405 protein-coding genes, 6 tRNA genes, 11 pseudogenes and 2 other annotated features (2 of these 424 running past the window's edge) are annotated in these 461373 nt (G+C 65.8%); of the genes and pseudogenes, 207 read left to right on the top strand and 215 right to left on the bottom strand.

All coding sequences use genetic code 11. The features are described 5' to 3' along the window. The 3 genes from BTO20_RS08505 to BTO20_RS08495 form a co-directional block, all read left to right on the top strand. Positions 1-2217, top strand: the 3' portion of a protein-coding gene (locus BTO20_RS08505) for an aminotransferase (protein ID WP_087074985.1). The gene continues 720 nt to the left of window position 1, outside the view; only the last 2217 of its 2937 coding nucleotides appear in the window; the start codon falls outside the window, past its left edge; the stop codon is at positions 2215-2217. Positions 2218-2414: 197 nt separating this feature from the next. Beyond that, positions 2415-2711, top strand: coding sequence for a DUF4193 domain-containing protein (locus BTO20_RS08500; protein ID WP_087081806.1), 297 nt, complete (start codon positions 2415-2417; stop codon positions 2709-2711). A gap of 119 nt (positions 2712-2830) precedes the next feature. Beyond that, positions 2831-3547 carry an adenylate/guanylate cyclase domain-containing protein gene (locus BTO20_RS08495; protein ID WP_087074983.1) on the top strand — a complete coding sequence of 239 codons (717 nt, stop codon included), beginning with the start codon at positions 2831-2833 and terminating at the stop codon, positions 3545-3547. Between the two features lie 39 nt (positions 3548-3586). Here the strand turns inward: BTO20_RS08495 and BTO20_RS39865 are convergent, their stop codons facing one another. Next, entirely contained in the window at positions 3587-3754 is a 168-nt protein-coding gene (locus BTO20_RS39865) for a hypothetical protein (RefSeq protein ID WP_087081804.1), read from the bottom strand. Positions 3755-3780: 26 nt separating this feature from the next. Here BTO20_RS39865 and BTO20_RS08485 point away from each other — a divergent pair, with 26 nt between their 5' ends. The 3 genes from BTO20_RS08485 to BTO20_RS08475 all read left to right on the top strand — a co-directional run bounded on the left by BTO20_RS08485 (position 3781) and on the right by BTO20_RS08475 (position 5756). Beyond that, complete coding sequence (locus tag BTO20_RS08485; RefSeq protein ID WP_232491092.1) at positions 3781-4476, top strand: guanylate cyclase; 696 nt, start codon at positions 3781-3783, stop codon at positions 4474-4476. Between the two features lie 105 nt (positions 4477-4581). Continuing rightward, the gene (locus BTO20_RS08480; protein WP_087074980.1) at positions 4582-5106 is read left to right on the top strand and encodes a sigma-70 family RNA polymerase sigma factor; all 525 of its coding nucleotides are present in this window, start codon (positions 4582-4584) and stop codon (positions 5104-5106) included. A gap of 251 nt (positions 5107-5357) precedes the next feature. Further along, positions 5358-5756 (top strand): DUF4232 domain-containing protein, encoded by a 399-nt coding sequence (locus BTO20_RS08475; protein WP_157680169.1) that lies wholly within the window; start codon positions 5358-5360, stop codon positions 5754-5756. Between the two features lie 9 nt (positions 5757-5765). On the opposite strand, the gene BTO20_RS08470 is transcribed toward BTO20_RS08475, so the two are convergent. Then, positions 5766-6512: a class I SAM-dependent methyltransferase gene (locus BTO20_RS08470; RefSeq protein ID WP_087074976.1), complete on the bottom strand. Its 747-nt coding sequence runs from the start codon at positions 6510-6512 to the stop codon at positions 5766-5768. Positions 6513-6563: 51 nt separating this feature from the next. Beyond that, positions 6564-6926 (bottom strand): hypothetical protein, encoded by a 363-nt coding sequence (locus BTO20_RS08465; protein ID WP_087074974.1) that lies wholly within the window; start codon positions 6924-6926, stop codon positions 6564-6566. An 86-nt stretch (positions 6927-7012) separates the two neighbouring features. On the opposite strand from BTO20_RS08465, the gene BTO20_RS08460 reads away from it, so the two are divergent. Continuing rightward, on the top strand, positions 7013-7393 hold the full coding sequence (locus BTO20_RS08460) for a nuclear transport factor 2 family protein (protein WP_087074972.1): 381 nt from the start codon (positions 7013-7015) through the stop codon (positions 7391-7393). A gap of 327 nt (positions 7394-7720) precedes the next feature. On the opposite strand, the gene BTO20_RS08450 is transcribed toward BTO20_RS08460, so the two are convergent. Beyond that, on the bottom strand, positions 7721-8119 hold the full coding sequence (locus BTO20_RS08450) for a VOC family protein (protein WP_087081800.1): 399 nt from the start codon (positions 8117-8119) through the stop codon (positions 7721-7723). 81 nt (positions 8120-8200) lie between these two features. Here BTO20_RS08450 and BTO20_RS08445 point away from each other — a divergent pair, with 81 nt between their 5' ends. The 3 genes from BTO20_RS08445 (at position 8201) to BTO20_RS08435 (ending at position 9879) form a co-directional block, all read left to right on the top strand. Beyond that, positions 8201-8758 carry an AAA family ATPase gene (locus BTO20_RS08445; RefSeq protein WP_198344298.1) on the top strand — a complete coding sequence of 186 codons (558 nt, stop codon included), beginning with the start codon at positions 8201-8203 and terminating at the stop codon, positions 8756-8758. Beyond that, a complete protein-coding gene (locus tag BTO20_RS08440) occupies positions 8755-9123 on the top strand; it encodes a gamma-glutamylcyclotransferase family protein (protein ID WP_087074970.1) in 369 nt (122 codons plus the stop codon). Before BTO20_RS08445 ends, BTO20_RS08440 begins: the two co-directional genes overlap by 4 nt. Before the next feature lie 276 nt (positions 9124-9399). Then, complete coding sequence (locus tag BTO20_RS08435; RefSeq protein ID WP_087074968.1) at positions 9400-9879, top strand: SRPBCC family protein; 480 nt, start codon at positions 9400-9402, stop codon at positions 9877-9879. Positions 9880-9903: 24 nt separating this feature from the next. On the opposite strand, the gene ychF is transcribed toward BTO20_RS08435, so the two are convergent. Next, positions 9904-10977, bottom strand: coding sequence for a redox-regulated ATPase YchF (gene ychF, locus BTO20_RS08430; RefSeq protein WP_087074966.1), 1074 nt, complete (start codon positions 10975-10977; stop codon positions 9904-9906). Positions 10978-11061: 84 nt separating this feature from the next. Here ychF and BTO20_RS08425 point away from each other — a divergent pair, with 84 nt between their 5' ends. Continuing rightward, positions 11062-12270, top strand: coding sequence for a DUF6542 domain-containing protein (locus tag BTO20_RS08425; protein WP_198344297.1), 1209 nt, complete (start codon positions 11062-11064; stop codon positions 12268-12270). Between the two features lie 6 nt (positions 12271-12276). Here BTO20_RS08425 and BTO20_RS08420 read toward each other — a convergent pair whose 3' ends face one another. Beyond that, positions 12277-13278: a 4-hydroxy-3-methylbut-2-enyl diphosphate reductase gene (locus BTO20_RS08420; RefSeq protein ID WP_087074962.1), complete on the bottom strand. Its 1002-nt coding sequence runs from the start codon at positions 13276-13278 to the stop codon at positions 12277-12279. A gap of 53 nt (positions 13279-13331) precedes the next feature. On the opposite strand from BTO20_RS08420, the gene BTO20_RS08415 reads away from it, so the two are divergent. The 4 genes from BTO20_RS08415 to BTO20_RS08400 are packed head-to-tail and all read left to right on the top strand — an operon-like array spanning position 13332 to position 16578. Beyond that, positions 13332-13913 (top strand): lipid droplet-associated protein, encoded by a 582-nt coding sequence (locus tag BTO20_RS08415; RefSeq protein WP_087074960.1) that lies wholly within the window; start codon positions 13332-13334, stop codon positions 13911-13913. After that, positions 13910-15163, top strand: coding sequence for an exodeoxyribonuclease VII large subunit (xseA, locus tag BTO20_RS08410; protein WP_087074957.1), 1254 nt, complete (start codon positions 13910-13912; stop codon positions 15161-15163). The genes BTO20_RS08415 and xseA overlap by 4 nt, the downstream gene beginning before the upstream one ends. Further along, positions 15160-15372, top strand: a complete 213-nt coding sequence (locus BTO20_RS08405; protein ID WP_087074955.1) for an exodeoxyribonuclease VII small subunit — start codon at positions 15160-15162, stop codon at positions 15370-15372. The genes xseA and BTO20_RS08405 overlap by 4 nt, the downstream gene beginning before the upstream one ends. Positions 15373-15423: 51 nt before the next feature. Beyond that, positions 15424-16578, top strand: coding sequence for a 3-beta-hydroxysteroid dehydrogenase (locus BTO20_RS08400; protein WP_087074953.1), 1155 nt, complete (start codon positions 15424-15426; stop codon positions 16576-16578). Positions 16579-16580: 2 nt separating this feature from the next. Here the strand turns inward: BTO20_RS08400 and BTO20_RS08395 are convergent, their stop codons facing one another. Then, on the bottom strand, positions 16581-16856 hold the full coding sequence (locus BTO20_RS08395; RefSeq protein WP_029366392.1) for a dsRBD fold-containing protein: 276 nt from the start codon (positions 16854-16856) through the stop codon (positions 16581-16583). Between the two features lie 162 nt (positions 16857-17018). Here BTO20_RS08395 and BTO20_RS08390 point away from each other — a divergent pair, with 162 nt between their 5' ends. The 4 genes from BTO20_RS08390 to BTO20_RS08375 are packed head-to-tail and all read left to right on the top strand — an operon-like array spanning position 17019 to position 21917. Then, positions 17019-18569, top strand: a complete 1551-nt coding sequence (locus tag BTO20_RS08390) for an arylsulfatase (protein ID WP_087074951.1) — start codon at positions 17019-17021, stop codon at positions 18567-18569. A 12-nt stretch (positions 18570-18581) separates the two neighbouring features. Further along, complete coding sequence (locus BTO20_RS08385; RefSeq protein ID WP_087074949.1) at positions 18582-20135, top strand: arylsulfatase; 1554 nt, start codon at positions 18582-18584, stop codon at positions 20133-20135. Further along, entirely contained in the window at positions 20132-21037 is a 906-nt protein-coding gene (locus BTO20_RS08380) for an HAD family hydrolase (protein WP_087074947.1), read from the top strand. Before BTO20_RS08385 ends, BTO20_RS08380 begins: the two co-directional genes overlap by 4 nt. Further along, positions 21030-21917 (top strand): formylglycine-generating enzyme family protein, encoded by an 888-nt coding sequence (locus BTO20_RS08375; RefSeq protein WP_087074945.1) that lies wholly within the window; start codon positions 21030-21032, stop codon positions 21915-21917. The genes BTO20_RS08380 and BTO20_RS08375 overlap by 8 nt, the downstream gene beginning before the upstream one ends. Here the strand turns inward: BTO20_RS08375 and BTO20_RS08370 are convergent. Next, positions 21914-22465, bottom strand: coding sequence for a TetR/AcrR family transcriptional regulator (locus tag BTO20_RS08370; protein ID WP_087074943.1), 552 nt, complete (start codon positions 22463-22465; stop codon positions 21914-21916). The genes BTO20_RS08375 and BTO20_RS08370 overlap by 4 nt on opposite strands. Positions 22466-22630: 165 nt before the next feature. Here BTO20_RS08370 and BTO20_RS08365 point away from each other — a divergent pair, with 165 nt between their 5' ends. Beyond that, positions 22631-23824, top strand: coding sequence for a cytochrome P450 (locus BTO20_RS08365; protein WP_087074941.1), 1194 nt, complete (start codon positions 22631-22633; stop codon positions 23822-23824). A 3-nt stretch (positions 23825-23827) separates the two neighbouring features. On the opposite strand, the gene BTO20_RS08360 is transcribed toward BTO20_RS08365, so the two are convergent. After that, the gene (locus BTO20_RS08360; RefSeq protein WP_198344296.1) at positions 23828-24103 is read right to left on the bottom strand and encodes a hypothetical protein; all 276 of its coding nucleotides are present in this window, start codon (positions 24101-24103) and stop codon (positions 23828-23830) included. A 397-nt stretch (positions 24104-24500) separates the two neighbouring features. Between BTO20_RS08360 and BTO20_RS08355 the strand changes: the two genes are divergently transcribed. Genes BTO20_RS08355 through BTO20_RS08345 form a run of 3 tightly spaced genes read left to right on the top strand, consistent with a single transcriptional unit; the run spans position 24501 to position 27589 of the window. Continuing rightward, the gene (locus BTO20_RS08355; protein WP_087074937.1) at positions 24501-25577 is read left to right on the top strand and encodes an NAD-dependent epimerase/dehydratase family protein; all 1077 of its coding nucleotides are present in this window, start codon (positions 24501-24503) and stop codon (positions 25575-25577) included. Continuing rightward, complete coding sequence (locus tag BTO20_RS08350) at positions 25574-26338, top strand: SDR family NAD(P)-dependent oxidoreductase (protein ID WP_087074935.1); 765 nt, start codon at positions 25574-25576, stop codon at positions 26336-26338. The genes BTO20_RS08355 and BTO20_RS08350 overlap by 4 nt, the downstream gene beginning before the upstream one ends. A gap of 57 nt (positions 26339-26395) precedes the next feature. Beyond that, positions 26396-27589 (top strand): AI-2E family transporter, encoded by a 1194-nt coding sequence (locus BTO20_RS08345; RefSeq protein WP_087074933.1) that lies wholly within the window; start codon positions 26396-26398, stop codon positions 27587-27589. Here the strand turns inward: BTO20_RS08345 and BTO20_RS08340 are convergent. Then, on the bottom strand, positions 27564-28367 hold the full coding sequence (locus tag BTO20_RS08340) for a dienelactone hydrolase family protein (RefSeq protein WP_087074931.1): 804 nt from the start codon (positions 28365-28367) through the stop codon (positions 27564-27566). The genes BTO20_RS08345 and BTO20_RS08340 overlap by 26 nt on opposite strands. Positions 28368-28383: 16 nt before the next feature. Beyond that, entirely contained in the window at positions 28384-29007 is a 624-nt protein-coding gene (locus BTO20_RS08335) for a DUF4245 domain-containing protein (protein WP_087074929.1), read from the bottom strand. Between the two features lie 53 nt (positions 29008-29060). Here BTO20_RS08335 and glpX point away from each other — a divergent pair, with 53 nt between their 5' ends. The 3 genes from glpX to fdxA all read left to right on the top strand — a co-directional run bounded on the left by glpX (position 29061) and on the right by fdxA (position 32110). Further along, a complete protein-coding gene (gene glpX, locus BTO20_RS08330) occupies positions 29061-30089 on the top strand; it encodes a class II fructose-bisphosphatase (RefSeq protein ID WP_087081796.1) in 1029 nt (342 codons plus the stop codon). Between the two features lie 39 nt (positions 30090-30128). After that, a complete protein-coding gene (locus tag BTO20_RS08325; RefSeq protein WP_087074927.1) occupies positions 30129-31544 on the top strand; it encodes a class II fumarate hydratase in 1416 nt (471 codons plus the stop codon). Between the two features lie 197 nt (positions 31545-31741). Further along, positions 31742-32110: a ferredoxin gene (gene fdxA / locus BTO20_RS08320; RefSeq protein WP_087074925.1), complete on the top strand. Its 369-nt coding sequence runs from the start codon at positions 31742-31744 to the stop codon at positions 32108-32110. Here the strand turns inward: fdxA and BTO20_RS08315 are convergent. The 6 genes from BTO20_RS08315 to BTO20_RS08290 all read right to left on the bottom strand — a co-directional run bounded on the left by BTO20_RS08315 (position 32107) and on the right by BTO20_RS08290 (position 38838). After that, entirely contained in the window at positions 32107-33783 is a 1677-nt protein-coding gene (locus BTO20_RS08315) for a GAF domain-containing sensor histidine kinase (RefSeq protein WP_087074923.1), read from the bottom strand. The two genes, fdxA and BTO20_RS08315, sit on opposite strands and share 4 nt — an antisense overlap. A 9-nt stretch (positions 33784-33792) precedes the next feature. Then, complete coding sequence (gene dosR / locus BTO20_RS08310; protein ID WP_087074921.1) at positions 33793-34428, bottom strand: hypoxia response regulator transcription factor DosR/DevR; 636 nt, start codon at positions 34426-34428, stop codon at positions 33793-33795. A gap of 50 nt (positions 34429-34478) precedes the next feature. Beyond that, on the bottom strand, positions 34479-35459 hold the full coding sequence (locus tag BTO20_RS08305) for an Acg family FMN-binding oxidoreductase (protein ID WP_087074919.1): 981 nt from the start codon (positions 35457-35459) through the stop codon (positions 34479-34481). A gap of 78 nt (positions 35460-35537) precedes the next feature. Next, positions 35538-36413, bottom strand: a complete 876-nt coding sequence (locus BTO20_RS08300; protein ID WP_087074917.1) for a polysaccharide deacetylase family protein — start codon at positions 36411-36413, stop codon at positions 35538-35540. Between the two features lie 74 nt (positions 36414-36487). Then, positions 36488-37801, bottom strand: coding sequence for a PhoH family protein (locus BTO20_RS08295; protein ID WP_083163180.1), 1314 nt, complete (start codon positions 37799-37801; stop codon positions 36488-36490). Between the two features lie 209 nt (positions 37802-38010). Then, positions 38011-38838 carry an acyl-ACP desaturase gene (locus BTO20_RS08290; protein ID WP_087074915.1) on the bottom strand — a complete coding sequence of 276 codons (828 nt, stop codon included), beginning with the start codon at positions 38836-38838 and terminating at the stop codon, positions 38011-38013. Between the two features lie 132 nt (positions 38839-38970). Here BTO20_RS08290 and BTO20_RS08285 point away from each other — a divergent pair, with 132 nt between their 5' ends. Next, positions 38971-39231, top strand: coding sequence for a hypothetical protein (locus BTO20_RS08285; protein WP_087074912.1), 261 nt, complete (start codon positions 38971-38973; stop codon positions 39229-39231). A gap of 18 nt (positions 39232-39249) precedes the next feature. Here BTO20_RS08285 and BTO20_RS08280 read toward each other — a convergent pair whose 3' ends face one another. Further along, entirely contained in the window at positions 39250-40722 is a 1473-nt protein-coding gene (locus BTO20_RS08280; protein WP_087074910.1) for a glycine hydroxymethyltransferase, read from the bottom strand. Between the two features lie 159 nt (positions 40723-40881). Further along, a complete protein-coding gene (locus BTO20_RS08275) occupies positions 40882-42123 on the bottom strand; it encodes a DUF885 domain-containing protein (RefSeq protein WP_087074909.1) in 1242 nt (413 codons plus the stop codon). 30 nt (positions 42124-42153) lie between these two features. On the opposite strand from BTO20_RS08275, the gene coaA reads away from it, so the two are divergent. Beyond that, positions 42154-43092: a type I pantothenate kinase gene (gene coaA / locus BTO20_RS08270; RefSeq protein ID WP_087074907.1), complete on the top strand. Its 939-nt coding sequence runs from the start codon at positions 42154-42156 to the stop codon at positions 43090-43092. Positions 43093-43164: 72 nt separating this feature from the next. On the opposite strand, the gene BTO20_RS08265 is transcribed toward coaA, so the two are convergent. From BTO20_RS08265 to BTO20_RS08250, 4 genes are all read right to left on the bottom strand, one after another. After that, complete coding sequence (locus tag BTO20_RS08265; protein ID WP_087074905.1) at positions 43165-43569, bottom strand: hypothetical protein; 405 nt, start codon at positions 43567-43569, stop codon at positions 43165-43167. Positions 43570-43663: 94 nt separating this feature from the next. Further along, positions 43664-44092, bottom strand: coding sequence for a hypothetical protein (locus tag BTO20_RS08260; protein ID WP_198344295.1), 429 nt, complete (start codon positions 44090-44092; stop codon positions 43664-43666). A gap of 118 nt (positions 44093-44210) precedes the next feature. Then, positions 44211-45581: a hypothetical protein gene (locus BTO20_RS08255; protein WP_087074903.1), complete on the bottom strand. Its 1371-nt coding sequence runs from the start codon at positions 45579-45581 to the stop codon at positions 44211-44213. Positions 45582-45602: 21 nt separating this feature from the next. Then, positions 45603-46394, bottom strand: coding sequence for a (2Z,6E)-farnesyl diphosphate synthase (locus BTO20_RS08250; protein ID WP_064948258.1), 792 nt, complete (start codon positions 46392-46394; stop codon positions 45603-45605). A gap of 82 nt (positions 46395-46476) precedes the next feature. On the opposite strand from BTO20_RS08250, the gene trhA reads away from it, so the two are divergent. Beyond that, complete coding sequence (trhA, locus tag BTO20_RS08245; protein WP_087074901.1) at positions 46477-47247, top strand: PAQR family membrane homeostasis protein TrhA; 771 nt, start codon at positions 46477-46479, stop codon at positions 47245-47247. A gap of 6 nt (positions 47248-47253) precedes the next feature. Here the strand turns inward: trhA and BTO20_RS08240 are convergent, their stop codons facing one another. The 4 genes from BTO20_RS08240 to mca are packed head-to-tail and all read right to left on the bottom strand — an operon-like array spanning position 47254 to position 50800. Continuing rightward, a complete protein-coding gene (locus BTO20_RS08240; RefSeq protein ID WP_087074899.1) occupies positions 47254-47628 on the bottom strand; it encodes a nuclear transport factor 2 family protein in 375 nt (124 codons plus the stop codon). A 10-nt stretch (positions 47629-47638) separates the two neighbouring features. After that, positions 47639-49648: a thioredoxin domain-containing protein gene (locus BTO20_RS08235; RefSeq protein WP_087074897.1), complete on the bottom strand. Its 2010-nt coding sequence runs from the start codon at positions 49646-49648 to the stop codon at positions 47639-47641. Next, positions 49632-49934, bottom strand: coding sequence for a hypothetical protein (locus BTO20_RS08230; RefSeq protein WP_198344294.1), 303 nt, complete (start codon positions 49932-49934; stop codon positions 49632-49634). Before BTO20_RS08230 ends, BTO20_RS08235 begins: the two co-directional genes overlap by 17 nt. Continuing rightward, a complete protein-coding gene (mca, locus tag BTO20_RS08225; protein WP_087074893.1) occupies positions 49934-50800 on the bottom strand; it encodes a mycothiol conjugate amidase Mca in 867 nt (288 codons plus the stop codon). Before mca ends, BTO20_RS08230 begins: the two co-directional genes overlap by 1 nt. Before the next feature lie 90 nt (positions 50801-50890). Between mca and BTO20_RS08220 the strand changes: the two genes are divergently transcribed. From BTO20_RS08220 to BTO20_RS08210, 3 genes are all read left to right on the top strand, one after another. Further along, on the top strand, positions 50891-51313 hold the full coding sequence (locus BTO20_RS08220) for a DUF4307 domain-containing protein (RefSeq protein WP_087074890.1): 423 nt from the start codon (positions 50891-50893) through the stop codon (positions 51311-51313). Positions 51314-51528: 215 nt separating this feature from the next. Then, on the top strand, positions 51529-52023 hold the full coding sequence (gene greA / locus BTO20_RS08215; RefSeq protein WP_029366355.1) for a transcription elongation factor GreA: 495 nt from the start codon (positions 51529-51531) through the stop codon (positions 52021-52023). Between the two features lie 36 nt (positions 52024-52059). After that, complete coding sequence (locus tag BTO20_RS08210) at positions 52060-52725, top strand: GOLPH3/VPS74 family protein (RefSeq protein ID WP_087074888.1); 666 nt, start codon at positions 52060-52062, stop codon at positions 52723-52725. 110 nt (positions 52726-52835) lie between these two features. On the opposite strand, the gene BTO20_RS08205 is transcribed toward BTO20_RS08210, so the two are convergent. The 6 genes from BTO20_RS08205 to BTO20_RS08180 all read right to left on the bottom strand — a co-directional run bounded on the left by BTO20_RS08205 (position 52836) and on the right by BTO20_RS08180 (position 59224). After that, complete coding sequence (locus tag BTO20_RS08205) at positions 52836-53990, bottom strand: cystathionine gamma-synthase (RefSeq protein WP_087074886.1); 1155 nt, start codon at positions 53988-53990, stop codon at positions 52836-52838. A gap of 12 nt (positions 53991-54002) precedes the next feature. Further along, the gene (locus BTO20_RS08200) at positions 54003-54650 is read right to left on the bottom strand and encodes an RDD family protein (protein ID WP_087074884.1); all 648 of its coding nucleotides are present in this window, start codon (positions 54648-54650) and stop codon (positions 54003-54005) included. A 12-nt stretch (positions 54651-54662) separates the two neighbouring features. Then, entirely contained in the window at positions 54663-55421 is a 759-nt protein-coding gene (locus tag BTO20_RS08195; RefSeq protein ID WP_087081792.1) for an RDD family protein, read from the bottom strand. A gap of 85 nt (positions 55422-55506) precedes the next feature. Further along, complete coding sequence (locus BTO20_RS08190) at positions 55507-56517, bottom strand: DUF2189 domain-containing protein (RefSeq protein ID WP_087074882.1); 1011 nt, start codon at positions 56515-56517, stop codon at positions 55507-55509. Positions 56518-56762: 245 nt separating this feature from the next. After that, positions 56763-58157: a cystathionine beta-synthase gene (locus BTO20_RS08185; protein WP_087074880.1), complete on the bottom strand. Its 1395-nt coding sequence runs from the start codon at positions 58155-58157 to the stop codon at positions 56763-56765. 29 nt (positions 58158-58186) lie between these two features. After that, positions 58187-59224, bottom strand: a complete 1038-nt coding sequence (locus tag BTO20_RS08180) for an alpha/beta hydrolase (protein ID WP_087081790.1) — start codon at positions 59222-59224, stop codon at positions 58187-58189. Between the two features lie 194 nt (positions 59225-59418). Between BTO20_RS08180 and BTO20_RS08175 the strand changes: the two genes are divergently transcribed. The 3 genes and pseudogenes from BTO20_RS08175 (at position 59419) to BTO20_RS08165 (ending at position 62752) form a co-directional block, all read left to right on the top strand. After that, the gene (locus BTO20_RS08175; RefSeq protein ID WP_087074878.1) at positions 59419-60405 is read left to right on the top strand and encodes an SGNH/GDSL hydrolase family protein; all 987 of its coding nucleotides are present in this window, start codon (positions 59419-59421) and stop codon (positions 60403-60405) included. Between the two features lie 33 nt (positions 60406-60438). Beyond that, the gene (locus tag BTO20_RS08170; RefSeq protein WP_087074876.1) at positions 60439-61656 is read left to right on the top strand and encodes an acetyl-CoA C-acetyltransferase; all 1218 of its coding nucleotides are present in this window, start codon (positions 60439-60441) and stop codon (positions 61654-61656) included. A 108-nt stretch (positions 61657-61764) separates the two neighbouring features. Then, positions 61765-62752 (top strand): annotated as a pseudogene (locus tag BTO20_RS08165) (IS481 family transposase). Positions 62753-63136: 384 nt separating this feature from the next. Here BTO20_RS08165 and BTO20_RS08160 read toward each other — a convergent pair. After that, complete coding sequence (locus BTO20_RS08160) at positions 63137-63994, bottom strand: endonuclease domain-containing protein (RefSeq protein WP_157680168.1); 858 nt, start codon at positions 63992-63994, stop codon at positions 63137-63139. Between the two features lie 247 nt (positions 63995-64241). Further along, positions 64242-65075 (bottom strand): Bax inhibitor-1/YccA family protein, encoded by an 834-nt coding sequence (locus BTO20_RS08155; RefSeq protein WP_087074874.1) that lies wholly within the window; start codon positions 65073-65075, stop codon positions 64242-64244. A gap of 175 nt (positions 65076-65250) precedes the next feature. Between BTO20_RS08155 and BTO20_RS08150 the strand changes: the two genes are divergently transcribed. From BTO20_RS08150 to BTO20_RS08140, 3 genes are read left to right on the top strand one after another with little or no spacing between them, the layout of a single operon-like run. Beyond that, entirely contained in the window at positions 65251-66279 is a 1029-nt protein-coding gene (locus BTO20_RS08150; RefSeq protein WP_087074872.1) for an enoyl-CoA hydratase/isomerase family protein, read from the top strand. 11 nt (positions 66280-66290) lie between these two features. Further along, complete coding sequence (locus BTO20_RS08145; RefSeq protein WP_087074870.1) at positions 66291-67064, top strand: enoyl-CoA hydratase; 774 nt, start codon at positions 66291-66293, stop codon at positions 67062-67064. Between the two features lie 9 nt (positions 67065-67073). After that, positions 67074-68774, top strand: a complete 1701-nt coding sequence (locus BTO20_RS08140) for an alpha/beta hydrolase (protein WP_087074868.1) — start codon at positions 67074-67076, stop codon at positions 68772-68774. Here BTO20_RS08140 and BTO20_RS08135 read toward each other — a convergent pair. After that, the gene (locus tag BTO20_RS08135) at positions 68771-69139 is read right to left on the bottom strand and encodes a rhodanese-like domain-containing protein (RefSeq protein ID WP_087074866.1); all 369 of its coding nucleotides are present in this window, start codon (positions 69137-69139) and stop codon (positions 68771-68773) included. The genes BTO20_RS08140 and BTO20_RS08135 overlap by 4 nt on opposite strands. Before the next feature lie 2 nt (positions 69140-69141). Then, entirely contained in the window at positions 69142-69666 is a 525-nt protein-coding gene (locus BTO20_RS08130) for a cysteine dioxygenase (RefSeq protein ID WP_087074864.1), read from the bottom strand. Positions 69667-69787: 121 nt separating this feature from the next. Between BTO20_RS08130 and lpqV the strand changes: the two genes are divergently transcribed. After that, the gene (gene lpqV / locus BTO20_RS08125) at positions 69788-70240 is read left to right on the top strand and encodes a lipoprotein LpqV (protein ID WP_087074862.1); all 453 of its coding nucleotides are present in this window, start codon (positions 69788-69790) and stop codon (positions 70238-70240) included. On the opposite strand, the gene BTO20_RS08120 is transcribed toward lpqV, so the two are convergent. Next, positions 70237-71970: a SulP family inorganic anion transporter gene (locus tag BTO20_RS08120; protein ID WP_087074859.1), complete on the bottom strand. Its 1734-nt coding sequence runs from the start codon at positions 71968-71970 to the stop codon at positions 70237-70239. The genes lpqV and BTO20_RS08120 overlap by 4 nt on opposite strands. Positions 71971-72019: 49 nt before the next feature. Here BTO20_RS08120 and BTO20_RS08115 point away from each other — a divergent pair, with 49 nt between their 5' ends. Beyond that, the gene (locus tag BTO20_RS08115; protein ID WP_232491091.1) at positions 72020-73648 is read left to right on the top strand and encodes a SulP family inorganic anion transporter; all 1629 of its coding nucleotides are present in this window, start codon (positions 72020-72022) and stop codon (positions 73646-73648) included. 29 nt (positions 73649-73677) lie between these two features. After that, positions 73678-74643, top strand: a complete 966-nt coding sequence (locus tag BTO20_RS08110) for a patatin-like phospholipase family protein (RefSeq protein ID WP_087074855.1) — start codon at positions 73678-73680, stop codon at positions 74641-74643. A 1-nt stretch (position 74644) separates the two neighbouring features. Here the strand turns inward: BTO20_RS08110 and BTO20_RS08105 are convergent, their stop codons facing one another. Then, positions 74645-75502, bottom strand: coding sequence for a patatin-like phospholipase family protein (locus BTO20_RS08105; RefSeq protein WP_087074852.1), 858 nt, complete (start codon positions 75500-75502; stop codon positions 74645-74647). Between the two features lie 30 nt (positions 75503-75532). Next, complete coding sequence (locus BTO20_RS08100; protein ID WP_087074850.1) at positions 75533-76393, bottom strand: class II glutamine amidotransferase; 861 nt, start codon at positions 76391-76393, stop codon at positions 75533-75535. A gap of 75 nt (positions 76394-76468) precedes the next feature. Between BTO20_RS08100 and BTO20_RS08095 the strand changes: the two genes are divergently transcribed. Next, positions 76469-77512: a zinc-binding dehydrogenase gene (locus tag BTO20_RS08095; protein WP_087074848.1), complete on the top strand. Its 1044-nt coding sequence runs from the start codon at positions 76469-76471 to the stop codon at positions 77510-77512. A 3-nt stretch (positions 77513-77515) separates the two neighbouring features. On the opposite strand, the gene BTO20_RS08090 is transcribed toward BTO20_RS08095, so the two are convergent. Further along, positions 77516-78562 carry an NAD(P)H-dependent amine dehydrogenase family protein gene (locus BTO20_RS08090; protein ID WP_087074846.1) on the bottom strand — a complete coding sequence of 349 codons (1047 nt, stop codon included), beginning with the start codon at positions 78560-78562 and terminating at the stop codon, positions 77516-77518. Positions 78563-78641: 79 nt separating this feature from the next. Here BTO20_RS08090 and BTO20_RS08085 point away from each other — a divergent pair, with 79 nt between their 5' ends. Beyond that, positions 78642-79847 (top strand): lipid-transfer protein, encoded by a 1206-nt coding sequence (locus tag BTO20_RS08085; protein ID WP_087081786.1) that lies wholly within the window; start codon positions 78642-78644, stop codon positions 79845-79847. A gap of 113 nt (positions 79848-79960) precedes the next feature. Here the strand turns inward: BTO20_RS08085 and BTO20_RS08080 are convergent, their stop codons facing one another. Further along, on the bottom strand, positions 79961-80566 hold the full coding sequence (locus tag BTO20_RS08080) for a TetR/AcrR family transcriptional regulator (RefSeq protein ID WP_087074844.1): 606 nt from the start codon (positions 80564-80566) through the stop codon (positions 79961-79963). A gap of 62 nt (positions 80567-80628) precedes the next feature. Here BTO20_RS08080 and BTO20_RS08075 point away from each other — a divergent pair, with 62 nt between their 5' ends. After that, complete coding sequence (locus BTO20_RS08075) at positions 80629-81459, top strand: alpha/beta fold hydrolase (protein ID WP_087074842.1); 831 nt, start codon at positions 80629-80631, stop codon at positions 81457-81459. Positions 81460-81468: 9 nt separating this feature from the next. On the opposite strand, the gene BTO20_RS08070 is transcribed toward BTO20_RS08075, so the two are convergent. Further along, the gene (locus BTO20_RS08070; RefSeq protein WP_198344293.1) at positions 81469-83091 is read right to left on the bottom strand and encodes a fatty acid--CoA ligase; all 1623 of its coding nucleotides are present in this window, start codon (positions 83089-83091) and stop codon (positions 81469-81471) included. A gap of 97 nt (positions 83092-83188) precedes the next feature. On the opposite strand from BTO20_RS08070, the gene BTO20_RS08065 reads away from it, so the two are divergent. Continuing rightward, on the top strand, positions 83189-83506 hold the full coding sequence (locus tag BTO20_RS08065; RefSeq protein WP_064948285.1) for a hypothetical protein: 318 nt from the start codon (positions 83189-83191) through the stop codon (positions 83504-83506). A 32-nt stretch (positions 83507-83538) separates the two neighbouring features. Here BTO20_RS08065 and BTO20_RS08060 read toward each other — a convergent pair whose 3' ends face one another. The 3 genes from BTO20_RS08060 to BTO20_RS08050 form a co-directional block, all read right to left on the bottom strand. Then, positions 83539-84381, bottom strand: a complete 843-nt coding sequence (locus BTO20_RS08060; protein WP_087081779.1) for an aldo/keto reductase — start codon at positions 84379-84381, stop codon at positions 83539-83541. Positions 84382-84467: 86 nt separating this feature from the next. Continuing rightward, positions 84468-84782, bottom strand: a complete 315-nt coding sequence (locus BTO20_RS08055) for a hypothetical protein (protein ID WP_087074840.1) — start codon at positions 84780-84782, stop codon at positions 84468-84470. An 86-nt stretch (positions 84783-84868) separates the two neighbouring features. After that, a complete protein-coding gene (locus BTO20_RS08050; RefSeq protein WP_087074838.1) occupies positions 84869-86221 on the bottom strand; it encodes a cation:dicarboxylate symporter family transporter in 1353 nt (450 codons plus the stop codon). Positions 86222-86329: 108 nt separating this feature from the next. On the opposite strand from BTO20_RS08050, the gene BTO20_RS08045 reads away from it, so the two are divergent. After that, positions 86330-87895, top strand: coding sequence for a sensor histidine kinase (locus BTO20_RS08045; protein ID WP_087081777.1), 1566 nt, complete (start codon positions 86330-86332; stop codon positions 87893-87895). Then, complete coding sequence (locus tag BTO20_RS08040) at positions 87892-88587, top strand: response regulator (protein WP_087074836.1); 696 nt, start codon at positions 87892-87894, stop codon at positions 88585-88587. The genes BTO20_RS08045 and BTO20_RS08040 overlap by 4 nt, the downstream gene beginning before the upstream one ends. 22 nt (positions 88588-88609) lie before the next feature. Here the strand turns inward: BTO20_RS08040 and BTO20_RS08035 are convergent, their stop codons facing one another. Next, positions 88610-89713: an MmpL3/TtfA transport complex stabilizer gene (locus BTO20_RS08035; protein ID WP_232491090.1), complete on the bottom strand. Its 1104-nt coding sequence runs from the start codon at positions 89711-89713 to the stop codon at positions 88610-88612. Between the two features lie 503 nt (positions 89714-90216). Here BTO20_RS08035 and BTO20_RS08030 point away from each other — a divergent pair. Next, positions 90217-90948, top strand: coding sequence for a DUF3060 domain-containing protein (locus BTO20_RS08030; RefSeq protein ID WP_087074832.1), 732 nt, complete (start codon positions 90217-90219; stop codon positions 90946-90948). Positions 90949-90951: 3 nt separating this feature from the next. Here BTO20_RS08030 and BTO20_RS08025 read toward each other — a convergent pair whose 3' ends face one another. The 7 genes from BTO20_RS08025 to BTO20_RS07995 all read right to left on the bottom strand — a co-directional run bounded on the left by BTO20_RS08025 (position 90952) and on the right by BTO20_RS07995 (position 98041). Then, positions 90952-91725, bottom strand: coding sequence for an amino acid ABC transporter ATP-binding protein (locus BTO20_RS08025; RefSeq protein ID WP_087074830.1), 774 nt, complete (start codon positions 91723-91725; stop codon positions 90952-90954). Continuing rightward, positions 91722-93086 carry an amino acid ABC transporter substrate-binding protein/permease gene (locus BTO20_RS08020; RefSeq protein ID WP_087081775.1) on the bottom strand — a complete coding sequence of 455 codons (1365 nt, stop codon included), beginning with the start codon at positions 93084-93086 and terminating at the stop codon, positions 91722-91724. Before BTO20_RS08020 ends, BTO20_RS08025 begins: the two co-directional genes overlap by 4 nt. A gap of 197 nt (positions 93087-93283) precedes the next feature. Then, positions 93284-94168 carry an NHL repeat-containing protein gene (locus tag BTO20_RS08015; RefSeq protein WP_087074828.1) on the bottom strand — a complete coding sequence of 295 codons (885 nt, stop codon included), beginning with the start codon at positions 94166-94168 and terminating at the stop codon, positions 93284-93286. Position 94169: 1 nt separating this feature from the next. Then, the gene (locus BTO20_RS08010; RefSeq protein WP_087074826.1) at positions 94170-94841 is read right to left on the bottom strand and encodes an esterase; all 672 of its coding nucleotides are present in this window, start codon (positions 94839-94841) and stop codon (positions 94170-94172) included. A 34-nt stretch (positions 94842-94875) separates the two neighbouring features. Further along, positions 94876-95313, bottom strand: coding sequence for a DUF6636 domain-containing protein (locus BTO20_RS08005; RefSeq protein ID WP_157680167.1), 438 nt, complete (start codon positions 95311-95313; stop codon positions 94876-94878). Positions 95314-95347: 34 nt separating this feature from the next. Then, positions 95348-96061 carry a glutamate racemase gene (locus BTO20_RS08000; protein ID WP_087074822.1) on the bottom strand — a complete coding sequence of 238 codons (714 nt, stop codon included), beginning with the start codon at positions 96059-96061 and terminating at the stop codon, positions 95348-95350. Between the two features lie 39 nt (positions 96062-96100). Then, positions 96101-98041, bottom strand: a complete 1941-nt coding sequence (locus tag BTO20_RS07995) for a methyltransferase domain-containing protein (protein ID WP_087074820.1) — start codon at positions 98039-98041, stop codon at positions 96101-96103. A gap of 88 nt (positions 98042-98129) precedes the next feature. Here BTO20_RS07995 and BTO20_RS07990 point away from each other — a divergent pair, with 88 nt between their 5' ends. Beyond that, a complete protein-coding gene (locus BTO20_RS07990) occupies positions 98130-99266 on the top strand; it encodes a BTAD domain-containing putative transcriptional regulator (protein WP_087074818.1) in 1137 nt (378 codons plus the stop codon). On the opposite strand, the gene BTO20_RS07985 is transcribed toward BTO20_RS07990, so the two are convergent. Then, positions 99254-100708 (bottom strand): serine/threonine-protein kinase, encoded by a 1455-nt coding sequence (locus tag BTO20_RS07985; RefSeq protein ID WP_087074816.1) that lies wholly within the window; start codon positions 100706-100708, stop codon positions 99254-99256. The genes BTO20_RS07990 and BTO20_RS07985 overlap by 13 nt on opposite strands. Before the next feature lie 157 nt (positions 100709-100865). Here BTO20_RS07985 and BTO20_RS07980 point away from each other — a divergent pair, with 157 nt between their 5' ends. Next, the gene (locus tag BTO20_RS07980; RefSeq protein WP_198344292.1) at positions 100866-101945 is read left to right on the top strand and encodes a D-2-hydroxyacid dehydrogenase; all 1080 of its coding nucleotides are present in this window, start codon (positions 100866-100868) and stop codon (positions 101943-101945) included. A gap of 78 nt (positions 101946-102023) precedes the next feature. Here BTO20_RS07980 and BTO20_RS07975 read toward each other — a convergent pair whose 3' ends face one another. Further along, on the bottom strand, positions 102024-103349 hold the full coding sequence (locus BTO20_RS07975; RefSeq protein WP_087074814.1) for a hypothetical protein: 1326 nt from the start codon (positions 103347-103349) through the stop codon (positions 102024-102026). 522 nt (positions 103350-103871) lie between these two features. Further along, positions 103872-105617, bottom strand: a complete 1746-nt coding sequence (locus tag BTO20_RS41065) for a PE-PPE domain-containing protein (protein ID WP_198344291.1) — start codon at positions 105615-105617, stop codon at positions 103872-103874. Positions 105618-105895: 278 nt separating this feature from the next. Between BTO20_RS41065 and BTO20_RS07965 the strand changes: the two genes are divergently transcribed. Further along, a complete protein-coding gene (locus BTO20_RS07965; RefSeq protein ID WP_087074810.1) occupies positions 105896-106192 on the top strand; it encodes a hypothetical protein in 297 nt (98 codons plus the stop codon). Here the strand turns inward: BTO20_RS07965 and BTO20_RS07960 are convergent. Continuing rightward, positions 106193-107151 (bottom strand): annotated as a pseudogene (locus tag BTO20_RS07960) (TauD/TfdA dioxygenase family protein). It lies immediately after the preceding gene. Positions 107152-107309: 158 nt separating this feature from the next. Between BTO20_RS07960 and BTO20_RS07955 the strand changes: the two are divergent. Continuing rightward, positions 107310-107606, top strand: a complete 297-nt coding sequence (locus tag BTO20_RS07955; protein WP_087074808.1) for a DUF4193 domain-containing protein — start codon at positions 107310-107312, stop codon at positions 107604-107606. A 61-nt stretch (positions 107607-107667) separates the two neighbouring features. Here the strand turns inward: BTO20_RS07955 and BTO20_RS07950 are convergent, their stop codons facing one another. Then, positions 107668-108939: a D-amino acid dehydrogenase gene (locus BTO20_RS07950; protein WP_087074806.1), complete on the bottom strand. Its 1272-nt coding sequence runs from the start codon at positions 108937-108939 to the stop codon at positions 107668-107670. Then, positions 108936-110288 (bottom strand): MFS transporter, encoded by a 1353-nt coding sequence (locus tag BTO20_RS07945; protein ID WP_087074804.1) that lies wholly within the window; start codon positions 110286-110288, stop codon positions 108936-108938. Before BTO20_RS07945 ends, BTO20_RS07950 begins: the two co-directional genes overlap by 4 nt. 5 nt (positions 110289-110293) lie before the next feature. Here BTO20_RS07945 and BTO20_RS07940 point away from each other — a divergent pair, with 5 nt between their 5' ends. Genes BTO20_RS07940 through BTO20_RS07925 form a run of 4 tightly spaced genes read left to right on the top strand, consistent with a single transcriptional unit; the run spans position 110294 to position 112771 of the window. Beyond that, complete coding sequence (locus BTO20_RS07940) at positions 110294-111514, top strand: CdaR family transcriptional regulator (protein WP_087074802.1); 1221 nt, start codon at positions 110294-110296, stop codon at positions 111512-111514. A 23-nt stretch (positions 111515-111537) separates the two neighbouring features. After that, entirely contained in the window at positions 111538-112026 is a 489-nt protein-coding gene (locus tag BTO20_RS07935; RefSeq protein WP_087074800.1) for an LppP/LprE family lipoprotein, read from the top strand. Positions 112027-112049: 23 nt separating this feature from the next. Next, positions 112050-112457: a cupin domain-containing protein gene (locus BTO20_RS07930; protein ID WP_087081771.1), complete on the top strand. Its 408-nt coding sequence runs from the start codon at positions 112050-112052 to the stop codon at positions 112455-112457. Positions 112458-112501: 44 nt separating this feature from the next. Continuing rightward, positions 112502-112771, top strand: coding sequence for a hypothetical protein (locus BTO20_RS07925; RefSeq protein WP_087074797.1), 270 nt, complete (start codon positions 112502-112504; stop codon positions 112769-112771). Positions 112772-112845: 74 nt separating this feature from the next. On the opposite strand, the gene BTO20_RS07920 is transcribed toward BTO20_RS07925, so the two are convergent. The 5 genes from BTO20_RS07920 to BTO20_RS07900 all read right to left on the bottom strand — a co-directional run bounded on the left by BTO20_RS07920 (position 112846) and on the right by BTO20_RS07900 (position 117726). After that, on the bottom strand, positions 112846-113448 hold the full coding sequence (locus BTO20_RS07920; RefSeq protein WP_087074795.1) for a TetR/AcrR family transcriptional regulator: 603 nt from the start codon (positions 113446-113448) through the stop codon (positions 112846-112848). A 199-nt stretch (positions 113449-113647) separates the two neighbouring features. Next, a complete protein-coding gene (locus BTO20_RS07915) occupies positions 113648-114622 on the bottom strand; it encodes an SIS domain-containing protein (RefSeq protein ID WP_087074792.1) in 975 nt (324 codons plus the stop codon). Further along, positions 114619-115800: a glucosamine kinase gene (locus BTO20_RS07910; protein WP_087074791.1), complete on the bottom strand. Its 1182-nt coding sequence runs from the start codon at positions 115798-115800 to the stop codon at positions 114619-114621. Before BTO20_RS07910 ends, BTO20_RS07915 begins: the two co-directional genes overlap by 4 nt. Further along, on the bottom strand, positions 115797-117173 hold the full coding sequence (locus BTO20_RS07905; RefSeq protein ID WP_232491089.1) for a glycosyltransferase: 1377 nt from the start codon (positions 117171-117173) through the stop codon (positions 115797-115799). The genes BTO20_RS07910 and BTO20_RS07905 overlap by 4 nt, the downstream gene beginning before the upstream one ends. Beyond that, positions 117118-117726 (bottom strand): TetR/AcrR family transcriptional regulator, encoded by a 609-nt coding sequence (locus BTO20_RS07900; RefSeq protein ID WP_087074789.1) that lies wholly within the window; start codon positions 117724-117726, stop codon positions 117118-117120. Before BTO20_RS07900 ends, BTO20_RS07905 begins: the two co-directional genes overlap by 56 nt. A gap of 267 nt (positions 117727-117993) precedes the next feature. Here BTO20_RS07900 and BTO20_RS07895 point away from each other — a divergent pair, with 267 nt between their 5' ends. Together BTO20_RS07895 and BTO20_RS07890 are read left to right on the top strand one after the other, a co-directional pair. Beyond that, positions 117994-118821, top strand: coding sequence for a glycoside hydrolase family 16 protein (locus BTO20_RS07895; RefSeq protein ID WP_087074787.1), 828 nt, complete (start codon positions 117994-117996; stop codon positions 118819-118821). Between the two features lie 412 nt (positions 118822-119233). Beyond that, positions 119234-119530: a GNAT family N-acetyltransferase gene (locus BTO20_RS07890; protein WP_087074784.1), complete on the top strand. Its 297-nt coding sequence runs from the start codon at positions 119234-119236 to the stop codon at positions 119528-119530. Positions 119531-119537: 7 nt separating this feature from the next. On the opposite strand, the gene BTO20_RS07885 is transcribed toward BTO20_RS07890, so the two are convergent. Next, the gene (locus tag BTO20_RS07885) at positions 119538-120167 is read right to left on the bottom strand and encodes a cutinase family protein (protein ID WP_087074782.1); all 630 of its coding nucleotides are present in this window, start codon (positions 120165-120167) and stop codon (positions 119538-119540) included. 651 nt (positions 120168-120818) lie between these two features. Here BTO20_RS07885 and BTO20_RS07875 point away from each other — a divergent pair. Continuing rightward, complete coding sequence (locus tag BTO20_RS07875) at positions 120819-122627, top strand: serine/threonine-protein kinase PknD (protein WP_087074778.1); 1809 nt, start codon at positions 120819-120821, stop codon at positions 122625-122627. Positions 122628-123103: 476 nt separating this feature from the next. On the opposite strand, the gene BTO20_RS07870 is transcribed toward BTO20_RS07875, so the two are convergent. The 4 genes from BTO20_RS07870 to BTO20_RS07855 are packed head-to-tail and all read right to left on the bottom strand — an operon-like array spanning position 123104 to position 126816. Next, a complete protein-coding gene (locus BTO20_RS07870; RefSeq protein WP_087074776.1) occupies positions 123104-123496 on the bottom strand; it encodes a tautomerase family protein in 393 nt (130 codons plus the stop codon). Positions 123497-123499: 3 nt separating this feature from the next. After that, complete coding sequence (locus tag BTO20_RS07865) at positions 123500-125002, bottom strand: CoA-acylating methylmalonate-semialdehyde dehydrogenase (protein WP_087074774.1); 1503 nt, start codon at positions 125000-125002, stop codon at positions 123500-123502. A gap of 35 nt (positions 125003-125037) precedes the next feature. Beyond that, complete coding sequence (locus BTO20_RS07860) at positions 125038-125385, bottom strand: cupin domain-containing protein (RefSeq protein WP_087074772.1); 348 nt, start codon at positions 125383-125385, stop codon at positions 125038-125040. Positions 125386-125415: 30 nt separating this feature from the next. Further along, on the bottom strand, positions 125416-126816 hold the full coding sequence (locus BTO20_RS07855) for an NAD(P)/FAD-dependent oxidoreductase (RefSeq protein ID WP_087074771.1): 1401 nt from the start codon (positions 126814-126816) through the stop codon (positions 125416-125418). Positions 126817-126941: 125 nt separating this feature from the next. Here BTO20_RS07855 and BTO20_RS07850 point away from each other — a divergent pair, with 125 nt between their 5' ends. Further along, a complete protein-coding gene (locus BTO20_RS07850; RefSeq protein WP_087074769.1) occupies positions 126942-128405 on the top strand; it encodes a PucR family transcriptional regulator in 1464 nt (487 codons plus the stop codon). Between the two features lie 52 nt (positions 128406-128457). Here the strand turns inward: BTO20_RS07850 and BTO20_RS07845 are convergent, their stop codons facing one another. After that, complete coding sequence (locus BTO20_RS07845) at positions 128458-129885, bottom strand: amino acid permease (protein ID WP_087081767.1); 1428 nt, start codon at positions 129883-129885, stop codon at positions 128458-128460. A gap of 385 nt (positions 129886-130270) precedes the next feature. Further along, positions 130271-130344, bottom strand: a tRNA-Leu gene (locus BTO20_RS07840). Between the two features lie 190 nt (positions 130345-130534). Between BTO20_RS07840 and BTO20_RS07835 the strand changes: the two genes are divergently transcribed. Next, positions 130535-130969 (top strand): nitroreductase family deazaflavin-dependent oxidoreductase, encoded by a 435-nt coding sequence (locus BTO20_RS07835; RefSeq protein ID WP_332460295.1) that lies wholly within the window; start codon positions 130535-130537, stop codon positions 130967-130969. Here BTO20_RS07835 and BTO20_RS07830 read toward each other — a convergent pair. Then, entirely contained in the window at positions 130966-131781 is an 816-nt protein-coding gene (locus BTO20_RS07830) for a type III PLP-dependent enzyme domain-containing protein (RefSeq protein WP_232491088.1), read from the bottom strand. The two genes, BTO20_RS07835 and BTO20_RS07830, sit on opposite strands and share 4 nt — an antisense overlap. A 358-nt stretch (positions 131782-132139) precedes the next feature. Between BTO20_RS07830 and BTO20_RS39860 the strand changes: the two genes are divergently transcribed. From BTO20_RS39860 to BTO20_RS07800, 7 genes are read left to right on the top strand one after another with little or no spacing between them, the layout of a single operon-like run. Then, positions 132140-132244 (top strand): potassium-transporting ATPase, encoded by a 105-nt coding sequence (locus BTO20_RS39860; protein ID WP_232491087.1) that lies wholly within the window; start codon positions 132140-132142, stop codon positions 132242-132244. Next, positions 132241-132330, top strand: coding sequence for a potassium-transporting ATPase subunit F (locus BTO20_RS07825; protein ID WP_036424600.1), 90 nt, complete (start codon positions 132241-132243; stop codon positions 132328-132330). Before BTO20_RS39860 ends, BTO20_RS07825 begins: the two co-directional genes overlap by 4 nt. Continuing rightward, entirely contained in the window at positions 132330-134000 is a 1671-nt protein-coding gene (gene kdpA, locus BTO20_RS07820) for a potassium-transporting ATPase subunit KdpA (RefSeq protein WP_087074767.1), read from the top strand. Before BTO20_RS07825 ends, kdpA begins: the two co-directional genes overlap by 1 nt. Next, positions 134000-136129, top strand: coding sequence for a potassium-transporting ATPase subunit KdpB (gene kdpB / locus BTO20_RS07815; protein ID WP_087074765.1), 2130 nt, complete (start codon positions 134000-134002; stop codon positions 136127-136129). The genes kdpA and kdpB overlap by 1 nt, the downstream gene beginning before the upstream one ends. Before the next feature lie 3 nt (positions 136130-136132). Then, positions 136133-136987, top strand: coding sequence for a potassium-transporting ATPase subunit C (locus BTO20_RS07810; protein WP_087074763.1), 855 nt, complete (start codon positions 136133-136135; stop codon positions 136985-136987). Between the two features lie 7 nt (positions 136988-136994). Further along, positions 136995-139493, top strand: coding sequence for a sensor histidine kinase (locus tag BTO20_RS07805; RefSeq protein WP_087074762.1), 2499 nt, complete (start codon positions 136995-136997; stop codon positions 139491-139493). Continuing rightward, on the top strand, positions 139490-140179 hold the full coding sequence (locus BTO20_RS07800) for a response regulator (protein WP_087074760.1): 690 nt from the start codon (positions 139490-139492) through the stop codon (positions 140177-140179). The genes BTO20_RS07805 and BTO20_RS07800 overlap by 4 nt, the downstream gene beginning before the upstream one ends. Here BTO20_RS07800 and BTO20_RS07795 read toward each other — a convergent pair. Both BTO20_RS07795 and BTO20_RS07790 read right to left on the bottom strand, forming a co-directional pair. Continuing rightward, positions 140161-141783 (bottom strand): phytoene desaturase family protein, encoded by a 1623-nt coding sequence (locus tag BTO20_RS07795; protein ID WP_087074758.1) that lies wholly within the window; start codon positions 141781-141783, stop codon positions 140161-140163. The two genes, BTO20_RS07800 and BTO20_RS07795, sit on opposite strands and share 19 nt — an antisense overlap. Next, positions 141780-142256, bottom strand: a complete 477-nt coding sequence (locus BTO20_RS07790) for an SRPBCC family protein (RefSeq protein ID WP_087074756.1) — start codon at positions 142254-142256, stop codon at positions 141780-141782. Before BTO20_RS07790 ends, BTO20_RS07795 begins: the two co-directional genes overlap by 4 nt. A 108-nt stretch (positions 142257-142364) precedes the next feature. Between BTO20_RS07790 and BTO20_RS07785 the strand changes: the two genes are divergently transcribed. The 6 genes from BTO20_RS07785 (at position 142365) to BTO20_RS07755 (ending at position 149106) form a co-directional block, all read left to right on the top strand. Then, positions 142365-144242 carry a propionyl-CoA synthetase gene (locus tag BTO20_RS07785; RefSeq protein WP_087074754.1) on the top strand — a complete coding sequence of 626 codons (1878 nt, stop codon included), beginning with the start codon at positions 142365-142367 and terminating at the stop codon, positions 144240-144242. 444 nt (positions 144243-144686) lie between these two features. Then, on the top strand, positions 144687-145472 hold the full coding sequence (locus BTO20_RS07775) for a prolipoprotein diacylglyceryl transferase (RefSeq protein ID WP_087074752.1): 786 nt from the start codon (positions 144687-144689) through the stop codon (positions 145470-145472). Continuing rightward, entirely contained in the window at positions 145469-146089 is a 621-nt protein-coding gene (locus BTO20_RS40325) for a hypothetical protein (RefSeq protein WP_232491086.1), read from the top strand. The genes BTO20_RS07775 and BTO20_RS40325 overlap by 4 nt, the downstream gene beginning before the upstream one ends. Positions 146090-146097: 8 nt before the next feature. Continuing rightward, positions 146098-147645 (top strand): radical SAM protein, encoded by a 1548-nt coding sequence (locus BTO20_RS07765; RefSeq protein WP_198344474.1) that lies wholly within the window; start codon positions 146098-146100, stop codon positions 147643-147645. Further along, positions 147642-147902 (top strand): hypothetical protein, encoded by a 261-nt coding sequence (locus tag BTO20_RS07760; protein ID WP_087074748.1) that lies wholly within the window; start codon positions 147642-147644, stop codon positions 147900-147902. The genes BTO20_RS07765 and BTO20_RS07760 overlap by 4 nt, the downstream gene beginning before the upstream one ends. Positions 147903-148053: 151 nt before the next feature. Continuing rightward, positions 148054-149106 carry an MPT63 family protein gene (locus BTO20_RS07755; RefSeq protein ID WP_232491085.1) on the top strand — a complete coding sequence of 351 codons (1053 nt, stop codon included), beginning with the start codon at positions 148054-148056 and terminating at the stop codon, positions 149104-149106. A 68-nt stretch (positions 149107-149174) separates the two neighbouring features. On the opposite strand, the gene BTO20_RS07750 is transcribed toward BTO20_RS07755, so the two are convergent. The 5 genes from BTO20_RS07750 to BTO20_RS07730 all read right to left on the bottom strand — a co-directional run bounded on the left by BTO20_RS07750 (position 149175) and on the right by BTO20_RS07730 (position 153420). Then, the gene (locus BTO20_RS07750) at positions 149175-150125 is read right to left on the bottom strand and encodes a Ppx/GppA phosphatase family protein (protein WP_087074746.1); all 951 of its coding nucleotides are present in this window, start codon (positions 150123-150125) and stop codon (positions 149175-149177) included. After that, on the bottom strand, positions 150116-150607 hold the full coding sequence (locus tag BTO20_RS07745) for a DUF501 domain-containing protein (protein WP_087081758.1): 492 nt from the start codon (positions 150605-150607) through the stop codon (positions 150116-150118). The genes BTO20_RS07750 and BTO20_RS07745 overlap by 10 nt, the downstream gene beginning before the upstream one ends. Continuing rightward, a complete protein-coding gene (locus tag BTO20_RS07740; RefSeq protein ID WP_087074744.1) occupies positions 150600-151295 on the bottom strand; it encodes an FtsB family cell division protein in 696 nt (231 codons plus the stop codon). Before BTO20_RS07740 ends, BTO20_RS07745 begins: the two co-directional genes overlap by 8 nt. Before the next feature lie 31 nt (positions 151296-151326). Further along, entirely contained in the window at positions 151327-152616 is a 1290-nt protein-coding gene (gene eno, locus BTO20_RS07735) for a phosphopyruvate hydratase (RefSeq protein WP_087074742.1), read from the bottom strand. A gap of 72 nt (positions 152617-152688) precedes the next feature. After that, positions 152689-153420 (bottom strand): lytic transglycosylase domain-containing protein, encoded by a 732-nt coding sequence (locus BTO20_RS07730; RefSeq protein WP_198344290.1) that lies wholly within the window; start codon positions 153418-153420, stop codon positions 152689-152691. A gap of 185 nt (positions 153421-153605) precedes the next feature. Here BTO20_RS07730 and efeU point away from each other — a divergent pair, with 185 nt between their 5' ends. Genes efeU through efeB form a run of 3 tightly spaced genes read left to right on the top strand, consistent with a single transcriptional unit; the run spans position 153606 to position 157022 of the window. Further along, complete coding sequence (efeU, locus tag BTO20_RS07725; protein WP_087074740.1) at positions 153606-154556, top strand: iron uptake transporter permease EfeU; 951 nt, start codon at positions 153606-153608, stop codon at positions 154554-154556. Beyond that, entirely contained in the window at positions 154553-155719 is a 1167-nt protein-coding gene (gene efeO, locus BTO20_RS07720; protein ID WP_087074738.1) for an iron uptake system protein EfeO, read from the top strand. Before efeU ends, efeO begins: the two co-directional genes overlap by 4 nt. Continuing rightward, positions 155700-157022 (top strand): iron uptake transporter deferrochelatase/peroxidase subunit, encoded by a 1323-nt coding sequence (gene efeB / locus BTO20_RS07715; RefSeq protein ID WP_087074736.1) that lies wholly within the window; start codon positions 155700-155702, stop codon positions 157020-157022. The genes efeO and efeB overlap by 20 nt, the downstream gene beginning before the upstream one ends. Positions 157023-157034: 12 nt before the next feature. Here the strand turns inward: efeB and BTO20_RS07710 are convergent, their stop codons facing one another. Continuing rightward, on the bottom strand, positions 157035-157820 hold the full coding sequence (locus BTO20_RS07710; protein ID WP_408632184.1) for a serine hydrolase: 786 nt from the start codon (positions 157818-157820) through the stop codon (positions 157035-157037). Between the two features lie 590 nt (positions 157821-158410). Here BTO20_RS07710 and BTO20_RS07705 point away from each other — a divergent pair. The 4 genes from BTO20_RS07705 (at position 158411) to BTO20_RS07690 (ending at position 162709) form a co-directional block, all read left to right on the top strand. After that, positions 158411-160225, top strand: coding sequence for a PE-PPE domain-containing protein (locus tag BTO20_RS07705; protein ID WP_087074733.1), 1815 nt, complete (start codon positions 158411-158413; stop codon positions 160223-160225). Positions 160226-160276: 51 nt separating this feature from the next. Further along, a protein-coding gene (locus BTO20_RS07700; protein ID WP_087074731.1) for an IS3 family transposase occupies positions 160277-161538 on the top strand; the annotation gives its coding sequence in 2 pieces (ribosomal slippage) (positions 160277-160580 and positions 160580-161538; 1263 coding nt in all). Continuing rightward, positions 160576-160707: a sequence feature (AL1L pseudoknot), on the top strand. Its footprint overlaps the gene before it by 132 nt. A gap of 73 nt (positions 161539-161611) precedes the next feature. Next, entirely contained in the window at positions 161612-161914 is a 303-nt protein-coding gene (locus BTO20_RS07695; protein WP_087074729.1) for a hypothetical protein, read from the top strand. A 483-nt stretch (positions 161915-162397) separates the two neighbouring features. Further along, a complete protein-coding gene (locus BTO20_RS07690) occupies positions 162398-162709 on the top strand; it encodes a hypothetical protein (RefSeq protein ID WP_087074727.1) in 312 nt (103 codons plus the stop codon). On the opposite strand, the gene BTO20_RS07685 is transcribed toward BTO20_RS07690, so the two are convergent. Next, positions 162699-163712 (bottom strand): nucleoside triphosphate pyrophosphohydrolase, encoded by a 1014-nt coding sequence (locus BTO20_RS07685; RefSeq protein ID WP_087074725.1) that lies wholly within the window; start codon positions 163710-163712, stop codon positions 162699-162701. The genes BTO20_RS07690 and BTO20_RS07685 overlap by 11 nt on opposite strands. Continuing rightward, on the bottom strand, positions 163709-167353 hold the full coding sequence (mfd, locus tag BTO20_RS07680) for a transcription-repair coupling factor (RefSeq protein WP_087074723.1): 3645 nt from the start codon (positions 167351-167353) through the stop codon (positions 163709-163711). The genes BTO20_RS07685 and mfd overlap by 4 nt, the downstream gene beginning before the upstream one ends. A gap of 107 nt (positions 167354-167460) precedes the next feature. Here mfd and lysA point away from each other — a divergent pair, with 107 nt between their 5' ends. Beyond that, positions 167461-168801 (top strand): diaminopimelate decarboxylase, encoded by a 1341-nt coding sequence (lysA, locus tag BTO20_RS07675; protein WP_087074721.1) that lies wholly within the window; start codon positions 167461-167463, stop codon positions 168799-168801. A gap of 35 nt (positions 168802-168836) precedes the next feature. On the opposite strand, the gene BTO20_RS07670 is transcribed toward lysA, so the two are convergent. Then, positions 168837-169430 (bottom strand): TetR/AcrR family transcriptional regulator, encoded by a 594-nt coding sequence (locus tag BTO20_RS07670; protein WP_087081754.1) that lies wholly within the window; start codon positions 169428-169430, stop codon positions 168837-168839. A gap of 86 nt (positions 169431-169516) precedes the next feature. Here BTO20_RS07670 and BTO20_RS07665 point away from each other — a divergent pair. From BTO20_RS07665 to pth, 8 genes are all read left to right on the top strand, one after another. Then, positions 169517-169588: transfer RNA gene (locus BTO20_RS07665), tRNA-Gln, on the top strand. A 121-nt stretch (positions 169589-169709) separates the two neighbouring features. Further along, positions 169710-171158: a bifunctional UDP-N-acetylglucosamine diphosphorylase/glucosamine-1-phosphate N-acetyltransferase GlmU gene (gene glmU / locus BTO20_RS07660; protein ID WP_087074719.1), complete on the top strand. Its 1449-nt coding sequence runs from the start codon at positions 169710-169712 to the stop codon at positions 171156-171158. Positions 171159-171270: 112 nt separating this feature from the next. After that, on the top strand, positions 171271-172251 hold the full coding sequence (locus tag BTO20_RS07655; RefSeq protein WP_087074717.1) for a ribose-phosphate diphosphokinase: 981 nt from the start codon (positions 171271-171273) through the stop codon (positions 172249-172251). Positions 172252-172255: 4 nt separating this feature from the next. Next, positions 172256-172594, top strand: coding sequence for an arsenate reductase (glutaredoxin) (gene arsC / locus BTO20_RS07650; RefSeq protein ID WP_087074715.1), 339 nt, complete (start codon positions 172256-172258; stop codon positions 172592-172594). Next, the gene (locus BTO20_RS07645; protein WP_087074713.1) at positions 172591-173241 is read left to right on the top strand and encodes an LpqN/LpqT family lipoprotein; all 651 of its coding nucleotides are present in this window, start codon (positions 172591-172593) and stop codon (positions 173239-173241) included. The genes arsC and BTO20_RS07645 overlap by 4 nt, the downstream gene beginning before the upstream one ends. 16 nt (positions 173242-173257) lie before the next feature. Beyond that, a complete protein-coding gene (locus BTO20_RS07640; protein ID WP_087074711.1) occupies positions 173258-174121 on the top strand; it encodes an oxidoreductase in 864 nt (287 codons plus the stop codon). A gap of 153 nt (positions 174122-174274) precedes the next feature. Beyond that, positions 174275-174922 carry a 50S ribosomal protein L25/general stress protein Ctc gene (locus tag BTO20_RS07635; protein ID WP_087074709.1) on the top strand — a complete coding sequence of 216 codons (648 nt, stop codon included), beginning with the start codon at positions 174275-174277 and terminating at the stop codon, positions 174920-174922. A 14-nt stretch (positions 174923-174936) separates the two neighbouring features. Beyond that, the gene (gene pth, locus BTO20_RS07630; protein WP_087074707.1) at positions 174937-175512 is read left to right on the top strand and encodes an aminoacyl-tRNA hydrolase; all 576 of its coding nucleotides are present in this window, start codon (positions 174937-174939) and stop codon (positions 175510-175512) included. A gap of 108 nt (positions 175513-175620) precedes the next feature. On the opposite strand, the gene BTO20_RS07625 is transcribed toward pth, so the two are convergent. Next, positions 175621-176655, bottom strand: a complete 1035-nt coding sequence (locus BTO20_RS07625) for an epoxyqueuosine reductase (RefSeq protein ID WP_087074705.1) — start codon at positions 176653-176655, stop codon at positions 175621-175623. 111 nt (positions 176656-176766) lie between these two features. Here BTO20_RS07625 and BTO20_RS07620 point away from each other — a divergent pair, with 111 nt between their 5' ends. Continuing rightward, positions 176767-177321 (top strand): DUF6611 family protein, encoded by a 555-nt coding sequence (locus BTO20_RS07620; protein WP_087074703.1) that lies wholly within the window; start codon positions 176767-176769, stop codon positions 177319-177321. 89 nt (positions 177322-177410) lie between these two features. Here the strand turns inward: BTO20_RS07620 and BTO20_RS07615 are convergent, their stop codons facing one another. Further along, a complete protein-coding gene (locus BTO20_RS07615; RefSeq protein ID WP_087074701.1) occupies positions 177411-179045 on the bottom strand; it encodes a fatty acyl-AMP ligase in 1635 nt (544 codons plus the stop codon). A gap of 293 nt (positions 179046-179338) precedes the next feature. Next, positions 179339-180307 carry a 4-(cytidine 5'-diphospho)-2-C-methyl-D-erythritol kinase gene (locus BTO20_RS07605; protein ID WP_198344289.1) on the bottom strand — a complete coding sequence of 323 codons (969 nt, stop codon included), beginning with the start codon at positions 180305-180307 and terminating at the stop codon, positions 179339-179341. A 55-nt stretch (positions 180308-180362) separates the two neighbouring features. Between BTO20_RS07605 and BTO20_RS07600 the strand changes: the two genes are divergently transcribed. Together BTO20_RS07600 and BTO20_RS07595 are read left to right on the top strand one after the other, a co-directional pair. Beyond that, on the top strand, positions 180363-181220 hold the full coding sequence (locus tag BTO20_RS07600) for a serine/threonine-protein kinase (RefSeq protein WP_087074697.1): 858 nt from the start codon (positions 180363-180365) through the stop codon (positions 181218-181220). 79 nt (positions 181221-181299) lie between these two features. Continuing rightward, entirely contained in the window at positions 181300-182802 is a 1503-nt protein-coding gene (locus BTO20_RS07595; protein ID WP_087074695.1) for an amino acid permease, read from the top strand. A 64-nt stretch (positions 182803-182866) separates the two neighbouring features. On the opposite strand, the gene rsmA is transcribed toward BTO20_RS07595, so the two are convergent. The 3 genes from rsmA to BTO20_RS07580 all read right to left on the bottom strand — a co-directional run bounded on the left by rsmA (position 182867) and on the right by BTO20_RS07580 (position 185838). Further along, positions 182867-183772, bottom strand: coding sequence for a 16S rRNA (adenine(1518)-N(6)/adenine(1519)-N(6))-dimethyltransferase RsmA (gene rsmA / locus BTO20_RS07590; RefSeq protein WP_087074693.1), 906 nt, complete (start codon positions 183770-183772; stop codon positions 182867-182869). Then, positions 183769-184896, bottom strand: a complete 1128-nt coding sequence (locus tag BTO20_RS07585; RefSeq protein ID WP_087074691.1) for a resuscitation-promoting factor — start codon at positions 184894-184896, stop codon at positions 183769-183771. The genes rsmA and BTO20_RS07585 overlap by 4 nt, the downstream gene beginning before the upstream one ends. Before the next feature lie 87 nt (positions 184897-184983). Further along, positions 184984-185838, bottom strand: coding sequence for a TatD family hydrolase (locus BTO20_RS07580; protein ID WP_087074689.1), 855 nt, complete (start codon positions 185836-185838; stop codon positions 184984-184986). A 25-nt stretch (positions 185839-185863) separates the two neighbouring features. Here BTO20_RS07580 and metG point away from each other — a divergent pair, with 25 nt between their 5' ends. The 5 genes from metG to BTO20_RS07555 all read left to right on the top strand — a co-directional run bounded on the left by metG (position 185864) and on the right by BTO20_RS07555 (position 192199). After that, positions 185864-187414, top strand: coding sequence for a methionine--tRNA ligase (gene metG / locus BTO20_RS07575; RefSeq protein WP_087074687.1), 1551 nt, complete (start codon positions 185864-185866; stop codon positions 187412-187414). Positions 187415-187419: 5 nt separating this feature from the next. Continuing rightward, complete coding sequence (gdhA, locus tag BTO20_RS07570) at positions 187420-188769, top strand: NADP-specific glutamate dehydrogenase (RefSeq protein ID WP_087074685.1); 1350 nt, start codon at positions 187420-187422, stop codon at positions 188767-188769. A 90-nt stretch (positions 188770-188859) separates the two neighbouring features. Further along, positions 188860-190047 (top strand): NAD(P)/FAD-dependent oxidoreductase, encoded by a 1188-nt coding sequence (locus tag BTO20_RS07565; protein WP_087074683.1) that lies wholly within the window; start codon positions 188860-188862, stop codon positions 190045-190047. Next, a complete protein-coding gene (locus BTO20_RS07560) occupies positions 190044-190952 on the top strand; it encodes an RNA polymerase sigma-70 factor (protein ID WP_087074681.1) in 909 nt (302 codons plus the stop codon). The genes BTO20_RS07565 and BTO20_RS07560 overlap by 4 nt, the downstream gene beginning before the upstream one ends. A gap of 20 nt (positions 190953-190972) precedes the next feature. Further along, a complete protein-coding gene (locus BTO20_RS07555; protein ID WP_087074679.1) occupies positions 190973-192199 on the top strand; it encodes an aminodeoxychorismate synthase component I in 1227 nt (408 codons plus the stop codon). On the opposite strand, the gene BTO20_RS07550 is transcribed toward BTO20_RS07555, so the two are convergent. Both BTO20_RS07550 and BTO20_RS07545 read right to left on the bottom strand, forming a co-directional pair. Then, the gene (locus BTO20_RS07550; RefSeq protein ID WP_087074677.1) at positions 192186-193163 is read right to left on the bottom strand and encodes an amidohydrolase family protein; all 978 of its coding nucleotides are present in this window, start codon (positions 193161-193163) and stop codon (positions 192186-192188) included. The genes BTO20_RS07555 and BTO20_RS07550 overlap by 14 nt on opposite strands. Continuing rightward, positions 193160-194161 carry a 4,5-dihydroxyphthalate decarboxylase gene (locus BTO20_RS07545; RefSeq protein ID WP_087074675.1) on the bottom strand — a complete coding sequence of 334 codons (1002 nt, stop codon included), beginning with the start codon at positions 194159-194161 and terminating at the stop codon, positions 193160-193162. Before BTO20_RS07545 ends, BTO20_RS07550 begins: the two co-directional genes overlap by 4 nt. Positions 194162-194221: 60 nt before the next feature. Between BTO20_RS07545 and BTO20_RS40320 the strand changes: the two genes are divergently transcribed. Then, positions 194222-194692 carry a MarR family winged helix-turn-helix transcriptional regulator gene (locus tag BTO20_RS40320; RefSeq protein ID WP_232491084.1) on the top strand — a complete coding sequence of 157 codons (471 nt, stop codon included), beginning with the start codon at positions 194222-194224 and terminating at the stop codon, positions 194690-194692. Positions 194693-194720: 28 nt separating this feature from the next. On the opposite strand, the gene rsmI is transcribed toward BTO20_RS40320, so the two are convergent. Continuing rightward, entirely contained in the window at positions 194721-195557 is an 837-nt protein-coding gene (gene rsmI, locus BTO20_RS07535; protein WP_087074673.1) for a 16S rRNA (cytidine(1402)-2'-O)-methyltransferase, read from the bottom strand. Positions 195558-195581: 24 nt separating this feature from the next. Here rsmI and BTO20_RS07530 point away from each other — a divergent pair, with 24 nt between their 5' ends. Continuing rightward, positions 195582-197132, top strand: a complete 1551-nt coding sequence (locus BTO20_RS07530) for a dolichyl-phosphate-mannose--protein mannosyltransferase (protein ID WP_087074671.1) — start codon at positions 195582-195584, stop codon at positions 197130-197132. Positions 197133-197289: 157 nt separating this feature from the next. After that, positions 197290-198129 carry a hypothetical protein gene (locus tag BTO20_RS07525; protein WP_087074668.1) on the top strand — a complete coding sequence of 280 codons (840 nt, stop codon included), beginning with the start codon at positions 197290-197292 and terminating at the stop codon, positions 198127-198129. Between the two features lie 39 nt (positions 198130-198168). Here BTO20_RS07525 and arcA read toward each other — a convergent pair whose 3' ends face one another. After that, positions 198169-199374: an arginine deiminase gene (gene arcA / locus BTO20_RS07520; protein ID WP_087074665.1), complete on the bottom strand. Its 1206-nt coding sequence runs from the start codon at positions 199372-199374 to the stop codon at positions 198169-198171. Between the two features lie 48 nt (positions 199375-199422). On the opposite strand from arcA, the gene soxR reads away from it, so the two are divergent. Both soxR and BTO20_RS07510 read left to right on the top strand, forming a co-directional pair. Further along, on the top strand, positions 199423-199854 hold the full coding sequence (gene soxR, locus BTO20_RS07515) for a redox-sensitive transcriptional activator SoxR (RefSeq protein WP_064947311.1): 432 nt from the start codon (positions 199423-199425) through the stop codon (positions 199852-199854). Between the two features lie 33 nt (positions 199855-199887). Next, positions 199888-200484 (top strand): alpha-ketoglutarate-dependent dioxygenase AlkB, encoded by a 597-nt coding sequence (locus BTO20_RS07510; protein WP_087074663.1) that lies wholly within the window; start codon positions 199888-199890, stop codon positions 200482-200484. 34 nt (positions 200485-200518) lie between these two features. Here BTO20_RS07510 and BTO20_RS07505 read toward each other — a convergent pair whose 3' ends face one another. After that, positions 200519-201193, bottom strand: a complete 675-nt coding sequence (locus BTO20_RS07505; RefSeq protein ID WP_087074661.1) for a DUF5642 family protein — start codon at positions 201191-201193, stop codon at positions 200519-200521. A 28-nt stretch (positions 201194-201221) separates the two neighbouring features. After that, positions 201222-201761, bottom strand: a complete 540-nt coding sequence (locus BTO20_RS07500; RefSeq protein WP_232491083.1) for a DUF5642 family protein — start codon at positions 201759-201761, stop codon at positions 201222-201224. Between the two features lie 263 nt (positions 201762-202024). Between BTO20_RS07500 and BTO20_RS07495 the strand changes: the two genes are divergently transcribed. After that, positions 202025-202276, top strand: coding sequence for a hypothetical protein (locus tag BTO20_RS07495; protein ID WP_087074659.1), 252 nt, complete (start codon positions 202025-202027; stop codon positions 202274-202276). A 321-nt stretch (positions 202277-202597) separates the two neighbouring features. Then, positions 202598-203311: an LpqN/LpqT family lipoprotein gene (locus BTO20_RS07490; protein ID WP_198344473.1), complete on the top strand. Its 714-nt coding sequence runs from the start codon at positions 202598-202600 to the stop codon at positions 203309-203311. 27 nt (positions 203312-203338) lie between these two features. On the opposite strand, the gene BTO20_RS07485 is transcribed toward BTO20_RS07490, so the two are convergent. The 4 genes from BTO20_RS07485 to BTO20_RS07470 form a co-directional block, all read right to left on the bottom strand. Further along, entirely contained in the window at positions 203339-204340 is a 1002-nt protein-coding gene (locus BTO20_RS07485; protein ID WP_087074655.1) for a GNAT family N-acetyltransferase, read from the bottom strand. Positions 204341-204421: 81 nt separating this feature from the next. Continuing rightward, complete coding sequence (locus tag BTO20_RS07480; RefSeq protein ID WP_087081749.1) at positions 204422-206317, bottom strand: potassium transporter Kup; 1896 nt, start codon at positions 206315-206317, stop codon at positions 204422-204424. A gap of 234 nt (positions 206318-206551) precedes the next feature. Beyond that, positions 206552-208012, bottom strand: coding sequence for a catalase (locus tag BTO20_RS07475; RefSeq protein ID WP_087074653.1), 1461 nt, complete (start codon positions 208010-208012; stop codon positions 206552-206554). Beyond that, positions 208009-208449, bottom strand: coding sequence for a Fur family transcriptional regulator (locus BTO20_RS07470; RefSeq protein ID WP_087074651.1), 441 nt, complete (start codon positions 208447-208449; stop codon positions 208009-208011). Before BTO20_RS07470 ends, BTO20_RS07475 begins: the two co-directional genes overlap by 4 nt. 148 nt (positions 208450-208597) lie before the next feature. On the opposite strand from BTO20_RS07470, the gene BTO20_RS07465 reads away from it, so the two are divergent. After that, a complete protein-coding gene (locus tag BTO20_RS07465) occupies positions 208598-209083 on the top strand; it encodes a MarR family winged helix-turn-helix transcriptional regulator (protein ID WP_087074648.1) in 486 nt (161 codons plus the stop codon). An 18-nt stretch (positions 209084-209101) separates the two neighbouring features. Here BTO20_RS07465 and BTO20_RS07460 read toward each other — a convergent pair whose 3' ends face one another. The 6 genes from BTO20_RS07460 to BTO20_RS07435 form a co-directional block, all read right to left on the bottom strand. Further along, positions 209102-209548 carry a hypothetical protein gene (locus BTO20_RS07460; RefSeq protein WP_232491082.1) on the bottom strand — a complete coding sequence of 149 codons (447 nt, stop codon included), beginning with the start codon at positions 209546-209548 and terminating at the stop codon, positions 209102-209104. Between the two features lie 75 nt (positions 209549-209623). Further along, positions 209624-209696: transfer RNA gene (locus tag BTO20_RS07455), tRNA-Ala, on the bottom strand. 54 nt (positions 209697-209750) lie between these two features. Then, entirely contained in the window at positions 209751-210839 is a 1089-nt protein-coding gene (sepX, locus tag BTO20_RS07450; protein ID WP_087074644.1) for a divisome protein SepX/GlpR, read from the bottom strand. A gap of 235 nt (positions 210840-211074) precedes the next feature. Then, positions 211075-211728 (bottom strand): GNAT family N-acetyltransferase, encoded by a 654-nt coding sequence (locus BTO20_RS07445; RefSeq protein ID WP_198344284.1) that lies wholly within the window; start codon positions 211726-211728, stop codon positions 211075-211077. Between the two features lie 3 nt (positions 211729-211731). Next, positions 211732-212991 (bottom strand): molybdotransferase-like divisome protein Glp, encoded by a 1260-nt coding sequence (gene glp, locus BTO20_RS07440; protein ID WP_087074641.1) that lies wholly within the window; start codon positions 212989-212991, stop codon positions 211732-211734. Between the two features lie 45 nt (positions 212992-213036). Further along, on the bottom strand, positions 213037-213960 hold the full coding sequence (locus BTO20_RS07435) for a UTP--glucose-1-phosphate uridylyltransferase (RefSeq protein ID WP_198344283.1): 924 nt from the start codon (positions 213958-213960) through the stop codon (positions 213037-213039). Positions 213961-213999: 39 nt separating this feature from the next. Between BTO20_RS07435 and BTO20_RS07430 the strand changes: the two genes are divergently transcribed. The 4 genes from BTO20_RS07430 (at position 214000) to BTO20_RS07415 (ending at position 218714) form a co-directional block, all read left to right on the top strand. Continuing rightward, positions 214000-214587, top strand: a complete 588-nt coding sequence (locus tag BTO20_RS07430; protein ID WP_408632157.1) for a 5-formyltetrahydrofolate cyclo-ligase — start codon at positions 214000-214002, stop codon at positions 214585-214587. A 19-nt stretch (positions 214588-214606) separates the two neighbouring features. Then, positions 214607-215890, top strand: a complete 1284-nt coding sequence (locus BTO20_RS07425; protein ID WP_157680166.1) for a PucR family transcriptional regulator — start codon at positions 214607-214609, stop codon at positions 215888-215890. Positions 215891-216012: 122 nt separating this feature from the next. Continuing rightward, positions 216013-217839, top strand: coding sequence for an amino acid permease (locus tag BTO20_RS07420; RefSeq protein WP_087074634.1), 1827 nt, complete (start codon positions 216013-216015; stop codon positions 217837-217839). Beyond that, positions 217836-218714, top strand: coding sequence for a universal stress protein (locus tag BTO20_RS07415; protein ID WP_087074632.1), 879 nt, complete (start codon positions 217836-217838; stop codon positions 218712-218714). Before BTO20_RS07420 ends, BTO20_RS07415 begins: the two co-directional genes overlap by 4 nt. Here the strand turns inward: BTO20_RS07415 and BTO20_RS07410 are convergent. Continuing rightward, the gene (locus BTO20_RS07410; protein WP_198344282.1) at positions 218711-219322 is read right to left on the bottom strand and encodes a TetR/AcrR family transcriptional regulator; all 612 of its coding nucleotides are present in this window, start codon (positions 219320-219322) and stop codon (positions 218711-218713) included. The two genes, BTO20_RS07415 and BTO20_RS07410, sit on opposite strands and share 4 nt — an antisense overlap. Before the next feature lie 14 nt (positions 219323-219336). On the opposite strand from BTO20_RS07410, the gene BTO20_RS07405 reads away from it, so the two are divergent. From BTO20_RS07405 to mscL, 4 genes are all read left to right on the top strand, one after another. Further along, a complete protein-coding gene (locus BTO20_RS07405) occupies positions 219337-219753 on the top strand; it encodes a DUF6463 family protein (RefSeq protein ID WP_157680165.1) in 417 nt (138 codons plus the stop codon). 198 nt (positions 219754-219951) lie between these two features. Continuing rightward, positions 219952-220278, top strand: a complete 327-nt coding sequence (locus tag BTO20_RS07400; protein WP_087074626.1) for an FmdB family zinc ribbon protein — start codon at positions 219952-219954, stop codon at positions 220276-220278. A gap of 69 nt (positions 220279-220347) precedes the next feature. After that, a complete protein-coding gene (locus BTO20_RS07395) occupies positions 220348-220989 on the top strand; it encodes an SAF domain-containing protein (protein WP_087074624.1) in 642 nt (213 codons plus the stop codon). Between the two features lie 101 nt (positions 220990-221090). Next, positions 221091-221495 (top strand): large-conductance mechanosensitive channel protein MscL, encoded by a 405-nt coding sequence (gene mscL, locus BTO20_RS07390; protein WP_087074622.1) that lies wholly within the window; start codon positions 221091-221093, stop codon positions 221493-221495. Between the two features lie 74 nt (positions 221496-221569). Here the strand turns inward: mscL and BTO20_RS07385 are convergent. The 7 genes and pseudogenes from BTO20_RS07385 to BTO20_RS07350 form a co-directional block, all read right to left on the bottom strand. Next, positions 221570-221824: pseudogene (locus BTO20_RS07385) on the bottom strand (MspA family porin); the annotation flags it as partial. 537 nt (positions 221825-222361) lie between these two features. Next, on the bottom strand, positions 222362-222904 hold the full coding sequence (locus BTO20_RS07375) for a MogA/MoaB family molybdenum cofactor biosynthesis protein (protein ID WP_087081741.1): 543 nt from the start codon (positions 222902-222904) through the stop codon (positions 222362-222364). Positions 222905-222936: 32 nt separating this feature from the next. After that, a pseudogene (locus BTO20_RS07370) lies at positions 222937-224296 on the bottom strand (S1C family serine protease). Positions 224297-224451: 155 nt separating this feature from the next. Then, positions 224452-225936, bottom strand: a complete 1485-nt coding sequence (locus tag BTO20_RS07365) for a HAMP domain-containing sensor histidine kinase (protein ID WP_198344281.1) — start codon at positions 225934-225936, stop codon at positions 224452-224454. A gap of 7 nt (positions 225937-225943) precedes the next feature. Continuing rightward, the gene (locus BTO20_RS07360; protein ID WP_036426346.1) at positions 225944-226630 is read right to left on the bottom strand and encodes a response regulator transcription factor; all 687 of its coding nucleotides are present in this window, start codon (positions 226628-226630) and stop codon (positions 225944-225946) included. A gap of 57 nt (positions 226631-226687) precedes the next feature. Continuing rightward, a complete protein-coding gene (gene rpmF / locus BTO20_RS07355; protein ID WP_026255793.1) occupies positions 226688-226864 on the bottom strand; it encodes a 50S ribosomal protein L32 in 177 nt (58 codons plus the stop codon). 141 nt (positions 226865-227005) lie between these two features. Further along, positions 227006-227626: a hypothetical protein gene (locus BTO20_RS07350; protein WP_087074618.1), complete on the bottom strand. Its 621-nt coding sequence runs from the start codon at positions 227624-227626 to the stop codon at positions 227006-227008. A 287-nt stretch (positions 227627-227913) separates the two neighbouring features. Here BTO20_RS07350 and BTO20_RS07345 point away from each other — a divergent pair, with 287 nt between their 5' ends. The 10 genes from BTO20_RS07345 (at position 227914) to BTO20_RS07300 (ending at position 238731) form a co-directional block, all read left to right on the top strand. Beyond that, on the top strand, positions 227914-229611 hold the full coding sequence (locus BTO20_RS07345) for an acyclic terpene utilization AtuA family protein (RefSeq protein ID WP_087074616.1): 1698 nt from the start codon (positions 227914-227916) through the stop codon (positions 229609-229611). Beyond that, positions 229608-230756 carry an acyl-CoA dehydrogenase family protein gene (locus tag BTO20_RS07340; RefSeq protein WP_087074613.1) on the top strand — a complete coding sequence of 383 codons (1149 nt, stop codon included), beginning with the start codon at positions 229608-229610 and terminating at the stop codon, positions 230754-230756. The genes BTO20_RS07345 and BTO20_RS07340 overlap by 4 nt, the downstream gene beginning before the upstream one ends. Continuing rightward, a complete protein-coding gene (locus BTO20_RS07335; protein ID WP_087074611.1) occupies positions 230753-232348 on the top strand; it encodes an acyl-CoA carboxylase subunit beta in 1596 nt (531 codons plus the stop codon). Before BTO20_RS07340 ends, BTO20_RS07335 begins: the two co-directional genes overlap by 4 nt. Positions 232349-232357: 9 nt before the next feature. Continuing rightward, positions 232358-234340, top strand: a complete 1983-nt coding sequence (locus BTO20_RS07330; protein WP_087074609.1) for an ATP-binding protein — start codon at positions 232358-232360, stop codon at positions 234338-234340. Next, on the top strand, positions 234316-235494 hold the full coding sequence (locus BTO20_RS07325; RefSeq protein WP_408632183.1) for an acyl-CoA dehydrogenase family protein: 1179 nt from the start codon (positions 234316-234318) through the stop codon (positions 235492-235494). The genes BTO20_RS07330 and BTO20_RS07325 overlap by 25 nt, the downstream gene beginning before the upstream one ends. Continuing rightward, on the top strand, positions 235494-236273 hold the full coding sequence (locus BTO20_RS07320) for an enoyl-CoA hydratase family protein (RefSeq protein WP_087074604.1): 780 nt from the start codon (positions 235494-235496) through the stop codon (positions 236271-236273). Before BTO20_RS07325 ends, BTO20_RS07320 begins: the two co-directional genes overlap by 1 nt. A 134-nt stretch (positions 236274-236407) precedes the next feature. Further along, positions 236408-236854 (top strand): ester cyclase, encoded by a 447-nt coding sequence (locus tag BTO20_RS07315; protein WP_087074602.1) that lies wholly within the window; start codon positions 236408-236410, stop codon positions 236852-236854. Between the two features lie 140 nt (positions 236855-236994). Further along, entirely contained in the window at positions 236995-237477 is a 483-nt protein-coding gene (locus BTO20_RS07310; protein WP_087074600.1) for a hypothetical protein, read from the top strand. A 15-nt stretch (positions 237478-237492) separates the two neighbouring features. Beyond that, positions 237493-238206 carry a hypothetical protein gene (locus BTO20_RS07305; RefSeq protein ID WP_087074598.1) on the top strand — a complete coding sequence of 238 codons (714 nt, stop codon included), beginning with the start codon at positions 237493-237495 and terminating at the stop codon, positions 238204-238206. A gap of 78 nt (positions 238207-238284) precedes the next feature. Beyond that, positions 238285-238731: a hypothetical protein gene (locus BTO20_RS07300; RefSeq protein WP_157680164.1), complete on the top strand. Its 447-nt coding sequence runs from the start codon at positions 238285-238287 to the stop codon at positions 238729-238731. 5 nt (positions 238732-238736) lie between these two features. Here BTO20_RS07300 and BTO20_RS07295 read toward each other — a convergent pair whose 3' ends face one another. The 5 genes from BTO20_RS07295 to BTO20_RS07275 form a co-directional block, all read right to left on the bottom strand. Next, positions 238737-239504 carry a crotonase/enoyl-CoA hydratase family protein gene (locus BTO20_RS07295; protein ID WP_087074594.1) on the bottom strand — a complete coding sequence of 256 codons (768 nt, stop codon included), beginning with the start codon at positions 239502-239504 and terminating at the stop codon, positions 238737-238739. After that, the gene (locus tag BTO20_RS07290; protein WP_087081739.1) at positions 239501-240214 is read right to left on the bottom strand and encodes a PaaX family transcriptional regulator C-terminal domain-containing protein; all 714 of its coding nucleotides are present in this window, start codon (positions 240212-240214) and stop codon (positions 239501-239503) included. Before BTO20_RS07290 ends, BTO20_RS07295 begins: the two co-directional genes overlap by 4 nt. A gap of 21 nt (positions 240215-240235) precedes the next feature. Continuing rightward, the gene (locus tag BTO20_RS07285; protein ID WP_087074592.1) at positions 240236-241156 is read right to left on the bottom strand and encodes a crotonase/enoyl-CoA hydratase family protein; all 921 of its coding nucleotides are present in this window, start codon (positions 241154-241156) and stop codon (positions 240236-240238) included. Continuing rightward, positions 241153-242775 carry an acyl-CoA dehydrogenase family protein gene (locus BTO20_RS07280; RefSeq protein WP_087074590.1) on the bottom strand — a complete coding sequence of 541 codons (1623 nt, stop codon included), beginning with the start codon at positions 242773-242775 and terminating at the stop codon, positions 241153-241155. The genes BTO20_RS07285 and BTO20_RS07280 overlap by 4 nt, the downstream gene beginning before the upstream one ends. A gap of 63 nt (positions 242776-242838) precedes the next feature. Continuing rightward, on the bottom strand, positions 242839-243594 hold the full coding sequence (locus BTO20_RS07275) for a deoxyribonuclease IV (RefSeq protein WP_087074588.1): 756 nt from the start codon (positions 243592-243594) through the stop codon (positions 242839-242841). A 78-nt stretch (positions 243595-243672) separates the two neighbouring features. Here BTO20_RS07275 and BTO20_RS07270 point away from each other — a divergent pair, with 78 nt between their 5' ends. Then, positions 243673-244236 carry a CHAP domain-containing protein gene (locus BTO20_RS07270; RefSeq protein ID WP_087074586.1) on the top strand — a complete coding sequence of 188 codons (564 nt, stop codon included), beginning with the start codon at positions 243673-243675 and terminating at the stop codon, positions 244234-244236. Positions 244237-244357: 121 nt separating this feature from the next. On the opposite strand, the gene BTO20_RS07265 is transcribed toward BTO20_RS07270, so the two are convergent. The 6 genes from BTO20_RS07265 to BTO20_RS07240 all read right to left on the bottom strand — a co-directional run bounded on the left by BTO20_RS07265 (position 244358) and on the right by BTO20_RS07240 (position 255408). Then, entirely contained in the window at positions 244358-248311 is a 3954-nt protein-coding gene (locus BTO20_RS07265; RefSeq protein WP_087074584.1) for a DNA-directed RNA polymerase subunit beta', read from the bottom strand. Positions 248312-248347: 36 nt separating this feature from the next. After that, positions 248348-251866, bottom strand: a complete 3519-nt coding sequence (gene rpoB, locus BTO20_RS07260; RefSeq protein ID WP_087074582.1) for a DNA-directed RNA polymerase subunit beta — start codon at positions 251864-251866, stop codon at positions 248348-248350. Positions 251867-252341: 475 nt separating this feature from the next. Beyond that, positions 252342-253421 (bottom strand): ABC transporter ATP-binding protein, encoded by a 1080-nt coding sequence (locus BTO20_RS07255; RefSeq protein WP_087074580.1) that lies wholly within the window; start codon positions 253419-253421, stop codon positions 252342-252344. Positions 253422-253597: 176 nt separating this feature from the next. Then, on the bottom strand, positions 253598-253984 hold the full coding sequence (gene rplL, locus BTO20_RS07250) for a 50S ribosomal protein L7/L12 (RefSeq protein WP_018598698.1): 387 nt from the start codon (positions 253982-253984) through the stop codon (positions 253598-253600). Between the two features lie 51 nt (positions 253985-254035). Further along, positions 254036-254563 (bottom strand): 50S ribosomal protein L10, encoded by a 528-nt coding sequence (gene rplJ / locus BTO20_RS07245; protein ID WP_087074578.1) that lies wholly within the window; start codon positions 254561-254563, stop codon positions 254036-254038. Positions 254564-254967: 404 nt separating this feature from the next. Then, the gene (locus tag BTO20_RS07240; RefSeq protein ID WP_087074575.1) at positions 254968-255408 is read right to left on the bottom strand and encodes a DUF1772 domain-containing protein; all 441 of its coding nucleotides are present in this window, start codon (positions 255406-255408) and stop codon (positions 254968-254970) included. 77 nt (positions 255409-255485) lie between these two features. On the opposite strand from BTO20_RS07240, the gene BTO20_RS07235 reads away from it, so the two are divergent. Next, complete coding sequence (locus BTO20_RS07235; protein WP_087074573.1) at positions 255486-255920, top strand: winged helix-turn-helix transcriptional regulator; 435 nt, start codon at positions 255486-255488, stop codon at positions 255918-255920. On the opposite strand, the gene BTO20_RS07230 is transcribed toward BTO20_RS07235, so the two are convergent. From BTO20_RS07230 to BTO20_RS07215, 4 genes are read right to left on the bottom strand one after another with little or no spacing between them, the layout of a single operon-like run. Further along, positions 255821-256729 (bottom strand): ROK family protein, encoded by a 909-nt coding sequence (locus BTO20_RS07230; RefSeq protein ID WP_087074571.1) that lies wholly within the window; start codon positions 256727-256729, stop codon positions 255821-255823. The genes BTO20_RS07235 and BTO20_RS07230 overlap by 100 nt on opposite strands. 7 nt (positions 256730-256736) lie before the next feature. Next, on the bottom strand, positions 256737-257348 hold the full coding sequence (locus tag BTO20_RS07225) for a DUF7158 domain-containing protein (RefSeq protein ID WP_087074569.1): 612 nt from the start codon (positions 257346-257348) through the stop codon (positions 256737-256739). Continuing rightward, positions 257345-261529, bottom strand: a complete 4185-nt coding sequence (locus BTO20_RS07220) for a glycoside hydrolase family 38 N-terminal domain-containing protein (RefSeq protein WP_087074567.1) — start codon at positions 261527-261529, stop codon at positions 257345-257347. Before BTO20_RS07220 ends, BTO20_RS07225 begins: the two co-directional genes overlap by 4 nt. 10 nt (positions 261530-261539) lie before the next feature. Next, the gene (locus BTO20_RS07215) at positions 261540-262499 is read right to left on the bottom strand and encodes a helix-turn-helix transcriptional regulator (RefSeq protein ID WP_087074565.1); all 960 of its coding nucleotides are present in this window, start codon (positions 262497-262499) and stop codon (positions 261540-261542) included. A gap of 61 nt (positions 262500-262560) precedes the next feature. Between BTO20_RS07215 and BTO20_RS07210 the strand changes: the two genes are divergently transcribed. Together BTO20_RS07210 and BTO20_RS07205 are read left to right on the top strand one after the other, a co-directional pair. Further along, the gene (locus BTO20_RS07210) at positions 262561-263085 is read left to right on the top strand and encodes a DinB family protein (RefSeq protein WP_087074563.1); all 525 of its coding nucleotides are present in this window, start codon (positions 262561-262563) and stop codon (positions 263083-263085) included. Positions 263086-263088: 3 nt separating this feature from the next. Further along, complete coding sequence (locus BTO20_RS07205; protein ID WP_087074561.1) at positions 263089-263691, top strand: DinB family protein; 603 nt, start codon at positions 263089-263091, stop codon at positions 263689-263691. A 24-nt stretch (positions 263692-263715) separates the two neighbouring features. On the opposite strand, the gene BTO20_RS07200 is transcribed toward BTO20_RS07205, so the two are convergent. After that, positions 263716-264315, bottom strand: a complete 600-nt coding sequence (locus tag BTO20_RS07200; protein ID WP_087074559.1) for a TetR/AcrR family transcriptional regulator — start codon at positions 264313-264315, stop codon at positions 263716-263718. Between the two features lie 111 nt (positions 264316-264426). Between BTO20_RS07200 and BTO20_RS07195 the strand changes: the two genes are divergently transcribed. Continuing rightward, positions 264427-265419 carry an oxygenase MpaB family protein gene (locus BTO20_RS07195; protein ID WP_087081737.1) on the top strand — a complete coding sequence of 331 codons (993 nt, stop codon included), beginning with the start codon at positions 264427-264429 and terminating at the stop codon, positions 265417-265419. Between the two features lie 63 nt (positions 265420-265482). On the opposite strand, the gene BTO20_RS07190 is transcribed toward BTO20_RS07195, so the two are convergent. Beyond that, positions 265483-265773: a hypothetical protein gene (locus BTO20_RS07190; protein WP_087074557.1), complete on the bottom strand. Its 291-nt coding sequence runs from the start codon at positions 265771-265773 to the stop codon at positions 265483-265485. A gap of 226 nt (positions 265774-265999) precedes the next feature. Further along, positions 266000-267256 (bottom strand): MFS transporter, encoded by a 1257-nt coding sequence (locus tag BTO20_RS07185; RefSeq protein WP_232491199.1) that lies wholly within the window; start codon positions 267254-267256, stop codon positions 266000-266002. A gap of 219 nt (positions 267257-267475) precedes the next feature. Between BTO20_RS07185 and BTO20_RS07180 the strand changes: the two genes are divergently transcribed. The 6 genes from BTO20_RS07180 (at position 267476) to BTO20_RS07155 (ending at position 273904) form a co-directional block, all read left to right on the top strand. Then, positions 267476-268840 carry an ABC1 kinase family protein gene (locus BTO20_RS07180; protein WP_087074553.1) on the top strand — a complete coding sequence of 455 codons (1365 nt, stop codon included), beginning with the start codon at positions 267476-267478 and terminating at the stop codon, positions 268838-268840. Between the two features lie 32 nt (positions 268841-268872). Further along, positions 268873-269778 (top strand): alpha/beta fold hydrolase, encoded by a 906-nt coding sequence (locus tag BTO20_RS07175; RefSeq protein WP_087074551.1) that lies wholly within the window; start codon positions 268873-268875, stop codon positions 269776-269778. A gap of 158 nt (positions 269779-269936) precedes the next feature. Next, the gene (locus BTO20_RS07170; RefSeq protein WP_087074549.1) at positions 269937-270809 is read left to right on the top strand and encodes a cyclopropane mycolic acid synthase family methyltransferase; all 873 of its coding nucleotides are present in this window, start codon (positions 269937-269939) and stop codon (positions 270807-270809) included. 195 nt (positions 270810-271004) lie between these two features. Beyond that, a complete protein-coding gene (locus BTO20_RS07165; protein ID WP_087074547.1) occupies positions 271005-271865 on the top strand; it encodes a cyclopropane mycolic acid synthase family methyltransferase in 861 nt (286 codons plus the stop codon). Positions 271866-271959: 94 nt separating this feature from the next. Beyond that, on the top strand, positions 271960-272655 hold the full coding sequence (locus BTO20_RS07160) for a YciI family protein (protein WP_087074545.1): 696 nt from the start codon (positions 271960-271962) through the stop codon (positions 272653-272655). A gap of 7 nt (positions 272656-272662) precedes the next feature. Further along, on the top strand, positions 272663-273904 hold the full coding sequence (locus BTO20_RS07155) for an RNA polymerase sigma factor (RefSeq protein WP_087074543.1): 1242 nt from the start codon (positions 272663-272665) through the stop codon (positions 273902-273904). A gap of 67 nt (positions 273905-273971) precedes the next feature. Here the strand turns inward: BTO20_RS07155 and rplA are convergent, their stop codons facing one another. The 13 genes from rplA to BTO20_RS07090 form a co-directional block, all read right to left on the bottom strand. Next, entirely contained in the window at positions 273972-274679 is a 708-nt protein-coding gene (gene rplA / locus BTO20_RS07150; protein WP_083161853.1) for a 50S ribosomal protein L1, read from the bottom strand. Positions 274680-274752: 73 nt separating this feature from the next. Next, positions 274753-275181: a 50S ribosomal protein L11 gene (gene rplK, locus BTO20_RS07145; protein WP_018598681.1), complete on the bottom strand. Its 429-nt coding sequence runs from the start codon at positions 275179-275181 to the stop codon at positions 274753-274755. A 66-nt stretch (positions 275182-275247) separates the two neighbouring features. Further along, positions 275248-276117, bottom strand: a complete 870-nt coding sequence (gene nusG, locus BTO20_RS07140; RefSeq protein WP_087074541.1) for a transcription termination/antitermination protein NusG — start codon at positions 276115-276117, stop codon at positions 275248-275250. Between the two features lie 28 nt (positions 276118-276145). Further along, complete coding sequence (secE, locus tag BTO20_RS07135) at positions 276146-276598, bottom strand: preprotein translocase subunit SecE (protein ID WP_087074539.1); 453 nt, start codon at positions 276596-276598, stop codon at positions 276146-276148. 68 nt (positions 276599-276666) lie between these two features. Continuing rightward, positions 276667-276739: transfer RNA gene (locus tag BTO20_RS07130), tRNA-Trp, on the bottom strand. Between the two features lie 176 nt (positions 276740-276915). Beyond that, the gene (hadC, locus tag BTO20_RS07125) at positions 276916-277425 is read right to left on the bottom strand and encodes a (3R)-hydroxyacyl-ACP dehydratase subunit HadC (protein WP_087074537.1); all 510 of its coding nucleotides are present in this window, start codon (positions 277423-277425) and stop codon (positions 276916-276918) included. 13 nt (positions 277426-277438) lie between these two features. Then, on the bottom strand, positions 277439-277867 hold the full coding sequence (gene hadB, locus BTO20_RS07120; protein WP_064947460.1) for a (3R)-hydroxyacyl-ACP dehydratase subunit HadB: 429 nt from the start codon (positions 277865-277867) through the stop codon (positions 277439-277441). Further along, positions 277854-278330: a (3R)-hydroxyacyl-ACP dehydratase subunit HadA gene (gene hadA / locus BTO20_RS07115; RefSeq protein WP_087074534.1), complete on the bottom strand. Its 477-nt coding sequence runs from the start codon at positions 278328-278330 to the stop codon at positions 277854-277856. Before hadA ends, hadB begins: the two co-directional genes overlap by 14 nt. A 10-nt stretch (positions 278331-278340) precedes the next feature. Beyond that, on the bottom strand, positions 278341-278508 hold the full coding sequence (gene rpmG, locus BTO20_RS07110; protein WP_023985310.1) for a 50S ribosomal protein L33: 168 nt from the start codon (positions 278506-278508) through the stop codon (positions 278341-278343). Between the two features lie 35 nt (positions 278509-278543). Further along, positions 278544-278617, bottom strand: a tRNA-Met gene (locus BTO20_RS07105). A gap of 33 nt (positions 278618-278650) precedes the next feature. Beyond that, a tRNA-Thr gene (locus BTO20_RS07100) sits at positions 278651-278723 on the bottom strand. A gap of 118 nt (positions 278724-278841) precedes the next feature. Then, positions 278842-280077, bottom strand: coding sequence for a globin domain-containing protein (locus tag BTO20_RS07095; protein ID WP_087074532.1), 1236 nt, complete (start codon positions 280075-280077; stop codon positions 278842-278844). After that, on the bottom strand, positions 280077-280535 hold the full coding sequence (locus tag BTO20_RS07090; protein WP_087074530.1) for an RrF2 family transcriptional regulator: 459 nt from the start codon (positions 280533-280535) through the stop codon (positions 280077-280079). Before BTO20_RS07090 ends, BTO20_RS07095 begins: the two co-directional genes overlap by 1 nt. A 100-nt stretch (positions 280536-280635) precedes the next feature. Here BTO20_RS07090 and BTO20_RS07085 point away from each other — a divergent pair, with 100 nt between their 5' ends. From BTO20_RS07085 to recD, 9 genes are all read left to right on the top strand, one after another. Beyond that, complete coding sequence (locus BTO20_RS07085) at positions 280636-281349, top strand: MBL fold metallo-hydrolase (protein ID WP_087074528.1); 714 nt, start codon at positions 280636-280638, stop codon at positions 281347-281349. 229 nt (positions 281350-281578) lie between these two features. After that, positions 281579-282562, top strand: a complete 984-nt coding sequence (locus BTO20_RS07080; RefSeq protein ID WP_087074526.1) for a phospholipase effector Tle1 domain-containing protein — start codon at positions 281579-281581, stop codon at positions 282560-282562. Between the two features lie 67 nt (positions 282563-282629). Next, positions 282630-283472, top strand: coding sequence for a hypothetical protein (locus tag BTO20_RS07075; RefSeq protein ID WP_087074524.1), 843 nt, complete (start codon positions 282630-282632; stop codon positions 283470-283472). A gap of 26 nt (positions 283473-283498) precedes the next feature. Then, the gene (locus BTO20_RS07070) at positions 283499-284197 is read left to right on the top strand and encodes a crotonase/enoyl-CoA hydratase family protein (protein WP_087074522.1); all 699 of its coding nucleotides are present in this window, start codon (positions 283499-283501) and stop codon (positions 284195-284197) included. Positions 284198-284853: 656 nt separating this feature from the next. Beyond that, a complete protein-coding gene (locus tag BTO20_RS07060; RefSeq protein ID WP_198344280.1) occupies positions 284854-285330 on the top strand; it encodes a MarR family winged helix-turn-helix transcriptional regulator in 477 nt (158 codons plus the stop codon). Between the two features lie 41 nt (positions 285331-285371). Beyond that, on the top strand, positions 285372-286559 hold the full coding sequence (locus tag BTO20_RS07055; RefSeq protein ID WP_087081735.1) for an MFS transporter: 1188 nt from the start codon (positions 285372-285374) through the stop codon (positions 286557-286559). A 104-nt stretch (positions 286560-286663) separates the two neighbouring features. After that, positions 286664-289888 carry an exodeoxyribonuclease V subunit gamma gene (gene recC, locus BTO20_RS07050; RefSeq protein WP_087074518.1) on the top strand — a complete coding sequence of 1075 codons (3225 nt, stop codon included), beginning with the start codon at positions 286664-286666 and terminating at the stop codon, positions 289886-289888. After that, entirely contained in the window at positions 289885-293157 is a 3273-nt protein-coding gene (recB, locus tag BTO20_RS07045) for an exodeoxyribonuclease V subunit beta (RefSeq protein ID WP_087074516.1), read from the top strand. The genes recC and recB overlap by 4 nt, the downstream gene beginning before the upstream one ends. Next, on the top strand, positions 293150-294799 hold the full coding sequence (gene recD / locus BTO20_RS07040; RefSeq protein WP_087074514.1) for an exodeoxyribonuclease V subunit alpha: 1650 nt from the start codon (positions 293150-293152) through the stop codon (positions 294797-294799). The genes recB and recD overlap by 8 nt, the downstream gene beginning before the upstream one ends. On the opposite strand, the gene BTO20_RS07035 is transcribed toward recD, so the two are convergent. Further along, complete coding sequence (locus tag BTO20_RS07035) at positions 294796-294945, bottom strand: hypothetical protein (RefSeq protein WP_087074512.1); 150 nt, start codon at positions 294943-294945, stop codon at positions 294796-294798. The genes recD and BTO20_RS07035 overlap by 4 nt on opposite strands. A 205-nt stretch (positions 294946-295150) precedes the next feature. On the opposite strand from BTO20_RS07035, the gene zwf reads away from it, so the two are divergent. Further along, complete coding sequence (zwf, locus tag BTO20_RS07030; RefSeq protein WP_232491081.1) at positions 295151-296650, top strand: glucose-6-phosphate dehydrogenase; 1500 nt, start codon at positions 295151-295153, stop codon at positions 296648-296650. 120 nt (positions 296651-296770) lie between these two features. On the opposite strand, the gene BTO20_RS07025 is transcribed toward zwf, so the two are convergent. Beyond that, a complete protein-coding gene (locus BTO20_RS07025) occupies positions 296771-297904 on the bottom strand; it encodes a DUF7159 family protein (protein WP_087074510.1) in 1134 nt (377 codons plus the stop codon). Positions 297905-298002: 98 nt separating this feature from the next. Continuing rightward, positions 298003-298884: an SDR family oxidoreductase gene (locus BTO20_RS07020; protein WP_087074508.1), complete on the bottom strand. Its 882-nt coding sequence runs from the start codon at positions 298882-298884 to the stop codon at positions 298003-298005. Positions 298885-298962: 78 nt separating this feature from the next. Between BTO20_RS07020 and BTO20_RS07015 the strand changes: the two genes are divergently transcribed. Next, positions 298963-299523, top strand: coding sequence for a TetR family transcriptional regulator (locus BTO20_RS07015; protein ID WP_087074506.1), 561 nt, complete (start codon positions 298963-298965; stop codon positions 299521-299523). 43 nt (positions 299524-299566) lie between these two features. Here BTO20_RS07015 and BTO20_RS07010 read toward each other — a convergent pair whose 3' ends face one another. Beyond that, a complete protein-coding gene (locus BTO20_RS07010; protein ID WP_087074503.1) occupies positions 299567-300823 on the bottom strand; it encodes a L,D-transpeptidase in 1257 nt (418 codons plus the stop codon). 270 nt (positions 300824-301093) lie between these two features. Here BTO20_RS07010 and BTO20_RS07005 point away from each other — a divergent pair, with 270 nt between their 5' ends. The 5 genes from BTO20_RS07005 (at position 301094) to BTO20_RS06985 (ending at position 308517) form a co-directional block, all read left to right on the top strand. Then, positions 301094-302026, top strand: a complete 933-nt coding sequence (locus tag BTO20_RS07005) for a hypothetical protein (protein ID WP_157680163.1) — start codon at positions 301094-301096, stop codon at positions 302024-302026. A 99-nt stretch (positions 302027-302125) separates the two neighbouring features. Next, on the top strand, positions 302126-303751 hold the full coding sequence (locus tag BTO20_RS07000) for a peptide chain release factor 3 (protein WP_087081733.1): 1626 nt from the start codon (positions 302126-302128) through the stop codon (positions 303749-303751). Between the two features lie 30 nt (positions 303752-303781). Then, entirely contained in the window at positions 303782-304819 is a 1038-nt protein-coding gene (locus BTO20_RS06995) for a DUF2293 domain-containing protein (protein WP_087074499.1), read from the top strand. 9 nt (positions 304820-304828) lie between these two features. Beyond that, complete coding sequence (locus tag BTO20_RS06990) at positions 304829-307339, top strand: SEC-C domain-containing protein (protein ID WP_087074497.1); 2511 nt, start codon at positions 304829-304831, stop codon at positions 307337-307339. Between the two features lie 203 nt (positions 307340-307542). Further along, positions 307543-308517 (top strand): metallophosphoesterase, encoded by a 975-nt coding sequence (locus tag BTO20_RS06985; RefSeq protein WP_087074495.1) that lies wholly within the window; start codon positions 307543-307545, stop codon positions 308515-308517. Here the strand turns inward: BTO20_RS06985 and BTO20_RS06980 are convergent. The 7 genes and pseudogenes from BTO20_RS06980 to BTO20_RS40315 form a co-directional block, all read right to left on the bottom strand. Next, a complete protein-coding gene (locus BTO20_RS06980; RefSeq protein WP_087074493.1) occupies positions 308493-308738 on the bottom strand; it encodes a LuxR C-terminal-related transcriptional regulator in 246 nt (81 codons plus the stop codon). The two genes, BTO20_RS06985 and BTO20_RS06980, sit on opposite strands and share 25 nt — an antisense overlap. A gap of 73 nt (positions 308739-308811) precedes the next feature. Beyond that, positions 308812-309771, bottom strand: a complete 960-nt coding sequence (locus BTO20_RS06975) for a mechanosensitive ion channel family protein (RefSeq protein WP_087074491.1) — start codon at positions 309769-309771, stop codon at positions 308812-308814. Between the two features lie 60 nt (positions 309772-309831). Further along, positions 309832-310092: a hypothetical protein gene (locus tag BTO20_RS39230; RefSeq protein WP_157680162.1), complete on the bottom strand. Its 261-nt coding sequence runs from the start codon at positions 310090-310092 to the stop codon at positions 309832-309834. An 85-nt stretch (positions 310093-310177) separates the two neighbouring features. Next, positions 310178-310357: pseudogene (locus tag BTO20_RS06970) on the bottom strand (NrtR DNA-binding winged helix domain-containing protein); the annotation flags it as partial. Between the two features lie 169 nt (positions 310358-310526). Continuing rightward, positions 310527-311162, bottom strand: a complete 636-nt coding sequence (locus tag BTO20_RS06965; protein ID WP_087074489.1) for an RES family NAD+ phosphorylase — start codon at positions 311160-311162, stop codon at positions 310527-310529. Next, a complete protein-coding gene (locus BTO20_RS06960; protein WP_087074487.1) occupies positions 311159-311749 on the bottom strand; it encodes a hypothetical protein in 591 nt (196 codons plus the stop codon). Before BTO20_RS06960 ends, BTO20_RS06965 begins: the two co-directional genes overlap by 4 nt. Before the next feature lie 186 nt (positions 311750-311935). After that, the gene (locus tag BTO20_RS40315) at positions 311936-312787 is read right to left on the bottom strand and encodes a hypothetical protein (RefSeq protein WP_232491080.1); all 852 of its coding nucleotides are present in this window, start codon (positions 312785-312787) and stop codon (positions 311936-311938) included. 169 nt (positions 312788-312956) lie between these two features. On the opposite strand from BTO20_RS40315, the gene BTO20_RS06950 reads away from it, so the two are divergent. Next, positions 312957-314930 carry an OPT family oligopeptide transporter gene (locus BTO20_RS06950; RefSeq protein ID WP_198344278.1) on the top strand — a complete coding sequence of 658 codons (1974 nt, stop codon included), beginning with the start codon at positions 312957-312959 and terminating at the stop codon, positions 314928-314930. Between the two features lie 185 nt (positions 314931-315115). Then, positions 315116-315886 carry a DUF1906 domain-containing protein gene (locus tag BTO20_RS06945; RefSeq protein ID WP_087074485.1) on the top strand — a complete coding sequence of 257 codons (771 nt, stop codon included), beginning with the start codon at positions 315116-315118 and terminating at the stop codon, positions 315884-315886. A gap of 28 nt (positions 315887-315914) precedes the next feature. Here BTO20_RS06945 and BTO20_RS06940 read toward each other — a convergent pair whose 3' ends face one another. The 10 genes from BTO20_RS06940 to BTO20_RS06900 all read right to left on the bottom strand — a co-directional run bounded on the left by BTO20_RS06940 (position 315915) and on the right by BTO20_RS06900 (position 323314). Further along, a complete protein-coding gene (locus tag BTO20_RS06940) occupies positions 315915-317036 on the bottom strand; it encodes a hypothetical protein (RefSeq protein WP_087074483.1) in 1122 nt (373 codons plus the stop codon). A 42-nt stretch (positions 317037-317078) separates the two neighbouring features. Next, on the bottom strand, positions 317079-317399 hold the full coding sequence (locus BTO20_RS06935; protein ID WP_157680161.1) for a hypothetical protein: 321 nt from the start codon (positions 317397-317399) through the stop codon (positions 317079-317081). Then, positions 317396-318736 (bottom strand): SWIM zinc finger family protein, encoded by a 1341-nt coding sequence (locus BTO20_RS06930; protein WP_087074478.1) that lies wholly within the window; start codon positions 318734-318736, stop codon positions 317396-317398. The genes BTO20_RS06935 and BTO20_RS06930 overlap by 4 nt, the downstream gene beginning before the upstream one ends. 105 nt (positions 318737-318841) lie before the next feature. Further along, positions 318842-319159, bottom strand: a complete 318-nt coding sequence (locus BTO20_RS06925) for a hypothetical protein (protein WP_087074476.1) — start codon at positions 319157-319159, stop codon at positions 318842-318844. Between the two features lie 99 nt (positions 319160-319258). Next, complete coding sequence (locus BTO20_RS06920; protein ID WP_087074474.1) at positions 319259-319729, bottom strand: hypothetical protein; 471 nt, start codon at positions 319727-319729, stop codon at positions 319259-319261. A gap of 12 nt (positions 319730-319741) precedes the next feature. Beyond that, positions 319742-320023, bottom strand: a complete 282-nt coding sequence (locus BTO20_RS39225; RefSeq protein ID WP_157680160.1) for a hypothetical protein — start codon at positions 320021-320023, stop codon at positions 319742-319744. 20 nt (positions 320024-320043) lie between these two features. Then, positions 320044-320421 (bottom strand): hypothetical protein, encoded by a 378-nt coding sequence (locus BTO20_RS06915; RefSeq protein WP_087081727.1) that lies wholly within the window; start codon positions 320419-320421, stop codon positions 320044-320046. 40 nt (positions 320422-320461) lie between these two features. Next, positions 320462-321025 (bottom strand): Ltp family lipoprotein, encoded by a 564-nt coding sequence (locus BTO20_RS06910; protein WP_198344277.1) that lies wholly within the window; start codon positions 321023-321025, stop codon positions 320462-320464. A gap of 275 nt (positions 321026-321300) precedes the next feature. Beyond that, positions 321301-321621: a hypothetical protein gene (locus BTO20_RS06905; RefSeq protein WP_087074472.1), complete on the bottom strand. Its 321-nt coding sequence runs from the start codon at positions 321619-321621 to the stop codon at positions 321301-321303. Between the two features lie 193 nt (positions 321622-321814). Next, positions 321815-323314 (bottom strand): SIR2 family protein, encoded by a 1500-nt coding sequence (locus tag BTO20_RS06900; RefSeq protein ID WP_087074470.1) that lies wholly within the window; start codon positions 323312-323314, stop codon positions 321815-321817. A gap of 376 nt (positions 323315-323690) precedes the next feature. Here BTO20_RS06900 and BTO20_RS40310 point away from each other — a divergent pair, with 376 nt between their 5' ends. Then, complete coding sequence (locus BTO20_RS40310; RefSeq protein ID WP_269770335.1) at positions 323691-324932, top strand: serine/threonine-protein kinase; 1242 nt, start codon at positions 323691-323693, stop codon at positions 324930-324932. A 176-nt stretch (positions 324933-325108) separates the two neighbouring features. Here the strand turns inward: BTO20_RS40310 and BTO20_RS06890 are convergent, their stop codons facing one another. The 6 genes and pseudogenes from BTO20_RS06890 to BTO20_RS40295 all read right to left on the bottom strand — a co-directional run. Next, positions 325109-325822, bottom strand: coding sequence for a PDDEXK family nuclease (locus BTO20_RS06890; RefSeq protein WP_087074468.1), 714 nt, complete (start codon positions 325820-325822; stop codon positions 325109-325111). Positions 325823-326148: 326 nt separating this feature from the next. Then, positions 326149-326448 (bottom strand): hypothetical protein, encoded by a 300-nt coding sequence (locus BTO20_RS06885; RefSeq protein ID WP_087072533.1) that lies wholly within the window; start codon positions 326446-326448, stop codon positions 326149-326151. After that, entirely contained in the window at positions 326438-327226 is a 789-nt protein-coding gene (istB, locus tag BTO20_RS06880) for an IS21-like element helper ATPase IstB (RefSeq protein ID WP_087072468.1), read from the bottom strand. The genes BTO20_RS06885 and istB overlap by 11 nt, the downstream gene beginning before the upstream one ends. Before the next feature lie 25 nt (positions 327227-327251). Beyond that, complete coding sequence (locus BTO20_RS40305; protein WP_232490947.1) at positions 327252-327608, bottom strand: hypothetical protein; 357 nt, start codon at positions 327606-327608, stop codon at positions 327252-327254. Further along, positions 327605-328093 (bottom strand): hypothetical protein, encoded by a 489-nt coding sequence (locus tag BTO20_RS40300; protein WP_232491332.1) that lies wholly within the window; start codon positions 328091-328093, stop codon positions 327605-327607. Before BTO20_RS40300 ends, BTO20_RS40305 begins: the two co-directional genes overlap by 4 nt. A gap of 437 nt (positions 328094-328530) precedes the next feature. After that, positions 328531-328593 (bottom strand): annotated as a pseudogene (locus BTO20_RS40295) (hypothetical protein); the annotation flags it as partial. A gap of 185 nt (positions 328594-328778) precedes the next feature. Here BTO20_RS40295 and BTO20_RS06870 point away from each other — a divergent pair. Further along, a protein-coding gene (locus tag BTO20_RS06870; protein WP_232491198.1) for an IS3 family transposase occupies positions 328779-329965 on the top strand; the annotation gives its coding sequence in 2 pieces (ribosomal slippage) (positions 328779-329007 and positions 329007-329965; 1188 coding nt in all). Further along, positions 329003-329134: a sequence feature (AL1L pseudoknot), on the top strand. (Overlaps the previous gene by 132 nt.) Before the next feature lie 28 nt (positions 329966-329993). On the opposite strand, the gene BTO20_RS06865 is transcribed toward BTO20_RS06870, so the two are convergent. After that, positions 329994-331076 (bottom strand): hypothetical protein, encoded by a 1083-nt coding sequence (locus BTO20_RS06865; RefSeq protein WP_087074465.1) that lies wholly within the window; start codon positions 331074-331076, stop codon positions 329994-329996. 507 nt (positions 331077-331583) lie between these two features. Beyond that, positions 331584-331949, bottom strand: a complete 366-nt coding sequence (locus BTO20_RS40290) for a hypothetical protein (RefSeq protein WP_232491079.1) — start codon at positions 331947-331949, stop codon at positions 331584-331586. Here BTO20_RS40290 and BTO20_RS40285 point away from each other — a divergent pair. After that, entirely contained in the window at positions 331926-332663 is a 738-nt protein-coding gene (locus tag BTO20_RS40285; RefSeq protein WP_232491078.1) for a hypothetical protein, read from the top strand. The genes BTO20_RS40290 and BTO20_RS40285 overlap by 24 nt on opposite strands. A gap of 138 nt (positions 332664-332801) precedes the next feature. Here BTO20_RS40285 and BTO20_RS06855 read toward each other — a convergent pair whose 3' ends face one another. The 5 genes and pseudogenes from BTO20_RS06855 to BTO20_RS06835 form a co-directional block, all read right to left on the bottom strand. After that, positions 332802-333866 carry a DUF2510 domain-containing protein gene (locus tag BTO20_RS06855; RefSeq protein ID WP_157680159.1) on the bottom strand — a complete coding sequence of 355 codons (1065 nt, stop codon included), beginning with the start codon at positions 333864-333866 and terminating at the stop codon, positions 332802-332804. 107 nt (positions 333867-333973) lie between these two features. Continuing rightward, on the bottom strand, positions 333974-334336 hold the full coding sequence (locus tag BTO20_RS06850; RefSeq protein ID WP_087074459.1) for a hypothetical protein: 363 nt from the start codon (positions 334334-334336) through the stop codon (positions 333974-333976). Next, positions 334333-336551 (bottom strand): annotated as a pseudogene (locus tag BTO20_RS06845) (DUF3320 domain-containing protein); the annotation flags it as partial. The pseudogene BTO20_RS06845 and the gene BTO20_RS06850, both read right to left, overlap by 4 nt. A gap of 54 nt (positions 336552-336605) precedes the next feature. Then, positions 336606-337025: a cytidine deaminase family protein gene (locus BTO20_RS06840; RefSeq protein WP_157680158.1), complete on the bottom strand. Its 420-nt coding sequence runs from the start codon at positions 337023-337025 to the stop codon at positions 336606-336608. A gap of 186 nt (positions 337026-337211) precedes the next feature. After that, positions 337212-339089 carry an NACHT domain-containing protein gene (locus tag BTO20_RS06835; RefSeq protein WP_157680157.1) on the bottom strand — a complete coding sequence of 626 codons (1878 nt, stop codon included), beginning with the start codon at positions 339087-339089 and terminating at the stop codon, positions 337212-337214. Between the two features lie 382 nt (positions 339090-339471). On the opposite strand from BTO20_RS06835, the gene BTO20_RS39220 reads away from it, so the two are divergent. Continuing rightward, positions 339472-340137 carry a hypothetical protein gene (locus BTO20_RS39220; RefSeq protein WP_157680156.1) on the top strand — a complete coding sequence of 222 codons (666 nt, stop codon included), beginning with the start codon at positions 339472-339474 and terminating at the stop codon, positions 340135-340137. A gap of 14 nt (positions 340138-340151) precedes the next feature. Here BTO20_RS39220 and BTO20_RS39850 read toward each other — a convergent pair. From BTO20_RS39850 to BTO20_RS40280, 6 genes and pseudogenes are all read right to left on the bottom strand, one after another. Continuing rightward, positions 340152-340312 (bottom strand): annotated as a pseudogene (locus BTO20_RS39850) (AAA family ATPase); the annotation flags it as partial. A gap of 148 nt (positions 340313-340460) precedes the next feature. Next, the gene (locus BTO20_RS06820; RefSeq protein ID WP_087074451.1) at positions 340461-340712 is read right to left on the bottom strand and encodes a hypothetical protein; all 252 of its coding nucleotides are present in this window, start codon (positions 340710-340712) and stop codon (positions 340461-340463) included. A 21-nt stretch (positions 340713-340733) separates the two neighbouring features. Further along, positions 340734-342956 (bottom strand): 3'-5' exonuclease, encoded by a 2223-nt coding sequence (locus BTO20_RS06815; protein ID WP_087074450.1) that lies wholly within the window; start codon positions 342954-342956, stop codon positions 340734-340736. Further along, on the bottom strand, positions 342957-349337 hold the full coding sequence (locus tag BTO20_RS06810) for a DEAD/DEAH box helicase (protein WP_087074448.1): 6381 nt from the start codon (positions 349335-349337) through the stop codon (positions 342957-342959). It lies immediately after the preceding gene. Further along, a complete protein-coding gene (locus BTO20_RS06805) occupies positions 349337-351202 on the bottom strand; it encodes a DUF262 domain-containing protein (RefSeq protein WP_087074446.1) in 1866 nt (621 codons plus the stop codon). The genes BTO20_RS06810 and BTO20_RS06805 overlap by 1 nt, the downstream gene beginning before the upstream one ends. Positions 351203-351248: 46 nt before the next feature. Beyond that, positions 351249-351638, bottom strand: a complete 390-nt coding sequence (locus tag BTO20_RS40280) for a hypothetical protein (protein WP_087074444.1) — start codon at positions 351636-351638, stop codon at positions 351249-351251. A gap of 485 nt (positions 351639-352123) precedes the next feature. Between BTO20_RS40280 and BTO20_RS06795 the strand changes: the two genes are divergently transcribed. Continuing rightward, positions 352124-353286 (top strand): IS3 family transposase gene (locus tag BTO20_RS06795; RefSeq protein ID WP_087081721.1). Its coding sequence is split into 2 segments (ribosomal slippage): positions 352124-352408 and positions 352411-353286, totalling 1161 coding nucleotides; the frame shifts between segments, so codons are not numbered across the junction. Here BTO20_RS06795 and BTO20_RS06790 read toward each other — a convergent pair. Together BTO20_RS06790 and BTO20_RS06785 are read right to left on the bottom strand one after the other, a co-directional pair. After that, positions 353255-357106 (bottom strand): class I SAM-dependent DNA methyltransferase, encoded by a 3852-nt coding sequence (locus BTO20_RS06790; protein WP_456299082.1) that lies wholly within the window; start codon positions 357104-357106, stop codon positions 353255-353257. The two genes, BTO20_RS06795 and BTO20_RS06790, sit on opposite strands and share 32 nt — an antisense overlap. A 3-nt stretch (positions 357107-357109) precedes the next feature. Beyond that, the gene (locus tag BTO20_RS06785; RefSeq protein ID WP_087081719.1) at positions 357110-359944 is read right to left on the bottom strand and encodes a helicase-related protein; all 2835 of its coding nucleotides are present in this window, start codon (positions 359942-359944) and stop codon (positions 357110-357112) included. Between the two features lie 926 nt (positions 359945-360870). Between BTO20_RS06785 and BTO20_RS06780 the strand changes: the two genes are divergently transcribed. Genes BTO20_RS06780 through BTO20_RS06770 form a run of 3 tightly spaced genes read left to right on the top strand, consistent with a single transcriptional unit; the run spans position 360871 to position 363738 of the window. Beyond that, entirely contained in the window at positions 360871-361953 is a 1083-nt protein-coding gene (locus BTO20_RS06780) for a DUF262 domain-containing protein (RefSeq protein ID WP_087074442.1), read from the top strand. Then, positions 361940-362677: an MAE_28990/MAE_18760 family HEPN-like nuclease gene (locus BTO20_RS06775; RefSeq protein WP_087074440.1), complete on the top strand. Its 738-nt coding sequence runs from the start codon at positions 361940-361942 to the stop codon at positions 362675-362677. Before BTO20_RS06780 ends, BTO20_RS06775 begins: the two co-directional genes overlap by 14 nt. Beyond that, the gene (locus BTO20_RS06770; protein ID WP_087074438.1) at positions 362674-363738 is read left to right on the top strand and encodes a DNA cytosine methyltransferase; all 1065 of its coding nucleotides are present in this window, start codon (positions 362674-362676) and stop codon (positions 363736-363738) included. The genes BTO20_RS06775 and BTO20_RS06770 overlap by 4 nt, the downstream gene beginning before the upstream one ends. On the opposite strand, the gene drmB is transcribed toward BTO20_RS06770, so the two are convergent. From drmB to BTO20_RS06750, 4 genes are read right to left on the bottom strand one after another with little or no spacing between them, the layout of a single operon-like run. Further along, positions 363739-365472 carry a DUF1998 domain-containing protein gene (gene drmB / locus BTO20_RS06765; protein WP_087074436.1) on the bottom strand — a complete coding sequence of 578 codons (1734 nt, stop codon included), beginning with the start codon at positions 365470-365472 and terminating at the stop codon, positions 363739-363741. Then, a complete protein-coding gene (locus tag BTO20_RS06760; RefSeq protein WP_087074434.1) occupies positions 365469-368672 on the bottom strand; it encodes a helicase-related protein in 3204 nt (1067 codons plus the stop codon). Before BTO20_RS06760 ends, drmB begins: the two co-directional genes overlap by 4 nt. A 15-nt stretch (positions 368673-368687) precedes the next feature. After that, entirely contained in the window at positions 368688-370502 is a 1815-nt protein-coding gene (locus BTO20_RS06755) for a UvrD-helicase domain-containing protein (RefSeq protein ID WP_087074432.1), read from the bottom strand. Beyond that, entirely contained in the window at positions 370492-375159 is a 4668-nt protein-coding gene (locus tag BTO20_RS06750; protein WP_232491076.1) for a DEAD/DEAH box helicase, read from the bottom strand. The genes BTO20_RS06755 and BTO20_RS06750 overlap by 11 nt, the downstream gene beginning before the upstream one ends. Positions 375160-375500: 341 nt before the next feature. On the opposite strand from BTO20_RS06750, the gene BTO20_RS06745 reads away from it, so the two are divergent. Further along, entirely contained in the window at positions 375501-376613 is a 1113-nt protein-coding gene (locus BTO20_RS06745; protein ID WP_087074428.1) for a DNA cytosine methyltransferase, read from the top strand. A gap of 6 nt (positions 376614-376619) precedes the next feature. On the opposite strand, the gene BTO20_RS06740 is transcribed toward BTO20_RS06745, so the two are convergent. Next, the gene (locus BTO20_RS06740) at positions 376620-377078 is read right to left on the bottom strand and encodes a very short patch repair endonuclease (protein WP_087081718.1); all 459 of its coding nucleotides are present in this window, start codon (positions 377076-377078) and stop codon (positions 376620-376622) included. 535 nt (positions 377079-377613) lie between these two features. Here BTO20_RS06740 and BTO20_RS06735 point away from each other — a divergent pair. The 12 genes and pseudogenes from BTO20_RS06735 (at position 377614) to BTO20_RS06680 (ending at position 396931) form a co-directional block, all read left to right on the top strand. Beyond that, on the top strand, positions 377614-382662 hold the full coding sequence (locus BTO20_RS06735; RefSeq protein WP_232491075.1) for a RecQ family ATP-dependent DNA helicase: 5049 nt from the start codon (positions 377614-377616) through the stop codon (positions 382660-382662). Continuing rightward, a complete protein-coding gene (locus tag BTO20_RS40275; protein WP_232491074.1) occupies positions 382655-383827 on the top strand; it encodes an SNF2-related protein in 1173 nt (390 codons plus the stop codon). The genes BTO20_RS06735 and BTO20_RS40275 overlap by 8 nt, the downstream gene beginning before the upstream one ends. Continuing rightward, positions 383824-384879 carry a tyrosine-type recombinase/integrase gene (locus tag BTO20_RS06725; RefSeq protein WP_232491073.1) on the top strand — a complete coding sequence of 352 codons (1056 nt, stop codon included), beginning with the start codon at positions 383824-383826 and terminating at the stop codon, positions 384877-384879. Before BTO20_RS40275 ends, BTO20_RS06725 begins: the two co-directional genes overlap by 4 nt. Further along, positions 384876-386024 (top strand): hypothetical protein, encoded by a 1149-nt coding sequence (locus BTO20_RS06720; RefSeq protein ID WP_157680155.1) that lies wholly within the window; start codon positions 384876-384878, stop codon positions 386022-386024. The genes BTO20_RS06725 and BTO20_RS06720 overlap by 4 nt, the downstream gene beginning before the upstream one ends. Positions 386025-386104: 80 nt before the next feature. Further along, a pseudogene (locus BTO20_RS06715) lies at positions 386105-387540 on the top strand (IS3 family transposase). A 67-nt stretch (positions 387541-387607) separates the two neighbouring features. Beyond that, the gene (locus BTO20_RS06710) at positions 387608-388804 is read left to right on the top strand and encodes a tyrosine-type recombinase/integrase (RefSeq protein ID WP_087074420.1); all 1197 of its coding nucleotides are present in this window, start codon (positions 387608-387610) and stop codon (positions 388802-388804) included. Beyond that, positions 388801-389367: a DUF6262 family protein gene (locus BTO20_RS06705; RefSeq protein WP_013470732.1), complete on the top strand. Its 567-nt coding sequence runs from the start codon at positions 388801-388803 to the stop codon at positions 389365-389367. The genes BTO20_RS06710 and BTO20_RS06705 overlap by 4 nt, the downstream gene beginning before the upstream one ends. A gap of 113 nt (positions 389368-389480) precedes the next feature. Then, positions 389481-390173 (top strand): DNA methyltransferase family protein, encoded by a 693-nt coding sequence (locus tag BTO20_RS06700; protein WP_109976584.1) that lies wholly within the window; start codon positions 389481-389483, stop codon positions 390171-390173. Further along, positions 390170-391837: an Eco57I restriction-modification methylase domain-containing protein gene (locus BTO20_RS06695; protein WP_013470730.1), complete on the top strand. Its 1668-nt coding sequence runs from the start codon at positions 390170-390172 to the stop codon at positions 391835-391837. Before BTO20_RS06700 ends, BTO20_RS06695 begins: the two co-directional genes overlap by 4 nt. Continuing rightward, positions 391834-394497: a GIY-YIG nuclease family protein gene (locus BTO20_RS06690; protein ID WP_087074418.1), complete on the top strand. Its 2664-nt coding sequence runs from the start codon at positions 391834-391836 to the stop codon at positions 394495-394497. Before BTO20_RS06695 ends, BTO20_RS06690 begins: the two co-directional genes overlap by 4 nt. A gap of 138 nt (positions 394498-394635) precedes the next feature. Beyond that, positions 394636-395994 carry a hypothetical protein gene (locus BTO20_RS06685; RefSeq protein WP_013470728.1) on the top strand — a complete coding sequence of 453 codons (1359 nt, stop codon included), beginning with the start codon at positions 394636-394638 and terminating at the stop codon, positions 395992-395994. A 127-nt stretch (positions 395995-396121) separates the two neighbouring features. Beyond that, positions 396122-396931 (top strand): TIGR02391 family protein, encoded by an 810-nt coding sequence (locus tag BTO20_RS06680; RefSeq protein WP_087074416.1) that lies wholly within the window; start codon positions 396122-396124, stop codon positions 396929-396931. A gap of 26 nt (positions 396932-396957) precedes the next feature. On the opposite strand, the gene BTO20_RS39845 is transcribed toward BTO20_RS06680, so the two are convergent. Continuing rightward, positions 396958-397383, bottom strand: a complete 426-nt coding sequence (locus BTO20_RS39845) for a hypothetical protein (protein WP_013470726.1) — start codon at positions 397381-397383, stop codon at positions 396958-396960. A 219-nt stretch (positions 397384-397602) separates the two neighbouring features. Between BTO20_RS39845 and BTO20_RS40270 the strand changes: the two genes are divergently transcribed. The 4 genes and pseudogenes from BTO20_RS40270 to BTO20_RS06660 all read left to right on the top strand — a co-directional run bounded on the left by BTO20_RS40270 (position 397603) and on the right by BTO20_RS06660 (position 405970). After that, positions 397603-398379 (top strand): SHOCT domain-containing protein, encoded by a 777-nt coding sequence (locus tag BTO20_RS40270; protein ID WP_041787643.1) that lies wholly within the window; start codon positions 397603-397605, stop codon positions 398377-398379. 257 nt (positions 398380-398636) lie between these two features. Further along, a pseudogene (locus tag BTO20_RS41060) lies at positions 398637-398978 on the top strand (SNF2-related protein); the annotation flags it as partial. 39 nt (positions 398979-399017) lie between these two features. Continuing rightward, positions 399018-404159 (top strand): helicase-related protein, encoded by a 5142-nt coding sequence (locus BTO20_RS06665; RefSeq protein ID WP_332460323.1) that lies wholly within the window; start codon positions 399018-399020, stop codon positions 404157-404159. A 245-nt stretch (positions 404160-404404) separates the two neighbouring features. After that, positions 404405-405970, top strand: a complete 1566-nt coding sequence (locus tag BTO20_RS06660) for a serine/threonine-protein kinase (protein ID WP_087074414.1) — start codon at positions 404405-404407, stop codon at positions 405968-405970. On the opposite strand, the gene arr is transcribed toward BTO20_RS06660, so the two are convergent. Next, entirely contained in the window at positions 405967-406395 is a 429-nt protein-coding gene (gene arr / locus BTO20_RS06655; protein ID WP_087074412.1) for an NAD(+)--rifampin ADP-ribosyltransferase, read from the bottom strand. The genes BTO20_RS06660 and arr overlap by 4 nt on opposite strands. 211 nt (positions 406396-406606) lie before the next feature. On the opposite strand from arr, the gene BTO20_RS06650 reads away from it, so the two are divergent. Genes BTO20_RS06650 through BTO20_RS06630 form a run of 5 tightly spaced genes read left to right on the top strand, consistent with a single transcriptional unit; the run spans position 406607 to position 411189 of the window. Then, positions 406607-407482, top strand: a complete 876-nt coding sequence (locus BTO20_RS06650; RefSeq protein ID WP_087074410.1) for a branched-chain amino acid ABC transporter permease — start codon at positions 406607-406609, stop codon at positions 407480-407482. Further along, complete coding sequence (locus BTO20_RS06645; RefSeq protein WP_087074408.1) at positions 407479-408474, top strand: branched-chain amino acid ABC transporter permease; 996 nt, start codon at positions 407479-407481, stop codon at positions 408472-408474. The genes BTO20_RS06650 and BTO20_RS06645 overlap by 4 nt, the downstream gene beginning before the upstream one ends. Beyond that, complete coding sequence (locus tag BTO20_RS06640) at positions 408471-409187, top strand: ABC transporter ATP-binding protein (protein ID WP_087074406.1); 717 nt, start codon at positions 408471-408473, stop codon at positions 409185-409187. Before BTO20_RS06645 ends, BTO20_RS06640 begins: the two co-directional genes overlap by 4 nt. Then, positions 409180-409893, top strand: a complete 714-nt coding sequence (locus tag BTO20_RS06635) for an ABC transporter ATP-binding protein (protein WP_087074404.1) — start codon at positions 409180-409182, stop codon at positions 409891-409893. The genes BTO20_RS06640 and BTO20_RS06635 overlap by 8 nt, the downstream gene beginning before the upstream one ends. A gap of 15 nt (positions 409894-409908) precedes the next feature. Next, positions 409909-411189 carry an amino acid ABC transporter substrate-binding protein gene (locus BTO20_RS06630; RefSeq protein WP_232491071.1) on the top strand — a complete coding sequence of 427 codons (1281 nt, stop codon included), beginning with the start codon at positions 409909-409911 and terminating at the stop codon, positions 411187-411189. A 3-nt stretch (positions 411190-411192) separates the two neighbouring features. Here BTO20_RS06630 and BTO20_RS06625 read toward each other — a convergent pair whose 3' ends face one another. After that, positions 411193-411939 (bottom strand): Mut7-C RNAse domain-containing protein, encoded by a 747-nt coding sequence (locus BTO20_RS06625; protein WP_087074402.1) that lies wholly within the window; start codon positions 411937-411939, stop codon positions 411193-411195. Positions 411940-412028: 89 nt separating this feature from the next. Here BTO20_RS06625 and BTO20_RS06620 point away from each other — a divergent pair, with 89 nt between their 5' ends. Together BTO20_RS06620 and BTO20_RS06615 are read left to right on the top strand one after the other, a co-directional pair. Continuing rightward, positions 412029-412514 (top strand): hypothetical protein, encoded by a 486-nt coding sequence (locus BTO20_RS06620; protein ID WP_087074400.1) that lies wholly within the window; start codon positions 412029-412031, stop codon positions 412512-412514. An 8-nt stretch (positions 412515-412522) separates the two neighbouring features. Beyond that, positions 412523-413074 carry a protein-tyrosine phosphatase family protein gene (locus tag BTO20_RS06615; RefSeq protein ID WP_198344276.1) on the top strand — a complete coding sequence of 184 codons (552 nt, stop codon included), beginning with the start codon at positions 412523-412525 and terminating at the stop codon, positions 413072-413074. A gap of 31 nt (positions 413075-413105) precedes the next feature. On the opposite strand, the gene BTO20_RS06610 is transcribed toward BTO20_RS06615, so the two are convergent. Further along, positions 413106-413732: a DUF7255 family protein gene (locus tag BTO20_RS06610; protein WP_087074398.1), complete on the bottom strand. Its 627-nt coding sequence runs from the start codon at positions 413730-413732 to the stop codon at positions 413106-413108. 171 nt (positions 413733-413903) lie between these two features. Then, complete coding sequence (locus tag BTO20_RS06605) at positions 413904-414116, bottom strand: hypothetical protein (protein WP_087081712.1); 213 nt, start codon at positions 414114-414116, stop codon at positions 413904-413906. 235 nt (positions 414117-414351) lie between these two features. On the opposite strand from BTO20_RS06605, the gene BTO20_RS06600 reads away from it, so the two are divergent. The 3 genes from BTO20_RS06600 (at position 414352) to BTO20_RS06590 (ending at position 417051) form a co-directional block, all read left to right on the top strand. Continuing rightward, positions 414352-414957: a DUF4352 domain-containing protein gene (locus BTO20_RS06600; RefSeq protein ID WP_232491070.1), complete on the top strand. Its 606-nt coding sequence runs from the start codon at positions 414352-414354 to the stop codon at positions 414955-414957. Between the two features lie 303 nt (positions 414958-415260). Beyond that, entirely contained in the window at positions 415261-416139 is an 879-nt protein-coding gene (locus BTO20_RS06595) for a cyclopropane mycolic acid synthase family methyltransferase (protein ID WP_198344472.1), read from the top strand. 24 nt (positions 416140-416163) lie between these two features. Further along, entirely contained in the window at positions 416164-417051 is an 888-nt protein-coding gene (locus BTO20_RS06590; protein WP_087074392.1) for a cyclopropane mycolic acid synthase family methyltransferase, read from the top strand. Here the strand turns inward: BTO20_RS06590 and BTO20_RS06585 are convergent. Both BTO20_RS06585 and BTO20_RS06580 read right to left on the bottom strand, forming a co-directional pair. After that, positions 417048-418298 (bottom strand): KasA/KasB family beta-ketoacyl-ACP synthase, encoded by a 1251-nt coding sequence (locus BTO20_RS06585; RefSeq protein ID WP_087081710.1) that lies wholly within the window; start codon positions 418296-418298, stop codon positions 417048-417050. The two genes, BTO20_RS06590 and BTO20_RS06585, sit on opposite strands and share 4 nt — an antisense overlap. Positions 418299-418350: 52 nt before the next feature. After that, entirely contained in the window at positions 418351-419658 is a 1308-nt protein-coding gene (locus BTO20_RS06580) for an IS256-like element ISMtu1 family transposase (protein WP_006242193.1), read from the bottom strand. A gap of 219 nt (positions 419659-419877) precedes the next feature. Between BTO20_RS06580 and BTO20_RS06575 the strand changes: the two genes are divergently transcribed. Continuing rightward, complete coding sequence (locus BTO20_RS06575) at positions 419878-420711, top strand: NYN domain-containing protein (RefSeq protein ID WP_087074390.1); 834 nt, start codon at positions 419878-419880, stop codon at positions 420709-420711. A gap of 4 nt (positions 420712-420715) precedes the next feature. On the opposite strand, the gene BTO20_RS06570 is transcribed toward BTO20_RS06575, so the two are convergent. From BTO20_RS06570 to galT, 3 genes are all read right to left on the bottom strand, one after another. Next, positions 420716-421897 (bottom strand): zinc-dependent alcohol dehydrogenase, encoded by a 1182-nt coding sequence (locus BTO20_RS06570; protein WP_087074388.1) that lies wholly within the window; start codon positions 421895-421897, stop codon positions 420716-420718. Positions 421898-422089: 192 nt separating this feature from the next. Beyond that, entirely contained in the window at positions 422090-423181 is a 1092-nt protein-coding gene (locus BTO20_RS06565; RefSeq protein WP_087074386.1) for a galactokinase, read from the bottom strand. Continuing rightward, positions 423178-424257: a galactose-1-phosphate uridylyltransferase gene (galT, locus tag BTO20_RS06560; protein WP_198344275.1), complete on the bottom strand. Its 1080-nt coding sequence runs from the start codon at positions 424255-424257 to the stop codon at positions 423178-423180. The genes BTO20_RS06565 and galT overlap by 4 nt, the downstream gene beginning before the upstream one ends. A gap of 30 nt (positions 424258-424287) precedes the next feature. Between galT and BTO20_RS06555 the strand changes: the two genes are divergently transcribed. After that, positions 424288-426000 (top strand): sodium:solute symporter family protein, encoded by a 1713-nt coding sequence (locus BTO20_RS06555; protein ID WP_087074382.1) that lies wholly within the window; start codon positions 424288-424290, stop codon positions 425998-426000. Positions 426001-426009: 9 nt separating this feature from the next. Beyond that, positions 426010-426288, top strand: a complete 279-nt coding sequence (locus BTO20_RS06550; RefSeq protein ID WP_157680152.1) for an Asp23/Gls24 family envelope stress response protein — start codon at positions 426010-426012, stop codon at positions 426286-426288. Here the strand turns inward: BTO20_RS06550 and BTO20_RS06545 are convergent. The 4 genes from BTO20_RS06545 to BTO20_RS06530 all read right to left on the bottom strand — a co-directional run bounded on the left by BTO20_RS06545 (position 426269) and on the right by BTO20_RS06530 (position 430736). Next, positions 426269-427621 (bottom strand): glycoside hydrolase family 27 protein, encoded by a 1353-nt coding sequence (locus tag BTO20_RS06545; protein ID WP_232491068.1) that lies wholly within the window; start codon positions 427619-427621, stop codon positions 426269-426271. The genes BTO20_RS06550 and BTO20_RS06545 overlap by 20 nt on opposite strands. A 6-nt stretch (positions 427622-427627) precedes the next feature. Continuing rightward, a complete protein-coding gene (locus BTO20_RS06540; protein ID WP_087074380.1) occupies positions 427628-428662 on the bottom strand; it encodes a patatin-like phospholipase family protein in 1035 nt (344 codons plus the stop codon). A gap of 99 nt (positions 428663-428761) precedes the next feature. After that, positions 428762-428971, bottom strand: coding sequence for a hypothetical protein (locus BTO20_RS06535; RefSeq protein ID WP_087074378.1), 210 nt, complete (start codon positions 428969-428971; stop codon positions 428762-428764). Between the two features lie 286 nt (positions 428972-429257). Continuing rightward, on the bottom strand, positions 429258-430736 hold the full coding sequence (locus BTO20_RS06530; RefSeq protein WP_232491067.1) for an amino acid permease: 1479 nt from the start codon (positions 430734-430736) through the stop codon (positions 429258-429260). 128 nt (positions 430737-430864) lie between these two features. Between BTO20_RS06530 and BTO20_RS06525 the strand changes: the two genes are divergently transcribed. Continuing rightward, complete coding sequence (locus tag BTO20_RS06525; protein ID WP_087074374.1) at positions 430865-431416, top strand: VOC family protein; 552 nt, start codon at positions 430865-430867, stop codon at positions 431414-431416. A gap of 52 nt (positions 431417-431468) precedes the next feature. Here the strand turns inward: BTO20_RS06525 and BTO20_RS06520 are convergent, their stop codons facing one another. After that, positions 431469-431687, bottom strand: a complete 219-nt coding sequence (locus BTO20_RS06520; RefSeq protein ID WP_087074372.1) for a hypothetical protein — start codon at positions 431685-431687, stop codon at positions 431469-431471. Positions 431688-431963: 276 nt separating this feature from the next. Next, entirely contained in the window at positions 431964-432623 is a 660-nt protein-coding gene (locus BTO20_RS06515) for a hypothetical protein (protein ID WP_087074370.1), read from the bottom strand. Positions 432624-432727: 104 nt separating this feature from the next. Here BTO20_RS06515 and BTO20_RS06510 point away from each other — a divergent pair, with 104 nt between their 5' ends. The 5 genes from BTO20_RS06510 (at position 432728) to BTO20_RS06490 (ending at position 436947) form a co-directional block, all read left to right on the top strand. Further along, positions 432728-434152, top strand: coding sequence for a lipase family protein (locus BTO20_RS06510; protein WP_087074368.1), 1425 nt, complete (start codon positions 432728-432730; stop codon positions 434150-434152). Continuing rightward, the gene (locus tag BTO20_RS06505) at positions 434140-434496 is read left to right on the top strand and encodes a hypothetical protein (protein WP_157680151.1); all 357 of its coding nucleotides are present in this window, start codon (positions 434140-434142) and stop codon (positions 434494-434496) included. Before BTO20_RS06510 ends, BTO20_RS06505 begins: the two co-directional genes overlap by 13 nt. Before the next feature lie 114 nt (positions 434497-434610). Continuing rightward, positions 434611-435360: an aquaporin Z gene (aqpZ, locus tag BTO20_RS06500; protein WP_087074364.1), complete on the top strand. Its 750-nt coding sequence runs from the start codon at positions 434611-434613 to the stop codon at positions 435358-435360. Positions 435361-435438: 78 nt separating this feature from the next. Further along, the gene (locus BTO20_RS06495) at positions 435439-436215 is read left to right on the top strand and encodes a glycoside hydrolase family 25 domain-containing protein (RefSeq protein WP_232491066.1); all 777 of its coding nucleotides are present in this window, start codon (positions 435439-435441) and stop codon (positions 436213-436215) included. A gap of 69 nt (positions 436216-436284) precedes the next feature. Further along, on the top strand, positions 436285-436947 hold the full coding sequence (locus tag BTO20_RS06490) for a sensor domain-containing protein (protein WP_087074362.1): 663 nt from the start codon (positions 436285-436287) through the stop codon (positions 436945-436947). Between the two features lie 3 nt (positions 436948-436950). Here the strand turns inward: BTO20_RS06490 and stpK7 are convergent, their stop codons facing one another. Together stpK7 and BTO20_RS06480 are read right to left on the bottom strand one after the other, a co-directional pair. After that, positions 436951-438756 (bottom strand): serine/threonine protein kinase StpK7, encoded by a 1806-nt coding sequence (gene stpK7 / locus BTO20_RS06485; RefSeq protein ID WP_087074361.1) that lies wholly within the window; start codon positions 438754-438756, stop codon positions 436951-436953. A gap of 84 nt (positions 438757-438840) precedes the next feature. Then, positions 438841-440463: a DUF4407 domain-containing protein gene (locus BTO20_RS06480; protein ID WP_087074359.1), complete on the bottom strand. Its 1623-nt coding sequence runs from the start codon at positions 440461-440463 to the stop codon at positions 438841-438843. A gap of 188 nt (positions 440464-440651) precedes the next feature. On the opposite strand from BTO20_RS06480, the gene BTO20_RS06475 reads away from it, so the two are divergent. Then, entirely contained in the window at positions 440652-443027 is a 2376-nt protein-coding gene (locus BTO20_RS06475; RefSeq protein WP_087074357.1) for a lysylphosphatidylglycerol synthase transmembrane domain-containing protein, read from the top strand. Here the strand turns inward: BTO20_RS06475 and BTO20_RS06470 are convergent. Next, the gene (locus tag BTO20_RS06470) at positions 443024-443743 is read right to left on the bottom strand and encodes a hypothetical protein (RefSeq protein WP_157680150.1); all 720 of its coding nucleotides are present in this window, start codon (positions 443741-443743) and stop codon (positions 443024-443026) included. The two genes, BTO20_RS06475 and BTO20_RS06470, sit on opposite strands and share 4 nt — an antisense overlap. A gap of 67 nt (positions 443744-443810) precedes the next feature. Here BTO20_RS06470 and BTO20_RS06465 point away from each other — a divergent pair, with 67 nt between their 5' ends. After that, positions 443811-445763, top strand: coding sequence for an SNF2-related protein (locus BTO20_RS06465; RefSeq protein ID WP_087074353.1), 1953 nt, complete (start codon positions 443811-443813; stop codon positions 445761-445763). A 25-nt stretch (positions 445764-445788) separates the two neighbouring features. Here BTO20_RS06465 and BTO20_RS06460 read toward each other — a convergent pair whose 3' ends face one another. Next, positions 445789-446532 (bottom strand): MSMEG_1198 family transcriptional regulator, encoded by a 744-nt coding sequence (locus BTO20_RS06460; protein WP_087074351.1) that lies wholly within the window; start codon positions 446530-446532, stop codon positions 445789-445791. 188 nt (positions 446533-446720) lie between these two features. On the opposite strand from BTO20_RS06460, the pseudogene BTO20_RS06455 reads away from it, so the two are divergent. From BTO20_RS06455 to BTO20_RS06445, 3 genes and pseudogenes are all read left to right on the top strand, one after another. Further along, positions 446721-446945 (top strand): annotated as a pseudogene (locus BTO20_RS06455) (LuxR C-terminal-related transcriptional regulator); the annotation flags it as partial. A gap of 110 nt (positions 446946-447055) precedes the next feature. Further along, positions 447056-447805: a WXG100 family type VII secretion target gene (locus BTO20_RS06450; protein WP_157680149.1), complete on the top strand. Its 750-nt coding sequence runs from the start codon at positions 447056-447058 to the stop codon at positions 447803-447805. Between the two features lie 13 nt (positions 447806-447818). Further along, on the top strand, positions 447819-448418 hold the full coding sequence (locus BTO20_RS06445; protein ID WP_087074347.1) for a hypothetical protein: 600 nt from the start codon (positions 447819-447821) through the stop codon (positions 448416-448418). Between the two features lie 3 nt (positions 448419-448421). On the opposite strand, the gene BTO20_RS06440 is transcribed toward BTO20_RS06445, so the two are convergent. Further along, positions 448422-450668: a sensor histidine kinase gene (locus BTO20_RS06440; protein ID WP_087074345.1), complete on the bottom strand. Its 2247-nt coding sequence runs from the start codon at positions 450666-450668 to the stop codon at positions 448422-448424. A gap of 74 nt (positions 450669-450742) precedes the next feature. Between BTO20_RS06440 and BTO20_RS06435 the strand changes: the two genes are divergently transcribed. Next, positions 450743-451429: a response regulator transcription factor gene (locus BTO20_RS06435; protein WP_087081704.1), complete on the top strand. Its 687-nt coding sequence runs from the start codon at positions 450743-450745 to the stop codon at positions 451427-451429. Here BTO20_RS06435 and BTO20_RS06430 read toward each other — a convergent pair. Then, a complete protein-coding gene (locus tag BTO20_RS06430) occupies positions 451426-452964 on the bottom strand; it encodes a DUF7937 domain-containing protein (protein ID WP_232491065.1) in 1539 nt (512 codons plus the stop codon). The two genes, BTO20_RS06435 and BTO20_RS06430, sit on opposite strands and share 4 nt — an antisense overlap. A 5-nt stretch (positions 452965-452969) precedes the next feature. Then, positions 452970-455189, bottom strand: a complete 2220-nt coding sequence (locus BTO20_RS06425) for a hypothetical protein (protein WP_087074341.1) — start codon at positions 455187-455189, stop codon at positions 452970-452972. Between the two features lie 541 nt (positions 455190-455730). Between BTO20_RS06425 and BTO20_RS06420 the strand changes: the two genes are divergently transcribed. The 4 genes from BTO20_RS06420 to BTO20_RS06405 all read left to right on the top strand — a co-directional run. Next, on the top strand, positions 455731-456405 hold the full coding sequence (locus BTO20_RS06420; RefSeq protein WP_087074339.1) for an RDD family protein: 675 nt from the start codon (positions 455731-455733) through the stop codon (positions 456403-456405). After that, positions 456406-460839 carry an FtsK/SpoIIIE domain-containing protein gene (locus BTO20_RS06415; protein WP_087074337.1) on the top strand — a complete coding sequence of 1478 codons (4434 nt, stop codon included), beginning with the start codon at positions 456406-456408 and terminating at the stop codon, positions 460837-460839. Positions 460840-460891: 52 nt separating this feature from the next. Then, a complete protein-coding gene (locus tag BTO20_RS06410) occupies positions 460892-461155 on the top strand; it encodes a WXG100 family type VII secretion target (RefSeq protein WP_029371396.1) in 264 nt (87 codons plus the stop codon). 76 nt (positions 461156-461231) lie between these two features. Continuing rightward, positions 461232-461373, top strand: partial view of a WXG100 family type VII secretion target gene (locus BTO20_RS06405; RefSeq protein WP_087074335.1) — the beginning only. Its footprint extends 875 nt past the window's final position; the window shows 142 of its 1017 coding nt (coding positions 1-142); the start codon lies at positions 461232-461234; the stop codon falls past the right edge of the window.

The raw sequence follows: 461373 nt of genomic DNA, 5'->3' as shown, positions 1-461373 counted from the left end.
CCGGACGGGATCATCGACCTCGGCGATCTGACCGACAGCTGGGCGGTCGGTGAACTGGCGATCACCTTGTCCTCGGTACTGCAGCATCCCGGCAACGGCCCGACGCACATCCTGCCGGGCGTACGGGCATTCCACCGGATCCGCCCGTTGACGGCCGCCGAGGCGGAAGTCTTGTGGCCCTTGCTCGTCCTGCGGACGGCGGTCCTCATCGTCAGCGGCGCGCAGCAGGCGGCGCTCGACCCCGACAACGCCTACATCACCGAGCAGTCCGACGGTGAATGGCAGATGTTCGAGCAGGCCACCTCGGTGCCCATCGAGGTGATGACGGAGCTGATCAAGGCCGACCTGGGCCTCAGCGTCCCGGCGGCCCCACTGACGGCCACGACGCCGCTGATCGCCGGACTCGACCCCGCGGCCGTGACGACGCTGGACCTGTCGGTGACCTCCGATGCACTCGATTCCGGATTCGTACCGGGCGCCTGGCTACGGCCCGGCCTCGAAGACGAATTCGCAAGGGCCGCAGTGGCTGACGGAGCCCGCCTGGTGGTCACCCAGTTCGGCAGACCGCGGATAACCCAAGCCCCTCCCCTGAGCCAGGCCGAACCCGCTGTGGTGCCGACCGGGATCAGCCTGTGGCCCGCCGGATCCGTATCGCTCGTCGCGCCGTTTGCCGGTGAAATTGTCGCTCGCACAGCAGATTCCGTGACTTTCCGCGGCCAGGATGTCGAGTTGACGGTCTCCGGGATCACCGCCGCTGCCGACGACGGCGCACTGGGAGTCGCCACCGCTGGCCGGTGGACGCACGTGGCAGTACGGCCCGTCGGAGCGCCCGAGGCACCGGCGCTGACCACACCCGCCCTGGCACCGGGATGGCTGGCGCTGAGCCGCGACCCGCGACCCCTGCTGGGCTTGCCCGCCCTGACCGACGATGCGGCCGACGGCGACCTGATCTCGCGCCGGGACCAGTCGTTCGCGCCGGTGCAGGAGCACTACTACCGCAAACCGCCGCAGATCGAACGTGGTTGGCGGCACTTCCTGATGGCCACCAGCGGTCGCTGCTACCTCGACATGGTCAACAACGTCACGGTGCTCGGGCACGCGCACCCGCGGATCGCCACGGCCGCGGCGCGGCAGTTGCGCAGGCTCAACACCAATTCGCGCTTCAACTACGCGGCAGTGGTCGAATTCAGCGAGCGCCTCGCCGGCCTGTTGCCCGAACCGCTGGACACCGTGTTCCTGGTGAACTCCGGGTCCGAGGCCAGCGACCTCGCGTTGCGCCTGGCCATCGCAGCCGCAGGCCGCCCTGACGTGGTGGCGATGCGCGAGGCGTACCACGGCTGGACCTACGGCACCGACGCTGTGTCGACGTCGACCGCCGACAACCCGAATGCGCTTGCCACCCGGCCACATTGGGTGCACACCGTGGAATCACCCAACAGCTTCCGCGGTAAGTACCGGGGTACTGACCTCGGGCGGTACGCCGACGAGGCCGTGGCCCAGATCGAACAGTTGGCCGGCGACGGACGAGCGCCCGCGGCGTTCATCTGCGAGACGGTCTACGGCAACGCCGGCGGCATGGCACTGCCCGACGGCTATCTGGAGAAGGTCTACGGCGCGGTACGCGCGAACGGCGGATACGCGGTCGCCGACGAGGTGCAAGTCGGCTACGGCCGTCTGGGTCATTGGTTCTGGGGCTTCCAGCAGCAAGGCGTCGTGCCCGACATCGTGTCGATGGCGAAATCACTCGGCAACGGCTATCCGTTGGGGGCGGTCGTCACCAGTCGCGAAGTCGCCGAGGCGTTCCGCAGCCAGGGCTACTTCTTCTCCTCCACCGGCGGAAGCCCGCTGTCATGCACGATCGGCATGACGGTGCTCGACGTGCTCCACGATGAAGGCTTGCAGCAGAACGCCGTTGAGGTCGGAGCCCACCTCAAGTCACGCTTGCAGGCGCTGGCTGCCAAGCACCCGATCATCGGTACCGTCCACGGTGTCGGCCTGTACCTCGGTGTCGAGATGATCCGCGACCCCGAGACCCTCGAACCCGCCACCGAGGAAACCACGCTCATCTGCAACCGCATGCTCGAGCTCGGCGTGATCATCCAACCCACCGGAGATCACCAGAACATCCTGAAAACCAAGCCTCCTTTGTGCATCGACATCGCAGGCGCGGATTTCTACGTCGACGCCCTGGACCGGGTGTTGACGGAGGGGTGGTAACGCGCAGGACAGGCGCATCGCCCATCCCGTCGAGTGGCCAGTTTTGACTCGCGAAATCGCGAATCGTGTGCGTCAACTGGCCACTCGGCCCCCTGTTTACCGACTTCGCCGGTGATTCCGTTCCGCGAAAACGGGTACACGTCTGTTTCGGTGCGTGATGCCCAGTTCGTGGGGGCGTGGAGAAGATGGGATTGGCCATGGCAGTCGATTACGACGCACGACGGGCAGACGCCGCCGGCGGTTCTGATCAGGCATTACCGGAGTTCCTGCCGGGGTCAACCGCGCAGAGACGAGAAGTGGATATAGATGAATCCGATTCGGTGGAACCGTTCGAGCTGCCTGGTGCCGATTTGTCCGGTGAGCAGCTGTCGGTGAGCATCATTCCCATGCAGGAAGATGAGTTCACCTGCGCGGTGTGTTTTCTCGTGCAACACCGCAGTCGGCTCGCCCGCAGTGGTCTGTCCGGGCCGATCTGCAAGGACTGCTTCGCCTAAGGCCCCGCTTCGAACGTCGCACCGCCACCTGGGCGGTATCGAATACTGGTGCGGTGAGCCTTTCCCTCGTTGCCATCGTCGTACTGGGTCTTGTCGCCGTAGCTGAAGCAATTGCGTTGATGGTGGTCTCGCAGCGGCTACGGACCAGCCGTGAGGAAGCCGAGGAGCTGCGGCGTCGTGCCGACACCCGAGCGATGCTGCTGTCCGGCAGCCGCGAGGCCGTCAAGACCGTCTGGCAGACAGCGAACATCCTGCGTAAGGAGGGCTTCGGCGCCGCGGTGCGCTCGTCCATCGAGGACCTGGCTGACTGGGCCGAGGTCGAACGCCCCGACCTCGCCCGGCTGGCACCCAATGGCAAGGTGACCATCCTGTTCTCCGACATCGAGGGTTCCACCGCTCTCAATGAGCAAATGGGCGACCGGGCCTGGGTCAAACTGCTGGGCCGTCATGACCGACTGGTCCAGAAGTACGTGAAGAACCACTCCGGGCATGTGGTCAAGAACCAGGGAGACGGCTACATGATCGCCTTCGCTCAGCCCGGCGAGGCGGTGCGCTGTGGCGTCGACCTGCAACGCGCGATGCAGCGAGAGCCGAGCGGCATTCGCGTCCGCATCGGTATCCACAGCGGCCGGTCAGTGCGACGCGGCGACGATCTGTTCGGCCGCAACGTGGCGATGGCCGCACGCGTGGCCGCGCAGGCCGAGGGCGGCGAAACGCTCGTCAGCGCAGCGGTCCGGGACGCCATTGGCGGCCAAGACGACATCGCGTTCGACGAGGGCCGCGAGGTCGAGCTGAAAGGCTTCGCCGGACAACACCGCCTGTATGCGATTCGGTGAACGTCAGCACGTTCAGCGTGAACGCAAGTCACCGTCGAATCAGCTCGCCGGCGGGGAGTCCGCGTCTGCCAGCCGCTGATGCAGCCGGGCCCGGATGTCGTCCGGGGTATACGCGTTGCGCTTGCGTTGATCGCGGACGACCAGCACGCCACCGGCCACCACTCCGGCGACACCGGCCAAACCAATCCACTTCCAAAGACTTTTCATGACGAGATTCTGCATAAGCTGCCCGGGTGAACGCACACACGGTGTCCCTCACCCGGGCATTGCAGGAGACGCGGACCGGCGACATCTGGCTGTTCCGAGGAGGCTCCGGTCCGGACCGAGCCATCCAGACCCTGACCAATGCCCCGGTGAATCACGTCGGGATGACGGTGGCCATCGACGATCTGCCGCCGCTGATCTGGCATGCCGAGCTGGGCCAGAAACTGGTGGATCTCTGGACCGGCACCCACCACCGTGGGGTGCAACTCAATGACGCCCGCGAGGTGGTCGAGCAGTGGATGAATCACTACGGGCAGCGCTGCTGGCTGCGCCAGCTGACTCCGTTCGCCACCCGCGAGCAGGAAGATCGGCTGCTGAAGGTGGTGGCCCGGATGAACGGCACCGCGTTTCCGACCACCGCACGGCTGACGGGCCGGTGGATGCGTGGCCGACTGCCGATCGTGAGCGACTTCACCCGCGGAATGCCGTTCGTGCACAAGAAGATTCGTGAGTCCGCTCAGCGGGACAAAGCACGAAAGCGCGAAGCCGGTCTGGAGACCGCGTACTGCGCGGAGACCGTCGCCATCACCTACGAGGAAATGGGCCTGATCAACACCGAGAAACGGGAGAACTATTTCGACCCGGGTTCGTTCTGGAGCGGTGACCGGTTGCCGCTCACGCGCGGTTACCAACTCGGCGATGAGATCTCCGTCACTCTCGACTGAGCGTCGCTATACCTGCTGGCAGGTATAGCGGATTGCGGCCAGCACCGAGGAATTCCTCCGTGCCCGCGGGAAGGCTGGGTTCAGCAACCCAACCGGAGGTGTCGGATGCTGACTGTCGAGCGCCCGAGCGATCAGATGCTGCAGCTCTACCATCACCACGCTGCCCCGTTGCGCCGTTATGCCTTCCGGCTCACCAACAATCGCACCAGGGCCGAGGACGTGGTACAGGAGACATTGCTGCGGGCTTGGCGTCACATGTTGTCCACCGAGGGCGAGCCACCCGTAGGAGCCTGGCTTTTCACTGTCGCCCGTAACATCGTCATCGACGGCAGCCGAACGGCCCGATTTCGTTGTGAGATCAGTTCTCCTGAGGTGCCGGAGCTGCCCGACCAACTGGGAGCCGATGAGGTGAACGCCGCCTTGGACCGAATGTTGCTCGCCGAGGCGCTGACGCACCTGCCCGAAACCCACCGCGCCGTGCTCAGTCGGTCGTTCTATCTCGGCTGGACCACCCGGCAGATCGCCGACGATCTGGGCATCGCCGAGGGAACCGTGAAATCGAGGTTGCACTACGCTCTGCGGCGGCTGCGGCTCATCATGCTCGAAATGGGGTGCGGCACGAACACCTGAACCCGGCTCCCGGGGGCCGCGCAAGGTACATACTCATCCCGACCTGACGGATATGTTCGCGTGGCCGGGAGTGGGACATGAATCGGATGCTGCCCGTGCTGGCCCTCGTTCTGATCGCGGGGTGTTCGGCTTCACACGAGAACGCTTCGACGCCAACCTCATCGCCGTCGTCGCCGTCGTCGACATCCGCGGCGAGTTCCGCGGCGCCCGCGTCATCCGCACCGCCTAAACCGTCCCCATCGGCGACCAACGTGCCCGCAGAACTCGGCCTGTGCACCGACGCCGATCTCGCGATCTCCAACGGAGACGTCGTATCGGCCGACACCCTGCGCCGGCTGGCCGTGTCCTTCAAGAACACGTCGTCACACCCCTGCACGCTTGTCGGCTACCCGGGAGCCGACCTGGTGACCGCAGCCGGTGGCGTCCTGGTGCACGTCGACAGGCGTCCCGCGGCGGCGGCACATCGACTGACCCTGAACCCAGGTGACACTGCGAATGCGGACATCGAGGCTTCCGCGATCGACACCGTATCCGGCAAAGCGTGCCCGCGTATCGGAACCGTGGTCGTCACCGCGCCGGGCGTTGATGTCGCCCACACTCTCAACGCCGCACTGCCCATCTGCAACGCGACGGTCAGTTCGGTCGACTGACCGTCGTCCTCACGCCGTCCCGCGTGCGGCCCATGCAGTGGCCGTGACAGTGAATGGCCCGTCACCCAAACGTTCACGGGCCACCGCCGCCAGCCGTGCACGGCCATCGTCGTCGAGCCGCTGAACATAATCGCCAGCTGGACCGACACCGAATGTGTATGGCTCCCACCACTCTTCAAACGTGGGGTGCACGACATCGACGGCAATGGAGTCTTCATGCACGTCATGCAAACCGGCAGCTTCGAATATCTCTGTCAGGTGCCCCCGGTGCGCCCCCGAGAGCAGCGCCTCGTCCGTCGCCGCAGCATCCAGCACATGAACCGCATTCCAGAACGGCGCCAGCGCGCCGCTGGGCCCATCCCACACGCACGCCGCGACGACACCACCGACCCGGGTCACCCGCGCCATCTGTCTGATGCCGGCTACGGGATCTGTCATGAAGTGCACTACCAGCTGCGCCAGCGCGGCGTCGAAAGTACCTGCGTCATAGGGCAATTCCTCTGCAGTACCGCGACGGATGTCAACCTGCGGGAAGCGCACCCGGACCGCATCGATAAACGACGGCGACGGGTCGATCGCCGAAACCTCAGCTCCGATCGACAACAAATGCGATGTCAGCGCCCCAGGCCCGCAGCCCACGTCGAGCACCTTGGCACCGGCGCCGATCCCGGCAAATGCGCCGAAAACCTCCGAGAGAGGCTCGGCGTACCGACCCATGTACCGCCCGTATGCCTCCGGCGGGACGTCAAAACCCACCACAGAATGCTACGTCGCCCATGACGATATGAGGCGGCCGATGGCGCACGCTCAGTACTTCTCGAAGCGGATCAGCCCCTCGGTCTCGGCCGTCTCCCGGTCGATGTCGGCTTGCTCGCGTCGGGCCTCGGCCACACGCCGACCGATTCGTTCGTCGACGCGTCGCTGCCGGCTGAGCTCTTGCTCCACGCCCGTACCCTCGCGCTCGTCGGCGCGCCGCTCCCGGTCGTCCGCCAACTGTTCGCGCTCGTCGGCGATTCGTTCGCGCTCGTCAGCGATCCAATCGCGCCTGTCGGCAAGGAGTTCACGTCTGGTGACCTCAGCCTCACGCTGCTCGATCACATCCTCGCGCTCATCAAGCGCGTCGGCCTTGCGTCGAAGCTCAGCGGACGTGCCGGTGCGGTCGTCAGCCACACTTCAACCATAGACCTAGCCGGGGCCGGTGCTCCTTTTCGGAATCAGCGGGAGACTTGGTACGTCCACATCGGGAAAGGGCCGTCATGAACGACAGTGCCGTGCGGCGCGCGCTCGAAGCCCATTGGTCTGCCTCCGACGTCAACGACTTCGATGCCGAACATCGCATCTACCGAGCTGACGCGGTTCTCGAGTATCCACAGTCAGGTGAACGGATCCGTGGCCGCCACAACATTCAATCCTCGCGCCAAGCCCAGCCGAATGCGAAGCGTTTCACGGTCCGTCGGATCCTCGGCGGCGGCGATCTGTGGATCAGCGAACTCGTCTTGACCTACGACGGGCAGCCGTTCTACGTGGTGAGCGTCATGGAGTTCGAGAACGGTGAAGTCGTCCGGGAGACACAGTATTTCGGTGATCCGTTCGAACGCGGGGCGTCGCGGGCCCAGTGGGTCGAGCCGATGGATTGACGGAACGACGCGGCCGTGCCGCGTGAACGGGCATCAAGGCGTGCCTCGCCTGTGACCTTCCTGCGACCACGACCCGACAGGCTCACGTCATGGTGGCCCTCGAACTGATCTGCGTCGCGGTCGCAGCGATGTGGCTCGGTTATCGACTGGGCCGCCGCACCACGACGCCCGCTCCGACGTGGTGGCGGCGCCTGCGACGCTCGCCGCTGGGACAACAGGCCGTCGCGCTGATCGTCTTGGTAGCTGCCGGTCAGGTCCAGCGGTCGATGCGGCGCAAACTCGAAAGTGCACGTGGCGGGCGTTTGCCCCTTGTGCTCGTGCGGCGCGCTATACCCCCAACTTTGCGCGCGCCGTTTCGGTGACCGGGGTGAAGAGATTGACGAGGTTTCCGTCAGGGTCGCGGAACAACAGCGCACGGTTTCCCCACGGCATCGTCGTCGGCGCGGTCACCACCTCGGGAACCTGTTCGCGCAGCCGCTCGTACTCGGCGTCCACGTCGTCGACGATAAATTCGATGATCGCCGTGCGGTTGGCCGCCGGCTCGGCGGACCCGGCTCCGAACAGGGGAACGGTCTTGTCGCTACCGATCGCCAAAGTGCCTGCAAGCGTAGGGATTTCCGCGAAAAGCTCATTGCCCCAGATCGCAGTGGCCCCTGTCACGAGCTCGTAGAAGGTGACCAGACGCAACACGTCGGCGGTGATGATCCGGGTCGAAACAAATTTCATGCCGCGCACGCTAGACCCGACCACCGACATGGGCGCTGCGGCCGGTCATCGGTACCGGTCACGGCCGTAGCATCGAATTCCGTGACCGCCCCGAAACCGAAATCGGTGCTCGTCGTCCTGTCAGGTCTGCCAGGCGTCGGCAAGACGACGCTCGCCCGTCGGGTGAGTTCAGCGGTCGGCGCGGTGCATGTGCGGCTCGACACGATCGAGGCCGCGTTGACCACTTCCGGGGTGATCAACGCCTCGGGTGGGTGGTCGGCGTGTCCCGACGCCGGTTATCGGATCGCCTATGCCGTCACAGCAGATTTTCTGAACGCAGGCCATGACGTCGTTGCCGACAGTGTGAATCCTCTCGCCGTCACGCGGCAGGCTTGGGCTGACGCGGCGCGCGCAGCCGACGCACTGCTCGTCGACGTTGAAGTGGTCTGCAGTGACCGCGATCTGCACAAAAGATGGGTTGAGGCGCGGTCTTCAGACATCGAGGGTTTGACCGTGCCGACGTGGCGACAAGTCGAAGACCGAGCCTATGAGCCCTGGAGTACCGGGATTATTCGGGTCGACACCGCCGCCGGAATCGACCAGGCCGCCGCCGCCATCATCGCCGCGTTCAGGCGCAGGCAGGCAACAATTGTGGGATGAGCACTGCCGACCATCGACTCGGGCTGGAACACCGGCTGGCCACCTACGGCACGCTCGCCCCGGGCCGCTCGAACGCACACGTCCTCGAGGAGCTCTCGGGCACCTGGACCCGCGGGTCGGTCAGAGGTCACCTACACGAACCCGGCTGGCGCATCTACCCGGGCATCGTTCTGGACGACTCAGGTCCCGAGGTCGACGTGTACGTCTTCGCCTCGCCTGAACTACCAGCACATTGGCGCCGACTCGACGAATTCGAGGGGCCCGGGTATCGGCGCGTCCCGATCTCAGTCAACAGCGAGACCGGTCAGGTGGCCGCCTATGTGTACGTGCTGGTGGAAGATCCGGCACAGGGGCCAGCTGCCTGACCCAACTCCGTCGTCGACAAACGTCGGACAGCATCCTTGCCCTCTGCCAATCGGCGTCCTCCTGCTGTGCAGTCGACTAGCACGTCGTCCAAAGCAATCGACTCTGTGAGCAGGGCGCAAAACTTCGAGAGCACCTCGCCGTAACCGCAGAGTCAACGACGATCTAGACGTTGAAGCCTTGACGCAAATGCCGTCGTCTTGCAAGCCAACCGATGAGTGCCTGCCCGGGTTTGGGTCAACATTAGAAACCACCCACCTCGTGATTGGAGTGGCGAGATGTCGGCCGACGACAGACGTATCGAAGTGACCGCCGTCATCAATGCCGCGGCCGACCTCATCTTCGACTACATAGCGCGGCCCACCAATCACGTGACGTTCGACACCAGCGGATTTGTCGTCGGCTGCTCGGATGGTTCCGTAATCACCCACGTCGGCGCGAAGTTCATGATGGACATGCAGAACGAAATCCGAGGACCGCACAAGGTTGAGAACCACGTCATCTGCTTTGAACCCGGCCGCGCAATCGGCTGGGCCCCAGCTGAACCCGGCAAGGAACCAGCCGGCCATACCTGGACATGGCGGATGACGCCGATCGGACCGGACCAAACCCTGGTCACCGAAACATACGACTGGTCAGCATTCCGCAATACCGAGATGATCGACCGCCTGCCCGTGATCGGGATGCGACAGATGCAGGAATCACTCGCGCGGCTCGCGGAGGCAACTGCCAAGCGCGGTCCGCACCAGCTGGGTTGATTTCGCCGCAGAGTCAACGACGCGCTAGACGTTGAAGCGGAACTCCACCACATCGCCGTCGGCCATGACGTAGTCCTTGCCTTCCATCCGCACCTTGCCTGCCGCCTTGGCAGCGGCCATCGACCCGGCCGCGACGAGGTCGTCGAAGGAGACCACCTCGGCCTTGATGAAGCCCTTCTCGAAGTCGCTGTGGATGACGCCGGCCGCCTTCGGCGCGGTGTCGCCCTGGTGGATGGTCCAGGCACGCGCTTCTTTCGGCCCCGCGGTCAGGTAGGTCTGCAGCCGCAGGGTGTGGAACCCGGCCCGGGCCAGTCCGTCGAGCCCGCGTTCGGTCTGACCGATCGACTCCAGCAGCTCGGCCGCGGACTCGTCGTCGAGCTCCAGCAGTTCCGCCTCGATCTTCGCGTCGAGGAACACCGCGTCGGCCGGGGCGACGAGTTCGCGCAGCTCGCTCTTGCGGGCCTCGTCGGTCAGGACACCCTCGTCGGCGTTGAACACGTAGAGGAACGGCTTGGTGGTCAGCAGGTTGAGCTCGCGGAGCAGCGACGCGTCCGCACGCGCACTGAACAGCGTCTTGCCACTGTTGAGCACCTCCTGGGCCGCCACTGCGGCATCGAAGATGGGCTTGCGGTCCTTATGGGTGCGGGCTTCCTTCTCCAGCCGGGGCACCGCTTTCTCCAGCGTCTGCATGTCGGCGAGGATCAGCTCGGTCTCGATGACCTCGATATCGGAGCGGGGGTCGACGCGGCCGTCGACGTGCACCACGTCGTCATCGGTGAACACCCGGACGACCTGGCAAATCGCGTCGCATTCGCGGATGTTGGCCAGGAACTTGTTACCCAGCCCCGCGCCCTCGGATGCGCCTTTGACGATTCCGGCAATATCGACGAACGTCACCGGCGCCGGGACGAGCTTCTCCGAGCCGAACATCTTCGCGAGTTCGTCGAGGCGGGGATCCGGCAGCGGGACCACACCCTCGTTGGGTTCGATGGTCGCGAAGGGGTAGTTGGCCGCCAACACGTTGTTGCGTGTCAGGGCATTGAACAGAGTCGACTTACCTACGTTCGGCAAACCGACGATTCCCAGGTTCAGGCTCACAGGAACCACAGTCTGCCAGAGTGTCGGGGGCACGCCAGCGCGCGCTGGCGGCACGCGGTGCCGTTGAGCCGGTACGGTCTACCTGTGTCCGGACAGCGCGCACAGTCGGCAGTGCCGGCTGACCACCGCTCTGTGTACCCCAAATGGCCTGGTGTGCCGTGGTGGGGTGCTGTGCTGCTGGCTGTGACGGCTACCGCGATCGGCTTCGCTTTCGACGCCGGATCCGGTGACCGAGAACTCAGCACATTCTTCGCCGTCTGCTACGTCCTGGGCTGCCTCGGGGCCGTGCTCGCGGTGCGGCAATCCGGGGTGTTCACGGCGGTGATCCAGCCGCCGTTGATCCTGTTCGTGGCCGTACCCGGGTCCTATTTCCTGTTCCACGGCGGCCAATTGGGCGGCGTCAAAGACCTGGCGATCAACTGCGGGTATCCGCTGATCGAACGTTTCCCGCTGATGCTGTTCACCACGGCTGCGGTATTGCTGATCGGCCTGGCTCGCTGGTACTTCGCCCTCGCCACCCGACACAGCGCCGCCAAGGCCGCGAACGCCGAGAGCACGGAGAGCGGCAACACGCGAAAAGCGACGGTCGCCGCGGCCAAAACCGGAATTGTGGCGGCTGTCACAACGAAGCTGTCAGGGCTGATCCTCCGCAAACCCCCAACGCGACGATCCTCGGCGCAGACATCCGAGAACGAGGCGCCACGGCGACGGCGGACCAGCGACCGCTCGCAGCGTCCCGAGCGAGCCGGCCGAACCAGCCGTACGGACCGCACCACCGAGCGACCCGACCGCACCGACAGGCCCAGGCGGCGGCGCCCCGAAGCGGCCGAGGAGGCCGGTACCGAGCGTCGGGCGGCCAAGCGGACCACGCCTCCGCGTCCCCGGCCCAGCCGCCCGCTGCTCGACGAGTTCGGCGAGCCACTGCCCGAGCGGCCCCGCAGGCCGAGGGCGCCACGAGCCTCCGAACCACCCGTGGTTCCGCCTGCCGACGCCCGCCGTCGGGTACGTACCCAGCCGCGCGAACCTCGTAAACAACCTCCGCCTGAGCGGCACAGCGCCGCGGCCCACGACCGGCAGCCGCGTCGGCGTCGTTTCGACGACTACCAACCGTTCGAGGAGCCGTTCGAAGCGCCCCGCAACGGCAACGGCAGTTCGAACGGCCGCCCGACCCACCACCCCGTCTCGCGGGTGCGCTACCGCGGCGCCGAGGACGAAGACGACCGCAGGGAGTACAGGAGCCGGCCGCGCTCATCTACGCGCGGCCGGGACAACACCTGGGAGTACGACGGCTGAACGCGCTCAGGCGCGCGGCGGACGGATTTCTCGCGGAAGCGCGAACACCAGCGTCTCGTTGGCCGTGGTGACCGGCTGCACGGTGTCGAAGCCGTAGTCGGCAAGCCGCTCCAGCACACCGCGGACGAGGACCTCGGGCACCGACGCCCCGGAGGTGACGCCCACGGTGGTGACGCCCTCCAGCCAGGTCGGATCGATGTCCTCGGCGTAGTCCACGAGGTGAGCGTCGCGAGATCCGGCGCCCAGCGCCACCTCGACGAGCCGGACCGAGTTCGACGAGTTGCGCGAGCCGACCACGATGACCAACTCGCATTCGGGTGCCATGGCCTTGACCGCCACCTGACGGTTCTGCGTGGCGTAGCAGATGTCGTCGCTCGGCGGATCCTGCAGCTTGGGGAACTTCTCCCGCAGCCGCTGCACGGTTTCCATGGTCTCGTCGACGCTCAGCGTGGTCTGAGACAGCCAGATCACCTTGTCCTCGTCGCGGACGGTGACGCTGTCCACCGAATCCGGGCCGTCGACGAGCTGGACGTGGTCGGGCGCCTCGCCTGCCGTACCGATCACTTCCTCATGGCCCTCGTGGCCGATGAGCAGAATGTCGTAGTCGTCGCGGGCGAACCGCTTGGCCTCGTTGTGCACCTTGGTGACCAGCGGGCACGTGGCGTCGATGACCTTGAGGTCGCGCACGGCAGCCGATTCGTGCACCGTCGGCGCGACACCGTGGGCCGAGAACACGACGATCGAGCCTTCCGGCACCTCGTCGGTCTCGTCGACGAAGATGGCGCCCGCCTTGGCCAAGGTCTGCACCACGTGCACGTTGTGCACGATCTCGTGGCGGACGTAGACCGGTGCTCCGTGTTTTTCGAGCGCTCGCTCGACGGTTTCCACGGCGCGGTCGACGCCTGCGCAGTAGCCCCGCGGCTCGGCCAGCAGGACGCGCTTGCCGGCCACGCCGGAACTCACCGAGCTGGAGGCACCCGGGATACCCATATTCACTGTTGGCGGCATGTCACCAGGGTACGGGGAGCCGCCTTGAGTGAGCCAGCCGTAGTCTGGTGCCCATGGGAACTGCACCGTATGGGGTCCGGCTGCTCGTAGGCGCGGCGGTGACGGCGATCGAGGAGACCCGCAGGCTGCCCCACACCATTCTCACGTACCCGATGACCATGGCCAGCCAGGCCGCCAACCTCTTCATGCACGTGCAGCAGAACCTCGCCGAGCTGGTCATCAAGGGTGACGAAGCGCTCGAGCAGCTGTTTCCACCCAAGGACGAACAGCCCGAGTGGGCGACGTTCGACGAAGACCTCGATACCGGTGTCGACGAGGGCGACGGCCCGCAGACCGAAAGTGAACGCCGCACCGAAGGCAGGTTCGCCCTCTACAGCACCGGTGAGCCGGGAGCCGGCAGTGTCGCAGGCAATGGTCGGGCCGCTGCACCCAAGCCGGCCGCGACGGGCACCGTGCCCGCGATCGTCGGCGAGGTGGGCTACGACGCTCTGACGCTGGCGCAATTGCGGGCTCGGCTGACCTCGCTGCGCGTCGCGGATCTGGAGGCTCTACTGGCCTACGAGGAGGCCGGCCGGGCCCGCGCGCCGTTCGTCACGCTGCTCACCAACAGGATCACCCGCGCGACCGCGAAGTGACCGAACCCGGCCAGTCACCGGAGAACCCGTGGCCGGTTCGCGCCGTCGCGACGCGCGTCGCCAAGTGGATCGACCGGCTCGGCGCCGTGTGGGTCGAAGGTCAGCTCACCGAACTGAAGGTGCGGCCTGACTCGAAGACCGTGTTCATGGTGCTGCGCGACCCGGCCGCCGACATGTCGCTGACCCTGACCTGCCCGCGCGACCTGGTGCGCAACGCCCCGGTCCGACTCACCGAGGGCACCCAGGTGATCATCTGCGGCAAACCCAACTTCTACACCGGCCGTGGCTCGTTCTCGTTGCGGGTCAACGAGATTCGCGCCGTCGGCATCGGCGAGTTGCTGGCCCGCATCGACCGGCTGCGCCGCCTGCTGGATGCCGAAGGGTTGTTCGACCCGCGGCTCAAACGGCCAATCCCCTTCCTGCCCAACACCATTGGCCTGATCACCGGACGCGCGTCGGCCGCCGAGCACGATGTCACCACCGTCGCGACCGGACGCTGGCCCGCCGTGCGGTTCGCCATCCGCAACACCATCGTCCAAGGCCCCAACGCGGTGCCGCAGATCGTCGAGGCACTCGCAACCCTCGACGGGGACCCTGCCGTCGACGTCATCGTGCTGGCCCGGGGCGGCGGCAGCGTCGAGGACCTGCTGCCGTTCTCCGACGAAACGCTGTGTCGGGCCATATCGGCCTGCCGCACACCGGTGGTCAGCGCGATCGGCCACGAACCGGACAACCCGTTGTGCGATCTGGTCGCCGACCTGCGCGCGGCCACACCGACCGATGCCGCCAAGCGCATCGTGCCCGATGCCGCCGCTGAGCAGGCCCTGGTCACCGACCAGCGCAGACGCAGCGCCCGCGCGTTGCGCAACTGGGTACATCGCGAACAGCACCACCTCGACCAACTGCGCAGCCGCCCGGTGCTGGCCCTGCCGCTGGCCTCGCTGGCTGCCCGAGAGGACGAGATCCAGCGGGCACGCGCCACCACGCAACGTGACATCACCCGGTTGATCTCGGCGGAGCGGGAGACCATCGGCCACCTTTCGGCGCGGCTGACCACCCTGGGCCCGGCCGCAACGCTGGCGCGCGGTTACGCGGTGGTGCAGACCGTGCCCACCTCGGGTTCTCCCGCAGTGTTGCGTTCGGTGGCCGACGCGCCGCGGGGCACGCAGCTGCGGGTGCGGGTGTCCGACGGTGTGGTGGTCGCGGTGAGCGAAGGCCCCGAGAAGAGCACGGCAGAAGGATCGGAATGAAGCCCATTAGTGAGTTGGGGTACGAAGAGGCCCGCGACGAGTTGATTGCCGTCGTGCAGCAACTCGAACAGGGCGGCCTCGATCTTGACGCGTCGCTGACCCTATGGGAAAGAGGTGAAGAGCTGGCAAAACGATGCGAGGAACACTTAGCCGGCGCTCGCCAGAGAGTCGAGCAGGCACTGGCCGCGCGCGAGGGTGACGACGAGTGATCCGGCAGGCGATATTGCCGAACAGGGTCGAAACTGGAACATGTTTCAGTTATGCTCTGCGCCATGGCTGACGCATCTCTGACCGGCGGTTCCTCTGCTCCTCACGTGCGCGGTGGTTCGTCTGCTCCTCACGTGCGAGCTGAACTCGGCCGCGTGCTGGTGACCGGCGGCTCCGGCTTCGTCGGCGCCAACCTGGTGACCGAACTGCTCGACCGCGGTTACACCGTGCGGTCCTTCGATCGGGCGCCGTCCACGTTGGGCGAGCACGCCGGCCTTGAGGTGCTGCAGGGCGACATCTGCGATCCGGAAACGGTGGCCGCAGCCGTGAAGGACATCGACACGGTGTTCCACACCGCGGCCGTCATCGACCTCATGGGCGGCGCCTCTGTCACCGCCGAATACCGCAACCGCAGCTTCGCCGTCAACGTCGAGGGCACCCGCAACCTCGTGCACGCGGCGCAGGCGGCCGGCGTCAAACGCTTCGTCTACACGGCGTCCAACAGCGTGGTGATGGGTGGCCAGAACATCGTCAACGGCGACGAGACCCTGCCGTACACCCAACGGTTCAACGACCTGTACACCGAGACCAAGGTCGTCGCCGAGAAGTTCGTGCTCAGCCAGAACGGGGAACACGACATGCTCACCTGTTCGATCCGCCCCAGCGGCATCTGGGGGCGGGGCGATCAGACCATGTTCCGCAAAGTCTTCGAGAACGTGCTGGCCGGACACGTCAAGGTGCTGGTCGGCAACAAGAACATCAAGCTGGACAACAGCTACGTACACAACCTGATTCACGGTTTCATCCTGGCCGCCGAGCATCTCGTGCCGGGTGGCACGGCTCCCGGTCAGGCCTATTTCATCAACGACGGCGACCCCGTCAACATGTTCGAGTTCGCCCGCCCGGTGATCGCGGCATGCGGACACCGGCTTCCCAACATCCGGGTGTCGGGCCGGCTCGTGCACAAGGCCATGACGCTGTGGCAGCGGTTGCACTTCAAGTTCGGCATCCCCGAGCCGTTGATCGAACCCCTTGCCGTGGAACGGCTTTACCTCAACAACTACTTCTCGATCGCCAAAGCCAAGCGCGATCTGGGATACGAGCCGCTGTTCACCACGCAGCAGGCGATGACCGCGAGCATGCCGTACTACGTCGAGTTGTTCCGCCAGATGGAGGCCGGGCCGGCCACGCAGCCGGCGCTCGCCTGAACTCAGCGGTACAGGTGCACCGGATGGTGGGTGCCCTGCTCGATGCGAGCCGACGCCAGGTGCAACAGCTCGGTACCGAGCGCGATCAACGCACGGGCGGCCGCGATGTCCTCGCCGACCGTCGGTGCGCTCGGGTCCTTGGGATTGCGGTAGGCATCCCCGGTGGTCGTGATGACGCCGTCGTGCAGCTGTGCGTGCGCTGATGCGTGGGTGTGAATGTCGTCTTCGGAGAACTCGATTTCGACGAACCACTTGTTGGACAGATCTTTGTCGTACATGTCGATCAACCTCCGCATTCCAGCGTGCGCCGTCACCGTCCGCAACGCCAGAGTGGACATTGGCGTAAATTTCTCTTCCCGCACTCCCCAACCCGCAGCGCTGGTCGTCCGTACCGCATAAAGTCCCACGGACACAGGTTTTTCCGCTACGAGGGGGCTTTCATGCCTAACGGCAAACCGAACATCCTGGTGATCTGGGGCGACGACATCGGCATCAGCAACCTGAGTTGCTACAGCGACGGGCTGATGGGCTACCGAACCCCGAACATCGACCGCATCGCCAACGAGGGCATGCGCTTCACCGACTCTTACGGCGAGCAAAGCTGCACCGCTGGGCGGGCGGCATTCATCAGCGGGCAGAGCGTGTACCGCACCGGGATGAGCAAAGTCGGCGTCCCCGGCGTCGACATCGGTTGGGCCGCTGAGGACCCCACGATCGCCGAGTTGCTCAAGCCACTGGGCTACGCCACCGGACAGTTCGGCAAAAACCACTTCGGCGACCTCAACAAGTACCTCCCGACCGTGCACGGGTTCGACGAGTTCTTCGGCAATCTGTATCACCTCAACGCCGAAGAGGAGCCGGAGAACTTCGACTACCCGCACGAGGACCGGTACCCGCGGCTCTACAACCTGGCCAAGCCGCGCGGCGTGCTCAAGTGCAAGGCCACCACGGAGGTGTCGGAAGAACCCGACGACCCGAAATTCGGTCCGGTCGGTAAGCAGACCATCGAGGACACGGGCCCGCTGACCGCCAAGCGCATGGAGACCATCGACGAGGACATCGCCGATGCGACGATCGACTACATCAAGCGCCAGCACGACGCAGGCAACCCGTTCTTCGTGTGGTGCAACTTCACCCACATGCACCTGTACACCCACACCAAGCCGGAAAGCCGTGGACAGGCAGGGCTTTGGCAGTCGCCCTACCACGACACGATGATCGATCACGACCGCAATGTCGGCACGGTGCTCGACGTGCTCGACGAACTCGGCATCGCCGAGGACACCATCGTCATCTACTCGACCGACAACGGCCCGCACCGCAACAGCTGGCCCGACGGCGGCACCACGCCGTTCCGCAGCGAGAAGGACACCAACTGGGAGGGCGCCTTCCGCGTACCGGAGATGATCCGCTGGCCCGGAAAGATCAAGGCGGGCACGGTGTCCAACGAGATCGTCCAGCACCACGACTGGTTGCCGACGCTGCTGGCCGCCGCAGGCGAGCCCGAAATCATCGAGAAGCTCAAAGGCGGGCACACGGCCGGCGCCGACGGCCAGACCGAGTACAAGGTGCACATCGACGGGTACAACCTGCTGCCGTACCTGACCGGCGAGGTGGACTCCAGCCCTCGGCGCGGCTTCTTCTACTTCTCCGACGACGCCGACCTGGTCGCGATGCGCTTTGAGAACTGGAAAATCGTGTTCCAGGAACAACGCTGCCCCGGGACACTGCGGATCTGGGCCGAACCGTTCACTCCGCTGCGCGTACCGAAGCTGTTCAACCTGCGTACCGACCCGTACGAGTACGCGGACATCACCTCGAACACGTATTACGAGTGGTTCTTGCGACACGATTACTTCGTGTTCTACGCAACCGCGATGGCCACGAAGTTCCTCGAGACGTTCAAGGAGTTCCCGCCCCGGCACCCACCGGCGAGCTTCAGCGTCGACCAGGTGGTCGAGAAGCTCCACGAATTTCTGGCCAAGGATTAGAAAGGAACACGGATGCCCAACGGAAAACCCAACATCCTGGTCATCTGGGGTGACGACATCGGGATCTGGAATCTGAGCTGTTACAGCCGCGGCATGATGGGTTATTCGACTCCCAACATCGACCGTATTGCCACTGAGGGCATGCTGTTCACCGACTCCTATGGTGAGCAGAGCTGCACTGCTGGCCGGGCGTCGTTCATCACCGGCCAGAGCGTCTACCGCACCGGGATGAGCAAGGTGGGCATGCCCGGTGTCGACGTGGGGCTTCACAAGGAAGACCCCACCATCGCCGAACTACTGAAACCCTTGGGTTACGCCACAGGGCAATTCGGCAAGAATCACCTCGGCGACCTCAACAAGTACCTGCCCACCGCGCACGGGTTCGACGAATTCTTCGGCAACCTTTACCACCTCAATGCCGAGGAGGAGCCCGAGCACGACGACTATCCCACCGCGGAGGAAGCGCCGTTACTCCGGGCAGCTCTCCTGCCTCGCGGTGTCATCCATTCCTGGGCCACCGAGGAAGATTCCGGCGAGGTCGACCCGCGGTATGGCCCGGTTGGCAAACAACGCATCGAGGACACCGGACCGCTGACGAAGAAGCGGATGGAGACCATCGACGACGAGACCACCGGAGCCTGTGCGGATTTCATCAGGCGGCAGCACGAGTCCGGCACGCCGTTCTTCGTGTGGATGAACATGACCCACATGCATTTCCGGACCCACACCAAGCCTGAGAGCAAAGGACAGGCCGGACGCTGGCAGTCGCCCTATCACGACACGATGATCGACCACGACCGCAACGTCGGCACGCTGCTCGACCTCGTCGACGAACTCGGACTCGCCGAGGACACCATCGTCATCTACTCGACCGACAACGGTCCGCACGCCAACAGCTGGCCCGACGGCGCGACGACCCCGTTCCGTAGCGAGAAGAACACGAACTGGGAGGGCGCCTTCCGGATCCCCGAGATGATCCGGTGGACCGGCAAGATCGCGCCCGGAACGGTATCCAACGAGATTGTGCAGCACCATGATTGGCTGCCGACCTTCCTCGCTGCCGCCGGTGACCCGGACATCGTCGAGAAACTCAAGGCGGGCCACAAAGCGGGGGCCGACGGCGAGACCGAGTACAAGGTGCACATCGACGGTTACAACCTGTTGCCCTACCTGACCGGCGAGGTCGACAAGTCACCCCGACGCGGGATGATCTACTTCTCCGACGACGGCGATGTCCTGGGAATCCGCGCAGACAACTGGAAGATCGTGTTCATGGAGCAACGCTGCCAAGGCACGCTCGAAGTGTGGTTCGAACCGTTCACCAAGCTGCGGGCACCCAAGCTGTTCAATCTGCGCACCGACCCGTTCGAACACGCCGACGTCACATCGAACACCTACTGGGACTGGCTGATCGATCGGCTGTACCTCATGTTCTACGGCAGCGCTATCGTCAACCAGTTCCTGGAGACGTTCAAAGAGTTCCCACCACGACAAAAGCCGGCCTCGTTCACCATCAACAACGCCGTGGAGGAACTCGAGAAGTTCTTGGCCACCCGGGGCGGGTGAGCGTGGCACTACTGGAGTCGTGGAAAGACGGGCCGGTGAAGGAGGCGATCGTCGACTTCACCGGCCGGGCCACCACCGAAGTCGCGCCTGAGGACCGGGTCGCGGTGTTCGACAACGACGGCACGCTGTGGTGCGAGAAGCCGGCCTACATCCAGCTGGATTTTCTGGTGCGCAGGCTGGCCGAACAAGCCGCGGCCGACCCAGCACTCGCCAGCGAGCAGCCCTACGCCGCGGCCGCAGCCGGTGACCTCGGCTGGTTCGGCGACGCCGTCACCAAGCATTACAACGGTGACGACTCGGCACTCAAAGTCCTTGCCGGAGGTATCCTTTCGGCCTATGCCGGCCTGCCGGTCGAGGACCACGCCGAGTGCGTCAAGGCGTTCTTCGCCGACGCGCAGCATCCGACACTGAAGCGGCCGTACACCTCATGTGGCTACGGTCCGATGGTCGAGTTGCTGCGCTACCTCGAGGCCAACGGCTTCACCACCTACATCGCGTCGGGCGGCGGCCGGGACTTCATGCGTCCGGTCACCACAGCGATGTACGGGATACCACCGGAACGCGTCATCGGCAGCTCGGTGGGACTCGACTTCGTCGACGGGCACCTCAAAACCACGGCGACACCGGAGTTCCTGGACGACGGGCCGGTCAAGCCGGTACGCATCTGGGGCCGGGTCGGCAGGCGGCCGATCTTCGCGGCAGGCAACTCCAACGGCGACATCGAAATGCTCGAGTACACCAGTGCAGGTGCCGGACCGTCGTTGAGCATGCTGGTGCGCCACGACGACGCCGAGCGCGAATTCGAATACACCGCAGGTGCGGAGAGAGCGCTGGCGCTGGCCGCTGACCGCGGCTGGCCGGTGGCGAGCATGCGCGACGACTGGGCGCGGATCTTTGACTGAGCCCGACACCGATCTGGTCTGGATACCGGCGCAGACCACCCTGCTCGGCTCCGACCGGCACTATGCCGAGGAAGGCCCGGTGCGGCCGGTCGAGACCGGCGGCTTCTGGATCCAGTCGCACCAGGTGACGAATGATCAATTCGCCCAGTTTGTTTCAGCGACGGGCTATGTGACGGTCGCCGAACGCGCACTGAACCCTGCCGACTTCCCCGATGCGCCGCCGGAGAATCTGGTGCCGGGATCGATGGTGTTCCATCGGACCCCGGGCCCGGTGGACCGGCACCTCAACCTGTGGTGGCAGTGGACGCCGGGCGCGTGCTGGAACCACCCGCGCGGGCCGCGGTCGTCACTGCGGGGACGGGAGACCCACCCTGTGGTGCACGTCGCCTACGAGGACGCCGAGGCCTACGCCGGCTGGGCCGGACTGGCCCTGCCCACCGAGGCCGAATGGGAGACCGCGGCCCGCGGCGGGCTGGCCGGCGCGGCCTACACCTGGGGTGACGAGCCGGAGCAGCCCGGACAGCAGCTGGCCAACTACTGGCACGGCGAATTCCCGTACCTGCCCGAAACCGGATACGGCACCACCAAACCGGTGGGGAGCTTCCCACCCAACGGTTACGAGCTGTTCGACATGGCCGGCAATGTCTGGGAGTGGACCAGCGACTGGTACGGCGCCGACCGGTCGACTCAATCATGCTGTGCAGCAGACAGTTACGATCCGAATCAGCCGCAGTTCCAAATCGGCCGCAAGGTGATCAAGGGCGGATCGTTCCTGTGCGCCGACAGCTACTGCATGCGGTACCGGCCCGCAGCACGGCGGCCGCAGATGGTCGATACCGGTATGAGCCACATCGGTTTTCGCTGCGTCAAGCGCCTTTAGGCGAACGCGGGCACGACGAACCGGCGCAGCATCTCGTGCTCGGCGCCCGCGTCGGCGCCCGGCCAGACCAGTAGTGACAACGCCAGGCGCACGATCCAGGCCGCCGCAGCGGGATCGTTCTCAGCGAGGCCGCTCAGTTCGGTGGCGAACGCCGTGGGGACGCGTGATTCGGTCAACACAGCCCCATTGCCGGCGCGCAGCGAGGTCAGGAGCAGGTCGGCCATGGGATCCGACCGGATGAGCCGCAGCGCCACGACCACCGCCGTCACGACCCGGTCCGGCCCGGCGAGCCCGTTCACCTGACCCCGGACCTCTTCGACGATCCTGGCGGCCAACCGGGACAGCACGGCGTCGCGGATCTCGGACTTACCACCGGCGTGCCGGTACACCGTCGCCCGTGAGCAGTGCACATGCGCGGCGATGGCGTCGATGTCGAGGGAGTCGAGACCGTCGCGGGCCACCAGCTCCGTGGCTGCGGCATAGATGCGCTCGGCGGCGTGCGCACGCCGGTCACCACCGACCAACCAGTCCTCGCCACGTCGAGACATGGCAGCAACGCTATCTCAGTTTGAGACACAAACAGAGATTGATCTCAGCATCGACGCAGCATGCCCGCACCTGCTGAGACGGCAGTCACCGCGCATCGCCGCAGCGGCATGTCAACTTCGTGCCGATCCGTTGACGGCTCCGAAACAGGCGGTCAACCTGGGGCAATGCTCCTGGCACATGAACTCTTCGACCGGGCCGCTCTGCAGAACCCCTACGCCCTCTACGACCGCATGCGCGCCGAGGACGCTGTAGCGCGCATCGGTGAATCGGGGTTCTACGCCGCGACATCATTCGAAGCCGTCGTCGAGGCCACCGGCCGTCCGCAGGACTTCTCGTCGAACCTGACCGCCACGATGTGGCATCAACCGGACGGCACGATCGCCGAGTTCACCATGGAAGGTCCGGGCGGTGCCACGCACGTGCTGGCGACCGCCGACGATCCGATCCACGCCACCCACCGCAAGCTGGTGTTGCCCCGGCTGGTGGCCAAACGCATACGCGAGCTCGAGCCGTTCATCGCCGCGACCGCGGCAGAGCTGCTCCCGACCGGAGACTTCGACTGGATGGCCACCGTGGCCGACCGGTTGCCCATGCTGGTGGTGGCGCGGCTGCTCGGGCTGCCGGCCGCCGATGCCGATCAGCTGGTCACCTGGGCGTACGCCAGCACGCAGCTGCTGGACGGTCTGGTCGATCAGGACCAGCTGACGGCGGCGGGTATCGCGGCGGTCGAGCTCGGGGGTTACCTGGTCGAACAGTTCGGGCGGGCCGCGGCGAACCCGGGAGACGATCTGCTGGGCGATTTCGCGACGTATTGCGCGACGGAGCGGTTGGGCACCGATACCGCCGCGTTCATGCTGATCCAGTTGGTCAGCGCCGGCGCGGAGTCCACGGCGTCGCTGATCGGCAGCGCCGTACAGGTCCTGGCGCACCGGCCTGACGTCGCCGACCGGCTGCGCCGCGACGCGGTTCTGACGCCGGTGTTCCTGGAGGAGGTGCTGCGGTACGAGTCACCGTTTCGGGGCCACTTCCGGCACGTACTGGCAGATACGACGCTGGCGGGGACGCCCATGCCGGCCGGATCTCATCTCCTGCTGCTGTGGGGTGCGGCCAACAGGGATCCGGCGGCGTTCGAGAATCCGCACGAGTTCCGCATGGATCGTGCCAACGCCAAGGGCCACCTGGCGTTCGGGAGGGGTGCGCACTTTTGTGTGGGCGCCGCGCTGGCGCGGCTTGAGGCGCGGATCGTGATATCGCAGGTGCTGGCGAACGGGGGCGTCATCGAGCCGACCGGGGACGCCGAATGGCTCCCCAGCCTGCTGGTGCGCCGGCTGAGCCGACTGCCGCTGATCGTGCGGTGAGGCTCAGGCCAGTTGTGGGTCGGCGGCGATGCTGTCGTCGTCGACGAACACCAAGCCGCCGTCGTCGAGGTTGACGGCCCACCGTCGGGCCGGGCCCACGATCCGTTCACCGGCGATCTCGACGGCGGTGCCTGCCAGATCCGCGAAGTCCTCGACAACGACCCCATGTAGGGCATCGTCGGTTCCGGGATACACCGTGACCGGTGTGCCCACAGCTATCTGACCGGCAACCTGTTCCGATCCGCTGTCGTTAACCCCCGCTACGACATCTTCTGACATTCCGCACCTCCCCAATTGTCGACGAGTGCAACCGAGTACATCACAATCACCTGCGATCTGCTCGTTTTCTTTTCTTCTCCACAGCCACAATGCAGACACATCAGGCAAACTGACAAATCGAAATATGAATGGTCGTCGGGCAAATCGTCACAGAATCGGCGGCGCGGCGCGGGCCGTCACATTCCGGCGCCGATAGTGATCCAGATCTCATGCATCCACGGCAACGTCGTCTACGTTCGCCGTACTGATCCCCTGCCCAGCGCAGTCCACGTTGACAGGTTGCTGAGGGGCGGCAAGCGAATGATGGCCCGGCGGCCTGCAGAATCCGCGTCGGTGATGGTGACGCGCACCACAGCGCGGTTCGCTACTGTTGCAACACGTTCTAGCGAGGAGGTCCATGTCGGGAGAAACCGTTCTGGTGACCGGCGCGTTCGGACTGGTCGGATCCAAGGTCGTGCAAACACTGGCCGCCTCGGGACGCGAGGTCGTGGCGACCGATCTCGACATGGCGGCCAACCGGAAGGCCGCCGCCCAGCTACCGTCCGGCGTGCGGGTCCGATGGGCCGACCTGACCGACACCTCGGCTGTCGACGCGCTCGTCGCCGAGGTCTCCCCTGCCGCCATCATTCACCTCGCGGCCATCATCCCGCCGTTCTGCTATATGCGCCGCGGCCTGGCCCGCAAGGTCAACGTCGAGGCCACCGCGGCATTGTTGCGAGCGGCCGAGGCGCAGGCCCAACGACCACGGTTCGTGCAGGCCTCCAGCGTTGCCGTCTACGGTGCCCGCAATCCGCATCGGATCACCGATGTGCTGACCGCGGACACCCCGACCAACCCGTCCGACATCTACGGCGCCCACAAGGTCGAGGCTGAAGCCCTGGTCCGGGCGTCCACGCTGGACTGGCTGATCCTGCGGCTGGGCGGGGTGATGAGCTCCGAGTTCAGTCTCGACATCGACGTCGACCTGATCTCGTTCGAAAGTGTGCTGCCCGCCGACGGACGTCTGCAGACCGTCGACGTGCGTGACGTCGCGGACGCGTTCGCCAAGGCCACCACGACCGAGGACGCCAACCGTGAAGTGCTGCTGATCGGCGGCGATCCCGAGACGCATCGGCACACCCAGTCGGCAGTCGGCTCCCAGGCGGCCGCCGCCATGAGAATCAGGGGCGGCCTGCCTCTCGGCCGGCCCGGCGACCCGGCCAGTGACACGGCGTGGTTCGCCACCGACTGGATGGACACCACCCGCGCACAGGAAGTGCTCGGCTTCCAGCATCACTCCTGGAGCCAACTGCTCGCCGACACCAGCGCCAACGCCGGATGGAAACGCTTGCCGATCGGCTTGGCTGCACCATTGATCCGGGGGTTCCTGCGGTCGAAGTCCGCATACAGGGACTATCCGGGCCGGTACGCCGACGTGTGGAACGCGATAGCCAAGAAGTGGGGCGACCCGACTCCGGATATGGCCGACGCATGACCGGCCAACGGGTCGCACTGGTCATCGGGGCCGCGTCCGGCATCGGGTGGGCCAGTGCGCAGGCACTGGCCGAGGACGGCTGCCGCGTGGTGCTGGCCGACCGCAATGCCGACGGCGCCGCCACCCGGGCCGCCCAACTCGGCCGACCACACACCAGCGGCCACGTCGAGGTCACCGACGAGGAGTCGGTGCAGCGCCTGTTCGCCGAAGTGGGCCCGATCGACGCCGTGGTCAACTGCGCAGGGTTCAGCAATGTCGGGCTCATCACCGACATGCCCGTCGACCAGTTCCGCTCGGTCATCGACGTCTGCCTCACCGGCGGATTCATCGTCGCCAAGCATGCCGGTAAGCGATTGCCGGAAGGCGGTGTGCTGGTATCGATCTCGTCGCTGAACGGGCGCCAGCCCGCAGCCGGGATGAGCGCGTACTGCGCAGCCAAGGCCGGGTTGTCGATGCTGACCCAGGTCGCGGCCCTCGAACTGGGTCCGCGCGGTATCCGGGTCAACGCCATCGCACCGGGATTCGTGCACACGCCGCTGACCGAGCCCGCCGCGATGATTCCGGGCGTGGTCGAGGACTACGTCGAGAACACCGCGTTGGGCCGCGCCGGCACTCCGCAGGACATCGCCGCGGCCGTGGTGTTCATCTGTTCACCGCAGGCGTCGTGGCTGACCGGTGAGGTCATCGATCTCAACGGCGGAGCACATCTCAAGCGCTACCCCGACGTGCTGGGCCACGTCATGAAACTCGCCGGGGCGTAGCCGCCGAACGCCGCCCCCGCCGGACGATAAGGTCAGCGCAACGGCGGGAAAGGCGGCATGGACAACCAATTCACGCTCACCCAGAGACGCGCATTGGCGGTCACCACCGTCATCGCACTGTTGCTCGGCGCCTACTTCTTGCGCAGTTTCTTCATCCTGATCGTGATGGCCGCCGTCGGCGCCTACCTGTTCTCCCCGCTGTATCACCGACTGCTGCGCCGGTTCGGCACCGGACTGTCGGCCACCCTGACCCTGCTGTGGGCGCTGTTGCTGTTGATCGTGCCGGTGTCGCTGCTGGTCTTCCTCGGCATCGTGCAGGTCACCCAGATGGTCAACGCGGTCAGCAACTGGGTGGCGGCGACGGACCTGAGCACGCTGGGCACCCGCACCCTCGATCTGATCAACTCGCTGCTGGAGCGCGTGCCGTTCCTGCACATCCACGTCACCGCGGAATCGTTGCGCGGCAGCATCGTCACGCTGTCGCAGCGGATCGGCGAATGGCTGCTCAGCGTGCTGCAGGGGGCGGTCGGCGGGATGGTCGGCGCCATCACGTCGTCGATCATCTTCCTGTACGTATTCATATCGCTGCTGGTCAACCAGGACAGCGTGATCACGCTGATCCGTCGGCTCAACCCGCTGGGCGAGGAGATCACCGACCTGTACCTGGCCAAGACCGGCGCGATGGTCAAGGGCACGGTCAAAGGTCAGTTCGTCATCGCGCTGTGCCAGGGCGTCGCAGGCGCGATCTCGATCTACATCGGCGGCTTTCACGAAGGGTTCTTCATCTTCGCGATCCTGCTGACCGCGCTGTCGGTGATCCCGCTCGGCGGCGGCATCGTCACCATCCCGTTCGGCATCGGGATGGTGTTCTTCGGCAATGTCGCCGGCGGCATCTTCGTGGTGGCGTGGCATCTGCTGGTCGTCACCAACATCGACAACGTGTTGCGCCCGTTCCTGGTACCGAAGGCCGCGCGGCTGGATCCCGCGCTGATGCTGCTGGCGGTCTTCGCAGGCATCTCGATGTTCGGTTTCTTCGGCCTGGTGATCGGCCCGGTGCTGATGATCATCATCGTCACCACCGTGAGCGTCTACCTGGCGGTCTACAAGGGTGTCGAGCTGGAGGTGCACGAGGAGGCGCCCCGCAAGCGGTTGTGGTCCCGGTTCCGCACCGGCGCCACCAAGACCACCACTCCGCGCGAGCAGACCGCCCCGGTCACCGGACCCGCTACGCCGCCGTCAGACGAGTCTTGAGGAACTCGACCACCCGCTTGCGCGCTTCGTAGGCCGGATGCCCGTCGACCTCCCGGACCTGGTCCGTGAGCACCGAGTGGGCCATCGGCGAAATCCCATGCGAATTGCCCTTTTTCGAGTCGATCTCGATGACCTCGAACGCATCGCCGAGCCGCGACTTGAGCGTCCCGAACCGCGCACCGGGCGCCAAGCGGTCCTCGCTGAAGCGCAGGCCGAGCGCACACAGACCGTCGGTGGCGGCTCGTTGCTCGATGATCTTGAGCTCCTCCTCGGACAGCCCGGGATCGCGGCGCATCTTCGCGGTGAGCGCGATCGGCGCCGACGGCTGGCTCAGCACCGGGGCCAGCACACTGTCGTCGACGGCGGCGGCCAGCGCGAACCCACCGGTGAAGCACTGCCCGATCACACCGACACCCTTACCGGGTGTGCCTGCGTTGAGATCCCGCGCCAGCGCCCGTAGATAGTGCGCGACGGGCCGGTCGGCGTTGGTCGCAAAGGCCGCGAATTCCTTTGTCACACAGGCTTTCATCATCACCGGGACGGCGCCCGGACGCACCGCGGGCGCCCCCGGGGTGCCGAACAGTGACGGGGCGGCGACGGTGAAGCCGTTGTCCACCAGGTGATTGCCCAGCGCCAGCACGCCGGGATGCAGGCCGGGGATTTCCGGGATCAGGACGACGCCCGGCCCCTCCCCTTTGCGGTACACGTCGTAGGTCTGATCGGCCGCCGAGAACGGGGCGACGGTCCAACCGGTGAGATCAGCTTCTGGTGCGGTCATTCACCAGCTCCATCCGTTATCGCTTGACGGGAAGTGGCGACTGCTTCTGCGTCGCCTCCGCCAGCGTACGGTACTCATCCGTACCACCGGCTCCCGTGATCGCGATCTGCACCGGACCGGGCAGGCGCGTCGTCCACACCGACTCGGGGCTCTCGCTCTCGTAGACCACCCAGGTCACGCCGTCGACGTTCTGGGTTCCCGACGGATACCCGCCCGCCTTGATCGAGGACACCAACGCCGTTTCGTCGGCGTTGCTCTGGGTCAGGCTCAGGTAAGCCCCGATGGGTGTGAGGTAGCCGACCCGGGACCACACCGCCCGACCGCGCTGCCCGTCGGGCAGGGTCATCCCACCGTCGATGCTGCCGCGGCTACCGGAATTGGCCTGCCAGCCGGCAGGCAGTTGAGGAACCCGCAGCGGGATCTTGAGGGCGTCGGCGTCGGCACGCAGCCCAGCCGCGGCGTCGTACACCGGCGCGGGACCGCGGCCAGGTCCGTCGGTCGCCAGCGAGCACATGCCGAGCATGCCTGCGAGGACGATACACGCCAGTACCAGCGGCGCCATCGACCAGAACATGTCCCGGCCGTCCTGCAGCAAGCGCGACTTTGCCGCCTTCGGAACCGGGGTGGGCTGGGTGGTCATGGTTGCAGTATCCCAGCTCGCCGCACGGCGGCCGGTTCTGGGAGAATCAGCCCATGAGTCCCACTCGCGGCGAAGCCCCGGATCGCAACCTTGCCCTTGAACTCGTCCGGGTAACCGAGGCGGGAGCGATGGCCGCAGGCAGGTGGGTCGGCCGCGGCGACAAAGAACGCGGTGACGGCGCCGCCGTCGACGCCATGCGCGAGCTGGTCAACTCGGTCTCCATGCGCGGCGTCGTGGTGATCGGCGAGGGCGAGAAGGACAACGCCCCGATGCTCTACAACGGCGAGGAAGTCGGCAACGGCGACGGCCCCAACTGCGACTTCGCCGTCGACCCGGTCGACGGCACCACCCTTCTGAGCAAGGGTCTGCCCAACGCCATCTCCGTGCTCGCCGTCGCCGAACGCGGCGCGATGTTCGACCCGTCGGCCGTCTTCTACATGAACAAGATCGCCGTCGGCCCCGAAGCCGCCGAGGCCATCGACATCTGCGCCCCCATCGGCGAGAACATCCGCAAGGTCGCCAAAGCCAAGCGCCTTTCGGTCGAGGACGTGACGGTCTGCATCCTCGACCGGCCACGCCACGAGCAGCTGATGGCCGACGTTCGCGATGCCGGCGCCCGGATCCGGCTGATCACCGACGGCGACGTCGCCGGCGCGATCGCAGCCTGCCGGCCCAACTCGGGCACCGACATCCTCGCAGGCATCGGCGGCACGCCCGAGGGCATCATCGCCGCGGCCGCCATCCGCTGCATGGGTGGCGCGATCCAGGCCAAATTGGCCCCCAAGGACGACGCCGAGCGGCAGAAGGCCATCGACCGGGGCTATGACCTCGACGCGGTGCTGGTCACCGAGCAGTTGGTGTCCGGCGAGAACGTCTTCTTCTGTGCCACCGGCGTGACCGACGGTGACCTGCTCCGGGGTGTGCGCTACGCCAGCGGCGGCTGCACCACGCAGTCGATCGTCATGCGGTCCAAGTCCGGCACCGTCCGGATGATCGAGGCCTACCACCGGCTCTCCAAGCTCAACGAGTACTCCGCCATCGATTTCATCGGTGACGCGGCCGCCGTCCGTCCCCTGCCGTAATCCACCCGAACAACTCCACCGCACACACAAAGGGAGCACATGTCCGCCGACAGCGCAGTCGAAGGTGAATTCCGAATCGAGCACGACACCATGGGCGAAGTCCGGGTGCCGATCAACGCCCTGTGGCGGGCTCAGACCCAACGGGCGGTCGAGAACTTCCCGATCTCGTTCCGCGGGCTGGAGCGCACGCAGATCCGGGCGCTGGGACTGCTCAAGGCCGCGTGTGCGCAGGTGAACAAGGACCTGGGCCTGCTGGCACCGGAGAAGGCAGACGCGATCATCGCCGCGGCCGGGGAGATCGCCGACGGCCTGCACGACGACCAGTTCCCCATCGACGTGTTCCAGACCGGTTCGGGCACCAGCTCGAACATGAACACCAACGAGGTGATCGCGTCGATCGCGGCGCGCGACGGTGTGACGGTGCACCCGAACGACGACGTGAACATGTCGCAGAGCTCCAATGACACGTTCCCGACCGCCACGCACATCGCGGCAACGGAAGCCGCTGTGCGCCATCTGATTCCGGCACTCGAGGTGCTCCACGCATCGTTGGCCGCCAAGGCCAAGCAGTGGCGGACCACGGTGAAGTCGGGCCGCACGCACCTGATGGACGCCGTGCCGGTGACGCTGGGCCAGGAGTTCGGCGGTTATGCACGCCAGATCGAAGCCGGCATCGAGCGGGTCAAGGCGACGCTGCCCCGCCTGGGTGAGCTGGCCATCGGCGGCACCGCAGTGGGCACCGGCCTCAACGCGCCCGACGGTTTCGGCGCCAAAGTGGTCGAGGTGCTGGTCAACGAAACCGGCCTTGCCGAATTGCGAACTGCCGTCGACTCTTTCGAGGCTCAAGCGGCGCGCGACGGGTTGGTCGAAGCTTCGGGCGCACTGCGCACCATCGCGGTGTCGCTGACCAAGATCGCCAACGACGTGCGCTGGATGGGCTCGGGGCCGCTGACCGGGCTCGGCGAGATCCAGCTGCCGGACCTGCAGCCGGGCAGCTCGATCATGCCGGGCAAGGTCAATCCTGTTCTGCCCGAGGCGGTTACCCAGGTGGCCTGCCAGGTGGTCGGCAACGACGCGGCCATCGCCATGGGCGGGGCGTCGGGTGCATTCGAGCTCAACGTCTACATCCCGATGATGGCGCGCAACCTGCTGGAGTCATTCACGCTGCTGTCCAACGTGTCTCGACTCTTCGCCGAGCGCTGCATCGACGGCCTGGTGGCCAACGAGGCGCACCTGCGCGAGCTCGCGGAGTCCTCGCCGTCCATCGTGACGCCGCTGAACTCGGCGATCGGTTACGAAGAAGCCGCCAAGGTCGCCAAGCAGGCACTCAAGGAGAAGAAGACCATCCGGCAGACCGTGATCGACCGCGGCCTGCTCGGCGACAAGCTCTCGGAAGCCGAACTCGACAAGCGCCTCGACGTTCTCGCCATGGCGAAAGTCAAGGACGGCCAGTAACTTTCCCTGCGCGAGCAGACACTCAGGTCCCTCGACACGCCGGTGTCGAGGGGCTTTTGTGTCTGTTCGCCGGAGTTCTCGCGGCCGAACACGGCACTTAACACGCACTGAACACGGCACCGAAAGTGACTTTGGTCCTCGGCGAATAGGACTTTCGCCCGGCTCTCTCGACCCGCCCGGCTACGTACGGTTTGACCATGCCGTACGTGATCGGAACAGCATGCGTCGACGTCATGCACAAAGCTTGTGTCCTGCAATGCCCGGTGGACTGCATCTACGAGGGCGCCCGGTCCCTCTATATCAATCCCGACGAGTGCGTGGATTGCGGTGCGTGCCGGCTCGAGTGTGATGCGGGGGCGATCTACTACGAAACCGATCTTCCCGACGACCAGCTACCGCATCTGGCCGACAACGCCGCATTCTTCAGTGAGACCTTGCCGGGCCGGGACGCACCGCTCGGATCTCCCGGCGGCGCCGCCGCACTCGGTCGGCTGGGCGTGGACACGCCACTGGTGAGTGCCCTGACACCACGACACTTCCCGGACGCCGAGACGCTGCGAACCTAGGCAGGCAGCGGTGCCGTCCAGCACACCACTGTGCCGCCGCCGGAACGGTTTTCGATGCGCAACTGCCCACCGGAGGCCTCGGCCCGGTCACGCAGATTCGCCAGCCCGCTCTCGGTCACCGCACCGGTGATCCCCCTGCCGTTGTCGGTCACCGTGATGCTCAGATCGTCGGCCACCTCAACGCGCACGACGAGTTCGGTTGCCGCGGCGTGCCTTACCGCATTGCTGACGGCCTCCAGCAGCACCGCCTCGGCGTGGTCGGCGAGCACCGCGTCGACAACCGAGAGCGGGCCGACGAACTGCGTGGTGGTGTGCAGACCACTGCCGGCGAACTGCGTCAACACCTCATCGAGCCGTTGCCGCAGCCGCGTCGTGCCTGCCGAACGCCCGTGCAGGTCGAAGATGGCGGTGCGGATTTCCTGGATGACCGCCTGCAGATCATCCACGCTGTCGGTCAGCCGCTGCTGCACGTCCGTCGAGCGGGCCCGCGGAATGGTCGCCTGCAGCGACAATCCCACCGCGAAGAGCCGCTGGATCACATGGTCGTGCAGATCACGCGCGATGCGCTCACGGTCGGAGAGGATCTCCAGTTCCTGCACCCGACGCTGCGAGCTGGCCAGCTGCCAGGCCAGCGCGGCCTGGTCGGCGAACGCCGCGGCCATGTCCATCTGCTCGTCGGTGAAGGCGCGGCCGCCCTCGGTGCGCAGTGCCACCAGGACGCCCGCCACGGTGTCGGTGGCGCGCAGCGGCAATACCAGCGCAGGCCCGGTGAATCCGCACAGCTCGAACACATCGGGACGCTGCGGTGTGCCCGCGCGAAAGACCTCGCCCACCGCCGTCCCCGTCACCGGGATCGACTCGGCACCGCAGTCACGCATCGTCCCCGCGGTGGCAGCCACCATGAGCGCGGCGACGTCGCCGCGATCGGCCTCGGCGTCGGCGGGCACGGCGACGACCGTGCCGTCGGCGCCGGTCAGCTTGAGTGCCTCGTCGGCCACCAGCCGGAAAACCCTGGCCGGGTCGGTACCGCCGAGCAACTCCGTGCCGATGTCGCGGGTGGCCGCGATCCACGCTTGCCGGGCCCTTGACTGTTCGTAGAGCCGGGCGTTCTCGACGGCGATGCCCGCCGCCGCTGCGAGCGCCTGCACCAGCACCTCGTCGTCCTCGCTGAACGGTTGGCCGGTGGTCTTGTCGGTGAGATAGAGATTGCCGAACACCTCGTCGCGGATGCGGACCGGAACACCGAGGAAGGTGCGCATCGGCGGGTGATTCGGCGGGAAGCCCACTGACGCCGGATGCAGCCGGATGTCGTCGAGCCGAATGGGTTTCGGATCGTCGATCAGCACGCCGAGCACGCCGCGACCTTCGGGCAGGTGGCCGATCGTCTCCCGCATGGCGTCGTCGATGCCCTCGTTGACGAACTGGGTCAACTCATGGCCTTCACCGCGCACCCCGAGAGCGCCGTAACGCGCGTCGACCAACTGGATCGCGGTGTGCACGATGGTGCTCAGCGTGACATCGAGTTCGAGGCCCGAGGTGACCGCCAGCATCGCCTCGACCAGTCCGTCGATACGGTCGCGGCCGGTCAGTATCTGCTCGACCCGGTCTTGGACCTCGGTGAGCAATTCGCGCAATCGCAACTGCGAGAGGGTTCCTCGCAGATCGTCGGTCACCGTTTCAACCTAGCCGGGACGGTCGAGTTTGGAGACGAAGACCGCAGCCTGAGTCCGACGCTCCATGCCGAGCTTGGCCAGCAGCCGGGACACATAGTTCTTGACCGTCTTTTCGGCGAGGAACATCCTGGCCGCGATCTGCTTGTTGGTCAGGCCCTCGCCGAGCAGCTCGAGCAGCACCCGTTCCTGCTGAGTCAGCCCCGACAACGGATCGGCGTGCTCGGCGTCGTGACGAAGTTTGGCCATCAACGCCGCAGCAGCGCGGTTGTCCAGCAACGACCGGCCGGCCCCGACGTCCTTGATGGCCTGTGCGAGCTCCATACCTTTGATGTCCTTGACCACATAGCCGCTGGCGCCGGCAAGAATTGCATCCAGCATGGCCTCGTCGGAGGTGAACGACGTCAGTATCAGACACCGCAGATCCGGCATGCGCGACAACAGTTCCCGGCACAGCTCGATGCCGTTGCCGTCGGGGAGCCGCACATCGAGCACCGCGACATCGGGTGCGCTCGCGGGCACCCGGGCCAGCGCCTGCGCCACCGAGTCCGCCTCACCGATCACTTCCAGCTCCGGGTCGGCGCTGAGCAGATCGATCAGGCCGCGGCGCACCACCTCGTGGTCGTCGACCAGGAAGACTCTGATCATCTCCTGAGTCTCGCCGCCGTCGGGCCCGATCGCAAACGCATCGCCAATTCCTATGCGATGGTGAGGAAGTCGCTGACGGGCCGACGCGGGGTGGGCGGCGGCACATCGTCGAGTGCGGGTGCCAGCCCGATCCGTACCAGTACCTGCGGGCAGGCGTCTCGCCCGATCAGGTTGGCGACGATGTCACGGCTGGCGTGCAGCTCGGTCACCTGGGACACCGGGCAGGTCGCCAGGCCTGCCATCGTGCTCTCGAGCAGCACCTGCGACAGTGCTTCGCCGCAGTCCAACGCATCAGCGCGGCTGTAGCCGTCGGTGGACAGCACGACGATGCGCGCGACGTCGTCGCCGATGGCCGGCCGGCGGTCGGTGTGAGCGGTCACCGGAAACGCCCGGGACACCGCGACGCGGTCGCTTTCCGCCGCGGACACCAACGCGCTCTGCGGAATGCCGTCGGTTGTAGCGAAAGGCGTTGTCCACCAAGCAAGATCGGCGTGGTATCCGGAGTCGTAGAGGCGCAAAGACTCACTGAGCATGGCGGCCTCGGCCAGCTGCGGACGCATCTCGTCGGTCAGCACGTCGAGATGCACCGGACCCGCGGCCAGCCAGGCCCGCAGCAACGGTTCGAAGGACTCCCAATCGGCTGGCGCGGCCATCGGCAGCCGGTCCGTGCGGCGCGCCAGGATCGCGTCGGCGCGCCTGCGGTGTGCGTCGGTCACGAAACCGAGCGGACTGAACTGCAGGGTCGCCAGGTGATCGGGGTGATTGGGGTCGGGGAACCGCTCGACGCCGGTGGCCCAGCCCGCGGCGGCCATCGCGACCACGACGTGGTCGAGCATCACGCCGCAGCTGATGACCGCCTCACGCGCCGACCGGTCCGTGGAACGCACCACGCGTTCCGGATCGAGGTACAGCTGCAAGGCCTCGCCGGTGTACACCCAGCGCCACGGCTGGGTGTTGTGCAACGACGGTGCGCGCGAGGCCAGCTGGACGGCTGTGGTGATGGTGGCGCTGTCGAACATGGTGTCGGGCATGACACCAGCGTCGTCCCGAACGGCTGATCCGGTTAGGGTCTTTGGTCCTCAACCAGGTGCGATGTGCGCCTCACCCGCTCACGCCCCGTTGTTGACCCCACCGGAGTTGGCACCGGGAATGTCGGTGATCGGGAAGTTCGGCATGGGAGGCGGCGACGGCGTGGGCGGCAGCGTCGGAATGTTGGCCGGCGGGATGTCCTGCAGACCGTTGACGGGCGGGCCGTTCTCGCGGCTGCCGTAGCTCGTGCCGGGCTCCCGGGGGCCGAGCAGGTGGCTGACCGTCACCAGGTGGTAGTCGTTGGCCTTGAGCACCGGGATGAACTGCTGCACGAGATCGACGGTGGACGAGTAGGTGTCGTGGAACAGCACCACCGAGCCGGGTTTGATCTGGGTCATCAACATGTACCGGGTGGCCGCGGTGTTCGAGTCGTTGGCCCAGTCGAACGGGATGACGTCCCAGTTGATGTCGGCGAGGCCCTGCTTCTTGGCCTCCGCCAGCACCTGGTCGTTGATCAGCCCACCGGCCGTGCGCAACAGTTTCGGCCGCTGACCGGTCGCCTGCTCGATGGCGTCGCTGGCCTTGGACAGCTGCGACGGGATGTCCTCGGGCGGAATGGTCGTCATGTTGGGGTGTTCCCAGGTGTGCTGGCCGAGCTCCATGCCCGCCTCGACCACCCGCTTGGCCCCCTGCGGGTTGGCGGCGACCTTGTTGCCGATCTCGAAGAACGTCGCCTTGGCGTCGTTGTCCTGCAGGATTTTCAGCAGCCGGTCGGTGTACGGGCTGGGGCCGTCGTCGAAGGTCAGGGCGACGCACTTCTCCACTGCGCAGTTGACGTCATCGGCCGACGCGCGGCGGATGTGCCCGGTGACCGCACCAGCCACGAGGACCACGACGGCGACGAAAATGCCGATCACCGTCCACCGCCACGCCTGGCTGTTGGGGAGTCTCACCACCCCGGCAGCCTACCGGCTGGCGATTTGTGCACCTCCCGTAACGCCCGCCATTACGGGAGGTGCACATGAATCACTCAGGGAAGAGCAGCGGGGCTGTACTCCTCCAGCATCTCGGTGACCAGCGCGGCGATCGGCGAGCGTTCACTGCGCTGCAGCGTGATGTGGGCGAACAGTGGATGGCCCTTGAGCTTTTCGATGACCGCCGCGACGCCGTCATGACGGCCCACCCGCAGGTTGTCCCGCTGTGCGACATCGTGGGTGAGCACCACGCGCGAGCCGGCGCCCAGCCGCGACAGCACCGTCAGCAGCACGTTGCGCTCCAGCGACTGCGCCTCGTCGACGATGACGAACGAATCGTGCAGCGAGCGGCCGCGGATGTGGGTCAGCGGCAACACTTCGAGCATGCCGCGCGACAGCACCTCTTCGAGCACCGCCGGGCTGGCCAAGCCTTCCAGGGTGTCGAAGACGGCCTGCGCCCACGGGCCCATCTTCTCGCTCTCACTGCCGGGCAGGTAGCCGAGATCCTGACCACCAACCGCATACAGCGGACGGAACACCACGACCTTGCGTTGGGTGCGGCGCTCCAGCACCGCCTCCAGGCCCGCGCACAGCGCCAGCGCCGACTTGCCGGTGCCTGCCTTGCCGCCCAGCGAGACGATGCCGACCGACTCGTCGAGCAGCAGATCCAGTGCGACGCGTTGTTCGGCTGACCTTCCCCGGAGGCCGAACACTTCACGATCACCGCGGACCAGCTGCACGCGCTTGTCGGCGTTGACCCGCCCGAGTGCGTGCGAGTTTCCGCCGAGCAGACGAATCCCGGTGTGGCACGGAAGATCCCGGGCATCGGCCAAGTCGATCTCACCGTCGGCGAACATCGCGTCGATGTCCTCGGCGGCAACATCCAGCTCGGTCATCCCGGTCCAACCCGAGACCACGACATCCTGGGCGTGGTACTCGTCGGCGGCCAAGCCCACTGCGCCGGCCTTGACCCGGAGCGGAATGTCCTTGCTCACCAACGTGACTCGCTTGCCCTCCGCGGCCAGGTTGGCCGCACAGGTCAGGATGCGGGAATCGTTGCTGTCGGTACGGAAGCCCTGCGGCAGCACGGTCGGGTCGCTGTGGTTCAGCTCGACGTGCAGCGTCCCGCCCTGTGTCCCAACCGGAATCGGCTGATCCAGCCGTCCGTGCTCGAGACGCAGATCGTCGAACATCCGCAGTGCCTGCCGGGCGAACCAGCCCAGCTCGTGGTGATGCCGTTTGGCTTCTAGTTCGCTGATGACAACCAGCGGAACCACCACTTCGTGCTCAGCAAACCGGCTGCACGCCCAAGGATCGGACAGCAACACGGAGGTGTCGAGCACATAGGTACGGACAGGCGAATCAGTCACGTGGCGCTCCTAGAGGCGAAGCTCGTTACGCGGCCCCACACGAACTTCTCGGTGGACGCTGCGGCACCAGGACCGGGGCCGGTCCTCTCGCAATCGATACGATCGGTACCGCCCGGACAGCAGAGCATGTCGCTAGCCATCGCTTTTGACGCTACCCCCGCCGCGCCGAATGCGCCTGACAGGCGCGCCGTAGCTAACCCGCCAGCACGTTAAGTGTTGATGAACTGCTGGAGCTGGGCCTCACCGGCCAGACCCCATGCGGTGATGCGATCGGCGATCACCGTGCGCAGTGCGGCCTTGTCGAAGATGCCCGCCTCGGCCACCAGCGCCACCTTGTCGCCGTAGGCGTCGATGTCCGCGCCGATCACGTCGAGTTCGGCCGCACGGGCGGCGATCGCGGCGACGGTCTCGTCGCGGTGCTGCTCGAGCAGGAACGAGACCAGGTTCGCGAAGAACTCCTCGTGGCGCTCCTCATCACTGGCGATCCGGCCCATCAACGATGCGAGCACCGGCTCGGCCACCTGCGCCTGCAGGTTGCGGCAGTAGACCGCGTGGGCGCGCTCGAAGAACGCCATGAACACCAGGGTCTCGATCTGGCTGAAGCGGTCGGCCCGGTAGCCCTTCATCACATGCTCGACGCGGACGTCCTCGTTGGCGGCCGGATCGACCTCACGCGTGACGACCAGGTAGTTGCGCAGCGCGACCGCGTGCAGATGCTCCTCGGCGGTCCAGCGGCCGAGGAACCGGCCCCACTTCTCCTCCAGGATGAAGTGTTCGACCAGCTCGCGGTGGTATCCGGCGAGGTTGTCCTTGGTGATCAGCAGGATCTCCAAGGCGTCGGTGACCTTCTTGGGCAGGGTCACCTGAGAGGGATCCCAGTCCCGTCCGCCTAGGAATGCGAAGTTCTCGCCCTGGTCGAACGGCACGTAATCGTGGGCGTACCAGAGATCCTCGGAATCGATGTGACGACGCAGCTCGGCGCTCACCACCGGCTCCAGCTCGAGGGTCAGCGCATTAGGGACAGGTTTCTGTGCCATGAAGTAACTGTAACCCTAGTACACACATTCCTTGAAATCGGGCCGGGGCGGCGTGTCGCACGCCACGCCGAGGCCTCCTGTGAGTCTCCTGGTTATCGAATCTACCTGCGCAGACGCGCTCTACGCTGAGCCATGACACTCCAGTTACCGGCACGCCGGATGCTTGTCGCCACCGCTGCGGCAGGTCTGGTGCTCGTGCCAATTACCGGTGCGATGGCCGTTTCGACGCCACGCACTCTGGCCGACGATTGCACATCCAATGACGTGCAAGACAGCTACTCATTGTCATGCGTGCCGACCATGATGCCCGACACCAGCGATCAATTCACCGAGGACGAGATCTCCCAGCCCGGGTACAACGGCCACAGCAGCGGGGGCGGCGGCCACCACTGACCGCCGCCTGACGCGCTACTAGAGCGTCAGCCCCGGGTACAGCGGATTGGCATCGAGCAGTTCAGCCGACGCGGCGTGGACGCGCGCGGCGGTGCCGTCGGCCATCTTGTACTTGGCCTTCGAGGAACCGTCGGGCTGCGTGTTGGACAGCACGTCGACGATCAACTCCGCGACCCGGTCGAAGTCGTCTGCGCCGAATCCGCGGCTGGTCAGCGCCGGGGTACCCAACCGGACACCGCTGGTGTACCAGGCGCCGTTCGGATCGGCGGGGACCGAGTTGCGGTTGGTGACGACACCGGCATCCAGCAGCGCCGATTCGGCCTGGCGGCCGGTGAGCCCGAACGACCGCACGTCGAGCAGCACGATGTGGTTGTCGGTACCGCCGGTGACCAGCCCGGCATCGCGCTTGGTGAAGCCGTCGGCCAGCGCCTGGGCGTTATCGGCGACCTGCTGCGCGTAGGCCTGGAACGCGGGCTGGCGGGCTTCGGCCAGCGCGACTGCCTTGGCGGCCATCACGTGCGACAGCGGTCCGCCGAGCACCATCGGGCAGCCCTTGTCGACCGCGGGCGCGAACTCCTCGGTGGCCAGCACCATGCCGCCGCGCGGGCCACGCAGCGACTTGTGGGTCGTCGTGGTCGTGACGTGCGCGTGCGGCACCGGATCCTCGTCGCCGGTGAACACCTTGCCCGCCACCAGGCCCGCGAAGTGCGCCATGTCGACCATCAGCGTCGCGCCCACTTCGTCGGCGATCTCACGCATCTTGGCGAAGTTCACGCGGCGCGGGTACGCCGAGTAACCGGCGACCAGGATCAGCGGCTTGAATTCGCGGGCCGCGGCGGCGACGGCGTCGTAGTCGAGGAACCCGGTCTCCGGGTTGGTGCCGTAGCTCTGCTGATGGAACATCTTGCCGGAGATGTTGGGCCGGAAGCCGTGGGTCAGGTGCCCACCCGCGTCGAGCGACATGCCGAGCAGCCGCTGATTGCCCAGCTTGTTGCGCAGGGTCTCCCAGTCCGCCTCGGACAGATCATTGACGTGCTTGGCGCCGAAGTTGGCGAGCTCGGGCGCCTCGACCTTGGTGGCCAGGATCGCCCAGAACGCAACAAGATTGGCGTCGATGCCGGAGTGCGGCTGCACATAGGCGTAGGGCGCGCCGAACAGCTCGCGCGCATGCTCGGCCGCCAGCGCCTCGACGGTGTCGACGTTCTGGCAGCCCGCGTAGAACCGGTGCCCCACGGTGCCCTCGGCGTACTTGTCGGAGAACCAGGTACCCATGGTCAGCAGCACGGCAGGCGACGCGTAGTTCTCGCTGGCGATCAGCTTCAGCGAATCCCGTTGATCGGCAAGCTCTTTGCGGGTGGCCGCGGCCACTCGGGGCTCGACCGACTCGATCACCTGCAGCGCGGCCTGATAGGCGGCGCTGGCGGTGTCGGCGTAATCGGCGCCCGAAGCCGCAGGCACAGAAGATGGGGTGGACGACGAGTCAGCTGCCATGGCGTTCAGCCTAGTCGGGGCGGTCTCGCGCGGATGTGTCGGCTCGGGCATGCCGAGCAAGCGACCAGCAGACTCGTGCCTTCCGCCGTTTTCGACACCAGGGTCGTCGGCGGTGCGGAGGCACAGCCCAGGTGTCGAAATCGACGCGGCGGCCCGAGCCTAAGCCCGCAATGTCGACGGGATCAGCGGCTCGTCGAGCAGCCTGCCGAACCGCGACGTCAACGTCACGTCGGCGGGCCGCGCATCCAGCCATGCCCGCAGCAGCCGATAGCCCTCGATGTAGGTGCTGGTGTAGGCGCGCCACAGCGGCGAGGACAAGAACCGCAGCATCTGCCGGGCCCGCTCGTCATTGACCAGCAGCCACCGCTTGAGGAAGGCGACCACGTCGTCGACGTCGCGGTGCTCGTCGTGCAGCATCAGCGCCGCGTCCTGACGCACGTCGGCCAGCCCGGCCATCGCCTCGGACACGGCTTCGGCGCGCTCGCCGTCGAAGCGCAGACCAAGGTCGGCGTAGATCTCCGAAGCCCACGCGCCCCATCCCGGACCGATGGCGGCGTACAGCGCCAGATCGGCCAAGCCTTCTGCCATCAGGCACTGCGGGGTGTTGACCAGGAAGATCGTCTGTTCCAGCTGGCCCTGCCGGTCCACCAACCCGGCCTCCTTGCGGCAGTGCTCGGTGTGATGGCCGGGATAGGACTCGTGAGCGACCAGCCGGGGCAGGTTGGCCATCTGTTGCTTGAGGTCGGCGTTGACCGCCACCGTCGAGCGGTAGTCGCCGAGGTAGTAGTTGAAGCCCGACCACGGCTTGTCGGTGACCACCTCGTAGGTGATGGTTTCGGTGTCGGGCAGCGGATATTCGGCGCGCACCCGGTCCCGCAGCGCCGAGGAGAACGCGTGAATGCACTCCTCGAGACGCGCCGGCGGGATCTCGTCGCCTGTGCGGTGTGCCTGGATGCGGTCGGCCAGCGGGCCTGAGCCGCCGAGAGCGTCGTCGAGCTTGGCGTGCGCCTCGCGATACCGCTCGGGGTCGCCCTTGCCGATCCGCACGTCGAAGTAGGCCTGCACCTCGTCGACGAAACCCACCTCCTCGCCGGCGAACTTGCGCCCCGCGCAGTTCAGTGCGCGCAGGTGCGCGGCGAGATAGTCGGCGCGGTCGCGGTCCAGATCCTGCGGTATGTCACCGAGGAGCCGGTCGGCCTGCCGGGCCAGGTCGGCAGGGTCGGGCGCGGGCTCGTTCTCGACGGCGCGACGCAATGCGGGGTCGCCGGTGAACGAGTCGACGTAGCCCTCCTCGACACGGTCGAAGCGCAAACCGAGCAGCAGATATTCGCGGATGAAGTCTGCTGAATCTGCCGCTGCGCCAGTCCCCTGGTCCACCCCGAAGTGCATCCCGTTAGCCATGCCCTCAACCGTAAATGCAAGACTGACCGAATGCCGCGGCCCAGCGAGCCGAGCCCCTATGTGGAGTTCGACCGAATCCAATGGCGTTCGCTGCGCATGTCGACCCCGCTGAAACTCACCGAGGACGAACTGCTGCGCCTGCGCGGCATGGGCGAGAAGCTCGACCTCCTCGAGGTGGAAGAGGTCTACCTGCCGCTCGCCCGATTGATCCACCTGCAGGTGGCCGCGCGTCAGCGGCTGTTCGCCGCCACCGCGGAGTTCCTCGGTGAGCCGCAGCAGAACCCGGATCGACCCGTGCCGTTCGTGATCGGGGTGGCGGGCAGCGTGGCGGTCGGCAAGTCCACCACCGCGCGTGTGCTGCAGGCCCTGCTGGCCCGCTGGGAGCACCACCTGCGCGTCGACCTGGTCACCACCGACGGTTTCCTCTACCCGAACAAAGAGCTCAACCGCCGGAACCTGATGCACCGCAAAGGTTTCCCGGAGAGCTACGACCGTCGGGCGTTGATGCGGTTCGTCACCGGGGTGAAGTCAGGGGCCGACGAGGCCTGCGCACCGGTGTATTCGCACCTGCTCTACGACATCGTGCCCGGCGAGAAGCAGATCGTCCGCCACCCCGACATTCTCATCCTGGAGGGGCTCAACGTCCTGCAGACCGGACCCGCGCTGATGGTGTCGGATCTTTTCGACTTCTCGGTGTACGTCGACGCACGCATCGAAGACATTGAGAATTGGTACATCTCACGATTCCTGACCATGCGGTCGACGGCCTTCGCCGACCCGGCGTCGCACTTCCACCACTACTCGACGCTGACCGACGAGCAGGCCGTGTTCGCCGCCCGCGACATCTGGCATTCCATCAACCGGCCCAACCTGATCGAGAACATCCTGCCGACCCGCCCGCGGGCCACCCTGGTGCTGCGCAAGGACGCCGACCACGCCATCAATCGGCTGCGGCTGCGGAAACTCTGACAGCCGAAAGGCCAGTTGTCGCACGCATTCTCGCGATTCGCGTGCAACAACCGGCCACTCGGCAGCGCGGTGCTACGCCCGGATTCGACGGACCCCGATGAACTGCCATTCCGCCATCACCGCGGTGTAGATGCCGGTGGCGATGACGATCACGCCGCCCGCCGTGGTGAGGGTCATGGTGAGCACGGCGGCCACCGCGATCACGGTGCACAACGCATTGGCCACCGCGGTGCCGATGCCCGCGGGACGAACCCGGTCGATCGCTGCGAGCGCGAACACCACGACGCCGTAGCCGACCGAGAAGATGCCGACGCCGTATTCGATGGACTTCGGCAGGCCGGTGAGATCCGAGAACCACCCGGCGGTGGCGAGCAGGACGATGCCGGTGATGCCGACGAAGATCGCGTCGACCCGCATGGCCAGCCGCAGCAGGGTGTCGGATGCGCTCGCGGTGCGGGGCGTGGTGATGGCGGTCATGATTCTCCTTCTTGGTGGGTGGTGGGGGTGAGCACGGTGCGAGGACCACAGCCGCAACCTCTACGGATGCGGCCCCCGCACCGGCGGGAACAGGTCACGCCAGCCGGCGTACTCCGCGGTGTTGCAGCCAGGCCAGGCCCAGCGTGATGGCGACGAACCCCAGCAGCAGATCGGTGCCCAGCGCGGTCAGCGGCAACCAACCGGCCAGGACCGCCGTGACGGCCACCGCCCCGAAGACCACGTTGCCGGTGTAGACGGCGGTGCCGACGCGGCGGATGTCGGGCAGCGCGGCCACGGCATAGAGCAGCGCCCCGTAGCTGACGAGGGCGGCGCCGACGAGCCAACCGGCCGTGGCGGTCAAGCCGGCCAGCCGCGCCAGCGGATCAGCCACCATGGCGCCGAGCAGGCCCACCGCCGCGCACACCGTGGCGTCGGCGCGCAGGGCGAACCGCAGCAGCGAGGCTTCCGCAGTGCCACCCCTTGGGGCGGATTGGTGAAGTGGACGGGTGACGAAGGCGGTCATGGCTGGCTCCTCGGCGATGAGGCGGTGTCGAGCTTTTCGAACACCTCCGACATTGCTCAGGACGCACTGCCAGATCCACGCCGGACGCTGCCAAGCACTGCCAACCGCAGGTCAGGCCCTATTGCGCCGCCGGGCCCGAGGCGGGCACCAAGGTGCCGCGCAGGTCTGCGGCGATCACCTTGGCCGCGGCGTTCTGCCAGTTGTGCAACGACCGCTGCGGCACTTCGGTGACCAACCACTGCCAGGCCTGCCGGGCGACGGGATCGAGGCCCGCGGCGGTGGCGTTCTGCGCGTAGGCACGCACTCCGACGACGTAGGGGAAGTACAGCGAGTTGTAGTGGCGCCACTGCTCGGTGGTACCGAAGTCACCACCGTCGCGCGGCTTGAGCGCCGCGATCCGATCGGCCAGCAGCGCCTTGAGTTCGTTTGCCCGCTCCAGCGGTTGATCGGCCGCGCCCCGCTGCGCCAACCGCGCGTCGATGGCGGGCAGCGCCGTGAGTGGGCTGGCCATCAGCTTGGAGAGGTCGCCGTAGTGCCCGAGAGCGCGGCGGGTGAGCCGGGCGAACGCGTCGTCGTCAACGTCGTCGAGCGGGCTGCCCGAACGCAGTGGCAGCGCCGCCTCCGTGCGGCGCAGCGCCTCGCGGTCGGCGCGCAGAGCCGGTGAGCGCGAGAACGCCAACCGGTCGAGCACCCCGGCCAGCGGATCGGCGAGCACCTCCACCGCCACGGCGACGGCCAGGCTGGTGAACAGCAGCACCGTCATCGCCACCCGGCCGTTGCCGGCGAGCACGGCCGCACCGATGAGCGCCTGGGCGCCGAACGGTACCGCGATCACCAACGTGCCGAGAATCGATCGCCGCATGTCGGCGCGCAGAGCCTGCCCTTCGTCGAACGCGTCCCAGATCGCCACCGCGATACCCAGCAGGGCGACGTCAAAACCGGTGGACGCCAACGCCAGCCAACTCGGGAGCAGCCCGAGCGGAATGACGATGATCGCGTTGCCCAGGGCGAAGAACAGCGTCGCAACGATGATGAAGCCCACCACGGATCCGGGCTTGGCCCCACCGGTGACGGCCTTGATCATCGCGCCGAGCGAGGCCAGGGATATCACCGCGAACATCACCCAGTGCCCCGGGCGCAGCGGCCCGGCGACACTGCCTGCCAGTGCGGCCCCGGCGAAAGCCAGCACCGCGACGGCGAAGATGGCGGCGAACTCCCCGGCCCGGGCGCGCCACGTGTCACTCGGTCGGGACAGCTCGATCATCACCGCGAACCAGGCGATGCCGGGCAGCGCGACCAGATAGATCTCGATGCGGCTGAGCAGCTCCGACCCGCTGATGAGCCGGACGGCGTCGAGGGCGACGACGACGGCGAAGCTGGTCAGCCCGACCGCGGCGCACACCAGGACCGGTTTGCGCGGGTCGCGGGCAAGCAGATAGAGCCCCAGCCACCAGCTGAGCGTGAAGACCACCGCCGACAGCGCAGCCATGAATCCCAGTGTGGCACGCGCCTACTTGCCGAAGCGGCGGTGCCTCGCGGTGTAATCGCGCAGCGCGCGCAGGAAGTCCACGCGCCGAAACGCGGGCCAGTACGCCTCGGTGAACCACATCTCCGAATAAGCGCTCTGCCACAACAGGAATCCGCTCAACCGCTGCTCCCCCGAGGTCCGGATGACCAGATCAGGATCGGGCTGGCCCGAGGTGTAGAGGTTCTCCGAGATGCCCTCGGCAGTGACGGCGTCGATGAGCTGCTCCGCGGTGGCGCCGTTGGCCAGCTCTTTGTTGAGCAGCGAGCGGACGGCGTCGACGATCTCCTGCCTGCCGCCGTAGGCGACCGCCACGTTGACGTGAAACTTCCCACCGTTGCCGTTGGTGCTCTCCACTGCCTCGCGCAACCGGCGGGCCGGTTCGTCGCCGAGCAACGACAGATCGCCGACCGTGCGCACACTCCACTTGTTGGCCGGCGCGCAGATCTCTTCGACCACGTCGGTGATGATCTCGATCAGCCCCGACAACTCTTCGGGATCGCGCTGCAGGTTCTCGGTCGAGAGCAGGTACACCGTCGCCATCTCGATGCCTGCGGCCTGACACCACCGCAGCATCTCGGCGATCTTGGCCGCGCCCATGCGATAGCCGATGCTGACATCGTCGTGACCTGCCTCACGTGCCCATCGCCGGTTGCCGTCGCACAGAACCGCGATGTGGCGGGGCAGTTGGGCTTTGGACTGCGCCAACTCCTGACGCAACCGCATCTCGTAGAGCCGGTAGGCCGGTTCTTTGAGCCGCGGGGGAATGATGTCCACGAGAATCCAGACTACTGTCATAGCCAGGGAACTCATGGCTGTTAATGGAGGTGACATGACCGCGGACGCGAGGAGCACCAATATGACCGCGGACGCGAGGAGCACCAATCACGCCGCGCCGATCGATGCCACCAAGCCCTACCGCTCAGCGGCAGCAGGGAGCAGGCCCGCCGAAGACCTGCCCGAAGCGGTCGCCGACGGCGTCGCCCAGTTCCTCGGCAGGCCGCGCGCCCGCGGCTGGATCCACGTCTACTCGGCGGTCGTCGCGTTCATCGCCGGTGCCGCGCTGGTGTCCGTGTCGTGGTCGGTGGAGTCCACCCGCGCCGGTCTGGCGACACTGCTCTACACCTTCACCATCGTGGCGATGTTCGCCGTCAGTGGCACCTATCACCGGGTGACCTGGAAATCGGCGGATGCGCGCAAGTGGATGAAGCGCGCCGACCATTCGATGATCTTCATCTTCATCGCGGGCAGCTACACCCCGTTCGCACTGCTGGCCCTTCCGGAATCCAAAGGCATGGTGCTGTTCTGGATCGTCTGGGGCGGCGCGATCGCGGGTGTCCTGCTGAAGATGTTCTGGCCGTCGGCGCCGCGCTGGCTGGGGGTGCCGCTCTACATCCTGTTGGGCTGGGTGGCGGCCTGGTTCATCGGGCCGATCATGAACGGTGCCGGGGTGGCAGCGGTGGTACTGCTGATCGTCGGTGGCGCGCTGTACAGCATCGGTGGCGTGCTCTACGCGCTGAAGTGGCCCAACCCGTGGCCGACGACGTTCGGCCACCACGAGTTCTTCCACGCCTGCACAGCGGTAGCGGCGATCTGCCACTACATCGCCATGTGGTTCGCGGTGTTCTGAGCCCGCCTACAGCTTGACGGTGTCAGCCGGCGACCAGTAAGCCTTCATCGCCGAGATCTTGCCGTCGGCGTCGAACACCATGACGTCGATGGGCTCGATCCGCATGCCGCTGTTGCCGAAGTCCATCGTGAGCCGGAAATGGAACGCGGCCTCGTGGCCGGCCACCCGCAATGTCACCAGCTCGGTCTTGCTCTTGATGTTCTCGACGTTGGCGTAGAAGCCGCGGATGGCGGCCCGCCCGATGTGTACCTCGCCGCCACCCACCGGATCTTCGACGGTCGCGTCGTCCGCGTAGAGTTCGGCGATCTCATCAGCACTTCCGTTGGCGACCAGCTCGAGGTAGCGGTTGACGGTCTGGGTGATGTGCTCGACGTTCGGCATGGCCGCGAGGCTACACGGCGCCGCGTCGGCCGTCCTCCGGTTGACCGGCCAGTGAGACCGCGAGATCCCCGACCGTGGTGACGGGCAGGTCGCACACGCGGCCGCGGCACACGTACGCCGCGTCGGCTCCGTCGACCCGGTCACGTCCTTCCAGCAAGGCGGACGAGTTCGCTGGGCCGCCGACGACGATGGCACCGCCGGGCGCCAGCGCGCGTGCGGCGGTGAGCAATTCGGCCGAGCGCGGGTTGCAGGCCACCGCGACCTGGATGGGCCCGCGGATCTGCGCCTCGGCCACCGCCAGCCAGTGTCCGCCCGAGCGGGGCGCCCGAGCCAGGATCGGTGTCGCCGAAGCCAACGTGTCCTGTGCGGCGGCGGCGTAGGTTTCCGACGCGGTCAGGTGCGCAGCCAGTTGCAGTGCCTCGGCGATCAGCGACGCACCCGACGGCGTGGCACCGTCGATGGGGTCGGCGGGCCGCACCATGAGCTGCTCGGCGTCGTCAGCGGTGTCGAACCAGCGCCCCGGCCGCTGCGGATCGGCGTAATGCTGCAGCGCGGTGTCCAGCAGTCCCAGCGCCTCGGGCAACCATGATCCGGTGAGCTGATAGAGCGTCAGCAGGCCGGTCGCCAGCGCGGCGTAGTCCTCCAGGATCGCCGCGCTGTCCCCCACCCGGCTGCCGAGGCTCGCCCGGCGTAGCCGCCCGTCGACGAGGTGCAGATCCAGTAGCCTGCGTGCGCATTCCGAAGCGGCAGTGAGGTATTCGGGGTTGTCGAGGGCCACCGAGGCTTCGGCCAGGGCGGTGATGGCCAACCCGTTCCACGCCGAGACCACCTTGTCGTCGCGTGCGGGTTGCGGGCGGGTACCGCGGTGCGCCAACAACTTCGAGCGGACGCATGCGAACCTGGCGGTGTCGTCGGGGTCGACGGGCAGCTGCAGCACCGACGCGCCGTGCTCGAAGGTTCCGTCGGCGGTGACGGCGAAAAGCGAAGCCGCCCAATCTCCGTCGTCGTCACCGAGCACTTCGGCCAATTCACCGGGCGTCCACACGTACGTCAGCCCCTCGCGACCGGCCGCGTCGGCATCCAGCGACGAGGTGAACATCCCGTTGGCCCCGAGCCCGGCGATGATGAAGCCGGCCGTCTCTTCGGCCACCTTGCGCGCCAACGGATTACCGGTGCGCCGCGCCCAGTGCGCATACGCCCGCAGCAGCAACGCGTTGTCGTACAGCATCTTCTCGAAGTGCGGCACCACCCAGTACGGATCGACGCTGTACCGGGCGAAGCCGCCTGCGAGCTGGTCATAGATGCCGCCGCGGGCCATGGCCGCTGCGGTGCGCTCGACGGCCTGCAGGGCCGCGCCGGATCCGGTGCGTTCGTAATGCCGCAGCAGGCCTTCGAGAAGCGCCGAGGGCGGGAACTTCGGCGCTTTGCCGAATCCGCCGTGGGCGCCGTCCTCGTCGCGCAGCACCGCGGCCACCGCGTGATCGCACAGTTCCGGTCCCACGGGCGCGCCACCACCGGGCAGCCCGGCGGACATCGACCGGAGTTCCGTCGCGATCTGCTCCGATGCCCGCTCGACTTCGTCGCGCCGGTCGCGCCAAGTCTCGGCCACCGCCGCCAGCAGTTGCAGGAAACCCAGCTTCGGGTAGTAGGTGCCGCAGAAGAACGGGCGTCCATCAGGGGTCAGGAAACAGGTCATCGGCCAGCCGCCCTGCCCCGTCAACGCCACGGTGGCGTTCATGTACACGGCGTCGAGGTCGGGGCGTTCTTCACGGTCGACCTTGATGCAGACGAACCCGTCGTTGGCCGCGGCCGCGACCTCGGGATCCTCGAACGATTCGTGAGCCATCACGTGGCACCAATGGCACGCCGCGTAGCCGATCGACAACAAGATCGGGACGTCGCGTGCGGCCGCCTCGGCCAGCGCCTCGGACGACCACTGCCGCCAGTGCACCGGATTGTCGGCGTGCTGGCGCAGGTAGGGGCTGGTGGCCCCGGCGAGGGTGTTACCCCCCGGACTCACGCGGCTGTCGGTCGTCGGATCGCTCCTCCGAGGTGTCGTCGGAATGCTCGTCTTCTGTGGCTTCCACCGTACCGTCGTCGACGGCCTGATCGGGCTCGGGATGCTCACGATCGAACGATTCGGGCAGCTTGCGCAGGTGCCGGTTCATCGACCAGACCAGGGCAAACGTGCCTACCAGCAGCGCTACCGTGATCAGCAGGCCGAACGGGCTGGCCTTACCGAAATCCGGTCCGGTGTTGCGGGGCTCGTCGGCAAGCAGCGTCACGACGGCCGTCAGGGTATCCATCACTTTTCAATCCCACTGAACAAATCATCCTCGGGCAGGCTTACCGGCACCCGGGACCGGGCCAGCTCGAACTCCTCGGTCGGCCACAACCGTTGCTGCCATTCGATCGGCGCGTGGAAGAAGTGACCGTGGGGGTCGATCTGGGTGGCATGTGCACGCAGCGCGTCGTCACGCTGGCTGAAATACTCGGCGCATTCGATCCGGGTGGTGACCCGGCCCGCGAACACGTCGTGCTCGGGGTCCCAATGTTCGAGCCATTTGGCGAACGGGCCCTCCTGGCCGTTCTTGGCGAACTCGTCCTGCAGCAGTTGCATGCGCTCTCGCAGGAACCCGTGGTTGTAGTAGAGCTTGGACACGCTCCACGGGTCGCCGGCGTCGGGAAACTGCATGTAGTCGGCGGCGGCCTCGTACGCGGCGACCGACACCTGGTGGCAGCGGATGTGGTCGGGGTGCGGATAGCCGCCGTTCTCGTCGTAAGTGGTCATCACGTGCGGCCGGAACTCCCGGATCACCCGCACCAACCGGGATACCGGCTCCTCGATGGGCACCAAGCCGAAGCAGCCGTCCGGCAGCGGCGGCAACGGGTCCCCCTCGGGTAGTCCGGAGTCGACAAAGCCCAGCCAGTGGTGCTCGACGCCGAGGATCTCGGCGGCCTTGGCCATCTCGTCGCGTCGGACTTCGGCGATCCGGCCGTGCACCTCCGGGATGTCCATCGCCGGGTTCAGAATGTCTCCGCGCTCGCCGCCGGTCAGCGTGACAACCATGACGCGCACACCTTTGGCCGCATAGCGCGCGGTGGTCGCCGCACCCTTGCTGGACTCGTCGTCCGGGTGGGCGTGCACCGCCATCAACCGCAGTTCACTCATTTCGTCTCATCTAACTACGGCGACCTCTTGTGTAATCCAATACCTGCGCCGGTTGGCCGCGGGCTGTCCCCGCCTATAGTTCCAGTTCTGATGATCGAACGCCCCGTCGCCCGGTACGGACGACAGTCCCAGCCCCGCCGAAACCGTCGTTGGGTCCTTGTCGCCCTCCTCGCTCTCGTGGTGGTGGCGGGGACCATTCTCGCCGTCGCCGCGTGGCACAAATTCGCCAACAACGATGTGAAAGGCGAGCTCACGGCCTATGAGTTGGTCGGTGACGACAGCGTATCGGTGACCATCGGGGTGACCCGTCCGGACCCGTCGCGGCCGGTGGTCTGCATCGTGCGGGCCCGTTCCATCGACGGCGGGGAGACCGGCAGACGCGAGATCCTGGTGGGTCCGTCGACGCAGAAGACGGTTCAGGTGACGGCCGTGGTGAAATCCAGCAAGCCGCCCGTCGTCGGTGACGTCTACGGCTGCGGGACGGACGTGCCATCGTACCTGGTAGCGCCTTGATTTGAGCCGACGCAACAAACGCCGAACTGCGAATACATGAAGATCGGCTGTCTGTTCGGTGGTAAACTGAGCGGATACACGGTTCCGCGCTGGGGCCGTGTATTGCTGCATTAGCCCGCAGAAATCACTTGCGCTAGCGGCAATACACGCGGAACCCACCCGGCCCGAAACCGAGGCTTTCGCATGCGAGGCAACAACGACAGGAGCGCGAAGACATGACCGACACCCAGGTCACCTGGCTCACCCAGGAAGCTTTCGACCGGCTGAAGGCCGAACTGGATCAGCTGATCGCGAACCGGCCGATAATCGCCGCCGAGATCAATGACCGCCGCGAAGAGGGCGATCTGCGCGAGAACGGCGGCTACCACGCTGCCCGCGAAGAGCAGGGCCAGCAGGAGGCCCGCATCCGCCAGCTGCAGGAACTGCTCAACAACGCCAAGGTGGGCGAAGCACCCAAGCAGTCCGGCGTTGCGCTGCCCGGTTCGGTGGTCAAGGTCTACTACGACGATGACAAGAGCGACACCGAGACGTTCCTGATCGCCACCCGCCAGGAGGGCATCAGCGACGGCAAACTCGAGGTGTACTCGCCCAACTCGCCGCTCGGTGGGGCCTTGATCGACGCCAAGGTCGGCGAGACCCGCACCTACACCGTGCCCAACGGCAACACCGTCAAGGTCACGCTGGTCAGCGCCGAGCCGTACCACTCGTAAGGTACGGCTCGCGGGGGAAGCACTACAGTCGGGGCAATGGCGCAAATCGCCGAAGATCTCTTTCTGCTGTTGCTGGACAATGCCTCCGCGCAGCCTGGTCTGGACCGGCGGCGCCGTGAACGAGTGTTGGCCGCCGCCACGCTCCTCGACCTCGCTTACGCCTGCCGGATCCGTCCGGCACTGGCCGACGAGCCCATGGAGCCGGGTCTGCTGATCGCCCTGGAAGGCAACTGGCCCTCCGACCCGGTCACGGACCCGGCGTTCCAACTGCTGCGGCGGCGCCCGCTTTCGGCGGAGTCGGCGCTGGCGAAGCTCGGCAAGTCGACCCAGCCTGCACTTGAGCTGCACCTGGAAAATATCGGCCAGATCCACCGGGTTCGCTTGCCGGGCAAGGGTTTTCGCGCAACGTACTGCTGGCCGCTGACCGACCGGGAACGGGTCGGCCTGGCCCGCGCAGCACTGCTCGGCGCGTTGTTCGATGGGCAGAACCCGGTTCCGGCGATCGCTGCCATCATCTGCCTGCTGCACGCCGTCGACGGTCTGGGCGCCGTGCTCAGCCTCAACGAGCGGGGATGGCGCTGGGTACACGCCCGGGCAACCGAGATCACCACGGGCGCATGGGTCGACGACACCGCCGCCGGGTTACCCGAGATGAACCTGGCGGTGACGACGTCGACCCTGCGCCCCGCTCTGATGGGCTAGTCGCCTTTTTCGCGTGTCACCCTTCTCCCGCGTGTCACCTTCTCCCGCGAGCAGTCGCTGCGGTACCCGACACGCCGGAGTTCGCGAACCTTTGTGTCTGCTCGCCGTGGCTAGCTCAGCGCCTGCTCCAGGTCGGCCAGCAGGTCGGCGGGGTGTTCGATGCCGACCGACAGGCGCACGAGGTCGTCGGGCACCTCCAGCTGAGACCCTGCCGTCGAAGCATGCGTCATCGCACCGGGGTACTCGATCAGCGACTCCACGCCACCGAGCGACTCGGCGAGGATGAAAACCTCTGTGCGCGAGCATAGTTCACGCGCAGCATCGGGGCCGCCACGCAACCTGACCGACACCATGCCGCCGAAACCGCTCATCTGCCGCGCCGCGACGTCGTGATTGGGATGGGTCTCCAGTCCCGGGTACAACACCGACTCGACAGCGGGGTGCCCGTCGAGGAATTCGGCGATGAGAGCAGCATTTTCACTGTGCTGACGCATCCGCAGCACCAGGGTCTTGAGCCCGCGCATGGTGAGATACGCATCGAACGGGCCCGGCACCGCCCCGGCCCCGTTCTGCAGGAACGCGAAAGCCGTGTCGAGTTCCTCGTCGTTGGTCAGCAACGCACCACCCACCACGTCGGAGTGCCCACCGATGTACTTCGTGGTCGAATGCAACACGATATCCGCGCCGAGCAGCAACGGCTGCTGCAATGCCGGTGAGGCGAACGTGTTGTCCACCAACACCTTTACCCCCGACGCCGAGGCGATCTGCACGATCCCCGCGATGTCGGCGATGGACAACAACGGGTTGGTCGGCGTCTCGACCCAGATCATCCGGGTGCGCGGAGTCATCGCCGCACGCACGGCGTCGAGGTCCGACAGCGGCGCCGGGGTGTGGGTGATCCCCCACTGCGAGAAGACCTTGTCGATGAGCCGGAACGTGCCGCCATAGGCGTCGTCGGGGATCACGACGTGGTCCCCGGGCCGCAGGACCGCCCGCAGGGCACAGTCGGTGGCGGCCATGCCCGAGCTGAACGCCCGCCCATAGTCGGCTTCCTCGACCGCGGCCAGCGACGCTTCGAGCGCGGCGCGGGTCGGATTGCCGGTGCGGGCGTACTCGAACCCGCCGCGCAAACCACCGACGCCGTCCTGGGCGAAGGTCGAGCTGGCGTAGATCGGGGTGTTGACGGCTCCGGTGCCCGGGTCGGGACGGTAGCCGGCGTGGATGGCTTTTGTGGCCAGGCCGTGCCACTTGCGCTGTTCACTCATAACCCGTTGAGCCTATCCGGACCAGCCCGGGTATGGCCCCGCGACCGGTGCAGGATTCACCGGTACGCACACCGTCGACATGATCTTGTCGGCGAAAGTCTGACGCTTGGCGTCCCACAGCGGGAACAGATAGCCGAGGTAGCAGACGAGACCGTCGACGACGTGGACGATCTGGCGCATCAGGGACATACCGAAACCGATTGGCTCGCCGGTCTTCTCACTGACGACCTGAAATTTCATCGCCTTCTTGCCGATGCTCTGGCCGGTCATGCCCTGCCGCTGCCCGTAGTTCCACACCGAGAAGCTGAACGGCAGCACCATGCCGAACAGCGCGGCCGTCCCGTACAGGACGAGCTCACTGCTGGTCGAATAGCCCGGGCAGCTGAGTTGGCGCCGGCACGTCGATTCGCTGCTCGCGACCGAGCCGATCGCCACCGTCAAGATGGCGAACGCGATGACCAGGAATACCGTGACGGGCAGCTGGTCGATCACGAACGCGACCACCCGCGTGCTCCACGGCGTATACGGGTGCTGCGGGGTCGCAGGCTGCTGGTGGGGCTGCTGCGGCTGGTATCCGGACGTGGGCGCATAGAAGACGGGGATGGGCTCCTGGCCGAAGGTGTTTCCGCCCGGGTTGTCGTTCGGCAGCATTGAACTCATGGCGGCGCCTGATCAGTAGATTCCGTTGGCGGGAGGGCTCAGCACAGGATTGGCGGGGACGCAGACCGTCGACATGATCTTGTCGGCGAAGGTCTGACGCTTGGCGTCCCACAGTGGAAGCAGGTACCCGATATAGCAGACGGCGCTGTCCGCGAAGTGGGCGATCTGGCGAACCAGTGACATGCCGAAACCGATTGGCTGGCCGGTGCTTTCGGAAACGACCTGGAACTTCATCACCTTCTTGCCGATGCTCTGGCCGGTGGTGCCCTGTTTGTAGCCGTAGTTCCACACCGCGAAGGCCAGCGGAAGGGTGAACATCACGATCGTCACGAGCACCATGAACACCGCGATGACGCCCGAAGGCGCGGTGGTGCCAGAACAGTCGACATAGCTGCCGGTGCTCGAGCACTCCGGCTGCGAGGTTCCCACGAGTGCCAGTCCCCCGACCAGCACGACGACGTAGGCGACCACCAGGATGGCGGCGATGGGCAGCTGATCGATGAAAAACGCGACGGCCCGGTCCGTCCACGGCGTGTAGGAGTTCGGGTTGGGAGTCGGCGGATAGTAGCCCTGCTGCGGCGCGAAACCCGGTTGGGGCGAGGCGAATCCAGGCTGACCGCCGTAGCTGGGTTGACCGTAGTTCGGTTGTCCGTAGCCGGGTTGGCCGTAACCGGGCTGCCCGTAGCTCGGCTGGCCGGGGCCGGGCTGGCCGGGGCCGGGCTGGCCCGGTCCGTATCCGGCTCCATAAGGGTTGGGCGGCATCGCGGTCATGGCCAGATGATGCCATGGCAGCACTGTGCCCACGGTGCGGACCTGTTGGCCGAGTGCACCGTGGGCACAGTGTTGTCGACGATTACTACGGGGTCAGCGGAGCAACCTGGGCGCCGGTGAGCCGACGCCAGGTGTACACCAGGAACAACGCTGCGACCGGTGCGGCGACCAGGAGGCCGATGCCGCAAAGGAGTTCGCCGACGAAGATCGTCACGAAGATGACGATGTAGGCGACCAGCGCATTGACGAAGTTCGACTTGACCAGCTCGAAGCTGGTCTTGATGCCGTCGATCGCGGACAGGTTGCGGTCCAGGATGGCCGGCATGGTGAACAAGGTGAAGATGCCCACCACAATGCTGCCGATGAAGCAGAACGAGCCGATGGCGCTGAGCACACCGATGATCAGACCGGCGATGATGAAATTGCCGAGCTGACGCGGCTTGAAGAACGAACCGATCGTCACCGGTTGTCCGTTCGCGATATCGATCACACCGCTCAGATACGCCGACGACACCACGGCCATGAGCACGACGAGGATCAGACCGCCGAGGATCAGCACAGCGATGCTGCCCGCGCCGAGGCTGTAGCTCGCCGAGTATTCGTAGTCCGAACCGTAGCTGCCGTACGACGACGTGCTGCTCTCGGCCATCGCGATCGCAAGGCCGTACGCGACGCCCGCGATCACACCGACGATCAATCCGTACACCAGCGTCGGAACGATGAGGGCGGCCGCATTCTTGCTGAACTTGTTCCACGCCCACGAGAACGCTTCACCCACGCTGTAGGCGGCGCCTTGCTGCCCGTAACCGGGAGGCGGGTACCCCGGCGCACCGGGAGGCGGCGGTGGCGGGTAGCCGCCCGGCCCGCCAGGAGGCGGAGGCGGCGGATAACCGCCCTGCGGCGGAGGCGGATAACCACCTTGCTGCGGAGGTGGCGGCGGCGGATAACCGCCACCGCCCTGCGGCTGGAACCCCCCGCCCTGGGGCGGTTGGTAGCCGCCGCCTTGCGGTTGGTAGCCGCCGCCCCCCTGAGGCGGTGGCGGGAATCCTCCGGGCGGAGGCGGCGGGTAGTTTCCGGGCGGCGGTTGATTACTCACGTTGATGGCTCCTATCTCGGGTAGCGACCGTCACCCGGTCACCACTGACTGCCAGCACCTGGATGTACAGCGAGCGGAACGGCTCACTGGGGAGATTACGCACCACGGGGCTCGTTCACATGCCCCTCGCGGCAAAGGCCGTATCGGTAGATCGGTCGCGGACCCCCTCCGCAGTCGAGTTTGCTGAATAGCGCCCGCTGACACTACCCGAGAAGTGGTCGATTGCAGCGCTTCTCACCTGGTGTTCAGTGCCGCGCGTTTCCCTCCGACAGGAACCCGAGCAGGTCGTGACGGGTCAGCACGCCGACGGGCTTGCCGTCTTCGACGACCATCACGGCGTCACTGTCCCGCAGCGACTTCGCCGCGGTGCTCACCAACTCACCCGCGCCGATCAGCGGCAGCGCCGGCCCCATGTGCTCGGAGACGGCGTCGGCGAGCTTGGCCCGGCCTTCGAATACCGCTGACAGCAGTTCACGTTCCGACACACTGCCGGCAACCTCGCCGGCCATCACAGGTGGCTCGGCACCGACGACGGGCATCTGCGACACCCCGTATTCGCGCAGGATGCCGATGGCGTCGCGCACGGTCTCCGACGGGTGGGTGTGCACCAGATCGGGCAGGGCTCCGGACTTGCCGCGCAGCACATCTCCGACCGTCGACTGTTCGATCGAGCCGTCCAGGCGGCTGCGCAGGAAGCCATACGAGGACATCCATGCATCGTTGAAAATCTTTGAGAGATAACCCCGTCCGCCGTCGGGCAACAGCACCACCACGACCGCGTCCGGCCCGGCTTTGCGGGCCACCTCGATGGCTGCGACCACGGCCATCCCGCACGATCCACCGACCAGCAGGGCTTCCTCACGCGCCAGCCTGCGGGTCATGTCGAAGGAATCCGCGTCGGAGACGGCGATGATCTCGTCGGGCACGGTCGGGTCGGAGGCGCTGGGCCAGAAGTCCTCGCCGACACCTTCGACGAGATACGGACGGCCGGTCCCGCCGGAGTAGACCGATCCTTCGGGGTCGGCCCCGATGATCTGCACCTTTCCGCCGGAGACCTCTTTGAGGTAGCGCCCGGTTCCGGTGATGGTGCCACCGGTGCCGACGCCGGCGACGAAATGGGTGATCTTGCCCTCGGTGTCGGCCCAGATCTCGGGGCCCGTGGTCTCGTAGTGGCTGGCCGGCCCCATCGGGTTGGAGTACTGGTCGGGCTTCCAGGCCCCGTCGATCTCCCTGACCAGCCGGTCGGAGACGCTGTAGTAGCTGTCGGGATGATCCGGCGGCACCGCCGTCGGGCACACGACTACGTCAGCTCCGTACGCGCGCAACACATTCTGCTTGTCCTCGCTGACCTTGTCCGGGCAGACGAAGATGCACTTGTAGCCGCGTTGCTGGGCCACCAGCGCCAGGCCGACCCCGGTGTTGCCGGACGTCGGCTCGACGATGGTGCCACCCGCTTTGAGTTCGCCGCTGGCCTCCGCGGCGTCGATCATCTTGACGGCGATGCGGTCCTTGGCACTACCACCCGGGTTGAGGTACTCGATCTTGGCGGCCACCAAGCCCGCACCTGTTGGGACAACCGAGTTCAGCTGTACCAGAGGGGTATTGCCGATGAGCTCACTGACGTGCTTGGCGATGCGCATAGTCACATCGTGTCAGGCTCGCGCGCGGGTTACCAGGTGGCCTCGCGAATGTAGTCGCCGATCTGGCGCAGCGAGCGCGTCGCTTCGGACACCAGAGGCGATGCGAGCTGGAAGACGTGCATCTGACCGGGCCAAACGCGAACCTCCACCGGAACGCCGGCGGCGGCCAGCATCCGGGCGGCTTTCCGCGCATCGCTGATCAAAACTTCGGAACCGGACACGTGAATGAGCGTGCGCGGCAGGCCCGGTTCGATGTGGTCGAGCGGTTCGTAGACTTCTTCGCCCTTGCGGCCTGCGGCGTGCTCGACGAGTTCGACCAGAGCTTCGAAGGCGCGGCCCGGGAACATCGCGTCGCGACGGATGTTCGGATGGTTGGCGCGCGTGACGTTGTCGATCTCGAACAGCGGCGACATCGTCACCAGGGCCGCCGGCTCTTCGCCTTCGGCCAGCAGCCGCTCGGCGAGCGCAAGGCCCAGATAGCCGCCTGCGGAATCGCCCGCCAGCACGATCTGGTCGGGCTCGTAACCCGTGAGCCGCAGCCACTGGTAGGCGTCGTAACAGTCGTCGAGCGCGGTGCCCACCGAGTGCTTGGGGATCATCCGGTAGTTGACGACGAGCACCGGGCTGTCCGCGTACTGCGACAGCGACGACACGATGCCGGAGTGGGTGCTCGCACCACACACGATGAACGCGCCGCCGTGCAGATACAGGATGACGCTGCGCTTGCCGTCGGCCGGCAGTACTCCGTTTGCCCGCACGAGCTGCGCAGTGCAATTCGGCAATCCGATCGTTGCCCTGATGGTCCCGGGAGAGGGACGCAGCGTCCGAGCCGCGAATTCGACGATGCCGAATGGCCACGGCAGACGTGGAGCATGGCTACCAATTGCCAGCACCGGACGGATTGTCAGCATGGCTGCCAGCGAAGCCAGCCGACCACCCAGGCTCGGGCCGTCTTCGACGATCTCTACGGGCCTCTGGTCACTTACCGGGTACTTGCGTGCGCGGTGCAATCTAGCTGGGCTTATCCCAGCGCGATGGGACCTCGAGACCTTACTCGGTGCAGTCATCGCCACCACTTCCTACGTCTTTGTAGTGCTAGGTGTGCTACGTCACTCAGACAACCCGGGTAACTTAGCTTGACACGGTCAATCAGTTCAACAATCAAATAACCTGAATTGATACCGGACTTGATACCGCAACGTAATCGCTGATCCGCCTTCGCCGCGCGCAAAACCCCGTGTGTCGCACCTAAACTTGCGGTGTGGGGTCAAGTAGTGATGCTCCTCGCGTCCGCAGCCGTAGTCGGACGCCACGTCGAGCCACCGTCGCCCTGGCGGCCGCAGCGACGCTGGCGTCGACCGGCACGGCCTACATCGGAGCACGCAATCTGCTGTCCGGGCAGGCCGACCAGGCCCGCCGAGTCATTCCGAAGTCCTGGGACATCCCGCCCCGAGCCGACGGCGTGTACGCGCCCGGCGGCGGGCCGGTGCAGCGGTGGGAGCGTGGGGTTCCGTTCGACATCCACCTGATGGTGTTCGGAGATTCCACGGCCACGGGTTACGGCTGCCATGAGGCCGACGAGGTACCCGGAGTCGTGATCGCTCGCGGTGTGGCCGAGCAGTTCGGCAAGCGGATTCGCCTGAGCACCAAGGCAATTGTCGGCGCCACGTCGAAGGGGCTGTCCGGCCAGATCGACGCGATGTTCGTCGCGGGCCCACCACCGGACGCGGCCGTCATCATGATCGGAGCCAACGACATCACCAAGCCGAACGGCATCGGCCCGTCGGCGCGGCGTCTGGGCGCCGCGGTGCGCAGGCTGCGGTCGGCGGGTGCGGTGGTGGTCGTCGGCACCTGTCCCGACTTCGGGGTGATCACTGCGATACCCCAACCCCTGCGCATGGTGGCACGCAGCCGCGGATTGCGCCTGGCCCGCGCGCAGGCCGGCGCTGTGCGTGCCGCGGGCGGCGTGCCGGTCCCGTTCTCCGACCTGCTGGCACCGGACTTCTACAAAGCTCCCGAGCTGCTGTTCTCGCAGGACATGTTCCACCCGTCGGCGGCGGGCTATGCGTTGGCGGCCAGCCAGCTCTTGCCCGCGCTCTGTAATGCGCTGGGCGACTGGGACGGTGCCGAAGCCCTGGAAACCGGGTCGGCGGACGACACGTCGCTGCTGTCGCGACTGGGCAGTGTGAGCAGGCTCTGGCGGCGGCCGACCGGGGTGCCCGCACCCATCGTGGTGCCCGCGGGTTAGGTTCGTTTCTAGAACACGATCTAGGAGCCTGCCATGCCTGAAGCTGTCATCGTTGCCACTGCCCGCTCGCCGATCGGCCGCGCAGGCAAAGGCTCACTCGTCAACATGCGTCCCGACGACCTGGCCGCCCAGATGGTCAAGGCCGTGCTGGACAAAGTGCCTGCTCTGGACCCCCGCGACATCGACGACCTGATCATGGGCTGCGGCCAGCCCGGTGGTGAGGCCGGGTTCAACATCGGTCGCGCCGTCGCGGTTTCACTCGGCTACGACTTCCTGCCCGGCACCACCGTCAACCGCTACTGTTCGTCGTCTCTGCAGACCACCCGCATGGCGTTCCACGCGATCAAAGCCGGTGAGGGCCATGCCTTCATCTCCGCAGGCGTCGAAACCGTGTCCCGGTTCGCCAAGGGCAACGCCGACGGCTGGCCCGACACCAAGAACCCGATATACGCCGACGCGATGGCCCGCTCCGACCAGGCCGCGGCAGGCGCCGACGAGTGGCACGATCCCCGCGAAGACGGCCTGCTGCCCGACGTGTACATCGCCATGGGTCAGACCGCCGAGAACGTCGCACTGCACACCGGCATCAGCCGTGAAGACCAGGATCACTGGGGTGTTCGGTCGCAGAACAGGGCCGAGGAAGCCATCAACAGCGGCTTCTTCGAGCGCGAGATCGTTCCGGTGACCCTGCCTGACGGCACCGTGGTCTCCAAGGACGACGGTCCGCGCGCGGGCACCACCTACGAGAAGATCAGCCAGCTCAAGCCCGTCTTCCGGCCCAACGGCACCATCACCGCCGGCAACGCCTGCCCGCTCAATGACGGCGCCGCGGCGCTCGTGGTCATGAGCGATGTGCGCGCTCGCGAGCTCGGCCTCACCCCGCTGGCCCGCGTCGTGTCGACGGGCGTGTCCGGTCTGTCGCCGGAGATCATGGGTCTCGGTCCCATCGAAGCCGTCAAGAAGGCGCTCGCCAACGCGAACATGACCATCGGCGACATCGACCTCTACGAGATCAACGAGGCCTTTGCGGTGCAGGTGCTCGGCTCGGCCCGCGCGCTCGGCATGGACGAGGACAAGCTCAATGTGTCCGGTGGCGCAATTGCTTTGGGCCACCCGTTCGGCATGACAGGTGCCCGCATCACCGCCACGCTCCTGAACAACCTGCAGACCTACGACAAGACCTTCGGCATCGAGACCATGTGCGTCGGTGGCGGCCAGGGCATGGCGATGGTCGTGGAGCGCTTGAGCTAGTTGTACTGACCACCGACGTTAGGTACGGCGTGGCGTAGTGACATGACGAAGACCTCCGAGTGAAGTGCGAGCTGTCGAGGAACGCACCAACTCACTCCGGAGGTCTTCATGTCCCACCGTAATGCCCCGTTGTCAGAAACCGGACGTCTGCGCCTAGCTCGGTGCATTGTTGAGGACGGTTGGCCGCTGCGGCGGGCTGCCGAGCGGTTCCAGGTCTCGGTGAGCACCGCAGCTCGCTGGGCCGGGCGGTACCGCGAACTCGGTGATGCCGGCATGGCTGATCGCAGCTCACGGCCTCACCACAGCCCCAAGAGAACACCCACCCGAACTGAGCGGCGCATCATCAAAGTCCGGGTCATCCGGCGTTGGGGCCTGCGCGTATCGGTTATCTGCTGAGGTTGCATCCCTCGACGGTGCATCGCGTGCTGACCCGGTACGGCCTGGCCAAACTGCGCTGGCTCGACCGCCCGACCGGGCGGTCATCCGCCGGATGGAATCCGCGGCCTGCGGCGATCTCGTGCATGTCGATGTCAAGAAGCTGGGCAAGATCCCGGACGGAGGCGGCTGGCGGATGTTGGGAAAACCTATCGGTGGCCGCAACAGGCAGGCCGACAAGAGTTCAGGGCAGACCAGCAAGTACGGCAATCCGGTGCGGGGGTATCACTTCTTGCACACCGCCATCGATGCGCACTCACGGCTGGCCTACTCCGAACTACTGGCAGACGAACGCAAAGAGACGGCCGCAGCGTTCTGGCTGCGGGCCAACGCCTGGTTCAATCATTGCGGCTTTACGGTGCGGAAAGTGTTGACCGACAACGGGTCCTGCTATCGGTCGCACAAATTTCGCGATGCCCTGGGTGACATCGAGCACCGGCGCACCCGCCCCTACCGGCCACAAACCAATGGCAAAGTGGAACGTTTCCACCGCACCCTGGCCGACGAATGGGCCTACGCCCGGCTCTACACCAGCGACACCGACCGCTGCGCCGAGTACCCGCGATGGCTACACAACTACAATCACCACCGCGGCCACACAGCACTCAAGGGTCAACCACCTGCCAGCCGCGTGCCTAACCTCTCAGGTCAGTACAGCTAGTCCAGCCGTGCACTGACTCTGCGCGTGAGGCGTCAAAGTACGAGCAGCCAACACCCTCACCGCAGAGCCAATGGCGGCGGCACCATGCTCGGCACTGACTCTGCGCGTGAGGCGTGAAAAGGCGAGAAACCAACACCCTCACCGCAGAGCCAATGGCGGCGGCACCATGCTCGGCACTGACTCTGCGCGTGAGGCGTGAAAAGGCGAGAAACCAACACCCTCACCGCAGAGCCAACGGCGGGGGCACCAAGCTCGGCACTGACTCTGCACGCACGGCGTCAAAGTTCGAGAAACCAACACCCTCACCGCAGAGCCAACGGCGGGGGCACCCCGCTCGGCACTGACTCTGCACGCACGGCGTCAAAGCCCGAGAAACCAACACCCTCACCGCAGAGCCAATGGCGGAGCAACCCGATCCCACGCGAGCTGCAGGCGCCTCAGGATGTCCGGCCGACGGTGTCCGGCCGCCACGCGAATTGTGGTCCAGCCGAGGTGTGCGACGTACTCGTGGCGGATGATGTCGTAGCCAAGTGCGTCAGCATGCTGTGCACCGTCATATTCGACGGCGAGCATGTACTCCTCCCAACCCATGTCGAGGTAGTACCGCGGTTGCCCGTCCTCTCCTGGCACTGGGATCTGCGTCTGCGGCCGTGGGTATCCGGCATCGATGATCATCAGCCGAAGCCGGGTCTCTTGAGGCGACTGGGCACCGGGATCGTAGAGATCGAGCGCGGATTCGAGCTGACGTAGCCCGCGCACATGCCGATGGCGGTCGGCCAGCTGCAAAACATCAAGCGCTTTCAGCCCCGTCGCGTTGCCTAGTGCGTCGAGCCGAGCGACCGCCTCGCCCAGTGAACCGCGCCGGCCGAGGTCGAACGCCGTCCGCTCAGACGTCGTCACAACGAGTCCGTCGAGCCGTTGAGACTCCCCCGGCAACAACAGCTCCGCACGCGTGATCACCGATTTTGGTGGTCTCGCATTCGCCCAGATCAACTCGATCGGAGTGTCGCCACCAATCCAATTCGCACCGTGCAGGGCCGATGCCGCGAGGCCCGCGACGACGCCTTTCCGCTGTGACCACAGCCACGCCGCCTGAGTCCGCAGCTGCAGCGTCGGGACTATTCGCTTGTCCAGGTACACATTTGGCATCAGCAGCCGGTAATAGCGACGTAACTCGTAGCGGTTCAGCGCGCCGCATGCCAGAGCCTCGCTGCCGACGAATGGTTCGGTACCAATGTCCATGGCGACAGGCTCGTTTCGGCCACCGACTATTTGTCGCTGTCCGAGACGCGCCAGCCGGCGACTGTGGATGAACCTGGGCTTGGGGATAACCCTGCCGCCTATATTGACTCTGCATCCACGGCGCAAAAGTGCGAGAAGCCAAGACCCTCACTGCAGACTCAACGCCGCGGCCCACGCCCACCCACGGCAGAACAACGCAAAAGAAAAAGGCGCCCGCAATCGCGGACGCCCTTCTCGGGTATGACTGCTAGTCGTTGTTGAAGTAACTCAGCAGTCGCAGGATCTCGATGTACAGCCAGACCAGGGTGACGGTCAGGCCGAGCGCGATGCCCCAGGCGGCCTTCTCGGGCGCGCCGGCGCGAATCATCTGGTCGGCGGCGTCGAAGTCGATCAGGAAGCTGAACGCGGCCAGGCCGATGCACAGCAGCGAGAAGCCGATGGCCAGCGGGCCGCCGTCGGTCAGCGGGGCGTTGCCGGTGAAGATCGCGAACAGGATGTTCACGATGGCCAGTGCGACGACGCCAAAGATGCCGGCGACGATCATGCGGGTGAGCTTCGGGGTGACCCGGATGGCGCCGGTCTTGTAGACGACGAGCATGCCGAAGAACACGCCGAAGGTGGCGACCACGGCCTGGAAGATCATGGCCGGTCCGCCGCTGGACACCAGGTTGGCGAACAGGAAGGACGCGGTGCCGACGAACACACCCTCGAACGCCGCGTACGACAGCACGATGGCCGGGTTGTCCTGCTTACGCCCGAATGTCGCGATGAGCACCAGCACCAAGCCGCCGATGCTGCCGACCATGAACATCGGGAACATCAGCGCCGGGTTGGCGGCGGCGAAGAAGTAGGAAAGCACACCCACGATCGACACGATCGCGAGCGTCATACCGGTCTTGGTGACGACGTCGTCGATGGTGAGCGGACGCGACACACCGGCCTGCCGCTGTTCGGGGTACTCGGTGTAAGGCTGTGCATGTACCTGCTGAGCGCCGTATCCGGCGGCTCCGGTACCGAATTGTGCGTATCCGCCCTGCGTCTTGGGCAGAGACCGGAATACCGGGTTGCTGGTCTCGCGCACCGTCGGGTCCTCTCCTATGTGCCGTTGTTCGGCAGTGAACTACTTGGGTCAACGTTCGGCGATCTGCACAGGTTCCCGCAAAACCGGATGAGTTCCCAGGAAACGTACAGGTTTGATATCGAGGCAAACCCTACCCGGCGAAAGGGGCCAACGGGCGTCGAACTAGATTGCATCCGTGACCGAAAACGAGGACATCCTAGTAAACGTCCGCAACGGCGTCGGCATCCTCACCTTGAACCGGCCCAAGGCGATCAACTCGCTCAACGAGGGCATGGTCGCGGGCATGGCCGCGGCGCTCGACGCGTGGGAGCACGACGAGAACGTTCACACCGTTCTGCTCACCGGCGCCGGCGAGCGCGGTCTCTGCGCAGGCGGCGACGTCGTGGCGCTCTATCACAGCGCCAAGGCGGGCGGGGCCGACGCCCGCAGGTTCTGGTACGACGAATATCGGCTCAACGCCCGCATCGGCAGCTATCCCAAGCCGTATGTGGCGCTCATGGACGGCATCGTGATGGGCGGCGGCGTGGGCGTCGCAGCCCACGGCAGCATCCGGGTGGTCACCGACAGCACCAAGATGGCGATGCCCGAGGTCGGCATCGGCTTCATTCCCGACGTCGGCGGCACCTACCTGCTCTCACGCGCCCCCGGCGCTCTGGGCCTGCACGCCGCGCTGACCGGCGCACCGTTCAGCGGAGCCGACGCGATCGCCATGGGCTTCGCCGATCACTATGTGCCCCATGACAGCCTCGCCGAGTTCACCGAGGCCGTCGTCAATGACGGCGTCGAGCACGCCTTGGCCGCCCACGCCGTCGAGCCGCCGGCCAGTCCCCTACTTGCACAACGGGACTGGATCGACACATGCTACGCCGGGGACACCGTCGCCGACATCGTGGCCGCCCTGCGCGAGCGTGACGCGGGCACCGACGCCGCCAATCTCATCTCGACCCGCTCCCCCGTCTCGCTGGCCGTGGCTCTGGAAGCCGTCCGCCGGGCCGCCAAGCTGGACACCCTCGAAGAGGTCCTCCAGCAGGAGTACCGGACCTCGTGCGCTTCGGTGCGCTCGCATGATTTCGTCGAGGGCATCCGCGCCCAGCTGGTGGACAAGGATCGCAATCCACAATGGTCTCCGGCATCGATTGCGGAGGTCACCCAGGCCGATGTCGACGCATACTTTGTTCCGGCGGATCCCGACCTGACGTTCTGAGAGGACATCCGATGAGCTTTGAGACGATCCTGGTGACCCGCGTCGACCGCGTCGCCACCATCACCCTGAACCGGCCCAAGGCGCTCAACGCGCTCAACAGCCAGGTGATGAACGAAGTCACCACGGCCGCAGCCGAACTCGACAATGACCCGAGCGTCGGCGCGATCATCGTCACGGGCAACGACAAGGCGTTCGCCGCGGGCGCCGACATCAAGGAGATGGCCGAGCTGTCGTTCGCCGATGTGTACTCGGCCGACTTCTTCGAGCAGTGGTCGAAGTTCGCGGCCACGCGGACGCCGACCATCGCCGCGGTCGCCGGGTACGCCCTGGGCGGCGGCTGTGAGCTGGCGATGATGTGCGACATCCTGATCGCAGCGGACACCGCGAAGTTCGGTCAGCCCGAGATCAAGCTCGGCGTGCTGCCCGGTATGGGCGGCAGCCAGCGGCTGACGCGCGCGATCGGCAAGGCCAAGGCGATGGACCTGATCCTGACCGGCCGCACCATCGACGCGGTCGAGGCCGAGCGGGCCGGGCTGGTGTCGCGGCTGGTGCCGGCGGACTCGCTGATCGACGAGGCCCTCGCGGTCGCGGAGACGATCGCGGGGATGTCGCTGTCGGCCGCACGGATGGCCAAGGAAGCCGTCAATCGCGCCTTCGAGTCGTCGCTCACCGAAGGGCTGCTCTACGAGCGGCGGCTGTTCCACTCGGCGTTCGCCACGGCCGATCAGAAGGAAGGCATGGCGGCCTTCACCGAGAAGCGCGCCCCGAACTTCACGCATCGTTAAAGTCAACGGGTGACCGACACCGCCGAGCCCGAAGCCGAGACTCCTGAAGCCCAGGCACGCGAGACGGACAAGCCCGACTGGTGGCAGCGTCATTACACGTTCTTCGGAACGGCGCTCGGCCTGGTGTTCCTGTGGTTGTCGATGACGCCGTCGCTGCTGCCGCGCGGCCCGCTGTTTCAAGGTCTGGTCAGCGGGGCCGCCGGCGCAATCGGCTACGGCCTCGGTGTTTTCGGGGTGTGGCTGGTGCGGTTCATGGGCTCCAGGGACAACAGCCCCAAGGCACCCAAGTGGGCCTGGCTCGGACTGGTGGTCGTCGGCATCGTCGGCCAGATCCTGATGATCGTGTACTTCCATGTGTGGCAGGACGAGGTCCGTGACTTCATGGGCGTACCGCGGCTGACATTTTGGGATCACCCGTTGACGGCCGTGCTGTCGGTGGTGTTGCTGTTCGTGTTCGTCGAGATCGGACAGCTCATCGGCAGGCTCGTGCGCTTCCTGGTGCGTCAGCTCAATCGCTTTGCGCCGCCCCGGGTTTCGGCAGTGGTCGTGGTTGTACTGTTGCTGGCGTTCAGCATCGCGCTGCTCAACGGCGTGGTGGTCCGGGTCGCGATGGACAAGATCAACAGCACGTTCTCGGCGATCAACAACGAGGACGATCCCGATTTCGCGGCCCCGACGTCGAAGCTGCGGTCCGGCGGCCCTGAATCTTTGGCGAAGTGGACCACGCTGGGCCATCAGGGCCGGGTGTTCGTCTCGGCCGGCCCGAGCGTCGAAGCCTTGACCAAGTTCAACGGAAAACCAGCGATGCCACCGATCCGGGCGTACGCCGGGCTGCATTCCGCCGAGGGCATCCGAGCCACCGCGGCGCTGGCCGCGCAGGAGTTGCTGCGCACCGGTGGGTTGGACCGCAAGGTGGTCGCGGTGGCGACCACCACCGGCACGGGCTGGATCAACGAGGCCGAGGCCTCGGCACTGGAGTATATGTACAACGGCGACAGTGCGATCGTGTCGATGCAGTACTCGTTCCTGCCCAGCTGGATCTCGTTCCTGGTGGACAAGGAGAACGCGCGTCAGGCCGGGCAGGCATTGTTCGAGGCCGTCGACGAACTGGTCAAGCAACGGCCGGAAGGCAAGCGCCCCAAGCTCGTCGTGTTCGGCGAGAGCCTCGGTTCGTTCGGCGGCGAGGCGCCGTTCCTGAGCCTGAACAATTTGGTCGCCCGCACCGACGGTGCACTGTTCTCGGGTCCGACGTTCAACAACACCATCTGGACGGATCTGACCCGCAACCGCGATGCCGGTTCACCGGAGTGGCTGCCGATCTACGAAAAGGGCGACTACGTTCGGTTCGCCGCGCGCCCGGAGAATCTGGACCGGCCGGCGGACCCGTGGTTCACGCCGCGCACGGTCTACCTGCAGCACGCATCCGACCCGATCGCGTGGTGGAACCCGGATCTGCTGTTCTCCGAGCCGGATTGGCTCAGGGAGCCCCGTGGTTACGACGTCTCGGGACGCATGCAGTGGATCCCGGTGGTGACGTTCCTGCAGGTGTCTGCGGACATGGCGGTCGCGGTCGACGTGCCCGACGGGCACGGCCACGTCTACGTCAAGGATGTCGCAAACGCGTGGGCCAAGATCCTGCAGCCGCCGGACTGGACTCCGGACAAGACCGAGAGACTGCGCCCGCTGCTGAACAACGACGAAAACGCCTAGACCAGCTCAGCCACTTTCAGGGCCTGATAGCCGCCGACGACGTCGGTGGCGCGGTGCAGCCCGAGGTCGAGCAGGGCGGCGGCGGCCAGGCTTGAGGTGTAGCCCTCCGAGCAGAGGATCACCCAGTAGACATCGTCGTCGACGGCCTGCGGAATGCGGGCATCACTGGTGGGGTCACACCGCCACTCCAGGACGTTGCGCTCGATCACCAGCGCGCCCGCGGCTTCGCCCTCGAGGGCTCGTTGCGCGGCGGGCCGGATGTCGACGAGCACCGCTCCCGACGCCAGCGCGGCGGGCAGTTCGTCGGCAGGCAGCCGCTGCAGGCGCTCCCGCGCGGCTGCCAAGACTGCGTCGATCCGGCTCATGCTCACCCCTCCGGCGCGTCGGTCAGCTCGGTACGGTTGCGGCGCAACGTGTTCCGTTGGGTCACCTCGTAGTACGACATGGCGGTGAGGGGTGGCGAATAGGCGTGCACGCTCAATGTCGGGCCGGTGATCGGCGCTGGTGCGCGGACCACGTCGTGCACCCATCCGAGCGGGAACGCGGCCTGGGCACCGGCCGACAGGCGTCGACGCCGCAATGCCTCACCATCCCAGCGGGTTTCGGTGAGCGCACCGGACACCACCGTCAGCGCGCCCAGCGAGCCGCCGTGGTCGTGCAGTTCGGTGGACTTGTCCGGCACCCAGCTGATGAGCCAGATGTCCAACTCGTCGTCGCCGGCGAGCCGGGTGTACCAGCGTTCGTCGTGCGGCAGGCCGCGCAACAGCCGGTCGTAGCGGCCGGAGAGGACATCGTCGGCGGCGCGGTCGGTGGTGTGCAGCAGATCGGGCAGGCGCAGCCGGGTCGGTGCGGATACTGCGGGCACCACGGCAGGGGCAAGGGTGGAAACCATGCGGGAAACTCCAGAACTGACGTACGGACAGGGTTGGTCAAGGGCGCGCTAGCGAGCCCGACAACAGTCCTGAGAACTGGTCCGTTCCGTCACGGCGGCCAGTGTTGCATAGATTGGCGTCATGCGCAGTAACACCTCGGCCGTGCGGTGGACGACCGGAGCCATCGCCGTCACCGGCCTCACGTTGTTGACGGGATGCTCGTCGACCGGCGATCAGGGGCAGCCATCCGGCGCCCCCGCGACACCGTCGACCGCCTCTACCCGCACGGCGACACCCACGGCCTCCCCCGGTGAAGCGGCGGTCTCGCCGGGCGGGGTCACCACCGCCGTGGGGGCCGACGCCCAGTCCTCTGAAGAGGAGTATTTCCAGGCCTGCCACGCCGCCAAGGTGTGGATGGACGAGAAGGGCGGCGACCCCAAGGCGCAGATCGAGCCGTATCTGGCCTCCTTGCAGACCCCTGGTGCGATCCCGGGGCCCGGCACCTACAACAAGGCCTGGGCGGAGCTGGAGCCCGGCCGTCAGGCTGCGGTGATCGTCGCGGTCCGCGCGGCGGCCGATCAGCTCTGCGGCTAGTTCGAATCAGGCTGCGCCGAACCACCGCTCTCGCCGCGCTGGGCGGCCACCCAGGCACGTCCGCGCTCGACGGCGATGTCGAGGGCGCCCAAGACCCGGTCGGTGGCGGCAACGATGCCGTCGTCGCCCAGCACGTCGTCGAGCCCGCCGCGCTGCAGCACCTCCGCGGTGCCCGGATTCACGCCGGAGATGATCAGCCTGCCGTTGTTGGCCGTCAACTGGCCGGCCCATCTCCGCAACGCCTTGATGGTCACCGACGACGGCACGTCGGGCAACGCGCGAAGGCTCAGCACCACGACAGCGTTGGCGGTGCCGTCGGCCCGCGGCCAGGTCTCGTCGATGCGGGCCACTTCGGCGAACAGCCCAACCCCGGCGTAGTGCAGCACCGTCACGTCGTCGCTGGCGCACCGCGCGGGCACGGGCACCTGCCGCCATCCGCCGTCGGCTGCCGGTTCTAGCGCCATGAGTCGCGCGGCCTGGGCGGCCTTGGCGCAGTACAGCACCAGCGATGTGATGACACCGATGAGGATCGCGGTGTGCAGCGGTAACTGTGTGGTGGCCGCGAACGTGATCAGCATTGCCACCGCCGACAGCGGCGCGACCCGCAGCACCAGCTTGATGTCGGGTAGCCGGCCCACCACCAGCTCGGCGCCGATCACCAGGATGAGCCCGCCTATGACCGGCATCGGGATGATCTCGGCGGCCGAGCCCGCGACCAGGACCAGCACCGCCAGCCAGATACCGGCAAAGATGCCGGTCCAGCGGCTGCGCGCGCCTGCTGAGGTGGCCACCCCGGTGCGCGACAGCGAGCCTCCGGTGGGCAGCGCACCGAAGAAGCTGCCTGCGAAGTTGGCCGCGCCCTGGGCCAGGAAGTCGCCGTTCATGTTGGTGCGGCTGCCGTCGGGGTTGGGCACCGCTGCGGAGATTCCCGCGGCCTGGGCCAGCGCGACGAGCGCGACGGCAACCCCGCCCACGAGCAGCTCCGGCATCGCGGAGAAATTCGGGATGGTCACCGGGGGAAGGGAATTCGTGATCGACGCGATGTCGCCCACGGTTTCGACGTCGATGTGCGCGACGGCCACGACGGCGGTGACGACCACCAGCGCGATCAGGGTGGCGAACGATTCCAGAGGCTTGACGAAATGGAACACCGCCCACACCGCGACCGTGCCTGCCGCGACCGCGACGGCCGTGCCGTGCCACAGCCCGATGTGCGCCAACGAGTCGATGAACTTGCCGATGGTGTTGCCGCTCTGCGGTTTGTAGCCGGTGGCGTCGCCGAGCACGCCCGCCACGATCTGCAGCGCGATACCCGTGGAGAAGCCCGTCATTACGGCGTTGGAGACGAAGTTCATGATCGAGCCGAACCGCAGCAATCCGAACAGCAACATCACCGCACCGACCACGAGCGCCAGGGCCGCGACGTTGGCCGGGTCCTGCGGATCGAGCCCGGCTTCTTTGAGAACGCTGCGCGACGACAGTGCGATGGCACTCGTCAACGTCGTCACCATCAGCACCGTGCGGGCGAACAGGGAGCCGATGATGCCGGGGACCACACCTGCATACAGCCCGGCCACCGGGTTGAACCCGCCAATACTGGCGTAAGCCATGCCTTCCGGGATCGAGAACAGCCCGGTCACCAGACCGGCGATGACATCGCGTGGGCTGGGACGGCCGAGACTACGCACCGCCCCCGACACTCTCGAAGCCGCGTTCGGTGGCGCACTCATGGTGCACAACCCTGCCACGGCGACGGTCTACGCGGGCCATACTTGCGCCGTGCGATTTCGCGTTGCGCCCAGCCCTGCGCTGCTGCCCTACCAACGACAATGGTTGCGCAGTGACGTGTTCGCCGGACTCGCGGCGGGCGCCGTGGTCATTCCGCAGGCGATGGCGTACGCGACGGTGGCCAACATGCCCGTCGAATTCGGCCTCTACAGTTGCATGCTGCCGATGATCGTCTATGCGTTCACGGGCGGTTCGCGCAGCGTCAGCGTCAGCACCACGTCGACGGTCGCGACGCTGACGGCGTCGACGATGCTGGGTGCGGGCGTGCTGGCCGGATCATCGGGCGCCCCTTCGGATTTGATGACCTTGACGCTGCTCGTCGGGGTGATCCTGCTGGTCGCCCGGGTGTTGCGGCTGGGATCGGTGGTGGAGAACATCAACGAGGCCACCCTGATCGGCCTCAAGGCCGGTGTCGGGTTGACCATCGCGGCCGGTCAGCTGCCGAAACTGCTGGGTGTGACACCGGATCCGAATCACGAAGGCTTCTTCCGCGTCCTTGCCTCGGCGCTACGCCAACTGGGCCATGCCCATCTCATGACCGTGGTGCTCTCACTCGCCAGCATCGGGCTGCTGTGGTTCATCGGCCGCGCCTACCCGAAAGTTCCTGGCCCGCTGGTGGTCGCCGGGCTGGGTATCGCGGGCGCCTCGTTCGGCGGGTTGTCCGCACTCGGCGTCAAGTTGATACCCGCTGTGCCCGAAGGACTTCCGGTTCCCGGATGGCCGGCGTTCGATCACGTCGGCCATCTGTTCCCCGGGGCGCTGGCGATCGCGATGATGGCGTTCTTGGAGACCGTGTCGGCGGCTCGCGGCATCCGCCGCCGCGAGGATGCGCAGATCGAGCCGGACCGGGAGCTCAGCGCCCTGGGGCTGGCCGCGGTGGCCGGTGCGTTCTTCCACGCGCTGCCACCCTCGGGCGGTTTCTCTCAGAGCCAGGTGAACACCCGGTCGGGTGCCCGCAGCCAGGTGTCGGGGTTGGTGACCGCGGCGCTGGCGGTGGTGGTGGCGTTGCTGCTGGCACCGGTGTTGTCCAAGCTGCCGGAAGCGACGCTCGGTGCCATGGTCCTGGTTCCGGTTCTCGGGCTGATCGAGGTGCGGGCGCTGCGGCAGCTGTGGACATTCAGCCGCCGCGAGTTCACGTTGGCGATCCTGGTGATGACCGTGGCGCTGACCGTGGGCCTGCTGCCTGCCGTCGCCGTCGGGGTGCTGCTGACGCTGTATGCGGTGTTGCACAACGCAAATCAGCCACATGTGGTGCAGGTCGTCGACCACCACGGCATCAGTACCGACGGGCCGGAGGGCGAACTGGTCCATCCGGCTGATCCTCTGGTGCTCAGGACCCAGGTGGCGCTGTACACCGCGAACCTGAGGGCCAACACCAAGATGATGCGCGTCATGGCGCTGTCGGCCGATCCGCCGCCAAAGACGTTGGTAGTGGACCTTTCCCGGCAGCTGAGCATCAGCACCACGATCCTCGACGGCCTGCGCGACCTGGATGCCGATCTGGCCGCGGCGGGCGTCCGTGTGGAGTTCGCCGCCATGCCCGCGACGGCCCTGGCTCTCGCGCGCCGGTGGCCGTGGTGGCAGGACGTCGAGCGCGAGGGTCGCTACCGGCAGGTGTGACGTCGGCGTCCGCACGGCAGAATGGACGCATGCGAGTTGCGCTGGCTCTCGGCAGCGGTGGCGCGCGCGGCTACGCGCACATCGGCGTCATCAACGAACTGCGCGAACGCGGCTACGAGGTGGTCGGTGTCTCCGGGTCGTCCATGGGAGCGCTCGTCGGCGGGCTGCACGCCGCGGGCAAGCTTGACGATTTCGCCGAGTGGGCGCGGACTTTGACCCAGCGTGCGGTGTTGCGGCTGCTCGACCCGTCGCTCACGGCCGCGGGGATCATGCGCGCGGAGAAGATCCTCGACGCCGTCCGCGACATCCTCGGCGAGGCCACCATCGAGGATCTGCCCATCCCCTATACCGCGGTCGCGACGGATCTGATCGCCGGGAAATCGGTATGGCTGCAGCACGGCCCGGTCGATGCGGCGATCCGGGCATCGATTGCCATCCCCGGCGTGATCGCCCCGCATGCGCTCGGCGGCCGGCTGCTCGGCGACGGCGGCATACTCGATCCGTTGCCGATGGCGCCGATCGCCGCGGTCAACGCCGACCTGACCATCGCGGTCAGCGTGTCCGGCGGTGATCCGGGCACGGCCGCGACACCGGAGGATCGCGAGCCCCGGCCGAGCGCCGAGTGGCTCAACCGGATGCTGCGCAGCACGTCGGGGGTCTTGGATACGGCGTCGGTCCGCAGCATGCTCGACCGGCCGACGGCCCGCGCGGTGCTGAGCCGGTTCGGGGCGACGATCCCCGACGGCGAGCTCGCGGAAACCGACACCGACGACATCCCCGAGACCGCTGGGGCGCCGCGGTTGGGCAGCTTCGAGGTGATGTACCGCACCATCGACATCGCGCAGGCCGCGCTGGCCCGGCACACGCTGGCGGCCTATCCCCCCGATCTGCTCATCGAGGTGCCCCGCTCGGTGTGCCGCAGCCTGGAGTTCCACCGGGCCGGCGAGGTGATCGGGATCGGTCAGGAGTTGGCCGCCCGCGCGCTCGACGGCTGACTCAGCCGGCCAGGAACTCGGCCACCGCCGCCGCGACGCGTCGCCCCTGCCTGCGGCCGGCCTGCGCCGACGGGACCCGGCAGTCCGGGTCCAGCGGGTTCTCGCCGAACGCGTCCACCGCGTCGTCATCGGCGTAGACGCCAAGCGATGCGCCGGCGAAACCGTCGATCTCGGCGCTCACCCCGGCCCCGAACGGCGACGGGGTGTTCTGCCCTGAGGGCACCAGTACGACAGCGGCGTCGCAGTCGGCGGCCAGCACCATGTTCACGCTGCTGTTGACCCCGCCGTCCATATAGCGCCGATCACCGATCGTGACGACCGGCCACACGCCCGGCACCGCGCAGCTCGCGGCGACGGCATCGACAAGTCCGACGCCGGAATCCCGGTCGAAGCTGACCAGCTCGCCGCGGTCGATGTCGACCGCCGAGATCCGCAGTACCCGCTGCGGCCACTCGTGAGACGGCAGCCGCGCGGCGATCACCTCCCGGCGCACGGCCGCCGACACCGTCGGGGTGTCCAGCGCGACCTGGCCGATCTTCTGGAGTTTCTGGGCCTTGTCGGAGTTCGGCGTGAGCATCGCGTCGACGAACAGGTCGGTGACACTGTCGATGCCAACACCGGGGTCCAGTTCGGCCGATTTCGCGCCGATCTGGCGCAGGTAGAGCTCATCGAGGCTCAGTCCGCTGCCGAGCTGCGCGGCGACCGTCGAACCGGCCGACGTGCCGACCATCACGTCACTGTCAAGCAGGGCCTGGACCGTCTGCGGGGATTCGTCGGCTATGCCCCGCAGAATGCCGGTCTCCCATGCGATCCCCGCGATGCCGCCGCCTGCCAGGACCAGTGCACGTTTGGTTGCCAGGGGATTCCAGTGTGCCAGCCGGGCGCGGGCTCACCCGGCGGGGTGTTGTGACGCGGCAGCCTTCTCGGTGAGCTCGGCCAGTTGCAGCAGATGCTTCGGAGGATCGGGGAAGACCACCTCGCGGTGGATGTTCAGGTCGGCGTCGACGTGTACCAGTTCACCGGGTGCGAGCGGCTGCCAGGGCTCGCCGTCCATCGGCTCGCTCGCGAACACCACCGCCGGGTGCCGACTCAGCTGCTCGGAGTGCGCGGCGATGCGGTGGCTGCGCATCCGCATCTGTCGCTCGGCCACCTCGCGGCGATCCAACAGGTACAGCTCGTGAGTGTCCGGGTAGCGCAACGCCCACAGTCCAGTGGCGGTGCTGAGCAGGACGTTGACGGCGTATATCGGCACGGTGTCGGCGAGCCAGCCGATGGCGTCGCGCAGCCCGGCGGTCACGTCGCCCTCGGCGCTGCGGATCGCGGCGGTGATCAACGCGAACACCCGCTCGGAATCGCTCTCGCCGCCGACCAGATCGGCGACTCCCAGGTCAGCGAGCCGCGCGTCCAGCACGTCGAGTCCTTCGACCACACCGTTGTGCGCGAAGATCCGTCCGTCCTGCAGGAAGGGGTGCGTGTTGCGTACCTCGAGCGCACCGGTCGACGCGTACCGGACATGGGCGATGAACGTGGTTGCGGTGAGGTCGTGGGCCTCGGTCGCGAAAGCGCAGTCCTGCCACGCCGCAATGGGTTGCTTGTAGACGTGCGGTGCGCCGTCGGGCCCGAATACGCCCAGTCCGGTGCCGTCCGGGTTGTGCCTGCTCTGCGCGGCGAGGCTGTCCGGCGCATTCAGCAGCCAGAAGGTCGCCGTGACGGCGTGATGGCCCGCGTGCAGTCCGAACAACCGACACATCGGTCAGCGTCGTTGCTCGGCGACCGGCGACTGCGACATGATGCCGATAGTAGCCGCCGGACGAAGGGAACCGAGATGACCGCGACGATGCGGGCCGAGCGCTTCTACGCCGACACCAAAACGGTTGTCGTGGAAGATGTTCCGATTCCCGAGCCCGGTCCGGGCGAAGTCCTGGTGAAGGTGGCGTTCTGCGGCATCTGCCACTCCGACCTGAGCTTGATCAACGGCACGTTCCCGGCGCAGGCCCCGGTGGTGACGCAGGGCCACGAGGCTTCGGGCACCATCGCCAAACTCGGCCCAGGGGTGACGGGGTGGGCCGAGGGTGACCGGGTGATCGTCGCGGCAGGCAGGCCCTGCCTGACGTGTGCCAACTGCCGGTGCGGTGACATCGCCAACTGCATGCGGATCCAGTTGATGGCCTTCGCCTACGACGGTGCGTGGGCCGAGTACACCATCGCGCAGGCATTCGGGCTGACCCGCGTGCCGGACAACGTACCGCTGGAACAGGCCGCGATACTGGCCGATGCGGTGTCGACGCCGTACGGCGCCGTGGTGCGCACGGGCAAGGTCGGGATCGGCGAATCGGTCGGGGTGTGGGGACTCGGTGGCGTCGGCACTCACATCGCGCAACTCGCCCGGCTGGTCGGCGCCGTACCGGTGATCGCCGTCGACATCAAACCCGAAGTCCTCGACCGCTCATTGGAACTCGGCGCCGATTACGCCTTCGATTCGCGTGACGAGAACCTCGGCGAAAAGATCGCCGAGGTGACCGGCGGCCGCGGGCTCGACGTCGCGTTCGACGCGGTCGGGCTCAAGTCGACCTTCGAGCAGGCGTTGGGGCAGTTGACCGTTGGCGGCCGGCTGGTGTCGGTCGGCATGAGCGCGCAGGAGCCCACCATAGGGCCGACGTCGATGTTCGGCCTGACCCAGAAGCAGGTGCTCGGCCATCTCGGATATCAGAACGTCGACATCTCGACGTTGGCGACGCTGGTGTCGCTGGGCCGGCTCGACCTGTCGCGGTCGATCAGCGGCATCGTCGCGCTGGAGGACATCGCCACGGGCATCGAAAGGTTGGAACGCCAGGACGGTAATCCGATCCGAATCCTGGTGCAGCCCTAAGTATCACCGCAGGTCGGGTGCCGCCTTCCCGCTGATCAGCGGCAGGTCGGGATAGGTGGCGATGCCCGGCGCCGCCGCACACACCGCAGGCACCGAGTTGACGCAGTGCGCCGCGGTGGCGACGACGCCGGGCTCGGGGCCCTGCTCGCCGACGATGCCCTGAAATCCGTTGATGACCATGGTGAAATCCGGATTGCCCCGGACCGCCATCTCGTAGCGCTGCCCGGCCGGCCCGAAAGTCCATGCCGGTTCTAGATTTTCCTCACCCATCAGCCAGTTGACCGTGATCCGAACGACGGGCTCATCACCGACGATGGCCTCCCAGTGGAATTTTCGCCCTGCGACCTGACCCGGTTCGATCACGCCGATCGGCGATTCGATGGGCGCGGTGGCCACGGCGATCTCCTGCGTCGCCCTGATCCGCGGCTCGGCGTTGAACCCGATCTGGTCCACAACCAACTTGATGGCCTGAATGAAGCCGCCGTCGAGCAGCTTCTGCATCGGTCCGCTCAGCGCGTTGTCAGGCTCGCCGCCGAAGCCCATCACGTGGCGCACCACGTCGGGCGCCTCGTAGGTGCGCAGGTCGGAGAATTCCTCGGCGCGCACGAACCGCACACCGGTGGACAGCGCGGACACCAGCAGGGGGAACTTCTCGCTGATGCCGCCGGGCGCGATACCGGTGCCGTGCAATGTGGCGCCGCCCTCGAGTGCCGCGGCCCGCAGCGGCTCGGCCTGCTTGTCGGACGGGTAGAACCAGCCGATCGGGGTGACGACGTTCTTGCCGGACCGCAGCAGCGCCGCGACTTCGTCGGGGTTGGGCACGAGCGGCGCGTAGATGACGGCGTCGGCATCCAGCGAGAGGATCTCGTCGACGCTGTTGGTCGCGACGACGCCGATGGGCCCGGCGCCGATGAGCTCTCCGACGTCCCTGCCGTTCTTGGCCTCGGAATGCACCCAGCACCCGGCCAGTTCCAGGTCCGGGTGTTCCAGCACGCCTTTGATGGCGGCCACGCCGACTCCGCCGGTCGCCCACTGCACCACTTTGAGCACGGCAGATCCTCCTCGACGAACTAGAACGTGTTCTATTTATCTCTACACTAAGCGCGTCGCGATATGTATGTTTCTCGACATGGTCAACAAAGTGTTCGTTGTAGGGGTGGGGATGACGAAGTTCGAGAAGCCCGGCCGTCGCCTCAACGACAATGGTTCGGCGTGGGACTACCCGGACATGGCGCGGGAGTCGGGTACCAACGCGCTCAAGGACGCCGGGATCTCCTACGACCAGGTCCAACAGGGGTATGTCGGATATTGCTCGGGGGATTCCACGTCGGGTCAGCGCGCGCTCTACGAACTGGGCATGACGGGCATCCCGATCGTCAACGTGAACAACAACTGTTCCACCGGCTCGACCGCGCTTTACCTTGCCGCACAAGCGATCCGGGGCGGCCTGGCGGACTGCACCATCGCGCTGGGCTTCGAGAAGATGCAGCCGGGCGCGCTGCAGGCGGGCGCCCAGGACCGCGAGTCGCCACTGGGCCGCCACGTCAAGGCACTGGCCGAGATCGACGAATTCGCATTCCCGGTGGCGCCGTGGATGTTCGGCGCGGCCGGCCGCGAACACATGAAGAAGTACGGCTCCACCGCCGAGCATTTCGCGAAGATCGGCTACAAGAACCACAAACACTCGGTCAACAATCCGTACGCGCAGTTCCAGGACGAGTACACCCTCGACGACATCCTGGCCGCCAAGATGATCTCCGATCCGCTGACCAAGCTGCAGTGCTCGCCCACCTCCGACGGATCCGGCGCGGCGATCCTGGCCGGTGAGGAGTTCGTCGACAAGCACGGGCTGGCTTCCCAGGCGGTCGAGATCGTCGGGCAGGCCATGACCACCGACTTCGCCTCGACGTTCGACGGCAGCGCCGCCAACATCATCGGCTACGACATGAATGTACAAGCGGCCCAACAGGTCTACGCACAGTCCGGCCTCGGCCCTGAGGATTTCCAGGTCATCGAGCTACACGACTGCTTCTCGGCCAACGAGCTGCTGCTCTACGAAGCCCTTGGCCTGTGCGGCGAAGGTGAAGCGCCGCGGCTGATCGACAACGACGACACCACCTACGGCGGACGCTGGGTGGTCAACCCGTCCGGCGGGCTCATCTCCAAGGGCCACCCGCTGGGTGCGACGGGCCTGGCCCAGTGCGCCGAGCTGACCTGGCAGTTGCGCGGCACCGCCGACAAGCGTCAGGTCGACGGCGTCAACGCTGCGCTGCAACACAACATCGGCCTTGGCGGCGCCGCCGTCGTGACGGCCTACCAGCGCGCCGACCGCTAGGACTTCCCTCGCGAGCAGACACGCGGGTACGCGACACGCCGCGTTTCGCGTACCTGGCTGTCTGCTCGCCGGAGAAAGTCGCGGGAGAAAGCCGCGGGAGAAAGCCGCGGAAATCAACCGGTCAGCATTGCGTCGATCAGCCGGCGTAGCACCTGCCGGATCTCGCGGCGGGCCTTCTTCGGATCCTCGGCGGTAGCGATGGCCATGGCCGCCTCGTCGAGGGCGCCGATCAGCACGTGCGCCAAGGCCCGCACGGGCTGACGCGCGAGTTGACCGGCCTTGATCGCCTCGGCGAGCAGTTGCTCGGTCATGCCGAGGCTGTAGCGCTGGGCCACGTCGCGGAACCCTGCCCAGCCGAGCACACTCGGCGCGTCGAGCAGGATCAGCTGGCGCACCTCGGGATCGCCGGACACCTCCAGCCACGCGTCGACCGCGGCGCGGATCGCGTCGGCCGGAGTCGTCGCGCCCGACGCGGCCACCTCGGTCGCCAACCGCGCCATCACGTCCTGCTCCACGACCTCCACCACGGCCAGAAAAAGTGCTGCCTTGTCGGCGAATTGGTGATACATCGCGCCTCGGGTCACGCCTGCGGCCGTGGCGATCTCCGGCGTCCCCACCTCTGAGTAGCCGCGCTCACCCCACAGTCGCCGGGCAGCCGCGATCAACGCTTCACGGGTGGCCGCGGAGCGCTCTTCCTGAGTACGTCTCTTGTTTTCCATACACCCTGTTGGTAAGTTACCGGCAGACTGTTCGTAAATGCGTATCGAGCCGGGAGTCATCCATGTCGATCATTGAGATTAGCGCCGGAACCGTCCATTTCGAGGAATTCGGACCGAAGGACGGCAGGCCGGTCGTCTTCGTCCACGGGTACATGATGGGTGGGCAGCTGTGGCGCCAGGTCAGCGCGCGCCTGGCGGCGCGTGGCCTGCGGTGCATCGCCCCGACCTGGCCACTGGGCGCGCATCCCGAACCGTTGCGGCCCGGCGCCGATCGCAGCATCCGCGGCGTCGCGAGCATCGTCGCCGACACGCTCGCCACCCTGGATCTCGACGACGTCGCACTGGTCGGCAATGACACCGGCGGGGTGGTCACGCAGCTGGTCGCCGTGCATCATCCGGACCGAATCGGCGCCCTGGTGTTGACGAGTTGCGATGCGTTCGAACACTTTCCACCGCCCATCCTCAAGCCGCTGATCAGCGCCGCACAATCCAAGGTGCTGTTCCGGGGCGTCGCGCAGGCCGTGCGGATCCCTGCTGTGCGCAGGCGTGCCTACGCGGGCCTGGCCCACGCGAACATCGATGTCCTCACCCGGGAATGGGTGCACACCACCCGGTCGAACCCGGCGATCGCCGAGGATCTGCGGCAGTTCACCCTGTCGCTGCGCACCGAGGTCACCACCGGGGTGGCCGCCCGGCTCCCCGAATTCACCAAGCCGACGCTGATCGCGTGGTCGGCCGACGACGTGTTCTTCGAGCTCGGCGACGGCGAACGGCTGGCAAGCATCATCCCGCACGCCCGCCTCGAGATCATCGACGGCGCCCGCACCTTCTCGATGATCGACCGGCCCGATCGGTTGGCAGACCTGCTGTCGACCATAGCCGTGCGGACCTGATTCCAGCCGCTAGATGGTGATCACCTCATACGCGCCGTCGGCGTGCCGGGCGCGGATGGTCTTCTTGTCGTACTTGCCGACGCTGGTGCGCGGAACCTGGTCGATGAATGTCCAGCGCTCCGGAAGCCACCACCGAACCACCTTGTCCGCCAGGAATTCTCGTAGTTCCGCCGGGCTGGCCGTGGCGTTCTCGTGCAGCACCACCACGGCGAGCGGGCGTTCCTGCCAGCGCTCGTCGGGCACGCCGACCACGGCGGCCTCCAGCACAGCGGGGTGGGCGATCAGCAGATTCTCCAGCTCCACCGAGGATATCCACTCGCCACCGGATTTGATGACGTCCTTGGCCCGGTCGGTGAGCGTGACATAGCCGTCTTCGTCGATGCAGCCGACGTCGCCGGTGCGCAGCCAGCCGGTGTCGAACTTCTCCGCGTCCCGGCCCCGGTAGTAGCTGCCCGTGATCCACGGCCCGCGTACTTCCAGCTCCCCCACGGCTTTACCGTCGGCGGGCATGGGTGTACCCGTGTCGTCGACGATGCGGACCTCGACACCGCACATCGCTCGGCCCGCCGTCGCGCGCATGGCCCAGTGCCGTTCCTCGGACACTCCGGGCAGCGGTTTGGCGACCGTCGCCAGCGGCGACGTCTCGGTCATCCCCCACGCCTGTTGGATGTAGACGTCGTAGCGCTCCTGGAACGTCCGCATGAGCGACACCGGTACCGCCGAGCCGCCGCAGGCAACCAGTCGCAACGACGAAATATCGTGTCCCGGAGCCTTTTCCAGGCAGTGCATGACGTCGTTCCAAATGGTGGGGACGGCGCCGGCCACTGTGGGGCGCTGCGATTCGATCAGTTCGATCAGCGAGACACCGTCGAGGAACCGGTCCGGCATCACCAGATCCGCCCCGGCCATCAGGGCCGCGTACGGTAGCCCCCACGCATTCGCGTGGAACATCGGCACGATCGGCAACACCACGTCGCCCGCGCCGACGTCGAGTGCGTTGGCGGTGCAGGTGGACAGCGAGTGCAGATAACTCGACCGGTGGCAGTACACCACTCCCTTGGGGTTTCCGGTGGTACCGCTCGTGTAACACATTGCGGCAGCAGAGTTCTCGTCGATGTCCGGCCAGTCGAACTGCGCGGGCTGGGCCGCCAGCACGTCGTCGTACCGCACGACCGTGACCCCGCTCAGAGCACTGAGGTCGCCGTCCCCGGACACGATCACGGTGTGCACTGCCTCCAGGAGCGGCAGCACCGGGGCCAGCTGCGGCACCAGAGACGCGTCGGCCACGATCACCCGGTCCTGCGCTTCGTTGGCGATGTAGGCGATCTGCTCCGGGGACAACCGGATGTTGAGGGTGTGCAGCACCGCCCCCATCGCAGGCAGGGCCAGATAGGCGGCCAGATGTTCGGCGTTGTTCCACATGAACGTGCCCACCCGCTCGTCGCCGGTGATGCCGAAGCCCCGCAGGGCATGCGCCAGCCGGGCGGCCTGTTCGCCGATCTCGCGGTAGGTGCTGGTGCGGTATCCCCCGTGACCGGTGGCGGTGGTGACGGTTCGGTCGCCGTTGGCGCCACAGGCGTGCCGCAGGATCGCCGTGATGGTCAACGGCCAGTTCTGCATGGTGCTGTCCACGGGCGCGATGCTATCGGGGTGCTCGCGGGAACGAATCGGGTTCCCGAAACGATGTATGGAGAGGAAGATGTGAAGTAGCTGAAGGAGAGGCACGACAATGCGGGTGAAGTGGACCATGGGTGCGGTCGCAGTGGCTGTGATCGGGCTGGTGGGCGCCCCCGCCGGCCTCGCGTCAGCCGACGAGACGGCGCAGGAAACCATCAGCCGTCTGCAGTCGCAGGGCTACACCGTCAACATCGATCGTGTCGGCACGGCGCCGCTGGACCAGTGCGTGGTCACCAGCGTCCGCAACCCGCAGCAGGTCAAGCAGTGGGTCCCCTATACCGGCCCGGGCCGCGGTAACGGCAACGACCGGGTACTGGTGCAGGTGGTCACCAGCCAGACGGTATCGGTGTCACTGAACTGCCAGGGCTGAGCGAGCCAGTTCCGCCTCGCCCAGCCCGGGGCTCACGTCGGGATCCGGTCGAAAGTGTCTGGGTTCGGGCCAGTTCGTCCGGGTTCACCGCGGTCGAGTGCCGAGATCGCTTGCATGTCGGAGTCGCTCAGTTCGAAGTCGAACAGCTCGAAGTTGGATCGAACCCGTTCGGGCGACACTGATTTCGGAAATACGATGTCGCCGCGCTGGATGTGCCAACGCAGTACCACTTGAGCGGGGAACCGACCGACGGCCTCGGCGATTCTCGTGACGGCCGGATCGTCGAGCACCCGGCCTTTCGCGATCGGCGACCAGGCCTCCGTTGCGATGCCATGCTCTCGCCCGTACGTGCGGACCTCTTCGTTGGTGAAGTACGGATGGACCTCGACCTGATTTACCGACGGCACCGTGTCGGATTCCCTCGCGAGACGCTCCAGATGTGCGGGCTGGAAGTTCGATACCCCGATGCTGCGTGCGCGGCCGTCCTTGGCGAATTCCTCCAAAACATGCCAGGTCGACACGAAGTCGCCGTCATAGAGCGTCGGCAGCGGCCAATGGATGAGGAAAAGGTCGACATAGTCGGACCCGAGCGCAGTCAGGGTGTCGTCAAAGGCCCGTCGGGCGTCGTCGGGTCGGTGAAAACCGTTGTTGAGCTTGCTGGTGACGAACACGTCGCCACGGTCCAAGCCGGCGTCGCGGATGCCCTGACCCACTTCGCGTTCATTGCCGTACATCTCGGCGGTGTCGATGTGGCGGTAACCGACGTCCAGCGCCACCTTGACCGCCGCGGCCGTCTTCTCCGGCTCGATCTTGAACACGCCAAATCCCAACTGCGGGATGCGAGTGCCGTCGTTCAGCTCGATCGGCGCATTCATCGGTGGGAATGTCTTGCTCGTGACCATGACCTCCAGCGTACCCTGTCCGCGCTTTCGCCGCCCACCCGGGGCACCCGGCACCCACGTCAATGTGTGCAGTCCAACGACACCGTGATGGTGCGCCGCACCACGATCGGGACGAGGTCGAAGTTCTTCTTGCCGTTCTTGCCGATGTTCTCAACTCGAACCAGCCTGGTTTCGGTCTGGGGATTGCGCACGCTGGTCACCGTGCACTGCTCCAGCGGAGCACTCCCGATCCGGTCGATCGTCACATCGAAGCCGTCGGCCTGAAGTTCACCGATGGTCACCACTGCTGATTCTGCCGACGCCACTGCCGCCGGCGTTGCCATGATTGCCAGTACCGCCCCCGATACGGCCAGCGCCACTGAGGTTGTTCGCATACCACTGTCACGGCGACGGGGCCAACATGGTTCACAGGAAACGCAAAGCCCGGCCGGAGAATCCGGCCGGGCTTCGGTGCTGGCTCTCAGTGGGCCGCTACCGCCACGGGCGCGGCATGGTTGTCGACCATCGTGAGTTCGTCGAAGGGGTCCCTGCCGCCCAGCACCGCGTCGATCTTGGCCCGGTCCACCGTCTTGGTCCACGAGCCGACGAGCAAGGTGGCCACCGCATTTCCGGAGAAGTTGGTCACGGCGCGGGCCTCGGACATGAACCGGTCGATGCCGACGATCAGGCCCACCCCGTCCAGCAGTTCGGGGCGGTGGCTCTGCAGCCCGCCGGCCAGGGTGGCCAGGCCGGCGCCGCTGACTCCAGCCGCGCCCTTGGAGGCGACGATCATGAACACCAGCAGCGAGACCTGCTCGCCTATGGACAGCGGGTCACCCATCGCATCGGCGATGAACAGCGACGCCATGGTCAGGTAGATCGCGGTGCCGTCCAGGTTGAACGAGTATCCGGTCGGCACGACGACACCAACGGTGCTCCGCTCGACGCCCAGGTGTTCCATCTTGGCGATCAGCCGCGGCAGTGCCGACTCCGAGGACGACGTCGAGAAGATCAGCAGATACTCGCGGGCCAGGTAGCGCACCAGCTTGAAGATCGACACACCCGACACCAGGCGCAGGAGCGCGCCGAGCACGCCGAACACGAACACCGCGCACGTCAGGTAGAACGCGAGCATCAGGGTCAGCAGTTGGGTGACCGCCGTCCAGCCGGTCTGCCCGACCACGTTCGCGATCGCGCCGAACGCACCGATCGGGGCCAGCCACAGGATCATGATCAGCACCTTGAACACGAGCTTCTGCAGGTGCTCGACACCGCGCAGGATGGGCTCGCCCGCGGTTCCCATCGCCTGCAGTGCGAAGCCGACCAACAAGGCCAGGAAAAGGGCTTCCAGCACGTTGCCGTCGGTCAGCGCCGAAAACAGGGTGGTCGGGATGATGTGCTGGATGAAGTCCATCAGACCGCCGGCCTCATGGGCCTTCTCGGCCAGCTGCGCGCCCTGCCCGGCGGCCTTCTCCGACAGGTGCATGCCCGAGCCGGGGTCGAGCAGGTTGCCCACCAGCAAGCCGATGGCCAGCGCGACGGTCGACATCACCAGGAAATAGACGAAGGCCAGGCCGCCGATCTTGCCCACGGTGGCGGCCTTACGGACCGAGCCGATGCCCAACACGATCGTGCAGAAGATGACCGGGACGATCATCATCTTGATCAGGTTGACGAACATCGTCCCGAGCACGCCGACGTCTTTGCCGAATCCCGGTGCGACGAGCCCGACCGCGACTCCGGCCACCACCGCGACGATGACGGCGATGTAGAGCCAGTGGGTTCGGTCTCGTCGGGTCTTCGGTTCGGGTTGTGGGTCCAAGGTGGTGCTCATCGGTACCTCCGGGTCGACATCGGTTTGCTCTGCAAGTAGGTTCGCCGATGACGTGAGCCACGTCACGCATAAGTTCATTTAGTTCAAGCTGGGGCGGATAACGTGCGGTTGAGCAGGTGGTGGCCGCGGTCGCTGGCCGGTCAGGCGATCGCCCTGCAGGTGGTCGTGGTCGCCATCGTGGTGCTGGCCGGGACCGCACTTGCGCTGCTCGACGCGCGACGCGACGGTGACGCCGCCGCACGCCAGCAGGTCGTCGGCATCGCGACCGCACTCGCGGATTCCCCGTCGACGGCCGCAGCCATCCAATCCGGCACGGCCACAGAGGTTTTGCAGCCGATGACCGAGGCGGTGCGCAAGGCCACCGACATCGCGTTCATCACGATCATGGCGCCCGACGGAACGCGCTTCACCCACACCGATCCCAGCCAGATCGGCGGCCACTACCTCGGCACCGTCGAGCCGGCGTTGCGTGGTGAGACGTTCAGCGAGGTCTACACCGGAACGCTCGGCCCGTCGGTGCGGGCGGTGGCCCCGGTGCACGGCCGCGACGGGCGCATCGTGGGACTGGTCTCCGCAGGCATCACCCAGCAGACCCTGGCGCAGCGCTGGCGGGCGCAGATCCCAGTGATCGCGGCGGTAACCGTTGGCGCCCTGGCAGTTTCGTCGATCGGGGTGTGGGCGATCCGGCGCAGGCTGCTACGCCAGACCCGCGGCCTACGGCCCGACGAACTGCGGGTGATGTACGACCACCACGACGCGATCCTGCATTCGGTGTCCGAGGGATTGATCGTGCTGGATCGCGACGGCGTGGCCGTGATCAACGACGAGGCGCGACGGCTCCTGGGCGTGCCGCCCGGACCGGTCCGGCAGGCCGACCTGCCGGACTTCCTGCGCAGTCGTGATCCAGGGGTGCGTGACGAGGTGCATGTCACCGACGACCGGGTGCTGGTCGTGAACCGTTCCGGGGTCACCGGTGGGCAGGAGCGAAGCGGCCGGGGGATCGATTCCGATTCCGAGGTCGTCACCATCCGGGATCGCACCGAATTACAGGGCGCGCTGGGCGAACTCAGCTCCATGCAGGTGTTGGCCGATTCCCTGCGGGCCCAAGCGCACGAGTCGGCGAACAAGCTGCACACCGTCATCACCTTGGTCGAGATGGGACGTCCGGAGGACGCGGTCCGGTTCGCCACCGAGGATCTCGCGCTGTCGCAGCAACTGGTCGACCGGCTGTCGCAGGCGGTGCGCGAGCCCGCGCTGGTGGCGCTGTTGCTCGGCAAGACCGCGCAGGCCGACGAACGCGGCATCGCGCTCACGATCACCGAGGACACCCAACTGCCCACCGACACAGTGCTGTCGGGCCAGGAGATGGTCACCGTGGTGGGTAATCTGATCGACAATGCGATGGACGCGTGCGACCGCGACGATCCGTGGGTCGAGGTCACGGTGAGCCAGGACGATGGCGGACTGTTGATCCGGGTGGCCGACAGCGGCCCCGGAATGGATGCGTCGACGTTCGAAAAGGCCATGCAGCGTGGGTATTCCACCAAACCGGGCGACACTTCTGGCCATGGTCTGGGATTGGCGCTGGTGGCTCAGGTGGTCAGAAGACACGGCGGCGCGATACGGGCCGACGTGACATACGGTTCGGTCGTCACGGTGACCTTGCCGATATGAGCGATATTCACGTCCTCATCGTCGAGGACGATCCGCTGATCGCCGAGGCGCACGCCACGTATCTTGCTCGGCTGGAAGGGTTTTCGACTGCCGCAGTGGTGCACACCGCACGTGACGCGATGCGCACCGCGGCGGAGGCCTCGGCATCGGAGCGGCCGATCGATCTCGTGCTGCTGGACCTGGGACTGCCCGACGCCAGTGGAATCTCGTTGGCCTCGGGATTGTCCGGGCTGCGACCGGCGCCCGACATCATCGCCATCACTTCCGAACGCGATTTGGAGATGGTGCGGGCCGCGGTGGCCCACGGCGCCCTGGCGTACCTGCTGAAGCCGTTCACGTTCGCGGCATTCCGCGATCGCCTCGAGCGCTACCGCCGCTACCGCACGGCGCTTCCGGCCGGTACGGACGCGGCCAGCCAGGCCGAGGTGGACCGGGCCCTCTGGGAATTACGCGTCGCCCCGGACAAGGCCGCTTCCCCGAAAGGGGCGGCGCCGCAGACCACCGACGAGATCGCCCGCGCGGTACGCGACGACCCCGACGGGCTGACCGCCGACGAGGTGGCCAAGCAGGTGGGGGTCTCCCGGGTGACGGCGTGGCGCTACCTGGAGCGGCTGGCCGATGGCGGCACCGTTACCCGCAGCACGGAGTACGGCAAGACCGGCCGGCCCAGCACCCGTTACCACTGGCGCTAGACCCCTCGCGAGCAGACGAGATCTAGACGGCGATGGGTTCGCGTGCCGGTGCGGCGAGCTCACGCACGGCCACCGGCGCGGAGGCCAGCTGCGAGTACAGCGCGGGCAGCTCGGCCGCGACGTCGAAGGCGTTGACGTGGCCGGTGTAGTCGGCGATGAAGACCCGGCCACCATCGGCGCGCACGGCGACCGCGGCGGGCTGGGCGTTGACATCGACACTGCCGATGATCTGGCTGGTCAGGGTACACAGCACGTGGACGCGGTCGTAGTCGACGATGTAGGCGCGGGTGGAGTCCGGGCTGAGCACGAGCTGCGTGGGGGCCCCGCCGACACCGATGGTGCCGAGGACAGTTCCCGCAGCGGTATCGATGACGTGCACTTCACCGCGGTACTGCAGATCCGAGGTCAGCGCGTAGGCGATTCCGTCGGCACCGAGCGCGATGTCGCGAACCGGTGCGCCGATCCACACCGTGGACTCGACATGTGCGGTTTCGGTGTTGATGGCGACCAGCCGGCTGCCCCGCGGACCCGAAGTGGCCGCGTAGAGCCGCTTACCGGTGGAGTCGGCCCGCAGGGCGTCGAGGTTGACGCCCGCACCGGTGGCGATGTCGATGGTGCCGACCCGCTCGGCGGTCACGTCGATGACGGCGACGTCGATGCGGTCGTGGCCGCTGCGACCGACGAACACGCGCTTGCCGTCCGGGCTCACGGTCAGTGCAGTCACGTTCATGGCCAGCGGATACTCGGCGAGCAGCGCACCGGAGATGGTGTCGACCACGGCGATCGAGTCACGACCGGCGGTGGCGATGCTGACATAGGCACGGTCGTCGGCCGCCGCGATCGCGAACGGTTCGCCACCGAGCCGTACCGAACCCACGACCCGCAGGGTGTCGGGGTTGATGACGGTGAGGCAGTCGCTGCCGTAGTTGGTCACCACGATGGTGTCGCGGTCGGCGTCAACAGCGATGTCAGCGATGGGGCCGCGCTGGACTTCCACGAGACCGGCAACGTCCAGGTCGTCGAGGGCCCCGTCGAACGCGACGCTGCCGGCCGCATCTTCTGCGACAGCGGTGTCACGACGAAGCAGATTGCTGATCGCACGCAGGAAGTTATTTGCCATGGTCATCGGCACCTCCGCCGGCATGGCGTTCACCGGCACTAGATTCCAGGGTCTGTCTGCGCCAGGCTGGCGCGGTTGGATCGAGTCTAGCGACGAAAATGGGCGCCCTTCATCATCAGCTCGGCGCCCCGGCCAACTGCCGAGCCATTCTCTCAGGCTGCGCTTAGGAAATTCTTCGTTACGGCGTCGTTATGTTTTGGTAGCAATACATTGCACGTCAGTTACCTGGGACGACGCTGCCGGCGGCTATCACCCATCTGACATCGCGCAATGGTGTTGGCGAAATGGTCTCTTACCATTCCGGGCAAAAATGAGCGATAAATCACACTTCGACACGCCAGCAAACTTTTCGAATCCCCAGGCGACCGCACGTGGCCGCACCGGCCGACTCCATGTTACGACTGGGAAAGCTGAGGCCCGGTGGGACAGATGTTCGCTGGGCGTGACCCCGCTCACACCTGCATCGTCAACCTCCCCCACCCGGGCGCCGCATATGCGAGCATCACCGCATGGACCCGCAGGACGATCCCGAGGCCCGCATCCGGGACCTGGAACGCCCGCTCGCCGACGCCGCCTACGCGTCGGAATTGGGGACCGGGTCCAGCACCCCGCCGCCCACCCAGCCATGGACCGCCGACAATCAGTTCCCTCCACCGACCTACGGCGGACAATTCCGGGGCCAATACCCGCCGCCGACCTACGGCAACCAGTACCCCGGCCAGTACTCCGGCTATCCCCCGCCGCCGCAGCGAAGCTCGGGCAGTGCTGTGCGCGTGCTGGTGATACTCGCCGCGGTCGGGTCGTTCCTGGTGGCCGGTGGCGTCGCGGCGTACCTGATGTTCGGCACCTCGCAGAACACCGGATCGAGTGGCACCACCACCAGCCGCACCACCAAGACGACCGTGCGCACCGCGCCGACCCATACGCAGACAGCCGTGCCCGCACCGCCCACCGCCTCGACGAGCCCATCGACACCCGGCCAGCCGGTCACCGTGACAGGGATCAACGAGAACCGGACCATCGCGTGCGCCGGCAACGCCGTGATCGTGCAAGGTATCCAGAACACCGTGACCATCACGGGACACTGCACCAGCATCACGGTGTCGGGCATCCAGAACACGATCACCGTCGATACCGTGGACACCATCGGCGTCTCCGGGATGGAGAACCGGCTCACCTTCCACTCGGGCGAACCGCAGATCTCCAACTCCGGCTCGGACAACACCGTCGAACAGGGCTGAGTCTCACAGCACCTTCGACAGAAACTCCTGCAGCCGTGGATGTTTGGGGCTGTCGAAGACCTCGGCCGGAGTGTCGTCTTCGACGATGTTCCCGTCGGCCATGAAGATCACTCGCGACGCCACCTCCCGCGCGAAGCCCATCTCGTGAGTGACCACCACCATCGTCATGCCTTCTGCGGCCAGGGTGCGCAGCACTTCGAGGACATCCCCGACCATTTCGGGGTCGAGCGCGCTGGTGGCCTCGTCGAACAGCATGATCGACGGGCTCATCGCCAGCGCCCGCGCGATGGCGACGCGCTGCTTCTGACCACCGGACAGCGTGGCCGGCTTTACCTTCGCCTTCTCCGCAAGCCCCACCTGACCCAGCAGATCCAGGGCCCGCTTCTCGGCGGCGGCCTTGTTCATCTTCTTGGTCAAAAGCGGTGCCAGCGTGACGTTCTCGATCACCGTCATGTGTGGAAACAGGTTGAAATGCTGGAACACCATGCCGATGTGCTGACGGACCTTGTCAAGGTCGACCTTGGGGTCGGTCAGGTCGTAGTCATCGACCACGACCTTGCCGTCGGTGATGTCCTCGAGCTTGTTGAGGCACCGCAGGAACGTCGATTTCCCCGAACCGGACGGCCCGATCACGCAGACCACCTCACCCTGGCTGATGGTGGTGTTGATGCCGTCGAGGACGACCAGGTCGCCATAGGCCTTCTTGAGACCCTCGATGCGGATCTTGACAGTGCCTTCGGGTTCGGCTGCAACCGTTTCCGGGACGAGGTGGGTCATTTCACGAGCCTCTTCTCGAGTCGGTCAGAGAGTTTGGTGAGCGCCATGATCACGATGAAGTAGATGATGCCGATGATCAACCACATGTTGAACGACTGGAAGTTGCGGGCGATGATCAGCCGGCCGGTCTGGGTGAGTTCGGCGATGCCGATCACCGACAGGATCGAGGTGTCCTTCAACGTGATGACGAACTGGTTGATGTAGGACGGGATCATGGTCCGGATCGCCTGCGGCAGAATCACCTTCCGCATGGTCGGTAGGTAGCCGATACCCAGGCTGCGGGCCGCTTCCATCTGGCCTTTGTCCACCGACTGGATGCCGCCGCGCACGATCTCGGTCATGTACGCACCGGCGTTGAGCGATAGCGTGATGATGCCCGCCGTCATCGCCGTCATCTGGAAGCCGAGCGCGGCCGGGATACCGAAGTAGATGAAGAACGCTTGAACCAGAAGTGGTGTGCCACGGAAGATGTCGACGAATGTGGTGCCGATGGCACGCAGCCATATCGACCGCGACACTCGCAACAACCCGAAGATGATGCCGAGCACCAGGGCGATGGCGATCGAGACGACGGTCAGGATGATGGTCATCTTCAGGCCGGCCATCAGGATCGGGAAGGTGCTCTTGAGCAGGCCCAGGAACGAGTTGTCGTTCTCGGTGGCGCCCTTACCGAGGTAGGTTTCGATGATCTGGTCGTAGCGGCCCGAGGACTTGAGGTTCTTCAGGCCCGCATTGAATTTCGCGAGGAACTCGGCGTTCTGGCCCTTGTTGACCGCGAACCCGTAGCTCGATCCGCTCTCCTTGGGCGTAACGGTCTTGAATCCGTTGCCCTGCTGGATGCCGTAGTTCAGCACCGGATAGTCCTCGAAGACCGCCACCGAGTTGCCGGTGCGTACCTCGTCGAACATCGACGACGAGTCGGCGAACGACACGATGTCGAACCCGTACTTGTCCTTGATGGAGGCCGCGAATTGTGCACCCTCGGTGCCGTTCTTCACCGCGACGCGCTTGCCTCGCAGGTCCGCGTAGGACTTGATGTCGTCGTTGGTCTTGAGCACCGCCATCTGCACGCCGGATTCGAAGTACGGGTCGGAGAAGTCGAAGACCTTCCTGCGTTCGTCGGTGATGGACATTCCGGCGATCACCCCGGCGGCCTGGTTGGCCTGGACCGCCTGCAGCGCGGCGTCGAAGCCCAGTGGCTTGATGTCGACGGTGAAGCCCTGATCCTTGGCGATCTCGCGCATCAGATCCATGTCGATGCCCACCAGATTGCCCTGCGCGTCCTGGAATTCGAACGGGGCGAACGTGGTGTCGGTCGCGATGACATAGTGTTCCCCGGCCGCCGAGGCGGGCGCGGTCATACACAGCGCGATGCCGATCAGCCCGACGAACACGGCCGCGACGACGGCCGTGAGTCGGTGCAAGGGCCGTGTTGCCCGCGTGGTGGCGCGGCCCGGCGAGGGGGTGACTCGCATATTGCCTCCGATCCAGATGCGATGCGCCTCACGCTATCGTCGCCACGGCTGTCCGCGGGCCATCTCGGGCCAATCGCTCTGTGTCACCCCTGAATCAGCCGCAGCACGCGCTTGTCAAGGCCGTCGGTGACCACCACGCTGCCGTCGTCGGCGACCGCCACTGCACTGGGTTCCGACAAACCCGTGAACGGCAGCGGGGTGGGGGTGTCCGCACCCGGGGCGAGCTCGTACACCTGATGCTCGCCGGTGACATACACGTCGCCGGTGGTGTCGACCGCCAGTTCACCCAGCAGGCTGACATCGGTGAACGGCAACAGAGTCGGGGTGCTCGCGCCGGGCGCGAGCTTGAGCACACCCTTGGCCGGATGGGTCACGTCACCGGTGTCGGCGAGGACGTAGACGTCGCCAGCCGCGTCGACCGCCACATCGTCGGGCTGGTGCAGACCTGGGAACGGCAGCGCGGTCGGCGCATTCGCTCCCGGCGCCAACTTCCACACCCGATCCACGTCACCGCGGCTGTGCAGACGTTCCACGGTCTCCGCTCGATCGGTGACATAGACATTTCCGGCCGTATCCACCGCCACTCCGGCCGGGTTTCCGAGGTCGCCGAACGGCAGCACGCGCGGCGACGCCGTGCCGGCAGGCAAGGTCCACACCCTTCCCAGGCGGTCGGTGACGAAGACGTCTCCAGCGGCGTCCACCGCGACGTCCTCGGGTCCGGTCAGGTCCGGTATCGGCAGCGCAGTCGGCGAATTCGCACCGGACGTCAACTCCAGCACCCGATTGGCGAAGGTGTCGACCACGTACACCGTCCCCACACCGTCCACCGCGATACCGCCTGGCTGGGTCAGCCCGTGGATCGGCAGCACCTCCTGCCGGGGCCCGGCGTGCGCCGGGGCCGCGAGTGCCATCATCGCCAGCAACGCCGCTGCGACCAGGCCGACGAATCGCGCTCGGTTGATGCCCATTTCAGGCCAACACCGCGGCCAGCTCGGCACGTGGCACCGAGATTCGTTGTGCCCCGTCCACTTGCGACAGCAGGAGGCCCTGTGCGAAGAAGAAGACCACCGCGTCGTCGGTCACCACGAAGTTCTGGTACGCCGTCGCGTCGAGGTCATCGATCGACTCCGGGACCTCGGCGCCACGTTTCCCCAACTCGCGCTTCACAATCGGTGCCAGCAGCTGCGCGGCGTTCGTTCCGGGACGGAACAGGGTGGCCAGGGTGTTCGGCGCAGACCGGGTCACGTCGTAGTTGAACGCTCGGAACGTACCCACCGGGTGGGCGCCGAAGTCAGAATTCAGTGCGATCACCAGACTCCGGGTCGCTGCCGACTGATACGCGGTCCCCGACATCGCCAACAGATGGTGTCCGGGGTCGGGCATCGGGTCGTGTTCGGCGGCGGTGACCCATTCGTCGCGGGTGCGGGTCATGAAGTCCTGCACCGGCTGCGGATCGGGATAGCCGACCGGGACGCTGATGTCCAGACTGTAGTCGGGCGTGCTGGTGTGGCTGGTGCACACCTGATCGGCGCCGACTGTCCCACCCAGGTCAGCACACAGCGGCTGCGCGCCGGCCAGCTCGGGCATGGCGCCCATCAACAGTCCCGCCGTCACCACGGCTGTCTGCAGCAGTCGTCTCATCACGGGTATTCCCTTCTCCGGCAAGCCAACTGGCTCAGCCGAGCTCGAGCGACTCACGGGACAGTCGCAGATAATGGCCGGTGCTGCTGTCGGTGCATGTCATCCGCGCCGGTTCACTGTGGCAGACGATGGGCCCCGCGGAACGGCTTTGGCCGTAGGCCAGCGTCGGCAGTCCGGGGGCGAAGTTGGTGTCGCCGTGGCAGTGCACGACGGGAGCACTGCCCTGTTTGATGCTGATGCGGTCGCCCCAGCCGAGGTGGCAGTCGGCGGGTTTCTGAGGCGGGGTATAGCTGTAGTCACGAATTTCGCATTCGGCCCCGTTGGTGCCGTCGAAGCTGCTCGACACCAGGCACATGATGTTTCCTGAGGGGGTGACGAATGTGGATGCTGCCGGGCAGGCCTGGGCGGTCGCCGGAAAAGCCAGGCAGGCCGCCCCGGCGGCGAGTGCGATGTGGCGCCAAAGTGTGGTCATGGGCTAAGGCTGCGGGGCGCGCCTTGCGGAATCCTCAATGAATTCTCGCGGCGCGCAGTTCGGTGGCCCAGGCGGTGGCCGCTGCGCGGCGCATGGCGTCGGGATCGCCGGTGGTGAGGTAGGTGCGGGCAGCCGGCCGGCTGTTGACGCGGGCTTGTGGGTGGCGTCGGGCCACGGCAGCGGCGAAGCGCTCGGCCGGGTCGAGGAGCGCGACGTCCCCGAGCACGGCCGAGAACCAGGGGCTTGCAGCCGGATAGTGCGTGCAGGCCAATACCAGCGCCTGCACGTGGCGCAGCGGCGCGACGATCGACGTCAGGTCGGCGAGGAACTGCGGGGACCCAAGACGCCCCGCCTCGATGTGCGCCGAGAGTGGCTGGGCGACCCGCGACACCACTTCGCGGTCCGGCCGGGCGAGCGCTCGCCGGTAGCACCCGCTCGCGATGGTGCGGCGTCCACCGACCACGCCGATCGGGCCGCGGATCACCTCGGGAACCGAGGCCACGCCGTGGCCGATGATGCCTTCCACCGGGATCGGCACCGACCTCAGCCGTGGCGTGACCGTGCTGGCCGCGTTGCAGGCCAGCACCACTTCGGTGGCGCCCCGTCGTGCGAGCGCGGTGACCACCGCGGTGAGCCGTGCGACCAGTTCACCGGTATGCATCCGCCCGTACGGCGTGACGCCGGTGTCGGACCAGTACAGCACCGGAAGACCGGATGCCAGTTCGTCCAACGCCCGTACCAGACCCACACCGCCGACGCCCCCAGTCGACGATGCCCAGGCATGCGTTCACGGGTATGTGAGCGGGGCGGTGCACCCCTTGGGAAGCGGTCCGGAGTCGAAGGCCACCACGCGTTGGGTGGACGTTGCCGTCAGCAGATCCAATCCGGTTCCGGGGAACCGGCTGGCGAAGTACCAATGGTATTCGTGCTCAGCGCGGATCGGGTTGCGCGCCAGCATCTTCAGCCAGTCCGGGTGCGTGGTCAGGGCGGCCAGATCCGCGGCGAACCGCGGTCGGGTACGCCGGATCTGCAGGTGCGCGAGCGTTGATCGGGCCAGCACGCCCAACTCTTTGATCCGCACGGGCTGGGCCACCATGTCGACGACCCACAGCCGCCCGCCCGGTGCGAGCACCCGGCGGATCTCGGCCATCACCGGATCCCAGTCCAGATACCGGAAGGACAGGAACGAGATGACCACGTCGAACTGGTCGTCGGGAACATCCAGGGCCGGACTGTGCACCTGCAGGAACCGCAGTCGACGGCTGTCCTGGCTGCGCTCGCGTGCCCGGGCCAGCATCGGGCCCGAGCTGTCCACTCCGACCGCGAAATCGATCATGCCCTCATCGTCCAGGGCCCGCAGGAGAGCCCCAGTGCCACAACCGATTTCCAGCACCCGCAAGCCGCGGCCCAGCTGGGCCCGCACCTTTGCGGCACGTTGCGCGACCCACCGCCACTCGGCGCCGCGGACCCTGATGTCCACGTAGGCACGGTCGTAGAGCTCGGCGACCGGATCGTAGGTGCCCGCCGACTGGTCCACGGCGAATCCCCCAGCCGGGTCGCACTGCACCGGCGGCCGCGCCGCCGCGCCGAGATACTTGCGGACCGAACCGGTCCAGCCGTGCGATTTGTGCCCGGGAGTGTCGATCAGATAGAGATTCTGCCGTGCCTCCGGTTGGCGGCCGGCCCACACGAACCGGTCACGGCGCGCGGACACCGTGGTGTAGTCGCGGTTTCCGAAAGTTGTCACCCCGAAGACATCGGCGAAAAAGGGGGCGAACCAGCGCGCCGTCCGGCAGGCGTGGAAGTACGCCCGCCCGGTGGCACTGAACGGTATGGCCATGGTCCGCCACTCGTGCGGCGAGAACTGCTCGGGCCATTGCGTCGAACCGAACATCGGCCCGTACATCCCGGAGTGGCTGATCAAGTGCAACTCGCTGATCTCCCGGCCGGTGTCGGCCAACCGGGTCATCTCACTGATGAAGTCGGCCTTGCGATTCAGGCCCGCGATCACGACGTCGGCCTCGGGATTCGCCGCAGCCAACTCTCGGGCCATGGTAGTAGCGGCCGTCGCGAACTCCGCCGAGCCGCCACGGTAGGCGGTGGTGTGCGCCACCCAGATGACCGGCGGCGCGTGGCGTGCAGGCGCCACCCGTGCGAACGGGATCCGGGCATGGTCCCCTTGCGGGATCCAGGCTCCGTAGTTGCCGACGAGCTCGAGCACTTCGCGACGCTGCAGATCGAACACCCGCATGCTGTTGGCCGGCGGGCTGTACAGATGCAGGCTCAACCCGCCGTCGGGAGCCATCATGTCGTGGATCACCTCGCTGGTGATGCTGGTGACCGCGCCTGCCGGCAGCGTGTCGCTGTGGGTGACGACGAGGTCCTCACCGTCCCAGCCGAATCGCCGCTCCACGAACGTGCCCTCGAGGAGAATCACGAAACCTCCTGCACCACCGTGATCGTGGGGTGCGCAACGCTGCCCCGGGCGCCAACGGGCGAGCATGATCTCGACCTCGTCATCGACCCGCAGGACCAAGCGCGAGTACGGCTCGCCGGGCTGTGCGGTCAGCGCCGCAGCGGCCAATTCGGGGCGGGCCTGTGCGACGCGGGTCAACACCTCGGCGTCGGGAACATTGCCACCGACGGCGACGGCCGCCAGCGTGTCGAACATGGATGCCAGCCCGGCGAGTGGGTCCTGCCGGATCGGCTGGGGCGCGATGGTAGTCATGTCGTCAGGGTGCGGGGCCGCCCTTGTGGGATTCTCAATGAACCACACAAGGACGTCTCGCCGACCGGCTGGAGGTTGCGAAAGCGCGATGGGGACAACTCGACTCGGGTTCGGCCTGCTGGGACCATTGCAGTTGACGGTCGACGGGACCCCCGCGGCGCTGGGCACCCCGAAGCAGCGGGCTGTCCTGGCCGTCCTTCTGATCAACCGCAACCGGGTGATCAGCATGGATGCACTGATCGACGCCGTCTGGGATCAGAACCCGGTACCCGCGGCCCGCGCGACGGTACACACCCACGTGTCCAACCTGCGCCGCCTGCTGGGCAGCGGGTCTTCATCGATGTTGGCCAGCGCGGCACCGGGATACCGGCTCTCGGTGGCCGCGGGTGACTGCGATCTCGATCGATTCGTCGCCGAAAAGACAGCAGGCCTGCGGGCGGCGGCGGACGGACGATTCGAGCAGGCCACCACGCATCTGTCGGAGGCCCTGGCGCAATGGCGCGGACCTGCCCTCGATGATCTACGTGCATTCACGTTCGCCGACACCTTTGCCGCCGCACTCGCGGAAGACCTCGTCCTGGTGCAGACCAGCCGCGCCGAAGCCGAGATCGCCTGCGGGCGCGCCGCAACGGTGATCAGGGACTTGGAAGAGCTTGCCGCCGAACACCCGTACCGCGAACCGGTGTGGGCGCAGCTGATGACCGCGTATTACGCCGCGGAACGGCAGTCCGACGCCCTCGATGCCTACCGGCGGCTCAAAACTGTGCTGGCCGAAGACCTGGGCATCGACCCCGGGCCCACCCTGACTGCGCTGCACGCCCGCATCCTTCGGCAGGAACGTCTCGACATCAGACAGGCCGCCATGGCGACCGCCGTACGGACCGTCAGCGGTGGCCGTCCGACAGATGGCCCGGCGTCCGCGGTGGCCGCGCTACGCGATGCGGCAGGGCGCCGGTACCCGCTGCAACCGGCGGCCACCCGCATCGGGCGCCTGCCCGACAACGACATCGTGCTCGACGACGCCGACGTCAGCCGCCACCACGCGGTGATCATCGACACCGGAAGCAGTTTCGTGATCACCGATCTGAGGTCGGCCAACGGTATCGAGGTGCAGCACCAACGCCTGCGCCCCAGCGCCACCCTCAGCCACGGCGACCAGATCCGGATCTGCGGCTACCGGTTCACCTTCGAAATCGACGGCGTCCCCGGCCATCACCACAGATAGACGCGGGCGTTCTTGCCACCTGTGCAGGTGATCCAGCTGTCGCCGGGAAACTGCTGGCAGTGCATGAGGAAGTTCGCGCCGTCGCACAGCGCTCCCGGCACCTTGCTGCAGTCGACTGCGCCGGGCGCCGACACCGCGCGCGGCAACGGACTCGCGTTGCCGTACTCGGCCCAGTACGACGTGAGCACGCTGTTGGTGAAAAGGCATGAGGTTTCCGGTGTTCCGCGTCCGGCGCGGCTGCCGAACCCGGTTACGGTGGTCGCCGTGAAGCCCTGATCACACGACTGATGCAAGGCGCTCTGATCCGGCCCCGTAACCAGCGGCGGCAGCGGGCCTCCCGGCGACGGACCCGCCGTGGACGTCGCGGCGGCAGGCCCGGCCGGCTGCCCCAGGTTGTTCGCGAGCATGCCGATCACAATCCCGATGGCGCCGACAATCAGCGCTGCGGCAATCGCGATCACCGTCGGCAACACCCAATTGCGGGACCGGCGATGCGCGTCGGGATCACGCGGCACGGGTACCGGTAGGTCCCTCGTCGGGTCGGGCGCCTCGGTGACAACCGTTGCGGCATAGCGCCCTTGCGATCCGGTTGCACCACCGGTGCGTGACGTGGCGCCTCCCCCGCCCTGCAATGCGCGCTGCGCGGCGCGGGCCAGACCGCCCGCCGTCCCGAACCGGTCATCGGGGTCCTTGGCCATGCCGCGGGCCACCACGTCGTCAAATGCGCTGGGCACCAGAGGGTTGGCCACGCTGGGCCGCGGCGGCGGCGCAGACAGGTGGGCTGCGAAGAGGCTCTCCTGACTGTCGGACGCGAACGGGGTTTCGCCGGTGAGCGCCTCGTACAGCACGCATGCCAAGGCGTACGAGTCCACTGCCGCGGTGATCAACTGGCCAGTAAACCGCTCGGGCGCCATGTAATTCAGCGTTCCGATCCGGGTTCCCGCGGTCGTCAACCGGCTGTCCCCGCGGGTCTCGGCGATACCGAAGTCGACGAGGTAGGCGAAGTCGGCCGGGGTGACGATGATGTTCTGCGGCTTGATGTCGCGGTGGATCAAGCCTTCGGCGTGGGCCGCATCGAGCGCGGCGGCGATCTGACCGACGATGTTCACTGCCCTGGCCGGTGCGAGCGGGCCGGTGGCGATGAGCTCGGACAGGGTCTGCCCCTGCACCAACCGCATGTCTATGTAGAGGCTGCCGTCGATCTCACCCCAGTCGTGGATCGGGATGACGTGCGGCTCCTGCAGAACGGCCGCTGCATGGGACTCCCGCTGGAACCGGGTCCGGAAGGTGACGTCGTGGGAGTACTCGTCGGCCAGGATTTTCAGCGCGACGGTTCGTCCCTTCTCGGTGTCATACGCCTCGTACACCTCCCCCATCCCGCCCTTGCCGAGCACACGCGTGATGGAGTACTTGCCGAAGGCGGTACCGACACGCGCGTTCACTGCTGATCCCCTTGCTCTCTCGGATACAGAGGCAGTATCGCTGCCGGGACCGGACGGTGCGGTTGTTTGCCGTACTGACTGCGCGGTGAGCGCGCCCGTACAGGCAGTATGAGACCCGAATGTTGTTCGAAATGTCGGAAACACAGTAGGGATCTCGATGACCGAACCAACCGAACGTTCCGCCGCCAGGCCCAGCCGGCTCCGGGTGGTGGCGTCGACACCCATCAGTGAGGAGCTGATCGAACGGATCGTCCGGCGCGAACCCCGCGTCGACTTCATCCGGGACCAGACGCTGTTGCCGCCGCAGCGGTTCTCGGGTGACCACGTGGGCGATCCCGCCTTTCGCCGCACGCCGGAACAGCAACGTGCGTTCGACGAGCTCGTCGATTCCGCGCAGGCTCTCTACGGTGTGCCCGAGGAGAAGCCGGCCGCGCTCAAGCGCACTGTCGAACGCAATCCCGGGCTGCTGTGGGTGCACACGATGGCGGCGGGCGGCGGCGCTCAGATCAAGGCCGCGCAACTCACCGACGACGACCTGGCGCGGATCCGGTTCACCACCTCAGCCGGGGTGCACGCCGAGCCGTTGGCGGAGTACGCCCTGTTCGGTCTGCTGGCCGGGGCCAAGACCCTGCCGAAGCTCTTGGCCCACCAGGCCGAGCGCGAGTGGGCCGGCCGCTGGGAGATGGGATTGCTCAGTCAGCAGCGCGTGCTGTTGGTGGGACTCGGCGGCATCGGCAAGGTCGTCGCAGCCAAGCTCTCCGCGCTGGGAGTCACCGTCGTCGGCACCAGCCGTTCAGGCACGCCGGTCGACGGTGTCGACGAGATCGTCCACCCCGACGATCTCGCGCAGGCCGCTGCCGACGTCGACGGGATCGTGGTGAGCCTGCCCGGCACCGCCGCCACCGACGGGCTCGTCGACGAGAAGGTCTTGCGGGCCGCAAAGCCCGGGTTCACGCTGGTCAGCATCGGCCGGGGCACCGTGATCGATGAGCAGGCACTGATCGCCGCCCTGCGTGACGGCCAGGTCGGGTTCGCCGCGCTCGACGTGTTCGCGGTCGAGCCACTGCCTGGCGACAGTCCGTTGTGGAGCGATCCGAGGGTATTGATCAGCCCGCATACCGCCGCGCTGAACTCGGCCGAGGACCGGTTGATCGCCGATCTGTTCGCCGACAACGCCGGCAGGCTCCTCGACGGCCGGCCGCTGCGCAATCCCGTTGACACCGTTGAGTTCTACTGACGGCTGAGTGCTACCGACAACAGTGACCCCGTCCAGCGACAGCGAGCGGGCTGGACGGGGCCACTGCGGTCTCATGGGTTATTCGCTGCCACCACCGGAGTTGCCGGAACCTCCCGAGCTTGAGCCGCCGGACTTCGCCGAGCTGCCGGCTTTGGCGGAACCGTCGGTCGTGCCTGCCTTGGTGTTCTTGCCGCCGAGACTCGACGCGGCGTCCTTGAGGCCCTTGCCTGCGTCCTTGAGCGCACCGCGGATGCCGTCGCTGACATCCTTGAGCCGGTTGACCTTGGCCGTGGAGATGCCGGTCTTGCCGGGAACGGCCTTCGGGCTGCTCTTGATGGTGCCGGTGTCCGGCGCCGTCGTTTCGGTACCTGTCGAGGACTGCGCATCGGTGGTCGTGCCGGTAGCCGCAGCGCCCGTCGCCCCCGCGCCCTCGGACGCGGCGTCCTTGGCACCGGCGTCCGGAGTGGTCAGCTTGGCCTTGGGCGCCTCGATAGCCGGGGCCACATCGAGTGTCACGGTGTTGGCTGCGGTCACCTTGGTGACGTTCGCCTCGGCAAGAGCGAGCGTGGTCTTCGGCGTGATGGTCTTAGCCACCAGCTCACGCAAGCTCAGCAGCCCGGCGACGATGCCCTGGGGACCGAGGAGACCCGCGGCGTAATCCGGCGCCACCGGATTGCCGTTGAGAATCGCTTGGGTCAGGTTCGGGCCGAAGCTGAGGATCGCATTCGCGACCTGCTCGGCATTGCCCGCCTTCAGCCCGGCGACGATGTTGTCACCGGCGCCGCCCACCGCGGTCGTGACGTCACCGAGAACCTGGACCGGCGCGAGCAGCGGCCCGAGCAGGTTGCTCACGTTGTTCAGGCTGAGCATGTCGACGACCGCCAGCGCATTGGCGAAGGGCTGGCGCAGTGCGTTCTGGAAGTTCGTCCAGACCTCGGGCTGCAGGAACAGGGTGTTGACCACCGCGGTGACGACCGGCCCGAGCAGCGCGTTCTGCAGTGTGGTCAGTCCGGCCGTGATCTGCCCGGCGGACAGCTCCTCGATGGCCTGCTGCAGCTGGGCCGGCGTTTCGGAGAATCCGTCGCTGAGGCTGCTGCCGAACACCTGAAGGAAAGTTCCGACTGCTGCCGCGCCGGTCAGCTGGTTCTTCACGATCTGCGACAGGATCGGCGCAGGGTCAGCGGCGATCTCGCCTCCGAGCGTCGAGACGTTCTGAAGCGCCTGCGCGAACACCTCACCGAACTCGTTGAACGGATTGACCAGCGCCGACAACTCGACCGTCGAAGTATGTACCTGCGGCACCTCCAGGTCGGGCATCGGCGGCGCCACGGGGCTCACCGCCACAGCGCCGATCGCGGCGACCGCGACGCCTGATGCGAGGTACGAGCGAACAGCTAGCTCCACAAAAACTCCTTTGCCATGTCATCCCCCGGCCGATCAACTTACCTGACAGTAAGTTAAAAGCAAGACAAATTCGCATGTCAAAGCAGTACTTTCCTTGCGTTCGCGATTAGCCGATGAACGAGCCACCGTTTTCGTCGTTAGCTACCGAATCGCAGTCACCCCGTTGCCAGCCTCCTCAGCAAACCCCCTTCACGACCACTGCGGCGCCATGCACGCAAAGGGTCAGGCCGGCATCGGCGCCCGAGTGGCCGCACATCTGCCATTAGCTGACGACTACGTCAATGGGTTCGGGAGCAGGTTTTGTACCGGCCGGTAACCACGAACTGACCATGTCTGCCATCACGTTGCCGACAGATCGTGACAGGGGTCACCACCGCCCGCGGGCAGCTAAAGGCGCGGGCCACTGGAGTAGACGCAGTCAGCAATATGTCGTTTACAAAGTCCGCGACATGTCCAGTTCGCTGTCGTACGCCAACCATGTGTAAAGCACGGATCACGTAGCCGACGTTGTCCTCGATGGCCTCAGAACGGCAGGTGGAACCCACCGAAGATGTTCGGCAACGCAGGCATGGGCGGCGGTGCCGGGAGCGCAGGCATCTGCGGCGGAACGAATGCCGGAATCACCGGCGGCGGCAGCGTCGGCGGCGGCACGGCGGGCAGGTCCGGTACAAGCGACGCGGGGGCGACGGGCGCCGCAGGCAGGTCCGGCACCGCGGCGGGCAGCTCTGGCGCCGCCTCCACAGGCGGGGCCTTGGGCACCAGGGTCGGCAGTGCCGGCAACTTCACCGGAAGCTGTTTCGGCGGGTCGAGAGCAATCGGCGCGGGGCTGGGCATCTCGACCTTCGGCGCGGTGAGCGCCGGCGCCGGGCGGCCCGGAACGGCGAGCGGCGCCGGTTGGGGCGTCGTCGGCGCGGGTCCGGACCACGGCATGATCGGGTCCCGTTTGGGTGGGGTGACCGGTGGTGGTGTTTGCGCCACTGTCGCCGGGACTGCCTGAGCTGCAACAGGTTTGGGGTCCACGGCCTGCCATCCGCCGAGGCGTGGTCCGATGGGCAGCGCCGCGGCCGGCGGCTTCGCGACAGCAGGATCGGCGGTCGGCACGGGTGGCGCGGCGTCGGCCACCGGGGCTGCGACGTTCGACGTGGGCGCTGCGCCCGGCGCTACGGGGACACCGTTGGTGTCGAACGATCCCGCATTGACCGGCGGTCCGCCGACACCGTACGGACTGCGTTGGTCCACCGGCGCGGTTCCGAATGGTCGGATGTTGGCCGCTTCCTGTGCGCCGTCATCGAGCCCGGTCGGGATGGCGACGATGAAGTTGACTCCGGTCTGCGCCGGATTCGGGAAGTACAGCACATTGATCCCGGTCGGCTGCCCCGGGCTGACGGTCCGGTCGTAGCCAGACTCCACCAGCACCCGCGTCGGCGCATCCACCACCGCCAGAACCGGATCCGGCACGCCGGCCTGGGCCAGCGGCATGAGCAGGGGCAAGCGATCACTCGGAATCATGTAGTACTGCGTGTCGCCGTAGGACCCCTGATAGATCGCGTTGCCGAGGCCGACGCTCTGATAATCGCCATGCACGTAGTAGATCCCGGCAACGGCGTTCGCCGTGGCGAACGGGTTCAGCGGATTGAGCGGGAAGTCCGACCAGCCGTCGTACTGACGGGTGACGTCGACGGTCTTGAAACTGGTATTGGTCGGTGTCGCCCCGTCGAAGGTGACTCCGAGGATGGGTATCTGCTGGCCCTGGAACCGGGACAGCACACCGCCATTGGGGCGGTTCGGATTGCCGATCAACACGAAGGACACCGGCAGCGTCGAGCCCGAGGCGGCCAGATCGCGCTTCTCGATCGATGCGATCCGAGCGCTCTGCGAGTAACCGAAAACGACGATCGGGGTGCCCGCGGGTTGTGCGTTGATCGCGTGGTCCAGGTTGGTCGTCCCCTGCGCCACAGACTGGTCGAACGGCATGGTGCCCGATACGGGCATGAACTGTTCCGGGGTGGATACCGCTGTGGGAGTGCAGGTTTCGGCCCCGCAAAAGCCTGTGAGCACGATGTAGTTGTTGGTCGCGTCGTTCGTGTAGGTCTCGATGAACTCGGGACTGTCCTGCGGTGAGCTCAGCGGATGCCCCGTACCGCCCATGATCAACGCAGTCGCAGCCAGAAGAACCAGCGGCATCACCATCGTCTGCACGCCGGCCAGAACGACGGTGGTGGCCATCGCCAGCATCACGACGGCACAGGTGCGGAGTACACGGCGCACGAGAAACCCCTCAGCTATGAGTGTGGTGTCCCCGGCAAGAGAATTCTGCATCGAGACCCGATATCGCGCAGCCGAATCCCGATGTTTCCCGACGCTGCCATCGAACTGCCATATTTTTGCCAGCAAACCGCCAAAGGCACTGCACCTGCATCGATCTGCCTGCGGATCGATAGCCAGAAATAGAGGTAGTGGACTACTCGTGAAGCCACGCCACCGCGGCCGTACGTTCCTTACATCAGCGTCAGCGCTCCCGACGCTTCGATCAGAGGAAGTTCGAAATGAGTAAGGTCCGAACCGCTTCCCTAAACAAAAACGTTGCCGCCCAGTCGAATACCCCCGCAGCGACCACCGCGGCGCCGGCCCTGATCACCGAGCAGCAGGTTCTGTTCAGCACCGCGGCGGCCGTGGCTCTCCCCCGAAGTAGACACCTCGGCGACACGGTGTCGCACGCGATGTCGTCGGCGCTCACCTGGTGGCGGACCCGCGCCGAACGCCGACCGATTCGCCACGACCACCAGTCGCGGATGAGCTACCTGGAGAGCTCGATGATGTCCCGGGAGATGGACCGGCTCTGATCAGCCTGCCAGGCGTACCGGGTCGACGATATCGGCGTAGTGCGATGCATCGCCTGCGATGACTCGGCTGCGCTCCCCGTGGACGTCGACCGGGATGTCACCAGCGAGCGTGACGCGGCTCAATCGGCGGAACTGGTCGTCGTAATCGGCCACAGCGTAGTGCTGGGTCGCCCGGTTGTCCCAGATCGCCAGGTCGCCCTGTTCCCAGTTCCACCGAATTGTGTTCTCCAGCTTGATCACCCGGTTCTGGAGGAGCTGGAACAGAGTTGTCGACTCGGCGACGCTCAACCCCACGAACTGCTTGATGAAGTGGCCGAGGAGCAGCACTCGGCGCCCGGTTTCCGGATGGACCCGCACCACCGGATGCTCGGTTTCGTAGTACTGCGACCGGAACTCCTCGCGGTATTCGCGTTCGGTGTCGGCGAGCTGCTCGTGGCGGCCGTCGAAGTCGGTCGCGTAGTCGTACTGGTTGGTGTGCACCGCCCACAGGTTTTCCACCAGGGCCCGCAGCGGCGCCGGAAGGCGATCATAGGCGGCTCGGTTGACGCCCACGTCGTGGTGCCGCCGTAGCTGGGCAGGGTGACCGCACGCAGCAGCGACGCTTTCGGGACCCGGTCGATGAATGTCACGTCGGTGTGCCAGCTGTTGGCCTTCTCGTATCGCGAGTCGATCGGCAGAATCCGCTCGCCGCGCGACGTGACGGTGGGGTGCGCCGTCGTCGGCACGCCGAGCAGGCGCGCGAAGGCCAACTGACGATCGTCATCGAGCTGATGCTGGCCTCGGAAGAAGATCACCTTGTGTTCGAGCAGCGCTTCGTTGATGGCGGCCACCGTGGCCGCGTCGAGATCGCCACTTATTTCGACTCCGTCGATACGCGCCCCGATGTTGGCGCCGAGCTTGACCACTTGCAGTGTTGACACTCCGTCACTTTCGGCGGGAATTGTTGCGTACGCCACCATTTGGCTCAGCCGGAACCTAATTGAGCAGCGGCAAAACGCTGCGGACATTGCCAAAGTTCAGCTCTTTGTCGTCTATGCTTCGCGCCGGAAACAATCCGGGAACAATAAGCGGTCAGTCGGCGTTCTGCGTGCACAGGTCTCGACAGGGAGGGTCACCAATGGCAACTGATTACGACGCACCTCGGGTCAAGGAAGCTGACGAGTCCACCGAGGAGTCACTTGAGGAGCTCGCTACCCAGCGGCGGGCGGCGACCGACACGGCAGTGATCGATGAGGATGAGGTGGTCGATTCCTTCGACCTGCCCGACGCCGACCTCACCGGTGAAGAACTGACCGTGCGGGTGATCCCGAAGCAGGCCGACGAGTTCACCTGTTCGAGCTGTTTCCTGGTGCAGCACCGCAACCGCTTGGCGTTGCAGCAGGGCAGCCAGCAGATCTGCGTCGACTGCGTCTGACACGCACACCGGTCGGGGCCGCTTGAACGTGCGGCCCCGACACATCTTCTCTGTTTCTGTCTCATCCCCGAACGCGATGCCTGTTGCGATGAACCGGCGAGTACGGCGTCGGATCGATGTCCGGGCGCCGCTCGTCGATCAGGTCGGCGAGGATCCGCGCCGACCCACACGCCATTGTCCAGCCGACGTGGCCGTGTCCGGTGTTGTAGTACAGGTTGTCGTGTCGGCCTAGGCCGATCAGCGGCGGACCGTCGGGTGTCATCGGCCGCAATCCGGTCCGGTATCGGGCGGTGTCCCAATCGACGGCCCCCGGAAACAGCTGGTTCCCTGCTTCGATGATGTCGGAGTAATCCGCGGGGGTGCTGCTGCGGTCATAGCCGACGAACTCGGCCGTCGCCGACATTCGCAATTCGCCGCCGAACCGCGACCACGCCACCAGTGACCGTTCGTCGATGCCGCCGATGTGGGGCGCCCGATCGGGGTCTTTGATCGTGGCGGTCAGCGTGTACCCCTTCGCCGGGTACACCGGTATCCGTTGCCCCATGGTTCTGGTGAGCAGCGGGCTCGCGGATCCGGCAGCCAACACGGCGGCATCCGCCCGAATCTCACCGTCCGAACCCATGATTCGGGTTACCGACGAGCCGTCGGTGATCAGCTCGGTGACCGCGGAGTCGAGGTGGAAGCTCACGCCCATCCTGCGGCACACCTCGGCCAGTCCGCCGGCGAAGAGGTGCGGGTCGCCGGTTCCGTCCGAGGTGTCGTGAATGGCTCCTGCGAACCGGGTGCGGCTGTGGCCCAGCGCTGGTTCGAGTGCGATCACCTGCTCGAAGTTGAGCACCTCCTGGCACCGACCGTGTTCCTGCAGCAGTCGCGAATGCTGCTCCGCCGCACGCAGTTCGGCGTCGAGATGGTAGAGGTACAGCACACCGGCATGGGTCTGCCAGTATTGCAGGCCTTCACGCACCGCGAGCTCGTCCATCAGCTGCTGGCTGTAGCGGGCCAGCCGCAGCTTGGCCAAGGTGTTGGTGCGTGACCGCGACGGCGTGCATTCACGAAGGAAGCGCAGCCCCCACCGGATCAGGTCCGTATCGGCTCGCGGCCGGACCCGTATCGAAGTGGCCTCACCGAGCAGCGATTTCACCAGCATCACCGGCGCTTTCGGAGAGGCCCAGGCGTAGGAGTGACCAGGAGCGACCAGCCCAGCCGTGCTGGCGCTGGTGTCTGAGGCGACGTCGCCGCGACGGTCGTAGACGTGGACCTCATGGCCGCGTTCGGCCAGGGCGTGGGCGGTGGCGACGCCGACGATGCCGGCGCCGATGACGGCGATCTTCACAGCGCTGCCCCTGTCCGCGGAAGGCTCGGCAGCGAGACCGCGCTGGATTGGGTGAGCAGCATGCCGTTGGTTTCCGGCGCCAGCAGGAGGGTGACGAGCCAGCCCAGCCCAGCGACGACAGCACCGACGAGCATCGTCAGTTGCACCGAATGCGCGAGCAGCAGCGGCGCACCGTACACCCCGATTGCGGCACCGACCCGGCTGGCACCCGTCGCGAATCCGTTGGCGGTGGCTCGTACACCGGTCGGGAAGAGCTCCGACGGGTAGATCGCCTCGAGGCACTGCCCGGAGTACATCGCGAGGCCGAACACCGCGAACAGCACCAGCACCAACCACATTGGCGGGTGGGCGACGATGGCCAGGCCCAGCAGCGGCAGGGCGGAGACGGCGAAGCTCCACAGCAGCAGCTTGCGTCGGCCCTTGTTGATCCACAGCGCACCGGACAGCGAACCGACGACGTAGAAGATCTGGATGATGACGGCGCCGAGGTAGGCGGTATTGCCTTCGGCCAGCCCGAATTGCTTGAGGATCGCCGGCTCGTAGGTGGCGATCGCGTAGATCGGCAGCAACTGGCATGCCCAGAACAGCGCCACGAACAGGGTGCGTTTGCGGTACTCGGGCCGGAAGATCGTCATGTACCCCGTCGGACTGCCTTGCGGCTCTTCGATATCGGCGAGGGTCGCATCGGCTCCGAGCATCTGCTTGAGCACTGACTCGGCCTCCTCATGGCGGCCCTGGCTGAGCAGCCAGCGCGGTGACTCAGGTGTGCCGAGCCGCATGGTGAGGATGAGTAGGGCCGGGATGGCGCTACTCGCGAGCATCCAACGCCAAGCCTCGGGGCCGAGTGCGAGCATGAAATAGCCGACGGAGTAGGCGATCGCGGCGCCGACCGAGAACATGGTGACCAGCACAACGAGCAGCGGACCACGGGACTTCTGCGGCGCGAACTCGGATGCGATGGTGCCGGCGATGGCCAGGTCGGCACCGACCGCGACGCCCATCAGGGTGCGGAGCACGATCAATTGCCACGGCTCGGAGGCGAAGAACTGCAGGGCCGAGAGAACGACGAAACAGGCCAGGTCGGCAATGTAGACCTTCTGGCGACCGAACCGGTCGGTCACGGCGCCGAAGATCAGGCCGCCGAAGAACATGCCGACCAGCGATGCGGCCCCGAGGAGTCCGGCTGCCACCGGGGTCAGTACGAAATGTGCGGTCAGCAGTGGCAGTGCAACGCCGATGATGCTGAGGATGTAGCCGTCGCAAAACTCCCCACCACCCGCATACAGGGTGATGAGCCACTGGGTTCGCGACGCCTTGGCGTGTTCGAGCGAGGCTGTGGATTTGGTCATGCGGCATGACGATAGTAACCAATGTGGCGCAGGTCACTGTATGTGTTGCACTTTTTGGTAGCGGATTTAAGCTGGTCAACTGTACGGAAAGGACAAATATGGACGCTGTTGTCCTCACCACCGAGTTGGCCCGCGAGATCGCCGACGAGACCACTCGCATCCTCGGCCACCACGTCCTGATCACCGATGCGAACGCTCGGGTCATCGGCAGTGGCGACCCCACGCGCATCGGTACGGTTCACGAAGCCTCGGTGGCCGTGCTGCAGACCGGTACGGCCGCCAGCCACGACGCCGAGCAGGCCGCAGCCCTGGTCGGCGTCCTACCCGGCATCACCATGCCGATCGTGCTGGACGGTGCCGTGGTCGGCACCGTCGGGATCACCGGACCGCCCGCGCAGGTGGTGAAACTAGGCCGCCTCGTGCAGCGGCAGACCGAAATCCTGCTGCGCGAGTCACAGTTTCAACGCATGCGGCTGTTACGGGCGAACCGCCTCAACCAATTGGTGCGCGACGTCGTGGAATTCGATCCGCGCCTGGTCGACGAGCAGATCGTCCAAGCCAGCGGTATGGAACTCGGGTATGACCTGACCCAACCGCGGGTGGCGATCGCCTTTGAGGTGCAGCCCGGCCCGGAGAGCTATCCCTCTTCGGTGCGCGCGATCGGCGAGATCTTCGGCGCCCGAATGGATCTGGTGGCCGAGCTGGCCACTGGACGATACGTTGTGTTGCATCATGTTTCACAGTCTCATTCAGCCGAGGAGAAGGCCCGGCACGCCGCTGAGCTGCTTCGGGAACGCCATGGCATCACCGTTCACATCGGCATCGGCGAAGCAGGCACAGGTGTGGCAGCGCTCGCCGCCTCCTACGCGGACGCGGTGGCGGCGCTTCGACTGGGTCGCGGGAGGGCGGCAACCCAGATCCACGAGATCGGTGACCTGAGGGTGGCTCAGATGCTGGATTCAGTGAGCGCCCAGGCGCGCGAACGGTTCACTCGATCACAGCTGGCGCCGCTGACCGGCGAGAACGATTTCTCCGTGCTGCGTGCAACATTGGTCGCGTGGTGCGAAGCCGGCTGCAATCTCGTGGCGACGGCCCAGCGATTGGACATTCACCGCAACACGGTGATCTACCGGCTCGACAAGATTTCCCGGCTCACCGGGCGCGACGTTCGCGAGCCGCGCATCGCGGTCGCGCTGTACCTGGCATGCCTCATGGTCGGCGGCTAGCCTGGCCCGTGGGGAGGTCGGCGATGAGATTGCCAATTCTGTTGGCAGGGTCGGTGCTGGGTACCGGGCTGCTGACAGTCCCGCCCGCTTCGGCAGACCCTCCGATCACGTGTGGAAAGAACCTGGCTGCGTACCAAATCGTCACGGCAGCAGAACATCTCGCGCCTTACCCGGGAACCGATTGGCAGTGGTCGACCGACCCGCGCAGGACGCAAGGCAATTTCAATCCCTGTGTCGCACTGTCGACGGCACTGGTCACGGTCGAGGGAGCCACCGCCAGTTCGCCCGTGGCTGCCCTGATGTTCCACAACGGCGAATACCTTGGCACGGCCACATCGAAGGCCTACGGATTCACCACGCTGAACAGCGTCCGGACCACCGACGACACCGTCGTCCTCGACTACAAGACACCCGGCGCGTGCAATGCCTGTCCGCCCGCGGCCGTGACGAGCGTTCGCTACCAGTGGCAGGGCGACCACGTCGTGATGCTCGATTCTCCACCGCCGACGTGAGGGCCGGCATCACACTGTTTGACATGGCGACGGGATCCCACGCGGAGACACAGCTGGAGAATGATCTGTTCCGGGTGACCAAGTGGACCATCGACCCCGGCGGTGCGATCCCTTTGCACCGGCACGAATACGAGTACGTGGTCGTGCCCCTGGTCACCGGTACCATGCATGTCGTGACCGCCGACGGCGACGAAATCATCGCCGAACTCGTGGTGGGCCAGAGCTATTCACGCCCGGCCGGCTCCGAACACACTGTGGAGAACCGCGGAGACCGCGATCCGATCATCTTCGTCGAAGTCGAGCGGCTCTCGGAGCTCTCGACTCAACGATCCGGCGATGCTTGGGCACTCGCAATCAACCCAGTATGGCCAGAACTCGGTGGGAACTGGCATCCACCGATCGGGCGGCACAAGAACATGGGATTTCCATAGCCGGCGCTTCGAATTTCCTCAGTTCGGCTCGGCACTGTGGTGTCATGACCGGTTCAACCGAGGGCTTTGATGTGGCCGCTGCCGATACCGTGCCGGAAAGCCGCAGGCGCGAGGCCCTTCCCATGGCGCTATTGGCGACCTTCGGATTGATCCTTCTTGCCGCTAGCCAAGCAGGTCCTGTGTGGGTTCACGGCTTCACTTCGGTCGGCGCTGCGGTGGCGGCGACGGCCGTGCTGTTCGCTGCCGAAATCCGTTGGATGGAATGGGTCACCACGGCCGAGTCGGCCGGCTTGGTAGCCGCGTCTGCTGACTGAGGCAAGGCGGATTTGCCCGCCAGCCCAACTCAATAGCCCTCACATCAAATTCGGCGACTCAAGGGACAAGGAATTTAGTCGCCGAGTCCTGCGGCGACAGCTCGCGCAGCCGCCCGCCCGGCAGTGTGCATCGGCGTCGGCGAGCGCGTGGTGCGTGAGAGGAGAACCGCACCTTCGATCAGGCAGAGAACTTCCTCCGCGACGTCGCGGGCACGTTCGGCGGTCATCCCGGCCGCGGTGAAGCGCTCCTGAAGCACTGCCAGCCAGGACTTGAACGCTTCGGCGGCGGCGGTCCGCATGAGCTCGTCGTTGTTGGCCACTTCCAGCGCGATCGTGGCGATCGGGCAGGCGTAGCCGTAATTGGTTTCCTCAAGCAGCTTCGCTGCCCGAATAAACGAATTCTCGGTGACCTCCACAACATCGGCGTCAACCGGGAACACCGCCTCGAGCAGTTCCCGGTAGCGCTCACCACCATAGGTGAGGGCGGCGGCCCCCAGCTCCTGTTTACCGCCGGGGAAGAAGTGGTACAGCGAACCGTACGGTGCTTCGGCCGCCGATAGGACAGCCTTGATGCCGGTTGCACCAAAACCCTGCCGACTGAACAGATCTGTCGCGGATTCCAGTAGCCGAACCTTGGTCTCAGCTGGTTTACCGGCGGTTGTCGTAGTCGGAGACACCCGCCCAGGATAGCCGCTAGATCAATCTGTAACCGTGCTGAACTGGCGAAATTCCGTCTGATCTGGAACGTGACCCGTCGGATTGAGCATGAAAATCGAGTAGGCGGCTACTACTCACTCAGATTCGGCACCGCCGATCCGCGCCAGTTGCAACGCAGGAGTGACATGTAGGTCTGAGCTCGCCAGGTGGTCAGTGCTATCACGAACTCTGCGCCTGCCAAGCCCTGGCCGCGATGAGCTCGGGTACCAGTACCTCGGTAAGCAACCGGACGTCGTCCTCCTCATCGCCCGGATAGCGCACGGTCCGTTGCGATCCCGGCACGTCACCGCCGACGCCCACAACGATGCTGCGCCGCAGCGTGGTCCACTCGGCCAGTTGGGACTCCCACGCAGAGCCCGCGAAGACCAGCAGCCGGTAGTCCGTCGTCTTCGTCAGATAGACGTCGACGTGGCTCCAGTCCCCGGTCTCACAGGCGACCGCACCGAGGCGCGGTCCTTCCCGGAGCATCAGCGCACCCTGTTGTGCGGACGAGAAACGGTGCGCCGGCGCGGCGAGGTGGGTACCTGCGGGTCCGAGCAGCGATTCGGCAAGCTCGGGCCGCCATTCGGGTTCGGTGTCGAGCAAGTGAGCGCACGCCGCGGCGGCCTTCCGCACCGACGTCACAAGCGGTTTCGTGTCCGCTTGCAGCACATGCAGTTCAAGCGCCAGCAGTAGGGCCACGGTGTGCTGATAGCTGCGACAGGCGACGCCGCCCACCTCGGTGTCGGCGGCGAGGTCGACGACGGCCTGGCATCGCTCGGCGATCGGTGAATCCGCCGTGTTGGTCAACGCGACGAATGTCAGGCCGGGTTGTGAGGCCGCCATGCGGTCAAGCGCATCAAGGGTTTCCACCGATCCGCCGGTCGCCGAGATCGCGACCACAAGGGTTCCGGGTCCCCACTGCGGCAGCACCGTCGAGGACGCCAGTTCGGATACCGCGAGCAGGCCACGCGACCGCATCCGGGCCGCGGCGACGCCAGCCGCGTAGGCCGAGGATCCCATCCCTAGGAACACCACCCGCTCGACGCCAGGGGGCACCACGTCAGCCCATGGATTGACGGTCAGCGTCACAGCCAAGCGGTCGAGGACCTCGGGCTTACGCTGGAGGTCGGCCAGGAATGCGTCAGCATTCACGCGGTGATCCCTTCATCGAGCAACGCGGGCAGCGCCGCGTCGGGCACGTACATCCACCGCGGCAGATGCTGTGCGGCGTAGCTGATCTCACGCAGAATCTGTTGGAGACGCAAGGCCCGCAGCGGCGCGGGATCATAGCGTGGCGCGCTTCTCCGGTAGGCATCCAGGAACGTTCGGCGGACCAGACTGCTGACGTCGGCGAGCGCATGCGGGTCGAGATCGGTGTACTTGTGCGCGACGATCGCGACATGCGCCAGCGACTGCACCATGCCGGCCACGTCGAAGGCGGCCGGGATGGGTTGCATCCGGGCCGCGGCGGACAGTACCGGGTTGCCGTCGAAGTCGGTGATGACGAAGCGCTCCTCGGTCTGCAGTACCTGGCCCACGTGTAGGTCGCCGTGCCCCTCCAGGACCGATGTCCCCGCGAGGTCTCCGAGTCCGTCGAGCAGCGCCTCGACTTCGCCGCGGCGCTCGCGCAGCATGGCACCGCTGACCGAAGTACTCAGGGCTACCGCGGTTTCCAGTGTTTCGAACGCTGCGTCGCGCCACGCTCTCGCCTGTGCGGCGTCGGCGACCGAGGCGGTGCCGGCCAGGGCGGTGTGCATGTCGGCGACCAGACGTCCCACCTCAGCGACTGCGGCGATCAACGGCGGCCGAGCCACAGCATCCTGAGCCGCGGCGGTGACCAGTTCCACGGCCCAGGTCCAGCCGTCGACCGCGCCGGGTAGGTACTCGTCGATGGTCGCGACCAGGGTCTGCTCACCGCGCGGAGAGCACCAGGTGACCAGGCCCAACGGGACGGGCATGCCCGCGAATCCCGCGGCCCGCAACGCGGTGATCCGACGCGGTGCGGGGTGAGGACCGTCGTCCAGGTGCGTCGCCCATTTCACGATCGCGTCGTCACCGACGATCACCGATTCGTTGGTCTGGTCGACGGTGATCGGCCGCTCCCCCGTCGCGCTGCGCTGCGTCCACGAAATCACCGTGAAATTGCCGTATTCGGCGGATCCGGCGGTTAGTAGGTCCAGCATGGCCTCGGCAACGCCGTCACCTGGCACGGCCCGACGCCAGCCGCCGTCAGGGTCTTGCACTCTTGGCACGGCCGCCAGACCGCCCGGTCTCTCGACGATCACCAATTGCCGGTTGCCTGCTAGCTCGAGACGGTCGAGGTCCGTCACGCCCGGTGTTCCAGGCCGACCCGTTCGATCGCGTCGGCACCAGTGCGCAAACCGTTGCGGGCCCGGATGGCGGCACCCATGTCGGCCAGCTGGGCGCGCAGAGCGGTGTCGGCGAGCAGCCGGTCGACCGCATCGGTCAACTCGGTGTCGGCGAACCCGTAGGTGTTCAAGCGCACGCCGAACCCGAGTTCATCGAAGCGTTGGGCGTTTTCGTACTGGTCCCAGAAGAGCGGCAGCACGATCAACGGCTTGCCGAAATGCAGTGTCTCGGTGACGGTGTTGTTGCCGCCGTGCGAGATCACCAGATCGACCTGCGGGATGACCTTGGTCTGCGGCAGCATCTGAGCACCGACCATGTTGTCGGCCAGCGTGATTCGATCCGCCTGCGGCCCCATGCTGACGATGTAGCGGTGCCGGGTCTTGGCCAGCACGTCGACCAGGCGCTGCATCAGCTCGACGTCGGCGCCGCCCAGCGAACCCAACGACAGGTAGATCAGTGCACTGTCTTCAGGACGGTGGGCGACCTGGCTGGGCACGGCGTATTCGTCGTCGGTTTCGCGGACACTGGAATCCATCCTGATCCAGCTGTCGTCCAGGGGCCGCAGCTGCCGATAGTCGGCCTCGGCCGGGTAGACGTACAGATTGGCGGCGTTGACGCGCGGCATGAACTCGAGATCGGGGAGGGCCTCGGCGCCCTGAGCCTGAACCCAGGCGTTGAAGTCCGACCACATAGCTCGGTGGGTGCGGTCGAATTCCGCTCTGTAGGTGGCCCATTCGGTGGTGTCTGCGCTCGGCAGACCTGAAAAGGGCGGCGGCACTTGCGGAGCGGAGATCTCCAGCGGGCTGCACGATACGATCCGGACGAACGGCGCTCCCGCGGTCGCCAGGGCCGGAAACAGCACGACGTTGTCCTCGACGATGACGTCCGGCCGATGAGTGGCGATGATCTCGCGGAGCCGGGGCTCACTGTACTTGGCGCCGTCGATGAGCGCTTGATACGTCGGCTGAATGAAGGTCCGCAACTGGTCGATGGTCGGTTTGCGAAATTCCGGAGCGGTCTCGGCGATGAAGTCGGCCCAGAACTTGCCGGCATCCTCATCGGCAGCGCCTTCGGCCGGCGCCGCCAGATCCACGAGTTCTTCAATGAATCCGAACGGCGTCAGCTTGCCTGCCCATGAGCTCTCGGCGGCGAACACGATCGTGTGGCCGCGTTCGCGCAGTACGGCCGCCAGTCCGATGCACTGATTCGTTGGGCCATAGGCAGATTCGGGCCAGAACATGATGGTCAGCGGTTCGTTGGTCATCATGGGCAGCCCTTCACGCTCGGACGGGTCGGGGAAGCGGGTGGCCGGTCGCTGCCCGCGCGTAGTCACAGATCAATTCGGTGGTGGTCTCGACATCCAGGCTCGGATGCCGCGCCACCATGCGGTAGCCGTAGGCATCCTCGAGCGCGACGATGTTGCGCGCGATGGTCAGCGACGGTGAGGTCAACACGAAAACGCCTTGCGCCGCACCGGTTTCCAGGATCACCTGATACATCGCCACCTGCCGGTCATAGAGTGCGGTCAGCATGACGGCATATGCCGGGTAGCGTGCGGCGGCACCACCGAGTTCGCACATGAGCTTGACGGCCGGATCGTCGGAGTCGACCGGCAAGCCCGACTCGATGGTCATGACCAGCTTGCGTTCCGGTTCGGGTATGCCCGCGATGGCACGCAGCCGGGCGTCATAGAACCGCTCCATGCCGGCCCGGTTGGCCTCGATCAGCAGGGTCTGAATGTCACGGAAGTGGTAGAGCACCGCGCCCGGAGTCAGGCCCGCCTCCGCCGCGACCTGCTTGAGCTGGACGTCGGCGCCATGCTTCATCACCGCACTCTGCGCGGCGCGCAGCAGCTTCTCTCGGCGTTCCGTGCGGCTGACGGGCACAGATGCATGGTGTCAAGGTCTGCGGGCGCGCGCGGGCATTTCCTGAATTTGGATGTAGTTTTTGTTCTCCTGATCTGCGTGAACTGGGGTTTTGTTCAGATTAGGTCTTGAATCGTCGTGCAATCGTCGGCTCCGACGTTGAGATTGCCGACAGGGCGGTGATCTGCGAGAAAGCACCACCCTGGCCGCAATATCAACGCGCGCTGAGTCCCCGGTGAGACCGCTCGATCCGTGCTTGAGCACCCGTCCCGGTTAAGGTGATCCGATATGGCTAACTTGGACCGTCGAAAAATGATGATGCTGTCGGGTCTCGGCGTCGTCGCAGCGGCTATGCCCATCCGGCAAGCCCAAGCCCTCCCGACCAGGCCCATTCCCGCGCCCGAGGCGCCGCAAGCCGCGACGAACTACGTGTTCGTGGATGAATTCGACGGCGCCGCCGGCTCGGCACCGGATGGCGCGAAGTGGACCATCGCCAAGGCCCGCGAGGTCATCCAGGACCCCACCTACTGGGAGCAGCCCGGCCGCATCGGCCAGTACCGCGACGACCGCAAGAACGTCTTCATCGACGGCAAGTCGAATCTGGTCATCCGGGCCGCCAAGGAAGGCGACACCTACTACGGCGGCAAGCTGGCCAGCGTGTGGGAGGGCGGCGCCGGCCATACCTGGGAAGCGCGGATCAAGTTCAACTGCCTGACTCCGGGCGCCTGGCCGGCCTTCTGGCTCGGCAGCCTGGGCCAGGGTGAGCTCGACATCATCGAGTGGTACGGCAACGGCAAATGGCCCTCGGGGACCACCGTGCACGCCAAGTCCAACGGTGGGGAATGGCAGACCCACAACGTCACCGTAGACAACAACTGGCACACGTGGCGGACCCAGTGGGATGGCAACGGCGCCCGGTTCTGGCAGGACTACACCGACGGCGCCAAGCCGTACTTCGAGGTCGCCGCGAGCTCGCTGCCGGACTGGCCGTTCAGTCAGCCCGGCTACACAATGTTCGTGGTGCTGAACCTCGCCGTCGCGGGATCCGGCGGAGAAGACCCCAGCGGCGGCACCTACCCGGCCGACATGCTCGTCGACTGGGTGCGCGTCTGGTAGGTGGCCGGGCCGCCACCCGTGTGATCAGAGCGGTTTCGACGTGATCTCCAGCCATGCCTGGAATTCCCATCGCTCACAGCGTCTTCGCGCCCGGGTTCGAGGCTGTCGCGATCGCAGCAGCTCAGCACACGGCAGCCGCGTGGTGACGCTGTCGACGTGCTTTCCGGCCGTGGTGCGAATACGCCGCCACCGAGACACCGCCACGGCCATTGCCACCGGCAGCATTGTCAGCACTGCATACGTTGCGTAGGCCATCGTCCGTGCCTCTTTCCCGGGCTCATTGACGGTTACTACGTTCGTCGCTTGTGTGGCGCGGAACCATCGCCCGAGGATTGATCTCTTGGCGGTCGCTGGATGTAGCGCTAAGCACAACGCCCCCGGTGGCGGGTCGGCCGGCGGCTAGCCTGGACGGATGCTCGACAGAACCGGCGCCGCGACCACCGTCACCGAACATCCCGATCGGTTCACGATCGCGGTCGACGGCAGCACCGTCGGCGTCGCCGACTTCCACGACGTCGACGGCCGCCGCATCTTCCCGCACACCCAGGTTCTGCCTCAGTACCGAGGCCGTGGGCTGGCGACGATTCTCGTCGGCGAAGCCTTGCGGTCGACGCGTGCGGCCGGCTTACGGATCGTGCCGACGTGCTGGATGGTGGCCGAGTACATCGACAAGCATCCGGAATACGCCGAGTTCACCGACGCCCGGTGAAGCCCGCCTAGAGTCGACTAGCGACGAAATCGGCTGACTGCGCGACCTTTCCGGACTGCACATAGGAGACGTGGGCGCCCATGTCCCAGCCACCTTCCCAACAGATGGGGTCGGCCTGATTGCACTGGTCGATGGAGTTGGCGGCGTATTGCGGCGCCAGCGTCGGCAGCGGTCCCCCGGCGAGCATGCCCGAGAAGCTGGTGCGCGGCGTCCCGAACAGCGCGCTGGCCGCGACGTGATCGGCGGTCTGCGGAGACATCTCGTTGGTGGCCAATTCGATGACCGCGGCGCCCTGCGAGTAGCCACCCAGCACGATCTTGGTGTTCGGGCAGTTGGCGGCGGTGGACTCGATGAGTGCCCGTGCCGCGTCGGCGCCGGCAGTCGGGCTGGAGGCGAAGTCGTTGCTGGCCGGGTAGTCGACGGCCGTTCCCTCGACGGTGCGCGGCGCCACCCGTGTGCGCAGATCGTCGACGAACGGACCGCCCACACTGCCCAGACCGGGCGGTTCGTTGGTGCCGCGGGCGAACACCACCGCGACATCGGGGCACGGGGCTGCTGATGCCGGTGTGGACGCGACGATCGGTGCAGCTGTGGCCAGTGCTGCGCATACCAACAGCAGAGCGGGCTTGGTCGTCATACCAACCGATCGTAGGGGCGACGGGTTGCCCGGTAGCGACCCCGGAGCCGACTCACCGCAACCCGTAGCTCACTTCGCTCCCGTCGCACCGGTGTGTGAGCTGGCCTCGTCGCCCTCAGGCCGATCAACAACGCGAATCGAAGCTACGAGCGCTCCGACAGCCAGGATGATGGGAACGAAAATCGGCCAGCTGGTGATCACCGTGATCGGTCCCCAGAATGTGAGATCCAGCAGGAGCAGGCGGACATACTCGCCCGCGGGCGTCGGGGTGGGGTCACTGTGCGTAACGATTGCGACGGCATAAAGCACAATTCCGGCCGATATGCACGCAACGAGTGTCACGGCCAGGATGCACACAAGTGCTCGTCGCAGGCTGGGCTTGCAGAACTTGATCATCAGCGGGCTCGAGCTCCCATCTTCACCCCACATATTGGGACGAACTGCGGGGATCGTCGCGTCTCCTGCCCATTCGCTATGGGAGTCGCAGTATTCCTGAGGTATGCCAGAACAATACTGATACATCTCCGCGGCAGGCCGTCACCGACGTTGTGTTGACCAGCGCTCTCGTCGGCGCAAGCGCCGCCGAACTGGCGCTCTGCCTGGTTCAATTGACGAAGGCGTTGGCCACGCACGAGCAGGGTTGGCGGCAGCATGGATGACGCAGTCGTAGGCGGCGACGACGACGGCGACGCCACGCAAGGCTCGGCCTCCGCCGGGAAGTTCGGGCGTTACGAGTTGCTGTCACTGATCGCCTCGGGTGGCATGGGTCAGGTGTGGCGGGCACGCGATTCGCAGACCAATCGAGTTGTCGCGCTGAAGGTCTTGCCCGAACATTCCGCCGATGACGAGGAGCCGCGTGAACGGTTCCGCCGGGAGTGCCTGGCGGTGGCACAACTGACAGAGCCGCACGTCATCCCGATCCACGACTTCGGTGACGTGGACGGTCGGCTCTTTCTCAACATGCGGCTGGTCGAAGGCACGGACCTGCGCACGCTGATCAAACAAGATGGTGCCCTGACGCCGACGCGTGCGGTGGCGATCATCGCTCAGGTGGCCGGCGCGCTGCAGGCCGCCCACGACGCCGGACTGGTACACCGCGACGTCAAACCGTCCAACATTCTGGTGTGCGCCAACGACTTCGCCTATCTGATCGACTTCGGGATCGCCCATGCTTCCGAAGACCGGACGCTGACCAAAGTCGGCGAAACCATCGGAACCGCAGCATATCTGGCGCCGGAAGCCGTCAGCACGGCGGCGAAAACTCATCCTCGCGTCGACGTGTACGCGCTGGCGTGCGTCCTCTACGAATGCCTCACCGGCAAGCCACCATTCAGCAGCGACTTGGGCGTACAGGGTTTGATCGCTCACCATTTGTACACTCCGCCACCACAACCCAGCGCCAACGCACCCGAAGTACCCGCCGCATTTGACGCGGTCATCGCAAAGGGAATGGCAAAGAATCCCGACGATCGCTACGTAACCGTTCAGGATCTGGCCGAGGCGGCTCGTGCCGCGGTGGCCGATCCCGAGCCGATTGAGACTCCAGCATCAGCTTCTGCACGGCGAATTCACCTGTCGCACAAGACCATCGGTGCTCTCGTAACCGCAGTCGCTGTCGTGACTGTCCTCACCACGGCCGTCCTCATCGGTCGGCAGTCATCGGGCAGCGGCGGCACGTCGCCCGCACCGGCCGCCGGGGGTAACGGCGCACAGAGTTCGCTGCCGTTCACCGACGTACAGCTCGTCACCGGTATCGCGGTCGATGCCGTAGGTACGGCATATGTCACCGACATCGGTCGGGACGAGGTGCTGCGGTTGGCTGCGGGCGCGTCGACGCCCACCGTACTGCCCTTCAGCGGCCTCAAAAATCCCAGGGACGTGGCAGTCGCCGTCGACGGCAGCGTCTACGTCGCCGATTCGAGCAACGACCGGGTTTTGCGTCTGGCTGCCGGAGCGACAGCCGCGACACCGCTGCCGTTCAGCGGCCTCAACGACCCCCGTGGCGTCGCAGTCGACCGCGCAGGAGACGTCTATGTGAGCGACCGGGGCAACAATCGGGTGCTGCTACTGCCCGCCGGTACGACCGCACCAACCACGCTGCCCTTCACCGGTCTCAACGACCCCCGAGGGGTGGCCGTCGAATCGACAGGCACCGTCGATGTGACCGATACGGGCAACAACCGAGTGCTGACCCTGGCGGCGGGCGCGACGGCGCCGACCACGCTGCCGTTCAGCGGCCTCAACGATCCTCAAGGTCTGGCTGTCGACACAGACGACAACGTCTACGTCACCGATCGCGGTAACGCCGGGGTGCTTCAATTGCGACACGGCGCGACAGCGGCAACCCCACTCCCCTTCACCGGCCTCACCGATCCCCAAGGTGTGGCCGTCGACGGCCACGGCGACGTCTACGTCACTGATGCAGGCCGCGTTCCGGTGGTGAAGCTGGCGGTGGGTTGATTCGCGGTCAGGGCGTACGTGCCTCGGTCGGATTCGAACCGACACTTGGCGGATTTCAGCTGGACTCCCCGTCTTGTAGGTTCCAGCATCGCATGGCAAACGGCAACTTCCCCACCAGCAACTTTGGCTAATCCGCGCGAAATGGCACACGCTAGTTCCCGGTGTTGGCGGCATTCCTTTAACCACACGCTGGTGCCGATTGGGTGCCGCGAGCGAGGACAACAGCGCGCTCCCCTCGACCCGGTGATGCGATGGACTCAGTGCGATCGCTGCGACTTGTGCGATACAGCAACCGCCACGCCGTCAGACGGATAGGCCCTCTACCCCTCTCGTACATCAGCATCGCGCCGTTAGGGTCCGCGTCGATCGACACATCGAGACAATTTTCGATGCGCCATCTCCGATGGTGAGGCACGACAACAGTGAACAATCAGTGGCCAACAGCAGCCCACGATGCCCCTTGTTGCGAAATGCGGTCACAGCTGTCCGGCAATGAACTGCGCGATGCCGTACCCAAATGACCAGTCCTCTTTGGAGTTTTCGACGACGGAGACAATCAAATCCGTTGGGGCCAAAGCTGATGCGACTTTGAGACGTTCGGCCAGCGCCGTATACATGGCTTGTTTCTGGTCCGAGGTACGGCCCTGCTGGACGATCTGGATGACGACGACGTCATCGGTCCGTTCGAAGCCCAAGCCGGTGTCCTCGGCGATGATGTGCCCGGGTTTGTGTTCGGTGATGATCTGGTATCTGTCCCGAGGTGGTGCCGCGAAGTGTTCGAGCATCACGTCCTGGATGGTGTCCGCCAGCTGTCTCAATTGCTCAGCGGTGCGCCGCGATTCGATCACGTGGATATGGACCAGGGGCATGGCTCAGCCGTTCTGGGGGAAGCCCAGGTTGATGCCACCGTGGCTCGGGTCGAGCCAGCGGGTGGTGATGGCCTTGGTGCGGGTGAAGAAGTGCACACCCTCGGTACCGTGAGCGTGGCTGTCACCGAACAGCGAGGCCTTCCAGCCACCGAAGCTGAAGTACGCCATGGGAACCGGGATCGGCACGTTGATACCGACCATGCCCACCTCGACCTCGTTCTGGAAGCGCCGCGCAGCGCCGCCGTCGTTGGTGAAGATCGCGGTGCCGTTGCCGTAAGGGTTGCTGTTGATGAGTTCGAGTGCCTCGTCGTAGCTTTCGACGCGGACCACCGACAGGACCGGTCCGAAGATCTCGTCGGTGTAGACGCTCATCTCGGGGGTGACGTTGTCCAGCAGGGTCGGGCCCAGCCAGAACCCGGCTGGATCCCTATGGCCAGCCCCGTCCAGCACGGTACGACCGTCGACCACAACCTTGGCACCGGCGGCCTCGCCGGCATCGATATAGGAGGCCACCTTGTCACGGTGAGCCTTGGTGACCAGCGGACCCATGTCCGAATCCTTGGTGCCGTCACCGGTCTTGATGGTGGCGGTGCGCTCGGCGATCTTGGCGACCAGGTCGTCGGCGATCGGGCCGACCGCGACAGCCGCGGAGATGGCCATGCAGCGCTCGCCCGCCGAACCGAAACCGGCGTTGACCATGGCGTCGGCGGCCAGGTCCAGATCAGCGTCGGGCAGGATGACGGCGTGGTTCTTCGCGCCGCCGAGGGCCTGCACGCGCTTGCCCGCGGCAGTGGCGGTGGCGTACACGTACTGCGCGATCGGAGTCGAGCCGACGAACGAGACGGCCTTGATCTTGGGGTTGGTCAGCACCTCGTCGACCGCGGTCTTGTCACCTTGCAGGACGTTGAACACGCCCGCGGGCAGACCGGCTTCCTTCCACAGCTCGGCCATCCAGATCACGGCCGAGGGATCCTTCTCCGAAGGCTTGATGACCACGGTGTTGCCCGCGGCGATCGCGATCGGGAAGAACCACATCGGCACCATGGCCGGGAAGTTGAACGGCGAGATGATGCCGACCGCGCCCAGCGGCTGCAGAACCGAATGCACATCGACCTTGGTCGAGGCGTTCTCGGTGTACCCACCCTTGAGCAGATGCGGGATGCCGCAAGCGAATTCGATGACCTCGATACCGCGGGAAACCTCACCGAGGGCATCGGAGAGCACCTTGCCGTGCTCGGAGGTGATGATGGCCGCCAACTCTTCCTTGCGGGCGTTGATCAGCTCGCGGAACGTGAACAGCACCTGCGTGCGCTTGGCCAGTGAGGTGTCCCGCCATGCCGGGAACGCCGCAGCAGCGGCGTCGATCACCGACTGCGCGTCCTCCACGCTGGCCAGCCGCAACTCACCGGTCACCTCACCGGTAGCCGGATTGGTCACCGGCGACGTGGCCGTCGACGAACCGGCGAACGTCTCGTTGTTGCGCCAGTGGGAAATGGTGTTGGACATGATGAATTCCTTTCCGCAAGTGCAGGGCTGGTGTTCTAGAAGATGGCGTAAACCTTGCGAACGGTCTCGGTGACGTCCCAGCGCCCGGTCCAGCCGGGTGGGAGCAAGAGGAAGTCACCGGCGCCCACTTCGACGACTCGACCCGATTCCTCATCGGTAATGCGCACCTTGCCGGACAGGATGTAGCAGACCTCGGTGTTGGGTCGGTTGACGACGGGCCAGCCACCGGGTTCGCATTCCCAGACGCCAGTCAGGGCTTCGGTGCCCGACGGCACGCCTAGCGTCGTCAGTTGGGGGTCGCCGGCATCGGCACCTGGCCGTTGACCGGTGGGTTCAAGGTTGTCGAGGGCGATCACGTTCTGCAGATGAGTCAGCGAGGGCATTGTTGTTTTCTTCCTTAGGAGTTGATTGAATCAGTGTGCGCCGGTGAGGCTTTCGAGAAGAGCCGACACCTTTGACGGCTTGTTGGTGACGCGCTCCTCGAGGTCGGCGGATGCAGCGGCCCGCAGCCCGGCGTTGACGCCGAGCCAACGGAAGGGTTCCACCTCCCACTTTTTGGAGCGGTGATTGACGATCGGCAGCCGATCAACGTCGTCGCGCCGTCCGAGCAGCGCGTTTCGCAGGATGCGGCCAGCGAGGTTGCTAGTCGCGACGCCGTCGCCGACGTACGGTCCGGCCCAGGCGATCTTGTTGGCGCGGTCGTAACCGACCGACGGAAACCAGTCACGCGGCACACCCAGTGGGCCTCCCCATCGATGGGTCACTGGGACGTCACGCAGCTGGGGGAACATTTCGTGCATCGTCGTGATGATCTCGCCGTGGATTTTGGCGTTCACGTCGAACCGCGGATCGACCTTTGAGCCGAAGTGGTAAGGGGCTCCGCGACCGCCGAACACCAGGCGTCCGTCGGCGGTGGGATGTGCGTAGATGCGCAGGTTACGCATGTCATTGAAGGCGGTACGGGAGGTCAGGGCCAGCGTCTGGCGCACAGCATCGGAGATGGGGGCGGTGGCGACCACGAGCGAGTACAGCGGCGCGACGTGTCGTCGATACTCGGCGAACTGCGGCGTGAACGCCTCGGTGGCGCGAACCACAGTGCCCGCCTTGATTTGTCCGCGGTTCGTCCGGACCAGCCCGTTGTCGATCGAGTTAACCGCCGTGTCCTCGTAGATGGCGACGCCGAGCGCCTCGACGGTCGAAGCCAGTCCGCGAACCAGTTTGTCGGGCTGCAACAGAGCGCAATGCTCGGTGTAGATCGCACCCCGTACAGCAGTGGCATTGACCCGCTGCCGGGCCTCGTCGGCGCTGAGGAACTGCCATTGTCCCTTGGTCCCGAAGGCCTCGGAAGCCGTGACGGTCGCTTGCGCTCGGGCCAATTGCGCCTGGTTGCGCGCCAGCGACAGAAAACCCTCACGGGCGTAATCGCAGTCGATGGACTCCTCGGCAACGACCGTGCCGATCTCGGTGACCGTGTCGTTCATGGCAGATTGGAGGCGTAGCGCTGAGTCATGGTCGTAGAGCTTGGCAACGTGAGCCAGCGACACCGGGAAGATCGACGAAGCCCATCCCCCGTTGCGCCCGGAGGCACCGAATCCGGCGTACTCGCGTTCGACAATCACGATGTTGAGTGACGGTTCGGTTTTGGCCAGGTAGTACGCAGTCCACAGACCGGTGAAACCGGCACCGACGATCGCCACGTCCGCGGTGATGTCTGTGTTCAGCGGAGCCCGTCGCGGGGCAGGACGCTCCTCGCGCCACAGCGGAACACCCACCGTGAGTTTCGTTGCGCTGCGATCGACGTCTCTGGCCACCATGTCTCTTGCCTTTCAAGCGGATTGCTCGTGCCCTCATAGTGTTCGAAATCTCTTTGATGCGTGACATACGCGATCGCCACAGCTACTCGGGGGTGCGTTGTACTTTTGTATGAGGAGGTGCTCGGGTGATTTCGGTGGATCAACTGGTGGCCGTCCCATCGCTGGGCCTCCGCTACCTCGCGGGTGAACGCGGTGGATCCCGGCTGGTGACCTGGGCGCATGCTTGTGACCTGGAGGATCCGTGGAACTGGTTCGACCACGGTGACCTGGTGATGACGACCGGCGGTGGAATGCCCGCAGATGAGGCATCCCAGTGCCGGTGGATGACCCAGTTGATCGAGAGCAAGGTGAGTGCTCTCGTTGTGGCCTCCAGCCCCACCGCTCCCGAGGTGACGCAGGGGTTGATCGACGTTGCCGAGGCGCATGGTTTCCCGGTGCTGAGTGCGGGCTACGAGCTGCACTTCGTCGCGTTGGCGCGCACCGTGATCGAGAGTGCGATTGAATCCGAACGCCAGCGGGTGACAGCGATCAAGCGGCTCTACGACGTGTACTGGCAGTCACTGCATGCCAGAAGCACGTTCACGGAGCGCTTGTCCGCGCTGGAGGTCGCCACTGGCTGGGCGTTGGAGGTTCGAGAACAGCTGGCCGGCGAGCTGATCGCCACGGGACGTCGCCACTACGCGCTGGACGGCACCGGCGGAGCTGTCAGTGACCCGGTCCATGTGCCCATTCCTGGAGCCGGCGAGGTGGTGCTGATCGCGGTGGCGGACAGGCTGCCCGTGACCGACCGGCCGTTGGTGCAACATATCGGCGGTCTGATCGCGTTGGAATTGGAACATGATGCTGCGCAACGCGATCGGATGCGCGCGTCGGGTGCGGATCTATTGTCGGGACTGATCGACGAAAGCATCACGCTGTCGGCGGTCTGGCCCGAACTGCGCCACCGGGGGATGGTGGGCGACGTCGTGATGGCGTGCTGGAGCATGCCGGATGGTGCGCCGCTGAATCATCACAGCATCCACCGGCAGGTGTGCCTGCAGAACTACGATCCTCTCTTACTGGTGCGTGGGTCTGCCTTGGTGGGGCTCGTCCCCTACGACACCGAGATGCTGCAGCGCGTCGCAGCCAAGCTGGCGCCCGGTTGCGCGGTGGGCACCAGCTCGCAGCTGGCCATGAATACACACGTAGCCGAGGCGCTGCGGCAGGCGCAGCTCGCGGTCGCCCGGGCGCACGAACGCGGTAGTGCGATCGCCACATACGGCGACGAGGGCACCCGGGACTTCCTGCCGTCGAGTGTCGAGGACATCCGGCGCCTGGTCCGCAGCACCCTCGGCCCCATCATCGCCCATGACCGGGCCAACGACGGCAATCTGGTGGAATCGGTCCGGACCTTCCTGCGATACGACGGCGTCTGGCAGACCAGCGCGGACGCTCTCAACATCCACCGCCAAACGCTCGTTTACCGCCTCAAGAAGGTCGAGCAGCTGACCGGTCTCAAACCGACGAGCACGGAGGGGGCGGCGATGATCTGGCTTGCACTCACTGCGGCGGAGCGCGCCGAACTCACGCTCGACGACCTCGCCGACTGACGAGAAGAGGCCCGTCCACCGAAGCTCGGCGGACGGGCCTCTCGACTCAGGTTCACCGCGTGACGCGCTCACTGTCCGTGGAACCGGCGACGGCCGTCGGCGTAGCCGCTGATTTCACGTGCTGGCGGCGCCGCCTCGTGAACAGGTAGATCACCGTCAATGCGGCCCAGACAGCCAGCCCTTGCAACAGTTCGACCCGATGCTCGGGTCGGATGCCCATGCTGACCAGGACCGCCACGATGGTTGCGGTGACCAGGATCGGCAGCACCGGATAAAGCCACATCCGGAACTGCAGGATTCCGGGGTTCTCGCGTTCCCAGACTCGACGCAGGCGCAGTTCCGAGACGCAGATCATGAAGTACACGACTAGGAACACCGCGCCAGATGCGTTGATGAGGAACAGAAAGACGGTGTCGGGCCACACCGCGGCCAGAACCACGCAGCCGTACCCGACGACCGTGCAGGCGAGAATGCCTTTGACCGGGACGCCGCGCTTGTTGGTCGCCGACATCCACGACGGGGCGTCGCCGCGATCACCCATGACGAAAAGCAGCCGCGAGGACGTGTACAGACCCGAGTTCAGCACCGACAGCACCGCGACCAGGATCACCAGATTGAGCAGGTTTCCGGCGCCGGGGATGCCGATGCGGTTCAAGGCGGCGACGAACGGTGACTCGCCTGGCACCACCGAATCCCAGGGCACGATCACCACGATTAGGAACGTCGAGATGACAAAGAAGAGGAGAATGCGGAAGACCACGGAGTTCACCGCCTTGCGAATGGCCCGGGCAGGTTCGGCGGATTCCGCCGCAGCCACCGTCACCACCTCCACGCCGGTCATGGAGAAGATGACCACCACGACACCGACGAACAGCGTGGCCAGGCCGTGAGGCAGCAAACCTCCGTGACTAGTCAGGTTGGAAAAGTCCATCGATGCGCCCGGCCAGAGCCCGAGCACGAACAGCGCGCTGACGGCGATGAAGGCCACGATCGCGACGACCTTAATGCTGGCGAACCAATATTCGGCCTCCCCAAACGCCCCTACCGACAACAGATTGACGAAGGTCATGATGATCATCAGGCCGAGAGCGATCGCCCACACCGGTACCGCGGGGATCCAGTCGTGGATGATCTGGCCGCCGGCGACCGCTTCGAAGCCGACGACGATCACCCAGAAGTACCAGTACAGCCATCCCGTGGAGAAGCCCGCCCAGGGCCCCCACGCTATGCGGGCATAGTCGGTGAACGAGCCGGTCGACGGGCGTGCGGCGGCCATCTCGCCGAGCATCCGCATCACCAGCAGCACGATGAGACCGGTGATCGCATAAGTAATGAAGGCGAGTGGACCGGCGTCGTGGATGGTGGCACTAGACCCGACAAAGAGCCCGGCACCGATGACCCCGCCGAGCGAGAGCATCGTGAGATGGCGCTGCTTGAGGCCCTTCTTCAACTGATGTGATCCGTCGCCTGCGATTCCCATCGATGTTCCTTCCTGCAGCCCCGGGTGCATCTCACCCGGAACACTCTGTGATGGGAATCACCATTGTCGGGTAGCCGGGCTGGAACCATCCGCCGTTCCTACAGAGGTCGGGCCGCGTCGTCATACACCTGTACAAGCCGATCTTCCAGCCCTACGCAAGGGCTTGAAACCCGTGGGCATCGTTGGATGAACCAGCCATAGCGGCCGTCACATCACAGCGGCAGCACTCAACCGTGGGGTATCGCATTCTCGGGACGTGCCGAACGGACGGCAATCTGAAGCGTGTCTGCCAGATGCAGACTGACGTGAACGCAAATGCCGTCTGGTCCGGCGAGGCATACCGCAGCACGCAAATAAAAGCGCCGGTGAATTAGGTTTGTGCCAGTGCCCCCAGTCGGACTCGAACCGACACTTGGCGGATTTTAAGTCCGCTGCCTCTGCCAATTGGGCTATGGGGGCCGTGACAGATCGTAAGCACGGTACCCGGGCACATCTTGGCCCCGACCACGCAGGTCAGGCATCACCCGCAGTATCAGAGGCAGGCCGTCAAAACTCTTGACGCTCCGAACATGAACACCATGCCAAGAAGCCCCGGCCCCCACCCCGGCACATGTTTCAATACCCACGGGGCACGAGGGCGGGGGCACGCATGGCGAACAAACTGGCAGACGCGATTGCCACAGTGGCAGAACGCATTTCATCGATACTGGGCCCGGGTGCCATGCGCGCACTGGCTCGGTTCAACAAGTACGTGACCAACCCGATACAGCGGATGTGGGCCCCGTACCTGCCCTACATGGCGGTCATCGAGCATGTGGACCGCAAGTCGGGCACCAGCTACCGCACGCCGGTCATGGCGTTCGTTGACAACAGCGCCATCACCGTCGTCCTGAATTACGGCGCACAGTCTGATTGGGTACGCAACGTCCAAGCCGGCGAGGCCGGCGTGATCCAGCGAGGCAAGCACTACCGGTTGGCCGATCCTCGGGTCATCACCCTCGACTCCCCTGACTTGCCGAGGGCCGTGCAGGGCATCAACACCTCCGCGCACAGCGCCCTGCACGGCCGTCTCGCCGCCGACTAACTGGCCAGCGGCATGCGGTTGGCCGGCTCGGCCAACACGGTGACGACGGGCCGCGGGAACCGCAGGGTCGCGCACGCGTCGTCGAGCGTCTCGTCGACCGAGGTCGCCACGTCGGCAAGACCACCGACACCGTCGCCGAAGGTGAAACCGTGCCCGCCCAACCCGATCCGAGTCAGCACCACACCGTGATCGCGGCGAATCTGCGTCATCTCAGCGAGCATGTCGCCGATGGCGGCAGGATGGCTGACGAAATGATGCTCGTCGGGTCCGACCTCGCTGTACAAGCCCACCAGATCCAGTCGTGGGCAACTCAATACAGCGCTATACGCATCCGTGGCCTCATGGGTGTCGAAGCCGAATCCAACGCCTGTACCGCGTCGCGTCACCGCGACCAGCACTCGCTGCCTGCGCCCCTTGGCCGACGCAAGCTGCTCGATCTGATCCAAGGAATCGACCACGATTCTTCCGACGCCGAGATTGACTGTGCAGAAGAGTAATTCGTCGGCGTTCAGCCCGCCGGCGTGGACCGTCATCCGGATGGGTGCGATATCGGCCGCGAGAGCGATCCCTAGTTCCCGGCTGGTGCGCACACCCACCGTCACGCCGCAGTCCCGGGCCCACCGCGCGACCGCGCTGTCGGCGAGTGCCGACGCCGGAAGCGCCAGCTCGACCGTACCCAAGGAGCGCTGAGTGCTCGCGCAGCCGCGCACCGCTTCGGGTTCCGTCGAGGGCAGCGTTGCAGAATGTCGCCTGGCCACCGACGCCGGCATGCGGGCCGAGAACATGGACTTGACGACCGTCGAGAGTGTCACCGGAACCTGTTCACCACCGCGCCCGACTGGATGTCATTGGGCGCCTGGTTCCACGATCGCTCCGCCGCATACCACGTGACCAGTGATTTTGCGGTCTCTTGACGGTTCAGACCGAAACTTTGACGCCGCGCTGACGAACGGGCCCATGGGTGTAAACGACCTGATCAGATGCCCCCACGACGCAGCGACCAGCCCAATTGGCGCCATTTTGACGGCAATGACGCCCGTGCCGCAGGCGGGCGGAAGGAGACCGTAAAGGAGCGCGACGCCCGCGTAAAGAAACCGTCAACGGCCCGCCTACCGACCGCAAACCGGGCCGATCCTGGGGCAGGCCCCCGAAAGCCGGAGGCCTGTGAACGTGTCTTCGAACGGAGACAGCATGTCTGTCCTGATTTACGTCGTGCTGACGGTGGCGATCTTCGCGCTGCTCGGCTTGGTGCAGAGGTTGGTCGAACGACTGTGAGCTACGAAAACATCGTCGGCCTGATCCTGGCGGTGCTCATCGCCGTCTTCGTGTTCGCCGCCCTGCTCTTCCCCGAGAGGTTCTAGTGACTACCACCACCGCGGGGATCCTGTTCCTCGCATTGCTCGTCGCGGTGATCGCGCTGGTGCATGTGCCGTTGGGCGACTACATGTTCCGTGTCTACATCGGCGACAAGGATTCTCGTGCCGAACGGCTGATCTACCGGGTGATCGGGGCCGATCCCCGGTCCGAGCAGACCTGGGGCTCGTATGCCCGCAGCGTGCTCGCGTTCTCGGCCGTCAGCATCCTGGTCCTATTCATCTTCCAGTTGGTCCAGGGCAAGCTGCCGCTGCACCTTCACGATCCGGCCACCCCGATGACCCCCGCGCTGGCGTGGAACACCGCCGTCAGCTTCGTCACCAACACCAACTGGCAGGCCTACTCCGGCGAAACCACGCAGGGCCACCTCGTGCAGATGGCCGGGCTGGCGGTACAGAACTTCGTCTCCGCCGCCGTCGGCATGGCCGTCGCCGTGGCCCTGGTACGCGGATTCGCGCGTCGGCACACCGGCGACCTCGGCAACTTCTGGGCCGACCTGGTGCGCGGCAGTATCCGTATCCTGCTGCCGATTTCGATTATCGGTGCCATCGTGCTCATCGCCGGCGGCGCCATCCAGAACTTCGCGTTGCACGACCAGCTGGTTACCACGCTCAGCGGCGCGCAACAGACCATCCCCGGCGGACCGGTCGCCAGCCAGGAGGTCATCAAGGAACTCGGCACCAACGGCGGCGGTTTCTACAACGCCAACTCGTCGCACCCGTTCGAGAACCCGACCACGTGGACCAACTGGGTCGAGATCTTCCTGATTCTGCTCATCCCGTTCTCGCTGCCGCGCACGTTCGGCCGGATGGTCGACAGCCGAAAGCAGGGTTACGCCATCGCCGCGGTGATGGGCGTCATCGCCCTGCTGAGCACCAGCTTCATGATGTGGTTCCAGCTGCAGCATCACGGCACTGTGCCCAGCGCCGTCGGAAGTGCCATGGAGGGCGTCGAACAGCGCTTCGGCGTGGCGGATTCGGCGGTGTTCGCCTCGGCGACGACGCTGACCTCCACCGGTGCGGTCGACTCGTTCCACGACTCCTACACGAGCCTCGGCGGCATGATGACGATGTTCAACATGCAGCTCGGCGAGGTCGCGCCGGGCGGTGTCGGATCGGGCCTGTACGGCATGCTGATCCTCGCGATCATCACCGTGTTCGTCGCCGGGCTGATGGTCGGACGGACCCCGGAGTACCTGGGAAAGAAGATCACACCGCGCGAAATCAAGCTGGCGGCAAGCTATTTCCTGGTCACGCCGCTGATCGTGCTGACCGGCACCGCGGTGGCCATGGCCATGCCGGGTCAACGCGCCGGGATGCTCAACACCGGACCGCACGGCCTCAGTGAGGTGCTCTACGCCTTCACCTCCGCGGCCAACAACAACGGCTCGGCCTTCGCCGGCATCAGCGTCAACACCGAGTGGTACAACACCGCGCTGGGGCTGGCGATGGTGTTCGGCCGGTTCCTGCCCATCGTCCTCGTGTTGGCACTGGCGGGTTCGCTTGCCGCCCAAGGCAGCACACCCGAGTCGATCGGCACCCTGCCGACGCACCGGCCGCAGTTCGTCGGAATGGTCGTCGGCGTCACGGTGATCCTGGTCGCCCTCACCTTCCTGCCCATGCTCGCGCTCGGGCCCCTCGCTGAAGGAATCCACTGATGTCTGTCCCCACCGCCGAACGCGCGGTTTCCCACCAACCCAAATCCAAATCCGTGCCGAGCGGTTTGATCGACCCTGCGATGTTGTGGCGATCGGTGCCCGACGCCCTGCGCAAGCTCGACCCCCGCACGCTGTGGCGCAACCCAGTGATGTTCATCGTCGAACTCGGCGCCGTCTGGAGCACGGTGCTGGCCATCGTCGAGCCGACCTGGTTCGGCTGGCTGATCGTCGGCTGGCTGTGGCTGACCGTGGTGTTCGCCAACCTGGCCGAGGCGGTCGCCGAAGGTCGCGGCAAGGCGCAGGCCGAATCACTGCGAAAGACCAAGGCCGACACCATGGCCCGCCGACTCACCGAATCCGGCGCCGAAGAGTCGGTACCCGCGCCGCAGCTCAAGCTCGGTGACATCGTGGTGGTCGAAGCCGGCCAGGTCATTCCCGGTGACGGCGACGTCGTGGAAGGCATTGCCTCGGTGGATGAATCGGCCATCACCGGTGAATCTGCCCCGGTCATCCGGGAATCCGGTGGCGACCGCTCGGCGGTGACGGGCGGCACCACCGTGCTGTCGGACCGCATCGTCGTGAAGATCACGCAGAAGCCGGGTGAGAGCTTCATCGACCGGATGATCGCGCTCGTCGAAGGCGCCAATCGGCAGAAGACGCCCAACGAGATCGCACTCAATATCCTGCTGGCCGCCCTGACGATCATCTTCGTGTTCGCCGTCGCCACCCTGCAGCCGCTGGCCATCTACTCCAAGGCCAACAACCCGGGCGTTCCAGACAGCCTGTCGCTCACGGCAAACGGCGTCAGCGGCATCGTGATGGTGGCGCTGCTGGTGTGCCTGATCCCGACGACCATCGGTGCGCTGCTGTCCGCCATCGGCATCGCAGGCATGGACCGGCTGGTGCAGCGCAATGTGCTGGCCATGTCCGGCCGGGCCGTCGAGGCCGCCGGTGACGTCAACACCCTGCTGCTGGACAAGACCGGCACCATCACCCTGGGTAACCGGCAGGCCTCCGCGTTCGTGCCGCTGAGCGGTATCTCGGCCGCGCAGCTCGCCGATGCCGCGCAGCTCTCCAGCCTGGCCGACGAAACCCCGGAGGGCCGCTCGATCGTGGTGTTCGCCAAGCAGCATCACGGGCTGCGCGCCCGCACCCCAGGAGAACTCGCTCACGCCCATTGGATCGAGTTCAGCGCCACCACCCGCATGTCCGGCGTCGACCTCGACGGGCACAAGCTGCGCAAGGGCGCCGCCAGCGCCGTCGCCGAGTGGGTGCGCTCTGAAGGCGGCTCGGTGCCAGACGAATTGGGTTCCATCGTCGACGGCATTTCCGGCGCTGGTGGCACCCCGCTGGTCGTCGGTCAGGTGGCCGGCGACGGCGGCACCGCCGAGGTGCTCGGGGTCATCCATCTCAAGGACGTCGTGAAGCAGGGCATGCGCGACCGGTTCGACGAGATGCGCAAGATGGGCATCCGGACGGTGATGATCACCGGCGACAACCCGTTGACCGCCAAGGCCATTGCCGACGAGGCCGGCGTCGACGACTTTCTCGCCGAGGCCACTCCCGAGGACAAGCTGGCGCTGATCAAGAAGGAGCAGGCCGGCGGCCGGCTCGTCGCCATGACCGGTGACGGCACCAACGACGCCCCCGCACTGGCCCAGGCCGACGTGGGCGTGGCGATGAACACCGGCACCTCGGCGGCCAAAGAAGCCGGCAACATGGTCGATCTCGACTCGGACCCGACGAAACTCATCGAGATCGTGGAGATCGGCAAGCAATTGCTGATCACCCGCGGCGCACTGACCACGTTCTCGATCGCCAACGACATCGCCAAATACTTCGCGATCATCCCGGCCATGTTCGTCGCCCTGTTCCCGGGCCTGGACTTGCTGAACATCATGCGGTTGCACAGCCCGCAGTCGGCGATCCTGTCCGCGGTGATCTTCAACGCCATCGTGATCGTCGCGCTGATCCCCCTGGCGCTCAAGGGTGTCCGCTATACCCCGAGCAGTGCGTCGAAACTGTTGAGCCGCAACCTGTATCTGTACGGCCTCGGCGGTATCGTCGCCCCGTTCATCGGGATCAAGCTCATCGACCTCGTTGTCCAACTTCTCCCTGGAATGTCGTAAACCATGCAAATCTCAAACCTGGTCCGCCAACATCTCGCCGCGCTACGAGCGCTGCTCATCCTGACCGTCATCCTGGGGATCGGCTATCCGCTGTTCATCTGGCTGGTGGCGCAGGTGCCGGGTCTCTCCGACAAGGCCGACGGCTCGATCGTCGAGGTCGCCGGAAAACCGGTGGGCAGCAGCCTGATCGGGCAGTCGTTCACCGACTCCGACGGCAAGCCGCTGGCCCGGTACTTCCAGTCCCGCCCGTCGGCGGCCGGCAACGGCTACGACCCGATGGCCTCGGGCGCGAGCAACCTTGGTCCCGAAAGCGTCGTCGACGTACCCGGAAAACCCAGCCTGTTGACCCAGGTGTGCACCCGCAGCCTCGACGTGGCCAAGCTCGACGGCACCACCGGCAGGCGTCCGTTCTGCACCGGCGACGGCGTCGGCGCTGTGCTGGCGGTGATCGGCCCGCGCGATCCGCACGGCAACGTCGTGCATCCCACCCAGGTGGTCAGCGTCAACCAACCGTGCCCGGCCGTCCCGTTCCTGGCCAGCTATGAGGGCGTCCGCGTGGGGTGTGCGAAGCCCGGCGACGATTACAGCATCGGGCAGATCGTCCCGATCCGCGGTGCGGCGACAGCCGCCGTGCCCGCCGACGCGGTGACCGCCAGCGGCGGCGGGCTGGATCCGAACATCTCCCCCGCCTACGCCGAATTGCAGGTGAACCGGGTGGCCAAGGCCCGCAACCTGAATCCCGACGTGGTCCGCCAGTTGGTCGCCGAGCACACCGACGGCCGAACCCTGGGCTTTATCGGCGAACCTCGGGTCAACGTGCTCGAGCTCAATATCGCTCTCGACCACCTAGGTGGATGATGGGTTGATGACGGCCACTGCCCCTAAGCGAGGTGAACTGCGCATCTACCTGGGCGCAGCTCCTGGCGTGGGCAAAACCTACGCCATGCTCGGTGAGGCACACCGACGGCTCGAACGCGGTACCGACGTGGTGGCCGCGGTGGTCGAAACCCACGGTCGCGCCAAAACAGCCGAACTGCTCGAGGGAATCGAGACGATCCCACCGCACTACATCGACTACCGGGGCAGCCGTTTTCCGGAACTCGATGTGCCGGCGGTGCTGACCCGCAACCCGCAGGTGGTGCTGGTCGACGAGCTCGCCCACACCAACACGCCCGGCAGCAAGAACCCGAAACGCTGGCAGGACGTCGAGGAGCTGCTCGCCGCAGGCATCACCGTCGTGTCGACGGTGAACGTGCAGCACCTGGAGAGCCTCAACGACGTCGTCACCGGCATCACCGGTATCGAGCAGCAGGAGAAGGTGCCCGACGAGGTGGTCCGCGCCGCCGATCAGATCGAGCTGGTCGACATCACCCCGGAGGCGTTGCAGCGCAGGCTCTCCCACGGCAACGTGTATGCGCCGGAACGGATCGACGCGGCACTGTCGAACTACTTCCGGCGCGGAAACCTCACGGCCCTGCGGGAATTGGCCCTGCTGTGGCTCGCCGACCAGGTGGACGCGGCGCTGGCCAAGTACCGCGCCGACAACAAGATCACCGATACCTGGGAAGCTCGCGAACGGGTCGTGGTGGCCGTGACCGGCGGCCCGGAATCAGAGACCCTGGTACGCCGGGCATCCCGGATCGCGTCGAGATCAAGTGCTGAGCTGATGGTGGTCCACGTGGTCCGCGGCGACGGGCTCTCCGGCGTATCGGCCGCGCACATGGGCAAGGTGCGGGAGCTGGCCGCCAGCCTCGGCGCCACGGTGCACACCGTCGTCGGCGACGATGTCCCCACGGCCCTGCTGGATTTCGCTCGCGAACGCAACGCCACCCAGCTGGTGCTCGGTACATCGCGGCGGTCCCGCTGGGCTCGACTGTTCGACGAGGGCATCGGCGCGGCGGTGGTGCAACAGTCCGGCAAGATCGACGTGCACATGGTGACCCATGAGCACGCGAGGCGCAGCGCCGTGCGGCTGGAGTCCGAGCATCGGCATCTCGCGTCGTGGCTTGCCGCCGTGGTGGTTCCGTCGGCGATCTGCGCGGTGACGGTATATCTGCTCGACCCGTACCTCGGCGTCGGCGGTGAGAGCGCACTGTTCTTCGTCGGTGTCCTCGTCGTGGCACTGCTCGGCGGTGTCGCGCCCGCCGCGGTGTCCGCGGTGCTCTCGGGCCTGCTGCTGAACTACTTCCTGGTCGCGCCTCGGCACACCTTCACGATCGCCGATCCCAACAGCGCCATCACCGTCGTGGTGCTGCTAGCGGTCGCGGTGGCCATCGCGGTCCTGGTCGACGGCGCCGCCAAACGAGCCAGAGAGGCCCGGTGGGCGTCGCGGGAGGCCGAGCTGCTGGCCCTGTTCGCCGGGTCGGTGCTGCGCGGCGCCGACCTCGACACGCTGCTGGAACGCGTCCGGGAGACCTACAGTCAACGCGCCGTGAGTCTGCTGCGCGAAGGTGTGGGCATCGTGGCGTGTGTGGGCGAGGATCCCTGTGTGCACGTTGATTCGGCCGACACCGCCATCGAAGTCGGCGACGACGAGTTCTGGCTGCTGATGTCCGGGCGGCAGCTGCCGGCCCGCGACCGCCGGGTGCTCGGCGCCGTCGCGATGCAGGCCGCTGGCCTGGTGCGGCAGCGGGAACTGAGCGAGGCCGCAGGCAAAGCCAACGCCATCGCGCAGGCCGACGAACTGCGCCGCTCACTGCTCTCGGCCGTCAGCCACGATCTGCGCACCCCGCTGGCCGCCGCCAAGGCCGCCGTGTCCAGCCTGCGCAGTGACGATGTCGATTTCTCCGAGGACGACACCGCCGAACTGCTGGCCACGGTCGAGGAGTCCGTCGACGCGTTGACCGCGCTGGTGGGCAACCTGCTGGACTCGTCGCGGCTGGCCGCCGGCGTGGTGCGGCCCGAACTGCGTCCGGTGTATCTCGAGGAGGCGGTGCAACGCGCGCTGATCGGAATCAGCAGAGGCACCACAGGATTCGGGCGCCAAGGATTGGACCGGGTGAAGGTGGAGGTCGACGATTCAGTGGCGATGGCCGACGGCGGCCTGCTGGAGCGGGTGCTGGCCAACCTGATCGACAACGCGCTGCGCTACGCGCCTGACGGCCCGATCCGGGTGACCGCGGGACGCATCGCCGACCGGGTGCTGATCGCGGTCATCGACGAAGGCCCCGGCGTGCCACGCGGAACCGACACCGCGCTGTTCGCACCGTTCCAACGGCTGGGCGACCATGACAACAGCACCGGCGTCGGACTCGGCCTGTCGGTGGCCCGCGGGTTCGTCGAGGCGATGGGCGGCACCATCTCGGCCACCGACACTCCCGGCGGCGGACTGACCGTCGAAATCGACTTGGCGGCCCCGGCGTGAACGCAGCCAAGACCAGGGTGCTGGTCATCGACGACGAGCCGCAGATCCTGCGCGCCCTGCGCATCAACCTGTCGGTGCGCGGCTACGAGGTCACCTGCGCGGCCACCGGAGCCGAAGCACTGCGCAGCGCCGCCGATCATCGCCCCGACGTCATCGTGCTCGACCTCGGGCTGCCCGACATGTCCGGCATCGACGTGCTCGCGGGCTTGCGCGGCTGGCTGACGGCACCGGTGATCGTGCTCTCGGCCCGCACCGATTCCTCCGACAAGGTCGAGGCGCTCGATGCGGGAGCCGACGACTACGTCACCAAACCCTTTGGCATGGACGAGTTTCTGGCCCGGTTACGGGCCGCGGTACGACGTGCGGCCGTCGCCGACGCCGACCAGCCGGTGATCGAGACATCGTCGTTCACCGTGGACCTCGCCGCCAAGAAGGTCACCAAGAACGACGCCGAGGTCCATCTGACCCCCACCGAGTGGGGCATGCTGGAAATGCTGGTGCGCAACCGCGGCAAGCTGGTGGGCCGCGAGGAACTGCTCAAGGAGGTGTGGGGCCCGGCCTACGCCAAGGAAACCCACTATCTGCGGGTCTACCTCGCGCAACTGCGGCGCAAGCTGGAGGACGACCCGTCACACCCCGTGCATCTGTTGACCGAGGCGGGCATGGGTTACCGGTTCCAGGAGTGAGTGTCCCCGCGCGAATCCGTGAGCAGTGAGATGACGGCCTTGTTGAGTCGCCGCCGCGGCCAGCCCGTCACACCATCGCCACCCAGCGCGGCCCTGGCCGCGTTACGCCCGCACGCGCCGTGCACACCCCCTCCCGGCGACGCGCCGGCGCTGCCCAGATAGACGTTCTCGACCGGTGTCTCCGCCCGGCCGAATCCCGGTGCCGGCCGAAAGATCAACTGCTGGTATAGCTGTGACGTCCCACCGTTGACCGCTCCACCATGCAGGTTCTCATCAGCGCCCTGCAGGTCCGAGGGCCGCTGAACCATGGTGCCGACCACGTGATCGGTGAATCCGGGTGCATGCTCTTCCAACACCTGGCCGACCGCCTCCGCGACCCGCTCGGCCGACGCGTCGTCGGTGACGCCACGCGGCAGATGCGTGTAGGCCCAGGCACTTTCAGTGCCTGCGGGCGAGCGGCCCGGATCGGCGGTCGTCATCTGCCCGAAGAGCATGAACGGCTGCCGCGGAAGTGTCGCGGTGTGCAGATCGGCCATCCAACGGACAAGGCCGTCATGGTCGGCGCCCAGGTGCACCGTGCCGACCTCGTTGAGGTTCTTCGAGCGCCATGGCACCGGCGCGTCCAACGCGTAATTGACCTTCAATACCGGGGTGTCCCAATCGAAATGACGCATGCTGTCGAGTACCGCCGCGGGCACCGAGTCGGTGGGGAGCAGGTCGCGGTACAGCCGGGGCGCCGAGGTGTCGGCGATGACGGCACGTCGCACCCGCACCGCGGTGCCGTCGGTCGTTCGTACCCCGACCGCGCGGCCACCTCGTACCGCAATACGGTCCACCTGACGCCCGCACTCGATGCGGGCCCCCGCAGACGTCACTCGCCGCACGAGCGCCGCGGTCAACTGTCCAGCACCGCCGACCGGAACGGGCCAACCACCGTCCTGCGCCATCATGATCAGCAGATAGCCCATGACCCCGCTGCCAGGCGCGTCGATCGGCACGTCGGCGTGCATCGCGTTGCCCAGCAACAACAGTCGCGCCGCGGCGCCGTCGAACAACCGCTCGGCCATCACGCCTGCCGGCAGGACCAACAGGTGCGCAAGTCGCAGCGCCTCGGCGGTACCCAGCCGGTGCAACAGCCCTAGCACCCCGCGCACGGGCGGAAACGGCGAGAACAACGCCGCCAAGAGCGGCTCACGGACACGTTGCCACTGCTCGAACAGCGCATACCATCGCTGACCGTCTCCGCGGTGATGTCGGTCCAATTCCGCTGCCGTGCGGTCGATGTCGCGGTAGATGACCGGCGCATCCTCGTCTGCGGCCGATTGCGGATGCCCCACCACGGCGGGTGCGCGGCTCCACTGCAGGCCGTGGTCTTCCAGGTGCAAGGCGCGCAACGCCGGCGACGCCACGGACAACGGGTAGAACGCGCTGTAGAGATCGCTGACGTAACCGGGAAAGAGCTCGGCACTCTTGACCGCGCCACCCGGCGCGAGTTGCGCCTCGAGCACCAGGACATCCCATCCGGCGTCGGCCAGCATGGCTGCGGCGACGAGGCCGTTGTGGCCCGCACCGATCACCACAGCGTCCGCGCAGAGCTGGCTCATTGAGGCGCTTCCCGTCGTTCGGCCAGCGCCGCCAACCGCTCGACGCACTCACGATTACGTGGGTACACCAGCAGCAGGGATAGCCGCCGTGGCACCCAGTTGAGCGGTCCGCCGACCGGCACCTCGGCCATCTCGATCCGCGAGCCGTTGTGGATGTCGGCCAGACGCAGGGTGATCCGCGCACCGCCGAACGGCCGCACTCGGGCGAACAACACCAGCTCCTCCAGCGGTGTGCACGACTCGACGATGGTCTCGTCGTTGACCACCACGGGCCAGACGCCGATCGTGTGGTGAATCTTGCTGCCCGGTGCGGGCCAGTCGGGCGTGACCGCCCGCATCCGCGTATTGCCGACCACCCACTGCGAGTACGTCCACCCATCGGCGACGACATCCCACACCTGCTTGCGCGACGCAGTGGTGTGGCGCTTGACGATCAGCGGGCTGTCCACCGCTGCCGGAGAGGACTGAACCATGGGCGCTGGGCTACCCGACGCCGGCCCAGTCAAACGTCACACTGGCTGCGGGGGCCGGTGCGGCCATACCGTGTCGCCGGAGACCGCCACCGGCTACGGTGTCGGGCTATGTCCGGTTATCGCGACCTCTTCGACGTCAGCATCAATGACCCGGCCACCTTCTGGGCCGACGCGGCGAAGGCGGTCACCTGGACACGCGAGCCTCAGCACATCCTCGACGACAGCAACCCGCCGTTCTACCGCTGGTTCCCCGACGGGGAGTTGAACACCTGCGCCAACGCGCTCGATCGCCACGTCCCCGAACGCGGCGATCAGGCCGCGTTGATCTACGACTCCCCCGTCACCGGCACCAAACGCACCTACACCTACCGCGAACTGCGCGACGCCACCGCTCAATTCGCCGGTGCGCTGCGCCAATTGGGAGTCGGCAAGGGCGATCTGGTGGTCGTATACATGCCGATGATCCCCGAAGCCGTGATCGCGATGCTGGCCTGCGCGCGGCTGGGCGCGGTGCATTCGGTGGTGTTCGGCGGATTTGCCGCCAGCGAACTGGCCACCCGGATCGATGACGCCAAGCCGGTGGTCGTGGTGAGCGCGTCGTGCGGCATCGAGCCGACCCGCGTCGTGGAGTACAAGCCGATGCTCGACTCCGCGCTGGACATCGCCGAGCACAAGCCGCGGGCCTGCGTGATCCTGCAACGCGAACAACGCCCCTGCCAGCTACTCGCCGGCCGCGACCACGACTGGCGGGAGCTGACGGATTCCGCGACTCCGGCCGACCCGGTGCCCGTTGCCGCCACCGACCCGCTCTACGTGCTCTACACGTCGGGCACCACCGGCAAACCGAAAGGCATCGTGCGCGACAACGGCGGCCACGCGGTGGCCCTGCTGTGGAGCATGCGCCACATCTACGACACAGCCCCCGGCGACGTGTACTGGGCCGCATCCGATGTCGGATGGGTGGTCGGCCACTCCTACATCGTCTACGCGCCGCTGTTGCTCGGGGCGACAACCGTGCTCTACGAGGGCAAGCCGATCGGAACCCCGGACGCCGGCGCGTTCTGGCGGGTCGCGGCCGAACACAAGGTCAAGGCGCTGTTCACCGCACCCACGGCCATCCGCGCCATCAAGAAGGAAGACCCCGACGGCGCGCTGATCGGCGGCTACGACCTGTCCAGCCTCAAATACCTGTTCCAGGCCGGCGAGCGGCTCGACCCCGACACCTATCACTGGGCCGCCGACAAGCTGGGCGTCCCCGTCATCGACCACTGGTGGCAGACCGAGACCGGCTGGGCGATCGCCGCCGACCCGATGGGCGTGCAGCCGCTGCCGGTCAAGCCCGGTTCGGCGACGGTGCCGATGCCGGGCTACGACGTGCAGATCCTGCATTCGGACGGCGCGGTGGCCGAGCCCGGCGAGGAGGGCGCGATCTGCGTCAAACTGCCACTGCCGCCGGGCACCCTGCCCACCTTGTGGGGCGACGACCATCGTTACGTGTCGGCGTATCTTTCGGCGTTCACCGGCTACTACCTGACCGGCGACGGCGGCTACATCGACTCGGACGGCTACCTGTTCGTGATGGGCCGCACCGACGATGTCATCAACGTCGCCGGGCACCGGCTGTCGACGGGATCGATCGAGGCGGTGCTGGCCCAGCATCCGGCGGTGGCGGAATGCGCGGTGATCGGCGTGGCCGACGAGATCAAGGGACAGGTTCCGCGTGGATTCGTGGTGCTCAAGTCCGGGGCGTCCGCCGACCGGCTGGCCGAGGAACTCATCGCCGCGGTGCGCGACAACATCGGAGCGGTGGCCTTTTTCAAGAAGGTCGACGTGGTGGCGGCGCTGCCGAAGACCCGCTCGGGCAAGATCCTGCGCAAGACCATGCGCGCCATCGCCGACGGGCGCGAGGAGCCGGTGCCGTCGACGATCGAAGATCCTGCGGTGCTGGACGCACTGACGCCGGTGCTCCGCGGACAGGGCGCCTGAGCGTTTGCCGGCGTGGCGGCTGACCCGCCGAGCAGACTTGGGAGTCCCCAATTCCTCGGCGTGTCGGGTGCTTTCATTGGGGTACCGCCCGCTTGCGGGGGCCTGCTCGGCATGGGGAATCCTTTATTTTCCCTGTGACCCGAACTATTGTGAGGTAGTCATATGTTGATTTCCCGTCCTAGCTTGGGCGTTTGCTACCGGTCGACACCGGCACCGCCCGGGCACCTGAGGAGTTGAACAACGATGCGCACCACTCACACCCTTGGCAAGGGATCCTGCACCTGTCATTGCAACGCCTGCGACGGCGGCCACCACTGCGGCAACCCGCCGAACTGCAACGCACGCCGCTGACTCCATGACAATGGCCTGCTGCCGGGACAACCGGCAGCAGGCCATTGTGGTCTTTCGCGGTCGACCCGCGCGCCAAAGGATAGGTTCACCCCTATGACTTCCGAGTGGCATCTTGGGCCGGTGCCGGTTCCGGTGCACGACCTGTTCGTGGCCCTCGGAGTGCTGGCCGCCGTAGTGGTTTTCGTCTACGAGGCGCGCCGGCGTGGCGCGCTCGGTGAGCAGGCCGTCGTCGCCGCGTCCGGTGCCCTCATCGGCGGCGCGATCGGTATGCGCCTTTCCGGATGGGCCCATCACCTCGACTTCTCCACCAATCCCAGCCTGGCGCAGGCCTGGCAGTTCGGTTCGCGCAGCATCCTCGGGGGCCTGCTCGGCGCCTACCTCGGCGTGCACATCGCCAAACGCCTTGGCGGATACCGCGGAAAGACCGGCGACCTGTTCGCACCGGCGGTCGCACTCGGCATGGCCATCGGACGCATCGGATGCTTTCTCACCGAAGCGCCCGGGCGGCCCACCACGCTGCCGTGGGGCATACACGCGCCGGCCACCACACCGGAATGCCCTGGCTGTGTTGCCGGAGCAGCCATGCATCCGTCGTTCCTCTACGAAATCGCGTTCCAGCTCTGCGCATTCGTCGTGCTGCTGTGGCTACGCCACCGGATCAGCCATCCCGGCGAACTTTTCGTCATCTACGTCGCCGCATACGCCGTGTTCCGGTTCCTCGTCGAGTTCGTCCGGGCCAACGAAACGGTGTGGCTGGATCTGACCCGCCCACAATGGTTCCTGCTGCCCTCACTGATGATCATCGGTGTTCGGGTGTGGCTTGGCTATCGCCGCGGGTACTATCGCCTTTCACCCAGCAACCAGGAAGTGCCGGCATGACGTCACCCCCATCGGGTCCGCCACCTGACGAGCCCGCGGATGACGCAGCCCCGCAAGATATTCCACCGGCCTACCAAGAGGACATCGCGCCGCAGGTCGACCCGCCGCTGGACTATCCACCGCAATCACCCGCCGGGCCGACACCCCCGTCGCCCGGCTATTTCCCCGGCGACCTGCGCCAGCCGCCCGGCTACCTCCCTCCGCGGGGCGATCATCAGCAGCCGTACGGCTATCCGCCCGGATATGCTCCGCCCCCTGCCGGATATCCGCCCCCGCCGGCGGGCTACCCGTACGGCGGCCCACCCAAGCCCGAACCCCGGATCTCCATAGCGATGGTGATCCTGGGCCCGTTCATCTACGCGGGCATCAACTTCGTGATCGCCCTGATGGCCATCATGACCGCGGGAAGCCGCGTCGAGCCCAACCAGAGCAACACGGTACTCGGGTTCGGCGCAGTGTTGTTGGCCCTCATCGCGTTCGGCGGTGGCGCGGCGCTGCTGCGGTCCCGTAACCCCAACGCCCGGGGACTCGGTGTCGGCCTGATGGTGGGCTGGGCCCTGATGTCACTGTTCACTGCCGGGTTCTGCACCGGCATCAACCCCGAGCTGTACAAGTGACCGCGGGCATGGGCCTGCGCGGCGACCGGTTGCACCGGTACGTCACCGCGTTCTGCCCGCACTGCCACGACGAAGCACCTGAGCGGCCGCTGGCCGATGTCGCGCGGCTGAGCGGGATGCTGATCGAGCGGGACGGCCGCATCTGGCTTGAACGGGGCTGCCGCAGCCACGGTTTGGTGCGCACGCTGTATGACGAGGATCCCGAGATCCTGTCCTACCTCGAAGAGTGGACTGCCCCGACCAAGGCTCACACTCCGGATACGCCAGGCAATTTCGATCCCGTGCCGTCGGCGTATCTGCGCGGGTTGCCGGAGATGCAGACTCAGCACACGTGCATTCTGCTGGAGGACATCGCCGAGACGTGTAATCTGCGCTGCCCCACCTGTTTCACCGACAGTTCACCGGATCTGCGGCACGTGGTGCCGGTCGCCGATGTTCTGGCCAATGTCGATCAACGCCTGGCCCGCGAGAACGGTCGTCTGGACGTGTTGATGCTCAGCGGTGGCGAGCCCACCCTGCATCCGGCGCTGGCCGAGCTGCTCGGCGAACTCGTCAGCCGGCCGATCACCCGAATCCTGGTCAACAGCAACGGCGTCCGCATCGCCACCGATGATCGGTTGCTCGACCTGCTGACCGAACACCGCGAACGCGTCGAGGTTTACCTGCAGTACGACGGGTTGTCTGAGACCTCCCATCGGCATCACCGTGGCGGCGATTTGCGTCGGACGAAACAGCAAGCCCTGCAGCGCCTGTCGGAACGGGAGATCTTCACCACGCTGGTGATGACCGCGGCTCTCGGGGTCAACGACGACGAGATCGGCGCCATGGTCCAATTGGCTTTGGACACACCGTATGTCGGCGGGCTGACGGTCCAGCCGCAATTCGGCTCCGGCCGTTCGGGGACCATCGATCCGCTCGACCGGCTCACCCACACCGGCGTGCTCAAACGTCTCGGCCCCCAGACCGGCGATGCCGTGACGTGGCGCGATCTCACCGCACTGCCCTGCTCGCACCCGCACTGCTGCTCGGTCGGCTATCTGGTGCGCGACGACGCCGGCCGGTGGCGGTCGCTGGTGTCGTTGATCGGCACCGACAGCCTCAAAGACAAGCTCGGGCTGGTGGCCAACCGCATCGCCGACACCGAGATCCCGCGGCAGTTGCGTCAGGCCGTGCAGGAATCGCTGTTGGGCTTGCTCTCCGAGCAGTCGTCGTTGTCGCATCCACAGATCGGTGACGTCTGGCGCAACATCTGCGAGAACTGCGATCTGGGGATGTCGACGCTGCTGACGCTCGCGTCGTCCGCGCTGCCCGGCAGGCGCCGCAAGATCCGTCAGCTCCTCGGGGAACGCGTCGTGCGCCTCACTGTCAAACCGTTCATGGACATGTCGACGATGATCGAGGAACGTCTCGTGCAGTGCTGCGTTCACGTCGGCACCCGCTCGGACGGGGCCGATCAGTGCGCACCCTTTTGCGCCGTGCAAGCCTGGCCCGCACTGGGACGTCAACGGCTGTCGCTGTCGGTCGGGCAGGAACTACCACTCATCGAGATTCGATGAGCCAGCAGGCCGGCGAGCCATACGATCCGCTGCGGTTGTGCGTGTACGCAACCGTGGCCCTGCTGGCCTGGTTGGTGGGTCCAGTGATGGTTGCCGTGTTCGCTGGACTGGGCTTGATCGGCTACATCCGCGCACGCCGCGCCGGGTTACAGCACAGCAAATGTGCATTGCGCGACACCCGGCTGGTAATCGCATACCTCGGGGTCATTGCGCTGGTGGCGGTAGCCGCGACCGTCAATAATCTGTGGCCGCGCTGACCGGGGCCGCAGCTTGACTGCCTGAACCCGAAGATGCAATATGCCACTCCGGTTCCACAGCAACCTCTTAACCTGCTAGCTTTCCCCTGTAGTGAGCATCCCCACTGTCGGGGGCCTGGAGGCTCGTCAGAACACTCAGGAGTGAACCATCTTGAAGATCACGAATATCAGTGCGGCCATGGCTGCAGCAGCCATCGCCGCCGCGGGGATCATCGGCGCCGCACCCTTCGCTTTCGCCGATGACAGCGCCGTCACCACGGCCGCGCTGGGCAGCCAGGCGAAGCTGGACAACGGCAACGTGGTTCAGGGCTGGACCGTCACCGACCTCAAGCCGAGCACCGACACCATTCCCTACCAGGTGCACGGCACCCTCTGGGAGGTCACCGCGACCAACGAGGCCCTCGAGGGCTCGGTCACCCCGATCGTCTCCAACTTCAACGCCCGCGCAGCCGACGGCAAAAACTACCGCGCGCTGTTCCAGGTGGCCACCCCGCAGGGCGTGAACCCGGCCACCATCAGCCAGGGTGAGAAGACCTCCGGCAAGGTGTACTTCGACGTCACCGAGGCCGATCCGACCACGGTTGTCTACAACGCAGGCGGCCACGACCTGGCGGTGTGGAACGTCGTCCCCGCGGCCCCGGCCGCGACCGGCGGCACCAGCAACGCCGTCCCGCTGGCGAACCACCCCGCTCAGGCACCCGCCGCCGCGCCCGTCGCAGCCACCCCGGCTCCCGCCGCAACGCCTGCCGCTGTTCCGGCCGCAGCACCCGGCGGCGCGGGAAGCCGCGCGACCGATCTGCCCGCCGCCGCTGAAGGGGCCACCCCGGTTCCGGCAGGCACCCAGACCGCGCCTGCCCCGGCAGGCACCGCGGCGCAGCCGGCCGCTGTCCCCGGCACCACCGGGACCCCGGCCGAGGGCGCTGTTCCGGCCAGCAACGGCACGCCGGTCCCGCCGGAGCTCCGGCACCGGCAGGCACCGCACCCGCTCCGGCTGCTGCGCCGACGGGTGCGGGCAACGCCGCAACCGCGGTTCCGCCGCAGAGCAGGCACCGGCAGGCACCCCGACCGTGCCCGCCGCGAACCCGGCCGCCCGGCGCCGGCAGCACCCGCCGCCCCAGCCGAACCCAACCTGGTGCCGGCAGGCGCCCAGCCGACCACGACGGCTCCGGCCGCACCGGTCAGCAACCACGGGCCGACGTCCTAACCAACCGCTCGACAACAACGGCCGGATGCGGGAAACCCGCATCCGGCCGTTCGCTGTTTGGGGCGCTGTCAGCGCGGCGCGATGGACAACGCGATGCCGTCGAGGATGTCGTGCTCACTGACCACGAGTTCGTCGATCCCGGCACGGTCGCCGAGTAGAGCCGCGAGTTCCTCGACGATGATCGCTCCGCCGCCGATGACATCGGCACGGCCCTGATGCATCGGGCCCAGCGCCAGCCGCTGCGCCGACGTCATCGCGATCAGTTCGTCACACACTCGCCGCAGAGCGCCGAAACCGATGCGGGACAAGTGAATAGCCTCGGCGTCGTACTCGGTCATCCCTTGCGCGAGCGCCGACAAGGTGGTCATCGTTCCTGCCACACCGACCCACGTCCTGGCCTCGTCGACCGGAACCGCTTGCAGCGCTTGCGCCAATCCGTCCCGGACCACCGCGCGGGCCGCGTCGATCTCGGCCGGGTTGGGCGGATCGGTGTGCAGGCAGCGTTCGGTCAACCGGACACATCCGATATCGGCCGAGTAGCTGGCCTTCACCCCATCGGTGCCGAGCACGAGTTCCGTGGACCCGCCGCCGAGGTCGACGACGAGGAAAGGCGCACCGGCAGCGTCGAGTTCGCCCACGGCACCCTGGAACGACAGTTCGGCTTCTTCGGTACCGGTGATCACCTCGGCGACGGCGCCGGGCACCACGGTACCGAGGATGCGCGACGTCATGGCGAAGAACTCATCGCGGTTACCGGCGTCCCGCGCGGCCGACGTGGCCACCATCCGGACCGCCGAAACGTTCAGCTCGGACATCAGTGCGGCATAGTCCGCGAGCGCAGATTCGGTGCGCGCCAATGCTTCCGGCGCGAACTGACCGGTCGCGTCCACACCCTGGCCGAGCCGGACGATGCGCATCTCACGATGCACGTCGCGCAGGGCACCCGCCACCACATCGGCGATGAGCAGCCGGATCGAGTTGGTGCCACAGTCGATTGCGCCGACGCGGTTCACACCCATGTATCGCGCTCCAGAATCCCGGCCATCGCCGGCTCGACAGCCAAGACCGCCAACGCCTCGTCACCGAGCGGGTTGACCCCGGGCCCCTTCGCCAACGAATGCGCCATCAGCACATGCAGGCACTTGACGCGGTCGGGCATGCCGCCGCCGGTGAACGTGGTGCCCAGCGACTCGATGGCGTCACGTTCGGACAGATACGACTCGTGGGCTCGCCGGTAGGCGGCCGCCAATTCCGGGTCCTGCTGCAGACGTTCGGTCATCTCCCGCATCAGGCCCGACGATTCCAGCCGGCTTGCCGCCGCGGTCAGAACCGGGTGCGTCAGGTAGTACAACGTCGGAAACGGTGTGCCGTCAGGCAATTTGGGGGCGGTCTTGACGACCGCGGGCTCGCCGTTGGGGCAGCGGTAGGCGATCTCGAGAACACCTCGCGGCTCGCGTCCCAGCTGCTGCGCGACGGCCTCGAGGTCGGCGGGCTCAACCACCGGGCACCGCCGGCGGCGGGGCGGGCGGGCCACCGGGTGCCGGCTCACCGGGGGCGGGCGGAGCGGGCGCGATCGTTGGCGAAACCCCATGCGGCTGATCGGCGATCGTGTGCCACAGCGAGGTGTACCACGGCTGGCCTGCCGGCGTGGTGGAACCCGGCGCGATCGGCCCCGGCTCGTTGGGCACCGCGGCGGTGGGCGGCAACTGCACCTGATACGGCGTATCGCCGGGCATGACGAAGCCGAGCCGCTCGCGGGCCTGCGCCGCGATGAACACCGGGTCGGCCAGCTTGACCTTCTGCTGTTCGAGCTCGGCGATCTGGGACCGCAGCTGCTCCTCGGTTGCCTTGAGCTGCTTCATTTCCGTCCGCTGTGCGAAGTACGTGCGGACCGGCCCCGCGATGGTCAGCGTCAGCACACACACCACCGCGGCCAGGATCGCTGCGCGCCGCGCTGCAGACCCGAAGCGCTGCTCGGACTGCAGCTCGGCTTGCTGTTCGGCCTGTACCGCAATGGCTTTGGTGATGGTCTCCTCGGCCACCGGTTCCGGTGCCGAGGGGCGCGGCTCCGACACCCGCCGCCGCGCCTGGCCGGCGCGGGGACGATTCGACCCGCCGTTCTTGCCCGGGCCCCCCGGCCGGGAGGCCGGGGACCGCCGCTTGGGATCGGGTCGTTTCGCTTCGGGCATCGTCTTCAGATCACCGCCGCATCGGGTCGGATTACTTGGCCTCCACGGCAAAACGCGGGAAGGCCAGATCACCGGCGTAGCGGGCGGCGTCGCCGAGGAGTTCCTCGATACGCAGCAGCTGGTTGTACTTGGCCACCCGCTCGCTGCGCGCCGGCGCACCGGTCTTGATCTGACCGCTGCCCACGGCGACCGCGAGGTCGGCGATGGTGGTGTCCTCGGTCTCGCCGCTGCGGTGGCTCATCATGGTGCGGTAGCCGCTGTTGTGGGCCAGCGCCACGGCGTCCAGAGTCTCGGTGAGCGTGCCGATCTGGTTGACCTTCACCAGCAGCGCATTGGCTGCGCCCTTCTCGATGCCCTCTTCCAGACGCTCCGGGTTGGTGACGAACAGGTCGTCGCCGACGAGCTGGACGCGGTCACCGATCGCCGAGGTGAGCGACACCCAACCGTCCCAGTCATCCTCCGACAGCGGGTCCTCGATGGACACCAGCGGGTAGCTGTCGAGCAGCCCGGCGTAGAACTCGGCCATCTGCTCGGCGCTGCGGGTTTCCTTCTCGAAGGCGTAACCCGTTCCGTCGGTGAAGAACTCGGTTGCGGCCACGTCCAGGGCCAGGGCCACATCGGAGCCAAGGGAGAATCCCGTGGTCTCGATGGCCGACGAGATCAGGTCCAGCGCGGCCCTGGTTCCGGCCACGTCCGGCGCGAAGCCGCCCTCGTCACCCAGACCGGTGGCCAGACCCTGCTTCTTGAGCACGGACTTCAGCGCGTGGTACACCTCGGCGCCCCAGCGCAGCGCCTCCTTGAACGACGGTGCGCCGATCGGGGCCACCATGAACTCCTGGACATCCACGCCGGTGTCGGCGTGCGCGCCACCGTTGAGGATGTTCATCATCGGCACCGGGAGGATGTGGGCGTTGGGGCCACCGATGTAGCGGAACAGCGGCAATCCGGCAGACTCCGCGGCAGCCTTCGAAACGGCCAGGGAGACACCGAGAATGGCGTTGGCGCCGAGGCGCGACTTGTCCGGGGTGCCATCGAGGTCCAGCAGGGCCTGATCAACCAGGCGCTGATCGTCGGCGCCGAGCCCGATCACGGCGGGGGCGACCTCGTCGAGCACGGCCTCGACCGCCTTCTCGACACCCTTGCCGCCGTAGCGGGCTGCGCCGTCGCGCAACTCGACGGCCTCGTGCTCACCGGTCGACGCTCCGGAAGGCACCGCGGCCCTGGCGAACGTGCCGTCGGTCAAGGCGACTTCGACCTCGACCGTCGGGTTGCCGCGCGAATCGAGAATCTCGCGGGCTCCAACCTGCTCGATGATGGGCACTGGCTTGCTCCTTATTGGCGTCGTCCGTGGTTCTGCTGGGTAAGCCTAGAGCCTGACCGGCGGCGCGGCGTGTCAGAGGGGGTGGCCGCCGGCGTACGCCGTTGCCCAATCGCGCACCGTACGGGCGTACTGGTCAGAGTTGTTGTACGCCCTCAGAGCCTTCATCCAGCCGCGGGGCGTCGACAGATTCTTGCCGTTCCAGCACAGATAGCCGGCCGCCGACAAGGCCGCGTCGTCGAAGTTGTCGGGGCTGACCTTGCCGTCGTTGTTGCCGTCCACCCCGAACAGGCGCCAGGTCTCGGGGATGAACTGCATCGGTCCCATCGCCCGGTCCAGCGTGGCGTCCCCGTCGAGCAGGCCGCGATCGGTGTCGGCGATATGCAGATTTCCCGATGTGCCGTCGAGCTGCACGCCGCGGATCGGTGGGGTCACATCACCATTCGGCGCGATCATCGCGCCCCGGTACGTGCCGTGGTGGCTCTCCACCATCCCGATCCCGGCCAGGGTGGTCCAGGCCAGACGGCAGTTCGGGTTCTCGACCTCGGCGACGCGCGCCGCATAGGCGTAGGCCTCCAGCGCGTTGATCGGCATGCCCAGTTTGGGTGCGCGCTCGGCAGCCCACTCGTGCAGCTGGTCGGCGGGACGGCCCTTGGCGTAGGTGTCGACGGCGGGCACCCGATCACCCGCGGGCGGCGGCACTCCGTCGGGAATCGGGATGCCGAGCTGCCACGAGCAGCTGGAAGCCATCAGCAGCGCTGCCGCCACAACCACTGCGACAGCCCGCAGCCATCGAACTGGCGACACTGGACTCCCTCAACCCCTGCTCTACTCGGCACCCATCGTCCCATGCGTCCGATGTGCCATGCGCCCGACGGTCCCCCGGGCTCGAACATATCCAGGTGCTCCTCAGCCCCTGCTAAGGTGAGGCACGCCTTGCCATGGCAAGGCAAGGCTATGTTTCTTTACCCGGTCTAGCGAGGACGCTACACATGATTGCCAGCGCAGACGCTGCGACGACCATCCTGGCCGCATCAAACGTCACATCACAGCTGTTCGGCAGCGGTTTGATCGGCCTGCGCGAGGGCCTCGAAACCGCAATCGTCGTATCGATCCTGGTGGCATTCCTGGTCAAGTCCGACCGCCGTGACGCCCTGAAATGGGTATGGCTGGGCGTCGCCGCAGCAATCGCCATGACGATCACCGTGTTCCTGGTGATCCAGTTGGGCGAAAACACCATCAGCGGACTGGGCGCCGAAGCCATTGCCGGTGTCGCATCGCTCGTGGCCGTCGTCATCGTCACCACGATGGTGCTGTGGATGCGTAAGGCCGCCGCGTCGATCTCGGGTGAGCTGCGCAGCGGCATGTCGCAGGCATTGGAGACCGGCGGAGTCGCCGTCGCGCTGCTCGCGTTCTTAGCGGTGGGCCGCGAAGGCGTGGAGACCGCGCTGTTCATGGTCGGCTACGCCGAAGCCGAGACCCTCTGGCCGCTGATCGGGCTGATCGTCGGCGTGCTGATCGCCACCGCCATCGCCTACGGCATGTACGCCGGCGCGGTCCGCATCAACCTCGCCAAGTTCTTCACCTACACCGGCGCCTTCCTCATCGTCGTCGCCGCAGGCATCCTCGCCTACGGCGTCAAGGCGCTGCAGACCGTCGGCTGGATCCCCGGCCTCGGCTCCGTCGCGTTCGACATGAGCGGTGCATTTGATTGGTCCGCCTGGTACGGCGAGATCATCCAGGGCGTCTTCAACATCGACCCCACCCCGACGGTGCTGCAGTTCGCCGCCTGGCTGGCCTATCTGGTCATCGTGCTGGCCTTGTTCTTCCGCCCCTCCGGCACCCGCACTCCGGCCAAGCCCGCGCCTTCCCAGACTCCTGACACCGCCGAGTCGACTGCCGACCCGGAACCCTCTCCCACATCCGAAAGGTCGACCAAGTGAAGCTCACACCTGCCGTGAAGACCGGGGTGGCGGCAACCGCCGCGCTCCTGGCCGGGTTCTCCCTGGCCGGCTGCCAGGCCAAGGATTCCAGCCCCAGCGCGGACGGCAAGGACAAGGCCGCGCCGATCACGGTCGACGCGTCCGAGACCGGGTGCAAGCTCTCGGGGACCTCCGCCACCACCGGCCCCACCACGTTCGTGGTGAACAACAGCGGCGAAAAGGTCACCGAGTTCTACGTCTACGGCGAAGGCGAGCGCGTGATGGGCGAGGTGGAGAACATCTCCCCCGGCCTCAAGCGTCAGCTCATCGTGCAGCTCACCGAGCCGGGCACCTACCAGACCTCGTGCCGTCCCGGCATGGTCGGTGAAGGCATCCGCGGAGACTTCACCGTCACCGGTGACGCAGTGAAGATCGACACCGAGGGCAAGTTCAAAGAAGCCGCCGACAGCTACAAGCGGTACGTGAACAGCCAGACCGACGCCCTGGTGCCCGCCACCGAGGCCTTCGTGGCGGCGATCAAGGCCAAGGACATCGCCAAGGCAAAGGCGCTCTACCCGACCACCCGCACCTACTACGAGCGCATCGAGCCGGTCGCCGAATCGTTCCCCAACGATCTCGACCCGCGCATCGACCTGCGGGAAGCCGACCTGGAACCGGGCCAGAAGTGGACCGGCTTCCACCGCCTGGAGAAGGACCTGTGGGTCACCGGCCTGCAGCCCGACTCCGACGCCATCGCCGACCAGTTGGTGGCCGACGTCAAGGAGCTCGACGCGGGCGTGAAGGCGCCGACGTGGACCATCGATTCGACCCAGATCGCCGGTGGCGCCCAGGGCCTGCTCGACGAGATCTCCAAGAGCAAGATCAGCGGTGAAGAGGACATCTTCAGCCACACCGATCTGTGGGACTTCAAGGCCAACGTCGAGGGCTCGCAGACCGCGGTGGCCTCGGTGCGCCCGATCCTCGACGAGCGCAACGCCGATCTGGGCAAGCGGGTCGACCAGCGGTTCGCCGACGTCGAGAAGCTCCTGGAGAAGTACCGCAAGGGTGACGGCTTCGTGTCCTACGACCTGGTGACCGATCCGCAGCGGCAGGAACTGTCGCGTGCGATCGATGCGCTGAGCAACGAAGTGAGCCAGGTGCAAGGTGTCATCGCCCACCAGTGAGACCGCGTCCTCTGATCCCGGCGCCACACCAGCAGGCGGCGGGTTCTCCCGCCGCAAGTTGTTCGGTGCGGCGGGGGTCACCGCGGCGGTAGTCGGCGCGGCCAGCGCGGGTGCGCTGGCCGGCCGGGCCTCGGCAGCCAGCACACCGCACGGCGCCTTGACGGGCCCGGTCCCGTTCCGTGGCCAGCGCCAAGCCGGCATCATCACCGAGGCGCAGGACCGGATGCACTTCTGCACCTTCGACGTCACCACCGAAAACCGCGCCGACGTCATCAACCTGCTCAAGCAGTGGACCCGGATGGCCGAGCGGATGACCCGCGGCCAGGAGACCGAAGTCGGCGGAGCCGTCGACGGAAATCCCTATGCCCCACCGTCGGACACCGGCGAGGCGCTGGGGTTACCTGCTTCGCAGTTGACGTTGACGATCGGTTTCGGGCCGTCGTTCTTCCTCAAAGACGGCAAGGACCGCTTCGGCATCGCCAACCAGCGGCCCGCCGAGTTGGTGGATCTGCCGAAGTTCCCCAACGAGACGATGGACCCGGCCCGCTGCGGCGGCGACATCGTTGTGCAGGCCTGCGCGAACGACCCCCAGGTCGCCGTGCACGCCATCCGCAATCTCGCCCGCGTCGGCTTCGGCACGGTCGCCGTGCGCTATTCCCAGCTGGGGTTCGGCCGCACGTCATCGACCACGCGCGATCAGGAGACACCGCGAAACCTGTTCGGGTTCAAGGACGGAACGGCCAACCTGAAGTCCGACGAGACCGACCTGCTCAACCAGAACGTCTGGGTCGCCGAAGGTGACGGGCCGGCCTGGCTCACCGGCGGCTCTTACCTGGTGTCCCGCCGCATCCGCATGCGCATCGAAAGTTGGGACCGCACAACACTGCTGGAGCAGGAACGGGTCATCGGCAGGCAGAAGGGCAGCGGCGCGCCGATGGGGTTGCGGCAGGAGTTCGAGGAACTCGACTTCGACATCGCCGACGACAAGGGCAATCCGTTGATCGACATGGCTGCACATGTCCGGTTGGCGTCGGCGCAACACAACGGCGGCATTCAGCTCCTGCGTCGCGGCTACAACTTCACCGACGGCTCAGACGGTTTCGGCCACCTCGACGCCGGGCTGTTCTTCATCGCCTTCGTGCGCAGCCCCTCGAAGCAGTTCATCCCCATGCAGCGCGAGCTGGCCCGCAAGGATGCGCTCAACGAGTACATCACCCACACCGGGTCGGGCATCTTCGCGTGCCCGCCGGGCCTGCGCGAAGGCGACGACTCCGCCTACTGGGGCTCGACGCTGTTCACCTGAGCGGCTACCCGATCAACCATTGGGCCCCAACAGGATCTGACTGAGCCGGGTGGTGGTTGCGACACCGTCGTCGTAACCACCCTGGCCGTTGAGGCCGTTCATGATGGCCAGCGTGTACCGCTGATTGGGGCCGGCGAAGCCCACCGAGTTGATGACCCAACCGCCCTGTTCCTCGGACCACCCGTTCTTGTTGCCAGGAGTCATCGACGGCCCGGCGCCCCAGACGCCCCACTGCTGGTCAGGGCTGACCTTCTGCATCTCGGCGACGACGGCAGCCGCGTCAGACGGATTCAGTTGAGTCAGCGTGTAATTCATCAGCCGGTCGAGATCATTGGTGGTCGACTTCTGAAAACCCCAGTACGGGAACATGTCTCCGAAACCGGGCTGCGGCCGTAGGTCCGTCATGCCGTAGCGGGGAAAGTCGGCGTTGAATGCCCGATGGTCCGGCCCGCCATACCGGCTCCACAGCGAGTCGGTCGCATCGTTGTCGGAGTCCCGCAGCATGTTCACCATGAGCTGCCGGTCGTTGCCGGACAGCCGCAGGGCGCCCGCCCGTTCCCTGGTCAACAGATCCACGACCATCGCCAACTTGATGGTCGAGGCCGTCCAGATCATCGCGTTGGAGTTGGCGTTCGCGAAGCGGGCACCGGTCGCCCGGTCGCGCAGGACGTAGCCCACCGTGCCGGGTCGCGACGCCAGGTAGTTGTCCGCGGCGGCGATGCGGGAGCGCAGGTCGCATCCGGTCGCAGCACAGTCCGCGACGGCCTGCGGCGCAATGGTTCCCAGGCCGAGCGCCATGACGACGGCAGCCAGCCACCTCACCTTCACTGCCTCACCCCTTCGCGTCTGCCCCGTCACCGTAGTGCGGCGCATTGCGGTTCAGGCCCCGCACACCGCCCGCCTACCGAGCTGAGACCTGGCCGTTGCCGGTTTGTGACGGCGCTCAGTTTTGCGACGACGCTCGGGGCCTCCGGCGCGCGATCCGACCCGAAAGTTTCACCAGCGTCAATACTTTCGGAGATTGCCAGCTAACTTTCTCCGTTGGCGCGGTGGCGCAGCGGCCGAGAGGCGCAGTCGACTTCGTGCATAGCGCAACGGGGGCTTCAGCAAACCCGTTAGCCAGATTGATAATCACCCAAGTCATGGCATTGATCTGCACATAAGCGTTATTTGTGGCCATTTTCCGTCGATTCGGCCATGCTTGCGGACCGACTAGCCCACCAGCCTAGCTACGGCCGGCATGGGCCGCCGATTGCCGATACAGCTAAGGCAGTTTGTTGAAAACGCAACATCTGCCTCCGAGTCCCCCGTTCGGCTGACAACAGAACTGTGTTTGCTGACTTAATGTCTCCTGCGAGTTACCTGAAGATTTCCTGAGAGGGGTAGGGATGGCAAAGCATCGCCGGAAGAAGATCAGCAAGGCTGCAGTCGTCGGCACCGCGATAGCGGCGACGGTCGGCGTCGCGTTGACCCCGAGTGTGTCGGACGCAGCTACGTACGTGGTGGGTCTGCCGGACTGGATTCCGTCCGACAGCTTCGGTGGTGCGGTGCAGACGTTGCCCTCGGATCCGGGCGCGGTGACCGGCGCGATCCTCGACGACCGAGCGCATGCCACGGTCATCAAGGGTTGGGGCATGGGCACGGTGTCCGAAGCGGACATGGCGCCGGTATGGGTGACGTGGTTCAACCCGCTAAAGACAGGATCTGCGAGCCAGACCACGACCGGTGGCAACCTGATTCAGGGCTACACCGGCACTGTCACCGGCAAGGACTGGACCCAGGGCCAATGGGTGTCGCCGAGCGACCCCGGCATAGACCTCACGGACCTGAGCAACTTGAACGTCAATGACGCTGCCAAATTCGCGAGCTACCTCGCCAACGGCGGCAACGCCACTGCCGCCCTGGCTCCGCTGCTGAACTGGACGACCTATATCTCGAACACCAACTTCATCGGCTACGGCGACGGCGCCATTGCGGTCGGAGCTGGCTACCAGAACTTCATCGACATGGCCCGCAACGGCGAACTGGAAGCCGGGCCGGCTCTGACCGGGCCCCGCAAGATCGTCATCACCGATCCCAACGATCCCGTAACCAAAGACGTCACCAAGGGATTCACCAAGGTGAATGGCATTGCGTACGGCGTGATCAAAGTATCGCCAGGGGTATGGCTCGCCACTCAGCCGCTCAACCCGGCCGACTATCCGGATGCCACGGACATGCCGAACGTCGAGATCACGCCCGGCGGCGTCATCGACGTCACGCTGCTGACCGTGAACCTGCTGCGCAACCCGGGCCGACCCAACGGCGGGCTCTATGCCCGCTTCGCGCCGATCTACCAGGAGGTGACCGGCGTCAACCCTGTGACACCTGAACGGCAAGATGTACTGCCCGAAGGGATGGAAGGGCTGAACCTTTCCGACATCAGCTTCGACAACCTGGGCAACCTGATCGCCAACGCCGAATCCCTCGACGGCAAGCCGATCGTGTTGACGATCCTCAAGACCGACACCACCTGGGAGTACGACTACCTCTCGGACGCTCCGGTGACTGCCAACCCGATCGCCTGGGCGAACTCGGGAATGGCGTCGATGCTGCCGCTGACGCTCGGGGCATCGCTGCTGAACGGCGGATCGGGACTGGGTGCCAAGATCTACACCGCGCCCGACGGCACGATCTACACCACGATCACTCAGGATCAGTTGCCGCTGCTCATGCCCGCTCGACTGGTCGCCGGCCTGGTCGGCGTCGCCACCGGTGAGGACGTCAACACCCCCGTCGCCGACGCCCTCGAGCCGGTGTTGAAGGTGCTGGTCAACACCAGCTACACCGACGCGGTGCGCAACGAGGACGGCAGCTGGAGCCGCAGCCTCGACCAGATGCACGTCCCCACGCTGTTCGGCACCCAGACGCTGACCCGCACGCAGGCGGCCCTGCTTGCCGGTGACATCCTCGGTGAACTCGGCCGGGGTGTGGGTTCGGAATACACCGATGTGGTCCAGCGCGTCACGACCCGTGTGGTGAACTTCCTGGAAGACAACAACATTCAGGTACCCACCGAGATCAAGGCAGCGGCGACGACGTTGGCGGTCGAACCCGGCACGGTGGTCCGGACAGTCAGTCGTGAGCTCGGTGACGGGGTCAGCAAGGTCCTCGGCAAGCTGGACACGGCATTGCCCGCGGGCCCGGCGGCGCCCACCCAGTGAAACGCCCTGGAAATCCCGGAGGCTCCTGACCTTGGAAACGAGGATGCAGGTATGCCGAAGGAACAGTCGCCCGGGAAGCCGACGACACGTCGATACAGTGCTGAAGAGAAGGCCACCGCGGTGCGGATGGTCCGCACGCTGCGGGCTGAGCTGGGCACCGAGCAGGGCACGGTGCAGCGGGTCGCTCGCCAGCTCGGCTACGGCGTGGAATCGGTGCGCACCTGGGTCCGTCAAGCCGACATCGACGACGGTTATTCACCCGGGGTGTCCACCGTGGAATCCCAGCGCATCAAAGACCTCGAGCAGGAGAACCGAGAACTCAAGCGCGCCAACGAGATTCTGAAACGAGCGGCGAGTTTCTTCGGGGCGGAGCTCGACCGCCAACACAAGAAATAGTCGAGTTCATCGACGCCAATCGCGAGGAGTTCGGGGTCGAGCCCATCTGCACCGTCCTGCGAAGCGCAGGCCTGCAGGTGGCCCTGAGCACCTACTACGACATCAAAGCACGGGTCCCGTCGGCGCGGGCCCAGCGTGACGCCGTCCTGGGGCCGGCGTTGTGTCAGCTCTGGAAAGACAACTACTGCGTCTACGGGGCCCGCAAGCTCTGGAAAACCGCCCGCCGCGACGGCTACGACGTCGGCCGGGATCAGGTGGCCCGGCTGATGCGGGATGCCGGCATCGAAGGAGTCCGGCGCGGCAAACGGGTCCGCACCACCAAACCCGACCCAGCCGCGGCGCGGCATCCAGACTTGGTGAAGCGAAAGTTCACCGCGACGGCACCGAACGACCTTTGGGTGACGGACCTGACATTCGTGCCGACCTGGGCCGGGGTGGGGTATGTGTGTTTCATCATCGATGCCTATTCGCGGATGATCGTGGGGTGGCGGGTGGCCTCGCATATGCGGACCTCGATGGTGCTCGATGCACTGGAGATGGCGCGGTGGTCACGTGGAAATACGTTGCCAGGCTTGAGATGTCACTCAGATGCCGGGTCGCAATTCACCTCCATTCGCTACGGAGAAAGGCTCGCTGAGATCGGCGCAGTCCCGTCAATCGGGACCGTCGGGGACAGTTTCGATAACGCTCTCGCGGAGACAGTCAACGGCTACTACAAGGCTGAACTGATCTACGGCCCCGCCCGCACCGGGCCATGGAAGACCGTCGAGGACGTCGAGTTGGCGACGCTCAGCTGGGTCTACTGGCACAACACCAGCCGACTGCACAGCTACCTCGGCGACATCCCACCTGCCGAGTTCGAAGCTGCGTTCTACGATGCATACCGGACCGACCAACCCTTGATCGGAATCCAATAGCCCGAGCCTCCGGGAAACCCAGGGCGTTTCACAGAAACAGCTGGCCGATATTCAGCGGCCGGTCGGCAAGGTATTGGCGGCGGCGAACCAAGCGACGGGCGGAGAGGCAGCCAAGGAGATCATTCCGGCGATCTCGGACCCGGCCAGCGCGGTGGTACGCACCGGTAAGCAGCTCTCCACCAGCATCACCAAGACTCAGAAGAGCCTGACCCACGCGCAGGAGCGGGTCACCAAGGTTACCGACAAGCTCAAGACCGGTGACGTCGGCGGAGCCGTCAAACAGGTCGGCGAAAACGTCAAGAACCGGGTCGAGCGAGTGAACAAGGATGTCAACAACGGCCTGAACAAGCTGAAGGGCAAGGACAGCAGCAGCTAGGCACACGATCGCCCAACAGGGGTGGCCTCTCCGCTACGGAGGTGCCACCCCTGTTGTTTCTTGTCACAGCTGCCACACCCGCACCTCGCTCGCAACACACGACGTTGTGCCCGGCTGTTTGCGACAAAGTCGCGTAAATCGCCACGTCGGCAACATTGGCATCACTGGTCTCGCGTAGGCCGATCCCATCCGTCACGTCTGCACCGCCAGACAAGCCTTGCATCACCGGTCACGTGCCCGCGCTGCGAGCGACAAAGTCGCTAACAGTCGGGCACGCCGAATTCTGGTGCTGATGAGGCTATCGGTCCCAGTGATCCTGGTGAGTTTCGCAACGTGGTGCAACAGTGAAATGAGTTGCACCTGAGGCTGTTTCCGCGACTTTGTCGCAAACAGCCGGGCAAAACGTCGCATGGTTTCCGAACCGGGACTGGTGTGACAGATGTGACCACCCGGATTGTCGGTGGCAGGTGGCATCGTGCGGTCATGTCAGACAAGCTGCTGCTCAAGGGAATCGAACTTCGTTACGTGCTGACGATGCACCTTTTCCAACACGGGAAACAGTCGGTCGCCGACCTGGTCGACGCACTCGATGCCTACGGCTTCACCACGAAAGGCCGTCCGTCGAAGGCGATATCGGATGCGCTGAGGTGCGAAATCACCCACGGTCGAGTGTTCCGCATCAGGCACGGCCGCTATCGCCCAGCCTGGATGCCCCGCTCCACCGAATACCGCATTCGCGAGCGGGTACTCACGCTGCGCGCGAAGGCTGCCGAACTGAGAACTGTCAGTTGGTAGTGCTGTCGTCGGCTTCCGACACGTCCGCGGACTCTGGCTCTGGCTCTGGCTCGACCGTAAAGTCGTCCACGGGCCAGTAGTCGCGCCATTCGGCTTCAGTGATGGTGCCCAGCGGCGTCACGTCGAGCGACTCGGGGACGTCCTCTCCGCGGCGTCCCGCTGCGACGTCGGCCTCGACCCGCCGCACGGTGTCCATGAACTCCAATACTGCTGTGCGTAGCTCGTTTTCGGCGTCGGTGTCAGCGGTGACGGAGATGGTGGTGATGGCGGCAGGCACCAAATCCGCGGGCAGCCCGGCCTGGGTCACCCGGGAGATCACCTTCTGTGCCAACGCCAGAGCCGGCTGACCGGTAGGCACGTCGTCCATCGAAGACGTGCGTGCCTTGACGGATTTCTCCTGAGCCTTGCGCTCTTCCCACTGGGCCAGTTGCTCATCGAGTGAAATCGATTCCCCGGCAAGCACGGCCGGCACCCGGTTGCCCAGCTTGCGAACCAACGCATCGGCGACGTCGTCGATGGTGAACGGGTGCACCGGCGCATCTTCGGCGATGCGAGCGTGAAACAACACCTGCAGCAGCACATCGCCGAGTTCCTCGCGCAGCTCGTCGGCGTTGCCACCGCGGACCGCGTCGAACAGCTCGTAGGTCTCTTCCAACAGATAGCGGCGCAGGGAGTCGTGGGTCTGTTCGCTCTCCCACGGCCCCGCGGTGCGCAGCTTGTCCATCATGGCCACGGCATCGACCAGCCGCTCGCCTGCCGCGGGACTCGGCGCCGAGATCACCGTGTCCCCGGCGGCGATCCGGGCAATGACGGCGGGATGTTCGGAATCGGAGGACAACAGCACGGGCGCCTCGTCACCGTCATATGCCGGACGCGCTGCAGGCAGCGACCACGGCACCTTCACCGGCATTTCCTCGGTGTACTGAACGTCACCGGCCAGGTGCAGGATCGCCTCGACCGGAACCAGCGAGGGTCGGCGCGGATCGACCAGCACAACGGTCATCGTCTCGCCTCCCCTGTCTCTGGCCGGTACTTGGTCATGTCAATCTCTTCCGGCGCTTTCCCATTGAGCACCAGCACCAAACCCGCTGCCATCTGGACCAGCTCGAGGTCGCGGATGCGGGGCGCGCCGATGCCGTCACCAGCCCGCGGGATGGGCACCTGAACGGTCGATGTGGTGGCCCGATAATGCGCGCCGGGATAGAGCCGCTTGAGCCTCAACTGCGCCGAATCCGGCAGCACCATCGGCGACACCCGCAGCGTCGATGCTGACACCGCACTGATCTCGCTGATGCCGTACTCCCGGCACAGCAACCGCAGCCGCGCCACCGCGACAAGGCGCTGCGCCGGCTCGGGCAGCGGACCGTAGCGGTCGTTGAGTTCATCGACGACGGCGCCGATGGCGGCCTCGTCGGGAGCGGCGGCCAGCCTCCGGTAGCCCTCCAGCCGCAACCGGTCACTGCCGATGTACTCCGGTGGCAGATGCGCGTCGACCGGCAGGTCGATCCGCACCTCCTTCGCTTCCTCAGCTGTGGCAACGGTTTTGCCGTCAACCGCCGCGCGGTACGCCTCGACGGCTTCGCCGACCAGCCGCACGTACAGGTCGAAACCGACCCCGGCCACATGCCCGGATTGCTCGGCGCCCAACACATTTCCCGCGCCGCGGATCTCCAGGTCCTTCATGGCCACGGCCATGCCCGCACCCAGATCGTTGTTCTGCGCGATGGTGGCCAACCGGTCGTAGGCCGTCTCGGTCAGTGGTGTCTCCGGCGGGTACAGGAAGTAGGCGTAGCCGCGCTCACGACTGCGGCCCACGCGACCACGCAGCTGGTGCAGCTGCGACAAGCCGAACGTGTCGGCCCGCTCGACGATCAGCGTGTTCGCGTTGGAGATGTCCAGGCCGGTCTCGACGATCGTGGTGCAGACCAGGATGTCGTACTCGCGGTTCCAGAAGCCCTCGACGGTCTTCTCGAGCATCTCTTCGTTCATCTGTCCGTGCGCGACAACGACTTTCGCCTCGGGAACCAGCTGGCGGATCCGGGCGGCGGCCTGGTCGATGGTCCGCACCCGGTTGTGAATGTAGAACGCCTGCCCGTCCCGCAGCAGCTCACGACGCAGTGCCGCGGCCACCTGCTTGTCGTCGTGCGGCCCGACATAGGTGAGCACCGGATAGCGCTCCTCGGGCGGGGTGAGGATCGTCGACATCTCCCGGATGCCTGCCAGGCTCATCTCCAGGGTGCGCGGGATCGGTGTCGCACTCATGGTCAGCACGTCGACGTGGGTGCGCATCGACTTGATGTGCTCCTTGTGCTCGACGCCGAACCGCTGCTCCTCGTCAACGATGATGAGGCCCAGGTCTTTCCACGTCACGCCGGTCTGCAGCAGCCGATGGGTGCCGATCACGACGTCCACCGAGCCGTCTTTCATGCCCTCGATGACGGCCCGCGATTCGGCGGGGTCGGTGAACCGCGACAGCCCTTTCACGGTGACCGGGAAACCAGCCATCCGCGCGGTGAAGGTCTGCAGATGCTGGTCGGCCAGCAAGGTCGTCGGCACCAGCACGGCCACCTGCTTGCCGTCCTGCACCGCTTTGAACGCCGCCCGCACCGCGATCTCGGTCTTGCCGTAACCGACGTCGCCGCAGATCACCCGGTCCATCGGCACAGGCTTTTCCATGTCGGCCTTGACCTCGGTGATGGCCGTCATCTGGTCGATCGTCTCGGTGAAGCCGAACGCGTCTTCCATCTCGGCCTGCCACGGGGTGTCCGGGGCAAACGCGTGCCCGGGTGCGGCCTGCCGTTTGGCGTAGAGCGCCACGAGCTCGCTGGCGATCTCCCGAACGGCCTTGCGCGCCCGGGTTTTCGTGTTGGCCCAGTCGCTGCCACCGAGCTTCGACAGGGACGGAGCCTCGCCGCCGACGTACCGCGACAGCTGATCCAGCGAGTCCATCGGCACGTAAAGCCTGTCGGCCCCGCCGCCGCGCTTGGCCGACGCGTATTCCAAAACCAGGTACTCGCGGCGGGCGCCGCCGACCACCCGCTCGGTCATCTCGACGAACTTGCCGATGCCGTGCTGATCGTGCACCACCAGGTCGCCTGCCGTCAGCGCCAACGGATCGACGACGTTACGACGTTTGGCCGCAAGCTTTTTGCCTTCTGCGGCGGTGACCCGGTTACCGGTCAGATCCGTTTCGGTGATGATGACCAGGTTTGTGCCCGGCAGGATCAGACCACTCTGCAGCGGACCCTTGAGCACACCGATCACACCGGCCTTTGGCGCCGCCCCGGGCTCCAACATCGTTGCGGCGATGTCGGATTCACCGAGCTGTTCGACGACGCGGTGCGCCGTACCGGTGCCCGGCGTGACGATCGCCGCGCTGCCGCCGGTGGCCACGTGAGCCCGCAGCATCGCGAAGATTTCGTCCAGACTCTGCTGACTGCGCGCCGACGGAGCCGGACGCACATCCAGTTCGGTGGCAGCGCCATCGGAGAGCTGCGACAGCGTCCACCACGGATGCCCGCCCGCCACCGCACCGGCCCGCGCCTCGTCGAACGGGATGAAACCGGACGCGCCGAGCGCCTCGATGTCAATGGGCGCGTCGCCACCGACCGCGGCCGTTGACCAGGACGCCTCCAGGAACTCGCGGCCGGTCTTGATCAGATCGGCTGCGCGGGTGCGCACCTTCTCGGGATCGCACACCAGTACCGGCGCGCCCTCGGGCAGATGCGCCGTCAATGTCGTCGGCTCGACCGGATGCAGCAGCGGCAGCAGCGCCTCCATGCCGTCGACCGGGATGCCCTCGGCCAGCTTGGCCAGCATGTCCGGCACGCTGCCGGGCACGCTGTTCTCGTGGGTCGGATGCTCGACGGCCAAGGCCGCGGCTCGTTCGCGCACCTCGGCCGTCATCAACAGCTCGCGGCACGGCACCGCGACCAGCGTCTGCACCGGCACTTCCGGGATCGAACGCTGATCGGCAATCGAGAAGGCCCGCATCTCCGAGACCTCGTCGCCCCAGAACTCGACTCGCACCGGATGCTCGGCCGTCGGCGGGAACACGTCGAGGATCCCGCCGCGCACCGCGAACTCACCGCGCTTGCCGACCATGTCGACGCGGGTGTAGGCAAGGTCGACCAGCCGTGCGATGAGCTCCTCGAACTCCGCCTCATCTCCCAGCGACAGGCTGACCGGCTCGATGCTGACAACGTCGGGTGACATCGGCTGCAGCAGCGACCGGGTGGTCGTCACCACGACCCGCAGCGGCGGCCCCAGCGTCGCATCGTCCGGGCGGGCCAACCGGCGCAACAACAGCAGCCGGGCGGCGACCGTCTCGACACCCGGCGACAACCGCTCGTGCGGCAGCGTCTCCCAGGACGGGAAGAGGGCGACGGCGTCGCCGAACACGCCGCGCAGCTCAGCGGTCAGGTCGTCGGCCTCGCGGCCGGTCGCGGCGACCACCAGCAGTGGGCCGTGCTGGGCCAGCGCAGCGGCGACCAGGACCCGCGCGCTGGCCGGGCCGACCAGCGCGAGATCGGCGGGTCGGTCGGCGGCGCGACGGATGACGTCCTGCAGGGACGGATCGGACAGAGCCAGCTCGATGAGACCCGCGATCGGGGTCTGGACATGGGTGTGCCCCGGTGCGGTCATGATGCGTCCATTCTAGGGGGCTGTAGTTTCGCCAAAATCGGGCCCGCCAGCATCAAGGGAGCGTCAAGGTGCCCCACAGGGAACCAACCGCGACGCACGGTGAAGTCATGACATTGCTCGACATCCTGCCCTCGCTGCGCGCAGCCGCCCCGCCGCGCCTCGACCCGGCGATCTGGCCGCTCACCACTCACGTCGACGAGAAGGGCCGGATCACCGTCGGCCGGGTGCCGCTGACCGAGATCGCCGACGAGTACCGCACCCCGGCCTACGTGCTCGACGAGGCCGACTTCCGGCACCGCGCGCAGCACTATCGAAGCGCGCTGCGCGGCACCGAAGTGGTCTACGCCGGCAAGGCGTTGTTGACGACGGCCGTCGCGCGGTGGGCCTGCGAAGAAGGCCTCGGCGTGGACGTGTGCTCTGCGGGCGAACTGGCCACCGCGCTGGCCGGCGGAGTGCCGCCGAGCCGGGTTGTGTTGCACGGCAACGCGAAGTCCTGCGACGAGTTGCGTGATGCGCTGGACGTCGGTGTCGGCCGCATCGCGGTGGACTCGTTGATGGAGGTCACCTACCTGGCCGGGCTGGTGCGTCGACGCCAGCAGGTGCTGCTGCGGGTGACCCCCGACATCGACATCCAGGGGCATCGGGCCGTCACGACCGGCGTCTGTGATCAGAAGTTCGGCTTCACGCTGGCCGGACAGCAGGCCGCCGAGGCCGCCGCCCGCGTGTTGGGGACCCCGCATTTGGAACTCGTCGGGCTGCACTGCCATATCGGGTCGCAGGTGACCGATCCCGCACTGTACGGGGAAGCGATCCGGCGGCTCGTCGCCGCGATGGCCGATATCCGGCATCGACACGGCGTGGTGCTCACCGAACTGAATATCGGAGGTGGACACGGCATTCCCTACGTGACCGGGGACGCGGCGTTGGACCCCGCCGCCCTCGCGGCCGTCATCGACGACGCCGTCGATACCGCATGCGGTGCCGAGCGGTTCCCTCGGCCGCGTCTGGTGGTGGAGCCCGGGCGTGCCATCAGCGGCCGAGCCGGGGTGACGCTCTACCGCGTGTGCACGGTCAAGTCGCAACCGGGTGGTCGGACCTTTGTCGCGGTCGACGGAGGGATGAGCGACAATGCCCGGGTCGCCCTGTACGGCGCGAAATACGGTGTGGCACTGGCAAATCGGCATGCGCTCGGGCCGACACGGACCGTCACCGTGGTGGGTAGGCACTGCGAGGCGGGCGACGAGATCATCCGCGACGTGCCACTGCCGGCCGACCTTCACCCCGGGGATCTGCTGGCCGTGCCGTGCACCGGCGCCTATCACCACAGCATGGCGTCGACCTACAACATGGTGGGCCGCCCACCGGTGGTCGCGGTGCGCGACGGGCGGGCACGGTTGCTGGTACGTCGGGAGACGACGGCGGATCTGCTCGCGCGGGATGTGAGATGAGCGCTTGCGTGAGGCCCCAGGGACCGGGCTGAGCGCTACTCCTCGTGCAGTACCGGATCGGGCTCCAGATGCGTCAGGCCGTTCCACGCCAGGTTGACCACGTGGGCGGCCACTACTTCTTTCGGGGGTTCGCGGACGTCGAGCCACCACTGCGCCGTCATGGACACCGAACCGACCAGGGCCTGGGCGTAGAGCGGTGCCAGCTCGGGGTCCAATCCGCGCCGGGAGAAATCCCCGGCCAGGATCGAGGACACCTGGTTGACGGCGTCGTTGAGCAGCGTCGCGTAGGTGCCCGAGGTGATCGCGGCCGGCGAGTCGCGGATCAGGATGCGGAAGCCGTCGGTGTGCTCCTCGACGTAGGTGAGTAATGCCAGCGCCACGCGCTCGACTCGCACCCGGGAACGGTTCCTGGTCAGCGACGACGTGATGCCCTCCAGCAGGGCCGACATCTCGCGGTCGACGACGACGGCGTACAACCCCTCTTTGCCGCCGAAGTGCTCATAGACCACTGGCTTGGACACGTTGGCGCGCTGCGCGATCTCTTCGATGGAGGTGCCGTCGTAGCCACGCTCGGCGAACAGCGACTTGGCGATCTCGATGAGCTGTTGTCGCCGTTCGCTGCCGGTCATCCTGGCGCGGGGTGCACGCACTTCCTTCTCGGGTGCTGCCACGCAGACCAGCCTATCGACTTGCACTAGAGTCTCGGATTGATCGGTCCGTCGTGGTGTAATCGGCAGCACCTCTGATTTTGGTTCAGATAGTTCAGGTTCGAGTCCTGGCGACGGAGCAACGAATGAGGCTTGCCGAGCGAGCAGGCAGCCTGGGGATGGCGACGAGCGTGCGCAAAATGCATGCTCGATGCGGTGTGTTGCGGGGCAGACACGCACGCTCGCGGTGAAAGGGGAACTGTGACCGCATCGACCGAGGCCGCAATCGTCGTACTGGCAGCTGGAGCCGGGACCCGGATGCGGTCGAACACCCCGAAAGTGCTGCACACGTTGGGCGGGCGCAGCATGCTCGCGCACGCCGTGCACACCGTGGCGAACGTCTCGGCGCGGCACGTGGTGGTGGTGCTCGGCCATGACCGCGAACGCATCGCCCCAGCGGTCACCGAGCTCGCCGTCAAGCTCGGCCGCACGATCGACATCGCCATCCAGGACGAACAACGCGGCACCGGCCATGCCGTCGGGTGCGGGCTGAGCGCACTGCCCGATGATTTCGCCGGCACCGTCGTGGTCACCTCAGGTGACGTACCGCTGCTCGACTCCGACACCCTGGCCGATCTGATCGCCGGGCATACCGGTGCGACGGCCGCGGCGACCGTGCTGACCACCACGGTGGCCGACCCCACCGGATATGGCCGCATCCTGCGCACCCAGGACAACGAGGTGATCGGCATCGTCGAGCAGGCCGACGCCAGCGAGTCACAACGCTCCATCCGCGAGATCAACGCCGGCGTGTACGCCTTCGACATCGCCGACCTGCGGTCCGCGCTGAGCCGGTTGCGGTCCGACAACGCACAGCAGGAGCTCTACCTGACCGACGTCGTGGCCATTCTGCGCCAGGACGGCCGCACGGTACGGGCCCGCCACGTCGACGACAGCGCGCTCGTGGCCGGCGTCAACGACCGCGTCCAACTGGCCGATCTGGGCGCCGAACTGAACCGCCGCACCGTGGCCACCCACCAGCGGGCCGGCGTGACGATCGTCGACCCCGGCACCACCTGGATCGATGTCGACGTCACCATCGGCCGCGACACGGTCGTGCGGCCCGGGACCCAGCTGCTCGGGACCACCGAGATCGGCTCGGGCTGCGAGATCGGCCCCGACACCACGCTCGACGACGTCGAGGTCGGCGACGGCGCATCGGTGGTCCGCACCCACGGACAGCTCGCGGTGATCGGCGCCGGAGCGACCGTCGGGCCGTTCACCTACCTGCGGCCCGGCACGATCCTGGGCGCCGAGGCCAAGCTGGGCGCGTTCGTCGAGACCAAGAACTCGACGATCGGCGCCGCGACCAAGGTGCCGCACCTGACCTACGTCGGCGACGCGGACATCGGTGATCACAGCAACATCGGGGCCTCCAGTGTGTTCGTCAACTACGACGGCGAGAACAAGCACCGCACCACGATCGGCTCGCACGTCAGGACCGGTTCGGACACCATGTTCATCGCGCCGGTGACGGTCGGCGACGGCGCCTATACGGGCGCGGGGACCGTCTTGCGCGACGACGTTCCGCCAGGTGCGCTGGCCGTATCGGACAACGCACAACGCACGTTCGAAGGCTGGGTCGAACGCAAACGGCCAGGCTCCGCGGCTGCCGAAGCGGCCCGTAAAGCGCGCGGCGACGGCCAGTGAGGCCGCACTAACTCGACGCTTTGTGTTGGCAGTCTGGTAACCCGGCAACGCGAACGCGGAAACGCTACGTACGATTGCCCCGTATCGATCCCCGACCGCGAAGGCAGCCATAGTGGCCACGGACTGGACCGACAACCGAAAAAACTTGATGCTGTTCTCGGGTCGCGCGCACCCAGAACTCGCCGAGCAGGTTGCCAAAGAACTCGACGTCTCGGTCACTGCGCAGACCGCGAGGGACTTCGCCAACGGTGAGATCTTCGTGCGGTTCGAGGAGTCGGTGCGAGGCTGCGACGCCTTCGTGCTGCAGAGCCATCCGTGGCCGCTCAACCAGTGGCTGATGGAACAGCTGATCATGATCGATGCGCTCAAGCGTGGCAGCGCCAAGCGCATCACCGCGGTGCTGCCGTTCTATCCCTACTCCCGGCAGGACAAGAAGCACCGCGGCCGCGAGCCCATCTCCGCCCGCCTGGTCGCCGACCTGCTCAAGACCGCCGGTGCCGACCGCATCCTGACGGTCGACCTGCACACCGATCAGATCCAGGGCTTCTTCGACGGCCCGGTCGACCACATGCGGGCACAGTCGCTGCTGTGTGGCTACATCGCCGACAAGTACACGGGCTCGGACATGGTCGTGGTCTCCCCCGACTCGGGCCGCGTGCGCGTGGCCGAGAAGTGGGCCGACTCGCTGGGTGGCGTGCCGCTGGCCTTCATCCACAAGACGCGCGACCCGCTGGTGCCCAACCAGGTGAAGTCCAACCGCGTGGTGGGTGACGTCAAGGGCAAGACCTGCATCCTGACCGACGACATGATCGACACCGGCGGCACCATCGCCGGCGCGGTGAAACTGTTGCGTGAGGACGGCGCCAAGGACGTGGTGATCGCCGCGACCCACGGTCTGCTCAGCGATCCGGCGCCGCAGCGACTGGCCGAGAGCGGTGCACGTGAGGTGATCGTCACCAACACCCTGCCGATCGGCGAAGAGAAGCAGTTCCCACAGCTGACCGTGTTGTCCATCGCGCCGCTGCTGGCCAGCACCATCCGCGCCGTCTTCGAAAACGGTTCGGTGACCGGCCTGTTCGACGGGTCCGCGTAGCTTCATGGAACGCATCTACCACAATCCGAAGTGCTCGACCTCGCGCAAGACGCTGGAGTTGTTGCGCGAGAACGGCATCGAGCCCGAGATCGTGCAGTATCTGAAGACCCCGCCGAGCCGTGCGGAGCTCAAGCAGATGATCGCTGACGCCGGGATCGACGTGCGGACCGCGGTGCGCAAGCGTGAATCACTGTATGCCGAACTGGGTTTGGCCGACGCGTCCGACGACGAATTGCTCGACGCCATGGCCGAACATCCGATCCTGATCGAACGCCCATTCGTCGTCACCACCAAGGGCACCCGGCTGGCCCGGCCGATCGACGCGGTGCACGAGATTCTGTGAACCGACTGATCGCCGCGGGGGCAGCCCTGGCCGTTGCGGCGTCACTCGCCGGATGCGGCGCGAAAACGCCTGACTACCAGTCGATCTGGACCACCAGCGCGACGACCACCACGCCGACCAGCACCCAACCACCGGTGCCGATCTCCAATTACCTGGAAAGCATCGGGGTCAGCGGCGAACCGATCGCACCCGAGAAGATCCCCACCCTGGCCGTCACCATGCCCACGCCAGCGGGCTGGCATCCGTACTCCAACCCGAACCTCGCGCCGGGCACCCGGATGATCGCCAAGGGCAACACCTACCCGACCGCGATGCTGCTGGTGTTCACCCTGCACGGTGACTTCGACGTCGCCAAGGCCATCAAGGACCACGGGTACGCCGACGCCCAGCTGTCGGAGAATTTCAAACAGCTCAACGCTTCCACCGACGACTGGCACGGCTACCCGTCGGCCATGATCGAGGGCTCTTACGACCTCAACGGCCAGCGGATGCAGAGCTACAACCGCATCGTCATCGCATCCGACGGGCTGCAGCCGCCGCAGCGGTACCTGGTCCAGCTCACCGTCACCACGTTCGCCGATCAGGCCCAGGCCCAAGGCCCGGATATCGAGGCCATCATCTCGGGGTTCAACGTCACCAAGAAGTGAGCCTAGGCTGATCGCCATGACCTGGACCGCTGCCGATCTGCCCTCGTTCTCCGGACGCACCGTCATCGTCACCGGCGCCAACAGCGGGCTCGGCCTCGTCACCGCCCGTGAGCTGGCTCGCGTCGGCGCTGACGTCATCGTGGCCGTCCGCAACCTGGACAAGGGCGCTGCCGCCGCGCAGACCATGTCGGGCAACGTCGAGGTTCGCAAACTCGATCTGCAGAGCCTGGCGTCGGTGCGCGAGTTCGCCGACACCGTCGAGCGGGTCGATGTGCTGATCAACAACGCAGGCATCATGGCAGTTCCGTTGTCCCGCACGGCCGAGGGCTTCGAAAGCCAGATCGGCACCAATCACCTCGGCCACTTCGCGCTGACCAACCTGCTGCTGCCCAAGCTCACCGACCGTGTGGTGACGGTGTCCTCGCTGATGCACCTCATCGGCTGGATCAGCCTGAAAGACCTCAACTGGAAGTCCCGCCCCTACCTGGCATGGCCCGCGTACGGCCAGTCCAAGCTGGCCAATCTGCTGTTCACCTCCGAGCTGCAGCGGCGGCTGACGGCGTCGGGCTCCTCGGTGCGGGCCGTGGCCGCCCATCCCGGCTATTCGGCAACCAACCTGCAGGGCCAGACCGGCAACGCGATCGGTGACAAGATCTTCACCGCCGCCAACAAGGTCGCCACCGACGCCGACTTCGGTGCCCGCCAGACCCTCTACGCGGCATCCCAGGACATTCCGGGCGACAGCTTCATCGGGCCGCGGTTCGGCATGCGGGGCCCGACGGGCCGCAGCGCGCGCAGCCCGCTGGCCCGCAAGGCGGACACCCAGAAGGCCCTGTGGCAGCTGTCCGAGCAGCTCACCGATACCGCCTACCCGCTCTAGATTTTTAGCCGGCGGACCTTTCTTGCTACCCTGACCAGGCGTCACGGCGAGGGTGGACCCGAAGGGCCACCGTTATCGACGGGAACATTTCGAGTTGTTGCATCCCTGGCCGTACTGACGATCTGACCGCAGTACCCCGATAAGGAGCAACACATGGCCAAGAACTCGGCCCCCAACAAGCTGACCGCCACGGTGCGTACCCGCACCGGCAAGGGCGCCTCCCGCCAGGCCCGCCGCGACGGCCGGGTCCCCGCCGTCCTCTACGGCCACGGCAGCGACCCCCAGCACCTCGAGCTCAGCGCCCACGACTTCGCTGCCGTGCTGCGTAACTCCGGCACCAACGCCGTGCTGACGCTGGACATCGACGGCAAAGAGCAACTGGCGCTGACCAAGGCGCTGGAGATCCACCCGATCCGCCGCAACATCCAGCACGCCGACCTGCTGGTCGTCCGCCGGGGCGAGAAGGTCACCGTCGACGTCAACGTGATCGTCGAGGGCGACGCCGCGTCGGGCACCCTGGTGACCCAGGACGCCAACACCATTCAGATCGAGGCCGAGGCGCTGTCGATCCCCGAGCAGCTGACCGTGTCGATCGAGGGCGCCCCGGCAGGCACCCAGATCACCGCGGCCCAGATCGCGCTGCCCGCCGGCGTCGGCCTGATCTCCGACCCCGAGACGCTGGTGGTCAACGTCGTCGAGGCGCCGACCGCCGAGGACCTGGAGGCCGAGGGCGCAGGCGAGGCAGCCGAGGCTCCCGCCGCCGAAGAGCCCGAGTCTGCTGCCGAAGAGTCCGCCGAGTAGATCGGATCCTTGCTGTGACCGAGCCGTTGCTGGTGGTTGGCCTGGGCAATCCGGGCCCCGTCTACGCAAAGACCCGGCACAACGTGGGATTCATGGTGGCCGACCTGTTGGCCGGGCGAATGGGCTCGGCCTTCAAGGTGCACAAGAAATCCGGAGCCGAAATCACCACGGGCCGGTTGGGAGACCGGTCCGTGGTGCTGGCCAAACCACGCACGTACATGAACGAGTCCGGCCGTCAGGTCGGACCGTTGGCCAAGTTCTATTCGATCGCCCCGGCCGACATCGTGGTCATCCACGACGAGCTCGACATCGACTTCGGCCGCATCCGGCTCAAGCTCGGTGGCGGCGAGGGCGGTCACAACGGACTGCGTTCGGTGGCATCCGCCCTGGGCACCAAGGACTTTCAGCGGGTGCGGGTCGGCGTCGGCCGCCCGCCGGGCCGCCAGGATGCCGCCGCGTTCGTCCTCGATCCATTCAATGCCGTTGAGCGCAAAGAGGTCCCGACAATCTGCGAGCAGGCCGCCGATGCGACCGAACTACTGCTGAAGGTCGGCCTTGAGCCGGCGCAGAACACCGTCCACGCCTGGTAACTTCCCCCCGCGGGCACCCTTTCTTCCCGCGGGCACCTTCTCCCCGCGAGCAGACAGCTAGGTACGCGACACGCCGCGTTTCGGGTGCCTGCATGTCTGCTCGCCGGGTCAACGGCCGCTGATGCCGCTGTCGACCACCTTCACCGTCTTGTGCGGAAACCGCTTCTCGGCGTGCGCCTTTGCCACCGAATTCGGTAACACATACAGCGTTTCCCGTTTCTGCTGAAGCGGTCTGAGCACAGTGTCCATGAACGCCTTGCGGTCGTCGAGGTAGGGCTCGATGACGTCCTCTCCCGCCGGGCACACCGCGAGGCAGTAGGCGGCCTTGTAGTTGGCCTTGAACGAGAGGCTCTGCCACATCGAGGCGTTCTCCGAATCGCTGACACGGGAACGGAAGTCGGCCGCGTCGGAACTGTCGGCGATGGTCTGCGCCCAGTCGGTGAAACCGCCCATGAACTCGCGGTAGTTGTGCACCGAGCAGGCGATGAAATCGAATTCGCCATCCTTGCCGATGGCACCGACCGGGCACGCCGCGACGCACAGCTTGCATTCCAGACATGGCGAATAGTCCAGCGGCGCACCGTAACTGCTGATCGGCGCGGCAACCAGGATGGTGGCCAGCAGGATGAAGTTGCCGAACCTGGGGTGGATCACGTTGCGGTGAATGCCCATGACCCCCAAACCCGCGGCCACCGCGACGGGCTTGTGCGCGACCACCCAGATCCGCCCCGGGAAGCGGTCCATCTCCATGGGAAAGGTGGCCGACGGGTTGAGCGCCCGCTGCCCCGCATCCTCCAGCGCGCGGGTGATGCGGTGCGCAGCTTCGTTGATGATCTCGCCGCTGCGGTGAAATTCCTGGTTGGCGACGCTGCGCGCAGTGGACCGCACATTGTCGCGGTTCATCTTCACCACCAGCGAGATGTAGCTGCGTACACCCGGTAGAGCGGCGTCGGCGTGCTCCTGCTCGGAGGCCAGCGCCGGGTCGTCGACGCTCGCGAACGCCACGTCGTCGGCCCCCGCCTCCAGGCAGATCCGCCGCAACCAGTCCGCGTCGATGACCGCCGGAACCTGCGGCGCAGGCCGGGACCGCACCGCCCGCACCGTGGGATGACCGGCAAGGCGGGCGGGAAGCTGATCCGTCATGCATCTAAGTATAGTTACCTATACTCAGATGCGCAAAGACCTTCCGAACAAGACGTCAAGAAAGCGTTTGGAGCCCTGTGCCTACCGACCAAATAGGGGTAGACCCGAAGTATGGGCATCATGCGCTCGCACCCGCTGCGCCGCTGCGTAGCCCGGCTGCTCGACGGGGATCGGGTATGGGGTTCGATCGACGTCCGTCCGGGCCGATTCGGCATCGTCCACTACCGGCTGGTGGTCTTCCCGCCCGGCCTCAGTACGAGCGACCGCCGGTGGATTCGCGCCGCGCGGGGCTGGCCACTGTGGGGGATGCTGCTGTGGTTGCAGTGCGAGGCGTGGCTGTCCCCCACGCTGCTCACACCGTGGACAGCATTGGCGGTGTCCACGGCAGTGCCGTTGGTAGCCGGTGTCGTCATCGTCACCATGGCCGGTGAGGCCCGCAGACAGGTCCACACCATCGTCGCCATCACGATGGCCGGATACGACGAGCCGCTCTCCCTGGCTGCGCGTGACCGGCTGGCCACCGCGGCGGCCCGGCTCATCGACGCCGACGAGCGGCTGGCACGGCGTGAGATCTCGGTCGTCGACCACGAGCTCATCTGGTGGCAGGTCTACGACCGCATCGAGCAGGATGCGGCGACGCGGTCACCCCACGAACAGCCTCACTAGCCACCGCGAACAGACCTGGCGGCACCCGAACACCGGCGTGTCGCGTACCTCAGCGTCTGCTCGCGCGGCTAGGTGACCAGCGAACGCGACTAGGTGACCAGCGAAACGGAGTTGGCGCGGCGGAGCTTGCCCGACGACGTCTTCGGGATGGTGCCCGGCCCGAGCACGACGACGTTGCGCGGCCGCACGTCGACCTCGGTGACGACCTCGTGGGCGACCTGGTGCTCGATACGGCGTACCTCGGCCGGATCCTGCCAGGCGTTGGATTCCACGGCGACGGCGAAGGTCTCCCGCGAGTGCCCGGCGTCCAGCCGCACTGCGACCGCACATCCGGTGCGCACGCCGTCGACACGACCGGCGGCCCGCTCGATGTCGGTCGGGTAGATATTGCGGCCGGCCATGATGATGACGTCCTTGACGCGGCCACAGACCACGACGTGTCCCTCGTCGGTCAGGTAGCCGAGATCGCCGGTGTCATACCAGCCGTTCTCGTCCTGGGCCGGCAGGAATCCGCCCATGGTGACGTAACCCGGAGTGACGCACTCGCCGCGCAGCTCGATGACGCCCACGCCGCGGGCAGGCATCACGTCGCCGTTCTCGTCGACCACCCGGGCTTCGAGATCGGTCAGCAGCGGGCCGAGCGTCGCCAGCCGCCGCGTGTTGCCCTTGGTGGCGGGCACGGCGCGGCGCAGCGCCGCCAGCAGGTCGGCGTCGACCTCGTCGACCACCAGACCGGCGTTGCACTCGGAGAACGACACCGCGAGCGTGGTCTCGGCCATGCCGTACGCCGGCAGGATTGCCCCGGGCGCCAGCCCGAACGGCTTGCCCGCGTCGAGCAGGTCCTCGACGTCAGCGGGATCAACGGGCTCGGCACCGGACAGCGCGAAACGCAGCGTGGACAGGTCGAACTGGCCCGGCTCGGCCTGCTTGCGCAGCCGCTTGGCGAACAGCGCGTAGGCGAAGTTGGGCGCCGCGGTCATGGTGCCCTTGTACTTGTCGATGAGCTTGGCCCACAGCAGCGTGTCACGCAGGAAGTCCATCGGCGTGACCTTGACCAGCTCGGCGCCGAAGTACATCGGGATGGTCAGGAAGCCGACCATGCCCATGTCGTGGAAGCAGGGCAGCCAGCTCACCATGACGTCTTTGTCGACGTCGTACTGCGCGCCGATGAACATGGCCTCGGCGTTGGAGTGGATGTTGCGGTGGGTGATCTGCACGGCCTTGGGCGACCCGGTCGACCCGGAGGTCAGCTGCATGAGGGCCAGGTCGTCCTCGCCGGTCTCGATCGGGTCGATCGGCTCGGCGGCCAGCAGATCGGCCACCGTGAGCACCTTGATGCCCTTTTCTTCGAGCACCGGGATGGCGACGAGGAACGGCTCGGCGACGATGACGGCCGTGGCCTCGATCATGCCGATGACGTTCATGGTGTCTTCGGCCCACACCGCCAGGTCGGTCCGCGGCGTCGGCTGGTGCAGCATGGTGAGGCTCGCGCCGCGCATCCACACGCCCTGCGCCGTCGGCGCGATCTCCACCGGGTAGCCGGCCAGCACGCCGATCGCAGCGCCGTGTCCGATGCCTGCCGCGGCGAGTCCGCCTGCGATGCGGCGGGCCCGCTCGTGAACCTCTAGCCAGGTGTGCCGGACGGGCTCGTGCGGCTCGCCGGTGACCATGCCGCGATCGCTCTCATGGGCGTTGCGGTACATCTTGTCGGTGAATCTGCTCACGACGACCTCCTCGGCTTCCGGAGCCGCAGCGCCGGTGACATGGGATACAGCGCCCGGGTTTCCATGCTCCGCCTGATGTCCGACGCCAGTGTGAAGGCGCGCGCACACATTTGGGCAGCGGTTATGTCTCGGTTAGGTGATGCCGTCGGCGGCAGGCCGCAAGTCAACCGCCCGCCGAGCACGACGGGCGACGATGCATCATCGCTGGCAATCACCATCGGTCATCTTATGAGACTCTTAAGTAGCTGCCAAACCAACGCGAGAATTGAGTCCTGAGTCACACCGCGCCGATATCACACCGACGCCGACGGCGCAGGCACCACCCGCGCCCCATGGACCGGGCCACTGGTCACCCGCACCGTACGGCACACCCCTGCACCCGCCAATTGCGCGCCCACATCGACCGCGGCGGTCGCAGACGCGCACAGGAACGCGCAGGTCGGCCCGGAACCCGAGACGATGCCGGCCAGCGCCCCCGCCTCGACGCCGGCCCGCAAGGTGCGCCGGAGCTCCGGGTACAGGCTCAACGCCGCCGGCTGCAGATCGTTGCCCAGCAGCGACGCCAGTTCCGCCGCGTCCCCCGAGGCCAGTGCCGCCAGCACGGGTTCGGGTTCCTCGGCCCGGGGCGGCTCGTCGCGGCTGGCGTCGGCACGCAGCCGGTCCAGTTCTCCGAACACCTTCGGCGTGGACAAGCCGCGATGGGCGAATGCCAGCACCCAGTGGAAGGTGTTGCGGGCCAGCACCGTGGCCAGTTCCTCACCGCGCCCACTGCCCAGCGCCGTCCCGCCGTGCAACGCGAAGGGCACGTCGCTGCCCAGCCGGGCGGCGAGCGCATGCAGATCACGCCGCGGCACCCCGAGCTCCCACAGCGTGTTCATCGCCACCAGCACACCTGCCGCGTCGGCACTGCCGCCCGCCATGCCACCGGCCACCGGGATGGACTTGTCGATCGCGATGGCGACGTCGGGCGCGCGGCCGACGTGGTCGGCCAGCAGTACGGCGGCCCGCCAGGCCAGGTTGCGCTCGTCGGTGGGCAGCGCCTCGACACCTTCACCCGACATGGTCACCGACAGCATGTCGGCGTTGCGCACGGTGACTTCGTCGGTCAGCGATACCGCATGAAAGACCGTGGTCAGCTCGTGATAGCCGTCCTCACGCAGGTCGTCGACCGCGAGGTACAGATTGACCTTGCCGGGCACACGCACGGTGACCGACCCGGTGGGGACCCATTCGGATGCGGTACTGCCGTCGGATGCGGACACGGCCACGACACTATCTCTGAGGACGGCAAACCGTCACCGAACCTATGCTGTGACAGTGGTGTCACCCGGTGAAGGGTCCATCGCGGAATACGAGGTCGACGAGGTCCTCGGCCGCGGCGGCTGGGCCGTGGTGTATCGCGCTCACGATCCCGATGGCGCCGTCGTCGCACTGAAGATCCTCAATGAATCGCACCGCAGGCCCGATCAGCTGGCGCGGCTGCAGCGCGAGTTCGACTTCGCCCGCAGGCTCACGCACCCCAACATCGTCAGGGTCTACGCCGCGAGCCAGGTCTGGCTGGCCATGGAACTGGTCGACGGCGGCACCATCGGCGGGCTGGCGATGACGAGCGACCGGCTCACGGCCTTGACTCAGATCGCGGCCACGCTCGACCACGCGCACCGGTGCGGGATCGTGCACTGCGATGTCAAACCATCGAATATCCTTGTGGACAACCCTTTTTCGCGAGCAGTGCTGATCGATTTCGGGGTGGCACACTCGGTTTCGGAAGACGTGGCCATCCGGCTGGCCCACGACGGCGGACGCCTCACGCTCGACCCCGCCAAGCGCATCACGCGCCAGTTCCGAGAGCCGCGCGCCCAGGTGCAGGCCTCGTTGCCGTACTCGGCGCCCGAACTGCTCAGCGGGAGAGCACCTTCGGCAGCCACCGACCAATATTCGTTGGCGTGCACGGCCATCGAGATGCTGACCGGATCGCCGCCCTTCACCGCAAACACCGCGATGGGATTGGTCGATCACCAGTTACATTCCCCGCCGCCGCGGATCTCCCGCCAAGTCTCGTGGATACCACACGCGGTCGACTCCATTCTGGCCAAGGCGATGGCGAAAAGACCTGATATGCGCTATGACTCGTGCACAGAGTTCATGAAACTGATCACCAGGGCACTGCGGTAACACCGAACGTAACCGTACTTAACATACGTTTTACGCCAACCGCGTTACCGCGGCACGCGCCGCAGCTAACGTCGGCACGATGTCATCCGCGCCATCCACCACCGACCACGACCCGTCTGGACTCGCTCGCGAGGACGAGGGGTATCACAAAGGGCTCAAACCGCGACAGCTTCAGATGATCGCCATAGGCGGAGCCATCGGTACCGGCCTCTTCATGGGCGCGGGCGGACGGCTCCATACCGCCGGACCTGGGTTGTTCATCGTCTACGGCGTGTGCGGGCTGTTCGTGTTCTTCATCCTGCGGGCGCTGGGTGAGCTTGTGCTGCACCGGCCTTCGTCAGGATCATTCGTGTCTTATGCCCGCGAGTTCCTCGGCGAGAAGGCCGCGTACGTGGCGGGTTGGATGTACTTCTTCAACTGGGCCTGCACCTCGATCGTCGATGTCACCGCGATCGCGCTCTACATGCACTACTGGGGCGCGTTCAAGGCCATCCCGCAGTGGACCATCGCGCTGATCGCGCTGGTGATCGTGCTGACCGTGAACATGATCTCGGTCAAAGTGTTTGGGGAGATGGAGTTTTGGGCCGCGCTGATCAAGGTCGTGGCACTGGTGACCTTTCTGGTGGTCGGCATCGTGTTCCTGGCGGGGCGGTTCAGGGTGGAAGGACAGAACACCGGGTTCTCGGTCATCGCCGACAACGGCGGCTTGCTGCCCAACGGTGTACTGCAACTCGTGATCGTCACCTCCGGCGTGATATTCGCCTACGCTGCAGTGGAATTGGTCGGCACAGCCGCCGGTGAGACGGAGCACCCCGCAAAGGTCATGCCGCGCGCGATCAACTCGGTGGTGGTCCGCATCGCCGTGTTCTACGTCGGCTCACTCATCTTGCTCGCACTGCTGCTGCCCTACACCGCCTATCAGCAGGGCACCAGCCCGTTCGTCACGTTCTTCTCCAAGATCGGTGTGCCCGCAGCCGGCGACATCATGAACTTCGTGGTGCTCACCGCCGCGCTGTCGAGCCTGAACGCCGGCCTCTACTCCACCGGACGCATCCTGCGGTCGATGGCGATGAACGGCAGTGCCCCGCAGTTCACCGCGAAGATGACCAGGCGCGGCGTCCCGTTCGCCGGTATCGCGCTGACGGGTGTGTTCACCGTGCTCGGCGTCTTCCTCAACATGGTGGTGCCCTCGGAAGCATTCAACATAGCGCTGGACCTGTCGGCGCTCGGCATCATCGCCTCGTGGGCCACCATCGTGATCTGTCAGATCCAGCTGTACCGCTGGTCCAAACGCGGGCTGTTGGCGAGGCCTGCGTTCCGGCTGTTCGGTACGCCCTACACGAGCTACGCCACCCTGGCCTTCCTGGCGGTGGTCACCGGCCTGATGTGCTACGAGAATTATTGGAACCTGGTCGCCCTGGTGGTGATCGTCCCGGCCCTTATCGTCGGCTGGTATCTGGTGCGCGGCAGGGTCATGCAATTGGCCGCCGAGCGCATCGGTGTCACCGGCAACTACCCCGTCGTCGCCGAGACCCCGCTCATGGACGAATTCCTGGACGAGAACCGCAGAGCAGATCCGTAGCCCGAAACGACAGACGGGTCGCTCACCGCGGAGATGAGCGACCCGTCTGATGTCGTTGTGAGGCCTAGGTGACGCGCACCTGTTCCTGTTGTTTCCCAGCCTCGAGCGCGGCCTCGTTCGAGCGCTGCAGCAGCCGCACGAAGTCGGCGATGGCGAGAGTCTCACCGCGCCGGGACGGATCGATGCTCGCGGCCAGCAGCCGCTCCGCCGACTCGTTGCCCGAACCCGCCCAGTCCGCGAACGCGTTACGCGACGTCTTGCGACGCTGCGCGAACCCGATGTCGATGAGGTTGAAGACCTCGTCACGGAACGCCTCGTCGGTGGGCCACGGTGAGGTCTCGTACCGGTCGATGCGTACGAGGCCCGAGTACACCCGCGGGATGGGCCAGAACACCGTCGGTGACACCATGCCGTGCCGGCGTACGTTGCCGTAGAACCGCACCTTGGCGCTGGGCACGCCGTAGTCCTTGCCACCGGGCTCGGCGGCCAAGCGTTCGGCCACCTCGGCCTGCACCATGACCATCACGGTCCGGATGGTCGGGAACTCGGCCAACAGATGCAGCAGTGCGGGCACCGCCACGTTGTACGGCAGGTTCGCGACCAGTGCGGTCGGCTGATCGGTGAGATCACCCGGCATGAGGGTCAGGATGTCGCGGTTGAGCACAGAGAGCCGGTTGATCTCACTGTGCGAGTGATCGGCGATGGTGGCGGGCAATTGTCGCGCCAACAGCGGATCGATCTCCACTGCGGTGACCTGCGCACCACGGTCCAGCAGGGCCAGCGTCAACGAGCCGAGGCCGGGACCGACCTCCAGCACGTGATCGGTGCGATGGATCCCTGAAGCCGACACGATACGGCGGACAGTGTTCGCGTCGTGCACGAAGTTCTGTCCGAATGATTTGCGTGGCCGAAAGTCGATCTCTTTGGCCAGGCGTCTTATCTCGGTCCGCCCGAGCAGTCGAATAGTCAGCGCGCCCCAATCCTCCCGCTACACACTGGCCAAGCTCCCCATCCTTGCCGTGCCTGCGTCACCGTAGCAATCGCAATCTGCTCTTCCCTGGTCGCCAAATCGGCTCTCGCAGCATACCGCAAACCGCCCTGCCGCTCCCAAGTGTTTTGATCGAATTGCACGCCGCCGTAAAAACCGTTACCTGTGTTTATCGCCCAGTTACCTCCGGCTTCGCAGGAGGCCAGAGCGTCCCAGGTACTTCCGTTCGCAACGGGTGGAACTTCCGTTCCCGGCTTGGCGCCGACGCGGAGGACGCCGTCACGAGCCGGTGTGATAACGACATTGGCTACTGGCAGCCTGCCAGTTTCCACTCCGTTCACCTTCGCCACCGCGAAAGTCACGTCCTGAGTGCCCGGGGCGCCCGGGTCCTCGACGACCTGACGGCTCATGTTCATGGAGGTGTCTTCGATGCGCTTGTTGTCCGGCTGCAACGGCATCCGCTCGGTGACCTTCTCGATGCGCATGCGGGTCACCTGGACGTGCATGCCCTCGGTCACGGGCGACGACGCGGCAGGGACGACGGTGTCGTTCTGCTGCAGCGGGGCGCCTGCGGCGTCCAGCAGGCCCGCCACGTTCGCGGCCGCCAGATGCACAGTCGACACCGCGCCACCGTCGTCGATCTGGACTGTCTTGGCGCTCACGACGGGAAGCGCCATGCCGCCCAGCGGAACACGCGTGCCACGGGACGCCGCGGCGGGCGCGGTATCGGTCATCTGCAGCTGGGCCAGCGCCTCGTCGACGGTCGAGGCCGTGGTCCACACCTGCTGGCTGGTCTGGCCGTCGAGAGAGACCTCCAGCGGGCGGCTGCGGTGCAGCACGATGTTGCCGGCATCCTGCACCGGCTGGTTGGCGGCCGGGTAGAGGTCGTCGCGGTCGCCGACGTCGAAACCGTTCTCCTTGACGACGTCGATCACTCTGGACTTCATGGTCGTCACTGTCATCGCCGTACCGTCGACGTTGAGCGTCACCGTCTTGTGCGCCGAGACAGCGAACCCGCCGGCCGCTGTCAGCGTGACCAGTACGGCGCCGACGACACCTCGGAGCAACGGCGAGCGCGATTCATGAAGTTTGTTCAGAGCATCCATACGTAAAATTCGTCTCTCCCCCGTGCTGACGGCATGGTTCACCGACTGCACGTCGAGCGGTTGATCACAAGACGGTAACGAATAGGCCTATATACGGCAACTCTCGTCCAGCCCGTACACCCGGGTCGCAGTGGTTGCCGTCTCGGCCGCCAAGTCCTGCTCGGGCCGGTCAAGCAGCTTTGCCAATGCCCGGACAGTGTATGGCAGGCAATAGGGCTCGTTCGGCGCGCCGCGATAGGGATGCGGAGTCAGGAATGGCGCGTCGGTCTCGACCAGCATCTGCCCCCGCGGGATCAGCCGAGCAGCTTCCTGCAGGTCAACAGCGTTTTTGAAGCTGACCGTGCCGGACAGACTCAAAATCCAGCCCGCGTCGATGCATGTGCGCGCCATCTCGGGACCCGACGAAAAACAGTGGAAGATCACAGTTTCGGGCGCACCCTCGGCGGCCAGCACGTCGAGAACCTCGGCGTCGGCGTCGCGGTTGTGGATCATCAGCGGCTTGCCGGTCCGTTTCGCCAGGTCGATGTGCCAGGCGAAGCCCTCCCGCTGCTCTGCGGGCGTGGCGCAGCCGTCCACCTTGCCGGGCCAGTACAGATCTATCCCCGTCTCGCCCACGGCGACCACGCGCGGATGGGACGCCAGCCGCTCCAGATCCGCTTTTGCCTCGTCGGTCAGCGCATTGGCACGCGTGGGATGCAGCGCGACCGCCCCGTACACCCGGTCGTCGGCTACCGCGGCACCGGCCACCCAGTGCGCCGAGGCGAGGTCATCGGCGATGGTGACCACCTTCTGCACGCCGACGGCGGCCGCACGGTCGACAATGGCGTGCACGTCGTCCGCGGTCTCGGCACCGCACGAGTCAAGGTGGGTATGGGCATCGACGAGGGGCGCCAGAGGTTCCGGCGCGGGCGGCTTCTCCCTGCCTGAGCGTTTGGAACTCACAGCAACACCATAGAGTGATGCCCCGATGAGCAAGCCGCCGTACTACATCACCACCGCGATCGCCTACCCCAATGGCGCGCCTCACATCGGGCACGCGTATGAGTACATCGCCACAGATGCGATCGCTCGATTCAAGCGCCTCGACGGGTTCGACGTGCGCTACCTGACCGGTACCGACGTGCACGGGCAGAAGATGGCCGAGACCGCCGCAGCCGAGGGTATCTCGGCCGCTGAGCTGGCCAACCGCAACTCCGATGTGTTCCAGCGGCTGCAGGAGACGCTCAACATCTCCTTCGACCGGTTCATCCGCACCTCCGACGCCGACCACTATGAGGCCTCCAAGGAGATCTGGCGGCGCATGAACGAGGCCGGAGACATCTACCTCGGCGCCTACTCCGGCTGGTACTCGATACGCGACGAACGCTTCTTCGCCGAAGACGAGACCACCGAGGGGCCCGACGGCACCCGCACCGCCATCGAGACGGGCACACCGGTCACCTGGACCGAGGAACAGACCTACTTCTTCCGGCTGTCGGCCTACACCGATCGTCTGCTCGCGCACTACCAGGCGCACCCCGAGTTCATCGGGCCCGACGTGCGGCGCAACGAGATCGTCAGCTTCGTCTCCGGCGGGCTGAAGGATCTGTCGATTTCGCGGACCACGTTCGACTGGGGCGTTCCAGTGCCGGACCATCCCGACCACGTCATGTACGTCTGGGTGGACGCGCTGACCAACTACCTGACAGGCGTGGGATTTCCGGACGTGACGTCGGAGACCTTCGGCAAGTACTGGCCCGCCGATCTGCACATGATCGGCAAGGACATCATCCGATTCCACAGCGTGTACTGGCCGGCATTCCTGATGTCGGCCGGAATCGCGCTCCCCGAACGGGTTTTCGCGCACGGGTTCATCAACGTCAAGGGCGAGAAGATGAGCAAGTCGGTCGGAAACGTCGTCGACCCCATTGCGCTGGTCGACGCGTTCGGGCTCGACCAGGTGCGCTACTTCTTCCTGCGCGAGGTGTCCTTCGGCCAGGACGGCAGCTACAGCGAAGAGGCCATCATCGGCCGCATCAACGCCGACCTGGCCAACGAACTGGGCAACCTGGCGCAACGTTCGCTGTCGATGGTCAACAAGAACCTCGACGGCGTGGTGCCCGATCCCGGTGAGTTCACCGATGACGACACCGCCCTGCTGGCCGCGGCCGACGCGCTGCTGGACCGGGTGCGGGCGCACTTCGCCGAGCCCGCCATGCACCTTGCGCTGGAAGCGATCTGGTCGGTGCTCGGCGCGGCCAACCGATATTTCTCGGCACAGGAGCCGTGGGTGTTGCGAAAGTCTGCCGATCCAGGCGACCAGCAGCGCTTCCGCACAGTGCTCTACACCACGCTGGAAACGGTGCGCATCGCCGCGCTTCTGAGCCAGCCGGTGATGCCGGATTCGATGGGCAAGATGCTCGACCTGCTGGGGCAACCGGCCGACGAGCGAACCTTCGCTGCCATCAGCACTCGGCTCAAGCCGGGTGTCACGCTGCCCGCGCCCGCGGCAGTGTTCCCGCGATACCAGATGGACTGAGTGATATGAGTGGATTACATCCCAGCCTGTGCGACATCTATGAGGAAGTAGCCCGGCGCAACGCCGGCGAGAAGGAATTCCACCAGGCCGTATTCGAGGTGCTGACCAGCCTCGGGCCCGTTGTCGACAAGCACCCCGAATTCGCCGACAACGCCGTGATCCGGCGGTTGTGCGAACCCGAACGGCAGATCATCTTCCGCGTGCCGTGGCTCGACGATTCCGGCACGGTGCAGATCAACCGCGGCTTCCGGGTCGAGTTCAACTCCGCGCTGGGACCGTTCAAGGGCGGCCTGCGGTTCCACCCCTCGGTGTACCTGGGCATCGTGAAGTTCCTCGGCTTCGAGCAGATCTTCAAGAACTCGCTGACCGGCCTGCCCATCGGTGGTGGCAAGGGCGGCTCGGACTTCGATCCGAAGGGCCGCTCCGACGCCGAGGTGATGCGGTTCTGTCAGTCGTTCATGACCGAGCTCTACCGCCACATCGGCGAGTACACCGACGTTCCGGCCGGCGACATCGGCGTCGGTACGCGCGAAATCGGTTATCTGTTCGGCCAATACAAGCGCATCACCAACCGCTACGAGTCCGGCGTGCTCACCGGCAAGGGACTGACCTGGGGCGGATCGCAGGTCCGCACCGAGGCCACCGGATACGGCACGGTCTTCTTCGTCGACGAAATCCTGCGCGCGGCACGGGATTCCTTCGACGGCAAACGAGTCGTGGTGTCGGGTTCGGGCAACGTGGCGATCTACGCGATCGAGAAGGTGCACGCGTTGGGCGGCATCGTGGTCGCGTGCTCGGACTCCAGCGGTTACGTGCTCGACGAGAAGGGCATCGACATCGACGTCCTCAAAGACGTCAAAGAAGTCCAGCGCGGGCGCATCAGCGACTATGTCGAAGCGCGCGCCGGCGCAGCACAATTCGTCGAGGGCCGCAGCATCTGGGAGGTACCGTGCGACATCGCGCTGCCCTCCGCGACCCAGAACGAGGTCTCGGGCGCCGACGCCGAGCTGTTGATCAAGTCGGGCTGCCGCATCGTCGCCGAAGGCGCCAACATGCCGTGCACGCCCGAGGCGGTGAAGTTGTTCGCCGAGGCCGGCGTGACCTTCGCACCCGGCAAGGCCGCCAACGCCGGTGGCGTCGCCACCAGTGCGCTGGAGATGCAGCAGAACGCGTCGCGCGACTCGTGGACCTTCGAGGACACCGAGCAGCGGCTGGCCGAGATCATGGGCCGCATCCACGACAGCTGCCTCACCATCGCCGATGAATACGGTCAACCGGGCAACTACATGGCCGGCGCCAACATCGCCGGGTTCATCCGGGTCGCCGACGCCATGCTGGCGCTCGGGTTGGTGTAACGAGTGATCTGAGCCACATCGCGGACCGGGCTGTCACAAACCGGGCGCGCGCGGTGTCTTGAGGGCACAAGCCCTTCGAGAGGAGACACCATGACCGTCCAGAACATCCGCGTCGCAGTGATCGGCGGCGGCTACGCCGGGGTGCTGGCCGCCAACCGGTTGCAGGGCGACGCGGGCGTCGACGTGACTCTGGTCAACCCGCGACCGCGGTTCGTCGAACGGATTCGCCTGCACCAACTGGCGGCGGGCAACGACGATGCCACCGAGGCCTACGACACCCTGCTGGGCGACCGGGTGCGGCTGCTCGTCGACGGCGCCGAGCGCATCGACGCGGCCGCCCACCGGGTGTACCTCACCTCCGGCGACACGCTCGACTACGACTACCTGCTGTACGCCGTTGGCAGCACCGCCGGCGTGCCGGCTGCGGTGCCGGGCGCTGCCGAATTCGCTTATCCACTCAGCGAATTCGAGCAGGCCACCCGGCTGCGCAGCCGGCCGCAGGACGTCGCGCTCGGGGCGCCGATCGTCGTCGTGGGCGGCGGGCTGACCGGCATCGAGGCCGCCGCGGAGTTCGCCGAGGCGGGCCGCTCCGTCACCCTGGTCACCGATGTCGTCGGCGCCTCGCTGGGTGAATCCGGCCGCCGTTCGGTGGTCAAAGCGCTGACCCGGCAGGGCGTGTCGATCATCGACGGGCCCGACATCCTGGTCGCCGCCGTCGAGCCGGATGCCGTGGTGATGGCCGACGGGAACCGACTGCCCAGTGCCGTGACGGTGTGGACCACCGGCTTCGGGGTGCCCGGCCTGGCCGCCGCCAGCGGCCTGACGACCGATGAACTGGGCCGGCTGCGCACCGACGAAACCCTCACCAGCGTGGACGATCCGTGCGTCGTCGCCGCCGGGGACGCCGCGTCACCATCGGGCATCCCGCTGCGGATGAGCTGCCAGTCCGCCGGACCGCTGGGCATCCAGGCCGCCAACACCGTGCTGGCACGGATCAACGGCACCGAACCCGCGGTGATCAACCAGGCGTTCGCCGGGCAGTGCGTCAGCGTCGGGCGCAGCCTGGGCACCGTGCAGTTCTGCCACGCCGACGACAGCCCACGCAAGGCCTTCGTGGGCGGCCGTACCGGTGCGTACGTCAAGGAGCGGGTGTGCCGAGCCACGCTGTGGGCCATCCGTCGCGAGGCTGCAAAACCAGGCTCCTACTTCTGGTTCCACGGCGACAACCGGGCGCGGCAACTCGCGGCGGCGCAGCAGGAGACACTGGTCATCTCATGAGTACACCCAGCACAGGCAACTCGACCGAGCACGCCGAGCGGTTCACGCATCTGAGGCCGCTCCTGTTCACCATCGCCTACGAAATACTGGGCACAGCAACGGAATCCGACGATGTGCTGCAGGAGAGTTACCTGCGCTGGGCCGAGGTCGACCTGGCAGGCGTGACCGACACCAAGGCCTATCTGGCCCAGTTGGTCACGCGCCAGGCGCTCAACGCTTTGCGGGCCCAATCCCGTAGGCGCGAGGACTATGTCGGCCCCTGGCTGCCCGAGCCGCTGCTGTTGGAGACGCGCGACGGCGCCGCCGACGTGGTGCTGGCCGAGTCAGTGTCCATGGCCATGCTGGTGGTCCTGGAGACGCTGAGCCCCGACGAGCGTGCGGTGTTCGTCCTGCGCGAGGTGTTCGGCTTCAGTCACGACGAAATCGCCTCGGCGGTAGACAAATCCGCGAGCGCGGTGCGGCAGATGGCACACCGGGCCCGCGAGCACGTGCAAACGCGACGCAAACGGTTCGATCCCGTGGATCCGCAGCTTTCGACGGAGGTCACCCAGCGGTTCTTCACCGCGGCGGCCACCGGCGACGTGAATGTGCTGTTGGAATTGCTCGCGCCAGATGTGGTGTGGACGGCCGACAGCGACGGTAAGCGCAGCGCGGCACGACGGCCGGTGTCGGGAGCGCAATCGGTGGCGAAGTTGGTGATGGGGCTGATGCGGTTCGTCGGGCAGGGCGGCCGCTTCGAACCGACCACCTACAACAACGCCCCGGCGTACAAGCTGTACCTCGAGGACAGCTTCGAGGGCGTGGTCACCGTCGAGGTCGTGGACGGCAAGATCACCCACTTCTACGCCATGCGCAACCCGGACAAGCTGACAGGCGTCGACATCCCGCGCGTGATCAGCCGCTGAGACTCTGCCACGCTGGTGGCATGCGGATCGAGCGGCTCGGCGCCCTGGGAGAGCCCCCAGCGGTGCTGCGCGCCGTCGCCACTGCGGCCACGCGCGCCGGCCTGCCGCGACCGGCGGCGTTGATCGGCGACTGGTTCGGTTCCCGCGCGGTGATCGCGCCGTCACTCGTGACGGGGCCGGTGGCAGCGGCAGCGGCGTTCCCGCTCACCTCGAGCCATACCGCCGGACCGGCCGTCGGCGGCGGCTGGTTCGGCTACCTGGCCTACCCGGATCCCGGCGCCGACGGGCTGCCGCCACGCATCCCCGAAGCCGCGGGCGGCTGGTCGGACTGCGTGCTGCGGCAAGACTCCGACGGCCAGTGGTGGTACGAAAGCCTCACCGACACAGCGCTTCCCGCGTGGTTGGCGGATCTGCCCGCGCCACAGTCCAACCCGTATGCCGTGCACTGGGTGCCACCTGACCGGGCTGTGCACCGGCACGGTGTACTGGCCTGCCTTGACGCGATCGCCGCGGGAGAGGTGTACCAGGCCTGTGTCTGCACGCGGTTCACCGGTCACCTCGACGGGGATCCGCTGGAGTTCTTCGCCGACGCGGCAGCCCGGACCGTGCCGTCGCGCGCCGCCTACCTGGCCGGTGACTGGGGTGCGGTGGCGTCGCTGTCACCGGAACTGTTCCTGCGCCGCCGCGGGACCGACGTCACGTCCAGCCCGATCAAGGGCACACTGCCCCGGTCCGCCGATCCGGCCGGCCTGCTCGCCTCGGTCAAGGACGTCGCCGAGAACGTCATGATCGTCGACCTGGTCCGCAACGACCTGGGCCGGGTCGCCGCCACCGGCACCGTGACGGTACCCGAACTCCTGGTCGTGCAACCCGCGCCCGGGGTGTGGCATCTGGTATCGACGGTCGCCGCCGAGGTGCCCGTCGAACTGCCGATGGATCAGCTGTTGCAGGCCACCTTCCCGCCGGCGTCGGTGACCGGCACTCCCAAGACCCGCGCCCGTCAACTGCTGCGGCAATGGGAGCCGGCACGCCGCGGAGTGTATTGCGGCACAGTCGGTTTGGCTTCACCGGTGGCGGGCTGTGAACTCAACGTCGCGATCCGGACCGTGGAGTTCGGCGCCGACGGGTCAGCGGTGCTCGGCGTCGGCGGCGGCATCACCGCGGACTCCGATCCGGACCGGGAATGGGAGGAATGCCTGCACAAGGCGTCGAGCATTGTGGCGCTGTCGTCCGTCAGCGCCGGATAGCGGCGCACAGCCGGTCCCAGTTGCCGGACGCGATCTTCTCCCGGTCAGCGTCGTCGAGTTGCTCCAGGAATTTCCTGCTGGCGCCGTCGGGCACCGATATATAGGGATAGTCGGTGGAGAACATGATCCGGTCGGCACCGACGACGTCGAGCGCCCAGTGCAGATACCGCCGACTGAGCATGCCGCTGGGAGTGACGTACACATTGGTCCGCAGGTACTCCGACACCGGACGCTGCAACTCGGCAACGGCCGACAACCGGTTGATGCGCTCAAGGTAGAACAAGACCAGCTCTCCCCAGTGACCGACGATCACCTGCAGCCCGGGAAAGCGGTCGAAGACACCGCCGAGGATGAGACGCAGCAGCTGGACACCGGTTTCGTAGTGCCAGCCGATGCCGTGGGTGGCGAATGCGTTGTCGAGAGCGGCGCCTAGCCCGTCGTAGTAGGCGCGGCGGACCTCCGGCAGCGGCGACTGCGGGTGGACGTACAGCGGTGCATTGAGGGCTTCGGCCGCTTCGAAGAGGGTCCAGTTGTCCGGATGGTCGAGATTGCGGTCGCGGGACCGGCCGAACAGCATCGCGCCGTGCAAGCCCAGCTTCGTGACCGCCCGGCCGAGTTCGTCGGCAGCTGCGCGGGGATCAGGCGTGGCCAACGTCGCGAACCCCTGCAGTCGGTCGGGGCGCGCGGCCACCGCTCCGGCCAGGCGGTCGTTGCAGTCGGTCTGCAGCCGCACGGCGTCGACAGGGGCCAGGTTCTGCAGCCCCGGCGCGGTGATGGACACCACCTGGACATCGAGTCCGGTGTCGTCCATCGCGGCCACCCGCTCGTCGCCGAGGTCGAGCAGGCGCCGCGCCCAGTCGCCGTGTGCCGGCATGGCGAGATCCTGCCAGTGCGGCTCCACCGCCGCCCACGCGTCGAGGAGATCAGGGGTGACGAAGTGTTCTTCCAATCCGACGATCTTCATGTGTCCAGCAGCTCCTCTACAAAGATGTCCTCACAGGTCCAACGTCGCAGCGACAGCTGCTGTTCGAAATGCCACCGCAGGAAGGCATCGACCGCCCGCCGGTTGGCGGCCACGCCGTAGGGCCACCAGTCCGCTCCGAAGAGGCTGAGGTTGTCGTCGTACAGTGCGCTGATCCACGGTGTCATCACGTCGACGTGATTGAAGATCCGGCCGGTCCGGTATTGCTGGGCGACAACATCTTTGGCGTCACAGAAGGCCCGATAAACGGACCGCGCCAGACCAGGGTGGCGCTCGACGAGATCGCGCCGGATCACCACGGTGTGCATGATCGGGAAGATTCCGGTGCGCACGAAGTAGTCACGCTCAACCGGCAGGTAGTCGTCGAACAATCGCGCGACGTTCGGCGACCCGTCGATCACACAGGCCGGTACGTCGGCGGAGATCAGCGCGTCGAGCTCACCGGAGTCGAGCATGGGCCCGAGCGCCCGATCCGCACCGGCCCGCGTCACCGCCACATCGGCGGGGTGCGGTTGCGGGACGAAGTCGAACGGTGCCATGGGCCAGTCGAATCCGCCGATGACCCAACGGCATTGCTCCGGTCTCACGCCGTATTCGTCGGACAGCATGCCCTTGGCGGTGACACCCGCATCATGGCCGTACAAGGCGAATTCGCCGACGGTCTTACCGATCAGGTCCTCCGGAGCTTCGATACCGCTGGATCGGTTGACGAAGATCGCCGAATGGCGGAACTGACGCGCCAGAAATACCGGCAGGGCGATGAACGGTGGGTCGGCGAGATCGAGGGTGCGCAGGTAATACGTCAGTCCCAGTTCTGCGACGCCGAATTCGCGACCGCGCAGCATCCGCTCGAAGATGTCAGACACGATCGTCGCAGTGTGAAATCTGGGGGCAACCCCCGCGATAGGCACGGTGCCGTCGATCAACGGGCTTACGTGCTCGTAGTTGTGAAATCCGATGTCAAGGTCGATGATGCTCATATCAAAATAGTAAACGCGTTTATAATATTGGGCAACGCTCGATTGTCTAGGCTCTCCGTCGTGGGCAACGATGCAGACGCGATCGAGGAGCTGTTCGCGACGGGCTCACTCGGAGGTCCGGACAAGGCCATCGGGTTCGTGCTCTGGCGGGTCCTGCACCGATATATCCGCGAAGCCGACCGTGCGCTGGCCGATTTCAACCTCACCCACCTGCAGTTCCAGACGCTGGCGCTCGCCGCGTGGCTGGGCCGTTCCGGTGAACCTGTCACCCAGGCGCAGTTGGCGCGGGCGGGCGATGTCGCACCCATGCAGGTGTCCCACATGATGAAGGCGCTGGAAGGCAAGGGCTGGATATCCCGACCCCGTAGCTCCTCTGATGTGCGCGCCAAGAACGTGGAGATCACGGCTGACGGGCTGGCGGTGCTGCGGCGCGCGCTGCCGGTCATGATCGAACTTCAACAACAGATGTTCGGTGACGACGGTGTCCCCGGCGGCAGCCTGCTCACCGCGCTACTGCAGGTCGAGTCGTAACCCGCACCGCGTGACGACTGGGGGACCCTCAATCCCTGGCCCGCAGAACGGCGTCGTACAACTCACGCCGTGACGGTGCGCCCGGATGCGCGGCGATCACCTCGGCGCAGGCGTCCTTGACCCGGGCTCCGGCGTCGACCAGTTCCTCGACCTCGGCGACCAGGGTGGGCAGGTCGGCGGTCGGCGTGGCGCCGGCGAGCACCACGGTGATCTCCCCCAGCACCCCGTCGGCGGCCCAGTCGGCGAGTTCTGCCAGAGTGCCGCGCTTGATCTCCTCATGGGTCTTGGTCAGCTCGCGGCACACCACGACACGCCGCTGCGGACCCAGCACCTCGACGGCGTCGCGCAGGGTGTCGGCCAACCGGCGCGGGGATTCGAAGAACACACAGGTGCGCAGCTCGCCGGCGAGGCTCCGCAGCCACGTCATGCGGGCGGCCTGCTTGCGCGGCGCGAAGCCCTCGAAGCAGAACCGATCGGACGCCAGCCCCGACACCGCCAGCGCGGTCGTCACAGCCGACGGTCCGGGCAGGCAGCTGATCGGCACCCCGGCCTCCACGCAGGCGGCCACCAATCGGTAGCCCGGGTCGTTGATCAACGGCATCCCGGCGTCGCTGACCACCAGCACCGTCGCCCCCGCCGTGATCTCCTCGACCAGGCCCGGTACCCGGCTGGCCTCGTTCTGGTCGAAGAAGCTCAGTATCCGACCCGCAGGCGTGACGCCCAGCGCCTGCGCCAGCACGCGGATGCGCCGGGTGTCCTCAGCGGCCACGATGTCCGCGTCCGCGAGCGCCGCGACCAGTCGCGCGGAGGCGTCCGATGGCTGGCCCAGCGGCGTCGCGCCGATCAGCAGTTTGCCGGGTGTCACGCCCGACAGCCTACGATCGCTTGCGTGACCGCCACCGCCACCGATACGCCGACGGCGCAGCACGCGGTTCCGCTCATCAGCCCGGCGCCGGTGATTCCGGCCGCCGACTTCGGGCCGCTGGACCGCCTGCAGGGCTGGGCCATGACCGCCGTCATCGCCGCGCTGGCCGCTGTCAGCCGGTTCCTCAACCTCGGCTCGCCGACCGACGCGGGCACGCCGATCTTCGACGAGAAGCACTACGCGCCGCAGGCCTGGCAGATGCTGTTCAACCACGGTGTCGAGGACAATCCGGGCTACGGCCTGGTGGTCCACCCGCCGGTGGGCAAGCAGTTGATCGCCATCGGCGAAGCGCTCTTCGGCTACAACGGGGTCGGCTGGCGGTTCACCGGCGCGGTGTGCGGCGTGATCATGGTGGTGCTGGTGGCCCGCATCGCGCGCCGGATCACCCGGTCGACGCTGGTCGGCGCCATCGCCGGGCTGCTGCTGACCGCCGACGGCGCCAGCTTCGTCGCGGCCCGCACCGCGCTGTTGGACGGATTCCTGGTGCTGTTCGTGGTGGCGGCCTTCGGGGCCCTCATGGTCGACCGCGACCAGGTCCGGGAACGCATGTACATCGCCTATGCCGCAGGCCGGATCGCCGAGACGCCGTGGGGTCCGCGGCTGGGTGTGCGCTGGTGGCGCTTCGGCGCGGGCGTGCTGCTGGGACTGGCATGCGCGACGAAGTGGTCGGGCCTGTACTTCGTGGTCTTCTTCGGCGCGATGACACTGGTGCTGGACGCCGTCGCCCGCAAGCAGTACAAGGTGCCGCAACCCTGGCAGGGCGTGCTGCGCCGCGACCTGGGCCCTGCTGTCTACGCCCTCGGCCTGATTCCGTTCGGCGTGTACCTCGCGTCGTATGCGCCGTGGTTCGCGTCCGAGACGGCCGTCAACCGCCACGAGGTTGGGCAGTCGATCGGCGAGAATTCCCTGCTGCCACTGCCCGACGCGATCCGCTCACTGTGGCATTACACGTACGCGGCCTACCACTTCCACTCCGGGCTGACCAACGCCGCGGGCAATCACCATCCGTGGGAATCCAAGCCGTGGACGTGGCCGATGTCGCTGCGGCCCGTGCTGTACGCGATCGACAACCACGATGTGCCGGGCTGCGGCGCGCAGTCCTGCGTCAAGGCGGTGATGCTCGTCGGCACCCCGGCGATGTGGTTCATCGCCGTGCCGGTGATCGGCTGGACGGTGTGGCGGGCCGTCGTCCGTCGCGATTGGCGCTACGCCGTGGTGCTCGTCGGTTACTCCGCCGGATTCCTGCCCTGGTTCGGCGACATCGACCGGCAGATGTACTTCTTCTACGCCGTGGTGATGGCGCCCTTCCTGGTGCTGGCGCTCGCGCTGATCCTCGGCGACATCCTGCACAAGCCGAACCAGAACCCTGAGCGCCGAACGTTGGGCCTGCTGGTGGCGTGCGGCTACGTCGCGCTCGTCATCACGAACTTCGCCTGGATGTACCCGATTCTGACCGGGCTGCCGATCTCCCAGGGCACCTGGAATCTGGAGATCATGCTGCCGAGTTGGCGGTAGGTCCGCTGCTTTGCGCGTCGGGTCGGTTGGGATGTCGTGGCTGTTGGGGCGGCGTTGACATTGCGTCCAGGGTCGTGATTTCGAGTTATCCACATCCCTGTGCGCAATCTCGACATTGGTGGCTGTATTTGTCGGTCTCTCGTTCCAGCATCTCCGCATGCGAGAGGTCTTCATCGGCAGCGAGATGCTCAAACGTGGTGCGCTCACCCGCAGCTCCCTGAGATGGAACTACACGGCGATCTTTCCCGACGTGTATTTGCCCAGGGCTGCGACGCAGACCTTGCGACGCCGAACCACCGGCGCCTGGCTGTGGTCTGGCCGCAACGGCGTGATCGCCGGTCGCGCTGCGGCCGCGATGCACGGCGCGCTGTGGATTCCTGACGACGCACCCGTAGAGCTGCTCTGGCGCAACGGCCGGCCGCCACCGGGGGTTATCGTGCGCAACGAGCGCATTGAGGCCGACGAGATAGTTGAGGTCTCTGGCCTACCAGTGACGACTCCAGAACGAACCGCACTGGATCTCGCACGCCACCTGCAGCGAAACCTGGCCGTGAGCAATCTTGACGCGCTCGCGCGGGCCACCGACGTCAAGGCGCTGGACGCTCTGTGTCTCGCCGAACGCTATCCACGGGCTCGCGGACTACGTCGGGCAGAGGTGGCTCTGGATTTGATGGACGCCGGCGCCGAATCACCTCAGGAGACCCGAATACGTCTGATTTTGATCGACGACGGTCTACCGCGACCCCGCACGCAGATTCGGGTGACCGACGGTTTCAGCGAGGCGTTCATCGACATGGGGTACGACGAGCCGATGGTCGGGATCGACTACGACGGCAAGCACCACGCCACCGATCGTCCGCGCTATGTTCACGACATCGGACGCAACGAGCTACTCGCCCGTGAACGCTGGATCGACATTCATGTGGTGGCCGAGCACAGCCGCGCTTTCATCCTCTACCGGGTCCACCAGGCGTTGAGATTGCGCGCAGGGTCGTGAATGCGCGTGGACCACAGCCCTCTGCGCAATCTCAACGCCCTAGATGGGGTCCCGGGCGGCCGGGCATGACATGCAGCGTGGCCCGCCGCGGCCGGTGCCCAGCTCCGAGGCCGCGATGGCCAGCACCTCGATGCCGGAATCGGCAAGCCGCGCATTCGTTTCGACATTGCGCTCGTAGGCCACCACCACACCCGGCGCGACGGCCAGGGTGTTGTTGCCGTCGTCCCATTGCTCGCGCTCGGCAGTGACGGGGTCCAGCCCGGTGTCGATGACCCGCAGTTTGTCGATGCCCATCGCCTCGGCGGCGGCCTGCACGAACGGCACCGCGTCGTCGATGCGCACGCCACGGTCCTCGCGGTGAATGGTGAACGCGGACAACGAGTCGACGATGTTCGGGTACATCACCACCGCGTCCACGTCGACCATGGTGCACACGGTGTCCAGGTGCATCTGGGCCCGCTCCTGCGCGATCGGCACCGCGAGGACCGTGTGCGCGAGGTCGTCGTCGAAGAGACTGCGCGCCAATGCTTCCGCCCCGGCAGGCGTCGTGCGCTCCCCCACCCCGACCGCGACGACACCGGGCGCCAGCAGCAGCACATCGCCACCTTCGACGGGTGCCGAGCGGGATTCGTAGGCTCGCCGCACCCCGAGGAATCGCGGATGGTGCGCGTAGATGACGTCGGTCAGGGAGGTCTCGCGGGCCCGCGCGGGCAGCGCCAGCGAGGTGATGGCGACCCGCGGCCCGATCCAGAACGACGAGTCCCGGGTGAACAGCAGATTGGGCAGCGGGTCGATGACGAAGTCTCCGCCGTGGTGCATCCGACGCACCAGTGAGATCTCGGCTTCGCTGAAGGGCAATTCGTTGAACGTCATCCCCGCCATCAGCACGTGCGCCAGCGCCGCGGGGTCCAGGGTCCGCAAGTATGCCGAAAGCTCATGTGCCAGCGGCAGACCCAGTCGGCGGCCGTCGACCGCTGCCGATATGCCGTGCATCCGGGCCGCACCGCTGGCGAGCGCTTCGGTGAGCAGGTCGGCCAGCAGCAGCACCTCGACACCGCGCGATCGCAGCAGATCGGCGAACGCATCGTGCTCCTGCTGCGCCCGGGGAACCCACGGCACGCCGTCGAACAGCAGCGCGTCGTTGTTGCGCGGAGTCAACCGCTGCAGTTCGGGGCCCGGCCGGTGCAGGATGGCGACCCGCAGCGTGCCTACTTCGGAGTTGGAGCCCAGCACCACATCAGCCACAACGAGAACGTTAAACCCAACGGCCACCTCAAGTAGGGTTTAGGTGTCATGGACACGCACGAGCTGACTCCCGGCGAGATGGCCCACCGTAGCGGCGTGGCCGTATCGGCCCTGCACTTCTACGAACGTGAAGGGCTCATCCACAGCCGCCGCACCTCGGGCAATCAGCGCCGCTACGCGCGCGAGACGCTGCGCCGGGTGGCATTCATCAGGATGTCGCAGCGCCTCGGCATCCCATTGGCCCGGATCCGCGAAGCGCTCGCGACCCTGCCCACCGATCGAGTGCCCACCAGCAAGGACTGGGCCAAGCTCTCGGCGGGCTGGCGCCAGGATCTCGACGACCGCATCCTGCATCTACAACGCTTGCGGGACAATCTGACCGGCTGCATCGGCTGCGGCTGTCTGAGCCTGAAAACCTGCCTGCTGACCAACCCTGGGGACGTGTTGGCCGAGCAGGGCCCGGGAGCCTCGCGCCTCTGACGCATCGAACGTCTGTGCGATACACTCGCGGCCATGGAGCTGGCGCTGCAAGGCTCGCTGTTCGAGCACGCGGAACGTCGCAGACTCGACAATGGGGCCTGGGTGGAGCTGCGTTCCGGTTGGCTGCCCGACGCGGATTCGCTGTTCGAAGAACTGATGGACACCATCCCGTGGCGCACCGAGCAGCGCAAGATGTACGACCGGGTGGTCGACGTACCTCGACTGGTGAGCTTTCACCATTTGGTCAACGAACCGGTGCCACATCCGCGGCTCAAGCAGATCCGCCGCCGGCTCAACGACACCTACGGCGGGGAACTCGGCGAGCCGTTCACGACCGCCGGGCTGTGCATGTACCGCGACGGCAACGACAGCGTGGCGTGGCACGGGGACACCATCGGCCGCGGCCGTACCGAGGACACCATGGTGGCCATCGTATGCCTCGGTGCGACAAGGGTTTTCGCGCTACGCCCGCGCGGCGGCGGGCATGCCCTGCGGTTACAGCACCGGCACGGCGATCTGCTGGTGATGGGCGGCTCGTGCCAGCGCACCTGGGAGCATTCGATACCGAAGACCAGCAGGCTGGTCGGACCGCGGATCAGTATCCAGTTCCGGCCGCACGGCGTGCACTGAGGCGCTGATCAGCGTCGCGCACGTGAGGAGCAAATCAGCCTCTGACGGCGGCGACCGCGGCGGTCAGCAGGTCGCGGGCTTTCCCGGTGTCGACGGGCGTGACCGGTTTGTCCGGAAGCACCAGCGGGTTGGCGGTGACGATCACCAGGTACGGCCCGAAACTCGCCACGTAGTTGTACAGCTCCCCGGTGCGGGAGTGCCCCTGCACCGAGGTCTGCACCACGCGGTGCGTGCCGAGGGTCGGAATGCCGTCGATCTTGGGTGCCTCGACCACGTCGACCTGGCCGCGTGAGCCCGGTCCGGCGAACTTCACCTGCTTGCAGGAGTCACCGGGATCGTTCACCGGGATGGGTTGGGAGGTTTCCACGGCCAGCACGATGAACCGCTGGCCCGCGCCCTCTGCCACCGAGGCCGCCATGTTGCCCTTCAAACCCGCGGGAAACGTCTGGCCTTCGGCGAACTTCGAGCATTCGGCGGGCTCGAAGGTCATCCCCGGCGGTATCTTCTGCGGCGCCAGCAGTTTCGGGTCGATCCCCGTCGGCGCGACGTCCTTGACCTTGAAATCGGGGCCGAAGTCGGTCTTCACCTGGGTCACGTTGGCGATGTTGGCGTTGGGGTACGCCGGCTTGTCCGAGTGACTGCAGGCCACCAAAGCGCAGGCACTGGCAGCAGTGCCCACGATGACAGGTATCACGTTCCGGTTCGGCATCGCTGCCAACTTACCGGGCGCGACCGGTTCAGCCGCGTATCGCCGACACCGTTTTCACCAACAGATCCGCGGCGTACTCCGGGCCGAGCGGCGGGACCGGGGAGCCCGGGTCGGTGACGATCGTGACGAAGCAGTGAAACTCACCCAAATCAGCGGTGAACGTGTCGGCGTGCGAACGGGTTTCGTTGCCGCCTTCGACGACAGTCGAGATCACGGTCGTCATGCCGGTGGTGACGGCGTCGGGGATGGCCGGCGCGGCGACGGTCATCACCGTGCCCTGACTATGCCCACCGCGCAGCGCCCATTCCCCGCACTGCTCGCCGAGCGCCAGATCAAGTTCCGCCGTTGCCCGGGCGACGACGGCATAGACGATTCCGCCCGGGCCCGAACCCGACCAACCGCGGGCAGTGGCCGGATCTACCTCCGGGGCGGCCCACGCCGAGCACTGCGGCGGGTCGGCCGTCCACTGTGACCCGAACCCCCACAGGGCAATCGGTGTGATGCGCTTGTCAATTGGGGCGACGTCGTAGCCCGGCGGGAGATCTTGGCGCACGCGGTCGATCCGCACGGGATTCACTGTGGCTGCGGCCACTGTCGTCGAGGAGGCCGGCGCGCTCGACTCGGGCGACCCGGTACATGCCGCCGCACACCATGTCACCGCCGCTGCGGCCGTGACATTGCGCACAAGCATTTTGTTTAGCACGGCTGTCAACTCATTTTTGGGTCGTGAATCACCGACAACTGTTGGGATTCAGTGGAATTTAACTCCACCGCGGGCGGTTTGGACATAGTGAGCGCTCAATCGACGACAAAACTCGGGAAGGCAAGACAGTGTATGGGTTGGCATATGCGACGATCACCGGTGGCGCGCTGTCCGCGTTCACGCTCGGTCTCGCAGCGCCGGCAATGGCTGCGCCGTCGGGTGTCGGGTCCGCGCAGGACACCGTGACTGAGCTGGAACGCAATGGCTATCACGTGGTGTTGACCAGGCAGGGTCCCGCTCCACTCGACCGGTGCACGGTGCGCTCGGTGCAACCGGCCACCGTGGTCAGCCAGACGGTGCTGCTCACCGCGAGGTGCTGATGGCGGTACGGAACTGAGCCGACGCCAGCCGCGTCGCACAGACTCACGCAGTTAGAGCGAGCCCAATTACAACGGCAGGCCAGCGTCGGTTTTTGCACCGGCGTGGCCAACGTCACTTGGAATCGAAAAGCACGGCCGGAGAAATCGTTGCCTACGCAAGGAAAAATTCTTGCGTAGGCAACCTAAGCTGTGAAATCGCTGCACGGCAAATGCCGAATGCCGCCGCACGTCAACCCGTTCTGTGGTGCAATCCGTGTCCAAAGGGCGACCGTTGCCCGGCAGCGTGATGCCGACCAACCGATGGGATAGCTGATGACCTCGATTTCACGGTCCCTGCGGGCCGGCGGCGTCGCCATCGTGGCGCTCGCGATCTCGCTGGCCGGCTGCGGTTCCGACAAAGCACAGGACACCAGTACGTCGAAGTCGACGGAGAGCAGTGCCACGACGACCACGACGACGGCGGCCGCGAAGAAGGGTATGCACGACGCGACCTCGCCGACGGCCACGGCAGGTCCGAACTACACCATCGTCGACTACATCCGGGACAACAACCTCGTCGAAACCGCAGTCCACCAAGGTGATCCGGGCACGCCGGCACTGAATCTGCCGGTTCCGCCAGGCTGGTCGCTGGCCGGGGACAAGACGCCGGACTGGGCCTGGGGCGCCATCGTGTCCGACGACCCCGAGTATGCGGCGGATCCGCCGTCGGTCATCGCGCTGATGTCCAAGCTGACCGGCAATGTCGACCCCGCCAAGATCCTCGAATACGCCCCCAACGAGATCAAGAACCTGCCCGGCTACGAAGCGATGGGCGACGGCTCCGCCAGCACGCTGGGCGGGTTCCAGGCGTTCCAGTTCGGCGGCGGCTACGTACGTGACGGCGCCAAGCGGGTGATCGCCCAGAAGACCGTGGTGATCCCCGGCCAGGACGGCCTGTATGTGTTGCAGCTCAACGCCGATGGGCTCGAGGACCAGATGAGCGCGTTGCTCGACGCCACCAGCGTGATCGACGAGCAGACCACCATCACCCCCTGACTCGGGCGCTCGCACTCCGCCGATCCGTCACTGACTCACCGCCCGGATGACCTGGCGGGTGGCGTCGCGGATCTGCTCGACGAGCTCGGCCGGCAACAGCAGGGAATCAGCAGGTGGCACAACCACTTCCGTGGTCACCACACCCAGGTCATCGCGATGCCAAACCGCTCCGAGCCGGTCAAGGATGTGCCGCATGGCGTAGTTGTCGGTCAATACCCGGGCGGTAAAACGTTCAACGCCAACGTATCCCGCCGAGACCACCAGCGCGCCCATCAGAAAGCTGCCGATGCCACGGCCTTGATAGTCGTCACCGACGGTGAAAGCCACTTCCGCCGTCGTCGAATCGGGTTCGTCGCGCACGAACCGGGCGTCGGCCACCACAGGCCCAAGCGCACCCTCGGTCATCACCCACACGAAGTGTTCGGCGTAATCCACCTCGAACAGGTACTCCAGCAACGCCTTGGTGGGCTTACGCACCGACTGGAAACGCCGGTAAAGGGTTTCGCTGGAAAACTCGACAGGCCCATTCAGCGTGCGTTCCACATCGCCGGGCAGCACCGGACGCAGATAAAACCAGTCCTCGCTACGCACTTGGACCGGGATCGGCGTGATGAACGCCGCCAGCCGCTGCCGCGCGATCCGCACCAGCTTGTCGAGCATGCCGGGCAGTTCGAGCAGCGTCGCGAAGGCATCCCGATCGCCGACCCAGCCGATCAACGGCTCGATCGCCACCACCGTGGCGGACCGTGGCGCGTCGCGCAGCAGAGCGATCTCGCCCACGATGAGCCCCGGGCCGATCTCGGCAACCATCGTCACCCCGTCATCGCCGGTGTGGATGACCTGCACCCGGCCGCGGCGGATCGCCAGATAGGACACCGCGCGCTCGCCCTGCCGCATCAGCACCTCGCCGGGTGCCGCCGTCAACGGTCGCAACTGCGCGGCCAGCGGGGCCAGATCGGACAGCCGGCATTCGGCGAAGAACTCCAGAGCAGCCAACTCGTCGGCGCGGACTCCGGTCAGTTCGTCCACGTCCCCTCCGGTCCTCGCTTGGCACCAGGCTACGACGGATACCCCCGCGCCGAGGTCGGACGCGGCCAAACCGGACGAGACTCACACCTCGATGCGTGAGCCGATGATCACCGTGCGGTCGAGCGGAAGTTTGAAGTAGGCCGCGGCATCAGCGGTGATGTAGGAGGTGGCGATGAACAGCCGTTTACGCCATTGCGCCATGGTGGGTGCGTCTCCTGCCACCAGATCGATCTTGGACAGGAAGTACGACGCATCGGCGATATCGACGGGCCCCTCGGTCAGTGACGGGTCGAGCTTGCGCAGCGTGGCCGGCACGTTGGGCCGTTCCATATAGCCGAACCGCGCCGTCACGTGCACGATGCCGTCGTCGCTGTGGCCCAGGTCGCTGACCGAGATGCGCTCGGCCTGCGGTACGCGCGGGATGGGTTCGGTGTCCAGCGACAGGATGATGACGTGCCGGTGCAGCACGTGGTTGTGTTCGACGTTGGAGCGCATGGCCAACGGCGCGGTGTTGCCGCTGCGGTTGAGGAACACCGCAGTGCCGGGTACCCGCGGCAACGGGGGACGACTCCGTGCCAATTCATCGATGAACTCCGAGAGCGACCCCTCGACGTTCTCCCGGGCTGCGGTGACGATGTGACGGCCGCGCTGCCAGGTGGTCATGATCGCGAACGTCACCACGCCGATCAGCAACGGCAGCCAGGCGCCGTGCACGATCTTGGTCAGGTTGGCCGCGAACAGCAGCAGATCCGCTGTGAGGAGTCCACCACCGCCGAACACCACGAGCCACATCGGCGTGTTCCAGCGGGTGCGGGCGTAATAGAGGAACAGCGTGGTGGTGATCGTGATGGTCGCGGTGACGGCCATACCGTAGGCATACGCCAGCGCTGCGGAGCTGCGGAATGCGAACACCAGTGTCAGCACGCCCACGAACAGCACGCCGTTGATCCACGGCACGTAGACCTGGCCGATGGTGGAGGCCGACGTGTGCGCGATGCGCAGCCGCGGCAGATAACCCAGTTGCGCCGCCTGTGAGGCCACCGAATAGGCCCCGGTGATCACGGCCTGCGACGCGATGACGGTCGCCGCCGCGGCCAGCACGACGATCGGCAGCCTGGCCCACTCGGGGGCGAGGAGGAAAAACGGTGCGCTGACGTTGTTCTCGTCACCGATCAGCAGCGCCCCCTGCCCGAAATAACTCAAGGTGCATGCCGGCAGCACCAGCGACAGCCAGCCCCGGGTGATGGCCTTGCGGCCAAAGTGGCCCATGTCGGCGTACAGCGCCTCGGCGCCGGTGACGGCGAGCACGACGGCCGCGAGGGCGAAGAACGCGATGTGGAAGTGGCCCAGAACAAATCCCAGCGCGTAGGTGGGCGACAGCGCCCACAGGATCTGCGGGTGGGTGACGATCCCGCCCACACCACATGCCCCGATCGCGACGAACCACACGACCATGACCGGTCCGAAGAACCGGCCGACGACGGCTGTGCCATGCCGCTGCACCGCGAACAGCGCCGCGATGATCACCGCGGTGATCGGCACCACCCACTCCCCCAGCCCGGGTTCGACGACCTTGAGGCCCTCGACCGCCGAGAGTACCGAGATGGCCGGGGTGATCATGCTGTCACCGAAAAACAGTGCGGCACCGAAGATTCCGAGAGCGGCCAGCAGCATCGCGGTGCGGTGTCCCGCCGAGCCGCCCCACCGCTGCAGCAGGGTGATCAGCGCCATGATGCCGCCCTCGCCGTTGTTGTCGGCGCGCATGATGAGCATGACGTAGGTCAGGGTGACGATGGTCGCGACGGTCCAGAAGATCAGCGACACCACGCCGTAGACATTGTTGTCGTTGAGCGGAACGGGGTGCGGATCATCCGGATTGAACAGCGTCTGCAGGGTGTAGATGGGGCTGGTGCCGATGTCGCCGAAGACCACACCGAGCGCCGAGATCACGACCGCGAACGTGACTTTCTGCCCCATCGCGGAGGCCGTGTGGTCGGTGACTGAGTTCGGGTGGGCCACAACGCGCCTCTCGTTCAGCGGGTGCCGCCGATCGATTGCTCCCGGCTGGGCACGGCAAGCATAACGAGAAGCTCGAGCAGATTTGTCATAGATGACGGCTCTGCAATGGTCGCAGTCACAGCGACCATTGCAGAGGCACATCCGGGCACAGGGCAAGCGTTTTGACGCAATCCTTACGCCCCTGTGGCGAGATCAGCGGCCTTGGCGCACAGCCTTTTCGATGCGTGCTCCCAGCTCGGCGTCAATGTTGCGCCAGTACTGCAGCGCCCGGTCGAGCACCTCGCCGGTGACTGTGGCGAGTGCGCCGGTCACCTGAGCCACGGCCGCGTCGCGTTGTGCGTCGTCCCAGACGTTGCGCACCAACGTGCCGGCCTGGCCGAAATCGTCGTCCTCGGTGTGCAGCGCGTAGGCCGCGCGCAACAGCTCACCGTCGGCTTCCCAGCCGTCCTCGGCCGGGCCCGTGGCGTCCGCCCACGGCCGCCCGATGCTGTTCGGCGCATACACCGCTGCCGCGCCAGAGTGGTGATAGGTCATCTGTCCGTCGAACAGATAGGTGTTGACGGGCACGCCTTCGCGCGGCTGATTCACCGGCAGCTGGTGGAAATTGGTGCCGATCCGGTTGCGCTGGGCGTCGGCATAGGCGAACGCCCGGCCGAGCAGCATCTTGTCCGGCGACAGGCCCGTACCGGGCACGGTGTTGCCGGGCGAGAACGCGGCCTGCTCGATCTGGGCGAAGAAGTTCTCGGGGTTGCGATTGAGCGTGTAGATGCCCACCGGGATCAGCGGATAGTCGGCATGTGGCCACACCTTCGTCAGGTCGAACGGGTTGAACCGGTAGTCGGCAGCCTCGGCGTAGGGCATCACCTGTACCGACAGCCGCCAGCTCGGGTGGTCGCCGCGGGCGATGGCGTCGAACAGGTCCCGGCGGTGGAAGTCGGCATCGGTGCCGGCCAGCGCCGCGGCCTCGTCGTTGGTGAGGAACTCCACGCCCTGATGGGTGTGGAAGTGGTACTTGACCCAGAACTTCTCGCCCCCGGCGTTGACCCACAGGTAGGTGTGTGAACCGTAGCCGTTCATGTGCCGCCAGGTCCGCGGCAGTCCGCGGCGGCCCATCAAATAGGTGACCTGGTGGGCGGATTCGGGGTTGAGCGTCCAGAAGTCCCATTGCATCTGGGCCGAGCGCAACCCGGAATCGGGCAGCCGCTTCTGGCTGCGGATGAAGTGCGGGAACTTGATCGGGTCGCGCAGGAAGAAGACCGGGGTGTTGTTGCCGACGATGTCGTAGTTGCCCTCGGACGTGTAGAACTTCATCGCGTAGCCGCGGACGTCGCGCCACGTGTCCGGGCTGCCCTGTTCGCCGGCCACCGTGGAGAACCGCACGAGAAGATCGGTGTCGGTGCCTTTCTGGAACACGGCGGCCTTCGTGTACTGCGAGACGTCCTCGGTCACCTTGAGGACACCGAAGGCCCCGGACCCTTTGGCGTGCGGGCTGCGCTCAGGCACCCGCTCCCGATTGAAGTGAGCCATCTGCTCCAGGAAGTGCACGTCGTGCAGCACGATCGGGCCGTTGGAACCGACGCTGAGCGAATTGCGATCGCTGGCTGCCGGGGCGCCGGTGCCGGTGGTGGAGCCGGCGGATTCTGTTGCGGTCATGCGAATCTCCGATCGGTGGTGCTGTTGCTGATTCGACATTCGGGACAGATGCCCCAAAAGGTCACTTCGGCTTCGTCGAACTCGAAGCCCGTCTCGGTGTGGACGCGCAGGCACGGCGCGCTCCTGGCGTCGCAGACGACGTCGACGATGGCACCGCATTCACGGCATACCGCGTGGTGGTGGTTGTCGCCGGTGTCGAGTTCGTAGCGCGCCGGTGATCCCGCTGGTTCGATCCGGCGCAGCAGACCCGCCTTGGTGAGGGCGTACACCACGTCATAGACCGCCTGCACCGACAACGATCCGATGCGGGCGCGGGCCCCGGCGATGATGGCGTCGACGGCGGAATGCGGCGATTCACCGACCTCGGTGAGCACCGCGAGCCGGGCCTGGGTCACCCGCAACCCTGCCGCCCGCAGCTCGTCGCGCCAGAGCGTCACACCGCTCGCCTCCTCAGGGTCCGTGGAATCTGTTGTGTCCCAGCCTCCGCCACTCTCTTGCATAATGCAAGTCTTGCGCTATGCAAAACCTGTGATTGTGAGAAATCAGGCCAACTCAAACGGCCCTCGACGTGGGATACTTTTCGCCATGGCCACGGCGAATCAGGTTGCGACAACGAAGACACCGGTCGACGAACTCGTCGCATTCGAGGTCGCGACGCGCGACCTGGTGGGCGTGGCACTACGCAGCGTCGAGCAGCTCGAGGTGTCCCTCCCGCAGTTCCGGCTGCTGCTGACACTGTCCGAGCTCGGCCGGTCCACGTCGTCGGACTGCGCCCGCGCGCTCGGTGTCGTCGGCTCGTCCGTCACCCGTCTGGCCGACCGGCTGCACAATTCCGGCCATCTGGTCCGCGGCACGGATCCGACCAACCGCAGCATCGTCACGTTGGAGCTCACCGCCCAGGGCCGCAAACTGGTCAAGCAGGTCAGCACCCGGCGCCGCCGTGAGTTGAGTCGGGTGCTCGACACCATCAACGCCGACGAGCGGGCGGCATGCGCGGCGGTACTGCGCACGCTGCATGATCACTTCGGCGACGACTACGCGGGTGACCTGTACAACCCGATGCCGCTGTAGCCCAACGGTTTAGCTACATCAGCGGCGCGCAGCCGGAGTCAGCGCAGCGACCCACGCCGGGTTGTCGGTAACAAAGAAGCCGACCTCACCGTCGGCGGTCTGGACCACCAAGTGCTCGCGGCCGCCGACCACCGCGCCCTTGAAGGCCTTGGCCAGCCGCACCCCCCTGATCGAGGCGACCGGAATCTCGAAGGCCTTGCCGGTCAGCGTCCGGAACAGCAGCCGTCGACCGCTCAGCGCGATCAGGCCGTTGTTGGACACCATCGGGTACCCGGGCGCCGTCGCTCCGCGGTAGACCCCCTTCTCCGGACCACGCACCACGCCTTCGGATTCCAGGTCGGTCGTCAACTGCGCGGCGGCAGCCCGGCTACGCCGCCGGAACCAGAAGATGATCGGTATCCAGATCAGTACCTGGACACCGAGGATGCCCAGGACCAGCACGACGACGAACACCGGCGTACTCACGGGTTGGATTGTCCGACATCAGCCGGCTCCCGTGCCAGAAAACAAGAAAACCCCAGACCAGCTGGGGTTTTTCTGTGGAGCTAAGGGGAATCGAACCCCTGACCTACTCGATGCGAACGAGTCGCGCTACCAACTGCGCCATAGCCCCTGATACCGAGAGGAAAGGCTACCAGCCCGTGGGCCGGGAACCGAAACCGGCTGGTTACTGCCCGGCCGCGCGCGGCAGATCGTATTCGCGGGTGAACGGTACGTAGTCCAGATGCTCGAAAATGGGGTCTTCGTCGTCGATGTCGAGAACGACCGAACCGGGCCGGCGTAACCGGGACGGCACGACGTCGAGCTTGTGGTCGTCGGTATTCTCTACGCCCAGCCGAGACCGCATCATGCGCTGGGCGCGCCGTCGGCGCAGCTGTTCCTCGATGCGGGTCTGGCGGCGCAGGTAGCCCAGGTACAGCACGGTCACGGTGGCGACGGCGCCAAAGACCCACCATGCCGACGGGGTCAGCAGGAATGCCGCGGCTGCCGTGAACACCATCAGCGCCGCGAACACCGCGAGCACCCGCTTGCGGAACTTGTATTTGCGAGCGCTCACCGCGGCGGCGGTCTTGGATTCGAACCGGCGGCTGCGCGACTCTTTCACCGATGCCGCGGCGGGCGCCTCTTCGGCCTCGTCCTCGCCGTCCTCGTCGGGCTCGGATTCCAGCCCCGACGAATCGGCTACGTACTCGTACTCGTCGGCGGTGCCGTCGGCCTGCGCGTCGTCGACCCGGACATCGTCGGTCTCGGCGGCCTCGTCGGGCTGAGCTGCCGGCTCGTCGAGATCCGTTGGCAGCTGTTCGGTTTCAGCCTCGGCGGTCGCACTGGCCTCGGGTTCGAGCTCGATGTGCTCGAACTGGTCGGTCGCGGGTTCCTCGGCCTGCAGGGTGCTGACGGGCAGCGCGCCGGAATCCTCTTCGACGATGTCGACGTCGAGGTAATCGGGCTCGGCGGGCTCGGCCGCCGCGGCAACGACCACCACCGACCGCTCCGGCGTCGTCTCCTCGAACTCGTCGTCGGGTTCTTCGTCGAGGTGGTCACCGGACCGTTGCCAGTGCGGGTCGCTGTGGTGGCCTGCGGCCGGACCCCGCCGCAGCCGCTGCGCATTGCGACCGCCGTTGAGAACCCGCGTGGCGAGCGCGACGTCACTGGTGCGACGGACCGCGTCACGCTTGCTGATCAACATCGGAACCAACACGAAGAGCCAGAGGACGACGAGAGAAATCCAAAGCAGAGACTGGGGGATGCTTGGCATGAAGCCTGCTCCTTTCCCCATCAGGCTAGGTCTGTGACCAGCGCATCCGTGGGCGGCGCGCCGAGGTCAATTACACACCTGTAATTCACCTGAGACAAGCACCAACAGCCCCAAGTGTCACATTAGTAACAGGTTGCTCGGCAAAGACACCGCGAGATTGCGTCCAGGGCCGTGGATCCGGGCAGGCCACGACCCTGAGCGCAATATGAAGGAAACCGCAGCGTCCGACGGCAAATCAGGCCCAGCTTGCCCGACCGGCTCGCACCAACGCCTGCGCGGCCGATTCCTTCATCTCGTCGACGGTGATCGCGACGAGCAGATGGTCGCGCCAGGCGCCGTCGACCTCCAGGTAGCGCCGCAGCAGGCCCTCTTCCCGGAAACCGACCCGCGCCAGCACGGCTCGGCTGATCGCGTTCTCCGGCCGCACGGTCGCCTCGACGCGGTGTAACCGCACCCCCGCGAAACAATGGTCCAGGCCCAGCGCCAACGCCGCGGTCGCGATGCCGCCGCCGGTCTTCTCACTGGCCACCCAGTAGCCGATCCACGCCGAGCGCAGCGCCCCGTGCGTGACGTTGCCGATGGTGAGCTGACCGGCGAACTGCCCGTCCAGCTCGATCACGTACGGCAGCATACGGCCCTTCCTGGCCTCTGCGCGCAGCCCCGAGCACACCGCCGGCCACGACGAAACCGCGTGGCGCACAGTCCAATCCGATCCCGATACGGGCTCCCACGGTTCCAGGTGGTAGCGGTCGGCGAGCCTGATCCGGCTCCACACCGCAGCGTCGCGCAACCGCACGGGACGCAGCCTCACCACGCCCGCGGGCACCCGCAGCGGGCCGAGTGGGTCGGGCCAACCTGGGTGGATCCCACCCGAACGAAAGATGGTCATCGGCTAGCCGCGCTGAGCCAGGAAAGCCACATCGACGGTCTCGCCGGTGCGGATCTGCTCGGCCTCGCTCGGGACGACGACCAGACAATTGGCCTCGGCCAGCGTGGCCAGCAGGTGGGTGGACGCGCCCGGCGTACCCCCGAGGGCCTGCACGAGGTATTCGCCGCTGTCCTGATCGCGCATCAACTGGCCGCGCAGATATCCGGTGCGCCCGGCCACCGAACTGATCGGCGACAGCGTGCGGGCCTGCACCACACGCCGCATCGGCTGGCGTTTACCCAGCGACAGCCGGATCAGCGGACGCACCATCACCTCGAACACCACCAACGCGCTGACCGGATTGGCGGGCAACAAGAACACGGGCACCCGATCGCGGCCCAGCTGCCCGAAGCCCTGCACCGAGCCCGGATGCATGGCGATGCGGGCCACCTCCATCTCACCCAACTCGGCGAGGACGGTCCGCACACTCTCCGCCGCGGCCCCGCCGACCGCACCGGCGATCACCACGATCTCGTTCCGATTCACCTGGCCCTCAACGGTTTCCCGTAGTTCGCCGGGATCGGTGCTGATGATGCCGACACGGTTGACCTCGGCTCCGGCATCGCGCCCGGCCGCTGCCAGCGCATAGGAGTTGACGTCATAGACCTGTCCGGTGCCCGGGGTGCGGGAGACGTCGACGAGCTCACCGCCGACGCACATCACCGACAGCCGCGGGCGCGGGTGTACCAGCACCCGGTCCCGGCCGACCGCGGCAAGCAGGCCGACCTGCGCGGGTCCGATGATGGTGCCCGCCCGCACCGCGACGTCACCGGGCTGCACATCGTCTCCGGTACGCCGCACGTAGGCACCGGATCGCACACCGCGCAGCACCCGCACGCGGTTCTGCCCGCCATCGGTCCACCGCAGCGGCAACACGGCGTCGGCGAGCGTCGGCATCGGCGCACCGGTCTGCACCCGGGCCGCCTGCCGCGGCTGCAGCCGGCTGGGAGTCCGCGCCCCCGCCTCGATCGAACCCATCACCGGCAGGCTGATCTCACCGTTGCTGCCCTCGTCCGCGTCGCCGTCGTCGCTCACACCGAGCACGTCGACGCTGCGCACCGCGTACCCGTCGATGGCAGCCTGGTCGAATCCCGGCATCGGCCGCTCGGTCACGACCTCTTCCGCGCACATCAGCCCCTGCGCTTCGGCTATGGCCACCCGCACCGGCCGAGGCGCCACCGCGGCGGCGGCCACCCTGGCCTGCTGCTCCTCCACCGAACGCACAACACACCTTCCTATCCCGTCTCTACCGGGCCCGACGCGCTGCTCTCAGTGCTCGGCCAGGCCCAACCGTTCGACCAACCACCGCCGCAACTCGGGGCCGTAGTCGTCGCGTTCCAACGCAAAGTCAACCGCAGCCATCAGGTAGCCGCCGGGATTTCCCAGGTCGTGTCGAGCGCCGCGGTGCACCACCACGTGCACGGGATGGCCTTCTTCGATCAACAGCGCGATGGCGTCGGTGAGCTGGATCTCGCCGCCCACCCCCCGCGGAACCCGGCGCAGTGCATCGAAAATCGCCCGGTCCAGCACGTAGCGGCCGGCCGCGGCGTAGTGCGACGGAGCGTCCTCGGGCTTCGGCTTCTCGACCATGCCCTTGACCCGCAGCACGTTCGGATTGTTGGAGTCGGCAACAGGTTCCACGTCGAACACGCCGTAGGCGCTGATGTCGTCGCCGGGCACCTCGATGGCGCACAGCACCGAGCCGCCGCGCTTGGACCGGGCCCGCGACATCGTCTCCAGCACGCCGGTCGGCAACACCAGGTCGTCGGGCAGCAGCACGGAGATCGCGTCTTCGTCGGGATGCAGGCTCGCCTCGACACAGCTCACGGCGTGGCCCAACCCGAGCGGCTCGGCCTGCACGACCGATTCCACCTTGATCAGAGCAGGGGCCCGCCGCACCTTCTCGAGCATCTTCACCTTGCCGCGGGCCGCGAGCGTGCCCTCCAGGACCAGGTCCTCGACGAAGTGCGCGACGACGCTGTCCTTACCTTCTGAGGTGACGATGATCAGCCGCTCGGCACCGGCCTCCGCCGCCTCGGCGGCGACGAGTTCGATGCCCGGTGTGTCGACCACCGGCAGCAGTTCTTTGGGCACTGTCTTCGTGGCGGGGAGAAACCGTGTCCCCAGGCCCGCAGCCGGAACAACCGCCGTGTACGGAATAGGCAGCGCAGGCGGCTTCGCAGACGTGGTCATCATTCACACCCTAACGCGCGTTCTGAAATGGTGGAGGTTGTGACCCCACCGACGAAGAGCGAGCTACGAGCCGCGCTCCTGCGGGCGCGACGCGCGATACCGCGGGAGCTACACGCCGCGGAGGCCGAGGCGCTGTGCGGCTGGTTACCCGGACTTGTCGGCGCCGGCCAGACCGTGTGCGCGTACGTGCCAGTCGGTTCCGAACCGGGCTCCATCGCACTCCTTGATCGGTTGCTCGAGCTCGGCAGCCGGGTGCTGCTCCCCGTGGCCCGCAACGGCGCCGACGGAGTTCCGCTGCCGCTGCAGTGGGCCGACTATCGGCCGGGCACCCTGCAGCCGGCAGATTTCGGACTGCGCGAACCTGCACCCCCCTATTTACCCGCCGAGACGGTGAATCAAGCCGCCATGATCCTGGTGCCCGCGCTGGCCGTGGACCGATCCGGTGCGCGGCTGGGGCGCGGCGCCGGCTTCTACGACCGCACCCTGAGTGCGGTGCGCGCGGGGACCAAACTGGTCGCCGTGGTGCGTGACGACGAACTGCTCGACGCGTTGCCCGCCGAACCCCACGACATCCGGATGACGCACGTGATGACGCCGACAGGGGGTGTCGCCCTCCTTGCGCCGTGAGCTGGACGACAATCAGCGGGTGCCCGAGCCGGTGACCGCTGACTTCAGCGCCCGCATGCAGCTGATCGTCGACGTGCTCGCCCAGTCCCTGGGCCGGGCCGTGCTGCTCGACGACGAAGAGCTGCACCCGATCACCCACAGTCGCCAGCTCGGTGAACTCGACGATGTCCGCGTGCACAGCGTGCTGCAGCGCGAGACCCGCGCCGAGGTCAAGGCCGCCCTGTTCGGCGTGGGGATCGGCACCGCGAACTCTGCGATGTGGACCCCGGCTTTCCCGCAGCACGGTTTGGTGCCCCGGTACTGCGTGCCTGTCCGCACGGCGACCGAGCGCTTCGGCTACCTGTGGATCCTCGACCGCGACGGGGCGTTGCCCGCCGAAGGCCAGCGGCTGGCCGAGCAGGCCGGTGCCGACCTTTTGGCCATTCTCGACCGGCGCAATGCCACGTTGCGCGCGGAGGAATCCGCCCAGCAGACGCTGCTCACGCGGTTGCTCGGCGCCGCATCCGGTGAGCAGGCCGAGCAGGCGGTGCGGGAACTGCAGGCCAGAGACATGGCCCAGCCCGACAGCACCGTGAGCGTGTTCGTGTTCGAGCCGGGCACGCCGGGCGCAGGCGATCCCGTCGACCACACCATGGCGCTGCGGCTGCGGCTGGCCGCGACCGACCGGTCGCGCCAGTGGTTCACCGTCGCGGGCACGCCGACGACAGTGCTGGCCGTGGCGCGTCGCGCAGCCGCGACGGTCTCCCCTGCACCGAGCCTCGACGTCGCCGATACCGCGGCCGACATCGTGGCCGACGCCATCGCCGCCAGCTACGGCATCCGGCCCGCGATCGGCGCGTCGACCGAGCGGCTGCCGATCACGCAGGCCGCCGTCGCGCTGCGACAGGCCCGCACGGCGCTGCGGCTGGGGCAGATCGGCGCGTCCGATCAGCAGGTCACGGCGTGGTCGAAGCTCGGGTCCTGGAGAACCCTTGCGCTGCTTGCCGAGGCCTATGGCTCCGACCGGCTCATCGAGCTCATCCATCCCGGCATCGTCGCCCTGATCGACGCACGTCGCGACGACCTCGTCCACACCCTCGAGGTGTACCTCGGCACCGGTGGCGATGCGCGCCGCACCGCCGAGGAGCTCTACCTGCACCGCTCCACGCTGTATTACCGGCTGGAGAAACTGACCGAGGCCGTCGGCGGCGATCTGGGTGACGGCGAGATCCGGTTCGAGCTGATGCTCGGCATCCGGCTGGCCCGATTTGCCGGGCTGTACCAGCCGCACACACCGAGCGGCGGCCGTCCGACAGCTGTCTGAACGCGCGGGGAAACTTTCGGACAATTTCGACCCCAATTTCAACCATCCGTAGCCACCCAAAGGAATAGCGTTCCTCTTCTACCAGCTTGTGACATGAATCACTTCTCGTGGAAGAGTCAGTAATGGGTGAAGCACCAGCGCTGAAAAAGGCGCTCAGCCAGCGACAGCTGCGAATGATCGCAATCGGAGGCGTCATCGGCGCCGGACTGTTCGTCGGATCCGGCGTCGTCATCAAGGACACCGGTCCCGGTTCCTTCATCACGTATGCGCTTGCCGGCGTACTGATCATCATGGTCATGCGGATGCTTGCCGAGATGGCCGTGGCCAATCCGTCCACCGGTTCGTTCGCGGACTATGCGCGCAACGCGATGGGCAACTGGGCGGGCTTCTCGGTCGGCTGGCTCTATTGGTACTTCTGGGTGGTCGTCGTGGGCTTCGAGGCCATCGCCGGCGCCAAGATCATCCGATACTGGATCCCGGCGGCCCCGATCTGGCTGACCGCGTTGCTGCTGCTGGTCGCGATGACGGCGACCAACCTGTTCTCCGTGTCGTCGTTCGGCGAGTTCGAGTTCTGGTTCGCCGGCGTCAAGGTCGCCGCGATCATCCTGTTCCTGGTCCTTGGCGGGTTGTTCGTCTTCGGCATCTGGCCGCACAAGTCGATGGATTTCTCGAACCTGACCGCTCATGACGGTTTCTTCCCGCTCGGTCCGGCAGCTGTCACGGTCGGCGTCGTCACCGTGATCTTCTCGATGGTCGGCGCCGAGATCGCCACCATCGCCGCCGCCGAATCCTCCGATCCGGAACGTGCCGTGGCCAAGGCCGCCAACTCGGTGATCCTGCGTATCGCGATCTTCTTCGTCGGCTCGGCGTTCCTGCTCGTGACGATCCTGCCGTGGAACAGCAAGCAGGTCGCGGCATCTCCCTTCGTGTCGGCGTTCACCGAGATGGGCATCCCCTACGCCGACCACATCATGAACGCCGTCGTGCTCACGGCCGTGCTGAGCTGCCTGAACTCCGGCATGTACACGGCGTCGCGGATGCTGTTCGTGTTGGCCGCCCGCCGCGAGGCGCCGCCGCAACTGGTCGCGGTCACGCGGCGCGGCGTTCCGGCCCCGGCCATCCTGACCTCGTCGGTGATCGGCCTCCTGTGCGTCATCGCCGCGGCATTCTGGCCGGACACCATCTTCGCGTTCCTGCTGAACTCCAGCGGCGCGGTGATCCTGTTCGTCTACCTGCTCATCGCGGTCTCCCAGATCGTGCTGCGCTACCGCACGTCGCCGGACAAGCTCAAGGTGAAGATGTGGCTGTTCCCGATCCTGTCGATTCTCACCGCACTGGCGATCTTCGCCATCCTCGTGCAGATGTTCATCCAGGGCGGCGACAACCGCAGCGCACTGACGCTGAGCCTGCTGTCCTGGGCCGTGGTGATCGTCCTGTACGTGGCCAACCGGTGGTACCTGAGCACCCGGCCCGAGGTGGCCGGCGTCGCACCCACCGAACATCCGCACCGAGTGCTGGTGCTGGCCAATCAGACAGTGCAGTCCAGCGAGCTGCTCGACGAGCTGCGCCGCATCGGGGCCGACCGGGAAGCCACCTACTACGTGGTGGTGCCCGCCAGCCCCATCGAGACCGGCGCCGCTGCCAGCCACGGACCGCTGGATGTCTGGGAGGCCACGAAACAGGTTGCCCAGCAACGGCTTGACGACACGCTGAGGACGTTGCGCGCCGACCATCTGGATGCCAACGGCGAGCTGGGCGACTACCGCCCGCTGCGCGCCCTGTCGTCGGCCGTCGATGCCTTCCATCCCGACCAGATCGTGATCTCGACACTGCCACCGGAGGATTCGGTGTGGGATCGCTTCGATGTGGTCGACCGCGCCCGCGCCGAGCACCAGATCCCCGTCACCCACGTGGTGGCGCGGACCGCGGCACAGGAACCCGCGTCGTGACCATCCTGGCCGCCTTCAGCGCGAGCAGTCAGGGCAGTGCCCCGCTGAACCTGGCCGCACAGCTGGCCCGCACGACCGGCGACAAGGTGGTCGCGGCAGCCGTGGTGGAACGGCCATGGCCGCCAAGGGGTGATCCGGTCGAGGAGGAGTACCTGCGCTACATCACCGCACAGGCCACCCAGTCGCTGGACCGGGCCGTGGCTGGGCTGCCCAAAGACGTCGACATTCCCACCACGGTGCACCACTCCAGTTCCGTCCCAACGGGTTTGATCGAGCTGGCGGTGGCCAACCAGGCCAATCTGGTGGTGGTCGGGTCGTCGTCCACGGGCTTGCTGGGCCGGGTCGCGCTTGGCAGCGTCACCGAACGGCTCGTGCACACCGCAGAGGTGCCGGTCGCCATCGCACCCCGGGGCTATCCGCAGCATGCCGGGCGGATCCGCAGGCTCACCGCGTCCTACGGCGGCGAGGCCGACGTCAACGGCCTCATCCCGGCCGCCGCCGAACTGGCCAAGAAGTGGTCGGCGAAGCTGCGCATCGTGTCGTTCACGGTGCGCAACACCACGGCGTTCCGCGGCATCATCGAATCCTCTGCAGAGGATCTCGTGGTGGAACAGTGGACACGACGCACCATCGCCGATATCACCAAGCAGCTCAACGATATTCGTGAGCACATGGCGGTTCCCGACGTAGACGTGGTGGTCGGCGCGGGACACGACTGGAACTCAGCGGTGGAAAGCGTGTCGTGGGACGCCGGGGACATGCTCGTGCTCGGGTCGGGCGCGGCGGCGCAATCGGCGCAGGTGTTCCTGGGCTCGGCCGCGGCCAAGATCCTGCGCCACGCGCCGGTACCGGTGATGATCGTTCCGCGCCGCTAGCCGCGCCGCGGGCGCAGCCCCGCGTCGAGGACCGTCATGACCCGCTCGGACAGGGCTGTCGCGCTGGTGTCGGGCACCTGCCCGTCACCGGCCGCGACGGCCAGTCCGTGCATCATCAGATGAATGGTGAGCGTGACGTCCGCCAACGGCAGGTCGGCGATTTCACCGGCGTCACGGGCATCGCGCAGGGCCGCCTCCGCCTCCACCCGCAACCGCGCCTCGGCTGCGGCGAGTTCGGGATGCCGGGTCCGGTCACCCAGCTCAGGCCCCCGCATCAGGCGGTACAACGCGTGTTCGGCCAACGCGAAATCAATGTAGGCACAGGTCATCCGGTGCAGGGTGGGGATGCCGGGCGCCCCTTGGCCGCGGACCAGCTTCGCCTTGGCGGCGAGGTCGTCGAACCCCTGCGTCGCCACGGCGGCCAGCAGCGCCTCTTTGTCGGCGAAATGCCGATACGACGCGGCAGGCGATACCCCAGCTCGGGCGGCCACCGCACGCAGCGTGACACCGGTGGTCCCGGTCTCGGCGAGCAGCGCGCGCGCCTCGACGATCAGCGCTCGGCGCAGATCACCGTGGTGATAGGTCTTGCGACCAGATGTGAACGTCATTAACATCCTTCAATGTGAACAGCCGAAACATTACCGCGTGGGGTGGTCGCCTGGCCGTAGTCGGCGCCGCATTCCATGTGTCGGTAGCGGCTTTGAAACGCAGAGCCGTGTGGTCACAGATCCTCGACGAAGGCGTCGCCAACACCGTGACGCTCGACCCGCCGCCCGATCGCGTGGCAGTCGCAGAGGCATTCTGGTTCAGTCCCGGCAGTTTCGGGGTTCCCCTCGGGCTGATCGGACAGCTTGTGCTGCACATGACCCGCCGAGGGCAACCGGTGCCCGTCTGGCTCGGTTGGGCCATCGTGGCGTGGGCCTGCCTTCTCGGACTGATGGTCCCGAAATCGGGAGCATGGGCCATCCTGACGGTCGGCGCCCTCATCGTCGCCGGAGAATCGGGGCGCGATCAGAAGGCCTTGCCCGCCAACATCTGACAACCGGCGAGCACGTCTGACATCGCCCGCCGCTCCTCGACCGCATCCACGCCACCCCGCGCGCCGCGAGGACCACAATGGTCACCGTCGCCCACCCGGTGCGCATGCGTCGTCGCGCGGGAATGACCCGACCCACATAGCGGTTCTAGCACTTGGGCCGGTAGAGTGCTAACAAGATTGACTTAGTCGGAGGTTTTCGTGCCTACCTATTCCTATGCATGCACCGAGTGCGGCAATCGGTTCGACGCGGTGCAGGCGTTCAGCGATGATGCGCTGACCACCTGCCCGAAGTGCTCCGGCAAGCTGCGCAAGCTGTTCGGCTCGGTCGGCGTGGTGTTCAAGGGCAGCGGTTTCTACCGCACCGACAACCGGGAGTCGGGCAAGAGCTCGTCCAACGGTTCCGCCAAGAGCTCGGAGAGCTCCAGCTCATCGGAGAAGGCGTCTTCTTCCACGTCGTCCTCCAGCAGCTCGAGCAGCTCGTCGAGCAGTTCCAGCTCCGCCCCGGCCGCCGCCGCGTCGAGCTGACCCGCAGAGTTATCCACAGGCCGGCCTAACACCGTTCCGGCGTCGGACAGCGACGCCTACGGTGACGCCATGGCCGAATCCCTCAACCCTTCGGCACTGCGCCGGCTGAGCGCTGCGCTGCGCCCGGACTGGACCCGTACGGTCGCCGCCCGGCGCGCGGCAGCCGCCGGTCTGGTTGTGCTCGCCGCCGTCGCGGCCGTGCGCGCCGATCCGCGCGGCGAGCAGGCCGAGATCGCGGTGGCTGCCCACGATCTGACACCGGGCGTGACGCTGACGGCCGAGGACGTCCGGATGGAGAGCCGTAGCTCCGACACCCTGCCCGACGGCGCGCAGACCGACCTCCAGGCACTGATCGGTGCCACTGTCGCCGGGCCCGCCCGCCGCGGCGAGGTGCTCACCGACGTGCGCCTGCTCGGGCCGCGGCTGACCGAATCGGCAGCGGGCCCCGACGCCCGGATCGTGCCGCTGCAGCTGCAGGACACCGCCGTGCTCGACCTGATCCGGCCCGGTGACGTGGTCGACGTGCTCACTGCGGGCGACAACGACGAATCCCGGCCGCGGGTGATCGCCACGAATGCGGTTGTGGTTCTGGTGTCGGAGAAGCCCAAGGGCGGCGGCGAGCGGGTCGCCTTGGTGGCCCTGCCCGCGCGGCCTGCCAACGACGTGGCCGCAGCAAGTCTGGTCGCAGCCGTGACCGTTGTGTTGCATTAGCGGTGCACAGCAGCGACGACCGAACTCTGCTGACACCTGGGGACCTCGGTTAGTGTTCGCTTGTCTGCACAAACAATCGTCACTGCAGGAAGGGTCCCCGCATGTTAAAAGGCTTCAAAGAGTTCATGATGCGCGGCAACATCGTCGACCTGGCGGTAGCTGTGGTCATCGGTACCGCGTTCACCGCGCTCGTCACGAAATTCACCGACAGCATCATCACCCCCTTGATCAACCGCATCGGCGCGGGCAAAGAATCCGACTACGGCATCCTGCGGATCCCTATCGGAGGGGATCAGGCCATCGACCTGAACATCCTGCTGTCGGCTGTCATCAACTTCGTGCTGATCGCGGCGGTCGTGTACTTCCTGATCGTCATGCCGTACAACGCGTGGCGTAGCCGCAGCCCCGCTCCCGAGCCCGACGCGACCGAGGCGGAACTGCTGACCGAGATTCGCGACCTGCTGGCCGCCCAGGCCAAGCAGAACGGCGAGAAGAAGCCGTCCTAGGCCGAAACCCCACCCCGAAGACGACAGCGGCCCCCGGAGGAATCCGGGGGCCGCTGCGTGTCTCCTGGGAGATGTCAGTTCATGTTCCAGGGTTCGCCGTAGGTGGTGACGCTGTCACCGGTGGAGGCGATCAGACGGGCGAAGGGGCGCAGCAGCACGCCACCGGCCGCGCCGGTCACGGTGCCATGCGCATTGGAGACCGCCACCCCGCCGGCCGGACCCTTGACGTCGACGGAGAAGGTCGCGACCTCCTGGATGCCCGGGCCGTTACCCAGGTCGGCCGAGATCGACACACCGGGGAACAGGTTCGGGGTGATGACCGAGCCCAGCGGGTTGAAGCCGGCCGAGAGCGGGAGGCATCCGCCCGGCAACGCAGGCACTAATCTGCGGGCACGTCAGCAGTTGGGCGGTAAAAGTTTGCTGGGTTCGGGTGAACAGATGCTCACGAGCACAGGAGCAGGGGGGATGGCGCCAGCCGGCAATGCTGTGACGTAGTTCGCTTCGCTAACGGAAGTTGAGCCACATCACACTGTTGACCGTGCATTTACGGCGTTCACTGTGGCAACACAGTTCAACCGTGATGAGGCGGAATATTGCTCTGCAGCCATCGGTCGTGCTCGGCGGCATCCTCCGGCGAAGCTTCGTCGCGCTCGCTCGCCGCGACCTCCGGCAGCGTGTCCCCGAAAATTTTGTTAACTAGGCGCCGTGACGGCTGGGGCTGATGAGTCATCCACATTCCCCTTTGTGACGAAGATCACATTTATTGCCGGTGGGTGGTTAACTGTTCGGTAACCTCACCGCTCCACCGATACTGCATTTGCCATCTCCAACGAAAACGGCGGCCGTCGGCCGCCGTATCGCGCTGGTTAGATGTCCAAGCTTGATAACTGGCCGATGATCTGCACCGCCAGCGGGCCCAGTGTGGCCATGCCGTCGCGGACCGCTGACCGGGAACCGGCCAGGTTCACCACGAGCGTGCTGCCCGAAATACCCGCCAGCCCGCGCGACAGCCCGGCATCGGCGATGCCTGCGGACAAGGCCGAGGCGCGCAGCGCTTCTGCGATGCCGAGCAGCTCACGGTCGAGGATGTCGAGCGTGGCCTCCGGGGTGACATCGCGCGGCGTCACGCCGGTGCCGCCGACGGACACCACCAGATCCACACCACCGATGACTGCCGTGTTCAGCGCATTGCGAATCTCGACCTCATCGGCCGAAACGACCACGACGCCATCGACGACGAAACCGGTTTCACCGAGCAATTCGGTGACCAACGGACCGCTGTGGTCCTCCTCGCCGTGGGCGGTGCGATCGTCGACGACGATGACGAGTGCCCGCCCCACCAACTCCCCTGGTTGTTCCATGCCTGCAACCGTATATGTGCGGGCAGACAGCGGCGCAGCCACTCGCAGTGACACTTGTCCCGGAGCCGGCGTCAGGATCCTCACTGGTCCGCCTTCCCCAGGGTGACAGTCACGGTCTGCGGTTTGCCAGTCTGGTCGAGGTAGGTCAAAGTGACCTTCTCACCAGGCGCCTTGGACCGCACGGCGGCAACGAGCGCATCGGCACTCGGGATCACCCGATCGTCGACCTTGGTGACCACCACACCGCTGGGCAACCCGGCCGCGGCGGCAGCCCCGTCCTTGGTCACCTCGACGATCTTGGCGCCGTCGGTGGTGGCGTCATTGCTCACCTGAACCCCGAGCGACGCGTGGGTCGCCGTGCCGTTCTGGATCAGCTCGTCGGCGATCCGCTTGGCCTGGTCGACCGGGATCGCGAAGCCCAGGCCGATCGACCCGCTCTGCGCCTGCGGGGAATCACCGCCCATGGTCGCGATCGCGGAGTTGATACCCACGAGCTCGCCGTTCATGTTGACCAGCGCGCCGCCCGAGTTGCCCGGGTTGATCGCGGCGTCGGTCTGGATGGCGTCGAGCACGGTGTTCTGGTTGCGTGCGTCGCCGCCTGCGGCGACGGGACGGTTGAGTGCACTGACGATGCCGGTGGTCACCGTGCCCTCGAGTCCCAGCGGCGAGCCGACCGCCACCACGTCCTGGCCGACCCGCAGGTTCTGCGAGGACCCGAGCGTGATCGGGGTGAGCCCCGACGCGCCCTGCGCACGGACCACGGCGATGTCGCTGCTGGGATCGGTGCCGACGACGGTGAACGGCTTGGTGCTGCCGTCCGAGAACGTCACCTTGGTCTGCGCGCCGCCGCCGGGAGCACCCGGCGCCTGCTTGGCGGCAGCGACGACGTGGTTGTTGGTCAGGATCAAACCGTCGGCGGTCAGGATGATGCCCGATCCCTCTTCGGAGGCCCGGCCCATGTCGGTTTCCAGCTTGACCACGCTGGGCACCACCTTGGCCGCCACCTGCTCGACCGAACCGGCGGGCAGCGCCGCGGCAGGCACACTGGGCGCCGCGCTGTTGGACTCGGCGCCCAGGTGCGGACGGTCCTGGTGGGTCACGACGGTCGCGACGCCACCGCCGATTCCCGCCGACACCACGGCCAGGGCCAGCGCACCGGCCGCCAGACCGGCCCCTGCCGCGTTTCTTGACGGGCGCGACCGCCTGCGGTGTCGCCGGGGCGACGCGGTAGGGGTCATACGGCGGGCGATATGCCGGCTGCTGAGGCTGCTGGTGGGCGTGTGGCTGCTGATGAGGCGGCGATTGCGGCTGCTGACGCGCGTAGCGCCAGTCATAGGCCTGCGACTGATAGGGGTCGGGATTGCCCTGGTAGCCGGGAGCGCCACCGCCGGGAGCCTGGCCGGGCTGCTGTGGTGATGAGTACCTGGGGTGGTTCGTCATGGCGGTGCGGTGCTCTTCTCTTGTAAAGGTCTATCGGCTCGCGTACTACTCAACAAACGAAGAAGGTGTTCCCCAGGTTGCCCAGGTGAACTGAGAATCCACTTAGAGAACCGTTGGTTGCACCCATGATTTGTCCCCGGCCGTAGTTAACTGTCTCACCTTTTGTCCGCGCTCACCGCATCGTCGTCGGTGGCGTCGTCGGCGCGTGTCGCCGCGACCTCGGGTAGCCCGGCGGGAAGCGGCGTGCCGGGCAGGATCAGGTGAATCGACGCCCCCGGCGGGTCACCGCCCGGCACGGTTTCGTCAATCCGAAGCGCGCCACCGTGTTTCAGCACAACCTGTTGCACGATCGCCAATCCCAGGCCCGATCCGGGCATCGCCCGCGCGGCCGTCGAGCGGTAGAACCGTTCGAACACCAGCCGGCGCTCCTGCGGCGGGATGCCGGGCCCGTGATCGGACACCACCAATTCGGCGTGCACGGGATCGATCTGGCGCAACGACACCGCGACCCGGCCACCGGGCGGGCTCCACTTGGCGGCGTTGTCCAGCAGGTTGAGCACGGCCCAGCCCAAGCCGGGCGCGTCGCCGTAGACCTGCCAGCCCGTCATCGCGACGTCGAATTGAATATCGTTGCGGCGCCGACGAACTCGCTCCAGGCTGCGGTCGACCACCTCGACCATGTCGACCGGTTCATGGGTCACACCGCCCGCATCGTCGCGCGTCAGGTCCACCAGATCGCCGACCAGGGTCGACAGTTCCTCGATCTGTGCGATCACGTCGGCACGCAGCCCCGCCATCTCCTCCTCGGGCAGCGGCGGCGCCCCGGGAGCCTGCGAGGCCATCAGCAGCTCGACGTTGGTACGCAATGAAGTAAGCGGCGTACGCAATTCGTGCCCCGCGTCGGACACCAGCCTGGCCTGTCTGTCGCGCGATTCGGCCAACGCGCGCAGCATCATGTTGAACGCCTCGGTGAGCCGGGCGAGCTCGTCGCAGCCGACGACCGGAATGGGCCGCAGGTCATCGGTCCGCGCGACGCGTTCAGCGGCTTCGGTGAGTCGGCCCACCGGCCGCAGACCGGCCCTGGCGACGGCACCACCTGCCATCGCAGCCACGGCGACACCGACACCGCCGACGATGAGCAGCACGGTGCCCAACCGCCTGAGTACTTGCCCGGTCGGCGCCAGGCTCTTGGAGATCAGCAGGGAGCTGCCGTTGGCCAGATGCACCGCGAGCACCCGCTGATGGTTGACCGTGCGCAGCGACATCAGCAGCTCGCCGGAGATCACGTCCTTCTCCGGCTGTCCGAGGGGCAACATCTGCCCCTCCTGATTGGCCGTGTAGATCGAGCGCCCCGGGATCACCAGCATGGCGTTGACGTCGGAGTAGGCCGTGCCCTCGATGGCCTTGCCCGGATCGGCGGCCAGCGACCCACTCTCGATGAGCAGCCGGGCCCGGCTGTGCAGCTGGTTGTCGAGGTCGTCGTAGAGCGCGCGGGACACCACGGCATAGACGGCGACGGCCATCAGCACGACGACCATCGCCACCATCGACATCGCCAGCATCATCACGCGCCAGCGCAACGACAGTGAACTGGTGTTCGGCAGCGTTCCCGGTCGCCAGGTGTTCGGATTGAGCGACATCATCCGATCAGGGCGGCGTTTCCCGCAGCACGTACCCGACGCCGCGGACGGTGTGGATGAGCCGCAGCTCACCGTCGGCCTCGGTCTTACGGCGCAGGTAACCGATGTAGACCTCGAGCGCATTGCCCGAGGTGGGGAAATCGAAGCCCCACACCTCTTCGAGGATGCGGCTGCGGGTGAGCACCCGGCGCGGATTGGCGATCAGCATTTCCAGCAGCGCGAACTCCGTGCGGGTCAAGCTGATCTGGCGTTCGCCACGGGTGACCTCGCGGGTCACCGGATCCAGGGTGAGATCCGAGAACGTCATCTTCTGCGATTCGGCACCGTCGTCGGACACGGTACGACGCAGCAACGCCCGCATCCGCGCGAGCAGCTCCTCAAGCGCGAACGGCTTGGGTAGGTAGTCGTCGGCCCCGGCATCCAGCCCGGCGACCCGCTCGGACACGGAATCGCGGGCCGTCAGCACCAGGATGGGTAGATCGTCACCTGTGCTGCGAAGCTGCCGACAGACTTCAAGACCGTCCAGTCGCGGCATCATCACATCGAGAACCACCGCATCGGGCCGATCATCGGCGATCAGATCGAGAGCTTCGACCCCGTCCTGGGCGAGCTGGACTGAATAGCCATTGAAGGAAAGCGACCGCCGCAGTGATTCACGCACAGCGCGATCATCGTCAACGACAAGTATGCGCACAGCCACAGTGTCAACGCTCTATCTGAGATTGACCTGAGAGGCGCGCCGCAAATATGCCTAGCGTCGGCGATCCAGGTCGAGCAGACCCAGGCGAGCGGCCTTCAGCAGGCGGCGCGGAACCTTGTGCTGCTGACCCGCGACATTGACGCCGACCAGACCGGTGGCCTCGGCTTTCCACTGCGCGCGCCGGCTACGGGTGTTCGCGCGCGACATTCTGCGCTTGGGCACAGCCATGACGTGCATCTCCTTGCTTGGGGTTGCCGCGCGCACCGCAGCGGCAGACGATTGCACTACAGAGTAACGGTTGACCTGCGTCGGTTCCAAAACGGGCAGGCCGCGTGGACGACGCCGCAGGACGCCGTCCGTCGAGCGTACCTAGCCGTGGCAGTTCCGCGCGCCACTGGGCACACCGGACTGGTTGGCGACCTTGATGTTGCACTCGCGGATCACCACGGTCTGGGAGTAGACCTTGCCGGGGATGGTCTGAGCGCCGTTGCGTCCGCCGGTGCCGGTGTTGAGGATGCCGGTCACGTAGCCGTTGCTGCCGTCGTCTGCGTAGGAGACGACGCCCTTCTCGTCGGCGCTGAATGTGCCCCGGGTACCGAAGGCGCGGTGGTATTGGGCGCCGAGCGCCGAGTTGTCGACCGCGGCGTTGAGGTCACTGTCCTGGTTGAACACCGTGTCCCCGACCGTCTGGATCGCCCGCACGCCCGGCGCCGGGTTCTTGAAGTCCGGGCGGCCGACGTTGTCGGCCATGGTCGCGACCTCCCGTTTGCCCGTTCCGCCTTCCTGCCCCTTGGCGTTGTCGACCCCAGGGGTGGCCTGGGCCAGGCCTGTCGGCGCGATCATGGCCAGCGCTCCGCCGGCGACGACGCCGCCCAGAATCGTGCGTGCCCGCTTCGAGTGCGGCGACATTGCCCGGTGCTTGGCCATCCGGTTCCCTTCCCAGCCGTGGTGCGTGGCGGCCAGGCCCCCACGCATGAGTTCAGCCGACATCCTGCGGCATGAGCGGGCCGGGATCGCTCCTGGTCACGAGGCATATTTTCGAACGCAAGCAAGCCACGGGACAGGCACCTGCTGTCACCAGCGTAAATAACCGACCAGATGCTGTGAGAACGCTGTGATTTACATGGGACGGCGACGACCGCCCCCTGCACGCGCCACGCTGGTGCCCACCGGGCGCCGCGGCGACATCCCGACCCCGCCCCCTTGACGTGGGACCCGCGGTACCCGATAACCTACCGGTTGGTTGGGTCGCTTTATCGGCGTCGACGGGAGTACGTGTGCCACCTGCAGTACGCATCGGCAACTGTTCGGGTTTCTACGGGGATCGGCTCTCCGCGATGCGAGACATGCTCATCGGCGGTGAGCTGGACTATCTGACCGGCGACTACCTCGCTGAGCTCACCATGCTGATCCTGGCCCGCGACCGCGCCAAGAACCCCGAACGCGGCTACGCCAAGACCTTCCTGCTGCAGCTGGAGGAATCGCTCGGCCTGGCCCTGGACAACGGCGTCAAGATCGTCGCCAATGCCGGCGGGTTGAACCCGGCAGGGCTGGCGGGCGCAGTGCGCGCCCTGTCCGAACGGCTGGGCCTCGACGTCAACGTCGCCCATGTGGAGGGCGACGACCTGGTGAGCCGGGCCGGTGAACTCGGGCTGGGATCACCGCTGGCGGCCAACGCCTATCTGGGCGCGTGGGGCATCGTCGACTGCCTGGGCAGCGGTGCCGATGTCGTGGTCACGGGCCGGGTCACCGACGCCTCGGTGATCGTCGGACCTGCCGCGGCGCACTTCGGTTGGAGCCGAACCGATTACGACGCACTCGCCGGGGCCGTCGCAGCGGGCCATGTCATCGAATGCGGTACCCAGGCCACCGGCGGCAACTACGCGTTCTTCACCGAGATCCCGGACCTGCAGCGGCCCGGGTTCCCCCTCGCCGAGATCTCCGCCGACGGCTCGTCGGTGATCACCAAACATCCCGGCACCGGCGGCCAGGTCAGCGTCGGCACCGTCACCGCACAGCTGCTCTACGAGATCAGCGGCGCCCGCTATCCGAATCCCGATGTGACGCTGCGCGTCGACTCGCTGCAGCTGAGCCAGGACGGCGACAACCGCGTGCGCATCTCCGGGGTCAGAGGTGAGGCCCCTCCCCCGACGCTGAAGGTGTCGTTGAACAGCATCGGCGGTTTCCGCAACGCCGCGACGTTCGTGCTGACCGGCCTTGACATCGAAACCAAGGCCGAGCTCGTGCGCAGCCAGCTGGAGGCGGGCCTCAAGGTCAAACCGGCCGAGCTCGAATGGTCCCTGGCCCGCACCGACCATCCCGATGCCGACACCGAGGAGGCCGCCAGTGCACTGCTGCACTGCGTGGCCCGCGATCCTGACCCCAACGTGGTGGGTCGCCAGTTCTCCGCGGCCGGAGTCGAATTGGCGTTGGCGAGCTACCCGGGCTTCACCACCACCGCACCGCCCGCAGATGGCCAGGTGTACGGCGTGTTCACCCCCGGCTACGTCGACGCCACGCGCGTGCCGCACGTCGCCGTGCACGCCGACGGCACCCGGGTCGACATTGCACCTGCCACCGAAACCCTGGCTGTCGCACCCGCTTCCGATCCGGAGCTGCCCGAACCCTTGCCGACCGGGCCCACCCGGCGGCTGCCACTCGGCACCATCGCCGGGGCCCGCAGCGGCGACAAGGGTGGGTCGGCGAATGTAGGAGTCTGGGTCACCACCCCCGAGCAGTGGCGCTGGCTCGCGCACGCGTTGACGGTGGACAAGCTCCGCGAATTGCTGCCCGAGACAGCGGATCTGCCGGTGACCCGGCACGTCCTGCCGAATCTGCGAGCCGTCAACTTCGTCATCGAAGGCATTCTCGGACAGGGTGTGGCCTATCAGGCCCGGTTCGATCCGCAGGCCAAGGGGCTGGGCGAGTGGTTGCGCAGCCGTCATCTCGATATCCCGGAGGAACTCGTCAAGTGAGCATCTGGAACACCCCCGAGCGGGAGGCGCTGCGCAAGACTGTGCGCAGCTTCGCCGAACGCGAGGTGCTGCCCAACGTCGCGGAATGGGAGCGCACCGGCGAACTCCCCCGCGAATTGCACCGCAAGGCGGGCGAGGCCGGACTGCTCGGCGCCAACTTTCCCGAATCGGTCGGCGGCGGTGGCGGCGACGGTGCGGACGCGGTGATCATCTGCGAGGAAATGCATTACGCGGGCGCACCGGGTGGCGTGTTCGCGTCGCTGTTCACGTGCGGGATCGCGGTGCCGCACATGATCGCCTCGGGCGACGAGCGGCTGATCGAGACGTACGTCAAGCCCACACTGCGGGGCGATCTCATCGGATCCCTGGCCATCACCGAGCCCGGCGGTGGTTCCGACGTCGGGCACCTGACCACGCGCGCAGTTCGGGACGGGGATGACTACGTCCTCAACGGCGCCAAGACCTACATCACCTCCGGAGTGCGGGCCGACTACGTGGTGACCGCGGCACGCACCGGCGGGCCCGGCGCAGGCGGCGTCTCGCTGATCGTCGTCGACAAAGGCACACCCGGATTTGCGGTCAGCCGCAAGCTCGACAAGATGGGTTGGCGCTCAAGCGATACCGCCGAGTTGTCCTACACCGATGTGCGGGTGCCGGCCGCGAACCTGGTGGGTGCCGAGAACTCCGGATTCCTCCAGATCGCCGCGGCATTCGTCTCCGAACGGGTCGGCCTCGCCGCGCAGGCCTATGCCAGTGCCCAGCGGTGCCTGGATCTGACCGTCGAGTGGTGCCGCAACCGCGAAACGTTCGGCAAGCCATTGATTTCCCGGCAATCGGTGCAGAACACGCTGGCCGAGATGGCCCGGCGTACCGATGTGGCTCGTGTGTACACCCGCAATGTCGTCGAGCGGCAACTCGCAGGCGATTCCAACCTCATCACGGAAGTCTGCTTCGCCAAGAACACCGCGGTCGAAGCCGGCGAGTGGGTGGCGAATCAGGCCGTACAGCTCTTCGGCGGCATGGGCTACATGGCCGAGTCCGAGGTGGAGCGGCAGTATCGTGACATGCGCATCCTCGGCATCGGCGGCGGAACCACCGAGATTCTGACCTCACTGGCCGCGAAAACGTTGGGATTCCAGTCATGACAGCGCTGAAGTCGACGATCGACCCGAGCTCTCCCGGCTTCCTCGAAGCCGCTGAGGTGATGACCACCAAGCTCGCCGAACTCGATGCCGAACACGCCAAGGCCCTCGCCGGTGGCGGGCCGAAGTATGTCGACCGGCACCATTCTCGCGGCAAGCTCACTGCGCGCGAACGCGTCGAGTTGCTCCTGGACCCCGACGCCCCCTTCTTGGAACTGAGCCCACTCGCGGCGTGGGGCAGCGATTTCGCCGTGGGCGCCAGCGTCGTCGCGGGCATCGGCGCCGTCGAGGGCGTCGAATGCCTGATCGTCGCCAACGATCCGACCGTCAAGGGCGGCACCAGCAATCCCTGGACACTCAAGAAAGTGTTGCGCGCCAACCAGATCGCACTGGAGAACCGGCTCCCGGTGATCTCGCTGGTGGAGTCCGGCGGCGCCGACCTGCCCACCCAGAAGGAGATCTTCATCCCGGGCGGGCAGATGTTCCGTGACCTGACCCGACTGTCCGCCGCAGGCATCCCGACCATCGCGCTGGTGTTCGGCAACTCGACCGCAGGCGGCGCCTACATCCCCGGCATGTCCGATCACGTGGTGATGATCAAGGAACGCTCGAAAGTGTTCCTCGCCGGACCACCGCTGGTGAAGATGGCCACCGGCGAGGAGTCCGACGACGAGTCCCTCGGTGGGGCCGAAATGCACGCCCGCACCTCGGGTCTCGGTGACTACCTCGCCACCGACGAACTCGACGCCATCCGGATCGGCCGGCGCATCGTGGCCCGGCTGAACTGGCGCAAACAGGGCCCCACCCCGGCGCCGGTCGTCGAGCCGTTGTTCGACGCGGGAGAACTCGTCGGCATCGTGCCCGCAGACCTGCGGATCCCGTTCGATCCGCGCGACGTCATCGCCCGCATCGTCGACGGCTCGGATTTCGACGAGTTCAAACCGCTCTACGGCTCCTCGCTGGTGACGGGCTGGGCGACGCTGTACGGCTATCCGGTCGGCATCCTGGCCAATGCCCGCGGCGTGCTGTTTTCCGAGGAATCTCAGAAGGCCACCCAGTTCATCCAGCTGGCGAACCGGTCCGACACCCCACTTCTGTTCCTGCACAACACCACCGGCTACATGGTGGGTAAGCAGTACGAAGAGGGCGGCATTATCAAACACGGCTCGATGATGATCAACGCCGTGTCCAATTCGACGGTGCCGCACATCTCGCTGCTGATCGGGGCGTCCTACGGGGCGGGCCACTACGGCATGTGCGGGCGCGCTTACGATCCACGGTTCCTGTTCGCCTGGCCCAGCGCGAAATCCGCGGTGATGGGTGGGACGCAGCTCGCCGGGGTGCTCTCGATCGTCAGCCGCGCGGCCGCCGCCGCCCGCGGCCAAGAGGTCGACGAGGCCGCCGACGCGGCACTGCGCGCCGCGGTCGAGGCCCAGATCGAAGCCGAGTCACTGCCGATGTTCCTGTCCGGCAGGTTGTACGACGACGGTGTCATCGACCCCCGCGACACCCGCACCGTCCTGGGAATGTGCCTGTCCGCCATCGCCAATGGCCCGATCGAGGGGACGTCGAACTTCGGCGTCTTCCGGATGTGAGCTGACGAAATGCCAATCACGAGAGTTCTGGTAGCCAACCGCGGGGAGATCGCCCGCCGCGTGTTCGCCACCTGCCGCAGGCTGGGTATCGGCACCGTCGCGGTGTACACCGATCCCGACACCGGCTCGCCGCACGTCGCCGAGGCCGATGCGCGCGTACGCCTCACTGGCAACACCGCGTACCTCGATGCGGCGCAGATCATCGCCGCCGCCCGCGCCGCAGGCGCCGACGCCGTGCACCCCGGCTACGGATTCCTGTCGGAGAACGCCGATTTCGCCGCCGCGGTGATCGACGCCGGACTGACGTGGATCGGACCACCGGTGCCCGCCGTGCAGGCGATGGGCTCCAAGATCGAAGCCAAAAAGATGATGGCCGCGGCCGGTGTGCCGGTGCTCGCCGAGCTCGATCCGGAGACCGTGACCGCCGAGCAACTTCCGGTGCTGGTGAAGGCCTCCGCCGGCGGCGGTGGGCGCGGCATGCGGGTGGTGCGCGACATCGCCTCGCTGCCGACGGAAGTCGCCGCGGCACAACGGGAGGCGCAGTCGGCGTTCGGCGATCCCACGGTGTTCTGCGAGCGCTATCTGGCTGCAGGCCACCACGTCGAGGTGCAGGTGATGGCCGACGCCCACGGCACCGTGTGGGCGGTAGGCGAGCGCGAGTGCTCCATTCAGCGCCGCCACCAGAAGATCATCGAAGAGGCGCCGTCGCCACTCGTCGAACGCACCCCGGGGATGCGGGGCAAGCTGTTCGAGGCGGCCCGACTGGCGGCGGAAGCCATTGGCTACACCGGTGCGGGCACCGTCGAGTTCATGGCCGACGATGACGGCGAGTTCTTCTTCCTGGAGATGAACACGCGCCTGCAGGTCGAGCATCCCGTCACCGAGGCCACCACGGGCCTGGACCTTGTCGAATTGCAGATCGTGGTTGCCGACGGCGGGCGGCTGGATCCCGAGCCGCCGCTGGCGTGGGGCTCGTCGATCGAGGCCCGGCTCTACGCAGAGGATCCCGCCAAGGGCTGGCAACCGCAGGCCGGCACGGTGCACCGGTTCGGCGTGCCCGGCGCGCCGGTGGAGTTCGACGAGCTGAGCCGTGCAGGTGTCCGCGTCGACGCCGGCATCGACGACGGTTCGGTGGTGTCGATCTTCTACGACCCCATGCTGGCGAAGATCATCTCGTATGCGCCGACGCGGCGTCAGGCGGCCGGCATACTCGCCGACACGTTGGCGCGTACCCGAATTCACGGTGTCCGCACCAACCGCGATCTGCTGGTCAACGTGCTGCGCCATCCGGGTTTCCTCGACGGGGCCACCGACACCGCGTTCTTCGACACCCATGGCCTCGACAAACTGGCGGCCCCGCTGACCACAGAGGAGGCGGTGACGCTGAGCGCCATCGCCGCAGCGCTCGCCGATGCAGCCAACAGCCGCAGTACCGCAACGGTTTTCGCCGCCGCCCCGAGCGGTTGGCGCAACCTGGCCTCGGGATATCAGACGAGGACCTACCGCGAGGCCGATACCGAGCACCCCGTGCGGTACCGGTTCACCCGCACCGGCGTGGAGCTGCCGGAACACCACGGCGTCACACTCGTCTCCGCGGCACCCGACCGCGTGGTGCTCTCGGTCGACGGTGTCGAGCGGGCGTTCGACGTCGCCCGCTACGGAAAGCAAGAGGCCCCTGACATTTTCGTCGACTCCCCGCTTGGCCCCGTGCACCTGGCCGCCCAGCCGCGCTTCCCCGACCCTGATGACGCCGTCGCGCACGGCTCGCTGCTGGCGCCCATGCCCGGTTCGGTGCTGCGGGTCGGCGCGGCAATCGGCGACACCGTCACCGCCGGGCAACCGCTGATCTGGCTCGAGGCGATGAAGATGGAGCACACCATCGCCGCGCCCGATGACGGGGTGCTTGCCGAACTCAATGTCGCCGCGGGCCAGCAGGTCGAAGTCGGCGCTGTCCTTGCCCGCGTGGAATCTCAAGAAGGAGAACAGCAGTGAGCTTCATCGAAACCGAAGAACAGCAGGCGCTGCGCCAGGCGGTGGCCGCGATGGCCGCCAACTACGGTCAGGATTACTACCTGGAGAAGGCCCGGTCGGGCCAGCACACCACCGAATTGTGGAACGAGGCAGGCAAACTCGGCTTCATCGGGGTCAATCTGCCCGAAGAATACGGCGGCGGCGGTGCGGGCATGTACGAACTCAGCATGGTGATGGAGGAGATGTCGGCGGCCGGTTCGGCGCTGTTGATGATGGTGGTCTCCCCCGCCATCAACGGAACCATCATCTCCAAGTTCGGCACCGAGGAGCAGAAGAAGCGCTGGATCCCCGGCATCGCCGACGGTTCCATCACCATGGCCTTCGCCATCACCGAGCCCGACGCCGGGTCCAACAGCCACCGCATCACCACCACGGCCCGCCGCAACGGCAGCGACTGGATCATCAAGGGGCAGAAGACCTTCATCTCCGGCATCGATCAGGCGCAGGCTGTCCTGGTCGTCGGCCGCACCGAAGATCACAAGACCGGCAACCTCAAGCCCGCGCTGTTCGTGGTGCCCACCGACACCCCGGGTCTGCACTGGACCAAGATCGAGATGGAGATCACCAGCCCGGAAAGCCAGTTCCAGGTGTTCCTCGACGACGTGCGTCTGCCCTCCGATGCCCTCGTCGGTTCAGAGGACGCGGCCATCGCGCAGTTGTTCGCCGGGCTGAACCCGGAACGGATCATGGGCGCCGCGAGCGCGGTGGGCATGGGCCGGTTCGCCATCAACAAGGCCGTCGACTACGTCAAGACCCGCCAGGTCTGGAAGGTTCCGATCGGTTCTCACCAGGGCTTGTCACATCCGTTGGCGCAGAACCACATCGAGATCGAGCTGGCCAAGCTGATGATGCAGAAGGCCGCGACCCTCTACGACAACGGCGACGACTTCGGCGCTGCCGAGGCCGCCAACATGGCCAAGTACGCCGCCGGTGAGGCGTCGGTGCGTGCCGTCGATCAGGCCGTGCAGTCCATCGGCGGCAATGGTCTGACCAAGGAGTACGGCATCGCCGCGGCCGTGACCGCATCGAAGCTGGCCCGCATCGCCCCGGTCAGCCGCGAGATGATCCTCAACTTCGTGGCGCAGACCTCGCTGGGCCTCCCGCGGTCGTACTGATGAGCACACTGATCAAATACGCGGTCGATGGTGCCGTCGCCCGCCTGACCCTCGACTCACCACACAATCGCAACGCGTTGTCCACCGCCCTGGTCGATCAGCTGCACCAGGGCCTGGACCGGGCAGCCGCCGACCCTGCGGTGCGTGTGGTGGTGATCGGCCATACCGGTGGAACCTTCTGTGCGGGAGCCGATCTCTCTGAGAGTTCGAGTGGCGGCGGACCATCGGAACCACGCGACATCGCCGTCGACCGCGCCCGCGAGATGACCAAGACACTGCGCGCCATCCTCGAGCTGCAGATGCCGGTCATCGGGGCGATCGACGGTCATGTGCGAGCCGGCGGCCTCGGTCTGGTCGGTGCGTGCGATCTCGTGGTGGCCGGTCAGAACAGCACGTTCGCGCTGACCGAAGCCCGGATCGGCGTAGCGCCGTCGATCATCTCACTGACCCTGCTGCCGAAGATGACGCCGCGCTCGGCGGGCCGCTACTTCGTCACGGGCGAGAAGTTCGGCGCCGCCGAGGCCGCGGCGATCGGGTTGATCACCCTGGCCGCCGATGACGTCGAGGGCACCGTCGCCGGCCTGACCGCCGAGATCGCGAAAGGCTCGCCGCAGGGCCTTGCCGCGTCAAAAGCGTTGACCACCGCGACAATACTGAGGTCGTTCGATGAGCGGGCCGAGGACTTGACGCGCATGTCGGCCGAGCTGTTCGTCTCCGACGAAGCACGCGAGGGAATGCTGGCCTTCCTGCAGAAACGCCCGCCGAGCTGGGTGGGTTGACGCAGGTCAGCTATCTGCGGATTGTTGCCTCTGGCAGCATCTGACCGGCCGCGGCTGTCACAAGCGGCCTCACAGGAATACCGTTTTCGTGCGGACATTCTCTGCCGTGCGGTATTCACCGAAAGGCCGCAATCATGGCCGAAGATCAGAACAAAGCTGTCTCCCGGCGGATCTGGGAGGTTTTCGCATCAGGCGATCTGGCCGAGCTCGACGACCTTGTCGCTGACGGCGCTGCCTACCACGACACGCAAGACCCCTTCGGAGACCAACGCGGGCCCGAGCACATGAGAAGCCTCATGGGCATGTATCGACAGTCGTTCTCCAACATACGATTTGACATCAGAAACCAAGTGGCCGAAGGCGACTTCGTCTGCACGATGCTCGAAGCACAGGGTGACGACACCGGCGGACTCATGGGTCAGGCCCCGACCGGCCGGCACGCCAGGATCATGCTCACCGTCACCGACCGGATGGCCGACGGCAAGATCGCCGAAAGCTGGGCCACCTGGGACACCTTGGGCATGCTCCAGCAGCTCGGTCTCGTGCCCACGGCGGCACAGCAGCCGACGGCCTCTGCCTGAGCCGACAATCACAGCCGCTCACCGGCACCAGCCTCCCGAGGGTTTGCGGTGGATTGCCCCGCAACCGCTGTCGCCGGTGAGCGGCTCGCGTGCGCAATTTGGTGCGTCGGGCGCCGAGCATCCGCGTTTAGGCTCGAAGGGTGACTGACGACTTGGGCGCGGGGCAGATCTACGTGCCTGCGGACAGCCCGATGCGGCCGCTGTGGGATGCCATCCGCAAACTGCCCTGCCCGATGGTGAAGTATCCGAACGTCGCGCTGCAGGGCGAACCCCGGCCCGAGGTCGGCGACATTCACCCGTCGCAGCCCTGGCAGCCCATCGGCGCAAAGGTCGACGGCTCCCCTGACGTGTCGGTCAACCACATCGTGCCCAAAGTGGAATTGCTCTATCTCCCACGCTTTCTGGAGTTGTCGCCCGAGCACATGTGGGAAGTCATCCACGGTGCTCTGAACCTGCAGTGGTTGCCCACGCGGGTCAGCCGGTTCAACAAGGGTGCGCGCCACGCCGAAGACATGGTCGGGGTCGACGAAGGCTGGAAACAACAGCAGATCGCGTTGCAGCACCACAAGCGCGGCGAGCTCACCGAAATCATCAATGCGCTCGCGGACTGCGCTGTCCACTGATGAAAGGCTGACTCCGTGGCGGATATCGACACAGCGGCGCTGACCCAGGCGTTCTCGGACTGGGCACCGAATCAGTTCGCCATCCTTGAGCCCGGCGAACACACACGTCACCGCATCCCCGACGCCTGGTGGCCGACGGCCGCGTCTCGCGATCCCGATGAGCGCAGATCCGCCGCGATGGCCTTGTGGAACACCGACTTCCTGGCGATGATCCCCCGGTTCGCACAGGCACTGCGCGAACGCCTGGTCGACGTGCGCGTCGTGCAACATTCCTGGTTGCCCGCACCGACGTTGGACTACGTCCTGATCGACGACGAAGGAGCGCACGCCGTGTGGCTCGGCGAAGACCCGGCCACGTTCGGTGACACCGATCCGACGTTCTTCGAAGCGCTTCCGCCGCAGGCCGATACCTTTCTGCGGACGGTACACGCCGGGTTCACCACATGGGACGGGGAATCCTGCGGGCTCATCGCGCCCGCTCGCATGCAGACATACGCGGCCTATGTGGGTTGGCCCGAGCCGTTGTCGGCACCGCCTGCGGATCTGGAGCCCGACAGTGTCCACCCGCTGCGGATGTTGCGGATCGGTGGCCGCGAAACCTACTCGGACCTGCTGGTGTCCACCGACCACCCGCAGGGCTTCGCCATCACCTACTTCGAGCCCGATTTCGACATCACACTGTTCGGGCACGCGCTCGACGAGCTCATGATGCTTGCGCTGGAAGGCTGAGCCCGGGGCATGACTCGGCGCCTGCGGCTCACTCTGCTCGGCGTTGGGATTGTGGTCGTCACAGTATCGTTGGTTGCAGTGGCTGTCATGATTCGCGAACAGCTCGCCCGTACCGATCCAGCCTTTACTCACCCCGACAGCTCGAGTTTCACCAGACCGGGACGCCAATGGAGTGGGTTCCTGTTCTTCGGCACCGAGACTGGGATCAGCTGCCGGATCGTCAGCTATGTGATGTGCGAAGGCAACATTCCGGGACTGCCCACCACGGATACCGACGACGGCTACGCCGGCCGCGGCGCCTGCGCACTGGCCACCAAGCTCACCCACAGCACCAGCCCCGACCCGTATTCCCTGTTTCGGCGGGGCGGCCAGTGTCCGCCGTTCGCCGACACCGTTCTCAAACCGGGTCAGAGTCTGTCCATCGGGTCAGCGTCCTGCCGCGTTGATGACGGCGACGTCGTTGCCTGTACCGATTTCCAGGGCCACGGTTTCGTCTTGCAACCCTCGGGAAGTCGCGCGTTCTGAACGGCTCAGCTGGCGCTGGCGCCGTGGCGGCCCGCACCGGCGGCGAATCGGCCGGCACCATGTGCCGCCTCGTGCTTGACCTGTTCGATGCTGCCGAACTCGAATTCCATTGCCGCCTGCTCCGATTGGCCCCACTGGCGCAGCGCCGACAGCCGATCGGCGCGCAGGCACTGCTGAGGTAGCGCCCCCAGTTGCGCCGCCAATTCCTCTGCCGCGGTACGCGCGTCGCCTTTGGGGACCACCCTGTTGGCCAGACCGATCGCGTGGGCCTCGGCGGCGTCGACGGCACGGCCGGTGAGGATGAGGTCCATCGCCCGGCTTTCGCCGATGAGCCGCGGCAGCCGCACGGTGCCCCCATCAATGAGCGGGACACCCCAGCGTCGGCAGAACACACCGAGCACCGCGTCCTCTTCGACCACCCGCATATCGCACCAGAGTGCCAACTCCAGGCCGCCGGCCACGGCGTAACCGCTGATGGCCGCGATCACAGGTTTGGACAGGACCATTCGACTGGGCCCCATCGGGCCTGGGCCCACGGTGCTCAGGGTGTTGGACTGCGGGGTGCCGAAGGCCTTGAGATCGGCCCCGGCACAAAATGTTCCACCGTCGCCCCAGAACACGGCAACTGATGCGGAGTCGTCGGCGTCGAACTCCTCGAACGCCGCGACGAGCGCAGCCGCGGTCGGACCGTCCACCGCGTTGCGGGCGTGCGGACGGTGCAGGATCACGGTGGTCACCGCGCCATTGCGTTCGGTCCGGACGGGTTCGGTCATGTCGCCTCCGTGAGTTCGGTCCGGTCGCGCCGCTCGACGAGTTCAGCGGCGAATTCGGTGTAGGCCGTGCGTAATCGCGTGCCGGGCCAGTCCGCGGGCAACAGTTCGTCGGGCAGTACCGGGTCGGTGAGCAGATGTCGCACGATGCCTGCGGCTGCCACGAACCGGCCCGGAACATCTGCTGCAGAGGCGATGTCGTGGAGCAATCGATTGCCGGTCCGCATCCAGCCGGGCAGATCCCACAACCGTCCGACCAGCTCGGCCGGGTCATCGTCACGGGTGTGTAACTGCCGCACCCGTTCGGTGATCTCCTGCGGCAACACCTGCTCGAGGTTGTCGGGCCGCATCCACACGCCTTCGCGGAGCTCGGCGAAACGATACTGCTGCAACGTGGTTCGCAACGCGGCACGGGTGCGCGCGTCGGTGCCGACGCTGGTGATGACGAGCGTGAGCCATTCTCCGCCGTCGGGGCGCAGGCGTGGGTTGATGGCGTCGTCCTGGCGGCGCTGCCGGGCCAGCAGCCGGTCGGCAAGTCGGTAGCCGTCTTCGGAGCGCACGAGATCACCGGCCCCCACCATGCGGGTCAGCGCCACCCGCAATGCGGTTTCCTTGATATCGAAATCCGCTGTGAGCCTGATGAGTTCAGCGGCACTGGCCCAGGCCGGGTGCGCACCGAGCAGCACGCTCAGCACGACCGACCTGGCCGTCATCCGGTTCAGCGTGGGCACCCGTCACACCCCGGAGGTCCGGCGCCCGTAATCGCCCATGGGTTCGTCGCGGTGCCGGACCGCCTCCCGGAACCCGTGTTCGCGGGCGTCGGCGACGAACGCGTGACCTTCGGGGGTGTGCCGGGCGATGCCGTCGAACACAGTGCTGACCATCTGACTGGTGGCCACCCCTTGCTGCAGCAGCGCGGTGTTGCAGGCCAGCTTCGCCATGATGAGCTGGTTCACCGGCATCGCCGCGATGCGTTCGACGAGCCGCTCGGTCCGCTCGTCGAGAGCGGCGGGCGCTGGCGCCTCGACGGCGAGCCCCCATTCCGCAGCTTGGGCGCCGGTGATGCAATCCCCGGTGAACAGAAGGCGTTTCGCGCGTTGATCACCGAGCCGGTGTGCCCACAGCCCGGCCGCAGGCACCCCCCACACCCGCATCGGCGGATACCCGATCTTGGCATCGGACGCCGCGATCTCCTGGTCGGCGTGCAACGCGATGTCGGTTCCACCTGCGACGCAGTAGCCGTGGATCTTGACCACCGTCGGCTTGTCGGCGCGCATCAGGCTGGAGAATCCCCGCACGAACCGGCTCATCATCTGATAGTCGATCATCGGGTCCCACGGCTGGTCGGGCAGGTGGTTGATCGCCTGAGTCTTCCCGTCGAGCACGGTGCCGCGAAAATCGGCGCCACCAGCCGACGAGGTGCCGTCGGCGTACGCGCTCAAATCGAATCCGGCGCAGAACCCTTCACCCCGACCGGACACCAGGATCACGTGTACCTGAGGGTCCAGGTCTGCGCGCTCCACACACGCCGCCAGCTCCAGCGGTGTGGCAGCCACGATCGAATTGCCTTTGTCCGGGCGGTTGAACGTGATTCGGGCGACGCGGTCGGTGACCTCATAGGTCAGGGTGCTGAGGTTGCCGAAGTCGACGCTCATCCTTTGACCAACGCGCGCTCGATGATCGGCGCGAGATCCAGCCCGGTGGGCAGGGTCCCGAAGGCACCACCCCACTGCCCGCCGAGCCGGCTGGCCAGGAATGCTTCGGCCACCGCCGGGTGACCGTGGCGCACCAGCAACGAGCCCTGCAACGCCAGACTGATGTCTTCGGCAACCTTGCGGGCCCGGTACTCGATGTTGTCGAATTCGCCGAGCTGCGCCTTGAGCGCCGCGGCATGGGCGTCCAGCCGCGGATCCTGACCCAGCGCCAACTCGTCGAACAGCACCTCCACGCATTCGGGGCGAGTTGCCATGGCGCGCAACGTATCCAACGCGCTGACATTGCCGGAGCCTTCCCAGATGCCCATCAGCGGCGCCTCCCGGTACAGCCGCGGCATGCCCGACTCCTCGACGTAGCCGTTGCCGCCAAGGCACTCCATGGCCTCACCGGCGTGCGGCGTGGCACGCTTGCACACCCAGTACTTGCCTGCGGCCAGGCCGATACGCCGCAGCAGGCCTTCGCGTTCGTCGCCCCGCACCGCCTTGTCGGTCGCACCGGCCATCCGCATGGCGAGCATGGTCGCGGCCTCGGCCTCGACGGCCAGATCGGCGAGCACATTGCGCATCAGTGGCTGGTCGATCAGATAGGCGCCGAAGGCCTTTCGATGCTGAGCGTGGTGCACGGCGCGGCTCAACCCGGTCCGCATGCTGGTGGCACTGCCCAACGTGCAGTCGAGCCTGGTCAGGTTGACCATCTCGATGATGGTCTTCACCCCTCGACCCTCTTCACCGACGAGCCAGGCGGTGGCGCCGTCATACTCGACCTCGCTGGACGCGTTGGCGTGGTTGCCGAGCTTGTCCTTGAGGCGCTGCAGGAACATTCGGTTGCGGCTGCCGTCGGGCAGCACCCGCGGCAGGAAGAAGCAGCTCAGCCCATTCGGAGCTTGCGCCAACACCAGGAAGATGTCCCCCATCGGCGCCGAGGTGAACCACTTGTGGCCCGTGAGCGAGTACGTGCCGTCACCGTTGGGCACGGCCTGCGTGGTGCCGGCGCGGACGTCGGAACCACCCTGCTTTTCGGTCATCGACATGCCCGCGGTGATACCGGGTTTGGTCGACGGCACCGTGAGTTCGGGATCGTAGACGCGGCTGGTCAGCAGGGGTTCGTAGACCTTGGCCAGCTCCGGGTTGAACCGCAGTGCGGGGACGACGGCGTAGGTCATCGAGATCGGGCACATGTGACCGGGCTCGGCGGTCCACACCGAGGTCTTGGCCGCGCGCACCACATGTGAGCCGGGCCGGTCGTCCGCCCACGGCGCCGCGTGCAGGCCATGCTTGACCGCCGCGGTCATGAGTTCGTGGTACGCGGGGTCGTACTCGACTTCGTCGACGCGGTGACCGTACCGGTCGTGGGTGTGCAGGATCGGCTGGTTGCGATCGGCGAGCTCGCCCCACCGCTGCACCTGAGCACTGCCGTTCAGCGCCCCGACCGCGTTGACCTCGTCGAGACCCCACTCGCCGCCTTCACGGATGAGTGCTTCGGTCAGCACCGGGGAGGCGGCGGGATTGAAGTCCTCCAGCGGCGGGACCTGATTGGTGACGACGTGCGTATCGCTCATACACCCAGTGTTACAGTTTCCCGACGGTTGTTCAAGAGATGTAACAGCGCCGCCGAGCGCGCGTCAGTCCGCGGCGTGCTCGCGCAGGAACGCGATGTCGTCCTTGCGGCCTTCCTCGGAGGTCTCGCAGATGACCGGCGCGTCGGCAGCCTTGACCACCGCGGCCAGCAGTTGCGGGTCGATCTGCCCGAGGCCGAAATTGGCGTGCCGGTCGGCACCGGAACCTGCGGCGTCCCGGGAGTCGTTGCAGTGCACCAGATCGATGCGCCCGGTGATGGCCTTGATGCGGTCCACCGCGTCGATCAGCGCTTCACCTGCGGCCCACGCGTGGCAGGTGTCCAGGCAGAAGCCAATCCCCTTGTCGCCGATGTGATCCCACAGCCGAGCGATGGTGTCGAAGTGCCGCGCCATGGCGTGATCGCCGCCCGCGGTGTTCTCCAAGTAGACCGGGACCTCGGTCTTGAGGCTGTCCAGCGCCTTGACCCAGCGTTCGAACCCGGCCTCCATGTCGTTGTCGTCGGCGTGACCGCCGTGCACGATCACCGCGGTGGCGCCGATCTCGGCGGCCGCGTCGCAGGTGTCCTGCAGGATCTTGCGCGACGGGATGCGCACCCGGTTGTTCGCGGAGGCCACGTTGATCAGGTACGGCGCATGCACATACAGCGGCACCGTCGACGCTTTGAGCACGTCGGCGTCTTCGCGAGGCTTGGGTTTCTTCCAGCTCTGCGGGTTGCCGAGGAAGAACTGCACCACGTCGGCGCCGTCAGCGGCCGCCGCGGCCAGCGGATCTGTGTTGTCTACATGCGAACCGATGAGCACGTGCCCAAGTTTAGGCGGCGGCTCCGACAGCGAAATTGCCGTGCTGTGCCCGGGCGAGCGTCACCTAATCTGGCAAACATGCACAGCCGCGCGTGGCGCATCCTCTTGGTGATGGCTGCCCTGGTGATGGTCGCTGTCGCCAGCTTGGCCGGGTATCGCGGCTATCGCGAAAACGTCGCCCTGCCGGACTTTCCCGACGTCGACACCTCGCAACTGAGCCCGGGGCGAGCCGCCATCGTGCACGTCCTGGCCCAGGAGTACGCCGCGCAATCAGGCATGTCCAAGTACTCCGAGGGCAACGACGAGCCATGGTGCGCGGATTTCACCAGCTGGGTGATGCGCGAATCCGGCAGACCCTTCTCCAACCCCAACTCCGGGCACTGGCGCATCCCCGGCGTCATGACGCTCACCGACTACCTGCAGGCCGAGGGGCGCTGGGAACCGCCGGATTACTCACCGCAACCCGGGGACATGGTGCTCTACGACGCCCCGAGCCCGAAGGGCCAGCACGTCAACATCGTGCTGATCAACGACAACGGCATGCTCACCACGGTCGGTGGCAACGAAGGTCGCAACGTCGCCCTGTCGACCTACCAGATCTCCGACGATCCGGGTATTCGCGGCTTCGGCCGCTACGAATGACGCCGACTGGCCAGTTATGACACGCGAAATGGCTTGCCGCGTGCATTAACTGGCCACTCGCGCATGAAACGCGCATGAAAAAGGCCCCCGCGCCGAGCGCAGGGGCCTTCTCCGTGACTAGCTACCGGTAGTCGCTGTAACCGTAATCGTCCAGCGGCACCGCAGCACCGGTCGCCTGGCCGAAGTCCGGGCTGTAGTACTGATCCTCGTAGGACGGGATCGTGTACGCCGCAGCGCGGGCCTCTTCGGTGGGCTGCACCTGGATGTTGCGGTAACGGTTGATACCGGTACCGGCCGGGATCAGCTTGCCGATGATCACGTTTTCCTTCAGACCCTGCAGCTTGTCGCTGCGGCAGTTGATCGCCGCATCGGTCAGCACGCGAGTGGTCTCCTGGAACGACGCCGCCGACAGCCACGAATCGGTGGCCAGCGACGCCTTCGTGATACCCATCAGCACCGGACGTCCGGCCGCGGGCTCGCCGCCCTCGGCCACGACGCGACGGTTCTCGGTCTCGAACTCGGCACGCTCGGTCAGCGAGCCGGGCAGGAACTCCGTCGAACCCGAATCGATGATCGTGACGCGACGCAGCATCTGCCGGACGATGACCTCGATGTGCTTGTCGTGGATCGACACGCCCTGGGCCCGGTAGACCTCCTGGACCTCCTTGACGAGGTGGATCTGCACCTCGCGGGGGCCCTGGACACGCAGCACCTCGTGCGGATCGGCCGAGCCTTCCATCAGCTGGTCGCCGACCTCGACGTGGTCACCGTCGGAGAGCACGCCCTCCGAGCCGTCCTCGTGGGTGATGACCCGCAGGCGCTGACGCTTGGTGAGCTTGTCGTAGACAACTTCCTCGCCGCCATCGTCGGGGACGATGGTGATCTTGAAGAACTTGTCGCTCTCCTCCAGCCGCACGCGGCCCGCGACGTCGGCGATGGGTGCCTTGTTCCGCGGGATACGAGCTTCGAACAGCTCCTGCACGCGGGGCAGACCACCGACGATGTCGGCGCCACCGGTAACACCACCCTGGTGGAAGGTACGCATGGTCAGCTGCGTGCCGGGCTCACCGATGGACTGGGCGGCGACGATGCCGACGGCCTCGCCGATGTCGACCAGCTTGCCGGTGGCCATCGAACGGCCGTAGCACTTCGCACACACGCCGGCAGCCGACGCACAGGTCAGCACCGAACGCACCTTCACCTGCGAGATGCCCGCAGCCAGCAGCGCGTCGATCGCCGGATCACCGAGATCGTGACCACGCTCGATGATCACCTTGCCGTTGGCGTCGACCGCGTCGGTCGCCAGCGTCCGGGCGAACGCCGAGGTCTCGACGTGCGCGTCGCGGATCAGCGAACCGTCGTGGCCGCGCTCGGCCAGCGTGACGATGATGCCGCGCTCGGTCTCGCAGTCGGTCTCGCGAACGATGACGTCCTGCGACACGTCGACCAGACGACGGGTCAGGTAACCCGAGTCGGCGGTACGAAGAGCGGTGTCCGCCAGACCCTTACGGGCGCCGTGGGTGTTGATGAAGTACTCCAGCACCGTCAGGCCCTCGCGGAACGAGGACTTGATGGGACGCGGGATGAACTCACCCTTCGGATTGGTCACCAGACCCTTCATGCCTGCCAGGGTGCGGGTCTGGGTGAGGTTACCCGTGGCGCCGGACTTCACGATCGTGATGATCGGGTTGTCCGCCGGGTAGTACTCCTCCATCGCCTTACCGACCTCTTCGGTGGCGTCCTGCCAGATCTTGACCAGCGACTCGTTGCGCTCGGTGTGGTTGAGCGCGCCACGCTGGTACTTCTTCTCGATCGCCTCGGCCTCGGCCTCGTGGCGCTCCAGGATCTCCTGCTTCTGCGGCGGCACCAGAACGTCGGCCATCGAAACCGTGACACCCGAACGGGTGGCCCAGTGGAAGCCGGCGTCCTTGAGCTTGTCGACGGTCTGCGCCACCACGATCATCGGGTACCGCTCGGCCAGATCGTTGATGATCCGGGCCTGGACCTTCTTGTGCATCTGCTCGTTGACGAACGGGTAGCCCTTGGGCAGCAGCTCGTTGAAGAGCACCCGGCCCAGCGTGGTGTCCGCGGTCCAGGCGTCGCCGTACTTCCAACCGTTCTCGAAGAGCTGGGCCTCGACGTCGGCCGGCGGGCGCAGATCGGTGAGCCGGACCTTGATGCGGGCGCGCACCGACAGTGCCCCGCGGTCCAGCGCCATGATGGCCTCGGCCGGGCTGCTGTACACACCGGTCTCCGGGGTATCCGTACCGGCCGGGGTGTACTCGCCGGTGTCACCGGCGACCTCGGTGGTCAGGAAGTACAGCCCGGTCACCATGTCCAGACGCGGCATGGCCAGCGGCTTGCCCGACGCAGGCGACAGGATGTTGTTCGAGGACAGCATGAGAATCCGCGCCTCGGCCTGGGCTTCTGCCGACAGCGGCAGGTGCACGGCCATCTGGTCACCGTCGAAGTCGGCGTTGAACGCCTCACACACCAGCGGGTGCAGCTGGATGGCCTTGCCTTCCACCAGCTGCGGCTCGAAGGCCTGGATACCCAGGCGGTGCAGCGTAGGTGCACGGTTCAGCAGCACCGGGTGCTCGGCGATGACCTCTTCGAGGACATCCCACACCTGGGGACGCTGACGCTCGACCATGCGCTTGGCGCTCTTGATGTTCTGCGCGTGGTTCAGGTCGACCAGACGCTTCATCACGAACGGCTTGAACAGTTCCAGCGCCATCAGCTTCGGCAGACCGCACTGGTGCAGTTTGAGCTGCGGGCCGACCACGATGACCGAACGGCCCGAGTAGTCGACGCGCTTACCCAGCAGGTTCTGACGGAAGCGGCCCTGCTTGCCCTTGAGCAGGTCGGACAGCGACTTGAGCGGACGGTTGCCCGGACCGGTGACCGGCCGGCCACGACGGCCGTTGTCGAACAGCGCGTCCACCGACTCCTGAAGCATGCGCTTCTCGTTGTTGACGATGATCTCGGGCGCGCCGAGGTCGATCAGTCGCTTGAGCCGGTTGTTGCGGTTGATGACGCGGCGGTACAGGTCGTTCAGGTCGGAGGTGGCGAAACGGCCACCGTCGAGCTGAACCATCGGGCGCAGTTCCGGCGGGATCACCGGGACGGCGTCGAGCACCATGCCCATGGGCGAGTTGCCGGACTGCTGGAAGGCCGCGACGACCTTCAGGCGCTTGAGCGCACGCAGCTTCTTCTGGCCCTTGCCGTTCTTGATGGTGTCGCGCAGCGACTCCGCCTCGGCGTCGATGTCGAAGGTCTCGATGAGCTTCTTGATCGACTCGGCACCCATGGCGCCGGTGAAGTACTCGCCGTAGCGGTCCTGCAGCTCGCGGTAGAGCACCTCGTCCACGATCAGCTGCTTGGGAGCCAGCTTGGTGAAGGTGCTCCAGATCTCGTCGAGCCGGTCCAGCTCGCGCTGGGCCCGGTCGCGGAGCTGACGCATCTCACGCTCGCCGCCGTCGCGCACCTTGCGGCGCACGTCGGACTTGGCACCCTCGGCCTCGAGCTCGGCCATGTCGGCCTCGAGCTTCTGGGCCCGGGCCTCCAGGTCGGAGTCACGCTGGTCCTCGACGGCCTTGCGCTCGACGGCCATCTCGGCCTCGAGCGTCGACAGCTCGTTGTGGCGCATCTCGTCGTCGACGGCGGTGATCACGTAGGCCGCGAAGTAGATGATCTTTTCCAGATCCTTCGGGGCCAGGTCCAGCAGGTAACCCAAGCGCGACGGAACACCCTTGAAGTACCAGATGTGCGTGACGGGCGCGGCCAGTTCGATGTGGCCCATCCGCTCACGGCGCACCTTGGCGCGAGTGACCTCGACGCCACAGCGCTCACAGATGATGCCCTTGAAGCGGACCCGCTTGTACTTGCCGCAGTAGCACTCCCAGTCGCGAGTCGGTCCGAAGATCTTCTCGCAGAACAGGCCGTCCTTTTCAGGCTTGAGCGTGCGGTAGTTGATGGTCTCCGGCTTCTTGACCTCGCCGAAGGACCAGTTACGGATGTCGTCCGCGGTGGCGAGGCCGATGCGGAGTTCATCGAAGAAGTTGACGTCTAGCACGTAACTCCCTTTCCCCTTTCGGGACTAGAAAACAACTCAGGCGAGATCTTCGACAGAGGCGGACTCGTTGCGCGACAGGTTGATACCGAGGTTGGCAGCGGCACGCTCCAGGTCCTCGTCGTCACCGTCACGCATCTCGATCGCCGCGCCGTCGCTGGAGAGCACCTCAACGTTGAGGCACAGCGACTGCAGCTCCTTGAGAAGCACCTTGAACGACTCGGGGATACCGGGTTCAGGGATGTTCTCGCCCTTGACGATGGCCTCGTAGACCTTCACGCGGCCGACCGTGTCGTCGGACTTGATCGTCAGCAGCTCCTGCAGGGTGTACGCAGCGCCGTAGGCCTGCATGGCCCAGCACTCCATCTCACCGAAGCGCTGGCCACCGAACTGCGCCTTACCACCGAGCGGCTGCTGGGTGATCATCGAGTACGGGCCAGTGGAGCGGGCGTGGATCTTGTCGTCCACCAGGTGGTGCAGCTTCAGGATGTACATGTAGCCGACCGTCACCGGGTACGGGAACGGTTCGCCGGAACGCCCGTCGAACAGCGTCGCCTTACCGTCGGCGTCGACCATGACCTCGCCGTCGCGGTTCGGCAGCGTCGAACCGAGCAGGCCCTGCAGCTCACCTTCCTGCGCACCGTCGAACACCGGGGTGGAGACGATGCTGTCGCGCGGTGCGCTGTACAGATCCTCGGGCAGCTTGGACGCCCAGTCCGGAGTACCCGCGGCCACATCGATGTTCCAGCCGGCCTTGGCCACCCACCCGAGGTGGGTTTCCAGGATCTGGCCGATGTTCATACGACGCGGCACACCGTGGGTGTTCAGGATGATGTCCACCGGGGTGCCATCGGGCAGGAACGGCATGTCCTCGACGGGCAGGATCTTGCCGATGACACCCTTGTTGCCGTGGCGTCCGGCGAGCTTGTCGCCGTCGGAGATCTTGCGCTTCTGGGCCACGTACACCCGGACCAGCTCGTTGACGCCGGCGGGCAGCTCGTCGTCGTCCTCGCGCGAGAACACGCGGATGCCGATGACCTTGCCGGACTCACCGTGAGGAACCTTCAGCGACGTGTCGCGGACCTCGCGGGCCTTCTCACCGAAGATGGCACGCAGCAGGCGCTCCTCCGGGGTCAGCTCGGTCTCACCCTTCGGGGTGACCTTGCCGACCAGGATGTCGCCGTCGCGGACCTCGGCGCCGATGCGGACGATGCCGCGCTCGTCGAGGTCGGCCAGCACCTCATCGGAGACGTTCGGGATGTCCCGGGTGATCTCCTCGGCGCCCAGCTTGGTGTCGCGGGCATCGATCTCGTGCTCTTCGATGTGAATCGAGGTGAGCACGTCCTCTTCCACCAGGCGGTTGGAGAGGATGATCGCGTCCTCGTAGTTGTGGCCCTCCCACGGCATGATCGCCACGAGCAGGTTCTTGCCCAGGGCCATCTCACCGTTCTCGGTGCACGGACCGTCGGCGATCACCTGGCCGGACTCGACGCGCTGCCCGGCGTCCACGATCGGGCGCTGGTTGGCGCACGTGCCGTGGTTGGAGCGAGCGAACTTGCGCATCCGGTAGGTGTGCCGCGTGCCGTCGTCGGCCATCACGGTGACGTAGTCGGCCGAAACTTCCTCGACCACACCGGACTTGGCCGTGACCACCACGTCACCGGCGTCGATCGCGGCACGCAGTTCCATGCCGGTACCGACCAGCGGGGCCTCGCTGCGCACCAGCGGAACGGCCTGGCGCTGCATGTTGGCACCCATCAGGGCGCGGTTGGCGTCGTCGTGCTCGAGGAACGGGATCATCGCGGTCGCGACCGACACCATCTGGCGCGGTGAGACGTCCATGTAGTCGACCTGGTCGGCCGCCACGAACTCGACCTCGCCGCCCTTCTTACGGACCATGACGCGGTCCTCGACGAACCGGGCACCGCCATCGGTGTCGGTCGTCGGCGAGTTGGCCTGCGCCACGACGTGGCGGTCCTCCTCGTCGGCGGTCAGGTAGTCGATCTGGTCGGTGACCACACCGTCGACGACCTTGCGGTACGGGGTCTCGATGAAGCCGAACGGGTTGACCCGGGCGTACACCGACAGCGAGCCGATCAGACCGATGTTCGGACCTTCAGGGGTCTCGATCGGGCACATGCGGCCGTAGTGCGACGAGTGCACGTCGCGGACCTCAAGGCCGGCGCGCTCACGGGACAGACCGCCGGGGCCCAGCGCCGACAGACGACGCTTGTGGGTCAGACCCGACAGCGGGTTGTTCTGGTCCATGAACTGCGACAGCTGGCTGGTTCCGAAGAACTCCTTGATCGCCGCCACGACGGGACGGATGTTGATCAGGGTCTGCGGGGTGATCGCCTCGACGTCCTGGGTGGTCATCCGCTCACGGACGACGCGCTCCATACGCGACAGGCCGACCCGGATCTGGTTCTGGATCAGCTCGCCGACGGTACGCAGACGACGGTTGCCGAAGTGGTCGATGTCATCGACCTCGACGGGGACCTCGACGCCGCCGGGGACGGTCATCGTGGTCTGGCCCTCGTGCAGACGCACCAGGTACTCGATGGTGGCGACGACGTCTTCCTCGGTCAGAGTCGACGACGTGATCGGCTGGCCGGCGTTGAGGCCCAGCTTCTTGTTGACCTTGTAGCGACCGACGCGGGCCAGGTCGTAACGCTTCTCCTTGAAGAACAGGTTCTCCAGCAGGGTCTGCGCGGACTCCTTGGTCGGCGGCTCGCCCGGGCGCAGCTTGCGGTAGATGTCCAGCAGCGCCTCATCGGTGCCTGCGGTGCTGTCCTTCTCGAGCGTGCCCATCATGATCTCGGAGAAGCCGAAGCGCTCGGTGATCTGCTCGCCGGTCCAGCCCAGCGCCTTGAGCAGCACGGTGACCGGCTGACGACGCTTGCGGTCGATACGCACGCCGACGGTGTCGCGCTTGTCGACGTCGAACTCCAGCCACGCGCCGCGGCCGGGGATGACCTTGACGCTGTGCAGGGTCTTCTCGGTCGACTTGTCGATGCTCTCGTCGAAGTACACGCCCGGCGAACGGACCAGCTGGGACACCACGACACGCTCGGTGCCGTTGATGATGAAGGTGCCCTTTTCGGTCATCATCGGGAAGTCACCCATGAAGACCGTCTGGCTCTTGATCTCACCGGTGTTGTTGTTGATGAACTCGGCCGTGACGAACAGCGGGGCCGCGTACGTCATGTCCTTGTCTTTGCACTCGTCGACAGGAGCCTTGACCTCGTCGAAACGCGGGTCGGAGAAGCTCAGCGACATCGAGCCGGAGAAATCCTCGATCGGCGAGAGCTCCGCGAGGACCTCTTCGAGGCCGCCGACGGGGTTGTCTTCGCCGCGGTCGACGGCGTTCTGACGCCACCGGTCGGAGCCGACCAGCCACTCGAAAGAATCGGTCTGAACGTCGAGAAGCCCCGGAACCTCAAGCGGCTCGCGGAGCTTGGCAAATGAAACTCTGTTCGGTGCTCCTGGGACGGAGTTATTGGTGTTAGCGTTCGCTGTGCTCTGGCTAGAGACTGCCAAGATGCATCCTTCCAGCACCTCATGCGACGATTCGGATGCCGGAGTACACCGGTCCTGATGCCGCTCTGTTCTGCGTCGGTTCGGCTGGCTTTTCCTGCTTCAGCCCCGTCCAAACTCCCGGACGCAACGCACGCGACTAGGTGCTGAGCAATGCTCAGGCTAGGACCACGATGTCAGGTACAGGTGAGGTGGGCAGGATGCAGCCAGCGCAACGTCCAACGATAGCGCAGAACGGCGCATTCCTCAACCACCACAAATCCATGCCATGAGATGGGTCACTCGGCGCTGGCTGGCGTCCTGTACCCGTTCACACATGCTGCCCAACAGATTGGCTCGTTTGGGCTCGTCCGTCAAGAGTTCACACGCTTCTTGAGCCAGGAAACTTGTCGGGAAATTTCACTTCCGGCCGATCAGCCCGGCAAGCGCGGGTCCTCCGGAATGCAGCAAATCCGGCGCCCCTGGGTGGGCCCGCCGGATCCGCTGGTGGAGCGACTCAGTGCTGGCTGGGTACCTCGATGACGCCCGTCGGGTCGTCGTCGCCGGCACGCCCGTGCCGCGCGGTGGGCTCCTCGTAGTCGTGCACGGGGTACTTGTGGGTGCCCTCCAGGTCGTCCATGATCGCGGCTTGAGCGGCCGGCGGCAGGGTGTGCATCATCTCGCGCACCCGGGCCTGGCGCCGGGCCACAGCCTTGCGCTCGGGCATACCGGGCGTCGCCATGAGCTGCGGCGGCACGCCCTCGATCTCTTCGACACCACCATCGTGCTGCCCCAGGTCCAGCATGGCCTGCTCGGCCGCGGCGGTCGCCTCGTCCTTCTCCTCCGACATACCGATCGGGCCGATACGCCGCCCGTTGAGGAACTGCTTGACGACCGGCTCGTCGCTGGTGAGCAGCACCTCACGGGGACCGAACATGACCAGGTGCTTGCGGAACAACATGCCCATGTTGTCCGGCACGGTCCGGGCGATGTTGATGTTGTGCGTCACGATCAGGATCGTCGCGTCGATCTGGGCGTTGATGTCGATCAGCAGCTGCGACAGGTAGGCGGTACGGACCGGGTCCAGACCGGAGTCCGGCTCGTCGCACAGGATGATCTTGGGGTCCAGCACCAGGGCGCGGGCCAGGCCGGCACGCTTGCGCATACCGCCGGAGATCTCACCGGGGAACTTGTGCCCGTCGTTGGGCATACCGACCAGTTCGAGCTTCTCCATGACGATGTTGCGGATTTCGCTCTCGGACTTCTTGGTGTGCTCGCGCAGCGGGAAGGCCGTGTTGTCGTAGATGTTCATCGAACCGAACAGCGCGCCGTCCTGGAACAGCACACCGAACAGGGTGCGGATCTCGTAGAGCTCCTTGGCTGAGCACTCGATGATGTCAGTGCCGTCGATGACGATCGAGCCGCGCTCCGGGCGCAGCAGGCCGATCAGGGACTTCAGGAACACGGACTTACCGGTACCGGACGGGCCCAGCAGCACGCTGACCTCACCGGCCGGGATGGTCATCGTCACGTCTTCCCAGATCTTCGACGATCCAAATGACTTGCTGAGTCCGGTTACGTCGATTTGGACGCCCATCAAAGATCCTTCCGCCTACGCCTGACCGCGCCACCGACTGCGGCCTGTGGCTTGAGTCACCATAACCTACGCACTACCACCGCAACACGGTTGTGTCTATTGAAAGCGCACACACATGCCAGAACAGCAAAGATCCCCGGATCCGAGGGATCCGGGGATCTTTGACAAGCAGCGAACTACTTGACGGTGACCGATGCGCCGGCAGCCTCGAGCTTGGCCTTGGCGTCCTCGGCGGCTTCCTTGGTGACCTTCTCCAGCAGCGGCTTGGGGGCGCCGTCGACCAGGTCCTTGGCTTCCTTGAGGCCCAGGCCGGAGACGATCTCGCGGACGACCTTGATGACGCCGATCTTCTTCTCGCCGGCACCTTCGAGGATGACGTCGAATTCCGACTGCTCCTCGGCGGCCTCGGCGGCGGCCGGGGCGGCACCGGCGGCCGCGACGGCGACCGGAGCGGCGGCGGTGACCTCGAAGGTCTCTTCGAACTGCTTGACGAACTCAGAGAGCTCCAGCAGCGTCATTTCCTTGAAAGCGTCGAGCAGTTCTTCGGTGGACAGCTTGGCCATGTTGATGGTCCTTCCTTATTTCTTACGGATGTATGGGGAAAACGGTGGTCTCTACGCCGCTTCTTCGGCTGCCTTCTTCTCCTGCAGCGCGGCAGCGAGCCGAGCGACCTGAGAAGCGGGAGCGTTGAAGAGGCCGGCGGCCTTGGACAGGTTGCCCTTCATGGCGCCTGCCAGCTTGGCCAGCAGCACCTCGCGCGACTCCAGGTCGGCGATCTTCTCGACCTCGGCGATCGAGAGCGCGCGGCCGTCCATGTAGCCGCCCTTGATGACGAGCGCCTTGTGGTCCTTGGCGAACTTCTTGATCGCCTTGGCGGCGTCGACGGGCTCGCCCTGGACGAACGCGATCGCCGTGGGACCGGCGAACAGTTCGTCGAGGCCTTCAATGCCGGCTTCCGAGGCGGCCCGCTTCACCAGGGTGTTCTTGGCGACGGTGTACGTGGCCGAGTCGCCGAGTGAGCGACGGAGTTCGGCCAGGTTTGCCACGGTGAGCCCGCGGTACTCGGTGACGACGGTGGCCGTCGCCCCCTTGAACTGCTCGGCAATGTCGGCAACCGCCGTGGCCTTGTCAGCCTTGGCCATGCATGCCTCCTTGTGGTGGGTATCGGTCGCTCCACCAGGACAGCCGGCCTCGAATGCGTCTGAAGGGCCATGAAATGACGAACGCCCCGACGCAGACAGGTCGGGGCGTGAAAATCTACGGACTTTTAATCCGAAGGTCGTAATCTAGCCTCGTCCTCCTGCGTGGGCCGCCGGGCTACGCCCGGACCTTCAACCGATTGCCGAGCCACTCGCACTTCGTGCAAGCGCTCATCGGTGACCGACGGTCTTCGGTGGAACCCGACCAGAGTAGCCGAACACCCGCCCGACTTCCTAATTCGCGGAGTTCTGCCCCCACAGCACCGCGCCCCTCAGCACCGCGAGGGTGCGTGTCTGTTGCCCGACACGCCGTGTCCAACCGTCACTCTGCGCACGCTCGCGGCCGCTCAGCGTGCGCCCGCGATCACCAGCAACGCAAATGCGACCGCCAACAGGGCCACCCGAAGCCAGTGCAGTCGGTCCCACCGATGTGCCAGTTCCCGGACCGGCACCTCCTCGGGACCGGCGCCCACTGAGGCCGAGACGCGATTGTTGATCGGCACCAGCGTGGTCAACGTCAGAACGATGACCACGCCCATCACCGCGACCGCCGCAATCGCCAGTGGCGAGCGTCCCAGCCACCACACACCGACCAACAGAGCCGCCGCGGCGAGATACCAGAACGGCATGACGGTGCCGAGGATCCGCGCGCCGGTGGCGCGGGCCTGTCGATAGCCCTGGTCCGGCAACCGCTCCACGATGGGATTGGTGAACGCGGCGACACCGAACTCCACGCCGACAAGAGTTCCCATGATGAGCACGGCCACGATCTGCACGGTCTGTTCCATGAATCGAGCCTGGTGATTATGCTGACAAAAAACAAGGTACTGACAAATTAGTCAGCGTACGACCCGGGAGGTGAGCCGTGGCGGTCTCAAAGAAGGAAATCGGCGAATGCCCGATCGACGCCACCCTGTCCGTCATCGACGGCCGCTGGAAGGGCACCATCCTGTGGCGGTTGTTCGACGGGCCGATGCGCACCGCCGAGCTTCGGCGCAGCATCCCCGAGATCACCGAGCGCATGCTGATCCGGCACCTGCACGACCTCGTCGAGGCCGGCATCATCGACCGCCACGACGCGGGCACCGTGCCGCCGTGCGTGCACTATTCGATCTCCGAATACGGCATGACGCTGGGGCCGGTGCTGCAGGTCCTGTGCGACTGGGGACGCACCCACATGCAGCGCCGCGTGAAGAAGAATCATCCCCGCAGCAGGGCGGCCGCGCCGACCAGCCCGGCCTCGCCGCCCAGTTCGGCGGGCACGACGCGCAACGTACGCAGAAACGTCAGCCCGGCATAGCCCGCCAGCGCATCGCGAAGCGGCGCGAACAGCAGGTCCCCGGACTTGGCCACCCCGCCACCGATCACGACGAGGTCGAGGTCGCACACCGCGCCGACCGACGCGATCATCGCCGCGATGGCGGTGGCACCGCGTCGAAAAGCCTGGATTGCCAACGGGTCCCCTGCATCAGCCGCAGCGGCCAGGGCCTTGGCGTCGGCCCCCTCCGGCGCGGCCCAGCCCTGTTCGCGCGCCCATTGCACCAGATGCGGGCCGGAGGCGATCGTCTCGACGCACCCGCGCCCACCGCAGGTACACAGCGCCCCGCCTTCCGGCGCGACGATCACATGCCCGACGTGCCCCGCATTGCCGGTGCGGCCGGCATACGGTGCACCGTCGAACACCAGGCCGCCGCCGACCCCCGTCGACACCACCATGCCGAGCATGTACCGGGCGCCCCGGCCGGCACCCCGCCAGTGCTCCCCCAACGCCAGGCACAACCCGTCACCCCCGAGTCGCACCGGCAACCGCGACACCGACTCGACGCGTTCGACGATCGGAAAGCGATGCCACTCAGTGATATTGATCGGGCTGACAGTTCCACTCGGCAGGTCCACCGGCCCGGCCGATCCGATGCCGACACCGCGTACCGCCCCCTCGGCCAAGCGCAACGTGTCGACCAGCAACGTCTCGACGACGGCCCAGATAGCCTCGGCATCCCCGTCCGGGGTCGGCGCAGTGGCGTGGTGCACCAGGGTTCCGCGGGAGTCGACGAGGCCCGCGGCCATCTTGGTGCCACCGATGTCCAAGGCGAGAGTGAGTGCGCTCATCAGCTCGTCAGTGCCTATGGGTGTTGTCCGGCTGCCGCGGATCACCCGGATGCTCGTATCCGGGCGCAAGCTCGACCAGTTCGGCACACCGCGCGTCGAGCCACAATCGGAAAGCACGACGGCGCGCGGCGGCAAGCAGGTGTCCGGCGATCTCGTCTCGCACATCCCCGAACTCGGGCGCTACCGGGTTGGTTTGCCAGCCCTGTTGCCGCACTTCACGTTTCACCGCGAAGCGTAACGGGTTGCGGGTGTGGTACGCGGCAATGTCGTCATCGCTGATCACCACAGCCCGGGTGACTTCGGTGAACACCGCCCTCGCAAGAGGCGTGGCCAACACCGCGGCCGCCACACTGCCGATCTCCAGGCGCACGGCCGTATCCGGCAGCAGCTCGTCCTCCCCCACAGCGCCGACCGGGCCGATCCCGAGCGCGGCCGCTTCCACGGCGACGACGCGCTCGGCGACGACAAGCTGTGTCAGCCAACGCCGCAACTGTCTGCCCTCGCTGGTGCCTTCCCGCGGCAGCGCCGACGCGAGGTTACCTGCCCGCACCATTGCCTCCCTTTCGTCGATCTCTCTGACCAGCACCGGCTTACCGGCGACGGTCGCACAAATCCTCATCGCACAACCACCCGGACGGCCGGGGTATACAACAACCGCCCGGCACAGCCGACTCTGATCAACGCCCACCATGTACCTGGCTCAATCCATTCCGGTGGCGACACGTCGAAACCGATCTGCGCCGACCCACCGGCCGGAAGTTCGAACCCTACGGCCGCGGGCCCCATCCAATCCCACGTGCCCCACGGACTGATCAAGTGCGCCTCGGCGCTCAAGCCGGCCCGGGCGTCGGTACCCACCTCGATCGAGATCTGGCCGCTGTCACCGGCCTTGACCTCTACCGGCTGCGGTTCGGACCGCAGTGTGAGCACCTGAGCACCCGGCTCGCCGACGGTCACCAGGCAGATGTCTTCGACCACCTGGCGCCAGGACGGCGGCAGCGCGGCCGCGTCGGTTCCGGTGACGACGAGTTCCGCGCGGATCGGGTACAGCCCGGGTGCGACGCCGGCCGGCATGCCCAGCGCAACCTCGGTTTCCAGATGTTCGTCGGGCGGAAGCACAAACGGGAGTTCGGCCGGCTCGGCGGTCCACCCCGGCGGCACCACGACCCGAACCCGGCCGTGCAGCGGTGCGTCGGTGCAGTCACTGGCTGCCGTCAGGCGTAACACCACCTGGGAATCCGTTGCGACAGTGAGGTTTTCCGGGTGCAGATGCGCTACGGCGGGCAGCCCGCCGAGCGGTGCCGGGCCCCGGTTGCGCAACCAGTAGCGGGCATAAAGCGGCTGGGCGACCTCGGCTTCCGGAGCCAGTATGCGGTGCTCCGCACGCAGCACGCGAGGCAGGTTCAGCCGCGCCGCGACCGTGGCGATCTCAAAACCGTGCAGGCCCAACTCATCCCGCGGCCCGCCGGGAACGCGGGGCGCTTCGAGCAGGTCCAGCGGCGTCGTCGCCGCCGACCGCAGCCCAGATCGGAGCTTGACTTTGGTTGCTCTGCCTGTGGTTTCGACCAGGCGGGCGGTGATACCGCCTGCCGGGTCGGCGGGCCGGACACTGCCGGAGGCCAACGGATTGCCGGTGGGCTTGAGCGCACCGAGTTGCACGTGCCCCGCCGGCTCTACTTCGAGCAGAGAACCCCACGCCGGCAGGCCTCCGGCATGGCTGCGCCGCGCCGGCACCGCCCGCAGCGGCCGGTTGAATTCCGCCCCGCGCGCGGCGACACCGACGTCACGCCAGTCGCCGTCGCCTGCCACCACCGCGTAGTCGAAAGTATGTGTCCAGTGCTGCAATTGGAAATTCGAACCGTCGGGCACGGTCCTTCGCGGCGGATCGATCCACGTGCCCGAGGGCCAACCGGTGCAGGACCGCATGAGCGAGGTGTGCATGGTGCCGTCGGAGCCGACGGAAAACCCGGGCACGCCGCGATTGAGCACCGCGACGGTGCGCTGTTCGAACGCGTCTGCCTCGGTCGGCACGTGCTGGTCGACGACGATCTCGGCGTCGGCCAGGTCGTCGACCACCGCCGTGAGGTCGCCGGCCAGGATCAGCACCGGTAGCGCCCGCGGAGCACGTAGGTCGGCGTCGGGAACCCATTGCTCGACCAGCGGGGCGGTCGCGGGTACCCACACCCTGGCAGATCCGGTCGCGTCCAACTGGCGTTTGAGTTCGTTGCCGTACGCGTCATCCGACTCAGCGAGAACTGCTGCGGTGAAGGAGTTTTCACCGGGGCCGCCGAGCGCAAGCCGAGTGTCGGGCAGGTTGGAATCCACGGCCAGATTGCCGTAGCGGGGTTTGCCGGCGCTGCTACAGGTGGCGGTCACCCCGGCGCGGACCAGCGCCACCATCAAGTCGCGCGGGTCCACCGCGTCGGAGGGATCGATGAGGTCGGGCGTCACCACCTCGGCCACCGATACCGCCCGCACCGCGTCCCCGACCTTGATACGCACCGCCGAGGACAGTCCGAACCAGCCGTAGGCGGGATTGTCGAGCGTCCACGGGTGCTGCGCCGTGTCGACTGCTGCCTGTTCGTGATCGTGCATCAGGCCGAAACCACGCCCGATGACGGCGTCACCGACCTCGCTGATAGGCAGGGCCCCTGGCACCGGGCACGGCCAGCGCAGTCGCAGCAGCTTGTCGGCTCCGGTGAAGTCGTCGATCGTGGTGCGGCAGTCGACGCGATCCAGTCCCTGCCACAACGTGATCGTCTGGGTGTAGCGCAACAGCCCGTCGATACGCCCCCGCACGGTCACGCGTTGCCCCAAAGTACTTCGCTGACAAGAGACTTCGTCAGCAGCAGCACCGGACGAGCAGACCACCGGGCCTTTGGGCAACAGATGCCACGGCCCCTCACCGGCTTGCGGATGCGCCGGATACTCGTCATAGACCGCCAGTTCGTTGCCCACCGCACCGTCGGCGAGCAATTCACGGCCTTCCCGGATCAGCGAGACCACCCCGCCGCCGCGAGCCGGGGCGACCGTGAGCCGATAGCAGTCGTTCTCGATGGTGCACCCCGCCAACGGTTCCCATTCCGCAGTGGAGCCATCGGTGAACCGGTAGGCACGCCAGCCCAGGGACGGCACGTCACGGGCGAGCCAGCTCAAGGTCTTGCCGCCGTGCTCGACCAGCACGGGTACCGCCGAGCCGTCGGTGTCGAGCAGCACGCCACGGGCCGGCGCGTCCAGGTGCACGGTCACGATGTCGGTACGGTTGTGCGCCAGCGGATTCCACACGATGACCGGGCCGATCCCCGGGTCGCTACGCTCCTGCCCGCCGTACCCGTCCACCGCGTCCGACAGCAGTTCCAGCGCGTTGTCGCGGGCAGCGCCGCCCAGCTCCCAGGCGTCACGCCAGCCGGTCAGCAGGTCGAGGTAGACCTGATCGGACTCCGAACCGGTGATGGCGTCATGGTGGGCGCCGTAGGCCAGTTGCACCCAGGCTTTGGACAGTGCCGCCTGCGGATAGTCCGCACCGCCGAGCAGCCCGGCGAACACCGCGAAGCGTTCGGCGTCGAGCACGGCGTTCTCGGCGGCCCGGTTGGCCTGTTTGGTGTCGATGTAGGAGACGTCTTTGCCCGTGTAGATGGGGTTCATGTCCCGGGTCTGCGGCGACGGTTTGACGCCGCGGGCGTCGAGTTCGGCTCGTACCGCGGCGAAGAACTCGCTGGGCAGGGCGCACACGAACCTCGGCCAGAGGTAGCGGGCGTTCCAGTCGCGGTGGATCTGGGTGACCCATTTGTTGGGCGGGGTGTAGTCGGTGCCCACCGGCAGCAGCACGTTGCGGGTGAGGGCGACGCGCTTGAGCTTGCTGAACAGCTGGTAGGTGGACTCCTCGGCATCGGTCAGCGTGGCCGCGGAATCCATCCACCAGCCGGCCGAATAGTGCGCAGGCATGTAGTGGGTCAACAGCCCGCGCCCCGACGGGGCGATCCATTCGAATTCGCTGGCGAACTGCATGCGTTCAGGGTCGCCGTCATTCTGCATAGGGCCCCACTGGTGATGTGGTCCGCGGGCCCATGAGCTGGACGTCAGGCCCGCGTCGGCCGCCATGCCGGGGAACTGCGGGTCGTGTCCGAACACGTCGAGCTGCCACGCCGTCGCCGGGTTGGCACCCAGCACGTCACGCTGAAAACCCATGCCCGCCACCAAGTTCCGGATGGCCGTCTCGGGGCTGGTGAGGTTGGTGTTCGGCTCGTTGTACGTGCCACCCATGATCTCGACACGGCCGTCGGCGATGAACCGGCGCAGATCGGCACGGTCCTCGGGATGCGCGTCCCAGTACGGCTTGAGGTAGTCCACCTCGGCCAGCACGAACTTGTATTCCGGTTCGCGGCGCGCCATTTCCAGGTGGGCAGCCACCAGGTCGAATCCGTTGGTCTGCCTGCACTGGCCGGGTGGGTCTTCGGTCCACACGCTGGTGTAGGCGGCTTGGGTGTTCCACCACACCGGGTCGTAGTGGAAGTGGCTGATCATGTACATGGTCCAGCCGGGTTCGGCGATGGTGAAGTCGAACGCCGCATCAGCAACCCGAGCGACGCGAGTCTCACCGGCAACGGCGTCGCGCACGGTCACCGGCACCTCGACCACACCATCGCCCGGGTCGGCCACGGCCTGCCCGGACAGGCCGTCTCCGTTCACTCGGATGGTCGTCGGAGCGGTGCATCCCGTATAGGTCACCCGGGCCAGCTGCACGGGCAGATCCGAAGAACCGATGAACAATTCCGTCGACTCCGCGGCGATGACGCGCATGCAGCGAACCTTACGTTCGCGCGGCGCTCCGGGACAGGCGTTCGGCCATTGCCCGGACGGCGGTGGCCAGCTCAGGCGGTTCCAGCACCTCGAAATCGTGACCGAGGGTGGCGAAGTACACCACCATGCGTTCGGGATCGTCGGCACCCGCGGTGACGATGCACGCGTCTGGACCGTCCGCCTCGACGGTGGCAGAAGCCGGTGAAAACATCGGGGCCACAACGTCTTGCGGGGCCGCATACCGCACCCGCGCGACATACCGGTACGGCGACGCGCTGATCGCCCGGCGCACGTAGTCTGCCGGGTCGGGCGCGTCGCGCGGTGTGAAGGTGCTGCCCAGCGCCCTGACCTCGGACATCCGGTCCAGCCGCAGCGTGCGCCAGTCGGCCCGGTCTCGGTCGTAGGCCATCAGATACCACCGGCGCCCGGTGGTGACCAGTTGATAGGGCTCCAGCCGGCGCTGCGTGTTGTTGCCCCGGATGTCGGTGTACCCGGCGGCGACGTGTTCGCGGTCGCGGCAGGCGCGGGCCAGGGTCATCAGCACATCGGGTGCGACGGCTGCGTCCGACGAGTTGGGCGACAGGGTGACGGTGGCGTCGTGCACGGCCGAGACCTGTGAACGCAGCCGGGCCGGCATCACCTGATCGAGTTTGGACAGGGCCCGCAGCGCCGATTCCCCGACGCCCGCGACGCTGCCGCCGGCGGCCAAGCGCAGGCAGACGGCCATCGCGACGGCCTCGTCCGGGTCGAGCAGCAGCGGCGGCAGCGCGGCCCCGGCGCCGAGTTGGTAGCCACCGCCGTGTCCCTTGCTGGCATGCACGGGATATCCCAGCTCGCGCAGCCGCTCGACATCGCGTCGGACGCTGCGGCCCGTGACGCCGAGCCGCTCGGCCAGCTCTTCACCCGACCACACCCGGCGCGACTGCAGCAGGCCCAGGAGTTGCAGCACCCGACTGGTCGTTTCGCCCATGAAGCAAGTCTGCCGCACTCTTAGGACAGAACCTGTCCGCTATGGATGCGATGGTTACTCCATGCAGAGAAACCCGCTGGCCGATCAGCTGGACTACCACTGGACCCATCAACTACGCCCACGGTTGGACGGTCTGACCGATGACGAGTACTTCTGGCAGCCGGTTCCCGACTGCTGGACGGTCCATCCCGACGGTGCCATCGACTTCAGCTATCCCCCGCCGCAGCCGGAGCCGTTCACGACCATCGCGTGGCGGCTCGCGCACGTCATCGTCGGCGTCTTCGCCATGCGTAACCACTCACACTTCGGCGGCCCGCCGGCCGACTACCAGACCTGGCCGTACGCCACCGACGCGGCCACTGCCCTGGCTCAGCTCGACGACGCGTACCGAATCTGGATCGCCGGGGTCCGCTCGCTGAGCGACGACGACCTGGAGAAGCCGATCGGACCGGCCGAGGGACAATGGGCCGACTACTCGATGGCCGAGCTGATCCTGCACATCAACCGGGAGGCCATCCACCACGGCGCCGAAATCGCTTGTATCCGCGACCTTTACGTCCATTCAACCCACAGCCAGGAGAACTGAACCATGCCCGGATTGCCCGCACCCGCCGCCGACGAGCGCGACAGCCTGATCGAGTTCCTCCGCCACAACCAGAACGCGTTCGTGGCGGTGTGCCACGGCCTGACCGACGAACAGGCCCGCTCCACTCCGTCGGTGAGCGCACTGTCGGTCGGCGGCTTGATCAAACATGTCACCGCCGTGCAGCGCAGCTGGGCCGATCGGGTCAGGTCGGCACCGGATTTCCCGCCACCGGACCCGCGACCGATGGAAGAGATCATGGCGGAGCACGCCGGCCAGCATGTGATGCGCGAGGACGAAACCCTCGGCGATCTGGTCGCCGCGCTGACGGCCGAGAACGCCGCCACGCTGCAAGCCTTCGCCGATGCCGACCTGAGCACACCCGTCCCGGTTCCACAGGACGTGCCGTGGTTCCCCAAGGACATCGACCACTGGTCGCCGCGCTGGGTGGCCATGCATCTGGTGGAGGAGCTCTCCCGGCATGCCGGGCATGCCGACATCATCCGTGAATCCATCGACGGCGCAACGATGTACGAGTTGATGGCTGCCGCCGAGGAATGGCCGGAGACCCAGTGGATCAAGCGGTGGCGGCCCGCCGCCGCAGTCTGATCGGCGGCCCGCCGCCGAAATGAGCTAGCGGCCCAGCACGAGGCGCAGCGCATGCTCGACCACGGCGTCGAGATCGTCACCGAGGTGGCCGGCCAGCCACTGCTGGGCCAGCTCGGCCATCGCACCGGTGTACATGGCCGCTCCGACCTGGGCGGCCACCGGGTCCGAGCCGGGATGTCGCCGGTCACCCTCGGTCAGGACCGCCTCACGCAGCAGATCCTGGGTGGCAATGCGACGCGCCGCCAGCACCGGATTGGCCCTGGCGTCGGTGAACAACACGCGCCCGCGCCGCGGATCGGCGGAGCTGAAGCCCAGCACCGCGGCGATCCCGGCGCGGGTCCTGACCCGTACTGAATCCCCGGCCCCGGCCATGACGGTCTCGAGTTCGGCCGCCAGCGCCGCGGCCACCTGGTCGTACACCGCGCCGAGCAGATCGTCGGTGTCGACGAAGCTCTCATAGAAATAGCGGGTGTTGAGGCCGCACTCGCGGCATACCGAACGGACCGACAGCGCGGCCTCACCGCCATCGCCGAACAGTCGAAACGCCGCGTCGATCAGCAGCGCGCGGCGTTCGGCGCGGCGGTCCGTCAACGGGACGCCCGCCCACCGGGTCGGAGTCGACATCAGTACAGCGTAAGTCTGGTCACGCATGTAGCCAAAATGTATTGTGGTTACAACCGTGACCAGATATTGCGGAGGAGCCCAAACGTGTTGTTCCCGACGTCCGTACCGTTCATGCCGCACCAGTTCGTCGGGCAGTGGCTGAATCAGAAATTCGACGCCGACATCCGCCGGAACTACTTCCGCGGGATGGATTTCGCCGGACCCACGGGCGATCCTGGCTGGTTCGGGCCGGGCAGCGCCGTGTGGCACGTGCACTCCCACATGCACGCGCTGATCTTCGGGTTGCAGTGCGCGGCCTACCTGGAGCGTCTCGACCCGTCGATCTACTGGATGGGCATGCACCACTCCCGCCTGGTGCAGCGCGACGAGGACGGACAGGCCATCCCACAGATCGACCCCAAGGGCGCCGCCGTGCGCCTGGGCCATTCGATCGCGTTCTTCATCGGCACGGCATACGGCTCCACCGAGACCGCCGAGCGGCTGGCCAAGGCTGTGCGCGCGATGCACCACACCATCAAGGGTGTCCGCCCCGACGGCGCCCGCTACGACGCCGACGATCCCGACTGGTTGCGCTGGAACTATGCCACGGTGGTCTGGGGCCTTGCCACAGCACATGAGCTGTACCACCCACAGCCGTTGCGCGGCAAGAAACTCGACCGCTATTACGGCGAGTTCATCCGCGTCGGGCACGCCCTTGGCGGCACGGACCTGCCCACCACCAAGGCCGAGACGCTCGACTGCCTCAAGTCCTATCTGCCCAAACTCGCGCTGACCCACGGCGCAGCCATGGCAACCGGGCCGAATGTGCCACTGCCGCAGAGCGCGATCGACTGGGCCATCCGCGACACCATGCCCAAATGGGCCATGCAGCTGATTCAGCACCAGTCCCCCAACATCATCGAGCGCACCGCGCGGCGGGGCCTGGTGTGGTCGACCATCAACGGTCTTGAGTTGGCGGCCGGGCCCATTCCGGAGTTCCGGCAGGCCCAGGCCCGGGTGGCCGACGGCGTAGACCCGGCCCTGGCGCCGCATACCGAGCCGTCGTACGTACTGGGCAGCGACCCGGTCCGCAGTCGCGAGGAGGTCGAGCACAGCTTCGCCTGAGACGCCGAAATACACTGAGCCCCTGACCGATTGGCCAGGGGCTCAGTGTATGGGTGGGGCGGGTCAGCTGCGGTGTTCGCCGCGGTGGCCGTTGAAGGAGTGGTCCCAGTGGTGCCACGGCCAGAAGCCCCAGAAGCCCCAGTCGCGATGCTCGCGGTGCTCGCGGTATTCGCGGTGCTCGCCCGAATCGTGCCGGTAGTCGACCGAGTAGCTGCGCGAGTGGTCCGACGGACCCGGATCCGCGTTGGCGCCAGCGGCCAGTCCCAGCGCGGCGCCGCCCAGGATGCCTGCGGCGGCGACCGGAGCCGCAACGAAGCGGGCGAAGAAGCGCGACTTGTTCGTGGTGGTGTTCATCTGAATTCTCCTGAGTGAGTTGGTGTTTGGTTGTTTGTGACGCTGTCACGTCTACGAAACTACGGGGCCGGCGACCGGGTGTCGCGGTTGTGCGCACAACCCGCGCTACACACGATTTTCTGGAGATTCGCGCATTGTGCTCACCCGTGGATTGCCGCCAAATGGACTGAGCCCCTGCTCGATTCGCATCGAGCAGGGGCTCACCGGTGGCAGGATCGACACACCCCTACTGCAGGACAGTGCCTTTGGTTTCCGGCAGCGCGGACGTACAGACCAGGCTGGTGAGGACGACGACGGCCATCATGGCCCCGACGGCGGGCGTGCCCCACGCCGCCAGCAGCGGTGCCGCGACGATCGTCGGCACCGCGCCACCGACCAGCCCCGCGAGGTTCAGGGACAAGCCGGCACCGCTGTAGCGGTATCTGGTTCGGAAGATCTCCGGTATGAAGGCCGCCATCGGCCCGTACGAACTCGCGGCGACCGCATACGTACCCGACATGGCGAGCGCGAACAACGCGGCATTGCCGGTGTCGATGAGCGGAAGCACGACGAACGTCCATGGGACACCGACGGTCAACGCCACCATGATGACGCGGCGGCGGCCGAACCTGTCGCTCAGCATGGCGCTCAGCGCGTTGAACACCACCACGATCACCCCACCGAGCAGACCCACCTGCAGGATCAGGTCCGGTGAAAAACCGACGCGGGTATGGGCATAACTCATCAGATACGCATTGGCCATGTAACCCAACGCGAAGAAGCCGATCATGCTGCCCGCGGCGAGAAGCACCTCGCGGCGCTGCCGCCGCAGCAGGGCGGTGAGCGGTGTGACCGGGGCAGTGCCGCGGACCTGGCCGGTGAACACCGGTGTTTCCGCGACGTTGAGTCGGACATAGAGCGCGATGACCACCAGCACTGCGCTGAACAGGAATGGGATCCGCCAACCCCATGCGACGAACACGTGACTGGATTCGCCGACGGTCTTGTTCACCGCGAGGAACAGCAGGCTGCTCATGACCAAACCGCTGCCCACCCCCATCTGGGTGAACATGCCGTAGCGGCCGCGCGCGGCCGGCGGTGCGTATTCGGCCGACAGCAGCGCGGCACCCGCCCATTCGCCACCGACCGCGAATCCCTGCACGAGCCGCAGCGTCAGCAGTATCAGTGGAGCGGCCATCCCGATCGTTGCCGCGCTGGGAACCGTGCCGACGGCGACCGTGGACAGGCCCATGATCAGCAGGGTGGCGATCAGCGTCGACTTGCGGCCCAGCCGGTCGCCGAAATGTCCGAAGAACGCCGCACCCAGCGGCCGCGAAGCAAACGCCGCTGCGAAGGTCGCCATCGACGCGACGGTTGCCATCGTCGTACCGAGATGCGGGAAGAACACCTTCGGGAACACCAGCGCCGCCGCCGTGCCGTAGATGTAGAAGTCGTAGTACTCGATGGCAGATCCGACGAAGCTGGCCATCGCCACGCGCTTCATCGGGGTGCCCTGGGATTCCTGCAGAATCGTGGCCATTTTCGCTCCTCAGCCGGTTGTTTGGGCTGAAGGTACGAAGCGCGGCCGCCGGAAGCGCGGTTGTGCTCACAAGCGGGTCTAAGCAGCGATATCGAGGTTCTGCGCATTGTGCTCACGGGGCGACCCTGTGATACGCAGCACACCTATTTTTGGCGGTACCGGCGGTTTTGAGACACTGCCCTAATGAGCACTCCCCCCTCGAAAACAAAACAGCGCGAGGGAGCCAAACTGGATCGGGTGCCCCTGCCGGTCGAGGCCGCACGCATCGGCGCGACGGGTTGGCAGATCACCCGCACGGGCGCCCGCGTGGTCACGAACCTTCTCGGCAAGGGCTCTCTGCAGCAGAAGATCATCAGGCAGGTCCCGCAGACGTTCTCCGATCTCGGCCCCACCTACGTCAAGTTCGGGCAGATCATCGCGTCCAGTCCCGGCGCCTTCGGTGAACCGCTGAGCCGCGAGTTCCGCAGCCTGCTGGACCGGGTGCCGCCCGCCGACACGGACGCGGTGCACAAGCTGTTCAAAGAAGAACTCGGCGACGACCCGCAGAACCTGTTCAGCTCGTTCGACGAGAAGCCGTTCGCCTCGGCATCGATCGCCCAGGTGCACTACGCGACACTGCACTCCGGCGAGGAGGTGGTGGTCAAGATCCAGCGGCCGGGTATCCGCCGTCGCGTCGCCGCCGATCTACAGATCCTCAAGCGCGGCGCCCAGATCGTCGAGCTGGCCAAACTGGGCCGCCGCCTCTCGGCGCAGGACGTGGTGGCCGATTTCGCCGACAACCTCGCCGAGGAGCTCGACTTCCGCCTAGAGGCCCAGTCGATGGACGCGTGGGTGTCGCACATGCACGCCTCGCCGCTCGGCGAGAACATCCGGGTCCCGCAGGTGTACTGGGACCTGACCAGCCAGCGGGTTTTGACGATGGAACGCGTGGCAGGCATCCGCATCGACGACGTGGCCGCGATCCGCAAGGCCGGTTTCGACGGCACGGAGCTGGTGAAGGCGCTGTTGTTCAGTGTTTTCGAGGGCGGCCTCAAGCACGGCCTGTTCCACGGTGATCTGCACGCCGGCAACCTGTATGTGGATCACGACGGCAAGATCGTGTTCTTCGACTTCGGCATCATGGGCCGCATCGATCCGCGGACCCGCTGGCTGCTGCGGGAGCTCGTCTACGCCCTGCTGGTCAAGAAGGACCATGCCGCGGCGGGCAAGATCGTGGTGTTGATGGGTGCGGTGGGCACGGTCAAGCCCGAGGGTGACGCCGCCCGGGACCTCGAGGCGTTCGCCACCCCGCTGACGATGAAGTCGCTGGGCGATATGTCCTACGCGGAAATCGGTAAGCAGCTCTCGGCGCTGGCCGATGCGTATGACGTCAAGCTGCCGCGCGAGCTCGTGCTCATCGGCAAACAGTTCCTCTATGTCGAGCGGTACATGAAGCTCCTGGCGCCCACATGGCAGATGATGAGCGATCCGCAGCTCACCGGTTATTTCGCCAATTTCATGGTCGACATCAGCCGGGAGCACAAGGATATCGACGGGGTCGAGGCGTAAGTGGCCGACGAGCGCTCGCGCGAGGAGCACTGATGCAAGTGCGTACCGGTTATGCCAAGTCCGGCGATCTCGACATCTACTACGAGGACATGGGCGACCCGAACGATCCCGCGGTCCTGCTGATCATGGGGCTCGGCGCGCAGTTGTTGTTGTGGCGCAACGGTTTCTGCGAGAAGCTCGTCAACCAGGGACTGCGTGTCATCCGCTACGACAATCGCGACGTGGGGTTGTCGAGCAAGTTGTCCGGCCAGCGCGTCGACACCCCGTTGCCGTTCCGCATGGCCCGCTCGTTCCTGGGGTTGCGCAGCCCGTCGGTGTACACGCTCGAGGACATCGCCGACGACGCCGCGGCCCTGCTCGATCACCTCGGCATCCACAGCGCGCACGTCGTCGGCGGCTCGATGGGCGGGATGATCGCGCAGGTCTTCGCCGCGCAGTACCGGCACCGGACCAAGACCCTCGCGGTGATCTTCTCCAGTAACAACAAGGCGCTCCTGCCGCCGCCGGGGATCAAGCAGCTGCTGTCGTTGGTCACCGGTCCGCCACCGGGTTCGACGCGAGATGCCATCATCGACAACGCCGTTCGGCTCGGCAAGCTCAACGGCAGCCCGGCCTATCCGACTCCCGACGACCAGATGCGTGCCGAGGCCGCCGAACTCTACGACCGGTCGTACTACCCGGCCGGCATCGCGCGGCACTTCGCCGCGATCCTCGGCAGCGGCAGCCTGTTGCGCTACGACCGGCGCATCACCGCTCCCACCGTGGTGATCCACGGCCTCGCCGACCGGCTGATGCGCCCGTTCGGTGGACGTGCCGTGGCCAAGGCGATCGCGGGCGCCCGCTTGGTATTGATCGACGGCATGGGCCACGAGCTACCTGAACCGGTGTGGGACGAGGTCGTCGGTGAGCTCAAGACGAACTTCTCCTCTGCGGGCTAGTTCGTGAGTCTGCAACAAGACTCCTCCGACTGCGCGTTTGCCGGGTCGGCGAAGCTCGGTAGCTGCCTCATGCCGGTTTAGGCTTTGCTGCAGTCTGGGGGCGGACTCATCAAATCGTGATGCGGCGCAGCCCTCGGACGACTCCGAGAGGCAACACCATGGCCAAAGATCCGGCCAAGCTCACGCCGAAATTCGAAGACGTACAGGCCCATTACGACCTGTCCGACGATTTTTTTGCACTGTTCCTGGATTCCAGCAGGACCTATAGCTGCGCGTACTTCGAACGCGACGACATGCCGCTGGACGAGGCTCAGCTCGCGAAGATCGATCTGTCCCTTGGCAAGTTGGGGTTAGCGCCGGGCATGACCTTGCTCGACGTCGGATGTGGTTGGGGCGCAACGATGATGCGCGCTCTCGACCGTTACGACGTCAACGTCGTCGGCCTCACGTTGAGCCGCAATCAGCTGGCGCACGTGCAGCAGTTGTTCGACGGCTCGGACAGCCCGCGCAGCAAGCGCGTGCTGCTCAGCGGCTGGGAGCAGTTCGACGAACCGGTGGACCGCATCGTGTCGATCGGCGCCTTCGAGCATTTCGGCCATGAGCGCTACGCCGACTTCTTCCGGTTCGCCCACAACGCCCTGCCGCCCGACGGCGTGATGTTGCTGCACACCATCACCGGCCTGCACCCCAAGCAGGCGCAGGAGCGCGGCATCCCGTTGACGTTCGACATGGCCCGGTTCATCAGGTTCATCGTCACCGAGATCTTCCCGGGCGGGCGTCTCCCGACGATCGAGATGGTCGAGGAACACGCCGGAAACGCGGGATTCACCCTGACCCGCAGGCAGTCGCTGCAGTCGCACTACGCACGCACCCTGGACCTGTGGGCGGCGGCGCTGCAGGACCACCGTGACGAGGCCATCGCGATCCAGTCGGAAGAGGTCTACGACCGGTACATGCACTACCTCACCGGCTGTGCGAACGCCTTCCGGATCGGCTACATCGACGTGAACCAGTTCACTCTGAACCGCTAGGCGTGTCGTCGTGGCTTCGCTACCGCGCCGGACACAAACATATTCTCGCTGGCACCGATGATGCAGCAGGCAGGGTGGCGCCCATCACATGTTTGCCAGCACAATCCGTTGACAGCAGTCAAGGCCTACCGGGCCTGACCTGCTGTAGGCTGACTTTTCGCGAGTGAAATCTATAAGCTTGGAGCAATTTCGAACATGTCAGAATTGACGCCGAAATACGAAGAACTGCAGTCGATCTACGACATTTCGAATGAATTCTACGAACTGTTCCTGGGCCCGACAATGGGCTACACGTGCGGGTACTTCGAACGCGAAGACATGACCGGCGACGAGGCGCAGATCGCCAAGTTCGACCTCGCACTGGGCAAGCTCGGCCTGGAACCCGGCATGACGCTGCTCGACATCGGCTGCGGGTGGGGCGCCGGCATGGCGCGCGCCATCGAGAAGTACGACGTCAACGTCATCGGTCTGACCCTCTCCGGCGAGCAGCGCGAATACGCCATCGAGAAGCTGTCGAAGATCCCCACCGACCGCAAGGTCGAGGTCCGCCTGCAGGGCTGGGAAGAGTTCGAGGACAAGGTCGACCGCATCGTGTCGATCGGCGCGTTCGAACACTTCGGATTCGACCGCTACCCGGCCTTCTTCAAGATGGCCTACGACGCACTACCCGACGACGGCACCATGCTTCTGCACAACATCACCGGGTTCGACCTGCGTCAAGGCCAGAAGCTCGGCCTGCACATGACGTTCGAGGACGCCCGGTTCGCCCGGTTCATCATGACCGAGATCTTCCCCGGCGGCCGGCTGCCCTCGGTGGAGATGGAGCAGGAGAAGGCGATCGAAGCCGGATTCAAGCTCACCCAGCTGCAGGAGATCGGCCCGCACTACGTCCGGACGCTCAAGATCTGGGCCGACGCGCTCGAGGCCCACAAGGACGAGGCCATCGCGATCCAGAGCCAAGAGGTCTACGACCGCTACGACAAGTACCTCAACGGCTGCCAGAAGTACTTCGCCTCGGGCCATATCAGCGTCCATCAGTTCACGCTGCAGAAGTAATTTCTCGCGAGCTGTCGGATCGGGGCGGCGTCGTTCGTCGGATGGGTAGAGAGTGGAACAGCAGGTTCTCACTCGCTGACACCGGGAGACGACGATGCACTACTTCGCCCTACTGATCAATCGCGAGAACGCACTCACCCCTGAGCAGGGTGCGGCCGAGATGTCGGCGTACCTGGACTTCCACGCCAAAGCAGCGGCGTCCATTCGTGCGGGCGATGCGCTGACCCCGGCCGCAGGTGCTGTCCGCATCTCCGGCGGCCCGGACAATCCGACCGTCACCGACGGCCCGTTCGCCGAGGGCGCCGAAGTCGCCGGGGGCTACTACGTATTCGAGGCCGAGAACCTCGACGAGGCCCTCGCGCTGGCCCGCGACATCCCAGCGGCCAAGTACGGCGCCGTCGAGGTATGGCCCATGGTGCATTGGCAGGCACCCGAGCAGCCCGTCCGCAACGACTGGCTCGCCCTGCTCCTGGAACCGCCGGAGGCCGTCAATGTGCCGGGCACCGACGAATGGAACAAGCAGGCAGGTCTGCACGTCGAGCTCGCCAAGACCATCGGCGACAAGACGCTTGCCGGTGCGCCGCTGCATCCGCCGTCGACCGCGACCACCGTGCGCGTGCGCGACGGCAAGGTGACGTTCACCGACGGCCCCTACGCCGAGGGCGCGGAGGTGGCCAACGGGTTCTACGTGCTGCGTGCCGCGGACCGCGACGAGGCGGTCAAACTGGCGTCGATGATTCCGGCCTCGGCCATCGAGCTCCGCCAGTTGTCCGGCATCGCCGGGCTGTAGTCGCCCGGTGACCCAGCTGGACGGCGTCTTCCGGCGGGAGTGGGGTCCCGCTGTGGCCACCATCGCGCGGTGGTCCGGCGATCTCGATATCGCCGAGGACGCCGTCCAGGACGCCTGTGCGCAGGCGCTGCGGACCTGGCCGTCCGATGGGGTGCCGAGCAATCCGGGCGCGTGGTTGACGACCGTCGCGCGCAACCGGGCCCTCGACCGCCTGCGTCGTGAATCTTCGCGCGCGGGAAAGGAATTGGCCGCAGTGTTCGAGGAGACGACGGCGCGCGACAACGGCCGCGAGCTGCATCCCGTTCGCGACGACGAATTACGGATGATGTTCACGTGCGCCCACCCGGCGCTCGACCGGGCTTCGCAGTTGGCACTCACGCTGCGGTTGATCTCCGGGCTCACCGTGGCCGAGATCGCCCGGGCACTGCTGCAGTCCGAGGCCGCGGTCGGCCAACGGCTCACCCGCGCCAAACACAAGATCCGCCAAGCCAATATCCCGTTGCGGGTGCCGCCGCCCGAGCTGCTGCCCGACCGCACACCACATGTGATGGCGTGTGTCTATTCGGTGTTCACGGAGGGCTACTGGTCCACCGGTGGCCCGTCCGCCATTCGGGACGAGCTGTGCGACGAGGGTGTGCGGTTGGCTGGTGAACTGTGCTCGCTGCTGCCTGCCGACCGAGACGCGCACGCACTGGCAGCCCTTGTCCTGCTGCATGATTCGCGTCGGCAGACCCGCGTGGACGACGACGGTGCGCTAGTGCCGCTCGACGAGCAGGACCGAAGCCGTTGGGACCGTGGCCGCATCGCCCGGGGCCTGGATCAGCTGCGGCTCGCAGAAGGAGCGGCGGGGCCCTATCTGCCGCAGGCGGTGATCGCGGCGCTGCACGCCACCGCACCGAGCTGGCAGCTCACCGATTGGACCGTCATCTGCCAGGCCTACGATCGGCTGCTCGAGCTCGGAGAGTCCCCGGTGGTACGCGCCAATCGCGCTGTGGCCGTTGCGTTTCGCGACGGGTTCGACGCCGGGTTGGCGGCGCTCGACGAGGTCGCCGACGATCCGCGTCTGGCACGCTCCAGCATCGTCGCCTCGATCCGGGCGGATCTGCTGCGCCGCGCCGGACGCAGCAGAGAAGCCTTGCACTGGTACGGGATCGCGCTGGAGAGCGACAACGTCTCCGCGCCGGCCGCGGCGTTCCTGCGTCGCCGCATCACCGAACTCACCCCAGAAATGCCGAGTGGCCAGTTATGACACGCGATTCAAAGAATCTTGTGCCGCAACTGGCCACTGGATGAGAAAGTTGCGCGGCTCCGCTGCGCTACGCCTCCGTGAAGTTCCGGGTCACCGCCGGGTCAACCGGGATACCCGGGCCCGTGGTGGTGGAGACGGTCACCTTCTTGAGGTAACGACCCTTCGACGACGACGGCTTGGCACGCAGCACCTCATCGAGCGCGGCGCCGTAATTCTCGGCCAGCTTGGCCTCGTCGAAGGACGCCTTGCCGATGATGAAGTGCAGGTTGGCCTGCTTGTCGACACGGAAGTTGATCTTGCCGCCCTTGATGTCCTGAACGGCCTTGGCGACATCCGGGGTGACGGTGCCGGTCTTGGGGTTCGGCATCAGCCCGCGCGGGCCCAGCACGCGAGCGATCCGACCGACCTTGGCCATCTGATCCGGGGTGGCGATCGCGGCGTCGAAGTCCAGGAAACCGCCCTGGATCTTCTCGATCAGGTCGTCGCTGCCGACCACGTCAGCGCCGGCGGCAGTAGCCTGCTCGGCCTTCTCGCCCACGGCGAACACCGCGACGCGCGCGGTCTTACCGGTGCCGTGCGGCAGGTTGACGGTGCCGCGGACCATCTGGTCCGCCTTGCGGGGGTCGACGCCCAGGCGGATGGCCACCTCGACGGTGGCGTCCTGCTTCTTGGACGACGTCTCCTTGGCCAGCTTCGCGGCCTCCAGCGGCGTGTAGAGCTTGTCCCTGTCGACCTTCTCGGCCGCTTCGCGATATGCCTTGCTGTTCTTGCTCATTGAAAATCCAATCGTGTCTGTTGGAGTCGTGGTTCCCGAGCCGATGCCAGCTCTCCCACGCTTTGGTGGAGTCTTACTCGACGGTGATACCCATGGAACGGGCGGTGCCTGCGATGATCTTCGCCGCGGCGTCGATGTCGTTGGCGTTGAGATCGGCCTTCTTGGTCTCGGCGATCTCGCGCACCTGGTCCCAGCTCACCTTGGCGACCTTGGTCTTGTGCGGCTCACCCGAACCCTTGGGCACACCGGCAGCCTTGAGCAGCAGCCGAGCGGCGGGCGGGGTCTTGAGGGCGAACGTGAAGCTGCGGTCCTCGTAGACGGTGATCTCCACGGGGATGACGTTGCCGCGCTGCGACTCGGTCGCGGCGTTGTACGCCTTGCAGAACTCCATGATGTTGACACCGTGCTGACCAAGCGCAGGGCCAACCGGCGGGGCAGGGTTGGCCTGCCCGGCCTGGATCTGCAGCTTGATGAGCCCGGCGACCTTCTTCTTCGGGGCCATGCTGTGGTGTTCCTTACTCGCTTATCCGAGGGCGCGTGCCGCGCCCGCTGTTCTAGCCGTTACCGGCTAAATCTTGGCGACCTGGGTGAAGGTCAGTTCGACAGGTGTTTCGCGGCCGAAGATGGACACCAGCACCTTGAGCTTCTGCTGTTCGGCGTTGACCTCGCTGATGGAGGCCGGCAGCGTCGCGAACGGACCGTCCATGACGGTGACGGACTCGCCGACCTCGAAGTCGACCAGGATCTCCGGGCGTTCCAGCGTGGCCTCGGTGGACGCAGCGGCGGCGGCGACGGGCGCTTTGCCCGCAGCGGCCTTCTTGGCGGCGCCCTGCGGCAGCAGGAACTTCACCACGTCGTCGAGCGCCAGCGGGGACGGGCGCGAGGTCGCACCGACGAAGCCCGTCACGCCGGGGGTGTTGCGCACCGCGCCCCACGACTCGTCGTTGAGCTCCATGCGCACCAGGATGTAGCCCGGCAGCACCTTGCGGTTGACCTGCTTGCGCTGGCCGTTCTTGATCTCGGTGACCTCTTCGGTGGGCACTTCCACCTGGAAGATGTAGTCGCCGACGTCGAGGTTCTGCACGCGGGTCTCGAGGTTGGCCTTCACCTTGTTCTCGTAACCGGCGTAAGAGTGGATCACGTACCAGTCGCCGGGCCGCAGGCGCAGATCCTTCTTGAGCGCGACAGCCGGGTCTTCGTCTTCGTCGGCCGCAGGAGCTTCCTCGGCGGCCGGAGAGTCTTCGTCGGTCGCGGGAGCGTCCTCGTCGGTCGCATCCTCCTCGGCGGGCGCCTCAGCGTCGCCGTCGGCGGTGTCCTCACCGCCGGTGGTCTCTTCGACTGTTTCGTCGACGGTCTCCGCCACAACGGCATCTCCACCGTCTTCGACACTGACGGTCTCGTCGGCGAGTGTCTGCTCATCGCCGTCGAACGTGGTCACGTTGTCAGTCCTCTCTCAAATCCTCGGGTCAGGTGCCGAAAACCAACGACACCAGCCGTGCCAGGCCCAGGTCCACACCTGAAATCAGCGCGACCATGAACACCAGGAAGACCAGCACCACCGAGGTGTAGCTGACCATCTGCTTGCGGTTGGGCCAGATCACCTTCCGAAGTTCGGCAACAACCTGCTTGAGGTAGTTGATGACGAACATGATCGGATTGCTCGACGGGCCGCCGGCAGCCTTCTTGGTCTTTTTAGTCTTACCGGCGCCGTTCTTGACGGCATCCTTCGACTCGGCGGTGTCCTCACCGCTGTCGGTCTCGTCGCCCTCAGCGTCGCTGGGCACTCCACGGCGGGACCGCTTACCGGTCGGGCGCAGCGGTCTGGTCACAACCGCGGTCTGACCGTGGTTGTCGCCGGAGCCATGGGCGTCGGTCCCAGTGTCGTCTGCGGAGCCGGCACCTTCGCGCTCGTCGCTCACCGCATGCCTTTCATCCTGGTTGCGTGGTCACCTTCCAGTGTCCACACCTTGTCGAATATTCAGTTGAGCAGGGGCGACAGGACTTGAACCTGCAACCTGCGGTTTTGGAGACCGCTGCTCTGCCAGTTGAGCTACGCCCCTTCAGCGATAACGAGGTTTTACCCCCGTGACCACGTTCTTCGTCCGGGGCTCACACAATTCGCGCGCTCCCCGTACGCTCGATCAAGCCGACGGACAGCGCGCTGAAATGGGAAAAACCCCGAGAGCCGAGTGTACCCCGGCGTGGGTATCAACCACCAATCGCGTCGGCCACCCGACTATTCCCCGGCTGCCTTACGGATGACCTGGCCGGATTCCGGATCCCACTTGACCTGGATGGAGTGGTCGCCTTCGTGACCCATCATCGTGGTGATGGCCTCCAGCACGATCTCGCCGTCGTCGTCGGTGCAGACGTTGTGGGTGACGACGATGTCCGCGCCGAACCGTTCCTCGACCGAGGTGATCTCCATGACGGCGTGCAGCTGGTCGCCGGCCTTGAGCGGCCTGCGGTAGACGAACTTCTGGTCCACCTGGACGATCTGCATGGTCTGCATACCGACATCGACGTGTTTGAAGAAGTGCTGCTGAACCAGAAGCGCCAGGGTCGAGGCGAAGGTCAGCGGCGCGACCAGCGCATCGTGGCCGAGTTCGGCCGCGGCCGCCTCGTCGTGACTCGCCGGATCGAAGGCCTTCACGGCCTTGGCGTACTGGCGGATCTGCTCGCGGCCGATCAGGAACGGGTCCGGATATTTCCAGACCATGCCGCGGATATCGGTCTTGAGAGCCATGCTCCCAACCTCCCTAAGCCAGTTGTGCGGTGGCGACAGCGCGCCCGAAGATCTTCTTCCCGCCCGTGGTGGCCGAGATGGCGATGGTGACCAGCTTGTCCTCGGGGTCGACGGACTTGATCCGGCCGTTGAAGACGATCTCCGCGCCGACGCCGTCGTTGGGCACCGGCACCACTGCGGTGAACCGGACGTTGTACTCCTTCACCGCGGCGGGATCGCCGACCCAGGAGGTGACGTAGCCGCCACCGAGGCCCATGGTGAGCATGCCGTGCGCGATCGCGGTGTCGAGGCCGACCTGCTTGGCGATCTCGTCGTCCCAGTGGATCGGGTTGAGGTCGCCGGAAACACCCGCGTAGTTGACGAGGTCACCACGGGTCAGCGGGATGATCTTCTCCGGGAGCGTGTCCCCGACCTTGACCGAACTGAACTCACGCAGCGCCATCAGAAAAGCCCTCTCCATCTTCGCCCGTGCGGCCCGCAAGGGCCGTAAAAGTCTCCTGCACAACATCACCGGCATCGTCGGTGATGATGGTCTTGAACACGATGAGATCGGTGCCGTGCGCCTGCCGAACCGAGTCCACGTAGACGTCCGCGTATAGCTTGTCGCCCGCAAAGATCGGCTTGACGAACTTCAGTGCCTGGTCGACCTGGACGATCTGGGCGTCCTCGACACCGATGTTGGCGTCGTTCAAGAACGCCAGCTGGGCCTGGTATCCGAAAATGCAGATGAAGGTCAGCGCCGCAGGCAGCTTGGTATGACCGAGTTCAGCCGCGGCCTTCTCGTCGTGAAAGTACGCGTCGTCGTTCTTGACGGCGAGCGCGTGCTCCCGAATTTTCTCGCGACCGACCTCGTAATGCTCGGGATAGCGAAAGTGCTTCCCGACGAGCTTGGACGATAGAGCCACGAGCGTTGGGCTACCGCGACTCTTTGTGCGGCTGGTGGTGCCCGCAGTTCGGGCAGAACTTCTTGATTTCCAGCCGATCGGGGTCGTTGCGGCGGTTCTTCTTGGTGATGTAGTTACGGTGCTTGCACACCTCGCAGGCCAAAGTGATCTTCGGCCGAACGTCCGTACTCGACGCCACGTCAGCTGCCCTCTTTCACGTCTTACTTGTCCCTGTAGCGGTGGGGGGGCTCGATCCCCCGACCTCACGATTATGAGTCGTGCGCTCTAACCAGCTGAGCTACACCGCCCCGATAGGCACGGGCATCGCTCCGCGACCACCGAGCCCCCTAACGGAATCGAACCGTTGACCTTTTCCTTACCATGGAAACGCTCTGCCGACTGAGCTAAGGGGGCCTACCTACTGCGGCCCGCGGCTGTAAGCCGTGGGCCTTAAAGAGGGTACAGCCTCCCCGGCAGCCGCACCAAACCGCTGGTCAACACGGCTGCCGGGAGGCATTTTCGGCGCTGGGTGTCAGTCCAGCAGCCAATCGTTGGGTGCGAACAACTCGCAGTGCACCCGCTCGGTCGGGATCCCCCGCTCGCCCAGCTGGGTCCGCACGGCCGCGACGAAGCCCGCACCACCGCACAGGTAGAACTCGGCGTCGACCGGCAGTTCGATACCCGCCAGGTTCAGCAGGCCCGGGTGCACGCCCGGGGTGCCCGCGGTGACGCCGTCCTCGTACCAGACGTCGAGGCTGGAGTTCGGCAGCGCCTCGACCAGCTCGTGCTGGCGTTCCCGCAGCGGATGGCTGGTGTCGCTGCGGTCTGCGTGCAGCACCCGCACGTGGGTGTCCGGCCGCTCGGCGGCGAGGTGCTCCAGGATGCCGATCATCGGGGTGATGCCGATGCCCGCCGAGATCAGCACCAGCGCCTCACCTTCACCGCCGGACGCGTGCAGGTCGCCGAACGGCACCGTGACGTCGAGCAGATCTCCGACGCACAGGTTGGCGCGAATCCAGTTCGACACCTCACCGGCGGGCTGGGTCGAGGTCACGTCGACCGGCTTCACGGCGAAGGTCAGATCGGTGGTTCCGGCGTCGTTGACGAGGCTGTACTGACGCAGCTGGCGGGCGCCGTCGGGCAGCGTCACGCCGACCGAAACATATTGGCCCGGAAGGAAATTCACGGGCGCATCGGACCGGACCGTGACGAGCACGGCACCCGACGGGTCGTCGACGCGCGAGACCACCCGCAGCCGGCGGAACACGTCACCTGCCTCGACGCCCGCGCCGGAGTAGAGCCCGTTCTCCAGCTCGATGAGCGTGTCGGCCATGATCCAGTAGACGCGGTCCCACGCTTCGGCCACCTCGGCCGTCACCGTCTCGGCGCCCAGCACCTCGACGATCGCCGCGAACAGGTTCTCGTGGACGACCGGATACAGGTCGGCGGTCACACCCAACGAGGCGTGCTTGTGTCCGATCCGCGACAGCAGCTCGGCCGGATGCGGCAGCGCCGGATCGACGAGGTGGGTGGCGAAGGTGGCGATCGACGCGGCCAGCGCGCGCTGCTGCGATCCCTGCGCCTGGTTGCCGCGATTGAACAGGTTGCGCAACAGGGCCGGATGGTTGCTGAACAGCCGGCGGTAGAACTCCTTGGTGATCTCGTCGATGTTTGCACCGATCAACGGCAGCGTCGCCTTGACGATCTCGGCGTGGTGCGGCTCGAGCTCGACCCTTACGGCTGAGGGCTCGGGCGTGGTGACGGTCATCATTGGGTCCTTTCTCCGGTGAGTTGTAAAACAATCGGAAGGCCGGCCGAAAAGCCGATGCCTCCTGACAGATCGGTGACCGTGTAACGGTCGAGTTCGCGGTAGAACGCGGCTTTGGCCTCGGCCAACGCGCGGCGCAGCCGGCATGCGGCGATCAACGGGCACGGGTTGTCGCCGCCGCATTCGATGACCTCGCGGTCGCCTTCGAGTTCACGCACCAGCGCGCCGATCGACGCGGTTCGGCCGGCCTCGGTCAGCACCAGTCCCCCGACCCGGCCGCGCCGGGCGTGCACCATGCCGAGTTCCGCCAGCCGCGACACGGCCTTGGCGACGTGGTGTTCGGACGCGTTGGCGCTCACCGCGATGGTGCGCGTGGTGACCCGGCGACCGGCCGACTCGGCCGAGGCCAGCAGCATCAGCGTGCGGAGGCCGAGGTCGGTGAACCGGGTCAGTTGCATGGCTTCACGCTATTAAATTCCGCATTCTTGATGCGACTTTTAGCGCTGTGCTATTAAACACCGTGTGAAGTGCGGTTTTTTGACCTGCAATGATGGGCAGATGTCTCAGGATCGCCTCTACTTCAAGCAGCTCTTGTCCGGCCGGGACTTCGCCGCCGACGACATGATCGCCCAGCAGATGCGCAACTTCGCCTATCTGATCGGCGATCGCGAGACCGGCGAGGCACTGGTGGTGGACCCGGCCTACGCCGCGGGTGATCTGGTCGACGCGCTGGAGGCCGACGGCATGCGCTTGGCGGGCGTGCTGGTCACCCACCATCACCCCGACCACGTCGGCGGGTCGATGATGGGCTTCGAGCTCAAGGGCCTGGCCGAACTGCTGGACCGCACTGAGGTGCCCGTGCACGTCAATACCCATGAGGCTGAATGGGTTTCGCGCGTCACCGGGATCCCGCTGAGCAGCCTGACCCGTCACCAGCACGGCGACAAGGTCGGTGTCGGCGCCGTCGACATCGAGTTGCTGCACACGCCCGGCCACACCCCCGGCAGCCAGTGCTTCCTGCTCGACGGACGACTGGTTGCCGGCGACACGCTGTTCCTCGAGGGCTGTGGCCGTACCGACTTTCCTGGCGGCAACGTCGACGACATGTTCCGCAGCCTGCAAGCGCTGGCCCAGCTGCCCGGCGACCCGACGGTGTTTCCCGGCCACTGGTACTCGGCCGAGCCCAGCGCGCCACTGGCCGAGGTCAAGCGCAGCAACTACGTGTACCGCGCTTCAGACCTGCAGCAGTGGCGCTCGCTGATGGGTGGCTGAGAGCTTCCCGCACGGCTCGCCGGGCTTGGATCTGGCCGGCTTCCCGACCGGGCGCAACGGAACTTTCCTGCATGTCGCGGTGTTGCGACAGACTTCGTCGGCAATACCCTTGCATACGCAAAAACCCGCGTGAAGGGGCAAATAGAGTAGCGCAATACTCAGGACACCGTTTGGATACCCCGGCAAACTGATTGAGCAGTCTTCCTCGTTTGTTCAGTCGGGGGTCGTTGTGAAAAACATAGTGCTGTGCTTCGACCACACAGATGAGCGTCCCGGTCCACGAGACGCGACCAATACTGAAGCGTTGTTCCGGTTGCTGGACATCGATGATGATCAGCTCGGCTGGTACCACTCGGGCGCTACGTCGTCACGCATGAGATTCTCCCGGCGCCGGCGCGCCACCGCCGTGACCGAAGCCCGCGGCGCACTACTGGAGGCCTACCGCTTTCTCGGTGACTGCTGGGAACCCGGCGATGCCATCTACCTGTTCGGCGGGGCCGACGGCGGACACCGGGCCCGCGAACTGGCAGCGCTGCTCGGATCGGTCGGGTTGTTGCCGGAGGGGTCCGATGATCTGGTCAGCTACGCGCTGGCCACCTATGCCCTGCCGCGCACAGCACGAACCGCGCAGGACTGGGAACATGTCAAACGGGTGGCTGCCGAGTTGATCGGAAACAGCGAAAGTACGGTCCCGGTACGGTTTTTGGGCCTCTGGGATGTCGTCCGGATCCCCGGTGCCGGCCGCCGGGCCGCCCCGCTGACCAATGTCGAACGCGGGCGGCATGCCCTGGCCATCGACGCATTGCGCCCGGCCTCGCGTGACGGCGTCATCGACGAGGTCTGGTTCCGCGGCGGGCACTGCGACATCGCCGGCGGCACCGGCGCGTGCTGGGCGCTGGCCGACATCGCGATGGACTGGATGCTCGACGGGGCTGTCGACGCCGGCCTGCGGGTGCCCGTACGCCTGTCCACTCCCACCGACCTGGACGCGCTGGCCGGTACCGCCCCGACCTTCGGGATGGTCCGGCCGCCACTGGACGCCCCCGTGCACGCCAGCGTCGAGCTGTATCTGCGCGCGCACCCGCAGTACTGGCGGCGCCTGCCGGCCCGCATCGAGTGGGCCGACGCCGATTGGCTGGCCCGCGGCGAACGGCTGCTCCCCGTGCCGGTCCAGGCTGAGCCCGCGGCGGCCCTCACGGCAGCCGCTTCCTGAAACTTTGCTGATCACGATCGGCGCGGCACTCACCCGTACGTGATATAAGCCTGTGGTGGGGACTTTTATGGGCATCACGGGTTCAATCACCGATCGGGGGCGTGAGTTGGCTGAATTCAATCCTGGCGCGTGGACGGCGGTGGCGGCTTGGGTCGCCATCGCCGTCGTCGTCGCCGCACTGATCTACGGCTGGCGCCAGTACCTCAAGGCCAGGGACAAGCGCGCCGAGCTCACCCAGCCGAACGTCTCGATGTTCATGGAGCCCAGCGGATCCGACTGGCACTTGGTCGAACTCGTGGTGCGCAACTACGGCCAGACCCCGGCCTACGGGCTACGTTTCGAATTCGCCAACCCGCCCACGGTCGGCAAGTACGAGAGTTCCTACGACGACAACTACGTCGACATCGTCCCGCTCAATCTGCCCGCGGAGATTCCCTATCTGGCCCCATCGCAGGAATGGCGGATCGTGTGGGATTCGGCGCTGGACCGCAAACAGCTCGGCGAGGCCATCGCATCGCGATTCGACGGCGCCGTCACCTATTACGATCAGCCGCCTTCGGGCGGCAAACCTGCCGGCAAGAAGTTCCGCAACACAGCCGTGCTCGACTGGGCCACGCTGCCGCCGGTGGACCGCATGGAGCTACTGACCACCCACGACCGGGCCCGCCAGGAAAAGCAGAAACTGGAGCTGCTGCGCGGCGTACTCAACTACTTCCAGTACGCGGCCAAGGAGACCGACGAGCAAACGCTGCGTTCGGAGATCAACCGCATCAACGCACTCGGCGCGGAGGTCCGTGAGCGGTGGAAGAGTCGCTACGAGACCACCGATGACGAGGACGACGACGAGGATTACGACGACGACGATCCCGAGACCGAGCTGATCAATCCGCGCGGGCGCCACAACGCCTGAACCCGGCCGCCCGTACGATCTGTGCGATGAGCAGCCTGGTGAGCTACGAGCTCAACGAGTCCGTCGCAACCATCACGCTGGACGACGGCAAGGTCAACGCGCTGTCGCCCGCCATGCAGGGTGACATCAACTCCGCGCTCGACCGCACCGTTGAGGACGGGGCCAAGGCCGTCGTGCTGACCGGCAACGCCAAGGTGTTCAGCGGCGGCTTCGACTTGAGCGTCTTCGCATCGGGTGACACACAAGCGACGCTGGCCATGCTGGCCGGCGGTTTCGAGCTGTCGCTGCGCTGCCTGACCTTCCCCGTGCCGGTCATCATGGCCGCGACCGGACCGGCGATCGCGATGGGGTCCTTCCTGCTGCTCTCCGGTGACCATCGGGTCGGTTCACCCAAGTCCCGCTGCCAGGCCAACGAGGTCGCGATCGGTATGACGCTGCCGATCGCCGCGATCGAGATCATGCGCATGCGCCTGACCCGTGCGGCGTTCCAGCGTGGCATCTCGATGGCCGCGACGTTCACGGGCGATGCCGCGATCGCGGCAGGCTGGCTCGACGAGATCGTCGAACCCGACGCCGTGCTGACCCGCGCCCAGCAGGTCGCCGCCGAAGCGGCCGCGGCGCTCAACGCCGGCGCCCACGTCGGAAGCAAGCTCAAGGCCCGCGCCGACGCGATCCTCGCCATTCGCGCCGGAATTGACGGCCTGCCAACCGAATTCGCGGGGTAAGTGCGTTCGTTCACTCCGCGTGCGTAACGCAGTGGCGGTGATTCGCCCGATTTCCCGCCGTGGCGTTACGCACGCGATGCCCACGCAGGCGCGTGCCTGCTTGATACCCCTCCGACCGGCATGACGCTCGGCCGCCAATTCGATGTCAGCCACCTTCGTTTTCGTCGCTCGGGCCAGCGCGTCTATCGCAGGCACCGCGATGGCCTCGGGGAATTTGCAGGCCAAGTCGACAGCAGTGCGAACTGCAGTGGTGACGCGCATTCCGGCAATCAGACAGATGTCGTCGTCGTCGAGCGCATCACTCCAGGTGACGATGCCGCGGGCCTGTCGCCGATTGGTGTCGATGATGTATGCGGGGAGTTCGGCGCCGACCCAGCGGGAGCCATGCATGGCCGATGCAGAGAACCCTGCCGGCACTCCATGCCGACGTGCCCGCAACCAGCAGGCCTTGGCCCGTAGCACCGCGGTTGGCCGCGTTCCCCTGGCTACATAGACATCCTGGTGCACGGCGACAAACCGAGTTCGCAGATCGTGGCGGGTCAGATGCCCTGCCGCGAGCGCTTCACTGCCGATGAATGGTTCCCCCATGACCGGAGTCTGCTCGCGGGCACCGACACCTCTGCGGGGCCAGTCCACCCCGCCCGCCATAAACATCTATGTGCTATGCATATTTAGTGCCTGATGCCAACGATCTCGATGAGTTGCTCGTGCGCGTGCACACCGTGCGGCAGCGGCCCGGGTGGCGGCGACGCGTGATCGACAGCCACGGCGCCGTGCGCAACCTCTCGACGCTGCGTGTGCTGCGGGCCGTAGAGCAGCACGAGCAAGCGGGCCAGGGCGCCTCGATCCGTGAAGTCGCCGAGCACATGGCCGTCGAGCACTCCACCGCCAGCCGCACGGTCGCCACCGCGGTCACGGCCGGCCTGCTGACCAAAACCCTTGCCGCAGATGATCAGCGGCGCTGCGTCCTGGTGCTTACCGAGCATGGCCGGCAAGCCCTGGCCGCCGTCACCGCGCGGCGGCGGGAGCTGGTCGCACAGACCGTCGAGGACTGGCCCGCCGGCGAGGTCGACACGTTGGTGGGCTTGCTGGAGCGGCTCGTCGCAGGCTTCGAAGCCGAGGTCTGTTCGTGACGGCCGGGGTCGACACCACTGCGCGGGGCGCGCTGCGCCTCATGTTCGACCCGGTTTTCGGGGCGCTGTTCTGGGGCAAGATGTTCTCGGTCGTCGCGGTGTGGACGCACGGCATCGTCGCGGCCATCGTGATCTTCAACGCCACGGGCTCGGCGGTGATGGTGGGGCTGGTCGGTGTCGCGCAGTTCCTGCCCCAGCTCATCCTCAGCCCGACCAGCGGCAAGTGGGCCGATACGGGCAACCCCGGCCGGCAGATCCTGTTGGGCCGGGTCCTGTGCATCGTCGGCTCGGGTTCGACCGCGGCATGGCTCGCGCTGCTCCCCGACCTCGAGGGCACCAAAGCCGCCATTCCGGTACTGGTCGGCTCGACGCTGGTGGGCTTCGGCTTCGTCGTCGGCGGACCGGCCATGCAGTCGATCGTGCCGAGCCTCATCGGCGACGGCGAGCTGCCCACCGCGATGGCGCTCAACAGCATCCCCATGACCATCGGGCGGATCCTCGGCCCGGCGGTCGGCGCCTACCTGGCGGCCAACATGGGCCCAGCGGTCGGGTTCGTGATCAGCGCGGGCCTGCACATGATCTTCGCGGTTTTCCTGCTGCTGGTGACGTTTCCGTCGCGCCCCGAGCCCCAGCCGGACACCGACTACCGGGTGCGGGCGGCGCTGCGCCACGTATGGCGGGACCGCCCGCTGCTGCTGGCGCTGCTCGCCGTCAGCACGGTCGGCTTCGCGTCGGACCCCTCGATCACGCTGACGCCGTCCATGGCGCAGGCGCTCGGCGGCGGCACGCATCTGGTCGGCGTGCTGTCCGCGGCGTTCGGGGTCGGCGCCGCGACGGGCATGGCCGTGCTGGCGGTGCTGCGTGGGCGGCTGCGGTCAGAGCTCGTGTCGTCGATCGGGTTGTGGCTGCTGTTCTGCGGCTGTTCTCTGCTGGCGCTGGGCAGTGTCACCGCCATCGCGGTGGCCGGTTTCGCGGTGGCAGGTCTTGGTTTTGGGTGGTCGATGACGGGTCTGAGCACGGTGGTGCAGGAACGGGCGCCCGAAGAATTGCGCGGCCGCATCATGGCGCTGTGGCTCGTCGGCTTCCTCGGGTCGCGCCCGTTCGCCGCGGCGTTGCTCGGCGGCGCAGCCGACGTGTTCAACGTGCGGGTGGCATTCGTGATCGCGGCGGCGTTCACGCTGGTGGTCGCCGCGTCGTGCCGCCCGGTCGTGTTAAGCGCCCCGAACTAGTCGCCCGCGGCGGTCCCGTCGTACGGCAGGAACTTGCCGTCGAAGGTCACGGCACCCATCATCCATGCGCGGCACTGTCGGTGGCGCGCCATAGGGTAGGGGCGATGGCACTGCACCTGCACCGGGCTGAGCGCACGGATCTGCTCGCCGACGGGCTGGGCGCGCTGCTGGCTGACGCACTGCCGGATCCGTTCGCCGAGGAGCTGGTGCTGGTCCCCGCCAAGGGCGTCGAGCGGTGGCTGAGCCAGCGGCTCTCCAACCGGCTCGGTGTGTGTGCCGCCGTGCAGTTCCGCAATCCTCGCTCGCTGATCGCGGAGATCACCGGAACGCGGGACGACGATCCGTGGTCACCCGAGGCGCTGGTGTGGCCGCTGCTGGCGGTCATCGACGACAACCTGGAGGCGCCGTGGTGCACGGCGCTGGCCACCCACCTGGGCCGGTTCGAAGGCGGCGAGGAACGGGAGCTGCGGCAGGGCCGTCGTTACGCGGTGGCCCGACGACTCGCCGGGATCTTCGCGTCCTACGCGCGGCAACGCCCGCAGCTGCTCATCGACTGGGCGGACATCCCCGACGACCTGGCCTGGCAGCAGCCGCTGTGGCAGGCCCTCACCGACCGTATCGACGCCGACCCACCGCACGTCCGGCATGCGAAAACCCTTGCCCGGCTGCGGGAATCCCCCAGCGCTCTGCCCGAGCGGCTGTCTCTGTTCGGGCACACCCGGCTGCCGGTGACCGAGATCGAGCTGCTCGACGCGCTGGCCGTGCACCACGATCTGCACCTGTGGCTGCCGCATCCCAGTGACCGGCTCTGGCAGGCACTGGCCGCCGAGAAGGGCGCGGTGCCGCGGCGCACCGATACGAGCCACCGCGCGGTCACCCACCCGCTCTCAGCGACCCTGGGCCGTGACCTGCGCGAGCTGCAACGGCTGCTTCCCGCCCCCGCGACCGACGAATTCCTCGGCGCACCACGCCATCCCGACACCCTGCTGGGCTGGTTGCAGTCCGATATCGCCGCCGACGAGGTGCGCCCGCAGGGCCGGCTACACCGCGTCGACGATCGGTCGGTGCAGGTGCACAGCTGCCACGGCCCGGCCCGGCAGATCGACGTGCTGCGCGAGGTGCTGCTGGGCCTGCTGGCCGACGATCCGACGCTTGAGCCCCGCGACATCCTGGTCATGTGTCCCGACATCGAGACCTATGCGCCGTTGATCACCGCCGGGTTCGGGCTCGGCGATGTGGTGCACGGCGCCCATCCCGCACACCGGCTGCGGGTCCGGCTGGCCGATCGTGCGCTGGTGCAGACCAATCCGTTGTTGTCGGTGGCGGCGCGGCTGCTGACCTTGGCCGGTGGCCGGGCCGGTGCGAGCGAGGTGCTCAACCTGGCGGAGTCGGCTCCGGTGCGGGCACGGTTCGGTTTCACCGATGACGATCTGGACGCCGTCACGGCGTGGGTGCGCGAAGCCAACATCCGCTGGGGCTTCGATCAAGAGCACCGTCGGCCCTATGGTGTCGAGTTCCTGCACAACACTTGGCGGTTCGGCATCGACCGGGTGCTGGCCGGAGTGGCGATGTCCGACGACTCGCACGCCTGGCTGGGTACCACGTTGCCGCTCGACGATGTCAGCAGCAACCGTGTCGAGCTGGCCGGACGCTTCGCCGATTTCGTCGAGAAGCTGCACAACGCGGTACGCGGGCTCAGCGGCACCAAGACCCTGGCCGAGTGGCTGGCTGAACTGACCGCCGACATCGACGCGCTGGCCTTCGATGACGAAGACTGGCCGCGCACGCAGGTGCAGCGCGAATTCGACGACATCCTCGCGACCGCCGAAACATCGACCATGTTGCGCCTGCCCGATATTCGCGCGTTGCTGGAGCGGCACCTGGCCGGACGGCCGACCCGGGCCAACTTCCGGACCGGCACGCTGACGGTGTGCACCATGGTCCCGATGCGCTCGGTGCCGCACCGGGTGGTGTGTCTGGTCGGTTTGGACGACGGGGTGTTCCCGCGCCTGGGAGCGATCGACGGTGACGATGCGCTGGCCCGCGACCCGGTGACCGGCGAGCGCGACATCCGTTCGGAGGACCGCCAATTGCTGCTCGACGCGATCGGCGCGGCGACCGAGACGCTCGTCGTCACCTACACCGGCGCCAACGAGTACTCCGGGCAACCTCGCCCGCCCGCGGTGCCGCTGGCCGAACTGCTCGACACCCTGAACGTCACCACCGAGCAGCCGCTGGACGTCGTCACCCATCATCCGTTGCAGCCGTTCGATATTCGCAACGTCATACCTGGCGAGATGGTGCCGGGCGAACCGTTCACGTTCGACCCGACAGCGCTGACCGCCGCGCAGGCCAACACCGGCCACCGTGCCGAGCGCCCGGCGTTTTTCGCCGACCCGTTGCCGCCGCCACCGCCCGACGATGTGGTGCTGGCCGATCTGGTCGGCTTCTTCAACGATCCGGTGAAAGGCTTCTTCCGGGCCTTGGACTACACCCTGCCGTGGGAGGTCGAGGGTGTCTCGGACGTGATGCCCGTCGACATCGACGCGTTGGAGGAGTGGACGGTCGGCGACCGCATGCTGCACGACATGCTGCGCGGCCTGGCTCCGGCCGATGCTCAGCAAGCCGAGTGGCGGCGCGGCACCCTGCCGCCCGGGCAACTCGGCTGGCGCACCGCCGGCGCCATCCGCGAGCAGTGCGCGGCGCTGGCCGCCGAAGCACAACACCACCGCGGCGTGGATTCCCAGGCCTACGACGTGGACATCGACCTGGGCGGCGGACGGCGGCTCACCGGCACCGTGTCCCCTGTCTTCGGCGAGCGGCTGGTCTCGGTGACCTACTCCAAGCTCGACGGCAAGCACCTGCTGCAGTCGTGGATTCCGTTGCTGGCGTTGTCCGCTCAGTATCCGGACCGGGAGTTCTCGGCGGTGTGCATCGGCCGCCCCCGGCGCGGGACCACGCCACGTGCCGAGGGGTTGGGCAGCCCGGACGACCCGGTCGAGCTCTTGGCCGACCTGGTGCGGATCTACGATGCGGGCCGGCGCGAGCCGTTGCCGTTGCCGGTGAAGACGTCATATGCGTGGGCGGTGGCCCGGCACAGCGGCGACGATCCTGAGCAGGCGGCCGGATACCGCTGGCGCAGTGGCAATTATCCAGGCGAGGATCAGCAGCCCGCGCATGTGCGGGCGTGGGGTCGCAGTGCGTGGCTGCGAGACCTCATGCAGCCGCTGCGCCCCGGGGAAGAGGTGCCCGGCGAGAACAACCGGCTGGGCGCCTACTCCGCCCGGCTGTGGTTGCCGATGCTGCGGGCCGAAAGGGCAGGGCGGTGAAGGTTTTCGATCTGCTCGGGCCACTGCCGAGCCCCAACACCACCACGGTGCTCGAAGCCAGCGCCGGGACCGGTAAGACGTTCGCGCTGGCCGGTCTGGTCACCCGTCTGGTCGCCGAGGGCGCCGCGACGCTCGATCAGATGCTGCTCATCACGTTCGGCCGGGCCGCCAGCCAGGAACTGCGGGAGCGGGTCCGCGATCAGATCGTCTGCGCCCTGGCCGCATTGACTGATCCCGCCCGGGCTCGCAATGATCTGGAGACCTACCTGATCGCCGAGGATCAGGATGCCCGCAGACAACGGCTGCGCGACGCTCTGGCCGGATTCGACGCGGCGACCATCGCCACCACCCATCAGTTCTGCCAGATCGTGCTGAAATCCCTTGGCGTCGCCGGTGACAGCGACTCCGGGGTGACGCTGGTGGAGAGCCTTGACGAGCTGGTCTGCGAGATCGTCGACGACCTGTACCTGTCCCGCTTCGGCGCCCAGAAAGATCACCCGCTGCTGGATTACGCCGCCGCGCTGCGACTGGCGCGCACCGTGGTGGGGAATCCGGCCACCGAGCTGCGGCCCACCGATCCCGACCCGGATTCAGCTGCCACCGTTCGGCTGAGCTTCGCCCGGGATGTGCTGGCCGAGTTGGAGATCCGCAAGCGGCGTCGCGGCGTGCTGGGCTACGACGATCTGCTGACCCGGTTGGCCACCGCGCTGCAACCGGAAGACTCACCGGCCCGGGTCCGCATGCATCAGCGCTGGCCCATCGTCATGGTCGACGAATTCCAGGACACCGACCCGGTGCAGTGGCAGGTGATCGAACGGGCCTTCTCCGGGCACTCCACGCTGATACTGATCGGTGACCCCAAGCAGGCCATCTACGCGTTCCGCGGCGGGGACATCGACACGTACCTGCGGGCCGCCGCGACCGCCGGGGACAAGCAGACGCTGGGCACCAACTGGCGCAGCGACAGTGCCCTGGTGGACCGTTTGCAAGTGGTGTTGCGCGGTGCTCAGCTGGGCGGCTCCGACATCGTGGTCCACGAGGTGGAGGCCCACCACCAGGGCCACCGGTTGGCCGGTGCACCGCACAACGACCCGTTCCGGCTAAGGGTGGTGGGCCGAAACGGCAAGGACGCCAAGACCATTCCGATCGACCGGCTCCGCACCCACATCGGCCGAGATCTGGCCGCCGATATCGGGGCACTGTTGACCAGCGGGGCCACGTTCGAGGGCAGGCCGGTGCAGGCCCACGACATCGCTGTCATCACCGAGACCCACAAGGACGCCCGGGCCTGCCACACCGCCTTGCTGACGGCCGGGATCCCGGCGGTGTACACCGGGGACTCCGATGTGTTCAACTCCGAGGCCGCCGAGGATTGGCTGTATCTGCTGGAGGCGTTCGACCAGCCGCACCGCACGGGGCTGGTGCGCGCGGCCGCGGCCACCATGTTCTTCGGTGAGACTGCCGAATCCCTTGCCGCGGGCGGGGACGCGCTGACCGACCGGATCGCCGACACCCTGCGCACATGGGCCGGGCAGGCGCGCGAACGCGGGGTCGCGGCGATCTTCGAGGCCGCCCAGCTGGCCGGGATGGGCCGCCGCGTGCTGTCCTGGCAGGGTGGCGAGCGATTGATGACCGATCTCGCGCATATGACCCAACTGCTGGGCGACACCGCCCACCGGGAAGGGTTCGGGCTGCCTGCGCTCCGGGACTGGCTGCGCACCCAACGCTCCGAGGGCGGCGGTGAAACCGAGCGCAACCGCCGCCTGGACAGCGACGCCGCGGCCGTGCAGATCATGACGGTGTGGGTCAGCAAGGGGCTGCAGTACCCGATCGTGTATCTGCCGTTCACGTTCAATCGCTATGTGCCCGAACCGGATCTGATCCTCTTCCACGACGACGGCGTGCGGTGTCTGCACATCGGAGGAGGTGATTTGTCCTCCTCGCGTGCGGGCCACGATCCGGCGGTGGCCCGGGCCGGCCGCGCCGAGGCCGCCGCCGACGACAGCAGGCTGACCTACGTCGCGATGACCCGGGCCCAGTCCCAGGTGGTGGCGTGGTGGGCGCCGTCACGCGACGAACCCAACGGCGGGTTGTCGCGGCTGCTGCGGGGCCGCAGGCCCGGCGAGTCGGCGGTACCGGACAAGTGCACGCCGGTCAAGATCGGTGACGCCGACGCGCTGGACCGGCTGCGGGCGTGGGAGGCCGCGGGCGGCCCGGTGATCGAGGAGTCCGTCGTCGAGGGGTTCACCCCCGTACCGACACCCGCGCCGGCCGAGCACCTGGCCACCCGGCATTTTCACCGCGCCATCGACACCTCGTGGCGGCGCACGTCGTACTCCGGCCTGCTTCGTGCAGCCGATGATCCGGGTGTCACCAGCGAGCCCGAGGTCACCGAACTCGACGACGAGGTCAATGTCGTCGACGATGTTCTCGCGGTGCCCACCGTCGCCGGCAGCGATGTCCCGTCTCCGATGGCCCAGCTGCCGACCGGCGCGGCGTTCGGGTCCCTGGTGCACGCGGTACTGGAGACCGCCGACCCGTTCGCCGCCGACCTCGGCGCCGAATTGGCCGCCCAGGTGCGGGAGCACGCGGCGCGCTGGCCCGTCGAGGTCGGGAGCGACGAGTTGGCCGCCGCGCTCGTCCCCATGCACGACACTCCCCTGGGCCCGCTGGCGCCCGGCGTGACGCTGCGTCAGATCGCGCTGCGAGACCGGTTGCGGGAACTGGACTTCGAGTTCCCGATGGCCGGTGGCGATCTGCGGGCCGGCACGTTCGCCCGGCTCTCGGATGTCGGCGCACTGCTGAGCACGCATCTGCCCGCTAACGATCCCATGGCGTCCTACGCCCAGCGGTTGTCCGGCGGTGTTCTCGGCAACCAGCCGCTGCGCGGATACCTGTCGGGTTCGGTTGATGCGGTGCTGCGCATCGGATCCCGGTTCGTGGTGGTGGATTACAAGACCAACTGGCTGGGCACCGGCGACGCCGAACTGACCGCCGCCGACTACACCCGCGACCGCATGGCCGAGGCCATGCTGCATTCGGACTATCCGCTGCAGGCGCTGCTGTACAGCGTTGTGCTGCACCGGTTCCTGAGATGGCGATTACCCGGTTACGATCCGGCGACGCACCTCGGCGGGGTGATGTACCTGTTCGTCCGTGGCATGTGCGGGGCCGCGACGCCCGTCGTGGACGGCCATCCGGCCGGGGTGTTCAGTTGGGAGCCGCCGGCCGCGCTCGTGGTCGCAGTGTCGGAGTTGCTCGATGCTTGACCATTTCGCCGAGATCCTCGAGCCCGCCGACGTGCAGGTGGCGCGACGGCTCACCGTGCTGGGCGGTGAGGCCGACGATTCGGTGACGCTGGCCGTGGCTCTCGCGGTGCGGGCGCTGCGCGCCGGTTCGGTATGCGTGGATCTGCGGGAGGTGGCTGCGCAGGTCGACCTGCCCGACCTGCCGTGGCCCGACCCGGACACATGGCTGGCCGCGGTGAGCGCGAGCCCGCTGCTAAGCACCGGGCCGGTGCTGCGGCTGTTCGACGAGCAGCTGTACCTGGACCGGTACTGGCGCGAGGAGCAACAGGTGCGTGACGATGTGCTGACGCTCGTCGGCACCCGCCCGTCCGGCGCCCTCCCCGATGTATCCCGGCTGTTCCCAACGGGATTCGACGAGCAGCAGGAGGCCGCGGAGGTGGCCCTGTCGCACGGGCTGACAGTGTTGACCGGCGGGCCCGGCACCGGCAAGACCACCACAGTGGCGCGGCTGTTGGCGTTGCTGGCCGAGCAGGCGGCGCTGACGGGTAACCGGTCGCTGCGCATCGCGCTCGCCGCGCCGACGGGCAAGGCCGCCGCCCGACTGCAGGAAGCAGTGCAATTGGAGGTGGACCGGCTCGACCTCGTCGACCGCCGACGGCTGGCCGGGTTGCAGGCCACCACTCTGCATCGGCTGCTCGGTCCGCGGCCGGATACCTCGTCGCGGTTCCGCCACCATCGTGGAAATCGGTTGCCGCACGACGTGATCGTGGTCGACGAGACGTCGATGGTGTCGCTGACGATGATGGCCCGGCTGCTGGAGGCGGTGCGCCCGCAGACCCGGCTGCTCCTGGTGGGCGATCCCGATCAGCTGGCCTCGGTGGAGGCCGGCGCGGTGTTGGCCGATCTGGTCGATGGGCTGGGTTCGCGTGGGGTGGCGGCGTTGCGGACCTCGCACCGGTTCGGCAAGTCGATCGGAGCGTTGGCCACGGCGATCCGGGTCGGTGACGCCGATGCGGCGCTGCACGTGCTGGCCACCGGCGACGAGCACATCGAGTGGGTGACCACCGACGCCACCGAACGGTTGCGGGAAGTCGTTGTGCCGCATGCCATTGCGCTACGGCAGGCGGCGATCCTCGGCGATGCCAAGGCCGCGCTGAAGACGCTCGACGAGCACCGGCTGCTGTGCGCGCACCGCCGGGGGCCGGCCGGCGTCATGCACTGGAACCGTCAGGTGCAGCGCTGGCTCACCGACGCGACGGGCGAGCCGCTGTGGGCGTCATGGTATGTCGGGCGGCCAATCCTGGTGACTGCCAACGACTATGGGCTCAAGCTGTACAACGGGGATACGGGCGTCACGGTCGCGACGCCAGACGGTTTGCGGGTCGCGGTGGGCGGCAACGGATCGTTCGCGACGGGCCGGCTCACCGAGGTGGAGACCATGCACGCCATGACGATCCACAAATCGCAGGGCAGTCAGGCCAACGAGGTGACCGTGCTACTGCCGGACATCGAGTCGCGGCTCCTGACGCGGGAACTCTTCTACACCGCAGTCACACGGGCGAAGACACGCGTGCGCGTCGTCGGGACCGAAGCCGAGGTACGCGCAGCCATTACCCGGCAGGCGGTGCGCGCGACCGGCCTGCGAAAGCGGCTCAGAACCTAAACAGCCCGGCCGGCGAAGAACGCGCCGGAGATGAGGCCGATGGTGATGGCCAACGTGGGCAAACCCATCACGACCGCGACGACGACGGCTGCGATTGCGACGAGGCCCAGCACCAGCAGGAGACTGCCAATAAATGCTCCGACCATGACCGCCCTTTCTATGGTTGCGGTCACACTGTAGCGCGCTTGTGGGTTGAATCACAGCGAGATCGAGCGTCGATTTGGTTAACAATTTCGGGGCGAAATGTATAGCTGAGCTTGGTGAATCCATTCAGAGGAGGACCTCTCCCGGCAGGCCGGCGACACCCGAGTTCACCCAACCGACGCCATCAGTGCACGGCAGCCTGCCAGGATGCAAAACGTGGCTCCCGAAAAGGCGCAGACCGTCGCCTACCCCGCACCCGGTTCCCGTCCGACGCGCCCCAACGGCGAAGTGCTGCCGCCGCACGTCATCGTGCTGTTCGGCGCCACCGGGGATTTGGCGAAGCGGAAGCTGATCCCGGGTCTGGCGTATCTGGACCAGTCGAGCTTCAGCCCCGACATCCGGGTGGTGGCCACTTCTTTGGAGGATTACACCAAGGAGCAGTTCCTCGAGCACGCCAAGGCCGCGGTCGACGAGTTCGCCACCCGCCATCCGACCGACGAGCAGTGGAAGAGCTTCGCCGACAAGGTGCAGTACGTGCCGCAGAGCGCCGGCCCCGCAGCACTGGCCGCGGCCGTCGCCACCGCCGAGGAAGAGCTGGGCCCCGACGCCCGTCGGCTGCACTACCTCTCGGTACCGCCCAAAGCGGCCGAGTCGGTCATCACAATGCTCAAAGAAGCCGACCTCGTGAAGCGGTCCAAAGTGGTCATGGAAAAACCCTTCGGCACCGACCTGCAGAGCGCAGTCGCCCTGAATGCCTTCGTGCACAGGACATTCAAGGAAACCCAGATCTTCCGCATCGACCACTTCCTCGGCAAGGAAGCCGCACAGAACATCCTGGCGTTCCGCTTCGCCAACGGCCTCTTCGAACCGATCTGGAACCGCAACTTCATCGACCACATCCAGATCGACATCCCCGAAACCCTCGGCCTGGACCAGCGCGCCAACTTCTACGAAAGCACCGGCGCCTTCAAGGACATGGTCGTCACCCACCTGTTCCAGGTGATGGCCTTCGTCGTGATGGAACCACCCACCGCCCTGGAACCCCGCGCCATCAGCGAAGAAAAGAACAAGGTGTTCCGATCGATGCTGCCCATTAACACCGCCGAGGTGGTGCGCGGGCAGTACCAGGGCTACCGCGACGAAAAGGGCGTGGCACCGGATTCCGAGACCGAGACGTTCATCGCACTCAAGGTCGGCATCGACAACTGGCGCTGGGCCGGCGTGCCGATCTACCTACGGACCGGCAAGCGGATGGCCGAGGGACAGCGGATCATCTCGATCGCGTTCAAAGAAGCACCGCGGACCATGTTCCCGGCCGGATCCGGGGTCGGCGCCCAAGGCCCGGACCACCTGACCTTCGATCTGGCCGACGCATCCAAGGTGTCGTTGTCCTTCTACGGCAAGCGGCCAGGGCCAGGCATGCGGCTGGAGAAGCTCTCAATGCAGTTCTCCACTCAGGAGACCGCGGAGATCGCCGACGTCCTGGAGGCCTACGAGCGGCTCATCCTCGATGCCATGCGGGGCGATCACACGCTGTTCACCACCGCCGAAGGCATCGAATCACTCTGGGAACGCTCCGAACCGCTGCTGCAGGACCCGCCGGTCGTCAAGATGTACCCGCAGGGCACCTGGGGGCCCAACGCGATCCATCAGCTCATCGCGCCGAATGCCTGGCGGCTGCCGTTCGAACGGGTGTGGCGCGAGTAGTTCGTCACATCGGTCACTTTGGTCACTGCGGCAGAAGAGGCACTCGAGTTGCCCGCCTGTGAGCGACAATCCAGCGACAAACGCCACATCCGTTTCCCCGCCGGGCAATTTCCGGCGACGTCAGTGAAAACGGTTGATCAGCGGGATCTTTTCGATGATCCGGTCGCGCAGCCGCGGCGGGGGCGGCGGAGGTGCGTACACCGGGACGGGCGGCGGCACGTACACCGGCGGTTCCGGTGGGGCCGGTGGGATGTACGCCGGTTCAGGAGCAGGCGGCACATACTCGGGTTCAGCGGCCGGCGGAACGTACGCCGGTTCGGGGACCGAAGCCTCCTGCACAGGTGCGGGTGGCGGAGCGGCGGCGACGGTCTCGTGGACCGGTGGCGGAGCGGCCGGTGGCGGCGCGGGATGGACGACGGCGGGCTGTGCCACCGGCGGCGGGGCGGGTCGCATCGACTGCTCGACGGCGCCGGTGTTGTTCAGCTCGGTCGACTCGGGGGTCAGTCGCAGTCCGAGCGCGAGCGACAACGAGACGACGAAAACCACGACCGCGGCGGCCAGCACCGAGGACAGCACGCCGACGCGGGACATCAGCGGTTTCGCAACCGGGGCAGGGGCGGCGTTGACCGTGCGGGCCGCAGCCAAGGCGGCACCGCGGGTCAGGGCGAGGTCGGCTTCGGCGGCGGTGAACACCGGCCGGGCCGTCTCGTCACGCAACACGGCCACCAACGCGTCGGCGGCTTCGACGTCGGACCCGAGGACGAATACCGCGTCGGGGCTCGGGCGTGCGTTGCGGACCGCGGAGCTGGCCTGATCAACCAGGGCGGAGTCGATGCGGTCGATGCGCTCGGCCCGCACGCGCTGGTCGTTGACCGTCGCGATGAGCGCAGCGTCGGGTTCGACCAGGCAGACGACGAGGAAGTTGTAGTCCGAGATCTCGGCGATGCCGGCGGCCAGAACCTCGGCGGCCTCGACTTCGGGCACGTCCACCACGCGAGCCCCGCCACCGACTGCGTCGAGCGCCGCGCGGACCTTGGCGGCCGCCACGTCAGCGCCCGTCGACCAGGTCAGGCCGACAGCGTGCAGTTCGCCGCCGCCGAGCACGTTTTCCAGCAGCGCCTCGGCGTCAAACGTGTCGACGTCGGATATGTCCAGTGCCCCGCGGTCGACAGGGGCACCCTCGCCCGTGATCCCGTCGACCAGTACCCACCGGACGACGTTCGATGTCATCGAGAGACCCAGTACGAGGTCCATGGATGACCTCCGATCGTTCGTCAATCGCCCATGAGGGTACCGGTACGACGGCGCAGTCGCCCTTTCCGCCCGTCAACAGCGCCGTCTACCAGTGGTTTTCACGCGAAGTAATGCCCCTGTGCCAAGTCGTCGAGCAGGCCGGGGCCCGTCGGCTCCCATCCGAACCGCTTCCGCGTCAATGCACTCGACGCCGGGATGTCGAGCGCGAACATGCCGCCGATCCACCCGAAGTGGTCGAAAGCCTGCTCGACGGGAACCGAGGTCACCGGCACGTCGAGATGGCGCCCAATCGCGGTGGCGATGTCGCGGCCGGCCACCCCCTCCTCGGCCACCGCATGCAGGACGGTCCCGGCGGGAGCCTGTTCGACGGCCAAGCGGAACAGCGGCGCGGCGTCGAGGCGGTGCACGGCCGGCCAGCGGTTGGTCCCGTCGCCGATGTAGGCGGAAGCGCCCTTCTCCCGCGCGATCTGGATCAGCCGCGGCACGAAGCCGTGATCGCCCTCGCCGTGCGTCGTGGGCGAGAGCCGCACGATCGAGGCCCGCACCCCTTTGTCGGCGAAGGCCAGCGCGGCGGGCTCGGACAACCGGGGCAGCCCGGGCTCGAATGCGTCGTTCTCGGTGAGGGCCCGGCCCGGGTTGTGACCGGCCATGCCGGAGGTGACGACGAGCGGGCGGTCCGACCCGGCCAGCGTGGTGCCGAGGACCTCGATGGCGCGACGGTCCAGCTCTCCGGCGTCGGCGAAGTTGTCGAAGTCGTGGTGGAACGCCAGATGGATGACGCCGTCGCTGGTGTCGGCGGCTGCGCGCAGGCTGTCCGGATCGTTGAGATCACCGCGGTGCACACGGGCTCCGGCCGCGGTGAGGGCATCGGCCGACGCGTCTGAACGCGCCAGGCCGAGGACGTCGTGCCCGTTGGCGATGAGGTCGCGGATGACCGCCGAACCCACGAATCCGGACGCGCCGGTGACGAAGACCTTCATGAAAACCTCCTGATGTCAGTGACTGCCATAGCTGCGCAACGCGATGACAGTCACTGACATTCCCTAAACTCGGAAGTTATGAGTCGGTGGGAGCCCAACGCGCACGATCGCCTGGAAGAAGCCGCGCTGCAGCTCTATACCGAACGCGGATTCGACCAGACGACCGTCGCCGAAATCGCCGACCGGGCAGGGCTGACCGAGCGCACCTTCTTCCGCTACTTCGCCGACAAACGCGAAGTGCTCTTCGGCGGGCAGGCGCTGCTCACCGAGCTTCTCGTCACCGCCATCGCCGAAGCCCCCGACGACGCGCGTCCGCTCCAAGCCATCGCCACCGCACTCGCCGCGCTCGGGCCGGTGTTCGAGGGCCGGGTCGGCCATGCCCGGCGCCGCCAGGCCATCATCGACGGCCACCCCGGGCTTCAAGAGCGCGAGCTCATCAAGCTCGCGACGCTGACCACCGAGATGGCCGAGGCGTTGCGTCGCCGCGGTGTCGGCGATGCGGCGGCCCGGCTGGCCGCCGAAACGGGGATGGCGGTGTTCAAAGTCGCGTTCACGCGGTGGATCACCGACGATTCCGGCGCCGGGCTGGCGGCCGTCATCGCGTCGTCGTTCGACGAACTCCGGGGCCTGACGGCCTGATCACGACGGCTGGCGCAGTGCCGCCAGTTTGTGGCGGATCCGATCAGCGCAGCGCGCTGCCCTGGATCCACTGGCCCCAAGGCACGCTCCAGTCGCCGTTGTGTTTCAGGGTCAGTGGTTCGCCGCCGGTGTTGCGGACCTCGACGATGTCACCGGGCACGGCGAAGTCGAAGAACCACTTGGCGTTCTCGCTGTTGAGGTTCAGGCAGCCGTGGCTGGTGTTGGTGTTGCCCTGTGCCCACACCGTCGCGTTGAGCTGGTGCAGGTAGATGCCGTCGGTGCTGATCCGGGTGGCGTACGGGATGGTCTCCTTGTAGCCCAGCCGGCTGTTGACGGGCAGGCCGAATGTCGAGGAATCCATGATCACCGGGTTGGCCTTGTCCATCACGGTGTAGATGCCGCGCGGGGTCCAGAAGCTCAGCGTGGTGTCGCCGATGGTCTCGGTGCCACCCATGCCCATCGAGGTCGGCATGGTCCGGACCAGCTTGCCGTTCTCGAACACGCTGACCTGTTTGGTCTTGTCATCGGCGATCGAGATGTGCGAGTCGCCGATGGTGAACGACACCTTCTCATCCTCGGCGCCGTAGAGGCCGTCCCCGAGTCGGGCGCCGTAGATGTCGGCGTTGACGGTGACCTGCGTGCCCGGGGCGTAGTACTTCTCCGGCCGCCAGTGCGCGGTCTGGTCGTCGATCCAGTTCCAGGCGCCGAAGACGGGCGGGTTGGTGGTCACCTTGAGGCGGCGTTCGGCGCTGGCCTTGTCGGTGATCGGCTCGTCGAAGCGCGCGACGATCACCATGCCGACGCCGTATTTCGCGCCGTCCTGCAGCATGCCGCCCGAGGTGCCGTCGAGGTAGACCTGGGCCTGGCTGCTCGGGGTGAGCGTGCTGAAGGTGGTGACCTGCCGGGTCGGCATGCCGCCGGGGCCCTTCGCCGAGACCGTCATCGTGTAGTTGCGGCCGAAGCCGAGCGACGTCGTCGGCTTCCAGGTCTTGGCGTCCGGGGTGAGGATGCCCGGGATCTGCTTTCCGGCGTCGTTGACCATCGTGACGCTGTCGATCGTGCCGGTCTCGGCGGTCACCAGGATGCGCGCCAGCGGGTCGACCTCAGCGTTGGGCTTCGGGGTGATCGTGAGTTTGGCGGGCTCGGTGGGCGACGCCTGCGGAACCCCGGGAGGCGCGGCGGCCAGCGTCTGGCAATGCTCACTGCAGTCCGGCAAAGCGGTGACGACCACACCGCCGAGCACGGCGAGCACAGCAAACGCGACCGCAAGGCAGGCACGGCGAACAGACGTCAACGTCACTCCAATGTGTTTTCCGGCGAAGGCCGTATCGATCGAGCGCCGATCGGGTGCGCTAATCCTAACCGGGGCACGGCCGGTCTGGCGCGACGGGCACGGCCAGAGGGCGCGTCGTGATGCTGTCGTTGCGTGGGCGAGGTGCATGCGCGACGCAGCACCGGTCGGCGCGCCCGCGAAACGCGCTATCGCCAGTGGTGGCACCGAATCTGGGATCGCCCGCGTGATCACATTTTGGCGAGTCGGTCGGCCCGAAACTGGCCCTAGGCTTCGACCGTGCGAACGGCAATTGGGCTTGCAGTGCTGGCATCGGTGTTGTTGGCGACAGCGTGCACAGGTGAGACCGCCACACCCGCAGCGTCGCCGACACACCCGGCCGGCACTGACCGAGCGGAGGTGCTGCGCAGCGTTCGTGGTGTCGACACGTGCGCTCTGTACGGCGGCGAACACTCCGTAGCCGGGCGGGCCATGACGGTGCTGGGACCGACCTCAGTTCTGGGATGCGACGCTCGGATCGGCGAACCCGGTGACAAGGTCGACGTGTCACTGGGCCTCAACGTCGGTCCGGCGACGCCGGCCAAAGAGGACAGCTGGGTCAAACATCGCACTATCGACGGGGTCGACGTCAGCTCGACCTCATCGTTGGACGCACCGAACGCTCCGCCGAAAGACCAGGTGGTGAGCTGGAGCTGCAATTTCGTCGCCCGGTATCCCGACGCCACAGCGATCATGGTGACGGTGACGGCACCACCCAATGTCGATGCCTGCCCGATCGGTGACGAGGTGGTCCGCACCGCGATCCGCAAGTTCGCCGGACAGCCGCAGCGTGGCCGGTCCGATTTTCCGACCACCGTGCTGACCGGCGCCGACCCGTGCGCCGCGATCAAACGACTGCAGCCCGCGCATCGCATCGATTGGAACGTGCCGGACTCCGCGGTCAGCTCCTGCACATTCAGCGTCGACGGCGCCGAGCTGACCACGTCGTTCGACTATCGAGATCCGGCCCAGCTCGCATTCGACGGCCCGCAGCCGGCCGTCGACGGTCACCGGTTTGTCGGCGACCTTCAGAGCGGCGTCTTCGGGGTCGTTGTCGGCGATGAGTTCCGGGTCGCGGGTAAGGCGCTGCAACCGGTGGTGAGCATCGTCGATCTGGCGCCGGAGATGAACCGGATCCGATTGGTCGCGCAGGCCATTGCCGACGAATACTGAGTGTCGCCGCTCAACTACGCGCGTGGAGCCATCGCGACGCGTGACCTGCTCAACTCGATTACGGATTTTCCGCAGGTCGGCCATACCATCGCTGACGAGATGACCGACAACGCCCTCGACACCCCGCCCGCCACCGAGACGCCGAAAGGCGACCGTGTCTCCGCGGAAGCGGCCCGACGCAGAACCTTCGCCGTCATCAGCCATCCCGACGCCGGTAAGTCCACGCTGACCGAGGCGCTGGCGCTGCACGCGCGCGCCATCACCGAGGCCGGCGCGATCCACGGCAAGGCGGGCCGGCGCTCCACGGTGTCGGACTGGATGGAGATGGAGAAGGCTCGCGGCATCTCGATCACGTCGACGGCCCTGCAGTTCCCCTACCGCGACTGCGTCATCAACCTGCTCGACACCCCCGGCCACGCCGACTTCTCCGAGGACACCTACCGCGTGCTGACGGCCGTGGACTGCGCGGTGATGCTCATCGACGCCGCCAAGGGCCTCGAACCGCAGACGCTGAAGTTGTTCCAGGTGTGTAAGCACCGCGGCATCCCGATCATCACGGTCGTCAACAAGTGGGACCGGCCCGGCCGGCACGCCCTGGAACTGATGGACGAGATCCATGAGCGGATCGGGCTGCGCACCACTCCCCTGACCTGGCCGGTCGGTATCGCTGGGGATTTCCAGGGGGTGATGGATCGCCGCAAGGGGCACTTCATCCGCTTCACCCGCACCGCGGGCGGGGCCACCATCGCACCCGAGGAGCACATCCCCGCCGACGCTGCGCATGACGCCGCGGGCGTCGACTGGGACACGGCGGTCGAGGAATCCGAGCTGCTCTCGGCGGACGGGTCCGACTACGACCGCGACGCGTTCCTCGGCGGTGACGCCTCCCCGGTGCTGTTCACCTCGGCCGCACTGAACTTTGGGGTGAACCAGCTGCTCGACGTGCTCGTCGAACTCGCGCCCGCTCCCAGCGGCGCGCTCGACGTCGACGGCGTTCGGCGCGCGCCCAACACTCCGTTCAGCGCCTTCGTGTTCAAGGTGCAGGCCGGTATGGATTCCGCGCACCGCGACCGCATCGCCTACGCCCGCGTGGTCTCAGGAACGTTCGAACGCGGTGACGTGCTGACCCACGCCGCCACCGGCAAGCCGTTCGTCACCAAGTACGCGCAGTCGGTGTTCGGCCAGCAGCGCTCGACGCTCGACGACGCGTGGCCGGGTGACGTGATCGGGCTCGCCAACGCCGCGGCGCTTCGTCCCGGCGACACGCTGTATCGCGATGCGCCCGTGCAGTATCCGCCGATCCCGAGCTTCTCCCCCGAGCATTTCGCGGTGGCCCGCGGCACCGACCCCAGCAAGCACAAGCAATTCCGTAAGGGCATCGAGCAATTGGAGCAAGAAGGCGTCGTGCAGGTGCTGCGCTCCGACAAGCGTGGCGAGCAGGCACCGGTGTTCGCCGCCGTCGGTCCCATGCAGTTCGAGGTGGCCGCGCATCGCATGGCCACCGAACTCAGCGCCCCGATATCCCTGGAATCGCTGCCCTATCAAGTGGCCCGCATCGTGTCGCCGGAAGATGCCGACTTCGTCAATCGTCAAGTGTCAGCAGAGGTTCTGACCCGCTCCGACGGCGTGATGCTCGTGCTCTTCTCGACGCCGTGGCGGCTCGAAGGATTCCAGCGGGACAACCCGAACATCAAGCTCGGGTCGTTGGTCGCGGCTGAGGGGTAGCCAGACCCTTCTGCGTTACGCTCGCCTGATATGGCGCAGACGAATCTCGAACAGCGTGTCGAGCAGGCGGCCGAGGCCGTCCTGAAGGCGCAGCGCTACGTCAGTGCCATCGATGTCCTCCTGCGGTTGGGCTGGTTGACCGACTCGCACGTCCAACGATGGCGCCAGGGCAGCATCGATTCGCTGGAGAGCGCCATCCAGACGAACCCGAAGAAGGTCGCGGCCGCGTTGGTGGCATTCCAACAGTGGGCACACAGCCGTGGTCTGAACGCGTCAGAAACCGACTACGTCGCCGCGACTCGTGATCGTCGTCTGCTGCGTTTCAGTGCCGACGATGACGACATGCGCGAACGCGCGTACCGAACACATTGGGTGTCACCGGATCTCGACAAGCGCACGATCGAACGACAAAGCAAGCCCCCGGACCTCCTGGTGATCATGCCGGTCAAGGACTGGACGTGCACGTCGTGCGGCGGAATCGGCGACTTTCTCTTCATGGAGGATGCAGGCCCGTTGTGCCTGGACTGCGCGGACTTCGGGCATCTGGAGTTTTTGCCCTCCGGCGATGCCGCGATGACGCGACGCGCAAAGAAAGCCAGTGGGCTCTCGGCGGTGGTGGTGCGTTGGAGCAGGTCTCGGAAACGCTATGAGCGACAGGGCATCCTGGTGGAGCCCGCGGCAATCGAACAGGCCGAACGCGAGTGCCTGTCCGATGCCGAGATCCGCGCCCGCCGCCGGGAGCGCGACCAGGCACGGCGGGCCGACGACGACGTACAGTTCCAGGCCAAGTTCGCCGAGGCGATCCTCACCCAGTTCCCGCGCTGCCCCTCAGACCGTGCCGAGGCCATCGCCCGCCACGCGGCAACGCGCAGCAGTGGCCGGGTCGGACGCAGCGCCGCCGGACGTGCGCTCGACCCCGACGCCGTGCGGCTCGCCGTCGCGGCGTCCGTCCGCCACGAAGACACCGCCTACGACAAATTGCTGATGTCAGGCACCGACCGGCAATCCGCGCGGGATCGGGTGTACCACAACATCGAGACCGTGCTAGAGAGTTGGCGGTCCGACTAGGGTGACCTCATGGCGGACGAATTTGATCCCATTGGGGCCGTTGAGCAGATCCTGACGGCGCATGGTCCGCTATCCGAGGACGAGCTCCTGCGACGGGCACAGGAGGCGGGCGCAACCTACCTCGAATTCGAGGAGTTGCTCGACGACGTCGGCGATGTAATAGGCCACTTGGTCGATGAGCGATGGGTGTGGCTCCCAACCGTGCTGGATGGTCGGGTGTTGACACGCCGGGTGACGGCGGACGAGCTTACCCATGACATCTTGATCGTCGCCCCGGACCTGGAACCCGTTCTCGCAACTCCGGACGCCACGTTCACCGACGCGACGCCTGCCGTCGTGGTGTCGCCTCTCCTCGATGCGCGCGCCCTCGGCGAGCGTGGCATTCCGTCCGAAGCGGTCGATCGCAACGGAGCCCTGTTGCTGTCCGCCGGCACGCTCAGCCAACTCGGTGTCTCGCAGGGCGAATTGGTCGGAGTTCGGCTGACCGAGCAAGGGCTCGCGGTCGAGCGAGTCGACGCGCCGGCGGAGGCGCCGGTCGGCGAGCGGCTGGCGGCGCTGCTCAACGACCCTCCCGTCGACCTGGCCGGCGCGGTGTGGACACTGTGCCAGCAGGATCGCACGCTCTTCACGGATCCGCTTTTGCCGCTGGGCGAAATCATCGACGCGCAGGGTCTGAAGCGTCGCGCAGATTTGCTCGCCCCGGCGGACTTCAATTTCGGTGCTTGGGATTTTGAACGCGATTGCGAACACCTGGCGTTCCTGCACGACCTCGCCCCTGAAGAGACACTGGCCTTGACCACGCTGCTCACGATGCACCGGCAGTATTCGACCCTGGTCGCCGCCGACCCTGACGAGGAGCTGCAGTCACCCGAGGAGTTCGAAGGGTCGCCCTGGGTTGCGGATTTCACCGACGTGTCAGGCGAGCTCGGTGCGGTTCTAGCCGAACCAGAGCTGGCCGAGGTCTTGGCGAGCGAAACGGCCGGCACCGGTCGTGCGGGCGCAGCCGGGCTGGGGATGCTGGCCGAGAGCCTGGAACCGAAGGTACCGCGTAGCGCGCAGGTGGCGTGCCGCTGGCTGCGCGCGGTGTCGCTCGAACGCTTGGGCGACGTGGAAGGCGCCGAGCGCGAGCTGCTGGCCGCCGAGTCGATGAATACCGACTGGGCGCCAGTGCTATTCGATTTGGCGCGCTTCGCATCCGATCGCGGCGACGCCGAACGCGGGTTGTCACTGCTGCGACGCGCCGACGCGGAACCCGACGACGCGATGCTTGCGCTGCTCGAGCGGCACCTGGCGCAGCCGCGAAACGACCTTGGCCGCAACGACACCTGCTGGTGCGGGTCGGGCCGCAAATACAAGAAATGTCACCTGGGCCACGAGCCGCTGTCGCTGGCCGAACGGGCCGGCTGGCTGTACTCGAAGGCCGCCCAGCACACAGTGCTGAGCGGTTGGGATGACATGCTCGATGAGGTGGCGTACGAGCGCAGCCGATACTCCGAAGGCAGCGGTGAAATCCTTGCGGCACTGGGAGATCCGCTGGTAATGGACGCGGTACTTTTCGAGGGCGGGGCTTTCGAGGAGTTCCTGGCTGTGCGTGGGGCGTTGCTGCCCGACGACGAACGGTCGTTGGCCGAGCAGTGGTTACTGGTGGACCGCTCGGTCTTCGAAGTCGAGCACGTGAACCGGGGACTCGGCTTTACCGTGCGCGACCTACGCACCGGCGACACCCACGAGGTGCAGGAGAAATCGGGTAGCCGTCAGTTGAAAGCCGGGCAGTTGATCTGCGCGCGCGTTCTCCCGGCGGGCGACACGATGCAGCTCTTCGGTGGCATGGAACCGGTGGCGCTGCATGAGCGCGACGCCTTGATCGAACTGCTCGACGCCGAGCCCGACCCAACTGAGCTGGTCGCGTTCCTGAGCCGCCGCTTCGCGCCACCGACGATGGTCAACACCGACGGCGATCCCATCGTCATGTGCAGGGCCACCGTGAAGGCCGATGATGTCGCCGGCCTCCAAACCGCGCTTGACGACCGCTATCACCGGTCCGCAGACCAGGACCTGCCGCAGTGGTACGAGCACATCACCACTCACGGCATGAACCGAATCGGCGCCAGCCTCACCCTCGATGGCGAGATGCTGACGGTGGACACCAACAGCGAGCGGCGAATGGCCCGGGTGCTGGCAGCCCTCAAACAGCTGGACCCAGAACTGCAGGTTGTCGAGGAGGTTCGCCGCCCGCTCGACGACTTTGACGACGTCGCCGCACTGGCTGCACACATGCCTGCCCAGGATGCTGATAGTCCGGAAGTCGCTGCGGCCCTTGAGGACTTCATCCGCGACTACGAGACAAAATGGCTCGACCAGCCTATTCCCGCGCTCAACGGACACACACCGCGGCAGGCGGCCGACGATCCCACTCGGCGGGGTGACCTGATCAAACTGCTCGACAGTTTTCCTGTCGACGGCGCCGCGCGCGGCGGAATGGACGTCGGCCGTCTGCGTCTCGCGCTCGGCTTGGAATGAGCTGTCTCACAACGACTCCGGTGGCGGATACCGGCCGTGGACTCCGCGCGGATATACCAGAATGACACCGACCACCGACAAGTTGCCGGCACACTCGACGCAAACATCGTCAAGGATTTTGACGATGCTCCTCCACACAACTCCCGAGGACCCGTCGGAGCAGATCGCTATTCTTGGCTGTGTCGAGAAGATGGAGCCATGAGATGACGGTGCGTGGGTACGACATCATCGGCGACGTCCACGGATGCGCCACCCAACTCGAAGCCTTGCTGGTCGCACTCGGCTACCAAAAAGCCGACGGCACAGACGAATACCGCCACCCGGAGCGCCAGGCCATCTTCGTGGGCGACCTGATCGACCGCGGCGACGAACAACTCAAAGTGCTGCACATCGTCAAATCCATGGTCGATGCCGGTAGCGCAAGGATCGTCATGGGCAATCACGAGTTCAACGCGCTGGCCTACGACACCGAATGGCCGCCTGGCAGCAGTACATTCCTGCGTCCGCACACCGAGAAGAACACCGACCAGCACCGGGCGTTTCTCGACCAGGTCACCGGCGACGATCGCCGCCGATACCTGAAGTGGTTCACGACGATTCCGATGTGGCTCGACCTCGGTGGCCTGCGGGTCGTGCATGCCTGCTGGCACGAGGACTCGATGAGAATCGTCGAGCAGCAGTGTGGCTCGAGCACGCCGTTCGCAGACGTGAGCCACCTCGTGGCAGCGAGCGACGAGAACAATCCGTTGTTCACGGCGGTCGAGACGCTGCTCAAGGGCCCCGAGATCAGACTGGTCAAGCACGACCAACCTCCGTACCGCGACAAGGACGGGCACCCGCGGGAGAACGCCCGCATGCAGTGGTGGAACGGCGAGGCCCGCACCTTGCGCGACATCGCCGAAATGGGCGGCAATTTCACCACAGAAGCCGGCGAGCCCTACCCGCCGTTGCCCGAGTTGGAGATAGCAGGCACCCTGTCCCATCTCTACACGGGGACAGTCCCGGTGTTCTACGGCCATTACTGGCGGCAGGGCACGCCCAAGCATCGGCAGGACTGGACCGACTACACCGCATGCGTCGACTTCAGCGCCGTCAAGGGCGGCGCCCTGACGGCGTACCGCTGGTCCGGCGAAAAGCACATCCGCCCTGACCATTACAGGTCGTCGAGCGCGATGTAGCCGTCCTGGATGGCCCGAGCCGCCAGGGCCGCCTTGGTGGGTGCGGGCCGTCCCGCGCGCTCGTACTTCGCGCGCACCCGCTGCAGATACGTCGCAACGGTGCCGGGCGCGATGAACAGCGCCCGGCCCACAGCGGCTTTGCTTTCCGTTCTCAGCCAGGCAATCAGAATCTCGCGCTCACGCGTAGAAAGCTCGACGCGCGTGCAGTGGCCGGTGTTCATCGGAACGTCTCCATCTTTCTGTTCGGACAGCCCGCACACGCGAGCCGAACAGAATGACAGAGACCTCCGACAACTAGTTTTCCTCGGCCGGTTTCCCGCCGACCACGGCGTGGATGCGTCCCTGGGGGTAGGGCAGGTCGATACCGTGCTCGTCGTAGGCACGGAGCACCGCTCGCCGCAGTCTGCGTTGCACCGCCCACTGCGCGTTGGGCTTGGTCTTCACCGTCATCCGCAGTTTCAGCAGATCCGCTGACAACTCCTGCACACCAAGCATTTCCGGCTCACCCACCACCTTGTGGGCCATCGCCGGGTCGGCGATGACTTCGTGCGCGGCGTCGAGGGCGACCTGTTCGGCCCGGTCGACGTCAGCGGTCAGTGCGACCGGCACCTCGACCCGCGCGACGGCAAAATCCTGGCTCATGTTCCCGACGCGAGAGATCTCGCCGTTGCGGACGTACCAGAGGGTGCCGTCGATGTCGCGCAGCGTGGTGATCCGCAGGCCGACGCTCTGCACCTCACCGGTGACGTCCCCGACGTCCACGGTGTCGCCGACGCCGTACTGATCCTCCAGCAGCATGAACACGCCGGTGACGAAGTCTTTGACCAGGTTCTGCGCGCCGAAGCCGATGGCGAGGCCGACGACGCCGGCGGACGCGATGAACGGCGCGATGTTCACGCCGAGTGTGCTGAGCACCGCCAGCACCACCCAGATCAGCAGCAGGATCGACACGGTCGATTTGAGGACCGATCCGATGGTCTGGGCGCGCTGCTGGCGCCGTTCGGCCGCTCTGCCGCCTGCTGCTGATGCCCGGTCACGCAAATAGCGCACCAGTGGTGGCCGTTTGGTCTCGACTTCCATGTCCCCGCTACGGACCTCGCGGGCTTTACCGGTGGTCGCGCGATCGATCATGCGGTGCAGCAAAAATCGCACCAACAGTGCGACGACGATGTACGCCGCGATGCGGATGGGGACCTCGATGAGCCAATGCCGATTGGTTTCCGTCCATTCGAAAGCCACGTTGTACACACTCATGGTTCCGACCGTACGGAAGGAGTTTCGCGGAAGTCGAACCCTGACCGCGGTCCGGCAGGACTAATGCCCGCCAACCGGCGGCTGCTCCCCGGCCGGTCCGTATGGCCCGTTCTGAATATCCGGCCCCGGCATCGGCCCAGGGGTTCCGGTGACGGCCGGCGGCGTCACCTCACACGTTGGCGGACCCGCCACGCCACCGGGAGTTCCTCCGCTCTGGCACTGGTTGGGCTCGTCCGCCCCGGCGCCGGGCGAAAGTGCAACGGCCACTGCGGCTACCGATCCGGCGAGCACCAGTGTCATGCGGGTAGATGTGAAGGTCATGCTTGTTTCACCCACTTTCCTCGGGAGTTTTGCGCCGAACCCTGGGGGTAGCCGACGCCGGCGACGCGTAAACCCCTCACGGGTCTCACATCGCCGCGCGGCGAAACAACTCGGCCGGGCGCCCTCGACCGCCGGCCGTGGTATCGCCGGTCGCTTCGAGGTGCCCTTCCATCGCCCGTCGAAAAGTGTCGCGCTGCAACGGTTCTCCCGCCACGGCCTCATGGATCAGGCGCAGGTCCCGCAGGGTGAATGCGTCGCCCAGCAGAAGTGCTGAGCCAGTTTGATGTCGAGCCGCCAAGCTGGTCACCGAGACTCACGCCAGGGACAAACTCCTCGATTGTTTTGTCCCTGGTGTGAATCTCGGTGCGGCAAGCCCACGAACTTGACGTATCCCGCGTCATGATGAGGTTGTTCGAGTCCCCCTCTCCCCCGCATCAGATCAGCAGGTATCCGAGGCGCTGCGCGGCGCCGGCGATCCGCGTCGTCAGCCCAGGATGCGTTAGCGGCAGGGACAGGACCGGCCGTGCCGGCATGGCGGGCATCGCCGGCGCGAACAAAGCGATGCACCCTTGACCGGAGAAGCGGCTGTCATAGTGCACACCGTCCAGGTCGGGGAAGGCCTCGACGACGCGGCGCGCCCAGCGTTGTGTGATGGAGTGCGGGCCGGTCGACAAGGCGTATGTTCCGCCGGCACGGGTGGCCCACGATCCGGCACTGCGCACGGACACGTCCAGCAGGCGCAGCTCGCGAGTGAACCGCAGCGCTGTCAGATAGGGCAGCTGGCGGAAGCGATCGATGGTGCGGTCACCTTGGAATGCCTCGGCGAGCGCACCCAGCGGGGAAGCGGCGCCGTACCAGACCCCACCGGCGGCATGCTCACGTCGCGGCGGAGGATGCGGGTCGAAACGCAGAACCGGTCCGTAGGTGCGAAAAATGTCCCACCCCAACACATGAGCGCCCTGCGTGCGGTGGACACGCCACCACAGGTCGGCCGGGGCGATGAGGCGGTATTCCTCGCTGCGGATGCCGATCCGGCGCAGCTGGGCTGCAGTGGGTGGGCCGGAGCTCACCGGCCGTACCAGTCAGAGGCCAGCGCGGCGGCGATGACGTTGGTGACATCGCCGCCCTCGCGCAGCCAATCCAGCGGGGCCAACGCGTGGCCGTCGCGCTCGAGCTCGGGCTGCCGGGTGTGCAAAAAGCCGTCGACCGCTACCGGATGCGGATCCTCGGGCAGCGACTTGAACACTTCGGCCAGGCCGCGGACCTGCCGGAACGGCAGACCCGTCTTCGGGTCGCTGTCGAACTGGGAGATCGGGAACAGCCAGGTCTGACCGTCAGGGATCGCCCACAGTTCGCGGGCCAACCGCTTCTGCCGGACCCGTGAGTCGCTGAGACCGAGCGCGGTTTTGACCTCAGCACTGGTGAGTGCCGTCACTGCGAGCCGTCCCGCGTGGCCTGCGATTTCGGCGCCAGCAGCAACGTAGGCCTCGGCGTCTTCACCAAAGTCGGCGTCGTCGAGCAGCTGGGCTTCTTCCTCGGTGAGGGAGGTTGCCCAGGGGCGCACTGAGGGCAGCATTCTAAGGGCCGCTACGAACTCGTCACGGGTGATATCGAAACGCTCGCGCAGCAGCTGGTCGAGCTCGCTGACAGTACTCATTTCACACTCCCTAACGCATATTAACACCATGCTAGGTGCGTTAATTGTGGTCCGAAAGGAGTGACAGGTCCATGCTCATGTCGACCGGCGATGACAGCCACCGCGTCAGCGTCTTCCAGAATCCATCAGGGCGAACATCATCTCGATGAGGCCAGGCCACCAGTGAGATCCCATTCGCATCAGTGATCACCACTCGTGGTCACACACCGAGCAGCGCCACTTCTCCTCACACGGACAGCAGCCTCCGATGTGCAGCCACGGTCCCCATGAACCGGGATCCGCAGGCATGCCGTACTGAATCGACTGCGTCCGTTGGCTTCCGCAGCGTGGGCACTCCGGATTCTGGGCGAACCGGAAGTCGACGAAAGACCGGCAGCCGTCGGCCTGCATGCGGCCGTGGCAGCGACGGCACAGAACCGCCGGCCAGTCCTTGGCTGCGCCCCGCAGCGACGTGCGTAGCGGACCCCGCAGGCGTGGACTGTCTGAGCTCCTGATCGGCAAGTCCGGGTCCGGACGCGGCAGCGGATCGACCGTGTGGACATGTACCTTTTCGCGAGCATCAGCTTCGCTCAAATCGATCGCGACGCCACAGCCGTGACAGTCGCCACCGAAGCGCAGTAAGTTTCGCGCGGCAGCCACCGATGAATGCCCCCACCGGTAATGCGGTTCCCCATGCACCGGACTCTCGTGCAGAGCGAGGATCACCCGTTCTGCGTCATCGTCGTCGAGTCGCCAGCTGACAAATGCGTCGCTCAGACCGAGCACCATCGCCAGCGTCGTCAGGTCCACGAGATCGGCGGCGTACGGGTTGAGCACCGCACCACCGAATCCACCCTCGTGGTCGATGCGGGCGAGCACCGTCAACACCGAGGAGGGATCGGTGCCCAGCACCAGGATTGCGTAGTCGCCGGGCCGGGTCTCGCCAAACCCGTATCGCCAGGGCCGGTACGGCGAACGTGGCTCAAGAATGGTGATCAGACCATCCTTCCAATCAGCGGCTTCCAGGATGTGAAGACGGTGATGAATTGTTTGCGTCACGAACCGATTATCCCAGCAGGGTATGACAATTCGCCTAGCAGAGAGTTCGCTGTACTGCGCCGAACAAGCATGCGGATTGCCGTCCGCTCAGTCCGCTGTGCCGATCCGCCGCGACACGGCGGTTCGACGCCTACCGTTATTCAGCAACTGCGACCAAGAGGGGGCCGAGGTGACCGCGTCACCCACCACATCCACGCTGCGTGAACTGACCGTCCGGGGGATCCTGCTCGGCGGAGCGATCACGCTGGTGTTCACCGCCGCCAACGTCTACCTCGGCCTCAAGGTCGGCCTGACGTTCGCCACCGCCATTCCCGCCGCGGTGATCTCGATGGCGATCCTGCGCAATTTCGCCAACCACTCCATCGTGGAGAACAACATCGTGCAGACCGTCGCCTCGGCGGCGGGCACCCTCTCGGCCATCATCTTCGTGCTGCCCGGGCTCATCATGATCGGCTGGTGGACCGGGTTCCCCTACTGGATCACCGTGGCCGTGTGCGCGGTCGGCGGCATCCTCGGCGTCATGTACTCCATCCCGCTGCGCCGCGCCCTGGTGACCGGCTCGGATCTGCCCTACCCCGAAGGGGTCGCGGCCGCCGAGGTGCTCAAGGTCGGTGACAGCAGCGGAGGTGTCGAGGACAACCGCATCGGTATCCGCGTCATCACGTTCGGCTCAGTGATCTCCGCCGCGTTCGGGCTGCTGGCCAACCTCAAGGTGCTCTCCAACTCGGTGTCGGCCTACTACCGCATCGGCTCCGGCGGCTCGATGTTCGGCGCCAGCCTGTCGCTGGCCCTGATCGGCGTCGGGCATCTGGTCGGGATGACCGTCGGCATCGCAATGCTCGTCGGGCTCGTCATCTCGTTCGGCATCATGCTGCCGATCCGCACCAGCGGCGCGTTCGGCGGCAGCGAGTCACTCGCCGACGTCATCGATACCGCGTTCGTGCACGAGGTGCGGTTCATCGGAGCCGGCGCGATCGCCGTAGCCGCGGTGTGGACGCTGCTGAAGATCCTGCGCCCCATCATCAAAGGCATCACCGACGCGCTGGCCTCCTCGCGCAACCGCCGGCAAGGCCAGCTCGTCGACATCACCGAACGCGACATCCCCTTCCCCATCGTGATCGGCACCGTCGTCGTGATGCTGCTCCCGATCGCCCTGCTGCTGTGGGAATTCACCCGCGGCACCGCGTTGCAAGGCGGTGCGGCGGGGATCATCGTGGCGAGCCTGGTGTTCGTCTTCCTCATCGGCCTGGTGATCGCGGCGGTGTGCGGGTACATGGCCGGCCTGATCGGCTCCTCGAACAGCCCCATCTCCGGCGTCGGCATCCTCACCGTGCTCATCGCCGCGCTGGTGATCAAGCTGGTGTTCGGCCACACCAGCGATAGCCAGTCCACCGCGCTGATCGCCTTCACCCTGTTCGTCACGGCCGTCACCTTCGGCGTGGCCACGATCTCCAACGACAACCTGCAAGACCTCAAGACCGGCCAGCTGGTCGGCGCCACCCCGTGGAAACAGCAGGTGGCGTTGGTGATTGGCGTGCTGTTCGGTTCGGCGATCATCCCGCCGGTGCTCGACCTGATGCAGCGCGCGTTCGGGTTCCTCGGTGCGCCCGGCGCTAAGGAGAACGCCCTCGCCGCGCCGCAGGCCGCGCTGATTTCCTCGCTGACCAAAGGCGTGTTCGGCGGATCGCTGAACTGGTCGTTGATCGGGCTGGGCGCCGCGATCGGCGTCGCGGTGATCATCATCGACGAGATACTCACGCGCACATCGCGATTCGCCCTGCCACCGCTGGCCGTCGGGATGGGCATGTACCTGCCGATGAGCCTGACGCTGATCATCCCGTTCGGCGCGTTGCTGGGCTACTTCTACAACCGCTGGGCCGACCGGACCGGCGGCAACGTCGAACGCAAGAAACGCCTCGGTGTCCTGTTGGCCACCGGCATGATCGTCGGCGAAAGCCTCTACGGCGTCATCTTCGCCGGGTTCGTCGCCGGCACCGGCAGCGAAGACCCCTTTGCGATCTTCACCAGCAACACCGGCAACCTCGCCGAGATCATCGGGATCATCGCGTTCGTGCTTGTCGTCGGCTGGATGTACAAGTGGACGCAGAAGACTGCCGGGCGGGATGTGAAGGTCGACAGCTGACGCGTCCGCCACACCACGCTGCCGTGCCACGTCACTGACTTGGAGCTTTGGCGCGCGACCCAGTCGTGTCACGGCGTCGCAGATGGCGTCGGGACGGACACCGGTCGCATAACGGTCTGATATTGAATCGAACTCGACTCGCGAGGCAACAACAGTCTCAGCAGTCACTTTGTTACCGTCGAGCGGTGCAGGTTTCCCGGCGTGACGTGCTGCGCTATGCCACCGCGGCCTCGGCGTTGGTCGGACTGGGCGCAGCATCGGCATGCGCCGGCACGCCCACAGCGTCCGCCGCTGCGCCCACGCTGATCGACTTCGCCGCGCGCCAGATTCCGGCCCGCGATATCCGCGCCGCCGGCCACTCCGGGGTGATCAACTACGTCTCGACATCGCGTCCTGGGTCATCCTTCGGCGCCAAGCCGATCACCCTTCCGTACGCCCAGTCGCTGACCGCCGCCGGTCTTGTGATCGTCAGCAACTACCAATACGGCAAGCCGGGCGGCACGGCACCGTCAGACTTCAGGCGCGGGTATGCCGGTGGCGTCGCCGACGCCCGCACGGCCTGGCAGCTGCATACCGCCGCAGGCGGTGGCCGGAGTGCGCCGATCTTCTTCAGCGTCGACGAGGACATCGACCGCAACACCTGGAACAGCGTCGCGCTGCCGTGGTTTCGTGGCATCAACTCGGTGCTCGGACCGCAGCGCACCGGCATCTATGCCGGGATCAACCCGTGCCAATGGGCCGCAGCCGACGGTGTCATCGGGAGGTCGAGCACGCCCGGTCGCGTGTGGGCGTGGCAGACACGCTCCTGGTCCGGCGGGCAGGTATACCCTGCCGCGGTTCTCTACCAGCGTGTGGTGAGCACCGCCTCGAATCCAGGCCCGGCGGTCGGCGGACTCTCAGTCGACGTCAACGATGTCCTGGCCCAGGATTGCGGGCAGTGGAACCTCCATCCGTGAGGTTGCACGTGGTCACGCCGAAGCGTCACTAGCCGGCGTCGAGGTAACCCCAGTACTCCGCCTCCTTCAGCACCCCGCGTTTGTAACTCGACCTCAGTGCGTCGATCACCGCGAGCGTTCGCGACGTCAGCTCATCTCGAATTCCCCTCTGCACGTGAGCGAATGGGATGAACGCACGCAGCAGGTCCGGTGCGTCCAGCGTGACCTCCAGCGGGATCCTGTCGCAGTCGTAGTGGTGCGCGCTGCCGATCGCCTGTTCGACCCGCGTCGTGCTCCACCGCAACGGATCTCGCTCATCATCGAGGAGCTCCAGCAGCAGCTCCCGATGGCCGGAGTCGGTGAACGGTGCGGCGCACTCTGTGGCAAAGAACCTGTCGCACAGCTCCTCAATCTCCGGCCAGTCCATCGCCTGCCAGCGGTGCTCACCGCCTTCGGGAAGCCGACGGGCCAACCACTGCACGAGCGCTCGATAGAGCGGCCAGGTCTGGGTTTCCTGTCCGAATGTTGGCTTGGCGAGCGCATCTTCGAGCCACGCGCGGGCATCGGCGACGCTCATTTCGAGGACATCGGCATCGGCGCTTAGTTCGGCCACGCGGACAAGGGCCGTGTCGATCGGTTTCGGCACAACGCCTGCGTCGGCAATGCCCGACAGCATGGTGTGGTCGATCCAAACCGCGACCGTCAGCTCATGCTCGCCATCGATGCGCATACCGAGCACGATTTCGTCGGCATCGCCGAGCACATGGCTTCTGCGCACCGCCCGGTACACGTCGACCTGCGAGAGAGCGGGAATCCACTGCGGCAGATGCTCGTCGCGTTCGGCCAGCTCTTCACGACATCGCAGCTGTGCCGTGGGGTCGTCATCGAACAGTTCGGCAATCACGGCCAACAGTGCCGTCGTCTCCCGATTCGGCACCTCGATCAAGGCGCCCAAAACGCTGTCCACATACGTCTCGTTGCCGAGCGGGTCAGGTTTCGCCACATTCACCAGCAGGCTGGCAATGGACAGCAGATCGAGCGGATGCCTGCGCGCCAGTGCTTTTCGGGCGAAATCGCTCAGCGCTGTGGCGCTCTGCGCGTTGCGCTTCTTCGTCCGTCGCGCGTCACGTCGAACCTGTTTGGCCCTGCGTGCTCGTCGTTTGTCGTTCATAAATGGAGGCTACGCACGGGCACTGACATCTTCGGCTGTCGTTCAGAGTCGCTTGGCGTCGAGTGCTTTCATCAGTGCGGGACGCTTGCGGTAGTCCTGACGGATCCGCGCGATGAACGACGCGAAATCAGCACTGCGACCGCCTTTTTCATAGAGCTCGGCCATTGTCGCCAGTCGCTCGGCGATGTCCGGGTACAGCTTGGAGTCGGGGTACCGCAGATCCTTCTCAAGCCCCGGGCGATACAGGTCTGCAGCGTCGACGGGTCGAGTGTCGGCGCCTCGCACCGACAATTCCTTCCAGGCCCAGCCGGGAACGTAACGGTCAGCAGCCTGCCACGCGGCCTCCATATCGCCATCGCTCATGAGGAGCTGGACCAGGAGTGCGCCGGCCGCGAAGCGGTCGGCGGCCAGTTGTCCCGCATGCTCCAACGCCCACGTGTGTTCAGCTTCGGAGCGGTCGACGCCGGCCGCGAAATCGAGGAGAACGCGGTAGTTCTCGACTGACGGCTGCCGGACGAGGTCGGCGCGAAGAGCCGCGACCGCATCTCAATGCGGCCCAGTGCTTTGTATGTCGCGGCGACGAAGTCCGGACTCAGCCAGTATTCGTTGCCGCCGCCGTAGCTGCTGATGCGTCCCGCGGCCACGGCGCGATCGATCCATGCCACCGCATCCTCGGCGCGTCCGGCTGCGCGCAACCGCTCGACGATGGCCCCGTATTGCGGATGGTCACCCTGGCTGAGCAGGTGGACGGCCCGATCGAGGTCGCCGTCATGATCGGCAAGCTCAAGCAGCATGGCGTCGACTTCGAAGCGGTGCAAGTGATCACGGTCGGCCAGCTTGCGGTCGAGCGCTGCCACCGCGCGGCGGTAGGTCGCCAGTGCCTTCTCGTCGAACGCGTCCACGAAGTCGGCCAGGACCAGGTTCGGCCATCCCGGCGAGTCGGCGCGGAATTTCACCAGCCACGTCGCGAGTTCGACTCGATCGGGGTTGCCCAGTCGGCAGGCCTGCGCGTAGAGGTCGGCGGCCCGCTGGCATTGCTCTGCGATCACTCCATCAGAATCGTCAACCTTCCCGATGATCTCGCGCATTTCTGTGAGCGCGAGCAGCAAGGCTGGTCGGACGAGTTCGGCGGCACCGCTGTTGACGTGGGTCTCGAGTTCGTCGAGCATGTCACTGGCCGCGCCAGCGACCTCAAAGGACCGTCGGTAGTCGATATAACCGCGGAACGTCAACGTGTTTCGCACGTAAGCCTCGAACTCCGCTTTGGCCTGCGCGTCGTCACCGGACGCCGTCGTGGCACGGACCTCCAGCATCCGGCGCACCCCGGGGTCGCGCCGCGCGAGTGTCAGGACCAGGTCACGTAGCTCGTCGACGTCCATCGCTTGGACGACGGCTTGCAGTGCATCGTCGGTGGTGCTCGCGTCGTCGACCGCGACCCGACCACTGTCAATCGCGGCGAGTCCGACGGCGACCAGATGCTTGCAGAAGTTGCCGTCGGCGTGGTGCGGGCAAGTGCAGAACCCCTCGAGTTGCGGACCGGACCAGTCGAGCTCGACGGTGTACACCCGCTTGCCCTGGATCGACGCGTACGCCTTGAACTCTGTGGTGCGGAGACCTCGCACATACCGGACGTAGTCTTCGCCGCGGGCGAAGATCAGATCACCGGCCGCCTGGAGCAGGGTCGATTCAGAGAGCGGCATATCGCTATGGTGCCGGATTGCGGCGCCTCGTCGCGAGCACTACGGGGCACACCCAAATCAGGTTCCAGTGGCTGCCCGTCGACCGGGTTGGTAGTAGTGCACGCACTAACCATCCTCGGGCGGGTCTGGTTGTCGGTCACCTGCCGATGCTGCGTAGATCTTGCCGCCGATCTTGAGAAATGGAGTCCTGAAGAACGCGATTAGGACCGACATGGCGGCGCAGAACCCTGCGATGCCAAGGCTGCGGTCGGGATGCTGAGCTGCGACTGCCACAGTCATAATCAGGCCGCCGGCGAGCCAGCCCACCCAGTATATTTTTCGCTGGCGCTGCCGTCCGTCAAGGAAGGCGGCGCCGAACATACCGGCCACAATGACCGTGAACCCGCCCCAGAGTCCCCATGTCGCGACCCCACTGAATGCCATGCCGGCAACCCTATTCCAGGGTATTCAAGCGGTGTCGGGCTCCAGCATGATGTCTGCCGAGTGACTGAGGCGAGATCGGACGGTCGCTGCTTGTATGGCTCATGGGCACTCTCCGGCATGCACCATATAGCACTCACTGCACAACCGTTCCGACTTTCCTGGCTTCGCTGGATCGTTCGCGCCGAGATGGACTTGACCGAGCGGCGTCAGCGGAATCTTGGAGTCTCGCTCCCGCAACTTGGCCAGCTTGGTGTTGATGTGTTGGGTCAGTTGTGGTGAGCACCGATAGTTCAACAGCTCGCGATAGAGCCCCGCCTGCTCCGCGGCATCCGAAGGGGCGGGCGCCAATTGGTCGTCAAGCGACAGTCGCACCAGCCGGCGGACCTGAGCAACACTCTCAGCATTGATTGGTTCGCCTGCTCGGATTGCCTCCTCCGACATCTCAGCGTCGGTGAGCCCACGTCGCATGCCTAGCAATACCTTGGCGTAACGGGTACGAGGGTGGTTGATCAGGATCTCTTCGATCTCTGACCAAATCGGATTGGGACGGCATTCGCCGTTATGGACCATGGAACTCCTATCTCACATCTCAGTTGGCTCGGCTAATCGTGGGAGAACTCGGAACGCTGATGGGCGGTGAACTCGGGCATAACGGCGACGGAGTCGTTCAATCGCGCGCCGCGGTATCTGGCGACGTTCGCGGACGCCTCCGAACTGTGCCAGGGCCACGGCAGATTGTCTCTCGGCATCGCGCTGTTCGCTGCGGAAGGCGTGAGATCCGCCGATGACGTCCGACTTGATCGATTGCATCGATCCGGGCCTGTTGAGAAGGATTTTAAGGTGGCTGAGGTTCTGGTTGGCCATGGTTGATCCTTTTGGAAATGCTAGGAGCGCTTGGCGTTTCTGCGCGGTTTGAACCGCCTCGGTTCAAGGCAGGCCGCTGCCGCCCGCTGGGCGTTGGCCCACTTGTCATTGCGGGCGCGCCGGACATTCTCGGCGCCAACTCGACCTCCCGTGGTGGCGTACGGGGCCAGCCTGGACGTGTTGGCCAAGCTGGCCCCGACGGCGTTCTCGGTAAGGCCCGAACTCTTTCCCGCTGCCGCGATGGATACTTCGTCGTCGACGACGGCGCGAGCCGGCTGCTTGCCGAGTAGCTCGCCGACCTCCGCCAAGACGAGCCGCAGGTGTCGCGGTTGTGCGGCGGACTCGACGCCTTCCGCATGAGCCAGGTGGCCGCGAATCTGCTCGTAGGAGTTGGACATGACAAGCCGGGTCGGGTCCACCGCCGATGTGGCCGGCGATCTACAGCCCCGCTGCGGTGGCCCCGTAGGCCGCTTGAGCCGGAGTGAATCCTTCGTACTCGAGTTGATCGATGAGTCCGCTACGGGAGAATCCTGAATAGTCCAGGTAGTCCTTGGCAGCTTTCGCGGCTTGCTCATTCCAGTCGACGGCGATGTGGTCGACGGCGAAAGTCGCGTCGTCAGTTGAGAAACCCTCGTATTCCAACTGCCGGACGAGCCCCGTACGGGAAAAGGCGGTGTAGTCGAGGTAGTCCTTGGCAGTACGTACCGCATTGCGCTGGCTCACCGTCGAGGCGGGTTCCAACGGGATCGGGGGTCCGGAGAGGGCTTGCACGTGCGGTTCGTCGGTCCCTTCCATGCTCGTGACGGCGCCCGCCAGTTGCACCGACGGTGCGCCCGCGCTGAGTTCCGTGTTCCCTACGGCGTTGATTGACCACAGAGTGGTCCAACCAACGGTCAAGAGCATGCTCGCGGTGAGGAAGCCGCGATGGTTCTTCTTCCTCCCCGTGGGGCGGGTCGCGTCGTGACGCGCAGTCGCGGCGGTATGCGTCAGGCAGGTAATCATCGTATGTGCTCCATTCATTGTTCACGGTCGCTCGCACATGCGAGCCGAACAGAATGACAGAAGCCACCGACAAGCTGGGCGATCCACCAGACAGGCGTGCAGTCCGACGACCATGCCGCCGGAGGGCGGGCAGTCTCTGCCACAGCCGCACCGATAGGAAAAACCAGAAGAAACCGATGACGCCTACGCCGCACCGACACAGCGCTGATCTGGCGTGCGCCCGCAGCCGGTGGACCCTATCCGTCAGGGTTCGAGCGGTAACCGTCCCGGCCACACTAGTCCGCACGTTCGAAATTGGACGGATGTTCAGCGACCCGACAAACCCGCCGACCCCACGTCGCGATCCACGCGTCCGAGGCTGTCCACGCCGCCTCGGCGGCTCGCAGCAGACGTGAGTCGGTGCGGTCTGAGTGGCCGACCAGGCAGTACAAGCTGTCAAGAAAGTACTTCCGTAGAGGGCGTGCCTGGTCGCCGGCAAGCTCCAGGAGCAAGTCCAGGTTATCCAGGTCGGCGAGGATGAGATCCCAGTCCTGCATCGGCTCGAACGCTCCGCTGTGTCCCCATCCGCGGATCTCTGCCGGCGTCGGATTGACCACGTCGACAAAGCTCGGTTCGTCGGATATCGCCCAATCCTCGCAGGATTTCTCCCGTCTGGGTCGGATCCAGCCGGCACCCTTCGATTGAGAAGTCGCTCGGTTCAGTAGACCGATCGGCACAGCTGACGCGCAATAGACAAGTTCGCACGGTGTGTCCGCTAAGCATGTTGTCGCACACCGTATCTCATGATCGTTACTCCAGGGTCGTGCCCATCCCTCGGAGCGTCTCGGCTATCCGCGACCATCCCGGACTCGTCTTCGCCACCGGATCGACGGTGTTCAGAAACTCGTAGACGGAGTCCCGCAGTGCGTGTTCGTTCGGGCGCAATGCACTCCTGTAGTCGTCGTCGAGAAGATACTGAGCGGCCCGTTCGTCACTGGACGCCGCCCTCCAGCAGAGTCGGTCCAGAAAGATCTCCAACCGGCGCGCTCCCTCGGCGAAGGAACTTGCGCCCATCGATACCGAGTACAGGTCCTGGTATCCGAAATCGGCGACCGCACTGTCCATCAGCGCGATAGCCGTTCCGGCACGGCTCTTGTCGTCGTGACTGGCGCGCTGCCGAACCCGGGTGACCTCGCTCGCCAGCGCCAGAAAGCTCTGCTCCCGAAGGCTGTAACCCACGAACAACAAGTGGCTGGTGAGCAGCAGCCCCTGAACCACTCCGCGCAATGCCTGACTCTCTGCCTCGTGCTGACGAAAGTCATCGCGTGTCAGCACTACCGATTTGGGCACCTTGATGTCGCCGTTGAGCTTGAGCAGCCACGGCATGCTGCCATCGGCGAGTTCGCGTGCGAGCACGCGGTATTCGCGGGCCACTACAGAGTCGAGCGCAAGCTCCAGGCAGGGGTCGAAATTTGTCGTGACCATCTTCTGCACCCGCAGGCTCGCCAACAAGGCATGGCCGACGGCATGTCGTTGTATGTCCAGCAGGGCGGACAAGAGCCCGTAGTAGCGGTCGCCGAGCTTGGCACGAATGTCGGTCGCAGCATCCTCGGGTGCCGTGTCCTCGGCGGCATGCGGTAGGCCCGCCTCGTCTGCCAGACGCTGCAGGAGGACCGTCCAGTCCGGCAGACCGGCAGGCCGAGATACGCCTGCTCCCAGAAACAACGAGAGCTGACCGCGCCTGCCGAGCTCACCGAGACGATCCGCCTCTGTTTTCAGCTCATCTGTCAGTTCTGTCCAGTCGCGATCAGGATCGCGGCGGTTCTGGGCAGCCGCGAAGTCACGTCGATCGAAGAGGACAAGGGCGACGTCGCATGACCCCTCCGCGTTGCGATACTGATCGAGCAGCCTCTCGATCACTTCCCCGCGGCGGCCACTCAGTCCACCCTCACCTGTTCCCGGCAGTGGAACCCCGATCAGCGGACGGATGCGCCCATCGCCTGCCTCCAACCTCTGCGACACGTGGTCGATGGCCGCCCACATCCGACGGACCACACCCTCCGGCGTCATGCGCCCGTCCACGGCAACGAACGCGCACACCCGCCGGCCGTCGTGGTCGTCGAGCCTGACGACGCCAGCATTGCTGATCTCGCCGGGGAGGCGCAGCCAGCCGGCATCTCCCGCAGGGAGCCCGGTCGGCAGGATGCTTGACCACACGCGGCTGATATTCAGACGGGAGTCGCAAGGGACGAGTACCGCATCGCAGGCCAGCTTGGTCAGGTCGCCCTGGGCGACGAATAGGTGCCCCACGGTCAAGCACCTTAGTCACCAACGGGCAGGTAGAAGGGTATGTAGCGACGCTCTTTGGGCGAGCCACCTTGATCGGCCAACCGATCAGCTGCATGTCAATGGACGGCTGAAACCGCCCGTCTGTGGCCATTGAGGACTGCCCAAGCCAGAGAAAGCCAAGTCGGGAAGCCCGAGGATGGATCGTCACAACGATGGCGTTACAGCGGGCTTGGCCCGGCGGGTAAACCGCACTATCGACACCTGTGCGACAAGTAGTCTGTTCACCGACTATGAGTGTGGGGGTGTGCTCAGTGACATGGCCGGCGCCGCCAAATGAGCCCCGCCCGTCGCCGTTTGGTGCGGGCAAACTGTACGGTGCGCAACCAGGCGGACGGCCGTGTTAAAGCCGGGCGAGAAGTTCGCCGGTTACCGTATCGTGCGCGCACTGGGCGCCGGCGGGATGGGCGAGGTGTATCTCGCAGATCACCCACGATTATTGCGTCAGGATGCGATCAAAGTCCTTTCGGCGCAACTGTCCGCGGACGAACGATTCATCAAACGGTTTCGGCGTGAAGCGGATCTGTCGGCATCGCTGTGGCATCCGCACATTGTCGGTGTACATGACCGCGGAGAGTTCAACAATCGACTATGGCTGTCGATGGATTTCGTCGACGGCACTGATGCGGCGCGCATGCTGGCCGACCGACCGCAGGGATTACCGGTTGCCGAAGTTTCCAGCATCGTCGAAGCCATCGCGGAGGCTCTGGACTTCGCTCACGAGCGGGGCATGCTCCACCGCGATGTCAAGCCGGCCAACATCCTGCTCACATCAGGTAAGAACAAGCGAATTCTGCTGGCAGACTTTGGCATTGGTCGTGAAATCGCCAACACTAATGGATTGACAGCGACGGGTATGACTCTCGGAACTGTGAGTTACGCCGCACCTGAACAACTGATGGGCGAGAACCTTGATGGCCGCGTCGATCAGTATGCGCTGGCCGCCACGGCCTACCACTTGCTATCTGGGCAGCCTGTGTTCGAGCATTCCAATCCGACTATCGTCATCAGCCGCCACCTCAACTGCACGCCTGCCCGCCTGGCCGACTCGCACCCCGAATTTGCCTTCCTCGACCCGGTACTGCAGCAAGCCCTAGCAAAAGACCCGGCGGAACGGTTCGCCAGTTGTGTGAAGTTCGCCGATGCATTGCGCCTCGCCGCCACCGCGGTGAAACAGCGCACAGCTGGGACCAGCACAGACACCGACATCTCATCCTCTGCGCCGACTCGGCTGGCGCCGGTGCTACCAGAGGTGCAAGCCGCGGCGGCCCCGACACAGGCCGCGCCAACTCCGAAGAAGAAGCGGTCCTCGGTCGTGTCCAGTCGGTCTACGCCGATCGCACAGGGCCGAGCTTCCGCCGCAGTACCGGTGAGGATCAACACTGTGCCGCCGAGCAGGCACCAGCGTCTGCCGTTACCCCTCCTCGTCTTCATGGTCGCTGGCTTCAGTATCGCAATCGCAGTCATTGTGATAAGTCTGGGTATCGCCATCAAAACGCTGTGGTTTGACGAAGAAATCACCCAGCCGGTCCAGACTCACCAGGTACCAACGCTTAATCCAGTGGTACCTAATGGAAAATAACACCGAGGAAGGTCCGCAGCAGCCAGACGTAGCGGCCACCTCGTCAAGGAGTTCCTCAAGGGACTTTTCCCATAGCAACCGACGGGCGGCGTACGAAACACCCAAAGTCGAGAGGTTTACATCGCGCGATGGAGCGACTACTTCGACGCGTGAAAACTCATCGAATCCGGTGCAAGTCAATTGATCTCGGTAAGGTCGATCCTCACGCTGTACAGCAACCAGCTGGTTGTCACACCATACTTATGCGCAACATCCTGGACCAGCTCGGCGAGACGCTCATCAGGTTGGCCAGTGACAATTAACAGCCGAGCGCCTGGCCGGCCTTCGCTCTTCGCTTGCGCCAACAGCGCTTTCATATATTTAGCCGCTTGCACTACAACACCCTGGTCGGCGTTGCCGGCCTTGAGTTCAAATCCGACAAGCTCGTCGGACTTTTTGTCCACCGCAAGGAGATCGATACGGCAATCGCCCGCGATCCGCACCTCTGGGCCACGGATCTGGAGATTGTTCTTCTTGCAATACGGCAACACGTCCTTGTTCATGAAGAGGAAGCGCGACAGCTGCTTCTCCTCATCGAATAGATGCCGTGGCAGCTGGTATCCCGGTACAGGCGCTCTCCGGTCAAAGAAATGGATTCTCGTCGCCGAAGTATTGCTCGGGTCGGTGAGCTCAGGGTAGGTCGCGATTCCGCAGTCCATCAGACGCTGCTCCAACGTCTGCAGCAGCTTGGCCGAGCTGCGCTCGTAGCCGGCTTCTCGTACGAGCGTTCCGAGCTTGCTGTCTGGACTTTGCGAAAGTGACCGTGTGGCCTCCGGTTTGTCTTCGACGCGCTTGCGCGCTTTGGCGACCAGCCGCTCAAGACGTTCCTCTTTGCTGACCAGTTTTGGCATCCTGCCGCGCCTCCGATCATGCTCGCTGGGCGTTTCCTACGCTGGAAGCGTTCCTATCACAACTTCGGCACGGCGGGTGGCACCTTTGTCGCACGCAAAACCAGCACGCCGATTCGTACAGACCCGTTGCATTCCGTCACTGTGAAACGCCCTGGAAATCCCGGAGGCTCCTGACCTTGGAAACGAGGATGCAGGTATGCCGAAGGAACAGTCGCCCGGGAAGCCGACGACACGTCGATACAGTGCTGAAGAGAAGGCTGATGGCGCTAAAGAAGACTGCCCAGAGATGCTAAGCGAAATTGCCCAGTTGGCTTGAGTGGCTAAGGTTAGCAGGTTCGTCGTTGCAGGGGAACGATTGTGCCGTCGCCGGGGGTGCTGGGGCGGGCAGCTTCTGGAGTGGTCAGCAAAGCGACGATGGTGATGGGTTCGCCGCAATGCGGGCAGGAACGGGTGGCGGCCGGCTGTGGGGCGGGTGGCCGGGCCTCGGTGACGGTGGCGGCGGTGTCGCTGTGTTTGCGTTGCTCCCAGGCGTGTTTGCGGCAGCGGTCTGAGCAGTAGATCTTGGTCGGTGTGGTGGCGGTGAATTCGGTCCAGCAGGCTTGGCAGGAACGGGTCTCAGCTGACATGGGCGGCGACCGCCTTACGCATCGTTTCGGCGGTGGCTTGGTGGTTGCGCAGCCGGTAGCTGGGTCCGTCGATACCGACCACGGTGGCGCGGTGCAGTAGCCTGTCCAACATGGCGGCTGCGACGGTGGCGTCTCCGAAAGCGGTTGCCCAGTCAGCGATCCCAACATTGGTTGTCAGAATCGTACTCGACTTCAGATACCGTTGGTTGATCACCTGGAACAACGCGGATGCCCCATCGCCGGGCAGCGGAAGGTAGCCAAGTTCGTCAATCACCAACAGTTTCGGTCCGGCGAAGAACCGCATGCAGGTGTGCCAGCGGCCTTCCAGGGCGGCTTTGTGGCAGCGGGCCGCCAGGTCGGCGGCGGTGGTGAAATACACCCGGTGGCCGGCCTCGACCGCGCCGCGGGCCAACGCGACGGCCAGCATGGTCTTGCCGACCCCGGGTGGGCCGACGAACAGCACGTTGGCCGCGTCGTCGAGGAAGCGCAGACTGGCCAGGTCGTTGATCAGTTTGGCGTCGACCCCGGGCTGGGCGGCGAAATCGAAATCGGCCATGGTCCAGGGTTCGGGCAGACAGGCGAACCGCAACCGTGAGGTCAGCCGGCGGGCTTCGGTGGCGTTGACCTCGATCTCCAACAGCCGCTCCAAAGCGGCGGTCAGGGACAGGTTTTCGGCGCGGGCGGCATCGAGGATGCGGGGTAGCGCTTCGGCTGCGTCGCCGAGTTTCAGATAGGACAGATGTGCCCGGAGTTGTTGGTATCGGCGGGCTTCGCTCATCTGTGGGACGGTTTTGCTCAAGGGGTTACTCCTGGTTCTGTTCGGTTGGATGGTGTTGGGGAACAACGGATAGCCGTGCTGCGGTCGCCGCATAGACGGCCAGATCGATCACTACCTTCTGGGCGGGATCGTTCGCCGGGGCACCACGCAGCCGCGCGGCCTCGGCAACGGCGGCCACCGAGGGCGGTCGCCGGGTCTTATGAGTGCAAGGCCTGGCCGTCGAGAACCCCGATAGCACTGCCTGTTCGAGCGCGACGACGTGACCGGCATCGCGCACCACCGCGCCGCTGCCGTCGACCGCGCGGCGGTGCGCGGCAACAACGGCTCCCGATGCCGTGGTCAATTGCACGGTGTCAGAGCCCAGGCGGTGGGTGACGGTCACCGTGGCCCCGGCCAGCCCCGGCGGCACCGAGTACTGATTGCCCGCCAGGACACCAACGCTTGTGGAGTGACGATGCGGTGTTCGGTCAACTCGGCCGGATACGAACCCGTCGGCAGTGACCGTAGTGGTTCGGCATCGGCCAGGGCGCCGACGGTGGTGGCCTGCCCGTCGCGGCGCCGGCGGCGCCCGTCGAGCTTCACGCACAGCCGGTCCAGCGACGCCTGGGCTTGCTCGATCGTGGTGTCGTCGGTGACGGTGCGCCACCAGCGTTGGGCGGCAGCGTGATTGGACTTCTCCACCACACCCTTGCGGTTGCCCCGTCGTGGCGGGCACACATCGACGGCGACAGCGTAGTGTTTGGCCACCCCGGCGAACGCCGCGGTGATCCGGCCCGATTCGGGATGACATACCGTGGCCATCCGGTCGAACCGCCACCGCTGGGTGACCCCACCCAACCGGATGCTGACCGCCTCGATCGCTTCCACGACGTGCGCGAAGTCCTCGGCCGGGCCAGCGCCCCGCGCCAGCGGCTCGAATGGGCCAACGCCCCGACCAGCAGGTGGGCATGCCGGTCAGCCGCCCACGATGCTGGTGGATCGGGCAGCTCGACCCAGTCCCACTGAGTCTCGACCCCGGGCGGATGATCGATGACCGCGACGTCGCGGCCCTTGACCGACTGACACGGCTCGCAATGCGGTCGCAGCCCCAGGTTTCGGATTGCCAGGGTCAGCGACGGATACGAGCCGGTAAAACCTAGCTCGACGAGTTCGTCGAACAGGGTTGAGGCCCACAGGTGCGGATCGTCAGCCAGGCGGATCCGGCAGTACTCGACGAACGGATCGATCACCAGCGGTTCAGAGCGTTGGCGTTGCCCGGGTACTCGTTCCCCAGCCAGATAGGCCCGAACGGTTCGGCGATTGATCCCGAGATGGCGAGCGATCGCCGATATCGACCAACCCTGCTCCCGAAGCGCATGCGCTTCCACATCACCCTCCAGCGACAGCAAACGACGGCCCTCCCATTCATCAGCGGAAACACAACTCCGCTGACGATGAGCAGAACCCCGACAAGCAGTCCGACGACACGCCGAACCACCGCTGCCAACTGGGCACTTTCAATTAGCGAGACTGAGCACTTTCACTTAGCGCCATCAAGGCCACCGCGGTGCGGATGGTCCGCACGCTGCGGGCTGAGCTGGGCACCGAGCAGGGCACGGTGCAGCGGGTCGCTCGCCAGCTCGGCTACGGCGTGGAATCGGTGCGCACCTGGGTCCGTCAAGCCGACATCGACGACGGTTATTCACCCGGGGTGTCCACCGTGGAATCCCAGCGCATCAAAGACCTCGAGCAGGAGAACCGAGAACTCAAGCGCGCCAACGAGATTCTGAAACGAGCGGCGAGTTTCTTCGGGGCGGAGCTCGACCGCCAACACAAGAAATAGTCGAGTTCATCGACGCCAATCGCGAGGAGTTCGGGGTCGAGCCCATCTGCACCGTCCTGCGAAGCGCAGGCCTGCAGGTGGCCCTGAGCACCTACTACGACATCAAAGCACGGGTCCCGTCGGCGCGGGCCCAGCGTGACGCCGTCCTGGGGCCGGCGTTGTGTCAGCTCTGGAAAGACAACTACTGCGTCTACGGGGCCCGCAAGCTCTGGAAAACCGCCCGCCGCGACGGCTACGACGTCGGCCGGGATCAGGTGGCCCGGCTGATGCGGGATGCCGGCATCGAAGGAGTCCGGCGCGGCAAACGGGTCCGCACCACCAAACCCGACCCAGCCGCGGCGCGGCATCCAGACTTGGTGAAGCGAAAGTTCACCGCGACGGCACCGAACGACCTTTGGGTGACGGACCTGACATTCGTGCCGACCTGGGCCGGGGTGGGGTATGTGTGTTTCATCATCGATGCCTATTCGCGGATGATCGTGGGGTGGCGGGTGGCCTCGCATATGCGGACCTCGATGGTGCTCGATGCACTGGAGATGGCGCGGTGGTCACGTGGAAATACGTTGCCAGGCTTGAGATGTCACTCAGATGCCGGGTCGCAATTCACCTCCATTCGCTACGGAGAAAGGCTCGCTGAGATCGGCGCAGTCCCGTCAATCGGGACCGTCGGGGACAGTTTCGATAACGCTCTCGCGGAGACAGTCAACGGCTACTACAAGGCTGAACTGATCTACGGCCCCGCCCGCACCGGGCCATGGAAGACCGTCGAGGACGTCGAGTTGGCGACGCTCAGCTGGGTCTACTGGCACAACACCAGCCGACTGCACAGCTACCTCGGCGACATCCCACCTGCCGAGTTCGAAGCTGCGTTCTACGATGCATACCGGACCGACCAACCCTTGATCGGAATCCAATAGCCCGAGCCTCCGGGAAACCCAGGGCGTTTCACTGGTCATCCAGCAACTTCTTGAGTTTTCTGGCACCAGCTCTCCCCGCTGCTGATGCGAGTTTAGTCGCCTGTCCCGCAGATGTTTTCGCCGCATTGAAGGCTGCTGTGCGTGCCGCTTTTTCGCCGTCGTCGGCACAGGCTGCAGCGTTTCCCTCAACTGAGTTCTCTCCTTGAGAGCTCCCACCTTCGAGGGTCTGTTCCGAAATCCGCGCAACTTCCTCGTAGCCCGCTGCGACGGCGGCTACGCGGTCTTCAACGTCCGTTGCGTCGACGGGCGTCTTCACTTTCGCCTCAGCGGTAGCGCGCTGAAGCTTTTCATGTGCTCGTCTGCGCCGATCCTCTGCAGCAGCGTGGGCTTCGTCGGCAGCTTTCTGCGCCGCTCGAAGCCTCTCGGGTTCGGCGACAGTTTCGGACAACCGGCTTGCGGTTGAAGCGGTCCGCTTCAACCTTGCCTCTACCTCCACGAGGTGATCGGCAATCTCTCTGATCTGGGCATCGGCATCGGAAATGAGTTCGCGATCGGCCGGTCCGGCGTCGGGCTTCAGATCCCGTATCCCAGCTGAAACGTCAGAACTGATGACGGCTTGCTGGGCAGCAACGAAGACAAGTCGCTCCAGTTCCAATTCACCGAACATTCCGTCTTGGTGCGCACGTCCCGTTCGCACGGTCCGCGCCGAGCGATAGATCCGTCGCATAGTTGACTTGATCTGTCGCGGCGCGCTGTCATAGTCAGCTTCACAAATGATGTAGCCGGTCTTTCGGCGGTGGTCCTCAGCAACCAGCCACAGGTAGGCGGCGAGGACGGTTGCGGCGACGGCGACAACGAGCGCACACGCGAAGATCAGCAGGACGCCGATGATGCCCAAGGTCCACACCGCCGCAACTCCGATCGCAACCACGATGGCTACTGACACGGGAGGTATCCACAACAACCAACGTGTCAGCTTCGTTCCAGGATCTTTCGTGTCCGGGTCGGCTGCACGACGCCGCAACTGCTGAAACGCGCGATAGAGAATGAATCCCCGGGCCCCGGCACCGACCAGCGTGATCGCAGTTCCGGCTGAAAAGTTCTGGCTCACGCGAGCATCATCGCACTGGGATGTGACATCAAGGCCTGAAAGCTGTTCCGACGCAGGTTTGTCCGTCGAACGTATGACAGGTTTTCGTTGAGCGATGACAGCCAACACTCCTAAGCCTTGCGCACGCGCCGGCCGTTCGGGACGGCGCATAATCGACCGGACAGGATCGGAGCCGACTTTCCATGGTGTCTGTCGCCAGTCACCCGCAACGGGCACCTATTCACTTAGATTGCCCGAGCACGAGCAAAGGGGATACAGATGGCAAGCGATCTTGAACCGGCGAGCCCGAGTCCGCCCGACTCTTCGAGGGAGTTTCCCGCGGTAGTGCCACACGAAGGCGAGATTGCCGTTTCCGTCCAGCCGGAGGGACTGCTCGTTGCGGGCGATCCGTCGGAGATCGAAGCCTATGTAGAACGCGTACGCGGTGTCGCAGGCCATGCGGTCGCGGTCATGGGAGTGGACAAAGCGACTCTCGGCAACGCAACTGGTCTGGCGGCCGGTGCAGCGTCATTTCTCGGCCAGTCCGCGAAGTTTGTGCAGCTGCACCCGGAGAGCCTCAAGGCAATCCAGAAAGGCCAGCTGATCCCGGGTACTGACGGGTTCTACCGGATGATGACGCGCGGCGCGGACAAAAAGTTCGTGAGTCAACTGCAGTGGAAGCACGCCAACATCACGCCGGCACGAATGATGTCGCTGCAGATGGTCGCCGTGCAACTCGCCCTTAAATCGGCGATCGCCGACGTCGAAGAATCCGTGCAGCGCGTCGAGGGCAAGGTCGAGGAAGTACTGCGACTCGCCCACGCCAACCGGTCTGGTGACGTACTCGGCGATCGCGTCACCATCGACCGGATGGCCGCCTACCTCGATCGGCATGGGTCGTTCTCGGACGCCGACTGGGATTCGATCGCCGGAATCGGCCCAGCCCTCAACCGCACCGTCGAGCAGCTCCGCCATCATGCCGACCGCACACTGCGAAGCTTCGACCCGACGAGACCGATCCAGGAACGTGCGGATTTCATCGTCAAGGCAGTCGAGAACAATCAGCTCGGGGAGACCCTGAGCCTCCTGGTCGTCTCGCAGGAATCGTTGTTCAAGTGGCAGCGGCTACGGCTGGCGCGGGTTGAAGCGACTCAACCTGAACATGTGCAGCAGGTTCTCGACGACGCCCGCGACTTGCTCGCGCGGCAACTGGTCGAGGACCACGCATTGTTCCAGCGCTCGCGAGACATCGTGGAGGCCGTCGCGAAAACCGAAGCCATAGATGGCTTCCGGATCTGGTCAGTGCAGGGTCTGCAACGCAGCCTGCCGATGCTTCGACAGGACCTCGAACGGTTCGGCAAGGCCCGGCGCACGCACATGCAGGAGTGGCAAGAGTTCAAGGCTCCGACTGCACGCGAGGCCGCGAATGCAGCGGTCGAGCGCGTAAGCGACACTGCCACCGTCGCACTTGGGGTTGCCAGCGACACCGCAACTTTGGCGCTCGGTGCCGCGAGCGAGGGCATCGACAAGATCGGCGGAATTTTTGGGCGGGCAAAGGACAAGAGCAGAGTCTGGCGGCGAGGGAAACCGAACGCTACTGACGACTAGTCGTAATCCGCAGGCACCGTCAGCTTCCCGGATCGAATGAACGTACTGCGCACACGCGCACGAATGCACCGTGACAGGGCCAATTGCGACGAGCATCCGCTGTTGCGACAACACCAATGACCTGACGAGCGCACACCCCTACTTGATCTTGGGTGCGACGTGCTCGGTCCAACTCAATCCGTCCCAGTACCGAAACATCCGCGGATCGCGGGGGTCGTCGTACCACGCTGCCGGCGGCAGCGGAGGCGCGACGGGAGTACCGGTTCGCTGATCACGATCCCCTTCGTTGTCGTTGTAGGAATGACGTGCCGCAGGCTCGACTGTTCCGACAACTCCGACCGAGATGTCGTACTGCAATGGATCTTCTTGCGTTGCCACGAGTTTGGGAACAGTCACTGCTTCACCGTCAAGCACTGCAGCGTCGGCCTCGTTTGCCTTCACACCGTCGATTCTCACCTCAGCGGCGACAGCCGATCCCGTGACATCACCCCAACACGCCGTGAGGAGCCCTCGGGCTTGAAGGTGACGGATCATCGGCAAGAATCGCTGGCTCATTTGTGGTGTCAACTGTCCGATGCGTTCGTCGTCGATCCGAACCTCGACGATCGACTTGCCCGAAGATCCACGGCCGGATGCACATTCGTGCAAGGTGACGAACAGCATGCCGTAGCCACTGGCCGGCACAAATTTCAGTAACGCGTCGCCATGGTCTTCTTCCTTGGTCACCTGGACGATCGTCGACCGAGGTATCAACGTGTACGCACCGTTAGGCGGGTCGTTGATCGGCAACGCGCTGTGGGGATCGCCCAACTTCAGTTGGATCTTCGCGGCGAACTCCTTCGGCGGGTCGCCATCACCATCCCAGTTGTCCCAGTCAACGGCGTCAAACGCGTACAGACGTCCAGGGACTACAGGGATGCATCCCGACGCGATAACGCGCCTGACCACATTGGCCCACTGCCGACAGTCCTCTCGCGGCAGATAGCCGACGGTACTGCCGTCCGCGCGCACTGAGATCGCCCACGGATCGTGCGGGTTGTCGGGTTCTGGGATCAGTTCGAAGGTTCGCCGAACCTCCGTCCCGCTCGGCGACCAGTCTGATGACATTAGCCTGTAAATCGCTGCTCCATAGGACTTTTCGCCGACAACGTCATAGTCACACCACGTTCCGCGCTGCTGGCTCCAGAGTTGGTACGGTTGCACTTCCCACCTACTTCACTGCCGCAAACATTCCATTGATAATCAGGAGCGCAGTCTCCGCACGGGCGCCGGTCCGTGCCTTGTTCCTCCGTGCGAAACCGCACACGGATCTAACCGCCCTGCAGCTCAAGCACAATCGGACGTGTCGACCGGATATGAACGTCCGGGAACTTCGCCACCAACGCACAGACGAACGCAGACCGTTTCACATTCAGTTTGTTGAGCAGCTCCTGCTGGCTCAGCTCTCCCTTGTCGCGCAACCGTTCCCACGCAGTCGCGATCATCCACGCTGGCACCCGTTGCGGCCCTGACCCGCGGCTCAACGACCGTTCGGTCTCCACCAGGACGCCGTCACGGTCCACTGCGACGATCCGATTGAGCTTCTTGCTGGACAACGTCAAGAGCACGGTACCGGGGCCGATCACCTCCGACACCTGGTCGTACAGGTCGGAATCAAACTGGGCCGCACTCATGCAACAAACACAATTCCGGATGGCGATTGCTTGAGCGTCCCCATCACGAGTGCCCGGTCCAACGCCTCAGCCAGCCGTGCACCGACATCGCGGGTAATGCGAACACCGCCGAACAACGCGAGCGCGTCCCGCTTCAGATCCTCGACCGCGATGCCACCGGACTGCTCGGCAACGACCGTCATCGCATTGCCGATCTCCACCAGGCTGATCTCGCCGACCCGGCGGCCCTCCCCCTTCTTGGAGGTGCGGACCGTCCGCCAGGCGATTGGATCAACGCCATTGGGCCAGTAGAAGTCTGGGTCGTTGGCACGTATGTAGTCCGCGGGCACGACGCGTTGGATCGCAACTCGCCGAGCTTCGGCCACCTTGCCGAGACTGAAGGCTCCAGCCACCAGCTTGGCCAGCCGGTCGCGGTGCACCGGTCCCTCGGATTCGATGATCGACTCGATCACCTTCACCACTTGAGACTTGTTGTAGCTGCCGTGGATCTCATCGAGAACGCGGATATCGCCGACGACGATTGGCATCCAAGCGCTGAAGTCCACCAGATTGGGATGCCGCGGCCGGGCCGCTGGCGCGGGTGGCGTCGTCGTCGCTGAGCGGAAGGCGAACGCCTCCTCCACCGCCGACACCGGTGGCGTCACTACCAACTCGGCCACGGCCGGCGGGGTCACGTCTTCGAGGACCGGTTCCGACAGCCGCCGCTTGGCGGCAGCCACGGCGTCTCGCAGCCGTGTGACGGTCGCCTCGCGATGGCTCAGCCACTCGGGCAGCCAAACCCGTTCCACGCCAGGCCAATGCAGCATTCTCGACAGCACCTCGACCGGCAGTCCGTCTCGGTCGCCGACGGTCCGGCGGCCATACCATTCGGTTCCGGCGAGCAGAACCGCCAGTAACGGCTGGTCCGGTTCATCGGGGTCGGCGATCACCAGGTCAACCCGGAAATCGGACAGCCCCACGTCGGCGGTCACGACGAGCCCGGACCGCCGCAGCTCGGCAGCAATATCGTCGCGGTGCCGGTCGATCACCGCATTGCGCCGGCCGCCTGGGTGATGGTCTGCACACCCCGCTGTGCCATCTCCAGGTATGCCCGCAGATGCTTGGTGCCCACCTGCGTCGTCTCCTCGGCGCGAAGCTCCGCTGGATCGAAACTCGCGTACAGCACCACTTCGCATCGGGCCCGGGTGATCGCCACATTGAGGCGCCGTTCACCGCCCGGCCGGGACAGCGGCCCGAAGTTCAGTGGCACCACGCCTTTGTCGTTCTTGCTGAACGCCACCGAGAACAGGATGGTGTCGCGCTCGTCGCCCTGGACGTTCTCCAGGTTCTTGACGAACAGACCGTCCGGTTCATCGAGGGCCTGCACCAGGCGGTCATCCCCGGCGTCGCGCAGTAGGTTCTCGATGAGGTCTCGCTGTTGGGCGTTGAAGGTGATGACGCCGATCGACGGCGCCGCATCGGGTGACGCGGCGAACCGGGTACGGATATCCGCCACGATGCGGTCGGCTTCAACCCGGTTGGTGCGCAGTGTCTTTCCACGCCCGGATCGTTCGAAGTGTCCATCGACCCGCACCAGCGAGATCCCGTGGCCGGAGTTCGGTGCAAGCGGCGCCGGGAACGACGCCAGCCGGCCGTTGTAGTAGTGGATATTGCTGGACGCGATCAGCGCCTCGTCCTGGCTGCGGTAATGCCAGGACAGCCACTGCTGCGGCACGAGCGACTGCACGCATTCGCTGAGGATCGACTCCTCATCGGCGACGACTTCGGGGTTGGCGTCCTCCTCGCCCTCGTCGACGGCGGCGTTGGCTTCGGCGAAGATGGTGGGTGGCATCTGCTTGCTGTCACCCACCATCACAACCGATTTCGCGCGTCCCATCGCCCCGATAGCGTCGGCAACCCGGATCTGTGAGGCCTCGTCGAACACAACGATGTCGAAGATGTCGGCCTGGGCAGGGAAGAACCGGGCAACAGAGTCAGGGCTCATCAGCGTGCATGGCAGGATCTGGGTGATCAACTCCCCGAAGTTGTCCATCAGGGCGCGCACACTCATTCCGCCGCGCTTGCGGTCCAATTGTCTTTTCAGCAGGCCAATCTGGCCGCTCTCGGTATACGCGTCAAAGGTTCGGCCGGCGAGCAGTCGGGCCGGGATGGACCGGCGCAGCTCGTCACGGATCGCCGTCGAGCTGGTGGTGAACCGTTGGATCGCCTTTCCGTGCGGCGAGAAGAGATGTCGAAGTGGATCCGCCGTCCATCGCATCGCGCTCGTTACTCAGTAGGGATAGTGCGGCATCAGCTCGTCAGCTCTGAGCGTGACAAAGGCACCGCCTGGCTCTCCCTGGAAGCTCACGGCGCAGTCTGGGCCTCCGAGTTCAAAGATCCAGTCAAGGCACGCGCCACAGGGCGTGAAGCGCTCCCGAGGGCTTACAACCATGACTGCAACAGCCGGTCCCTCTCCAGCACTTGCCATCGTCGACAGGGCGTTGACTTCGGCATGAACGTCGTGGGACCGAAAGCGGTGCTCGACATTGCATCCCGCATGGATGTTGCCTTGCATCGTCAACACTGCCGCTCCAACCTTCGTCTTTCCATGAACAAGTGCGCGTTCTCTGACGCCCCAGGCAGCATGGGATAGAAGTTGCCAATCGATCTCTATAGGCTGCATTGAACGCGAGCTTTCTTCTAGGGCCACGACAGGGATCCTCCAGGTGCATCGCCACTCCGGCGCTGGTTAGCGGAGTTCCATCCTCGCATCGACAGTTGGGCCACACGATGAGCACCGCTTACTACAACCGCGGTTGCTCGCACGTGCCACCGGTCTCGCTTGCATCCGAGGCCCGCGCGTGGTTGATCGCAACACGTCCGTTCTTGCACGGGCTCAGGTGCCTGCATCGAGCGACGCAAACTCGTCAAAACGGTCAAGGTACCTATCCCAACGCAGTCGCTCGACTCCAGATTGGTGTATACGCACTTCGTCCAAGAGAGGGCGTATCGCGGGAGCCCAGTCCGAATCAGCACCCCCATAAATAGATGTCACCGCCAACCGGCTAAGCGATTCTGGCCGCAGATGTCTCCAGCACGTGCCGAGCGACTCGATGATCGAAATGCGTAGGGCACGATCCGTGGTGATGACAGCGATCTCGACGACTGACCGCACAGCACCGTAGGTCACCCAAGGATCAGGATCAGTGACAGCCTCAAGCAGGAAATCCGCGTTCGATTGCGTGGGCCACATCCCGAGTGCGTGCACCACGCGCCATCGGATGACATTCGCGGCGGGCTCGTCACGAAGTTGGGATCTGTAGATAGCACGGAGATCTCGGGAGACATCATTATCCGCTGTGAAACGACGAATTCCATTAGCAACTGTCCAGCCGATCAACGGTTCTGTTGAGCCGATCGCGGCTACCTCAGCCTCTTGAAGCGTGTGGGTATCCGGATCCCAACTAAAGAACTCGCGCCACTGGACCCACCAACCGACGTCATCGTAGTCTGCCTGCAGCACTTCGCTCACCACATCCTCATGGTTCCGTGCAGCACGCATTCGTTCCGCGATTTCCCCTGGCACGAGGTGTAAAAGCCCTGCAACTCGATCTCGCGTGTACTCGACGGGGTCGAATAGCCTCTCAGCCGCCATCGCCAGTACTGCCGTCTCCAAAGCGGGAGAAACCCGCCGAGGGGGCGTTTGCGTTTCAACAAGAGCCAGCACGGCGGCACGCCAATTCCAGTCATAAACGATCCGCAGAAATCGATCCCGCTCAGCGAGATCCTGTATTGCAGCGATCGTCATACCTACCGTGTCATTTGATGCCGAGTAGGACGTCACACGGTCGAGAGTCTTCGCACTCCACGACTCATGGTTGCGGCCGAGGTAGTAGCCAGCCAAAAACTGATGGATGAGCTGATGGCTGAAAATTGGACCGCTACTCCCATCAACCACGATCTCCGCCTGTCGCAGCTTCTCCATCACGGGGTTGTCCATCTTCGGCTGGACCGTTCCGCCGAGGTCAGTGACGACTCCATCCGGCTCGTACAGGCTGAATGCAAACCGTGCTGCGGGCTCGAAGTCCTCTTCGTTTATGTTTGCACTCTGCAGGTAGCCGTTCACCGCGCTTGCACGTGAGCCCAACTCAAGCTTGCCTTCTTGGAGAGCCCAGTTGAGAAAGAACGGGATGCGAAGTAGCTTTCTTTCTTCTTCGTTCCGCCCATCGTACTGTCCGGTTCCGAACTTCGCGTCGACGACAGCACGCGCTTCATCTTCCATGACACCGGCGAGCTTTAGAACAGTCCAGCCTGGCCAATCGGAGTAGAGGCCCTCGCGCCGATCGCTTGCAAGGACGAAAACCGGACCGTGGAATCTGACGTATTGATCGACCGTGTCACGTATCGCGACACCAACGTCGGCGTCCACCTCATTCAACGCATCGATAATTAGAAGTACTGTTTTCACCGCCGAGAACGCTTTCAAATCCTCCACTGTGGGCGCGATAGCCAACCCAGACCACATAAGAAGGGCGTCCATTGAGGGTACTACCGTTGTGCGGTCTGGATTTGCGACTAGCTGTGAAGCCCACGGGGGTCTCGGGTTCTGCTTGAGATCTAGGTAGACAGGGATGTGCTCGCCTCCAGCGGCCGCTGTTAATAAGACTTCCCGTAGAAGATTGCTCTTCCCCACGCCCGAGGCACCAACTATGACCAGCTTTACGTGCGTCGCAACGCACTGGAGGATTTCGCTCCTCTCGACGGCAGTAGCCACCCCTTCGCGCGCGGGGATCGTCGAACTTTGCGTCAGCTCCAATCGGAAGGGATCTGGCCGTGGTGGTGGTGTGTGCTGAAGCCATGTGTCCAGTCGATTCAGATACGTCCTCGCAAGACCTGCTGGCCCAGCCATAGACATCTCAGAAGGTTGATTCATTACCACGCCTTAGGTATGGACATGTGATGTGAGTGGCTCGCTGCGCCAACGTGAGACCCCTTGCCTTTCAGTGTGAATGCAACAGATTCTTCCTGTATCAGCACCGATGCGTGTAACAATTCGCGTTCCAGCTCCTCCTGGCGTACAACGTCGAATCGAATAACGTGGGGGCGCACGGCGAGCCGCCCGCCTGGCCACAGCAGCAATACTTAACCTCATCAAGGTGAAGAAACTCCTTCAGACGGCCTGTTGGATCGCAAGCTCAACACTAACCAAGGCCGTTCTTCTCGCAATCCTGCTCACGGTGGGTTACGCGGCGGGTGTCGGGCGGGACGGAGAGGTCCACTACGGCCCGATGTCGGAGTGGATCGGAGCCATAGCCACCTTTGCTGCTGCGGTTGTCGCTCTTCGCATCGCCACTAACGATCGCCAGGAACGGACACGGGAACGCATCCTGGAACGTGAGGCCCAGGCTCGCCTGGTGCGACTCAAGGTTGAAGACCCCAATGGCAAGCAGGCTCACTTCGACCTCACGGTCTACAACTACGGTGAGTCCGCGATTCTCGACGCCCAGATTGAGCGAGTCGAATGGACCGAGCATTCCGGAGCAGTTGGACTGCCCTCTGTCCCAGGCAACGAAGGCGGATCTGTCGGCAATCGGCTTCCAGTAGTGGTGCCCTACAGCCAAACCAATGTCGCGCAACAGCTAAGCGTGTGGTTCGTAGACGCCACCGGCGATCTCATAATGAAACGGATTAGCACTGACGGCCTCGGCAACGAGAAATACGTGTCGGGCGATCCTACGCGCGTCTATGCCGCAATCTCCTTCACCGATGCAACCGGACGTCGCTGGGAACAAACAACGGATGGCGTTGTGAAGCGGCTCTGAGCTACCGCAGCGGGTTTCCTCGCACCGGATTCCGCGCGAGCATTGGACCTACCGCCAACACCTCACCGAGATAGTCCCCCAGCGACCAGTTCGCCGCTCGGCCGTGTTCGGCGAGGCGGTGATAGTGTGCGGCGATCCGCGGGGCCTTCGACAGCCGGGCCTGATGAGCAATCAGTTTGTCGGCCTCGCCCGGAGCCGGAGGTACGCTTGGTGGTCGCCATCAGGCGACCTCCCCGGTACCGAAGATGGCGTCTAGGCACTCAAGTCGGCGACTTCGACGCTGACCTCGACGTGATCGCCGGCGGCCGGTCGGGGCGGACTGCTCACGCAGCACCGCGCCGGTGAGCAAGGATGAATACGTGCGATTTGTGCCAGCTGATCTGGCGACACCATACGCACCTGGGCCCCGGGTCGCCGGCGAGGCCGATAAAGTCCTCTTCGTAGAGTGGATAAACCCACCCGTTGTAAACGATCCCGGACACTCCACCGCGCATCAACCGCACCGGACGCCCGGCCGCGTTCGCCACAAACGTGTCACCGTCAAAGATGGCGGCGTCGACGACCTTGGATGCCATCACATCACCGCTGTCATCAACTCATTCGGCCGTTGCGACCGCGCCCAACAACTCAGACCGTTTCCCACTCCACGTCACGACCAGCGCATCCCGCGCGCGACTGCTGGCGACATAGAGCAGTGACCGCTCCCGCAGTAGCGCTTCTGCGCGTTCTTCATCGGGCACGTTACGTAGCGTCGCCGGTGACGGCACGTGCTTCTCGTCGGCTCCCACCAGCACGACCCGGGAGAACTCCATCCCCTTGGCCCGGTGCATGGTCATCACCAGTGGCTGACCCGGTGTCGCGGCGTTCTTGTCGACAGCACGCGCTGTAACGCCGCGCTCGCCGAGCCCCCGAACGAAGCGGTCGCGCTCGGCCTGGCTGCGGGCGAGCACCGCAATACTCTCGGGCTGCACGCCCTCCGCCAGCCATGCCTCGACCTTCCTCGCCACCTTTTCCAGCTCGACAGCCAAGTCCGAACACGAAATCAACTCCGGCGTCGGGCCGTTCCGCGCGGACCGGTACTCACTGGTCGATTCCTCACCCTGTTCGAGATCGCGATACTCCGCACCGGAGAGCACGCTCACAGCGAAGTGGAGGTTCTGCGCGGTGGTCCGATAGTTCAACGTCAGCCGGCGGGACCGACCCACGATCTTGACCCCGAAGCGGCTCAACACAACCGGGCTGCCGTAGATCCGCTGGTGCGAATCCTCCGCAATGAACAGATCGTTCGGCCCCTCCGCCACCAATGCCCGCAACAACGCCCAATGTGTGGCGTGCAGATCCTGTGCTTCGTCGACGATGACGTGGTCGGCAAGGTAGGTGCCGTCGCGTTCAGTGCGAACTCGCAGCGCCTCGGCGGCGAGGGCGAGAACTTCCGGGAAGCTGATGGTCTCGTCCATCTGACTCTGTCGACGAAACGCCTCAACAAGCTTCCAGACGGCGATGCGCTGCGGACGGCTGAGACGCACTCCCCGACCGGGACGCGCGGCCTTGGCGTACTGCTCCAGCGTCGTGATGCGGTTCGCGAGAACTACCGACACGTACTCGCTCTCCAGAAATGCGGGGGTGGCCAGTTTCGCGTCGAGCCCCGAGTCGATGGACTGCGTAACTTCTCGCCACACCGCATCGGATGACGTTCGCTTGGAACCGAACTCGGTAGCGTGACCGAACACTCGCTCGCAAGCCGCTGAGGCAGCGTCTCCAGACCGGTGCAGCACATCTCGGCCGAGCGCATCGATACCACCGACGTACACGCCGGGATCTCCGGGCTTGTCGGCGATTCGCAAACCGGGGTCCAGTGCCTTGAGGTCAGTCTTGAGCCCCTGGGCGAGAGTGGCGTTGAAAGTGGTCAGGACGATCCTGGCGCCGGGGTTGTCGCGGGCGAGACGACGGGCTCGATGGATCGCGACGACGGTCTTGCCCGTACCGGCGCCACCTGAAAGACGGAATGCGCCAGAGAAATCCGACTCGACGTACTTGCGTTGTTCAGGATGCAGGAAGGTGCGCCACGCTGCGAAGTCGCCACCTTCGATGACTCGACGCAGTTCTTCGTTGTCTTCGATGAACGCGAACTGCATCTTCGAGGCCGGGCGTTCCAGCGCAGCGATGATCTGCTGGTTCTCGTCGAGGGATTTGTCCACCGGCTCTTTGGCGAATCCGTGGTTCTCCCGGATCGTCTCGATCGCAAGACCGGTGGCGAGTTCGAGCAGGGCGCTGCCTTCCCATTCGAGCCCCTCGGCCGCAGCTTCCAACAGCGCCGACTCATCCGGTGCCTCCATCGCCTTGGCCGCCAGCACGGGGTTGATGCCCAACCCCTCGGTGAGGTCGGCGAACTTGTAGCCGACCCCGGCAAGGTAGGACAGCTCAGGTTTCGAAATAGGTTCCACGATGGCCGAATCCGTCACGGCCTCCGCGGGCGCGGACTCTCCGATCAGGCCCTCAAGGGTGCCGTTGATGGGGTTGACCCGAAGGGTCGCCCGTTCGGCGAGCTTGATCGCGTCATCATGGCCCCAGGTACCCATGTAGATGTACGTCGGCCCGCTGGACTTGTCGTCCACCCGGAACAACACCGCGCGATAGTGCAGGTCGACGCGACCCGTCCGCACCCGGGGATCGATGGCCACATGCAGCGGCTCGATGTGCAGAGAGGGTTGGGTGTCGTCGGCGGCGAGCTTCTCGAAGAAGTCGTACACCTTGTTCTTCACCGAACCGTCCAGCTTGGACATGCCTTTGCTGTTCGACGCGATAACCAGATTCGCCACCTACACCACTCCGTTCAATTTCAATGCCTCGACAATCTCGTCGACATCGGGCGGGCAAAGCGTCCACCCGTCCACGGGCTCACCCTGATCGAACACCACAGCGACCCGCCCACCAGCCCACGCCATGTCCAGCACATCGCCATTCGTAGTCTCGTAACCCAGCTCGGGTGCCGCAGCACCTGCGGCAGCCAAGGCCCGGATGAGTTCGCGTTCTTCGTCGGACACCGCCTCGTCGAACAGGAGCAGCCATGCCGCAGGCAGATCTGGCTCTCCTGCCTCCGCAGGCCCGGACACCGGGGCGGATGCCAACAGGGTGCGGGTGGTGACGCGACCCGGGTCGCTGATCCCCAGCCAGTTCGACAGCCGCAGCCATTCCTTCCACGCCTTCCCGCCCAGGTCTTCCAACCGCTCGTCTCGGTCATCGACGGCGAGCACAGCCTGTGGCGGGTCGGACGTGGTCCGGACGCTGGCGGTGACGGTGACGCTTCCGGCGGCATACGCCCAGCACATGTCGGACCCGGCCGCTTCAAACGGCGTCGATCCGTCCAGCGTCGCCAACGCCGCCGCAGTGACCTCGTCAACATCAGACTTCACCCTGTTGTCGCCGCGCACGAAGAGGTAGGGCATCCAAGTGCTGAAGTGCTCCCACGCTTTGATATCTGGATCAACCACGAACTCCAGCAGCTGCGATACCGGGTCTTTGGCTTGCAGCCGAACCAAACCCGGTTGAACATGGAACCGGCTGGTGACGAAGCTAGTGGCCTTTTGATCGAACCAAGCCGGCTCGATCGACTCCCCAGATTTGAACCGCTGCAGATCCTCATGTCCGAAGGCCCACACCAGATAGCCCGCGACCCGCAATGCGGAGCGTTTGTCGGCGTCTTCGGCGACGCGGTTGCACCCGGCGACCGCATGGAAGGATCGTCCGTCGGCGAAGACCGCGATCCGCGGGATGTCCGGGTCAGCGGTCTGCAATACAAAGTCCGGCTTGACGAAGTCCAGGGAAACCTGCGGTCGCAGTGACCATTTCCGTGCCTTGCTGCCCTGCAGCGTGATGGTGGCCGACGGACCGTAGGTGCCCGGCTTCTCTACGACGGCGGCACCCATCAACTTGAGCCGCTCGATGAACGAGCAGTAGAAGTCGCGCTCCAGGAACGACTCGTCACTGAGCGGCGTACTGGGCGGTGCCTGCTCGGTCACCTCGGCGGTCCAGGCATTCAGGTCGGGCGTACCGTGGGCGCCGACCTCCAGGATGCCGTCGAGCAGGTTCAATGCGGTCAGCCGCGACACCTTATCCATCTCGTAAGGCGCGGCGAACGGCAACAGGCAGCGGTGGCAGGCTAGCCGCTCCTCGTCCCGGCACGCGCATTCCCGCAGGATCTGCCGGGCGGCGGCCAGCACCGCGAAAACCTTGGTGTGATTGGCGAATTCGGCGAGGTACCCTGTCCCACCCGGAACCGTGTCATGGATCAGCAGCGCGCGCCGGTCGGGCGCCCACAGTGCGTCGCTGATGGTGGCGACGTCGAGATGTTCGGGTGATCCGCCGATCACCTCACGCAGGCCGAGCAGGATCGCGGCGGCCAGGCTGGGGTGGGCGAAGTTGTCGTACTCCATCTGCGGCGGCAGGTGCAGTAGCACGCCCTGGGTGCGCAGTCGTCGCGCCAGGGCGATGTCGCGGACATCCTCGGCGGCCGAGCCCCGCAGGCGACACCAGGTGCGGTGCTCGTATCGACTGTTGCGGCCGGCCTCCTTGTCGAGTTGCCCACAGGACGCGCAGACCCGGAACAGGCCGCTGGCCGATTCCTGCCCGGCGATCATCCTAGTCTTGCCTTTAGACGTGCGTTCGCCCAGGTTGATCCAGCGAATATCCAAGCGCCGCAGGTATTCCGCACCGAACGATGAACTAGAACGGAACCAGGTGCGCCCCACCTGGGTGGGGTCGACGTCGGCGGCGGTCACCACGGTGAACGGTTCCTGCGCGCGGTTGTCGCGTAGGTCGTTGATCGTGGCCTCATCCCGGCGCACTTCCGCCGAAACGCGGGTCATCTCGACGACCGGCAGGTGCTGACTCACGTCGGCGATGCCCGTGCTGTGGCAGCGCGGACAGCTCGGCACCGGGTCGGGTCCCGTGGCGGACGCGCTGCTGCGGACCCACCCGCATTGTGGGCATACCTGCCAGGCGTGGATGTTGGATTCACCGGCACCCAGGTCGACCGCGTCGATGGTGACCGCGAGCCCTTGTGCGTAGAAGGTGGCGCCGGGCGCGAGTTCGGTGAGCGCAACCCGGGAACCGCGCTGATAGCTGAGCTGCTCACCCATGTAGTCATTGCTGTCCGGATCAATCCAGGTGACACCGACATCGAGGGTCACCGCGTCGTCGAGCAGCGTGTAGTTGGGTAGAACTCCATAGCGCTCGAGTACCGAGATCCAGTAGTCACGGGTCTGCTTATCGAACTGTTTGCGAAGCAGGTTCAGTGATCCCCTAGCGATCTTGGCGGCTCGGCGGTCATCGTCGGTCGCGGCCGGGGAGGTGGCCCGGCGTTCGAACTCGGGCAGGTCCGCCTCGACGATCGCCAATCGTTCGCTGATTTCTTTGAGATCAACTTGCCATTGATATGCCGCGGCCATCAGGCGCTGAGTGAGGCCACTGGGGCCGCCCTGCGGTGGTGCGCTCGCCCAAGACCGCAAGGCGTCGACGGCGTCGGGGCTGAGATGCTCCCCGAACTGGGCCAGGAAGCGGTCCAACAACGCATCGGCGTCGTTGGCGGCGGTGTCCATCAGCCGGGCCAGCCAGCTGTCCGCCCCGTTGTCGCCGAGCACCGACCGTGCATCCTTGGGCGCCACCAGCTGCGGGTCACGGGCGAACTGGTCGATGATGTGCGCAATGTACTGGCGTTGCAGGATTTCCTCGGCGCTGAGGAACGTCGCCGGCGGGCGTACATCCCCCTGGATCACCGACAGCGGTTCGAACAGCTTGGGCAGATGTTCGCCTCGGCCGCGAACGTAGGCCAGCACCAACGAGTTTCCGGTGAGCCGGCCGGCGCGTCCGACACGCTGCAGATAGGACGACACCGATCGGGGCAGCGATCCGAGCATGACGGTGGACAGGTCACCGATGTCGATGCCCATCTCCAGGGTCGGGGTCGCGACGAGCACGTTGGGTGCTTGCGGGTCGGTGCCGCCGCGTTTGAATGCAGTCTCATATTCGAGGCGGGTCTTGGTCGGCAGCAGGCCGGTGTGTTCCCGTGCGACGACACGTTTCATCTCCGTGGAGTCGTAGAGACGCCGGTAGAAGTTGTCGGTCTTCGCGCTACGACGCAGCCGTCCGGGGCAGCGGATCAACGTGCAGGGTGCCCCGTCCAGTTCGTCGACGGTGGTGGCACTGCCCGGCACCGGGGTGTGGCAGATGTCACAGGCCAGCAGGTGCCGCGCGTCGACGAGCGCTTCCAGCGTAGGAGCGCTGACCTGGACGGTGGCCGGCGACAATCCGTAGACGGTGGAGCCGGTCTCGGTGGTGGCGGTCGACAGCAGCATCTGCTCGGCGAGGTCGGCGAACAGCGCCTTGGCCAGGAAGGTGCCGTCGTGGGGGCTGACGTCCAGGCATCGCGACGTCCATTGCGCGTACCAGGAAGACGGGGCCGTGATCGGGTCGAATCCCTCTGGCAGGGCACCGGTTCCGGACTTGAGAGCCGGGAAGGCCGGGGCGGGGCGACCTTTCGGGAAGGCGGGCATGCCCTGTCCGCGTGGGCGCCCACCCCACACGTGGTAGCGGTTGGCGTTCTTCTCCAGGTAAGGCCGCAGCCAGTCGTGGTGAATGGCGCCGCGGGTACGGATCCGTTCGACCGTACCCCGCACCCACTGGGCCAGTGCTGCATCGGAGACCCCGGTCAACGGAAACTGGGCGGGGCCGGCCTTGTCGAGGGCACGCCTCCCGATGATCGGTGCCTTGTGCGCCGCCCCGAGGTAGACCTCGGCGACGACGCTGCCGGTTAGCTCCAGGGTGCGGCCGGTGCGGGACTGCAGACCGAATTCGAGGTCGACGTCGAACCGCAGCCGGCGCTTGGCCTTGTTTTCCGCCGCCCGCCGCGAGTTGGGATGCACGTCGGGCTTCCAGAACGCCACGAACTCGTCGCGGTCAACGATGTCCGGCGGCAGCAGCTGGTAGCGCAGCATCGGATCGTTTCCGGCACGGTCGATGACGGCTCGGGCGAGCTCGTCAAGGTCGAGTTCGGCATCGCCAAGCGCTCCGCGCAGCGCCGTGCGCAGGCTCAAGCTGTGCGAGCGTGCCTGCACGAAGCCGGCGCGGTGCGCGGCGTCCTGCACGCTGTCGGTGAACATCAACGCTTTCTTTTCGGCGGCGTCGAGCTGCTTGTCGCCGAACAGGTTCGACAGGGTCACCGACAGCTGGGTGGCCACCGCGCTGCCGAGGAACCGGATGCCGTCAGCGGCCCCGCAGGCGGGGCAGACGTCGTTCTTGGATTGCTCGTCGGCGTCCGGTCCGATCAGGGTGAGCACCGGCAGTACCCGGCCGTCGACAACAGCAGGGCTCTGTGGGTCCGGTGTCGTGTCGAGGAGTCCACGCTGGTCGAGGTGGAACCACCGCAGACCGTCGACGCCGCCGACGACCTGAGCTTCGGCGGGCGCTGAGATGAGCGCGCGGAACCGAGAGGCACCGGCGGCGTGGTCGGCGCGGATCGCCTCGTCGGTGACGTCGAGCGCGCTGCCGGTGGGGGCCAGCCGTGCACCCCAGCCCGAGCGTCCGCAGTGCCGGCAGTACACCGCGGGCAGGTACAGCTCGTCGTCGACGGAGGTGCCGTCGTCGGACCAGCGGTATTCGGTGGCGGCCCGGACGGCGCGGTCGATACGGCTGAGTTCCCGGATCCACAGGTGCACATCGACCCCGAGCGCCGCCCGGCCGGTCTCGGCCCGGATGTGCGAGAGCATCGCAACGACGAACTCCAGGAAGCGGATCCGGGTGTCGCGGGTGCGGGTGACATCGCGATCGACGGGGACCGCCGGAAACACATGCTCGGCCAGGTCGGGCAGCGACACTGCGTCGACCGCGTTCTCCAGCACTGCCTGGATGAAGCGGTGCCGCTTGAGCTGGTCGAGCATTTCCTCGGCGTCCAGGTCCGACGCGGTGGCGGGATCACCTGTATGTCCTGACTTCTCAAAGAGGTCAGATTGGGCGGTCTGCTCGAAAAGTTCAGACTGGGTGGGTTTCGCAAAGCGATCAGATTGGAACATCGTCTCGAAGAGCTCGGCGAATACCGCAGTGGCGATAGCACGGTTGTCGCCGTCGCCTCGATCGACGGCGGTGATCCGGTCGAGCGCGTCGGGCAGGGCCGGTTCGATCGGCTTCCAGGCGTGGTCGTGGCTGCCCAACCGGGCTTTGCGCCATTCGCCGGGGCTCAGCCGCGTTTCCTCGATGACCGCGTCGGCACCGAACGGTTCCCCAAACACGGTGTAGGCGAAGTCGAGCATGGCGGTCGGGGCGGCGTGCGAACCCAGGGTCGCTGATGTGGCGACCGGGGTCATCTTGCCGAGCGGGCGAACGCGGTCATCGTCGGTGACCCGTGACGTGGTGGTCCAGTGGGCTTTGAGGGTGAGGCCGAGCCGACGCAGCAGCATCGCGACGTCGGTGCCTTGCGCACCGTCGTAGGTGTGGAATTCGTCGAGCACCAGGTATTGCAGCGATTCAGCTGACAACTGCCACATATCGGCGCGGTCGGGGCGCAACAGCATGTGGTCGAGCATCTTGTAGTTGGTGAGCAGGATGTCGGGCGGTGAGTCGTGCATGAGTGAGCGATCCGTGATCAAGCCATCTGCTGAGACCCGAGTGCGCCCACCGCCGCTCTGCTCACCGGTGTAAATACCCGCAGTGACTGCACCAAGGGCCGGATCCCCGGAGATCAGCTTGGCCAGTCGCTCGGCCTGATCGTTGGCGAGCGCGTTCATCGGATAGAGGATCAGCGCCTTCATCCCGGTGACACCGGACTTCTTGGCGCGCAACACGTGATCGAGGATCGGATACAGGAAAGCCTCGGTCTTACCCGACCCGGTGCCGGTGGTGACCAGCGTTGGCAGCGGCCGATCTTGGTGCTGGGTAGAGAGTCGTTCAAAAGCCCGCGCCTGGTGCCCGTACGGGGTGAAACCGGCCGGCCACCAATCCAGATGATCTCGCCAGCCGTCGGCGGCCGGGGCGAACGGCAACCGCAGCCGTACGTACGGTCCCTTGAACATCCCGTTGTCGGGATCACCGATGAAGTCGGTGAGCACCGCCTGCGCGTCGGGGTCGGTCAGTGCGAATGTCGTTGCGAGGTAGTCGGTGAGGCCCTCTCGCAGGTGCATAGCTTGGATAGTGGGAAGCAGTGCGCCCATCAGGTGTTCCTATATGGCGTCGATTGGGCTGTGATCAGGGAATCGTCGACCAACAGATCTTCTGGATTCCAAATCTGTTGCGCCACCTTTTCGTAGAGCGTGCCGCGGTCCAGCACGGCCCGTGCGGTGAAATCGTCGTACGGCGTGAACGGCAGGCCGGTGCGATCGAGGAATTGTCGGAAGCCCGGATTGTTCTTGTAGCACTCAGCATTCAGCGACCGTGCCAGCAGGTTCTGGGCGTTGTAATGTTTCAGCTTCTTCTCGAAGGTCATGTCGCCGTAGCTGGCGTTGAACTTCTTCGGCAACAGCAGGAGGTCGCCCATCAGATTGCGATGATCCGCGAAGTCGGCTGCGTGCTCGAACTCGTCGGAGTGGCGGCGGGGGTGATTCGCCCAGATGTGTTCCACTTCGTATTTCACCGGTGAACCGCTGGTCATCTGCAGATACGTCGAGTGACCACCGGATTCCACTTCGACGTAGTCGGTGATCCGGGCGAGTAGCCGGTGCAGGTGGCGGCGATTCTGTTGATGCAATCTGAGTCGGTCCGTGCTGCCGATCCGCTCAGCCTCTTGCATGAGCTGGTCGTACAAGATGCGTCCGATCTTGGAGACATCCTGGCCGCGAATCGCTTTCGTCACCAGGAACGTCCGATATTGCAGGGTGGAGGCGTCGATTGCGCGGTTGTTCCAGATGCGCCAGGTCAGCAGGATGTCGACGTAATTCGCCACCAGGCCGATCTTGCGCACCGCTACGGCATCGTCCTCGCCCACGACCAACGGCGCCAGCAACATCGGGACCTGCAAGGTGAACTGGTGATCAGCGTTGTACCGGACGCGCTCCAGACCCGCCACCAACGCCGGCGCTTTGGTGGCCGCCATGATGGTCATGAAATGACGACGGTAGAACTCGAAATCCTCGCGGATGAACCGGGAATAATCGTCGGATTTCTCCAGACCGATACGTGAGGCATTGCTTCGCAGCCATCGGTGGAACTCGGTGCCGATTTTGTCGTAGTCCAAACCGACCGCACCCTTGCGCCGTTCGCGGATGGTCTCGGCGTACTGGCTGCGTAGCCACGCCTTGAAGAAGTCGGCGTCGAGTTCCTTGCCCACCGCGGCGAGATCCTGCACACGGTGGCGCCACAAGTCCCCTGGCCCACGGCGGGCGTCCTCGTCGATCCCGGCCAGCAGGTAGCCCTTGAGCATGTCGACGGGGCGCAGTTGCAGCCCACGGTCGTTCATCGTCTCGAAAATGGTGTAGGCGTCGTCGTCGCTGTAGGCGGTGATCTGGATGATCTGGACGCGGTACTGCAGCCAGTCGATGAAGTACGGCAGGGCAGCACCCTGCAGGTCCTGTGGCAGCAGCTCGCCGATGTCTTCGTAACGCTCGACGAGGTTTCGCACCGAATCGCTATCCGCGGGAGACGGGCTGAATGGTTGTCCCTCGTACAGCGCTGTCATACAGGCAACGCGATCCTCGACGTCGAGGTTGAACGACTTCTTGCCAAACGCATTCGACAAGATCAGTTCGTCGATGTTTGGCTGGTTGTGACCGTTCTGCAGTTCGCGCAGACAGGTCAGCAATAGCGTTAAGGTCGTCAGTCGTTGTTGCCCGTCAACGATGAACCGTTGCGCGCCTTTCTCGCTGAGCACGATCGAGCCCAGGAAATAGAACGGGTATGACTGCACCTCCTCGCGTTGGTGCGACGGCAGGTATGCATCGAGGAACTGGGCGCTCAGATCGTCGATGAGTTCACGAAGCTGCTTTTCTTCCCACTTGTAGTCGCGTTGGTAGTAGTCGATGGAGTACTTGGCGCCCTTGAGGATCTCAGCGACGGACCGTGCTACCCCGTGTATCTCCTTCAACGTGCCTCCCCCAACTCTCGACCTAACATCGCCTTTGCCGTCTCAACTAGACCTCTACCAGTGCGCTGAAGTGCTTGTGCGCCAGCTCCATATCGCGCTCCCGTTCGACGCCGAGGAACGGCTCGACATAGGTGACGCCGTCGATGGTGAGGTCTTCGGGATTCAGGGCGCTCTTTTTGCGATAGTCGGAAAAGAGCTTTCCGGGTAGCTGTCGGCCGTTCGCGTCGTAGAGCGCGTCCCGCTCGTACTTCTGCAACACCGGGAACTGGGTGCGGTAAATCGTGAGCAGTTCCTCGGCAGTGATGCCGAGCATGATCGCCACGATCGCGTCGATCTCCACCAACGCCTGCCGCCGATCCGCAGCGCGGCGCAGCGGCGTGGCCCACTCCCATTTCGGGCCGACTTCACCCAGCGGTGTGCGGCTGGCGTAGTCCACGCCAATGTGCGGTACCCACGAATCCTGCTGCCATGCCGTGTCGTAGAGCTCCTCCCAGAGTGGTGCGTACGGGCGGACGAGGCAATTCAGGCGGAGCGTTCGGAGTGAAAGTTGAGCTTCGAGGAAGTGGTTTCGAACATGCGGAAGGCGTGCGACAACTCCATACTTTAGTTCTGAGACTCCCGCCGCCTTTACAAAGAAGTCAGCGACGATCGACGACCAAGTACCGCTGGCAACTACAAGGTCACTTGTCGACGCAAGGGCCGCGCTCCGAACTAGGTCCACGTGACAAGGACCGGGCGGCACGATTGCTGAGTGCAGAGTACGGACATTAGCCGGCTCCCCCATTCGCCTCCACGCCAGCCGGAAGTAGCTCGAACTGGACTCACCATGCCACTTCGGATATGCGGCAATGGGGTCTGCTGCACGAATAGGTGACATCTGAGTTGGCTTGCCCGGAACGGGTGAGCTGGAAGGATGTCAGTGTGCCCAGGCCCTACCCCCGAGAGTTCCGCGATGATGTCGTCCGTGTGGCCCGCAACCGCGACGACGGCGTGACGATCGAGCACATCGCCACTGATTTCGGTGTGCACCCGATGACGCTGCACAAGTGGATGCGCCAAGCCGATATCGATGAAGGTGCCAAGCCCGGCAAGAGCACCGGCGATTCGGCTGAGTTACGGGAGCTGCGTCGCCGGAATCGGTTGTTGGAGCAGGAGAACGAGGTCCTGCGCCGCGCGGCGGCCTATCTGTCGCAGGCCAACCTGCCGGGAAAAGGATCTACCCGCTCGTAAGTGAGCTCGCCGCCGACGGGATCCCCGTCGCGGTGACGTGCCGGGTACTCAAGCTCGCCCGCCAGCCGTACTACCGCTGGCTGGCCCAGCCGATCACCGACGCCGAGATGATCGAGGCCTACCGCGCCAACGCCCTGTTCGACGCCCACAAGGACGACCCGGAGTTCGGGTACCGCTACCTGGTCCAAGAGGCCCGCGATGTCGGCGAGCCGATGGCTGAGCGCACCGCCTGGCGGATCTGCTCGCAGAATCGATTGTGGAGTGTGTTCGGTAAGAAACGCGGCAAGAACGGCAAGGTCGGTCCGCCGGTGCACGATGATCTTGTCGAGCGTGACTTCACCGCTGGCGGTCCAAATCAGTTGTGGCTCAGCGATATCACCGAGCATCGCACCGGTGAAGGCAAGCTCTATCTGTGTGCGATCAAGGACGTGTACTCCAACCGCATCGTCGGGTACTCGATCGACTCCCGAATGAAGTCCCGGTTAGCGACCACGGCCTTGAGCAACGCGGTGGCACGCCGCGGCGAGGTGGCCGGATGCATTCTGCATTCCGATCGCGGATCTCAGTTCAGGTCAAGGAGATTCGTGCATGCTCTGGGCCGCTTCGAGATGGTCGGATCGATGGGCCGTGTCGGCGCAGCCGGCGACAACGCGGCCATGGAGAGCTTCTTTAGTCTGCTGCAGAAGAACGTGCTCGATCGTCGCCGCTGGGACACCCGCGAGGAGCTGCGGATCGCGATCGTCACCTGGATCGAACGGACCTATCATCGTCGCCGGCGCCAGGCGGGTCTCGGGCGGTTGACCCCGATCGAATTCGAAGCAATCATGACCACACCGGCCAGTCAGGCCGCGTGACCGCAACTGTCACCTGATCGTGCAGCAGACCCATGTACTCCGGGTAGGGCTTTGCACGCTGGTAGCTAGTTCTTGGGATAAACGAGTCTGAGATCTGATCGTGGTCGATGAGCGTCGTGTCGAGACGGTTTTTCATCGTAATGTTCGGCTGTTTGAACAAGGGCGTCGCGACCGTCAGATGCGGCCCCTGCAGGATGACGTCCTCCCAGCGGTCCGGAACCGCGGATGCCGACTCGAAAAAGCCTAGCTTGCGGTCGGCCGTCTCATGCCAACCTGCCGTCCATTCGAAGTCGATGTTTCCCAGGCGTCGCGCAGCAGCAATCTTGTCGAGAACGTCTGCGCTGGGACGGTTTACTGGATACAGCATGCGAGCCTCGGCGGGCGGGGTGCCGGGTTCATCGATCAGAGCTGCCCAGGTGGATAGCTGCGGCTCAGTGACCTCGATGATTCGTTCGGCATGGGGGCGGATGTCCCAGTGGCCGTTCTCATCCTTGACACCTGGCACCGCAGTGGAACCGTCGTGGCCGAAAGAACGGCTGACCGTATCGGGGTGGTAGATCGAAGCACTGTGCAGGAAGCGAATTGGGGCTTGATGTCCGTAGACGTGCACGCCGAAGACATTGTGATGGTCGACCTCGAAGAGGCTGAGTTCATTCCGGAACTGCCAGTGCCTCCGCAACCGCCCATACGTCTCCCGCCGCAGCCCCTTCGCCCGCAGCTCGGTGAAATGGCTCTCCGGGTGTATCAGTCCCACAACGCCTTTCTCCGCAATCGACCGCCACGTACGTTCCATGAAGCAGCGATATAGATCCGGCTGCAAACCCGCCAGCACCGGTCGGTCCACGCGTGAGCCGAGGTGCTCCTTCAGCCCCGCCTGCTCGGCCCGCTCGTCCAAGAATGCGTCGAGCACGTCTGGAATTGCGAGGACCTCCTCCCGCTTTCTCCGCTTGGTTGCCTCGGCGGGTTTGTCGGCCAATTGCCACCACGGATCGAACTCGGCCAACACCCCGGGCTCGTCCCAATCGGGTCGCACCCACGGCGGGTTACCAACCTGTAAGTCGAAACCACCACGCGTGAACACCGGCGCGAAGTCCAGCTCCCAGTGGAGGAATCCCTGCATTCCGGCGATGCCAGCAACGACTCGCAGCCACGGGAAGCCGTCGAGTGCCCTCTCGATTGAGAGCGCTTGGGCGAAGGTCCGGTCATTGTCTTCTGCAAGGTCGAGGTCCTGCCAACTCAAGTCACCGAAAAAGCTTGTTTGCCCGCGCTTCTCCAACTTGCTGGCCTTCGGCGGCACACCCAGAATCGCCTCCAGACCGCCGACCCACTCCTCCCAATCGGGTGGTTCGATGTCGGTAGTGAGCGGCCAGGACCACAGCGCACACCAGGCGTCCATCACCCGGCGCAGCCGACGGTAGGCACCATTTTCATCGTGCAGCACCGCTTCGATCTGCTCACGGGTCACCGCTGCACCTGATCGGTCATCGGCGCGGAACCCCCACACGTCGATGTCGCGGCGAATCTCCGACTCCGCGATGGTCAGCCTCCGCAGCGTCAGCTCCCACAACGTTTCTACGCGCTGGGCCAGGGCGGTGAGACGTTTCTTGATCCCCGCGCTCGGGTTGGCACGAATACCGTTGCGCCACAGCCGCAATTCCTCACGCTTGTCCGGAGCGTAGGTCTTGGCCTCGGGGGTGTCGATGACCGCGCCCCACCCCTCGGAGGGCAACAGGAAGTGGTGAATACCCGCACCGATCTCGTCTCCGAGAGGCACATCTTTGGGCACCGTTTTCAGCCAAGCCTTCTTGGTCAGCAGCGTCAGCGCATAGACCGCGCGCCGGGCCCCGATCAGCGAGTTGCCCCGCCGCAGATGCAGCCCGAACCACGGGGCCTGCAGCCCGGCGACCATGGTGTCGAGCCACAGCGAAATCTCGGCCAGCTCCACCGCCGTCGCATTCAGGTCCACGCCATACACCTGGTGCAGCGCGAGGTACGCCCTCACCTTCTGCAGCTCGACCTGGTAGCGGTCTGCGTCAATGACCTCGCCGCGATCTTCCTGCTGACGCTTGAGGTATTCGGCGGCCAGTTGGCGGACCGCTTCGATCGCGAACGCACCGGATCCCAGCGCGGGCTCGCAGATTGTCAGCTGGAGAATCTGTTCCGGTGTCGTGCGCTGGCCGTCCTGGTTTAACAATTCTTCCAGGGCTTGGGAAACCACGAACTTCGTCAGCACCTCGGGGGTGTAGTACGAGGCCGACTGCTGGCGCTCTCGGCCAGCGAGCCTGAACACGAAGGTGCCCTGCGTGTGGAGCACCGGGACACGCTCGCCGGTAGCCTCATCCTCCACCGTCACGAAATCGGACTCCGACAAGTGATCGGAGCGGGTCACCGGAACCACCCACGACCCCTTCTCCGGATCGCCGTTCTTGGCGACCTCGTAGAGGTCTTCCTCTGCGAAGAAGCCGGTGTAGGACATCAGGCCCTCATACACCGCGCCGAGCTGGTTGATACCGAGCTCGGCATACGAGATGAACCCACGGCCAGAACCCTTGCGCCCCTTGGACTCTTTGGACAGCAGCAGGTGTTGTAGTACCTGCTGCGTTGCCTCGTTGCTGAGCCCAACCTGGTCGATGAGTTCGGTGGCGGCGGGTGCGAATAGGTCGGCGCGCAGCTCGTTGAACTCCAAACCGGGGGCCGGATCATCGGTTCCATCACCAGCCACAGGTGTACGCGGGTGATGGCCGCCGTCGACAAGATGAAACAGCTTGGCCAGCGACTCGTACAGGTGCGTACCAGATTTCGCGGTGGGCGACACCAACTCGGTCAGTGTCAGCTCACGCAGCCGGTCCAGGCCGTACCCCTCGCCGTATTCGGGGGCGCCAGAGGGCAGCACCCGCATCTCCGGCGATGCTTCGGCGTAGAGCAGGAACAGGATGCGATACAGGAAGCGCAGCGAGTGCTTGGCGAGTTGTTGGGCGTCGATCTCATCCAGTGGCAGGCCGCAGTCGGCACGGCGCTGCACCACGTCGTTGGCGATGATCTCGATGGACAGTCGGATGCCTTCACGCAGATCCTTGGACACCCCGACGGTGTGTTTGACCGAATCTTCGAGAACGCCGGTCCACCAGATGTTTCCGTCCGCGTCGGGCAACAGCGCTTGACGTCCGAGGATCGCGGCGGCCCGGTCGAGTTCGCCGCCGCGTTTATCGTCGCGGCGTTCGGTGACCACCAGCAGATCGACGGCCAGGTACCGTCCTTCAGCCCATCGCTGCGCTTCTGCCAGCAGCACCCATTGACCGGCCTGCACCACGATGAACGCAGGGGGCTCGTCGGCACGGAACGCCGAAGACACTGCCTTGGTCACCGAGTCGATGGGCTTGCCGTCCTCCTCCCCCGCGTCGAGCAGAAGCCCGGTTTCGGGGTCGAGCAGGTCGTCGACCGATTCGACCGAGCGGGCCTGCAGCAGCAACGTGCTCGTCACACCGGCCGGTTGGGCGTTGGGCAGCCGCAACTCGGTACCGGCACGCTCGCCGGTGTAGTCGGTCAACGTCTCGGGAAACCCGAGGACGGTCCGGATCAGCGCGTGCGTTGCAGGCGCCCCGTCCGGGTTCTCAGCCAGGGTCGACAACTGGGTCTGCAATTCGCCGGCAGCGGCCAACAGACTTCGTCGTACCGTGTCCCGCCCCTCGGCCGCTTCGGCATCCCACTGCTTGCGGAGTTCGATCACCTTGCCCTGGAAGGACTCTTTGGTGGAGTCAGTGGTGAAGTAGTGCTCGCTGATCCAGTCCTCGCCGACGACGATGGAATCGTAGGACGGCATGGCTCAGAGTTCCTTTCCGGCGACGGGGATGTCGGTGGGTACGATGACCAGCAGTGGGCGGACCAGTTGCTGAGTGGGGGCCAGCAGGTCGGCCAGGCGCTGCTCGTCGTTGATGCGCTGCCCGAGCTTGCTTACCTTTGACCGCTGCGCCCCGAAGAGTTCGAGTTGTTCGGCATCGTCGTGCCAGCGCTGCGCCCGCTTGCGCCACTGGGTCAGGCGTTCGGTGGTGGCTGCCTCTTGTGCGTCGAGCACCCAGCGCATCTCGCGGCGGGCGTTCTCGACGGCGATCGGGATCAGTGCCTGGTAGCGCTCGGCTTCGGCGATCGGCCCCGGATTGGACGCGCCGGGTTTGAGGCCGGTTTGTGTGGTGAGAAAGCTGGTGTCCTCAACGGCTTCGACCATGCAGAAATCAGGATTGGCCGGGTTGGGGAACACCGCGGTGGAGAACACCCGCGAGATCAGTTGTCCGCGTTTGTTGCTCAACGTGCCCATGAGCAACACGGTGGGGGCGTCGACATCGCCCCGGATCGCGAACACCTGGTTGCGACCCAGCGCTGTCAGCGCGCGGTCACTGGCCCAGTCCAGTACGGGGTGTAGCGGACCCAGGTAGTGCGCCTCGGGCCATGTGGTGTTGTTGATGCCCTTGCCTTCTCGCGCGAGGCGCAACTGAGCGGTGCCGACCGTCGGGTTGGTGGCGAGCTTCAGCCGCTCCAGTACCCGGCCGTGCTGCAGATAGTTCTGTGGAAGCTGCGCTAGCCGTTGCCGAAGATCGCGCGGCGGGGACAGTTCGGCGATGCCGTGCGGCGCGCTGACCGTCCAGCCGATGCCGCCCTGCTCGGGTGTGGCGTGCGGCTTGTCGTGGAATGCCGCGTGCAGCGCCTCGTCGAGGAAGGTCAGGTCATCGGAATAAAGGCTTTGGCGTGCAGATGCCGGCAACGGTGCCGCGGTCGCCTCGACCGCATCAAATTCTGCGAAGAACGCATCCAGGTCGTCCCCGGCGGCGACCTCGGCAGCGGTACGAACCGCGTCGTCGAGCGCGGCCCCCTTGGCGAGCACATCGCGGATCACATTCTCTTCCTCCGTGACGCTGTGCTTGCCCATCAGCGAGGCCACATCGCCGAGCGTCTCGTGGGCCTGGTTTTCCCGTTCCAGCAGCCGCGACAGCACCCGCAGGTCGCCAGAGAACTCGGGGTCGGACGGTTCGAGGATCAATGAGGAAATCACCGGCGGATGCTGCTGTCCATAGCGGTCGATGCGGCCATTGCGCTGCTCGATGCGGATGAGGCTCCACGGGATGTCGTAATGGATCAGGTGGTGGCATTGCGCGTGCAGGTTCACGCCTTCGGACGCGACATCGCCGGTCACCAGCACGCGGATGGGTGAGGTTTCCAGCTTGAAGCTGTCGACGAGTTCTTGCTGCTCGACGTCGGAGAGCCCGCCGTGCAGCATGGCGATGTTTTCGTCTTTCAGGCCGAGTGCCGCGGGCAAGTTGTTCCGCAGCCAGGTCAGCGTGGCGATGCGTTCGGCGAACACCACTGCGCGCGTGTCTGAGCCCTTGCCGACACCAATCTGCTTGAGGCGCTTGATCAATGCGGCGAACTTGCCGGCCTGATCGCCCAGCGCTGCGTCGTTGAGCTCGTCGAGAGTGTTGAGGGCCTTGAGTTCGGCCCGCTGCTTGGGATCGCCCTGATCGAGCTTGGCACGGCGCTGCTTGATCGACTCTGCCAGCGCTCCCGGCGACGACAGGAATGCCTTGGCCAGCGTCCACGGGAAGAGCGTCTTGGTGTCACCGGAGTAGGGAGAGCTGCCGGACGCGGGGTGCAGCCAGGCTTGGGACAGCTCGGCGGCGACCGCGTCCTCGGCCGCGGACGGTTTGACCAGCAGGTGCACCGGCTCGGCGCGTTCGGCCCAGTCGCTACCGACCTCGGCGGCGACGTCTGGGCTGTGCCGGTGCCGACGGATCAGCAGCGACTCGACGTCCTGCTTGGTGAAGCCGCCGTCGGCGTGCACGACCGTTGGGTCCAGCAGCCGTAGCAGTTCGGCGAAGGATTCTTCCTTACCGTTGTGCGGGGTCGCGGAGGCCAGGATGAGCGCCTCGGTGTTGGGGGCCAGGACGCGGGCCAGCTCATTGTTCTGGGTGCCGGCGTTGGTGAGATTGTGCGACTCGTCGATGACGACCGCGTCCCACTGCTGGCGTTCCAGGTGGGCCTTGTAGCGGGGACTCTTGAGGGTGTCGATGGAGATGATGGCCCGCTTGAAATAGGTGAACGGGTTGCGGGTCGCCGGCAGCTTCTGCCGGACTTTCTGGATGCCGATCGAGTCGAGGCGGACGAACGGCAGCGCGAAGCGACACCACAGCTCGTGCTGCATCTGCTCCAGGACGTGCTTGGGCGTGACGATCAGGATGCGTTCACCGCGGCCACGTCGGACCAGCTCGGACAGGATCATGCCGATCTCCAGCGTCTTGCCCAGACCGACGGCGTCGGCGAGCAAGATGCGTGGACGGATGTGCCGCGGGTCGAGCGCCTTCGTCACCGCAGCCCGCTGGTAGGCCAGGGCGTCGGCAAGCATCTGGGTCGAGACCGTCAGGTTTTGGTCCCCGTAAGGAACTGGCGTCTTCCTGATCAGTGCTTCCAGCCAGAGCCGGGAGTCGCGGTAGCCCGACGAGCCATCGGGGACCACTTTGGCTTTCTTGGGATCCTGCACTTCGATCGTGTCGAGGCTGGAGTAGAACGCGGCGGTGGTCTCAGCCACCAACTCGGAGAGTCCACGTACTCGGACCAGCCAGCCGTCGGCTCCCTGCTCGGCTGAGGTGACCAGCCACTCCTCATCGCGTATGACCACGATTGAGCCGGGGGCGACGTTGAGGTCTTGGGGTTTGTCTACTGCGGCGGTCTGCACGTCATCTCCGGGCTTTGTTGCTGGGGACTTTGGAATTGTGGTGGGCGGTTTCGGTATCACGACGGCGGGCGGTTCGGGGCCGGCTGCCTCGGACTCGAGCTCGCCGCGGTCGACGAAGGTCTGCAGGACGACGGCTCGCAGATTCTTGGCATTCCGCAGCTCGCGCAGGTACTCCATCTGGGCTCTGCGGTTGGTGATCTGCCCGTCCTCGTGGCGCACCATCCGCATAGCGGCGACCACGCGGTCACGCGACTCCTTGTCATGTTGCAGCCAACCTTCGCGCAGCGTGTCCCAGGCCTCCGCGACGAAGTTTTCTTTGGGGCGAGCGCCGTAGGCGTCGTGCAGTACATCGGCCGGCTCGAATCCGGCGCAGTCTTCGAATAGGTTTTGGCACAGCTCGGCAAGAAGCTCCTGGGGCAGGTTTGACCACCGAAACTTGTACCTAGGCAATGTCCACCCACTGCGGTTGCGCTCGAAACACCATCCCCCTCAGATCGACTTTCCCTGACATTAGCCAGTGGGTGTCGATCGTATGAGCGTGTGTGCAAATAACGACTTACCGCCTTCGTCGTGGCCTGCGGTGCCACCGTCCACTGCAACGCTTCGGGCCCGGCCGGGCAGCGGCCACGCGAGTATGCGGACGCCCTGGAATCCGAGCTCGGGCCGCGCGACACCGCCGTCGGGAAATCAGACATGTCACCGCCGGGCAATATGCTCAGCGCATGCACCCGGACGGGCGCCATCCCTCGGCATCCGCCTGGTTCATGTCGAGCACGAGGTGCGTCTGATTCTGGGTTAATCCCGGTAGCCTTGACGCGCTGCGGCCAGCGAAGGGTGACGCACACAGCAGAGGAGGTTCAAGGGTGGCGCGTTCTGAGGTGCGGCCGACTGTTGAAGAAGTCGCACTTGCCGAGGAGCAGATCGTTGCGCAATCGAAGCGAATCGACTTTTTCCTGACGGAATACTCCGTTGAATTGCTGGCCCAGAAGGTCCGTGACGGCGAATACGTCGTTCCTGATTATCAGCGAGAGTTCACATGGGATGAGCGGCGAAAGTCGCGGTTCATCGAGTCGTTGATCATGGGACTCCCCATCCCCTTCATTTTCTTCTGGGAAATGCCGGATGGGCGGCTCGAGATCGTAGATGGGTCTCAGCGGCTGCGGACGATTGAGGAGTTCGTCTACGGCGGGCTCCAGCTGGGCGAACTCGACCCACTCACGCATCTGTCAGGATTCCGGTTTGATGACCTGCCTGAGTCGAGACAGCGCAAAATCAAGAACCGATCCGTTCGTGGCATCGTCCTCAACGAGCACGCAGATGAAGCAGCTCGATTCGACATGTTCGAGCGCATCAACACCAGCAGCATGATCGCCAACAACGCGGAGATACGGCGCGGAGCGCTCAAAGGCCCCTTCTTGGATGTCGTGACTGAACTAGCCAATTCTCCTCTCCTGGCCCAACTCGCACCCCTGCCCGCGAAAACCAGAAGAGAGCGCGGCTACGAGGAACTCGTCACCAGGCTCTTCGCCTACGGCGACGGCTTGGCAGAATACCGGGACAGGCCGGCGGACTTTCTCTTTGCCTATTCGAAGAGGATGAACTCGGCCTTCGCTGCGGACCCGACGTTGGCGGACAGCTATCGCCAACGGTTCAATGCCGTCCTCAACTTTGTCTCTCAGAACTTTCCTTTCGGATTTCGAAAGGCGGAGAAGAGTACGACGACGCCCCGAACGCGCTTCGAGTCGATCGCGATCGGCGTCGATCGCGCATTGGCAGAACAGCCTGAACTTGCTGACCGTTCGGCCGATGGAATCAATGTGGCGTCCTGGATCAGCCTGCCCGAGTTCCAGGAGATCACCAGTGCCGATGGTGCGAACGCAATAAAACGACTGCGGGGGCGCATCGACTACGTGAAGAACAAGCTGGTGGGACATGGCGACGATTGACCTTGCGCCCTTCTTTGAAGAGCGGTACTCAGAAATTGGCGCGTACCTGTCATTTCTGCAGAACGTCGAGGACGCAGCCCGAGAAGGCGCTCCACGGTTTCGCGGAACCAATGCTCCTATCACCACTGAACAAAAAAAAATTCTCAATTCCAGCCTGTACCTCCAGCTCTACAACCTGGTCGAAGCCACGGTGCTCCGGTGCCTCGAAGCAGTTGTCACAGCAGTTGAAGAGGCCGAACGTCTACCGAACGAACTCAGCCGTGAACTCAGGACCGAGTGGGTGCGCTCGGTAGCACGTACCCACAATGACTTGGGCCCTGAAAAGAGACTCAAAGCCGCGCTCGACATGTGCGAACAGCTGTTGCAACAGATGCCTGTCAAGGGCTTCAAGATCGAGCCGGGAGGCGGAGGCAACTGGGACGACTCGTCAATCGAGAAAATGTGCGAGCGAGTCGGGTGTGGATTAACAATTTCGCCCACGGTTATCCAGGCCGCCAAGCGCCACATCCGCGACGACATGGGCGCTTTGAAGCTCGTCAAGGCCCGCCGCAATGGGCTCGCGCATGGTTCGTTGTCATTCGTCGACTGCAGCGACGGCGTAACTGTTGCTGAGCTCAAAGGAATTGCGTCTGCGGTTGGCGACTACTTGCGGGAAGCCGTTGGGTGTTTTGTCAGTTTCGTCGAAGTTGAGATCACCAAGGAAGACACGGTGATCGCATCGTGAAAAAGGGCGCGATTGTTCCGACCATCCGAGCCATCGACCTGTTCTGCGGAGTCGGCGGCCTCACCCATGGCCTCGCCAAGGCGGGCATTGACGTCGTGGCTGGGGTAGATATCGAACCAGCATGCAAGTATCCGTACGAAGAGAACAACAAGGCCAAGTTCATTGAGCGCGACGTCAACGAGCTCTCCGCAGCCGACGTATCCGAAATGATCCACGGCGGCGATATCAGCATGATCGCTGGATGCGCACCCTGCCAACCCTTTTCGACTTACAGTCGATCTGGACGTAGCAAAAAACGTGGAGATGACTGGCAGCTTGTCGAAACCTTCGGTCGACTTGTGAAAGAGGTACAACCGGAACTCGTGACGATGGAGAACGTCCCGCAGTTGCTCGACCACCCGGTCTTCGACCAGTTCCTCGGTAGCCTGGAAAACTACTCGGTGGAGTGGTCAGTCATTCAGGCCACCCGGGTCGGCATTCCACAGACGCGGAAGAGGCTCGTCCTCATCGCCTCGAAGCTCGGTGCCGATGGCCTCGCGCTACCGCAGGACGAGCAGAAACCGAAAACTGTACGCGGTGCGATCGGCCGCCTTCGGCCTATCAAAGCCGGCGAATCAGACCCGCACGACCGATTACATGTCGCATCGCGCTTGAGCGACACGAATCTGGAACGGATACGTCACTCGAAACCTGGCGGTACGTGGCGCGATTGGCCCGAAGAGTTACAGGCGGCGTGCCACAGAAGGAGCACAGGCGCGACATATCCCAGTGTGTATGGCCGGATGTCATGGGATGAGGCGAGCCCGACAATAACCACCCAATGCTTTGGCTACGGCAATGGGCGATTCGGTCATCCCGAGCAGGACAGAGCAATCTCCTTACGTGAAGCCGCTATCCTGCAGACGTTCCCGCCGAGGTACAAGTTCGTACGCCCAGGCGAACCCGTGCGGTTCAGCGTATTGGGCCGCCTGATCGGAAACGCAGTGCCGGTACGCCTGGGCGAGGTTGTCGGTGAGACCGTCGTCGCGCATGCTATGCGCTCCACGTTGCATCACCGATGATCAGCTTGCCTTCTCCACGAGCTCACTGAACAACCCGGCATCCTCACAGCCCTCGTCGTGGGTGCCGAAGAGCACCGCCCGATCGAGGAACGAATTGTTCATCTCACATGACGTCTCCGGCGCGAGGACGCATGCATGGCAGGCTGCTAGATTCAGTCCGTCGGCACCTGATCCCGCCGATTCGATACACACCGGATCGGATGAACACCACGACAGACGTTGCAGCCCTTCGCTGAGCGCGGTCCCAAGGTGTTCGGTCTCCGCCATTGAGGCGACCCCACCGAGGCTTCCCGCCGAGTCCGAGCTTGCCGTGTAGACCAGAAGCCCGGCCACCTTGTCGTTCACGAACAGCCGCTCACGGAGCGCAGCCGCTGGGTAACCGGCGTCGAGGGACAATTGGTCGATGATGATGTGCGAAAGCGTGTGGATCGCTACCTTGATGATGTCGACAGGCGCCTGGGGACGGCCGTAATCCAACGCTGCCCGGTCAGCTGCCTTCTGCAGCGCCCGCAGTCGCTTCTGCGCGAAGTCACCGCCCGCCCACTCCTCGAGTGCTTCGCGCCGGAACGCGAGGAACACACCCTCACCTATCACTTCGATCGCAGGCAACCAGTGCAGGTGCGTGGGGGCGAGTGCGCACAGCTTTTGCGCTGGTCCGGATGGATCGGGAGCACCGTCGAGACGGGTAAACCCCTGCAACGCACGCACTTCGCGGAGCCTGGTCACCTTCCGCACGTCAGAGATCAGGGATTCGAAGCCATCAGGAACGTCGCGGCGGAGGCATACGAAGTCTGAGTCGATTCCTTCGTCGTCACGTCCCTCGACCAACGCCTTGTACTCGTCGGCGCGGAGCTTGGCCTCCGAGACCTCCTCGTCGTCGTCCTCCTCACCGCGACGGCGTTCGATCTCACCGTTGATCTGGTCAGCGGTGAAGCGCCCTTTGGACATCGCAGCCAGACCGGCCAGCACGGGCGGGATCACCGCAGCTGGGTCCTTGACCATCTCCCAGTGTTTGTCCACGAACTTCGCGAGGGCTTCCGAGTACGGTGGGATGGAAATCGAGGACCGCACGGCCGGGAACCAGACGTTCGAGGCACCGCGCTGGACCGCACGCGGGTATTGGTCGCATTCCTCGTTCGTCTCGAGTCCGAGCCACGGGCGCAATCCGCTGCACTTACCGAAATCGCTGAGAGACCCCGCACCGATCGCCCCGTCGAGGCTGCGGCTATCGACTCCACATGTGCATTCCAGAATCAGATCCCCGAGCGAGGACGTGCGTCCCAGCACGTTGAGCTTCATCTCGTGCTCATGGCCGCGGATCTTGTCCTGCTGCCCCTTGTGCAGCCACCAGTAGACGGGAAACTCACTCACATGACCGTTGCGGCAAGCACCCATCAATCGGAACGGACTTAGATCGACCTTGCAGGCCTTGCACTTGGCCTCGTTCTTGTCATTGGACAACTGCGAGAGCGCGCCGATGCGTCGACATTTGGGGCACACCTGGGTGTACGGGTATCGAATGACCGGCACATCGCGCTTTCCACCGGCGGGCGGTGCCTTGAGCTCCGTCACGCCGAGCGCCCTGGCCAGGCGCGGCTCGGCGATGTGTTCGGCTCTGTCGACGTTCCACTCGTGGAGACCGGCGATCATGAAACTGGTTGATTCAGAGGGGAAAAGCCCGCCCACGCCGTAGGTGCTCAGCAACTGACTCCGCCGAGCTTTTGGGGTGTTCATCGGGGCACCTTCCTTGCGGGTATTTGGTAAAGCGTGCTTTCGGCGTCGACGTCCCGCATGCTCTGCGGGGTCGGCCATGGCGTCTCTCGGGTGGAGTATTCGATGTCGTCATCCGTCAACGCCACATCGGAGGGTACGAGTAGCGAATCGTCATAGTCGCGACTGTTCCTGTATTGCATGTCCGGGCGGGATCGTGCAGCCTCGTCCCACACCGCAAGCAGCTCGCCGAGCTGATTCTTGGTGTCCTCCGCTTCCTCCGGATCGGTGACGTCCTGCGCTCGCTGCCCGAGGTACTCCGCCAGTTGCGTGATCTCGTCGTATCGATCGGCCGCCTTGTGCGCAGCCTCATTGCCCGCCAGGGCGTCCACCATGAGCCGGGTGAGTGAGACGAGCACACCGTGCAGGGCACGATCACGCGCGCGAGCGGCGAACGGTGTTGCACTTGTCGCTTCGACCGCACGGTACAGCGCCTGGTGATACGGGACGAAGTTCTCGTAGTGCGACCTGTCACGTGAACGGGCAGCGTTGAATATCGTGACAACCAAACCGGGATGCCGGCGTCCGACGCGGCTGGTGGCCTGGATGTACTCGGCACTCGATTGGGGTTGACCCATCACCGCCATCAGCCCGAGGCGGTCGATGTCGACACCGACCGAAATCATGTTTGTCGCGAGGACTACGTCATTCGCCGAGTCCGAAGTGACGTCTCGCTCAAGGCTCTTCAGTATTCGCGGAATATTGGCGGAGGGCTCTCGGCTGGTCAACTCCACCGCAGGCCTCAGACTCCGCGGGGATGCGCGCTTGCGACGGGCAACCAGCTCCAGCCGGGCCTTCACGTCATCCTGGACTTGAAGATTAGCGCTGCCCAACACTCGGAGGCTGTTGAAATAGCCGAGGAGTGTCCAGTACGGATCCCTGGTCTCGGGACTTCCCGACAGATCATGAGCTGCCTGCAAAATCGCGGCATAGACCCTAACCATGAGGGTCGCATGGCTGGTTGCTGGGGCCATCACCCCGACGTACTCGCGCGTGCCCTCTTGATGGCGCGGGGCAGGTTCTGCGAAGAACGACTGATCGGGATCGATACCGGGAGGCGGGAATTGCTCGGCACGGCGGTTGAACACGGCACGGATCTGACGATCGGCACGGCGGATCGTCGCGGTCGAGGCGATGATCTTCGGTCTGCCCTTGATCAGACCTTCAGAGGTCAGTCGCCCGCAGGCCGCATCGATGGCGGCTTCGTACAGTCCCACGATCGAACCGAGCGGCCCCGAGATCAGGTGCAGCTCGTCCTGGATGATCAGCGAGGGCGGAGTTCCAATTCCATCCCGCGCGAACAGCTTTCGCACGTCTTCGCGCCAGGCCATCTGCGCGAACTTGTCGACGGTGCCGAGGACCAGCTCTGGGCGCATGCGGTAGATGTCCTGATCGACGACATAGGCCGGCAGGCCGTCGCGGAAGTCACATGAGCTGTTTCCGCATGCGATCGTAAGCCTCTCTTCGGGACCCTTCGTCACGGAATAATGGGTTTCGTTCAGGTCTTGACCGCACCAGGGACACTGGGTCAGCTGGACCGGGTTCTTCTCGTTGAGCTCCTGGCGCTGGTCGAGCGCCTTGAGCGACTTGCGGGCCTCGACCAAGGTATTCGGCGTTGCACCTTGGCCGACCCACAGGCCGATCGAAAACGCGCGGCCTCCAAGGTCGTTCTCACGCTGCCGCAACCGCTCCAGCGAGCAAAGCAACATCGTTGCACGCTCGAATTGTTGAATTGTCAACAGGCGGAGGGTGTAACGCATGATGACTGCCACGCCGAGGGCTTCAGGATCCTTAAGTCTGCGGTGAATGATCGTGAAGGCGACCAGTCCGAGGTAGGCCTCCGTCTTACCACCACCGGTGGGGAACCACAGGAGATCTGCGATGTCCCGGTCGTCGTGATCTGCATCAGCAAGGCCCGGAAGGTTGAGCAGAATGTAGGCGATCTGGAAGGGTCGCCATTTTTGCTCGGTACCGTCGCCGACGGCTCCGACAGCACCATTGCGGACCCAGTCCTGACGTGCGCGCTGCATCTGCATCGCCGCGTTCGCAAGCCGAAATGCACGCCCTGCAACGGGATCGGTGACGATCAAGTCGATGCCGTTCTGTATGCGTTCGGCCGCAGTCCGGGCACGTGTGACATGTTCCTCGGCAACATCCTGCAGCCCGTCCTCGACATCCGCCTCGCCGCTCTCAACAGCTGCACTCAACCGGTCGATCCACTCGCGGTACTCGGTGACCAGCTGACCGAGGTTCTCCGCCAACTCTCCGTCAGTGGCGTTAGCCAGGAACGACATCCGCAGGTTGACAGCGTCGCTGACGCCACCAGGTTTCGCCCTGTAAACCTCTTGCCGAGGGACAAACGTCGATGCCACCCGTCCGACATGAGATGACGCACCTCCACGATCCCAGGTGGCGGCACAGCCGTGGCCGATCGCGAAGACCCGCGCGTTGCGGTACAACAAGGCTGCCGAACGCAGGTCAGAATCCTCGCTAAGGACACCGTACGAGGACCGGTCGACGATGGCCTTCTCGGGCGACCGGACCTCCACTCCGACCTGAAACCAGGCATATGCGTCGCGGAATTCTCCCTTGGGAGGCACCTGCGTGTTACGCAGCGCCACCGACACCGCCACGCGGCCGTCTTTCGGCACACGGCTGTAGACGTACAGCTGGAGTCCCGGCACGACGTCGACCTTCTTCGCGCCCGGCGTCGCGACGTCCCACTCGATGGGGTCGACGACTTGTTGGTTGCGAGCCCACGAGTCCGGTTTCACCTTCTGATTGCGCCGCCCCGACCGTTGATCGGACGACTCACCACTGCCCGTGGCACCCGATGGAGCGTATTTGGCGGCCTCGATTGCGATTTGAACCGAGGTAGCCTTCGCCAGGTCGACGGAGAACGTAATTCCCATCGAGGTTGGGTAGCGCATCAGAGCCTGGGAGATCGGACTGTCGCCGGAATCGTTCTCTTCGGCCTCGCCACTGACAGGTTCTGCCGCCTCCTGCAGCACATCGTCTGCAGGCCAGAGAACACCGGCGATGTACCTGTCCAGCGGTAGGTCTGTGATGACCTCGTCCGGCCCCTCTGCAGGCCCGACCAGATCCTTGATCAATTCGTCGACGAGATCGTCGCGAAAACTGTATTGCTCGGCAAGATTCGCCATCGTGGGCTGCAACTCCTAGTTCGCGTACAAGTCAGGGCGGGCCAGACCCGTTATTCGTGGCACCAGCCAGGAACCCGAGCTTCCGAGGCCAGCCTTCTCCGACTCGCGATAGTCACCCGCGACCGTCTCAACCGAGACCAGCGAGAGGCCATCGATTACAGTCGGACGTTTCTTCAACCATCCGAACGTCTTCTGAAAGGCGTGGTTGAATGCAATGCTGGTGCGCCCCAGTGGCTTCAGGTCTTGTGTGACCAACAAGTAGGACGGCAGTTCCTCGGTGGACTCGGCCTCGTCGAGTTCTGCGTAGACCCTCATTCCGACGTCATCGAGTGTTTGCAGCGTCTGTTGGATGCGTTGCGCATCGACGGTGTCTGACGCAGCAGGGCAGGCAGTTTCAACATCGCCGTACAGAAACTCGAGTGCTCTCGTCCATGTCGCCCCGCGCTTCTTCTTGCTCCAGGCCTCCTCTTTGAAGCGCCCGAGCCGGTCGTCGGCCTTGATCATCGGCCCGGATTGAGGCAACCTGCAGGTGAAGATTTCCTCGCGCGCTCGACTCAACGCCACGTACTCACGACGCACCCTTGTCCAAATATCCTCGTCCTCCGGCAACCATGAGGGTTCAACGACGAAGACCGAGTCGAACTCCAGCCCCTTGGCCCGATGAATCGTCGACACGATCACCGAACTGAGATCGGGCTCGGTGAGGGTGAGCGGCAACGCCCGCGCCTTGACCAGGCTGCCTAATCTGTGAAGGTCCAGTGAGTCGAAATCACGTGTTCGCCCCTCGGCAGACTTGAGTTCATTCCACTTCTCGCCCACATCGTGTTCGGCGAGCATCCGTTCCAGCGCAGCTTCGACCTCCGAGCGTCGTTCCTTCGGACCGGGCAGGGGACCGAGCGCACCGGCGATCCACCGTGCTGCACCGAAATCCTGCGCCTGCCGGCGGACAGCGTGTGCAACGGACTTCTCGTTGAGAAATCGCGACACTCGAAGCACGTCTGCGTTTGTCGTGCACAGCACGGCTGTCTTCTTGCCGGGCCCCGGCGTGACAAGGTCGAACCAGTCTTCGATCTCCCCGCGGTAGGGCAGTTCGTAAACCAGGTCCACCAGTAGGTCATCTGCTTTGTTACCGTCGACGCTGGTACGGAGCTTATCACCCAGCGCGACAACGTCTTTCGGATACTTGCCCCTGGCCCGGTAATTCCTGCCCAGGCCCACGGTTTCACAACCGAAGGATCCTTTGAGGGAGTTGAAGACGTCCTCGAACGTCGTCTTGCTGAGTGAATCCTCCAGCTGGAAGTCATACACGCCTTGCAACGGGTCCCCCAAGGCGGTGATTCCTGCTTCTTGATCAAGCCATCTCAAGATCGCGAGGACAAAATCGGCTCGGTCTCCGACAAGATCCTGTACCTCGTCGAGGACGACGTGGCGCAAGAGTTCAACCTCGTCGGGCGCCCTGTCGGCCTCGCTCAGCAATTGCGTGGCGCTCCTGATGCGAGCGTCGAAACTGCCCTCGGGCTCGATACCTGCTCCCATCAGCAAGACGCTCGCAAATGAGTCGAACGTCCGAACATTTGCCGCTGCAACATCTCTCGCATCCAGCCGGGTCCTGACTGCCGATACCGCGGCACGAGAAAAGCTCAGGACGAGAATCTCGTCGGAAGCCGTCAGACCCTCGTCGCTCACCAGGCTGTTGATTCGGCTGGCGACGACTTCGGTCTTCCCTTGCCCGGCCCCGGCGATCACGAGCAGACGTGCGTCGGCAGCCGCCTCCACCACTCGCAGCTGTTGCTCGTTGAGTTCGATTTCGTGCCGTTCGTCATGCGACATCGGCAGGCTCCTCTTCGCGTTCTGCTTCCGTGATGTCCTTCAAGCTCTGGTACACGATGCTGTCGCCGAACTCGACGATGTTGTCCAGCATGTTGACGATCAGAACTTCTTCGGTACCACCGTTTTTCGGACCACGAAGACCGCGACCCACCATCTGTTGGTAGCGGACCTCGCTGCTGGTCGGGCGCGTGATGTACACGGCGTCGGTCTTGGGCGCGTCGAAACCTTGGGACAGCACGGCGTAGTTCGTCAGCACCTTGAGTTCGCCCGACTTGAACCGTTCGATCGCTACACGCCGATCCTCGGGTCCGGTGTCCTGGTCGATGGAGGCCGCCGGGCGACCGTGGAGCGTCAGCAATGTGGCCAAAGTCTGAGCATTCTCGACTGAGGCGGCGAACACGACGATCTGCCAGTTCTCGGGCTTGCTCAGGATCGACTGGACAATCGTGCGCGTACGGTCTTCATTCCGGCCGAGCCGAGTTTCGGCGCTCTTTGCCAGCCAGCCCATCTTCCTGAACTCGTCGAGTTCCTTCTCCGACAGATCGATCGACACACCGCCGAGTATTTCCAGGCGCGCCCGAGCAAGAACCCGGTCCCGCTGCAACCTCACTTGTGGGTGTTCATCCCCGAATACCCCCTCATCCAGCCGGTTGTCGTCGAATCGTGCCAGGAGGCGTTCGGTTTCCGCACTGTCGCGACGTCCCCGAAATGGTGTGGCCGTCAAGCCGATCAGGGGCTTGTCGCGTTGCCGCGTGCCACGGCCCAGCCATTCGAGGATCGTGGTGTAGGAGGGCGTGTACGCGCCGTGCGCCTCGTCGATGATGACGACCGGCGCTTCGGCCAACCAGGCGTAGTCGACGTTGTCGACGGCGGAGGCCTTGATCTTCTGCCATGTCGCCACCACGACCTGCACGCCTGCCAATTCCTCCTCCATGTCGTAGTTCGCCCAGAATCGACTGAGGATCAGTTGGGTGTCCTGACGTCCGAGGGCGCGCCACAGATACGACCACGCATCGATCGCCTGCTCACAGAGTTCTTCTCCGTCGGCCAACCACAGGATGGGCCCAGCGAAGGCGGTTCCGTGCGCCAATCCGTCGAGGCTGCCGTCGCGGATCGCCTGGATGACGGTCTGGACCGCAACTCGGGTCTTCCCGGCGCCGGTGGGAAGTGAGACGATTCCCCGCCTGGGCCCGACCCCACGCAGCAGGTCAGTGAGCCGCTGCGAGACCACCTGCTGGTAGTCGTGGAGCTCATCGAGCTGTGTTGGCCCGTCGATGTATTCCGTCGGCTTGTTACGCTGCCTCGCCTTCCGACCCGCCCATTCCTCGCCGAACCCGAGTCGTTTCACCCAGGCTCGAGTGTTGAACGACCCCGCCCATGTCGACGGCGCGGGGACAGGCAGCCCGTTCGGATCCACACGGCATGCACGTTCCAATGCGCGGACTCCCAGCATCGTCACGCAGAGCTCGGCAAGGTCGAGGCCATGAGGTTCCAGCAAGCCGTCGTTGACCAGATAGGTGAGCGCATCCTTCGGAACCAGCGTCCTCAGACGCTCCTCCCCTGCGAACATGAGGAGACGTTCAGCATCGCTGGACGCGTTCCTGATCGCTCGAATCCGTGCCGAATTACGGCGTTGCTCCATATCTTTGAGCAACAGGTCGACGCGTCTGTCGGAATTGTCGTACAGCAGGCATTCGAGCGCTTGCTTCAAAATCTCCCGGTCGGTCGTGCCCGTCACCAGAATCGTGTCCGATTCACGGCCGGCGTCGCAGACCACCTGCACCGCCGGTTGTCCAGGCACCGCGGCCACCTTCCTGATGGACAGACACTTTTGGAGGACGAGACCTTGGAGCTCATCCGCGCCTGGGAGCGTGTCCAGCACCGGGAAAACATCAATGAGAAGCTCAGGTTCGGCACTCGTCTCGTACGAGTAGGTGACCGGGAGGTCGCGGCCCTCCAAGCAACCCCACAGTTCACTCAGGGTGTGGACGTCCTCGATGCTGTCGACGAGTACGCAGGCAACGCCAAATTCGCCGAGTTCGTCGTACGACTCTTTGCGGTGGACGACCGCTACGGCCTTCCGATCTTCCTCGATCCATTGACCATCGCGCCAGACCCACAGCCGATCTGGCGGCTCGGCCTCCTGGTGCGTCCAGCACCACCAGGCGTAGGTCTGGCCGACACGCAGGACGTCATCTCGCTTGACGTGGATCTGCACAAGCGAACTGAACCCGGACGGGTCGAGGTCTGCCATCTCACGCTTGAGTCCCAACACCCGTTCGGCATCGGAGCTGAGCACCATCTGACTCACACATGGAATCAGCCCCTCTGGCACACCTGGCACCTCTGCGATGAAAGCTTCGGCGACAGGCACGGCCCCCAACGAGCTTTGCAGCATTCCATGCTGTCGGACCCACCACAGTTCCGGCGCGACGTAGCGCGCCGTCTTGGGGACGTTCGGGTGGGTCACTCGCACCCGCGAAACCTCGACGTCGTTGATGACCGCGGCGCTCAGTGCCAGCCTGTTCGTAACGCTGAGGTCGGGCAAACACCCCAGCGGCCCGAGAACTGCATCCACACCGGCTATCTCGATGCCCAGTCGAGCCTGAAGGCCCAACCCCAACTCATCGCCGAGTCGCTCACGAACCACGCCCTGGTATTGCGAGACCCATTTTTCACTCGATCCTGCCGCCGATCGCGACGGTCGAGACCTTACGCCCAGCAGATACAGGATTTCGTGGTCGGCGGCGTGATAGTCGCCGTCAACCAGGTAGGCGCCGTCCTCCTTCAACGGCTTGAGACACTCCCCTGCGTAATACAAGCCTTCAGGAAGCACCCAGCGGCCGTGACCATTTCGCACCCTGATCACCTTCGCAGCTTTGCCGGCCAACACCCCGTCGAAAGCCTCGTGCACCTGCTGTACACCTGAGCCGCGCATCGCGATCCACAGCTCGTCCCAGTCGACCTTCCCGGTATGCCTCAGTTCGGTGAGCAGCTGCAGCATCTCACCACCGTCTTCGTACGCCGTGATACCGAGGTGCTTGAGCGCATCCACGGTAGAGGCACCCCGGGCCACCGCCTCGGCGACAAAGGACCTGCCGGTTTGCGCCGGGCTGGTGCGCAAGAAGCATCGGCCGCGCACGGGTTGCGCAAGAGATCCGTTCTCCAACAATACAATCCGTGCGTCCCGCACGTCCATCTCGACGTTGCCGCCTTTACGCACCAGCTCCGCAGCCAGCTCGATCGCGGCTCCAGACCGGGCAGCTTGTGGTTCGGCCACAACCGACTGCAGCCAATGAAGAACACGGCCCGGCTGCTTGATACGGTCGTCGTCCTGCAGCAGTCGGTCAACCTTGGAACGACGCTCAGTGCTGGTGGTGCAATCGGGATGAACCCACGCTCCCCGGTTGCCGGTCACGGCCAACCATCTACCGGCGAGCTCCGCTACATCGTCTGGAATGCGCTGAAGCGCACTGGGCGCGCGGAGCTGCCCATCGAGATCCGGCAGACACCGAGAATCCCTGAGAGCCTGAAAGACAGGCTCATTCACGACCTTGTCTGCCCAGCTGCGAGACTCCTTGCCCCGCGCAGGCAGGACGTCGATGTACCGACCGAAGGCGCCGTCTGCGATCAGGTCCTTGCGCGCGGCAACCACCAATTGCGGCACGACCTCGGTCAAAATCTCATAATTGAACTCACATTCGATCACATTGATGCGGTCGTCCGACAACTTCCACGGGGCATTCACCCGGCCACTCAAGGTCAGATCCGATTTGACAGGGAAGAAGGCCGACAACTGGCCCAACTCAACCCGGCCCGTCAAAGGCAGTGCCCAACTCACCGTCACCGAGTTGCGCCGGGCTGCATGACCAGCCGATTCCAACGCCTTGAGCGACGGCTTGTGCTCAGTCGATACGACCAACCATTGTCGATCACCGTCCTCGGTCGTGAGCGTGACGCGGTTTCCACTTTTGGCTGCCTTGAAATGGCGCTCGCGACCGGTCACAGCGTCGACGAGGTCGAGGATCCGCACATGAGGGGCAAAAAGATTGAACGATTCGTCGAACTCTTCGATCTCGGCAGACAGTTGGGCTGCCACACCGTTCTTCAACGGCGCCTTGACGACCGTCGCGGCCCAGGCAGCGAGATCTGCCAGGACAGCGTCTGCAAAGAACTCGACCGCCGGATTTAGCGTCCACGCCAGCCGCAGTGCCGGAACCTCCGAAGGTTCGTAGTGGCGGTCAAGTTCCCTCGAAAGCTCAGCAGCCGATTGGCGCCGGCTGAACTCGAAGGACACCGAGCGGCTGAATATCTGCGGGCTGTCCGAGATTCCGCTGATCGACTTGAACCCCAGCCCGAAGCGGCCAATTTCGGCGCCAGTTTTGTTCGACAAGTGTGTGTAGAGCAACGCGCGCACACCCGCGTCCTCGAAAGGATGGCCCTCGTTGGCCACGTACAGCGCATCGCTCGTCAGGCTCACCTGAATGCGGCCCGGGGCCCCTTGGAGCGCGTCCGCCGAGTTCTGGACGAGCTCCTGAATTTGTTTCCGCCCGTATCCGCCCTCGGCTATGCCTCGCTCTTTGCCGGCATCCTCCTCGACGCGGTTGCGGTCTTCTTTGTAGACCCGAACACATTTGTCTCGAAACTCGTCGACCAACCCTTCGAGCGCACGATCTGGGTCTGCCCACCCCCTCACAGTCACCCCTCAGCCTCCACGACTAGCCCCGACATCATCCATGGACCAGAAAGCTGGGTGAACAGCCCAATCATCCACTTGCCCGCATTTTCTACCACCGTCCACGGACAAATATTGCTAGCTCGTCAAAATGACTACCGAACGTATGACAAGGGGCGGTCGTCGGACCGCAGCAATCGAGATCGGGCCGACTGCAAGCACCCGTGACAGCCGAACCGGGCCATCAAAAGTCGCTTGCCGTGCGAAGACCCGGCGGCCGCCTTGCGTTGGTCCCGACGGTGACGCCGGCTAGCATCACAGGCATGCCGCCGCGGGAAGCTCCGACCGATCTTCAGCCACGGATCATCGATCTGTTTGCCGGTCCCGGCGGACTCGACGTCGGAGCGACATGGCTCGGTATCCCGACGACAGGCATCGAACTGGACGCCAACGCGTGTGCAACACGGGCAGAAGCTGGACTCAGCACGATTCGAGGCGACGTCCGGGACTATGGACCTGACGATTTCCCGGATGCGACCGCCCTCACCGGCGGACCGCCGTGCCAAACCTTCACCGTTGCCGGGAGGGGGTCCGGCCGAAGGTCATTGGACGAGGTCATCCGGCGAGTCAACCAGATGGCAGAAAATCCGGACATCTGCACACATCGCGGTGTGTTCGCGGACGACAGGACAGGTCTCGTCCTCGAACCGATGCGGTGGGCTCTTCTCGCGCTCCGCGCCGATACTCCGTTCGAGGCGATCGTGCTGGAGCAGGTGCCGGCCGTGCTTCCCGTATGGGAAGCCTTTCGAGACGTGCTTGTGGAACGTGGGTATGGCGTGGACGTGGACGTACTCCGGACCGAGGAGTTCGGCGTACCGCAGACGCGACGTCGCGCCATCCTGGTGGCCCGGCTGGGTGACCCAGATGTCGAGCTTCCGGCCGCGACCCACCAATCCTTCAGGAAAGGAGAATCGAACCAGTCGGCACTCGGACTCCGCCCATGGGTTTCGATGGAGCAGGCACTCGCACGGGGCACGAGTTTCACGGTCGTCTCCAACTATGGCAGTGGCGGCGACCCTCGCAATCGAGGCGAGCGCCATTCCGACGAACCGTCTGCAACAGTGACTGGGAAAGTCATGCGGAACCGCCTGCGCCTTTCGGGCGGAGGCTGGGACCGATTTACACACCATGAGGCGGGAAGGCTACAAACGTTCCCGTACGACTTCCCTTGGGCCGGCAGTGATATCGGCCAACAGATCGGCAATGCGATACCGCCGCGCCTTGCTGTACATGTGCTGGCCAAGGCGCTCAAGATCGAACTCGACCTAGACGAACTCGATGAAACCGTCGACGCGTCATGGACTGAAGGCAGACCTATTCCTCTCGGCACACCGTTGGAGTACCTAGAGGACCGAATGGCGGCTGCAGCGGACTGAGAAAAGTCATCGGTATCCGTCGCGTAGCGCAACAAGCTGCGCACATATGGCGTCGGCGACAGCGACGGGATCCTCGTGCTCCCAGAACCGAAGAACCTTCCAGCCGCGGGCCGCCAGTTCCGCATCCATACGCCTGTCCCTGCGGATGTTCCCGTCAAGTTTGTGAGCCCACCACTGCTCGTTCGCCTTCGGTCGAGTTGCGTGATCAGGGCAGCCGTGCCAGAAGCAACCGTCGATGAACACAGCCATGTGGAGCTGCCGCCAGAGAATGTCGGCCTTGCATCTGAGGTCGGCTTCTGGATTGCCGTCGACACGGTAGCGGATGCCGCGCGAGTGGAGGATGCGTCGGACCAGTAGCTCAGGTTGGGTGTCGCGCCGGCGCTGGCGACTCATCCGAGACCGAACGATTTCTGATGAGGCGGGCGGCCGGCGGCCGGAGCACTGGCCGGAAGACTCGACGCTCATCATCCCACACTCGCACAGTTCTCGGCTCCGCATCGCGGCTGCAGCAAATGCCAGTCGGGACGTTGCCTAGAGCAATACATCAATTTTCTCGTAGCGCCGACCGGAAGTACTTGCTGCGCCTATTCTCCCACGTGTCAGTGTCGAGCAGTTTGGCGATTTCCAGCCCAATGGGCAGGAAGCCATCACATTGACCACCTCGGCGTCGGCATGTCGGTCGCTGTGAGTAGGGTTGCCCAACCGCTCGATATTGACGCGAGCTTGTGAGAATTGTTCGGCGCACGCCGGGGGTGGTCAGGGTGTATGTGGTCGGTCGTCGCGCGGTGCAGCCTTCTTTGCTGACACGCACATCTTCAGCCTGGCCATGAGCACGCCAGAACGCCCGTTGCCTCCCGCGATCGAGGCAGCGCACCGCATCCTCTCCCAATCCGGACCGCTCCGAACGACCGACCTGAGGGAGCGGCTGAGCGCCGAGGGATACAAACAACCACTGGAGCGGCTCCAACAAGTGCCCGATCGATTTCCACGGTGGTTCTGCGTGACGCCGGACGGGTTGATCGGCGTGGCGATTGCGGGGTCCGAGGACGGCGACGAACAATCGGAGGACCCTCCCGACGACGACTGGTACGTCCCGAACACGCTGCGGGTGCCACCCGCCAGCGTTGCGGTACTCGACATCGAGACGACCGGCCTGCACCGGGCCACCGACTTCATCACCGAGATCGCGCTGGTTCGCCTCGACGGCAGGGTGCTGGCTGACATCTCGGTGGCCACCCCGGATCATGACATGCGCCTGGCAATGCCTATTGCCGATGCTCTGGCCGCGCTCACCTCGGCCCTGCACGATGTCGACCTCCTCATCGGTCACAACCTGCTCGCATTCGACTTGCCGTTCCTCAAGCACGCTGCAAAGACGGCCGGCATGGAGCACCCCCCGTTTCCACCATCTGCCGACACGTTGCACCTTTCTTTGCTCGTCGATGTCGCGATGCCGAACCGCCAACTCGCCGACCTCACGCAGCGTTACGGGATCGCCAACGACGAACCACATCGCGCTCTCTCGGACGCCGTGGCGACCGCCGCGGTTGCGCGCGAGATGTTGGCGGCCGTCGACGTGGATGACCCCAGCTGGTCGCTGGCGATCGCTCTGCTCGAAACCCACAGCAATCCTCTCGCCTTGCTTCTGCCGGCACTGCCGTCGGCACCGGACATCGCAACGCTGACTCGCCCACGCGACCCGCTGCTGGTTCCGTCGGGCCCCCCGACCACAGACGCATGGTCAGCCACCCGCGACAACTTTCCGGCATTGCGCGAGCGCCGGAAACTTCGTCCCCGCCCTGCTCAGGAAGAGATGGCCCATGCCGTCTCCCAGGTGCTCGACAATGGCGGACGGCTTGCCGTTGAAGCACCAACTGGCACCGGAAAGTCGCTTGCTTACCTGCTGCCCGCACTCGGCCGCGCGTCGCGGCCCCGCCAACCGGTCGTCATCGCCACCGCGACCAAGGCCCTGCAAAGCCAGCTTCGCGACGAAGCCAGACAGCTGCAAGAAGAAGAACTCCTCACAGCTCCGTTCCGACAAATCCAGGGCGTGAGCAACTATGTGTGCGCACGCGAACTCGAGGATGCGCTGCCGGACAGGGAGATCTCTGGCCTCGCCGCCGCCGTCGCTCTCCGCGCCATCGCCGGATCACCCACCGGCACTTGGGACGACGTCACCGACGAAGTGATTCGGCGCACCGATGTTCGCTACGCCCGCACCCGTGCGCGGCTGCGGACGAACGCAGCAGGCTGCGACCGCACGGCATGCAAATGGGCCTCGGTCTGTCCCCTGATGCAGGAGATCAAGGACCTCGACAAGTCACCAGGCGTGTTGTCGGTCAACCACGCTCTCGTCGCAAGCTGGGTGAGGGTCAGCCGACAAGGCGGGCGAGCGCCAGGCGACGTACTCGACGAGGGCCGTACCGACCTCATCTTTGATGAGGCCCATGCCCTCGAGGATTCGTTGACCGCGGCATGGACAGAGCGAGTTGACGCGATAGAGCTCGAAATCCTGGTCAACGTGTTGTCCCGTCGTTCGCGACTCTTGCGCGACATCCGATCGAAAACCGGTGGTAGCCCCGGTGCGGGCGATGCGATCCAGGCGGTCACCACGGCTTCTGCCCAGATCCGGCCTGTTGCCGATGAATTCGCTCGGGCAATCGACACCTACCTGCACGAATACGCGGGCAAAACCGACGCGGCCGTCCTTCGGTCAGGAGTTGTCAACGGTCGCCCCGAATTCCGCACGCTTCGTCAGACCGCCGCGTCCGTACGCTACGCATTGGCTCAACTGGGTAGAGCGGTCAGCTCCCTGAGGAGTTCAGTCACCGAGACCGGCGGGCTGAACTCTGCGAAACAACGCCTGCGCGGATATGCAGAGCGAATCGGCAATGCGATCGATCTGCTCGGCACCCTGGGTACACTCCCCGACAGCCATCTCTGGGTTTACCGGCTTGCGGCAGACGACGACGACCCCGCGGCGTGGTCATTCGAACGCCTTCCCATCCACATATTTCCTGAGTTTCAGCAGTACGTCGTCGATCGCACCCATTCGACCGTTCTGTGCTCTGCAACCTTGACCGTCGAGCACCGCTTCGACTACATCGCCTCGCGTCTGGGTATCAGCATCAGCCATGACCCGGACGAAGGCTCATTCCGTGGGCTGACACTGCGCTCCCCCTTCGACTACAAGAAACAGTCGAAAGTCATCCTCACCAACCATCTCCCAATTCCCATCCCCGTGAACGAGCGGGAATTTTGCGAAGAGATGGCCGCCGACCAAGCCGGTTTTCTCTCGCTTGCCGGCGGCAAGACCCTCAGCCTCTTCGCCGCGCGATCCCGAATGGAAGCCGTCGCCGACGGCGTCCGAACAAAGACCGCGGAACTGGCCGAACGCGGTGTGGAATTGCTTGTGCAGGGTGAGCAGGGGCGAACCCAGATCGCCCATCGGTTCAGGTCAGAACCGGGAACTGTGCTCTACGGGCTCAAGTCGTACTGGGAAGGCTTCGACGCACCTGGTGAGACTCTGTCCTATCTCTTCATCGAGAAGCCGCCGTATCCACACCCGGACGACCCGCTGGTCTCCGCAAGGCAACGGGCCATCGCCGAGCGTGGTGGCGATCCGTTCCTGGAGTACGTGCTACCGATGACGGCCATACAGTTCACCCAGGGATTCGGCAGGCTCATCCGCTCGGAGACCGACAAAGGTGCCGCCATCATCTGCGATCGCCGGCTGCATTCGCCGACGCAGGCTCAGCGAGTCCTGCTGGGGTCGCTGCCGTCGCCCGCCCTGCACGAGGCGGGCGACCGCGATGACGCCTGGACCACCGCCATCGAGTTCGTCACCGGGACGACACCTGACCTGTCGACCGCGATCACCTTCGGTCGTGATGACGTCAGCCAACTGCTGGAAAGCCTACGGTTGGTCGACGGCGAAGACCCCACGCCGAAATTCATCGAGGCAGCCGAAAAGCTGTTCGGAATAACCGATCTCCATCCCAAGCAACTGGAGGTCATGCGGGCGATCGCCGAAGGCAAAGACGTTCTCGCGGTGTTGCCAACCGGTTTCGGAAAATCCCTTTGTTTCCAGTTGCCCGCCTTGCTGGCTCCGCACGAGCGGGCAACCGTCGTCGTCTCTCCGTTGATCGCGCTGATCAAAGACCAGGTCAACGACCTACGCGGGCGTCGCGGCATCCGACCCGTGCAGGGCATCACCGGAACGACATCACGTGTGGTGCAGAGCGAGATCCTCCGCGACACCGCGACTGGAAAGGTTCGGCTGCTGTATGTCTCACCCGAACGACTTGCCCGGGATCCGTTGCTAAGGCGCGCATTAGGACGCCAACCACTCAACGGTGTCGTTGTCGACGAGGCGCACTGTGTCTCGGTCTGGGGACACGACTTCCGCCCGGAATTCCGTCAGGTGCCAACCTCGGTCGCAAGCTTCGATACACGTCCACCGCGCATCGGCCTGACAGCCACCGCCACGCCCGAGGTCGCCACGGACATCGTCGGCGCCATGGACATGCAAGAGCCGACGACGGTACGTGAGCCCAGCGACCGCCCGAACCTGCGGTTCCGCGCTGTCGCATGCGTCAACGAGCGAGAGCGGGTTCGAGAACTGTTGCGGTTCGTCACCTGGTCAGGCGACACTCCGGGCATCGTGTACGTGTCGAAACGCTCACTGGCCGAGGAGATCGCGGCGATGCTGCGCCGCGCAGGCCACGCCGCACGGCCCTACCACGCCGGCATGGTGCCCGAACAACGCGATGCGGTGCAAGAAGACTTCGATTCGGAGACGACTCGAATCATCGTGGCGACCAAGGCATTCGGCATGGGTATCAACAAACCGAACATCGGCTGGGTGGCCCACTACGACCTGCCAGACTCACTCGACGGATACGCCCAGGAAGCCGGCCGCGCCGCGCGCTCTCCTAAAATCACGGGCGAATGTCTGCTGCTGTACACAAAAGCCGATCTGACCCGCCGTCAACGGCTCATCAACTCCCACGAGTCCAAGGCCGACGCGGCGACCACCCAACGCTTACTCAAAGCGCTGTGGGAATGTCCAGAGCGCGGTGACAGCAGGGTCTTCGACATCGATGAACTCGCTGACCGACTCGAGATGGAGGACGACGAGATCAACGTCCACCTCGCTCAACTCGAGCGCGTAGGCGCCCTCAAGCTCGGTCTCGACTGCTCGGCGAGAGGCACCGTCGATGTGGGCTTCCACCAACCCGAGGAAGAGACCGAGCGTCGGCTCTTCCGCGAGTTGTTCTACAAGAAATTCCGGGCACGTCCAAATGTCCGACTCCAACTCGATTTCCAGCAGCTCAAAGACAAGCACGGCTACGACCCTGACATGCTCGAGGAACAGTTGATCGCCTGGTCACTCGACCGGTTGATCACGTTCTCCAGCTCTCGCCGGCTTCGTCGGGTTCGACTGCTCTCGAACCACGCTTCGCAGCAGGCCCTGGAGCGTGAATCGGCGCACTGGCAACACTGGCAGCGGCGCCGGTTGCAGGCCATCATCGACTACGCCACAAACGAATCCACCTGTCGGCGTGTCGATGTCGGACATCATTTTGGAGACACGGTCGGCGACTGCACCACCCGCAACATTGTGGCCTGTGATCATTGCAGCGGCGAACCTGCGCCGTGGTCATCACTGTCCGACCATCTCGTCGCCGATCCCGAGTTGCTCGTGAACGCCGAGCTGACCGTCCTTCAAGCGGTCGCCTGGTCGTCGGCGTATCGCAAGGGCTTCTACGGCGAAACCAGCCTGCGCGCCGCCGTCCTCGGCCAAGAATCACTCGGTGACGGGCGGTCACTTGGTGCCGGCGTCCTCAGCTGCCCTCAGTTCGGCGCGCTGCGCCATGTCCGCAATGGTGAAAAACGTTGGCGCGAGTCGCTCGACAAGCTGCTGCGCGACGGCCTCATCGACCGCAAATCGGTAGAGCGTGAAGCCACCCGAACGCCATACCAAACTCTGGTCCTGACCACGGCCGGCGCTCAGACCCTCGGAATAACGGTGAAGAACGATGATTGAGAAACGAATCACCTCGCAGCTACTCGAAGCCGGTGAGTTGGCCCTCACGGAACGCGAGAGCGCTGAGCTCAATCTGCCAAAACACAGCACCACTGTCAGGTTCGAACTCGAAAACGAAGAGTTCCATGTCCAGTGGAGCGGACGAAGCCGGCAACTGCACGGTGACATGCTTTCCGAGCGCCTGCAGGACTACGGCCAGGAGCGCGGTCTACTTCGCATCCGCTTGGTTGGCGAGGTTTACCGGCTGTCGATTCTGCCTTCCGGCAGGGCCTCCGAGATCCTCATCATCAACAAACCCCCCATCACAACGACGACCACGACCAGCACCTCGAAAACAGCGCGCCGGCGGACCGTGGACCGACAATTTCACGCTGACTCCGAATACGACTGGAAGTCGGGCCTGAACGGGTCGATCGGGTTTCTCAATGATGCACGCGAACTTCTAGGTGACCAACTCAAGGCAGCCGGTTTTGACCCACTCGAGATCGTCGAGCTTCGCCTTCAAGGCGAAGAGCTCGCCACACTGGATGATTTCGACGAGCTGCTCGCTGTCGATGTGGCCAATGTCGATCGGATGCCACACCAGGAAGCCGTCGCGCGCCACGCGTTGTCGCGTCTTCGCGGACGCGCCGTGCTCGCCGACGAGGTCGGCCTCGGTAAGACAATCGAGGCCGGCTTGGCCATCAAAGAACTGACCCTCAGGGGATTGGCGAAGCGGGTCCTCATCCTGTGTCCCGCTCCGCTTCGCGAGCAGTGGCGCGAAGAGATGAACCACAAGTTCGACCTCACGTTTGATGTCGCACTCAACGGTCGGGAAGTCGGCCAGCAGGACAAGCTGATCCTCACTCTCAATTTGGGCACCCGAGCCATCGACAAACTCGCTGCGAAACCTTGGGACATCGTTATCGTCGACTTTTCCTCTCGCGGTAACTCTGTGCGACACGTGCGCCAACCCGCGCAAATGCGGCTGTGCCGCACACCTGGTCGGTACTGTTCACGACACACCGCAAAGGTGACTGAACAACGACCTGGCGAGGGGGGCGGGTGGCCTCGGGAACACTTGAGTACTTCGTCCAGGCAGCGAACCACAAGGACCATTCGCAGAGCTTCTCGATATTCGAAGTCAAGACCGCCAAGATCCACGCACGCAGTGACCGCTGGTTGAGAACCTTCTCCGAAGGCACCCAGCGCACCTACGCTTACCACCTTGTGGACCACCTGCGGTGGCTGAAGACTGTCAACGCGTCTGAGGAGACGGTGCGCCTCGACGATCTCCGTCGATACATGGCGTTGTGCGGTGTCGACCAGGCTGGACCCTTGGGCTCGCCGTGGCTCGACGGGCCACTCAGCGCGTCGGCACTGCAAATCCGCGCAGCGGTCCTGAAGGGCTACTACCTCGATGTCACGTCGCGAGAGGCGATCAACGAGGAGTTGCAGAAGCAACTCTCCGCGACCCGGCTGCCAACCCGTGCACTGAAAGACAAGCAGTTTCTTGCCCACGTCTCCGGTGGGGATGTGCCAGCCAATCCGCTTGCGCCGTCAGCACCTTCGCGACGCCACCCACGGCTCATGCCCGACGGGGCGACGGCTGCACTGCTGGACTGCGTCAACACGGCCCGCGATCGGATGATCGTGACATGGTTGAACGACTCCGGCATACGAGTCGGTGAACTGTGCGGGCTCCACCATGCAGACCTGCACCTGCGGTCCGACCATGAGTGCGGTGAAGAACGGCTCGCTCATTTCCACGTCGTCAAGCGGTCGAATCCGAACCGGGCGCGTGCCAAGCGTGGTCAGCCAGCCCGGCTAGAACATGGAGTCATCCGTGGCGGCAGCGTCCGCTACGCCAGCCCTGCCATGGTCGAGACCTACTTGGAATATCTGACCGAAGAATACTTTCAGGTACGTGGATTAGCGGTGACCAACCTCGTACTTGTCCAGTTACAGAACGACATTGGCATGCCGCTTTCAACCCACGGGGTCAGGCAGATGTTGGCGAGGGCCGGAAAACGGGCGGGCGCCGGAAAGGTGCGCCCACACTCGTTCCGTCACACGTGGGCGACTTCATTGACCGAGGCGAGCGGCATGCCAGCGCTCACCGCGAAGGCTGGTGGTTGGGCGAGCGCAAAGACCGTTGAGGAAACTTACCTCCACCTCGCCTCCAGTGATCTCGTCAGCGACTCCTTGGAGCGTGTGTGGAGCAGGAACGGCACGTGAGTGTGATCGACAACCTAGCATTCGACGACACGGTACTGGTTGCGCCCGCTACCGCGCGCCTGCCGCTCGTCTCGAGCGTCGACGCGTTTATGAAGCTGTCCCCACTGCAGCGGTTCGAAGAGCTCACTGCGACGACCAATTTCCCCAGTCACCTTCGCGCAGAACCAATCACGTTTGATGGACGCGATCAGAACTACGGATATCTATGCGACATCCCGGATTGTGAACTCATAGCAGCAAGCAAGGTGTACTGCGACAGACACCGGAGCGAGCAGAACGCAGCGGAAAAGAACGGGATACCTGAACCGCAATGGCGTCAACACGCCCGTGCGCTCAACTCCCCTGACCACGTAGACACTTCGGGTACCGGCATTGTTTCTCTTACAGGCCTGCCACCACTGGCTGCCGCCGAAATCCGGTACGCACTCTTCGCCAACGCCACGTCACCGCGACCAACGAAGTGGCCCCCGAGAGTACTTCGAGCGCTGATTGAAGACCTTGAAGAAAAATGCGTCGCGTCGATCATGGAAATCGACACCACAAAGCGCCCCCGTGGCCAGGGCAAGAAGAAGGATCAGAAACGCTGGTCGAAATACGGCCAAGTCTGCGATGCGATGGTCGCCGTGATGCAGAGTCACTGCGCACCAGTGCATGTCACCCGTGCGCAGAGCCGCGAGCTTGGCTATATCGATCCCATGCATTGGGGCTTCCGCCTGAAGGACCGCCGGTCGCCGTTCGACCTCAGGGTGATTACCCAGGATTGGCTGCGCACACTGACCTGGGATCTGATTGCCTCGATTTTCGACTCCCCGAGTCGCCCTCGAACTCAGTCTTCGTTGGAGCAACTCAGGCGCTGCTCGGTGGCCCTCAGCGCCTACTTGGAATGGGCGGTCCCACGGGGTGGCGCGGATGCCACGGAGCTCACTGAAGACACGGCTAGGGCTTTTGTCGCTGATCAAACTCGCCGGGCACAGAACAACGAGCCGCAACTCGGTCTGTACCTGGTAGATGGTCAGCAGAGTATCGCCACAGAACTCAGCAAGTCATTGATCTTCAACGGGCTCAGGCGGCTCATGCGCTTCGCCCTGGACACCGGAGTGGCCGACCCCTCTCTGCCAACCTGGGTTGAGGCACTCGCCCCCTGATAATTAGTGACCCGAGGGCGGGGATGGAGAGACTCCCCGAAATGGCAAGCAAGGTGACGACGTTGGTCTGCGCGGCCGGGATGGAAGATCCTGGTCGGGTGGCTGACGATGCAACGCAACGTCCCGATCCCGAGGTGCCCGAACGCGCTCGGCGACGGACGTTCACCGCGAAGTACAAGCTGGAGGTCCTGGCCGCCTACGACGCGGCACCTGACGGTGAGAAGGGCGCGGTGCTGCGCCGTGAGGGGCTGTATTCCAGCCACATCACCGAGTGGCGCAAAGCCCGCGACGCCGGCGCGTTGGCGGGCTGGCCGCCCGCGCGGGCGCAAGCGCCGTGATCCGGCCGCCGAGCAGATCGCCCGCCTGCAAGCCGAAAAGCAGCGACTGGAACAGGAGTTGGCCAAGACCCGCGCCGTGGTGGATGTGCAGGCAAAACTGCACGCGCTCTTGGAGACGCTCTCCGAGAGCGCGGATACCGATCCGAGGTCGACCACGTGACTGATCAGGCCGTCATGGAGTTGGCACCGCAGTTGGGTGTGCGGGCCGCCTGCGAAGCGGTGGGTGCCGCGCAGGCCAGCTACTACCGACGCCACCGGCAAAGCCCGGCCCCGACACGACCAGAGCCGATCCCGCACCGTGAGCGGCGGCAGCCGCGTGCGCTGAGTGCCGCCGAGCAGCAGGCGATCCTCGATGTGCTGCACAGCGACCGGTTCGTCGACGTCGCGCCGGCTGAGGTGTGGGCCACCTTGCTCGACGAAGGTGTCTACCTGGGCTCACAGTCGACGTTTTATCGGCTGCTGCGCCAAGCCGGCGAGGTGCGTGAACGCCGCGCCCAGGCCACGCACCCGGCGAAGGTGAAACCCGAACTGGTGGCCAGCACCCCAAATGCGGTGTGGTCGTGGGACATAACGAAATTGCGCGGCCCGGCAAAGTGGACCTACTACTACCTGTATGTGATCTTGGATATTTTCTCGCGGTACGTCGTTGGCTGGATGGTTGCCAGCCGCGAATCGGCGGCGCTGGCCGAGGTGCTGATCCGCCAGACCTGCGCCAAGCAAGGGATCGACCGTGACCAGTTGACGATCCATGCCGATCGCGGCAGTTCCATGACCAGCAAGCCGGTTGCGTTCTTGCTCGCCGATCTCGGTGTCACCCAGTCACATTCGCGACCGCACATCTCCAACGACAACCCGTTCAGCGAGGCCCAGTTCAAGACGTTGAAGTACCGGCCCGACTTCCCGGCCGGTTCGGCTCGATCGAGGAAGCTCGATTGCACTGCCAGGTCTTCTTCGGTTGGTATAACGATGAACATCGCCACAGCGGGCTGGGCCTGCATACCGCCGCTGACGTCCACTACGGCCTGGCCGAGGCCATCCGCGACAAGCGTGCCGGCGTACTCGACGCCGCCTACGCCGAACACCCGGAACGGTTCGTCCGCAAACCGCCCGAACCGCCGAAGATCCCTGAAATCTCGTGGATCAACCGACCCCACCATCCAGAGGAGGACGCTCAGTAAATACCGCGCAACGGTGCCTCATTCAGGTTGACAGGTTCCGGACTCTATCGGATTGCGTCGGGACTTCATGCTTGCCTTTCCGGAAGGAAAGCTGCGGCACTCCAAACGCCCCCGGCCGCTGAGTGACGATGTGTTCGAACACCTCATCTCGCCCACCAACATGAAGCTGCTCTCCGCTCGAGATCCCAATGACATGGGTATTGAGGACATCTGGTTCATTCAGATCCGGGTGGGGCGGCGGATCGGTGAAGTCGTCAATCTCCGCTTCGACTGCGTGAGTGAGCACCTGGGTCGCAAATACGCGTGGTTCGATATGACAAAGGTGAACCAGCTTGACTACGGCGTTCTGATACCCGATGACGTGTTCTGGGTTATCCGTGAACGCCAGAAGAAGACCGCCGAGAGATATCGCCTCAAGCATGGTGCCGCTCCCGCGGGGAAGACATTGCAGAAGATCGCGCTGTTCCCAACTGCCTTACAGAACCCAAACTTCTTGAACGCGATAGCAATTGCGACTTTCCAGGACCGTTTCAAGAAGTGGCTTGGCGATATCGAGTTACCAGGGCATGTTAGTCATCAGGCTCGGCACACCCTTGCAACACGGCTCGTCGATGCCGGTGCACCCATGGTCGTTGTCAAGCAGATACTCGGCCATGTATCAGAGCGGATGTCAGAGCACTACACGCTCATCTCGTCGTCAAAGATCGAACCCTACCTGCAGCAAGTGTGGGTGAGAGGACCAGGCAGTAGCACGCCAGGCGAACTCGTCCGGACACCGGACCCCATGACCGAATCCACTATCCACCGCAAGCTCATTGACATCGCCGCCCTCCCGACCGAAGGCGGACTCTGCACGTTCAAACCTGTCGTCGGCGGTGCGGAATGCCCAAAAAGAAGGCGTTGCAACGATTGCGAAGACTTCGTCCTGACCGGCGCTGACTACGCCTACTGGAAACGCCAAGAGGAACGGTGGGCTACCTATGCAGAAAACGCACCGGACGAATCCTCACGGACCTACATCTACAAGCTCTTCCAAAACTCGTCGCTCGCGATCGCTGGACTGGAGAAGGCGCTCTCGACTCTAGGGCTCCTGGAACAGGCGAAGAACGTTGATCTGCGCAACCCATATCAGGATTTCTTCGACCCGATCTGGAACCGCGGCTGGCGCGCCTCGGACCTCATGGACTTAACCGACCGGTCAACACCCAACGACCACGATGCCGATCCACTGACGATCCCAGCAGATGGCGAGGGGGCTGCATGACGCAGAAATCGGGCACGCCACACGCGGCGATAGAAGCTCGCAAAAAGGACACTCGGACGAAACTGGCGCGCGTCGATCAAGCGCTGAAGCGGCTCCTCAAACAGAAGGTGACCGAGATCGACAAGTCTCATCTCGCGGTGTTGGCAGGCTGCTCACGAACCTTCCTCTACCAGAACAACGATGCCCGGAAGTTGATCACGCAGGCAGAGACTCGCATGAAAGCGTCACCCCTGAAAGGGGCTGTTGTCTCTGGCTCGGTCGACGAGGCCAACTGGCGCGAGCGGGCCCTCTTCGCCGAACAGCAACTGCGCACCTACCGGGAGAAGAACAGCTCATTATCGCGGACAGTAGCCGATCTACTGGGTCAGCTGCGTGACCCCGATGGGACATGGGTCGAAGATGACAGGGAACACTTGCGGCAGCAGAACGAGGCGCTACGAGCCGCTCTGGCCGAAGAACGCCTCGTTCGTTCTGAAGCTGAGCGACGGCTCGAAGCGTCTCGATCCAACGTCCGACACCTGCGCCAGAAGGAAGCCGACGCGCTCCTCAACGGAATCAACTAGGACCGGACTGCAGAGGCCGCACGTGTTTGTCCCTGATCCACTCCGATCCCGCCAGTCCCATCGAGCTGACCTGCTGGTTTGTAGACTTGAACAGGAATAGGGATGAGAGAGCCTTGACAGAGACCAACGAGGCCGGCGGCCCGGTGTTGTTCGATGTCGGCCCGGAGCAGATCAAGCACCGCAACCGGGTGCGTGATCTTGCCGAGGTCTACACCCACGAACGTGAAGTCACCGCGATGCTCGACATGGTGTCTGACATGTTCCCCAGTGCCGCCGACCCTGACAACCACGACGCCACATTTCTCGAGCCGGCCTGCGGGCACGGCAATTTTCTCGTGGCGATCCTTCAGCGGAAACTGCGGACGGTCACCGCTGACCGCTACGGCACGGGCGCTGAGTTCGAGCACCGCGTGTTGCGATGCCTGGCGTCCATCTACGGCATCGACATCGACCCCGAGAATGTCGCCGACTCCCGGCGCCGGCTGCACGCCGTGACGACGTTTCACGTCGGTGACCCTTCAGCGCGGTCCGACGGGTTCTGGTCCGCCGTGGACGTCATCGTCGCCACTAACGTCGTGCGGGCCGACACGCTCGCTGATGCTTCAGTCGTCGAGTTGGTCTCGTATCAGCCAGGAGAAGGAGGCACCTTCGTCCGGGAGTGGTCCCCGTTGGAGGAGTCAGAGCCGGCAGACCAGATGGATCTCTTCGCGCTGCCAGGGGAACCGCAGCGCGACGCGGTACCGGTCCACTACGCAGAGCTGGCCGCCAATCCGAAACCGACCGAGCGCAAGGGCGGTAAGCGATGACTGGAATGATCCGGTCGCGCTTCGGTAACCACGTCCCCGACATCCTCGACTGCCTTGCGCAGTTGTCCAACGATGAGGTTCCGACGCCGCCGAAGATCGCGCGGTCGATGCTCGACTTGCTGCCCCCGGCCGTTTGGTCCAACCCCGACTACAAGTGGCTCGATCCTTGTTGTAAGTCAGGGGTCTTCCTGCGGGAGATCGCCGCTCGGCTTCTCGTCGGCTTGGCTGAGTGGGAGCCGAACTTCACGAAGCGCCGCGACCACGTCTACCGCAACATGCTCTACGGCACGTCCATCACGCAGATGACGGGCATGATTTCTCGACGCAGCGTGTACTGCTCGCGCGATGCGTCGTCCAACCTGTCGGTCGTCACGTTTGATGGCGCCGACGGCAATCTGCCGTTCGTCGCGGCCACTCACACGTTTGTCCGTGAACGCTGCACCGTCTGCGGTGCCCCCGAGTCCATCGAGCGTGAAGGCCGGGAGAACTACGCCTACTCGTTTATCCACGACGCTTACCCGACCGAGGAGCTCAAGGACGTGAAGTTCGATGTGATTGTAGGAAATCCGCCTTATCAGGTTGGTACTGAGGGACATGGGGCGACGGCGTCGACGATCTATCAGTTGTTCGTCGACAAGGCCATCGCGATGGACCCCCGCTACGTCGTCATGATCATCCAGTCGCGGTGGTTCGCCGGCGGAAAGGGTTTGAACGACTTCCGCGACAAGATGATTAACGACCGACACATCGCCAAGATGGTGGACAACCCGAAGATCTTCGACTGCTTCCCCGGCGTGAAGATCCGCGGCGGCGTGAGCTACTTCCTCTGGGACCGTGAGCACGACGGTGACTGCGAGTTCACCACCAAGATTGAGGGGAAGGTCGTCTCGGTAGCAACCCGCGACCTGCGCGGCGGCGACGGGGTGTTAGTCCGGGATAACCGGGCGGTGCCGATCGTCAAGAAGGTCCAAGCCAAGATGGCCGAGGACAAAGCCGCTTCGGCCGAATCTCGTTGCACCGTAACCAAGCCGTTCGGCCTGACCATGCGGTCCAATTACAAAGGCAGCGTTGCTGAGCCCTTCGAGGATGCGATCCCGCTGATCTACAACAACCGGGTGGGCTACAGCCGCTCGGACCAGATTCAGCGCAACCACCAGTGGATCGAGAAATGGAAAGTCCTCCTCCCCATGGCTTCCAGCGGCGATACCCCGGTCGACGACCAGGGCCGGATTATCGACGTGGTGCTCGGAGAACCGATAGCCGTGGCTCCCGGCTCTGCCTGCACCCAAACCTATTTCATCGTTGGAATGTTCAAATCTAAGAAGGAGACGGAGAACTACGCGCACTACATTGCCACGAAGTTCGTCAGGTTCCTGGTTCTTCAGCGCAAGACCACGCAGCACGTAACCCCTGACCGGTTTCGATTCGTCCCGATGCTGGACATGAAGAAGCGATGGACCGACGCTGAGCTCTTCAAGCATTTCGGGCTGACGGTAGATGAAATCGACTACATCGAAACCACAATCAAGCCCCGTTCCGTGAACTTGTCTCTTGATTCACCGATCCCGGCATCCCATCTACCCGGTGGGTACAAGTACCGCGTCTCCGGAACCGACGAGGCCGACGAGTCTGACGACGACATCGACGACGAGGCCGATGAATGACAGCCGTCGACGAACTTCCGCCCGAGGAGCTCGAAACGGTCGGCTCCGCCGGAGTGCCCCGCCGCATCTACGCCTACACCCTGCCGGGAAAGGACTCCCACGCCTGGGAGCGCGTAACCGGGCAGACGGTCCAGCGGGGCACCGGACAGATCAAAGTCGGGGACACCACCAAACCCAATGTCCTGGATCGGATCAAAGAGCAACTGGGCACTGCGTATCCAAATCTCGACGGTGTCACCCTGCTGATCGACACCCCAGCTGAGCGCAAGGACGGCACCCCGTTCCGGGATCATGATGTCCACAAGGCCTTGGTGGCGCGGGGAGTGCGCCGCGACTCGGAGTGGTTCGAGGCCACCGAGGAGGAAATCACAGCGGCAATCACCGCTGTGCGAAACGGAAAGCCGTACGCAACGAACCGCACGGCCGATTTCGGGATGCGCCCCGAACAGGAGCAGGCCGTCGACCAGAGCGCCGGATACTTCCGCGACCACGCCAACGACGGCAAAGCTTCCCGTTACCTGTGGAACGCCAAAATGCGGTTCGGAAAGACCTTCACCGCTTACAAACTCGCCCAGGAGATGGGCTGGACCCGCGTACTGGTGCTGACCTACAAGCCCGTCGTGCAGCCGGGCTGGAAGGAAGACCTCCTCAACCACGTCGACTTCGAAGACTGGCGGTTCGTCGACCGGGACTCCTCACCGGACGAGCGCGACACCGCCGCCGACACCCCGCAGCCGTTGGTCTGGTTCGCCAGCTTTCAGGATCTCCAAGGCAAGACTGACGGAAAGGTCAAGAAGCACAACGAGGTTATCTACTTGATCGACTGGGATGTGATCATCCTCGACGAGTACCACTTCGGCGCGTGGCGCGACTCGGCGCGGCAACTCTATGACCCTGCCGACGCCGCGATCGGGGATGTCGAGGAACCCGAGGAGAGCGTTACGGCTGAGGACATCGGCCTGTCCAGCCGTCACTACCTGTACCTGTCGGGCACACCTTTCCGGGCGATCACTAACGGCGAATTCACCGAGGACCAGATCTTCAACTGGACCTACACGGACGAGCAGCAAGCCAAGGAAACCTGGGACAACATACAGGGCCCGAACCCCTACATCGACTTGCCGCAGATGGCGATCTACTCCTACGACATCGGCGCTGACGCTGAGGAGTGGGCGGCCGACGGCGAGTTCGACGGGTTTACGCTGAACGAATACTTCAAGGCGAAACGGGTTAACCCTCAAAGCAAGTCAATGGCCCCAGGTGCATACGTCTTCGAGGACCCAGGTCGCGTCCATGAGTTCCTCGAGATGCTGCGCGGCACGTTGTCAGAGCAGATGAAAGTCCAAATCGTCGCCGGGCAGAAGCCACCTTTCCCTTACCAGTCGCCGCTGTTCGTCAAGTCGATCGCGCATTCCGTATGGTTCATGAACGACGTGGCCGCGTGCTTCGCCATGCGCGACGCCCTTCAAAACCACCCGTACTTCTCGACATACGCGATCGTCGTGGCGGCCGGCGCGGCGGTCGGTTCGGGCGCCGCCGCCAAGCAGCCGGTGGACGACGCGATCGCCAAAGCGATCAAGATCGGCACCGGATCCATCACCCTCACCTGCGGCAAGCTCATGACCGGCGTCACGATCCGGGAGTGGGGCGCGATCCTGATGCTGCGGTCACTGAAGTCGCCGGAAACCTATTTCCAGGCCGCGTTTCGGATCCAGTCGCCGTGGTCAAAACCCCTGCCGGATGGTACCCGCGAGGTGCTCAAGCAGCCGGTCTTCGTGTTCGAATTCGACCCGAATAGGGCGCTGACACTGGTCGGTGAGTATGGGATGCGGCTGGGCTCTCTCGGCGACATCAGTCCCAAGGAAGCGATTGAGCAGCTGCTCAATTACCTGCCGATCTTCGCGTTCAAAGCTGGCAGCATGACCGAGTTGGACGCCACCGAGGTCCTCGACTGGGTAACCGCCGGGATCGGCGCTACGGCGCTGGCGCAGCGGTGGAACTCCCCACTATTGGTCGAGGTCAATGAACGCACGTTGACGGCATTGCTCGAGTACCCGGAGCTTCTGGCGGCACTGGAGCAGATCGAGGATTTCCGGAATCTGGCGCAGCTGGCCGACAAAGTGATCACTTCGACCAAGGCGCTCAAAGCAGCCAAACGGGCTAACGGTGGGGAACTCACCAAGAAGGAAAAGAAGGAGCAGTCCGAAACTGCCAAGCTGCGCACGGAGATTCGCAAAAAGCTCCAGAAGTTGCTCGCGCGTATCCCAGTCTTCATGTACGTGACGCAGTTCCGGGAGCTCGCGGTCCGCGACATCATCGTGGGCGTCGACAGCGACCTGTTCGAAAGGGTCACCGGCCTGACCGTTGAGGACTTCACACTGCTCAACGACATCGGCGTCTTCAACCGCCTCCAGATGGATGCAGCCGTCTATCAGTTCAAGGCTTTCGAGGACTCTAGCCTCGAGTACGCCAACGAGCCGGGCGCACCCGTTGAGGAACGCCCGATCGGATTGTGGGACACGGTCATGCGGCCCGGCGAGACGATCGAGGATGCATTGGAACGTGTCGCCGAGGAAGGCGAACCAGATCCGGTGGCCGCCGTGCCGCTTGCCCCAGCGCCGGCGAAGACCAAGAAGAAACGCAAGCGAAAGAAGAAATAGCCCGAGTCTTCAGCGCATGACGTACCGGGCTGGACCAGCCACTCTGATGTGAGCGGGGCCCGATCCCGTATGCCATCCTGTAGGGCTGCCCACGAAAAGGGAACCACAAACTATGTCGCGGTAAGGGACGGTGCGAAGGTGGACGACGAGCATGAAGACGTAGAGCGGGTACGAGACTGGATTGAACGGCTCGAAACCTACTCTGCTGCGCTAGAAGACGTCGAGGACGACAACGCAACAGACTTCGCCAACAACGCACTTGAGGCGCTGAACGACGCGGTCCTACCGCACTTGGTTCCCGCGAAGTCTCCCTCGATGCTACTGGCACTGGAAGCCGTAGTCGCAGTCACTCAGGCGGCAACAAAGGTGATTATTGACTGGGCTGACACACCGGACGTTCGGGATCGTTACACGCGCCAGACAGCCGGGCGTCTCTTCGAGACGGCGCTGGACGATGTGCTATCTCGTGGTAAATCATGGCTTTCCGAGGGCCTACCGCCAATCGACGAAGTCGAGCAACGCATCGCCGCAGGCGCGAAGGACATGCAAGAGGCGCAGGAAACCCTTGGCAGGCGCAACGCCGAGCTGGAAGCCCAGGACGCAGAGGCCGAAGCAGACCCCTATGGGGCGATCCTGGTCCATCTGGACCCCAGCCGGTCTGATGCGCCGATTTTCGAAAAGGTGTGTTCGTTGACTGAAGAAGAAGACAAGCGGTATCGCGATGCGTACGAACGGCTTCGGAAGATGCTGGACAGTGAACTGGTGGTGCACATCTCCGATGAGAGCGACCGTTTCCTCGATCAGCTGGTTTCGATCCTTGAAGATCTGCGAGACAACAAGATCGGTATCTTCGATGCAGACGCGTGGGACGAGCGCAGGCGAAAGGTGCGCTCAGCGCTGATCAGCTTCACCAGCGCCCTGCAGAGCCATGAGGATCAAACGGTTCGCGCAGTACGTGACACCTTCGCCCGCAAAACGCCGCAGGAACAGGCCGTGCTGACCTTATTCAACGACTTCAAAGCCGACTCCTTCGAGTACCGCTGGCTGCTCAAAATGCGCGATGCCCTGTTGCACGGTGACATCAACGCCTTCAAGTACGACTTCACCGCAAGCCTCGATGGCGAGAACGCTGTCAACGTGTACATGGATCGCAAGTACATGCTTGATTTCACTAGGGAGGAACGAGGAAAGCCGTGGCTGAAGCGGAACGAGTTGGAGGCCATGACGTCTGACCCCAGCGTCCTGGACATGATCAAAGCCGTACAGCCTCAAATGGGTCGGCTGCAGGAGAAGCTTGATCGGATCCTCTACCCCGATGCAGGGGCAGACGCTGCGACGGTTCGGGAGTTCTTGGCCCGGTATCCCGACGGCGTACAGGGACAACGTGCGCTGCAGAGCGGGCCTGGCTTCACCCGCCGCAATATGTGCCCGAAGCTGAGCCCGCTTGCACCGAGGGTGCTGGCCTTTGCCGACAGCTTCCAGGGTTGGGAGGACTAGCGCCGACGTCCACGCCGCGTCCACAGGCGCGGCGGGAGTGAGTCATACCGCAGCGGCACCTGCCGTGCCCCGCAGTCGACCCGGGTTGCGTGTCTCAGCTGTCGGTGCACACCGCTACGGTCTCGTCATGCCACGCCACGTCCCGCCCCCGTTCTCGCAGGGTTCCATCGAGGAGATCGCCAAGATCGTCGGCGACCTTTACAGCGGCAGCGAGCTGACACGGATTCTCGTCCAGGTAGGGCTTCCCGACCCCCTCGGGTCAGCCATGACCAAGTGGAAGCGCCTTGCCGCCGCGATCCAGGAAAAACAGGCGAGCAAGCACGACGGAGGTGCGGTGGTCGGATTGATCCACGCCGCGATGGCACCTGACCGCACGCTCAGCCGCCGCGCTGAGGCAGCTATTGCTCGCGACAACCTCAACCAGGTTCTATCCATCGCCGGCTACCGCGTCAAGGATGACGGTCGTATCGCTACGACGACTCGCGCGGCCACCGACAGCGAAGCAGCGGCCCGAAGCGAAAGGCTGCACAAGCTACTTTCTGACCGCGGCGCACACCGAGACGTCCTGCTGTATTGCCGCCCCGAACTGGTGCGGACCGATTTCTACGAGGCGGTATTCGAGTCGATCAAGGGACTCGGGCACCGGCTCCGCACGATGGGCGGCGAAACCGACGAGGACGGACCGAAACTGGTCGAAGCTGTCCTCGAAGGCTCAGACCCGAAGATCCTGCTCAATGACCGAGCCAACCGATCCCAACGCGACGAGCAACGCGGCGTCGCGCTACTTATGAAGGGGGTCTTCGCAGCTTTCCGAAACCCCGCGGCGCATGAGCCGAAGATCGTATGGACGATGACCGAGCGGGACGCCCTGGACGTCCTCGGCACTCTGTCGATGGTGCACCGTCGTCTCGACGCCGCTCGTCTCAGCGGACGGTAGGCATGCATCCGGCGCAGCCAATCGACCTACATCGCATCGCGTTCGTGCATGCGGCGGATGTGATCGTTGATCCAGTCGGCGTCGACGATTGCCAGAATCTCGCAGTTGCGCTTACCGCAGATGCAGCCGTGTCCTGTCTCACGGTGGTGGCGCTCCAGCTTCTCGAACTGACGGAGGATGTTGTCGCGTGATCGGAATGCGGCGCGCATCTTCTCTTTGTAGTCGTCTGCACGGTCTAGGGCGTCGTTCAGCTCGTCGGCGGTCTCGCCCCACCGGACACGGACTTCTTGCTCATGCTCCTGAGCTTTCCGCAGCGGATCGGCGCGATGCTCGTTGCATTGGCGGCAGATCCAGCCCCGCACGAGCCCGAAGGCATTGCAGTCGGGTGATGCCAGGCGGCTGGGGACACTCAGCTCGCAGCATTCACAGATGACCTTGGTTTGTGGCTCCATATACCAACGATGCCACGGCGCACAGACAACCACGCGGAACTTGGATCGCTGCCGTACGAGGGCGCCGTGGCATCTGAGAGCAATTAGCCACGCCCAGACGCAGGGTTCCTCGGCGGCGCAGTGGCCGCGATTGCTACATTGCGGATCAGGATGGTATCGGAGTCAATCTGCCGTCCTAGACGGATGCAGCCGTACTGTTCCAAGAGCGCGACGCGTTGCGTGATCGACTGGGGGTTCGAGATGACCGAGCATCCGTTGCCTTCCGGTGACGGGCCGTACGCCGATCACCCAGTGCTGGCCCCGCTTTCACGTGTGGTCCGGCAGAGCATCGCCGATCAGATCGCCCACAACAGAAACATCGGGGCGATAAAGACACTGCGGGATGCGCTCGGCGGCAGCAACATCGGCCTGAAAGAGGCCAAGGATGTCATCGACGGTCTCGTAGAACTGGGCGATCCGACTCGGCCCGGTAGCTCGTCGGCTCCGGTGAAAGTTGTCAGTGGGAAAATCGACAAGGTGGGGACGACTCTCACCCTCTACCGCGACGGGACGTTCACGACGACGGGAATGATTTTCACCAGCAATCCCGACCGCCTTGTCGGTTTCTCCGCTGATACGGATTCAATGCGCCGGAAGTCCGTCACAGGACGCGGCGCGGCGTTCATCGCCACCGGCGGCCTTTCCGTGCTCGCGAGCAACAATCGCGGCGTGCTCTATGTGACGGTCACCGGCGAGCTGTCTGGGAGTAAGACTTACACGTCGAAAAACCCTGAAAACAAACTCTTGTCGTCCGTCAGGTCGTTACAAGCCACAGCAGATCAATTGTTGGCCTCGCCGCACCCGCCCACCGCAGCCGATGGCAACACCGGTGGCGCCGCCGCCGCGCAACCGGCTGTCGACGTTGCGTCCCAGCTGAAGACGCTCGCTGAATTGCACGCCTCGGGCGCGCTTTCCGACGAGGAGTTCGCGGCCGCCAAGGCGCGACTGTTGTCCTGACGCGCAAGGAACGTTGCCGCTGTGCCATCCACTGCGTAACACGCGCGGGAGCGACGTGGACACATCATCGACCGGTCCAGAACCCCAGCGCACGCACCTCGGACGGGCGCCGACAAGTGCGCCCGCCGCGGACGGCCCACGAAGTAGTACGCGAGCCGCCGGCCTCGACGGGCTGCTGTCCCGTACGTGTGCGTGACACAAATCCACAGGCCTAGCCCGCTCTAGGTTCATTCTCGTTCAGAAAAGTCGACGAGGCGCACCGCGCAGCCGGGAAGGGTGCCAAGAAAACTCGTGAATTGGTCACCGCTCTGACGACCGCCTGCCGGTACGCGTTCTTCCTTACGGCGACTCCCGTTCAGAACGACCTTGAGGAACTGTATCGGCTCGTGGAGTTGCTGCGACCTGGCACCTTCCATTCGCTTTTCGACTTCAAGCAACAGTTCATGAAATCGTCCGACCCGCGCACCCCCAATGATCCGGCAGCGTTGCGGAGGTTGATCAGCAATGTCATGATCCGTACGACCCGCGCTCAAGCCGGAGTCGACCGGGTGCAGCGGCGGGCACTCGACGTACCTGTCGATCTCGGTCGACGTGAACGCGAGTTGTATGCGTTGACTACCGATCTGCTCCGAAACGTCATGCGCGACAGCGGTGATGCCATGCGGCGACGCAGTCTGGCCCTGCGACTCACCGCGAGCCCATTCTCGATGGGTACCACCGCCATACGGATGGCCGAGCACCACCCCAATCCTCGGGTTCGTTCGGTCCTGAACGACATCGGGCATCTGGCCATGGACATTCAAGGTTCGGCCCGCGAGGACAAGGCACTGGAAATCACACGCGGCTGGGTACGCGAGCACGGTCGCGTCCTTATCTTCACCCAGCACACCGATACGGTCGTGGGACTGTTGCGCCGCATGGATGCCGAAGGGCTACAAGCGCGTTCATTTCACGGATCGTTGTCACCAAGCGAACGCGCCAAGACCATCGCTGCCTTCAGGTCGGGTGAAGCGCCAGTCATGATCTCGACCGACGCCGGCGCCGAAGGCCAGAACCTGCAGTTCTGCAACTGCGTACTGAATTTCGACCTCCCATGGAATCCGATGCGCATCGAACAGCGTATCGGTCGTGTCGACCGTCTGACTCAGCCCAAGGACGAAGTCTTCGTCGCGAACCTCTATGCACGGAACACCATCGACGAGAGTGTCTATCAGCTTCTCGCCTTGAAGCTCCGGATGTTCGAGCTGCTGTTCGGACAGGTCACCACGATTCTCGGGGAGCTCGACGACTCGAAGTCGGCTTCCTTCGAATCACGTGTCATGGAAGCACTTTTCGCGGATGACGACTCCAAAATGCACGGTCTGCTCACGCAGCTGGGGACAGAGCTCGCCCAAGCGCGCGATCGTGCGTCGACACTTATCGCAACCGACAGCAACCTCAGCAACTGGATGGCGGCGGCGTTCGAGCATCGCAAGGATCTGACCAAGGCCGGCAGTAGCGAATTGGTGCCAGAAGTCAGCGAGCGCACCCGGATGCGCCAGCGGCGTGTACAAACATGGACGCGCAAGGTACTCACGGCGCTGGATGCAAGATTCCTGCATGACACCGGCGAGGGCGAAGGCGCTTTTCTGACCGCCGAATTCGACGAGGAGTACGCGGAAGAACTCGGTGGTCGGACAGTCATGCACCTCGCCTTCGACCGATTCGGGCTCGATCAGCACCCGGATGCCGAGCTGTGCGCGGTGGGCTCACCGGTGTTCGATGAATTGCTCGGACTTCTGCGGATGCGGGGCGACATGCACGCGACTGTCCCCGTCATCCCCGATGACATCGGGCCCAGCCCGTACAGGCACGCTCCAACACTGAGACTCATCCGGCGGCGGCTGATCCCGTCGGGTACGTGGAGCGGACAGGCAACATTCCGGGCAACCATCGGTGAAGCCGAGACCACCGAGCACCTCATCACAGCTGATGTCAATGGCCACAACGAACAACGGCTGGCGCGCCGCCCCCTCCAAGACGGCGAAACACTGCCTTCTGCATTCGACATACCATCGAAAGTCATTGCCAACTTCGAGAAGGCCGCGGCAAGCCAACTCGAAGCTCTTCGCAGCGAACGAGCCAAACAAGTCGAAGAGGATCAGAAGCGCGAGCTTGCCCGCATTTCGGCCGGTTACACAGCGCAGATCGACGAAGCAGGAGGCGATGACAGGGCTCGCTTGCGGCGGGCACTCGCGTCGGAGGAGCGGCGGCTGAACCGCCGGCCCGATATTCGAGCCCGAGCCAAGCTGCTGGCCCTGACGCTTGACGAAGGTGACTGGCTTGTGGAGGAGACCTGGACCGGTCCCAGCGAAACGGAGCGCGGGCTGGTCTACGAATGGGGCTTGCCTGCGCCAATCGTCGAGAGTGACGTTTCCGGGGAAGCGATCAAAGTATTGACTCTTTGCTCTGGCGCGCACTGGGTCGATGAGTCCGAGGTCAACCACTGCGGATCGTGTGATGAGTACCTGTGCGGTGCATGTGGAGACGACGCGGTATTCGTCAACTGTCCCTTGTGCGGTACGTCGACGTGCGGTGCTTGCCGCAACAACACAGGTGGTCTGTGTCGCGAATGCGCCTCACCTGAGCGAGCACCCGAGCTCGACAACGAATTCGCAATAGCCTGGCGACTCAGGGCCGGAGACACGCTTCTTGTCGGAGAGCGAGTGGCCACGCTCGTGCGCGCAAATGGCACATCGCAGACCGTCGTCCCTGACGAGGACCTCGACGACCGCGGCCGCCGACGTTTGCGTTCGTACGCTCGTCAGAACGGCCTTCCGCTTGATTGCGGATTGGTCTTACGCGACCTCACCGGACGAACCGACGATCAGAACATCACTCGTGTCCGCTTGCGGACGACTTCCACAGTCAATGTCGAGCTGACCATCGGCTCGATGACGGCTTCGGCTGTCGACCATTCCGCCGTCGATTTCCTGCCTACGCCGTCACCTGTTGGCGTCGAGGCCGAGCGCGATTTCCAGGTGGGTGGCCTCTTGAAGAAGCTCAGAGACGAGGTCCCGCCCCCACCTCCACCGACAGTCATGGTCACCCGTCGGTCCACCTTTACCGACGTGTATCTGGAAGCCGACCGGCTCGTCGAAGAGACTTCGACGAAGAATGACGGCGGGTCCATCAAGGTCGAAAGCGAACGGATCGCTGAGTTTCAGTGGCGCGAGCCATCCATCACCAGCCCACTGCTGGCCGAAGCGCAGCTTGGCCAAGTGCGAGTTGCCCTGCAGCGCAGGAATGAAGCCGTACTCGTCGAAGCCCATGTTCTTTCGCATGCAGCCGCCCCCAAACGCTGGGCTGCCTGCTCAGCTGGCTACTCGATCGCTGATCAACTCGGCTGTTACGACTTCTTACGTTCCTTCGGCGCGCCTGGGGGACGCCTCGGCATGCGCACAGACGGAATGCTCTCGATCGATGAGCCGTTCCCTGCGCCAACCGAATGTCACCTCGTCAACCGCAGCATTCGGCAGATTGCTGAACTAATCGAACTCGAGTCTGATCAACCCCTTGTATCGGTTGACACCGGAACACTCGCGACGCTCGGAGTTCGTCCGAATAAGGCTGCTGCCCAGGGTGTGTCCGCGCTCCCTGATGAACTCAATCGCGCGCTGCTGAGCCGAGCAGCTCGACCCTTCACAACCGCGGTGATTCGCGGACTCGAGATCACGGAAGTTTGGCAAGGCCATGGACGAGCGACGCATGTGTACAAGACGTTCGACGGAGAACCTCTGTTACCGAAGCTCGACGATATTGGCTTCCGCGAAAAGAACTTTGGCGTGTGCCGGGATGGACACTTCTATGCGGCCGGTGCGGCGGCATTCTGCGGTGCCTGTCAGTCGTGGGCCTGTCGTGCCTGCGATGAGATCGACAATCAGATATCGCTGACGTGCCCGGAGTGCTCGACCTCGGTCTGCAGGCGGTGCCTATGGACCAACCATGAGGTACCGAATGACAGATGCCTGTTGTGCGACGACCATGCCTGCCCAGACTGCGGCCGTGACCCGCAGGTTGTCCCTTGTTCGATGTGCTGTCGCGCCACGTGTGAGTCCTGCCGCGCCGGCGACGCCTGCCCGGCATGCGGCCAACTCGTCACGGCGGACCAATCGCAGATTGACGAGCTGCCGAAGGAACTCGCTCTAACTGGTGCAACGGTACTCATCGGCGCAGATGACAACGCGACGGTGGTAGTGCTGAATCGCGGCCGAGCGTTCGAACAGGCGATTGTTCGCGACGGAGCAATTCACCGTTGGGTCGCGTTCGACAGAGGCACAATTGACAACTCGTACCGACTTCGGCTGTTGGCCAGCGGATCGTTCGAGAAGCAGGTCGTACCAATCGTTCAGTGGCTCAAAGCGGAGAGCACAATCGACGGACCACACCTAGTGGTGCTGTCAGAACGCAAATACCACCGAACGTGGTCCATCGCCGGAGACCCAACCGTGCGCAGATCGGTGTCGCCTTCCGACACGCCTAGTGCCGATCTCACGCTGCTCACGCTCGACGACTTCCCCGCACCTACACAGATGATGCCGGATGCCGTTGAAGCGGCACCACCTGCGCTTGTACCCATCCTCCGATCCATGGCCGAACCGACGACCGCCGCGATGACCATCAGCTGGGAGCGTTCGGGATACGACCTGGCCGTCACCCCAGAGGGCATCGCTGATCTGACATTTCAACCAACTATCGACAAGGAGTCCATGGCGCCTTGGACGGACGCCGACGAGGTGCCACTGTGGGTAATCGATGCATGGGACCCCACGCCGTCAGTTCATGTGTACTCAAAAGTCCGCGACGTCGAATCCGTAATTGTTGAGCTTGCATCCATGCTGGCCCTGGGCGTCCGCACCGCTGACCGTTCGGTGTGGTACGCAATCAACGCTTCTGACAAAGCCCCGGTTGCAACGATGCTTTCACGGTGGCTCGGCTTGGGCGACGCCGACGAAGTAGGCGTGTTCACCGACCCTAGAAAGTTGAAACTCTCTCACGTTACAAACGCGAACCGATCATCGGTGAGTATCGAACCTCTGGGCGCATTGCATGCCGGACCGCAAACACACGCAGGCTCCGCGGTGGAAGCACTTGCCGCTTGGATACCCACGGCGAAAGTCAAAGCGCCACAATTTCAACCGCTTCCTCCGAATCTTCACAGTGCGCTACGGCAGTCGATGTCGCCGCTGACCCCAAGATCCACACTCGAGATCGGGGCCGACGTTGAGCATGTGGTCACTGTCGATGATGGCAGTGAATGGCGATATGAACGCAAACTTGCCGCCGGTCAGCTCGACGCGCGCCGAATCGACAGCATCACAGGACACCTACTTGATTCCGGCGTCCTCGATCGCGAAGGGCACTTTGGAGTTGACTGCTCAACCTGCAACTACTGCGGTGGCAGGACGTGCAGGGTATGCGTCGAAGGTCTAGTGCTGTGCACATGCTGTAAAACTCCGATCTGCGGACGCTGCACTCGTTCGGTGCACGGCATTCTGTCGTTGTGCCCGGCATGTGTCGAGACACGTCCGCCAACGCGGAGCGAGGCTAGGCAGCACGGACGCTTCCTTCTGACCCGACGAATGCTGATTGGCACCGACGCTCACCACACTGTCGTGTTGGAGAAGACGAAGGACGAGTGGACACTCCACTGGCCTGATGGCACGAAGCGACCCATCGCTGACACATCGGCGATGCAGTTTCTCGACGAGCAACTCGCGAATTCCGGTTCGCGCAGCTGACCGGCCACCCCCGCGCCACTGCTCCTTGCGACCCCCGGCCTCGCGAAACTGACGCTCACCACGCGACAAGTCTTGCCGTCGTCAAACCCGAACCGACCCCGGTATCAACCACCACAGATTGCACCCCGAATCCCATCCACCCAGCAACGATTGCGCTTAGCCTGAGAAGGCCCGGAGCACACGCCCACCGAGGATGTCGGTACCCCGCGCTACGTTCGCCTGTTCGCCAGTCGAGGAGGCTCAAGATGGTTGAAAAGAACTCGCGTGTGGGTAGCACGTTCGGCAAATACGAGCTGACCGCGTTGCTCGGCCGCGGCGGCATGGGTGAGGTGTATGAGGCCCACGACTCCGAGAAGGACCGAACCGTCGCCGTGAAGATCCTCCGCGAGGAGTACGCGGAGGATGAACGGTTCCGGGCCCGGTTCCTCCGGGAGTCGCACGCGGCGGCAAATCTGCAGGAGCCGCATGTCGTGCCGATCCACGACTGGGGTGAGATCGACGGGAACCTCTACATCGACATGCGTCTGGTCCGTGGGCAGACATTGCAGGACCTCGTCAATGCATGCCCTCTCGACCCACCCCGCGCAGTAGCGATCATCGAGCAGGTCGCTGCCGCGCTGGACGCCGCCCACGCGCAAGGGCTGATCCATCGCGACATCAAGCCCCAGAACATCATCGTCACCGACGCGGACTTCGCCTACCTTTTGGACTTCGGCATCGCTCAGGCACAAGGCGATTCGAGCCTCACGCAGGCAGGCATGCAGATCGGCTCGTTCGGCTACATGGCCCCGGAACGGTTTGGTGAGACGCCGTGCACGCCGGCCTCCGACATCTACTCACTGGCCTGCGTGCTGTACGAGGCACTGACCGGAGACTCACCTTTTCCGACCAACAGCTACGAGCAGCTGATCACCGCTCACCTCACCGCCCCACCGCCACGGCCGAGCCTCGTCCGCGCCGGCGTGCCCGCCACCCTGGACGCGGTCATCGCGCGCGGCATGGCCAAGGAACCCGACGAGCGCTACGGCAGCGCCGGCGCACTGGCCCGCGCCGCCCGTCGCGCCGTACACACCAGCCCGGCGGAGGCGGTCGCCGCGAGCGCCGACACCATGCTCGCGCCGAACACTGCACCACCCTTGCTCACCGCAACACCGCCCGTTGCGCCGCCCGCGCCTGAGCCCCGGCAACAATCACTGGTTCCGCTGGCAGTCATCGGACTGGTGTCAGCGCTCTTGCTCGGCGCTGTCGGCCTCGTCATCGGACTCCTCGAGTCGAAGAACTCCACGCCGTCGGTCAGCTCCACGCCGGTGGGAGCGACGACCGTCACCCCGCCACCGACCGTGACCGTCGCCGGCCCGACCGTCTACAAGACGGCACCGACGGCAAAACCATCGACACCGACGTACACGCCCACGGCGGTCCGCGATCCCGAGGTCTCCAGCGCTACCCAGCTGCGCCAGATCGCTCAAGGCGACTACACGGTGGTCAGCACGCAAGGCGCCGATCGATGGGTGCCGCAGTTGAGTTCCAAGCGCCCGGGCGTGGTCGATGAGGGCGTCGTGTGGAACAACGCCCTGACCTTGGAGGAGCACCTGCGGCTGCGCCAACGGTATGGCGCCAAGCTGCTGTGGTCGGGTGACTGGTCGACGTTCGACGCACCCAACTTCTGGGTGACCATCGCACCGTTCACCTTCCCGACCGCGGACGGCGCATTGGCCTGGTGCAGTGACCAAGGCTTCGACCGCGACCACTGCTACGCCAAGCTCATCAGCAAGACGCACGCTGTCCCGGGCAGCACGGCATTCAATTAGTCATAGATGACGTCGAGCCCGCGCCGCCGAAGATCGGCCAGCCCGTCCCGCATGGCTTGCAGTTGTTCGGGTGAGTGCCCTTCCCAATCGGTGATCTCCCCGACGATCCTCACCGGCTCGCGGGTCCGGTAGGAGCGGGTCGGATTGCCGGGCAGCTTCTTGTCCGTCACGTTCGGGTCGTCCTCGAGCGGACCTTCGGGTTCCACGATGTAGATGCGGCCTCGACCCTTGCCGACAGCAAGCTCGGCACCCCACGCCGCGGCATCCAAAGTTTGAGTGACATAGACGTGATTCATGATCCGGCCGGCTTCGTAATTCGACTCGCGGCCGGGCACCAGCCGATCCCCCACCGCAAGATCGGCTTTGGTGCCGTGCAGGTAGGCACCCGACGGATGTACTTCAAAAGGCTTCGGCGTACTCGTCACAACATTCCCCCATCAGCGGTTACTTCGCAGCCGGACGATTGTGCAGCACGCCAGGGGCCTTGCCGCAAGCCCCACCACCGGCCCTATAGTGAGAGTGGGAGCAACGTTCCGACAGTCTCTGTCGCCCAGCCAATCCGCGTGATCTGCTGATAACTCCCCCGTGCCGTGGATACGCTCCGAAGAGTCCTGACCGCCCTGTCGAAAGGACTCCATGGCCGAACTCGTGCAAGCGCTTGTCGGCGGAATCCTCATCGGTGGCCTCTATGTCGCGATCAGCATCGGCTTCTCGCTGTCGTTCGGAGTCCTGGACGTCGTCGATCTCGCCGTCGGTATGTGGGTGGTCATCGGCGCATACGCCGTGATCGTGGCCAGCGAGGCGCTCAAGGTCGATGCGTTCGTCCTGCTGCCGGCGGTGTTCGTGGTGTTCGGGATCGTCGGCTGGCTCATCGCGCCGCTGATCTATCGGGTCCGGACCAGTAAGTACGCCCTGCCCGCATTGATGGGGCTGGCGTTCACGTTCGGGCTCGCCACGCTGATCCGCGGTGGGCTGCTCACGGCGTTCGGGTACAACCCACGCACGGTGCGCACCAGCTTCTTTCCCGGCAACATCGAACTACTGGGCATCACCGCACCCGCGATCCGGGTGGCCGGCTTCGTGTTCGCGGTGATCGCGACGGGCCTGTTCCTGGCGTTCTTGTTCTATACCCGAACGGGTCTGGCGATCCGGGCCACCGCGCAGAGCAAAGAAAACGCGGGGTTGATGGGCATCGACGTCAAGCGGATCAGCAGCCTGGTCTACGCCATCTACACCGGCCTGACCGCGATGGCAGGCGCATTGCTGGGCGCCATCTACGCGATGACGCCGGAAGTCGGTCTGCGCTATACGTTGTTCGCGTTTTTCGTGGTGGTGTTGGCGGGGCTGGGCTCGGTGGTCGGCGTGCTGGCGGCGGGCTTGTTCCTGGGGGTGCTGCAGTCGGTGGTGACGACGTACGTGGGCGCCAACTACACCCTGCTGGTGGTGTTCGGCGTCTTGTTCCTCGCGCTGTTGCTGTTCCCGCAAGGCATCTCGCGGCGAGGCCTGGCATGAGAAACAGGCCGGCATCCGGAGGCAACCCATACCTCAACCTCGGCGTGCTCGCCGTCGTCGTCGCTGCCCTGTGCCTGCTGCCGATGATGACGTCGCCGTACTACATCCGGGTGGCGACCGGCGTCGCTTTGTGGGCCGGGATCGCCTTGTCCTGGAACGTGATCTGCGGCTACGCCGGCTACATCAGCTTCGGCCACGTCGCGTTCTTCGGTATCGGCGCCTACACCACGGCGATTCTGATGCAGCCGCAACACCATTGGAACTTCTGGGCGACACTGCCGGTGGCGGCCGTCATCGCCGGTGCCGTTGCGGCACTGGTCGGGTGGCCCGCGCTGCGGCTCAAGGGCGCGTACTTCGCCATCGCGACGTGGGCCCTGGCCGAGGCGGTCCGCGAACTCACCACAGTCCTCGGCTTCACCGGCGGCTCGGCCGGCCTGAGCACACCGATCCGCAACGACGACAACTTCTTCTTCTACACCATGCTCGCCGCGGCGGCGATCGCCTACGCCGTGTGCTACCTGCTGCTGGAACGGTCCCGTTTCGGTTTTCGGGTGAAGGCGGTGCGCGACAACGAGATCGCTGCCCGCGCGCAGGGCATCAACACCACGCTGGTGAAGATCGAGGCCTTCATGCTCAGCGCGATCATCCCGGCCGTGCTCGGCGGCATCAACGCGTACTGGATCACCTTCATCAACCCGGCCAGCGTGCTGAACACCCTGATCACCGACCAGCTGGTGGTGATGGTGCTCGTCGGCGGCCTCGGTCACGCGTGGGGCCCGGCGCTCGGCGCGACCGCGTTGTTCCTGCTGCAGGAGCAACTGCGGGTCAGCTACGGCGAGACCACCGCCTACATCATCATCGTCGGCGCCCTGGTGATGGCGGTGGTGCTGTTCCTGCCCGACGGTCTGGTCAGCCTGGTGCGCCGGACCCGACGAATGCGCTTGGTACGCCAGCTGCTTGGCCGCGTCGTGCCCCAGAAGGCCCGACCATGAGCGTATTGCAGGTGAACGATCTCTTCCGCGCGTTCGGCGGCATCCGCGCCGTCGACGGCGTCACGTTCGAGGTGGAGCAGGCCGAGATCGTCGGCATCATCGGCCCCAACGGCAGCGGCAAGAGCACGTTGTTCAACCTGCTCACCGGCACCATCAAACCCGACAGCGGCACCGTGACGCTGTTCAACCAGAACATCACCCGCTTGGCCGCCCACCGCATCGCCAGGGCCGGCCTGGCCCGCACGTTTCAGATCCCGGCGTTGTTCGTGAACATGACCGTGCGGGAAAACCTGTGGACCGCCGCTGTGCAGTTCGACTGGGACAACGCCCGCGCCGACGCGGACGCGGTGCTGGAACGCCTCGAACTCACCCATGTCGCCGAGGATCTCGCGAGCAGCCTCTCCGGTGGTCAGCAGCGGCTGTTGGAGATGGGCCGGGTGCTGATGCGCAAACCGAAAGTCGCACTGCTCGACGAGGTGGCCGCCGGGGTGCATCCGCGGCTGCGCCAGATCATGCTCGACGCCATCCGTGTGCTGCGCGACGAGGGCACGACGTTCCTGGTGATCGAGCACGACATGGAACTTGCGCAGGACATCTGCGACCGGATTCTGGTGATGGATGCGGGAAAGATCGTGGCGCAGGGCAGCTTTGACGAAATCTCTCACGACCCGCATGTCATGGAAGCGTATCTGGGGGTGCCGACGAGTGAGTGAGATTACCGTCGAGAACCTCGACGCCGGCTACGGCAGCGTGCAGATCCTGCACGAGGTGTCGCTGACGGCCCGCACCGGCGAGGTCACCTGCATATTCGGGCCCAATGGCTGCGGCAAGAGCACGCTCTTGAAAGCCATGGTGGGAGTGATCGATCCGTGGGCCGGCCGCGTCAGCATCGACGACGATGACCTCACCCATCTGCCGTCACACCGCACCCTCGGCCGCGGGCTGGCAATGATGCCGCAGGGCGGCGGGGTGTTCCCGCACCTCTCGGTTCGCGACAACCTGCGCATCGGCGGCTATACCATCCGCTCCCGCAAGCAGCTCGACGAGCGAATCGACGAGCTGCTCAAGGAGTTTCCCCGGCTGCGCGAACGGTACGGCGTGCCGGCCGGCCAGCTCTCGGGCGGCGAGCAGATGATCCTGTCGATCGCCCGTGCCCTCATCTTGAACCCACGGTTCCTGCTGTTCGACGAACCGTCGGCGGGCCTGTCCCCCAAGCTCGTCGGCGACGTGCTGGCCCGCGCGGCCGAGCTGGCGCGCCGCGGCGTCGGCGTGATCATGATCGAACAGAACATCCGCGAGGCGATGCGGGTGGCCGACCGGATGTACGTCCTGGTGGCCGGACGCAACCGCTTCGAGGGCACCCCCGCCGACGTCAAGGACGACCGTGAACTCATGCACCTCTATCTGGGGGGCCGCTGAATGAGAGGAATCACCATGTCCCACAACATCAACCGTCGACTCTTCCTGACCCGGGCCGGCCTCGTCGCAGGCGGCGTGGTGGTCGGCCCGAGCGTGCTCGCAGCGTGCGGCGGCGAAAAGGGCGGTGGTGGAACGTCGGACACGTTCAAGGTCGGTGCCGTGCTGGAGCTCTCCGGTGAATCCGCCACCGGTGGCCAAATCGCCCAGCGTGGCTACCAATTCTGGGCTGACACGGTGAACAGCAAGGGCGGCTTGGCGATCGGCGACAAGAAGTACAAGGTCGACCTGATAGTGCAGGACTGCAAGAGCGATCCCGCCACCGGTGCCGACTCGGCATCCCGCCTGATCACCCAGGACGGCGTGAACGCCGTCTTCGGCGCCTACACCAGCGGCGTGCAGCTCGCGATGGACCCCATCTGCGCCAAGTACAAGGTGCCGTGTATCGCCGGCTCGGCGGAGTCACCCAACATCTGGAAGAAGCAGCCCGCGTTCACCTTTGGCGTCATCCCCGCGGTCGACCTGACGGCGGCCCGCTCGATCCAGTCGATCGTGGACACCGCGAACCCGAAGCCGGTCAGCGCAGCCGTCGTCGGCGCCAACGAACCGTTCTCCAGCGACACCGCCAACGGTTTCCGGTCGGGCGCCGAGGCAGCCAAGCTCAACGTGGTCCATTTCTCGCTGTTCCCGCCCAACGCCGACCTGGCGCCCGTCGCGCAGGTGGTCGCGGCGCAGAAGCCCGACATCGTGGCGGTCGGCGGCCATGACGTGCTGCTGGTCGACTTCGTCAAGGCGATGGCAGCGACGGGCTACACCCCGAAGGCGATTATCGAGCACTACGGCATCACCGACGCTTCCTTCGCGAAAGCGCTTGGCCGCCAAGCCGACGGCGTGATGGGTATCTCGGTGTGGTTGCCGACGGCGACGTTCAAGGACGACCTGTTCGGCTCGGCCGGCGACTACGCGAAGGCCTTCGAGCAGAAGTACAGCTCGCCGCCGGATTACACCGCGGCCGGGTGCAGCGCCGCCGGGCGGGTGCTGCAGGCTGCGGTCGAGAAGCTGGGTGAGTCGCCGGCCCTGTCGGAGGACGCGCGCGGCAAGCTCAACGACCTGATCGCAGCCACCGACCTGCAGACCTTCTACGGGCCGATCAAGTTCGCCACCGAGGGCGACCACTTCCACAACAACACCGCGCTCAACCCGATGCTGGTGCAGATCCAGGGCGGGCAGGTCAAGGCGATCGCGCCGCCGGAGTCGTCGCAGGCGCCGATCATCTATCCGCTGCCGCCGCTGGGCTGACCCTCACAGCTGCTCTCGCAGTCGCTCGACGATGCCGGTCAGCTTTGCGAAATGTGATCCGCGCCAGTAGATCCGTCCGCAGTCGGGGCAGCGACTGAATTCGTCGTAATAGCGGCGGGTCAGCGGCTCGAGCTGGTCCAGCACCTCCTCCTTCGGCACCGCGGCCAACCGGCCGTTGCACTGCACGCACCGGGTGAACGGCGCCAGGCGCCGCTGCAGGTTCAGCCGCCGGATCACCGCGAGGGTCTGTTCCTCCGCCTGCTGGGAGTGGACGAACAAGCCGTGCGTGATCGCGCGCCGCTTCAACAGGCCACGGTCGCGGGTCAGCAGGATGCGATGCTCTGTGCGGCTGATATCGGCCAGCGTGCCGTCGTCGGCGTCATTCGACCACCACACGTCGAAACCGAGCAGCCGAAGCAACCGCGCCAACCGGCCGAGGTTCACGTCGATCACGAACCGCGGATCCCGCAGCGGCACCGGCCGCAGCCGGGCCGTCGTCCCGATGTCGAGGGCCTCGAACATGGGATATGCCGCGATACGGTCGCCGGTGGCCGGGCGGTGCTCGAAGCCGGCCGGATGCCCGTTCACCAGGATCAGGTCGACCTCGGTGTGCGGTATGCCCATGGCCTCCAGCACATCCTTGACCGTCTGATGGCTCCGAAACGGGCGGCGCACAGTCAGGCCCCGCGATGCGGAGCCCAGGAAGTCGTTCAGCTCGGCATAGGCCCGGACCGTCACGAAGCCGGCCATACCGCCATGGTCTCGCACGGGGCCGAGGCGGGCAATCATAATCCGCCGACACTCTGGGCAGCCTCGAGCGATCGGCCTACCGTGGAGTTATGACAGAACAGTCATCCGCGGTCACCCTGGCTCATCCTTCGGCCACGATGCTCCGCGTCATGAATCCGGCCATGCGGTTGCTACTGCGCACCCCGCTCGCCGGCCCCGCGCGCAACCAGCTCATGGTCGTGACGGTACGCGGTCGAAAGACCGGACGGCAGTATGAGATCCCCTTGAGCGCCCACCGCATCGACAACACCCTCTACGCCTTGACCGACGCGGCCTGGAAGAACAACTTCCGCGACGGCGCACCCGCCGAAGTGCTCCACGACGGCAAGACCACGACCATGCGGGGCGAGCTCATCGAGGATCGCGCGACCGTCGCCGACTTGTACCATCGCTGCGCCGAGTCCTACGGAGCCAAACGTGCCCAGCGCATGATGGGTCTGGGATTCCGCGACCAGCGCATCCCGACGCTGGCGGAGTTCACCGAGGCAGCAGACCGCTTGCACCTCGCCGCGATCAAGCTGACCCCGGCCGAATAAACCGACTCGTGCGCAACGGATTTCGGGCGACCGCCACGCGGTGGCCGCACGACGAGGTCTTGCACGCCTGGTGGGTGCAGCCGCACCGACTCCTGGCCGGTGAATACCCGGGCGCCGCCACACCCGAGAAAGCCGACGCCAAGGTGCGCGTCCTGGTCGACGCCGGCGTCGACACCATCATCGACCTCACCACAGACCAAGACCACCTGACGCCGTACCGCGAGCGCCTCGACGCGGCGGCCGAGGCGGCCGGACGTTCGGTGCGGTACTTCGCACACCCGATCCCCGACTTCGGCGTGCTCGACCACGCGGGCTACGACACGATCCTGGCCCGCATCCATTCTGAACTGGACGCGGGCCGGACGGTGTACGTGCACTGCTGGGGTGGGAAGGGGCGCACCGGAACGGTCATCGGGTGCCTGCTCGCCGAGGCGGGGTTGAGCTACGACGACGTCATCGCTCGCATCGGGCAATTACGCTCGGGCACACGGAAAGCCAGTGATCCGTGCCCGGAGAACACTGCCCAGCATGACATGCTGCGGGCGCGCTGCCGGCGATGATCCGACTGGTTACTTGGCGTGGTTGTCAGCGTTAACCCCGCGCGGTCCGCTCGTCGATGAACGCCCGCAGCGCATCCCGGTCGACCGGCTTACCGTCGAGCAACTCGGCGAGCGACGCGCCGCCGATCACGTCGTAGACGGCCAGCCGCGCCAGCCGGACCCCGGAACCGGCCGCGGCGATGTCACGCATCGCGTCATAGAGTGCGCGCTGTTTCCAGCGCGGCGACCCGGCGCCTTCGAGCAGCCGGGCGGGCCCGGCAGGCCCGAACAACCGCTCCGTCGCGATGCTCGTCCAGTAGCTGCCCCAGCCCCGCTCCGCGGCACATGCGCTCTCGTACTGCACGCAATACCGCATGTAGGCCTCGCACCAGGGCAGCCGTTGGGCCCACGCCTGTTCCAGCGTTTTCCTGCGGTACCGGTTGAAGTGCTGGCTTTCGTCGAGCTCGACGATCAGGCCGCCTTCGAGCACGCAATCCCATGGGCCGGGCCGCAGCCGAGGCTCGTCGAGCGTGCCGCCGAGGGCACGGTACAACCGCAGGATCTCCGCCTGATCTTGCGGTCGCAAGCTTTTCAGGTGTGGGCGCATGGATCGCGTCGCTGCCGGCTTATAGCCCGCCTCGACCAGAATGTGTACCAGCGCATCCTGCCGAGCTCCCATGCCGATCACCGAACCTCAATCCATCTCCATGACGTGAACCCGACATCGTTGCAATACCCACCGACAAGTGGACGCAACCGTCCACTTCGGTTTTTGTATCAAGACTGCCGCGTCGTCCCGCGCGTCAATATCCGCCGTTCGAACGACTTAGCGCTGCGCCGACCGCGCCGGTCACTTGGCGTGGTGGTTGCGCTGGTGGTGATGATGCACCGAGGTGCCCGGCTTGGGGGCGTTGTCCTGATGCGGGAAAGCCTCGTGACGGCTGACCGACGGGCCATGGCTGGCCACCGAAGCGTCGGCGTGCGCCGAAGCGGCACCGAGGAAGATGATCGCCGGGGCGGCGGCGAGGGTGAAACCAGCGGCGAAGCGGCGGGCGATGGTCATGTCGACTCCTTTGTCGGATAAGGCTTTTCGGATTTCATCCGGTGTGTTCCGGCGTTGAAACAAGAATGCCGCCATCCGAGGCCGCCAACCATCGACCGACCGGCCCCTACACCGGCCGAATCACCTGTCCCCCGATCGGGGGAACGGTTCGCGTCGACTTGTCGGTGGCGTCGTTTACGTTCGTCTGTTCGCCTGGCGTCGGCGCCGGGCACCAGTCACAGAAGGAATGATCACGATGACCAGTCCCTACCCGCAGCAGGCGCCCTACGGCTCCCATCCGCAGCAGGCCAAGAAGCGCAAATGGCCGTGGGTCGTCGCCGCCGGCGTCGCGCTCCTCATCGCAACGCCGACACTGTCGAGCAATGACACGAAGACCGACAACACGTCATCACGGACCACAACCGCCGCAGCATCGGCCCCCGAGAAGCCCGAATCGCGGGCCACGATGAACAGCCCGGTACGCGACGGAAAGTTCGAGTTCGTCGTCAAGACGGTTCAGGCCGGCCTGACCGAAGTCGGCGACAACCCGTATCTCATCGAGAAGGCCCAGGGCCAGTTCGTCGTCATTTCGCTCAGTGTCGAGAACATAGGCGACCGGGCGCAGGGGTTCAGCCCGTCGAATCAGAAGCTGTTCGACGGGCAGGGCCGCAGTTTTGACAGTGACTCATCAGCGCAGATCGCGTTGGGCAGTTCCGACATTCCTGTGTGGGATGACATCAACCCGGGTAACACCGTCGACGTCAAGCTGGTCTACGACATGCCGCTGGGCGCGGTCCCGACGAGCATCGAGCTGCACGACTCGCTGTTCTCCGGCGGCGTCACGGTGGCGCTGACGCCGTAGGTCAGTGTTGATGGGGGACGTCGTCAAAATCCTTGACGACGTCCCACCCCACACACCCCGGCGGCCCCTGAAACGACCAGCGTGCCAACGCGCCGCGCAATGGAACGGCTCACCTGACCAAACACATTTGTGCACAGCGCCTTTCACAAGCTTAGTGGGAACTCTGGCCACCAGGCAATTAGCGGAGTAATGTTCCGAAACGGCGTATGAAGAAGCGGTACGTCAGTCAGCTATCGAATCCTGCCAATAGACGGGCGGCGGATAGTGACAGCTACCCGATGCGATAAAACCACAACACCTTTCATCGGCGCCCGCCCCAGCGAGCGGCACGGGTCGACGGCGGACGAAGTCCGCTCTCATTACGACCTGTCCAACGATTTCTTCCGACTGTGGCAAGACCCCACCCAGACCTACAGCTGTGCCTACTTCGAACGTGACGACATGACGTTGGAGCAGGCGCAGATGGCGAAAGTCGATCTGGCCCTTGGCAAACTGGGCCTGCAACCAGGTATGACGTTGCTGGACATCGGTTGCGGCTGGGGCTCGACCATCATGCGCGCGGTGGAGAAATACGACGTCAACGTCATCGGCCTGACGCTCTCGCACAATCAGCTCGCGCACATCGAGGCACGTTTCGCGGAGTCTGACAGCCTGCGCAGCAAAGAGGTTCGGCTGCAACCGTGGGAAGACTTCACCGAGCCCGTCGACCGGATCGTCTCGATCGGAGCCTTCGAGCACTTCGGCTTCGAGAAGTACGACGACTACTTCAAGAAGACCTATGAGCTGCTGCCCGACGACGGCGTGATGCTGCTGCACACCATCGTCTCCACCAGCAAGGAAGAGGTCGCCGAACTGGGACTGCCGACCACCATGTCACTGATGCGGTTCTTCAGGTTCATCGTCACCGAGATCTATCCGGGCGGTCGGATACCGCTGATCGCGATGGTCGAAGACCACGCCACCACAGCAGGATTCGACGTGACCCGCAAGCAACGCCTGCGTCCGCATTACGTGCGCACCCTGGACACCTGGGCCGCCAATCTGGAAGCCCACAAGGACGAGGCCATCGCGATCACCTCCGACGAGGTCTACGAGCGGTATCTCAAGTACCTGACGGGCTGCGCGGACCTGTTCCGCAAGGGCTACACCGACGTCTGCCAATTCACCTGCGAGAAAACATAACTCAATCACAGAGGGGGTCATCCGATGGCTGAGAGCAGCACGGCTACGGCGCAGATGCGGCCATACTTCGAGGACGTGCAGGCCCACTACGACCTCTCGAACGACTTCTTCGGACTCTTCCAGGACCCGTCGCGGACCTACAGCTGCGCGTTCTACGCGCGCGACGACATGACACTCGAAGAGGCTCAGCTGGCCAAGATCGACCTTGCCCTCGACAAACTCGGACTGCAGCCCGGCATGACACTGCTCGACGTCGGGTGCGGCTGGGGTGCGCTGATGAGGCGCGCCATCGAGAAGTACGACGTCAACGTCGTCGGCCTGACGTTGAGCAGGAATCAGCACGCGTACACACAAAGCCTTCTGGACACCGTCGCCAGCGATCGGTCACACCAGGTGCACCTGCGGGGCTGGGAACAGTACGACGATCCCGTGGACCGCATCGTCAGCATCGAGGCCTTCGAAGCATTCGGAAAGTCCCGGTACGCAGCGTTTTTCGACATGGCGCACCGCGTTCTACCCGCCACCGGATCGATGGTGCTGGAAACGATCTTCACCCATCCCATCAACTACTGGCGCGAGCACGCCATCCCGGTGACCATCAGCGACATGAAGTTCACCCGGTTCATCGGCAAGGAGATCTTTCCCGGCGGCCAGCTGCCCTCCGATGAAGATGTGCTCGAATACTCCTCCGGTTCCGGCTTTTCGACCGTCGAGCTGCAACTGATGAATCCGCACTACGTCCGCACGCTCGACACCTGGGCGGCGAATCTCGCCGAGCACCGCGACGCGGCGATCGCCACGACCTCGACCGAGGTGTACGAGCGGTACATGCACTACCTGACCGGATGTGCCGACTTCTTCCGCCGCGGGATCGCCGAGGTCGCGCAGTTCACTCTCGCCAAGCGGAACTAGTACGCGCCGAACGCCAACGCGACGTTGTTGCCGCCGAATCCGAACGAGTCGCTGATTGCGTAGTGGAAGCGGCCGCGGCGCGGCTGGTCGGCCACCACGTCCAGGTTGATCTCGGGATCGTGGTTCTTGTGGTTCAGCGTGGGCGGGATGACACCGTCGCGCAGGGCCTGCACCGTCAGCACCGCCTCCACCGCGCCCGCGGCTCCCAGCGAGTGTCCCAGCGCAGCTTTGGGTGCGTACACCGCGGGTGTCTGCGCGCCGAGGGCCCGATGGATGGCGTGCGCCTCGGCCTGGTCCCCGGCGACTGTTCCGGTGGCGTGCGCGTTGACGTGATCGATGTCGGCCGGCGTGAGGCCGGCCAGCTCGATGGCCCGGCTGATCGCGGCACCGGCCCGCTCGCCTTCGGGGTCCAATTCGACAGCGTCGTAACAGTCGCAGGTGATGCCGACGCCCATGAGGCGGGCGAGAACAGGCGCGCCACGCGCCTTGGCGTGCTCTTCGGTCTCGATGAGCATCAACGCGCCGCCCTCACCGAACACCATGCCGTCGCGGTCGGCGTCGAACGGACGGCACGCGGCAGACGGATCCTGGTTGTAGGTCGACAGCATGCCCAACTGGCAGAACGCCGCGACCGGCACCGCCTCGATCCACGATTCGACGCCGCCGCAGATGGCGACGTCGGCGTCGCCGAAGATGATGTGCCGCCACGCGTGCGCGATGGCCGAGGCCCCTGATGCGTCGGCCATCAGGGGAGAGATGACGCCCGCCTTGGCTTGCCGCTCCAAACCGACCGCGGCAGCCGCCCCGTTCGGCATGTACTTCGGGATCGCGGTCGGCGGCACGGCGCGCAATCCCTTCTGCAGCCAGGTGTCGTACTGCAGGGTCAGTTCTTCGGTCGAACCCAGCGCCAGGCCGATCGACACGAGCAGCCGCCGGGTATCGACGTCGGGCGCCCCGGCGCTCTCCCACAGTCGCCGGCCGAGCACCGTCGCCATCTGGCCGGTGTACGAAAGCCGTTTGCGTTCAACGCGACTCAGAAGACTTTCGATATTCTCGGTGAGCTGTCCACCGATCCGCACGGGCGAATCGAATTCGGTCACGAACGGTCTGTCGAGGTCGCGGATACCAGTGCGGCCCTCCAACAACAACTGCCAGGTTTCCTCGGCCTCCGCCGCCAGCGCAGTCGTCGATACCGCCGCCGTCACTACGACGTCGGTCAATCCATCGCCTGTAGTCTTTGCACCCATCATGAGCATGTCCCGAGTCGCGTGGAATTTGGGTGACGATCCACGATGAACTCTAGGCGGCGGCACCGACAGATTTGGTGTCGGCGCCGGTGTCGGGGTGAGCGTGTCGGCGCAGGGCGTCGACGAGCTGGGGCATCTGCTTGTGGCCCTTGATGCGACGGAAGGATCGTTCGGCGTTGAGCATGCCGGCCGCGGTCCAGCGCAGCACCATCTGCCCGTCGCGCCAGCGGGTGACGTTGCGATTGGTGGTCCGGGCGATGGAGATCATCGACTCGACCGGATTGGACGTGGTCAACGTCTTGGCGAGGCGGCCGTCGATGCCGAGGCGGGCGACAGTGAACATTTCCTCCAGCCCCTCGCGCAGGCTGGCGGCCGCACTGGGATAGTTCTTACCAAGTTGCCCGGCAAGGCTTTTCGCGTTGCGCAACCCGGTGTCTGGGTCAGGGTGGGCGAAGGCCTTGACCAACTTGGCGTCCACCCAGGCCTTGTCCTTGTCGGGCAGATGATCAGCGACATTTCTCCGCTTGTGCAAGGTACATCTTTGGATGAGGGCCTTGGCGCCGAACACCTCACGCACCGCCGCGGACAGCGCCTTGGCGCCGTCGCAGACGACCAGCAGCCCATCGTCGATGGCCAGGCCGCGCTCGACCAGGTCGGCCAGCAGCGAGCGGACCACGGTCTTGTTCTCCGTGGAGCCGTCCCACAGCCCGACCGGGACCTTCGTTCCGTCGGCGGTGATCGCCAGCGCGACCACCACGCACCGCTGGGCCATGTGCTCCCCATCCAACATGAGCACCTTGATGTCCAGCTCGCTCAAGTCGCGGCTCATCAGCTCGCCCAGCGCGGTCTCGGTCTGGCGCACGAATCGGCGCGAAATCGCCGAGCGGCTAGTCGATTTCGCCTCCTCGCCGACCTGGGCGCCCACCGGCTCCGCAGTGCGGGCGTGCCGGCGGGTGGCCACCCCGGCCAGCATCCGCTCCATCACCACCTGGGTCAGCAGGTCATCGGCGGCGAAGTGCGCATAGGTGCTCAGCGCCACCTCGCTCCCATCCAGAGTGCGTGCCCGCGGCCGGGCCACCGGCACCCGCCGACCACCAAGGGTCACCGACCCCTTCCCACTGCCGTGGCGCACCGAAATCCGGTCAGCGTCGTGCTTGCCCTTCGGCCCGCACGCCGCGGCGATCTCGGCCTCAAACATCGTCTGCATCACCGCCATCCCGGCGGCCACGCTCATCGCCAACAACCCCTCCCGGGCCGCCCCGGCGATGCTGGTCATCGCCAGCCGGATCTCCTCCGGCAGCTCAGGCAACCCGGCGGCGTCGGTCGTGTCAGCGAGGCGAACAGTAGGTACGGTCTTCATGGCGGTCCCTTACTCCTTCTTCGAGGTGTACTTGGTCGTTCACCCGAAGACCTACCATCTGGCGGGCATCAGGTGAGGGACCGCCACCTCAAATTCCACGAAGACCGGGACAACCTCCCCATCATGGCCCCTTGAGGTGACAGCAATAACTGTAGGACTACCCAGGCCGGCACGGGTCCAAATCAGCACAGTCGGGCATTCATACGCCAGACTGAGTTCATGACCGAACCCGCCACCCGCGTCGCGGTCTACCTCGACTTCGACAACATCGTCATCTCGCGCTATGACCAGGTCAACGGCCGCAGCTCGTTTCAGCGTGACAAGGCCAAGGGACTCGAGGCGGACAAGCTCACCAAGGCCACCGTCGACGTCGCCGCGATCCTCGACTTCGCGTCGTCCTTCGGCACCCTGGTGCTCACCCGCGCCTACGCGGACTGGTCGGCCGACGTCAACGCGGGATACCGCGAGCAGCTCGTCGGGCGCGCGGTCGACCTGGTGCAGTTGTTCCCGGCCGCGGCATATGGCAAGAACGGCGCCGACATCCGGCTCGCGGTCGATGCCGTGGAGGACATGTTCCGGCTGCCCGACCTGACGCATGTGGTGATCGTGGCCGGCGACTCCGACTACATTCCGCTCGCTCAACGCTGCAAGCGGTTGGGCCGCTACGTCGTCGGCATCGGGGTCGCGGGCTCGTCGAGCCGCGCGTTGGCCGCGGCGTGCGACGAATTCGTGATCTACGACGCGCTTCCCGGCGTTCCCACCCCGGAACCGGCCCCAGAACCCAAGCAGCAGAAGCGCACCCGCAAAACTGCCGAACCGGACCCGCAGGCCGAGGCCACCGCGCTGCTCACCCGCGCCCTGCGGATCGGGCTGGAGAAGGACGACGTGGAGTGGCTGCACAATTCGGCGGTCAAGGCGCAGATGAAGCGCATGGATCCGTCGTTCAGCGAGAAGTCCCTGGGTTTCCGGTCTTTCAGTGATTTCCTGCGGTCACGCGCCGACGTCGTCGAATTGGACGAGAGTTCGACGACGCGAATGGTCAAGCTGCGCTAGCGGCTCACGGCTTCAGCATCATCTTGACGGCGCCGTCCTGCTTCTTCTGGAACATCTCGTAGGCCCGCGGCGCGTCGTCGAGCGGCAGAACGTGGCTCGCGAAGGTGTCGACGCCCAGCGGATCGTCCGCGGTGAGCAGCGGCATGATGTCGTCGACCCACTTCTTCACGTTGGCCTGCCCCATCCGGAGCTGCACCTGCTTGTCGAACATCGTCAACATGGGCAGCGGGTCCGCGCTGCCGCCGTACACCCCGATGAGCGATATGGTGCCGCCGCGGCGCACGATGTCGATCGCCGAGTACAGCGCGTCGAGCCGATCGAGTCCCGCCACCTGCATCATGGGTTTCGCGATCATGTCCGGCAACGCCGCCGTCACCCGCTGCATGACCTGCGCGACCGGTGAGCCGTGCGACTCCATCCCCACCGCGTCGATCACCGAATCCGTGCCGCGTCCGGCGGTCATCGACCGGATCTCGTCGCCAAGGGTGCGGTCGAGGGTGTCGAGGTCGACGGTGGTGATGCCGCGGGCCTCCGCGCGCAGCAGCCGCTCGGGAACCCGGTCGACCGCGATGACCCGGTAGCCGAGATGGCTGGCGATGCGTGCCGACATGTCGCCGATGGGGCCGAGACCGAGGACCGTGACGGATCCGCCGTCGGGGATGTCGGCGTAGGCGACCGCCTGCCAGGCGGTCGGCAGCACGTCGGACAGATAGATGAATCGCGAGTCGGGCGGTCCGTCGGGCACCTTGATGTGGGTGAACTGAGCCTGCGGCACCCGCAGGTATTCCGCCTGCCCGCCGGGCACCTCGCCGTAGAGCTCGGAGTAGCCGAACAGCGCTGCGCCCTTGCCCTGTTCGCGCACCTGGGTGGTCTCGCACTGGGTGTAGAGCTGCCGGTCGCACATGTAGCAGTGGCCGCAGGAGATCTGGAACGGCACCACCACCCGGTCACCGACGGACAGATCGCCGACGGACGAACCGACCTCGGTCACGATGCCCATGGCCTCATGGCCGAGGATGTCGCCCTCGTGCATGAAGGCACCGAGCACCTCGTAAAGATGCAGGTCGGAACCGCAGATGTTGGTGGAGGTGACTTCGATGATCGCGTCATCGGGTTGTTCGATTTTCGGATCCGCGACGGTGTCCACCCGTACGTCACGTCGCCCATGCCACGTTACCGCTTTCACAGCAATTCCCCGTCCGTCGGTTCCATCGGCTTGATCGGCGCATGGCTACCCGGGAATCTGGGCCCTAAACTACGTTGCGCGCACTGTGGCGAACGTGCAGGTTCTTGCGCTCAGACGCACGAAGTACCGCGACAGGCTGCACGCTCGCCACAGTGTCTGGAACAGACATGGCGGACGATCCGGCGCCCGGTGCTACGCCGAATCCCCGAGCCCCGCGCCGCCGCCCGCGTGCGTCCTCGTGACGAGCGGTTCCTGATAGCCCGCATCGCGCACCGCGCGCAGCACCGCGTCAGTGACGTCGTCAACCCGCTCCTCGGGCACGAGCGCGATGACGCACCCACCGAAGCCACCGCCGGTCATCCGCGCCCCGAACGCGCCGGCCTGCACGGCGCTCGCCGCGATGAGGTCGAGGTGCGGCGTGGTGATCTCGAAGTCGTCGCGCATCGATTCGTGCGACGCGGTCCACAGCGCACCGGCCGCGGTGAAGTCCGAAGCCGCCATCGCCGCAACGCATTCGAGTACACGCTGGTTCTCGGTCACGATGTGACGGGCCCGCCGGGCATCGACGGGATCCTTGACGGCCTGCAGCGCCGAGGCCGTGGAGACCTCCCGCAGCGACGCCACACCGAGGGCGGCCGCTGCGCGTTCACACGACGCGCGCCGGGCCGCGTACTCGCCGCCGGCGTGGGCGTGCCGGGCCCGCGAGTCGATCAACAACAGCGCCGTGCCGGACGATTCCGGCGCGAACGGCACCGACTGGACGGTGACGTCGCGGAAGTCGATGAGCATGGCCTGGCCGGGTTCCCCGAACAGGGATGCCAGCTGGTCGAGCAGACCTGTTGGCGCGCCGACGTACTCGTTCTCGGCGCGCTGGGCGATCCGGGCCTGCTCGATGCGGTCGAGTTCGATCCCGGCCGAGGTGAGCAGGGCGCCGAGGACCGCGCATTCCAACGCCGCTGACGACGACAGCCCCGAGCCCACCTCGACGTCACTGGTGATCGACATCGTCCCGCCCGGTACGGCATGCCCGGCGCAGCGCAGCGCCCACACCACCCCGGCGACGTAGCCGGCCCAGTCCGCAACCTCGCCGGGCTTCGTCGCAAGCGGAACCCGCACCGGGCCGTCGCCCAACGCACTCGAAACCTCCAGCACGTCAGAGGTATCCGAGTCGAAGACCACCGATGTGCGCTGCGGCAACGCGATCGGCAGCGCGAATCCCAGGTTGTAGTCGGTGTGTTCGCCGATCAGGTTGACCCGGCCCGGAGCGGAGTATCGGACGGTCATGCCAGCTCCCGCAGCCGCTGCGCCACGCTCTCAGGCGTCACGTCGCCGATGAACGCATCCATGGCCGATTCGGAACCCGCCAGGTATTTCAGCTTGGTGGCGCTGCGGCGGATCGACATCAGCTCGATGTGGAAGTATCCGTCACCCTGCACACCGGCGCCCGAATACTGGTGCAGCGCCGATATGTACGGCAGGGGCGCCGAGTACATGCGGTCGAAGCGGCCCAGCACGTCGAGGTAAATCGAGGCCAGCGCGTCGCACTCGGCGGTGGAGAGCTCAACGACGTTGGGCACCAGCCGGTTCGGGTAGATGTGCACCTCCACGGGCCAGCGGGCCGCGAACGGCACGAACGCGGTGAACAGGTCGTTCTGCGCCACCAGGCGTTGTCCGTTCGCCTGTTCGGCGGCCAGCAGCGAGGCAAAGAGGTTGCCGCCGTGAGTCTCCCGGAAGCCGGTGGCCTGCCGCAGCATGACCTCCGTCCGGGGCGTCAGGTAGGGGTACGCGTAGATCTGGCCGTGCGGATGGGTCAGCGTCACGCCGATCTCCTCGCCGCGGTTCTCGAAGCAGAAGACCTGCTCGACACCGGTCCGTTTGAGAAGATCGGCGGTGCGGTGCCGCCACGCGTCGACCACCAACCGGGCATGCACGAGCGGCAACTCGCTGAACGAACCCGTGTGGTTGCTGGTAAAGCAGATCACCTCGCAGCGCCCGTAGCCGGCCGCGGCGACGAACCCGGCGTCGGCGGGCGGAGCCACCACGCCCTCCCCCGCCAGGCTCGGGAACCGGTTCTCGAACACCGCCACGTCGTAGTCCGGCGCGGGGATCTCGCTGGTCTCACCCGTCGGCCCCGGACACAGCGGGCATTGATCGGGCGGCGGCTTGTAGGTGCGGTCCTGCCGCGCGGCCGCGATGATCACCCACTGCCCGGTCGTCCGGTCGAAACGCAGTTCGGTCGGGTGCGACCCGCCCGGGCCGAGCGGCCGCTGATCAGGCACCGGGGCGGGCACATGTCCTGGCAGCGCGAAGAAAAACAGGTCGCGCCCGTCGGCCAGTTTCCAATGTGTCGGCTCCGTCACAGTTCCGAACACTAGTATCTTTCCTGACCTCTGGACGAAGGAGCGAAAACGAATACCAACGTCCTGCACTTGAACGTCGGCATACTCGACTACGCGCTGATCGCGATCTACTTCGTATTCGTGCTCGGCATCGGCCTTCTGGCCCGCAGCCAGATCACCTCCAGTCTCGATTTCTTCCTGTCCGGCCGCCGGCTACCCGCGTGGGTCACCGGTATCGCGTTCGTGTCGGCGAACCTGGGCGCGGTGGAGATCATGGGCATGTCCGCCAACGGCGCCCAAATCGGCCTGGCCACAATGCATTACTACTGGATCGGCGCCGTCCCGGCGATGCTGTTCCTCGGCGTCATCATGATGCCGTTCTACTACGGCTCCAAAGTGCGCAGCGTCCCCGAATTCATGCGCCGACGCTTCGGCCCCGGCGCCCACCTGGTGAACGCCATCAGCTTTGCCGTTGCGCAGGTGCTGATCGCCGGGGTCAACCTGTTCTTGCTGGCGACAGTGATCAACGCGTTGCTCGGTTGGTCGCAATGGATTTCGCTGATAGTCGCCGCGGCGATCGTGCTGACCTACACCGCGCTGGGCGGGCTCTCGGCCGCGATCTACAACGAAGTTCTGCAGTTCTTCGTCATCCTCGCCGCACTCGTGCCGCTGACGATCTTCGGGCTCATCAAAGTGGGTGGCTGGAACGGTCTGCGAGACAAGGTGATCGACACCGTCAAGGCCGGCGGCTCGGTGACCGCCAGCACCCACGACCAGCTCACCACCTGGCCTGGTCAGGCGCTCAGCGGTTTCACCAGCCCCGTGTGGTCGGTGATCGGCATCGTGTTCGGCCTCGGCTTCGTGCTGTCGTTCGGCTACTGGACCACCAACTTCGTCGAGGTGCAACGCGCCATGGCGTCCAGCTCGATGTCGGCGGCACGTCGAGCGCCGATCATCGGGTCGTTCCCCAAGATGCTCATCCCGTTCGTGGTGGTACTGCCCGGCATGATCGCCGCGGCCACCATCGGCGACGTGATACAGCTGAAATCGACCGGCAGCGGCCAGGTCACCTACAACGACGCCATCCTGCTCATGGTCCGCGACATCCTGCCCAACGGCCTGCTCGGCGTGGCGGTCACCGGCCTGATCGCGTCGTTCATGGCCGGTATGGCGGCCAACGTGTCAGCGTTCAACACGGTGTTCAGCTACGACATCTGGCAGCAGTACGTAGTCAAGGACCGCCCCGACCACTACTACATCCAGGTCGGCCGGTTCGCGACCGTGGCCGCGACGGTGCTGGCGATCTTCACCGCGCTGATCGCCTCTGGCTACTCCAACCTGATGGACTACCTGCAGACGCTGTTCGGCTTCTTCAACGCGCCGCTGTTCGCGACGTTCATCCTCGGCATGTTCTGGAAGCGGATGACGGCGACCGCCGGCTGGACCGGTCTGGTGGCCGGAACACTGTCGGCCATCACCGTTTTCGCGCTGTCCAAGGCCGGGGTGATCGACCTGCCGGGGCAAGGCATGCCGTTCCTGGCCGCCAGCGCCGCGTTCGTCGTCGACATCGTCGTCAGCATCGTGGTGAGCCTGGTGACCGCGCCGAAACCCGAGGCAGAGCTGACCGGGCTGGTCTACTCGCAGACCCCGGTGAAGCTGTTCGGCGATCCCGAGGATGCCGGAAAGCCGTGGTACCTCAAGCCCGTTCCGCTGGCCGGCGTGATGCTGGCCTGCGTCGTCGTCCTCAACATCGTGTTCCACTAGGAGGTGCCCGTGTTTGCGCGCCTGTTCGACATCCGCAACATCGTGGGTGCACTGCTGGGCATCTTCGGCGTGCTCCTGACCATCGCCGGGTTCGCGCCCGCAGTGCTCGGGCCGCATTCGCCGTCCAATGCTCACAACAAGGTCGACCTCTACGTCGGAACCAGCGCCAACTGGTGGGTGGGTCTGGTGCTGATCGCCGTATCGGCGATATTCATCGGGTGGGCGCTGCTGCGTCCCGTCCCCGTCGACGAGATACCGTCCGAGACGCCTACCGACACCCCGGACTGACCTTGAGCAGCGTCACCGTGTGCGGGGGCACCGGCTCTCGGCCGATGACGTCGAGGGTGTGGGTTTTGGTGCGGGCCCACAGATCTCGGACCGCATAGCAGGTTGCCGGGCCCATCCCGATCTGCACGGCCGTCGTGGAGATGTTCTGGGGCGTATCGGCGGAGTTGTACAGCGCGACCGCCACCGTGCCGTCGGAGAGCGGCTTGACCAGGACTCGAGGATCGGCCATCGACCGTGCTGGGCTGACCGACGGATCCTGGTCGATCGCGATCACGTCGGGGTTGATGAGAATGTCCCGGGTCTGGGCATCGATGGACCGAACATCGTTGCCCGCGATCAGCGGCGCCGAGAGCATGGCCCACAGCGACAGGTTCGCCCGCTGTTCGGCGGCGGTCATATCGGGTTGTCTGAGCAGAAGTTGGCTGAGCTGATCGTCGGGCAGTTCGGTGGGGCTTTCCTTCAGATGGTTGCGGACCGCTTGCAGGTGGTGTGCGACGAAATCGCTCCAGCTCACTCCGACGACGAGGGCGTCGGGATCGGTCCAATACCCGCGCTTGCTCGGCCCGACAACCCGTGCGGCGGCGTCGAATTGGTCCGGTGTGCCGAGGAAGTCGTGGTCACCGAACGGATCCGTCGGCCCGAGCGAGGGCATGGTGTCCCGCCATACCGGCACCAGATCGGTTGTGGTTCGGGCCATGTCGGCGACATCGGACCAGTCGTAGCGGGAACCTGCGGTCGGGTCGTCGGAGCTGTTCGGGTTGATGCTGTACAGGATCGGACGACCGGTCGCGCGCAACGCGTCCCGCATCGCGGTGAACACCTTCACCTGGTGCGTGTGGTCGGCCTCGTCGCGGCACCAGTCGTACTTCAGGTAGTCCACACCCCAGTCGGCGAACTCGTGCGCATCGGTGTCCTCATGCCCGGCACTGGCGAGCGCGGGTTGGGCGCTGCAGCGCTCGTCGAACGGGCTTGCGTAAAGCCCGAGCAGCATGCCGCGGTCGTGAGCGTGACGGGCCACCGCAGCCATGCCGTCGGGGAAGCGCACCGGGTCCGCCTGCAACTCGCCGTTGGAATCCCGTTGCGGCGCAGCCCAACCCGCGTCGATGTTGACGTAGCGGTAGCCGGCCTCACGCATGCCGGACGACACCATCGCATCGATGGTGTCGTCGATGTTCTTCTCCGTGAGGGCGATGCCGGAATTCCACGAATTCCACCCCATCGGCGGGGTCGACGGTATGGGTGCCGGCGGCGACGACGTGTGAGCCGTCGCGCAACCTCCCTGCAGCGCGACGACCACACCCAACACGACCATGCCGACCAGCAGACGACGCATCGCGGATCAGCTCATCCGATGAGCCGCGCGGAACCGCTCGACGTAGGCTGGCCAGTTCCAGGTGGACAGGAAGTCGGTGGTCGCCTGATACCCGTTGTCGTAGAGCACCTCGGCTTCGTCTCGGGTGATGTCGAAGTCGAGCACCCCGGTGGCCGTCGAATCCACCTGGATCGCCCGCACCTTCACCCACGGTTGACTGAGGTAGGTCTGGTCGTGGCCGACCAGCATGGTGGTGATCAGGCTCTCCAGCAGTGGCGGTCCGTGCAGTGGCCCCAGCCCGGGAATCAGCTGCTCGATCGTCGGCGCAGGCAGATACGGAATCACGGTCGCGCCGAATGTGGGCCACCGCGGCACTTTGCCGTCGGCCCGGTCGAAGGAATCGATCGGGAAGTTGGACAGCACGCCGCCGTCGACGAGCGTGTACTGCTCCCCACCGACGCCTTCGAGGGTGACCGGCTGGAACAGGAACGGAATCGCCATCGAGGCGCGCACGGCGTCGGCCACCAACTGTTCGTCCGGGTCCAGACCGTAGAGCCGTCGATAATCCCAGGGCAACCGCACCAATTGGCCCGATGTCAGGTCGGCCGTGGTGACGACCAGGCGGTACCGTCGCTCCGGCGGCAGCTGGTCGTCGTCGATGGCCATGTCGCCAAAGGTGCTGACGCCCAGGTTCTTCAGTTCGGTGCGCATCCAGGCGTGCGCGAAATCCCCGCGGTAGATCCCGGTCTCACGCAGCAACCCCCATGCCGGTCCCAGGATCGGGATGCGTTCGATCGGACCGCTGTCCCGGAACTTCCGATAGGGCACGTCCAGCGCCAGCTCGCGCAGCTGCTCGCTGGTCAGCTGATCGCCTTGCGCCGCCGCGGCCACCACGGCTCCGACCAGCGAGCCCGCCGACGTGCCCGATATCCGCTGGAGCTCATACCCGGCGTCCTTCAGCGCGACGGCGGCACCCACCAGACCGATGCCCTTGACGCCGCCGCCGGACAGGACGAGGTCGGCGCGGAGGGGCTGACGGCGCGGAGTCTGATTCGCAGCCATGGCCCCAGCCTGGCACGCAATGCTGGGGATCTCCTCGGATTCGCCCCAGGCGGAATGAGAAGAGCCCGGACACTGTCCGGGCTCCTCGGGCAACGCCGATCAGGCGTGGTGGTTCTGGTGGTGGTGATGCGCGGCGGTGGCCGGCTGCGGGAAATTGTGCTGGCCCGGGAACGCCTCGTGATGGCTCACCGACGGACCGGTGTTGACCGCCGAGGTCTCGGCCTGACTGGCGGCGGCGGCACCCAGCGCGATGATCGCAGGAGCGGCAGCCAGAGCGAAACCAGCGGCGATACGGCGAGAGATCGACATGATCAAATCCTTTGTTTCAGCGGGCTTTTGAAGTTCTCATCCGGTGTGATCCGGTGTTGAGATAACAATGCCCCACTGCGACACGCGTCAGTATCGGCCGACCAGCCCCCACACCAGCTGAACCCGCCGTCCCCCGATCGGGGGAAGCCACCAAACCCTCGCGAGCAGACACTCAGGTACGCCAAACGCGGCGTGTCGCGGACCTGAGTGACTGCTCGCGAGAGAAACCGGCGCCCGTCAATGACAAGGAGCCCGGGCAGGTGCCCGGGCTCTTTGTTGCGTGCGGTTATGACTCGTCGGGCCCTGCGGCGTCGACGCGTTCCCCGACCGGAACCGTGATGCGGTCGCGGCACTTCACGTACACGGCCACGCCCAGGATGCCCAGGCTCACCAGGGAGATGACCATGCTCCAGTTGACGAACCACGGCTGTCCTGGCTGCGTGCGCGGCCACAGCACATTGAGCACCTCAAAGGCCAGCCACGCGGCCGCCGCGTAGGTCACCGGCGCGCCCCAGCGTCCCAGCGTGAAGACGCCGGGAACCCAGCGCCCAGCCAGCCGGGTCAGCGCGGCGGCGAAGACCGGAACGGCAAACGCGATGTAGGGACCCATCACCGAGAAGTTGACCAGGACGTTGTACAGGTCAGAGCCGGCGAACAGCAGGAAGAACGCGGCGACCACCGCGGTCAGCCCGATCGCCCGAATCGGCATCCGCTCGGGACCGCCCAGCTTCGACAGGAATGCGGCGCCGGGCAGCGCGCGGTCGCGCGCCATCCCGTACACGGCCCGCGACACCGCCGACTGCACCGCCAGGCACGCGGACATGAAGCCGATGACGAACATCAGCAGCAGCGGCTTGGCGATCGACGAGCCGAGCTGCGCCGTCAGGGTCGCCGACACCGGATCGCCGCTCTGCTCGCTGAGCACTGCCGAGAGATCAGGGATCGCGAGGATGACGGCAGCCGCGGAGTACATCACGATGATGCCGACCAGCAGCAGCGCGAAGACGATGGCCTTCGGCACGTTGCGCTCGGGGTTTTCCACCTCCTCGGCGATCGACCCCGCCGACTCGAAGCCGAGGAAGGCCCAGCCCACGAAGGCCACCGCGACGAGCATGGTGCTCAACGTGCTTCCGGACCCGTCGGGAAGGCCCTGGAAAAGGGTCGACACCGGGTTGACGCGATGGAAGAGCAACAGCACGGTGCCCAGCCCGACCGAGCCGACGATCTCGCAGATGATGCTCGCGACAATCATGACCTTGAGCACCTGGCGGCCGATCATATTGGCGGCCGTGGTGAAGCAGATGACGCCGATCGAGACGGCAGCAAGCAGCCAGCGGCTGGGCGACTCGACTCCGAACACCTCGAGGATGAATCCCGCTGCGGCATAGGCCATCGTGGAGAGGGTCAGGGTGAGGCCCCAGATGTAGGCCCACGCTGCCGTCCAGCCCCAGGTCGTGCCCTTGGCGTGCCGCGCCCACTGATAGACGCTGCCGGCATATGGAAAACGCGAGGCCAGCTCACCGAAGACCAACGCGACGAGCAACTGGCCGCACAGCACGATCGGGAAGGCCCAGAAGAACCGCGGGCCGGCAGCGAAGAGGCCGAGCGCGAAGATCGCGTACAGCGCCACAATCGGCGAGATGTCGGCGAACGCCAGCGACAACGCGGCGCGGAAGCCGAAGCCGCGATTCAGGACATCGTGGCCGGTTGTGCGCGACGGCGTCACCGGGTCGTCGGCAACACTCTCTGGGCTTCCAAGCGCCACATTTCCTCCTTGAGCCGAAGTGGCCCAATCCTGACGAACGCCGTGGCTGCGCACCAGCCGCATCGAGGCACATCCTGAACCGGCAAGTTTGTGCGAATGTCTAAGGAGTCGACGTGCGAGGAGGGGCGATGCGCTGGCGGGGTGTCAGTCACGTGGAGTTCGCGGTACTGGATTACGACGCGTCGATCGAGTTCTACGACGCGATGTTCGGATGGCTCGGCTATCACAGCTTTTCGAGCTTGAACATGGAATATCAGTCGATCTACTACATGACGCGGTTCGTCAATCCACACAGCTATATCGGCATCCAGCCGGCCCGGACCGGCGAAAAACTGACCCACACCGACCAGGCCGTAGGCATCAACCACATCGCGTTGTGGGCCCGCGGCCGCAAGGAGATCGACCGCTTTCATCGCGAGTTCCTGATCCCACGCGCAATCCCGGTCACCGATGAGCCCAAGGAGTATCCCCAGTACTGGCCCGGCTACTACGGCGTGTTCTTCGACGACCCGATCAACGGCATCCACTGGGAGCTGGCCTGGGTGCCGCCCATGCCCACGCCGCGGCAGCTGTGGGCGTTCTATCGCGCGATTCGCGGCTTCGCCAAGAGCCGGCCCGACCTGGCCAACACCGTGCCCGGTGTGACCCTGCAGGCGCGGCGAACCCTGCCCAAGGGGTGATCCGCACAAGTGAAGAGCCCGGACACTGTCCGGGCTCCTCGGGCAACGCCGATCAGGCGTGGTGGTTCTGGTGGTGATGATGCGCGGCGGTGGCCGGCTGCGGGAAATTGTGCTGGCCGGGGAAGGTCTCGTGATGGCTCACCGACGGACCGGTGTTGACGGGCGCGACGTCGGCGCGGGCGGAGGCAGCGCCGAGAAAGATGAGGACCGGAGCGGCGACGAGGGTGACACCAGCGGCGTATCCGGCGGCGATGCGGCAGGAGAGGCTCATGATCGGTTCCTTTGTCTCAGTGGGCTTTTGAAGTTCTCGTCCGGTGTGATCCGGTGTTGAGAAAAGAATGCCCCACTGCGACACGCGTCAGTATCGGCCGACCGGCCCACGCATCAGGTGAACCCGCTGTCCCCCGATCGGGGGAAGGCGCCGAACCTTGCGCGAACAGACACATGGGTACGCGAAACGCGGCGTGTCGGGGTACCTGAGTGTCTGCTCGCGAGAGGAAGGTGCGCGGGAGGAAGGTGCGCGGGAGGAGGTGGCGGGAGAAAGTGCCTAGGCCATGCCGACGTAATAGGCCTTGGCGACGGTGTGTTTGGTCGGTGTGCCCGTCTCGGTGCCGACCTCGACGGTCCAGCCGTCGGGCCCGCGGTGGATTCCTGACGCGTCGTCGGGTGACGTTCCCCAGATGCCCATCAGAGCAGGCCCTTTGCCGCAGGTGTAGGCCGGAGCGCCGCGCTGACCCCAGGCTCCGCCGATCACGGCACGGCACTGGGTCCCGTCATCGAGTGCCAGCGCCATCGGGACGGCGTCACCGCTGCGCGGCTCGGTCGGGTCGCCCAATCCCGTGGCGTTGCGGAGATAGAGCGTGGTGCTGAACGGATCGGCCAGACACAGCACCGCCGTGCCGTTTTCGGTCGGCCAGCAGGCATCGCCCGAGTCCGCGGTGCCGCCGCACCAGCGGATCCCGGTGCCGACGTCATACGGCGACGAGCCCCAGCAGTCGACAGGGGTGTCGCGGTGGCTCTCGTCCTGCGACCAGCCGCTCTGCATGTTGCCCTTGGCGTCAACGGGTTTCAGCACCACCCGCTCCGGCCCGGCGGCTGCGGGCGTCGAACTGGGCGCGCCCGAGGAATCGCTGCTGCCGCAGCCGGCCAGCACCACACATGCTGCGGCGGCCGCCGCGAGCAGACCCGTCACGTGCATCCGCGCCATATCGCTCTCCTCAGCCGTCCAAAGTTGGTTGATCGTAGCCAGCGCCAGGCCCTTACCGATCACTAACGTGGTGGCGACACCACACCGCGATCAGGAGCTGAACAATGCACGTCGTCTTCCTGCACGGCATCGGAGACGGAAACCGCGACTACGACTGGCTCGACGGCCTCAACCGGGGCCTGACCCAGGCGGGGTTCGACCCGGTCGACCGCGCCGACGTGCTCGCACCGCGCTACGCCGACCTGCTCAAGACCGACGGCATCTCCGCCAAGCTCCCGGCCATCACCTACAAGGCCAAGGACGACGCACTGGCCCGCCGAGAGTTCGAGCGCCGCCAGGCGCGGGTGCAACGCCTGCTGCGCCGAGAGTTCGGGGTGCGCACCTACGGGTTCAACCTGATCCCCGACCCGGTGTGGAACGCCGCACCCGGCGCCGTCGTCGACTACCTGTCCATGTACGACCTCGACCAGGTCCGCCGCTACATCGGCAGTGATGGGCTGCGTGCGGCGATCATGCTGCGCATCATCAACGCCCTGCCCGACGACGGCGAGGTCGTGCTGATCGGCCACAGCCTCGGCAGCGTCATCGCGATCGATTTGCTCGACCACCTGCCCGAGCAGTTGCATGTGCGGCGATTCATCACCATCGGCAGCCCGGCCGGCATCCGCGCCCTGCACGAGGGCAGCGAGCGGCTGCTCAAACGGTTTCCCTACAGCCGCGTCGACGACTGGTCGAACTTCCTCAACGTGCGTGACATCGTCACGGGCGGAAGGGGTTTGGCATCGACCTTTCCCGGCGCACAGGATTTCATGCTGACTGTGCGCGGGCACCAGGCCGACACGTATCTGGGTGATCCCGCGGTCGCCGGGCTGGTCGCCGACGCGCTCTACCCGCAGGCGGAACCGGCCGCCGCGACAGGCACCGACATCGCGGTGCGGATGAGTGAAGCCGAGGCATCGGCACTGTTGGTGCAGCATTTCGGTGAGGCTGTCGCGCGGCACATCAGGGATTCCGAGCGTGCCGACCGGTATCGCGCGACGCTGCAGATCCTGCGCGACGACCTGGCCGCCCAGCTTGCCCAGCAGGCGGCCGGCGGGCAGCTGCTCGCCCCGGAACTCCAGGAACTCGCCGCCGGGAGGCTGCCGGCCCTGCCGCACCGATGGGAACTGCACGAGGCGATCGGCGAACTCGTGGTGCTGGCCCTGACCAACTGCGTCACGCCCTACGAGATCGACACCGGCGACGCCCCGATCAAGGCGCTGGAGGACATCGCCGAGGCGCTCGGCTTCCGCCGCGACGTCGGCAAGACCGTGGCCACCGCGATCAAGGACGTGCAGGCCGCGGTGAGCGGTAAGAGCGGGGTGCCGTGGGGCCGGGTCCTCACGGCCGCGGCCGGGGTGGCGCTGATCGCGGCCGGGCCGGTCGGGTTGGCCGTGGCGGCCCGGCCGGTGCGTTCGGCGCGGCCGCAGTCGCCGGCGGACTGGCCGCATTCGGTCCCGGCGGCATGGTGGGCGGTTTGGCGATGGTGAGCGGTCTGGCCGGTACCGGCGCCGCGACGACGGCGGCCGCCCTGGCCAGTGGGCACGGATCCGCCGAAACCGCACCGAATCTCGACAAACTCATGATGCGGGTGGCCGCCGAGCATGCCCGCAAACTGCTGGATCTCGGCTATGACAGCAGGCTCTGGTATCAGGTCACCGACTTCGAAAGCCAGGTCTCCGCGGTGATCAACCGGCTCGAACCGTTCAACGACCCCAAGTCGGCTCGAGTCATGCAGTTGACCGCGGCGAAAGTCGCGATCAATGCGTTGCTGCAATTCATGTCCGGAAGCGGACTGGCGCCCAATGCAATCACCGACGGCGGCGAACCGTAAGCAATCGGAATTCAAAGTCAACGTACGGCAACGAAATAATAAACAGGTATCGTAAATTCCTTTCGTGGCCTTACCCTTTCGTCAATGGTCATTCGTTGAACAGGGGGACAACACGTGAACAGTTCACTCATCTCCAAACTCGGGGCTGAACTCTTCGGAACTTTCTGGTTGGTTTTCGGTGGCTGTGGCAGCGCGATTTTCGCCGCCAAACAGATTGCCCAGGATGCAGACGGCAGCAACGTCTATCAGCTGGGCATCGGATTTCTCGGTGTCGCACTGGCTTTCGGGCTCACCGTGGTGACCATGGCGTACGCCGTCGGTCACATCTCGGGTGGTCACTTCAACCCCGCGGTCACCCTGGGCGCGGCGGTCGGCGGCCGGCTGCCGTGGAAAGACCTGCCCGGCTACTGGATCGCGCAGGTGGTCGGTGGCCTCATCGCCGGCCTGCTCCTACTCGTCATCGCCAAGGGCCAGCCGGGTTTCACCGCGACCGGGAACATGGCGGCCAACGGCTACGGCGCCCACTCCCCCGGCCACTACTCACTGGCGGCGGTGCTGATCACCGAAATCGTGCTGACGGCGTTCTTCCTCATCGTGATCCTGGGCGCGACGGACGACAGGGCGCCGAAAGGCTTCGGACCGCTGGCAATCGGCTTGTCGCTCACCCTCATCCACCTCGTTGCGATCCCGATCAGCAATACCTCGGTGAACCCGGCGCGCTCGACGGGTGTGGCGTTCTTCAACGGCAACGGTGCCCCTGCGCAGCTGTGGGTGTTCTGGCTGGCACCGCTCGTCGGCGGCGCTCTCGGCGGCATCGTGTACCAGTTCGTGTTCGCCAACCGGCAGGCCGACGCCAAGGCGTAGCGGCTGTGCATCGTCAGGATTTCCGACCTACCCTGGTGGTAGCGGCCCGGTTTGGGCCACGTGGACAGTGGCGGAAGCATGACGAGCGGAGTGGCGAAACAGATGGTCTCGGGCCGGTCGCCCGCCGAACGACAGTCGCGCTCGACTCATCCGCGCCGCCGCAAATCTCCACAGGAAGAATTGACCGCCGCGGTTGTGCCGGTCACCGACACCCTTTTTGCCGACGTCTCGGAGTTTCAGCGGGTGGTCGACGACAGCTATCCGTACGCGGTGCTGTCGATCCGGGTCAGTGACGGCACCTACCGCGACCATAATTTCGCCGCCAACTATGCCTGGATGCGCAAGGCGCTCGACGACGGCAAATTGGTGTTCGGCATCGTCTACACCTACTGCAGGCCCAATTGGCAGGCCAATGCCAACACCGTGCGGACCATGATCGACGCCAACGGTGGGCTGCATCCCCGCGTCGCACTCATGCTCGACGTCGAACAGGGCGGCAACCCGACGGGCGACGGATCCTCCTGGATCAACCAGCTGTACTGGAACCTCGCCGACTACGCCGGAAATCCGGCCCGGATCATCGGGTACGGCAATATCTACGACCTCAACGCCATGTGGCGCAGCAAGCCGACCGGCCTGCGCCTCATCATCGCTGCCTACGGCAGCAACCCGCCGTATCCCGGCAAGGTCGCCCACCAGTACACCGACGGCAGCGGCTTCGGCGGTGGATTGCCCGAGGGCGCACCGCCTTTCGGGAGTTGCGACATGAATTCCGCCGACGGGCTCAACCCCGTGCAGTTCGCCGCGGCCTGCGGTGTGGTGCCTCCACCGGCACCGGGCACCGAACTGGTCTGACGCGAAAATTGCCGCCGGGCCGGGCCGCGATGCGGGATTAGGATCAGCACCGGACCCGAAGGGGGGCTCATGAGCAAAGCCGGTGCGATGCTGATTCTGGCCGGACTGCTGGCGGTGACCGGGTGCACCCGCACCGTGCACGACGTGGCCACCCCTCAGGTCGACGTCCTGGGCAGCATGCTGGCCAGTGAATCCGAACTCAACACCATCATGAGCACCACGGGCCTGCGGTCGAAGACGGCGTTGCGTCAACCCGCCAAGCTCGATGCCGGCGAACGTGCGTCGCGCCCGGAATGCGTGCCCGTCATCGGCAACGCGATGGATTCGGTGTACCAGGGCACCGGGTACACGAACTTCCGCGAAAACCAGTTCGCCGACGACACCGACAGTGTGGAAATCGACCAGGCGGTCGCGATGTTCGACACCCCTGCCGCCGCCCGCGCTGTCGCGGCGAAGACGGTCGGGCTGTGGCGGCAGTGCGCGGGCGACACGCTGTCCATGACCGAGGGCGGCAGCAGCAAGTCCTATCAATACGTCATGGCGGCTCCCGCACGGATCGACGGCGTCGACGTGACGCACGACGAACGGCCGGACTATCCCGGGTACGGCGACCGGCGCGCGATCATGGTCGCCGACAACGTCGTCGTCGACGTGCGGATCAGTGGCACCGACGTGACCGACAACCAGGTCGTGCAGTTGGCCAAGACCATCGGCGGCCGCAACTCTCTCTGAACGTCAGTGCAGGGCGCCGTTGATCACCGGATGATCGATCATGCCCTTGTCCAGGCCCCACTTGCTCACGATGGTGCGGTATTCACCGGTCGCGATGATCTGCTCCAAGGCCTGCCGTAACGATTCGGCAAGCGCAGAACCCTTGGCCACCGGCCAGCCGTACGGCGCGGAGTCGAAGACCTCACCGGCAGGCTGCAGGGCACCGCCGCTGAGCTTGATCGCGAACCCCGTCACCGGCGAATCCGCCGTCATCGCGTCGGCGTCCCCGGCGACCAGTGCGGCGGTGACCTCGTCCTGACGGGTCAGTTGCACCTTCTGGATCGGCGACAGGCCCGCCGCCACACAGGTGTCACTCTTGGCCGGGATTTCCTTGGTGTCCTGAATCGTGCCGTACTTCACCGCCACTCGCAGACCGCACGCCGCCGTCGGGTCCACGCTCGACCCGGTGCGCTGCGCCCACAGCGTGCCCGCGTTCAGATAGGTGACGAAGTCGGCCTGCCGTTCCCGCTCGGCGGTATCGGTCATCGCCGCCATCCCGACGTTGAAATTGCCGTCCCGCACCGAAGGCAGGACGCCGTCGAAACCCGTCTCCCGGAAGTCGGGCACCAACCCGAGGACGCGCGTCATCGCTTTCATCAGGTCGACGTCGAAGCCGATCAGGTCACCGCCAGAGTTCTTGAACTCCAGCGGTGCGTACGGCACGTTGACGCCGATAACCAGGCGTCCGGTGTCGCGGATCTGCTGCGGCACCGTCGCGGCGATCTCCGGGACCGCACCGGACGGTTCAGCAACCCGGCCGGCCGCCGACGACGTGTCGGCCAGCCCTGGCCCGCGGTCGCCGCCGCGCAACTGCCACACCCCGACCGCACAGACGGCAGCCACCACCACCGTCGCCGTCCCGATGGCAAGTGCTTTGCGCGGCAACCGGACCCGTGGCCTCGCCTTCACCCGCTGGGCCGAATGGCGCCCGGAGCGGCCCGTGATACGCACCGGGACGCTGAGCGCAGCGCGGGCGGCGACGGCCAGTTCCCCCGCAGTCTGATACCGCTTGTCCGGCTTCTTGGCCATGCCCTTGGCGATGACGTCGTCGAACGCCGCCAGGCGGGGGTCGGTGGCCGACGGCCGCGGCACCGGCTGCACCATGTGCCCGGCGATCTGCTGTTCGAGGCTGTCGACCGGATAGGGCCGCGCGCCCGTCAGGCATTCATAGAGCACACACGCCAGCGCGTAGACGTCCGACCGCGGATCGGTCTTGCCCGCCGACTCGAACCGCTCGGGCGCCATGTAGGCCAGCGTGCCCAGGGTGTTGCCTGCCGTCGTCATGCCGGCCTCGCCCGCCATGCGGGCCAGGCCGAAGTCGATCAGATATACGAAGTCATGATCGGTGATGAGGATGTTCGACGGTTTGACGTCCCGATGGATCAGGCCCGCATGGTGAGCGGCGTCGAGGGCGTCGGCAACCTGCTCGACGAGACTCACCGCGAAGGCCGGTTTCAGCGGTTGTTCGGCCTTGGCCAGGATGGCCCCGAGGTTGCGGCCCTCGATCAGGCGCATGTCCAGATACAGCCGGCCGTCGATCTCGCCGAAGCCGTGGATGGGCACCACATGGGGATCGTTGACGCCGGCCGCGGCGTGCGATTCTTTGCGGAAGCGCTCCTGGAATGAGGCGTCCTGGGCCAGATGCGCCGGCAGTACTTTGAGCGCGACGACGCGATCGGTGTTGGTGTCGAAGGCCTCGTAGACCTCGCCCATACCGCCGCGGCCGATCAGCTTCCGCAGCTGATAGTGGCCAAAGGGTGTCGTCTCCACCGCTTTCCCTCTCGGCGCAGGCCCCCTGCGCCGATGTGTCGATCGAAGTTACATCACCGAGGGCGCATGTGTCTCCGGGGCGGCTTACGCCGGTGGTAATTGCCGCGGGCCCCGCGAATCAGATAGCTGGCCGCGTTCGTGCCCGTCGCCCACTGCCGGACCCCGCTGGGATTCGATGCGACCGCTCGGGACGTGCGTGGGCCAGGCACCCGCCAAGTCCTCGGCGGCGACTGCGGACGCCGGGGTCGGAGCCGATTGCGCCTCGGTCTCGACGGTCACCTTGTGCGTGCGTTTGACGGTGAGGTGGATTTCCTCGGTTTCCTCGAAGACCTGCCGGATGGGCTTGGTGGCGTTGTCGATGGCACCGGCGACGATCGGCGGCACGAACGGCCGCAGCCACCGCACGGCGGCCTTGGTGACGTCGGGGATGACGGGAATGTTCGGGATACCGGGAAGGGCGGGGCCTCGCTTGGGCTGGGCCGCCTCGCCGGCCCTGTCGAGTTGTCCCGATTGAGCCTGGACCGGGAGGTTGTCCCGCTCGGGCGTCTGCGCCGCGAAGCTCGCCGCCTCGGCCGCGGCGGCGATCGGCAGGTACAGATCGGCGACCGGTTCGGCCTCGATCAGCTCGGGCCGCGGCTCCTCGACCGGTCGGTGAGCCGTGACGGGCCGCGGGGGCACCTGCGCCTGCAGCGGCTCGGGCATCGGTGCGTCCAGCGCCGCGATGACGCGGCGGCGCTGCTGTTCGCGATCGATCTCGTTCTGCGCCTCGATGGCCAGCTGCGCGCGGGTCAGCTCTTGCTCGGCCCACATTTCGTCGATCGTCGCCCGCACCTGCGCACGTTTGACGGCGATCGCGGTGTCGGCGTCGAGCTCGGCGCGTGCCTGCTCGGCGCGGGCATCGTCGGCGCGCTCCGGCGTCGTCTCCCCGCGCCACAACCGCAGGATCAACGGCAACGCGCTCAGCAGCACGAAAAACCCGACCACTAGCAGCCGCAGCGCAAGCGCACCCGGATGCCCGAAGGTGTAGCTGTTCATCGCGAGCCACCGCGCACCCAGCCCGCCGGCCCTCGCCGCCTCCCGGGCCTGCTCGAGCGTCTGCTGCCCGGCGGAGATCTGCGCGTCCAGCGCGGCGGCGCGGCCGTCCCGGTCGGCGATCGCGGTATCCAGATCCCGCTGGGTGTCTGCCAGGAAATCGTCTGCGGTGCGGGTCTCGGGCCCGGCGCCCGGTACTCCGGTGATGCGGACCTGCGGGCACTGCGGGGACGGGTTGAATTCGCAGCGCGCCACCACCAGCGCCTCGTCGCGCCGCTGGGCCGCCTGCGTGACGGCGTCATCGAGCTTGGTGCGGGCCGCCCGTGCCTGATCGAGCTCGGCGGCGGCCGCGGTGACAGTCGGCGCGGCCGACGCCTGCTCGGCCAGCACGCGATCGATCGAGCCGCCGAACACAACCATGGCCGCGAGCTCGCCGACCACCGCACCGACCGCCACGGCGACAACCCAGCGTCCGGCCACGGCGGTGCGTCCGCCCGCGACCGCCCAACTCGCGACCCCGAACACGACGCCGACGACGAGGCCGACGCCGATCACGGCCGCGGTCGGCCACCGGGTGGCACCCGCCAGCGCACCGATCACGGCCAGCGTGGCCAGCACGGTGCCGAGCACAAGGACGGCGGCGACAAGAGGTTCGGGTATTCGACGGGCACGCATCTAAGGCTCCAATGAGTTCGGTGTGCTGTGCGCCAAGCGGATTCGTCACGCCGGTGCGTCAATACGCGCATCCTCTCATAGCACTCCCCAGCGCGCTGCGCAGGCAAACCGCAAGTGAGGATCACGGCCAATGACCGGTATCGACGACACAGCCGGTTACCTTTGTCGCGGGCCGCGAAAGGGGGAACATGCGCGTTGACGGACGGGATATCACCGTCACCGGCAGCCTGCTGCAACCGCTGACCCGGCGTACCAACGACATCCTGCGCCTGGCAATGGCGACACTGTTCCTCGCGACGGTCATCACCAGCTCGCTGATCACCCGCTACGAATGGGTGGCCCTCGAGCGGTCGATCTCCAAGATCGTCGGCGTTCTGACGCCCACCCAGTCCAACCTGGTGTACCTGGCCTACGGCATCGCAATCCTGGCCCTGCCGTTCGTGATCCTCGTCAGCCTCGTCCTGTCGCGGCAGTGGAAACTGCTCGGCGCCTATGCGGCAGCCGGTCTCATCGCGATCCTGTCGCTGTCGATCACCGGCAACGGCATCGCCGCTCCGCAATGGCATTTCGACCTGACCGACCGGCTCGACACCCAGCTCTCCCAGTTCCTCGACGATCCCCGCTGGATCGCCATGCTCGCAGCGGTGCTCACCGTGTCGGGCCCGTGGCTCTCGCGTCGGCTGCGCCGCTGGTGGTGGACGCTGCTGCTGGCGTTCGTGCCGATCCATCTGGTGGTCAGCGCCGTGGTGCCGGCGCGGACCCTGCTCGGCTTGGCGGTCGGCTGGTTCGTCGGCGCGCTGGTGGTCCTCGTCGTCGGCACGCCCGCACTCGAAGTGCCGCTCGACGGCGCCGTGCGCGCCTTGGCCCACCGCGGTTTCACAGTGTCCTCGTTCACGGTGTTGCGTCCGGCCGGCGCCGGGCCGCTGCTGCTCAACGCGGCATCGCCGGATCCCGCCGCGACGGCGGTGGTCGAGCTCTACGGACCCAACCAGCGCAGCGGCGGCGCCGTGCGGCAACTGTGGAGCAAGCTTCGGTTGCGCGCCAACGAAACCGCTCCGTTGCAGACGTCGATGCGGCGGGCCGTGGAGCACCGCGCACTGATGGCCATCGCCATCGGCGACCTCGGGCTGGCGAGCACGTCGACGATGTCGGTGGCTGCGCTGGAACGCGGCTGGACGTTGTACGCCCACAACCCCAAGCGTGGTCAGCCGTTGGGCGGGTGCACCGACGACGCCGGCGTACAGAAGGTATGGAACGCGTTGCGCATGCTGCACGACCACCAGATCTCGCACGGCGACCTACGCAGCCGTGAGATCACCGTCGAGGACGGCGCGGTGCTCTTCGGCGGATTCGGCAGCGCCGAATACGGCGCCACCGACACCCAGCTGCAGTCCGATATCGCGCAGCTGCTGGTGACCACGTCCGCGCTGTACGACGCACCGTCAGCGGTGCGCGCGGCGATCGAGGCGTTCGGCCGCGAGACCGTGCTGACCGCGTCCGGGCGGCTGACCAAGACCGCGGTGCCCGGACGGGTCCGCGATGCCGTGCCCGACGCGAAGGCAGTGATGTCCCGGGCCCGCGACGAGGTGAAGCACCAGACCGGCGCCGACCAGATCCAGGCCGAGACCATCACGCGGTTCACCCGCAACCAGGTGATCCAGCTGGTGCTGCTGGTCGCGCTGGTCTACGTGGCCTACCCGTTCATCAGCACCGTGCCGACGTTCTTCTCCGAGCTGGGCACCGCGAACTGGTCGTGGGCGCTGCTGGGCCTGACGGTTTCGGCGCTGACCTACGTCGGAGCCGCCGCCGCGCTGTGGGCGTGCGCCGACGGACTGGTCAGCTTCCGGCACCTGGCGATCATGCAGGTGGCCAACACCTTTGCCGCCACCACGACCCCGGCAGGCGTGGGTGGTCTCGCCCTGAGCACGCGCTTCCTGCAGAAGGCCGGGCTGAGCACCATGCGCGCGACGGCCGCGGTGGCCCTGCAGCAGACCGTGCAGGTGATCGTGCACGTGCTGCTGCTGATCCTGTTCACCACCGCCGCGGGCGCCCGGGCGGATCTGTCGCACTTCGTCCCGTCGGCGACTGTGCTGTATCTGATCGCGGGTCTGGCGCTCGGTTTGATCGGTGGGTTCCTGGCAGTTCCGAAACTGCGGCACTGGCTCGCGACGGCCGTGCGGCCGCGGCTCCAAGAGGTGACCGACGATCTCGTCGATCTCGCCAAGGAGCCCAAACGGCTCGGCCTCATCGTGTTGGGCGCGGCGGGAACGACGCTCGGTGCGGCGCTGGCGCTGTGGGCCAGCGTCGAGGCGTTCGGCGGCACCACCTCGTTCGTCACCGTCACGGTCGTCACGATGATCGGAGGGACGCTGGCGTCGGCAGCCCCGACTCCCGGTGGTGTCGGCGCGGTCGAAGCCGCCCTGATCGGTGGTCTGGCCGCATTCGGTTTGCCTGCCGCCATCGCCGTCCCCGCGGTGCTGCTCTACCGGGTGTTGACGTGCTGGCTGCCCGTCTTCGTGGGGTGGCCGGTGATGCGCTGGCTCACCCAGAACGACATGATCTAGCGGGTTTCACCGCGGACCGCGGCGTTGGCGCGGTGCATGTCGGCGGCGAGCCGTTCCATCAGATCCCGCAGCGGGGAATCGGGCAGCTGCGCACTGGCCTCGAAGCTGCCGCTGAGGTCCAGACCGGCGCGCGCACACTCCATGAGCGTCCACGGGATCCCGGTCTCGCCGACATCCAACTGCTCGCGGATGATGTCGACCGTCCGCAACTGCAGCCGGTCCATCTCGGCAACGGTCGACACGATGCGGTGCTCGTGGCGGGCGCGCGCGACGGCTTGGCTATCCGGGGCACCCTGCGTGTCGGATCCGACGGCCACACCCCCACCGGCCGTCACGATGAAACCGTCCGCGGTGGCCGTCGCCTCCGCGTCGAGCTTGTCGGATTCCAGCGTCTGCATGCCGTCGATGCAGTCGGTCACCGTCGTCAGCGCCGCGATCACGCGTTCGGCGAGCTGTTCGCGACGCGGCTCGGCACGGTCCCCCGCGTCACGGTCGGCCAGCCCCTTCACCAAACCCCGCCGCGCGCACGTCGCTGTCCTCGACGTTTCCGACATCGAAAGCTCGGGAAAGCCCTCCGGCGGCGCGGCAATCGCCAGCAGCCGGTCGAATTCGACCACCAGCTCCTCGACCTGACTGCGGGGCAGCAACGGGTTGCGGGCCAGCTCGCGATACCGCCGCTCGGTGGCGGCATCGGTGGCCGAGGGGTCCTCGTCCATTCCTTCACGGTAGACGGAGCGGAATCGGCGCACGCGACACGACAGTGAAGTGGGATGATCGACAGTCATGGAGCGCGCCGACCTCACCGAACTGGTCAACCGCGCCGACGGCATCCTCGCCGACATCGGCAAACTCCGGGCCGAGGTCGCCGCGAACATCCGGGCCAGCACCGACGCTATCGTCGCCAAATCCCTGCAGTCAGCACCCGTCGACAGCGTGCGCGCCTATCTCACGCGTGGGGCCCGACTCGGCGGTCTGGCCAACTCGCCGCAGTACCGCACCGTCGCCGACATCCAGGCGGTCCCGGCCCGCGCACTCACCCAGGTGCCGGGCGTCGACATCGCCACCGCGCAGGCCGTGCAGGCCGCCGCCCAAGCCAAGACCGACCACCTCCGCGGCGGCGTGCGGCCGCGGTTGACCCCCGAGCGCGATATCGAACTGGTCGGCAACCTGCTCGCGCTGAGCAAGGCCGACACCTCCGTCAAGCAGCTGCGGCGGTTGTTGCCGCGGCTGCGCACCCGCGCCGCGGCCGCCCCGCCCACGCCCGCCGACCCCGACGCTCCCGATCCTGCGGTCGCCAAGGTCACCGAACTGATCGACCGCATCGAAGAAGCCCGCCAACCCGCGTCCGACGTGTGGGCCGAATACCGCCGTGACCCCACCGGCGTCGACACGCTGCTCGGCGAATTCGCCTCGGGGACGACCATTGTGGATGCCCAGCAGGGATTCGTCGGCGCCGACGTCACGGCGCAGGCCGAGCATGTGTCGCTCGACCGGTCGCTGCTGCGTACCCCGCTGCGCGGGTATCAGGCGTTCGGCGCGCAGTACGCGCTGGCACGTCAACGTGTCCTGCTCTGTGACGAGCTCGGGCTGGGCAAGACGCTGCAGGCCCTGGCGGTTGCCGCGCATCTGGCGGCGGCCGAGAAGATGCGGCACGTGCTGGTGATCTGCCCGGCCAACCTCGCCATCCACTGGGTCAACGAAACCGTCAAGCACACCACCTTGACGCCGATCGAGATCCGCGGCAGCCAGAGTGAGGAACGACTGGCCGAGTGGGAGGCCAAGGGCGGGGTCGCCATCGTCACCTTCGCCACGCTGGTCCGGATCACGCTTCGGGTGCGCCCCGGTCTGGTGATCGTCGACGAGGCGCATCTGCTGCGCGATCCGAAATCGGACCGGGCCCGCGCGGTGCGCAATGTGCTGACGTCGGACAACCGCATCATGTTCCTGACGGGAATTCCGATGCACAGCCGCATCGACGGTTTCCGCAACCTGGTCGACTACCTGCAACCAGAGGTGGCCGGAACCGTGGCGCCCAACGCCGGCATGCGGGGGTCGATCGGATTCCGCCGCACGGTGGACCGCGTCTATCTGCGCCGTGACTTCCGTGACGTGATCGACGAACTTCCGCTGCGCGTCTCGACCGAGGAATGGGTCAGGTTCGGGCGGTCCGACCGGGAACGTTATCGGCGCGCGGTCGGCAGCGGTAACTTCACCGCGATCCGGCAGGGCGCATGGCCGTCCGGGTCCCCCGAGCCGGCCGCCAAGCTCGACCGCCTGATCGAGTTGACCGCCGAGGCGCACATCAACGGCGCCCGGGTGGTGGTGTTCTCCCAGTTCAGCCCTGTCCTCGAGGTGATTCGGAAAGCCCTGCCCAGCAACGTCTTCGGCCCGCTCGACGACACGGTGCCCGATCCGCGGGCGGTGGTCGCCGAGTTCGCCGCCCACCACGGGCCTGCCACGCTGCTGGCCCACGTCGATTGCGGAGCACTTGACCTGCGCAAGGTTCCGGCGCCGCTCGTCGTGATCCTCACCGAACCGCAGTGGCGCCCACAGCTGGAACGCCAGATCATCGGACGCACCCAGCGGATCAGCGAGCTCCCCACCATCCGGGTGTACCGGCTGCTGGCCAGAAGCAGCATCGACGAGCCGATCCGCCGCCTCGCGCAGAGCCGCGACGAGGCCCCACCCCATCAGGATCAACTGGTGCGGGCCGAGCAGTCCCGCCTCGCCAAGTAGGTGACTCGCCGCGTCAATCTCGTTGCTATGAATCGACATTCGGCGATCTCAGCACGTCGGCGTGACCGTTGCGCCTGCACCAGCTCACGATGTAGCGGGCATGCAGGCCGCACCACCGGTAGACGGCGGCCAGGGTCAACGGCAGGTCCGGATCATGCTCACCACGCTGCACGATGATCGGCCCGAGATAGTGGGCGGTGACCTTGTTCGCGGTGTTGACCGCGACGCCCGCAGCGGCGGCAAGAGTGACGCCGTCGGTGGCCCGCCCCGCAGCGATCGCTCCTGCCAGCCTTCCGGCCGTCTGCCCTTTGCGGCTGCGGAATGCCTCGTACAGAGGAGGTTTCCGCGACGCAGGCACCGCCGCGATGTGTCGTCGGCCCACCGCGGCGTCGCGGACCAGCGTAGAAAGCTCAGCAGTACCAACAGACTTGGGAAACACGGCGGCGATCTCGGGGCGCAGCCTGGCTTCGTCGAGCAGGTCGAGTTCGATGGTGTGTCCCTGGGTCGCCAGGATCACCGGTGCCGGACGGTCCGCGGCCCGCAGGATGTCGAGCACATCGAGGCCGTCAAAGCTGTACTCCAGATCGGGGTGATTCCACACCAGATCGGCGATCACGACGTCGAAGCGGACCCGGCCGGCAACCTGTCGGCGGACATCGTCACGGTCCAACGCCTCTTCCACCGCACTGCCGGGGAATGCGTTGGCCAACGCCGGCGTGATGATGCGAGCCAGCGGCGATGCCACCAGGATTCGAGGACTGCGGTCCATACTCAATTTTCCTATGCCCGGCAAGATCTTGCCTGAAGTTCTCAGTTATTGACGTTTCGCGAACTCCAAGTCTGGCAAATAGGTGTCAAGACCACCTGCTTTTCCTGTCGTCCGAACGGACGATAGAACGAAGTTTCAGGTTGAGAGGTGTCACGGATTTGTCTGTTCCCGATATGACACCCGCCGTGCAACCAGAGCTGGCACCCCGCGAAGTCGAGGTGCTCGTCGCCTGGTTCCACACCGAAAGCAAGGAAGCGGTCGCCCGCCAGTTGCACATCGCGCCGACCACGGTCCGCACCCACCTGCAGCGGGTGCGGGCAAAGTACGCCGCGGTCGGGCGGCCGGCGAAGACCAAGGCCGCCCTGGTCGCCCGGGCCATTCAGGACGGGCTCATCCACATCGATGATCTGTGAGCAGCCGGCTCGCCGTTGTCATCCGTTGGACTGACAGCCAATCGTGGCGCCAGATGGTGTGATTGGGTGACATCGCCCGTGCCACACACAGCCTGCCCGAGGAGGTCCGTATGGGAGTGGTCGGTGCCGATGTCGACCAGATGCGCGCCCTGGCACGGACGCTGCAGCAAGCGGCCGATCGGCTGGAGGCGGCGTCGGCCGCAGTGACGGGTGCACTGTCGTCGGTGCCCTGGCGCGGTCCCGATGCGGAGCGCTACCGCTCGCAGTGGCACGGCCAGTCCCGCACCGGCATGCGCAGTGTCGCGTGCGCACTGCGGGACGCCGCGACGGCCGTCGAACGCAATGCCGGCGAGCAGGAACATGCCAGCGCCGCAACGGGATCGACGATCGCCAAGTCGGCGCTGCGGGTGCTTCCCGACGGGTTCGACCAGCAACCGCTCAACCCGCTCGTCGGTATCCGCGATTTCCTCAATTCGAATGCGGTGTGGCCCATCACGTGGGGAACTCTGCTCGGCCGGTACGACGACATCGGCGCCATTCCGCTGTTGGATGCCCTCGGGCTGGCCGGCGATACCCGGCTGACGCCCGAGGAGAAGATCGGCGAAGCAGGCGATTCGATGATCGACCTCGCCAGCGGACTACTCAAGAGCACCGACACCCCGGTCGGCTATCTCTCGGGAGTGGCGCTGTCGCAATGGCGTGACGTCGCCGAGCAGGCGGCGCAGGCGGACTTCAGCGCGGGCGGCGTCAAGACCGTCACGGACTACATCGCCTCGGATCCCGGCGGGGCGTTTGACGCCGCCAAGGACGCCGTAGTCGGGTATGTGCCGAAACTGTTCTCGAATCTGGTTCCCTGGTAGAGAGGCGATCCTGGTGGACGACACCGCACTGCTGACCGACGACGAGATCGTCGCGCTCTGCGCCGCCGACGGGCGGCCGTGGCCCATCGGGTTGAGCACCGTGGCCGCGACGCCCGAGGAGTTGGCACGGGCCGGTATGCGGGGCATGCGTTCCCTGATGGTGCGCAGGCTGGCCCGCGCCGACGCGGACCGCCCCGGCATGCGTCCGCACGAGATGATCGCCGACGATGTCGCGGCATTCCTGGGCTCGGAACACCGTGTCGGCGCGTATATCGCACCGGCGTCGGATCATTCCGTTCTGGGCGGTGCGTCGGTGACCGCGGCACAGACACCCGACGGCTGGGTGGTCGACACCACGACGGCAGCCGGTGTCCACGCGTTACGCCCGGCGTCCGCAGAGGACGCCGCCGCGGCTGTCCTCGCCCTCGCCCAACAGACTTATGACGGAACGGCTTTCACCGCCGACGACGAGCGTACGGCCTGGGTGTGTGTCATCCGGAACGGGTCCGACCTCATCGCGGTCGGTCACGGATCGGTCAGCGGAACCGTCGGCGGAAATCCGACCGACCACTGGGATCCCGACGCGATTCGCAGCATCTTCGGGGCGCCCTGACCATCACGCAGGCACCAGGACATGGCGGACCAGCACCCACACCAGCGGACCTGAGGTCACCACCTCGGCGCAGCCGGCGGACTCCAGGTCCCGTCCCAGATGCGGGTCGTCGACCATTCCCTCGCAGACGATACTGACGCTCACCTCCGACTCCGTGCCGTTGACCACGAGCCGTATCGACGCGGGTGCCGCGCCCACGATCCGCTCCAACGGCATTGTCAGCGCGCTGATTTCGTCGACATCGAGCACCGGCAGGCTGCCGCCCAGGTCGATCGCCACGTCGGTATCGGACGACTCCGCGGTATCGACCAGCCGACGGACCTGCCGCATGAGCGGGTGATCGAAGGTCGCCTCCTGGTCGAAGAGGGCCCGCAGTCGCCGAGATTCGGCGCGTGCCGCGCGCTGCAGAGCGGCGTCGGCGCTGCCGGTCCCGCTCAATTGGTGCAGCAACGGCAGCACGTTGTCGACCAATCTGGCATAGCGCCGCTGATACTCGTCACGCACTGCCCTACTCACCCGGTCCACCACGACGAGCCGGTGATGGGCATCGGTCTCGGCATGCGCCTGGGCCGCAGCGCCCCGCACCAGACCGTTGAACAGCAAGGCGAACAGCTGGACCGCGAGGATGCTTGCCGTCCCGAGGCCGATGTTCACCAACAACGCCCAGTCCGGTCGGCAGATCAGCTCGGCGGCCGCTCCCAACGTCCAGAAGCCGACCAGGACAGCCGCACCACGGCCGGTCGACATGCCCAGCAGCAGCGGCAACGCGCACCACCCGACGGCGTTCTGCGCCCAATGTGCGTAGCCGCCAACCAGTTCCGGCGGTAGCAGCAGTGGCTGCAGGACCGTCACGAGCATCAGAGCGCCGATCGCCGGTCGCGCGAAACCCCAGCGACCACGCATGATCCCGGGCACCGCCGTCAGCACTGCGCAGGCAGCGACCACGCCGAGAACGACGTCGACCGCACGCCCGCCACTGGCCAGTCCGGCCTGCGGCACCGCGAACGCGAGATTCGCCAAGGCGTAGCCCGTGAGGGCCAACCCGTATCTGATCCGCACGCGATCGATGAGCCGATCCGGATCGGACACCGCCGGGTGCGCGTCGACCTCCGGAAACGTGTGCGGCCACGACAATTCGACCGAGGTACCCGCTCCCGGTGACGACCTGATCTGCGCCTGCCCGCCGGCTCGGACCATCCGGTCGATGATCGAATCCGTCACGCCGTGGCCGCTGCGCGGAGCGCCGGGGTCGAACCCGATGCCGTCGTCCACGCACACGACGGCGTCGGGCGACACGGTGATGCTCAGCAGGTTCGCCTCGGCGTGCCGGTCCACGTTGTTCATCACTTCGCGGGCCGCCGCGAGCACGAGCCGCCCGGTCTCACCGGCCAGCCAGAGTTCCCCGACCCCGTGGAACTCGACGGGCGTCACCAGATGCGCGGCCGCGTCGCGCAGTTCGCCGACCAGTTCGAGGCGTTCCGGCGGGGCGATCCACGGACCATGTTGCAGGAGCTGAAGATCGCGCCGGGCCTGGGCGGACAGCCGCTCCGGCGACGCGACGGCGCCCTGCCCGACCATCAACAATGTCGAGGCCGCCGTATCGTGCAGCAACGCCAATTGCTCACGGTCGAACTCCCAGACCGCGTCGTTGATCTGTTGCACCAGTTCGGCTGCCCGACGTCCGGCCCGGGCCTGGCCCACCGCATCGGCGACCCGCAGCACCATCAGACGGATCAGCACGGACGTCGACCACTGCAGCGCGAAGTAGTACAGCGCCGCCACCGCAGTGACATGGCCCCACCCCACGACGTGGGCGCTCCCCCACGCGTAGCCGGCGGCCACGGCGAGCGTGATCGGCAAGCTGATCCGGGCCGGTACCGAAACCGCGAAGCTGATCACGGCGGTACCCGCAATCGCCTGTGGCGCACTGTTGGTCAGGTAGAAGTGCGGATCGGGGGTGAGGACCGGGATCGCCGCGCACACTGCGAGAACCAGCAGGAAGTCGACGGCGAGGACGGTACGCCCGTGCGTACGGGTCGTGATGCGGTAAGCCGACCACACCGCGAGGATCACCAGCACCCAGGTGCCGGCCGGCAGTCGTGTGGATGCCGGATCGGCGAGGGCCACCAGCGCCACCGCCAAACCCACGCAGTTGCGCATCAGCAGTCCGACAGTGGCGGCGCGGCGCATCAAATGGCGCCGCGGAGCATCGGTCTGCAGCTCTGTCGTCGCCCCGTCCGATGCCGCCATGAGAAGAACATAGATCGATTAGACTGACGTGCAAATCCCCCGCCCACAAAGAGGTTTCGGTGCACGACGCAGCGATGACGACTCCACAACCCACCAGCGGTCCCCATCCCGTGACGGTCGCGGTGATCGACGACCACGATGTGGTGCGCGCCGGCATCGAAGCATGGTGTGTGGACGCGGTTCCGCCGATTGAGGTGACGGGTTGCTTCAGCACCCCGGCCGAGTACTTCGCGCAGGCCGCCGAGACCCCAGAGCCGGTCGACGTCGTACTTCTCGATCTCCAGATCGACGGGGGCAAACCGGAATTCGAGACGTTGCGGGTATTGTCCGAATCCGGCCAGCGGGTGGTGGTGTATTCACATCTGACGGCCGACGAAGTCATCCTGACCTCACTGGACCTCGGCGCCGTCAGCTATCTGACGAAGACCGAGGGCAAGCGTCATCTCATCGACGCCATCCACGCCGCACAGTCCACCACGCCCTATGTGGCTCCCCGGATGGCCAAAGCTCTTCTCAACGACACCCGGCTCGGCCGGATCAGCTTGTCGGAGCGCGAAAAAGAAGTCCTCATCGCCTGGTTCCAAACCGAGAGCAAGGAACTCGTCGGCAAGCGGCTCTACATCTCACCGACCACCGTGCGCACCCATCTGCAGCGGGCACGGGCGAAATATGCCGGCGTCGGGCGGCCCGCACCCACCAAGTCGGCGCTGCTGGCACGCGCCATCGAAGACGGCATCCTCAGCCTCAACGACCTGTCTTAGTCGTCGGCGCGTTGCGCCCCGCCATAAGTGGTGCCCGCGGCGAACCGCTTGGTCGATTCGGCCAGCACCTGGGCCACCCGGTCGTGCGCTGAATCCGTTGCGGTCGAGGGGGTCTGCGGCCGGGCGATCCGGATGGTGGCCGATTCGACGGCCACAGGCTCCGGCGGTTCGGCGGCCGCGACCGGTTGCTCAAAGTTTCGGATGCGCCCGCTCGTGGCACCGGCCACGAGCGGGATCACCAGCAGGGCCAGGGCCAGCACACACAGGGCCACGTCGAAGGTGCTGGTGATCTGCTGGGACAGGGTGTTGCCGTACACGCTGTTGATATCGGAGGCGTTGAGCGGCTGGACCCGCGGCACCAGCGCCACTCCGACGATCACCCGCGATACCGTCAGCACGAACAGGATGCCGAACAGCAGCGGCATCACCAATCGCGGTGCCGCGCTTGAAGAGTTGTGGTTGATGAACAACCACATCGCCAGCACCGCGACCACCAGATCGAAAGCCATCAGTGCGGTGCTGTTGTACGGCGGGGCCGGGAGATCGAGCACCGAGGTCGACATCAGGTCGATGATCCGCAGCACCGCAGAGCCGCCACACCAGACCGCGATGATCAGCAGGCACTTTCGCGTCGACCCGCGCCACTGGTCACCTGAGACCGACGCACCGAGCACGGTGGCTGTGCCGACGAGCGCTGCTGCAGCCGCCCACGCCAGATACCCCTCGAACCCGACACCCGCGGTAGAGGTGTTCTGCGCAATCCCGTGGAATGCGTCGAGGTCGCGGCCCACCGGCAGGATCCACACCAGCGCTCCACTGATCAGGACCGACGATCCGAGCAGCACGGTGGCCATGCGTGCCGCCGCAGTGCCCGACATGAGCCAGCGCGCGGCAATCACGATGGGCGCCAGAGCAACCAGGCCGTAGAACAGCGCGGCCACGGCCACGATGAGGTTCTGCATCCCGGTGTCGGCGTTGCCGATCTGCGGTACCACGAATCGGGTACGCCAATAGAGGTTGAACGCCACCGCCCCGATGGCCAGTACGACCGACGCGACGCCGATGATCCGCGATGTCCTGGCGCCGAACCATTCGTCGTCGGTTCCGGCGATGCTCGGCTGGGCAGCCAGCAAGGCCCCCGCCGTTCCCAGCCACGCGCCCGGGCCGATGCCCGGCGGCAGCGTGCCGGTACCCCCATAGGAGACCGACTGAACCACGGTGACGGCCACAAACCCCACTGTCACAAGCAGATACGGCACATTGAGCAGCAACCGCAGCCGATCCCGCGCAGCCCCAGTGCCGACGTGGCTGCACACCACCGCGGCCAGCGACAGCACAGTCACGAGGGCCAGCAGGCTGAACACCCAGCCCGGTGTCCCCGCGATCCCTACCCCGCAGGAGACGCTCCAGGGCAGCAGTAGCCCGGCCACCACGAGGATCCCGGCGAGCGCGTCTCGAATGAGGTTCGTCCTATTCGTGGCGGCGTCGGTGGCGAACACCGTTGTCGCGGCTTCGGTGTGGTGATGTGTAGGCACAGGCTCTAACTCGTTCCCGATCCGAACAGTCCGCCCCCGCTGCCGCCGAACGGCAGTTGCGGCAGCAATGGGATCTGCGGCAACAGCGGCACCGAGGGCGCCGACGGAGCCTCAGGCACCGGTACCGACGGAGCAGCCGGCGCCGGGACGTTGAACACCGGTATGGGCAGTTTGAACACCGGCTCCGGAACCGAAACCGGCGGATCCGGAACCGATACGGGCGGATCAGGAATCTTCACCTGGGGCACCTGAATCGGCGCATCCGGAATCTTCACCTCAGGCACGGAGACGTCGGGTACGGGCGCCTTCACGATCGGCTTCGGCGACAGGTCCGGCAGCGGCAGCACGTTCGGCAGCTGCGGCGTCACGTCGGGTTTCGGCGACAGCCCGGGCAGCGGCAGCACGCCCGGCAGCTGTTGCGTCACATCCGGTTTGGGCAGTACGTCCGGAATCCCGGCCGTGACGTCGGGAGTGACGCCGAGCCCCGGCTTGACCGCACCGGGCGTCACACCGGCCGGATTCGGCAATACGGCACCGAGATCGGGTATGGCACTGCCGAAAATGGGCGTACTACCGGGTTTTCCATTGGTGACCGGAGCCGGGAGCGCCTCGATCACCTTGGTGTCGGGAGGCAGCACCTGCGCTGCGTCGACTCCCGTCTTGCCGGTTTGGAAGATCTCGGCAGGTATGGCGCCCGCGTTCGACACCGCCGACTTGGGTTGGTCGGTGCTGAACAGCGCGCCGCGATTGCTCGGTACGGCGGCAACCAGCCCCAGGTCTTTGAGGCCGAGACCGTTGTTGGGGTTGACCATGTCGGTCAGCGGTACGACGCGGCTGACGTTCTGGGCCGCTTCGATGGTGTTCGCCGGGTTCTCCTGCATGTTGCCGAGAACCGACAGCACCTGAGTCATGTCCACCTTGGACAGATCGGGGATCAGCCGCGGCACGAAATCCGGGACCGCCTGCGGGATATCGGGGTTGAGCGGATCCGGCGGAACGGGCACCAGGGCCTGCGGGTCGGGAACGCCCACAGTTCCGTCCCGGTAGATCTGAATCACCCTGGGCACCACGGCGTCAGCGCCGTTCCCGGAGAAATTCAGAGCCTTGGTCTGGAAGGTGCGTACGCCGCCGGTATCCACGCCGGGCGGCGGGGTGCTCTCGATGGCAGTCCAGTTCGGGCCGTCAGGGGTGACGCCCTGGCCGGGTGTGACCGGGAAGTACTTGCCGGGCACCGTCTCGTCCTGCATCCGGATCGCCTGTTGGGTCGCGGTGGGCCGGATGCTGATGGCGACACTGACGGCCAGGGCCGCGAAACCCACCACCACGACGGCGGCAACGGTACTGCCCAGCAGCAGCATCTTGGGGCGTGGCCCCGCGGCAGTGACGCCGTCGTCTTCCACTTCCTCGGGGTCGATCGCGCTCAGCGGCCGCATCGGGGTCTGCAGCGGGACGTCGGTGTCGGCGTACTCGAATTCGGTGTCGAGGCCGCCGGTGTCGTCGACCTCGGAGTAGGCCAACTGCTGGGCCTGCGGGCCGAGCATCGTCTCGGCGGCGTCCAGTTCGATATCGGGCAGCGCAGCGGCAGCCGACGGCAGTGAAAGGGCGGCCAGCGCCGCCCCGCGTGCCAGGACGAACTCGGGCTCATCGGGGAATCGCAAGGGAACCGTCGACGCCGCACCGACTTCGGTGGCCCACTGCGAGGCGGTCGGCGCCCCCAGCACGATCACGCTCGTCGCGCCGCCCGGCTCCTCGCTGAACCGCTCGAGCAGGGCCCGGTAGGCCGAGGCGTGATCGTCCTGGCGAATCGGTTCGACGGCGATGAGCGAGGTGGTGTCGGTATCGGAATCGACGATCGACAACGCTGCCGTATCGCCTTCCGAGGACAGTGAGGCGACGGTCTCGCCTGCCGCCAGCGACCGCACGGCGGCGATCAGCGCATCGGGGCGGGCTACCGCGGTCACATCGGTCATATCGGCGTCGACGAGGGCATTGACCAGCGTCTTCGCCTGCTCGGAGTCGCCGTCACAGATGCGGGTGGCCACGACGCGGTGGCCGGACTCGGCCAGCATGCGGTCGGTGGACACCAATGTCGACACCAGTGCGCTGACGGGTTCGGTGCTCAGATCGACGGCAGATTGGTCGATGACGTCGTGCGGCGCCGCCGCGTCGAGCAGCGCGATCCGCGCGTCGGCGCCGACAACGGACACCCCGAGCATGACGTCCATCTAGCCCACCTCATTCATCAGGCTGCCGACCCAAACAGCACCGCCTTTGCTGGCGCGCGTGCTCACTGTAAACGTCAGGTCACGAACCGGCATCACCAACCTCCAAATAACTGCGCAGTGATCCTCACACCGGTACGTGGTTGCCGGATATCGGCCGTTCGGACGACGCGCCCGCCCAACCGCCGGGATGGGAGCAACCGGCAGACGTCGCCACGACAGGGCACACGCGACAAGTCGTTGCGTTGGGAAATACCGAGTTCGCCTAGACCGCACCGGAAAGCGGGACATCGGCCGCCTGCCGACCCTTTCGCGAACGCAATTTGCCAGCCGCCGAATCGGTCGACGGACTTCGCGCGCTGGACATTCATACGATCGGGCGACAACGATTCGCTATCCGATCCGGGCGCCGGACATTAGTGTTTCCTCAACCGATCACCCTGCCCGAGGCCTCCGGCGTCCGGACGGCAGGCCCGTCGGTGTTGCCAGAACGGGCCGCCCCGGCCCGCAACCACCCAAGGCCCGGGCCGAACGGAGATAGTCGATGCCAGGACAGCCGGCGAACGGTGCCCGGGTCGACTGCCCGCATTGCGGCTCCACCCTGCCCGTCAATGCACGCTTCTGCGGCACCTGCGGCCACACCGTGCAGACCCGCAGCAGCGTCCCGAACGACCGCTGGCAGCGACCGCCCGCAGCGGCGGTCGGCGTCGAGCGGGTGCAACTCGCCGGCCGCGGGGTCAGGTGCAGCGCGTTCCTGCTCGATGTCGCCGCCATGATCAGTCCGGCTCTGCCGCTTGCCATTACGGGCGCCGCCCTCGGTGTCGCCGAGGTGATCTACATCGTCGTGCCAGTGGCGTTCGTGGCGGTCTGGGCTTGGCTGCAGATCCGCCAGGGCCTCACCGGGAACACCTTCGGAAAGTCGATGATGGGTCTGCGGGTGGTGCGGGCCACCGACAACCGGCCGCCGGGCCTGGGGCCCTCGATCCAGCGCAGCCTGATCTTCGTGGCGACATGCGGACTGGCCGCGCTGCCCGTGCTGATCCATCGGGCCCCGCACGCCGGGCTGCACGACCGGGCCAGCGGACTGACGGTGCTCGATGTGACCACGGGGGCCAATCCCCTCGGTCCGCGTCGGCAGGCAGCGCTGCGACGCTCCACCGACCGGGGACTGAACCAGGTTCGTTCGCCAATACCGCATCCCGTATCGAGGCGAGGTTAGATGCAGGCCAAATTCATTCTGCGCCGGGCGGATGGCAGCAGCGCCCAGGTCGCCATCACCGCTGACGCCACGGCATCGGTGTCGGACCTGGCCCGCGCGCTCGTCGTCAGCGACCCCGATCAACGCACGCGCCCGTCCAGCGGCGGCCTCACCTTGAAACTCGAAGACGCGGCATTCGACAACAGCGCCGCCGGACGACTGCTCGACCCGGGCCGCAGCCTCATCGACTCCGGTCTGCGGTCGGGCTCGACCGTCAGCGTGTCCGCAGTGTCGCATGTCGCGCCGCGGCGGCGCCGGGGCCGGGCCGTGGCGGTTCTGCGGGTACTCGACGGCCCCGACGCGGGCCTGGAATTCCCTCTGCCGTCCGGTAATTCGTCAGTGGGCACGGGAATCACCAACGACGTGGCACTCACCGACCACGGGATCGCCGACGTGCATGCCGCGATCACCGTCGGGGAGAGCATCGACATCGTCAACCTCGCCGGGCCATCCGGGGTGCGCATCGGCGGTCAACCCGTGCAGCGGGCCGCGGTGGGCGCGACCGACGTCGTGCAATTGGCAGACACCTCCATCGCCGTGCTGCACACCGTGCGCCCCGGTACGACCCAAACCGACAGTGTGGCCATCGAATTCAACCGGTCACCGCGGGTCGTCGCCCGCTTCGACGAGCAGGAATTCGCCGCACCAAAACCCCCGCAGCGCCCGGAACCGGCCCATCTGCCGGTCATCTCACTCGTCGCACCGCTGATCATGGGTGTGGTGCTGTTCGCGGTGAGCCGCAGTCTGCTGGCCGTCGCCTTCATCGCGCTGAGCCCGCTGCTGATGCTCGGTATGTACATCGACACCCTGCTGCAGAGTCGCAAGAAACAACGTCAGGAGTTGCAGCGGTTCGGCGATTCCCTGCGAGCGCTGGCAACCGAGCTCACCGACACACAACGGGTCGAGCGTGCGGTGCGGCTCAGTGAGGCGCCGGCGCTGGATCAGGTCGTCGAAGCCATCCACCGGCTGGGACCCCTGCTGTGGACCCACCGCCCGGAACTGCCCGGTTTTCTCAGCGTGCGGCTCGGCCTCGGGGACGCGCCGTCGCGGTGCCGTATCCAGTTGTCCGACACCGAGAATGCCGAAGTGAAGTACGCCGGGCAGCTCGCCGAGCTGCGCGACGAGTTCGCCACGGTCACCGACGTACCCATCGTGGCCGACCTTCGGGAATCCGGGGCCCTGGGCATCTGCGGGCCGCGAGGTGTCGTCGACGGGGTGGCGCGCGGAATCATCATGCAGCTCGCCGGCCTGCATTCCCCTGCCGACCTGACCATCACCGCATTCAGCTCGCCGCAATCCAGAACGTCCTGGGAGTGGCTGGAATGGTTGCCGCACACCGGTTCGGTGCACAGTCCGTTGTCGGGCAACCATCTGACCGACAGCCGCGGCGGCGGCCAGGCGTTGATGTCGCGCCTCGAGGATCTGGTCAAGCAGCGCCGCAGCGGCGAGTCCACGAGCAGCGCATACGTTTTCGGCGGAATCGACCAGAGTACCGGCGACGACACCCGGGCCCCGTCGATCACCCCGGCCGTGGTCGTGCTGGTGGAGGACACCGCACCCATCGACCGGTCCCGGCTGACCCGACTGGCCGAGCAGGGCGGCTCGGTGGGCGTGCACATCATCTGGGTCGCGACCCAGGTGGCCAGCCTGCCTGCCGCGTGCCGGACCTTCCTGCTCGTCGAGAACGAGTCGACGGGCGCGACCGTCGGCCAGGTTCGCCACGGCAAGCACACCTTTCCGGTGGCATGCGACAGCATCGAGGTCGCCGATGCACGGCAGGTCGCTCTGTTGCTCGCACCGGTCGTCGATGTCGGGGCCGCGGTCGAGGACGAAACCGACCTGCCCCGCTCGGTGTCCTATCTGACGCTGGCCGGCACCCGGATGGCCTCGGAACCGGCTGCCATTGCCCAGCAATGGCTTTCCAACGACTCGGTGCTGATCCGTACTGGTGAGCCCCACCCGCGCAGCGGGCCCGCCGCCGGGCTGCGCGCATTGGTGGGCTCCAGTGGCTCGGCCGAGGTGTTTCTCGATCTGCGTGAACACGGCCCGCACGCGCTGGTCGGTGGCACGACCGGCTCTGGCAAGAGCGAATTCCTGCAGTCGTGGATCATGGGCATGGCGGCCGCCCACAGCCCTGATCGCGTCAGCTTCCTGCTGGTGGACTACAAGGGCGGCACCGCCTTCGCCGACTGCGTGCAGTTGCCGCACACCGTCGGCCTGGTCACCGACCTGTCCCCGCACCTGGTGCGGCGCGCGCTGACGTCTCTGGGCGCCGAGATCCGCCGCCGCGAGCACCTGCTGAACACCAAGCGCGCCAAGGACCTGATCTCGCTGGAACAGACCGGCGATCCGGACACCCCGCCCGCGCTGGTGATCATCGTCGACGAGTTCGCCGCACTGGCTTCCGAGGTGCCCGAGTTCGTCGACGGCGTCATCGACGTCGCGCAGCGCGGCCGATCCCTCGGGCTGCATCTGGTCCTGGCGACACAGCGTCCGGCGGGTGTCATCAAGGACAATCTGCGGGCCAACACCAACCTTCGGATCGCTCTGCGTCTCAACGACATCGATGATTCGCTCGACGTGATCGACGATCCGTTGGCCGCGCATTTCCCGCCCGAGATCCCCGGCCGGGCGGTGGCCAAGACCGGCCCCGGCCGCTTGACCACATTCCAGGCGGCCTACGCCGGTGGGTGGACCAGCGATCAACCCGAACAGGCCCCGATCGACATCTGGGAGTTCGTGTTCGGGCGACGCAGGCCCTGGCACGACCCGACCGCCGCACAGGCCGCTCGGCGACCGTCCGGGCCGACCGACATCGCCCGCGTGGTGAGCACCATCGGCGCGGCCGCGGCGCAGCTGCGCATCCCGGTGCCACGCAAACCCTGGCTGCCGCCGCTGGGTGACAGCTACGCATTGGAAGAGCTTGTCCGGCAGGACAACAGCGGCGCGCTGGTGATCGGCAAGTGCGACACCCCCACCGAACAAGCCCAACCCCTCGCCATCTTCTCGCCGGATGAATCGGGGAACATGGCCATCATCGGTACCGGCGGCGCGGGCAAGTCGACCGCGCTTCGGACCCTGGCCATCTCGGCCGCGCTGAACCCCAATGACGGGCCGGTGCACGTCTACGCCCTGGATTTCGCCTCCGGCAGCCTGCGCATGCTCGAAGCGCTACCGCATGTGGCCGCTGTGGTGAACGCCGACGACGAGGAGCGCATCGGCCGGGTGCTGCGCCGGCTCACCGCACTGCTCGACGAGCGATCCCGCAAGTTCGCCAGGGTCAACGCATCGACCATCACCCAGTACCGCGAACTGGCCAACCCGGGCGAACCCCGCATCCTGCTCCTCGTCGACGGCATCGGCCCCTTCCGCGACCAGTATGAACACATATCGCACACACCGTTTTTCAGCATGCTCAGTCAACTGGCCTCCGACGGCCGCATGCTCGGTGTCCACGTGATCATCACCGCAGACCGCCCGGCAGCGATCTCGTCGTCATTGGCGTCCACGATGCAGCGGCGGCTGGTACTGCGGTTGGCGTCCGACGACGACTACGTCCTGACCGGAGTCCCCACGGACATCCTGTCGGCCAAATCCCAACCGGGCCGGGCGATCACCGAGGGCGTGGAGATCCAGCTCGCAGTGTTCGGCGGGGATGCCAACGTGGCCGTGCAGGCCCGCGCCATCGAACAGCTGGCCGAGCGGATGCGACACAGCGGGTTCATCCCGCCCGAGCCGGTCGAACGACTCTCGGAGCACATCGAACTCGATGCGCTCCCGGCGACGACCGCGGCGGGAACCGCGGTGGTGGGCGTCGCCGACGAATCACTGGCACCCATCGGCATCACCCCGGCCGGCGTGCTCATGGTGACCGGGCCGCCCGGCAGCGGCCGCTCCACCGCATTGGTCACGCTGGCCCAGGCAGTGCGCAGACAGCATCCCAACACCCGGATCGTGCACCTGGCACCGTCGGCGTCGACCATCGCCGGATTGGACGTGTGGACCGACACCGCCTGCGGGCAGGACGAGGTGATCAGTCAGGTCAACCGGTTGGACACCGGCGCGGCGAATCTCATGGTGGTGATCGAGGGTGTCGCGAATTTCGGTGGCACAGAAGCCGAGAACGACTTGGCGGCGATGATCAAACGGCTCGGCGACACGGCGTTCATCGTGGGCGAATCCGAGGTGTCCGGCTGGGGCCAGGCGTGGCTGCTGGCGCAACCGTTCAAGGCATCCCGACGCGGCCTGCTGTTGTGGCCCGGCGGGGTGGAATCCGAAAGCCTGCTGAGTACGTCCATCGGCGTCGTGCGCCGCACCGACTTTCCGCCCGGGCGCGGAGTGCTCGTGGAACGCGGTAAGGGGGTGTGGTTACAGGTCGCACAACCTGTCATCTAGGCGGAAACACCCAACGTCAAACAGTGCATCGAAACAACACAACGGAGGAATCATGGCACTTTTCGGGCAGGACATCGCACAGGTCCAGCAGCTGGCCACCCAACTCAACGCCAAGGCATCCGACATCGAATCGGTCATCTCGCAGTTGACGTCCGCGGTCAACTCGGTTCAGTGGATGGGGCCGGACGCCGAGCGGTTCAAGTCGGACTGGCAGGGCCAGCATGTGCCGCAGCTGCGGCAGGTGGTCAGCGCGCTGCAGACCGCATCGCAGAACGCCAACCGCAATGCCAGCGAGCAGCAGCAGGCGAGCTCGTAACCCACGATCGAATCACCCTGGGGTGCAGGCGTACACACGCGTGCACCCCAGGTGACGGCCAGGATGAGGACTTCAGATGACCGTTGACGGTGCGGATCCCGAACAACTGCGGCTGGCGGCCAAGCAGCTCACGCAAGCCGCCGACCAACTGCAGGGGTCGGTCAAGAGCTTGAGCAGCGTGATCGCCAACGCGTCGTTCTGGCGCGGCCCCGATTCCG

Origin of the sequence: Mycobacterium dioxanotrophicus (genome assembly GCF_002157835.1) — a bacterium.
Classification (GTDB): Bacteria; Actinomycetota; Actinomycetes; order Mycobacteriales; family Mycobacteriaceae; genus Mycobacterium; species Mycobacterium dioxanotrophicus.
This window is presented reverse-complemented; position numbering and strand designations above follow the sequence as displayed.

Coding starts and splice junctions, on each gene's coding strand:
- BTO20_RS07170 (WP_087074549.1), top strand. CDS start 269,937: ATGGCCAAAGATCCGGCCAAGCTCACGCCGAAATTCGAAGACGTACAG.
- BTO20_RS07190 (WP_087074557.1), bottom strand. CDS start 265,773: ATGAACACCACCACGAACAAGTCGCGCTTCTTCGCCCGCTTCGTTGCG.
- BTO20_RS07255 (WP_087074580.1), bottom strand. CDS start 253,421: ATGGGCGTCCAAATCGACGTAACCGGACTCAGCAAGTCATTTGGATCG.
- BTO20_RS07775 (WP_087074752.1), top strand. CDS start 144,687: ATGACTTCCGAGTGGCATCTTGGGCCGGTGCCGGTTCCGGTGCACGAC.
- BTO20_RS06625 (WP_087074402.1), bottom strand. CDS start 411,939: ATGGCCGGCTTCGTGACGGTCCGGGCCTATGCCGAGCTGAACGACTTC.
- BTO20_RS06745 (WP_087074428.1), top strand. CDS start 375,501: ATGCCGCCGCGGGAAGCTCCGACCGATCTTCAGCCACGGATCATCGAT.
- BTO20_RS07295 (WP_087074594.1), bottom strand. CDS start 239,504: ATGACCGAACCCGTCCGGACCGAACGCAATGGCGCGGTGACCACCGTG.
- BTO20_RS07930 (WP_087081771.1), top strand. CDS start 112,050: ATGGCGACGGGATCCCACGCGGAGACACAGCTGGAGAATGATCTGTTC.
- BTO20_RS08005 (WP_157680167.1), bottom strand. CDS start 95,313: ATGACCACACTTTGGCGCCACATCGCACTCGCCGCCGGGGCGGCCTGC.
- BTO20_RS06645 (WP_087074408.1), top strand. CDS start 407,479: ATGAGAAACAGGCCGGCATCCGGAGGCAACCCATACCTCAACCTCGGC.
- BTO20_RS06810 (WP_087074448.1), bottom strand. CDS start 349,337: ATGGGCGCACTGCTTCCCACTATCCAAGCTATGCACCTGCGAGAGGGC.
- BTO20_RS07625 (WP_087074705.1), bottom strand. CDS start 176,655: ATGACGGATCAGCTTCCCGCCCGCCTTGCCGGTCATCCCACGGTGCGG.
- BTO20_RS07475 (WP_087074653.1), bottom strand. CDS start 208,012: ATGACCGCAACAGAATCCGCCGGCTCCACCACCGGCACCGGCGCCCCG.
- BTO20_RS08060 (WP_087081779.1), bottom strand. CDS start 84,381: ATGAATGCGCCGATCGAGCTGAACGACGGCACTCGCATCCCGCAGTTG.
- BTO20_RS06420 (WP_087074339.1), top strand. CDS start 455,731: ATGCCAGGACAGCCGGCGAACGGTGCCCGGGTCGACTGCCCGCATTGC.
- istB (WP_087072468.1), bottom strand. CDS start 327,226: ATGAGCGAAGCCCGCCGATACCAACAACTCCGGGCACATCTGTCCTAT.
- BTO20_RS06990 (WP_087074497.1), top strand. CDS start 304,829: ATGGCGGACGAATTTGATCCCATTGGGGCCGTTGAGCAGATCCTGACG.
- BTO20_RS40275 (WP_232491074.1), top strand. CDS start 382,655: ATGATTGAGAAACGAATCACCTCGCAGCTACTCGAAGCCGGTGAGTTG.
- BTO20_RS07945 (WP_087074804.1), bottom strand. CDS start 110,288: ATGACCAAATCCACAGCCTCGCTCGAACACGCCAAGGCGTCGCGAACC.
- BTO20_RS07995 (WP_087074820.1), bottom strand. CDS start 98,041: ATGACTACCATCGCGCCCCAGCCGATCCGGCAGGACCCACTCGCCGGG.
- BTO20_RS06540 (WP_087074380.1), bottom strand. CDS start 428,662: ATGGCTGCGAATCAGACTCCGCGCCGTCAGCCCCTCCGCGCCGACCTC.
- BTO20_RS07165 (WP_087074547.1), top strand. CDS start 271,005: ATGTCAGAATTGACGCCGAAATACGAAGAACTGCAGTCGATCTACGAC.
- BTO20_RS08305 (WP_087074919.1), bottom strand. CDS start 35,459: ATGCCCGACACCATGTTCGACAGCGCCACCATCACCACAGCCGTCCAG.
- kdpB (WP_087074765.1), top strand. CDS start 134,000: ATGTCTGTCCCCACCGCCGAACGCGCGGTTTCCCACCAACCCAAATCC.
- BTO20_RS08035 (WP_232491090.1), bottom strand. CDS start 89,713: ATGACCATGGCAAATAACTTCCTGCGTGCGATCAGCAATCTGCTTCGT.
- BTO20_RS07410 (WP_198344282.1), bottom strand. CDS start 219,322: ATGACGTTCACATCTGGTCGCAAGACCTATCACCACGGTGATCTGCGC.
- BTO20_RS07765 (WP_198344474.1), top strand. CDS start 146,098: ATGGGCCTGCGCGGCGACCGGTTGCACCGGTACGTCACCGCGTTCTGC.
- BTO20_RS08075 (WP_087074842.1), top strand. CDS start 80,629: ATGTCGATCATTGAGATTAGCGCCGGAACCGTCCATTTCGAGGAATTC.
- BTO20_RS07070 (WP_087074522.1), top strand. CDS start 283,499: ATGAGCAGCCTGGTGAGCTACGAGCTCAACGAGTCCGTCGCAACCATC.
- BTO20_RS07810 (WP_087074763.1), top strand. CDS start 136,133: ATGCAAATCTCAAACCTGGTCCGCCAACATCTCGCCGCGCTACGAGCG.
- BTO20_RS06460 (WP_087074351.1), bottom strand. CDS start 446,532: ATGGACCGCAGTCCTCGAATCCTGGTGGCATCGCCGCTGGCTCGCATC.
- BTO20_RS06985 (WP_087074495.1), top strand. CDS start 307,543: ATGACGGTGCGTGGGTACGACATCATCGGCGACGTCCACGGATGCGCC.
- BTO20_RS39225 (WP_157680160.1), bottom strand. CDS start 320,023: ATGGCCAACCAGAACCTCAGCCACCTTAAAATCCTTCTCAACAGGCCC.
- BTO20_RS07690 (WP_087074727.1), top strand. CDS start 162,398: ATGTCAGACAAGCTGCTGCTCAAGGGAATCGAACTTCGTTACGTGCTG.
- BTO20_RS06610 (WP_087074398.1), bottom strand. CDS start 413,732: ATGGGAGCTCGGCAGGATGCGCTGGTACACATTCTGGTCGAGGCGGGC.
- BTO20_RS07620 (WP_087074703.1), top strand. CDS start 176,767: ATGGGCATCATGCGCTCGCACCCGCTGCGCCGCTGCGTAGCCCGGCTG.
- BTO20_RS07175 (WP_087074551.1), top strand. CDS start 268,873: ATGCAAGTGCGTACCGGTTATGCCAAGTCCGGCGATCTCGACATCTAC.
- BTO20_RS07870 (WP_087074776.1), bottom strand. CDS start 123,496: ATGCCCCTGGTCCATATCCACGTGATCGAATCGCGGCGCACCGCTGAG.
- mca (WP_087074893.1), bottom strand. CDS start 50,800: ATGAGTGAACTGCGGTTGATGGCGGTGCACGCCCACCCGGACGACGAG.
- BTO20_RS07330 (WP_087074609.1), top strand. CDS start 232,358: ATGCCAATCACGAGAGTTCTGGTAGCCAACCGCGGGGAGATCGCCCGC.
- BTO20_RS06650 (WP_087074410.1), top strand. CDS start 406,607: ATGGCCGAACTCGTGCAAGCGCTTGTCGGCGGAATCCTCATCGGTGGC.
- BTO20_RS07200 (WP_087074559.1), bottom strand. CDS start 264,315: ATGTCGACTCCGACCCGGTGGGCGGGCGTCCCGTTGACGGACCGCCGC.
- glpX (WP_087081796.1), top strand. CDS start 29,061: ATGAGTCCCACTCGCGGCGAAGCCCCGGATCGCAACCTTGCCCTTGAA.
- BTO20_RS07060 (WP_198344280.1), top strand. CDS start 284,854: ATGTGCTATGCATATTTAGTGCCTGATGCCAACGATCTCGATGAGTTG.
- BTO20_RS08020 (WP_087081775.1), bottom strand. CDS start 93,086: ATGACCGCGCCCGCCTCGGCGGCCGGGGAACACTATGTCATCGCGACC.
- BTO20_RS06705 (WP_013470732.1), top strand. CDS start 388,801: ATGACGCAGAAATCGGGCACGCCACACGCGGCGATAGAAGCTCGCAAA.
- BTO20_RS06600 (WP_232491070.1), top strand. CDS start 414,352: ATGACCAGTCCCTACCCGCAGCAGGCGCCCTACGGCTCCCATCCGCAG.
- BTO20_RS07285 (WP_087074592.1), bottom strand. CDS start 241,156: ATGAGCGTCGACTTCGGCAACCTCAGCACCCTGACCTATGAGGTCACC.
- BTO20_RS06450 (WP_157680149.1), top strand. CDS start 447,056: ATGGGAGTGGTCGGTGCCGATGTCGACCAGATGCGCGCCCTGGCACGG.
- mscL (WP_087074622.1), top strand. CDS start 221,091: ATGTTAAAAGGCTTCAAAGAGTTCATGATGCGCGGCAACATCGTCGAC.
- BTO20_RS06545 (WP_232491068.1), bottom strand. CDS start 427,621: ATGCGTCGTCTGCTGGTCGGCATGGTCGTGTTGGGTGTGGTCGTCGCG.
- BTO20_RS08440 (WP_087074970.1), top strand. CDS start 8,755: ATGAGCACTGCCGACCATCGACTCGGGCTGGAACACCGGCTGGCCACC.
- BTO20_RS07585 (WP_087074691.1), bottom strand. CDS start 184,896: ATGGATGCTCTGAACAAACTTCATGAATCGCGCTCGCCGTTGCTCCGA.
- BTO20_RS07550 (WP_087074677.1), bottom strand. CDS start 193,163: ATGAAGATCGTCGGATTGGAAGAACACTTCGTCACCCCTGATCTCCTC.
- BTO20_RS06790 (WP_456299082.1), bottom strand. CDS start 357,106: ATGCCGTCCTACGATTCCATCGTCGTCGGCGAGGACTGGATCAGCGAG.
- BTO20_RS06630 (WP_232491071.1), top strand. CDS start 409,909: ATGTCCCACAACATCAACCGTCGACTCTTCCTGACCCGGGCCGGCCTC.
- BTO20_RS08405 (WP_087074955.1), top strand. CDS start 15,160: ATGAAGCCCATTAGTGAGTTGGGGTACGAAGAGGCCCGCGACGAGTTG.
- BTO20_RS08400 (WP_087074953.1), top strand. CDS start 15,424: ATGCTCTGCGCCATGGCTGACGCATCTCTGACCGGCGGTTCCTCTGCT.
- BTO20_RS08120 (WP_087074859.1), bottom strand. CDS start 71,970: ATGAGTGCGCCACCGAACGCGGCTTCGAGAGTGTCGGGGGCGGTGCGT.
- BTO20_RS06910 (WP_198344277.1), bottom strand. CDS start 321,025: ATGATTACCTGCCTGACGCATACCGCCGCGACTGCGCGTCACGACGCG.
- BTO20_RS06920 (WP_087074474.1), bottom strand. CDS start 319,729: ATGGTCCATAACGGCGAATGCCGTCCCAATCCGATTTGGTCAGAGATC.
- BTO20_RS08285 (WP_087074912.1), top strand. CDS start 38,971: ATGACACTCCAGTTACCGGCACGCCGGATGCTTGTCGCCACCGCTGCG.
- BTO20_RS06940 (WP_087074483.1), bottom strand. CDS start 317,036: ATGAACGACAAACGACGAGCACGCAGGGCCAAACAGGTTCGACGTGAC.
- BTO20_RS06850 (WP_087074459.1), bottom strand. CDS start 334,336: ATGAGTGCGGCCCAGTTTGATTCCGACCTGTACGACCAGGTGTCGGAG.
- BTO20_RS06510 (WP_087074368.1), top strand. CDS start 432,728: ATGCACGTCGTCTTCCTGCACGGCATCGGAGACGGAAACCGCGACTAC.
- BTO20_RS06520 (WP_087074372.1), bottom strand. CDS start 431,687: ATGAGCCTCTCCTGCCGCATCGCCGCCGGATACGCCGCTGGTGTCACC.
- BTO20_RS07465 (WP_087074648.1), top strand. CDS start 208,598: ATGGCCACGGCGAATCAGGTTGCGACAACGAAGACACCGGTCGACGAA.
- BTO20_RS06740 (WP_087081718.1), bottom strand. CDS start 377,078: ATGAGCGTCGAGTCTTCCGGCCAGTGCTCCGGCCGCCGGCCGCCCGCC.
- BTO20_RS08255 (WP_087074903.1), bottom strand. CDS start 45,581: ATGGCTGCGCTGTCGGCGGTGGTCTTCACGCTCAGCTGGTGGCTGGGG.
- BTO20_RS08240 (WP_087074899.1), bottom strand. CDS start 47,628: ATGCCGAACGTCGAGCACATCACCCAGACCGTCAACCGCTACCTCGAG.
- BTO20_RS06710 (WP_087074420.1), top strand. CDS start 387,608: ATGCTTGCCTTTCCGGAAGGAAAGCTGCGGCACTCCAAACGCCCCCGG.
- BTO20_RS07090 (WP_087074530.1), bottom strand. CDS start 280,535: ATGCAACTGACCCGGTTCACCGACCTCGGCCTCCGCACGCTGATGCTG.
- BTO20_RS07835 (WP_332460295.1), top strand. CDS start 130,535: ATGGCGAACAAACTGGCAGACGCGATTGCCACAGTGGCAGAACGCATT.
- hadC (WP_087074537.1), bottom strand. CDS start 277,425: ATGGCTCTCAAGACCGATATCCGCGGCATGGTCTGGAAATATCCGGAC.
- BTO20_RS08170 (WP_087074876.1), top strand. CDS start 60,439: ATGCCTGAAGCTGTCATCGTTGCCACTGCCCGCTCGCCGATCGGCCGC.
- BTO20_RS07085 (WP_087074528.1), top strand. CDS start 280,636: ATGTCTCAGGATCGCCTCTACTTCAAGCAGCTCTTGTCCGGCCGGGAC.
- BTO20_RS08325 (WP_087074927.1), top strand. CDS start 30,129: ATGTCCGCCGACAGCGCAGTCGAAGGTGAATTCCGAATCGAGCACGAC.
- BTO20_RS08055 (WP_087074840.1), bottom strand. CDS start 84,782: ATGCGAACAACCTCAGTGGCGCTGGCCGTATCGGGGGCGGTACTGGCA.
- BTO20_RS08370 (WP_087074943.1), bottom strand. CDS start 22,465: ATGTCTCGACGTGGCGAGGACTGGTTGGTCGGTGGTGACCGGCGTGCG.
- BTO20_RS07320 (WP_087074604.1), top strand. CDS start 235,494: ATGAGCACACTGATCAAATACGCGGTCGATGGTGCCGTCGCCCGCCTG.
- BTO20_RS08500 (WP_087081806.1), top strand. CDS start 2,415: ATGGCAGTCGATTACGACGCACGACGGGCAGACGCCGCCGGCGGTTCT.
- BTO20_RS08185 (WP_087074880.1), bottom strand. CDS start 58,157: ATGCGCATCGCCAAGCACGTCAGTGAGCTCATCGGCAATACCCCTCTG.
- BTO20_RS06925 (WP_087074476.1), bottom strand. CDS start 319,159: ATGGCATTCAGTGGGGTCGCGACATGGGGACTCTGGGGCGGGTTCACG.
- BTO20_RS07480 (WP_087081749.1), bottom strand. CDS start 206,317: ATGGGGCAGAAAGTCACGTTCGCGGTCGTGATCTCGGCGCTCGGTGTG.
- BTO20_RS08390 (WP_087074951.1), top strand. CDS start 17,019: ATGCCTAACGGCAAACCGAACATCCTGGTGATCTGGGGCGACGACATC.
- BTO20_RS06755 (WP_087074432.1), bottom strand. CDS start 370,502: ATGTCGCATGACGAACGGCACGAAATCGAACTCAACGAGCAACAGCTG.
- BTO20_RS06935 (WP_157680161.1), bottom strand. CDS start 317,399: ATGAGCGATGGCGATATGGAGGCCGCGTGGCAGGCTGCTGACCGTTAC.
- BTO20_RS06890 (WP_087074468.1), bottom strand. CDS start 325,822: ATGCCAAAACTGGTCAGCAAAGAGGAACGTCTTGAGCGGCTGGTCGCC.
- BTO20_RS07020 (WP_087074508.1), bottom strand. CDS start 298,884: ATGAAGGTCTTCGTCACCGGCGCGTCCGGATTCGTGGGTTCGGCGGTC.
- BTO20_RS06930 (WP_087074478.1), bottom strand. CDS start 318,736: ATGCCGCTCTCTGAATCGACCCTGCTCCAGGCGGCCGGTGATCTGATC.
- BTO20_RS06465 (WP_087074353.1), top strand. CDS start 443,811: ATGGAGCGCGCCGACCTCACCGAACTGGTCAACCGCGCCGACGGCATC.
- fdxA (WP_087074925.1), top strand. CDS start 31,742: ATGCCGTACGTGATCGGAACAGCATGCGTCGACGTCATGCACAAAGCT.
- BTO20_RS07670 (WP_087081754.1), bottom strand. CDS start 169,430: ATGACCGGCAGCGAACGGCGACAACAGCTCATCGAGATCGCCAAGTCG.
- BTO20_RS08450 (WP_087081800.1), bottom strand. CDS start 8,119: ATGAAATTTGTTTCGACCCGGATCATCACCGCCGACGTGTTGCGTCTG.
- BTO20_RS07565 (WP_087074683.1), top strand. CDS start 188,860: ATGACCGTCCAGAACATCCGCGTCGCAGTGATCGGCGGCGGCTACGCC.
- BTO20_RS06820 (WP_087074451.1), bottom strand. CDS start 340,712: ATGGCATCCAAGGTCGTCGACGCCGCCATCTTTGACGGTGACACGTTT.
- BTO20_RS07740 (WP_087074744.1), bottom strand. CDS start 151,295: ATGCCCGAAGCGAAACGACCCGATCCCAAGCGGCGGTCCCCGGCCTCC.
- BTO20_RS07290 (WP_087081739.1), bottom strand. CDS start 240,214: ATGACGGCCAGGTCGGTCGTGCTGAGCGTGCTGCTCGGTGCGCACCCG.
- BTO20_RS07015 (WP_087074506.1), top strand. CDS start 298,963: ATGAGTCGGTGGGAGCCCAACGCGCACGATCGCCTGGAAGAAGCCGCG.
- BTO20_RS07895 (WP_087074787.1), top strand. CDS start 117,994: ATGGCTAACTTGGACCGTCGAAAAATGATGATGCTGTCGGGTCTCGGC.
- BTO20_RS06410 (WP_029371396.1), top strand. CDS start 460,892: ATGGCACTTTTCGGGCAGGACATCGCACAGGTCCAGCAGCTGGCCACC.
- BTO20_RS07315 (WP_087074602.1), top strand. CDS start 236,408: ATGGCCGAAGATCAGAACAAAGCTGTCTCCCGGCGGATCTGGGAGGTT.
- BTO20_RS07940 (WP_087074802.1), top strand. CDS start 110,294: ATGACGATAGTAACCAATGTGGCGCAGGTCACTGTATGTGTTGCACTT.
- lpqV (WP_087074862.1), top strand. CDS start 69,788: ATGCGCAGTAACACCTCGGCCGTGCGGTGGACGACCGGAGCCATCGCC.
- BTO20_RS07860 (WP_087074772.1), bottom strand. CDS start 125,385: ATGCCCTCGCTGACTCATCTGCAGAACGTGATCGCCCTCGACAACCTT.
- BTO20_RS07075 (WP_087074524.1), top strand. CDS start 282,630: ATGGGCATCACGGGTTCAATCACCGATCGGGGGCGTGAGTTGGCTGAA.
- BTO20_RS06415 (WP_087074337.1), top strand. CDS start 456,406: ATGCAGGCCAAATTCATTCTGCGCCGGGCGGATGGCAGCAGCGCCCAG.
- rplK (WP_018598681.1), bottom strand. CDS start 275,181: ATGGCCCCGAAGAAGAAGGTCGCCGGGCTCATCAAGCTGCAGATCCAG.
- BTO20_RS07990 (WP_087074818.1), top strand. CDS start 98,130: ATGGGGACAACTCGACTCGGGTTCGGCCTGCTGGGACCATTGCAGTTG.
- BTO20_RS08200 (WP_087074884.1), bottom strand. CDS start 54,650: ATGAGTTCAATGCTGCCGAACGACAACCCGGGCGGAAACACCTTCGGC.
- BTO20_RS07545 (WP_087074675.1), bottom strand. CDS start 194,161: ATGAGCATCATCGACCTTGACATCGGATTTCACAACTACGAGCACGTA.
- BTO20_RS07785 (WP_087074754.1), top strand. CDS start 142,365: ATGTCCGGTTATCGCGACCTCTTCGACGTCAGCATCAATGACCCGGCC.
- BTO20_RS07805 (WP_087074762.1), top strand. CDS start 136,995: ATGACGGCCACTGCCCCTAAGCGAGGTGAACTGCGCATCTACCTGGGC.
- rplA (WP_083161853.1), bottom strand. CDS start 274,679: ATGAGCAAGAACAGCAAGGCATATCGCGAAGCGGCCGAGAAGGTCGAC.
- BTO20_RS08095 (WP_087074848.1), top strand. CDS start 76,469: ATGACCGCGACGATGCGGGCCGAGCGCTTCTACGCCGACACCAAAACG.
- BTO20_RS06980 (WP_087074493.1), bottom strand. CDS start 308,738: ATGAACACCGGCCACTGCACGCGCGTCGAGCTTTCTACGCGTGAGCGC.
- BTO20_RS08160 (WP_157680168.1), bottom strand. CDS start 63,994: ATGGACATTGGTACCGAACCATTCGTCGGCAGCGAGGCTCTGGCATGC.
- BTO20_RS06580 (WP_006242193.1), bottom strand. CDS start 419,658: ATGAAGACCGTACCTACTGTTCGCCTCGCTGACACGACCGACGCCGCC.
- BTO20_RS07225 (WP_087074569.1), bottom strand. CDS start 257,348: ATGAGGATTTGTGCGACCGTCGCCGGTAAGCCGGTGCTGGTCAGAGAG.
- BTO20_RS06680 (WP_087074416.1), top strand. CDS start 396,122: ATGCCACGCCACGTCCCGCCCCCGTTCTCGCAGGGTTCCATCGAGGAG.
- BTO20_RS07230 (WP_087074571.1), bottom strand. CDS start 256,729: ATGAGCGCACTCACTCTCGCCTTGGACATCGGTGGCACCAAGATGGCC.
- recD (WP_087074514.1), top strand. CDS start 293,150: ATGCTTGACCATTTCGCCGAGATCCTCGAGCCCGCCGACGTGCAGGTG.
- BTO20_RS07000 (WP_087081733.1), top strand. CDS start 302,126: ATGACCGACAACGCCCTCGACACCCCGCCCGCCACCGAGACGCCGAAA.
- coaA (WP_087074907.1), top strand. CDS start 42,154: ATGCCGCGGCCCAGCGAGCCGAGCCCCTATGTGGAGTTCGACCGAATC.
- BTO20_RS06975 (WP_087074491.1), bottom strand. CDS start 309,771: ATGAGTGTGTACAACGTGGCTTTCGAATGGACGGAAACCAATCGGCAT.
- BTO20_RS07760 (WP_087074748.1), top strand. CDS start 147,642: ATGAGCCAGCAGGCCGGCGAGCCATACGATCCGCTGCGGTTGTGCGTG.
- BTO20_RS39865 (WP_087081804.1), bottom strand. CDS start 3,754: ATGAAAAGTCTTTGGAAGTGGATTGGTTTGGCCGGTGTCGCCGGAGTG.
- BTO20_RS08495 (WP_087074983.1), top strand. CDS start 2,831: ATGGTGGTCTCGCAGCGGCTACGGACCAGCCGTGAGGAAGCCGAGGAG.
- BTO20_RS08220 (WP_087074890.1), top strand. CDS start 50,891: ATGATCGAACGCCCCGTCGCCCGGTACGGACGACAGTCCCAGCCCCGC.
- BTO20_RS07980 (WP_198344292.1), top strand. CDS start 100,866: ATGACCGAACCAACCGAACGTTCCGCCGCCAGGCCCAGCCGGCTCCGG.
- BTO20_RS07240 (WP_087074575.1), bottom strand. CDS start 255,408: ATGGAACAGACCGTGCAGATCGTGGCCGTGCTCATCATGGGAACTCTT.
- rplL (WP_018598698.1), bottom strand. CDS start 253,984: ATGGCCAAGCTGTCCACCGAAGAACTGCTCGACGCTTTCAAGGAAATG.
- BTO20_RS08435 (WP_087074968.1), top strand. CDS start 9,400: ATGTCGGCCGACGACAGACGTATCGAAGTGACCGCCGTCATCAATGCC.
- mfd (WP_087074723.1), bottom strand. CDS start 167,353: ATGACCGCACCGGGGCACACCCATGTCCAGACCCCGATCGCGGGTCTC.
- BTO20_RS06565 (WP_087074386.1), bottom strand. CDS start 423,181: ATGACCGTCCGATACTCCGCTCCGGGCCGGGTCAACCTGATCGGCGAA.
- BTO20_RS06775 (WP_087074440.1), top strand. CDS start 361,940: ATGGCGACGATTGACCTTGCGCCCTTCTTTGAAGAGCGGTACTCAGAA.
- BTO20_RS08365 (WP_087074941.1), top strand. CDS start 22,631: ATGCTCCTGGCACATGAACTCTTCGACCGGGCCGCTCTGCAGAACCCC.
- rpmF (WP_026255793.1), bottom strand. CDS start 226,864: ATGGCTGTGCCCAAGCGCAGAATGTCGCGCGCGAACACCCGTAGCCGG.
- BTO20_RS08050 (WP_087074838.1), bottom strand. CDS start 86,221: ATGAGCACCACCTTGGACCCACAACCCGAACCGAAGACCCGACGAGAC.
- BTO20_RS06995 (WP_087074499.1), top strand. CDS start 303,782: ATGGCGCAGACGAATCTCGAACAGCGTGTCGAGCAGGCGGCCGAGGCC.
- BTO20_RS06695 (WP_013470730.1), top strand. CDS start 390,170: ATGACTGGAATGATCCGGTCGCGCTTCGGTAACCACGTCCCCGACATC.
- BTO20_RS07640 (WP_087074711.1), top strand. CDS start 173,258: ATGACCTGGACCGCTGCCGATCTGCCCTCGTTCTCCGGACGCACCGTC.
- BTO20_RS06915 (WP_087081727.1), bottom strand. CDS start 320,421: ATGTCCAACTCCTACGAGCAGATTCGCGGCCACCTGGCTCATGCGGAA.
- BTO20_RS06495 (WP_232491066.1), top strand. CDS start 435,439: ATGACGAGCGGAGTGGCGAAACAGATGGTCTCGGGCCGGTCGCCCGCC.
- BTO20_RS07705 (WP_087074733.1), top strand. CDS start 158,411: ATGGCAAAGCATCGCCGGAAGAAGATCAGCAAGGCTGCAGTCGTCGGC.
- rplJ (WP_087074578.1), bottom strand. CDS start 254,563: ATGGCCAAGGCTGACAAGGCCACGGCGGTTGCCGACATTGCCGAGCAG.
- BTO20_RS07890 (WP_087074784.1), top strand. CDS start 119,234: ATGCTCGACAGAACCGGCGCCGCGACCACCGTCACCGAACATCCCGAT.
- sepX (WP_087074644.1), bottom strand. CDS start 210,839: ATGCCAAGCATCCCCCAGTCTCTGCTTTGGATTTCTCTCGTCGTCCTC.
- BTO20_RS06425 (WP_087074341.1), bottom strand. CDS start 455,189: ATGGACGTCATGCTCGGGGTGTCCGTTGTCGGCGCCGACGCGCGGATC.
- BTO20_RS06585 (WP_087081710.1), bottom strand. CDS start 418,298: ATGGGTGCAAAGACTACAGGCGATGGATTGACCGACGTCGTAGTGACG.
- BTO20_RS07270 (WP_087074586.1), top strand. CDS start 243,673: ATGCACAGCCGCGCGTGGCGCATCCTCTTGGTGATGGCTGCCCTGGTG.
- BTO20_RS08260 (WP_198344295.1), bottom strand. CDS start 44,092: ATGACCGCCTTCGTCACCCGTCCACTTCACCAATCCGCCCCAAGGGGT.
- BTO20_RS08085 (WP_087081786.1), top strand. CDS start 78,642: ATGGTCAACAAAGTGTTCGTTGTAGGGGTGGGGATGACGAAGTTCGAG.
- BTO20_RS06620 (WP_087074400.1), top strand. CDS start 412,029: ATGACAGAACAGTCATCCGCGGTCACCCTGGCTCATCCTTCGGCCACG.
- BTO20_RS07885 (WP_087074782.1), bottom strand. CDS start 120,167: ATGACGACCAAGCCCGCTCTGCTGTTGGTATGCGCAGCACTGGCCACA.
- BTO20_RS06440 (WP_087074345.1), bottom strand. CDS start 450,668: ATGGCGGCATCGGACGGGGCGACGACAGAGCTGCAGACCGATGCTCCG.
- BTO20_RS06480 (WP_087074359.1), bottom strand. CDS start 440,463: ATGCGTGCCCGTCGAATACCCGAACCTCTTGTCGCCGCCGTCCTTGTG.
- BTO20_RS07160 (WP_087074545.1), top strand. CDS start 271,960: ATGCACTACTTCGCCCTACTGATCAATCGCGAGAACGCACTCACCCCT.
- BTO20_RS07350 (WP_087074618.1), bottom strand. CDS start 227,626: ATGTCGGCTGAACTCATGCGTGGGGGCCTGGCCGCCACGCACCACGGC.
- BTO20_RS07525 (WP_087074668.1), top strand. CDS start 197,290: ATGCGAGAGGTCTTCATCGGCAGCGAGATGCTCAAACGTGGTGCGCTC.
- BTO20_RS07560 (WP_087074681.1), top strand. CDS start 190,044: ATGAGTACACCCAGCACAGGCAACTCGACCGAGCACGCCGAGCGGTTC.
- BTO20_RS08335 (WP_087074929.1), bottom strand. CDS start 29,007: ATGACCACCCAGCCCACCCCGGTTCCGAAGGCGGCAAAGTCGCGCTTG.
- BTO20_RS08080 (WP_087074844.1), bottom strand. CDS start 80,566: ATGGAAAACAAGAGACGTACTCAGGAAGAGCGCTCCGCGGCCACCCGT.
- BTO20_RS08280 (WP_087074910.1), bottom strand. CDS start 40,722: ATGGCAGCTGACTCGTCGTCCACCCCATCTTCTGTGCCTGCGGCTTCG.
- BTO20_RS08100 (WP_087074850.1), bottom strand. CDS start 76,393: ATGTGTCGGTTGTTCGGACTGCACGCGGGCCATCACGCCGTCACGGCG.
- BTO20_RS08395 (WP_029366392.1), bottom strand. CDS start 16,856: ATGTACGACAAAGATCTGTCCAACAAGTGGTTCGTCGAAATCGAGTTC.
- BTO20_RS08110 (WP_087074855.1), top strand. CDS start 73,678: ATGCGAGTTGCGCTGGCTCTCGGCAGCGGTGGCGCGCGCGGCTACGCG.
- BTO20_RS06665 (WP_332460323.1), top strand. CDS start 399,018: ATGCGCGACAGCGGTGATGCCATGCGGCGACGCAGTCTGGCCCTGCGA.
- BTO20_RS08210 (WP_087074888.1), top strand. CDS start 52,060: ATGGCGCAAATCGCCGAAGATCTCTTTCTGCTGTTGCTGGACAATGCC.
- BTO20_RS06960 (WP_087074487.1), bottom strand. CDS start 311,749: ATGAGTACTGTCAGCGAGCTCGACCAGCTGCTGCGCGAGCGTTTCGAT.
- BTO20_RS08205 (WP_087074886.1), bottom strand. CDS start 53,990: ATGAGTGAACAGCGCAAGTGGCACGGCCTGGCCACAAAAGCCATCCAC.
- BTO20_RS06490 (WP_087074362.1), top strand. CDS start 436,285: ATGAGCAAAGCCGGTGCGATGCTGATTCTGGCCGGACTGCTGGCGGTG.
- BTO20_RS08340 (WP_087074931.1), bottom strand. CDS start 28,367: ATGACCGCACCAGAAGCTGATCTCACCGGTTGGACCGTCGCCCCGTTC.
- BTO20_RS06660 (WP_087074414.1), top strand. CDS start 404,405: ATGGTTGAAAAGAACTCGCGTGTGGGTAGCACGTTCGGCAAATACGAG.
- BTO20_RS07180 (WP_087074553.1), top strand. CDS start 267,476: ATGAGCACTCCCCCCTCGAAAACAAAACAGCGCGAGGGAGCCAAACTG.
- BTO20_RS08350 (WP_087074935.1), top strand. CDS start 25,574: ATGACCGGCCAACGGGTCGCACTGGTCATCGGGGCCGCGTCCGGCATC.
- BTO20_RS07195 (WP_087081737.1), top strand. CDS start 264,427: ATGCCGCACCAGTTCGTCGGGCAGTGGCTGAATCAGAAATTCGACGCC.
- dosR (WP_087074921.1), bottom strand. CDS start 34,428: ATGATCAGAGTCTTCCTGGTCGACGACCACGAGGTGGTGCGCCGCGGC.
- BTO20_RS08230 (WP_198344294.1), bottom strand. CDS start 49,934: ATGGATACCCTGACGGCCGTCGTGACGCTGCTTGCCGACGAGCCCCGC.
- BTO20_RS39845 (WP_013470726.1), bottom strand. CDS start 397,383: ATGGAGCCACAAACCAAGGTCATCTGTGAATGCTGCGAGCTGAGTGTC.
- trhA (WP_087074901.1), top strand. CDS start 46,477: ATGACCGCGGACGCGAGGAGCACCAATCACGCCGCGCCGATCGATGCC.
- BTO20_RS07510 (WP_087074663.1), top strand. CDS start 199,888: ATGGAGCTGGCGCTGCAAGGCTCGCTGTTCGAGCACGCGGAACGTCGC.
- BTO20_RS07710 (WP_408632184.1), bottom strand. CDS start 157,820: ATGGCGCTCGGCCTGGGAACCATTGCGCCGCAGGCCGTCGCGGACTGT.
- BTO20_RS08025 (WP_087074830.1), bottom strand. CDS start 91,725: ATGACCCACCTCGTCCCGGAAACGGTTGCAGCCGAACCCGAAGGCACT.
- BTO20_RS07280 (WP_087074590.1), bottom strand. CDS start 242,775: ATGAGCGATACGCACGTCGTCACCAATCAGGTCCCGCCGCTGGAGGAC.
- BTO20_RS08265 (WP_087074905.1), bottom strand. CDS start 43,569: ATGACCGCCATCACCACGCCCCGCACCGCGAGCGCATCCGACACCCTG.
- BTO20_RS06535 (WP_087074378.1), bottom strand. CDS start 428,971: ATGTCGATCTCTCGCCGTATCGCCGCTGGTTTCGCTCTGGCTGCCGCT.
- arsC (WP_087074715.1), top strand. CDS start 172,256: ATGGAACGCATCTACCACAATCCGAAGTGCTCGACCTCGCGCAAGACG.
- BTO20_RS07635 (WP_087074709.1), top strand. CDS start 174,275: ATGGCCAAGAACTCGGCCCCCAACAAGCTGACCGCCACGGTGCGTACC.
- BTO20_RS06760 (WP_087074434.1), bottom strand. CDS start 368,672: ATGGCGAATCTTGCCGAGCAATACAGTTTTCGCGACGATCTCGTCGAC.
- BTO20_RS07555 (WP_087074679.1), top strand. CDS start 190,973: ATGCGGATCGAGCGGCTCGGCGCCCTGGGAGAGCCCCCAGCGGTGCTG.
- BTO20_RS08040 (WP_087074836.1), top strand. CDS start 87,892: ATGAGCGATATTCACGTCCTCATCGTCGAGGACGATCCGCTGATCGCC.
- BTO20_RS07210 (WP_087074563.1), top strand. CDS start 262,561: ATGCAGAGAAACCCGCTGGCCGATCAGCTGGACTACCACTGGACCCAT.
- BTO20_RS07185 (WP_232491199.1), bottom strand. CDS start 267,256: ATGAAGCGCGTGGCGATGGCCAGCTTCGTCGGATCTGCCATCGAGTAC.
- soxR (WP_064947311.1), top strand. CDS start 199,423: ATGGACACGCACGAGCTGACTCCCGGCGAGATGGCCCACCGTAGCGGC.
- BTO20_RS08460 (WP_087074972.1), top strand. CDS start 7,013: ATGAACGACAGTGCCGTGCGGCGCGCGCTCGAAGCCCATTGGTCTGCC.
- hadB (WP_064947460.1), bottom strand. CDS start 277,867: ATGGCGCTGCGTGAGTTCAGTTCGGTCAAGGTCGGGGACACGCTCCCG.
- BTO20_RS07055 (WP_087081735.1), top strand. CDS start 285,372: ATGTTCGACCCGGTTTTCGGGGCGCTGTTCTGGGGCAAGATGTTCTCG.
- BTO20_RS08275 (WP_087074909.1), bottom strand. CDS start 42,123: ATGGCTAACGGGATGCACTTCGGGGTGGACCAGGGGACTGGCGCAGCG.
- BTO20_RS06525 (WP_087074374.1), top strand. CDS start 430,865: ATGCGCTGGCGGGGTGTCAGTCACGTGGAGTTCGCGGTACTGGATTAC.
- BTO20_RS07505 (WP_087074661.1), bottom strand. CDS start 201,193: ATGCCGAACCGGAACGTGATACCTGTCATCGTGGGCACTGCTGCCAGT.
- BTO20_RS07435 (WP_198344283.1), bottom strand. CDS start 213,960: ATGACCACGTCTGCGAAGCCGCCTGCGCTGCCTATTCCGTACACGGCG.
- BTO20_RS06605 (WP_087081712.1), bottom strand. CDS start 414,116: ATGACCATCGCCCGCCGCTTCGCCGCTGGTTTCACCCTCGCCGCCGCC.
- BTO20_RS08135 (WP_087074866.1), bottom strand. CDS start 69,139: ATGAGCCGGATCGACGCAGTCTTGGCAGCCGCGCGGGAGCGCCTGCAG.
- BTO20_RS40325 (WP_232491086.1), top strand. CDS start 145,469: ATGACGTCACCCCCATCGGGTCCGCCACCTGACGAGCCCGCGGATGAC.
- BTO20_RS07955 (WP_087074808.1), top strand. CDS start 107,310: ATGGCAACTGATTACGACGCACCTCGGGTCAAGGAAGCTGACGAGTCC.
- BTO20_RS07445 (WP_198344284.1), bottom strand. CDS start 211,728: ATGACCATCTTTCGTTCGGGTGGGATCCACCCAGGTTGGCCCGACCCA.
- BTO20_RS06640 (WP_087074406.1), top strand. CDS start 408,471: ATGAGCGTATTGCAGGTGAACGATCTCTTCCGCGCGTTCGGCGGCATC.
- BTO20_RS08420 (WP_087074962.1), bottom strand. CDS start 13,278: ATGCCGCCAACAGTGAATATGGGTATCCCGGGTGCCTCCAGCTCGGTG.
- BTO20_RS06590 (WP_087074392.1), top strand. CDS start 416,164: ATGGCTGAGAGCAGCACGGCTACGGCGCAGATGCGGCCATACTTCGAG.
- BTO20_RS08065 (WP_064948285.1), top strand. CDS start 83,189: ATGCGGGTGAAGTGGACCATGGGTGCGGTCGCAGTGGCTGTGATCGGG.
- BTO20_RS39230 (WP_157680162.1), bottom strand. CDS start 310,092: ATGACCTTCACATCTACCCGCATGACACTGGTGCTCGCCGGATCGGTA.
- BTO20_RS07420 (WP_087074634.1), top strand. CDS start 216,013: ATGGGTGAAGCACCAGCGCTGAAAAAGGCGCTCAGCCAGCGACAGCTG.
- BTO20_RS08015 (WP_087074828.1), bottom strand. CDS start 94,168: ATGGGCATCAACCGAGCGCGATTCGTCGGCCTGGTCGCAGCGGCGTTG.
- greA (WP_029366355.1), top strand. CDS start 51,529: ATGACCGACACCCAGGTCACCTGGCTCACCCAGGAAGCTTTCGACCGG.
- BTO20_RS07365 (WP_198344281.1), bottom strand. CDS start 225,936: ATGTCGCTCAATCCGAACACCTGGCGACCGGGAACGCTGCCGAACACC.
- BTO20_RS08355 (WP_087074937.1), top strand. CDS start 24,501: ATGTCGGGAGAAACCGTTCTGGTGACCGGCGCGTTCGGACTGGTCGGA.
- BTO20_RS06435 (WP_087081704.1), top strand. CDS start 450,743: ATGACGACTCCACAACCCACCAGCGGTCCCCATCCCGTGACGGTCGCG.
- BTO20_RS07790 (WP_087074756.1), bottom strand. CDS start 142,256: ATGGTTCAGTCCTCTCCGGCAGCGGTGGACAGCCCGCTGATCGTCAAG.
- BTO20_RS07095 (WP_087074532.1), bottom strand. CDS start 280,077: ATGACCGTCACCACGCCCGAGCCCTCAGCCGTAAGGGTCGAGCTCGAG.
- BTO20_RS07925 (WP_087074797.1), top strand. CDS start 112,502: ATGACCGGTTCAACCGAGGGCTTTGATGTGGCCGCTGCCGATACCGTG.
- BTO20_RS07795 (WP_087074758.1), bottom strand. CDS start 141,783: ATGAGCCAGCTCTGCGCGGACGCTGTGGTGATCGGTGCGGGCCACAAC.
- BTO20_RS07205 (WP_087074561.1), top strand. CDS start 263,089: ATGCCCGGATTGCCCGCACCCGCCGCCGACGAGCGCGACAGCCTGATC.
- BTO20_RS06475 (WP_087074357.1), top strand. CDS start 440,652: ATGCGCGTTGACGGACGGGATATCACCGTCACCGGCAGCCTGCTGCAA.
- BTO20_RS07855 (WP_087074771.1), bottom strand. CDS start 126,816: ATGGTGGCCAGAGACGTCGATCGCAGCGCAACGAAACTCACGGTGGGT.
- lysA (WP_087074721.1), top strand. CDS start 167,461: ATGACATTGCTCGACATCCTGCCCTCGCTGCGCGCAGCCGCCCCGCCG.
- BTO20_RS08360 (WP_198344296.1), bottom strand. CDS start 24,103: ATGTCAGAAGATGTCGTAGCGGGGGTTAACGACAGCGGATCGGAACAG.
- BTO20_RS07335 (WP_087074611.1), top strand. CDS start 230,753: ATGACAGCGCTGAAGTCGACGATCGACCCGAGCTCTCCCGGCTTCCTC.
- BTO20_RS07395 (WP_087074624.1), top strand. CDS start 220,348: ATGGCCGAATCCCTCAACCCTTCGGCACTGCGCCGGCTGAGCGCTGCG.
- BTO20_RS07875 (WP_087074778.1), top strand. CDS start 120,819: ATGGATGACGCAGTCGTAGGCGGCGACGACGACGGCGACGCCACGCAA.
- drmB (WP_087074436.1), bottom strand. CDS start 365,472: ATGAACACCCCAAAAGCTCGGCGGAGTCAGTTGCTGAGCACCTACGGC.
- BTO20_RS07845 (WP_087081767.1), bottom strand. CDS start 129,885: ATGGGAATCGCAGGCGACGGATCACATCAGTTGAAGAAGGGCCTCAAG.
- BTO20_RS07220 (WP_087074567.1), bottom strand. CDS start 261,529: ATGCGCGTCATCGCCGCGGAGTCGACGGAATTGTTCATCGGTTCTTCG.
- BTO20_RS08130 (WP_087074864.1), bottom strand. CDS start 69,666: ATGGTTTCCACCCTTGCCCCTGCCGTGGTGCCCGCAGTATCCGCACCG.
- BTO20_RS08180 (WP_087081790.1), bottom strand. CDS start 59,224: ATGACTGCACCGAGTAAGGTCTCGAGGTCCCATCGCGCTGGGATAAGC.
- recC (WP_087074518.1), top strand. CDS start 286,664: ATGGCACTGCACCTGCACCGGGCTGAGCGCACGGATCTGCTCGCCGAC.
- BTO20_RS08480 (WP_087074980.1), top strand. CDS start 4,582: ATGCTGACTGTCGAGCGCCCGAGCGATCAGATGCTGCAGCTCTACCAT.
- BTO20_RS06885 (WP_087072533.1), bottom strand. CDS start 326,448: ATGTCAGCTGAGACCCGTTCCTGCCAAGCCTGCTGGACCGAATTCACC.
- BTO20_RS07865 (WP_087074774.1), bottom strand. CDS start 125,002: ATGTCCAACACCATTTCCCACTGGCGCAACAACGAGACGTTCGCCGGT.
- gdhA (WP_087074685.1), top strand. CDS start 187,420: ATGAGTGGATTACATCCCAGCCTGTGCGACATCTATGAGGAAGTAGCC.
- BTO20_RS07215 (WP_087074565.1), bottom strand. CDS start 262,499: ATGGGCGAAACGACCAGTCGGGTGCTGCAACTCCTGGGCCTGCTGCAG.
- BTO20_RS07685 (WP_087074725.1), bottom strand. CDS start 163,712: ATGACCGTTGTGCTGGTCGATCCGCGCCGACCCTCGCTGGTTCCGGTC.
- BTO20_RS06690 (WP_087074418.1), top strand. CDS start 391,834: ATGACAGCCGTCGACGAACTTCCGCCCGAGGAGCTCGAAACGGTCGGC.
- BTO20_RS06575 (WP_087074390.1), top strand. CDS start 419,878: ATGACCGAACCCGCCACCCGCGTCGCGGTCTACCTCGACTTCGACAAC.
- zwf (WP_232491081.1), top strand. CDS start 295,151: ATGCAAAACGTGGCTCCCGAAAAGGCGCAGACCGTCGCCTACCCCGCA.
- BTO20_RS40290 (WP_232491079.1), bottom strand. CDS start 331,949: ATGCCGATCGAGGTAGGCGGCCATCCGGTCGATGGTGACGCGATCGCC.
- efeU (WP_087074740.1), top strand. CDS start 153,606: ATGATTGCCAGCGCAGACGCTGCGACGACCATCCTGGCCGCATCAAAC.
- BTO20_RS06470 (WP_157680150.1), bottom strand. CDS start 443,743: ATGGACGAGGACCCCTCGGCCACCGATGCCGCCACCGAGCGGCGGTAT.
- BTO20_RS08010 (WP_087074826.1), bottom strand. CDS start 94,841: ATGAGACGACTGCTGCAGACAGCCGTGGTGACGGCGGGACTGTTGATG.
- BTO20_RS07935 (WP_087074800.1), top strand. CDS start 111,538: ATGAGATTGCCAATTCTGTTGGCAGGGTCGGTGCTGGGTACCGGGCTG.
- BTO20_RS08030 (WP_087074832.1), top strand. CDS start 90,217: ATGGACCCGCAGGACGATCCCGAGGCCCGCATCCGGGACCTGGAACGC.
- BTO20_RS08345 (WP_087074933.1), top strand. CDS start 26,396: ATGGACAACCAATTCACGCTCACCCAGAGACGCGCATTGGCGGTCACC.
- BTO20_RS08145 (WP_087074870.1), top strand. CDS start 66,291: ATGAGCTTTGAGACGATCCTGGTGACCCGCGTCGACCGCGTCGCCACC.
- metG (WP_087074687.1), top strand. CDS start 185,864: ATGAGCAAGCCGCCGTACTACATCACCACCGCGATCGCCTACCCCAAT.
- BTO20_RS06515 (WP_087074370.1), bottom strand. CDS start 432,623: ATGGCGCGGATGCACGTGACGGGTCTGCTCGCGGCGGCCGCCGCAGCA.
- BTO20_RS07965 (WP_087074810.1), top strand. CDS start 105,896: ATGAGTAAGGTCCGAACCGCTTCCCTAAACAAAAACGTTGCCGCCCAG.
- BTO20_RS08415 (WP_087074960.1), top strand. CDS start 13,332: ATGGGAACTGCACCGTATGGGGTCCGGCTGCTCGTAGGCGCGGCGGTG.
- BTO20_RS08290 (WP_087074915.1), bottom strand. CDS start 38,838: ATGGCACAGAAACCTGTCCCTAATGCGCTGACCCTCGAGCTGGAGCCG.
- BTO20_RS08195 (WP_087081792.1), bottom strand. CDS start 55,421: ATGACCGCGATGCCGCCCAACCCTTATGGAGCCGGATACGGACCGGGC.
- BTO20_RS08385 (WP_087074949.1), top strand. CDS start 18,582: ATGCCCAACGGAAAACCCAACATCCTGGTCATCTGGGGTGACGACATC.
- BTO20_RS07595 (WP_087074695.1), top strand. CDS start 181,300: ATGTCATCCGCGCCATCCACCACCGACCACGACCCGTCTGGACTCGCT.
- BTO20_RS40285 (WP_232491078.1), top strand. CDS start 331,926: ATGGCCGCCTACCTCGATCGGCATGGGTCGTTCTCGGACGCCGACTGG.
- BTO20_RS07750 (WP_087074746.1), bottom strand. CDS start 150,125: ATGGGTGTGAACCGCGTCGGCGCAATCGACTGTGGCACCAACTCGATC.
- BTO20_RS07035 (WP_087074512.1), bottom strand. CDS start 294,945: ATGGTCGGAGCATTTATTGGCAGTCTCCTGCTGGTGCTGGGCCTCGTC.
- BTO20_RS07025 (WP_087074510.1), bottom strand. CDS start 297,904: ATGGACCTCGTACTGGGTCTCTCGATGACATCGAACGTCGTCCGGTGG.